Source organism: Polaromonas sp. P2_G11, from assembly GCF_056403595.1.
In genome coordinates this window covers 1-458,802 of sequence record NZ_JBFUFE010000002.1, presented here as the reverse complement: position 1 = coordinate 458,802, position 458,802 = coordinate 1, and the positions used below count along the sequence as shown (strand labels likewise).

Here is a 458,802-nt window from a genome sequence, read left to right as displayed (position 1 = left end):
CTTGATGTCTTCGTCGGCCAGCTTTTTGGTCTGGTGGACGTTGTTCTTGCCTTCGCCGATCTTGCCCATGCCGAAGCCTTTGACGGTCTTGATCAGCAAGACGGTGGGCTGGCCCTCGTGCTTGACGGCCGCGTGGAAGGCCGCATAGACCTTTTGCGAATCATGGCCGCCACGGCGCAGGTTCCAGATGTCGTCGTCGCTCATCTTGGCGACCATCTCGAGCGTGCGTGGGTCTTTGCCGAAGAAGTGCTTGCGGACGAAGGCGCCGTCGTTGGCCTTCATGGCCTGGTAGTCGCCGTCGACCGTGTCCATCATGACCTTCCTGAGCGCGCCGTCCTTGTCGCGGGCCAGCAGCGGATCCCAGTTGCTGCCCCAGATGAGCTTGATGACGTTCCAGCCGGCACCGCGGAACTCGCCTTCGAGCTCCTGGATGATCTTGCCGTTGCCGCGAACCGGGCCGTCGAGGCGCTGCAGGTTGCAGTTGATGACAAAGACGAGGTTGTCGAGCTTTTCGCGCGCGGCCAGGCCGATGGCGCCCATCGATTCGACTTCGTCCATCTCGCCGTCGCCGCAGAAGACCCAGACCTTGCGGTTTTCAGTGTTGGCAATGCCGCGGGCGTGCAGATACTTGAGGAAACGCGCCTGGTAAATCGCCATCAATGGGCCCAGGCCCATTGAGACGGTGGGGAACTGCCAGAACTCAGGCATCAGCTTGGGATGCGGGTAGCTGGACAGGCCCTTGCCATCGACTTCCTGGCGGAAGTTGAGCAGTTGCTCTTCGGTCAGGCGGCCTTCAAGGTAGGCGCGGGCATAGACACCGGGCGACACGTGGCCCTGGATGTAAAGGCAGTCGCCGCCGTGGTTTTCACTCTCGGCATGCCAGAAATGGTTGAAGCCGGCGCCGAACAGGCTGGCCAGCGAGGCAAAGGAGCCGATGTGGCCGCCCAAATCACCGCCATCTGCCGGATGCAGGCGGTTGGCCTTGACTACCATGGCCATGGCGTTCCAGCGCATGTAGGCGCGCAGACGTTCTTCGATCTCGAGGTTGCCAGGAGAGCGCTCTTCGTGGTCGGTTTCAATGGTGTTGACATAGCCCGTATTGGCCGAGAAAGGCATGTCGATGCTTTTCTGGCGGGCGTGCTCAAGGAGTTGCTCGAGCAGAAAGTGGGCGCGCTCGGGACCTTCACTTTCGATGACGGCGGACAGGGCGTCCATCCATTCACGGGTTTCCTGGGTGTCCTTGTCCAGCGCGTCGTTGGCGGCAGCGCGCAAGTTGTCGCCCGCTTGGTTCGGAATGGCAGCCATTTTTTGTCTCCTGAGTAGCCTGATAAAGCTTTGTTAATCCGCAATACAGCCTCTTGTCGGGCTGTGCGCGGAGCCTGTGTCCAATTGCGCCTAAGCGTGTTTTAAACGCAAATTAGATTCAAGACCCTAGTTTCTCACAATATTTGTTAAATTTCAAATAGTGCTTATTGATTTCACATTAAGAAATTTCACGGAAGTTCAGCAAATCGATACCTGCGGGGAAATGCCCTTGGCAAATACCGGTTGCTTTATCGAAACCAGCGATGTGACAGCGCAGCCCACAGCCTCACCTTAAAAGATCAGGGTCAACCCTGACCACAGAGGGGCATCTCACTTAAACTGCATCATCCCTATGACCCAGCAAGCCCCTGCCCCCGCCGACACGATGGCGAACTCCGCCACCTTTGCCCTGTGGAGGCGCTGGTGGCGCAAGCAGTCGCCGTCGCGCCAGGACCGTTTCATCACCTTGGGGCCCCTGCTGGCCGTGGTGCTGTTTCTGGCAGCCGTGATCGCAGCCTTCGGTTACCTGCGCATCGAAGAAATCGACCGCGAGCAACAGGCCGTCAAGCGCGATGTGGAATACGCCCAGCAGCGCCTGCGCCTGCGCCTTCTGGAACGCCAGGAGCAGCTCATGCGCATCGGGCGGGATGTCTCCAACAAGGAAGTGGATACGGAAGAATTCATCTCGCAGGCCGAATCCCTGGTCAACCAGTACCCCGAACTCATGGCAGTCACCTGGGTGGACAGCAGGCGGCGGATCAAGGTGGCCTATGTATCGCCCAGCGCCAACGCCAGCCAGTTGCGCGGCGCCGGCGAGCAGCTCAAGGTCGGCGAAACAGACGGCACCTACGACCTGGCAAGAGACCTGCGGCAACCGGTGTATTCACGCCCGCTGGTGACCAAGGAAGCCAGCGGCTACAACACCCCTACCCTGCAGTTGCAGGTGCCGCTCGATGACCAGGGGAAATTTGCCGGCGTCATCATGGGCGAATACTCCATCGACGGGCTGCTGCGCTTTGGCGTGCCGACGGATGTGACGGCCAAATACGCGGTCACACTGATCGACGACAAAAACACGGTGCTGGCGGGCAACCTCCCGCCGCCCCGCAACCCCGCGGCCCGGCTTTTGCCCTGGACCGATGCCGCCGCTGAATATGAAATACCGGTTTCACCGGTAGGCAACGGCCTGCTGATTCGTGCGGAAGGCTATCGGGCCTCACTCGGAGTCGTGGGCAGCGGCTTTTTCTGGCTGGTCAGCGCCCTGAGCGCACTGACGGTGTGGATGCTGCTGGGCACCTGGCGCCATACGCGCCGTCGCGTGCAGGCCCAGCAGGCCTTGATTTCTGAAACCAACTTTCGCCGTGCGATGGAGAACTCCATGCTGACCGGCATGCGCGCGCTGGACCTGCAGGGCCGCATCACCTATGTGAACCCGGCGTTTTGCCAGATGACGGGCCTCACTGAAGGCGACCTGGTGGGCCGTACGCCGCCCTTCCCGCATTGGCCGGAAGGCGAGATCGAGACCCTGATGCAGCGGCTGGACGATGAGCTGCACGGCCGCACGCCGCCCGGTGGTTTCGAGGTGCGCGTCAAGCGCAAGAACGGCCAGATTTTTGACGCGCGCATGTATGTCTCGCCGCTGATTGATCCGCGCGGCCAGCAAACCGGCTGGATGACGTCCATGACCGACATCACCGAGCCCAAACGCATCCGCGAAGAACTCACAGCTTCTTACGAACGTTTCACCACGGTACTTGAGGGGCTGGACGCGGCCGTCTCCGTGGCGCCGCTGGGCAGTGAAGAGCTGCTGTTTGCCAACAAGCTGTACCGTTCGTGGTTTGGCGGTGAAGTCTCCGGCCATCTGAACCTGATTGCACAAGCGGGCGTGCCCTCCGCCGTACCCACCGAAGATGCGCTGGATGCGGTCGATGGCCTGGCGGGCTTCCCTACCGACACGCTGACGGCGGCGCAGACGGAAAACGCCGAAATTTTTGTGCCCGAACTCAGCAAGTGGCTGGAAGTTCGTTCGCGTTACCTCACTTGGGTGGACGGCCGTCTGGCCCAGATGGTGATTGCTACCGACATCACGCCGCGGCGCCATGCCGAAGAGCAGGCAGCCCAGCAGAACGAGCGGGCCCAGACTGCGAGCCGCCTGATCACCATGGGTGAAATGGCCTCCAGCGTGGCGCACGAACTCAACCAGCCGCTGACGGCCATCAACAATTATTGCAACGGCATGGTGTCGCGCATCAAGGGCCAGCAGATCAGCAACGAAGACCTGCTGGTGGCGCTGGAGAAAACCGCCAAACAGGCACACCGCGCCGGGCAGATCATCCAGCGCATACGGTCCTTCGTCAAACGCAGTGAGCCCAACCGCAGCTCCGCCGACGTGGCGACCATCGTGAGCAATGCGATGGAGCTGGCCGACATCGAGCTGCGGCGCCATCACGTGCGGCTCAGCCACTACATCGCAGCCCGCCTGCCCGACATCATGGTGGACCCCATCCTGATCGAGCAGGTGCTCATCAACCTGATGAAAAACGCGGCTGAGTCGATTGAACAGGCGCACCTGCCGACAGCGCGGCGCAGCGTCGAATTGCGCGTGGTGCCCAAGCAGATTGAAGACCAGGCCGTGGTGGAGTTTTCGGTGCTCGATACGGGGCGTGGCCTGTCGCCTGAAGTCATGGGCCGGCTGTATGAAGCCTTCTATTCGACCAAGGCCGAGGGCATGGGCATAGGCCTCAAACTCTGCCGCAGTATTGTCGAGTCCCACCAGGGAAGAATGGAGGCCCAGAACCTCTACAATGGGGACGAAGTGGTGGGGTGCCGGTTTACCTTCTGGATCCCCGTGACACCCCTGCTGGCACCGGTGGCGCCTGCTAGCGATACCATAGCAACCAAGGATACCGGCGTTCATTGAAACCCCTTCAAGAACAGTCTCCCGAGAAGTTCACGAAAGAAAGTTTGGCATGAGCTTGATTCCCAAAAAAGGTACCGTCTACGTCGTTGATGATGACGAGGGCGTGCGCGACTCCCTTCAGTGGCTGCTCGAAGGCAAGGACTACCGCGTCCGCTGCTACGACTCGGCCGAAACCTTTCTCTCCCGTTACGACCCGCGCGAAGTCGCCTGCCTGATCGTCGACATCCGCATGGGCGGCATGACGGGTCTCGAATTGCAGGACCGCCTGGTCGAGCGCAAGTCACCGCTTCCCATCGTGTTCATCACCGGCCACGGCGACGTACCCATGGCGGTCAACACCATGAAAAAAGGCGCTATGGATTTCATCCAGAAGCCTTTCCAGGAAGAAGCCCTGGTCAACCTGGTCGAGCGCATGCTAGAGCAGGCCAAAGAAGCCTTCAGTGACTACCAGCAGTCCGCCAGCCGCGACGCCCTGCTCGCCAAGCTCACCTCACGCGAAGCCCAGGTGCTTGAGCGCATCGTGGCGGGCCGCCTCAACAAGCAGATCGCCGACGACCTGGGCATCAGCATCAAGACAGTGGAGGCGCACCGCGCCAACATCATGGAAAAGCTCAACGCCAATACCGTGGCCGACCTGCTCAAAATAGCCTTGGGATCCAACGCACCCAAAGGCTGACCTCCTTCCGCTATCTTTCTGATAGCTGCTTGCGCCCGTGATGATTGGATTTGCGGGCGTTTTTACTTGAAAATCGATAAAAAATGACTGCCCAGCTGATCGACGGAAACGCCCTCTCCAAACAACTGCGCGCTGAAGTCGCCCAACGCGCCGCCGCCCTGCGCGCACGCGGCGTCACACCGGGCCTGGCCGTGGTGCTGGTGGGTGAAAACCCGGCCAGCCAGGTCTATGTGCGCAACAAGGTCAAGGCCTGCGAAGACAACGGGCTGCATTCGGTGCTTGAGCAATACCCTGCCACCCTCAGCGAAGCAGATCTGCTGGCACGGGTAGAGGCGCTCAACAATGACCCGGCCATCCACGGCATCCTGGTGCAGCTTCCGCTGCCTGCCCATATCGACGCGCAAAAAGTCATCGAATCGATCTCGCCCGCGAAAGACGTTGACGGGTTTCACGTCGCCAGCGCCGGCGCGCTCATGGTCGGCCAGCCGGGCTTCTGGCCCTGCACGCCTTATGGCTGCATGAAGATGCTGGAAAGCATCGGCTACGACCTCAAAGGCAAGCATGCTGTGGTCATCGGCCGCAGCAACATCGTCGGCAAGCCGATGGCGCTGATGCTGCTGCAAAAGAACGCCACCGTCACCATCTGTCACAGCGCAACCAAAGACCTCAAGGCCATGACGCTACAGGCCGATGTGATCGTGGCAGCTGTCGGCAAGCGCAACGTGCTGACGGCCGACATGGTCAAACCGGGCGCCGTCGTGATAGATGTGGGCATGAACCGCAACGATGAAGGCAAGCTTTGCGGCGACGTGGACTTTGACGGCGTGAAGGAAGTGGCGGGCTACATCACACCGGTACCCGGCGGTGTCGGCCCCATGACCATCACCATGCTGCTGGTCAATACGCTGGAAGCGGCTGAACGAGCCCCCACGGTCGCTCACTCCGTGTAGTTCCCTGCCCCCCGAGGGGGCCGCTGCGCCTGCGGTCCGGCAGAGCCGGTCCCGCGGCCCCTGCTTGCCGGGGAAATTCAGGTGATTTCGGTTACCGTCGAGCGACTCAAGCGCCACAGCGCCAGGCCGGCGCACAGCCACTGCACAACATACAGCGCCGTACCCAGGCCATGCCAAAGCTTGAGGTTGCCGCCTTCGGCACGCGCACTGACGATGCGCGGCGCGATACCGAACTCCACCAGCAAGGCCAGCAACAAGCCAGTCACTATGAATTTGATAGCTGCTTGCGCTTGCTGCGCAAGGGCTGTATCGTCTTTTTTGTTAAAAACCAGAAGCAACAGCATGGCGCAGCCCGTGCTGAGCCAGGTCTGCGCAGTGAAGAGCTTGGCCGCCATGGCACCGGCAACAGCGGGTGTGCCGAGATTGGCGAACAGCATGGGAACCACCACGAATCCCAAACCAGTCAGGCTGCCCCACCAGAGAGCCGCCACCATCACATTGAAGCGTTGCTTCATTGGAAATTTTCCGATGGGCCGCCCCTGGGGAAATTAGCCCCCTCGGGGGGCAGAGAACTACACACAGTGAGTGAGCGTGGGGGCCACATTTTCTAGATGTACATCACCGCGATGATTTCGTAGCGTTTGATACCGCCTGGCGCCTGGACTTCGGCTGTATCGCCTTCGTCTTTGCCGATCAGCGCACGTGCAATCGGCGAGCTGATGTTGACCCGGCCCGCCTTGATGTCGGCCTCGTCTTCACCCACGATCTGATAAGTCACCTTGTCGCCGGTATCTTCATCTTCCAGTTCGATGGTGGAACCGAACACGACCTTGCCGCCCGCGTCCAGTTCGGACGGGTCGATGATTTGGGCAGCGGAAAGCTTGCCTTCGATTTCCTGAATACGGCCTTCGATGAAGCCCTGACGGTCTTTGGCGGCGTCGTATTCGGCGTTTTCGCTCAGGTCACCCTGCGCACGCGCTTCGGAAATGGAATTGATGACCCAGGGCCGGTCAACGGTTTTCAGCTGGTGCAGTTCGGCCTTGAGGCTTTCCGCGCCACGCTTGGTAATGGGAATGGTTGCCATGTTTTTGCTCCTCTCAAAAGCGAAACCGCCACCAGTCACCTGGCGGCGGCGCTTGAATCCAAAGTTTCAATCAAACAAGTTTAATGCAAATCGGATCTGCTGAAATCCGGAAAAAACCCGGGGCGTCAGGCTGTCAGCCTAGCTGCGCATGCAACTCCTGCACGGAATAAACCGGCAGGTTATCCAGGTACTTCATGCCCTCCACGGCCGCTTCGGCGCCGGCAATGGTGGTGTACGTCGTCACACGGGCCAGCAGCGCCGAGGTGCGGATCTGGCGCGAATCGGTAATCGCGTTGCGCCGCTCTTCCACCGTGTTAATGACCAGGGCGATTTCGTTGTTCTTGATCATGTCCACCACGTGCGGCCGGCCCTCGGTGACCTTGTTGACCACAGTGCAGGCGATACCCGCGGCCTGGATGGCGGCCGCAGTGCCTTTGGTGGCCACGATTTCAAACTTCAGGGCCGCCAGCTTGCGCGCGACTTCCACGGCACGCGGCTTGTCATTGTTCTTGACGGTGAGGAACACCTTGCCGGAGGTCGGCAGCTTGGTGCCCGCGCCGAGCTGGGACTTCACGAAGGCTTCGCCGAAAGTCTTGCCCACGCCCATGACTTCGCCGGTGGATTTCATCTCGGGGCCGAGAATCGTGTCCACGCCGGGGAACTTGACGAAGGGGAACACCGCTTCCTTGACACTGAAGTAAGGCGGTGTGACTTCGTCCTTGATGCCCTGCGAAGCCAGCGACTGGCCCACCATGCAACGTGCTGCCACTTTGGCCAGCTGGATTCCGGTGGCCTTGCTGACAAAGGGTACCGTGCGCGAGGCACGCGGGTTGACTTCCAGCACGTAGATGACGTCTTTGCCGTCAATGTTCTGGATCGCGAACTGCACGTTCATGAGACCCACCACCGTCAGTGCCTCGGCCATCGCGGCGGTCTGGCGCTTGATTTCGGTGACGGTTTCCGCGCTCAGGGAATATGGCGGCAAAGAGCACGCGGAGTCGCCGCTGTGCACGCCGGCCTGCTCGATGTGCTCCATCACGCCCCCGATGAAAGTGCGGCCTTCGGGGTCACGCAGGCAATCGACGTCGCACTCGATGGCGTCGTTCAGGAAGCGATCCAGCAGTACTGGCGAGTCATGGCTGACCTTGACAGCCTCGCGCATGTAGCGCTCAAGGTCACGCTGCTCGTGCACGATCTCCATGGCACGGCCGCCCAGGACATAACTGGGGCGCACAACCAGGGGGTAACCCAGCGCAGCGGCTTTTTCAAGCGCTTCGGGCTCGGTGCGCGCCGTGGCGTTGGGCGGCTGGCGCAGCTTCAACTCGTGCAGCAGCTTCTGGAAGCGCTCGCGGTCTTCCGCCGCGTCAATCATGTCGGGCGAAGTGCCGATGATGGGCACGCCGTTCGCTTCCAGATCCAGCGCCAGCTTCAAAGGCGTCTGGCCGCCGTACTGGACGATCACGCCCAACGGTTTTTCCTTGTCGACAATTTCGAGCACGTCTTCGAGCGTCAGCGATTCGAAATAGAGGCGGTCCGAGGTGTCGTAGTCGGTCGAGACGGTTTCAGGGTTGCAGTTGACCATGATGGTCTCGTAGCCGTCTTCGCGCATGGCCAACGCCGCGTGCACGCAGCAGTAGTCAAACTCGATGCCCTGCCCGATGCGGTTGGGCCCGCCGCCGAGGACCATGATTTTTTTCTTGTCGGTCGGAGCGGCTTCGCACTCGCTGCCTTCGGCCTCATAGGTCGAATACATGTAGGCGGTGTTGGTGGCAAACTCGGCGGCACAGGTGTCCACGCGCTTGTAGACCGGACGCACGCCCAGCGCACGGCGCTTTTCGCGAATGGCCGTGTCGGTGGTCTTGAGCTGCTTGGCCAGTCGGCGGTCGGAGAAGCCTTTTTGCTTCAGCGCACGCAGCGTGACGGCGTCGATCTTGTCGAGCGAGGTGGTTTCGAGTTCAAGTTCTATCTTGACGATCTGCTCGATCTGCACGAGAAACCACGGGTCGATCTTGGTGAGCGCAAAGACTTCATCGACGCTCATGCCCAGCGCAAACGCGTCACCCACATACCAGATGCGGTCGGGGCCGGGCGCGCCGAGTTCTTTCTCAAGCACTTCACGGTCTTGCGTCTTCTCGTTCATGCCGTCGACGCCGACTTCCAGGCCGCGCAGCGCTTTCTGGAAGGACTCCTGGAAAGTGCGGCCCATGGCCATCACCTCACCCACAGACTTCATCTGCGTGGTCAGGCGCGAATCAGCAGCCGGGAATTTCTCGAACGCGAAACGCGGAATCTTCGTGACGACGTAGTCGATGCTGGGCTCGAAGCTCGCTGGGGTTGCGCCGCCCGTGATTTCGTTACGCAGCTCGTCGAGCGTGTAGCCCACCGCCAACTTGGCCGCGACCTTGGCAATCGGGAAACCCGTGGCCTTGGAGGCCAGCGCCGATGAGCGCGAGACGCGCGGGTTCATCTCGATCACGACCATACGGCCGTCGACCGGGTTGATGGAGAACTGCACGTTGGAACCACCGGTATCCACGCCGATTTCCCGCAGCACAGCCAGCGAGGCGTTACGCAGTATCTGGTATTCCTTGTCAGTCAGCGTCTGGGCCGGTGCCACGGTGATCGAGTCACCGGTGTGCACGCCCATCGGGTCCAGATTTTCAATGGAGCAGACGATGATGCAGTTGTCGGCGGTGTCGCGCACGACTTCCATCTCGTACTCTTTCCAGCCGAGCAGCGATTCTTCAATCAGCAGCTCATTGGTGGGCGAAGCTTCGAGGCCGCGTTTGCAGATCACTTCGAATTCTTCGGAGTTGTAGGCGATGCCGCCGCCGGTGCCGCCCAGCGTGAAGCTTGGGCGGATCACGGTCGGGAAACCAACGGTTTTCTGGACTGCCCAGGCTTCATCCATGCTGTGCGCAATGCCGGAGCGGGCTGAGCCCAAACCGATCTTAGTCATCGCGTCCTTGAATTTCAGGCGGTCTTCGGCCTTGTCGATGGCTTCGGGCTTGGCGCCAATCAGCTCGACCTTGTACTTGTCGAGCACGCCGTTGTGCCAGAGGTCGAGCGCGCAGTTGAGCGCAGTCTGTCCGCCCATGGTCGGCAGGATGGCGTCAGGGCGTTCCTTGGCGATGATTTTTTCGACTGTCTGCCAGGTGATGGGCTCAATGTAGGTGACGTCGGCGGTCGCCGGGTCGGTCATGATCGTGGCGGGGTTGCTGTTGATCAGGATGACCTTGTAGCCCTCTTCGCGCAGCGCCTTGCAGGCCTGCACGCCGGAGTAGTCGAACTCGCAAGCCTGGCCGATGATGATGGGGCCGGCGCCGATGATGAGGACGGATTTGATGTCTGTACGTTTTGGCATTATTTGTTCCCTCCATGCTGTTCCATGAGGGCTGTGAAACGATCAAACAGATACGAAATATCGTGCGGGCCAGGCGAGGCTTCCGGGTGACCCTGAAAGCAAAACGCCGGCTTATCGGTGCGGGCCAGGCCTTGCAACGTGCCGTCAAACAGGCTGATGTGCGTGGGCCGCAGGTTGGCGGGCAGGCTTTTTTCATCCACCGCAAAACCGTGGTTCTGGCTGGTGATGCTGACGCGGCCGTTGTCCAGGTCTTTCACCGGGTGGTTGGCACCGTGGTGGCCGAACTTCATCTTGAAGGTCTTCGCGCCGCTGGCCAGCGCCATGATCTGGTGGCCCAGGCAGATACCGAAAGTCGGGATGCCGGTCTCAATGAGTTCACGCACCGCCGCAATCGCGTAGTCACAAGGCTCAGGGTCGCCCGGGCCATTGGCCAGGAAGATGCCGTCGGGTTTGAGCTTGAGCACGTCGGCAGCTGGCGTTTGTGCCGGCACCACGGTGATGCGCGCACCGCGCTCGGCCATCATGCGCAGGATGTTTTTCTTCACGCCGAAGTCAAAAGCCACGACGTGGAATTTGGGCGTGATTTGCACGCCATAACCCGCGCCGAGTTTCCATTCGGTCTGCGTCCATTCGTAGGTTTGCTTGACCGAGACGACCTTGGCCAGGTCGAGCCCGGCCATGCTGGGGGCGCCGCGCGCGGCCGCAACGGCCTTTTCGATCGCGGGCTGACTGACTTCTTCGCCCGCAGGCAGTGCCAGGATGCAGCCGTTTTGCGCGCCCTTGGTGCGCAGGTGGCGTGTGAGCTGCCGGGTGTCTATGCCGGCGATGGCTACCGTGTTTTCCTTGACCAGGTATTCGGACAAGGTCATGGTCATGCGGAAATTCGAGGCCAGCAGCGGCAGGTCCTTGATGATCAGGCCGGCCGCGTGGACTTTTTCAGCTTCGACGTCTTCGGCATTGATGCCGTAGTTGCCGATGTGCGGGTACGTGAGGGTGACGATCTGCTGGCAGTAGCTCGGATCCGTGAGGATTTCCTGATAGCCGGTCATGGCGGTGTTGAACACCACCTCGCCGACTGTGGAGCCTGCGGCTCCAATGGAATTGCCGATAAAGACCGTGCCGTCTGCGAGCGCCAGTATGGCGTGTGGGGATTTTTCGCGTGATCCCTGTAGAGACAAAAGCACTGGGTTCTCCGAGTTGGTTACGGTTCGCCCAAGCGTGCACAAGAAACGTCTCAGGGAGACTCTTGCTGGCTGCCTTAGTTGGCTGCTTTTGTGAGGGTGTTTGCTTTGTCTGCGCTCGGGCGAAGCTGTGTTTTGAAAAGCCCTTGATTATAGCCTAGGGATGTGGCCCCCACGGTCGCTCACTTCGTGTAGCTCCCTGCCCCCCGAGGGGGCTGCCCGCCCTACGGCCCGGCAGAGCCGGTTCCGCGGCTCATGCTGGCTTGAAGATTCAGGGCGAATGCAGGGGAGTATTTCACCAGTGGGGGCCGCGGGTTCGGCTTTGCCAGCCCCAGGCGCCGCCCCCCGGAAGGGGGGAACGGGCTACACGCAGTGAGCCTGGACGGGGGTGGGTCTATATCTTCAGCGAACTTGCGTACAGGCAAATTGCGGCCGCGGCTGCCACATTAAGCGACTCCTCGCCCCCCGGTTGGTCGATGCGGATCTTGAGCGCCGCCCGGCTCATGAGGTCGTCGCTAACGCCCTGCCCTTCGTGGCCCATGGCCCATGCACACGGCACAGGCAACTTCTGCTGATGCAAAAAGCTGCCTTGGTGCGAGCTGGTGACAACGATGGGCACGGTCAATGCTGCCAGAGCCTCGGGCTCCAGGCCTTCCACCAGTTGCAGTGCAAAGTGGGCACCCATACCGGCACGCAGCACTTTGGGCGACCAGAGCGCCGCCGTACCCCTGAGGGCAAGAACCTGGCCAAAGCCAAAGGCCGCTGCGCTGCGCAGGATGGAGCCCACGTTGCCGGCATCCTGCACACGGTCCAGGATGACCGAGGCTGCATGGGGTTGCGGGCTGGCGGGCGCCGGCAAATCCAGCACAAAACCCATGCGAGCGGGTGACTCCAGGCCGCTGATTTCCGGCAGCAGTGCATCGGAAATTACTATGTTTTTGATAGCTGCTTGCGCCCATTCAGATTGGCTTGCAGACCAAAATGATTCACAAAAAACGGCGATGGCAGGCTGCAGGCCGCGCGCCAGCGCTGCACGGCATAAATGGTCCCCCTCCAGCCAGACGCGCCCCTGTTTGCGGTACGCGGTGCTGTCCTGCGAGAGCTTGCGCAGGTCCTTGATCAGGGGGTTGTCGCGCGAAGTGATGTACGTGGCGGAGCCGGAGGATCCGGAGAAGCCGGAACTCACCGCAAGACCTCAGCCACCGGCGCAAAGGACCTGCGATGCTGGGGACAGGCGCCGTGTTCGCGCAACGCAGCCAGATGTTCGGCCGTGCCGTACCCTTTATGGTCGGCAAACCCGTACTGGGGATACTCAAGATGGAACTCCGCGCACCAACGGTCGCGGTAAACCTTGGCCAGAATCGACGCTGCGGAAATCGAAGGCACCAGCGCGTCACCACCCACAATGGCCTCGGACAGGATCACCAGTGTTGGCAGCCGGTTGCCGTCGACCAGCACCTTGTTGGGCTTGAGGCGCAGGCCTTCCACCGCGCGCCGCATGGCCAGTAAAGTAGCCTGCAGGATGTTGATGCTGTCGATCTCCTCGGCGGTTGCCAGCGCAATCGAGCAGCACAGTGCCTTGGCGCGGATTTCGTCATAGAGTTTTTCGCGGCGCAAGGCCGTGAGCTTCTTGGAGTCGGCCAGCCCCTGAATGGGATTGAGCTCATCAAGAATGACGGCGGCCGCGACCACCGGGCCCATCAATGGTCCCCGGCCAGCTTCGTCCACGCCAGCCACAAGGCCAGGCGTATCCCATGACAAGGGTGTTTGCTCAGCTTTCAAGAATTTGCTGGATCGCATCTGTCGCCAGTTTTGAAGTGTCCCGCTGCAGTTCCGCATGCAGCGCGGTAAATCGTTGTTCTACAGCCGCTATTTTGTCAGGTGCCGAAGACTTTGCGTCAACCCATTTCAGCACTTCCGCTGCCAGCGCCTCAGGCGTGGCCGCGTCCTGCAGCAGCTCCGGAACGACAAACTCCCGGCAGAGGATATTGGGCAGGCCCACCCATGGCTGCAATTTCTTGCGCCGCATGATTTGCCATGACAGCCAGTTCATGTTGTAGGCGATCACCATGGGCCGCTTGAAAAGCGCCGCCTCCAGCGTGGCGGTGCCACTCGCTATCAGCGTTACATCACATGCCGCCAGCGCGCTGTGGGACTGGCCCTCGATGATCTGCAGATGGGGTTTCATTCCTTCCACGTCCGCATGGCGCTCAATCACGCCCTTCAGCGCGGGAATGGCCGGCACTATAAATTTGATAGCTGGTTGCGCATGTTGAATAAGGGCTGCAGCCTTAAAGAATCGTTGCGCGAGGTACTGGATTTCGGATTTCCGGCTACCGGGAAGAATGGCCACCACGGTGTCTTCATCCTGCAAACCCAGCTTGCGCCGGGCCGCTGCGCGGTCAGGCTGCAGGGGAATGACATTGGCCAGCGGGTGCCCCACATAGGTCGCGGCAATGCCATGAGCAGCCAGCAGCGCAGGCTCAAAAGGAAAGATGCACAGCACGTGGTCCACACTGCGCCGTATCTTTTCAACACGGTCGGCACGCCAGGCCCAGATGGCGGGGCTGACAAAATGCACGGTCTTGATGCCTTGGACCTTGAGCGCCGCCTCCAGGTCAAGATTGAAGTCGGGTGCATCAATGCCAAGGAAAAGGTCTGGGCGCTGATCCAGCAGGCGTTGCTTCAGTTGTTCGCGTATGCCGACGATCTCGCGGTAATGCCGCAATACCTCAACATACCCGCGTACCGCCAGCTTTTCACTGGGCCACCAGGCGTTAAAACCGCGGCTTGCCATCTGTGAGCCGCCGATACCGTTTGACGTCAGTGCCGGCCAGCGGGCCTTGAAACCATCGAGCAGCAGGCCGGCGAGCAAATCTCCAGAGGTTTCGCCCGCGACCATCGCCACGCAAGGGGAACGGGCTCTCAGGGAGTCCGCAACGGGGAGGCCTGCCTCTCTACGGGCTGGCAGAGGGCTTGGCTCCATCAACGACATAGGTCTTACCGGACAATGCCGCGCTGCGGCGAGGTTTGTTCCAGAAATGAAAGCATCATCTGCACATCAGGCGCGGCATCTGGGTACTTTTCCGTCAGAGCGGCAATGCGCTCGCGCGATACATCCAGGGTCAGGTCGTCACGGTACAGCGCTTTGTGCATGGCCTTGACAGCGGAAATTCGCTCCGGTGAAAAGCCCCGTCGCCGCAGCCCTTCAAAATTCATGGAGCGCGCCTCGGCCGGTTGTCCCTGCGCCATGACAAAAGGCGGTAAATCGGCAAACAGCAGCGAGCACATGGCGGTGAAGCTGTGGGCACCGATTTTCACGAACTGGTGCGCGACGGTGAAGCCGCCCAGAATCACCCAGTCGCCGACATGCACATGGCCACCCAGTTGGGTGTTGTTGGCAAAAATGGTGTTGTTGCCCACCACGCAGTCGTGCGCCAGATGCACATAGGCCATGAGCCAGTTGTCATCCCCCACACGGGTCACGCCAGTGTCGCCCGGCGAGCCGATGTTGAAGGTGCAGAACTCGCGAATGGTGTTGCGGTGGCCGATCACCAGTTCACAAGGTTCACCCGCATACTTTTTATCCTGCGGAATTGCACCCAGTGAATTGAACTGGAAAATCCGGTTGTCACGGCCTATGGTGGTGTGTCCTTCGATCACGCAGTGGGCGCCCACGGTGGTGCCGGCACCAATCTTCACGTGCGGACCAATGACCGTATAGGGACCGACGCTCACCGACTCATGGAGCTGGGCTTGCGGATCAATAAGTGCAGTGGAATGTATAGCCGTCATGACGAAATCAACTGTTCAGCGAATAGGTCGGCCAAAAGCCGTATGGGCAAGTCCCCCTTCACACCGGGGCCGCGGGACTGGCTCCGCCAGACCGCAGGCGCAGCAGCCCTCTCGGGGGGCAGCGAATTACGCGAAGCGAAAAGCGTGGGGCCCATTCACGCGATCGTGCGCATGGTGCACATCAATTCGGCTTCACAGGCAATGGTCTCACCTACCCTGGTGACCCCTTTAAATTTAAAAATGCCGGCCTTCATGCGGTCCAGTGTGACGTCCATGATCAGCTGGTCGCCAGGTTCAACGGGGCGCTTGAAGCGTGCACCGTCGATGCCGGCGAAGTAATAGACCGTCTTGTCGTCGGGCGTGACGCCCAGCGTCGCAAAGGCCAGCAGCGCGGCCGCCTGCGCCATGGCTTCCAGTATCAATACCCCCGGCATCACCGGGTGATGGGGAAAGTGCCCCATAAAAAAGGGCTCGTTGATCGTGACGTTTTTGAGCGCCTTGATGCGTTTGCCTTTTTCGATTTCCAGCACCCGGTCCACCAGCAGGATGGGATAACGATGCGGCAGCTGTTTGAGAATTTGGTGGATATCCATCATGATTTTTCTTGAGTGTGTCCTGAGTGCAGGATGGCTTTTTCGACCTCCCTGAGACGCTCACGAAGCGTATGAAGCTGCTTGAGCGTAGCGGCATTTTTTTCCCAGACAGCATTGTCGTCGATGGGAAAGAGCCCGGTGTAATGCCCGGGCTTCAAAATGGATCGGGTTACCACCGATGCAGCCGAGACATGCACACCATCGGCGAGCGTCAGGTGGCCCAGCACAATGGCGCCGCCCCCCACCGTGCAATGCGCACCAATCGTGGCGCTGCCCGCGACGCCGGCACAGCCGGCCATGGCGGTATGTTTGCCAACCCGGACGTTGTGGCCGATCTGGACCAGGTTATCGAGCTTCACACCGTCTTCCAGCACCGTATCCTGCAGCGCACCGCGGTCAATGCAGGTGTTGGCACCGATCTCGACATCATTGCCGATCTGCACACCACCAAGTTGCTCGATCTTCACCCACTGTCCCTGGTGCGACGCAAAGCCAAAACCGTCAGCGCCGATCACCGCGCCGGAGTGCACGATACAGCGCTCCCCCACGCGGCAGCCGTCGGCCACGGTCACGCGCGCCGACAACCGGGTGTTCGCACCGATTTGCACATGCCGCCCGACGACGCAATGCTCCGCAATCCGCGCATCCGTGCCAATCACCGCGCCTTGGCCAATGCAGGCAAATGCACCGATCGAAACGCCGGACGCCACAGTGGCAGAGGGATCGATATAGGCACTGGGATGAATGTGCGGAACCACCTGCGGGGAATGCCACCGCTTCCAGAGTTGGGTGACCAACGCAAAAGCGTGGTAGGGATCGTCTGTCACGATGCAGGCGCCACGCTTGACTGCGGCCTCGCGCGCGGCGGGCGCCACAATGACGCAGACAGCCTCGGACTGCGCGAGCTTGGACAAGTATTTGGGGTGGCTGAGGAAACTCAGGTCCGCGGGACCGGCAGCCTCCAACGTAGAGAGCCGCTCTATCTGCAGGCCGGGGTCGCCGACCAGTTCGACCTGTACTGCACCGGCTAGGGATTCAACGATATCGGCAAGACGGAGTGTCACACTGCGCCTGCCATTTTCACGATGGTGATCGTGGTGAACACCCCGCAATCAACGGGCAGCGTTCAACGCCTTGATCACCTTGTCGGTGATGTCATGCTTGGGATTGACATAGACCGATTCCTGGAGAATCAGGTCGTACTTTTCCGTCTCAGCCAGCGTCTTCACAACCTTGTTCGCACGTTCGATGACCTGCTGGAGTTCTTCATTCTTGCGGGTGTTCAGGTCTTCCTGGAATTCACGGCGCTTGCGCTGGAAGTCCCGATCCTGGTCAACAAGCTGCTTTTGCCGTGAAACGCGCTGACTCTCCGCGAGCGTCGGGGCTTCACGCTCAAATTTGTCGGAGAGTGTTTTCAGCTGGGTCGCCAGATCGTTCAGCTCTTTTTCACGCTTGCTGAATTCCTGCTCAAGTTTGGTCTGGGCGGCTTTCGCGGAATTGGCTTCCCGGAAAATCCGGTCCAGATTGACAATCCCGACTTTGAACTCCTGCGCACTTGCGGAGAACCCCGCCAGTGCAATGGCAACGCCCAGGAAAATTTTGATTGAAAAATGCTTCATTAGAAAGATGTACCAATTTGGAATTGCAACCGCTCTATTCTATCGCCTGGCATTTTGCGCAGCGGCGTCGCAATAGCGATGCGCAAGGGACCCACTGGGGAAATCCAGCTGATACCAATACCTGTGGAAGCCCGCAAGTCATTTACCCGAAAACGCTCATTTTCACCAAAAACATTGCCTGCGTCCACAAACCCATAGAGGCGCAGGGTACGGTCATTGCCTGCACCAGGAAACGGCGCAATGAGTTCGGCATTGAGGGTGAGCTTCTTCGGTCCACCGATGGCAAGATCAGACGCATCGCGCGGGCCCAGTGAGCCTTGCTCAAATCCACGCACAGAACCCAGGCCGCCCGAATAGTAATTCTTGAAGAGCGGATAAGGCTGGCCATTCAGGCCTTTGCCCCAGCCAAACTCGCCGTTAAGCGCAATCGTGAACTGCTTGTTGAGCGGAATGTATTTCTGGGCCTGGTAGTTCGCTCGCACGAATTTGATGTCGCCAGCGACACCCCAGTCACCGTAAACCCGTTGATAGAGGCCCGACGTAGGCACCAGCGCGCTGTCGCGGCTGTCGCGCGACCAACCCACTGTCAACGGAATCGAGTTGCTTTTGTAGCCAAACTGGTTCGCATAGTTCAGATAACTAACCGGCAGATTGGTGCCCGGCACAATCGTCAACTGCTCGTAACCGCTGCCAAAATAAACGGTGTCATTCTCGGTAAACGGAACACCGAAACGAATACTTGCGCCCCGCGTTTTCAGGCTGTAGTCACCACCTTGGCCCGAGGTAGGCTTCGACGTGCGGTCATAGACATCAATGGTGCGCGAAATACCATCGGCCGTGAAATATGGGTCAATAGTGCTGAGCACGATCTGGCGGTTGGACTTGCTGGTGTTGACTTCAACACCCAGGTAATTGCCCGAGCCAAAAACGTTTTCCTGCTTGATACCGAATACCAGTGAGAGGCTGTCCGCGCTGGAATACCCCGCACCAAGCTGCAAATTACCGGTTGGCTTTTCAACCACATTGACCGTAATGTCGACTTGGTCGTTTGTACCGGTCACTTCCTGCGTTTCTACATTCACATCGGTAAAGAAACCCAGACGGTCGACACGGTCGCGGGAAAGCCGGATTTTGTCGCCGTCGTACCAGGACGACTCAAACTGGCGGAACTCGCGACGCACGACTTCATCGCGCGTGCGATTGTTTCCGGCCACGTTGATGCGCCGCACATAAGCACGGCGGGATGGTTCTGCCTGAAGCACAAATGCCACGCGGTTATTGACACGGTCAATTTCCGGCACCGCTTCGACGCGGGCAAAAGCGTAGCCAAAAGTACCGAAATAGTCGCTGAACGCCTTGGTCGTTTCAGCGACCTCGTCCGCGTTGTAGGCCTCACCAGGCGTGATTTTCACGAGTGTCTTGAACTCTTCTTCCTTGTTCAGGTAGTTGCCTTCAAGCTTGACACCCGAAACAACAAAACGCTCGCCCTCGGTCACGTTGACGGTGATGGCAATGCTTTGTTTGTCCGGGGAAATCGCAACCTGGGTAGAGTCGATTTTGAATTMGAGGTAGCCCCGCGAAAGGTAGTAGGAGCGCAGCGTTTCAATGTCGGCGTTGAGCTTGGTGCGCGAATAGCGATCCGACTTGGTGTACCAGCTGAGCCAGCCACCTGTATCAAGGTCAAAGAGGCTCAGGAGGGTTGACTCGCTGAACGCCTTGTTGCCTGTAATGTGGATTTCCTTGATCTTCGCGACATCGCCTTCGGTCACACTGAAAGTCAGGTTGACCCGATTGCGTTCGATCGGCGTGACGGTGGTGACAATTTCAACGCCGTACAGGCTCTTGTTGATGTACTGGCGCTTGAGCTCCTGCTCCGCCTTGTCGGCGAGCGCCTTGTCGAACGGCTGGCCGTCCGCAACACCGGCCTCGCGGAGTGCTTTCTTGAGCGCGTCCTTGTCGAACTCCTTGGCACCCACAAAGTCCACGTCAGCGACGGTGGGACGCTCTTCAACGATCACCACCAATACGTCGCCACTGACTTCAAGTCTCACGTCCTTGAACAGGCCCAGCCCAAACAGCGCACGAATGGCGGTGGAACCCTTGTCGTCGTTATAGGTTTCGCCGACCCGAAAGGGCAAGGAGGCAAAAATGGTTCCGGGCTCAACGCGCTGCAAGCCTTCAACCCGGATATCACGCACCGTGAAAGGGTCAACGGCCCAAGCCGAACTGGCTGCAAAAAGACCGGCGGCGATAGCGCAAACTGCACGAACTTTGAAGCGATTTATTTGTTTTTGCATGAAATGTAAGGAATTAGCCCAAAAGCCGGGTGACATCGTTAAACAGGGCAACGCACATCATGCCCAGCAGGATAGCAACGCCACCGCGCTGCAACCGGTCCATCCAGGCGTCAGACACGCCCCGGCCGGTGATCCCCTCCCAAAGATAATACATCAGGTGCCCCCCATCCAGAACCGGCAGCGGCAGTAAATTCAGGACGCCAAGGCTCACGCTGATAAGGGCCAAAAATAGCAGATAACTGCTCCACCCAAGGCTGGCCGACTTCCCCGCATAGTCCGCAATCGTGAGCGGGCCACTCAGGTTTTTAAGCGACGCCTCGCCTATGACCATTTTCCCCATCATCTTCAGTGTGAGCAGCGAAACCTGCCAGGTACGTACGGCACCTTGCCACAAGCCATCGACAGGGCCGTAACGCACCGTGACAAACTCGGGAGGGGCTCCCACATAGGCCTCAATCCGGGGCACCATCACCCCGTTCACTGCCTTGAGTTCAGACGTCACTTGCAGCGCCAGGGATGCGCCAGCACGGCTGATTTGCCATGTCTGCGGGACAACGGCAGCACCCGTTCCGGTCGAGCGGGCAGAGGTACGTATCACCTCGCGCAGCTGTTGCCCATCCACAATCGCTGTCTCGCCAATGCGAAGCACGAGATCATCGGCACGCAGGCCGGATTTTTCTGCGGCGCCCCCGGGCATGACAGTGCCAATCACCGGACGGGTCCAGGGGCCGAGAATGCCAATTTTCCTGAACAGATCGGCATCTGCTTCGGGTGCACCCAGCGTACTGAGCAGCAACCGCACAGTCTGCCCTGACGCTGCGCCATCGCTGCCAAGCACCAAGGTGAGGTCGCGACCATCCAGTGCACCTTGAGTGAGCCTCCAGCGCAAGTCTTCAAAAGAATGAACGACCTCCAGGTCGCCGCCTTCAAAAGCCGCCTGCTGAACCATTTCCCCGCCACCCAGGCCAGCCTTTTCGGCAAGCGATCCTGCTACCGGGCTGGCCAAAATGGCTTTGGGCTCCTGCAAGCCAGTCCAGTTGACCACGGCATACAGCACTATGGCCAGCAGCAAATTGGCGGCCGGGCCGGCGGCCACCACGGCAACCCGCGATTTCAGCGGCTGGGTATTAAAAGCCAGATGACGCTCGGATAGATCCACCGGGGCCTCGCGCTCATCCAGCATCTTGACGTAGCCGCCCAGGGGCAGCATGCCGATGGAAAACTCTGTCGACTTGTTTTTGAGCTTCCAGGTGTAAATAGGTTTGCCGAATCCGATGGAAAATTTCAGGACCTTGATGCCACACGCCACTGCGACGCGGTAATGGCCGTATTCGTGCACGGCAATCAGGATACCGAGAGTCACAACGAAAGAAACCAGTGTCAGCATCTCAGGACTCCAGACCTTGGGTGATTTGAGTGGCAACGCGGCGGGCCTGCTCATCCAGCGCCAGCAAGCCTTCTATGTCGTCCACCTGAGAGACTGCCGCGGCCTCCAAAGTTGCATGGTTTACATGGTGAATATGGTCGAAGCGGATGCGCCGGTCCAAAAACGCCGCCACAGCAACCTCATTGGCTGCGTTCAGCACCACGCAAGTGCCCGGCGGCGCACGCAAACTCTCCCAGGCCAAAGGCAGGCAGGGAAAGCGCTGAAAGTCCGGGACCTCGAATGTCATGGCGGCCATGCGGGCGAAGTCCAGGCGCGCCGTGCCGCTTTCGATCCGCTCCGGCCAGGACAGGCCATAGGCAATCGGCACCCGCATATCGGGCGTACCCAGCTGGGCCATCACCGATGCGTCATGGAACTGCACCATCGAATGGATGATTTGCTGCGGATGGATCACCACCTCGATCTGCTCCGGCACGACACCAAACAGGTACTTGGCCTCGATCACCTCCAAAGCCTTGTTCATCATCGTGGCCGAATCCACCGAAATCTTGCGGCCCATGGAAAAATTAGGGTGCGCGCAGGCCTGCTCGGGCGTTACGTCGCGCAAAGTTGCTGGATCACGGGCGCGAAAAGGACCGCCCGACGAGGTCAGCATGATTTTTTCGATGCGCCGGGGCCACACCGCCGGGTCTTCGGGCAACGACTGGAAAATGGCCGAATGCTCACTGTCAATAGGCAGCAACCGGGCCCCCCCTTCACGAACCGCCCGCATAAACACTTCGCCGCCGACGACGAGGGCCTCCTTGTTGGCGAGCAGCAAGCGCTTGCCCACCTTTGCGGCCGCCATGCACGGACCCAACCCGGCAGCGCCCACAATAGCGGCCATCACGGTATCCACCAACTCGTGCGACGCTATCATTTCGAGAGCATCTTGCGCCCATAGAACCTGCACCGGTAGCTGATTTGTCTTGATCTTCTCGGCCAGCAAACGGGCATGCGGCTCACTGGCCATAACCGCGTATTGGGGTTTGAACTGGGCGCACTGCGCCAGCATCAAGTCCGTTTGGGTTGCCGCGCTGAGGGCAAACACCTCAAAGCGCTCAGGATGGCGGGCGATGACATCAAGCGTGTTGACACCAATGGACCCCGTGGAGCCCAAAACGGTCACACGCTGCTTTTCAAAGGACATACGGGAGCAAAGCCTAAAGGGTAACCAGCATCATCGCCAGGGGCAGCGTGGGCAATAGCGCGTCGACCCGGTCGAGCACGCCGCCGTGGCCCGGCAACAGGCCGCTGGAGTCTTTAACCCCGGCACTGCGCTTGATAAGAGACTCGACCAGATCGCCAACCACACTCATGGCGGCCAGGAAAATAACCGCCAGCAGCATGACGGCCATGCCGTGATGATCAGCCAGCCGGCTGTAAAGCGTGGCGTCAGCCCAGAAGCCACCGCCAATGCCCGCACGGCCCAGCCAGACCCAGGCCAGCGACAGCGCCACCACACCGGCCATGCCGCCCCACACGCCCTCCCAGCTTTTACCAGGACTGATCGAAGGAGCCAGCTTGCCCTTGCTGAACCGGCCTCCCAGGGCACGGCCTGCAAAATAGGCAAAGATATCGGCCACCCAGACCAGCAGCAGAACGGACAGCAAAAAGTCAATGCCCGCCACACGAGCCTGGGCCACAGCCAGCCATGCAACCAACAACGCAGCCAGCCCCCCCGGAAGGCGAATTACTTTGGGTACACGCGGCCAGCCCGCCACACCATTGCGCAACAACCAGCCACCGGCAAGCACCCAAGCGGCACCTGCAGCAGCCCAAAGAAGCGGCAGGGGCTTTGCGAGCAGGCCAACGTACCATGCCAGCGCGCACAGCCCGACACAAACGGCGGCGAGCCCCAGTGAGACCCCCTGCCCGAGTGCGTTCAGCCGGCCCCACTCCCAGGCACCCGCAGCAATCAGCAGCAGCGCGACGGCACAAAAGGGCTCTGGCGTCTTGTAGAAAAGGGCTGGCAGCAAAATAGCCAGAAGGACAATCGCTGTGATCACGCGCTGTTTAAGCATCAGGCAGCCTTTGTATTTTCATTGGTACTGCGGCCACTGACCTGGGCGGAGGTCTTGCCGAAGCGTCGTTCGCGAGTCCGAAAGACGGCTATCGCCTCGTCCAGCGCCGCCTCGTCAAATTCAGGCCACAACTTGTCGGAGAAATGCAGCTCTGAATAAGCTGCCTGCCACAGCAAAAAATTACTGATCCGCAACTCACCGCCTGTGCGAATCAGCAGATCCGGGTCCGGCACGTGCGCCAGCGCCATCTCCCTGTCCAGCGACAGCTCGGTAATGGCTTCACCGCGGCTGGCCAATCTGTTGGCAGCCTGGGCAATATCCCAGCGACCACCGTAGTTGAAGCACACATTAAAAACCAGCCGCTGGTTGGTCGAGGTGTCGAGCTCAGCTTGCGCCAGCCCTGCCTGGACTTTCTCGGAAAGCCGCAGGCGGTCTCCGACAAAACGCAGTTGCACGCCGTTGGCATTCAGGCTGGGGACTTCCTTGGAAAGAGAATAGGCAAGCAACTCCATCAGCCCGGACACCTCTTCTGCCGGCCGGTTCCAGTTCTCCGAAGAAAAAGCGAAAACCGTGAGGACGCCGATGCCGCGGTCCAGGCATGCGCGAACGCAGCGGCTGAGCGAATCAACGCCCTGCTTGTGGCCCGCAATGCGGGGTAAAAACCGTTTGGTCGCCCACCGGCCATTGCCATCCATAACGATGGCAACGTGGTGCGGGACTATGGGATGGGTGGTGGCCATGGTGAATCAGGCCAGACGACGAGGCGTCAAACCGCCATGATGTCTTGTTCCTTGCCGGCGACCAGTTTGTCGACTTCGGCAATGAAACGATCCGTGAACTTCTGGATATCGTCCTGCGAACGGCGTTCGTCGTCTTCAGAAGCGAGCTTGTCCTTGACGAGTTTCTTGACGCCATCATTGGCATCGCGGCGCAGGTTGCGAATAGCCACTTTGGCGTGCTCCCCTTCGGCGCGCACGACCTTGGTGAGTTCGCGGCGGCGCTCTTCGGTCATGGCCGGCATGGGCACGCGGATCAGGTCACCCTGCGCGGCCGGATTGAGTCCCAGGTCTGAATCACGGATGGCCTTTTCGATCTTGGCGCCCATGCCTTTTTCCCAGGGCGAGACGCTGATGGTGCGGGCGTCGAGCAGCGACACATTGGCCACCTGGCTGATCGGCACCATGGAGCCGTAATAGTCAACATGCACGGTATCAAGCAAACCGGGGTTGGCGCGGCCCGTGCGGATCTTGGTCAGGCCATTTTTGAACGAGTCAATAGACTGCTGCATCTTTTGCTCTGCCTGCTGCTTGACTTCAACAATGCTCATGGTCGAATCTCCGGATTTTTATAGCGAAAAAGAACAAGCTGGGACAGGAGGCTCAGACGTGAACCAGGGTTCCCTCGTCCTCGCCCTGCACGACGCGCTTGAGCGCACCATGCTTGAAAATACTGAACACCTTGATGGGGAGTTTCTGGTCGCGACACAACGCAAAAGCGGTGGCGTCCATGACCTCCAGGTTTTTACCCATGGCTTCATCGAAGGTGATGTTGGTGTAGCGCGTGGCTTTCGGGTCTTTCTTGGGGTCCGCAGTGTACACACCGTCGACCTTGGTGGCCTTCAGCACGATCTCGGCGCCGATCTCCGCGCCGCGCAATGCGGCTGCCGTGTCGGTGGTGAAGAACGGGTTGCCGGTGCCGGCCGCGAAGATGACGACCTTGCCCTCTTCGAGGTACTGCAGGGCTTTGGGGCGAACATAAGGCTCAACCACGCGCTCAATGCCGATGGCCGACATCACGCGAGCGATCAACCCGGCCTTGTCCATGGTGTCGCCCAAGGCCAGGGCGTTCATCACAGTAGCCAGCATGCCCATGTAGTCGGCAGTGGCGCGGTCCATGCCGACGGAACCGCCGGCCACACCGCGGAAGATATTGCCGCCGCCAATCACGACCGCCACTTCGACACCCATACGGGTGACTTCGGCAATCTCTTCCACCATGCGCACGATGGTCGCACGGTTGATGCCAAAGGCATCATCCCCCATCAAGGCCTCACCTGACAGTTTTAACAAGATTCGCTTGTAGGCTGGCATGTGAGAGCTTTCTTTGTTGGGTTGTCTGAAGTTTAGCGGCCTTCCGGCTGGACTGAAATGCTCAAGCAGCTTTGGCTGCGGCGACCTGGGCGGCGACTTCGGCAGCGAAATCGTCCACCTTTTTCTCAATGCCTTCACCCACGACATACAGCGTGAAAGACTTGATCGTCGTCGCTTTTTCCTTGAGCATCTGCTCGACGGTCTGCTTGTCGTTCTTGACGAAAGTCTGGTTGTACAGGCTGACTTCCTTCAGGTACTTCTGCACGCCACCTTCGATACGCTTTGCAACAATTTCAGCGGACTGGACGGCCTTGCCTTCGGCTTGTGCCTTGGCGGCATCTTCAGCGGCTTTGGCTGCAGCCACCGAGCGCTCCTTGGCGACCAGTTCGGCAGGCACTTCAGCGCTGGACAGGGACACGGGCTTCATCGCGGCCACGTGCATGGCGACATCCTTGGCGGCGGCTTCGTCGCCTTCAAACTCCACGACCACACCGATGCGCGTGCCGTGCAGGTAAGAGGCCAGCTTGCTGCCCGAGAAACGCTTGAAGCGGCGCACGCTCATGTTTTCGCCGATCTTGCCGATCAGGCCCTTGCGCACGTCTTCGACCGTCGGGCCAAAGCCGTCAAGCGATAAAGGCATGGCGCCCACGGCTTCCACGTCGGCCGGGTTGTTCTTGACAATCCCTTCGACCACTGCCTTGGTGAAGGCCAGGAAGCTGTCGTTCTTGGTCACGAAGTCGGTTTCGCAATTGATTTCCACCAGCGCGCCCACATCGCCTTCGCGGTGCGCAGCTACAACGCCTTCGGCGGTGACGCGGGAAGCGGCCTTGCCGGCCTTGCTGCCGAGCTTGACGCGCAGGATTTCTTCGGCTTTTTCGAAGTTGCCTTCAGCTTCGGTCAGTGCTTTCTTGCACTCCATCATGGGGGCGTCGGTCTTGGCGCGCAGTTCAGCGACCATGCTTGCAGTAATTGCCATCTTTGATTCTCCGTTTTGTCGTTTTTGACACGCTGGAAGCGATCAATTCGCATCCAGCTTTTCGTTAGGTTGTGAAAAAGGGGCTACGCGAGCCCCTTTTTCGCGTCTGGCGCAGAGCCGAAAACTATCAGGCGGCTGCGTTTTCCACTTCCACGAACTCATCCGAGCTCTCAGCCGAAACCGCCTTGACGACGTCGTTCACGGCATTGGCGCGGCCTTCGATGATCGCGTCGGCGATACCGCGGGCGTACAGGGCGACAGCTTTGGAGGAGTCGTCGTTGCCGGGAATCACGTAGTCGATGCCGATAGGCGAGTGATTGGAGTCAACCACGCCGATCAGTGGAATGCCGAGCTTCTTGGCTTCCAGGATCGCGATTTTGTGGAAGCCCACGTCGATCACGAAAATGGCGTCCGGCAGGGCGTTCATGTCCTGAATGCCGCCGATGTCTTTTTCAAGCTTTTCGATTTCGCGCTTGAAGGTGAGCTGTTCTTTTTTGCTGATGGAATCAAGGCCGGCTTCCTGCTGGGCCTTCATTTCCTTCAGGCGCTTGATGGAAGTCTTGACCGTCTTGAAGTTGGTCAGCATGCCGCCCAGCCAGCGCTGGTCAACATAGGGAACACCGGCGCGTTTGGCTTCGGTGGCGACGATGTCGCGAGCCTGGCGCTTGGTGCCTACCATCAGGATGGTGCCGCGGTTGGCAGACAGCTGCTTCGCGAACTTCATCGCTTCCTGGTACATCGGAAGCGATTTTTCCAGGTTGATGATGTGAATACGGTTGCGATGGCCGAAGATGTACGGGGCCATCTTGGGGTCCCAGAAGCGGGTTTGGTGTCCGAAATGAACGCCTGCTTCCAGCATTTCGCGCATAGTGGTCGACATAGGAATACTCCAAAAGGTTGTGTCTAAAATCAGCGCTTATCGTCCCGTTGGCCTCTTTCGAGATTTCCGGGGCAACACCTTGAGTGGCTGATTTGCGATTTGCCTTGCAAACAACAAAATCGTCATTTGCAAAGCCTGTCGAGTATAACACCCTCCCGCCCCATGAGCCAGATGCCCCCTTCAGGCGACCTCCATGCCACTCGCCAGGCCATGACGGCCGGCCAGACCTCTCCCCGGCAGGTTATCGAACAGGCCCTGGCCACGGCCCAAAGTGACGCCTGCCGCCACGTTTTCATGCCGGGGAGCCCGCAAAACCACGCCGGAATGGCGGAAAACCCCGTTGCGGACGCTGCAGGCCTTCCACTTACCGGCATTCCGGTGTCGGTCAAGGACCTGTTCGACGTGGCCGGCCAGACCACCGCAGCCGGATCCACCGTGCTGGCAGGCGCCGCGCCTGCCGCAGAAGATTGCCCCGCCGTGGCACGTCTGCGTGTTGCCGGCGCCACGTTCATGGGGCGCACCAACATGGTCGAGTTCGCCTTCTCCGGCGTCGGCATCAATCCGCACTACGGAACCCCCGTCAACCCGGCCGACCCGAAGGTGGCACGTATTCCCGGGGGTTCGTCCTCCGGTGCGGCGGTCTCGGTAACCACGGGCGCAGCCCTGGTCGGGCTCGGCTCCGACACCGGCGGATCGATCCGCATCCCGGCGGCGCTTTGCGGCATCGTCGGCTTCAAAAGCACTGCGCGCCTGGTGCCCACGGAGGGCGCCCTTCCCCTGTCCACCAGCCTGGACACCGTTTGCGCCCTCACCCGTTCGGTGCGCGACGCGGTCACCGTGCATGAGGTTCTGGCGGCACGCAAGGTCCAACTGACCGGCAAGCCGCTCGCCTCCTGCCGCCTGGCCGTCGCCCGCACCGTGATGCAGGACCTCCTGGACAACACCGTCGCCGAAGCGTTTGGGCGCAGCCTGCGAATCCTTCGCCAGGCGGGTGCGCACATCGAGGAAATCGGCCTGGAGGAGATCGGCGAGCTGGCCGCCATCAATGCCACCGGCGGCCTCTCGGCGGCGGAAAGCTACGCCTGGCACCGCACGCTGATCGCCAGACACCAGGCCGAATACGACCCGCGCGTGGCCTTGCGCATCCTGCGCGGCGCCGGCATGAGTGCGGCCGACTACATCGACCTGCTGGCCGCCCGCAAGGCCTGGATGGGCCGCATGGAAACACGCCTGCAAGGCTTTGACGCCGTGCTCTCGCCCACCGTCCCCATCGTCGCGCCGCCGATCGCCGGTTTGCTGGATGACGATGCCGAATTTTTCCGCGTCAACGGCCTGCTGCTGCGCAATACCTCCGTGGTGAACATGCTCGATGGTTGCGCCATTTCCCTGCCCTGCCACACGCCCGGCCAATTGCCCGTGGGCCTGATGCTCTGGCATGCGGCGTTGCATGACGACGCGGTGCTGGACCTGGCCCTGCAGGTGGAGACCGCCCTGTCGAATTCGCTATAAAAACGATAGCTTCTCGCGCTCATTCCCATTGGCTTAAAAGCCTTTTTCTTATAAAAATGTACAAAAACATCTCCCCAGCCCCGCGCCCCGTGCCTGCCCCACATGACCGCGGGAGCCTCGCATGAGGGTTGCCGTCATTGGTGCCGGCATCATCGGCATCACCACCGCTTACGAGCTGGCCCTGGACGGCCACGAGGTCACCGTCTTTGAACGCCGCGGTGCGGCGGCCGAGGAGACCAGCTTTGCCAACGCCGGCCTGGTGGCGCCCGGGTATGTCACGCCCTGGGCCGCGCCGGGCATGCCGGGCAAGGTCATCAGCCACCTGTTCAACCGCCACGCGCCGGTCAAGCTCGGCCTGCCCCTGTCGGGCCGCGACCTGGCCTGGATGTGGAAGTGGTTCCGCGCCTGCAAGCTCGAAACCTACCTGGCCAACCGCGCACGTATGCAGCGCCTGGCTTTCTACAGCCGCGAAAGGCTGCACTACCTGACCGCCGAACTGGAGCTTGAGTACGACGGCAGCCCCGGCTACATGGTGCTGCTGCGCTCTGAAAAAGACAGCAAGCTGGTGCAGCCGGGCCTGGCCGTGCTGCGCGACGCCGGCGTGGTGTTCAGGGAAATCGGACCCGACGAGGTGCGCAAGATCGAGCCGGCACTGAGCCCTGACACCGACTTCCTGGGCGCCGTGCACCTGCCGAACGACGAGGTGGCCAATTGCCGCCAGTTTGCCCTGCTGCTGAAGAACGAAGCCCAGCGCATCGGCGTGAATTTTGAGTTCAATACGGCTGTAGCCCAATTGGAACTTGCGCAACCCGCTAGTATTTTGATAGCAGGCGAGGCCAGCCCCCGCAGCTACGACCGGGTGGTCATGTGCGCCGGCCTGGCCTCCGCGGAGCTCCTGAGGCCGCTGGGCCTGAAGATTCCCATGGCAGCGGTTTACGGATACTCCATCAGCGCGCCGATCCGCGAACCGCTGAACGCACCGCGCAGCGCACTGATGGACGAGCGCTACAAGGTCGCAATTTCCCGCCTGGGCAACCGCGTGCGTGTGGCAGGCAGCGCCGAAATCGGCGGCACGCTTGAAAGCAAACGGGCATCGTCCATCCAGACGCTGTACAAGGTGCTGCACGACTGGTTCCCGGGTGCGGCTCAGCTCTCCAATACCGGCGCCAGCGTGCAGGAATGGAAAGGCGCCCGTCCCATGCTGCCCGATGGGCCGCCCATCATCGGCGACAGCGGCATTCCCGGCCTCTGGCTCAACCTGGGGCATGGCTCCAGCGGCTGGGCTCTCAGCTGCGGCAGCGCGCGGGTGCTGGCCGACCTGATGGCCGGCAAAACCGCCGACATCGACATGGAAGGCCTGGGCGTGGCCCGCCTGGGCTGAAACCACCCCGCGTTTATGCCCAAAGCCCGGCCTGCCGGGCTTTTTGCTTTGCGGGGACGCACAATCAGGCCATGCGAAAAATTTCCAGCGCCCGCAGCGAGCCGCTTCACAGCGTGGCGGCGACGCGCGAACTTGAACGGCGTGCCGCCGCCGGGCTTGCGCCCCACACGCTGATGCAGCGGGCCGGCCTCTCGGTGGCACGCCTGGCGCTGGCCCTGGCGCCGCATGCGCAGCGCATCTGGATCGCCTGTGGGCCCGGCAACAACGGCGGCGACGGTTTTGAGGCCGCCATGCATCTGCACCAATGGGGCAAAAATGTCACCGTAACCTGGACCGGTTTGCCGGCCGGAAAAACCAGCCTGCCGCCCGACGCCCATGCCTCGCGCGAGCGCGCCATCGCCGCGGGCGTGCCCATGGCGGCGCAACCGCCCGATGATTTTGATTTCTGCATCGATGCCCTGTTGGGCATAGGCGGCGCGCTGGCCCCCGACCGCCCAGGCACGGCCTTGATGCTGGAGTGGCTGGCGCGAATGCAAGCCGGCAGTGCGCCGCGGCTGGCGGTAGACATACCGACCGGCCTGGATGCGGACACCGGATCTGCTACACATTTGATAGCTGCTTGCGCCCATTCACCGGACGCTACAGCCATTTTTACCTTAAGCCTTTTAACCTTGAAGCCGGGGCTGTTCACCGCCGGCGGCCGGGATTGGGCGGGCCAGGTCTGGTTTGACGATCTCGGCGTCCGCGAAACGCAGGAGGCAACCCCAAGCCAGACCGACGCCTGGTTGCTGGGCGCCGACCATGCCGGCCAGCCGCCCCGTTCAGGCAACGCGCATGCCAGCCACAAAGGCAGCTTTGGCGACGTGGCCGTGCTCGGGGGAGAGTCCACCGCCCACAGCCACATGGCGGGCGCCGCGCTGCTGGCGGCGCGTGCCGCCCTGCATGCCGGTGCCGGCCGGGTATTTGTGGCGTTGCTCGGCAGCCCGGCCATCGCGGTCGATCCGCAACAACCCGAACTGATGTTCCGCACGCCCGAGGCGCTGGACTTCGCGCAGCAGGTGGTGGTGTGCGGCTGCGGCGGCGGCGAGGCCGTCAAGGCCGTGCTGGCCAGGGTGCTGTCGACTGCCAGGCGGCTGGTGCTGGATGCCGATGCACTCAATGCCATTGCAGGGGACACGCAGTTCCAGGCGCAGCTCATTGCACGTCACGGCCGCGGCTACCGCACGGTGCTGACGCCACACCCACTGGAAGCTGCCCGGCTGGCCGCCACCACAGCGGCCGCGGTTCAATCCGACCGGCTGGCATCGGCCCGGCAGCTTGCCGAACAGTTTCAGTGTGTGGTGGTGCTCAAGGGTTCGGGAACGGTGATCGCGGCGCCGGGCCACAGCAGCGCCATCAACAGCACCGGCAACGCCCTGCTGGCCACGGCCGGCACCGGCGACGTGCTGGCGGGCATGGTGGGCGCACGGATGGCGGCCGGGCTGGATGCCTTCGACGCGGCCTGCAGCGCCGTATGGGCACATGGCCGTCTGGCCGACGAATGGACGGCCCCGGCCCTGACAGCCTCGGAACTGGCCCATGCACAAGGCGGCAGCAACTGACAGACGCGCCGACGAGGGCCTTACACCAGGATCATCAGGGCGATTTGGATCAGGACGATGAGCACCAGCGCGGACAAATCCACGCCGCCCACCGTGGGGATCACGCGGCGCAGGGGTGCCAGCAGGGGCTCGGTCAGGCGCCCCAGCAAACCATACGCGGGTGAGCCAGGCTGCACCCACGACAGGATGGCAAAACCGAGCACCAGGATGAACAGGGTTTGCAGCGCCACGCGGATCAGCATCTTCAGCGCAAAGGACAGCAGCGTCAGCAAGGCAACAGGCGCAGCCTCAGCAGTCCACAGGGTGCCCCCCGTCAGCAGGCCAAACAACAGGCCCCACAGCAACGCATAGGCCAGCGCCAGCAACACGGCCGCCAATACGCTGGCCCAGTCCACCCGGGACTGCATCACTGGCCTGGGCAGCACGCGGCGCAAGGGCTTGACCAGCCAGTCGGTCACGGCCATCACAAAATGGCCGGGCTGGGCCGTCATGTTGACCCGGACCCAGTTCATCCAGGCCCGCAGCAAGGCCGCTGCAATCAACAGGAAGAACAGCGTTTCAAGCAGGAAGGCCAATACGCGCATCAGCATGGGCAGAGTGCCTTATGCGTACGGCGCGCAGATAAAGAAAAAATGTTGTGCGGAAATTTCATGGTGTCCCGGCGCCTAACGGCGCGGCTTCTTGCCCTGCTTGCGGCCCGGAGGGTTGCCTGCCGCTTTCTTGACAGCCGCCTTGAGAGCCTGAATGGGCGATTTGGGCGTCCTTTCGCTGCTGCTGGCGCTGCGGCTGGCTGTGCTGCCGCCGCGGCTGCCTGAGCGCGACTCCGAGCGCTTTCCGGTGCTCTTGCTGCCCGCCTTGCCGGTTCGGGGCTCCGCCGCGTGGCGCGAGGCGCCGCGTTCCTGCGCCGGCAATTCCGCCGCATGGCCGCCTGTCTTGTCTTTCATGGCGCGCCCGACCAGGTCCTGGCCCTCGTTCACCAGGCGAAAGTCGATCTTGCGGCCGTCCAGGTCGACCCGGCTGACCTGCACCCTCACCCGCGTGCCGATGGCATAACGGATGCCGGTGCGCTCGCCGCGCAGTTCCTGGCGGGCTTCGTCAAAGCGGAAGTATTCTCCGCCCAGCTCGGTGATGTGCACCAGGCCTTCGACGTACATCGCGTCCAGCGTGACAAAGATGCCAAAGCCCGTGGCCGCCGTGACGACGCCACCGAATTCCTCACCAAGATGTTCGCGCATGTATTTGCACTTGAGCCAGGCTTCCACGTCGCGGCTGGCCTCGTCGGCGCGGCGTTCGTTGGCGCTGCAGTGCAGGCCGGCGGCCTGCCAGGCGAGTTCGTCGGCGCTGGCTTTTTTAGGTTTTTGCGTCGGCTCCTTGACACGTGAAGCCAGCCGTTTGGACAGCTTGGCCTCGGCCTCACCCGGCGTGGGCAGGGTCGGCAACTGGTACTTGGCCTTGTTCAGCACCGCCTTGATGACGCGATGCACCAGCAAGTCGGGGTAGCGCCGGATCGGGCTGGTGAAGTGCGTGTAAGCCTCGTAGGCCAGGCCGAAGTGGCCGCTGTTCATCGGCGTATAGATCGCCTGCTGCATGGAACGCAGCAGCATCGAGTGGATTTGCTGTGCGTCCGGGCGGTCCTTGGTGGCCAGCGCGATCTTCTGGAATTCGCCGGGCGCCGGGTCATCGGTGATGGTCATGCCGATGCCGGCCGCCTTCAGGTAGTTGCGCAGCATCTCCTTCTTCTCGGGCGTCGGGCCTTCGTGCACGCGGTACAGGCCCACGTGCTTGCTTTGCGAGATGAAGTCCGCCGAGCAGACGTTGGCCGCCAGCATGGCTTCTTCAATCAGCCTGTGCGCCACATTGCGGGTGCGGGGCACGATTTTTTCAATCCGGCCCGCTTCGTCGCAAACAATCTGGGTCTCGGTGGTTTCAAAATCCACCGCGCCGCGTTCGCCGCGCTCCTTGAGCAGCGCCTGGTACACGTCGTGCAAGTCGAGCAGGTGCGGCACCAGCGCCTTGCGCTGCGCGGCTTCAGGGCCGCGCGTGTTGGCCAGGATGGCGGCCACTTCGGTATAGGTAAAGCGCGCCTGGCTGAACATCACCGCCGGGTAAAACTGGTAGGCGTGAACCTCGCCCTTGGCATTGACCAGCATGTCGCAGACCATGCACAGGCGCTCGACATTCGGGTTGAGCGAGCAAAGGCCATTCGACAATTTTTCCGGCAACATGGGAATCACGCGGCGCGGAAAATACACGCTGGTAGCGCGGTCGTAGGCGTCAATGTCGATGGCGCTGCCGGTTTCCACATAGTGGCTCACATCGGCAATCGCCACCAGCAGGCGCCAGCCCTTGCCGCGGCCTACTTTGGCAGGCTCGCAATAAACGGCGTCGTCAAAATCGCGGGCGTCTTCGCCGTCGATGGTGACCAGCGGCACGTCCGTCAGGTCAATGCGGTGCTTTTTGTCGGCAGGCCGCACGGCGTCCGGCAAGGTACGGGCCAGGGCCAGCGCCTCGTCGCTGAACTCATGCGGCACGCCGTACTTGCGCACCGCAATTTCAATTTCCATGCCGGGGTCGTCGATCTCGCCCAACACTTCCTTGACGCGACCCACAGGCTGGCCGAAAAGCGCCGGCGGCTCGGTGAGTTGCACCACCACCACCTGGCCGGCCTTGGCCGTGCCGGTAGCGCCCTTGGGGATCAGGACATCCTGGCCGTAGCGTTTGTCTTCGGGCGCGACCAGCCAGACACCGCTTTCCTGCAGCAGGCGGCCGATGATGGGGTTCGAGGATCGCTCAAGGATTTCCGTGACGCGGCCTTCGGGCCGGTTTTTGCGGTCGTGCCGCACAATGCGTGCCTTGACGCGATCCTTGTGCAGCACTGCTCGCATTTCGTTGGGCGGCAGGTAAATATCCGCTTCGCCGTCATCGCGCAATACAAAACCATGGCCATCACGGTGGCCGGAAACGGTGCCCTCGAATTCAGCGAGCAAACCAGAGGAACGGGCGGACGATGCGCCGGTATTTGAATGAGTTGTTTTGATAAAAAATCTCTTTTTGTTGAGGGCTGCTGGTTTTGAGTATGCAGCCGAAATATTTCAGGAAAATTTGGGGGCTTGGCCCTGAGAAAGCATTGAAGTAATGGTACACTGCTAGCTGTGCCCGGGTGGCGGAATTGGTAGACGCGCACGGTTCAGGTCCGTGTATCGCAAGATGTGGAGATTCGAGTTCTCTCCCGGGCACCAGATACACCAAACAGCTTCTCCAGACTCTTAAACAGGTTCTGGAATAAAGCAAGATTAAAGCCACTGTGACCCAGTGGCTTTTTTTGTGGCCGGGCAGATCTTCAAGTCCGCCTTTTCACTAGCGGCCTTAATCAAACAGGTACAGCAACCAGGTCATGGCCCTGGGTTCCGACGATGCGGGCCCGGGTGAACTCGCCGACTTTCAGCGTCTTGCTGATTTTCTCCGGCGGCAGCAGCTTGACGACGCCGTCGATCTCCGGCGCATCGGCATAAGAGCGCCCGGTGCCACCCTTTCGGCCTAGCGCCGGCGCCGAATCCACCAGCACCTGCATGGTTGCACCTACGCGCTGCTGCAGTTTCTGGCTGGACACCGCTTCGGCCACGGCCATGAAGCGGGCGCGCCGCTCTTCACGCAACGCCAGCGGCAGCATGCCCGGAATATCGTTGGCCGTCGCACCTTCTACTGCGCTGTAGGCAAAGCAGCCTGCGCGGTCGATTTTGGCCTCTCGCATGAAGTCCAGCAGATGGTCGAACTCTGCTTCCGTCTCGCCGGGAAAACCGGCGATGAAGGTGCTGCGAATCACAATTTCGGGGCAGATTTCGCGCCAGCGCGCAATGCGTTCAAGGTTCTTCTCGCCGCTGGCCGGCCGCTTCATGCGTTTGAGCACATCCGGATGGCTGTGCTGCAACGGTACATCCAGGTAGGGCAGAACCTTGCCGGTGGCCATCAGCGGCAGTACTTCGTCCACACTTGGGTACGGATAAACGTAATGCAAGCGCACCCAGGCACCATACGGCTCGGCGATTTCACCCAGTGCCTGCACCAGTTCCAGCATACGCGTCTTGATGGGCTTGCCATCCCAGAAGCCGGTGCGGTATTTCACATCGACGCCATAGGCCGAGGTGTCCTGGCTGATCACCAGCAATTCCTTCACGCCGCCTTCAAACAGGGCGCGCGCTTCGTTGAGCACGTCGCCGATAGGCCGTGACACCAGGTCGCCGCGCATGGACGGGATGATGCAGAAGGTGCAGCGGTGATTGCAGCCTTCGCTGATCTTCAGGTAGGCGTAATGTTTGGGCGTCAGCTTGATGCCGGCAATGCCAAAGGCATTCGGCACCAGGTCCACGAAAGGATCATGCGGCTTGGGCAGGTTCAGGTGCACCGCGTCCATCACCTCTTGCGTGGCGTGCGGGCCCGTCACCGCCAGCACACTCGGGTGCATCTGGCGCACCAGGTTGCCACCGCCCTCGCCCGCCTTGGCGCCCAGGCAGCCAGTAACGATGACCTTGCCGTTTTCGGCCAGCGCCTCGCCAATGGTGTCCAGGCTTTCCTTGACCGCGTCGTCGATGAAGCCGCAGGTGTTGACGATGACGAGATCCGCACCTTCAAAGGTCTTGGAGGTCTGGTAGCCCTCGGCGCTCAATTGCGTGAGGATCAATTCGGAATCGGTCAGCGCCTTGGGGCAGCCCAGGCTGACAAAGCCAACGCGCGGCGCGGGCTTGGTGTTCACGGAAACAGGGGGGGAAATAACTTCGCTCATGGGGTGTATTGTCTCAGGTCCCTGATTTCTATGGGCTTCTAGGGGCCGCCAGAAATTCAATTGCCGGGATACAGGGCAAGGCGCCCGGAGCGCAGGAACCGGAATGCACTTGGGTGCATGAGGATTCCGAGCACCGCGCAACGCAGCCATGTGCCCGGAAATTGGGTTTATGCGGCTCCTAGCGCTTCAGGCCAAAGGCTTGAAGCATCTGCTCGCTCTGTTTTTGCATTTGCTCCTGCATCTGCGTGAAAACGTTCTTGGATTGCTCCACATAAGTGCCCATCATGCCCTGCATCATGGGTGATTGCGCATTCATGAACTGGGCCCACATTTCGGGGCTCAACCCCTTGGACTGCTCGGCCATCTTGACCTGCAGGTCCATGAAGCTCTGCACGTTCTTCTCGAGGTAGGCGCCCATGAAGCTTTGCATCGCATTCCCGTAAAAACGGATGATGTTGGCCAGCACGGCTTCGGTAAACATCGGCGCACCGCCGGTTTCTTCTTCGAGAATGATCTGCAGCAGGATGCTGCGCGTCAGGTCTTCATTGGTCTTGGCATCGCGCACCACAAAATCAGCGCTGTCCATCACCAGCTGGCGGACTTCCGTGAGCGTGATATAGGCCGATGTCTCGGTGTCGTACAGCCGGCGATTCGGGTACTTCTTGATCACTCGTGAAGCCGCAGCCTTGCCGGCAGCCCGGCCGCTTTTGGCACCGGGAGTGCCGTCGGCAGAGGCGTCGCCCTGTAAAGGCGGCGTGCCGGATGACGGGCTGGTGGATTTGCTTTTTGGCACTGATTTCTCCTCTGAATGACGACCGGCGTCGAAACGCCGGGACTCAATACATTCTAGGAATTCTGATGTACTCAATCCCCTTGGTTTACCCTGTGTGCCAGTCCGCATTACAAAGAATGCAGAACCTGGATCAGGAACCGTCGAGGGAATTGGTAGGCGCGATTGGACTCGAACCAACGACCCCCACCATGTCAAGGTGGTGCTCTAACCAGCTGAGCTACGCGCCTAAGGACTGTTCGAAGCTCGTATTGTAGCAAAGCAAAACGGCTATCTTGCTTCGCCCCGAAAATTTGCCGAAAAAAGTCCTGCAGCCGGGTTCAACGTCTCCGCGCGGACCGCACGCCCGGCACCTCGGCCACGACGGCCAGCACCTGGTTAAGCCGGCCCGATTGCGCAACTTCAACGGTGAATGTCATCCACGCCGTGCCGCCGCGGTTGTCCTTGACCGACTGTGTCTGCACACCAATCACATTCATTTTTTCCTTGGCGAATACCTCGGAAATATCGCGCAGCAAGCCCTGCCTGTCCGCCGCCTCCACGGCCACATCCACCGGATACACCGCGCCATCCGCCGTCTTGGGTGCGTTCCATTCAACCTCAATCACGCGGTCGGGGCTGCCGCTGGCCATGTTGCGAAAATTGCTGCAGTCGCTGCGGTGGATGCTGACCCCTTTGCCCTTGGTGACGAAACCGAGAATTTCATCCGGCGGCGCCGGCTTGCAGCATTTGGCCAATTGCGTCAGCAGGGAACCCATGCCGACCACCAGCACGCCGCCGCCACTTTTGGATTTCTGATTCGGCGGACGCGCTTTTTTTGCCAGCACATAGTCGTCCTGGCTCAACATCGGTTCGGGTGGCCTGAGCATGTTTTCAATCGTGCGCAGTGACAACTCGTCCTTGCCCACTACTTCAAACAAATCATCCGCCGCCTTGAAGCCGAGTTGCACCGCCAGGTCGTCCAGCTTCATGGCGGTCTTGCCCTCGCGCTGAAGCAGTTTTTCCACGGCCTCGCGACCCCGGGCCACGGTTTGCTCCATGGCCAACGCGTTGAACCATGCGCGGACTTTCGACTTTGCACGGTGGCTGCACAAGAAACCGAGCTCGGGGTTAAGCCAGTCGCGCGAAGGTCCGCCTTCCTTCACGGTGATCACTTCCACCGTCTGGCCGTTTTGCAAGGGCGTATTCAGCGGCACCATGACACCGTCAATGCGCGCGCCCCGGCAACGGTGTCCCAGGCTGGTGTGCACGCTGTAAGCAAAATCTACCGTCGTCGCGCCCTGCGGCAACTCCACGATGGCGGCATCGGGCGTCAGAACATAGATACGGTCTTCGAACAGGCCCTGCTTGGCGTCGCGTGCACGCTGGGAGGCCGGGCCCGAGAGATCCCTCTCCCACGCGAGCAGTTGCCGCAGCACGGCGATCTTGGCGTCATATTCGCTGCTGGCCGACACGCCCGCGTAACCCTTGGCACCCGCCTCCTTGTAGGCCCAATGCGCAGCCACGCCGTGCTCGGCATGGTCATGCATGGCCTGCGTGCGCACCTGTATCTCCACCGCCCGCCCGCCATCGTCACGCACTACGGTGTGCAATGACTGGTAGCCATTGGACTTGGGCTTGGCGATGTAGTCGTCAAACTCGCCGTCCACCGGCGTGAAGCGGGAATGCACAAAACCGAGCGCGGCATAACAGCCCTTCACGTCGGCGGCAATCACACGCAAGGCACGGATGTCAAACACCTGCTCGAAGTCGAGCGACTTGCCGCGCATTTTTTTAACGATGCTGTAGATGTGCTTGGGTCGGCCCTGCACCAGCGCGGCAATGCCGTTCTGGTTCAGTTCGCGCTCCAGCTGCGCACGCAAGGCCTCCATGAAGCCTTCGCGCTCCACGCGCTTTTCATCCAGCAGGCGGGCTGTCTGCTTGTAGGTATCGGGTTCCAGAAAACGGAAAGCCAGGTCTTCCATTTCCCATTTGATCTGCCAGATGCCCAGGCGGTTGGCCAGCGGCGCAAACACATGCAGGGATTCGTGCGCCAACGGCAAAGGGGCAGGTTGCCGGGTGGCCGCGTAATGGCGCAGGGTTTGAAGCCGCGACGCCAGCCGCAACATCACCACCCGCAAGTCGCGCGAAAACGCCAGCAGCATCTTGCGGACGTTTTCGGTTTGCGCGGCCGGGTCGTCCAGCAGATGCGCCTTGGCATTGGCAGTACGAGCCTGCCGCTGCACCTGCACCAATTTGGTGGTCTCCAGCGCCAGTGCAGCGTAGTTGGCGCCGAAGGCCTTGGTGATGACTTCCTGCGGCTTGTTCAGGTGCTGGCACGCATACACCAGGTAGGTCGCGGCCTGCATGGCTTCCGAACCGCCGATGTTTTTCAGGATGGCAGCCACAGCGTCGGCATGCGCCAGGATGTTTTCACCCGTGTCGTGCGTTTCGCTGGCGATCAGAGGCTCGGCAAACGCCCGGGCACGGGCCAGCGCATGCGGCTGGTCCGGCAGGCTGTCGGCCGTAGCGGTCACGATGGAGGCGTTCGCCCCCTGGGAGGCTGTCGGGCTACCGGGCCCGACCACATTGCTTTTCATGAAACTTCAGTCAAATAGTTGCGAGGCTGGCAGCGCCGCATTGCGGCACTTACCCAGCATTACCCAATTCAATACCCGGGTGCTACCCAAGCAGGAAACCCGACACGGCGGCCACCTGGTCCGCAGCGATCAGCGTGGGCGCATGGCCTACCCCGTCGAACTCCACCAGGCGCGCGCGCGGGCCGCGGGCCGTCATGGCCTGAGCCGTCTGGGAGCTCAGCAAGTCCGACTGCTTGCCGCGGATCACCAGCGTTTCGGCCTTGATATTGTCGTAGAGCTGCCAGAGCACGGCTTCACCCTGGCGCGCGGAGTCCTCGGTCTCCTGCTTGAACGGCACAGCGATGGCCGGGTCGTAATGCAGGCGCCACTTGGCATCGGCGGCGTCCGAGACGCGCCGGAGCATGGGACGCGACAGCGCCAGCCACTGTTCGGGCGTGTGCGGGCCAAAGCTTTGGGAAATCGCCCACATGGCATCGGCCGCTTCCTGCACCGACCCGAAGTGACCGGCCTGCCCCAGATAGGTGCCGATTCGCACGATTGCCTGCCACTGGATGGCCGGCCCGACGTCATTGAGCACCAGGCGGCGCACCGCCGTGGGCAAGGGCAGACCAGGCGTCCCACACACCGCCACGCCGATCAGGCCGCCCATGCTGGTACCCACCCAGTCCAGCGAAACCACAGGCGCCTGCGCGTGCAGCTGGCCCAGCAGCGCCAGCATGTCGGCGGCATAGCCTCGCAGCTGGTAACCCATGGGGTCTTTGAGCCAGTCGCTTTCCCCACGGCCCACCACGTCGGGGCAGACCACGCGAATGCCGTCCGGCGCCTGCTCGCAGAGCGTGCGCGCCAGCACGTCAAAATCGCGGCCCTGCCGCGACAGGCCATGCACGCACACCACAACGTGCGTGCTGTCCGGCTGGCCCCATTGCCAGTACGCCATGCGATGCCCGCCTGCGGCGTCCGGGCAATTTACGTAGTTCAGCGTAGGTTGGGTCATGGTGCGGCAGTTCAATTCAAAGGCTTGATAATTGCTTGAAAAATCGGCGATGCGCAGCCTGCACCGCGCGCTGTTCAGAATCCCAGCTCAACCATCGTAAATCATCCGGAGAAACATCATGCTCAAAGGTAAAACAGCTCTCGTCACCGGCTCGACCAGCGGGATCGGCCTGGGCATCGCCAAGGCGCTGGCAGCGCAAGGCGCCAACATCGTCATTAACGGCTTCGGCGACGTGGACGGCCCCAAGGCCGAGATCGAAGCGCTGGGTGTGCGCGTGGCCTACCACGGCGCCGACATGAGCAAGCCCGCCGACATCGAGGACATGATGCGGTTCGCTGCCGCGCAATTCGGCCAGGTCGACATCCTCGTCAACAATGCCGGCATCCAGCACGTCGCCCGCGTCGAGAACTTCCCGGTCGAGAAATGGGACGCTGTGATCGCCATCAACCTGAGCAGCGCCTTTCATGCCACCCGCCTGGCATTGCCTGCCATGCTGGCCGCCAATGGAGGCAAGGGCTGGGGACGCATCATCAATGTGGCGTCGGTCCACGGCCTCGTGGGCTCTGCAGAAAAATCCGCCTATGTCGCCGCCAAGCACGGCATTGTGGGTCTGACCAAGGTCACCGCCCTCGAAAATGCCACCACCGGCGTCACCTGCAACGCCATATGCCCAGGCTGGGTACTGACGCCTCTGGTGCAAAAACAGGTGGACGCCAAAGCCGCGGCCGGAAACATCAGCAACGAAGCCGCCAAGCAACAACTGCTGGGTGAAAAAGAACCTTCGCTGCAGTTCACCACACCCGAAGAGCTGGGCGCGCTGGCGGTGTTTTTCTGCTCACCGGCCGGCAATAATGTGCGCGGCGTGGCCTGGAACATGGATGGCGGGTGGGCGGCGCAGTAAAGATCAAGCCGTTTGCAACATCCGGCCCACATAGTCGCCAATTGCCAGTGAGCTTGTCAGCCCTGGCGATTCAATACCAAAAAGATTGACGAGCCTTGCCACGCCGTGATCACGCGGTCCCTGGATCAGAAAATCTTTGGCAGCCTCATGAGGCGCCTGGATCTTGGGGCGTATGCCCGAATAACCCGGCATGAGCGCACCGTCGGCCAATGCGGGCCAGTACTTGCGTACTTCGGCATAAAAAGCATCGCCGCGCGCCGGGTCCACCACCAGGTCGTCGGGTGAATCGACCCATTGCACATCGGGCCCGAACTTGGCCTGGCCGCCTAGGTCGATGGTCAGGTGCACGCCCAGGCCGGCGGCTTCGGGCACGGGGTAGATCAGGCGGCTGAAGGGCGAACGGCCGGGCAAGGTGAAGTAGTTGCCTTTGGCGTAATGGCTGGGCGGCACATGCTGCGCCGGAAAGCCGGCAAAGCGGCTGGCCAGGTGCTGGGCCTGCAGCCCGGCGGCGTTGACGACGGTCCTGGCTTGCAGTTCCGTACCGTCTTTTGCTATTAAATTAATAGCTGCTTGCGCACACTCCGCATGGGCCAGGGGCGAATTAAGCACCACAAGCCCGCCTGCATTCTCAAGATCGCCCTGCAGCGCCAGCATGAGGCCGTGGCTGTCGACAATACCGGTGCTGGGCGAATGCAGCGCCGCCACGCATTCGAGTTGCGGCTCCATCGCCCGGGCTTCTTCGCGGGTCAACAGTACCAGGTCGTTCACGCCGTTGGCGGCGGCCTTTTCACGGATGGCCTGCAGCTGCGCCACCTGAGCCTCGCTGGTCGCTACGATCAGCTTGCCGCAGCGCTTGTGGCCTATGCCGCGTTCCGCGCAGTAGTCGTACAGCAGGCCCTTGCCTTCTACGCAGAGCCGCGCCTTGAGCGAGCCCTGTGGGTAGTAAATGCCGGCGTGAATCACCTCGCTGTTGCGCGAGCTGGTGCCTGCGCCTATCGCGTCGGCGGCTTCCAGCACCATTACCTCCCTGCCCTGCAAGGCCAGCGCACGCGCCACCGCCAGGCCCACCACGCCTGCACCAATCACCACACAGTCGACCTGGTCCATATCAGACGCCCTCGAAACCTTCAATGACGTTGACGGCATTGGTGCCCAGCGCCGCGGCGGCGTAACCGCCTTCGAGCACAAATACCGTGGGCAACCCCAACTTGCCCAGGCGTTCGCCCAGGCGGATAAAGTCGCCAGGCAGCAGCGCGAATTTGGAGATGGGGTCTTCGGCAAAGGTGTCCAGCCCCAGCGACACCACCAGCGCGTCGGCGCGGTGCTGCTTGATGCGCAGGCATGCCGCTTCCAGCGCCTCAAACCAGCGCAGCACGGTACAACCGGCGGCCAGCGGCAGATTCAGGTTAAAACCTTCGCCCTCGCCCGCTCCGGTTTCGTCGGCATAGCCCAGGTAGAACGGATATTCGGTCAAGGGGTCGCCGTGCAGGCTCACGAAAAGCACATCAGCGCGGTCATAAAAAATGCTTTGTGTCCCGTTGCCGTGGTGGTAGTCCACGTCCAGCACCGCCACGCGCGCGGCGCCACCGTCCCGAAACGCCTGGGCAGCGACTGCAGCGTTGTTCAGGAAGCTGTAGCCTCCCATGAAGTCGGCCCCTGCATGGTGGCCGGGTGGACGGCTGCAGCAGAACACGCCGCGCGCAGCGGACTGGCCGGTCGCCAGCAAAGCGGCAGCGCTGGCGGCGGCATCTGCACCAGCCTTGGCGGCTGTCCAGGTCCCCGCGGAAAGCGGTGACCCGTTGTCCATCGAATAAAGCCCCAGCCGTGCGGTGAAATTGACGGGCTCCACATCGCTGCGCAAAGTACGCACGGGCCAGACAGAGGGAAAAGGCTGCCGCTGGTCGTTGCCCTCTTCAAGCGCCACCCAGTCGCGCCACGCATGCTCGAGAAACGCCAGGTAACGGGCACTGTGCACTTTGGCCAACAGCGTGCGGCTGTCGGCCTGGGGCGTGCGCAGCTCGTGGCCGCGCTCGCTCAGGCGGGCCTTAACGTACTCGGCGCGCGCCGGGGTTTCAAAACACGGCACGCGCTCACCGCGGTAGAACTCGAACGCAGGGGCGTGATCGTGGTGGCTGTCGCTGAAAAAAGTAAGCATGGTGGCGAATGGTTTGGTTCGTTCATGAAAAGGAGGTGATGGTGGTTACCCGAACAGCGCAGCGCGCCGCCATCAAAGTGTGCGCGGGTCGGTCTTCAGCAACACCTCGACCAATGAGCGCAACGTCGCCTTCAGCGGCCCGGCGCCCGGTGTCATCTCCAGCGTGGTTTCGTCCATGTACAGCTTGCGGTTGATCTCCAGCTGGATGCTGTGCCGGTGCCCGGCCGGGTTGCTGTAGCGGCGCACCAGTTCCACGCCTTTGTAGGGGTGGTTGTAGGCCACGCTGTAACCCTGCGCGCGCAGGTGCTCACACACCAGTGTCGACAACGCCTTGCTGGCAGTTGTGCCTTCACGGTCGCCGACCACAAAGTCCGCATGCGCCTCACCCGGAAAATCGGTGGCGCTGCCCGAAGCCACTGCCGGCATGGAGTGGCAATTGATGTGGATGCTGTAGCCGCGCTGCCGCCAGGCGGCATCAATCGCCTGCGCCACGGCGGCGTGGTAGGGCTTCCAGCACTGCTCGATGCGCGCCTGGATTTCCGCCACCCCCAGTTTGCGGTCATACAGCGGCACGCCTTCGTCGGTGGTGCGCCAGATCAGCCCCTTGCCCAGGCGGACCTTGGACATGACCTGGGGATCATCGTCTACCGGTTCGGGCCAGGGCGCTTCCAGCAGGGACACATCCATTTCGGTGGTGTTGCGGTTGGCGTCCAGGTAGCTTCGGGGGAAATGCGCCTCAACCCAATGCGCACCCAATGCCGGCGCAAAGTCATACAGTTTTTCGACATGGGTGTCTTCTGCGCTGCGCAGCACGGCGAGCTCGCAGGCATGCCCGAAATCAGCCGGATACACCGTCCCGCTGTGCGGGGAATCAAGAACCAGCGGAGTGCTTCCGGGCAGGTAGGTAATGGAGGGCATGCACTGACTTTAGCAGCAGCACATTGGCAAACGGACGGTGGCGCTCCAAGGTTCAGCCCTTTCGCAAACTTCCGTTTGTCCTACAGGGTTTTAACTTTTAGCCCCACAACAGTGTGTGGGTGCGGCCCTTAAATTTCACAGCGGAAAGCCCGCTAAACCGCTTTTTCCAAAAGAAAAAGTGCATTCCGAAAATTCATTGATTGAAGGAACCACCATGCCATCATTGACCCGCAAACTCTCCGCAACCGTGCTGGCTGCTGCTGCCCTGGCTGCGGCCGCAGGGGCCAACGCCCAAAGCGGTTCGACATCGTCCAACACCACGTACAGCAGCAATTATTCGTTTTACGCACCGGGCTCGCGCTATTTCGGCCTGAACGTGGGCAGCTCAGACTTTTCCCTGCCAAGCGGTGCCGGCGGTTTTCCTTCCGACAACAGGGACACGTCGTACAACATCTACGGCGGCAGCTATTTCAACAACAACTTCGGCCTGGAACTGGGCTATACCGATTTCGGCAAGATCAACCGTGGCGGCGGGCAGACCGATGCAGAAGGCATCAACCTGAGCCTGGTCGGCCGTTTGCCAATGAGCAACTCCTTCAACCTGCTGGGCAAGCTGGGGACGACCTATGGACGCAGCCACGTGTCCGCCGCACCTGCGTCCGGCATTGCCACAGGCAGCGAAAGCAATTGGGGCGTGTCGTATGGCCTGGGGGCCGAATGGGCATTCACCCCTACCTTGTCGGCGGTGCTGCAGTGGGACGAGCATGACATGAAGTACCCCGGTGGCGGCAAGGAACGCCTCAGCACCACCAGCATAGGCCTGCGCTACCGCTTCTAGGCCGTTGTGGCAGCGTAGCCAACAGCCAAAAGCCCGCATGCCTTTCATGGCATGCGGGCTTTTTTCATGTTTTCGCTTCACGCATTCACTATCAATTTCATAGCTGCTTGCGCCCGCTATTCTTTGCTTTCAAGCATTTTCTTCTTATAAAACCGCGTGCACGTGCGGTGCCAGCATCTCCTGCAACAGCCAGGTTCCGGCACGGCCCAAGGGGCGCTGGCGTGACCATACGGCGTCCACAGGCACCCTGCGCGGCCAGCCGCGCGCATGAAGTTCGACCAGTTTGCCAGCGGCAAAGCGCGTCACCATCCAGCGCGGAATGGCCGCCCATCCAAAACCCAACACCGCCATTTCCAGCAGCATGAGATAGCTGGGAGCGGACCAGGCGCGGCGCGACTGGCGCGCCCCATGTGAGCCCCGGACTCCCTGCGCACCCCGCTCCATCTCTATATAGGTATCCAGCCGCAGCTCCCTGAAATTGACCAGAACGTCGGGCGTGATGTCTTTCATGCTGGCCAATGGGTGGGCGGCCGCCACAAACAGGGTGATTTCAGACTGCTCGGCAATCGTGGCCGAACCGATGTCCGGCGGATAAGCGCCCTGGGCTGCTACCACGCCAATGTTTGCCCGCCCTGTTTGCACCAGCGACACTAGGTCGCCGTGTTCGGCAATCAGGCACTCAAACTCCAGGTCGGGAAAGCTTTTCTCAAAAGCCGAAAGCATTTCTTCAAACCGGTCTGACTGGTAGGTGTCCGACCAGACCACGCTGAGCCTGGGCTCAAGGCCGCCCCCAAGCTGGCTGGCAGCGCGGTCAAGCCGGTCACTGGCAGCGAGGATTTCCTGCACCTTGCCCAGCATGACCCGTCCGTGTTCCGTCAGTGCCGGCTTTCGGCTGCTCCGGTCAAACAGGTTCAGGCCAAGGTCGATTTCCAGGTTGGCAATCGCACTGCTCACCGTCGACTGGCTTTTGCCCAGTTTGCGGGCCGCAGCCGAGAACGAACCCAGGGTCGCAGCCTCTGCAAAAGCGGTCAAGGCTTCCGGGGAATGGCGCATGGCAGTCTTCCATCTATTTTTTCGATGATTATTGATTTTAATGTATTCGAAATAGCGATGAAAATACAGTCATGACAGTAAGGCATCTCGCCTCAACGGTCGGCAAATCATTCAGAACGCGCATCATGAGCCTCCAAAAATCCCTGAAAGAACGGTTTTTCCACGCCCTCGGCTTTGAAATCCTGGCCATCGCCATCTGCGCACCACTAGGCGCCTGGCTACTCGGCTATTCGCTGGCGCACATGGGCCTGCTGACCCTGATGGTTTCGCTGATGGCGATGAGCTGGAACATGGTGTTCAACGCCCTGTTTGACCGGGCGCAGCGCCGCATGGGCTTTCAGCGCACGCTGGCGGCGCGTGCCGTGCATGCTGTGCTGTTTGAAATCGGCCTGATCATCGCGGTGGTTCCGCTGGCGGCCTGGTGGCTGGACATCGGCCTGTGGGAAGCCTTTGTACTGGACATTGCGATCGTGCTGTTCTTCCTGCCCTATACCTTCTGCTTTAACTGGGCTTACGACCATGTCCGCTCACGGGTGGTGGCGCGCCACGCGCGCAAAGCCCAGCTGGCCAGCCGCACGGCCGGCGGGCAGCAGCCGGCGCCCGCGCTACTTTGTGCAGCGCCTGCCGCCGGCAAGTGCCTTACTTCATCTGCACAGAGCCCGACACGATGACCAATACCGTGCTCTTGCCGGCTTCCACAGGCACTGATGCATCGGCCATTTCGGCCTTGGCCGACATCGCCATCATGCGGGGACGCGGTGGAGAGCCCTGGTCGTTGGCATTCACCGAGACTTCGCGCAGCGAGTAGCCGGCAAAACCAAAACTGCGCGCCACCTCACTGGCCTTGGCCTTGAAACGCTCAATTGCGAGCGCCTGGGCCTCGCCCTCGACTTTGGCGCGCTGCTCGCGGCTCAATGCAAAACTGACGTTGCCCATGGTCAGGGTCTGGATCTTGCCCGCCGTGCTGGTGATGCGCGGGAAGTCCTTGCCTTCCAGCACCAGTTCGGTGGAGCCCTGCCAGCCATTGATCTTGCCGTCCTTGCCATAGCGCGGATACAGGCTGAAATTCCCGGTGCGCACCTCCATCTGGCCGGGCGCCGCCGCCTGCTTGGCCTGGGTCAGCGCAGTCTCAAGCGCCTGCCTGAGCTGGCTTTGCACGACGCCCGCGTCAGCACCATCACGGGTTGTGGTCAATGAAATCGACAACAGGTCCTGCTGCACCTCCACCGAGCCACTGACCGATAACTGGGCCACGTTCTGCAGGGATTCGTGGAAGTTGGTCTGGGCCATGGCATGGCTACCCAGCACTGCGCCTGCCAACAGGACACACAAAGCGATCGATTTTGGAGCTCGCATCGGAATTACCTTTCGGGGTGGTGAATTTCAGCCGCTTCTGGCTAAAAAAGACAAGCGTGAAATGGAGGGGGAAATCATGGTGAACATCCGGAACGCTGCAAATCAAGCAGCCTGTTCACCGCAAGTAACCAGGCGCATTCGCCCGGCATTGCTCTTACAAGGGCCCGCCAGCGCGGTGCCCAGGGAGCGGCCGCTTATTTTTACATGTGTTTTTTCAATCGAATGTAGGCGCATTGCCATAGTCAACACGCACACTTGCATGTGGCCGCAACTTTTGTAACAGTGTGTCAAACCGACTGAAAAATGCGACATCCCGCCTTTTCAGCCTTCAAAATGGCTCTGTTACAAATTACCAGATGACTATGACCCAAGCTCAACCCAACGCCCGTGCCGACAAAATCCTGATCCTTGATGACGATGCCCGCATTCGCGACCTGCTGCGTCGCTACCTGGCCCAGGAAGGTTTTGAGGTCATCCTCGCCGAAGACAGCAAAGCGCTGAACCGCATCATGCTGCGCGACGCCGTCGACCTGATCGTCCTGGATTTGATGATGCCTGGCGAAGACGGCCTTTCCATCTGCCGCCGCCTGCGCGCCGCCAATGACCGTACGCCCATCATCATGCTGACCGCCAAAGGCGAGGACGTGGACCGCATTGTCGGCCTCGAGGTCGGCGCCGACGATTACCTGGCAAAACCGTTCAATCCCCGTGAATTGCTCGCCCGCATCCACGCCGTGCTGCGCCGCCGGCCGACGGCTGAAGTGCCGGGTGCGCCGTCCAGCGACCAGGAAGTGATTACCTTTGGGCCGTTTTCCTTCGATATGGGCTTGCGCACCCTGCACAAGAACGGCGAAGAGCTGCCGCTGACCACCGGCGAATTCGCCATGCTGAAAACCCTGGTGCGCCACCCGCGGCAGCCGCTGTCCCGCGAAAAACTGGCACAGCTGGCACGCGGACGCGAATTCGAGCCCTTTGACCGCAGCCTGGACGTGCAGGTGTCCCGTTTGCGCAAACTGATCGAAGTGGATGCTGCGGTGCCCCGCTACATCCAGACGGTCTGGGGTATCGGCTACGTGTTTGTGCCGGACGGAACGAACTAGCCCCCACGCTTTTCACTGCGCCTTCGGCTTCGTGTAATGCGCTGCCCCCCGAGGGGGCCACCCGCCTGCAGTCCGGCAAAGCCGGCCCTGCGGCTCATGCTGGTAAAAGACTCCTTCCGCTGGTCCTGCCCGCTGAACTCTTCAACCCAGCATGAGCCGCGGAACTGGCTTTGCCAGGCCGCAGGCGGGCGGCCCCCTCGGGGGGCAGGGAGCTACACAAAGTGAGCGACCGTGGGGGCAAGTATGGCGGGCCTGCAACAGGCGGCAACAGCTTGACTGCGGTAGCGCGGGCTTATCGTGCTAACGTCCATTGATCACAGCGCTCGCGCCCACGTACCCCACTTCCTTATGGACGCTACCAACCCAGTTCCGCTCGAAACCGCCCCGGCCCCGCTGGAAATGCGCCCGCGCAGGGGTTTCAGCCTGTTCTGGCGGACCTTCTTTTTCCTGGCGCTACTGCTGTTCGGCTCCATCGTTGCCTGGCTGCAGACCTTCCGGGCACTCGAATCCGAGCCGCGGGCCATCCAGAGTGCGCAGCAGCTGGCCTCGCTGGTCAATCTCAGCCGCGCCGCGCTCCGGTATTCCGACTCCATCGCCCGCGTATCGCTGATCAAGACCCTGGCGGACGAGGAGCGCGTACGCATCACGCCGAGGGAACCCAAGGACAAGTTCGAATTGTTCGAGAGCGACGAGTTGGGCGAGCGCACCGCCGAAGAACTCAAGGCGCGGCTGGGCAACGGCACGGTGGTGGCCAGCAGCGTCAACGGCCAGAAGGGCCTGTGGGTGGGCTTTACCATCGACGGCGATGCGTACTGGCTGCTCACAGACCCTTCCAAGATCGGGCCCTCGCGCAACAGCACCTGGATCATCTGGCTCATCACGGCGGCAGCGCTGTCGCTGGCCGGGGCAGCCTTTATTGCCCGCCTGATCAACCGGCCGCTCAAGCAGCTGTCGTTCGCGGCCAGCCGGATGCGGGACGGCGACTTCGATGCCAGCCTGCTCGATGAAAAAGTGGCGACCAGTGAAATCCGTGAGGTCAACATCGGCTTTAACCGCATGGCCGAGCAGCTGTCCAAAATCGAGCAGGACCGGGTCATCATGCTGGCGGGGATTTCCCATGACCTGCGCACCCCGCTGGCCCGGCTGCGCCTGGAAACCGAGATGAGCGTCACTGACATGGATGCACGCGAGCACATGGCGGCCGACATTACCCAGCTGGACGCCATCATCGACAAATTCCTTGACTACGCACGGCCCGAGCCACCGCGGCTGGAGCGGGTGTCACTCAATGCGGTGGTCGATGCCGCCGTATACGCCATCGCCGACTATGAAGACATGCGGGTCACGGTGACCATCCCGGACGACATGGCGGTGCTGGCCGACGAGGTCGAGTTGTCGCGCGTGATTTCAAACCTGCTGGAAAATGCCAGGCGCTACGGCAAGACACCTGAAACCGGCATTGCCTTGGTTGATATTGCGGCCAAAGGCCGTGACCAGTGGGTGCTGATCAAGGTACGGGATCACGGCATGGGCGTGGCGCCCGAGACCTTGTCCAAGCTCACCCGCCCGTTTTTCCGGGGAGACGCCGCACGCACGGCCGCTACCGGCGCGGGCCTGGGTCTCGCGATTGTCGAAAAGACGATTCACCGCATGGGCGGTGTGTTTGGCCTGGCCAACACAGGCTCCGGTGGGCTCGCCGCGCATATCAAGCTGCGCAGGAGCTGATTCCCCTTGCGGACGGTTGCCCGGCTCCGCAGCCGGCCTCAAAGAGAAATCACCCCTCCGACCAGGCAGGCCGTGCGCGATCAGCTATCAAAACGATAGCACTAAAAAAGCAGAACAACAGCCCGGGCTTCCATGCTCAGGCCCTGTCCTACCGGGCCGAGCTTTTCGGCGGTCTTGGCCTTGACGTTCACCTGTCCCACTTCCAGCGCCAGCACTTCTGCGATGCGCGTGCGCATTGCCGCAATGTAAGGCGCAAGTTTGGGCGCCTGCGCAATGACTGTGCTGTCGATGTTGCCGATCTTGTGGCCACGCTCTGCCAGCAAGCGCCCGACCTCCGCCAGCAAGACGGTCGAATCAGCGCCCTTGAAGCGCGCGTCGGTGTCCGGAAAATGCGAGCCGATGTCGCCCAGCCCGGCAGCGCCCAGCAACGCATCGGTGATGGCGTGCAACAGTACATCGGCGTCCGAATGGCCAAGCAGGCCGACGGTGTGGGGAATGTCCACACCACCGATGATGAGCTTGCGCCCAGGCACCAACGCGTGGGTGTCCCAGCCTTCACCGATTCGAAAATTCACGAGGGACATGGATGAGGGCTTTCATAAGATGGTTTGAATAGTCAGGCGGCATTCAAGGGCTGCCGGCAAAACCAGCCACTTCGCCGCTGCGTCTGCGCTGCCAGAGAATCGCTTCCGCCAGAGCGAAATCTTCCGGATAGGTCACCTTGAAGTTCTGCGCACTGCCGTTGACCAGCCTGGGCGATACGCCCATTGCTTCCATGGCGCTGGATTCATCGGTGACAGCGTCTCCTGTGTGCTCCAGCGCATCGATCAGCGCGCCGATACGAAACATTTGCGGCGTTTGCGCCAGCCATTTGTCGCTACGGTCCACAGTGGCGGCCACGCGGCCGTCCCGTTCGGTTTTAAGCGTGTCCGGCAGCTTTTGAGCCAGCAGGCCGCCCACAGAGTCATTGCGGCATTCATGGATCAAGGCCTTGATCTGCCCGGCTGTGACCAGGCAGCGCGCCGCATCGTGCACCAGCACCCAGTCGGTCAGGGCGGCGCCGCCGGGTTGCCGCGCCACCATCGCTTTGAGGCCGTTCAGCACCGTGGCCGCACGGGTCAGTCCACCACCAACCCACAGGGTTTCGTTCGTGTTGCCGAAATCGGGAAACACCTTCAAAAAGTCGTCATCCGACGGGGAAATGACCACCCACAAACCGGCGAAAGTGCCTGGAAGCGCCCGAAATGCCTCCACGGTATGGCGGACCATAGGGATGCCGTCAATCACCTGGTATTGCTTGGCTTGAGGGGTTCCGGCCCGGCTACCTTGCCCCGCACAGGGTATCAGCACAAAAAAACGGGGTTCGGAACGGTTATTGGCAAGGCTTGTCGTCATAACTTCATCATAGATTCTAAAATCGATGCTTGAACGCATGCAGGCACCCCACTCCGGATGGTTTGGGGTGTCTGGCTTTTGTCGTTTGAATTTTGGCCTTTTCCTTTTTTGATTGTTTGAAACGCCCCCAGCCAGCGCACCGATCAATGCACCTACCCTCACTCGTCACCGGCAAACGCTACACCCTGCCCCAGCCCGCCGGTTCCGCCGATGCCCTGCTGCTGGCGCGCCTGGGCATTCGCGAAAAAGCCGCCGGTAAGCTCACCGCCATCATCACGTCGGACGCCACCACGGCCCAGCGCCTGATGGACGAGATCGCCTTCTTTGCACCTGACCTGCGCTGCGCCCTGTTTCCCGACTGGGAAACCCTGCCCTACGACACCTTCTCGCCCCACCAGGACCTGATCAGCGAGCGCCTGGCCACCTTGTGGCGAATCCAGCAGCGCGACAAGGAAACTGGCGCCGACGTGGTCATCGTGCCGGCCACCACGGCGCTCTACCGCCTGGCGCCGCCCAGCTTCCTGGCGGGCTATACCTTCCAGTTCAAGGTCAAGCAAAAGCTCGACGAAACCAAACTTAAAGCCCAGCTCACCCTCGCCGGCTACAGCCACGTCACGCAGGTCGTCAGCCCCGGCGAATACGCGGTGCGCGGCGGCCTGATCGACCTTTTCCCCATGGGCAGCCCCGTGCCTTACCGCGTCGACCTGTTTGATGACGAGATCGACAGCATCCGCACCTTTGACCCCGACAGCCAGCGCAGCCTCTACCCTGTGCCGGAAGTGCGTTTGCTGCCCGGACGCGAGTTCCCGATGGACGACGAGGCGCGCGCCCGGTTCCGCAGCCGCTGGCGCGAGCTGCTGGACGGCGACCCGACCAAGAGCCGCATCTACAAAGACATGGGCAACGGCGTAGCCACCGCCGGCATCGAGTACTACCTGCCGCTTTTCTTTGAAGAAACGGCCACGGTGTTCGACTACCTGGGCGAAAGTGCCACTGTGGTGTTGCACGGCGACCTGGAGCCGGCCTTCCAGCGCTTCTGGCAAGACACCAAAGACCGTTACCGCCTGGTGCGCGACGCGCCCGACCGCCCGGCACTGCCGCCGGAGTCACTGTTTCTGGGCACCGAGCAGTTTTACGCTCGCGCCAATGACTACGCGCAACTGGCCATACGCGCCACGGTCGAAGACGTGGCCGACAACGCGCAGTTTCAAAAACTCGGCGAAATGGCCGTGGTGCGTGGCGCCGAAGACCCGCTGGCCAAATTCAAGGGCCACGTACGCAACACGGCCCACCGGGTGCTGGTGCTGGCCGAAAGCGACGGCCGGCGCGAAAGCCTGCTGGACTTCCTGCGCGCCAGCAGCGTCAGTCCGCCGGCGTTTGATTCGCTTGAAGACTTCCAGACCAGCGACGAAAAACTCGGCATCGCCACAGCGGCGCTGAACACCGGTTTCAGCTGGCTTGAAGAAGGCATTGACTTCATCACCGAGACCGAGCTGTTTGCCGCAGGCGCCACCGTGCGCCGCCGCAACAAAAAGCAGGAACAGGTCAGCGACGTCGAAGCACTGATCAAGGACTTGTCGGAACTCAACGTGGGCGACCCGGTGGTGCACAGCGCCCACGGCATTGGCCGCTACCGCGGCCTCATCAACATGGACCTGGGCCAGGGCACCAATGCCGACGGCACGCCGCTGCTGCAGGAGTTTTTGCACCTCGAATATGCCGACAGCGCCACACTGTACGTGCCCGTCAGCCAGCTGCACCTGATCAGCCGCTACACCGGCGTCAGCGCCGAAGAAGCCCCGCTGCACAGGCTGGGCAGCGGCCAGTGGGAAAAAGCCAAACGCAAGGCCGCTGAGCAGATCCGCGACTCGGCCGCCGAGCTGCTCAACATCTACGCCCGCCGCGCCGCGCGCGAAGGCCATGCTTTCCGCTATTCGCCCGGCGACTACGAGACCTTTGCCAACGACTTCGGCTTCGAGGAAACCGCCGACCAGCGCGCCGCCATCCACGCCGTGATCCAGGACATGATCAGCCCGCGGCCCATGGACAGGCTGGTCTGCGGCGATGTGGGTTTCGGCAAGACCGAGGTCGCGCTGCGCGCCGCCTTCATCGCCGTCACCGGCGGCAAGCAGGTCGCCCTGCTGGCGCCCACCACCCTGCTGGCCGAGCAGCACTACCAGACGCTGGTGGACCGTTTTGCCAAATGGCCGGTCAAGATCGCCGAGATGAGCCGTTTCCGCTCGGGCAAAGAGATTACCGCCGCCATCAAGGGCCTGGCCGACGGCACGATCGACATCGTGGTCGGCACGCACAAGCTGCTCAGCCAGGACGTGAAGTTCGAGCGCCTGGGCCTGCTCATCATCGATGAAGAGCACCGCTTTGGCGTGCGCCACAAAGAAGCCATGAAGGCCATGCGCGCCGAAGTGGATGTGCTGACGCTGACCGCCACGCCAATTCCGCGCACGCTGGGCATGGCGCTTGAAGGCCTGCGTGACCTGAGCGTGATCGCCACCGCCCCGCAGCGGCGCCTGGCCATCAAGACTTTTGTGCGCAGCGAAAACAACGGCGTAATTCGGGAAGCCGTGCTGCGCGAATTGAAGCGCGGCGGGCAGGTTTACTTCCTGCACAACGAGGTCGAGACCATCCAGAACCGGCGCGAAAAGCTCGAAGAGATACTGCCTGAAGCGCGAATCGCCGTGGCGCACGGCCAGATGCCCGAGCGCGAACTCGAGCGCGTGATGAAAGACTTCATCGCCCAGCGCTACAACCTGCTGCTGTGCTCGACCATCATCGAAACCGGCATCGATGTGCCAACCGCCAACACCATCGTGATGAGCCGCGCCGACAAGTTCGGCCTGGCGCAGCTGCACCAGCTGCGCGGGCGCGTGGGCCGCAGCCACCATCAGGCCTATGCCTATTTGATGGTGCCCGACATCGAAGGCCTGACCAAGCAGGCCGGCCAGCGGCTTGAAGCCATCCAGCAGATGGAAGAGCTCGGTTCGGGCTTTTACCTGGCCATGCATGACCTGGAAATCCGCGGCACCGGTGAGGTGCTGGGCGAAAACCAGAGCGGCAACATGCTCGAGGTGGGCTTTCAGCTCTACAACGAGATGCTCAGCGAAGCCGTGGCATCGCTCAAGGCCGGGCGCGAGCCGGATCTGCTGTCGCCGCTCAGCGTGACCACCGAAATCAATCTGCACGCCCCCGCCCTGTTGCCCAACGACTACTGCGGCGACGTGCACCTGCGCCTGTCTTTCTACAAAAAGCTGGCCACCGCCAAAAACACCGACCAGATCGATGCCCTGCTTGAGGAAATCGTCGACCGCTTCGGCAAGCTGCCGCCGCAGGCGCAGACGCTGATCGACGTGCACCGCCTGCGCGTGATCGCCCGGCCCTACGGCGTGGTCAAGGTCGATGCCGCGCCCGGCGGCATCAACATCACCTTCAAGAAAGACCCGCCCATCGATTCGATGGCCATCATGCATCTCATCCAGAAGAACCGGCACATCAAATTGGCCGGCAACGACAAGCTGCGCATCGAGCGCGAGCTGCCCGAACCCAAAGACCGCGCGCAAATGGTGCGCGACATCCTGCGCTCTCTCGGCCAACCCAAAACCCCCTCCACCACAGAAGCAACGCCCGCATGACCCCCGCTGAAATCTCCCCCGGCCTCGTCGTCAACGTCTCTACGCCAGACCTCAAGCTCAGCAATTTCAGGCTGATCGCCTTTGACATGGATTCCACGCTCATCAACATCGAGTGTGTGGACGAAATCGCCGACGCTGCCGGCCGCAAGGCCGAAGTGGCCGCCATCACCGAAGCCGCCATGCGCGGTGAGATCACCGACTACAAAGAGAGCCTGCGCCAGCGCGTAGCCTTGCTCAAGGGCGTGAGCGTGGCCAGCATGGAACAGGTCTACCACGAGCGTCTCAAGCTCAACCCCGGCGCGACCGAGCTGGTGCATGCCTGCAAAGAAGCCGGCATGAAGGTGCTGCTGGTCAGCGGCGGCTTTACCTTCTTTACCGACCGCGTGCGTGACGAGCTGGGCATCGACTACACGCGCTCCAACGTGCTCGAAATCAAAGACGGCTTTCTCACCGGCAAGATGGTCGACCAGCCCTGGGGCGACATCTGTGACGGCGAAGAGAAGCGAAAGATGCTGCTGGAAACCTGCGCCAACCTGGGCATCAACCCGCTGCAGGCGATTGCCATGGGCGACGGTGCCAACGACCTGCCCATGATGGGCGTAGCCGGCCTCTCGGTGGCCTATCACGCCAAGCCGCGCGTACGCGAGCAGGCCATGGTCGCCATCAACGAAGGCGGCCTGGACCGCCTGCTGGAGCTTTTCAGCTGAGGCCGCCACACCTCGGCCGACGCATCAATCCTTCCCCAATAAATCAACGATCCCACAGCCATAACGCCTTATAAGCAGACACCTGAACCAAAGACAAACGACATCCATGGGTTTTTTCAAACGATTCGAAAGCCAGCTTCCCGCCTACCCTGACGCCGACCCCTCCTTGCCGCCCAAGGGTTTCATGGCCTTTCTGTGGGCCTGCACCGAAGGCGCGCGCGGCTACATCCTGCAGCTGGCGCTGCTCTCGGCGGTGATGGCGATTTTTGAGGCCTTGCTGTTCGCCATGCTGGGCCGCATCGTCGACTGGCTCGGCGCGACGGCGCCCGCCAACCTGTGGGTCGAGCACGGCAACGCACTGGGCTGGCTCGCCTTCATCGTGGTGGCCAGCATCGCCGCCGTGGCGCTGCAGACCACCGTGAAGCACCAGACGCTGGCCATCAACTTCCCGATGCGGCTGCGCTGGAACTTTCACCGCCTGATGCTCGGGCAAAGCATGTCCTTCTACCAGGACGAATTCGCCGGCCGGCTGACCACCAAGGTCATGCAGACCGCACTGGCGGTGCGCGACACGCTCTTCGTGCTGGCCGACGTGCTGGTGGCCATGGGTGTATACATCGCCACCATGACGGTGCTGGCCGCGGCCTTCGACACGAAGCTGGTGGCGCCCTTCCTGGTCTGGCTGGCGCTCTACATCGCCAGCCTCTATTACTTTGTGCCGCGGCTGGGCCGCATCGGCAAGCAGCAGGCCGACGCCCGCTCATTGATGACAGGCCGCATCACCGACGCCTACACCAACATCACCACCGTCAAGCTGTTTTCGCACACCCGGCGCGAAGCCGGCTTCGCGCGCGACGCCATGAGCGAGTTCATGAAGACCGGCTACACCCAGATGCGCCTGGTCAGCGCATTCGAGATCGTCAACCACACGCTCAGCATGGGACTGATCCTCGGCATGGCCGGCACCTCGCTGTGGCTGTGGCACCTGGGCCAGGTCGGCGCGGGTGCGGTGGCCGCGGCCACTGCCATGGCGCTGCGTTTGCAGGGCATGTCGCACTGGATCATGTGGGAGACCACCAGCCTCTTTGAAAGCGTGGGCACCGTGCAGGACGGCATCAACACGCTTTCGCGGCCGCACACCATCGTGGACGCGCCAGGTGCGGCCGCACTGGACGTGCCGCGCGGCGAAGTGCGCTTTGAAGCCGTGAACTTCAGCTACGGCAAGAACAAACCGGTGATCGACCAGCTGACGCTGACCGTCAGACCTGGCGAAAAGATAGGCCTGATCGGACGCTCCGGCGCGGGCAAATCGACGCTGGTCAACCTGCTGCTGCGGTTTTATGACCTCGACGGCGGGCGCATCCTGATCGACGGCCAGGACATTGCTACCGTGACGCAGGACAGCCTGCGCAGCCACATCGGCATGGTGACGCAAGATACCTCTCTGCTGCATCGTTCGGTGCGCGACAACATCACCTACAGCCGCCCCGGCGCCACCGACGACGACATGCGCCTGGCCGCACGGCGTGCCGAAGCCGACACCTTCATCGCCGACCTGACCGATCCGCACGCCCGCCACGGCTACGACGCCCATGTGGGCGAACGCGGTGTGAAGCTCTCGGGCGGGCAGCGCCAGCGCATCGCAATTGCGCGCGTGATGCTCAAGGACGCGCCCATCCTGCTGCTGGACGAAGCCACCAGCGCACTCGACTCCGAAGTCGAAGTCGCCATCCAGAGCAGCCTGAACACTTTGATGCAGGGCAAGACGGTGATCGCCATCGCCCATCGCCTCTCGACCATCGCCGCGATGGACAGGCTGATCGTGCTCGACCAGGGGCGCATCGTCGAAGAAGGCGACCACCGCAGCCTGCTGGCCAATGGCGGCCTGTATGCACGGCTCTGGGCGCACCAGAGCGGCGGTTTTCTGAGCGACAACCTGGAAGAAGAAGAGCTGGCGGCTTGACGCTGCTGGCCGCACCGGGTGCCCGCGCCTTAGTACTCATCTGGGGCGAGTACTCGTTTGCTATTGTTTTAATAGCTGCTCGCGCATGCACTGAAAGGGCTAGAGCCCGATTTTTCTTACGAAAAAGCCTCAAAATACCTGAACCCGGAGCCTGCTGCACTCATGCCGGATTCAGGCTTTCTCGACCACCGGGCGTCCCGCCTGCACCGCAAACTGCGCCAGCGTTTGTACGCCGCTGTCGGCGCGCGTCACGTCGCTCACCACGCGCAAGGTGGTAGTGAGCTTGCGCGGGGTCAGTTCCACCACGCCGTAGCCTTTGCGTTCTGAGTCCGCAAATACAAAGTGCGGATTCTCGGCGAGGTAGTCCGGAATTTTCGCGTTGCCGGCAGAGCGGGACGTGATGCTGGTGCCGCAGAATTCCGTGCCCACGGACGGGCTGGCCGCATCCGCGTAGTCGGCCTTGACGTGGCCCACCCAGTTTTCATGCACATCGCCGCCCAGGATGACCGGGTTCGCAACGGCGTGCTTGCGCAGGGAGTCCGTGAAGCGCGTACGCGCCGCTGCATAACCGTCCCAGCCGTCGTTCCAGAAAACCTGCTCAGGCCCACGGCGAAAGTCCCGCTGACCAAAAAGCGATTGCTGGCCGACCAGATTCCAGCTGCTTTCCTTGCTGGCGGCCCGGCTCCATTCAGCGTCCAGCCAGCTTTCCTGCTGCCTCCCCAGCATGCTGCGGGCCGGATCTTTCCAGGCAGCGCAGGTGGCGGGGTTCAGTGTGCTGGAGCCGGTTTTCCCGTCACGCGTGCAGGCCTGCGCATCCTTGTATTGGCGGGCGTCCAGCATGTAGAGCGAGGCCAGGCGGCCGTAGGGAACGCGCTGGTAAATGCGCATTTCTGCGCCGCTTGCCAGGCCGGCCACGGCCCGCGTCAGCGCCGAAGCGCGCACGGGCATGTGTTCATAAAAAGCCTGGTAAGCGGCGGCGCGGCGGGCGGCAAAGTCCGGCGCCGGCGGCCCGCTGTTGCCGGGTGTGGCGCCCGCGTAGTCGTTTTGCACCTCGTGGTCATCCCACGTCACCAGCCAGGGGCAGGTTGCATGCATGGCTTGCAGGTCGGCGTCGCCCTTGTGCATGGCATAGCGCTGGCGGTAGTCGTCCAGCGTGAGCACCCAGCCGCCCGTGGGCACACGCACCGGCTGGCCGGCGTTGGGGTATTCGTAGATGTAGTCGCCCAGGAAGAGCACGAGATCAAGCTCTTCAGCAAGCATATGGCGGTAGGCGCTGTAGTAGCCGTGTTCCCAGCGCTGGCAAGAGGCATAGGCCAGCCGCAGCCGCCCCACAGCGGCATCGGGCGCCGGAAAGGTGCGGGTGCGGCCGGTGGCGCTCACCGCCTCGCCCACCGCGAAGCGGTAGAAATACCAGCGATCGGCCTCCAGGCCCTGCACCTCCACATGCACCGAGTGCGCCAGACCGGGTACCGCATGGACCTGACCGGCTTGCACGATGCGCGAAAAATGATCGTCGTGCGCAATCTCCCAGCGCACGGCTACCGGCTGCAAGCGCACGGCCGCATCATTGTCCAGCAGCAGCCGCGTCCAGAGCACCACCGAGTCATGGGCGGGTGAACCGCTGGCCACGCCCAGCGTGAAAGGATTTCCGGTCAGCCGTTGCTGGGCCGATGCCCTGGGTGGCAGGTAAAAACCAGCACCCGCCGCCGCCAGCGACTGAAGCAACCGGCGCCTGTGGATTACGGGAGTCATGTGGATCACTCAGTGCCTGGCTGGCAGGCGCACGATGAAGGTGGTTCCCGAGCCCGCGCTGCTGTGCACATCGATGGTGCCGCCGTGGATGTCGACCGCGTTGCGCACAATCGCCAGGCCCAGGCCGGTGCCCTGGATGGTGCCCACGTTGCTGGCGCGGTGAAAAGATTCGAACAGGTGCGGCAACTCGTCCTCCGGAATACCGATGCCCTCGTCCGCCACCTCCATGACGGTCGTGTCCTGATCGATGCTCACGGTGAACCGCACAAGACCGCCCAGCGGCGAGTACTTGACCGCATTGGAGAGCAGGTTGCTGAAGATGTGGCGCAGGAGCTTCTCGTCGTACAGGCCTTCTCCCGCCCCGGCGGAATAATCCAGCTGCAACTCGCACAGGCTGTCCGGTTGCTGGGTGCGCGCCTCTTCCACCAATTGATGGCACAGCCTGTGCAGGTCCAGCGGATGCGGTTCAAACTCCAGCATCTGGGCATCGGCCTTGCCCAGCAGCAGCACGCGGTCCAACATGCCCGTCATGCGTTTCACGCCGGCAGCAATGCTGTCCAGAATCTCCAGTTTTTCCGACTCAGGCAAGCGGCTGCCGTAATGCCTGAGCAATTCCTCGGCGGAAAGAATGCCAGACAGCGGCGTCCGGAACTCATGGCTGGTCATGGCCACGAAGCGGGTGCGCAGTTCATTGAGCGCCTTTTGCTGCTCAAGGGCCTCGCGTGTGTCTTCCTCTGATTTCTTGCGTTCGGTGATGTCAAGAAACGCCCAGATCACACCTGAATCAGGGTCATGGGGCTGAACACAACTGCCGGCCATCTGCACCCAGAAGAGCTGTCCGTCCCGCCTTCTGAGCTGGCGTTCATTGATATAACTGCCGGTGGCAATCAGCATCTCACGCGCTTCCTTGCCGAACTGCTCCCAGGTGGCAAGGTCGGGATGGATATAGCTGGACGACTGCCCCATCAGTTCTTCGCGCGGGCCGCCGATCATCTGGGCGAATTTCTCGTTGACCCACTCATGGCGCCGGTTCACCGACAGCACAATGCCCACCAGCGCGCTATTAAGAATGGCTTCGCGCTCCGAGGATGTCCGCAGCAGCTTGGCCTCCAGTTCCTTGCGCTGCGTGATGTTGATGATCACCCATACCGTGCCCTGCGAAAGGTCGCGTTCGGCAACGGACTTGCCCGACAGCGACACCCAGATCAAGGTGCCGTCAAACTGCCGGACCTGGATTTCGCCTTCGTAGTTTTCACCGCGGCTCACGCAGGCGGCCACTTCACCGCCCACCGTCAGGTACTGCTCACGCGACAGGTAAAACGGCTCCATTGAGGTCAATGGATTGCTGCCTGCACCGAATACCTTGAGCATGGCCTGGTTGGCCCAGCGAAAGCGGCCATCCGGTGTCAGGAAGGCAATGCCCACAATGGAATTTTCCAGGATCATTTCGCGCTCTTTCAGCAGGGTGCGAAAGTTTTCCTGGGAAACGCTCAAGGCCTCCACCATGGATTGCTCAGCCATGATGCGGGCCTGGGCCTGCTCTTTTTCCTGCCGGGTGACGTTGATGCGGTCCGCCAGCGCAAACGACAGCACCACCATTTCCAGCGCCGACCCGATCAACAGCGAATTGGCCGTGAGTACATTCGACGGCAGGACACCCGTGTTGTGCAACGCCAGCGTCACCACACCCACCAGCAGCAGGGCCCATGCCGCCAGGAAATACCGGGCCCCGGGATGCCCCATGCGCACGCTCAGCAAACCCACCGCGACCAGCGTGGTGACACTGAGAACCGCCAGCACGGTCACCATCCATGAAGACACCACATAAGGCATCGTAAAAGCGGCCAGCAGGGTCAGCAGCCAGCCACCCACCAGCGCCTTTATAAAGCGGTCCATGCGGGGCATCTTGAGTGCACTGGAAAGAAAGCTGCGTGCAAACAGAATGCCGAAAGAGGCGGTCGCCGCCATGCCCGCAGGGGGCGAAATGCTGTTCCACCAGGTAAGGCCCGGCCAGATGAATTGCGCGCCAAAACCTGTCAGCGCGGCCTGCGCGATGGCCATGCAGCCGACAAACGCCACATAGATCAGGTAGGCCCGGTCACGCACCGAAAAAAACAGCAGCAGGTTGTAGAAAAAGAGCCCGACCAGCAAACCAAAGTAGAGGCTGATCGTGGCGTACTCAGCCTGGTCGTGCCGCCACAGCGCTGCAGGCTGCCAGAGACGAACGGGCGCAGACACTGTGCCGTCCGACGTTACCCGAAGGTAGAGCGTATTGACGGCACCGGGCTTGAGACGCACCGGCATCACATGGTTGCGGTGCACCACGGCCCGATCGGCAAAAGGCAACAGGTCACCGCCCACCTGCCACACAAAGCCGCCCTTGCCGTCCGGTGAATACAGCTCCAGCCGGTCCAGCGGCGGATAGGCCAGCTCCAGCATCCAGTCTGCGGGTGTGCTGCGTTCGGTCTGCAGGTTCACGCGCAGCCAGATGGCCGAGCTGGTCAAACCAAAGTTGGTGGCCGAGCCGGTTTGCGGCACCGGCTGAAAGCGGGCCTGGGCATCCGGTTTCAAAAGGTCGGCCAGTGTCAGCTCGCCGCCGGCGTCTTCAAGGTAGGTAAACGACTGGGACAGTACATATCTGTCGTCGCCGCCGATGATGATCTCCCCTGCTCCGGTGCGCTCCTGCGCGGGCTCCTGCGGCTGCGACCAAACCAATGGCCCGGCACCCACCAGCAGCAGGGCAAGCACAACCCGAAACAGGTACCGGAAGCAAGAGGTCATGGGTTGGAGGCAAGAAGCGGGGACTTGCGCCTCTGCACCTGTCCCGGCGAGGCGGCAGAAGCCGGAACGGCGCCCGCTGCGTGCCGCTGGCCGTTGCAGACTTCATGGCTGATCGCCAGGTTTTCTGCATGGCTGTTGCCCCCTTCGCTCAGGGGCAGGATGTGCTCCAGGGTGGCGGCCTGGGGCGTAACGTGTTCGCCGCACACCCAGCACGGCACCACCCCGTGGAGCTGCCGCGCCACAGTTTTGTAGATCTTGTCCCGGGTATGCCCCAGCCTGCTCACGGCAGCGTTTTCCTCTGACCGCCGCTCGCGGGCAGCTGCCTTTGCGCAGCGCTCATTGCCGCGTCCCCTATTCGATCCTGGCCGGCCGCGCGTCGGCGGGTTGGGTGAAGGAGTCTTCCCACTGCGTCGCAAAACGGTCGTTCTTGTCGATGCGAATGCCGCCGGTGCCATCGGGGTTGAAACCGACATTGCGGGTAGCCGCCGCTCGCGGGGATTCGGGCTGGTTGTCCTTGTTGAGTTCCTTGAGCGCGGCGTCCTTGGCGGCCTTGACACGTTCCCGGGTGAAAGATTCCAGGTCGGCGTGGAAACTGCTGTCGCCGCCGCGGGTTTCCTGGTGCTCCTGCACCAGCTCCTCCGGAATTTCCCCCAGGAAGGCGGCACGCATGGCGCTGACCGTGGGAGGACGGCCGGCCTTGATGGAGGTGTAGGCAATGCCGCAATCCGACAGCAGTGTCTCCTTGAGCTGGCGGGTGGCCTTGCTCACATCACGTTTGCCGCGCAAATCCACGCAACCGACGACTTTGCCATCCAGGGTGCAGATGGTGAAAGTCGTGTAGACGCCATTGAGCAGCTCAAGCAGGCGTTCGGTTTTTTCCTTGTCTTTTTCCTTTTCCTTGTCTTTTTCCAGCGGAATGGTAAAGCGCAGCACCGGCAGCTTGACCATCACCGCGTGGTCGTGGAAAGTGCTTCGCAGCCATTTCCATACCTCGTATTCATCGTTGGTAACCACCCCGCGGGCACGCAGCGGCCATTTGTGGGGTATCCGCAGCTTCGCACTCGCGCTTTTGCGCAGCCAGGCGGCATACAGCAAAACACCTGCAAGCGCGCCCACGGCGACGCCCAGCAACGTCATCAGCCAGGAAATCAGGTTCAAGATGCAGTTCTCCTCTATCGATTGGGGATGCCGCCGAAGCCAGGCAGTGCGAACAGCGACCCCAGTGAGTCACAGAACGGACGCCCTGTCAATTCAGGCCAGCGTCCCGGTGCGTTATTAAAACAGGTTTTGCCGGTTTTCCAGGGGTTTCAGGCACAAAAAGAGCCTCCAGCCCAACCCCGCCGTGCGCAAGCAGCTATATTTTTCATAGCATCCGGATGGCGCCGCAAAACACTGCGGCCCCGCGGGTTGACGATGACCTTTGCCACGCAGGCCACGAATCGGTATGCTCGATTTTTTGCAGGAGCCCAACATGCCACGCAAGACCGCCCAGGATTTTGACCAGGAACTGCTGATTCTGTTTGATGCCTATGTCCACGGCACCATTGACAGGCGCGGGTTCCTGGAGCGCGCCCAGAAATTCGCCACCGCCGGCCTGACCGCAACAGCCCTGCTGGCCGCCCTCAGCCCCGATTTTGCCGCGGGGCAGCAAATTGCCCGGGATGACAAACGCATCAAGACCGACATGGTCAGCTATCCGTCGTCCGCCGGCTCAGGCACAGTCAAAGGCTATCTGGCCAGGCCTGCCAATGCCACCGGCAAACTGCCCGGCGTGCTTGTCATTCATGAAAACCGCGGCCTCAACCCGCATATTGAAGACATCACCCGCCGGCTGGCGCTGGACAACTTCATCGCCTTCGCACCCGACGCACTCACCCCCCTGGGCGGCTACCCCGGCGACGAAGACAAGGCGCGCGAGTTGTTCGCCAAACTGGACCAGCGAAAGTGCGTGGAGGATTTCGTGGCGGCCACCACCTGGCTCAAGAGCCGGGACGACTGCACCGGCAAGCTGGGTGTGGTCGGGTTCTGCTATGGCGGCGGCATGTCGCACACACTCACCACGCGCCTGCCGGAGCTCAGCGCAGCCGTTCCCTTCTACGGAAACCTGCCGGCAGCGGAAGATGCCGCCAAGGTCAAGACACCGCTGCTGATCCATTTCGCTGCGGTGGATGAGCGCATCAATGCCGCATGGCCTGCCTACGAGGCGGCACTCAAGGCGGCAGGTGCGAATTACACCGCCTACCAGTACCCGGGCACGCAACACGGCTTCAACAACGACACCACGCCGCGTTATGACGCCGCCGCGGCCAAGCTGGCGTGGGAGCGCACCCTGGCGTTTTTTAACAAACAGCTCAGGGCCTAGAACCGGTCAGGCATCGCGGGCCCGCTGCCCGCCCATCCCTGCATCGTCCCCCGCGAAAACCCTGCCCGGAACGCGCCAGGCACGGCTTTTGCACGCGTTACCATTGGCTACTTTCGCTTTTCGGCCTCTCCGCGAGCCGGCGAGCGTTTCCCTCACTCAGATCCTCTGGACACAACCATGAACATTCTGCAAAAAATTGCCGCGACAGCCGGCTTGCTTACCTGTGCGCTGGGCGCAGCCCAGGCCCAAAACAGGGAGCTGGTCGTCGGCTCCAGCGCCACCTACCGTCCGTTTGCCTATGAAAGCCCGACCAAGGAAATTGTCGGCTATGACGTAGACATGATCAAAGCCATCGCCCAGAAATCCGGCCTGCAGATCAAGATCGTCAACACCCCCTGGACCGGCATCTTCGCGGCCCTCAACAACGGCGATGTGGACCTGGTCATCTCGGGCGTCACCATCAACGACAAGCGCAAGCAGTCCTACGACTTCACCGCCCCCTACTTCGAAGCCCGCCAGTTGATCGCCGTGCACAGCAACAGCACGGCCAAGAGCCTGAAAGACCTTGCCGGCAAAAAAATCGGCGTGGTCACCGGCAGCACCGGCGACGACATGGCTTCGCGCGAATTCGGCAAGACCAACCCCGACATCCGCCGCTTTGAAAGCACCCCGGTCGTGATCTCCGAGCTGGCCAACAACGGCCTGGACGCCGCCATCGGCGACAACGGGGTGATCGCCTTTCGCGCCCAGGAACACAAACAGCTCAAGACCGTCAGCGACGCGAGCTTTCCCAAGGAATACTTCGGCATCGTCGTGAAACAGGGCAACAAGGCGCTGCAGGACAAACTCAACGCAGGCCTGGCCGCCGTCAAGGCCGACGGCAGCTACGCCGCCATCTACAAGAAATGGTTCCAGGCCGACGCTCCCGCGTTGCCCGCCCAGTAAACATCAGGACACCTCCTTATGGAACACGTCCTCTGGTTCGGCTGGTTCCGGGCCGACATCATTGCCGAGTACAGCGTGCTGTTCTGGCGCGGCCTGCAGATGACCATCATGGTGACACTGATCTGCATCGTGCAGGGCACCTTGCTGGGCCTGGCGGTCGGCATGGCGCGCGTGGCCGAATCGCGCCACTCGCCCGCGCGCGCGATCTGCAAATACGCCCTGCGCTGGCCCTCTACCGTCTACGTCAGCTTTTTCCGCGGCACGCCGTTGTTCGTGCAGATCCTGCTGATCCACTTCGCAGTGCTGCCGCTGTTCATCAACCCGACTGACGGCCTGATCATCTCGGGCGAGACAGCGCGCGACATCAAGCAGAACTACGGCGCCTTCCTGTCCGGTATCGTGGCGCTCACGCTCAATGCCGGCGCCTACATTTCCGAGATCTTCCGCGCCGGCATCCAGTCCATCGACAAGGGCCAGGTCGAAGCCTCGCGTTCGCTGGGCATGTCTTTTCCGCGCACCATGTACCACGTCGTGCTGCCGCAGGCTTTTCGCCGCATGCTGCCGCCGCTGGGCAACAACGCGATCTCGCTGCTGAAAGACTCGTCGCTGATCTCGGCGATTGGTCTGGCCGAACTGGCCTACGCCGCGCGCACCGTCGCCGGCGCCTATTCGCGCTACTGGGAGCCCTACCTCACCATCTCCCTCATGTACTGGGTGCTGACGCTGGGCCTGGCTTACCTTGTCAAAAAACTGGAGGCTCGTTATGGACGAGGTGATTCGCGTTAAGCGGCTGACCAAGCAGTTTGGCCACACGCCGGTATTGCGCGGCATCGACTGCGCCATCAAGGCCACCGAAGTCGTCTGCGTCATCGGCCCTTCCGGCTCGGGCAAAAGCACTTTTTTGCGCTGCCTGAACGGACTGGAAGACGCCAGCGGCGGCGAGGTGCTGGTGCACGGCGTGTCGGTGCACGAACCCAAGACCGACGTCGATGCCCTGCGCTCGGAAATCGGCATGGTGTTCCAGCGCTTCAATTTGTTTCCACACAAAACCGTGCTGGAAAACATCACGCTGGCGCCCACCAAGGTGCGCAAGCTGACGGCACTGGAGGCGCGCAACCGTGCCAGTGAACTGCTGGTCAAGGTCGGGCTGCTCGAAAAGATCGACGCCTACCCCAACCAGCTTTCGGGCGGGCAGCAGCAGCGCGTGGCAATTGCCCGTGCGCTGGCGATGCAGCCGCGCATCATGCTGTTTGACGAACCCACCTCTGCGCTCGACCCCGAAATGGTCGGCGAAGTGCTGGCCGTGATGCAGGCCCTGGCCGAAGAAGGCATGACCATGGTGGTCGTCACCCACGAAATGGGTTTTGCCCGCCAGGTGGCCGACCGCGTGATGTTCATCGACGAAGGCCTGGTGATCGAAGAGGGCTCACCGGCGGAGATCTTTGACAACCCCAAGGAAGAGCGTACCAAGCGCTTTTTGAGCAAGGTGTTGTGAGACAGCGCGCGCCCGCTCCTGCGGGCACGCGTTTCTCCCAGCAAGGTTCAGCCATCCAGAGAGGTCGCCATGCCTGCAACCCTCCGAGCCGTCCAGGCCGACATCACGAAACTGCAGCTTGACGCCATCGTCAACGCTGCCAATTCATCGCTGCTGGGCGGCGGCGGTGTCGACGGTGCCATTCATCGCGCTGCAGGGCCTGAACTGGTCCATGAATGCCGCCTGCTGGGCGGCTGTAAAACCGGCGAGGCCAAAGCCACCAAAGGCTACCGGCTCCCGGCGAAGTTCATCATCCACACGGTGGGTCCGGTCTGGCGCGGTGGCGGCAACGGCGAGCCTGAGTTGCTGGCCTCCTGCTACAGGCGCGCCATGGAAATCGCGGCAGCCAAAGGCGTTACGTCGATGGCCTTCCCCAGCATCAGCACCGGCATTTACGGCTACCCGATTGAGTTGGCTGCCCAGGTCGCAGTGGCCAGCGTGCGCCAGGCTCTGCAGCAACCCTCTTCCTTGACGGAAGTGGTGTTCTGCTGCTTTTCGGCGCAAGACCTGGCGGTCTACCAGCATGTGCTGGGCAAGGCCCTTGACTGCGGAGATTGACGCATGCCAGAACTTCCCGGCCTTGTCCCGATTGCATTCACCATTTTTTCGTATGTTGTCTGCGTCAAACTGGCGGCCTGGCTTTATCGCCGTACGCAACTGAGCTGGAAACACGCATTCATTTTCGGTGTTGTCCTGTTCATGGTTCTGTTCGCCGTCGGTGCTGTTGTCAGGTCGCTGGGCGCCGGCTCGGACCCCATACGCCAATCCCTTGTGGACCTGGCCACCGGACTGGCGGCACAACTGGGTCTGGGTGCATGGTGGCTCGGCTCGCGAGCCAGAACAAGGGCGGGTGCACCCCTTGAATTGAAAGGCGGAGCCTTGCTCGCCCTGATGACCTATGGGCTGGTTTTTTTCTTCTCTCTTGCGGCAGCGATTGCGCTGCCCTTCTTTTCCCGCATGGCAGGCAACGCCGTTTAGGTTCAGTACCCCGGCACCTTCAACACCCGCGCCAGGTAATCAAAAAACACGCAGTACAGCGCAATCGGCAGCGGCAGGCCCAGCAGGGTGCCCACCAGGTAGTCACGAAACTTCACCCCTGACATTGCCAGCGCGTAATTCAGCGCCGGTACGGTCTGCAGCAGCAAGCGCAGCACCACAATGCTCGCCACCGGCCGCGCGTCCAGCTGAGCCAGCATGCGTTGAGCCCACTGACCCTTGATCTGCCGCAAAGCGTCCCCGCCCATCAGGCGAATCAGCCAGAAGGTGAAGGCGCATGAGATCACGGCTGCGAGGTAAGTTGCCAGGCCACCCCACATCTCGCCGAGCGCCAGCACAGCCGCGGCCAGAAAAATCCAGCCGGGGATCTGGATCAGGTTGCCCAGCGCAAACAGCGCGATAAAAATCAGCAAGCCGCTGACTTCGTTGTCCAGGAATTTCTGGTGCAAGAAGGTCAGGCTGAAGTTGTCGCGCAAACCGGAAAGCTGGAACACCGCCAGCAGCAGCCCCAGAAACGCGACCACGGCGATCAGTCTTTTGTAGCGGTGCATCTTGACTCTATTGCGGGTTTGGGCAGGGACACCGGCCGATTTTAGGCGCCAGCCAACCCATGGCCATCCAGCCAGCCCGGGGCCCTTTTTGCAAATAAATGCAATCAGCCTGTAAGAAGCGCCCGCCCGGCCCGACCAAACAGCAACACGCAGCAAGACTGCGGCGGAAATCCCGGCAGTCCACTGGAAACCCGGGCGTTGCGGCCAGCACAAGAGGAGCATTTCATGAACACTTCCCGGCAGATCATCCACCCCGGCTGGTTGCGCGCCATGCACTGGCTCAATGCGTTGGCCGTGGTCGTGCTGATGATGAGCGGCTGGCGCATCTACAACGCCACGGCCTTCCTGGGCTTCAGCATTCCCAAAGACCTCACGCTGGGCGGCTGGCTGGGCGGCGCGCTGCAGTGGCACTTTGCGGCCATGTGGCTGCTGTTCTTTAATGGCCTGCTCTATCTGGCGTTCAACATCGTCACACGCAGGCTCTTTCACAAATTCTTTCCGCTTTCACCCAGGGCGCTGGTCGCCGACCTGCTCGCTGCCCTCAAGGGCAAGCTGGCCCATGCCGACCCCAGCCACTACAACACCGTGCAGCGCCTGGCCTATCTCTTCGTCATGGTGGACAGTGTCCTGCTCGTCGTTTCCGGCCTGGTGCTCTGGAAGTCTGTGCAGTTTCCGCTCCTGCGCGAACTGATGGGCGGCTACGAAGGCGCACGGCTGGTTCACTTTTTCGCCATGGCCGCGCTGGCCGCATTCGTCGCGGTTCACCTGGTGATGGTGGCGCTGGTGCCGCGCACCCTCGTCTATATGGTTCGCGGCCGCTGACCCGCCGAACAGCCCAACCGCCGCAAAGCGCAAGGATTACCCATGATCATCAAGCCCCCTCCCCGTATGGACATCGACAGCGCCGCCGTGCTGGACGAAGCTGTTGCGCGCATTGCCCACACCCGCAAGCTCGGTACGGCACGCCGCAATTTTTTACGCACCTCGCTCACGCTGGGCGGTCTTTCCATGCTGACCGGCTGCATGCTGGACGACAGCGAAAGCGTCAACACCGCTCTCGGCAAGATCTCGCGCATCAACGACGAGGTGCAGGGCTTGCTGTTTGATCCCAACCGCCTGGCGCCGACCTACCCCGAATCCATGATCACCCGGCCTTTCCCCTTTAACGCCTACTACGGCGAGGACGAAATCCGGGAAATCGAAGAAAGCAGCTACCGGCTGGAAGTCACGGGCATGGTGTCCGACAGGCGCAAATGGGCGTTGCCCGAGTTGCGCGCCATGGCACAGGTGGACCAGGTCACCCGCCACATCTGCGTGGAAGGCTGGAGCGCGATCGGCAAATGGGGCGGCGTGCACTTCGGCAGTTTCCTGCGTCATGTGGGCGCCGACCTGAGCGCGAAGTACGTCGGCTTCAAATGCGCCGACGACTACTTCACCAGCATCGACATGCCCACCGCGCTGCACCCGCAAACCCTGCTGGCGCTGACTTACGACGGGCAGCCGCTGCCACCCAAATACGGCTTCCCGATGAAGCTGCGCATGCCCACCAAGCTGGGCTACAAGAACCCCAAACACATCCAGGCGATTTTTGTCACCAACACCTACCCTGGAGGCTACTGGGAAGACCAGGGCTACAACTGGTTCGGAGGTAGCTGAGCGCTGCTCAGAGACCCTGCAACGCGGGCAATCATTTAACGATTGCCTTTTTTCAACAATCCATTCATTCACTACCACTCAAGGACAACACCATGAACAAATTGACTGCAACCCTCCTGTCTGCCTGCATGCTCTTCGCCGGCGGCAGTGCCATGGCGCAAGACGCGATGAAAAAGGACGCCATGGGCAAAGACGCCATGGCCAAAGACGGCATGAAGAAGGATGCGATGAAAAAAGATGCCATGGCCAAGGATCCGATGGCGAAAGATGCCATGGGTAAAGATGCCATGGCGAAGGACGGCATGAAGAAGGACGACAAGATGGCCATGGCCAAAAAAGACAAGATGAAAAAAGACCCCATGGCCAAGGACGCCATGGGCAAGGACGAAATGAAAAAGTAAGGCCGCTGCGCGCCGCGCCGCTTGCGGCCGGCCCGCTATGTCCCATCTGGGGCCGGCACAACCGGCTTGAGCCACAGCGCCGCGGCGTCAGCGGGCGCCATGCGCCGCAGGTTCACGTCCTGCCAGATGACTGCTGCGACCTCTTCAAGCTGGTCAGGCCCGACGGTGTGCCATCGCTGGTGCAGCCTTTCAGCGCAGCGGGCAATCCATTCGGGTGGGGTGTTTGTGTCCATGGGTAAATCATAGTTGAAGACTGTATATATGTACAGTACCATTGTTCTTCAAAGTGATTCCATAGAACAACCCAACCCAGAGACTGACATGCAGCTTCTACATGACCCGCCCACCAGGCCACCCTTCACCCCTGTCACCCTGGCCACGCCAGTCACTCCGGTCATTCCGTTTACCCGGCCACCACAGGGCCGCACCTCTGCCAACTGGCCGTTTTACGTACAAGCCCCTAAGCAGCTCTCAAGCGATGTCAGGGCAAACGCCTTGCGCGTCCTGGAAACCTCGGCGCGCTATTTTTTCAGCGCGTCCAGCGCGCGATAGTTTGCGCCCCTTGTTCCACCGCGTCCCAGATCGCCAGGCCGCGATGCTTTCACACAGCAACTTGCAAGGCGGCGCCACGATGGCGCTATGTTTTTGATAGCTGCTTGCGCCCGTCCTTATTAGCCAAAAACCCGATTTACTTCGGAGATTTGAGAACCGCCGGCAGGCTTCAGATACCAGGCCCGTCAGAACGCCATGGACGCCTGCAGCCACAGCGTGGGCCGCTTGGCCGACGAGGCCGGGATGGAAGTCGGCAGTCCGCCGTCAGTGCGCCAGGCCAGCGAAGAACGCAGCTGCACACCCGCCAGGCTGGCATTCAGGCCAAAGCCCGCGCCGGCCAGCTGGCGGCTGTTGGAGGCCGCCGCGCCGAAAGGGTTGCGGTTGATGGTGACCTTGCCCCAGTCATAGAACACGGTAGCCTGCACATTGGCCATCACGTTGTGGCGCAACTCAACCGTGCCGCGGTAGCCTTCATCGCCGCCAGCCTCACCCTGCGGATAGGCGCGCACCCCGTTGACGCCGCCCAATGAGAACTTCTCGGATGAATCCAGGTTTTTGCTGGCCAGTTGGCCCGTCACTGACACGGCCAGGAAGGTGCTGTCGGTAAAGCGCTGCAAGCGACTGGCGCCATAAGAAACACGGGTGTAGCTGCCATTGGACTGTGCCGAGGCCGCGTCAATGGCCAATGCGGTGGGCGAGTTGATGCGCAGGTTGCCCATCGCTACCGACAGGTCCAGGCCGGTGATGCCCCCGCCGCCCAGGGCATCCTGCAGGTTGCCTGAAAGGCCAAAGGTGGTGACCAGGACTTTCTTGGGTGTGAAGGTAGAGGTCGCGTCTACATAGTCTTTGAGCTGCTTGTCTTCCACCGACACTGTGCCGTTCAGGTTTTTAAGCTGGCTGCGGATGAAGGGGTAAGCGGCAAACAGGCTGGCAGAGGTGGCCGTGCCATGGGCCTGCAGGGTTTCAAACTCCTGGCCCAGCTTGTAGCGGGTGTCGAAGTAGGCGGCGCCTACCTTGAGGCCGTCGCTGCCCACAGGCAACTGGTAGGCCAATCGCGTGAAGCTGAGGTTGCGGCCGCTGGTCAGTGCATTGACGGTGAGCTGGTCACCGATCTTCAGCGGGCTGACGAGGTTGAACGTACCGGCCACGCGGTATTCGCCGGTGTAGCGGCTGCCGTAGTTGTCGACCACGACATTGCCGCTGTAGGGCTTGGCCGGGTTGACCTCAATCAGCAGCTCGGACGTCCCCACGCTGGCGCCGGGCTGCAGCGTGGCGCGCGAGGTGCTGACGCCGGGCGTGTCCTGCAGCAGCAACAGGCCGCGGTCAATCTGGTCGGACTTGATGACGTCGCCGTCCTTGACCTGGCCCAGGTAGGCCTGCGCGCGTTCGTCACTCAGCAGCGACTGGTTGTTGATCTTGTGGCTGGAAATGCGCCCTTCAATCACGCTGATGGTGACGGCGCCGTCGGTGATGTCCTGCGCGGGCAAATAAGCGCGGGCCACGGCAAACCCCCGGCTGCGGTAGTAGGCCGTGATGCGGCGGGCGGCGGCATTGAGCTGGCTCAGCGAGCGCTCCGCGCCTATGAGGCCGGCCACCAGGGGCTGAAGTTCGCTGGACGGGATTTCCTGGTTGCCGGTGATGGTGATGGACTTGACGAGCACCCTCGCCTCGCCTTTCTGGCTGGGGTCGGCTGACTCTTCGATGCGCTGCAGCGGAACGCTCTGTGGCGGCGGCAAGGCGGGCGCCTGCTGCAGGTCGCGCAGCACCTGGCCGGCGTCAGGGACTGGGGCAGTCTGCGCCCAGGCGCCGGTATGCAAAGCTACCAACAGGGCTGAAGCCAGCGCGGAAAGGGGTAACGAATTCTGTTTCATTTTTTCGCTCTACTTTTTTAATGCTCATCCAACACAAGCCACTGCTCCTTCATGGCAGCTGACCATCCATACACCCCATCACCCCCCCGGGCCATGGCTTCGATGCCCCGGGCGACATCCTGCAATTGTGTGTACCCGACTCTCATGCAGCCATACTGCGGATGCAGTACGTCCAGCGTGACCGCTCCGGCAATGTCGCAGAGACAGCTCATCCTGTATGTCCCCATTTTTAGGGACATGAAACCAATCGTAACTATATCTGCCGGTTTTGCCTGTAGCACAAATGCGCTATGAGGCCCACCCTAATCCGTCGCCCAACGGCGCCCCAATTGATGTAAGCGCTCAGCCCAACCAGGGATTCCCTGCAGGCTCCGAAATGGCCAGGCCGCGCGTCCAGCTTGCCATCGTTGGGGGACGACTTGGCTTTCGCGGAGTCATTGCTACATTTTTAATAGCTGCTTGCGCCCGCCCATAAATGGCTACAGCCCGACCGAGCTAATGAAGAGCCATGAAAATGGTTTATTCACAAGTGGCACGGCTAACGCTTTTGGGCATCAATAAACCGCAGCTGACGATACTGACCAGCGAGTTCGACAGCCTGGCGTTGCCGCTGTCACCGCTGTTGCCGTTACTGCCGTTGCCATTCCCGCCCGCCTCATCGTCGCGGTTGTCGGGCTCAATGAAGCTGGCGGGGCCGCTGTTGACCGTCTCGCGGCTGGTTTGGTAGACGGTTTGCAGCGCGATCCTGTACTGCACTGTGTCTGGCGTGCCGGGCGTAGTACTGCCTTTACTGGCAGTCACCAAAGGCAAGCCAGTGGCCAGCAAGGTAACCACACCCGTGCAGGCTGCCTGCGCAGAGTCTCACCGCAGGCCCACCAGGGCCTCGCCTACCCCGCCTCCTCCCCAAGCTGCCGCCTATTCGCCTCTGTCCTGGCGGGCTGCCTCTGCGGCGGCATTCAACGCCTTCATGCGCGCGCCATCATCCAGTATGTTGAACGGATCGTCGTCCACCGCGCTCGATATGCTGCCTGTGCCATCTCCATTGGCGCTATCGGCGCCACCCGTGACGCCACCCATGGCATTGCCCGTGCCGGCAATGGCGTTGAGCGCGGTCACATAAGGCCCATCCAGCGCTGCCGTCACGCCGAAAAGGGATGCAGGCAAAGGCGGCGTACCGGTCATCGTCAGCGTGCCGTTGGTATAGACGACGTTGTAACCCAGGGCCGATGCCAGCGTGCCCTGCGTGATGGCATGTGTGGGGCTGGTCGTGGCAGCGCCTGTGGGCGCCGACAGCGCACCGTTCAGCGCAGTTGCCGCGGTGTCGCCCGCCACCAGGCCGCTGTTGACGGTGTAGGTGAGGGCCGGGTCGGCGCCGCCGTATGCCTTGCTCACGTTGTCGCCGCTCACGTTGAGCGTCGGCACAACGCTGTAGACAAAGCGGTTACCGGTGAGAGAGGCCATTGACGCATCGCTGGGCGCATTGGCGGCATAGGTGCGGCCAAAGGCGTTGCCGGTGGAAACCAGGCCGCCCAGGGTGCTGGCAGCCGGATCGGTCGAATACACGAGGAAACGGCCGCCCGCGCCAGGATTGAGCGCGCCAGCCCCGGCGTTGTTCACAAGGTTGCGCCCGGCGGCCAACACCAGGGAATCATTGGCCGCGCTGCCGGAGGTGACGGTGTTGTTCAAAGTGAGGTCGCTGGCCGCCCCTGTGGTGCGCACCAACACCTTGCCGCTGGCAGTCAGCCCTGCTGTGTTGACGGTGCCAATGGCCAGCGCACCGGCCTGCGAGTAGCTGGCGTTGCCTGTGTTGCCGGCCAGCGTGGTCACCGCATTGGCGGCGTTGGTCAGTGCGTGGCTGCCCGTGCCCAGCAGCTCCAGGCCGGTGGCCGTGATGCCCGCGGTTTGTGTGCTGGTACCGGCGGTGCTCAGCGTGAGTTCGCTGGCCGTCAGCGCGCCGTTGATGGCGATGTTGCCACCGGTCGTGATCAGCTTGAACTTGTCCTGCGCATTGCCGAAGGCGTTGTCGACCGTGATGCCGGCCGCGGATGACACGCTGACTGTCTGCGCAGACCCGGCGTTAGTGCTGATGGCGAGATTGCTGGTACTCAGCGCATTGGCGGCAGTGAGGCTGATGTCGCCCGCAGCGCCAGGTTCTGTGGTCGCCAGCGTTTGCAGGCCGGTCACATTGGTGCCCAGCGTGATGCTTTCCCGTGCGGTCGCGTTAAGCGTGGTGCTGGTGATGTTGTTGGCCGCGCCATTGGCGTCAAGGATGGCTCCGAGCGAGGAGCTGAGAGTGACCGAGCTGCCGGACACCGTCTTGACCGCCAGGGCGAAGGCAGCGGTGACGTTCACCGCGCCCGTTGCACTGACGTTTTCCAGGGTGCCGCCGTTGGCCAGGTCCAGGTTGACCTGTGAACCGGCGCCGCTCGCCACCGCAACGACCGGGCCGGTCGTGTAAATGGTGATGGGGCGGGCGGTGCTGGCGCCTATGCTGCCGTTGCCCGCCTCCAGGTAGACCGAGCCACCCGAGAGGGGATTGATGTTGGTCTGGACAGTTTGCGTACTGATGCCGCCCGTGGCCACCATGCTGAAGCCGGCGGTGCCCGCAGTCGTACCCGTGGCGTTGCTCAAAAAAGGCATGTAGGAGCCCACCATCAAGATATTGCCCGTGTTGGCGATATCGACGCGGCCGGCGCTGTTGAAGCTGCCCTGGAAGCTGGCGGTGGCGGCGGTGTTGCGAAGGGTGATGTCGCCCGATGTACTGTTGTTAAGTCTGCCGAAATTCTGGATCTGGTTGCCTGCGTTGGCCAGCGTCATGCCCCCGAAACTGGTGGCCTGCAAGGTGTTCGCGACGATGGCCTGGGTTTGCGACAGCGCGCCGCGGCTTAGCAGCGCAACAAGACCGGTGCCGGACTGGGTGATGCCGGCCGTTCCGTCCACCGTCCCCACCGACAAGGCAGAGTAGGAGCTAACCTCGAAATTGTTCGTTCCGTAGGCGCGACCGCTGACCTGGCTGATCTGGTTGAGTGAGTTGTCCAGGATGACGGTTTGTGCATCGGCCTTCAGGTTGGCAACCGTGAATGCCGCTGTTTGCGAGATGCCCGAACCTGCAGCGTTGCTGTTTATCAGGCTCAAGCTGGGTGCGCTGGCCAGGTTGATCGCGCCGCCGGTGTTGCCGATGACTATGCCGCCTGTATTGGAAGTGCTGCCGATCGCGATCACCGACGCGGTGATCCGGTTAAGCTCGGCGTTGCTCAGGTTCATGGCGGCGGTTTCTGATGCGCCGCCGAGTGTGATCGGCTGGTTGGCGCTGAAGATGTCCGTGTTGACCAGCACCTTGCCCGCGCCCGCGTTGACGGCGGAGCCGATGTTGATGCGGTCGCCCAGCAGCGTGATCGCACCGCCTCCGCTGGTGATGCTGGCGCCGTCGATGTTCAGGGCGTAGCTGCCGGCCGGCGCAATTGCACCCGTAGGAAAATTCATTCCGCGCAGCGTCATGGCCGCCGTGTTGGAGTTGATGCTGCCGCCGGTCAGGCTCACGGCATGACCCCCGCCCATAGAGCTTGTCCCACCGAGGTTGCCGATCATGGTGATCTCGCCGGTCGAGTTGATGCTGCCGCCCACCATGGAGATGCCGGTAATGTTCGCCGTTCCCCCGTTCGAACTACTGAACAAACCCGTACTGTTAAAACCAAGCCTGCCCGCGACGATGTCTGCGCCGGCATCGATGAGGACGCCGGAGCCGCTGATCCCGGCAGCATTTAACGAGGACGATCCGTCCAGCGTGATGCTGCGCAAGGTGCCGGACTGCACTTTTCCTCTTGCTATCAGGCCCTTGACCTCGGTGGCGGCACTACTGACACCGGCCCGGCCGGTAGCGGTGATATAGCCGCCGGTGCTGGATACCTCCGAGCCGGTGCCGAGTTCCACGCCGGCAGTACCTGCCAGGGAAAACAACCCTGTACGCCCGGTGATGTCGATATTGCCCGCACCTGTGATCCTGGCCAGAGAATCCAGCCGTACGCCGCGGGCCACCTGAGCGATGACCCCGGTCATGCCTACGTCACCGGCGATGGTGACGGTGCCGGTGCCGCCGGTCACGCTGGAATTGGTGACGACCACGCCGCCCGAAGAGCCGCCCGTGGCGCTGCCACCGCCATTCACCAGTCTGCCGGTGATGTTTATCGTTCCGCCCCCGCTGACGCCGATGTTGGTTTGCGTGGCGCCTTCATTGACGAGCTCGAGCGCGTGGTGGCTCGTCCTGGCACCCGACGCTTCGACGGTGATGTTTCCGGTGCTTGCCACGCTGGTGCCCGCCAGCTTCACGGCGCTATCGGCGCTGTTGATGTTGGCATTGCCGCTGGTAAGCGTGGAGCGGTCCAACAGCACGCCATACTGCGACTGGTCTGTCGTGGTACCGTTGATGGTGAGGGCGCCGGTGCCGGCGTTCAGGGTGCTTTGGGACACCCGCACGCCCGAACTCCCGGCCTGGCCCGCGCCGGTCAGCGTGATCGCGCCTCCGCTGGTCTGCAGGACCGTGTTGCTGATATCCAGCGCGCCGGCGGAGTTGAGATTGATCGTGCCGGCGCCGCCGGTCGCGGAGATGGCGGAGGTCTTGATAGCCTGGGTGGCCGCCGCTGTGGTCACGCTCGCCGAGCCCCCGCCGGAAACCTTGAACGCCAGGCCGGCGCCGTGCGTGCTGCCCGTGAGGTCGATGCCGGTACCGGTGGGACCGGTGGTTCTGATGGTGAGATTGAGGCCACTGAGGAGCTCTACATCGGCATTGCCGAAAGTGCCCGTGACGTTGATCGAATCCGTGGCCTCAATAACCACGTCGGAACCCATCGCTTCAATCGTGTCCTCGTAAATGGTGTCGGCGGCCCCGCCTGTGCCGCCCGCGATGGTCATCGTGGCCGGGTCGAGCAGCCAGGTGCCGGTCTTGCCTCGCGGCGCCAGCGTGTTCACCCTGAAGCCCGGCAGGATTTTGAAGTGCGCGGCGCTTGTCTCGATAAAGCCGCCGTCACCGCCATCCGGGGCGCTGGCATCCAGCGTACCGCCCATGTTGACCATGCCGTGCTCCATATCGCCGATCAGCATGATGCGGCCGGCCTTGTTGGCAATCGTCTTCGCTTCAATGACGCCGGTGTTGTTGACGGTGCCCGTGGTGAGACTGTCGAGCGCTTTCGCGCCCAGCAGCACCTGGCCGCCGTCGGCCTTGATGAGCTGTTTGTTCTCGGCCAGTGCGTTGATCGCGCCCTGATCGATGCTGTAGCCGAGCAGGCTCCCGTTGTCCAGGTTCAAGGTGACTTTGTTGCCCGCAGCCAGAAGCGCCGTGCCAAGGCTTGCGGTCATCACGCCTTCGTTGCGCACTTCCGGTGCCAGCAACGCCAGGTAGCCGCCGGGAGCCGCCGTCAAGGTGCCCTGGTTGACCACAGAGCCGCTGCTGCCGTTGCTGCTGAAGACGTGGTTCCCCGCCATGAAGTCGGCATTGCTCATGCTCAAGGTAGAAGCCACCAGTCCGCCGACGTTGACCTGTGAGCCGGCACCAAACAACACCCCGTTGGGATTAAGAATGAAGACCTGGCCATTGGCAGTCAGGCTGCCGAGCAGCTCGCTGGGGCTGGCGCCGGTGATGCGGTTCAGTGCAATCGCTGAGGCATTGGGCTGGTTGAATCGCAGCGCCTCGTTGGCCGCAGTAGACAAACTGGTCCAGTCGATGGCCAGGCGCTGGCTGGCCTGGTTGATGGTGGTGGTGTTGCCTAGCGTGGAGACACTGCCGCTACCCGCCGACACACTGGCATTGGCTGCATCGGCCGCATGCGCTTCATGTGTGAGCACCGCCAGGGAGGTAAGCAACACCAGCGCCGCGCGGCAGGCCGTATTGAGCCTGAAGTCCGCGCCACCGCCATCGACGCCATGGCCTCCTTCCGCCTGCACGTCATCCCACTGCACGCTGCCGCGCGCCGAGCCACCCTTGCTTCTGCCCTTGGCATTTTCCGCCACGGCCACCCACAGATTCAGGGCGGTGTTCCAGACAAGGCGGTAAATACGGTTCATGCTGGCGTGACTTTTCATGGAGGCTTTCGTTGGCGGGTGGAACTTGCAGCGAGCCAGGTTGCCCGCCAATCAGTCGGGCCAGCGCCCCGGATGTTGTGGAACGCCTTGCCCGACTGGCCGTCATCGTACGAATCACGAAAGCCGCTGTCTGTAGCGCATATGCGCTACGCCAGATACCTTCAGGGGCCCCGTTCTAGAGACGAGATCGGATTGCAGACCAATAAAAATAGGCGCGAACAGCTATCAAAAATATAGCAAACCGGTCGGCCGGGTGGCATGATGATCGGCACCGGCGGGCAGCGAACAGGCCCTGCCGGTGACCAGACACCCGTTACCGGCCTGCACGTAGAACAAACGAGCTACACAAATAGCGAGTCGTGCGCCCGAAACCGTCGCAAAATGTCTGCCTGATGAATGCACCTTCCGCTGAACAAGACCTGCCCGTGATCCATGTCGCCATCGTCGAGGACGATCCGGGCTTTCGCGGAGCGCTGAGTCGCGTGGTGCAGGGCGCTTCTGACATGCGCCTGGTGGGCGCGGCGGGCACCCGTGCCGAAGGCTTGCAGATGCTGAAGCAGCCGCCGGCCGATGTGCTGCTGGTTGATTTGGGCCTGCCCGATGGCTCGGGCATTGACGTGATCCGCGCGGCTTCCCGACAGTGGCCGGCCTGCAGCATCATGGTGAGCACCAATTTTGGCGACGAGACGCATGTGATGCAGTCGATCGAGTCCGGCGCTGCCGGCTACCTGCTGAAAGACAGCTCACCGCTGAAGATGGCGGCCGAGATCCGCAGCCTGGCCAGCGGCGGCAGCCCGATCAGCCCCATCATCGCCCGGCAGGTGCTGGCACGCTTTCGCCGCAGCACCGCAGCTGGCGCCGGCACGACGCCCGCCGATATCGACGCGTCATCGCTGCTGTCGGCACGTGAAAAAGAAGTGCTGGACTACATCACCAAAGGCTTCACTGCGGTGGAAATCGCCAGGTTGATGGAGTTGTCGCACTTCACGGTGCGCACTTTTGTGCGGCGCATCTACAGCAAACTCAAGGTTACCTCCAAGGCTGAAGCGATCTACGAAGCCAGGAACCAGGGCATTTTGGCGCAGTAGTTGCCCGCGCGAATGCCTTTTCATCACCACCGCCTCCTGCGTTTTTCGCCCCGCATAGCCGTAGCGCTGCTGGCAGCGGCTGCGGTGCTGACGGGTCTTGTCGCCTGTGACTCTGCGGGCACCCGCGCGGGTGGCTCCCCCAACGCAGCGGCCCTGCATCTCACCCAGGCTGACTGGCAGGTGCAAACCGATGCGGGCTTCACCTCGCCACCGCTCACTCTCGACGGCCAAATCCTGCTGGACCGCTGGCAACCCGTTACGCTGCCGCATGCCCTGCCCATAGCGTTGCTGGGACAGGCCCGGGCTGCAGCATCCGCCAGCGTGGCCCCCGTCACACGCACCAGCTGGTTTCGACTGACCGTGCCGCAGGCCCCGGCATCGTCCACGCCACTGGCGCTGTATGCGGCCCGCGTGCGCACCGACGGCACCCTCGCGGTCTATGCCGACGGTCATCTGGTACACACCGCTCAGCAGCAAGGCCCGTTATGGAACAGCCCGCACACGCCGATGTGGGTGCTGCTGGAGAAATCACCGGACGGCCGGCTGCCGCACGAGATCACACTGCGCATCGAGCACACGGCTGCGACGCAGGTGGCGCTGTCATCACTGTGGCTGGGCCCGGTGGATGCCATCAGCTGGCGCTACCACGGCCGCCAATGGCTGCAGCAGGAATTGCCGGGCATGTTCAGCTCGGCTTTCCTCGCGGTCGGCATCTTCGCCTTGCTGGTGTGGTTGCGGCGCCGGCATGAGCCGGGCTATCTGCTGTTTTTTGTGCTGGCGGCCATGTCCTTCATGCGGGGCCTGCATTTTTATGTGAGCTTCCCGATTGCCAACGACTGGTTTGCCTGGTTCACCGTCAACTCGCTGTTCTGGCTGGTCACGGTGGTGCACTTTTCAATCGGCCTGCTGCACCGGCGCCAGCAACTGTGGCTGACGCGGGCACTGATCACCGCGTCCGTGCTGATGGCCCTGCTGACCCTGCCCCTGTGGTCGGCCCTGCCCAACACGCCGAGGACCACACCAGTGCTGTATGTGGTGGCCGCACTGATGGGCGTGAGCGTCAGCGTGGCGGGCGTCATCAACGCCTGGGGGCGCTCTCGCAGCGCCATGGTGGTGGCCATCGGGACGGTGCTGGCCACGCTCTTTAGCGCGACCGACTGGCTGGTACAGAACAATTTCATCAGCCCCGAAAACTGGTATCTGGGCCCGCATACCAACGCGATCACCTTCAGCGTCTTCGGTTATGTGATGTACCGCCGTTACACCGGCGCCATTGCGGAAGTCGAGCAGGTCAACGCCAGCCTGGCCGAGCGCCTGCGGGCACGCGAAGCCGAACTTGAAGCCAGCCACCGCAGCCTGCGCGAGATTGCCCAGCAGCAGATGCTGAGCGATGAACGCCAGCGCATGATGCAGGACATGCACGACGGCTTGGGCTCGACGCTGATCAGCGCCATCCGCTCCATCGAAGGCGGCGGCATGAGCGACGAACGCGTGACGCAGACCCTCAAGGACTGTATGGACGACCTGAAGCTCGCCATCGACTCGATGGAGCCGGTGGAGGCCGACCTGTTGCTGCTGCTGGCCACACTGCGTTTCCGGCTCGAACCCCGGCTGGAAGGCACCGGCGTCACGCTGCTGTGGGAAGTGCAGGTACTCCCCACGCTGGACTGGCTGAACCCTTCCAGCGCGCTGCACATCCTGCGCATCATCCAGGAAAGCGTGGCCAACATCCTGCGCCATACGCATGCGACCGAGATCCGCTTTAGCACTGCCATCGAAGGCGCCGGGGTGCAGGTCATCATCGAAGACAACGGCCAGGGCTTTGATGTCGACCAAGCCTTTGGCGACGCCGCGGGGAAAGGCCTGCAAAACCAGCGGCGCCGCGCGCAAACCATTGACGGCACGGTCAACTGGCAATCGGGGCCGGCGGGCACGCGCTTTACCTTGTGGCTTCCATTGGCCCCCACAGTCACTCACTCCGTGTAGTTCCTTGCCCCCCGAGGGGGCCGCCCGCCTGTGGCCCGGCAAAGCCGGTTCCACGGCTCATGCTGGTTGAAGAGTTCTGTGCGCACAAACGGGGGCCGCGGGACTGGCTTTGCCAGACCGCAGGCGCCGCCCCCTGAGGGGGGAACAGGCTACACGAAGTGAGGCTGGACGGGGGTGGGCTTATTCCTCGTTCGTGTTTCCGGCTTCGGCAGCGGCAGCTTTCAGGGCGTCACTGGGGTCTGCACCACCTCCCTGCGCGCCGCCACCGTCACCTGAAGCGCCAAGGCTCGCGATGTTCCGTAGCGCGCTCAGATAAGCGTCGCTTGCCGGGCTGCCGCCTGGCACTACCGGCACCGGTACAGGCGCTGCTACCGGGTTGATGGTCAGCACGCCGTCGACATAGGCCAGCGCGTAATTGCCGGCACTGTAGCCGCCGGGCGTAATGGCGTAGCTGCCCACAGCGCTCGCGCCTTGCGAACTGCCGCCGTAGGTCAGCGCGCCGCCCAGCACGGCAGCCGTTTCGCCGCCCACAAAGCCGCTGAAACTCACGCCGTTTCCGCCGGTATAGGCTGCGGCGCCCACGGTCCGGTTGTCATTGTTGGCCGTGACGCTCAGGTTGGCCTTGTTGATGTCGGCCGTCGCCGTGACGGGAGCCGCAGCCAGCTGGTAGTTGCTGGCCAGGCCGCCCGCGCCGTTGGCCAGGCCGTAAGTGGCGGTCACGGTCTTGCCGTTGGCGGCATTCGCGTCGGAGAAGTTGGCACCCGTGGAATTCAAGGTCAATAGCTCACCGTAGGCCAGGCCCGTCAGGGTGCCGACGTTGCCGAGGGTCGCTGTTGCGCTGCCATCGTAGGTTTTGTTGTTGGCCGCCATGCCTGTCACGCTCACCGTGGCTTTGCCCACCGTCAGGGTGCCGTTGGTGTACGCAATGCCGTAGCCCAGGGCTGAAGCCAGCGTGCCCTGGGTGATGGCGTGCGTGCCCGCGGAGGCCGCGGAACCCGTCGGCGCTGCCAGCACGCCGGCCAATGCGGTTGCAGCCGTGTCGCCGGCCACCAGCCCGGAATTCAGTGTGTACGTCAGGCCTGGGTCGGCCGCGCCATAGACCTTGGCCTGGTTGTCACCCGTGATGGTGAGCACCGGCGTCACGCTGTACACCATGCGGTTGCCGCTGAGCGAAGTCATGGATGCATCGGTGGGAGCATTGGCGGCGTAGGTACGGCTGAAAGCGTTGCCGGTGGAGGCAAAGCCGCCAAAGGTGTTGGCCGTCGGGTCGGTCGAATACACCAGGAAGCGGCCCGCGCCCGGGTTCAGCGGCGTGGCGCCGGCGTTGTTGATGAAGTTGCGCCCGGCGGCCAGCACCAGCGAATCATTGGCGGCACTGCCGGAAGTCACGGTGTTGTTCAGCGTGATGTCACCCGCAGCGCCGGTGGCGCGCACCAGCACCTTGCCGCTGGCAGTCAACCCTGCCGTGTTGACGGTGCCGACGGCCAGCGCGCCGGCCTGCGAGTAGTCGACGCTGCCGGTGTTGCCTGCCAGCGTGGTCACCGCGTTGCCTGCATTGTTCAGCGCATGGCTGCCGGTGCCCAGCAGTTCCAGGCCCGTAGCAGTGATCGCCGCGCTCTGTGTGCTGGTACCGGCGGTGTTCAGCGTGAGTTCGCTGGCCGTCAGCGCGCCGTTGATGGCGATGTTGCCGCCGGTCGTGATCAGCTTGAGCTTGTCCTGGCTGTTGCCGAACGCGCCGCCCACCGTGATGCCGGCATTCGAAGCCAGGCTGACGGTCTGGGCGGAACCCGCGTTGGTGCTCACGCTGAAGTTGCCGGTGTCGATGGCATTGGCGGCGGTGATGCTGATGTCACCGGCCGCGCCCGTGGTGCTCAGCACCTGCGCACCGCTCACGTTGGTACCCAGCGCGATGCCGTTTTGTGAGGACGCCGTCAGAGACGTCCCGCTGACGTTGTTCGCCGCGCCGTTGCCGTCGGTAATGGCACCGGCCGCGGCGCTGAGGCTGACCGAGCTGCTCGACACCGCCTTGACCGCCAGGCTGCCGGCCGTGGCCGTGACATTGACGCTGCCCGCCGCGAATATGTTTTCCAGCGTGCCGCCGTTGGCCAGGCTCAGGTTGACTTGCGAGGCGCCGCCTGCCGCCACCGCAGTGACGGACGCAGCGGAAATACCCACGGCGCTGGCGGGGCTGGTGCCCACACTGCCTGCGCCGCCGTCGAGGTAGACCGAGCCGCCCGCCGAATTGCTGATGTGCGGGGCCGCACCGCTGGCCACAATGCCCTGCGAGCCCTTGATGCGTACCGCCGCTGTGCCGGCGGTGGTACCCGTGGCCGTGCCGTCGCTAGTGATGCCGCTTGACGCCAGCGTGACCGTGCCGATGTTGTCGACGTCAATGCGGCCCGTACCGGTATTGGTGAGGGACGTGAGTGTGGTGTTGATGCCGTTGCGCAGCACGATATCGCCCGCGCCGCTATTGGTCGCCGTAAAAGCGCCGATCTGGTTGGCAGCCAGGTTGAGATTGATGCCCCCCACACCGCTGCCGGTGAAACTGCTGGCAACAATGGCCTGGGTCTGCGCGATGGCGCCGTTCAGGTTGGTGAGCGCGGTGGGGTTGCCGCCCGAGTTGATGCCGGCGTACCCGTCAACCGTGCCAACCGTGAGCGGCGCAGCCTTGCTGCTGGTAACGGCGAATGCGCCGGTGGTAGAGCGCCCGCTGATTTCGTCGATCTGGTTGCCGGCGTTGGTCAGGGTCACGGAGGAACCTACCGCGTTGAGCTTGCCCACACTGATTGCTCCCGTCTGGCTGATGCTGCCGGCATTGAGCAGGCTGATGACCGGCAAAGGCCCTGGCGCAGCCGTGATGGGGCCAGCGATCTCAATACCGCCTGTGCTCGTCAGGGTGCCAATCTGCAACACACCGGCCGTGATTAAGCCCAACTCAGAGGCCGCCAAATTCAGTGTCATGGCTTCAATACCCCCCACACCTGACTCGAGCTTGATCTCCCGGTTGGAGGTAAAAGGTGCAATCACCACCCGGCCGGCCCCTGCATTGACCGCACTGAGAATCTCGACCCGGTTGCCAATAATCTGGATTTCGCCGCCACTGCTGGCGACCGTCGTACCGCCGAGATAGACATCACGGGCAGCCACAGGCGCTGGCGCAGGCACGCCGGAGCCACGCAAGACGATGTTCGCGCCATTGGAGTTGATGGTGCCGCCCTCCATGCGTAAAGCGCTGTTGCCTGAAGCGGAGTTGGCACTCATGGCGCCAGTAATATCTATTGCGCCTGTAGAGCTGATGATGGGGCTGGCACCGGGGCTGGAGGCGACGATGGATGTGCCAATGACGTTGGTGGCAGTCGTCGAAGAGTTGACGGTGCCCACAATGGTCAAACCACCCGTGCCGGCGAGCAGCTCTGCTGCCCCATCGATCAATATACCGGTGCCCGAGGAACCGCCCACGGTCGCCGTACCGGTGAGCGTGATTTTCTTGCTGGCGCCGGACTGCACCTTGCCGCTGACATGCAGGCCCGTTCCGGCAAAGATGGATGGATTGTTCAGCGTGCCGGTGAACGCAATGTCTCCACCTGTGCTAGAGACCTCCGCCCCGCCAGCCAACTGCAAACCCTCGCTGGTGGCCAGTGAACTGGTGCCGACCCGGCCCGTGATGCTGATGTTGCCGGCCCCGGTAACTTTCGCGCCCGAATCCAGGCGCACGCCGCGTGAAACCTGCGCCAAACCGGACGGCACGCCCGCGTTGCCCGAAATGGTGATCGTTCCGTTGCCTGCGGTGATGTTGGAATTGGTAATGACCACGCCGCCCGCCGAGCCGCCGGTGGCGCTGGCGCCGCCGCTCGTCAAGTCGCCGTTGATGGTGATGTTGCCTGTGCCGGTGGTAGTAACGTTCGATTGGGTAGCGCCGTTGTTCACGATCTCCAGCGAATGCGTAGTGCTGGCGCCTGCCGCGCTGAGCACGACGTTGCCGCCGGCCGCACTGACCTTGCTGCCCAGCACCTGGATGCTGCCATTGGCCGCTGCCAGGCTGACGTTGCCGCCCACGACGCTGTTCTGTATGCCATCGCCCTGCCCCAGGTCTGTTACCACCAGCGTGCCCGTGCCGGTGTGCGACAGTGCAATATGGCCGCCGACTGAATTGATGGCGCTCAGGCGCGCCGCATCAATAGCCGCTGCACCGCCGATGCCATTGCCTATGCCGCCTGCCGCCGTCAGCATCAGGTCACCCGTTCGCAGCGTGGCGCCGGTCTGCACGTTGATGGCGCCGCCCGAAGTGACGCTCAAGCTGGTCAGCGCCGTGGTGGCGCCCACCGACGCATTGAAATTGGTGGCCCCGGCGCTCGTGGTGCTCAGTGCGTTCGCGCCATCGACCGTGTTGGCGAATGTGATACCGCCGGCGGTGCTGACCAGGCTGACGGTGCCGGCAACCGTTACCGCGCTGTTGAAGGTTTGTGCGCCGCCCGTCTGCAGCGTACCGCCGAACAGGTTGATGCCGCCGCCCGCCGTCAGCGCGAGTCCGCCGCTGAAGGTTTGTGTGCCCAGGTTGATGATCCCGGTGTCTTTGATCAGCGTCAGGGTGCCGGAGTAGCTGGGCGTGGTGGGAAAGGCAAAACCGCTGCCATAACGGAAGGCCATGTCTCTGACGCTGCCACTGCCGTTCACCGTCACGCCACCGACGAAGGTGTTGGCCGAAGTGCCCAGCAGCACGTCCTTGCTGCTGCCGTTGAGCGTGAACGTGGAAGCACCCGTCACATTCAATGCGCCGGCCTGCGAAATGGAGCCGGTGCTGGAAGTCGCCGTCAGGCTGCCGCCCACGGTGGATGGGCCCAGCACCAGGTCGTTCACATTCCGGATGGTCACTGCATTGACGCCGGAATTATTGAGCCCAACCGCACCCGTGAAATTGTTGCCCGCGTTGCTCAGGTTTATCACGCCGGCGCCGCCGTTGATGGTTACCGCACCCGCGCCGGCGGCCTGCGTGATCGCGCCCGTCTGCGCGATGTTGTTGCCGCTCAGGCTCAGCGTGCCGCTGCCGACAGACACAGTGCCCAGGGTCAGCGCACCGCCCGCATTGTTGATCGCGACGTTGCTTGCACCGGAATTGGTAACGCTGACCGCACCGGTGAAATTGTTGGCGCCTGTCAGGCTGACCTGGCCCACGCCGGCATTGACGGTCGTCGTGCCGCCCGCGATCAGGACGCCGGCGGTTTGCTGAACGCCGGTATTGTTTGCAATGAGCGTCAGGTTGCCCGTCGCCGTGAGGTCCCGGTTGATGTTCAGGCCGCTCGTTGCAGTCAGGCTGAGGTTGTTGGCGCTCAAGGCGCCGCCCAGGGAGAGAGAGCCGCCCGACAAGGTCAGGTTGCTTGGGCCGGTGTTCAGGGCGCCCAGCGTCGTTAGCGTGCCGCCACTGGCCGCCAGGCTGACGTTCTGGTTGGCGCCCGTCAGGGTCAGGGCATTGAGGTTGAGGCTGCCAGTCGCGCTGACGTTCACGTCCTGGGCTGCCGTAATGGAAGCGTTGCCAATGGCTGAGGCACTCAAAAAGTCGACCTGGCCACCTCCGCCTGTCCCCAGGGCGGTCAGGTTGAGCGTGCCTATGGCATTGGAGAAGCTGTTGATGCGTATTCGCCCATTGCCCGTGTTGCCCGCAGATGCGGTGAAGCTGCCGCCGGGCGCAGTCATGGTGGCATTGACGGCGCCGGCATTTCCCCGAATGTTGGTACCCGCGTACAGGTCAAAGGAGCTGGCCTGCCAGTCCACGCCGCTATTCATGACCACTTCACCCGTGGTGGCTCGCAGCTTTAAACTGCCGGCAAAGATTTGCCCCAGGCCGTCGGTGCCGCCGATGCTGCCGTCGGCCGTCATGTCCAGCGCACCGCCGTTCAGGTTCAGGGTTCCCGTGCCGGTGATATCGCCGGCAGCGTTGGCCGTCACAGAAAGAGTTGTGGAAGGCCCGCCCACACCGATATTGCCGTTGAGGAGGATGTTGCGCCCGGCGGTCATGGTCATACCGGCCGCGCCTGCATTGGTTTTGGTGATGTTCGCGCCGGTATTGATGTTGATGTCGCGTTCGGCAGTCAGCGTGAAGGTGTTGTTGTCCGTCCGGTTGATCGCCTGGTTGACGTGGATGTCGCCGTTGCCGCCGGCCGTGCCCATGGTGGCGGTCTGGATTTCAAAGTTGCCGCCAGTCAAAGCGGCCGCGACGGCAGCAGCCGTCATGTTGCCCGTGGCGGAGATGGTGAAATCGTTGGGGTCTATCAGCCATTTACCGGTGTTGCCGGCTGAAGCCAGCGTGGTGACCCTGGCGCTGTCGGCCACCTTCACATGCGCGGCGCTGGTTTCGACAAAGCCGCCATTGCCGCCATCGGGGGCAGAAGCATCGAGCGTGCCGCCGACATTGACCGTGCCCGTTTCCATATCGCCCATCAACAGGATGCGGCCGGCCTTGTTCTGCAGGGTTTTGGCTTCAATGACACCGGTGTTGTTCACCGTCGCCGTGGTCAGCTGGTCCATGGCTTTTGCGGACAGCAGCACCTGCCCGCCATTCGCCTGGATCAGCAGCTTGTTTTCGGCCAAGGCATTGATCGCGCCCTGGTCGATGCTGTAGCCCAGCAAATTGCCGTTGTCCAGGTTCAGGGTGATTTTGTTGCCGGCCGCGAGCAATGCGGTTCCCAGGCTGGCGGCGATCACGCCTTCGTTGCGTACCTCGGGCGCCAGCAAGGCCACATAGCCGCCCGTGGCGGCCGTCAGCGTGCCCTTGTTGGTAACCTTGCCCGCGCTGCTGCCGGTGCCAGCTTGGCCGGGGTCTGTGCCAAACGTGGTGCTGCCGGCCATGAAGTCGGCGTTGCTCATGGAAAGCGTCGAAGCCACGAGGCCGCCGACATTGACCTGAGACCCCGCGCCAAACAGCACGCCGTTCGGGTTGAGGATGAACACCTGGCCATTAGCCGTAAGGCTGCCCAGGAATTCGCTCGGGCTGCTGCCGGTAATGCGGTTCAGCGCGATGGCCTGCGCATTGGGCTGGTTGAACACCAGCGCCTCATTGGCTGCGGTGGAAAGATGCGTCCAGTCGATCGCCAGACGCTGGCTGGCCTGATTGATCGTGGTGGTGGCGCCGCTGGTGCTGACGTTGCCGCTGCCCACCACCACGGTGGAATTCAGCGCATCGGCGGCATGCACCTGCAAGTTAAAGACGGACATCGCCAGCAGCATGACCACGGCGGCGCGGCACCGTGCATGCAGGACAAAAACGAAGCCCTCACGGGGGCCGACGGAAGCAACTTCAACACCGCCGCGCGCGGAGCCGCCCCTGCTTCGGCCTCTGGCGGTTTCAGCCACAGCCACCCACAGGCCCAGCGCTGCGTTCCAGACAAGGCGGTAGATGCGGTTGATGCTGGCGTGACTTTTCATGGGAGTCTTTTCGGAAGGTCAGGAAATCCGGCTACCGCCTGGGCGAGCGGTGGAAAAAAGACGAGCAGCCAGCTCGCGCATGTAACCATAAGTATCCACCAATTGAACGTCCGGATGTATGGTTAAAAGGCGGCGTGTGGCATTTCGGAACACCGGCCTGGCCATGCGGGCACAGGGCCCCACTGGCAAAAAATTTTGCTATGCTTTTAATAGCTTCTTGCGCCCGTCTGCATTGCCTTACAGGCACTTTTAATGCTAAAAAAATAGCCAAAATTGCCTGAAAAGCAGTTTTTCACCGTTTTTCCGGCCCCATTGGGTTCGTTAGATGCAAAAAAGGCATTTTTTGGTCGATTTTTAAGCATGAAACCAGGACTTCAGGCAATACAGACGGGCGCAAGCAGCTATCAAAACAATAGCATTCAGAGCTATGCGTACAGCGCTCGACGGCACGGCGGCCTGGCAGTCAGCGCCTGTACCTGAAAAGCCCCACGCTTTTCACTTTGTGTAATGCGCTGCCCCTCCCAATGGGGCGCTGCGCCTGCGGCCCCTGCTGGTCTGAAGCCAAGGAAGCCGCTGCATGCGCTTGAGAGTTACTCGTTCTCGCCCGTGCTGCCGGCTTCGGCAGCGGCTGCCCTCAGGGCATCGACCTGCGCATCGGGGCTGGGGCCGATGCGGGGGTTCGCGGAGCGGTTCACGCCGGCCAGGTAGATCATCGCGCTGCGGTAGGCCTCGTCGATCAGGAAGTTGCCACCCGAAATCGTCAGCGTGCCACCCGTGATGTCATAGCCTTCCTGGCCCGACCAGGCGAAGTAGCTGCCGGGGTTGGTGCCGCTGGCGGCCGTGACGCCCGGCGCACCGGCGCCCGACTGCTGCGCACCGTTGTAGGCCACGCTGGTGTCGGGCAGCGTGAGCGGCTGCAGAAAGCTGCGCAGCAGCGGGCCGGTCTGGCCTTCATAAATGCGCCACGAGGCCGTGGAGCCGCCTTGGGTGGTGATGTCCCAGCCGGTGAAGGTGGCCGCCTGCATCATCTGTGCGGTGGTCTTGCCGGTGCCGCCTGCGCTGCTGCCCTGGCCGGACGTGTTGACGTCCCAATAGCTGTTGTTTGTCGCGGCCGTTCCGACCTGTTCGGCCACCAGCCCGCCTGCCATACCGGTAGCAGTGACGCGGCCGGTGCTGTAGGCGCGCGTGATGATGCCGTCCAGCGAGCTGCCGACCAGCCCGCCCACCTTGTCGTCGCCACTCACGGCGCCGCTGGCGTACGCGTCGGTGATGCCGCCCTGGCTGAGTTCGCCCACCAGGCCGCCAACCTCGTCAATGCCCTGCACCGTTGCCGTGCTGTAGACATTGCTGAAGGTGGTGCAGCAGCCCTGCCCCGCGATGGCGCCCACAAAGTCGGCGCCGGTGATGCTGCCGCCCACCAGCCCGAGGTTCTGGATGCTGGTGCTCTGCGTAAGGCCGAACAGGCCCACGAAGTTGTCGCCCGGACGGTTGATAAAGAGGTTGCGTATCTTGTGGTTGAGGCCGTCGAAGCGGCCCTCAAAAATACCTGGTGCGCCAACGCCACCCAGGGTATCGAAACCCGCGCCGGCGTTCCAGTTCACCGTGTCGCTCGCGTCGATGTCGGCGCCCAGCACGTAGTTGCCGGTGGGATTGCCGTTGATGCCCTGCAGGTCGGTGCCGGTGGTGCTGCCTGCCACGCCCAGGCTGGTGATGACTTTGTACGGGTCCGTGACGCCGTCGCTGCCCAGCCGGGTGCTGAAGTTGTCGCCAGCCCGCAGGTTGACCGGCGCGCGCACGTTGTACGTTGCAGTGTTCCCCGCATTGATGGCGCCCAGCCCGTATTCCAGTGCCAGCTTCCCGTTGGCGTGCTGCGAGGTGATGGACGCGTTGATGTTGATATTGCGCCAGGCGCTCAAGGTCAGCGTGGTGCCCGCGTTCCAGGTGAAGGCCGCGTTGACGTGGATGTCGCCGTTATCCGTGCCGCCTGCATTGTTGGTCGCCAGCGCCACATTGCCCAGGTTGAGGCTGGCGGCCAGGGTGCCCGCGCCTATGCCGCTGCCGGTCAGCGCACCGCTGCCCGCGGCGATGGTGAAGTCGGTCGGGTCTATCAGCCATGTGCCGTGGTTGCCGCCACCGCCTGCAGAGGCCAGCGTGGTGATGACAGCGCCGTCGGCCACCTTGACGTGTGCCGCGGACGTTTCGACAAAGCCGCCGTCACCGCCCGTGGGGGCCGATGCATCCAGCGTGCCGCCTGCGTTCACCGTGCCGGTGTCCATGTCGCCCATCAGCAGGATACGGCCGGCCTTGTTCTGCAGGGTTTTGGCTTCGATGATTCCGGTGTTGTTCACCGTGGCCGTGGTCAAGCTGTCCATGGCTTTCGCGGAAAGCAGTACTTGCCCGCCGTTCGCCTGGATCAAATGTTTGTTCTCGGCCAGCGCGTTAATGGCGCCCTGGTCGATGCTGTAGCCCAGCAGGCTGCCGTTATCAATGTTCAGCGTGACCTTGTTGCCTGCGGCCAGAAGTGCAGTGCCCAGCGATGCCGTCATCACGCCTTCATTGCGTACTTCGGGCGCCAGCAAGGCGAGGTAGCCACCCTGCCCCGCGTTCAGCGTGCCCTGGTTGACAACCGAGCCGACCGAGCCTGTGAACACATGGTTGCCGGACATGAAGTCGGCATTGCTCATGCCCAAGGTTGAAGCCACCAGTCCGCCCACGTTGACCTGGCTGCCCGCACCAAACAGCACGCCGTTCGGGTTGAGGATGAACACCTGGCCGTTGGCCGTGAGGCTGCCAAGCAGTTCGCTCGGGCTGCTGCCGGTGATGCGGTTCAGCGCAATGGCCTGGGCGTTGGGCTGGTTGAACACCAGCGCTTCATTGGCACGGGTAGACAGGCTGGTCCAGTCAATCGCCACGCGCTGGCTGGACTGGTTGATGGTGGTGGTGTTGCCCACCGTGGCCAGGCTGGCGGCGCCCGCAGACACGCTGGCGCTGGCGGCGTCTGCGGCCCGGGCCTGCTGGGCACCTCCGGCAAGCAGGAGCAATGCAGCGCTGCAGGCGGCGTTGAGTGTGAAGCCGCCCGTTGGCCTGGCACAGCGTCGGGCGCCACTCTTGCTGCGGCCCCTGGCGTTTTCGGCAACCGCTATCCACAGGCTTGACACTGCGTTCCAGACGAAGCGGTAAATGCGGTTGATGCCGGCATGGCTTTTCATCTGTAGCCTTTCGGGACAGGACGGGCGGCAATGCCCACAGGATATCTCTTTTCCTGCCGGCGATGGCCTGCCATCTGGGGCCACAGGCCCATGCGCCGCGCATGACAAATGCCATATTACGACGCCCCGGACCGGCGCGATAGCCTGGGTTTCGCGCATGGCGCAGCCCTGGGAGCCCTACTTGCTACAGTTTTGATAGCTGCTCGCGCTCGTCCTTGCTGCGCTACAGCCTGATTTTGCTGTAAAACTCAAGAATTGCGGCCGAACAGCCCTGCGCGAGTTACCTGCAGGGGGCGGGGCCGCCAGGGTCCAAGCCCCTGTCCGCTATGATTTTTATAGCTGCTTGCGCCCATCCCCATTGGGCTCAGGGCTTTTTTTCTTAAGAAATAACACCTGGCGACAAAGGGATGGCTCGGCGCAGGGGAAGTCACGTTGTGGCCTCTTCATAATCACCCCATGAAGTTTTCACACAGCTATCCCCATTCCATGGCCAGGAGCCACCCCTTGCGCAAATTCACCGGTTTGGCCCTTGCCACCTTGTTCTGCGGCCTCGCCGCTGCGCAGACGGCCAAGCCCACACCGCCCGCCCCTGCGTCAGTACCCTCGCCCCAACCCCTCGTTGGCACCTGGAGCTGGACGCTGGCAGGAAAAGCCTGCACCGAAACCTGGCAATACAGCGCCAAGGGCACCCGGCTTAACACCAGCGGCGAAGAAGTCACGCGAGGCGACTACGAAATATCCGCAGCGCCGAGTGCGCAGGGGTTTTACCGGCTCACCGACACCGTGACCGACAGCAATGGCAAGCGGGACTGCTCAGGCGACCTGCATGAAGCGTCGGACCCGCCGGTCGTGCGGTTCATCCAGTTCAGCCCCAAACAGGATCAGCTCATAGTGTGCAAGGAAGAGTCGCTGCAGGCCTGCTTCGGGCCCTTGAAGCGGATGCCGGGCTAGCGCCCTTGCGAGCGCTCAGCGGCCGCTGATCAGCGACTGCAAAACACCGGGGGTGAAATGCTCGCCGATGTAATCGGCCAGGCCGTCGAACACCGAGTCCAGCGTGGGCACCGTGGCGCCAAACAGCGCCTGCAGCACCGCCGGGTCTTCAAACATGCCGTGCAGGTACAGGCCCAGCACATTGCCGCGAATGTTCTGCCAGGCCAGGCCGTCGGCCATTACCGCGCTGGCCGTATCGCCCGCAGCGGCCAGCGCCGGGTGCTGCGCGGTCTGGCCGTGGTGGATTTCATAGCCCTGCAGGGCCACGCCTGACAAGGCTGCCCAGGCGCCATCTACCTCACCGAAGCGGGCTTGCCGCTGCCGCACCGTTTTATCTTCTTCAAACACGGTGACCACCGGCAGCAGGCCCAGCCCCGGCGCGTTGCCGTCTATGCCATGCGGGTCAATCAGCGCCTCCCCCAGCATCTGCAGCCCACCGCAAATGCCCAGCACCGCACCGCCCTGCCCTGCGTGGGCGGCAATGGCCAGGTCCAGCCCCTGCGCGCGCAGCCAGGCCAGGTCGCCGCTGGTGTGCTTGGAGCCAGGCAGGACAATCCAGTCGGCGCCGGCCAGGTCGACCGGGCTGCGCACCCATTTCAAGCGTACGCCCGGCACGTTTTTGAGAGGCTGGAATTCATCGAGGTTGCTGATGCGCGGATAGGCGATCACGGCAACCGTGGTGGAGACTTCCCCTGCCGCGGTACTGCGGTCGTCAAATACACCGTCTTCTTCGGGCAAGCCGTGTTGCCACCACATCGGCAACGTGGCCACCGTGGGGATGCCGGTCATGTCCTGCAGCATTTGTGGGCCGGGCGCCAGCAGTTTGGCGTCGCCGCGAAATTTGTTGAGCACAAAGCCCTTGATGAGTTTGCGTTCGGCTTCGTCCAGCATGGCCCAGGTGCCATACAGGTGGGCAAAGGCGCCGCCGCGGTCAATGTCGGTTACCAGCAGGCAGGCCGCATTGGCATGCTGCGCAGCGCGCATGTTGACGATGTCGCTGGACTTGAGGTTGATCTCGGCCGGCGAGCCCGCACCCTCCATCACCACCACGTCGTTTTCGGCGATCAACTCATCGAGCGCCTGCGACACCACCGGCCAGACCGAGGCACTGCGGCCGCGCCATTCCATGCGGGAGAGTTCGGGGTTGACCTGGCCCATCAACACGACCTGGCTTTGTGTGTCTTTTTCGGGCTTGAGCAGCAAGGGATTCATGCGCACGTCAGGCACCGCGTTGGCGGCGAGTGACTGGAAGTATTGAGCGGAGCCGATCTCACCCTGCGCTACGACCCTTGCGTTGTTGCTCATGTTCTGCGCCTTGAAGGGCGCTACTTTCAAACCCTGGCGCGCGTAGTAACGGCACAGCGCTGTCGTCAGCCAGCTTTTACCGGCGCCGCTGGTAGTGCCCAGCACCATGACACTTTTTGCACTCATGAATTTGTCCTGGAGAGTTGTTGCCACGCGTTGTGCAGGGCATCCTGCGCGGCTGGCGGCTGCACGCCCAGGCGCATATGGCCGGGCAAACCGAATGATGTCGTGTCGCGCAGCTTGATGCTTTGGGCGCGCAGTGCTGACAGCGCCTGCTGCAAGCTCAGGCCTTCGGGCAAGGCCGGTTGGGCGCAGAAGAAATTAGCGTCGCTGGGCAGGCAGTGCCAGCTCAATGATTCGCACAAACTGATCTGCCGGGCTTTCCATTCGCGCAAAGTATTGAGGCTGCCGGCGAGCCAGTCCTGCGCCTCTTTGCTCACCCAGGCTTGCAGCATGGCCTCGCCATGCGCGCCCACCGGCCACGAGGGGCAAAGCTGCTCCAGCGCGGCTACGCTGTCTTCTTGTTCCCCAGGCGCGATGACATAGGCCGCGCGCACGCCGGTCAGTCCCAGCGCCTTGTTGGGCGTCCACAGCTGCCAGATGGTTTGCAGTTGCTGCGGCGTGAGCGTAGGCGCAGCGCTGAGCCGCAGGGGCTCGTAAGCGCGGTCCAGCACGACGAGGGCCGACACTTCCTGACCTTCAACCAGCTCACCCAGGCCGCGATGTGCAGCACCCAACGGGCTGGAAGGCTCGCAGGCCCAGAGCAACTGCGCATCGTGCTGCTGGCTTGCCACCACCAGGCCATGCGCAACAGCCGCCTGCGCATAGTCGCCATAACTGTGCGGCGGCAGCCACACCGCGCGTGCGCCCTGCTGCGCGGCCAGGGTGGTCATGCGAAAGATGAATTCGCTGGCGCTGGCCGCCAGCAATACACGCGCCTCATCGACACGGTGAAAGGCCGCCAGTTGCCTGCGCAACTGCGTGTAGCCGGCGTCGGGGTAACGGGTGGCGTCAGCCTGGCGGACGGCAGCCAGCGCTGCAGGACAAGGCCCGCAGGCATTGCTGTTGGTGGAAAAGTCGTATAGCGGCACGCCCAGTGCGTCAGACCCACCGTGAATGCGCGTGGTGACCAAGCTGGTGTTCATGCCGATGCCACCAGCGCCATCAACAGCATCGCCAGGGCGGCAACCAAGGTCTGGGAGAACACCGCCTTCGAGGCCAGGGTTTGGGCCAGGGCCGTGTCCGATGCTTCAGGTGGCCGCCCTTGGGGGTTCAAGGTATATACGCCCGGCTTGCCGAGCGAGATACCCAGCGCCAACGCCATGGCTGCCATGGGCCAGCCGCTGTTGGGCGACGGGGTCTTGCAGGCTTCTTCGCGCAATGCCTTGAGCTTCAGCCCTCTTGCCGCCAACGCCAGCAACAGTGCCGTCAGGCGCGCCGGCAGCCAGGAGAGAACGTCGTCCGCGCGTGCCGCCCACTTGCCGGCCCATTCCCAATTTTTGCCACGGTAGGTGCCGCGGTAACCCCACATGGCGTCTGCCGTATTGGCAAAGCGGTACATGGCCGCTCCCGGCAAACCCAGCAACGCAAACCAGAAAACCGGGGCCACCACAGAGTCATTGAGGTTTTCAGCCAGCGACTCGATCGCGCTTTCCCGCACCTGGCTTTCAGTGAGCTGGGCGGTGTCGCGGCTTACCAGCCAGGAGAGGCGCTCCCGCCCTGCTTCCAGCGACTGGCCCAACGCCAGTTCGACCGCGCCGACTTCTTCGCGCAGCATGCGCCATGACAGCATGCATTTGAGCAACCAGGCCATCGGCACGGCCAGCAGAGCAGTGTCGATGGCGGCGCCCCAGGTAGGCGCCTCGACGTAGCCCGCCAGCTGCCAGAACACCAGTGCCTGCACCCCCCAGGCTGCTGCGCCCACCAATGCCACACCCACCCACCAGGCCAGTGTGCCGAGGAAAAAAGCCGGCCCGGGCGGGCAGCGCACGGTAATGCTTCCGCAGGCCCGAAGGTAGTTTCCCATCCAGACCACCGGATGCACACCTGTAGGTGGCTCACCGAAAGATTTGTCTACCCACAAAGCCAGCAACAGCACCACACCGAGCACGCACGCCGTGTACCCTGCCATGGAAGCAGGAACGGCAAAGGCATGAAAACTGGCCCACTGCATAAACATCTCAGCCGGCTTCCGGCTCACGCGGGGTGGTCTGGCCCCAGCAGTCTTCAAACACCATGTCGACCAGCGGGGCACGGCGCGCCCACTTTTCAGCCTGCAGCATGGGCTGGTCATAAAAGGCCTGGACCGGGCCCAGACACAACACCGCAATCGGCTTGCTGCCTTCAGGCATCTGCAACAGCCCGCCCAGCTGCTGCGGGTCAAAGATCGAGACCCAGCCCATGCCAAGGCCCTCGGCACGGGCGGCCAGCCAGAGGTTCTGGATGGCGCAGGCTGCCGAGGCCAGATCCATTTCGGGCAGGGTACGGCGGCCAAACACATGCTGCTCGCGCCCTGGCGGCAAGGCCACGACCAACACCTCGGCAGCATCGAGCACGCCCTGCACCTTGAGCTTCATGAACTCGTCTTCGCGCTCGCCCAGGGCCTGGGCCGTGAGCACACGTTCCTGCTCAATCAGCCCATGAATACCTTCGCGCAAGGGCCGATTGCGCACGCGAATAAAGCGCCAGGGCTGCATGAAGCCCACACTAGGCGCGTGGTGCGCGGCCGAGAGCAGGCGCTGCATCACATCGTCAGCCACCGTGCCGCCGCTGAAGTGGCGCATGTCGCGCCGCTCGAAGATGGCACGGTAGACCGCCTGTTGCTCGGTGTCGCTGAAGGCGTGGCCGGGTCGGGCCGCATCGGCCGGGCCCGCCCCGACGGCGGAGACAAAGCCCGTCACACCATTCACTGAGGAGCTTGCACCGCACCCGCTACGGGTACGTCTGCACGCTGCAGTACCACCAGCAAAGCCGGACGCACCCAGCGCTGGAAGGCCAAACCACTGACCAGACCCAGGCTCACCCAGAACGACAAAGACACCCAGGTTGTGGCCCAGATGAACTGCGTGCCGAGTTGTTCCAGAGCGGCATGGGCTTCGGGGCCAAAACCGGCCAGGGCATCACCTTGAAGCTTGGGCGCACCCACCACAAATGGCAACGCCAGCAAGGCTGCGGACACCAGCCAGCGCCAGGATGCGCGCACAAAACCGGCTATGGCGCAGGCACCCGCCGCACTGCTCACTGCCAGCACCCACCAGACCTGGCGGGCCTGCAGCGGCGCGGCTTCCATGCCGGGTACTTCCGCATGCAAACCCAGCGAAGGCCAGAGGTGAAAGCTCAACCAGCCAGCTGCAGCCACCACGCCGGCCAGGCGCAGTGAAGCCACCACGCCACCGCGTTGTGCGTCACGTTTGTAAAGCCACACGCCCATCACCGCAAACACCAGCAGCGCCATGCTGAAGGCGTGCAGCATGTTGGCCACCCAGGTCCAGCCAATGCGCTCGGCGCCGTTCGCGGGTTCCCATTCCTTGGCAACGCCGTGCTCATGCGCATGCGGCGCCGTACCTTCGGCATGCACGTGGGCAGCGGGAGCGGCGGCGGGCGCCGGAGCCTCTGCCTTTTGCTCCTCGTACACCTCGGCAGCCAGAATCAGCGGGGCGGCTTGCCAGCGCTGCACGCCGGTTTGCACGCTACCCACCACCACGGCAGTGGCCAGCGCCGCCCAGATCAATCGTTGAAAAACCATAGCTGTCTCCCGGTGAAAGTGCTGCTCAGTGGCAGGGTTTAACGGTGATGTGGCGCACATCGTGCGCGGCGTTGTGGGCCAGCGGGCTCTCGGCAAAAGCCACGCCGTACAGCACCACCAGGCCCAGCGCGGCGGCGCCCAGCAGCGGGCGCAGCACGGCCAGGCCGGGATTCAGGGTGTGAGAAGGGTTGTGGGTCAGCGTCGTTGGTTCAGTCATGGCGTTCTCCTTGGGGTAAGTGGGAAGGTGGGTGGTGAAAAAAACAAACTTAGTGCATTTGGCCGCTCATGTCGAGCCCAGGCCGTTCAAACCAACAGGGGGCAATCGGGCAAGGATACCGCTGCGCAGGCGATCGGGCCGTGCGTTGCGGGCCAGGTTGCCGTCGGCACTCTGCACGTGCAGTTGCGCGCAGGCAATCACCTGGGCTGCGGTCTCGGCATCGGGGGCCAGGTCGCCAAAGTAGTAGCTGAATTTGCCCCGGGCTTGCAAGGTCACGGTGCAGGCGCGGGTGCAGCCGCTCATGCACGCCTGGCCGCGCAACTGAAGACCCTTGTGCAGCCCGGTGTCCAGCTCACACACCAGCAGCGCTTCCTGAACCGCTTCGAACAAGGCCAGGCCATGGGCGGGCAGCTCACGCGATGCGCCCGGCGGGCGGCAGGTGGTGCAGACAATGATTTCGGTGTCGGACATGACGATCTTTTACGGTTGGTAATCCGGAGCCATGGCCAGGCGGTGCTCCGCGCCCCAGCGCATGGCCCAGGCGGCACAGCGGCCCAGGTTCTTTTTCGGATCGTCAAAATCGACAATCACCAGATGCTGCGGGGTCAACGGCGCCTGCGGTTGCTCCAGCGTGCGGCCATCGGTCAGCAGCCACAGCCAGCACTCCGTGGGGCCGCTCTTGCGCAGCGTGCGTTGCAGCAGGCGGTCGGCCTGGGCCAAGGCTTCGGCCAGCGGTGTGCCACCGCCACCGCCCACGGGGCGCAGGCGCTGGCTGCCGGAGGCGCGAGCGCGGCCGGGGGGCAGCAGCAGTTCCACACCCTGCCCGCCAAAGCGCAACAGCGCCACATCGTCGCCCTGCCGCGCGGCCTGCTCAATCATGAAGGCCGCATGGCCCTTGGCCAGCGCCAAGCGGCCGCGCTGGCGCATGGAACCCGAGGTGTCGAGCACGATGCAATGCAGGCGACTGCTGCGCAGCGCCACGGGCTGGTAGCGCAGGTGTTCGCGTTGAAGTGGCGCAGGCCCCTTGGCCACCACCGTAGGCAGCCAGGCAATGGCCGTGCTGCGCTGCGGCGCGCTGTGGGCACGTGCCATGGCGCCTGATGAAGGAATGCGTTGGGGCGGAGGCCACCGCCAGCTGCCAGGCCCGTTACGCGGGCGGCCGCTGGGGTGGCCTAGGCTTTTTTTGGCGGCCACCCGGCTATCGCGTGGACCTTGGTGGTGCCTTCGGGCTGGGCAGGCAACGCGCCCCAGTCGCCTTGGGGCGCAGGCGGTAAAGATGGCGCAGACGGCTGGTCTTGCAAGCGCTCTGGATTGTTTGTTGGTTGGGATGATCCGTTGCTATTTCGCGGTGCCTGCCCCGCACTGCCCTCGGGCCGGCGATGTGCCAGCGCCAGCTCGGCCACCGCGTCCACATCGTCCACAGTTACTTCGTTGCGCCCTTGCAGTGCCGCCAGCGCACGCGCGGCGCGCAGCATCACCAGGTCGGCACGCATGCCGTCCACGCCTGCCGCCATGGCGCAGGCCGCCGCATGGTGCAGCACCGCGTCCGACCAGGCCAAGCTTGGCAACGCAGCACGGGCCGTCACCAGTGCGGCACTGAGCGCGCGTTGTTCTTCCGCATGCTGCTCGCGCAAGGACGCAGGATCTTCATCAAAGCCCAGTCGGGCGCGCAGGATGGCGGTGCGCTCTGCAGCATCCACCGGATTGGCCAGCGCCACCGACAGACCAAAGCGGTCCAGCAGTTGCGGGCGCAGCTCGCCCTCCTCCGGGTTCATGGTGCCCACCAGCACAAAACGTGCGGCATGCTGCTGTGAAATGCCGTCGCGCTCTACCGTGTTGACACCGCTTGCGGCCACGTCCAGCAGCGCATCCACCAGCGCGTCGGGCAGCAGGTTGACTTCGTCTACATAGAGCACGCCGTTGTGGGCGCGCGCCAACAGCCCGGGCGCCAGGCGCACCTGGCCGTCGCGCAGCACGTCTTCCACATTCAGCGCGCCCACCAGTTGCTCCAGGCTGGCGGCCAGCGGCAAGGTGACAAAGGGCGCACCGGGCAGCAGCGCGGCCAGCGCACGCGCCGCGGTGGACTTGGCCGTGCCACGCGGGCCGCTGATCAACACACCGCCAATGCCGGGGTCTATGGCTGCCAGTTGCAAAGCCAGCTGCAACTGCGGCTGGCCGACCAGCGCGGTGAATGGAAAGGCCGCGCGGGTGGCGGGCTCAACAGGAATGTTCAGTTCAGGAATGTTCATGGTCGTGCTCATGTCAAAGGTCCTTCTCCGTGTTCTTCAAGCCGGCGCTCCAGCGCCAGCAAATGGTCTTCGATGCGATCGCGCTGGTCGCCCGGCGCCTCCCACAGGCCGCGCTGCATGGCCTCCAACAGGCGCTCGCCAATGCTGCGCAGCGCGCCGGGGTTGTGCTGCTGCAAAAACGCGCGGTTGATGTCGTCGTGCAAATAAGCATCGGCCACCAGCGCATATTGATGGTCGCCCACCACGCCCGTGGTGGCGTCAAATGCAAACAGGTAGTCCACCGTGGCGGCCATCTCAAAAGCCCCCTTGTAGCCATGGCGGCGCACGCCTTCCAGCCACTTGGGGTTGACGGCGCGCGAACGCACCACGCGCGCCACTTCTTCACCCAGCGTGCGGATGCGCGGCGCACCGGGCACACTGAAGTCGCCGTGGTACAGCGTGGCCGGTGCGCCCGCCAGGTGTTCGACTGCCACCGCCATGCCGCCCTGGAACTGGTAGTAGTCGTCCGAATCGAGCACGTCGTGCTCGCGGTTATCCTGGTTGTGAAGTACTGCGTCCAGACCGGTAAGGCGCTGCTCAAAGCTGCCGCGTGCGGCCACGCCGTGCTCGCCCTGCCCGTAGGCAAAGGCGCCAGCGCGCAGATAGGCCTGTGCCAGGTCGGCGCCGTCGTTCCAGCGGCCGCTGGCCATGACCTCCTGCAGACCAGCGCCATAACCGCCGGGGCGCGGGCCAAATACGCGCCAGGTGGCTTCGCGCTGGGCGTCTTCCGCACTCAATCCCTTGGCTTCTGCCTCAGCGGCTTCGCGCTGCACACGGGCGCGGATGGGGTTCACGTCGTCGGGCTCGTCCTCTTCGCTGATCGCGGCCACGGCACGCACCGCAGTGTCGAACAAGTCAATCACATTGGGAAAGGCATCGCGAAAGAAACCCGACACGCGCAAAGTCACATCCACGCGCGGACGGTTCCTGATAGCCATGGGCAGCACTTCAATGTCCACCACCCGGCTGCTGCCGTCGGCCCACTTGGGCCGTACACCCAACAACGCAAAGGCTTGTGCAATATCTTCGCCGCCCGTGCGCATGGTGCTGGTGCCCCACACCGACAGGCCCAGGCAGCGCAGCATCTCGCCATGGTCTTGCAGGTGGCGCTCAATCACGCGCTCAGCCGCCGCGGCGCCCATGGCGTAGGCGGTCTGTGTGGGCACGGCGCGCGTGTCCACCGAATAGAAGTTGCGGCCGGTGGGCAGCACGTCAGGCCGGCCACGCGAGGGTGCACCGCTGGGGCCGGCGGACACAAACTTGCCTGACAGGCCGCGCAGGCATTGAGCAATCTCTTGCGGGCCGCAGGCGTCCAGCCGCGGACGCAGCACCTGGCGCATCCGTTGCAGCACCGGGGCGGTGTGCGGCCAGGCAGTGGCATCCCAGGGTGCATGGGCCACCACGTAGTCAGCGACAAGCTGGCGGGCCAGCAGCTCCAGCCGCTCGCGTGTATGGCCGGCGTGACGCCAGGCTTCGGTACTCATGTCTTGCAACACCGGAGGGAATGGGCCGCCCCAAGGTGCGGCCCATTCGGGGCTCAACACGCTGAAGCCGCCCACACTATCCAGCTTCAAATCCTGAGCCAATGCCATCAGCAAGCTGCGCTGGCCGGCGGCCGTACCACCTGGAAAACGCGCCAGCGCCACCAGCGTGTCGATTTGCTGGCGGCCCTGTGGTGATGTGCCCAGGATGTGCAGCCCATCGCGGATTTGAGATTCCTTGATCTCGCACAGGTAGGCGTCCAGCCGCAGCAGCAGCGCCTCACGGCTGGCGTCATCAGTGGGTTTGGCAAAACCCAGCTCCGCATGCAGGCCTTCACTGAGCACGCGCTCCAGGATGTCGACGCGCAGGCGTTGGGCGCGGCGTGGGTCCAGTGACAGGGCCTCGTAATACTCGTCCATCTGCCGCTCCAGCTTTTGCAGCGGGCCGTAGGTTTCGGCGCGGGTCAGGGCCGGCATCAGGTGGTCGATGATGACGGCCTGCGTGCGGCGCTTGGCCTGGCTGCCCTCGCCGGGATCGTTGACGATGAAGGGATACAGGTGCGGCAGCGGGCCCAGGATGGCGTCGGGCCAGCAGTTGGCGCCTAGCGCCACGCTTTTGCCGGGCAACCATTCCAGATTGCCGTGTTTGCCCACATGCACCACCGCGTCGACCGCAAACTGGCGGCGTAGCCAGAAGTAAACCGCCAGGTAGTTGTGCGTGGGCACCAGGTCGGCGTCGTGATACGTGGCAACCAAATCCAGGTCTCGCCCGCGCGCGGGCTGGATGCCGACAAACACATTCCCCAGGCGCAGGCCGGAGACCATGAAGCGGCCGCTGCGCACCATGGGGTCCTGTTCGGGGGAGCCCCACAGCGCGTTCACTGCGTCGCGGCTGGCAGCGTCCAGTTGGTTGAAGTCCTGCAGGTAGTCGGCCATGGCAAGACTCTGGCCTGCCGGCCGGATATCGTTCGCGTCCAGGTTGTTGGTCACGCCTGCCATCAGCGCGGCGATCAGTGCGTCACCGCCTTCGGGCAAGGCACCTGTGACATAACCTGCGTCCTGCATGGCGCGCAGCAGGGCCACCGTGGAGGCCGGGGTGTCCAGGCCCACGCCATTGGCCAGGCGCGCGTCATCGTTGGGGTAGTTGGCCAGGATCAGCGCGACGCGTTTGTCAGAATTTGGCTTGTCGCGAAGTACGCACCACCGGCGCGCCAGCTCAGCCACAAAGGCCATGCGTTCGGGTTCGGGCTGGTAACGCACCACGTCCACCTCGGTGCGTTCATCGCGCCAGGCCAGGCCCTTGAAGCTGATGGCGCGGGTGCCGATGCGGCCGTCCACCTCGGGCAGCACCACTTGCATCGCCAAATCGCGCGGCGCCAGGCCATGTGGGTCGGCCGCCCACTGTTCTTGCGCACAGCCTGCGGTGATCAGCTGCAGCACGGGTGCGTCGCCGGCCAAAAGCTCCATCTGTGCGCCCTCCACGCTGTCAACGTCGTCGCCATCGAGTGCGGTGATCGCAAAGCTCGTGGCGTTCAGCACCACGCCCACACCGTGCTGTACGGCCAGCGATTGCAAAAGCGCGAGGCTGGCAGGGTTCTTCAGCGAGTCCACGGCCACAGCCACAGCATTGAGACCCACCGCGTTGAGTGCGGCCAGCATGGCATCAAACACCGCCGTGTTGCCAGCTTGTACATGGGCGCGGTAGAACACCAGCAACGCCGCAGGAGCTCCGTCACGCCACGCCTGCGGCACAGGTGACTGGTAGACCAAGGCCGGTGGTAGCGCCGCAGGCGGCGTGGGTCGTGCGCCCAGGCCAAAAGCGGAGTGGCCTATCAATTCAAAAAAGTTGCGGGCGTTGTCACGGCCGCCTTCGCGCAGGCAGCGCCAGAGCTGGCGGCAATCTTCATGTGGGGCGGTGCTGCGCAGCAGCAGCTGCAGGTCTTCGCTCGCATCACCCGAGAACAGGGCCAGCCACTGTCCGCGTTCGCGTGCCAGTTCGCGCACGCGCTCCACCACATAGGCCCAGTCGCTGGCCGCGCCCAGGTGGTCGATCACCACCACGCGCGCATGCTGCAGCACATCGTCCACATACATGTCCGCCGACGCGGGCTGGCGCAGCCACATCAGGTTCGCCAGGCGCACTGTGGGAAAGTCCTCGGGCAACGCACCCGCCGCATCGGCCAACAGCGACAGCGTGGTATCCGCCGCGCTGAGCACCACGATGTCACCCGGCGTTTGCTCCACGCGCACCACGCCCTGGCCACCGTCTTCAACGTGGCCGCCGGGGCGGGTGGAGAGCAAATGCATGTTTTATTTCACAAGGTAAGGTTGAACAGTCCATCCTGGCGCAGGTCGATGGGGCGCTCTGCGCAGCGGCATAAAGGAGGAGCCCGCAGGGCGGAGGACAGCCGCGGAGCGGAGTGCCCCGTCGGCCTGTGCCCGCCACAAAACTAAAGCTTCAGCGTGCATTTGGATTCAAGCCGCGACGGGTGCCGCCAGCGCCGCACTCAACTCAGCCTGCAACACAGCCGCATTGAGCTCGGAACCAATCAGCACCAGGCGCGACTGGCGCACTTCATCCGCACGCCAGGGGCGATCGAAGTAGCTGTCAAAGCGCGTACCGACGCCCTGCACCACCAGGCGCATGGCCACACCGGGCAAGGCCACAAAACCCTTGGCGCGGTAAATCTCGTGGCGGCCCACCACATCGCGCAGCGCGGCCAGCAATGCTTCGCGGCCGGTCACGTCCAGCGCCACCTGCACCGAGTCAAACGCATCATGGTCGTGGTCTTCTTCCTCGTCGTGATGCGTCTTGCGCTGGTCGATCTGGTCTTCCACTGCGCGCTCCAGGCCCAGCAACACGCCAATATCGATGCGGCCATGCTGCGCATGCACCAGCTTCACACCGGGCAAGGTTTCGGCGCGGATGGCGGCTTCCACACCCACCAATTCTTCGGCCGTCAACCCATCCGTCTTGTGCACGATCACCAGATCCGCCGTGGCCAGTTGATCTTCAAACAACTCGTGCAGCGGCGAGTCGTGGTCCAGGTTGTCGTCGGCGCGGCGCTGGGCGTCCACGGCCACCGGGTCGTCGGCAAAATCACCGGCGGCCACCGCAGGCGCGTCCACCACGGTCACCACCGCATCCACCGTGAAGGTGTTGCGCAGCGCGGGCCACTGGAAGGCCTGCACCAGCGGCTTGGGCAGTGCCAGGCCAGAGGTCTCGATGATCAGATGGTCGATCTGGTCACGGCGCTTGGCCAACTGCTCCATCACGGGCGCGAACTCTTCCTGCACCGTGCAGCACAGGCAGCCGTTGGCCAGCTCATACAGCTGGCCATTTTCTTCACCGTTCTCGTCGCAGCCAATGCCACAGCCGCGCAGCAGTTCGCCGTCGATGCCGAGTTCGCCAAACTCATTGACGATGACTGCAATGCGACGGCCCTGCGCGTTGGCCAGCAGGTGGCGCAAGAGCGTGGTCTTGCCGCTGCCCAGAAAGCCGGTGACGATGGTGGCGGGAATTTTTCGGGTTTGCATAAGAGTCTCTCGGGTAAAGAAAATTAACGGGGCGCGTCACGGGGAGGCAGGGCCTTGAGGCACTCCACCAGCATCTGGGCGGCCTCGCCCAGGCGGGGGCCAGGGCGTGACAGCAGGTCCATGCGTTCAGTATCCAGCAGGCACAGCTGCTGCTGGCGCACTGCCGGCAGTGCACTCCAGCCGGGGCGGTCTGACAGATTGGCCAGCGTGGCGCGCGGGCCAATGATGAGATCGGGGGGGCGGCGCAGCAGCAGCTCGGGGTTGATCCTGGGGAACAGGCCCAGGTCGCCGCTCACCACATTGACCAGGCCCAGCCTGGCCACGGTCTCGCCAATAAAGCTTTTTTCGCTGGCGGCAGACGACCCTGCCCCCACTTCCACATACACGCTGCGCCCGCGCAATGCGGCGGGCATGCGGCCCGCGGCGATGTCGAGTTCGGTGTCGATACGGACTATCAGTTCGTTGGCGCGGGCCGGTTCACCCAAGGTGTCGCCCAGCTTCACCAGCATGCGTTTCAGATCCGAATGGGTGCGGGCATCCAGCATCATCACCGGCACGCCCAGCGCCTGCAGGCGTTCCCCCGCGCGGCTGCGCGGACCCAGCAAGACCAGATTGGGACGCAAGGTCACAATGCGCTCGACCTGCGCGTCTTCCAGCCCGCCCACCTTGGGCAGCGCCAGTACCGGAACGGGCCAGGTGGAGTGGCGATCGGTGCCCACCAGCTGCGCGCAGCGGCCCAGCGCACACACGGCTTCGGTCAGCGAGGGCGCGAGCGTGACGATGCGCGACACCGGCTGCGAGCTCTGCGCCATCGCGAAGCTGCAGAGCAGCCCGAGAACTGCCAGCAACGAGACCGTGGGCAGCAGGCGCAATGCCATACGTGCAGCAAAACGTGAGCGGAATTCCTCTTCACCAGCCGGGGCCGCGGAACCGGCTTTGCCGGGCCGCAGGCGCAGCGCCCCCTCGGGGGGCAGCGCATTACACGGAGCCGAAGGCGAAGTGAAAAGCGTGGGGGCCATATTTCTAATCTTCAATGCCACGTTGCGCGGGCACGCCCGCCTTGAAGTGGTGCTTGATCAAAGTCATCTCCGTCACCGTATCCGCCAGGTCCACCAGCTCACCCGGTGCATTGCGGCCCGTCAACACCACGTGCACATGCGGCGGGCGCTCGCGCAGGCAGGTCAGGATGGTTTCCAGCGGAATCCAGCCGTAGCGCAGCGGGTACATGATTTCGTCCAGCACCACCATGAAGTGCTCGCCGGCGCGAATGGTGGCTTCTGCCTTGGCCCAGCCGTCGAGCGCCAGTTGCGCCGAATGGTCCAGGTCGCGGCTCTTCCAGCTGAAGCCGTCGCCCAGGCCTTCAATAGGAATACCCAACTGCTCGAACAAGCGGTGCTCACCAAAGCGCGCCGTAGGCACCTTCATGAACTGGTAGACCTTGACGGCCTTGCCCCGGCCGTGGGCACGCAGGGCCAGACCAAAGGCCGCCGTGCTCTTGCCCTTGCCGTGGCCGGTATTGATCATGATCAGGCCACGACGCTCGGCCGTGGGAACGACACGTTCGTAATCGACGGGTGGGGTTTCAATTTGCATGGGGGCTCTCTTTGCAGGATGGTTCACTTTGGGCAGCGCAATCCACTGCCCTTGCAAGGGGTGGACGGCAATGCGTCCGTCAAATACGTCTTCCAGTGCGCGGTGGGTGGCCAGATCGGCGCAGGCGCCTTGGTGGGTGATGCGGCCTTCAGCCATCACGACCATGGTGTCGGCTTGCAGCGCCATGGTGATCTCATGCAGCACGCTCACCACGGTTTTTCCTTCAGCCACCAGGGCACGCACCACGTCCAGCCAGTCGGCCTGGTGCGGCGGGTCGAGGTTGGCCAGGGGTTCGTCCATCAGCAGCACCTGAGCTTGCACTGCCAGCGCGCGGGCCAGCAGCACACGCTGGCGCTCGCCGCCCGACAGCTGCCCCAGGGCGCGCTCGCGCCAGTCCCAGGCGCGGGTGGCGCGCAGAGCCTGCTCCACCGCAGCACGGTCGGCAGCGCTGGGCGGCGCCAGCCAGGCCTGGTGCGGCAGGCGGCCCAGCATGGCCACGTCCCACACCGTCAAATCATCGGCAGAAGTTTCGTTTTGGCCCAGCCAGGCCAGCTGGCGGGCACGTTCACGATGCGGCAGGTTTTGCATCGGCTGGCCCAGCAGCGTGACACTGCCGCTGTGCGGCAGCACGCCGGCCAGCGCCCTGAGCAAGGTGGACTTGCCCGCACCGTTGGGGCCGACGATGCTGGTCCACCGGCCCGCTGCAATGTCCAGGCTGATGCCGTGCAGCACGTGTTGCTTTTGCAAGCCATTTCCGAGGCTGGCCCTTATGGAGTCTGCGCCAACAGCTATTGAATTTATAGCATTTCTCATGCCGCGCGCCCTCCGCCCAGGTTGCTGCTGCGATGCATCAACCACAACAGGTAGCCGCCGCCCAGCACCGCGGTGAGCATGCCCACGGGCAATTCCTGCGGGGCAATCAGCCAGCGTGCCAGCGTGTCGGCAGCCATCAACAGCACGCCACCCATCAGGCTGGAGAGCAGCATCAGGTGGGCGTGCGTGGTCTTGACCACCGAGCGCACCAGATGCGGCGCGGCCAGGCCCACAAAGGCAATCAGCCCGGTTTGGGCCACCGCGGTGCCCGTGGCCAGCGCCAGCACCGCCACCAGCGCCGCCCGCATGGGCGCCACGGGCAGGCCCAGGCTGACGGCGGTGGCGTCGCCCAGGCTCAGGCCGTCGAGCACGCGCGCCAGCAGCCACGCCGCCAGCACACACACGCCCCAGACACTGGCCATGAGCACGCACGAGGTCCAACCGACAAAGGCGGTCGAGCCCAGCATGAAGGCCTGCATGGCCTGCAACGATTCGGGCGAGAACAGCAGCACCAGGTGCGTCATGGCACCCAGCACCACGCCCACCACCACACCGGCCAGCAGCAGGCGCAGCGTGTGGCCCACACCGCGCGACAGCACCAGCGTGAGCATCACCGCGAACACCGCGCCCAGAAACGCCGCACCGGTCAGCCCCAGACGCACCCACAAGCTGCTGGAGAACACGCTGACGGCCATGCCGCCACTCATCATGCTTCCTACCGATCCTCCCAACATACCGGCGCCCCCACCCAAAGCGGCCAATGCCAGCGCCACGCCCAGCGAAGCACCCGAGGCGCTGCCCAGCAAATACGGATCCGCCAGCGGGTTGCGAAACAGGCCCTGGGCTACGGCACCGGCCAGGCCCAGCAAGGCGCCGGCGGCCCAGGCACCCAAGGTGCGCGGCAGGCGGATCTGCCAGATGATTTGCTGTGCCATGGCGGTTTGCTGCGGGTCCTGTGCGGGGTTGAGCAGCGGACGAATGAGGTTCTCCAGCCCCGCGCTGCCCACACAGATGCCCAACGCCACCAAAGCCAATGCCCCCAGCACACCGGCCCAGACCAGCCAGAAAACGCGAGCTTGCATCATGGTTTGGCTCCCGGGGCGGGCGCATTTTTCAGCAGACATTGGGCCATCAGGCGCGCACCTTCAGCCATGCGCGGACCGGGGCGTACCAGCATGTCAGCCTCGTCGGGTGGAAAGATGCAGACCCGCTGCTCGCGCAGTGCGCGGATGCTTTGCCAGCCGGGCCTGGCTGTCAAACCGCCGGCGCTGCGCTGGCCGATCATGATCAGGTCAGGGTTGGCGCGAACGATGTATTCGGGGTTGAGCTTGGGGAACGGCCCGAGCTTGGCCGGCACGATGTTTTTGGCACCCAGGCGCGTGAGCGTTTCACCAATAAAGGACGACTCGCCCGCCGCATACGGGCCCTGGTTGACCTCAAAGTAGACCTTCACATTGCGCACGCTGACCGGCAGCGACTGGGCCGCCGCGGAGACACCGACGTCAATCGCACGCCAGATGCGCGCGGCATCGGGCACATCGAGCAACTGGCCCAGCTTGAGCATCACACGCTGCACATCGGCATGGCGCTTGGGCTCCAGGGCCACTACCTTGATGCCCAACGCCTGTAGCCTTTCGCCCGCGCGCGACGAGGTGGCCATCAGCACCACATCGGGCTTGAGTGCCACGATCATCTCGATATTCGGGTCCAGCCCGCCACCGACCTGAGGCAGCTTTTGCACGCTGGCCGGGAAGTTGGAATAGCGGTCTACCCCCACCAGACGCTGGCATTGGCCCAGCTCGCACACGGTCTCCGTCAGCGAAGGTAGCAGGCTGACAATACGCTGCGGCGCGGCGGGCAAGGTGACGGTGACCCCTCGGTCATCGGTGACCTGCAAGGCACGAGCGACACCCGCCAGACCAAAGGTAAAGGCAAACGCAAAAACGAGCATTACCAAGACGCGGGGCGGCAGAGCGTTTTGCGCAGGTAAAGGAGGAGCCTGCAAAGCGGGCGGGGGACACGGAGCAAAACGCTCTGCCACCCCGCGTCTGTGCAACGGGAAAAGTCTATGAAAGCGGCGGAGGTCCATCTTCATGCCGCATCCTTCAAAGTCAGCGGCAACCCTGCCGCCATCAGCGTCACGCGCTGGCACGCAGCGGCCACATCCTGGTTCAGTTTGCCCAAGGCATCCACAAAGGCGCGAACCTCGCGCCCCATCGGAATCACGCCCAGGCCAATCTCATTGCCCACCAACACCACAGGGCCAGGGGCTTTGGAAATTGCTATCAAAAGAGAAGCTGCTGGCGCACTGTCCATGAGGGCTACAGGCTTATTTGACTCAAAATCCACGGGCATCAGCCGGTTAGTGAGCCACAGCGTCAGACAGTCCACCACCACCAAGGTGTCGGGCTGGCTGTGTTTTTGAATCGCCTCCGCCAGCGCCAACGGCTCTTCCACCGTGGTCATGCCGGGCACGCGCTCGGCGCGATCCGCCTGGTGGCGGGCGATGCGCTGGCGCATCTCCTCGTCCCAAGGCTGTGCGGTGGCAATCAGCACGGCGCGGTGGCCGAGTCTCTGGTCCAGCCACTGGCACGCCAGCAGTTCGGCGCGGCGTGACTTGCCACTTTTCTGACCACCCAGAATCAATTCGCTTTTGGCAATCGTCATCGTGCTCATGATCGGAATGCTCCGGCTTGATCAGCGTCCATCCACTGCAGGATGATCTGGTGCATCCTGGCCACGCCGTCGGTCAGCGCAGCGGGGCCGGGCTGCAGGATGTCGGGGGACTTGATCTCAAACAGCTGGTTGTGACGCACCGCATTCACCGCACCCCAGCCCTCGCGTGCCACCACGTTCTCCGGCCGGAATTTCTTGCCGCACCAGGAGCCCAGTATGAGATCCGGGTTACGGCGGACGATCTCGGCCCCGTCGGCAATGATGCGGTTCTTGCCCAGCGATTCGGCGGCGAGCTCAGGAAAGCAATCGTCACCTCCCGCGATGCCGATGAGCTCCGACACCCAGCGGATCGCGCTGATGTGCGGGCTGTCCCATTCTTCAAAATACACCTTGGGGCGGCGCGCACCCTTGGCGACCCTGGCCGCGACGGCCGCCTGCATGGCACGCAAATCGGCCTGCAACTGTGCAATGCGCTGCGCGCCCTGCTCCGCCTCACCCACCATGGCGGCCAGCTGGAACAGCATGGAGAAAATCTCGGCCACGCTGCGCTGGTTGAAGATCGTGACCTGCACGCCGCGCTTGACCAGGTCCGAAGCAATATCGGCCTGCAGGTCCGAAAAGCCCAGCACGCAGTCGGGCTGCAGTTCCATGATCTTCTCGATCTTCGCGCTCAGGAAGGCGCTGACGCGCGGCTTCTCATCGCGCGCGCGTTTGGGCCGCACGGTGTAGCCCGAGATACCCACAATGCGCTGCTGCTGGCCCAGCAGGTAAAGCCATTCGGTGGTCTCCTCGGTCAGGCAGACGATGCGCTGCGGGCCGGGCTGGTAGTGCAGCAAGTCCGTCATGCAGTCACCTCTACAGGTGCCGTGAACAGCTCCGCCACCGCTTCGGGGCAAGACGGGAACCAGGCGTGGAAGTAACTGGCGCGCACCGCACCTTGCTGCCATACGGCCTCGCCCGCATCCGGCGCAGGCGCGGTGCCCGGCCGCGAGGTGCGTGCCGCGGGCTGTAGCGGCGTGGCCGTGGTCGAGTAATGGAAAGTGTGGCCGCGCAAGGTACCGCTTTCCAGGGCCAGCTGCTGCGGGCCCAGGCCAGCCAGCAGCTTTTGCATGGTCACTTCGCCAGGCAGCACACCCCATTGCACATGGTGTTGGCCATCCAGCGTGACCAGCGTCTCAAACAGAGCCATCATGCCGCCGCACTCGGCCCATACAGGTTTGCCTGCGGAAATGTGTGCGGCCAGGCTTTCCCGCATAGGGGTGTTAGCGGCAATCGCCTCTGCGTGCAGCTCAGGGTAGCCGCCGGGAATCCACAGCGCGTCGCATGCAGGCAGCGCCGCGCCAGACAGCGGCGAAAAAAACACCAGCTCAGCACCCAGCGCGCGCAGGGTATCGAGGTTGGCCGCGTAGATAAAACAGAAAGCGGCATCGTGCGCAACAGCGATGGTTCTGCCTTTCAGCATGGGAGCAATGGGCGCAGAGGCTTCCGGCGCCGCGAAGTCCACCGCCCATCGCTGTAAGTCGTCCAGGGTCATCTGACCCAGCGGCGTGGTGGCCAGCGTATCGGCTGCGGCGTCCAGCCTTTCCATGGCATCTGCCACTTCGGTCGCGACGGTCAGCCCCAGGTGGCGCTTGGGCAAGGCCATGGCGGCATTGCGCAACACCGCACCCAGCCATTGGTCGTTTGCCACGCTGGCCTGCAGCATGCCCGCATGGCGCGCATTGGCCACGCGATTGGCCAGCACCCCGGCCCAGGGCATGTCGGGGCGATAGTGCTGCAGGCCAAAAGCCAGCGCGCCAAAGGTAGCCACCATGCCCGATGCATCCACCACCGCCAGCACTGGCAAGCCAAAGCGCTGCGCCAGGTCGGCCGCGCTGGGCTCACCGTCAAACAGGCCCATCACGCCTTCCACAATGACCAGGTCGGCCTCCAGCGCCGCCGCATGCAGGCGCGCGCGGCAATCGTCCTCGCCCGTCATCCACAGATCCATCTGGTACACCGGCGTGCCGCTGGCCAGGGCGTGCCAGCACGGGTCCAGAAAATCCGGCCCGCACTTGAAAACCCGAACCCGCCGGCCCTGACGTGCATGCAGGCGCGCCAGCGCGCAGGTCACCGTCGTCTTGCCCTGGCCGGAAGCCGGGGCGGCGATGAGGATGGCAGGGCAGCGGACGAAGGTTTGCATGGGTGGTGTGGATGAGGCTTACTTACTGGGGCGCCCAGGTCAGGCCGACGTACGCAGAGCGCCGGCCATTGGCATAGGTGCCAGCAGTCTGGTAGACCTTGTCGGTCACATTGTCCAGCTTGGCGACCAGTTTCCAGTCGCGCGACAGCGCCGTCGTGGCGCTCAGGTTCACGAGCGAATAGCCTGGCAGCACCACGTTGCTGGTGTCGCTGTCGAGTGCGTGCGAGGCCATCACCAGGTCCGTCGCCAGTTGCCAGCCGCCCACCGGCATCTCGGCGCCCAGCGTGCCGTATTGGCGGGAGCGGCGCTGCAGGGTTCGGTTGGTGACCAGGTTCTTCGGATTCTGCAGATCCAGCGAGCCGTGGATGTGAACATTGCCCAGCGTCTCGGCAGCCGTGAATGTCAGCCCCGTGTACTGGGCCTGCGCCGTGTTGGCATAGCAGCCACGATTGCTCAGCACCGTCGGCGGGCCGCCATTGATGCAGGGACCGTTGCCCGTGACGAAGCTCAGCAGGTTGGTCAGGCGGTTGCGATAAGCGGTGACACCGTACTGGGCAGTCCCTTGGCTGTATTTGAGCGCCATTTCCACGCTGCGGCCGGATTCGGGCTTCAAGGTCGAGGTGCCGTAAATGCTGAAACGCTGGTACAGCGTGGGGACCCGGAAGGAGGTGCCGGCGGATGCGGACACTTTCCACTGTGGCGTGAGCGCAAAGGCATAGGCGGCGGAGCCGGTGGTCTTTCCGCCGAATTCGCTGTCCGTGTCATGGCGGGCGTTGAACTGCACCGTGTGCGCGCCGCCGCTCCAGCCGTAGCCCAGGCTCACGCCATCCAGCGAACGGTTCCCGTTGAGGGTGCTCATGCCAGCCGGCACGGCCGAGGAGCCAACCAGGAGGAACACATCGCGACGGCTTTCCAGTGTGGCGCTCAGGAGATGCGCGCCAATGCGGTATTCGTTCTGGAACAACAACGTGCTGATGGTGCTCTTGTCGTAAGAAATCTGCGGGGTCGAGCCGTTCAGGCCTTCTTCACCTGAATCGGTACCTTGCGTGATCGTCAGCTTGGTGCTGTATTGGCCAGACCATTTGGCTTCCCACTGCAGGCCCAGGGTCTGCAGGTCGCTGATGCGGCGAAAGTCGCGTGTGAGGCCGCCGTCGTACTGCGCATCCATATGGCTCTGCAACACATTGGCTTCAATGCGGTGGTCAGGGTTGATCTGCAAACCCAGTTTGGCATTGGCGCTCTGGCTTTTGTAGCCGTCGGCATCGGGGTTTTGAGCCGGGATGGTCCGGGCATTGAAGCCATCGCTTTGTCCCTGCGTCAAGCCCAGCGAATAGTCAAAGCCGCCCGCTGAACCGCTGGCGGCGAGCTCGACCCGGCTGGTGTTGTAGGAGCCGTAGCCGACCGTCACGGAAGGCGAAAAACGGCCTTGGCCGCGCTTGGTGAAAATCTGGATCACGCCGGCCACGGCGTCGGAGCCATAGACTGCGCTGCTGGGGCCGCGCACGATCTCAATGCGATCAATCAGCGAGAGGGGAATGTTGTTCCAGGAGGCGGCTCCAGCCGTCGTCTGCGACTCCACCCTCACGCCGTCTACAAAAACCGGGGTGTGGCGGGTTTCACCGCCACGCACAAAAACGCTTGTATTGCTGCCGATACCGCCGTTACGGGTGATCTGTATGCCTGGCACGCGAACCAGAACGTCAGCCAGCCCCACCGGGCCGGCGCGCTCTATGGTTTCACGGTCAATGACCGTGACATCAGCAATGACATCGCCGATGGGTTGGGCGCTGCGCGTAGCGGTTACCACCATTTCCTTGAGTTGTGGCGCCGCGCCGGCCTGAGCCGCCGGGGCAGTCTGGGACAAGGCGGGAAATGCAGCGGCCACAGCCAGCGGAAGCACGGCAAGGCGTGTGTGGAAAACACAGGTTTTCATGGAATCAGACAATCAACAAAATACCCTCACTGGCTTCCCCGCCAGTGCATGAGCGTTACAAACGCTCATGCCAGTTCATGGACGTGCGCGTTCACCTTGTTGGCCGGTATCCGGGCTGACGGAACTGCCTCCATCGCCTTCCCAAGCGTGTGTTCAAAACGCTCAGTGGCTAGTGATGAAAGCTGAATGGGCTTCTGACTTGACGTCAGGAGCCCATTCGTCCGTATTACCGTTGCGGGGGCAGCGCAGGTTAAAGGTCTCGGCGCCAGCGAATCAGGTTGACCTGATGCATGGCTTTGACCCCCTCCTGCTTCCCGTTGAACTGCAGCGTGCGAACCACACTGCGGGCACCAACAGGGCAGATTCTACGCGGGCCTTCCCCATGTCCGGCCGCAAACCCTACAATCGGAGCTGCCATGTCGAACCAAACCCAAATCGACCAGATCGTCGAACGCGTTGAGCGGCTCCTGCTGCGCTATGAGGAGCTGCAGCGTACCAACGAGCTCCTGGTGGAGCAGGTCGGCGTTCTGACGCACGAACGCGACTCCCTCAAATCGCGGCTGGGCGCGGCACGCGCCCGTGTGGATGCACTGCTGGAGCGCCTGCCCGAAACCAACGGGCATGCCGTCAAAAACACTGTGGGAACCGAGTCATGAAACAGCTCGAAGTGCAGATCATGGGCCAAAGCTATTTGCTGGGCTGCCCCGAAAATGGCGACGCCCGAATGCTGGACGCCGTGAACCGTGTTGACATGGCCATGTGCAGGATTCGCGATGCCGGGAAAATCAAGGCACGTGACCGCATTGCCGTTCTGGCGGCGCTCAATCTCGCCTTTGAGCTCCCCGAGCGCACGCCAAACGCTACGCCCACACCCGCTGCGACAACAGCGGAAACAACCGCCAGTGCTGGCGAAACAACGCATCCGCAACTCACAGCCTTGCTACAGCGGCTTGACACGGCCCTGGGCGTTGACGGCCGCCTGCTTTAAGCCCGCGCACCCCTGCGGTAAATCACTCCCTACTTCGCGCGCGAGGGCCGCAAAGGCCTACAATGAACATGTCTGCGATGCGCATTGGGCTTTATATTTCCTTGAACCAATGCTCTTCGAGCACGGGCTTGGTAAATTGTCCGGCAGGTGTGATCGTCTCGCGTCAGACGAACCCGAAACCTGACTGCCCTCGCCCACCTGAACCCCGGTTCAGGATGACGGTCCAGTGGCACTCGCAGACACCTTTCTTTTCTTGTCCCGGATCCGAACGGAATCCAGGCCGCGAACAAAAACAATAGCCGGTTGTGGGCCCAGCCCGCCGTGCCACAGCAGATCTGATGTCTCTCGAACCCCAACTTATTGCCGAACTTCTTTTGTTGGGTCTGTGCACCGGTTTTCTTGCAGGCCTGCTGGGCATCGGCGGCGGGATGCTGATGGTGCCGTTCATCACCTTCATCCTCACGGCAAAGGGCTACCCGCAGGAATACACCGTGAAAATGGCGGTCGCCACCTCGCTGGCCACCATCTGCTTCACCTCGTTGTCATCAGTGCGTGCGCATCACCGGCGCGGGGCCGTGCTGTGGCCCATCGTTCGGCTGCTGGCGCCCGGCATTTTGCTGGGGTCATTGATTGGCGCCCAACTGGCAGTGGCCTTGCCGGGCAAGATCCTCAGCATCCTGTTTGCCGTTTTTGTGGCGTTTTCAGCCACCCAGATGTTTCTGGGCCGTAAACCCAAACCCAGCCGCACCCTGCCCGGCCGCCTGGGCACCTTTGGCATGGGTGGTGTCATCGGCATGCTGTCTTCACTGGTGGGTGCAGGCGGCGCCTTCGTTTCGGTGCCCTTCATGACCTGGTGCAACGTGAAAATCCATGACGCCGTGGGAACCTCGGCAGCCCTTGGTTTTCCAATCGCGCTGGCCGGCACCCTGGGCTACATCTGGGCCGGCCAGAATCTCCCGCAAATGCCGCCCGGCTCCATCGGCTTTCTGTACCTGCCAGGGCTGGTCATCATCTCGGTGGCCAGTATTTGCACAGCGCCGCTGGGCGCACGCACGGCGCATCGCATGGACATCCAGCCGCTGAAGAAAGTCTTCGCGGTTGTGCTGTACATCCTGGCGGCCTATTTCCTGCTGCGCTAACCCTTGTCGTACTACCGGCGGGCCGCAGCACGCCGGGGCTGTGCCGTTTTGGGACGAAAACCAATTGTCTGCTCGATCAACGCCCCGCCATCGGTCATCAAAAAAGTCTTGAAAGCCTGCGCTACCGGCGTCAGCCGCTTGTTGCGGCGGTGCACGACATACCAATTCAGCATCAGCGGAAAACCCTGCACGTCGAGCACGGTCAGGCTGCCCACCTGAAGTTCGCGGCTGATGGTATGCGCCGACAGAAAACTCACCCCCATGCCCGCGATCACGGCCTGTTTGATGGTTTCCGTGCTCTTGATCTCCATCGCGATGTTGAGGTCGGCCAGGTGCGCGCCGAAGCCCTCCTCCATCGAATTCCAGGTATCGGAACCCTTTTCACGCACAACAAAGGGTTCGCTGGCCAGGCGCGATAGCGGAATGCGCTTTTTGGCTGCCAGCGGATGGTTGGGCGCCGCCACAACAACATAAGGGTGCGGGGCGAAAGGTTCGCTCACTGTGTCCATATCCAGCGGCGGGCGCACCATGACGGCCAGATCCGTCAGGTTATCGGTCAGCTGGCTCAAGAGTTCCTCGCGATTGCAGACGCCGAAGTCCAGCGTCACGCCCGAGTGGCGCCGTGCGAACTCGACGAGCAGGCGCGGAAAAAAATAATCTCCGGCGCTGATCACCGCAACATTCAGCTTGCCGCCGGAGATGCCCTTGAACTGCGCCATGGCTTCTTCCACCTCCTTGAACTGCTGGATGATGATCCGGCTGGAGTGAAGCATCTCAATGCCCGCCGGCGTGAGATGAATTTTTTTTCCGAGCTGCTCAAACAGTGGAAGGCCTGCGTGGTCTTCCAGTTTGTTGACCTGGATGGACACCGCCGGCTGTGTCAAGTGCAGCTCTTCGGCGGCTCGCGAAAAGCTCAAGTTGCGGGCCACAGCCTCGAACACCTTAAGCTGGCGCAACGTCGCATTCTTCATCTCGGCCCCTTTAATCCATAACTCATAAGTAATTCATGGTATCAAATGGGTTAGCAATGAATAATCATTCATTACGGGCCGGTCGACCTGGGCAAGCTTTCGCCCGTAGCTATTTCTGGTCCGCCCACCAGGACTCGCCGAACTGGCCTTGCAGCCAGCCGACAAAGCCGTTGACCTTGGCCGGCACCAATTGGGGCGAAGGATAAACAGCATGGATTTCCTGCGATGGCAGCACCCAGCCGCTCAGGAGGGGCACCAGAGTACCGCTGCGCACCGACTCATGCGCCACATACCGGGGCAAGGCAGCCACGCCCATACCGCCGCGCGCTGCCACCAGCAGCGCCGAGAGATTGTTCGAGCGCAGCGGCCCACTGACCGAGACCTGACGCGCTTGGCCTTCGGCTCCGTTGAAATGCCAGCGCGCATCGCCTTGCACCGTGCTGTAGATCAGCGCATCGTGCGTGACAAGATCCGCAGGATCGGCCGGCGCACCGCGCTTCTTGATGTATTCGGGCGAGGCCACGACCACCCACGGGTTGATACCCAGGTAACGCGCCCCTAACGTCGAGTCAGCGAGCGGCCCCATCCGGATCGCCACGTCAATGCCTTGCTCAACCAGGTTGACATAACGGTCTTCAAAGTTCAGCTCGATTTGCAATTTGGGGTGCATCTGCATGAAACGCATGACCAGCGGCACCAGCACGCGCCGTCCGAAAGCTACGGAGGTAGTGATTCGCAGGCCGCCCTGGACCTGCGACTGCAATAGCGCCGCCACCGTCTCGGCCTCTTCGACATGGTGCGCGATCAGCTTGCACTTGGCGTAATACAGTGCGCCGATCTCGGTGGGCGTCACGCCACGGGTCGAACGATGGAGCAGCCGTGAACCCAGCTGCTTTTCCAGTTGCACCACCAGCTTGGTGGCCGACGGCTGGCCCATACCCATATCGGCAGCAGCCTTGCTGAAAGAGCCGAGGTCAACCACGCGAATGAAAAGCCGGATGGCTTGAATGCGGTCCATGGCCGCAAGTAGACCACGGCGACATCGGCCAGGCAATCATTTATTCCAAATTGGAATAAGCGTAATGCACGGGATGGGGCTTCCCCGCAGCCATCAACGCCGCGACCATCCGTCCAACGATCAGCAACCCTCTAGGAGACTTCAATGGCAAAAATGAAGGCCGCCATGGCCGCCGTTCTGGTGATGGAAAAAGAAGGCATCACGCAAGCTTTTGGTGTGCCCGGCGCAGCCATCAACCCGTTTTACTCCGCACTGCGTGAGCGCCAGTCAATCACGCATATCCTGGCGCGGCACGTCGAGGCCGCATCGCACATGGCCGAAGGCTACACACGCGCCAAGGCCGGAAACATCGGGGTGTGCATAGGCACCAGCGGCCCAGCCGGTACCGACATGATCACCGGGCTGTACTCGGCAATTGCCGACAGCATCCCCATTTTGTGCATCACCGGGCAGGCGCCCCGTGCGCGCCTGTACAAGGAGGATTTCCAGGCAGTAGACATTGAATCCATCTCCAAGCCGGTCACTAAATGGAGCGTGACTGTGCGTGAGCCGGCCTTGGTGCCGCGTTCCTTCCAGCAGGCCTTTCACCTGATGCGCTCGGGACGACCCGGCCCGGTGCTGATCGACCTGCCTTTTGATGTGCAGATGGCCGAAATTGAATTCGACATTGACACCTATGAGCCGCTACCGGTCTACAAGCCGGCTGCAAGCCGCAAACAGATCGAAAAAGCACTCGACATGCTTGCTGCTTCCAGCAAGCCTTTGATCGTCGCCGGCGGCGGCATCATCAATGCCGACGCCTCCGATTTGTTGGTCGAGTTTGCCGAACTCACCGGTGTGCCGGTGATCCCCACGCTGATGGGCTGGGGCACCATTCCCGACGATCACCCCCTGATGGCCGGCATGTGCGGACTGCAAACCAGCCACCGCTACGGCAACGCCACCATGCTGGCCAGCGACTTCGTCATCGGCATCGGCAACCGCTGGGCCAACCGCCACACCGGTTCGCCCGAGGTGTATTGCAAAGGCCGCACCTTTGTGCACGTCGATATCGAGCCGACGCAGATTGGCCGGGTGTTCAATCCGGACTTTGGCATTGTCAGCGACGCCAAAGCCGCACTGGAACTGCTGGTGCAGGTCGCCCGCGAACGCAAGATGGCGAAGAGCCTGCCCGACTATGGCAACTGGGCCACCCGCTGTGCTGAGCGGAAAAAGCTCATGCACCGCAAGTCCCACTTTACCGAGACCCCCATCAAACCGATGCGCGTGTATGAAGAAATGAACAAGGTGTTCCCGCGCGACACCATTTACGTGACAACCATTGGCCTGAGCCAGATTGCCGGCGCGCAGTTTCTCAATGTGTACGGGCCACGCCAGTGGATCAACTGCGGCCAGGCGGGGCCGCTGGGTTGGACCATCCCCGCGGCCCTCGGTGTAGTGGCCGCCGACCCGACACGTACCGTTGTCGGGCTGTCCGGCGACTACGACTTTCAGTTCCTGATGGAAGAGCTGGCCGTGGGTGCGCAGTTCAACCTGCCTTATGTGCAGGTGCTGGTCAACAACAGCTATCTGGGCCTGATCCGCCAGGCCCAGCGAGGTTTTGAGATGGACTACTGCGTACAGCTTGCTTTCGAAAACCAGAACGTACCGGCAGGCGAAGGTGATCTGCGCAGTTACGGCGTGGATCACCAGGCTGTGGTGCAAGGCCTGGGCTGCAAGTCATTGCGCGTGACCGATCCTGAAAAGATCAATGACGCCATGGTCGAGGCGCAGGTGATGGCACGCAAATACCGGGTGCCGGTGGTTGTGGAAGTCATCCTCGAAAAGGTCACCAATATCGCCATGGGCACGGAGATCGACAAGGTCAACGAGTTCGAAGACATCGACTGCCGCCACCCCAAGGGCCGTGAAGGCCTGGAACTGGCCGGCTTGCTTGAGTAAGCCCCTAGCAACGGCCAACGCCCCACCAGCAAAGAAATCATGCCTAAATTTTCCGCCAATCTCAGCATGCTCTATACCGAGCATGCGTTCCTCGACCGCTTTGAACCGGCTGCGAAGGCCGGCTTCAAGGCGGTAGAGTTTCTTTTCCCCTACGCCTTCAGTGCCGCCGATATCAAGGCCAGGCTCAACAGCAACGGTCTGCAGCTGGTGCTGCACAATCTGCCCGCCGGCGACTGGGAGGCCGGCGAACGCGGCATTGCCTGTCACCCTGATCGTGTGGAGGAATTCCGTGCCGGTGTGACCCAAGCCATCACGTATGCCCAGGTGCTCGGTGTAGGTCAACTCAACTGCCTGGCCGGCAAAACACCAGTGGGTGCCAGTGATGCCGTTCTGCGCACGACTTTTGTCAATAACCTGCGCTATGCATCCATCGAACTGAAAAAGGCCGGCCTCAAATTACTGATCGAACCGATCAACACCTTTGACATTCCGGGCTTCTACCTGAACCGCACGGCTCAGGCACTGGACATTCTGGACGAGGTCGGTGCCAACAACGCCTTCGTGCAGTACGACATCTACCACGCGCAGCGCATGGAAGGCGAAGTGGCGGCGACGATACAAAAACATCTGGCACGCATCGCCCACATCCAGCTGGCCGACAACCCCGGCCGCAACGAGCCGGGCACCGGCGAGATCAACTACGCATTTTTGTTCACGCACCTGGACCGCCTTGGCTATGGCGGCTGGATAGGCTGCGAATACAAACCTGCCAGCACGACGGACGCAGGACTGGGCTGGCGCCAGCGCCTGACAAGCTGACCCGCACCATCTCACAAGGACTACGTTTACATGACCTCCAACGCCCTGAAAATCGGCTTCGTCGGCCTCGGCATCATGGGCGCTCCCATGGCCGGCCATCTGATCAAGGCTGGGCATCAGCTGTTTGTCCATACCCTCGGCAAGATGCCCGATGCAATTGCCAGTGGCAGCGCCACGCAATGCGTGAATTCCCGTGGCGTAGCTGAGCGCGCGGACATCATCTTCATCATGGTGCCCGATACCCCTGACGTGGAGGCTGCGCTGTTCAGCGAAGGCGGTATCGCAGCCGGTCTGAAGGGTTCGGCCGCAGACGCAGGTGAACGCAAGGTTGTCGTCGACATGAGCTCCATCTCGCCCATAGCCACCAAAACCTTTGCGCAGAAAATCAACACACTGGGCTGCGACTACCTTGACGCACCGGTTTCCGGCGGCGAAGTCGGTGCCAAAAATGCGACGCTGTCCATCATGGTCGGCGGCCCACAAGCCGTGTTTGAACGCATCAAGCCGCTGTTTGAATTGATGGGCAAGAACATCACGCTGGTTGGCGGTAACGGTGACGGCCAGACCGCCAAGGTGGCAAACCAGATCATCGTGGCGCTCAACATCGAAGCGGTGGCCGAGGCGCTGCTGTTTGCCGCCCGCGCCGGCGCTGACCCGGCGCGTGTACGCCAGGCCTTGATGGGCGGCTTCGCGTCATCGAAGATTCTGGAGGTGCATGGTGAACGCATGGTCAAGCGCACGTTTGACCCGGGTTTTCGCATCGAGCTTCACCAGAAGGACTTGAACCTGGCGCTCTCGACTGCGCGCCTGCTCGGCATCTCGCTGCCCAACACGGCCACCGCGCAGGAGCTGTTCAACTCCTGCGTCGCACACGGCGGCAAAACCTGGGACCACTCCGCAATGGTGCGCGCATTGGAGAAACTGGCCAACTTCGAGATTGGCCAGCAGGCCGGGTGATCGTTGCCGGAACGCGCGCACAAGCGTGGATCCGGCGTCTTTGCGTTGCGTCCGTTTGCACCGGGAGTTAACAGTCCCCAAAGTCGCACCGCACCGCTCATGCAGCCGGCATTGGGCCTGTTATTGGTCCAGCCGAAGAAAAAATCCCATGCGGCCGGATCGCATTCCGTGATGGAACTGCCGAAAAAACTCCAGCCTCCATTTCTCACCCCCACTTGTTCGGGATTGGCGTGCGCACGCAGGCGCGCCGGAAAGTCACTGCACTCTTACCCACCTGCGTGAACCGTACCCTTCGCGCCGGGCATTATTTATATATAACTCATAGATAATCATTTATATGAAATACTTTAACTATCATTAATCATTCATTCTTTCTACAGTTGTCTCAAGCCCGGTGCATCACGCATCGAAAAGTGCCCCCAGAGCATCCACCCATCAAAGGAGACCTCCATGCTCAACGCCTCGCTTGACAACACTGCCGCCGACCGGACCGATCAGACCCGCCACGCCTACAACGCCGCATTCGAAGAGCTCGGCTTGACCTGGCACTGGGATGCACCCACTTATGCCCGATTGCAGGCCCAAGGCCGCGATGCCGTGCGTACCTATCTGGAGACCGAGCAGGCGCATCTGCTGCGAGCCTACGAAGCAGATTTCCTGGTTGAGGCCATCGAAGCGGCCAAGGCCCGCTGCCATGCCAGCATGGTCGCCAGCCGGGCAAACCCGGCTCCTTATGCCGGCTGGTCCAGCCATTCACTCACGCCAGCCAATAGCCGGCCAAAAAACACCACGCCAGCACCCCGGTTCACGCCGAGTGCGCTGTACACGTGAAGGGCCGGAATGTCTAACCGTTGGCTACGTTTCAGGGAAGGCAATTCAACCGGCTTCGGAACTCTCGAGGGAGAGAACATCCGGGTTTGCCAGGGCGACATATTCTCCGGTGCGACACCCACGGACCGGGTGCTGCCGCTGACCAGCGTCGAGCTCTTGATGCCGGTACGGCCAAGCAAAGTCATCGCGATGTGGAACAACTTCCACGCCCTGGGTCAAAAACTCAACCTGGCTGTGCCAGCCGAGCCGCTCTACCTGATCAAGGCGCCGAACTCCTACCTGGATCCAAACGGAACCATCCTCAAGCCCCCATGCAATGGCAAAGTAGTTTTTGAAGGCGAACTGGGCATCGTGATCGGCAAAACATGCAAGCAGGTTCCCGAGCACGATGCGATGGATCATGTGTTCGGCTACACCTGCGCCAACGACGTAACGGTCGCCGACATACTGAACCGTGATGCCTCGTTTGCCCAGTGGGTACGCGCCAAGGGGCTGGATACCTTCTGCCCCTTCGGTCCCGTCGTGGCCACAGGTCTTGATCCAGACAAACTGGTAGTTAAAACCATCCTCAACGGCGAGATCCGCCAGGACTATCCCATCAGCGACATGCGCTTTTCAGTGAAGCAGCTGGTGAGCTTGATATCCCAGGACATGACACTCTATGCAGGCGATATCATCCTGTGCGGTACGTCAATCGGCGTGGGATCCATGAAACCGGGAAGCACGATCGAAGTGGAGATTGCCGGTATCGGCAGGCTCAGCAACCGATTCGAATAACGTTTTTTACCAGGAGTACGGGTGTGAAGATTGCGATCATTGGGGCCGGGGCCATCGGCGGTTATGTGGGTGTGAAATTGGCTTTGGCCGGTGAGGACGTGACCTTCATCGTACGGGGCGCCAACCTGGATGCTATTCGTAAAAAGGGCATGAAGCTGATCATGCACGATGGCACCGAACACGTTGCGGAAAATGTCAAGGCGACCAACAATTACACAGAAGCCGGCCCGCAGGATCTGGTGATCCTGGCCATGAAGGCACATCAGGTAGAGGCTGTAGCCAACGATCTTCCCAAGCTGTTTGGGCGTGACACCACAGTCGTCACCATGCAAAACGGCATCCCCTACTGGTACTTCCATAATCATGGTGGCCCGTTTGAAGGAGGCCAAGTCCATAGCGTGGACCCCAGCGGTACGCTGTCAAAAATGATCCCTCCGCAGCGCGTCATCGGCTGTGTCGTCTACCCGGCCTCTGAACTTGTGGCGCCAGGTGTCGTGAAACATATCGAAGGCGACCGCTTTCCGGTCGGCGAGCTTGACGGCTCAATCAGCGAACGTGTCACGCGAATTTCAGAATGTTTTGGCAACGCGGGGTTCAAGGCGCCCGTTCTGGACAACATCCGATCGGAGATCTGGCTCAAGCTTTGGGGCAATCTCACTTTCAACCCCATCAGCAGCCTGGCCCATTCCACACTGGTGGACATCTGCCAGTATCCGCTGACGCGCGACCTGGCCGCCAACATGATGCGCGAGGCGCAGGAAGTCGCGCACAAGCTGGGCATCGAGTTTCGCGTCACGCTGGACAAGCGTATCGCCGGCGCTGAGAAAGTAGGCAAGCACAAAACATCCATGCTGCAGGACATCGAAGCCGGCCGAGCCCCGGAAATCGATGCCCTGGTGGGTTCAGTAGTCGAACTGGGACGTCTTACGCAAACACCAACGCCGCACATCGACACGGTATATGCCCTGGTCAAGCTGCTCGCAAAAACCATGGACGAAGAGCGCGGACAGGTGCGCCTTCAGCTCGCGGCCTGATTGCCCGGTAACGGCCGGGCTTTGGGTTTGGCACCGACAGGACTGTGACAGCCAATCAGGCCTCATCTAATTGCTGCGGCGCACAACGGCTTTTCCTGGTGCCGCGAGCTGCGGCAAGCCTAAAAAACGATCCGACTCAAGGTCCAAAGGCCAACGATTTCTTCATGGCCTCAACCACCGCGTCCGAAGGAGTGTCGAAATCGAACTTGGCCCCAAGGTCCAACGCCTTTAACAGGAGTGGGTTTGCGTTCTTGAGGGAGTCGAACAGAGTAGCCGCTTTTTTAGTCACATCTGCTGGAGCGCCAGGGTGAACATACAGCCCGTAGCCCCAACTCGCGTTGGCGGTCGGCACAATGACCAGTTGCGCCATATGGATGCGCTCATCGGTACCGTGGTGGCTTTTCATGGTGGCAGCCTGTGCGCTCTGTAGCCGGGTAATCAGACCGGCCCACCGGTCCGCTTGCCAATGAAATGCCGCTTTGGTCGGCAAGTAGCTTTGCCCCAGCCCTTGTTGAGGCAATATTTCGACCACCGTGCCGCAAAAATTCTCGGCTTTTACGAGCGATGTGGTCACACCGCTTTTCATGCCAAAGCAACTGGTCGTCTTGAGCTTGGCGAGCACTTTGGCTTGATCAGCGGGAGGGAGCGTCTTCAACTCGACCGGTTTGCCGTCCTTGACCGTTCCGATGTCAGCCAGAATCAGTACAGCCGACTGGATCGGGTCCATGTTGACAGCCACCGGCTTATAGCCCGAGGCAAGACCGACCACGGGGTTGCCATAGACCCAGCATGGTGGCGCCGGTTTCTTGACGGCTGTCAAAACATCCTGCGTCTCCCGGATGTTGAGCACCGGCGTGACCGACAGCCCCGTGGGGCGGATAAAGTCAACGAGTTCTTTCAGGGCACTTTCGGTTTGCGAGGCTCCCTCGCCCCGGATCACTTGCGGATTAAGGTAAAGACCGCCCTCGCACTGCTGCGCCTGCGCGGTCAAACCAAAAAAAAACAAAGCCATCAGCAACAATGAGTTTTTCATGGCTATTACCTTTCAAAACATTTTTGTGTCCCAGTCATCGCCACGGAACGAAGCGCCAGCCCTTTTGAAATTCATGGTATCGGCGATGTGACACTTTCCTCCTAGGGAGATACGCTATCAAGCGCCCGCCATGGAGCAAAACAGCTCGGGACAAACCCTAGAGGGCATCGAAAATCCCACAAACTTGACCCCTGTCAAGAGTTTTTCGTCCACTTGGTAAGACCATACGCGTGCAATATGCTCCGGCCAGGGAATCAGTAAAGAAGTTCCAAGCCCAAACAGAGTTACCCAATACAGGAGACAACGTGATGAAAACCAGATTTGCGAGCATCAGGAATAAATTGACTGCAGCGGGGACATGCGCCATCGCGGCAGCGGCGCTGACGGCCTTCCCCGCCCATGCAGCCTGGGAGCCCACCAAGCCAGTGGAGTTCGTGGTCCCTGCGGGTACCGGCGGCGGGGCCGATCAGATGGCCCGACTGATGCAAGGCATCATCATCAAGCACAAGCTGATGAAAGAACCGCTGATCGTCGTCAACAAATCCGGCGGTGCTGGCGCGGAGGGCTTCCTCGAAGTCAAGGGCGCCAAAGGTGACCCACACAAGATCATTATCACGCTGTCCAACCTCTTCACCACACCTCTGGCGACAGGTGTTCCCTTCAACTGGCGCGACATGACGCCCGTGTCCATGATGGCGCTCGACCAGTTCGTGCTATGGGTCAACGCAGAAAACCCCGCCAAGACCGCCAAGGACTACCTGGCAGCCGTAAAAGCCGCAGGCCCCAGCAAAATCAAGATGGGCGGCACGGGTTCCAAACAGGAAGACCAGATCATCACTGTCGGCATTGAGCAGGCCACAGGCACAAAATTCATCTATGTCCCATTCAAGGGAGGCGGTGAAGTCGCGGTCCAGCTCGTCGGTAAGCACGTCGACTCTTCCGTCAACAACCCGATCGAGGCCGTCGCCCAGTGGCGCGCCAACCAGCTTCGGGCTCTGTGCGTCTTCGACGACAAACGCATGCCCTACAAGACCAAAGTCACCGACACCCTGTCATGGGCCGACATCCCGACGTGCAAGGAAGCTGGCGTGCCCACCGACTACACCATGCTGCGCGGCATATTCATGGCGCCTGGCGTATCGAAAGACCAGCTCGAGTTCTATGTCAACCTGCTCAAGAAAGTCCGCGAGACCCCCGAGTGGAAAGACTACATGGAAAAAGGTGCGTTCAACCAGACGTCGATGTCCGGCGACGAGTTCGGAAAATGGCTGGGCGGCGCAGAGCAGCGCCATCGTGAGTTGATGAAGGAAGCCGGCTTCATCGCGAAGTAACGATAAAGAAAACCCGTTCGACGGGTTTTCTCCTGCGGGCTGGCCAAGTGTCAGCCCCACAATCAATCAAGTTCGCCCTGGTACAGGGCACTCAATCCAACGGAGTTGCTCATGGAGCCAAACCAAGAATCCGGCGCGCAAGCCCGCTCGGGCGTCGCGACCTATGTTGTTGAAGCGATCGTAGCCACCTGTATTGTCATCCTGGGTGCCGTGGTCATCCAGGGCAGTTGGGCCCTGGGGTCCGGCTGGACCACCGATGGCCCCGGTTCAGGCTACTTCCCGTTTTATATCGGCATCATCCTGTGTATTTCAGGCCTCGGCACCCTCTACCAAGCCTTGTTCGGCAAGAACAGGAATACCGAGGTATTTGTCGACAGAGAGCAACTCAAGCGGGTACTTGCCGTTTTGCTTCCTGCCATTGTTTATGTGCTGGCTGTCCAGTTTTTTGGCCTCTACGTGGCGTCCGCTGTATACATCGCGCTGTTCATGATCATCCTGGGGAAATTCTCCCCGATCAAAAGCGTGATCACCTCCTTCGTTGTGATCGCGCTGTTTTTCTTCATGTTCGAGGTCTGGTTCAAGGTTCCCTTGTTCAAAGGCCAGTTCGACTTGCTGAGCTTCCTCGGCTACTGAGTCATCTATACCCGCATCGAGCCCACTGAACTTTTACCGGATATCGAAATGGAAGAACTAAACTCGCTTTTTCACGGATTCAGCGTCATCCTGACGCCGATGAACATCGTCTTGATGTTCGTGGGCATCATTCTGGGCGTGCTGATCGGCGTGCTGCCCGGCCTGGGCGGCGCCAACGGGGTCGCCATTTTGCTGCCCCTCACGTTCACGATGTCGCCCACCTCGGCAATCATCATGCTGTCCTGCATCTATTGGGGTGCGCTTTTTGGTGGTGCGATCACCTCCATCCTGTTCAACATACCGGGAGAGCCCTGGTCGGTAGCAACCACCTTTGACGGCTACCCGATGGCTCAACAAGGCAAGGCGGGCGCCGCGCTGACAGCTGCGTTCACTTCATCTTTCGTCGGTGCCTTTGTTGCCGTCGTGATGATCACCTTTCTGGCACCCCTGGTGGCCAAGTTCGCACTCAAGTTCGGTCCACCTGAGTTCTTTGCGGTCTACCTTCTGACCTTCTGCAGTTTCGTGGGCATGGGCAAAGGCTCTCCGTTCAAGATCCTCGCGTCCATGACGCTCGGCTTTGCATTGGCGTCCGTCGGCATGGACACCGTAACCGGCCAGCTGCGCCTGACCTTCGGTATCCCGGACCTTATGCGCGGTTTCGATTTCCTGATCGCGGTAATCGGCCTGTTCGGCATCGGCGAGATTCTTCTGTCCATGGAAGAAGGACTGGCGTTCTCGGGCAAAAGCGCCAAGATCGACCCCAAGGTCGTGCTGGAGACATGGAAAAAGCTGCCGAAGTATTGGATGACGTCGGTTCGCAGCTCGCTGATCGGCATCTGGATGGGTATCACCCCTGGCGGCGCAACACCGGCCTCATTCATGAGTTACGGCCTTGCCAAGAAAATGTCGAAGAACGGCCCGAAGTTCGGCACCGGTGAGATCGAAGGTGTCATTGCTCCCGAAACCGCAGCGCACGCCGCCGGCACCAGCGCCCTGCTGCCCATGCTGGCACTGGGGATTCCGGGTTCGCCCACCGCAGCCGTTTTGCTGGGCGGCTTGCTGATCTGGGGCCTGCAGCCCGGGCCACTGCTGTTTGTTGAGCAAAAAGACTTCGTCTGGGGACTGATTGCCAGCATGTACCTGGGCAATCTCGTAGGACTGATCGTTGTGCTGACCACGGTCCCGCTGTTTGCATCCATCCTGCGCATCCCGTTCTCAATCATTGCTCCCATCATTGTGGTCATCTGTGCCATCGGCGCCTACACCGTCCACAACGCCATGTTGGACATCTGGTTCATGATGCTGTTCGGCGTGGTGGGCTACCTCTTCAAGAAACTGGACTATCCACTCGCACCGCTGGTGCTCGCGCTGGTCCTTGGAGACAAGGCCGAAGACTCGTTCCGCCAGGCGATGCTCGTGTCGCAAGGCGAAATGTCCATCATGTGGTCGAACCCGCTGGTGGGTGGCATCACGACACTTGCCCTGGTTTTGTTGCTGTGGCCACTGATCTCCCGTGTTCTGGCCAAAATTCGTCCGCCCAAGAAGACTGAATTTGCAGCGGAACAGCCTGTGGACTGAACCTTCGAGCCCATAATAAAAAAGCCGGGTATATCACCCGGCCTTTTTATTTCCGCTTCGGTCTTCCGTCAGATCTTGCCACGCTGCTTGAGTCGACTTAGGGTTTCTGCCGACAGGTTCAGGTAGGACGCTAATTCTTTCTTGGGAATACGGTCAAACAGTTCGGGATGCTTGCGCTGAAACCGCTTGACACGGCCCGGTGCATCCAGCAAATGCAGCGTAATGGTATGGGCCATGATTTCGCTCATCAAGCGCATTACGTAATACTCGAAAGACTGCTTGATTTCGTGGTGACGCTCCAGAAATGCCACCCACTCCTGCAGCGGCAGCTTTGCCACCCGGACCTTGGTCACGCAAACGGTGCTGTAAGGCGTGGGCGTACCGAGGCGCCACGCGGCATAACTGGTTTCCATGTCGCGTTCGTCGGCAAAACGAAGAATCATCTCCTTGGCCTGCTCATTGGTTACCACCCGCTTCAGGATGCCTTCGAGGATGAAATACTGCTCCATTTCATGAACACCCTGATGCAGGAGCGAGTCACCCTTCTGACCATCAACAATCACCAGATGCGGCTCCAGTTCAGCGCTTTGCTCCGTCGTAATTCCCTTCAGAACTATGTTCTGTGCCAGCTGAACACGAATGACATTTCTATCTGGATGGTTTTGTATGGACAACATGGGTTGGGAGGGTGCGGAACTGACACGTTTGTGCGGTCCAAATACAGAGAAAGTTGACCTCGGTCAAGGGTGAAACCTGAATCAATTCCTATGATAACCCGACGATGCAAATGACCCTCGTGCATGCCAATGGACAGCCAGGCCTGCTCAATTTTTACCCAAGTCAAACGAAGAGACATTTCAAATGACAAAAGACACCCAATCCGGAGAGCAGACAGATGGATTTCACCTGCTGATCGACGCGCTCAAGCTCAACGGCATTGACACGATCTTCGGCTTGCCCGGCATTCCCATCACTGACCTGACGCGCAAGGCGCAGGCTGAGGGCATCCGCATGATTTCGTTCCGCCACGAGCAGCATGCCGGTAATGCCGCCGCGGCTGCCGGCTTCCTGACGCAAAAGCCCGGCATTTGCCTGACGGTGTCGGCGCCCGGTTTCCTCAACGGGCTCACAGCATTGGCGAACGCAACGACCAACTGCTTCCCGATGATCCTGATCAGCGGCTCAAGCGAGCGCGAGATTGTGGATCTTCAGCAGGGCGACTACGAAGAAATGGACCAGCTGGCAATTGCCAAGCCATTGTGCAAAGCAGCATTTCGCGTCCTCCACGCCGAAGACATTGGCGTCGGTATCGCGCGCGCCATCCGCTCGGCGCTGTCCGGCCGCCCTGGCGGTGTCTACCTCGACCTGCCGGCCAAACTGTTCGGGCAGACCATGGATGCTGCAGCCGGCAAAAAGTCGCTCATCGAAGTTGTGGACCCCGCTCCCCGCCAGATCCCGGCGCCCGATTCGGTCAAACGCGCGCTCGACCTGCTCAAAGGTGCCAAACGGCCGCTGATCGTGCTGGGCAAAGGCGCAGCCTACGCACAGTGCGACGCCGAAATCCGTGCCCTGATCGAAAAAACCGGCATTCCCTACCTGCCCATGTCGATGGCCAAAGGCCTGCTACCCGATACGCACGCCCAGTCGGCATCCGCCACCCGTTCCCATGTACTGGCAGAAGCCGACGTGGTGATGCTGGTCGGCGCGCGCCTGAACTGGCTGCTGTCGCACGGCAAAGGCAAGACCTGGGGCGGCCCGAACGCCGACACCCGGCAGTTCATCCAGATCGACATCTCGCCGACCGAGATGGACAGCAACGTACCGATCGCCGCACCGCTGGTCGGCGACATCGGCTCGTGCGTCTCGGCATTGCTGGAAGGTTTGGGCTCAAAGTGGGCAAAACCACCGGCCGAATGGACTCAGGGGATCGCTGAGCGCAAGGACAAGAACCTGTCCAAGATGGCGGCAACCCTGGCGCTGAACCCGCCGACAATGAACTTCCATAGCGCGCTGAACGTCATCCGCAATGCGGTTAAAGCACGCCCCGATGCCATCGTTGTCAACGAAGGCGCGAATACGCTGGATTTCGCGCGCAGCATTATCGATATGTACGAGCCGCGCAAACGCCTTGACGTCGGCACCTGGGGCATCATGGGCATTGGCATGGGCTTTGCCGTTGCTGCCGCCGTCACTACGGGTAAACCCGTAATCGCGATCGAAGGCGATAGCGCCTTCGGTTTCAGCGGTATGGAAGTCGAGACGATTTGCCGCTACAACCTCCCCGTCTGCGTTATCGTCTTTAACAACAACGGCATTTACAAGGGGACCGACGTGAATCCGCTGGGCGGCGACGTGGCACCCACCGTGTTCGTCAAGAATGCGCGATACGAGATGATGATGCAGGCTTTCGGCGGGGTGGGCGTTTTGGCCAACACCCCAGCCGAATTGGCGAAGGCGCTGGACGAAGCCGTTAAATCTGGCAAGCCGACCCTGATCAACGCCATCATCGACGAAACCGCAGGGACCGAAAGTGGTCGAATCACCAGCCTGAATCCGCAGAGTGCTGCAGCAAAGAAGTAATCCAAAGCCATCCCAAGGAGAAATCAAAATGAGCAACAAACCACTCGCAGGCATCAAAATCATCGACTTCACCCACGTTCAGGCCGGTCCCGCCTGCACTCAGATGCTGGCCTGGTTCGGCGCTGACGTAATCAAGGTCGAGCGTCCTGGCTCTGGCGACGTTACCCGAAGCCAGCTGCGTGACATCGAAGGCGCTGACGCGCTGTATTTCACCATGCTCAACAGCAACAAGCGCGGCCTGACGCTGGACACCAAAAAGCCCGAAGGCAAGGAAGTGTTGGAGAGGCTCATCAAGGAATCCGACGTGATGGTCGAGAATTTTGGTCCCGGCGCGCTGGACCGTATGGGATTCACCTGGGAACACATCCAGTCGCTCAACCCAAAAATGATTCTGGCATCCGTCAAGGGTTTCTCTGACGGCCACCATTACGAAGACCTGAAGGTTTACGAAAACGTGGCCCAGTGCGCAGGCGGTGCAGCGTCCACCACCGGCTACTGGAAAGGCGAGAACTCAGGCCCCACCATTTCGTCTGCCGCCTTGGGCGACAGCAATACCGGCATGCACCTGGCCATCGGTATTTTGACGGCCTATATCGGCCGCCAGAAGACTGGCAAGGGCCAAAAAGTCGCCGTGTCCATGCAGGACAGTGTGCTCAACCTGTGCCGCGTCAAAATGCGCGACCAGTTGCGTCTGGACAACCTTGGCTACCTGGAAGAGTACCCGCAATACCCGCATGAAATGGAAGCTTTCAAAGACGGCGTGGTGCCGCGCGGCGCCAATGCCGGCGGTGGCGGACAACCCGGCTGGATTTTGAAATGCAAGGGTTGGGAAACCGACCCCAACGCGTACATCTATTTCACGGTCCAGGGTCACGCCTGGGAGCCGATCTGCGACGCATTGGGCAAACCCGAGTGGAAAACCGACCCGGCCTACACCACGGCCAAGGCACGCCAGCCGCACATCATGGATATCTTCGCCACGATTGAAGCATTCATCGCCGACAAGACCAAGTTCGAAGCCGTGGACGTTTTCCGAAAATTTGATATTCCTTGCGCACCCGTGTTGTCGATGAAGGAGTTGTTGCATGACAAATCCTTGCGCGCCAGTGGCTCCATCGTTGAAGTACCGCACAAGGTGCGCGGTAGCTACTTCACCGTTGGCAGCCCGATCAAGTTCTCCGACACCAAGCCTGAAGTAACCGCATCGCCCCTGCTGGGCGAACACACCGATGAGGTTCTGGCCGAACTCGGCTACAGCAAAGACCAAATCGCGGCCATGCACACTGCAAAAGCAGTGTGAGCGCAATCTTGAAGTAGCGGTCTTGATGGCCCAGAAAGACGGCGTTCAGATTGAGCGCCGTTTTTTTTAAGGCCTCAGTCAGCTTATTTTCGTAACAGGAGTGGACATATGCAAACAACAACCGACCTGAAACAGCTTGTGGAGGCTGTTGGCGATGCCATTGTGGCTTCCGATGCCGGCGGTGCAATTGTCTTGTGGAACCCTGCGGCCCAGCGGATGTTTGGCTTCACAGAAGAAGAAGCCCTGGGTAAATCGCTGGACATCATCATCCCGCAGCGCCAGCAGCAGCGCCACTGGGACGGCTATCACAAGACAATGGCGACCGGACAAACGCGGTATGGCAACGACGTTCTTCGTGTGCCCGCAGTGCACAAGGACGGGCACGGGCTGTCTATTGCCTTTACCGTCGCGCTGTTGCATACCCCGGACAACAAGGTGTCGGCGATCGTCGCGGTGATTCGCGATGAAACCGCCCGCTTTGCCGAAGAACGCAATCTGAAAAAACGCCTGACGGAACTGGAGATGCAGCTTGTCCCTCAAGGCAAAACACCGTAACCCAAAAGACAAAGGCACATCACCGGTGCAGTGATTAACATAGGGGTTGAACCGGGCACCCAGGTGTCCCGCAGCATGGCGCAAGCCATACGGGCATCCATTTCAACCTCCAGCAGGAACTTTCATGAGCAAAGCGTTAGACGGCGTTCGCATCCTTGACTTCACCCACGTCCAGTCCGGGCCTACGTGCACCCAGTTGCTGGCATGGTTCGGCGCAGACGTCATCAAGGTCGAACGCGCCGGCGAAGGCGACGCGACTCGCGGACAGTTGCGCGACATCCCCGGCGTAGACAGCCTGTATTTCACCATGCTCAACCACAACAAGCGCTCGATCACGCTGGACACCAAAAAGCCGAAAGGCAAAGAGGTTCTGGACACTTTGATCAAGGAATGCGACGTGCTGGTGGAAAACTTTGCGCCTGGCGCGCTCGACCGCATGGGCATCACCTGGGAACACATCCAGAAACTCAATCCCCGAATGATTGTCGCCTCGGTCAAGGGCTTTGGCCCCGGCCGCTACGAAGATTGCAAGGTTTACGAGAACGTTGCCCAGTGTGCCGGCGGCTCGGCCTCTACTTCCGGGTTTGACGATGGCCCACCCATGGTCACGGGCGCACAAATTGGTGACAGCGGAACCGGCCTGCACCTTGCCCTGGGAATCGTCGCAGCCCTCTATCAACGCAACACCACGGGGCGTGGCCAGAAAGTGCTGGCGCCCATGCAGGATGCCGTGCTGAACCTGTGCCGGGTCAAACTGCGCGACCAGCAGCGCCTGGAGCGCACCGGCACCATGCATGAATACCCGCAGTACCCAGACGGCAAGTTCGGTGAGGCCGTGCCGCGCGCCGGCAATGCCTCCGGCGGTGGCCAGCCGGGCTCCATCCTCAAATGCAAGGGCTGGGAGACCGATCCCAACGCGTATATCTACTTCATCACCCAGGGCGCCGTGTGGCCAGCCGTGTGCAAGGTGATCGGCGAAGAAGGCTGGATTGACGACGAAGCTTTCGCGACGCCGGCAGCCCGGCTGCTGCATTTGAAGCCCATCTTCGCGCGCATCGAGAAATGGACCATGACCAAGACCAAGTTCGAGGCCATGGAAATCCTGAACAAGTACGACATTCCCTGCGGTCCCATCCTGTCTATGAAAGAGATCTCGGAAGAACCCGGGCTCCGCGAAACGGGCACCATTGTTGAAGTCGACCACCCCACCCGTGGCAAGTACCTGACCGTGGGCAATCCGATCAAGATGTCCGACAGCACCACTGAAGTCACGCGCTCCCCCCTGCTGGGCGAGCACACCGACGAAGTGTTGACGCAACTGGGTTACGGCGCCGACTACATCGCCGAATTACGCGCCGAGCGCGTCATCTAGGTCGGGCAGCCCACGCCAGCCATACAGCGAGCCACTACGCTTCATGAACCATCCCATCATTCCCATCGCCGTCATCGACGCCTCCAAGCAGCGTAAACGCCAGGCGCCCAAGGGTCGCCGCGTTGACCCGCAGGCGCTGGCCGACGTGCAACGCCTGTTGGGCTCCGAGTCGCGCAGGCCAGACTTGCTGATCGAACACCTGCACAAGATCCAGGACGAGTTCGGCCACCTGTCGGCAGCGCACCTGGCCGCGCTGGCCCAGGAGATGCGGCTGGCCCAGACCGAGGTCTATGAGGTGGCAACCTTCTATCACCACTTCGACGTGGTCAAGGAAGGTGAAGCCGCTCCAGCCGCATTCACGGTGCGGGTCTGCGATGGCCTTTCTTGCGAGATGGCTGGCGCCAAGGACCTGCTGGCCAAGCTCCCTGCCTTGCTCGGCCGCGAAGTCCGGGTCATTGCCGCACCTTGCATAGGCCGCTGCGAGCAGGCGCCAGCAGTCGTGGTGGGACAAAACCCGGTACCCAATGCCAGCTGCGAGACCGTAATGGCGACCGTCGCAGCAGCAACTGTGCAGCACGTTCCTGACGGCTTTATCGACCTGCCCACTTACCAGTCAGCCGGTGGTTACGCTTTGCTCAAGCACTGCATTTCGGGCGAACGCGATGTCGAATCGGTTCTCAAGACCATGGAAGACTCCGGCCTTCGTGGGCTGGGTGGCGCCGGCTTTCCTTCAGGCCGCAAGTGGCGCATCGTGCGTGCCGAAAAAGGCCCACGCCTGATGGCGGTGAATATCGACGAAGGCGAGCCCGGCACCTTCAAGGACCGCGTCTACCTGGAGCGTGACCCGCACCGTTTCCTCGAGGGCATGCTGATCGCCGCCTGGGCTGTCGGCATCGAGAAGGTTTACGTTTACCTGCGCGATGAATACCACGGCTGCCGCAACATGCTGCAAGCCGAACTGACCAGGCTGCGCCTGGACCCACTGATGGTCGGCATGCCAGAGATCGAGCTGCGCCGCGGCGCCGGCGCCTACATCTGCGGCGAAGAGTCGGCCATGATCGAATCCATCGAAGGCAAACGCGGCATGCCCCGCCTGCGCCCCCCCTACGTCGCACAAGTGGGCTTGTTCGGCCGGCCGACGCTTGAGCACAACTTCGAGACGCTGTATTGGGTGCGCGACATCCTGGAAAAAGGCGGTGAGTGGTTCGCTTCGCACGGCCGCAACGGCCGCAAAGGCTTGCGCTCATTCTCGGTGTCCGGACGGGTCAAAGAGCCCGGCGTCAAGCTGGCGCCGGCCGGCATCACCATCCAGGAACTGATCGACGAATACTGCGGCGGCATGCTGGAAGGCCAGAAGTTTTACGCCTACCTGCCCGGTGGCGCGTCGGGCGGCATCCTGCCGGCCACGATGAACACCATTCCGCTGGACTTCGACACGCTGCAACCCTATGGCTGCTTTATCGGCTCGGCTGCGGTGATGATCCTCTCCGACAAGGACACGGCCACTGATGCCGCGCGCAACATGATGCGTTTCTTTCACCATGAGTCCTGCGGCCAGTGCACGCCGTGCCGTGTGGGCACAGCCAAAGCAGCACACCTTATGGAACAGCCGAAGTGGGACCTCGCCCTGCTGGCAGACCTGTCCCTGGTCATGCGCGACGCATCGATCTGCGGCCTCGGCCAGGCGGCTCCCAATCCCATGGACTGCGTCATCAAGTACTTCCCACACGAGCTGGCTTGAGCACCGCGTCAACAAGACAAGAGGCACCACGATGAATGCAATTACCCGCCAGGAACTCGCCGAACTCGACGCACCGCTTGTGAGCTTCAGCCTCAACGGCCGTGAGGTCCAGGGCCGCGCCACCGAATCACTGCTCCAGGTCGCCAAGCGCGAAGGCGTGGAGATCCCGCACCTGTGCTTCAAGGAAGGCATGGAAGCTGTCGGTAACTGCCGATCGTGCATGGTTGAAATCAACGGTGAGCGCGTACTCGCTCCCTCATGCTGCCGGGCACCTGCAGCCGGCATGAAGGTCGTCACCGACAGCGAACGCGCCGTGGCCTCGCAAAAGCTGGTGCTCGAGCTGCTGCTGTCAGACATGCCCGAAAAGGAATACACCCGCAACAACGAGGTAGACCAATGGGCTGCCAAGATCGGCGTCGGCAAGCCCCGTTTCGAGGCACGCCAACAGGTGCGCCAGGATGTATCGCACCCCGCCATCGCCGTGAACCTGGACGCCTGCATCCAGTGCACACGCTGCCTGCGCGCTTGCCGTGACGAGCAGGTCAATGACGTGATCGGGCTGGCCTTCCGCGGTGACCAGGCCAAGATCGTCTTCGATATGGATGATCCCATGGGTGCGTCCACCTGCGTGGCCTGCGGCGAATGTGTACAAGCCTGCCCGACGGGCGCCCTGATGCCGGCCCGCGAGGCTGCCTTGACCGTGCCGGACAAGCAGGTCAAGTCTGTGTGTCCCTACTGCGGTGTGGGTTGCCAGCTGACCTACAACGTCAAGGACGACAAGATTCTTTTTGTGGAAGGCCGCGACGGCCCCGCCAACCATGAACGCCTGTGCGTCAAAGGCCGTTACGGCTTCGACTACGCGCATCATCCGCACCGACTGACAAAACCGCTGATCCGCCGCGAAGGCATGCCCAAGACCGGCGACTTCACGATGGACCCGGACCGCGTGATGGACGTGTTCCGCGAAGCCAGCTGGGAAGAAGCGCTGGAATTCGCCGGCGGCAAGCTCGCCGCCATCCGTGACCAGCACGGCAAGAAATCGCTGGCCGGCTTTGGCTCGGCCAAGGGCAGCAACGAAGAAGCCTACCTGTTCCAGAAGCTGGTGCGCACCGGTTTCGGCAGCAACAATGTGGACCATTGCACGCGCCTGTGCCACGCGTCCTCGGTTGTCGCCCTGCTGGAAGGCATTGGATCTGGCGCCGTCTCTAACCCCGTCATGGATGTCACAAAGGCCGATGTGGTCGTGATCATCGGCGCCAACCCGACGGTGAACCACCCGGTGGCCGCCACCTGGATCAAGAACGCCGTGAAAAACGGCACCAAGCTGATCGTGATGGATCCGCGCCGCTCCGACCTCACGCGCGTGGCGCACCGCCACTTGCAGTTCAAGCCCGATACCGATGTGCCCATGCTCAACGCGATGATGAATGTCATCGTGACCGAGGGCCTGGTGGACCAGGCCTTCATCGACAGCCGCACTATCGGCTACGAAGAACTGCGCAAGAACGTTGAGGGCTACACACCCGAACTGATGGCGCCGATCTGCGGCATTGACGCCGACACGCTGCGTTATGTGGCCCGCCTGTTCGCCACTTCCAAAGGCTCGATGATCCTGTGGGGCATGGGTGTGTCGCAGCACGTGCACGGCACCGACAACGCGCGTTGCCTGATCGCCCTTTCGCTGATGACCGGCCAGATCGGCCGTCCTGGTACCGGCCTGCATCCTCTGCGCGGCCAGAACAACGTGCAGGGTGCGTCCGACGCGGGCCTGATCCCCATGATGCTGCCGGATTACCAGCACGTCTCCAAGCCCGAGGTCCGCGCCAGCTTCGAGAAGGCCTGGAACGTCGCTCCCGGCTCCCTGGACGACCAGGTCGGCCTGACGGTGGTCGAAGTGATGCACGCCATCAAAAAGGGCGGCATCAAGGGGATGTATGTGCAAGGCGAGAACCCGGCCATGTCCGACCCGGACGCCAACCACGCGCGCGAAGCCCTGGCTGCGCTCGATCACCTCGTGGTGCAGGACATCTTCCTGACCGAAACCGCCTATCTGGCGGACGTGATTTTGCCGGCCAGTGCCTTCCCGGAAAAAGACGGCAGCTTTACCAACACCGACCGCCTCGTGCAGATGGGCCGCAAGGCGATCAACCCGCCCGGCGATGCACGCCAGGACCTCTGGATCATTACGCAGATCGCCAACCGCATGGGTTGTGGCTGGCACTACAACCATGTCAGCGAAGTCTTCGACGAGATGCGCCACACCATGCCGAGCATTGGCGGCATCACCTGGGACCGGCTTGACCGCGAGCATTCGGTCACCTACCCCTGCATGAAAGAAGGCGATCCCGGCCAGTCGGTCGTGTTTGTGGATGACTTCCCCCGCGAAGGCGGCCGCGCGAAGTTCGTGCCGGCCGACATCATCCCGGCCAATGAGCGCCCGGACACCGAATATCCGATGGTGCTGATCACCGGGCGCCAGTTGGAGCATTGGCACACCGGCAGCATGACACGGCGCGCGACGGTGCTCGATGCGATCGAGCCCGATCCTGTCGCCCTGGTACACCCGCTCGACCTTGCCGCCATGGGCGGCAAGCCCGGCGACGTGGTGACCATCGAGTCACGCCGCGGCAAGGTGGAGCTGTACGCCCGCGCCGACGAAAGCTCGCCACGCGGCGCAGTTTTTGTACCTTTCTGTTACTACGAGGCAGCCATCAACAAGCTGACCAATGCCGCGCTAGACCCGTTTGCGAAGATCCCGGAGTTCAAATACTGCGCGATCCGCGTGTCGCTGGGTGGCGTGCCACCCGAGCAGGACAGCTACGGTGGCGGACAGGCGCTGAAGAACTCGATCGCTCTTGCGGGGTTCTGAGTATTTTTTGGCAGCAATGAGAAGCAGGGCATGAGCGGCCGCCTCTGCTGCTCAAAGACAGCGCGTGAGTGCTATTAAATTTATAGCTGCTTACGCCCTTTTTTATTGGGGTTGAGGCCGATTTTTCCAATATTCCATCCAGCCCCCGCTGCAAACCTCTGTGCCCGGCGGTAGAGCGCCTGGATTACAAGCGCCCTGCGTCTACGCTTGCGCAGGCGCCGGCATCACCACCACCCCATCCTCGTCGGCGTAGAGCCAGTCGCCCGGCCGCACCCAGACGCCCTGTATCTGCACAGCGATGTCACGCAGGCCCGCCTGGCGCCTTTCCGTGGGCAGCGGCATGCTTGCCAGGGCGCGGATTCCGGTCTGGCATTGCGCCAGCTCCGCCACGTCGCGCACGCAACCGTCAATCAGCACCCCTGCCCAGCCGTTTTTGGCGGCGGCGGCGCCCAGATTGCCGCCCAGCAGCGCGCGGCGCAGCGAGGCGCCCCCGTCCACCACCAGCACGCGCGCCTCTCCGGGCGACTCCACCGCCGCCTTGACCGGCGTGTTGTCTTCAAAGCATTTCACCGTGACGACGGGACCGCTGAACTTCTGAAGGCCGCCATAGCTCCTGAAAACAGGCGGGAGCACCCTGAAATGACCCGAGGTGTCGCCTTTGTGGAGGTCGCAGAGATCGCAGGTGGCGAAGGAGGCGAGATTGTCTTGGCTCATTTTCCGGTGACTTTCTTGATGACGGGTTTGATGTCTTCGCGCCGGGCGGGCAAGACCACCGCATTCTCGCGGGGGGCGTTCAGCACGATGGAGGTCGAGGTCTCGGTGAGGATGCAGAACTTGGTCACCACCGCGTCCAGGTGCGCCACGTCGATCACCGCGATTTCCAGCACCCAGCTGTCCTCGCCGGTGACGTTGTAGGCATTGATCACTTCGGGCGTCTGCTCGATCAGCTTGACCACCCGGGCGTACTCGACCCGCCCTACCCGCGCGATAGCGCGTATGCCGTAACCCAGCCGCGCCAGGTCAACCTCGGCCCGGTAACCTTTGATCACGCCGCCCAGTTCGAGCTTGCGCACACGCTCCGTGACTGCCGGCTGGCTCAGGTGAACGCGGCGACCCAGCTCGGCCATGGTGATCCGCGCATCGCGCTGCAGTTCGCCGAGGATGCGGCTGTCGTAATGGTCCCATTCGGTGGTTTCGGTCATATCGCTTTTCAAGCTTTAAATTTAAAGGCCAGCTGCAGTTTTGCCGTTAGTTTTGCATAGTCTGAGGGCGTTTGGCAACCTACCATGCAGGCATGACCTCCACATTCATTTCATCCTCCGCCACCGGCAAAGCGCCGGCGCTTTTGATCCCTGCCCTGCTCGCCTGTTACCTGGTGTGGGGCTCCACTTACCTGGCAATCCGCTTTGCTCTGATCAGTTTTCCGCCTTTCTTCCAGATGGGCACGCGTTTCCTGGCGGCCGGCCTTCTGATGATGGCTTGGGTGCTGATACGCGGGCACAAGCTGCCCAGCAGGCGCGAGTGGGCCAGCGCCGCCGTCATCGGCACCCTGATGCTGGGCGGCGGGATGGGGCTGACAGCATCGGCTGAACTTCACATCGGCTCCGGACTGATCGCCACCTTCATCGCGGTGGTTCCCATGATGGTGTCGGCCTGGGGCCTCCTGCTGGGCCAGCGGCCCAGCAGGCTGGAGTTCCTGGGCATGGTGGTAGGGCTGGCAGGTGTGCTGATGCTGGTGCAAGGCGCCAGCTTTAGCGCTGCTCCCGTCGGCATGGCGTGCATTGCGGGGGCGACCTTGCTGTGGTCACTCGGCTCGGTGCTGTCCACCACCCGGCTGCCGCTGGCGAATGGCCCCGCGGGTTTTGCCAGCGAAATGTTGTGTGGCGGCGCGGTGTTGATGGCGATTTCTCTTGCATTGGGTGAGCACCGCGAAGCCGCTGCCAACTGGCCCGCGCAGCCTGAAGCCGTGCTTGCGTGGCTCTATCTCGTGGTGTTTGGCTCGCTCATCGCCTTCAGCGCCTACCTCTATCTGCTGGCCAATGCCTCACCTGCAGTAGCCACGAGCTATGCCTTTGTGAACCCCTTGATCGCGATTTTTCTGGGTGCATTCTTCGCCGGAGAGCACGTCACTGGGGGCGAATGGGCCGCTTGCGGCGTGATTCTCATGGGCGTTTTCCTGATTTTCAGAGGTAAATCTGCAACATCCAGGCGCAAATAAAGTGCGTTTGCACTAGGAAACTGCGTTTTTCTCCAGTAGCATCCGCATTGCCACAAGGAAGAGTAGTTATCCGTGTGGTGATTTATCAACTTCTAGAAGGAAAATCAATCATGGCAACTGCAAAAAAAGCACCGGCTAAAAAAGCGCCTGCAAAAAAGGCTGCTCCGGCAAAGAAAGTAGCTGCGAAGAAAGCAGCTCCTGCAAAGAAGGCTCCTGCGAAAAAAGCAGCGCCTGCGAAAAAGGTAGCCGCGAAGAAGGCAGCTCCCGCCAAAAAAGTTGCGGCCAAAAAGCCAGCAGCGAAAAAAGCGCCTGCCAAAAAGCGCACGCCCAATGCAGCGTTCATGAAGGCACTGACCTTGAGCCCGGCACTGGCAGCAGTGGTTGGCGACAAGCCTCTGCCACGTACCGAGATCGTCAGCAAGCTGTGGGTTTACATCAAATCCAAGGGCCTGCAGGACAAGGTCAACAAGCGCATGATCAACGCCGACGAAAAATTGCGTGCCGTTTTCGGCAAGGCGCAAGTGTCGATGTTCGAGATGGCTGGCCTTATCGGCAAGCACGTCAAGTAATCGGCTCCCGCCGATATCAAAAGGCCGGTTTGCACCGGCCTTTTTTTATGCGCGGCTGGTAAGAGGGCACCTACCGCACCCCCAACCGCTGGCACGCTTCCTGCGTTGCACTCGCATGCTCCCGCGCCATGCCACCCTCTTCCATTAACGTCCAAAGCCTCCTGAAACGTATGCTAATGCCATAGGGTTACTCGGTAGCCCGCCACCAGCGGCACAGTCGAAAAACGACGCTATTGTTGCTAAGATAAAAATCCCCCTTGCGGCACCGCCCGCACCAGACCAAATAGAACAGACCCATGTTGATGCCATTGCAGCTACTGCATTCAAAAACCGGGGCGGCGGAAAACCCCGCGTGCCCTGCCTGTCGCCACCGCGACGGGCACTCGCCAGCCCGCGTCAAGTCCTGCCTTAGCATCCCGCGATAATGCTGCGCTTTATTTTTACCCGACTGAGCCTGATCATTCCCACCTTTTTGGGGATGACTCTGCTGGCTTTCTTCCTGATCCGCATGGTGCCCGGCGACCCGATCGAAACCATGGCGGGCGAGCGCGGCATCGATCCGGTGCGCCACGCGCAATTGCTCAAGGAATACGGCCTGGACCGACCCGTCATGGTGCAGTACGGCATCTACATCGGCCGGGTCCTGAAAGGCGACCTGGGCAAGTCCCTGATCACACAGGAGCCTGTACTGCGCGAATTCCTCACGCTGTTTCCGGCCACCATCGAACTCGCCGTGTGCGCCATTTTGTTTGCACTGCTGATCGGCATCCCCGCGGGCATCCTGGCGGCGGTCAAGCGAAACTCCATACTCGACCATGGCGTCATGGGGGTGTCCCTCACGGGGTATTCCATGCCGATTTTCTGGTGGGGATTGCTGCTGATCCTGCTGTTCTCGGTGCAGCTCGGCTGGACCCCCGTATCGGGCCGGCTGTCGGTGCAGTACTTCATTGAGCCCACCACAGGCTTTCTGTTGATCGACTCACTTCTCTCGGAAGACAAGGGTGCTTTCTGGTCGGCCGCTTCCCACCTGATATTGCCCATGATTGTGCTGGGCACCAACCCGCTGGCGGTGATCGCGCGCATGACGCGTTCGGCCATGCTGGAAGTGCTGGGCGAAGACTACATCCGCACCGCGCGCGCCAAAGGGCTTTCCAACCTGCGCGTGGTGGCCCTGCATGCGCTGCGCAATGCATTGATCCCGGTGGTCACCGTGATCGGCCTGCAGGTCGGCGTACTGTTCACGGGCGCCATCCTCACCGAAACCATCTTTTCCTGGCCGGGCGTCGGCAAATGGCTGATCGAAGCCATCAGCCGCCGCGACTACCCCGTTCTGCAGGGCGGCATCCTGCTGCTGGGCGCCATCGTCATGGCCGTCAACCTGCTGGTGGACATCACCTACGGCATCATTAACCCACGCATCAGGCACCAGCGATGAGCACGGCCACCTTGAAATCCGCCCCCCCGAAACCGGGCACGCCCCCGGCGCCACCGCACCCTCTGCGCGAGTTCTGGAACTACTTCAGCGCCAACAACGGCGCCGTGATCGGCCTGGTCATCGTGATTGGCGTGCTGCTGCTGGCGCTCTTTGCGCCCCTGCTGGCGCCGCACGCACCCAACATCACCAACAACGCCGTGTTCCTCAAGCCACCGGCCTGGCAGACGGGCGGCTCCTGGACCTATCCCCTGGGCACCGACGCCATCGGCCGGGACATCCTCTCGCGCCTGATGTACGGCGCCCGCCTGTCGCTGGTGATCGGCCTGGCCGTGGTGGCGCTGTCGGTGGTTGTCGGCACGGTGCTGGGCCTGCTGGCAGGCTTTTTCCGCGGCATCTTCGAGATCGCCGTGATGCGCCTCATGGACATCATCCTGACCCTGCCCAGCCTGCTGCTGGCCATCGTGATCGTCGCCATCCTCGGCCCCGGGCTGATGAACGCCATGCTGGCTGTTGCCATCGTCGTGCTGCCGCATTACGTGCGCATCACGCGCGCCGCCGTGATCGCCGAAACCTCGCGTGACTACGTGACCGCCGCGCGCATGAGCGGCGCCAGCCGTATCCGCCTGATGTTCAGCGAAATCCTGCCCAACTGCACGGCGCCGCTGATCGTCCAGGCCTCACTGGGCGTGTCGACCGCCATCCTGGACGCCGCCGCCTTGGGCTTCCTGGGCCTGGGCGCCCAGCCACCCTCACCCGAATGGGGCACCATGCTGGCCGATGCCCGCGAATTTGTCTTGCGCGCCTGGTGGGTGGTCACCTTCCCCGGCCTCGCAATTTTGATCACTGTGCTGGCCTTCAACTTGCTCGGCGACGGACTGCGTGACGCATTCGACCCCAAGCTGAAGCGCTGAAAGATTCCGTATGGCTTTGTTAGAAATAGAAAACCTCTCCGTCGAGTTCCCCTCGCAAAACGGCATCATGCACGCCGTTGACGGCATCAGCCTGTCGCTGGAAGAAGGCGAAGTCCTCGGTATCGTCGGCGAATCTGGCTCCGGCAAAAGCGTCACCATGATGGCCTTGATGGGCCTGGTGGCTTACCCCGGCCGCGTGAAAGCCGACAAACTACGGTTTGCCGGACACGACCTCCTCAAGCTGTCGCAAGGCGAGCGCAACAAGCTCATCGGCAAAGACGTGGCGATGATCTTCCAGGAACCCACGACCAGCCTGAACCCCTGCTTCACCGTCGGCTTCCAGATCACCGAAACCCTGCGTCTGCACCTGGGCATGGATAAAAAGGCCGCAACACGCAAGGCCATCGAACTGCTCGAGCAGGTCGGCATCAATTCACCCGAAAGCCGCCTGAAGGCCTATCCCCACCAGCTCTCCGGTGGCATGAACCAGCGCGTGATGATCGCCATGGCGATCGCCTGCAACCCGCGCCTCCTGATTGCCGACGAGCCGACCACGGCGCTTGACGTGACCATCCAGGCGCAAATCCTGGACCTGCTGCGTAGCCTGCAAAAAGAGCGCGGCATGGCCCTGGTGCTGATCACACACAACATGGGCGTGGTGTCCGAAATGGCACAGCGCATCGCGGTGATGTACGCCGGCCAGATCATGGAAGAGCAAAGCGCACACGCCCTTTTCAACACGCCCCAGCACCCCTACACCGAAGCCCTGCTTTCGGCCCTGCCTGAGCGCAGCGACGGCAGCTCCCGCCTGGCGACCATCCCCGGCATGGTGCCCGGCCTCTATGACCGCCCTACCGGATGCCTGTTTGCTCCGCGCTGCGCCTATGCCACCGAACATTCCCGCAACGAGCGCCCGCTGCTGCGCGCCTGGAAGGACGGCATGGTTCGCTGCCACTACCCGCTGGGTGATCCCAGCCGCGAGGCCAACATCGAGCACGACACCCCACTGGTGGAGGCCGCGCAATGAGCACCGCCACCACTTCCACCACCCTGCCGACCGAGCCCGTCGTTGAAGCAAAAAATCTCAAGCAGGTCTATGAAATCCGCCGCGGTTTCATGCGCAAGTCCGACCACCTGCAGGCCGTCGGTGGCGTTTCCTTCTCGGTCCACGCCGGCAAGACGCTGGCCGTTGTAGGCGAATCGGGCTGCGGTAAATCCACGCTGGCCCGTATGGTCTCGCTCATTGAAACGCCTACGGGCGGCGAATTGCGCATCACCGGCATAGACGCGGTGAACAGTGGCCAGGAAGAGCGCCAGGGTCTTCGCAAGGCCGTGCAGCTGGTGTTCCAGAACCCCTACGGCTCGCTCAACCCGCGCAAGAAAATCGGCGCCATCCTTGAGGCGCCACTGGAAATCAACACCAGCCTGACAGCTGAAGAGCGCGCCGCCAAGGCCCGCGCCATGCTGGCCATGGTGGGCCTGCGCCCCGAGCACTACGACCGCTATCCCCACATGTTCTCGGGCGGCCAGCGCCAGCGCATTGCCATTGCACGCGCGTTGATGCTCAACCCCACGGTGGTGGTAGCTGACGAGCCGGTATCGGCCCTTGACGTCTCCATACAGGCCCAGGTGCTCAACCTGCTGGCCGACCTGCAGCAGTCCATGGGTCTGGCCTATCTGTTCATCTCGCACGACCTGGGTGTGGTGCGCCACATCGCCCACGACGTGTTGGTGATGTACCTGGGCCATGCCGTTGAACAAGGCGAGAAAAATGCCCTGTTTAACCGGCCCCTGCACCCCTACACCCAGGCCCTGCTGGCCTCCACACCCGGCCTGGCCGGCACCGGGGTGAAGCAACGCATCGTGCTCAAGGGCGAGCTGCCCTCGCCGCTTAACCCGCCCACCGGCTGCGTGTTCTCTACCCGTTGCCCGCACGTCACCGACCGCTGCCGCGCCGAAAGGCCGCAGCTGCGCGAAGTTGCAGAGCGGCAGGTTGCGTGCCACTATGCTGAAAACTTTCTCACTGCGTGACCTGAAACCATGCGCTCAAGCACCGGTTTCAGGCCACGTTTTTCAATGACCAGGGCGCACAACGTCACAAATGTTGTGCAATCTGGCCGCAAGCCCCCGCTGCAAAAGCAGCATTAACCTCCAAAGGGATCGTCAAATGATTCAGACCAAACCAAGTGCAAACCGGCTGCGCCCGGTCCAGCGCGCATTGCTGTGCGCTATTGCCCTGCCAGCGCTGCTGGCACTTTCACCCGTCTCCGCGAAGACGCTGGTGTTCTGCTCTGAAGGCAGCCCCGAAAACTTCTACCCTGGCGTCAACACCACGGGTACGTCGTTTGATGCCAACGAACCCGTCTACAACCGCCTCGTCGAATTCGAATACGGCGGCACCAAGGTCGTTCCCGGCCTGGCCGAAAAATGGGACATTTCCGCCGACGGCCTGACCTACACCTTCCACCTGCGCAAGGGCGTGAAATGGCATGCCAGCAACAAGGCCTTCAAGCCAACGCGCGACTTCAACGCCGACGACGTGCTGTTCATGTTCGAACGCCAGTGGAAAGAAGACAACGCCTTCTTCAAGGTCACCAGCCCCAACCACTCCTACTTCAGCGACATGGGCATGCCCAAGCTGCTGAAATCGGTGGAAAAGGTCAACGACCTCACTGTCAAGATCACGCTGGACAAGCCTGAAGCGCCATTCCTCGCCAACCTGGCCATGCCTTACGCGGCCGTGCAGTCCAAGGAATACGCCGACGCCATGCTGAAAGCCGGCACGCCGGAAAAAATCGACCAGGACCCGGTGGGCACCGGCCCCTTCTACCTGGTGCAGTACCAGAAAGACGCGGTCATCCGTTACAAGGCCTTCCCGCAATATTGGGGCGGCAAGGCCAAGATCGACGACCTCGTGTACTCGATCACGCCTGACGCTTCGGTCCGCTGGGCCAAGCTGCAGAAGAACGAATGCCACGTCATGCCCTACCCCAACCCCGCCGACCTCGACGCGATCCGCAAGGACGCCAACGTGACGATCGTCGAGCAGGCCGGCCTGAACGTGGGCTACCTCGCCTACAACACGACCAAGAAGCCGTTTGACGACGTGCGCGTGCGCAAGGCCATCAACATGGCGATCAACAAGAAAGCCATTGTTGACGGCGTGTACCTGAGCACCGGTGTTGCCGCCAAGAACCCGATCCCGCCAACCATGGCCGCGTACAACAACGCCATCAAGGACGACGAGTACAACCCCGAAGCCGCCAAGAAATTGCTGGCCCAGGCCGGTTTCCCCAACGGTTTCACCACCGACCTGTGGGCAATGCCCGTGCAGCGCCCATACAACCCGAATGCCAAGCGCATCGCCGAGTTGATGCAGGCTGACCTGGTCAAGGTCGGCGTGACCGCCGAGATCAAGAGCTTCGAATGGGGCGAGTACCGCAAGCGTTTGCAGGCTGGCGAACACCAGATGGGGATGCTGGGCTGGACCGGCGACAACGGCGATCCTGACAACTTCATGTACACCCTGCTCGGCTGCGCTTCAGCCCAGTCCGCCAGCGGTTCCAACATCGCCAAGTTCTGCTACCAGCCGTATGAAGACCTGGTCCTGAAAGCCAAGACGGTGACCAATCCTGCCGAGCGCATCAAGCTCTACCAGCAGGCCCAGGTCATCTTCAAGGAGCAAGCGCCCTGGTTCACCATCGCCCACGCAGTGCAGCTCAAGCCCATCCGCAAAAGCGTGATCGGCTACAAGAACAGCCCGTTCGGCCGCCACAACTTCTACGCAGTGGACATCAAGGAATAGTCCTTCATGGCTTGAAGTGGCTTTGTCATAAAGCCGCTTCCATTCAAAACCCTCCTTCTTCAAGGAGGGTTTTTTCATTGTGGCGCCTTGTTTTTCGCGAGCCGCTGTACGTCTTTACAGGTCTGCACTAACCCGGCTTGTGAAGTCTCCTCCGACTGGAGGGTGCATTTTCCCGTGGAATGGAGGAATATCCATTTCCCCGAATTCTGCAGGCCGAAGGCCGGCGAAGGAACAAGAAATGGGACAGACACTCGGAGCGGTCAAGACGAGGCAACAGGGCATCCTGACGGATGCGGCCCGGCGTTGGGAAGAGCGCATGAAGCAGCGCGAAACCGGCCTTGAAAAAATCCGGAACCAAGGCCCAGGCGCCGCCGACACACCCAAGCGCCAAGCGGAATGGACAGCCCGCCAATTGACCAGGGCCGCGGGCGGCTTTCCCCTTTTCCCCGAGCGTGTCATTGGTGCGTGGAATCCCGTGGAATACGCGCCCAGCGTCCAGGCCTCGGACGCCGCGAAACCCGTGGCCCGCATCGTCCAGCAGCGCAGCGCCAGCCATACGCCCATCGGCGTGGCCACGGGCCTGTTGATCGGGTTCGACCTGCTACTGACGAATCATCACGTGTTTCCTTCAAAGATTGACGTCGACGGCCACGCGGCGAATTTTTTCTACGTGCGCGATGAGTACGGCATCAACAACGGCAAGTACTACGACTTCGATCCAGACCGTTTCTTTGTTACCGACCCGGCCCTCGACTTCACCATCGTGGCGGTGCAGCCCCGCAGCCGCGAGAGCGACCAGATTGCCTCATGCGGCTGGACGCGGCTGATCGAGGCAACGGGCAAGGTGTTGACGGGCGCTCCGGTCAATATCATCCAGCACCCCGCCGGCGGGCCGCGGGCCTTCGCCATCAGCGACAACAAGTTGATGGACATCCTGCCCACCGGCTTTCTTCACTATGAGACGGACACGCGGCCGGGCTCCTCCGGCTCCCCGGTCTACAACACAGACTGGGAACTGGTGGCGCTGCACCACTGCGGCGTGCCGGCGATGCGGGACGGCCGGATCCTGGACAAACGGGGCGCCCCCTGGGACCCGGAGTCGCAAAGCGACGACGACATCCAGTGGATCGCCAATGAGGGCGCGCGCGTCAGTTTCATCGTTGAAAGGCTTAAATCCATGTCGATTCCAGAATCCATGCGCATGATCGCCCGGCAATTGCTGGCGACCACGGCAGACCCGCTCACCGGCACAGAGAGCGTGCCGGCCGGCACCGCCTCGTCATCCCTCTTACCTCTCGCCTCACGGCCCGGAGGCGGCAACACCTTCAATTTCTCGGGGCCAGTAACCCTGCACGTCTATGGCGGGCAGGCGCTTCAGCCCGGCGTGCCTGCCGCCGCTGCACCCGTGTCGGTGCCTGCACCCGCGGCGCCCGCGCAAGTTCGTTTGCCTGATGGTTCCGGTGCGCCTTCGGCGGATGGCCTCTTCACCGCCTTTCAGGAAAAATCCCTGGTTTTCGACGAGAACTACGCGGGCCGCAAGGGATACAACCCGAAATTCCTCGGCCAGGAGGTTCCTGCCCCTGTGGCCCAGTCGCGATGGGATGGTGCCCTCTATTCGGTTGCCGATTATGAGGAATTCAATGCCGGTGTGGACGACGTGCCCGCAGTGAAGACAGGCCACCTGGCGCCGGCCGATCCGCTACCGCTTGACTACCACCACTTTTCCCTCGTAATGCACAAGCCGACACGCATGTGCCTGTGGACCGCCTCGAACTACGACTACCGCCCCAAATCGCGCACCGACCCGCGGAAGCGGGCGGATTTCGGAGGGGAAAACTGGCGAGAAGACCCGCGGCTACCGCTGGAATACCAGCTGCTCAACAAGGACGTCTACGGCCCGGCCAAACGGATTGACCGCGGGCACATTGTCCGCCGCGAAGACAACTGCTGGGGCGCCGACGCGGACGAAACCGAATTCGCGAACGCCGACAGCTACCACTGGCCCAACTGCACGCCGCAGCATGAGGCCTTCAACCAGGAGAACCCCAATGACCGCAGCGGCCAGCGCGTCTATGAAGGCGGGGTGGTCGGTATCTGGGGCCAGTTTGAGCGCCTGCTCACCGACCAGGTTCAGGAGTCGGGCGGGCGCGCCGTGCTGTTCGCGGGGCCGGTGCTCACCGAATTTTTCGAGTCCAAAAACTGGGGAACCGGCAAGGTCAAAATCCCCAAAAAATTCTGGAAGGTCGTGGTCGTGCCCGAATCGCAAAAACGCGGCGCGAAGCTGCTGGCCTATGGTTTCGTCTTCAGTCAGGAAAAACCGATCAGGCAGTTCGGCGACACCTATGAGTCGATAGACATGCCGGCCTTCGAACGCAACCAGGTCGCCATCGCGGATATCGAGGAACTGGCCGGCTTGAAGTTCGACCCCAAAATCGTCGCCGCGGATCAGTACGCAGGCCAGTAGCTATCCGGCAGCGGCCCGCATTGCTGCAATGGTTACGGCGCCTTGGCCAGAGCGTTTTGCGTAATCGCCGACAAGGTGCCACGCGTGGTGATGACTTCCGGATCCAGCGTGACCTCAATCACCGTGCCCTCCTTGCGAGCCAGCGCCGCAAGCAATTCCGCCTCAAACTCCGCGGTGCGCGTGATGCGCACGCCGGCGTAACCGTAGGCTCGCGCCAGCGCCGCAAAATCCGGATTGTTCAGGCTTGAACCACTTTGGTGTGTTGGATACTCCCGCTCCTGGTGCATGCGGATCGTGCCGTACATGCCGTTGTTGAGCAGCACGATGATGCTTTTGGCGCCGTGCTGCACGGCAGTGGCCAGCTCCTGGCCGTTCATCAAAAAGTCGCCGTCACCCGCGATGGTGAAAGCCATCCGTCCTGTCGTGATGGCCGCAGCAATACCGGCCGGCACGCCATAACCCATCGCGCCCACGGTGGGCGCCAGCTGCGTCTTGTGGCCTTTGACGAGACCGTGATGCCGAAAGAAACGATGCACCCAGCTGGCAAAGTTGCCGGCGCCGTTGGTCAGCACTGCATCCGCCGGCAGGTGCTTTTGCAGCATGCCGACGATGGCGGGCATGTCGATATCACCCGGCAGGTTCGCGGAAGGTGTCGGCTTGAGGTTTTCCAGGTAGTCCTCGTTCGCGGATGTGGTCCAGGCTTCCCAGGCCACAGACACCGGCGCCGTGAGGACCTCCAGCGATCGCGCAGCCGCGTTCATGGTGGCATTGATGGCCAGATCGGCCTGGTAGACGCGGTTGAGCTCCTCGGCGCTCGAATGGATATGCACCAGCTTTTGCTTGGGCCGGGGCGCCTCCAGCAACGTGTAAGTACCGGTCGTCATCTCACCCAGGCGCGGGCCGATGGCGATGATCAGGTCGCTGGCCTTCACGCGTGCGGCCAGCTTCGGGTTCAGGCCGATACCCACGTCGCCCGCGTAGAGCGGATGGTGGTTGTCAAAGGTGTCCTGGAAGCGAAAGGCATTGCCCACCGGCAACTTCCAGTTTTCGGCAAAGCGTTGCAGCGCCTGCGCCGACTGCGGCGTCCAGCCGCCGCCACCGGCGATAACGAGCGGGCGCTCGGACTTGAGCAGCATCTCGCGCAGCGTACGCAGCGAGCCCGGGTCGCTCCAGGCCTGCACGGCCTCCACACGCGGCAGCGGCTGCGCGGCCGTCATGCGCGTCAGCATGTCTTCAGGCAAGACCAGCACCACGGGGCCAGGCCGGCCGTTCATGGCGGTAGCGAAGGCACGCGCCACATATTCGGGGATGCGGTCGGCCTCATCGATGCGCTCCACCCTCTTGGCAAAGCCCTTGGTGCTGGGCCCGAAGAAACTGGCGTAGTCGACCTCCTGGAAGGCTTCACGGTCGCGGCAGTCGCTGGCCACGTCCCCCACCAGCAGCACCATGGGGGTTGAATCCTGGAAGGCCGTGTGCACGCCGATGGACGCATTGGTGGCGCCCGGCCCGCGCGTGACCATGCACACGCCCGGCCGCCCTGTCAGCTTGCCGTGCGCCTCGGCCATGAAGGCCGCGCCGCCCTCTTGCCGGCAAGTGACGAACTGAATCTTGTCCTGACGCGCATGCAGGCCGTCAAGCACCGCCAGGTAGCTTTCACCGGGAACGCCAAACGCATGGGTAACGCCTTGGGCCAGAAGGCAATCGACGAGAAGGTGGCCAGCGAGTTGGGAATTCATGAAGCCTATTGTGCCGCTGGAACAGACACTGGCGCAGCGACTGAATATGGGGCTCTTCAATCAAGCAGGGGCCGCGGAACCGGCTTTTGCCGGGCCGCAGGCGCCGCCCCCTTGAGGGGGGAACAGGCTACACGCAGTGAGCCTGGACGGGGGTGGAACAATTATTCAGGCGTAGCCGCGTCGCCATCGCCGCCGCCAGCCTCGAGGGCTTGTCGCGCCAGCTCTTCGTCACTCAGCGGTGGCGCTCCTTCAAGGGCCCTGAGTTCTTCGAGAAACTCTTCCGTGGGCTGCTCGTGTTCGAGCAGCACCTCTTCGAGCTTCTGCCGGCCGGTCTCTATATGCACCGAGGGAGAATGCAGTTCGGATGGCGGTACCGGAAATTTTTCGCCCAGTTCAAATTTGAGCGCCTCGGCCTTCTGGTCTACCCAGTTTGCGAAGTCGCCATCTTTCGGCGTGTCTGAATTGTTCATGGCCATCTCCTTTGCCTCAAGGGCACCGGCGCGGGCGGCCGGTACCTGCTTCATTATGGAGGTACCCTTGGCCGCTGTCTGTCATCCAATAACGATGCCGTCCGGGTATTCTTGCTTTAATTCACCAAATAGTTAAATTCTCGCCATGCCGACCCCTAAAACAAAGCCCGCCGAACCCCGTTCACGCGATGCCGACCGCTCCCAACTGGCCATCCTGCTGGCGGCCCGCGACGAGTTCGCGCAACACGGCCTGGGCGGTGCGCGGGTAGACAGGATAGCCGAGCGCGCCGACGTCAACAAACGCCTGATTTACTACTACTTCAAGAGCAAGGACGAACTCTTCCTGGCGGTGCTGGAAAACGCCTATGCCGACATCCGCGCCGCGGAAACAGAACTGCATCTGCGCGACATGGATCCGGCGCAAGCCATCCGCCGGCTCACGGAATTCACCTGGGAATACTACATTGCCCATCCGGAGTTTTTGACGCTTCTTAACAGTGAAAACCTGCATCAGGGGCGGCATCTGGCCATGTCCAGCCGCGTGCAGGAAATGAACTCGCCGCTGGTCCAGACGCTGGCGGAAATCCTGGAGCGCGGGCGCGCAGACGGGCTGTTTCGCGGCGGCATCGACCCGGTACAGCTTTACGTATCCATCGCCGGAATGTCGTATTTCTACCTGTCGAACAACCACACGTTGTCGGCCATCTTCGGGCGCGATCTCATGACGCCCAAAGCCCGCCATGAGCGGCTCTCGCACATGTGCGAAGTCATCCTAGGGTATGTCCTTAGAAACTGATCCTGAGCGGTCATTGACGCAGCGACGAGGCCATTTTTACAATTCGTAATTCACTTAATGGTGAATTACGAGTAAACTGCATTCCGGTACCCCAATAACACCGGCGGCATGCACAGGTCTTTCGCAGTCCTTCAATGACCCCTTTCAGGAGACAAAGCACATGAAATTCACACGTCGCGCAGCACTGGCCAGCCTCACCTGCATGGCGGCGCTGTCACCCCTGGTGGCCAGCGCCCAGGGCGCCTACCCCAACAAGCCCATTCGTGTCATCGTGCCTTTTGCCGCAGGCAGCACCACCGACATCATTGCCCGCGCCATCACCGACAAGATGAGCCAGAGCATGGGCCAGACGCTCGTGATCGACAACCGCGGCGGCGCCAGCGGCACCATCGGCCAGCAGGCCGTGGCCACGGCCGCGCCGGACGGCTACACCATCATGATCCACTCGTCCTCGCACACGGTCAGCCCCTCGACCTTCGCCAAGCTGCCTTTCGACACCATGGGTGACTTCACGGGTGTGACGCCGATCTCGAGCACGCCCAATGTGCTGGTCATGTCGCCGTCGAAAAACATCAAGACGCTGCAGGAACTGCTGGCCGCGGCGCGCGCCAAACCCGGCAGCATGAACTTCGCCTCGGCCGGCCAGGGCAGCGCCACCCACTTGAATGCCGAAAAATTCAAGCTCGCCGCCAAAATCGAAGCCACCAACATTCCCTTCAAGGGATCCGGCGAAGCGGTGACCGAAGTCATGTCCGGCCGCGTCGACTACTACTTCTCGCCGATCGCACCTGTCATCGGCCAGATCAAGAACGGCCAGCTCGTGGCTCTCGCGGTCGGTTCACCCAAACGCGCCAGCGCCCTGCCCCAGGTTCCCACCACGGCGGAAGCCGGCGTTCCGGGTTCAGAGTTCAACTTCTGGATCGGCATGATGGCCCCCGCGAAAACACCGCGCGACATCGTCAACCGCCTGCACGACGAAGTGATCAAAGCCCTGAACACGCCCGAAGTCAAGGAACGCTTCGCCGCCCTGGGCGCCGACGCCTGGACACTCTCGCCCGAGCAGTTCGACGCCTACATCAAGGACGAGATCAAGAGCAATGCCGTACTGGTCAAAGCTGCCGGCCTTCAGCCCACCCAGTAACTTCCGCCCAGTTCCCCGCAGCGTCCCTCCTTCCAATACCCGTGGCCGGGCCAAGGTGAGGCCGCCGCATTTTTCACCTCCTCAAAGGATCCCATGGCTACTCAACGACTAGGAATCATCATGCACGGCGTCACCGGACGCATGGGCATGAACCAGCATCTGATCCGCTCCATCGTCGCGATCCGCAAACAGGGCGGCGTCACGCTCTCCAACGGCGACAAGGTGATGCCCGACCCGATCCTGATCGGCCGCAACGCCGAAAAAATCGAAGCCCTGGCCAAAGCCCATGGCCTCGCGCGTTGGGGCACCGACCTCGACGAGGCGCTGAAGAACAAGGACGACACCATCTTCTTCGACGCCGGCACCACACAGATGCGCCCGACCCTGCTGGCCAAGGCCATTCGCGCCGGCAAGCACGTCTACTGCGAAAAGCCGATTGCCACCAACCTCAACGAAGCTGTCGAGATCGCCCGCCTGGCCGAAAAGTCCGGCCTGAAACACGGCGCCGTACAAGACAAACTCTTCCTGCCCGGCCTGCGCAAGCTCGACATGCTGCGCCGCGCCGGTTTCTTCGGCAAGATGCTGTCGGTGCGGCTTGAGTTCGGCTACTGGGTCTTCGAAGGCGACCTGCAGCCTATCCAGCGCCCCAGCTGGAACTACCGCACCGAGGACGGCGGCGGCATGATCCTGGACATGATGTGCCACTGGCGCTACGTGCTGGACAACCTGTTCGGCGAGGTCAAGTCGATCTCCTGTATTGGTGCCACCCACATTCCCGAGCGCTGGGACGAGGCTGGCAAGCCCTACAAGGCGACCGCCGACGACGCGGCTTACGCCACCGCCGAACTCATCGGCCACAGCGGCGAGCCGGTGATTGCCCAGATGAACATGTCCTGGGCCACCCGCGTGAACCGCGAAGACCTGGTCACCTTCCACGTCGACGGCACGCATGGCTCGGCCGTTGCGGGCCTCTCCTCCTGCAAGGCCCAGTCGCGCGTCAACACGCCGCGCCCGGTCTGGAACCCGGACGAGAAGCAGACGATGAATTTCTCTGACCAGTGGCAGGAAGTGCCGGACACCCAGACCTACGACAACGGCTTCAAGATCCAGTGGGAGCACTTCATCCGCCATGTGGTGGAAAACGAGCCCTACAAATGGACGCTGCCCGAAGGCGCCAAAGGCGTGCAGCTGGTCGAAGCCGCGCTCGAAAGCTGGAAAGAACGCCGCTGGGTGGACGTTCCAGCGCTACAAGTTTGATAGCTGCTCGCGCCCATCAGATAAGGGCTACAGGCACATTTTTCATACAGAAAAGGTAGATTCATGGCTTTAACCCTTTCCCTGCCTGTCGCCGCGGGCGGCCTGCGGCCTTACACGCTGCAAGGCCGCACACCGGTGAAGCCCGCACCGGGCGTCAAATTCAACCGCATCGCCTATTCGGCAGCTCACGTGGTGGCCGACCCATTGGCCGCAGTGGATCCCTGGGTCAACTGCGCGATCGACTGGGACACGACCATCGCCTACCGCCGTCACCTGTGGTCGCTGGGCCTGGGTGTGGCCGAAGCGATGGACACGGCGCAGCGCGGCATGGGCCTGGACTGGCCGACCTCGCTGGAGCTGATCCGCCGTTCGCTCGATGCCGCCAAAGACGTGCCGGGCGCACTGGTGGCTTCAGGCTGCGGCACCGACCACCTGGTGCTGGAAAACGTCAAGAGCGTCGATGAAGTCATCGCCGGCTACGAAGAGCAGATGGCCGCGATTGAAAAGCTCGGCGGCAAGCTGATCGTGATGGCCAGCCGCGCGCTAGCGCGCGTCGCCAAATCGCCGGCCGACTATGAGCGCGTCTACGACCGCATCCTGAGGCAGGCAAAACAACCGGTGGTGCTGCACTGGCTGGGAGACATGTTCGACCCTGCACTGGCTGGCTACTGGGGCAGCGGCAATGTCGAAAAAGCCATGGACACGGCCCTTGGCATCATCAACGCCCACCCCGACAAGGTCGACGGCATCAAGATCTCGCTGCTCGACAAGGACAAGGAAATCGCGATGCGCCGCAGATTGCCCACGGGCGTTCGCATGTACACAGGCGACGACTTCAACTATGCCGAGCTGATTGCCGGTGACGGTTTCGGGAAGGAAGCGATGCACGGCCAGAGTGATGCGCTGCTGGGCATCTTCGACGCCATCGCACCGGCCGCCAGCGCCGCGCTGGGCGAGCTCGCGCAAGGCAATGTCGAGAAATTCCACGCCATCCTCGGCCCCACGGTGCCGCTGTCGCGACACATTTTTGCCGCGCCCACGCGTTTTTACAAAACTGGCGTCGTCTTCATGGCCTGGCTTAACGGCCACCAGAAGCACTTCACGATGGTCGGCGGGCAACAGAGCACGCGTTCGCTGCAGCACTTCGCCGAACTGTTCCGCTTGGCCGATGCCGCCAACCTGCTTGAACAACCGGACTTGGCGACCCAGCGCATGAAGACGCTACTGGCGCTACACGGCATGTAATGGCTCCCCCCGTTGCCGGCTCACTGCGTGTAGCGGCCTCCCCCCTCAAGGGGGCGGCGCTGGCGGCCCGGCAAAGCCGGTTCCGCGGCGCCCGCTTGAAATGTTACCGAGCGCTTCCACTCAAATCGCTGAATAAATTTAACAGGAGACAACATGAAGACACGCACTTTCCTCAAGGCCAGCCTGGCCGCCGGCCTCGCAGCCGTCGCCTTCGGCGCCGCAGCGCAGGCTTATCCCAGCCGCCCGGTCAAGGTCATCATTCCCTTCCCGCCCGGCGGCACGCTGGATGCGGTGGGCCGGCAGCTGGCGCAAAAACTCGGTGAGCAGATGGGCCAGCCCTTCGTGGTGGAAAACCGTGCGGGCGGCAACGGCACCATCGGTGCGCACGTGGTCGCGCAGGCGCCTGCGGACGGCTACACGCTGCTCTTCAATGCCTCTACTTTCACCACCGCACCCATGACCATGAAGTCCGTGCCCTACGGTGTGGTGAAAGACTTCACGCCCGTCTCGCTCGTCGCCAAGGCGCCCTTGTCGATTGCCATCAACAAGAACCTGCCGATCACTGATGTGAAGTCGCTGATTGCCCACGCCAAGGCCAACCCCGGCAAGATGACGTTTGCGGTCGGCTCCATCGGCTCGGCCGGCCACCTATCGACCGAGCTCCTCAAGCGCGCCGGCGGCATCGAATACACCGTGGTGCCCTACAAGGGCACGGCGCCGGCTTTCCAGGATTTGATCGGTGGCCAGATTGATGGTTTCATCGACCCCATCCTTGGCTCGCTGCAGTACCACAAGAGCGGCCTGTTGCGCGTCGTTGCCATCACCGGCGACAAGCGCGTGCCCAACCTGCCTGATGTGCCAACCGTGGCCGAGACGATTCCCGGCTACGAGTTTTACAGCTGGTACGGCCTCTGGGGCCCGGCAAAATTGCCGGCAGACATCACGCAGAAACTTAACGCCGAAACCAACAAGGCGCTAGCCAGCGACATGCGCGAGAAACTCCTCCAGCAAGGCCTGGTGCTGACGCCCGGCACACCGGAGGACTTCGCGAAATTCCAGAACAGCGACATGGCGCGCTCACAGAAGATCATCACGGACGGGAATATCCGTGTTGAGTAACATGCACGACCATGGCCACTGAAGATGTGAAACGCGCCTTGGTCACGGGCAGCAGCTCCGGCATTGGCCTGGCCATTGCGCAGGCACTGCTTGACCAGGGGTGGGACGTCGTCGGACTGGACCTGGCGCCTGCGCGCATCGTGCATCCGGCGTTTTCCTCCACCGAAGTCAACCTGTGCAACACCGAAGCGACGGAACGTGCCGTGCGTTCAGCGGGCGGGGTACAAGCGCTCATCCACGCCGCCGGCGTGCTGCGCGTGGGCCCGCTCGGCGCGCTTTCCGGTGAAGACTCGGCGCTGATGTGGCAGCTCCATGTGGATGCCGTCATGCGCATCGCCAACCTGGTGGTACCCGCCATGGCACAGGCCGGCGCAGGCCGCGTGGTGCTGATCGGAAGCCGCGTGGCACGCGGCATGGCAGGCCGCAGCCAGTACGCAGCCACCAAGGCCGCGCTGGTGGCGCTGGCGCGCAGCTGGGCTGCTGAAACCGTGGCTTCGGGTGTCACCGTCAATGTGGTGTCCCCGGCCGCCACCGAAACAGCCATGCTTGCCGACCCGGCTCGAACGACGGTCCCGCCGAAGCTGCCGCCGCTGGGCCGGCTGATCCAGCCGCGGGAGATCGCCGCGCTGGTCACCTTCCTGCTCTCACCCGACGCCGCGGCCATCACCGGCCAGGAGATCCAGATCTGCGGAGGCGCGTCGCTTGCGGCGTGAAGGCATGGCCGCAAACGCTGTCGGCATTGTCGGTCTGGGCCTCGTCGGCACCGCGCTGGCGCAGCGCCTGATGGCCGCCGGCTTCCAGGTCACCGGCTTCGACCTGCGCGAAGAAGCCCGCGCGGCCCTCACCGCCCAAGGCGGCCGCGCTGCCGGCACCCTGGCCGAAGTTGCCAATGCGGCTTCCTGCATGGTTCTGGCCGTCTTCAATACCGACGATGTGCTCAAAGTGGTCGAAGGGCCGGGTGGCCTGCTGTCCGTTTTCGGCGTTCGCAGCATCATCGACTGCTCCACCGGCACACCTCACGAACTCGAAGCCCTGGCCGCGCGGCTCGCAGCACGCGGCATCAACTTCATCGAAGCGCCGCTCTCGGGCTCCAGCCAGCAGATCGCCGCCGGTGAAGCCACCCTGCTGCTGGGTGGCGAGGCCGGGGCATTGCAGGCGTGCGAATCCGTTCTGGCCGCCATTTCAGACCAACGCATCCACGTCGGTGGCGCCGGCATGGGTGCCAAAGCCAAGCTGGCCACCAACCTGGTGCTAGGCCTGAACCGCGCAGTACTGGCCGAAGGCATGGTCTTCGCCGAAAACATGGGCATTCCCCCCGAGCAATTCCTGGCGCTGGTGCTGGCCAGCCCAGCCACGTCAGGCGCGGCCGAGGCCAAGGGCCGGATGATGGTGGACGGGGACTTTACGCCGCAGTCGCGCATCCACCAGCATCTCAAGGACGTCAGGCTGATGATTGACAGTGCCGCGGCCCAAGGCCAGAAACTGCCCTTGTCCGAAGCCCATGCAGCGCTGATGCGCGCAGCGATTGCCGCCGGCGATGGCGAGCTCGACAACGCGGCCATCATCCGCGAACTGCGCCGGCAGAAAACCGCGCCACCGTCCAACTGACTTCACTAAAACTACACCCCTACCTTTACCGCATGCGTAATTTTTCCCAGGACCACCGCTGGCTCTCCATCAACACCGCAACCGTGCGCAAAAGCCGCGGCGTCGAGCAGCCGCTGACCACCATCATCGAAGCCTGCGTGCAGCGCGGCATCAAGGCGATTTCGCCGTGGCGCGACCAGGTCGCGGCCGCCGGCCTGCCCGCTGTTTCGAAACTCGTCAAAAACCACGGGCTTGAACTCTCCGGCTACTGCCGCGGCGGCATGTTCACCGCAGCCGACGCCGCCGGCCTGCAGGCTGCCCACGACGACAACCGCCGCGCCGTCGATGAAGCCTGCGAGCTCAAGGCCGCTTGCCTGGTGCTGGTAGTGGGCGGTTTGCCCGGCGCGCTGGCCGGCAAGGCGGCACACAAGGACCTGGCGCTGTCGCGCAGCCAGGTGAGCGACGGCATTGCCCAATTGCTCGAATACGCCAGAAGCTGCAATATGCCACTGGCCATCGAACCGCTGCACCCCATGTATGCGGCAGACCGCGCCTGCATCAACACCATGGAGCACGCACTCGACGTCTGCGACGCGCTCGACCCCTCAAAGAGCGGCGCGCTCGGTGTGGCGGTGGACGTGTACCACGTGTGGTGGGACCCCAAACTGCAGCCGCAAATCGAACGGGCAGGCAAGGAGCGCCTGCTCGCCTTCCATACCTGTGACTGGCTGACGCCCACGGCCGATTTGCTGAACGACCGCGGCATGATGGGAGACGGTGTGATTGACATCCCGAAAATCCGCGGCTGGATGGAAGCGCAAGGGTTCGCGGGTTACAGCGAGGTGGAGATCTTTTCCACCAGCAACTGGTGGCAGCGCGAAACCGGCGAGGTGCTGGACACCTGCATTGCCCGGCACCGCAGCGCAGTGTAAACAGGCCTCTTCATTCTGCTGGCAGACGGGCTGCTAAACGACCATCTTGAGGCGGAGCTCCAGACGCGAACCTCGCTCTATGGCCTGCGCAATCCGGGCCTGCCGTTCAGTTGCAGAAAGTGTCTTGTCGTCGTTGATGGCCTGGCGGGTCTTGAACATTTCCAGGTCGGCAATAGGGATCAGTTGCCGGTTACTGGAAGACCGGAACCGGGACAAGCCGTTGACAGCCAGGAGGATGCGCTTTTCGCCAGGATCGCTCTCTGCAAACCCGACGACGAACTTCCGGATGGACGCCTTCAACGGGTCCGGCAGCGTTGCCTTCCAGAGCAATGGGGATTGCGGTATGAGGGGTGATTCCCAGATGACTTTTACCTCCCTGGCAAGGTCCGCAAAGTCGCGCTGAAAGAATGCAAGCTCTTCATTGTTGGCCGTCGCCACATCAATTTGCTTTTTCGATACCTTCAGCAGGTTTTGCTGGTGGCTCCCAGTCTCCACTGACTTGAAAATTTCCGCGGGCTTGCTCACGCCATTCTTGGAGAAAGCAAAATACAGCGGCACCAGATGCCCGGACGTACTCTTGGGATCGCCATCGCCAAAGCGCAGGCCGGAAGCATTTTCAATCAGCGGCTTGAGCGCCTCGATTTGCGAACTGCGATGGGTCACCAGGATCGATTTGTAGCCCACGCTGCCGTCCCCCGTGACCATCTGCGCAAAAACACCACCCGCGCCGGAGGCCACCACATCCAGAGCAGGAACATTGCCCATCCAGGCCAGATCTATTTCCCCACCAATGAAGGCGGTTACCAGCGCGCCCTGCGACTCATAGACACGCAGATCGATCGGACGGCGGATGGCCGCGCCCAGGAGTTTGACGAAGGGCTCCCAGCTCGCGCGGGTCTCCGCAGCCGCCCTGGGCGAGATCAAACCAAATGTCAGCATCGGCTCTGCAGCAGGCTGCGCCATCACTGGTGAAGCAAGCAGTGGCCCGGCGCACAGCCCGGCAAGGCCGTGGAGGACAATTCGACGTTGAAGGCTCATATCATTTTCTCCATCAGGCTGAAACAACAGAAACACCCCGTTCGGGCAGGTGAAGGGTTACGGCATCACCCTGGAACCAGTCGGATGCCGCGTCCGGGGACACGACGAAGATGGGGCCCAAGCTGGTGTCGACAGTGAACTCGCGGACACTACCCAAATAGGCTTTCTTGGAAACCACACCGGGCAAACCTTCATCTCCGGGCGGTGCAATCGTCCAGGCTTCAGGACGAATGGCCGCTTTCACCGCACCAGGCTCGACGGGATGCAGGGCTTTCACACGCAGCGCTCCCACCTGGATCCGGCCGTCCGCAAATGCCTCGCCGGGAAACAGCATGGCCTCACCCATGAATCCAGCAACAAATTCGCTGTTGGGACGCTCGTAAAGCTCCGACGGGGATCCTGCCTGGGCAATCACCCCCTGGTCCATGACAATGATCTGGTCGCTTACAGCGAGGGCCTCACTTTGGTCGTGGGTGACGTAAGCAACGGTCAGTCCGAGGCGCTGCTGCAACCCGCGGATTTCTTCACGCATGGAGCGCCTCAGCCGTGCATCCAGATTCGAGAGCGGCTCGTCAAACAGCAGTACGGACGGCTCCAGCACCAAGGCACGGGCGACGGCTACACGCTGCTGCTGCCCGCCGGACAGCTCACTGGGCAGCCGATCGTCATAGCCGGACAAACCGACCGCCGACATGGCGACCTGCGCGCGCTCAAGCAGCTCTTTGGCATGGACACCACTGACGCTCAAGCCATAACCCACGTTCTCCAGCACGCTCATATGCGGGAACAAGGCATAGCTCTGGAACACCATGCTGACGTTGCGTTCGGCGGGTCCGAGATGGGTCACGTCACGGCCGTCGATCAGGATTTGGCCCACACTGGGCGTCTCAAGCCCGGCAATCATGCGCAGGGTCGTGGTTTTTCCGCAGCCCGAAGGTCCCAGAATCGTCGTCAGCGTGCCTTTGGGAACGGTAAAACTGATTCCTTTGACCACCAAGGGCGATGGATCGCTCCCATAACGTTTTTGCACGTTCTTGAATTCAATGCCGAGTTGGCTCATGTGCAGACTTTCTTTGTTGATGTGAAAGAAAAAGAAGACAAAGAGGATAAAAATAGCAAGGTGAAAGCGATGCCGGCGGACAGCTGTTCCGCTGACGGCTTCTGCCCATCACGCAACCGCCGCATGGAGCTTTCCCAAAAAATCACTCGCGATAAGTTCGTTGTAGTCGCGCACGCTGGCAATCACGTGCGGCCCCGAGAGCTCTTCAGCGCTATGGCTGGTGCAAACCGCCACAGCCCGCATGCCGGCCCGCCGCGCGGCTTCTATGCCAAAGGGCGCATCTTCAAACACGACGCAGGCGGCGGCCGCAACCTCCATGCGTCGTGCAGCCTCCAGAAATATGGCGGGCTCGGGTTTCCCTGCCAGGCCTTCGTCGCCACCTACAACAGCATGAGGCGGGGACACCATGGCAAGCCCGGCCATCGCAAACGCGATGTTGTGCTGGTCACCCGCAGTTCCCACACCCACTTTGAACCCCCGCGCCATCGCCAGCCCGGCAAAGGCCTTGAAGCCCGCAACCTCGGCAAACACCGGCGCGAAGAGTTCTCGATAAATGGCTTCCTTTTCCGCAACCAGCAGCCGCGCCTCTGAAAGTTCAATGTCACGCTGGAATAACTGGTTCATGGACTCGGTGCCGGTGCGCCCGGTGGTGCGCCTGAGGATGTCAGCCAGCGCCATCTGGACGCCGTGCCGCCTCGCGAACTCGCTCCACGACCTGGCATGCCACGGCATGGAGTCGATCATGGTTCCATCCATGTCAAAGATCAGTGCGTCAGTTCCAGATGCACCGAGCGGGGCTTGTAGGGTCATCAGTTACTCCTGTCTCAAAGACGCTTTGATCAATGAAACGTTGAATCCGCCATAACGCCTGGCTATGCTTTTGAAATCAGTGCCTGCCTGAGTCATTGGTAAATATCCTTGTTGTACGCAAAAGGAGGCGGTCTGGAATGTCATTGACGGTGGACTACCGGTTGGCACCTACCGTGCGCCGCCCCAGCTTGCGTTCGCCAACAAGGAACTGGATCAATGCCGTGGCCATAGACATCAGGACGATCAGCACAGTGCAGTACGCCAGCGCCACGCCATAGTCGCCAGTTCCTACCCTGCCAATGATGTAAGTGGTGGCCAGCTCGTACTCGGCCGTCACCAGAAAAATGACGGCGGAAACCGTGGTCATCGAGCGCACGAAGCTGTAGACCAGTGCGGCAACAAGGGCCGGCTTGAGCAAAGGCAGCACCACGCGGCGCAAGGTGGTCAGGCTGCTGGCCCGCAGCATGACAGAGGCTTCGTCGAGGGACCGGTCCAGCTGCTTGAACGATGCCGTTCCGGCCCGAACCCCGACCGGCAGATTGCGAAACACAAAGCACAGGACAATGACCAGGCCGGTACCCGTCAGCTCCACCGGCGGCACGTTGAAAGCCAGGATGTAGCTGACACCCAGCACCGTGCCGGGAATGGCAAACGTCAACAAGGCGGAAAATTCAAACAGGGCCTTGCCCCTGAATTCGGTCCGCGCCAGCAACCAGGCGATCAGCAAGCCGATGCTCGCGCAAACCGGGGCCGCAATGGCCGAAAGCGTGATGGTATTGAACAGGGACGCCCAGGCAGTTCCTGCCCAAAGCAGGCCATGCTCACCCCATTGCATGTCAAACGCAGTTTTGAAGTGCATCAGGGTTAGCGTGTAATCGCGCCCCCAGACTTTGACGAACCCACCCGCGAAGGCGAAGAAATAAACCACCATCGTGAAGGCGAGCCAGGGGCCTGCGACCCAGGTGCACAGGCGGCGCACCCCTGTCGGCAGTGCCATGGGCACGCCGGCGTCGCCTTTGCCGGAAACGGTGGTGAAGCTGGTTTTACCCAGGATGCGCCGCTGCACGAAGAAGACCGTCAACGCAAACGTCGTCAGCACCAGGGCCAGGGCCGCGGCCATACCCTGGTCCAGTGACGCACCCACAATGGCAAAAAAGATTTCCGTTGAAAGGACTGCATAGCCGCTACCCAGAATGATGGGGTTGCCGAAATCGGAAATGCTTTCGATAAACCCCACCAGAAACGCATTGGCCAGGCCAGGCGCCAGAAGCGGCAGCGTGACGGTCAGGAAGGTTTTCATCCGGCTTGCGCGGAGGGTCTGCGCCGCCTCTTCCAGGGATGGGCTGATGCCCTGCACCACGCCACGCATGATCATGAAGGCAATGGGTGTGAAAGCAAACAGCTGCGCGAGCCAGACGCCAAATACACCATAGAACCAGCGGGTGGGCGTAACGCCGAAAGACCACTCCATCAACTGGTTGACGATGCCGGCGCGGCCAAACAGCAGGATCAAACCCAGGCCCACGACAAACGGTGGCGTGATGATGGGCAGCATGGCCAGGGCGTTCAGTGGTTTTTGCAGTCGCTTGCCGGCGCTGCGCTCGGCGATGAGCGCGATCATGGTTCCCAGCACGGTCGTGCCAGCCGCGGTCAGCAGCGCCAGGTACAAGGTGTTCCACGCCACGCCGCAACTGGTCCCGCCACCCAGGCACCCGACACCCCACACGCGCGCAGTACCGACCCGCTCCCACAAGGCCCCCAAGGCAAAGCCTCCGTCTTCGGCATAGAAGGCAGCGGACAAGGACTTGGCGACCGGAAACACCACAAACAGGCACAGCAGTGCCGCGCATCCCACGACCGCGGCGGCCACAAACACGTCGCCACGGAAATAGCCCAGACGCGCGATGCCGGATCCCAGCAGCATGACAAGACAGACCAGGACCACAAAACCGCCCCAGCCGATGCCAAATTGCCCCTGCGGGAGCGTGCCCAGAGCCGCATTGAGCCATTCATACGACCACCCCGTGGCCCCGATCATGAAACCGCTCACACCCAAACCCAGCAGGCCGGTTACGGCGCCTGCCACCAGCACAGCGCCCTGGCGCCTGCTGGCAGGCATCAAGGCGCCGCATCCCGCCACCAGCAGACCGGCCACGCCGGTCCAGAGCCAGTCCCGGCCATGCATGGCAGCCTGCGTCAGCCCGTTGGCCGTCACAGGTTCGGTAAAAAGCCTGGGCAAGGCAAAGAGCAGCGAGCCACTTTGCAGGTAGTACCACGGCAGCGCCAGGTAAGCGGCTAAGCCGATGAGCACCCAGACGTAAATCGTCCGCTGGGTTCGTTCAGTGAATTGGACTGGCATGGGAGTGGCAAAAATAGTGGCAAAGATTCGAGCTGGATCGGCAGCTCTTTAGATTGAAGGTTGTCAGCGTCACGTCGCTGCCGCGTAGATCACTTGGCCTGGTTGAAGACCTTGCGTTCCCAGTTGAGGATCAGTTGCCGGCGAACCGCCGCTTGCCCGTACTTGGCGTAGTCGTAATCAATCAGCTTGATTTTCTTGAAGTCGGGAACACGGGGGTCCATGGGAGTTGCCTTGTTGGAGGGCAACTGGAACTGCTTGACTGCGGCACCAAATTGCTGCGCGCCCGGCGTGAGAGCCCATTCGTAAAATTTCCTGGCATTCGCCAGATTGCGCGCGCCCTTGATGATGGACATGGAGCCTACCTCGACGCCGGTGCCATCGGCGGGCGTGACGGCATCCACCGGAAAGCCCTGCGCCTTTTCACCGGTGACGTCATGGACAAAACTGATGGAAACCGATGCCTCGCCACGGGCAACCGCCTTGATGGGCCCCACGCCCGAGCGTGGATAAGTGCTCACGTTTTTATGCAGTGCCGAGAGATACTCGAATGCTTTTTCCTCCCCCATCATTTGCACCAGCGTGGCGATCATGGTGTAGGCCGTTCCGCTGGCACGGGGGTCCGCGACCAGAATCTCGCCTTTGTATTCCGGCTTGAGAAGATCCGCCCAAACCTTGGGAGCCGGCAGTTTTCTTTTGGCCAGAAGTTCCGTGTTGTAGCCGAAGCCCAGTGGCCCGGAGTAAACGCCGACGGTCTTGAAGCCTGATTGCTCCGCCTGTTTTTGCGCCCAGGCATGCAACTGGGGCAATGACGGGGACTTGTATTCCAGCGTCAGGTTCTGTTCCGCGGCCAGCATATGCGGGTCACCCGTGCCACCAAACCAGAGATCGGTCTTGGGGTTGGCACGCTCGGCGGTGATCTGCGCCAGCGCTTCACCCGATCCTTTCAGCGTCATGTTGACCTTGATGCCGCTGGTCTTGCCAAAGGTGGTTTGCATCAGGTTGCACCAGTCCGCCTGGGCGGCGCAGATGATATTGACCTCCCCTTCCTGGGCAAACACCGGAAGTCCGAGGGCCAGCAGCAAGGGAGCTGCGAAGAGTGCTGTCTTTTTCACGTTAATCTCCTGAAGGATGGGCGGCGAGGCCCGATTGAATGCGTGCAGTGTGTTGATGTGTTCAGTCAAAGGGCATCACCACACTCACCCCTTGTGCGCCCAGATGCACGCTGACCGGCGAGCCCACCTGGCGGACCAGTGTCTCGCTTTGCACCAGGACCATCAATGTCCCCAGTGCGGTCAGCACGTGGTACTCGGTGTTGCGCCCCAGGTAGGCGTGTGAGAGAACTTTTCCGGGCAGGCCTTCTCCGCTGGCGGGTGCCAGCCGCCAGGCATGCGGGCGCACCACGAGGCGGACTTTTCCCTGCCGCCGCGTCAGTCCGGGCGCGATGCGCAGGGGCCCCAGCTGAATCGCGCCGGATGCATCAGCCTGGGCGTCAAACATCACGGCGTCTCCCATGAAGGCCGCAACGAATTCGCTGTGCGGCGTCTCATAGACTTCCTGCGGTGTGCCCACCTGCGTGACCTGTCCTTCATGCATCACCACCACGGTGTCGCTGACCGCCATGGCTTCGCCGTGGTCATGCGTCACGTACAGCACGGTCAGCCCCAGGTTTTGCTGAAGGGCGCGTATGTCCTCCCGAATCTGGCGCCGCAAACCCGCATCCAGATTGGACAGCGGTTCATCCAGCAGCAACACCTTCGGCTGCAACGCAAGCGCCCGGGCCAGGGCCACACGCTGCTGCTGCCCCCCGGACAACACAGCGGTGTTGCTCCCGGCGCTGGTCTGCAGCCCCACCATGCCCAGCGCAGCCCGCGCGCGCTCGTCACGCTCGCGCGGGTGCAGTCCCAGCATGCGCAGCCCGTAACGCACGTTGTCCAGTACGTTGAGATGCGGAAACAAGGCGTAGCTCTGGAACACCATGCTGATGGGACGTTGTTCGACGCCCATGTCGGTCACATCCACCCCGTCGAGCAGGACCCGGCCCGAGGTGGGCCGTGCCAGTCCCGCCACCATTCGCAACAGGGTCGTCTTGCCACAACCGGACGGCCCCAGCAAGGTCGTCAGTTGCCTGGACGGTATGCGCAAGTGGATATTGCACAGGGCACGGACCCCATTGGGAAAGGTCTTGCTGATGGACTGGAACTGGACGGCGCTACTCATGGGGCACTTCCTGGGGCCACCGGACGACAGCATCCACCCCCACCACATGGTTGTCTTGCACGCGGTTGAACAAATCCACTCCGGCGTTCATCGACAGTGCAATCTGGCGGCAAATTGACAACCCCAGGCCGACGCCAGAGGTTCCCGACGATGACTGGAAAGGCTCGAACAGGCGGGCCTGGACAGCTTCATCCATGCCGCCACCGTTGTCCCAGATCAGCAGTTCGGTTTCGCTGGGCAAAGCCCGAATCACCAGGCCCAGAGCGCCGCCCTTGGGCGTGTGCTGAATAGCGTTGGACATCAGGTTACGGATCAACTCTCCCAACAACCAGGGATCGGTGATCAGGCGCACCGGAATGGCCTGCATCGAGAAATCAAGTTTCTTGCGGGCCAGCAAGGGCGCAAATTCCATGACCACATCACGTGCGGTTGTGGCCAGGTCCACTTCAACCCAGTTGGCCCGGCGTACCAACTGTTCCATCTTGGCGACGGACAGCAACTGGCGGACCAGCTCACTGGAACGGTCCACGGTATTGAGCATCTTGGGCAGCGTTTCCCGCACGTCCAGCTGCCCGGACATGGCGCCCTGCAGCTGGGTGCGCAGCACCGCAAAGGGCGTACGCAACTGGTGGGAGGCATCGGCCAGAAACTTCTTTTGCTGATCCAGCGATTCCTGCTGCTGCTGCATCAGCCAATTGACCGTCCTGGCCAATTGCTGCAGCTCAACCGGCTGCTGATTCGTGACCGGCCGCAAGTCTTCCGTGCGGCGGCTGTCGAGCTCTTGCCCCAACACCACAACGGGTTTGAAGGCCTGGCGCAAAACCCACCACAGGCCGGCAGCAAACGCCAATACCTTGAACAGCCACCAAAGTCCTGCAGGCAATCCAAAGAGTGTCTGGGGATACGCCGCGCCCATCCAGTTCAAAAAGCACCAGGCCAACAGCAGCCCCAGCGACCAGGCCCAGACAAACAACCGGATTGATCGCCGGGCCCGCCATGGGCGCCAGACCGTCCATGACTTTCCCCGCAACAGGCTCACTGTTTTCACGGCTGATCCTGCCTTTCAGCCAGGGCATCATCCATCAGGTAGTAGCCAACCCCCCGCAGGGTGACAAGACTGGCTCCGGACCCCAGGATGCGTTTGCGTAACCGGTGCACCAGCACCTCAATGGCATCCGCACCAGCCGAGCCTTCGTCACCAAAGACGGTCTGGAGCAGGTCATCCTTGGCCACAGCCTTGCCGGGATGCATCATCAGCGCCTTGAGAAGGGCTAGTTCACGCCCCGACATTTCAAGCGGCAGTGCGCCGCGAAATACCTGTCCGTTGTCCAGGTCCAAGCGCAGGGTGCCACAGCGGAAATCTTCCACGCCCAGGCTGCGGCGCACCAGCGCCTTCAGGCGGGCCACCAGTTCTTCCACATCAAAAGGCTTGATCAGGTAGTCGTCCGCGCCGGAGTTCAATCCCAGCACCCGGTCCTCGACCGCGGTACGCGCCGTCATGACCAGTACGGGAAGCCGGGAACCTTCGTCCCTCAGGTGCTGCAGCAAATCCAGGCCATCCATGCCGGGCAGGCTCAGGTCGAGCAGGGCCGCATCAAACGGACGATGCCGTGCCATCACCAGCGCCTCTTTCCCGTCGGCACAGCAAACGACGTGGAACCCGCGGGCAACCAGCATGCGGCTGAGGGCGTCCACCAGATTCAGGTCGTCTTCAACCAGCAGGATATTCATGGAACGAATAATGCGGGAGGACGGACGGCTAAACCACCGAGGAAACGCCGACACCTGGTGAAAGCTCGGTGAAAGCTGGGAGGCAAAACGCAAAAATGCGGTGCGCCGGCACTCCCGGCAGCATGCACCGGCAAGCTGCGCCGCTAAAAACACGCCCTACAGGGGAAACAGGCGCCAGCTTTTCACGTCTGCGGCCGGATGACTCCGGACGCCGGGCTAGCGGAACCGATACGACACGGCGATAAACCCGGTGTCCTGCGTCCGGCGGCTGACCAGGGGACTGCCCTGAACCGAAGACCCCAACCACTTGCGACGCAGTTGCATCGTCAGCATCCAGGGATCACCGAGCGGCACATCGACCCCCAGGCCCAGCGTGGGCGCTGTCGAGGCGCCGGCGTTGTAGTTTGTAAACCCGCTGGCGGCTGACTCGGCCGGGGTCACACCGTAGAGGTAGTTGTTGTATTTGGCGCTGGTGTGTTCCAGCCCCACCTGCGGAAAGAACGACCAGCTGCCGACCTTGAACTCCGCCGCGTATGTGGCTTCCAGCAATGCACCGTGCGATTTGTTGGCGTCCACAAACGCGTTCACGAAAAACCCGCCGTAAGGCGTTTCCTGAAAGGTGCCTATGCCCAGCGGAATCGGTCGCTTGCGGTCCTTGAGTCCCGACAGCGCGGCGGTATCGGCGCGCCAGCCGTCCTGGCTGATGCGGCCGGAAAATTCCAGGTAGCCGTAGCCCATCCTTGCGGTTTTGATGCCCAGCGTGTCGACACGCGCAAAGAAGCGGCCATAGTCCGCATAAGCATAGGGCAGCAAGACGGTGTCGTTGCTCTTGCTGCGAATCACGCTTTGTGTGCCATACACGGCGCCGCCGATGTCGCCCGTCAGCTGGTATTTGAACGGGGCGGGTTGTGCCTGCACCATGCCCATAAATGCCAACCCAGCCAACGCAATGAGGACCACAGCCTGGGAAGCAGGAGAAGAAGCCCGGGTAAGACGTTTCATCGCATGCCTTCTTTCCGGAGATGATGCGATCCAGTATAGGACCGGGCAGGAAAAACTGCGCATCCGTCCTGCAGGCGCGTCGCGGGGCCGCGACACATCGAGCCCGGAATGCTCAGGCCGTGGCGAGTACCGTGCGGCGCACCCGGCGCACATTGAAGGCGCTGGCGATCAGCACCGCCTGCATCAGCGCCAGGCCCAGCAGGACGCCGCGGTAATAGCCATGGTCCATCATCGCGCCGAAGATCAGCGGCGACACGGCCTGGCCGATGTCCAGGCCTGCATACACCACGCCGTAAACCCGGCCCGAGGCGTTTTCGGGGGTTGAGCGCTTGACCAGCAGGTCACGCGACGGCCCGGCGATGCCGGTGGCGAAGCCCATGATGCCGAACAGCACAGGCACGACCCATGCGGGATAGCTGCCTGCGGCCAGCAGCACCGCCACGGCAGCCGCCGCACCAAACCCGATGCCCACAATGCGCTCGCAGCGCGCGGGATCCGATGCCAGGAAGCCGCCAAAAACCATGCCGCCCGCGCTGCACACCATATAAACCGTCAGGCAGATAGCCACCAGTGCGAGCGGCACGTTATGCAGGTGGCGCGCAGCTTCAGGTGCAAAAGCCTGCACCACGCTGAGAACGATGGCATACCAGAAGAAGAAAGAAAAACACATCCAGACGGCCGGTATCTTCAGAAAACCCAGACTGCTGTCGGCCGCGGGCGCGCCCTTGACCGGCGCCGCCATCGTGAGGGTGAGCTTGTCGCGGTTCATCACCAGCACCGCCAGCACGGCAAAAGCCAGCACACCGGCGGCAGCCAATGCCACACGCCACGAATAAGCAAACGTCAGCGTCACCACCACTGCGGGGGCCAGCGCCCAGCCCAGGCTGCCGGTGATGCCGTGCACGCTGTAGGCGTGGCCCAGGCGCGGCGCACTGACCTTGCGGTTCAGTAGCGTGTAGTCCACCGGGTGAAACACACCATTGCCGACACCGGCAATTACAGCAAAGCCGGCCAGCATCCAGTAGCTGGTGCTGATGGAATAACCAAAAGCCGCCACGCCCAGCAAACTCAGGCCGGCGAACAATATGGGGCGCGGGCCGAAGCGGTCGACGACAAAACCCGAGAGCGCCTGCACCGCGCACGACACCACAAAAAAGATCGTCATCAAAAACCCCAGCTCCGCATAGCTGACGCTGAACTCGTCCTTGAGCCAGGGAAACAGGGGCGCCAGCAGCAGCTGGCTGAAATGGCTGATCATGTGCGCCAGGCCCACCAGGCTGATCACGCTGGCGTCGGTGCGAAAAGGGACTGCAGCGGGCGCGTTCAGGGTCGTACTTGAAGTATTCATGGCGCTATCGTAGTATTGGCCAAGCCTTCTGAAATGCGACATAAAGCCATGTTTCATCGAATTTCGGACAAACCGCTTAATGACCTTCGTCCCTGCGATCACATCATCTGATTCAGGTGGATAGACCTTCCGACACGCCAGATGCCGCAACGTAAAGCCCCGCTTCATTTCGTGCCGGTGGGCGACACCGACAACTTCACGCCCAGCCGCCAGCGGCCAGTGCGCGTGCGGGCGCGGACGCTGGAAGCAGACACGCATTTCAAGCCCCATTCCCACGCCTGGGCGCAACTGGCCTACTGCTCCACGGGGGTGCTGCAGGTCACGGCTGAGCAGTCGGGCCATGCGGGCGGCGAAATCACCTACATCGTGCCGCCCTCCCGCGCGGTGTGGATCGCCCCTGGCGCGCAACATCACGTGACCGTGCTGGAGGCCGCCGAATTCCGCACGCTGTACCTCGACGCAAGCGCCACCCCGAAGGGCTGGACCGGTTGCCGCGTATTGGTGGTTTCGCCGTTACTGCGTGAGTCCATCCACGCGCTCGACGCGGCCACCCCGGAGCGGCCGCTGCCGGCCACTCGCGAACAACTTCTTTCCAGCCTGGTGCTGGACGAGCTCGCAGGCGCCGACACCCAGGCGCTCGGCGTGCCCATGCCGCATCCGCAAACCGGGGACAAGCGGCTGCGCGCCCTGTGTGAAGCCGTGCTGCGCGCACCATCAGAGCGGGCCACGCTGGCCGAATGGGCCGCCGATACTGGCGCCAGCGAACGCACGGTGGCCAGGCTTTTTCGCGACGAACTGGGCCTGAGCTACCAGCAATGGCGCCAGCAGGCCATCCTTGCCCACGCCCTGCCCCTGCTCACACGCGGGCAATCGGTCAGCACCGTGGCGGCGGCCAGCGGTTATGCCAGTGACAGCGCCTTCACCGCGATGTTCAAAGCCGCCATGGGCCAGCCACCCAGTCATTTTCAAAGTAAAAACAGGCTGTAAGGCAATGAGGGCAAGCGCAAGCAGCTATCAAAAAAGTAGCACCTTCAAGTAACCGACAGTGCGTTGGCTCGCAACCTACAGATCCCCGGCCGCCTGCCAGAGGGTTAGCGAGCCGATCGTGGGAAGCCACAGGAGGAACTTCTGGCGGTGGCTTTCGAAAGGCTCACCCAGCGGCGACCGCGGATCCTCGCTCAGCGCGTAAGCCATGCCTTCGACAAACCATTGAGGTTTGAGCAGCAGATAGAGCGTGCCAAGACGCTCGGCCTGCAAATAGTGGATCAGCTCATGCCGAACGTAAAACGGCTTCCAGAACGGCTTCCAGGCGCGCGGCCCCACAACGGTGCCGAAAGTACCCAGGGTGACGGCCGAACGCATCCCCAGGCCGAAAGCATCGGCGCACGCCTGTGTTGAGCAAAAGACCATCTTCGGCATACCCTGGATCGCACCGACCCTGGCAGACACGAAGGCCATGCCCTCCGCATGCAGCCGGGCAGCCTCTTCAAATCGGGCTTTGTCGTCCACACACACCGAGGTGCTGAAGCATGAAACACCGGACAGTTCCGGCGCGATCACCCGCACGGGCCTGACGGCAAACCACGCCACTACCGGTACAAGCGCCAGCATGGCCAGCAGGCGAACTTTGAAGGAAGGACGACTCAGGCGCATGCGAAGCAGGTCAAGCGGCAGGTTTGAGGCATTGGGCAGGCGTTGAGTACAGGCAGTCAGGATGTTTCGCAAATCCTGACCGGCGTCAGGTGACCGAAGTTTAGCGGCCCGTTCAGCGGTGAAAAGTCATCCTCCCAATTGCGAACTAAATTCACCTTCCGGCCCTTGGAGATGAGCGCAAGCGGCTATCAAAACAATAGCACTCCACGTCAGCCGTACAACAGCACGCCACCGGGCCCGGCTGGTTATCATGGCCCGATGAACTTCCTCAGCGCAGCAAGAAAAACCGGCAGGAGATGGGGTCACGCGACGGCTTCAATGGCTGTTGTCATGTTTGCAACCACAGGCCATGCCCAGGCGCCTGCCGAGCCGCACCCCACGCTGCTGCGCGAACTGAACCGGGTACGGGAGGACGGTTGCGACGGGCGCGGCGCCAAGGTTTCCCTGCTGCGTGAAAACAGCGTCCTGTCGCGGGCGGCGCAGCTCATGGCCAGCGGCCGCACGATGGACGAGGCACTGAAAGCTGTCGACTACCGCGCGGTGCGGGCCGCGCAGATTGCCGTACGCGGCGCAACGGGCCCCTCAGCGCTCGCGCGCAGGACCCTGGGCAAATCATGCAGCGCGGTGATGCACGCCGAGCTCGCTGAAGCCGGCTTCTACCAGCGCGGGGCGCAAACCTGGGTGGTGCTGGCCGCGCCCTTCTCGCCCCCGGCTGCGGCCCAGGCCGGCGATGTACAGGCACGGGTGCTGGCACTGGTCAATGAAGCGCGCTCCAGGCCACGCCGTTGCGGTACGCAGGCCTTCGCGGCCGCAGGGCCGCTGCAATACAGCCCCGTGTTGTACAGCATCGCCGGGGGGCATGCCGCAGACATGGCGCGTTACAGCTACTTCAGCCACACCGGGCGCGATGGCAGCGATGTGGCCAGCCGCGCAACACGCGCAGGCTACGGCTGGAAAGCCATCGGCGAGAACATCGCCGCGGGGCAGATGCAGGCCGACACCGCCGTGCAGGGCTGGTTGAACAGCCCCGGCCATTGCGCCAACATCATGGCGCCGGCGTATACCGAGATGGGCACGGCCTTTGCGGTCAACATCCAAAGCAGCGCCGGTATTTACTGGGTGCAGGTATTCGGGGCGCAGCGGTAAGTCGCCCTTGCCCGGGGCCCGCAGCTTTCAGCGTTTTTCAAACGCCGCGTTAAGGCGGCGCAGCAAGGGCTTGTTCAGCTCGCGCGTGTGCCTGTTCCAGCGCTCCATGGACCGCTGCAGCTCAATCTGCAGGCGTGCGCTGGTGGCGGTATCCCCGTTCATCGCGGCCCAGATGGCGTATTCAGCGCGGCTTTCAAAGCTGCCGAAACGGTCCACGGCGGATTCAAACTCCGCTTTCGCGTCCACACCCCTGCCGGCGCCGCCCAGCGCCTGGGCAAGCAGCAGCGACACCAGCTCCGCGCGAAAGGCGGGGTCGGTCTTGCGGATGAATTCAAGGTGGGTAATCGCCTCGGGATAACGCTCGCAGGCGAAATAGGCCCTTGAGGCGCCCAGCCGGATTTCCAGGTCGGAGGCGAACGGGCCCTTGAGGCATGCGTCGTAACTCTGCGCAGCCTCCAGCGCCTGGCCGGCTTCGAGCAGCGCGGAGGCAAGCCGCATCTGGTTCTGCGCGGTGGGCGTGTAGTCAAACGCGGCGTGTGCTTCCCGCAGCTCGCGCGTCGGGTCCAGTGTTTTTGCGGCTGCGGCCACGACCTTGCGCGCGCCGCGCTCCAGCCGCGAGTCGGGCAGGTAGACCGCCAGGAAGTAAACGAGGCTGCCCAGCATGGGAAACGAAAACAGGATGATCAGCCAGTACATCTGCTGGCCGCTGCGCAAGGCATGGACGGCAAAGAACACCGCCACAATGAAATGAAGTCCCAGTCCAACAAAAGGCATGGCCCATCCCTCCAGTTATTTTTGGGGGATTCTAAAGGGGCGTCAAGGAATGGGCCAGACCTTTCAGTTACCAGCAGGAAGCACTGTCTCGTCCCCGTCGCCATCGAACAGGCGCAAGGCGAGCAGGCCGTGCCCCACGCTGGCGCCTGCCCGCACAGCCGCCGCAATCAGAACCACTTCCGCCAGCTCCTCGCGGGTCACGCCCAACCGCCTGGCCGCACGGGTGTGCACGTCCAGGCAATAGCCACATTGGGTGGTAAGCGCCACGGCCAACGAAATCAGCTCCCGCACACGTGGCTCAAGATGGCCGCCTTCGCGCTTGGCCGCATGGTCAAACGCGAGGAAAGCCTGGGCTTCCACAGGTGCCAGCCGCACGAAGGCTGGCGCCAGTTGCAGGTCTTGGGGTGACTGGTAACCGGCGCTCATGGCTGGCCTTTGCTGTCCGCTGGCCTGTGGCGCCGTGCGATGGTTTCAAACAGGCCAACAAGCCAGCACATGGGGCAGCCGCGCATCAACACCAGCGCACCCGCCAGAGGAAGCACCGCCCACAGGGGATGCACCTGGAAAACCAGGGCGGCACATGCGAGCAGGGCCAGCGCGCCTATCCCGCGCAACACATGCTGGGTGACCGAAGTGCTACAGAACACGGGCGCCTCCGGTGGATGCGGTGCCACCCATGGTGCCGCCCCGCGCACAGGCGGAAAGATTTCGTTGCGGAAAAAACATCAGGAGCTCCTTGTCGGTGGTTGATACCGGCAAAGAGGCCCGCATTCGGCAAAAGGATTCGGGTTTCCTCAAAGAAATTTGAACGGCGCCGTCACCAGAACGCCAATCCCTTCAGGTCAAACCTCAGATCAGGCGCTTGAGCAAGCCCATCACCTGGTCAAACCGTTTTCCATAAGGCGGATAAAACAGGTCTCCCCTCGCCCACTTTGACTGCACCAGCACCGGCTTTTGCTGCGTCAGCCGCAGAAAACCGGTTTCGCCGTGGTAGCTGCCCCAGCCGCTGTCGCCCACGCCGCCGAAAGGCAGGTTCTCGTGCGCGATGTGCATCAGCGTGTCGTTGACAGTGACGCCGCCGCTCACGGTGCGCGCCAGCACATGGTCGCGAGAACCGGTGTCGGTGCCGAACCAGTACAGCGCCAGCGGCCTGGGGCGGGCGTTGACATAGCCAATCGCGTCATCGATCGACGCATAGGGAATCACCGGCAGGATGGGGCCGAAGATTTCCTCGCTGAGCAGTTTCGAGCCGGCGGGTACATCGAACACCAGCACCGGCGCCATCTGCCGCGACGCCGCGCCCACACCGGGTGCACCGGCCTGGAGGGTTTGCAGGCGCGCGCCCTCGCCTTCAGCCTGGGCCAGCAGCGCCTGCAGGCGTTCATGGTGGCGCGGGCTGATGATGGCGGCGTAATCGGGGTTGCCAGCAATGGTGGGGAACAGCGTGGACACGGCGCGCGCAAAGGCTTCGCCAAAGGCCGTCTCGCTGCCTTTCGGCAGCAGCACGTAATCGGGTGCGATGCAAGTCTGGCCGGCGTTCAGCAATTTGCCGTGGGCAATCTTGATGGCAGCCTTGTCGATGTCGCAGGACGCGTCGATGATGCAGGGCGATTTGCCGCCCAACTCCAGCGTGGTGGGCGTGAGGTTGGCGGCCGCCGCTTCGGCGACCTTGCGGCCCACGGCGGTGGAGCCGGTGAAAAACAGGTGGTCAAACGGCAGCCCGGCAAATTCGGCGGCCAGGGCGCCGTCGCCCTGCACCACGCACAGCTCGTCAGGTGCGAAGGATTGTTCAATCAGGGTTGCCAGCAAGGCAGAAGTTTTCGGCGTCAGCTCACTGGGCTTGAGCATGACGCGGTTACCAGCCGCCAGCGCGGTGATGACAGGCCCAAGCGACAGCTGCACCGGGTAGTTCCACGGCGACACCACGCCCACCACACCCAAGGGCTGGCGCTGCAGGTAGGCCCGCGCGGGCTGCAAGTACAGCGGCGTGCGCACCTTCACGGGTTTCATCCACTTTGGCAAATGCCGGAGGGTACTGGACAGCAGCGAGCGCAGCACAAAGATGTCGGCGATTTCGGTCAGCTGGGGCGACCGCACGCCGAAGTCGGCATTGACGGCCTGGGCCAGCGCGCTGCCGTGCTCGTCCAGTAAGGTACGGATGCGCAGCAGGCGTTCCCGCCGCAGGGCCAGCGGCACCTCGGGCTGCGCGCGGCTGGCCTGGTGCTGGGCTTCAAACAATGTTCGAAGGACGGACGGAGGTGTGCTGGAACTCATCCGGCCATGATAGGGGCCACAGGGGCAGCGCAGTAGGGACGCAACTCCAGCAGCACTGCGGGTTGACCCTGAGGTACTTGACCCCATTTGCAGACTTGATGCAGAACCTATTGACGGTCTAAACGGGTTCTCAGGCATTTGACTGACAACCGCGCCGGCACTTATCCGCTATGGTGACTGGCAGGTAAACCATCCCTGATGAAAGTGTTTCATGGAATTCAAGGATTACTACAAGGTCATGGGCGTAGAGCGCAGTGCCACGCCCGACGAGATCAAAAAGGCACACCGCAAGCTGGCACGCAAATACCATCCCGACGTCAGCAAGGAAAAAAACGCCGAGGCACGCTTCAAGGAAATCGCCGAAGCCTACGAGGTGTTGCGCGATCCTGAAAAGCGCACCGCTTACGACCAACTGGGCGCCAACTACCAGGCCGGGCAGGACTTCCGCCCGCCGCCGGGCTGGAACCCGGGGCAGGCCTCGGGGGGTGCCGCCGGCGCTCCCCATTTTGGCGGAGCCGAAGGTTTTGACCACAGCGACTTTTTCGACGCGATCTTCCGCGGCATGGGCGGAGGGCCGCAAGGCCGGGGTGGTTTTGACGATATGCGCGGCAGCCGAAGCTTTGACATGCATGGCCAGGACCAGCACGCCAAAATCCAGATCGACATCGGCGACTCCTACAGCGGCGCCACGCGCAAGCTGCAGTTGCGCATGCCGATGGAGAGTGAAGCCGGCGTGACGATGCAGGACCGCAGCATCGAGTTCGTCATCCCCAAGGGCATACGCGCAGGCCAGCACATTCGCCTGGCGGGCCAGGGCTCTCCCGGTATGGGTCAGGGCAACCCGGGCGACCTTTACCTGGATGTTGAATTTCTGCCGCATGCCCTGTACCGTGCCGAGGGCCATGACGTGTATATGAATCTGCCCGTCGCGCCATGGGAAGCCGCGCTGGGCGCCGAGGTGGAAGTGCCCACGCCCACCGGCGAGGTGGAGCTGAAAATCCCGGCGGGCTCTGCCGGCGGGCGCAAGCTCAGGCTCAAGGGGCGCGGGCTGCCGGGCAAGACCCCGGGAGATTTTTATTTTGTGCTGCAGGTGGTCCTGCCGGCCGCGGACACGGATGCGGCAAAGAAAGCGTACGAAGACATGGCGGCGGCATTCAAGGCCTTCAGGCCGCGCGCCGCCCTGCAAACCTCGGGAGCCAAGGCATGAACACCCCCACCCGCTACCTCGCCGGCTTCATCCTGGAAGACCAGGATGAACTCACCCTTGACGATCTCTGCCGGGCCTGTGCCGCGCAGTCGGAGCTCATCGTGGACCTGGTACACGAAGGCGTGCTGGCGCCGATGGGAGAGGCTCCTGAGGTTTGGCGCTTCACCGGCGTGCACTTGCACCGCGCCACCGTGGCCGTGCGCCTGCAGCGCGACCTGGGGGTTAACCCAGCCGGTGCGGCGCTGGCACTGGAACTGATGGACGAACTGGACAACCTGCGCCGACAGCTACACCGTCTGCAGGACAACTGACCCACTGGCGCGGGCAATCTTTTATATAGGACAGATCATGGCGCTCGCTGCCAAAGCAGCATGGGAGAATTCGCGCCATGTCCACCGAAGCCGCGCCCGCCCTGAAAAACATCTTCGACAAGGCGCGCTATCGCCACATCGCGGCAGAAACCGCCGTGGTCTACCCACGTTTTGACAGCAAAAAGTTTCTCTCGCTCGCGCTGCCCGGCCTGGACGACCTTTCGCTGATGCAGCGCCTGCGCCGCACCAGCGAATGCCTGCACGCCACGCTGCCCGACGACTACCCGAAAACCATTGCCATCCTGCGCAAGCTGGCCCCGCGCATCAACAGCGGCTTTGTCACCCTGGTGCTGCCTGACTATGTGGGCCTGTATGGGCGCGATGATTTCGACACCTCCATGGAGGCGCTGAAGTTTTTCACCGCCTTCGGGACCTCGGAGTTCGCGATCCGCGAATTCGTCCGCCAGGATCCTGCGCGCACGCTGGCCGTGATGAAGACCTGGGCCAGGGACGAAAGCGAGCACGTGCGGCGCCTGGCCAGCGAAGGCAGCCGCCCTCGCCTGCCCTGGTCTTTCAGGCTGGATGCGCTGATGGCCGATCCGGACCTTGCCGCACCCATCCTGGATGCGCTCAAGGCCGACAGCAGCCTCTACGTACGCAAGTCGGTGGCCAACCACCTCAACGACGTCACCAAGCTGCACCCCGACTGGGTGCTGGAGCGCCTGAAGAGCTGGCCACTAGACAACCCGCACACTGCGTGGATTGCCCGGCACGCGCTGCGCACACTGATCAAGCAGGGCGACAGGCAGGCGCTGGGTGTGATCGGCGCCGGTAAAAAGGCGGACGTCGGCATCACCGGTTTGTCCATCACCCCCAAGAAACTCACCCTGGGCGAGCGGATGGCACTGTCGTTCACGCTGCAATCCACCTCGCGCCAAAGTCAGCGGCTGGTGGTGGACTACGCGGTGCACTACGTCAAGAAATCGGGCAGCAGCTCGGCCAAGGTATTCAAACTCAAGGAGTTGACGCTGGCCGCCGGCGAAAGCGTGCAGCTGTCACGCAGCCAGGTCGTGCGCGACTTCACCACCCGCGTGCACCATGCCGGGCGGCATGCGGTGGACATCATGGTCAACGGGGAATGCCTCGCGAGCGGGCATTTTGACCTGGTGAAGACCTGAAATGGCTACAACCCAATAGGGACGCGCGCCAGTAGCTATCAAATGTATAGCTATCCAATATACTAGCCTGACACAGGGCCGCGCAGCCCAGGCACCTGGCGGCGGGCTTTGTACAGTAGCTACCTGACGCCCTTCCGCCACCCTTCCGATTCCCATACCAAGCACCAAGGACATGTTCATGCGCCCACTCACCCTGCAACGATTCAGCCCCGCCTATTGCGCCCTCAGCCTGGTGCTGCTTCTGTCCGCCTGCGGAGGCGCCGGCGGTGAAGAGATCGGCGCGGTCGACACGGTCTTCAAATTCATCGGACCGGACCACAAGATCGTGGTGGAAGCCTATGACGACCCCAAGGTGAGCGGCGTCACCTGTTATGTCTCGCGCGCCAAGACGGGCGGTATCAAGGGCGCATTCGGCGTGGCCGAAGACAAGGCCGAAGCCTCGATAGCCTGCCGGCAGACCAGCGTGATCAGTTTCCCGGGAGGCAAACCCATCGAGAAGCAGGAAGAAATGTTCAGCGAACGCATTTCGCTGGTCTTCAAAAAGCTGCGTGTGGTGCGCATGGTGGACACCAAACGCAACACCCTCGTTTACCTCACCTATTCCGACCGCGTGATCGAAGGTTCGCCGCAGAACAGCGTGACAGCGGTTCCGGTGCCTGCGGGCACGGTGATACCGGTGAAGTAAAGGGCCGGCCACGGTCTTCACGGCTGGCGGGCCTGAATACCCACGCGGACCGCCGGGACTAGCGGGCTGCGCCTTCAGCATTTTCACTTTTGACAACAGAATTTCGACCCATGACCCAAACCACCGCCACCTCCCTGACCGATTTCCCCATCACCCGGAAATGGCCCGCCCAGCATCCTGACCGCATCCAGCTGTATTCGCTGCCCACGCCCAATGGCGTCAAGGTATCGATCATGCTGGAAGAGTGCGGCCTGCCCTACGAGCCGCACCTCGTCGACTTTGGCAGCAACGACCAGACGTCGCCGGCCTTTATGTCGCTGAACCCGAACAACAAGATCCCGGCCATCCTTGACCCCAATGGGCCCGGCGGCAAACCACTCGGTCTGTTCGAGTCCGGCGCCATCCTGATTTACCTTGCCGAAAAAACCGGGAAATTCCTGCCGGCGGATGCCGCGGCCCGTTACGAAACCATCCAGTGGCTGATGTTCCAGATGGGCGGGATCGGCCCGATGTTTGGCCAGCTCGGCTTTTTCCACAAGTTTGCCGGCAAGGACTATGAAGACAAGCGCCCGCGCGACCGCTATGTCGCCGAATCCAGCCGCCTGCTGGGTGTGCTGAATCAGCGGCTCGAAGGCCGCAGCTGGATCATGGGCGACGACTACACCATTGCCGACATCGCCACCTTCGGCTGGGTGCGCAACCTGATCGGGTTTTATGGCGCCGGTGAGCTGGTGGAAATCCAGAAATTTCCCAACGTGACGCGCGTGCTCGACGCGTTTGTGGCGCGCCCTGCGGTCGTCAAGGGGCTGGGCATACCCGCGCGCGGCTGACGCTCCCACGCGAATACGGCGGACAGGCCGGGATGGTCAAAGTGGCTATCATGGCGGGCATGTCCGCCAAGCCAGCTCCTACCCCGGAACAGATTACAACGGATCGCTTTCGCCTGCTGGTGGATGCGGTGCAGGACTACGGCATCTTCATGCTCGACACCGCGGGCAACGTGATGTCATGGAATATCGGCGCCCAGCGCATCAAACAGTACCGCGCCGACGAGATCATCGGCCGCAATTTCTCCACCTTTTACCCCCCTGAGGCCGTCGCCGCCGGATGGCCCGCCGAGGAGTTGCGCCGCGCGGAAAGAGATGGGCGCTTCGAGGAAGAAGGCTGGCGCATCCGCAAGGACGGCAGCCGTTTTTGGGCCAATGTCGTCATTACCGCGCTCAGGGACGAGAACGGACAACTCGCCGGCTTCGGCAAGGTCACACGCGACCTCACGGAACGCCGGGCTCACGAGGAAGCGCTGCGCGAGAGCGAAGAACGCTTCAGGTTCATGATCGAAGGGGTGCGGGACTACGCGATCTTCATGCTCAGCCCCGACGGCGTGATCGAGAGCTGGAACAGCGGCGCGCAGCTCATCAAGGGCTACAGCCCGAGCGAAGTCATCGGCAAACATTTCAGCCTGTTTTACCGTCCTGAAGACCTTGAGGCCGGCAAACCCCAAGCCGAACTGAAGGCGGCCCTGGAGTATGGCCGGGCTGAAGAAGAAGGCTGGCGCGTTCGGCGGGACGGCTCGGTGTTTTGGGCCAATGTGGTGATTGCCCCGGTGTATGACACGGGCCGGCAACTGCGCGGCTTTGTCAAAGTCACACGCGACATGACCGAAAGGCGGCGCCTGCACGAGCTGGAAAAATCCAGCAAGCGCATGAGCGAGTTCCTGGCCATGCTGGCGCACGAGCTGCGCAACCCGCTGGCCCCCATCCGCAACGCCATCACCATCCTGCAACTGGAACCCTCCCCCAGCCCGCTGGTTCGAAGCAGCCGCGACATGATCGACCGGCAGCTCACGCACATGACACGCCTGGTCGACGACCTGCTCGATGTCGGGCGGCTGACCACCGGCAAGATCCGGTTCAAGGCGGAGCAGGTTTCCTACAACCAGGTGGTGGCCCGCTCCATTGAGGCCGTGCGCCCCTTGTTTGATGCGCGGCGCCACCGCCTGAAGGCAGACATCCCGGCCGCGTCGCCGCTGGTGCAGGGAGACGCCACACGGCTTGCGCAGGTCCTGCAGAACCTTCTGGTCAATGCCGCAAAGTACACCCCCGAGGCGGGCCTGATCGAGCTGAAAGTCTGGCAAGAGGGCACGCAGCTCTACACCTCGGTCCACGACAACGGGCTGGGTCTGTCGTCCCAGGCGCTCAGCCAGATCTTCGAGCTGTTCTCCCAGGGCGACGCGCAGACCGCCGCGCGGGAAAGCGGGCTGGGCATCGGTCTGACGCTGGCACGCTCCCTGGTGGAAATGCACGGCGGCGCACTGCATGCTGAAAGCGAGGGCCCCGGCCGCGGCAGCACATTCACTTTTTTCCTGCCCAATGCGCAGACAGGCGTGCACGGCACCGATGACGCAAGCGGTCCGGGCGCAGCCATCCTGGTGGTGGACGACAACCGCGATGCAGCCAACAGCCTGGCGGAAATTCTCAGGCTGATGGACTGCCAGGTGAAAGTGGCCTATGACGGCCCCGCTGCGCTGGAGATGTTTCGCCAGCAGGCACCCCAGGCCGTTTTGCTGGACCTCGGCATGCCGGGAATGAACGGCTACGAGGTGCTGGCAGCCCTGCGCGCCCTGCACGGCGGCGAGCAGGTGACGGTCGCGGCCCTCACCGGCTTTGGCACGGACGAAGACAAAAGCCGCGCGCTGGCCGCCGGGTTCGACGAGCACCTCACCAAGCCGCTGGACTTTACCGCCCTGCAGGCATTTCTGCAGACCGCCGGCGTGGTGGTTTGAGCGTTTGGGCGGCCGGGAAGGCTGTTTTTACCCATTTTCAGGAACAAAAAGGCCTGCAGCCTAATAACAACGTGCGCCAGCAGCTATCAAATAGATAGCAACTCCAGGGATGCCAATGTGCCTGGCTCGCCCGCAAGCCCCGCCAGCAGGCCACTGTGGCCATGGGTGTATAACCAGAGCCCTCGGTTCCGCGCTTTTCCCCACCCCGCGCGTGGCCGCTCACCTCACATCAATAAGCATCAAGCCGGGCGCATGAAGCGCTGCGGCATACCAAGGAAGATCAAACATGGGCGCGCAGTGGAAAGCAAAAGGCAAGGAACTGGCCGCAAATGCCAAAGGCAAGGTATTTGGAAAACTGGCCAAGGAAATCATGGTGGCCGCGCGCAGCGGTGCCGACCCGTCATTGAACGCCCGCCTGCGGCTGGTGGTGGAGCAGGCCCGCAAGGTCTCCATGCCCAAAGACACGCTGGAGCGCGCGATCAAGAAGGGCGCCGGCCTCACCGGCGATGCGGTTCATTTTGAACACGTGATCTACGAGGGTTTTGCCCCGCACCGCGTGCCGGTCATGGTCGAATGCCTGACCGACAACCTGAACCGCACCGCATCCGAAGTGCGCGTGTTGTTTCGCAAGGGGCAGCTGGGCACTTCCGGCTCGGTGTCCTGGGATTTTGACCACGTGGGCATGATTGAAGCCGAACCTGCAGCAGCAGGCGCCGACCCCGAACTGGCCGCCATCGAAGCCGGGGCCCAGGACTTTGAGCCGGGCGAAGAAGAAGGCACCACCCTGTTCCTGACCGACGCTGTCGACCTTGACCTTGTGAGCCGCGCACTGCCGGCCCAGGGTTTCAGCGTGCTGTCGGCCAAACTGGGCTACAAGCCGAAAAACCCGGTCGATCCGGCAACCCTCAGCGCCGCCGACCTCGAGGAAGTCGAAGCCTTCCTGGCCGCCATCGATGCCAATGACGATGTGCAGACCATTTATGCGGGCTTGGGCAGCTAGGGCCTGGTTGTTTGCGTTCCGCGGGCGCGTCCCGTATCAGTTGCCCATCAGCGCACGCACGTGCGCCGCCGTGCCGCTGGCCAGGCCTTCCAGGCTGTAGCCTCCCTCGAGGACGGAAACCACGCGGCCGTCGGCGGTTTCATCGGCCACCTTCATGAGCTCCCGGGTGATCCAGTGGTAATCGTCGTCTGTGAACTTCAGGCCGCCCAGCGGATCCAGATGATGGGCATCGAAGCCCGCGGAGATGATCAGCAGCCCGGGTGCGAACCTGCGCAGGGCCGGCAACAACTGGTCGGTCATCGCGGCGCGGAAGGCGACTGACCCGGTGCCCCGCGGAAACGGCATATTCACGATGTTTCCGGCCACGCCGGTTTCATGGCGCGCGCCGGTGCCGGGGTAAAACTGCGATTGGTGGCAGGAACCGTAGAACAGGTCAGGGTCGTCGTAGAACGAGTTCTGCGTGCCGTTGCCGTGGTGCACGTCGAAGTCCACCACCGCAACACGCTGGATGCCGTGCCGCTGGCGCGCATGCAGCGCTGCAATGGCCGCCTGGTTGAACACGCAAAAGCCCATGGCCTGATCTGCCTCGGCATGATGTCCGCAGGGGCGGGTAGCGCAAAAAACGTTGCTCGCCTCCCTTGTCACCACATCGTCCACGCCGGCACAGGCTGCGCCCACGCAACGCATCACCGCCTCCAGCGAGCCCGGTGACAGGATGGTGTCACCGGCATCGAGCGCGCGGTAGCCCTCGGCCGGCGACACCGCCTGCACCTGCTCCACATAGCCGGGTGTGTGCACGTGGAGCACCTGATCGAACGAGCCCAGCGGCGCATCGCGCCAGAGCGCCTTCGCAAACTCCGGTGTCTTCAGTGCCTGCAGCACGGCTTCAAGACGCTCGGGCGACTCCGGGTGGTGCGGGCCGGGACGATGGTCGAAACAGGCTTCGTGGGTGTAGATCAGGGTGCTCATGGGCGTTTGTCTCCTTTGCAGCGCCGGCGCCGCCATGCAGCCGATGGCTTTCATGGCTGCGGGTTTTGTGCGGTCTCGTGAATGACTTTAACGGATCATGGCCGCAAGCGGCTCTGCCAGCCGCCCCAGACGGCGAGCAAGAAAAAGCCCGTTGCCTGCGTGCGCAGGAACGGGCTTTTGTCTTTTTCACATCAAAAATGGCCACTAGCCCCCGGCTGGCCGGCGCGAGCAGCTATCAATCCGATAGCAAGCTGCAGCGCCACCCAGCCCGGTCTCACCCGGCCGCCGCTTCGAAACTGAACACCCCCGGATTCTGGATCGGGTCCACATCGACCGGGATGGTGCTCTTGGGCGGGAACTTGCCTTCAAGCAGCAACTTCGACAGCGGGTTTTCAATGCGCTGCTGAATCGCACGCTTGAGCGGACGCGCGCCAAACACCGGGTCGAACCCGACCTTGGCGAGCTCGGCAATCGCCGCTTCCGACACCTCCATGTTGAGGTCCATCTTCTGCAGGCGTGCTATCAGCGTACGCAGCTGGATGCGGGCGATGGACTCGATGTTTTTCGCGTCGAGCGAATGGAACACCACGGTCTCGTCGATACGGTTCAGGAACTCGGGCCGGAAGTAGTTCTTCAGCTCGCCCTCTACCGCCTCTTTCACATCCTCATACGGCTGTCCCACCATGGACTGGATGATTGGCGAGCCGATGTTGCTGGTCATCACGATCACGGTGTTCTTGAAGTCCACGGTGCGGCCCTGACCGTCGGTCAGGCGGCCATCGTCCAGCACCTGCAGCAGCACATTGAAGACATCGGGGTGGGCTTTTTCCACCTCATCGAGCAGCAGGACGCTGTAGGGCTTGCGGCGCACTGCTTCGGTCAGGTAGCCGCCTTCTTCATAGCCGACATAACCCGGGGGCGCGCCAATCAGGCGTGCCACGGAATGCTTTTCCATGAACTCGCTCATGTCGATGCGGATCAGGTGGTCTTCGCTGTCGAACAAAAAGCCGGCCAGCGCCTTGCACAGTTCGGTCTTGCCGACACCGGTGGGGCCCAGGAACAGGAAAGACCCCGTAGGCCGGTTCGGGTCGGAAAGACCCGAACGCGAGCGGCGGATGGCATTGGCCACGGCGCCGATGGCTTCGTCCTGGCCGACCACGCGCTCGTGCAGCTTGCCTTCCATGAGCAGCAGCTTGTCGCGCTCGCCCTGCATCAGCTTGCTGACGGGAATGCCGGTGGCGCGCGCCACGACCTCCGCGATCTCTTCAGCGCCGACCTGGGTGCGCAGCAACGTGGGCGCATTGGACTTTCCCTTGCTGGCTTCGCTAGCCTGCGCTTCTTTGAGGCGCTTTTCCAGCTCGGGCAGCTTGCCGTATTGCAGCTCGGCGACTTTGTTGAAGTCGCCCTTGCGGGTGAATTCCTCAATCTGGAAGCGGATGCGGCCGACTTCTTCCATCACGTCCTTGGAGCCGAGCGCCTGGGCTTTTTCGGCCTGCCAGATTTCATCGAGATCGGATATCTCCTTTTGCAGCTTGGCGATCTCCTCTTCAATCAGGTCGAAGCGCTTTTTCGAAGACTCGTCTTTTTCGCGGCGCACGGCTTCGCGCTCGATCTGCAACTGGATCAGGCGGCGGTCGAGTTTGTCCATGACCTCGGGCTTGGAGTCCATCTCTATCTTGATCTTGGCCGCGGCTTCATCGATCAGGTCGATGGCCTTGTCGGGCAGGAAACGGTCAGTGATGTAGCGGTGGCTCAACTCGGCCGCGGCCACGATGGCCGGGTCGGTGATCTGCACGCCGTGGTGCTCTTCGTATTTCTCTTGCAGGCCACGCAGGATGGCAATCGTCGCCTCCACGCTCGGCTCGCCCACCAGGATTTTCTGGAAGCGGCGCTCCAGCGCAGCGTCTTTTTCGATGTACTTGCGGTATTCGTCGAGCGTGGTGGCACCCACGCAATGCAACTCACCGCGGGCCAGCGCGGGTTTGAGCATATTGCCCGCGTCCATGGCGCCCTCTGCCTTGCCGGCGCCCACCATGGTGTGCAGCTCGTCAATGAAGACGATGGTCTGGCCTTCGTCTTTGGCGAGTTCATTGAGCACGGTTTTCAGGCGCTCTTCAAACTCGCCGCGGAACTTGGCGCCGGCCAGCAGTGCGGCCATGTCCAGGCTCAGCACACGCTTTCCCTTGAGCGAATCGGGCACCTCACCCGCGACGATTCGCTGGGCGAGGCCCTCGACGATGGCAGTCTTGCCGACGCCAGGCTCCCCGATCAGCACCGGGTTGTTTTTGGTTCGGCGCTGCAGCACCTGGATGGCGCGGCGGATTTCATCGTCGCGGCCGATCACCGGGTCGAGCTTGCCCAGGCGGGCGCGCTCGGTCAGGTCCATGCAGTATTTCTTGAGGGCTTCGCGCTGGCCTTCGGCGTCGGCGCTGTTCACGCCCTGCCCGCCGCGCACGGCGTCGATCGCCGCTTCAAGCGCCTTGCGGGTCAGGCCGTTTTCTTTGGCCAGCCGGCCCACGTCGCTCTTGCTGTCGGCCACGGCCAGCAGGAAGAGCTCACCGGCGATGAACTGGTCGTTGCGCTTGATGGCTTCTTTTTCGGTGGCCTGCAGCAGCCTGGCGAGATCAGGGCTGACCTGGATCTGGTCCTGGCCCTGCACCCGCGGCAGTTTTTTAACGGCTGCATCAGCAGCCTGCGTGAGGCCGCCCACGTTGACGCCGGCTTTTTCCAGCAGGGCACGCGGGCCGTCTTCCTGGCGGAGCATGGCGGCCAGCAGGTGAACCGGCTCGATATAGCCGTTGTCGTTGCCCAGCGCGAGGGACTGCGCATCGCTCAGGGCTTCCTGGAATTTGGTGGTTAATTTGTCTTGTCGCATTGAATTTGACTCCGCAAAGGGGCTCGGGGCTCACGAAGGAGCGGTTATTGCCGAGTTTGGGGCTTTTGCGCGCCTTTTCAAGTCATTCAGCCGCAAGCACGGCAAGCCATTGGGCCGCGTTTGATGTGCGTCAAGCCCACGCCGGCCTCAGGCGTTGCTGGCGCTGATGCCCCATTTCGCCAGCGCCGCGTCGTCGCTGACCCGGGCATCCACCCAGCGGGCGCCTTCCGGCGTTTCTTCTTTCTTCCAGAACGGCGCCTGGGTTTTCAGGTAGTCCATCAGGAATTCGCAGGCCTTGAAGCTTTCGCCGCGATGGGCTGACACTACGGCCACCATCACCACCTGGTCCAGCGGCTGCAGCAGGCCGACGCGGTGGATGACGCGGGCGCCAAAAATATCAAAACGCGACATCGCCTCATCGATCATGGCCTCGATGGCTTTTTCGGTCATGCCCGGGTAATGCTCCAGTTCCATGCTGCTGACGCTCAGGCCGTCATTGCGGTCCCGAACCGTGCCGGTGAAGGTGCAGACGGCGCCGACGCGCTTGTCGTTTGAGCGCAGCGCGGCAACTTCATCGGCGAGGTTGAAGTCATCGGTGGTGATCAGGACGCGGGGGGAAGACTGGGCCATAGTGGCAATTTTGCCACTGGGCCACGCAGGCCGGTGCATATTCAATGCCGAAACAGTGCCACAGCCCGGCCCCTCAAGTAATATGGCAGCATGACTGGCCACATTCACCTTCTTGCCAACCGGACGCCCGACAGCGCCCGCGGGTTTGAGGCGTGCGCCAGCAAATCGAAAAAACCGTTGCTCATTTGACCGGGGCTGCGGTTCCGTCGTCGAATGAGCGATGGAACCGCCGGTTACTTTTCCAGAGTCTTTTGCGGACACCTTCACTTGTTCTGATGACGGCCTTTTTAGCCGGTCAGTTTTTTGGGATGTGTCTTCATGCAAACAGCGCTCAATGCCGATCAGGCAAATCAAGCCACTCAGGCAACTCACGATTTCTCGGGACTCTGGATCCCGCTCGTTACCCCGTTTGACCAGGACAAGGTCGACTACGGTGCCTTGAAACGCCTGGTAGCGCACTACCAGGCCAGCGGCATCGCCGGGCTGGTGGTATGCGGCTCTACGGGTGAAGCTGCCGCGCTCAGCGATGAAGAGCAACTTGATGTGCTGCAAACCGTGATGGCCGAAGCCCCTGACCTGCCGGTGATCATGGGTTTGTCTGGCTACCACCTGGGTAAAACGGCTGCGCGCGTTCGTGCTTTGAGCCCACTGAACCTCGCGGGCATCTTGCTGCCGGCGCCCAGCTATATCCGGCCCTCGCAGGCGGGCCTGGTCGAGTGGTTTACCACCCTGGCCGATGCCAGCGCGGTGCCGGTGGTGCTTTACGACATTCCCTACCGCACGGGCAGCCAGATGGCGCTTGAGACCATCCGGGCGCTGGCGGCGCACCCGCGCATACAGGCCGTCAAGGATTGCGGGGGTGACACGGCGAAAACGCGGGCACTGATCGCCGATGGGCAATTGCAGGTGCTGGCCGGTGAGGATGCAAACATCTTCACGACTGTGGCAGCAGGCGGCCGGGGCGCTATCGCGGCAGCGGCGCATTTGCATACGTCGCGATTTGCGGAAATTGTTCAGCGCCTTCGAGCGGGCGACGTGGCCGGGGCCGAGGCTTTGTGGAAACCGCTGCCGCCGCTGATTGAAGCCCTGTTTGCAGAACCCAATCCGGGCCCGCTCAAGGCATTGCTGGCGCGACAAAATTTGCTGCGTGACGAGTTGCGCAGCCCGATGACGCGCGCATCTGCGGCGTTGGTGGACCAGCTTGTGAAGCTGGATGCTCAGGTGGCCTGAGCCGCCGCGAGTGAGTGGATCAGCCGCCGGTGACGGGGGGGAAGAAGGCGACTTCGCAGCCCTCGCTGAGTACAGCCGACTCATCGCTCATGACCTGGTTGAGCGCCATGCGCACCGATTTGCCGCGCGCAAGCGCCGCAGCATGCGCGGGCGTGGCCGCCAGCAGTTCGTCGCGCAGGGCGGCCAGCGTGGTGGCAGAGGTGTCGCGCACCTCGCTGCCCTGCCCGATAGCTTCGCGAATCGAGGCAAAGTATTTGACGATGATTTTCATGGGGGGCCTTACCGCAGTGCCTCTACGACATCAGCGCCGAAAATGGAATGAACTGCACCGTGTCGCCATGCGCAATGGCCTGGCCGGCGGGGTTGTCGATCACACCGTCGCCCCAGACCGCCGAGGTCAGCACACCCGAGCTCTGGTTGTTGAACAGCTCCAGCCCGCCGGACGCGTTGCGCTTGACGCGCAGGAATTCGCGGCGCTTGTCGGCTTTGGGCCAATTGAAATGGGCCGGCGCCGCAATCGGGCTGACGGCGGTTTGCACAGCCCCTTGCAACTTGAGCAGGAAGGGCCGCACCAGGACCAGGAAGGTCACAAAACTGGACACCGGGTTGCCAGGCAGGCCGATGAAGTGAGAGCCTGCAATCTTGCCGTAGGCGAAGGGCTTGCCCGGCTTCATGGCGATCTGCCAGAGCGCCAGTTCGCCCAGCGCCTGCACGGCGGGCTTGATGTGGTCTTCTTCGCCCACCGACACGCCACCGCTGGTGAGGATCAGGTCGTGCTGCTCGCTGGCGCCCTTGAGCGCGGCGATGGTGGCGTCCAGGCGGTCGGGCACGATACCCAGGTCGGTGACCGTACAGCCCAGGCGCAGCAACAGCGCACGCAAAAAGAAGCGGTTGGAGTTGTAGATGGCGCCAGGCTTCATGTCGGCAGGCGCAACCTCGCCGGGCATGACAAGTTCGTCGCCGGTGGAAAACAGGGCGACGCGTACGCGGGGCGCCACCTGCAGTCTGTCGAAGCCGATGCTGGCGGCAAGGCCGAGCGAGGCCGGCGTCAGGCGCTCGCCACGGTGCAGCACCACGGTGCCCGAGGTCACGTCTTCACCACGACGGCGAATCCATTGACCGGACTGGGGTTGTACCTTGATGCGAACGCCGGCGTCAACCACATCGCAGTCTTCCTGCATCACCACTGCATCGGCGCCTGGCGGAATGGGCGCGCCGGTGAAGATGCGTGCCGCAGAGGCCGGCTCCAGCATGTGGCCGCTGCTGCCGGCCGGAATACGCTGGTTGACCTGCAGCACCGCATCGGCTGACCAGTCGGCAACACGCACCGCATAGCCGTCCATGGAACTGTTGTCGTGTGCCGGCACATCAAGGCTGGACACCAGATCCTGGCCCAGCACCCGGCCGTCGGCATCGAAGGTGGAAACCGTCTCGGCGCCGGGCAGCAAAGCCGCGCGGTCCAGCAACTCGGCCAGCGCCTGGTCCAGCGGCTTCAAGGGGGCCCGGCCGGGCTGGGGCGCAGGCGCCAGGCCGGCGGGCGTGGGGGAAACAGAACTCATGGTCGGGGTGTCCGGAACAAAAACCTGAACGGAACGAAAAAAGCCTGCTTTGGCGAACGTTTAACCGAAACGGTCTTCAAACGAATAGGCGAAGCGTTCCTGATTGTTGACCAGGTACTCTGCCACGGCGTCGGCATCGTCCAAATCCAGCACCGGGCGCAAGGTTGCTTGGGGCAGCTTGCCGGGGGCATCCGTGGCGACGGCGACGATGAAGTCGTCGTCCGGGTAGAGCGGGGGCTTGCCGGCATAGTCGGCCGAAGGCGCACGCCAGACTTCGATCTTGAGCAGGTCGCTGCTCTTGAAGCCCTCCACCAGCACCCAGTCCACGCCGCCGTACAGCTCGGCGATCAGCTGGTGAACGGTGAGCTCGGACGGCTTTTCAAATTCGCGCATCAGCGCAAGCCGGTTTGGCGAGGCCACCACCACTTCAAAGGCACCGGCCTGGCGATGCCGGAAAGTGTCTTTGCCGGGATGGTCTATGTCGAACTTGTGGTGCGCATGCTTGACCACTGAAACACGCAGGCCTCTGGCCTTCAGTGCCGGGATCAGCTTTTCGACCAGTGTCGTCTTGCCCGAACCGGAATACCCGGCAAATCCGACCACGTTCATGATGTCGCTCTCACAGAAAGAAAGGCCGGAAGACGCCCAGGTTGCTATTAAAAATATAGCTGCTTGCGCAAGTCAGATAAGGGCTACAGCCCGATTTAATGTACATTTTCGACAATGTAGCGTTTGATCACGGCTGCATCGGCCGGCAGCACCACGACGCGTTTGGGCAGGGCCTCAATGCCTTCAAACTTCGCAGGCCGCGTGGGCAATTGGCCCAGGGCCTCTTCAATGGTGGCCGCGAACTTGATGGGCAAGGCGGTTTCCAGCACGATCATGGGCACACCGGGCTGGAGCTGCTCGCGCGCCACCTTCACGCCGTCGGCGGTGTGGGTGTCGATCATGGTGCCAAAGCGCTTGTAGGTGTCGCGGATGGTGGCCAGCCGGTCGGCATGGGTGCTCTTGCCGCTCACAAAACCGTAGCGCTGCGCGGCCGACTTGAAGGCGGCCTCAGCGCTCAGGTCAAAGTAGCCCTGGCTGCCGAGCTGGTCACGAAACAAGGCTCTGGTCTTGCTACCGTCGCGGCCCAGCAGGTCAAACACAAAGCGCTCGAAGTTCGAGGCCTTGGAAATGTCCATGGAGGGGCTGGAGGTTTCATGGGTGTCGGCGCTGCTGCGCACGCGGTACACACCGGTGCGGAAGAACTCGTCGAGCACGTCGTTCTCGTTGGTTGCGACGACCAGCTTGGCGATGGGCAGGCCCATCATGCGGGCGACATGGCCTGCGCAGACATTGCCGAAGTTGCCGGAGGGCACAGTGAAGTTGACCGTCTCGGTGTTGTTGCTCGTGGCCTGGAAATAACCGGCGAAGTAATACACGACCTGTGCCATCAGCCGCGCCCAGTTAATCGAGTTGACCGTGCCGATCTTGTACCGGCGCTTGAAGGCCAGGTCGTTGGAGACGGCCTTGACGATGTCCTGGCAGTCGTCGAACACGCCGTCAACGGCGATGTTGTGAATGTTCTCATCCTGCAGGCTGAACATCTGCGCCTGCTGGAAGGGGCTCATGCGGCCGTTCGGCGAGGTCATGAAGACGCGAACGCCCTTTTTGCCGCGCATGGCGTATTCGGCTGCGCTGCCGGTGTCGCCGCTGGTGGCGCCCAGGATGTTGAGCTCTTCGCCGCGGCGTGCCAGTTCGTATTCGAACAGGTTGCCCAGCAGCTGCATGGCCATGTCCTTGAAGGCCAGCGTGGGGCCGTTGGACAGGGCTTCGAGGTAGAGGCCGTCTTCAAGCTTTTTCAGCGGGACGATGGCCTGGGTGCCGAACACCTCTTCGGTGTAGGTCTTGTTGCAGATGGCTTTGAGGTCGACGGCTGGAATATCGTCGACATAAAGCGAGAGGACTTCGAACGCGAGCTCGGCGTAAGACAGGCCGCGCCACTTCTGCAGCGTGGCAGCATCCACCTGCGGATATTGCTCGGGCAAGTAGAGGCCACCGTCGGGCGCGAGGCCTTCGAGCAGGATTTCACAAAAACGCTTGCGGTCGGCATGGCCGCGAGTGGAGATGTACAACATCAGGCCAGCTCCTCCTTGCGGATGCGCGTGATGGGCGCCAGCACCGTGGGCAGCGCCTGCATTTGCGCCAGGGCTTCGTTCATCTTTGCTTCCACGCACTCGTGCGTGAGGATGATGAGGTCGGTGTGCGTGGAACCCTCACCGCCCACTTCATCAGCTTCGCGCTGCAGCACCGCATCAATGCTGATGCCCGCGCCGGCCAGGATCCCCGTGACCTTGGCCAGCACGCCGGCTTCGTCGGCGACTTTCAGGCGCAGGTAGTAGCTGGTGACAACTTCGGACATGGGCACCACGGGCAAATCGCTCATCGCGTCGGGCTGGAAAGCCAGGTGCGGCACGCGGTGTTCTGGGTCTGCGGTGTGCAGGCGGGCAATGTCCACCAGGTCGGCGATCACGGCGCTGGCGGTGGGCTCGCTGCCCGCGCCCTTGCCGTAGTACAGCGTGGTGCCGACGGCGTCGCCCTGCACCACCACGGCGTTCATCGCGCCTTCAACGTTGGCGATCAAACGTTTGGCCGGCACCAGGCTGGGATGCACGCGCAGCTCGATGCCGTTGGCGGCGCGCTTGGTGATGCCCAGCAGCTTGATGCGGTAGCCAAGCTGCTCGGCATAGCGGATGTCTTGTGCGGCGAGACCCGTGATGCCCTCAACGTAGGCCTTGTCGAACTGCACCGGGATGCCGAAAGCAATGGCTGACATCAGCGTGACCTTGTGGCCGGCGTCCACGCCTTCGATGTCGAAGGTGGGGTCGGCTTCGGCGTAGCCCAGGCGCTGCGCTTCTTTCAGCACGACGTCGAAGTCCAGGCCCTTGTCGCGCATTTCGGACAGGATGAAATTGGTAGTGCCGTTGATGATGCCGGCGATCCACTGGATGCTGTTGGCGGTGAGGCCTTCGCGCAAAGCCTTGATGATGGGGATGCCGCCGGCCACGGCCGCTTCAAACGCCACCATCACGCCCTTGCGGTGGGCCGCCGCAAAAATCTCGGTTCCGTGCACAGCCAACAGCGCCTTGTTGGCGGTGACTACGTGCTTGCCGGCTTCGATGGCTTCGAGCACCAGCTGTTTGGCGATGCCATAGCCGCCAATGAGCTCGATCACGATATCGACGTCGGGGCTGGCCACGACCTTGCGGGCGTCGTCGACCACCTGCACACCCGCGCCCACCGCGGCTTTGGCGCGCGCCACGTCGAGGTCGGCCACCATGGTGATCTCAATACCGCGGCCGGCGCGGCGGCGGATTTCTTCCTGGTTGCGCTGCAGTACGTTATAGGTGCCGCTGCCCACGGTGCCAATGCCCAGAAGGCCTACCCGGATCGGGCTCAAATTCGTCGGTTTCATAGTCGCTGAGGTTCTTGCTGTACGTTGATCTTGGAGACCTGCCCTCAAGAGGGTAAGGAAAAGAAAAGAAGCTGAATGCAGGATCAAGTTCGGTTGTTGCGGTAGTTCTCGAGGAACTTTGCAATACGGCCAATGGCTTCACGCAGGTCTTCCTCATGCGGCAGGAAGACGATGCGAAAGTGGTCCGGCTCGGGCCAGTTAAATCCCGTGCCCTGCACCAGCATGACCTTGGTCTCCTTGAGGAGCTCCAGGAAAAACTGGCGATCGTCCTTGATCGGGTAGACCTTGGGATCAAGCCGCGGGAACATGTAGAGCGCAGCGCTGGGCTTGACGCAGCTCACGCCCGGAATGGCGGTGATCAGCTCATAGGCCAGGTCCCGCTGGCGGCGCAAGCGCCCGCCTTCGCAGGTCAGGTCGTTGATGCTCTGGTAACCGCCAAGCGCAGTCTGGATGGCCCACTGGCCGGGCACGTTGGAGCACAGCTTCATGTTGGCCAGCATGTTCAGGCCTTCGATGTAGTCCTGCGCCTGCTTCTTGGGGCCGGACACCACCATCCAGCCGGCGCGGTAGCCGCATGAGCGGTAGCTCTTGGAAAGCGAATTGAAGGTCACCGTGAGCACGTCGGTCGAGAGGCTGGCGATGGCCGTGTGCTTGACGCCGTCGTACAACACCTTGTCATAAACCTCGTCCGCGAGGATGACCAGGCCGTGCTCGCGTGCGATGTCGATGATGCCTTTGAGCAGCTCGTCGGAGTACAGCGCGCCCGTCGGGTTGTTGGGGTTGATAACCGCAATGGCTTTGGTTCTGGGTGTGATCCTGGCGCGAATGTCGTCAAGGTTGGGCATCCAGCCGTTGCTTTCATCACACCGGTAGTGCACCGGCGTGCCGCCCGAAAGGCTGGTGGAAGCCGTCCACAGCGGGTAGTCGGGCGCAGGCAGCAGCAGTTCGTCGCCGTCATCGAGCAAGGCGTTGGTAGCCATCGAGATCAGTTCGCTCGCGCCATTGCCGAGGTAAATGTCGTCCAGCGTGACGCCCTTGATGCCCTGCTTTTGCGTTTCGTGCATCACGGCCTTGCGCGCCGCGAAAATGCCCTTGCTGTCCGAATAACCGGCCGAGGCAGGCAGGTTGCGGATCATGTCCTGCTGGACTTCTTCGGGCGCATCAAAACCAAACACTGCCAGATTACCAATATTGAGCTTGATGAGCTTTTGGCCTTCTTCTTCCATCTGCTTGGCGGCATCCATGATCGGACCGCGGATGTCATAAAGGACATTGGCCAGCTTGGCAGATTTGGTGATCGGTTTCATGCGGTTTTATCGGTATGTGGGCAAGGCCTCGGGCCCCACCATGCTGGCAACGGGGAAGAAGCGTCAGCACTGCGGCGGGAAATTCGGGCGGAATCTATAATTTGACCACATAAAAGAGGGTTTTCGCCTCTAAAACCCGTCAAACCGTCCCGTGCATCGGCGTCCTCCGCACCATCGAAACGCCCAAATAATCCCGTATGAAACTTCAGCCAGACCGTCTCGATGTTCAGTCCATCCTTGGCTACGGTCCAGGCTGGGTCGGCCTGGGAAGCAATGGTGTCGCGGAGAAAATCGAACACAGCATCGTGATTGGCTCAAGGGGCGAGAAGTTTGACTGGAACTGCACGCGTTTTGAGCAACTCACGGCAGAGCATTTCGCCCTGCTTGCCGCGACGCAGCCTGAACTCGTGATTTTTGGCAGCGGCTCCCGATTGCGCTTTCCGCCTCCGGCCTTCCTGCGCACACTGATGGAGCGCCGCATCGGCATTGAGACCATGGACACTTTGGCAGCATGCCGCACCTACAACATCCTCGCGGGAGAAGGCCGGCAGGTAATTGCTGCCCTGCTGATTGAAACAGAAGGAACAGAAGGCTGAAATGCCCTCTCTTTCAGGGTAAAATCTAGGGTTGCACTTGGCACCACATCCAGGACTCGCGTCCCGGGCCGGTTGCCAAAAGGCGCGGCTAATTACAACTACTTTCGTCAGGGTCTACTCAGTATGGCAGTCGTCGTCAATAAACCACTCCCCGAATTTGAAGCGATCGCCACGAGCGGCATCAAGGTTTCCAACACATCCCACCTCGGCAAAGTCGTTGTGCTGTACTTCTATCCCAAGGACAACACACCGGGTTGCACCACGGAAGCCATGCAGTTCCGTGACCGCTATAAGGACTTCGTCAAGGCCGGCGCAACCGTGTTCGGCGTGTCCCGCGACAACATGAAATCCCACGACGAGTTCAAGTCCAAGCTTGAACTCCCGTTCGAACTCATCGCGGACACCGAAGAAAAAATGTGCCACATGTTCGGCGTGGTCAAAAACAAGATCATGTACGGCAAGAAGGTCAAGGGCATCGAGCGCAGCACCTTCCTGGTGGGCGCCGACGGTCAGCTGAAAGAAGAATGGCGCGGCCTGAAGGTGCCCGGCCACGTGGACGACGTGCTCAAGGCCGTCAAGGCGCTCAAAAAGGCCGCCTGAAACAGCCCTGACGCCAGTTAGCAACAAAGAATTGCAAAGGATTGCCCTGTCACGCGAGTTGTGCATAATGAACTCATGCTGTTGACCTTCGCAACTGCGCCAAAAGAACAAGCCGCCCTGGTTTCAAGGCGGCTTTTTCGCTTCTGGAACCCTTCTTTTTTAGAGAGTTTTAAGCACTATGCCCCTGCCCCCTGCCCCGACCAAACGTGCCGCCCTGCTCTCCCCCGACGCGCTTGACGCGCCTGCCCGCTCGCCCTCCAAAGCACGCAAGACGGAAAGTGCCGAATCCGCCCAGAAACCCCCGGTGATGGACCTGTTTGACAGCCGCGCAGCAGGGGATGGCAGCCAGCATCCGTCAGCGTTTCAAGGAAAAGAGCCTGCCAACCCTTCAAGGACGAGCGCAAGCAGCTATAAAAAAGAGAGCATTCCACTGCCGCAGCCGGCTGCCAAGCCCAAAAAGGCCAAGCGCACTGGTCCCACCAAATTGTTCGTGCTCGACACCAATGTGTTGATGCACGACCCAATGTGCCTGTTCCGGTTTGAGGAGCACGACATCTTCCTGCCCATGATCGTGCTTGAAGAGCTCGACGGCCACAAAAAGGGCATGACCGAGGTGGCGCGCAACGCCCGCCAGACCAGCCGGACGCTGGACGCGCTGGCAGGCACCCAGGGCGCTGACATTGCCAAAGGCCTGAAACTGGACACCACCGGTCACCCTGAAGCTGGTGGCTGCCTGTTTTTCCAGACCAAACCGCTGGATTACACCCTGCCCATGAGCCTGCCGCAGGGCAAGGCCGACAACCAGATCCTGGGCGTGGTCGAGGCCTTGCGCAAGGAATACGCGCCGCGCGAGGTGGTTCTGGTGTCCAAGGACATCAACATGCGCGTCAAGGCCCGCGCCCTGGGTCTGGCCACAGACGACTACCAGAACGACAAAACACTGGAAGACGGCGACCTGCTGTATTCGGGCTCGCTGGCCCTGCCGGCTGACTTCTGGACGCGCCAGAGCAAAACCGTCGAAAGCTGGCAGCAAGGCAGCCACACCTTCTACCGCATCACGGGCCCCATAGTGGGCAGCCTGCTGATCAACCAGTTTGTGTTTTTTGAGGCCCCCGGCGAACCCCCGCTGTATGCCCGCGTGACGGAAATCCGGGCGAAAACCGCCGTTCTGAAGACCCTCAAGGACTACAACCACCTCAAAAACGCCGTCTGGGGCGTCACCACACGCAACCGCGAGCAAAACTTCGCGATGAACCTGCTGATGGACCCCGAAGTGGACTTCGTCACGCTGGCTGGCACGGCAGGCACGGGCAAGACGCTGATGGCGCTGGCCAGCGGCCTCACGCAGGTGCTGGATGACCGTCGCTACACGGAAATCATCATGACGCGCGCCACCGTGAGTGTTGGCGAGGACATCGGTTTCCTGCCGGGCACCGAAGAGGAAAAAATGGGCCCCTGGATGGGCGCACTGGACGACAACCTGGAAGTGCTGGGCAAAACCGACAGCGGCTCGGGCGAATGGGGCCGAGCCGCTACCAACGAACTAATCCGCTCGCGCATCAAGGTGAAAAGCATGAATTTCATGCGCGGCCGAACCTTCCTGAACAAGTACGTCATCATCGACGAAGCGCAAAACCTGACGCCAAAGCAGATGAAAACGCTGATCACTCGGGCCGGTCCGGGCACCAAGATCATCTGCATGGGCAACCTGGCGCAGATCGACACACCGTACCTGACTGAAGGCTCATCGGGCATGACCTTTGCCGTCGACCGCTTCAAGGGCTGGCCGCACGGCGGCCACATCACGCTGGCGCGCGGCGAACGTTCGCGGCTGGCTGATTTCGCGAGCGAAGTGCTCTAAGCCCGACGGCGAAAAACGGCGCTTATCGGTGCTTACGGCGCCGAAATGAAAAAAGGCCAAGTCGCAAGACTTGGCCTTTTTTGTTCTTCAAATTCTGGTGGGCGGTGCAAGTTTCGAACTTGCGACCCCTGCAGTGTGAATGCAGTGCTCTACCCCTGAGCTAACCGCCCTATTGGTCAGCCTAAGATTATATGCTGTTTCGAACAGCTTTATGGCTTACGCCGCCAAAACACGCCAAACCGTTTTACCCTTGCTGGCCTTGTCAATATCCGCCAGCAGCTTTTCATGGTCGGCGATCTCCTGGTCGTTGGCGGCCAACAGCGGCAGGTCAAAGGTGCTGAGATCAATCTGGGGCACGTCACTATCGCCTTCCCGGGCGCTGTCCCCTACATCCATCACCAGCGCATTCTGGCCACGTGTCAGATTGATGTAGACGTCGGCCAGAAGTTCGGCGTCCAGCAAGGCGCCATGCAAGGTCCGGCCCGAATTATCAACCTCGAGCCGGTCGCACAAGGCGTCCAGCGAGTTGCGTTTGCCCGGGAACAGCTCCTTGGCCATCATCAGGCTGTCGGTGACCTTGGCCACACAATGCTTGATGGGCGGCCTGCCGATGAGTTCAAGCTCCTTGTTGAGGAAGCTCACATCGAAAGGCGCGTTGTGGATGATGATCTCGGCGTCCTGCAGGTATTCCAGCAGTTCGTCGGCCACGGCCGAGAACTTGGGTTTGTCTTTCAGGAACTCGTTGCTGATGCCGTGAACCTTGAGCGCGTCTTCGTGGCTGTCGCGCTCGGGGTTCAGGTAGAAGTGGCGGTTGTTGCCGGTGAGCTTGCGGGCCACCAGTTCCACACATCCGATTTCAATGATGCGGTCGCCATTTTCAGCGGAAAGACCGGTGGTTTCGGTGTCAAGAACGATTTGGCGCATGGCTGGATTATCGCTGTGCTGGGTCAGTGGATGTTTTTCCGCCGGGCCGCCCCTAGGAAAAATGCGCCCCCCCGGGGGGCAGCGCAGCACACGCAGTGGCAAGCGTGGGGGCTAATGATTCTCCTTTGCATGGTTGATGGAGTATTTGGGTATCTCCACCGTCACATCCGACTGGGCAAGGAAGGCCTGGCAACTCAGGCGCGAATTGGGCTCCAGGCCCCAGGCGCGATCCAGCAGGTCTTCTTCGCTCTCGTCGAGCTCGTTCAGCGATTTGAAGCCTTCGCGCACGATGACGTGGCAGGTCGTGCAGGCGCAACTGAGGTCGCAGGCGTGCTCGATGTTGATCTTGTTGTCGAGCAGAGCCTCGCAAATCGAGGTGCCGGCCGGCGCACTGATTTCAGCGCCCTCTGGGCAGTATTCGGGATGAGGCAGTATTTTGATGATGGGCATGGTTGTCAGTCGGTTCAGACCGCCTCGATGTTTTTTCCGGCCAGGGCTTGCTTGATGCCCCTGTTCATGCGCTGGGCGGCAAAGCCTTCGGTGCCTTTGGCCAGCGCCTGGGTGGCTGCTTCGATTGCGGCCGCATCACCGTGGGCACGCATGTCGGCAAGACCGACGATCAGGCTGTCGATCTGCGCCCGCTCATTGGGGCTCAGCAAGTCGGCATCCGCCGCCAGCGCGCTTTGCGCAGCCAGAATCATTCGATCGGCATCGACCTGGGCCTCGGCCAGTGCGCGAGCCTGCATGTCTTGCTGGGCGGTCGAGAAGCTGTCTTGCAGCATGCGCGCAATATCGTCGTCCGACAGGCCATAGGAGGGCTTCACGTCGATGCGCGCCTCGACACCGCTGACCTGCTCTTTCGCATTCACGCTAAGCAGGCCGTCGGCATCGACGGTAAACGTCACGCGGATACGGGCAGCGCCCGCCACCATGGGCGGAATGCCGCGCAGCTCGAAACGGGCAAGACTGCGGCAGTCGGCCACCAGGTCGCGTTCGCCCTGCACCACATGCAGCGCCAGCGCGGTCTGGCCGTCCTGGTAGGTGGTGAAGTCCTGCGCCATCGCCGTGGGGATGGTCTGGTTGCGCGGCACGATGCGCTCAACCAGCCCGCCCATGGTCTCGATGCCCAGCGACAGCGGGATCACGTCGAGCAGCAGCAGGTCGGCGCCAGTGTTGTTGCCAGCGAGCTGGTTGGCGGAAATGGCCGCACCCAGCGCCACCACTTCATCGGGGTTGAGATTAACCAGCGGCTCGCGCCCGAAGAAACTGGCAACCGCCTTGCGCACCTGCGGCATGCGTGTGGAGCCACCTACCAGCACTGCGCCCTGAATATCTTCCTTCGCCAGCTTGGCATCGCGCAGTGCCTTGCGAACGGCCGCCAGGGTACGCTGGGTCAGGTGGGCGGTAGCGGTTTCAAAATCTTCCGCCTTCATTTCGAAGTTGACGAGGGCTTTGGCCAGTTGCACCGAAAAAGGCACAGGGTTGGCAGCTGAAAGCGCCTCCTTGCAATTGCGCGCAGTGCGCTGCAGTGCCGCCTTGTCAGACGGAGTGAGCGCATCCGCTGCAAGGCCCGCCTTGGCCAGCACCCAGTCGACCAGCGCGCGATCGTAATCGTCGCCACCAAGCGCGGAATCGCCGCCCGTGGCCACCACCTCGAAGACGCCTTGGGTCAAACGCAGTATGGAAATATCGAAAGTGCCACCGCCAAGGTCATAGACGGCGTAAACGCCTTCACTGGCGTTGTCCAGTCCATAGGCAATGGCAGCGGCCGTGGGCTCATTAAGCAGGCGCAATACATTGAGGCCAGCCAGTTGCGCAGCGTCTTTGGTGGCCTGACGCTGGGCGTCGTCAAAGTAGGCCGGCACCGTGATTACGGCGCCATAAATATCGTCATTAAAAGTGTCTTCGGCGCGGTAACGCAGCGTGGCCAGAATCTCCGCGCTGATCTCGACCGGGCTTTTCTCGCCGGCGACAGTCTGCAGCGTGACCATGCCCGGCTTGTCGTTCAACTCGTATGGCAACTGAGCGCGGCTGCCGATGTCGTCAATGCCGCGGCCCATCAGACGCTTGACAGAAGAGATGGTGTTGCGCGGATCTTCCACCTGCGCGGCCAGGGCTTCATAGCCGATTTGGCGCTTGTCGTCCTCAAGGTAGCGCACCACGCTGGGCAGCAGCACCCGCCCCTGCTCATCGGGCAGGCATTCAGACACACCACTGCGCACGCTGGCGACCAGCGAATGTGTGGTGCCCAAGTCAATCCCCACCGCGATGCGTCGCTGGTGCGGGTCGGGCGTCTGGCCGGGTTCGGAAATTTGCAGGAGTGCCATGCGCGGTTGTCGTACTTTTTCTGTAATGCTTTATTGTCCCAGCTGGTCGATGCGTGCATCAACCTCACTGGCAAAGCGCTCAATAAACATAAGGCTTCTGACCTGCTGGGCTGCGGCAGGAAAGTCCTTGTCCACGTCCAGCAGTTGCTCTATTTTTGATAGCTGCTTGCGCTCGTCAGCTGTGGCTTGGGAGGCTATTTCTTCAAAATCTTCAGTTGTTTCGGCATCGTCGAGCGCTTCGCGCCACTGCATCTGCTGCATCAGGAAGTCGTGCGGCATGGCGGTGTTGTTTTCGGCGTTAATGGGCGCACCGTTCAGCTCACACAAATAGCTCGCCCTCTTGAGCGGGTCTTTCAGCCGCTGGTAGGCCTCGTTGATGCGCACCGACCACTGCATGGCCACACGCTGGGCGGCCGTACCCTGAGCCGCGAATTTGTCAGGATGCGCTTCGCGCTGCAAATCCTTCCAGCGCGCGTCAAGCGTCGCGCGATCCTGCGCGAAGCGCTGGGGAACACCGAAAAGCTCGAAGTCGTTGGATTGGAGATTCATGCCGAGAAAAAGCCGCCAGCACAATCAGTGGAGGCGGCTTCAGTAAGGGTGCAGCACGCGATCGACCGCTCGCCCGTCAAACCCGGAAACTTTCGCCACAGCCGCAACGATCACGCTCGTTGGGGTTGATGAACTTGAAGCCTTCGTTCAGGCCTTCACGCACAAAGTCCAGCTTGGTGCCGTCGATGTAGGCCATGCTTTTCGGGTCGACCAGCACCTTGACGCCGTTGTCTTCAAACACGACATCTTCCGGTGCGATCTCGTCGGCATATTCCAGCTTGTAAGCCAGGCCGGAGCAGCCGGTGGTCTTCACGCCAAGGCGAACGCCCACACCCTTGCCGCGCTTGGTCATGTAGCGGGTCACGTGTCGGGCTGCAGCGTCAGTGAGGGTAACGGACATTTAAATCACTCGAAAAAAACAGGTGACGGGTGATGCGTTGATCAGTGCGTGTGCTTTTGCTTGTAATCGTTCACGGCGGCCTTGATGGCGTCTTCCGCCAGGATGGAGCAGTGAATCTTCACAGGCGGCAGCGCCAGCTCTTCAGCGATCGCGCTGTTCTTGATGCTTGCCGCTTCGTCCAGCGTCTTGCCCTTGACCCACTCGGTCACGAGCGAACTGGAAGCAATCGCGGAGCCGCAGCCGTAGGTCTTGAAACGTGCGTCCTCAATCACGCCCGTCACCGGGTTGACCTTGATTTGCAGCTTCATCACGTCGCCGCAGGCCGGTGCACCAACCATGCCGGTGCCTACCGATTCGTCGCCCTTTTCAAAGGAGCCAACGTTGCGGGGGTTTTCGTAGTGGTCTACCACTTTTTCGCTGTATGCCATTTTGTTTACCTCTTTAAGCTGTCTTGAATTGCGGGCCGGCCTTAGTGGGCGGCCCACTGGATGGTGGACAGATCCACGCCATCCTTGAACATCTCCCACAGGGGAGACAGTTCGCGCAGTTTGGCCACGTTTTCCTTGATGGTGGCGACCGCGTAGTCAATTTCTTCTTCGGTGCTCCAGCGGCCAATCGTCATGCGAAGGCTACTGTGCGCCAGTTCGTCGCTGCGGCCCAGGGCGCGCAGCACATAGCTGGGCTCCAGGCTGGCCGACGTGCAGGCCGAGCCGCTGGACACGGCCAGACCCTTGATGCCCATGATCAGCGACTCGCCTTCGACGAAGTTAAAGCTCATGTTCAGGTTGTGCGGCACGCGCTTGTCTGCATGGCCGTTGAGGAACACTTCTTCCACATCCTTGAGCCCGTTGAGCATGCGCTCATGCAGGGCCAGGATGCGCTTATTCTCTTCATGCATCTCGGCCTTGGCGATGCGGTAGGCCTCGCCCATGCCGACGCACTGGTGCGTGGGCAAGGTGCCCGAACGCATGCCGCGCTCATGGCCGCCACCGTGCATTTGTGCTTCAAGGCGAACGCGTGGCTTGCGGCGCACATACAAGGCGCCAATGCCCTTGGGGCCATAGGTCTTGTGCGAGGTCAGGCTCATCAGGTCGACCGGCAAGGTCGCCAGGTCGATATCAACACGGCCGGTAGCTTGCGCGGCATCGACATGGAAGATGATGCCTTTTTCACGGCACAGCGCACCAATGGCCGGGATGTCCTGAATTACGCCGATTTCGTTGTTGACGAACATGACGCTAACCAGAATCGTGTCGGGGCGGATAGCGGCCTTGAACGCCTCCAGGTCGAGCAGGCCGTCGGCTTGCACGTCCATGTAAGTCACTTCAAAACCCTGGCGTTCCAGTTCGCGGCAGGTGTCCAGCACGGCCTTGTGCTCGGTCTTGACCGTGATGATGTGCTTGCCCTTGGTCTTGTAGAAATGGGCCGCACCCTTCAGAGCCAAATTGTTGGACTCGGTTGCGCCGCTGGTCCAGACGATTTCACGCGGGTCGGCACCAATCAGGTCGGCGATCTGCTCACGCGCTTTCTCGACGGCGGCTTCTGCTTCCCAGCCCCAGGCATGGCTGCGCGAAGCGGGGTTGCCGAAATGCTCGCGCAACCAGGGAATCATGGCGTCCACTACCCGCGGGTCGCAGGGATTCGTGGCGCTGTAGTCCATGTAGATGGGAAAGTGAGGGGTGTCCATGTGGCTAGCTCTTTAAATTCACAGGCTGGCTGGCAGCGCGATCAATGAAGTCAATGCAATCGGGTCACAAAGGGATGAAGCCGGGCAGACGCCCGGCATCGCTCCATCAGGATTTGGAAAATGCATTGCCCAGTGCGAAGACCGAGTTCGGCGCATTCACGCGGATCGGCTTGACAACCGGCGCTGTGAAAATGGCTTTTTTGACCTGCGGGGTATTCTCGATCACCACGCCCTTGGCGAGCTGGTCTTCCACCAGTTTTTGCAGGGTCACGGAGTCCAGGAACTCCACCATGCGGCTGTTCAGTGAAGCCCACAGCTCGTGCGTCATGCAGCGGCCGCCTTCGCCCAGGCAGTTTTCCTTGCCGCCACACTGGGTGGCGTCGATCGGCTCGTCCACCGACACGATGATGTCAGCCACGGTGATCTCGGAAGCCTTGCGGCCCAGCGTATAACCGCCGCCGGGGCCACGGGTGGATTCCACCAGTTCGTGACGGCGCAGTTTGCCGAACAGCTGTTCGAGGTAGGAAAGGGAAATCTGCTGGCGCTGGCTGATAGCGGCCAACGTGACCGGGCCGTTGTTCTGACGCAATCCCAAATCAATCATCGCGGTGACCGCAAAGCGGCCTTTGGTCGTGAGGCGCATAACAAGCTCCTTTAAATGGCTTGACTGTCGTTTTCACCCTGAAAGCTTGTGGCTTACAGGGAACTCTTCCTCCAGCCGCCCAGGTCAGTCAACCGGTATCGCGGGGGCTTTTGTTGTTCTGGTATTGTTCTTGACTGTTTTCGTCAAGTATAACACAAGCAGGGTTTTTCCCGCTGAGACGGCCCCAAACATGGGGACTAACCCGTAGGCAGAGCCATTTAATGCACCGTTTCGGTGCATTAAATGAACCCAGGGGGCTGGTGGATCTAGGCGCGGGCTTGGCCTGCAGAGGTCAGCGGCACGACATTATCGGTGCCAGGCGCACCAAAAGCCTGTTCCTTGAGGATGTGCAGCTGGTCCCGGACCCGGGCGGCCTTTTCGAATTCGAGGTTCTTGGCGTGTTCGATCATCTGCTTTTCCAGGCGCTTGATTTCGCGGGCAATATCCTTCTCGCTCATGTCTTCCACCAACGCCTTCTGCATCTCGATTTTTTCGGCTTCCTTGCCGGATTTCTCGCTGTAGACGCCGTCGATCAAATCGCGGATGCGTTTGACCACGCTGCGCGGCGTGATGCCGTGCTCCAGGTTGAAGGCAATCTGCTTGTTGCGCCGCCGTTCGGTCTCGTCCATGGCTTTTTTCATGGAGTCCGTGATGCGGTCTGCATACAAAATCGCACGGCCGTTCAGGTTGCGGGCCGCCCGGCCAATGGTCTGGATCAGGCTGCGCTCTGCACGGAGGAAACCCTCTTTGTCGGCGTCCAGGATGGCCACCAGCGACACCTCAGGAATGTCCAGCCCTTCGCGCAGCAAATTGATACCCACCAGTACGTCAAAGGCCCCCAGCCGCAGGTCGCGCAGGATTTCCACGCGCTCGACCGTGTCCACGTCGCTGTGCAGATAACGCACCTTCACGCCGTTGTCGCTCAGGTAATCCGTCAGCTGCTCGGCCATGCGCTTGGTCAGCGTGGTGATCAACACCCGCTCATTCTTTTCGACCCGGATGCGGATTTCCTGCAGCACGTCGTCGACCTGATGGGTAGCCGGCCTCACTTCCACCTGCGGATCCACCAGTCCGGTGGGCCTGACCACCTGCTCCACCACCTTGCCGGCGTGCTCTTTCTCATAATTTGCCGGTGTGGCCGAGACAAAAACGGCCTGGCGCATCTTGGCTTCAAACTCTTCGAACTTGAGCGGCCGGTTGTCCAGCGCGCTCGGCAGGCGAAAACCGTATTCCACCAGCGTGGTTTTGCGTGCGCGGTCGCCGTTGTACATGGCGTTGAGCTGACCGATCATGACGTGGCTCTCGTCGAGAAACATCACGGCATCCTTGGGCAGGTAATCGCACAGCGTCGAAGGGGGCGAACCCGGCGGGGAGCCGCTCAGGTGACGGGTGTAGTTCTCGATTCCCTTGCAGTGGCCGATTTCACTGAGCATCTCCAGGTCAAACCGGGTGCGCTGCTCAATGCGCTGGGCTTCCACCAGCTTGCCGTCCGCGACGAACTGGGCCACCCGCTCGGACAGCTCCAGCTTGATGGTTTCCACGGCGGTCATGACCTTGTCGCGTGGCGTGACGTAGTGGCTTTTGGGATAGACCACAAAACGCGGGATTTTCTGGCGTATGCGGCCTGTCAGTGGATCAAACAACTGCAGCGACTCGATCTCGTCGTCGAAAAGCTCGATGCGTATGGCCAGCTCGGAATGCTCGGCCGGGAAAATGTCGATCACGTCCCCGCGCACCCGGAACGTGCCGCGCGCGAAGTCCTGCTCGTTGCGCGTGTACTGCATGCGGATCAGCCTGGCGATCACGTCGCGCTGGCCCATCTTGTCGCCGATGCGCGCAATGAACCGCATTTGTGTGTAGTCCTCAGGCGCACCTATGCCGTAAATCGCGCTGACCGTGCCGACGATGATGGTGTCGCGCCGCTCCAGCACGCTCTTGGTGGCCGACAGGCGCATCTGCTCGATGTGTTCGTTGATGGCCGAGTCCTTCTCAATGAAAAGGTCGCGCTGCGGCACATAGGCTTCAGGCTGGTAGTAGTCGTAGTAGCTGACGAAATACTCGACCGCGTTTTTCGGGAAAAACTCGCGGAACTCGCTGTAAAGCTGCGCGGCCAGCGTCTTGTTGGGCGCAAACACGATGGCCGGCCGACCCAGGCGGGCAATCACATTGGCCATGGTGAAGGTCTTGCCGGAGCCGGTCACGCCCAACAGGGTCTGGAACACCTCGCCGTCGTTGATGCCCTCGACCAGTTGGTCAATTGCCGTGGGCTGGTCGCCCGCAGGTGGATAGGGCTGGAACAGCTCGAACGGCGAATCCGGGAAACGCACGAACTGGCCCGCAGCGGGGTCGGTGTTGACTGAATCAGTTATGACTTCCATAGCTTCTGGCATAAAACCTCGATCAAGCCCCGTTAAAATTCAGGGCAACCAAACAGAATACGACATTCGGCCGAAAATGGAAATTGCAATCCCTATTCGCCTTGTAGTTGCCCCGCTATCGCTTTTTGACACCTCTTGTAGCCTTTTTTCCGGTCAGCTTGTGACCTAAATCCGTGACCTGAACCCCCTATCGTCGCTTTCGCCTTCTTTTTACTTCTCTGAGGATATTTCATGTCTTTGTTTACCGCTGTCGAAATGGCCCCGCGTGACCCCATCCTGGGCCTGAACGAGCAGTTCAACGCCGACGCTAACCCTGCCAAGGTCAACCTGGGCGTAGGCGTGTACTACGACGACAACGGCAAACTCCCCCTGCTGCAATGCGTTCAGGCGGCAGAAAAACTCATGATGGAATCTCCCAAGGCACGCGGCTACCTGCCCATTGATGGCATCGCCGCCTACGACGCTGCCGTCAAGGGTCTGGTTTTCGGCGTCGACAGCGAGCCCGTCAAAAGCGGCCGAGTGGCCACTGCACAGGGCATTGGCGGCACGGGCGGCCTGAAGATCGGCGCCGACTTCCTGAAAAAGCTCAGCCCCAATGCCAAAGTCCTGATTTCCGACCCAAGCTGGGAAAACCACCGCGCGCTTTTCAGCCAGGCCGGGTTCGTGGTTGAAAGCTATCCTTACTACGATGCAGCCAAGCGCGGCGTCAACTTCGAGGGCATGCTCGCCGCCCTCAATGCAGCCGCCGAAGGCACCATCGTCGTGCTGCACGCGTGCTGCCACAACCCGACCGGCTACGACATCACCGCGGCCCAGTGGGACCAGGTGATCGCGGCCGTCAAGGCGCGAAAGCTCACGCCGTTCCTCGACATGGCCTATCAGGGCTTTGGCCACGGCATCGCAGAAGACGGTGCCGTCATCGGCAAATTTGTGGCTGCCGGCCTGAGCTTTTTCGTGTCGACGTCCTTTTCCAAAAGCTTCAGCCTCTACGGCGAACGCGTGGGCGCCTTGTCGGTTCTGTGCGAATCCAAGGACGAAGCCGACCGCGTGCTGTCGCAGCTCAAACTGGTCATTCGCACCAACTACAGCAACCCGCAGATCCATGGCGGCATGGTGGTGGCCACGGTGCTCAATACCCCCGCGTTGCGTATCCAATGGGAGCAGGAACTGGCGGAAATGCGTGTGCGCATCAAGGCCATGCGCCAAAAGCTCGTGGACGGCCTGAAGGCCGCCGGCGTCAAGCAGGACATGAGCTTCATTACCGCACAAATCGGCATGTTCAGCTACTCGGGCCTCAGCAAGGACCAGATGGTGCGCCTGCGCAATGAATTCGGCGTTTACGGCACCGACACCGGCCGCATGTGCGTAGCCGCCCTGAACAGCAAGAACATCGACTACGTCTGCGCGTCGATTGCCAAGGTCGTCTGAGGCCGTACTCCCGGATGAATTCATCCGGGACGCGCTGAAAAACCGCCACAACCGGTTCATTCTGGAACACCTGCCTGCGCTGGGACTGCCTGACGCATGGCTGGTGGCGGGATGCCTCTTCCAGACAATCTGGAACCTGCACTCGGGGCAATCGCCCGAAGCCCACATCAAAGACTACGACCTGTTTTACTTTGACGCTGCAGACCTTTCAGGCGCGGGCGAAGCAGCCGTCAATGAACGTGTCAGCGCCCGCTTTGCGGGCCGGGGCATTGTGGTGGAAGCCAAAAACCAGGCCAGGGTCCATACTTGGTATGAGGAGTATTTCGGTTTCCCCTACCCCGCCCTGCAAAGCTCCCGCGATGGTATTGACCGGTTTCTGGTGAGCTGTACGTGTGTCGGCTTAAGGGCAAATACTGCGGAGCGGACGGATGTAGAGCTTTATGCGCCCAACGGCCTGGCGCAGTTGTACGAGGGCAAGCTCAGCCCCAACCCGCTGTGCAACCACCTGCCGCTGTTCGAGCAAAAAGCGAAGGCTTATCGGGATCGCTGGAGCTGGCTGCAGGTTATCCATCCGGAAGTGGCCTGACCGGCCCCCAGCACGGCAGTGGCAAAAGCCAGGCTCCTCAAAGAAAATAGGTTACAGCCCATGACTGACGGGCGCAAGCAGCTATCAATTCAATAGCGCCTCAAGCTACCTGACACTCCGCTCCAACAGATTCATCCCCAAACAACCGACCGCATGGAAATGGAGCCGGCCTGAAAGCTGGTGTTGAAAAACCGCATCGGCTCCTTCGCATCAACCGCGCCTGCGGTGTACAGCAGCGGAAGGTAGTGCTCATGGGTGGGGTGCGCCATCTTCGCCACCTGGCCCAGCTTCTGGAAGTTCTGCAATGCGTCCAGATTGCCCTGCTGCAGATAGCCACCAATCGTCTGGTCGAACTCCAGCGCCCAGTCGTAGGCCTGGTTACCCGCGGCCCCCCGCTGCATCTGGCGCAGGTTGTGCACGATATTGCCGCTGGCCACGATCAGCACGCCGCGGTCCCGCAACGCCTTTAACTGCTTTGCCAGCGCATAGTGCTCCTCGGGCGCCCGGCTGTAATCCATGCTGAGCTGGATGACCGGGATGTCCGCATCCGGAAACATGGGCTTGAGCACCGACCAGGCACCGTGGTCCAGTCCCCATTCACCTTCGTCCAGGCCGAGCGGCGCCGACGCGCGCTGCCTGACCAATTGGCTGATCACCTGCGCCGCCGCGGTGTCGCCGGGCGCGGGGTATTGCTGGTCGAAGAGCTCCTGCGGAAAGCCGCCAAAGTCGTGGATGGTTTTGGGCTTGTCCATGGCCGTCAGCCACCAGCCTTCGGTCAGCCAATGGGCGGAAATGCACAGAATCAGCTGCGGCCTGGGGAATTTCGACCCAAATTCGGCGCCCAGCGCCTGCCAGCTGCGCCGGTACTCGTTGTCGCCGATGGCGTTCATCGGGCTGCCGTGGCCCACAAAAAGGACCGGCATATGGTCTGATTTCTTCAGGGAGGCCAGTTGATCCAGCGAGGAGGCGTCAATCGGGGGAAGCATGTTGTTTTTCCTGTTGAAGGGCTGCAGCTTCAGGGCGGGCAAAGACCACCGGCTGCAGGCAGAATGGTAAGTGTTCTTTCAATTCCGCAGGTGGTGGCGGTTTCTCGGTCCGCAAGCCAAGCTGGCACCATCGTGGTGCTTTTGGCGTCAACAGTGTGAAAACCGCCCGGTATTGGTGGTTATCCTCAAATCAGTGCGGCAACCCCCTGTTATATTGCACTGCAACATATTACGATTTACCGAAGTAACCCTAAACCCAAGGTTGACCCCGATGCTGTACCAAGTCTATGAAGCCCAACGCACCTTGATGGAGCCTTTTGTCGACTTTGCGCAAGCCGCTGCAAAGCTCTACGGCAATCCCCTGTCGCCCATGGGCCAAAACCCGTTTGCCCAACGCGTCGCTGCCGGCTACAGCCTGATTTACCGGCTGGGCAAAGACTACGAAAAACCGGCCTTTGACATCCGGACGGTGGACGTCAACGGCACCGAGGTCAGCATCCACGAACGCGTGGAAATCGACAAACCCTTTTGCGAGCTGCGCCGCTTCAAGCGCTTCACCGACGATCCCGCCACACTGACAGGCCTGAAGGGCGAGCCCGCCGTGCTGATCGTGGCGCCGCTGTCAGGCCACTATGCCACCTTGCTCCGGGACACCGTCAAGACCATGCTCAAAGACCACAAGGTCTACATCACCGACTGGAAAAATGCGCGCACCGTGCCGCTTTCCGAAGGTTCATTCAACCTGGACGACTACGTCAACTACGTCCAGGAGTTCATTCGCCACCTCCAGGGTATTTACGGCAATTGCCACGTCATCAGCGTCTGCCAGCCCACTGTGCCGGTGCTCGCTGCCGTGTCGCTGATGGCCTCCCGAGGCGAAACGACGCCCTTGAGCATGACCATGATGGGCGGCCCGATCGATGCCCGAAAATCGCCCACGGCAGTGAACAACCTGGCCATGAACAAGAGCTACGAGTGGTTTGAAAACAATGTGATTTACCGCGTGCCCAGCAACTTCCCGGGCGCAGGCCGTCGTGTGTACCCCGGCTTTTTGCAGCACACCGGCTTCGTCGCGATGAACCCGGACCGCCACGCCAGCAGCCACTACGACTACTTCAAGGATTTGCTCAAGGGCGACGACGCCAGCGCCGAGGCGCACCGCAAGTTCTACGACGAATACAACGCCGTGCTCGACATGGATGCCGACTACTACCTCGACACCATCAAGACGGTGTTCCAGGAGTTCAAGCTGGTCAACGGCACCTGGGACGTCAAGGGTGTGGACGGCCAAATGGAGCGTGTGCGGCCCGAAGACATCAAAACCACCGCCCATTTCACGGTAGAAGGCGAACTGGACGACATCTCCGGTTCTGGCCAGACCGAGGCGGCACACGGTCTTTGCCACAACATCCCCAAGGCGCTGCAAAAGCACCTGGAAGTCAAGGGTGCGGGCCACTACGGGATTTTCAGCGGCCGCCGCTGGCGCGAGATCGTCTACCCGCAAGTCAAGGCCTTTATTCTTGAGAACAATCGGGCCCCAGCCCAATCCAAGCGCGCGCCAGCAGCTACCAAAACGATAGCAAAGCCAGTGCGCACCGCAGCAGCAAAGCCTGCCGCCAAAGCCGCCCCGAAGGCCGCAGCAAAGCCGGCGGCAAAAAAAGCAGCACGCAGCAAGAAGGCTTGAGGGCGGCGGCAAGGCCGGGTCGAGCGCAGACAGAGCGGGGGCCATGACTGGTAGGACAATAGGCGGGTGATCTCCCCCCCCGACTCCAGCCTTTTCGAGCGCATCAACGCCGCCCTGCCCCAAACCCAGTGCACCCGCTGCGGCTATCCTGACTGCGCGGCGTATGCCACGGCCATTGCAACAGGCCAGGCCCCCATCAATCAATGTCCGCCAGGCGGCGCTGAAGGCGTGCAGCGGCTGTCGGCCATCACCGGTCAGCCCGTTCAGCCGCTCAATCCCTCCAACGGCACAGAAGGCCCGCGTGCTGTCGCCTTCATCGATGAAGACTGGTGCATAGGCTGCACCTTGTGCATCAAGGCCTGCCCGACCGACGCCATCATGGGCAGCAACAAGATGATGCACACCGTCATCGAGCCCTGGTGCACGGGCTGCGAGCTGTGCATCCCGGTCTGCCCTGTTGACTGCATCAGCCTGGAAAACGTCACGGGCGAGCGCACAGGCTGGACGGCATGGTCCCCGCAAGAGGCCGACACCGCCAGGGCCCGTTATGAATTCCATCAGGCCCGGTACAGGAACAGCACAAGCCCGAAGGAGATGGGCGCAGGCAAAGTGACAGACCCGCCACAGGCCCCGCTACCCGCCTCGGCTGCACGCCCCGGAGACGACCCCGCCGTGACAGACCGCAAGCGCATGGTGATTGAAGCCGCCCTGGCCCGCGCCCGCACACAGCGAGAGAGCGGCAAGAAGGACTGAGCAGCTCAACCCAAGGCGGCAAACGCCTTGATCACTTCGGGCGGCGCCTGGACCATTTCAATCAGCACGCCTTCACCCGAAACAGGAAACTCGTCGTTAGCCTTGGGGTGCAGGAAACAGATGTCAAAACCCGCGGCGCCCTTGCGAATGCCGCCGGGCGCAAAGCGCACGCCCTTGGCTGTCAGCCATTCCACAGCCCTGGGCAGGTCGTCTATCCACAGGCCCACATGGTTGAGCGGCGTGGTGTGCACCGCAGGCTTCCTGTCCACATCCAGCGGCTGCATCAGGTCGACCTCAACCTTGAACGGGCCGCTGCCGATTGCGCAGATGTCTTCATCGACGTTTTCACGTTCGCTGACGAAGTTGCCAGTGACCTCCAGGCCCAGCATGTCGACCCACAGCGTGCGCAGCCGGTCTTTGCTGGTGGCGCCAATGGCGATCTGCTGGATGCCCAGCACCTTGAAAGGGCGTCCGGTGCTCATGCCTGAAATTCCACAATCGGTTGGTCCACGCTCAGCGATTCACCCTTGGCTGCCAACACCTTTCCCACCACGCCGTCAGCGACAGCGAACAGCACGTTCTCCATCTTCATCGCTTCAATCACGGCCACGCGCTCCCCAGCCTGCACTTTCTGGCCCACCTGCACGGCAACGTCCACCAGCAAGCCCGGCATGGGCGACAGCACATAGCGGCTCATGTCCGGGGGCGCCTTGTAGGGCATGAGCGCATGCAGTTGCGCCGCACGCGGCGACAGTACCAGGGCATCAAGCCGTGTGCCGTTGTGTGCGATGCGGATGGCCAGCGGGTTGCGCCCGACACCGCGTTCGACCTGTGCAGCGAACGGCTGGCCGTTCACGGTGCCGCGTATGCGCGCACCGCCCAAATGCCAGTTGCTACAAATTTCATAGCTGCTTGCGCCCGTATCTACTGTTCCGGAGCCTGATTGCGCTTGATAATTTCGCACAGTGACAGGGTGTTGCGTGTTCTGTCCCGCAGCGTCCAGGCCGACTACCACGAACTCCTCCCCTACCGTCACGCCATGGCCCGGCAACTGCCCGCTGATGCCGGCGGCACGGCCCAGCATGCGGCGATTAACGTAAGCGGCCAGCGCCAGCAGGAACGAAGGATCATCGTGCGGCACATCTTCGGCGTGAAAGCCTTTGCTGTAGTTTTCAGCAATGAAGCCGGTATTGAAGTCGCCCGCCACAAATTTCGGATGCGCCAGCAAAGCCGCCTGAAAAGGAATGTTGCTCGATATGCCGCGAATCACAAAACCATTGAGCGCCTCACGCATCTTGGCGATGGCGTCTTGACGGTCCTTGCCGTGCACGATGAGCTTGGCGATCATCGAGTCATAAAACATCGGGATTTCGCCGCCGTCCTGCACGCCGGTATCCACGCGCACGCCGTACAACTGCGAGGTGTCTGCCGCGAACATGGTTTCCTTGGGCGGCTGAAAGCGCACCAGCCGGCCCGTGGACGGAAGGAAGCTGCGGAATGGATCTTCAGCGTTGATACGGCATTCAATCGCCCAGCCATTGCGCTGCACGTCTTTCTGCGCGATCGGCAGCTTCTCGCCGGCCGCCACGCGAATCATCAACTCCACCAGGTCCAGCCCGGTAATGCATTCCGTCACCGGGTGCTCCACCTGCAGCCGGGTGTTCATCTCAAGAAAGTAAAAACTCTGGTCCTTGCCAACCACGAACTCCACCGTGCCGGCGCTCTGGTACTTCACCGCCTTTGCCAACGCCACGGCCTGCTCGCCCATAGCTTTGCGCGTCGCGTCGCTGATGAAAGGCGACGGCGCCTCTTCAATCACCTTCTGGTGGCGCCGCTGGATGGAGCATTCGCGTTCATTCAGGTACACCACATTGCCATGGCTATCGCCCAGCAACTGGATTTCGATGTGGCGGGGTTCTTCGACAAACTTCTCGATAAAGACGCGGTCGTCGCCAAAGCTGTTGCGCGCTTCGTTGCGGCAAGAGGTAAAGCCTTCAAAGGCCTCCTTGTCGTTGAACGCCACGCGCAAGCCTTTGCCACCACCGCCGGCAGAGGCCTTGATCATCACCGGGTAGCCAATGCCCTTGGCAATCTCCACGGCCTTCTCGGCCGTTTCAATCGCATCGTTCACGCCGGGAATGCAATTCACGCCCGCCGCGCCGGCCAGCTTTTTCGATTCAATCTTGTCGCCCATGGCGGCAATCGAATAGTGCTTGGGGCCGATAAAGATGATGCCCTCTTCCTCGACACGTTTGGCAAAGCCTGCGTTTTCGCTCAGAAAGCCATAGCCAGGGTGCACTGCCTGCGCACCCGTTTGCTTGCAAGCCGCAATAATTTTGTCGGCCTGCAGATAGCTGTCACGGCTGGGCGCCGGGCCTATGTTGACGGCCTCGTCCGCCAACTCAACGTGGCGGGCGTCTTTGTCGGCGTCGGAATACACCGCAACAGTCTTGATGCCCATTTTTCGGGCGGTGAGAATGACGCGGCAAGCGATCTCGCCCCGATTCGCAATCAGTATTTTGGTAAACATCGTTTTACTTCCTGTCCTGTTTGGCGAGCAGCGCCTTGCGCTCGGCCGTAAAGTCCCACCACGGCTGTTTCGGTCCGCCGTTCATGAATTTTTTCGCTGCCATGAAGGTGTCAAGAACGCATGGGTCGTGACGCCGGCCCATGGGATCACGCAACGCCTCGTACATCTTCAACGCGTTCATGCGCTTCACATCCGACGGGGCTTGAATGCCGACGGACTGCAGATCCGCCGCCAGCGACTTTCCGATATTCGGTATGTCGGTCAATACCCTCACCTCTGCAGCATGCATTGCCTTGGCCATCACGCGGTCCCTACAGTGGAATGTTCCCGTGCTTGCGCCACGGGTTCTCAATCTTCTTGTCGCGCAGCATCACCAGCGACCGGCAGATGCGCTTGCGCGTCTCATGCGGCAGGATCACGTCGTCGATAAAGCCGCGCGCGCCAGCGACAAAAGGATTGGCAAAGCGGGCCTTGTATTCGGCCTCTTTGGCAGCCAGCTTGGCCGGGTCACCCTTGTCTTCGCGGAAGATGATTTCCACCGCGCCCTTGGCGCCCATCACGGCGATTTCGGCGTTGGGCCAGGCGAAGTTGACGTCGCCGCGCAGATGTTTGGAGCTCATCACATCATAAGCGCCACCATAAGCCTTGCGGGTGATCACGGTGATCTTGGGCACGGTGCATTCGGCATACGCATAGAGCAGCTTGGCGCCGTGCTTGATGATGCCGCCGTATTCCTGGCTGGTGCCGGGCATGAAACCGGGAACGTCGACAAAGGTAATCACCGGAATGTTGAAGGCATCGCAAAAGCGCACAAAGCGTGCAGCCTTGATGGAGCTTTTGATGTCCAGGCAACCCGCCAGCACCAAAGGCTGGTTGGCGACGATGCCGACCGACTGGCCTTCCATGCGGGCAAAGCCGATGATGATGTTTTTGGCGTACTCGGGCTGGATCTCGAAGAAGTCGCCGTCGTCCACCGTCTTGACGATGAGTTCCTTCATGTCGTAGGGCTTGTTCGGGTTCTCGGGCACCAGCGTGTCCAGGCTCAGGTCCATACGGCCAGCCGGGTCGGCGCTGGGGCGCACCGGGGCTTTTTCACGGTTGTTGAGCGGCAGGTAGTTGTAGAGGCGGCGCAGCATCAGCAGCGCCTCGACGTCGTTCTCGAATGCCAGGTCGGCCACGCCGCTACGTGTGGTGTGGGTGGTGGCGCCGCCCAGTTCTTCGGCCGTTACTTCCTCATGGGTCACGGTCTTGACGACTTCGGGCCCCGTCACAAACATGTAGGAGCTGTCCTTGACCATGAAGATGAAGTCGGTCATGGCGGGGGAATACACGGCGCCGCCGGCGCTCGGCCCCATGATCATGCTGATCTGCGGAATCACGCCACTGGCCATCACGTTGCGCTGGAACACATCGGCATAACCGCCCAATGACGCCACACCTTCCTGAATACGGGCACCGCCCGAGTCATTGAGGCCGATGACCGGCGCGCCGACCTTCATGGCCTGGTCCATCACCTTGCAGATTTTCTCGGCATGAGCTTCGCTCAGGGCGCCGCCAAACACGGTGAAGTCCTGGCTGAAGACAAACACCAGGCGGCCGTTGATCATGCCGTAGCCGGTGACGACGCCGTCGCCCGGAATCTTGTTGTCCTGCATGCCGAAGTCGGTGCAGCGGTGTTCGACAAACATGTCCCACTCTTCAAACGTGCCTTCGTCGAGCAGCAGCTCCAGCCGTTCGCGCGCTGTCAGTTTGCCTTTGCCGTGCTGCGCATCGATGCGCTTTTGCCCGCCGCCCAATCGGGCCGCGGCGCGTTTCTTTTCGAGTTGTTCAAGGATTTCTTGCATGGTGTGTTCCGCTTTTTTTGGGACGGTGAAAATTTATTTGGCAGGTTCAAACAAAAGGCGGGCGGCGGCCTGGCTCATGCGGCGCGACTCGTGCCCCACGCCCGGCACGGTGGCACGCTCCCAGGCCAGGGGTGTGCCCAGCTTCTGCGCCTGCGCCTGGGCCTGCTCGAAGAAGTGGGTGCCGCGCTCAAAGCGGTTCACGCCTTGGGCTGTGGCTTGCCTGGCCTTGGGAAGGTTGGCCTCATCGGTTTTTATGTCAGTTTCACCAAGCAGCACGATCAGCTTGCGGGCAAAAACCTGCCTGAGTTTGTCGGGGCTGACAATGCTTTCGTTAAGCGCGTAGGGAAATTTGTCTTCCATCAGGCCTGGATATCGGGGCATGGTGTAACTGCCGGCATTGGCCGCCACGGCGACTGAAACGCGGGGTGCCTCGGCCAGCAGCATAAAGCGGTGCACAAACTGCCCGCCCGCCGAGTGGCCGAACAGCAGGTAGTCGCTCGCCGCGAGGCCCTCACCAGCACGGACAAAATCGAAAAGATGCTCGACGATCTGGAAAGACCACTGGGCCCGGTCACGGCTTTCAATGCCGCCCATGTTGAACAACCTGGAAGAAAACCGCGCCTCGTCAAACTCCGGGGCCAGCACGATGAGTTTATTTTTCTCCGCAAAAGGCATCCAGTTGTCGCGCATGCGCGAGCCCTGCCGTTCCGCGCCGTGGATCACCATCATTACCTTGGCATCGGGGCCGGCGCTGCGCGCCTTGTAGTAATGCACCGTGACGGGCTTGTCCGCGAAATAGCCTTTGTCGGTGAAGACAAAACTCTGCGGCTCGCCGGCGACCATGCCGCCGGCCCACGCCAGGCATGCCTGAAAAAGCAGCACGAAAAGAATGGCGATTTTCTTCATGCATTCCATCCTTTGGATGCCAGGGCCAGCAAGCTCCTGGCGGCTGTCGATGCCGCGACTTCACCGCGCGCCACTTCGGCCAGCAAGCCGGGCAGGCGCTCACGCACCTGCGGATCCTGACGGAAAGCCTGCTTGAGGCCGGCGTCTATGCGCTCCCACATCCATGACAGCGACTGCTGCTGGCGCCGGGCGGCCAGCTGGCCATTGGCAGTCTGCAGGGACTTGAACTGCATCACGGCTTTCCAGAACACGTCCACGCCTTTGTTGTGCAGGGCGCTGAGCTGGATGACTTGCGGATGCCAGTTTTTGTCGAAATTAGCGGCCTGCGCGCCGTCCATGGCGTTGTTGACCAGACCGAACAAGCGCATGGCTGACGTGATCTGCGCCTCAGCGCGCATCGCCGCGTCGGCATCGATGTCGGCCTTGTTGATGATGACGAGGTCGGCCAGTTCCATCACGCCCTTTTTGATGGCCTGCAGGTCGTCACCGGCATTGGGCAGCTGCATCAGCACAAACATGTCGGTCATGTTGGCGACGGCGGTTTCGCTCTGGCCCACGCCCACGGTTTCCACAATCACCACGTCGTACCCGGCGGCTTCGCAGACCAGCATCGCCTCGCGCGTCTTTTCGGCCACGCCGCCCAGGTTTCCGCTGGAAGGGCTGGGCCGGATATAGGCACGGTCATGCACCGAGAGCTTTTCCATGCGGGTCTTGTCGCCCAGGATGGAGCCGCCTGAGACGGAAGAAGAAGGATCGATCGTGAGCACGGCCACACGGTGGCCCTGGGTGATCAGGTACAGGCCCAGTACCTCGATGAAGGTGGACTTGCCCACGCCGGGAACGCCGCTGATGCCCAGGCGCATGGCCTTGCCGGTGTGGGGCAGCAGGGCCGTGAGTAACTCGTCTCCCTGGGCGCGGTGGTCGGCGCGGGTGGACTCCAGCAGCGTGATGGCCTTGGCGATGGCGCGGCGCTGCACCATTGGGTCCGGGCCCATGATGGCCTGGAGGAAATCGGGCGCGGCCATCACGCGACCGACTCCGTGGCTGGCCATTCGTAGTGCAAGTCGACACCCTCTTCTCCTTGCAGCACAAAGCCGTGGCGCATATAGAAGCGATTCGCATCGCTCCCTTTCAGCGCAGTCAGCCTGACGGCCAGGCTACGCTCGCGTGCCTGCCTGATCACCTGCCGCAGCACCCACGAACCTATGCCCTGACCGCTGGCGTTGCTGCGCAGATAGAGATGATCGAGCCGCAGGGCTGCATCACCCTCAGGCTTGAGCGTGAAGAAGCCCACGCGATTGCCGTCAAGCAGGATGTGTTGCATGTACGGCGGAAAAAATCCCGCGGACAAGCGCTCGCGCGAGCGCGCAAGATCGAAGCGGCCAACGCGCTCCAGGCTGGGGCGCATGGCATCGATGCGCAAAGCCAGCATCTCCTCGAAATCACCGGCGATAACCGGCTGCAAGGACAGGCGGGAACTGATATCCGTCACCGCAGACTCATTTCGCAACAGCTTTGCGAATCTGCTCCAGCACATCCTTGGCGCTGGCCGGGATCGGCGTGCCCGGGCCGTAGATGCCTTTCACGCCGGCTTCGTACAGCATGTCGTAATCCTGCCTTGGAATCACGCCGCCGACAAACACGATGATGTCGTCGGCGCCCTGCTTCTTGAGCTCGGCGATGATGGCCGGCACCAGCGTCTTGTGGCCGGCCGCCAGCGTAGAGACACCGACCGCATGCACGTCGTTCTCAATCGCCTGGCGCGCGCACTCTTCGGGTGTCTGGAACAGCGGCCCCATGTCCACGTCAAAGCCCAGGTCGGCAAACGCCGTGGCCACCACCTTGGCGCCGCGGTCGTGGCCGTCCTGGCCGAGTTTGGAGATCATCACGCGTGGACGGCGGCCCTGCTCTTCAGCAAAAGCATTGATTTCGGTCTTGAGAGTTTCCCAGCCCTCGGCCGAGTCATATGCGGCAGCGTACACACCGGTCACCTTTTGTGTATCGGCGCGGTGGCGCCCGTAGACTTTCTCGAGGGCATCGCTGACCTCACCCACCGTGGCGCGCAGACGCACGGCCTTGATGCTAAGGTCCAGCAGATTGCCGTTGTTATTTTCGGCGGCTGCCGTCAAGGCGTCCAGCGCGGCCTGCACAGCAGCGATGTCCCGCTTTGCCTTGATAGCCTTGAGCCGGGTGATCTGCCCGTCGCGCACGGCCACGTTGTCAATGTCGCGCGATTCAATCGCGTCTTCGGTCTTGAGTTTGTACTTGTTGACGCCGACGATGACGTCCTTGCCGCTGTCGATGCGCGCCTGCTTTTCAGCCGCGGCCGCCTCGATCTTGAGCTTGGCCCAGCCGCTGTCGACGGCTTTCGTCATGCCGCCCATGGCCTCGACTTCTTCAATGATGGCCCAGGCGGCGTCAGCCATGTCCTGGGTGAGCTTTTCCATCATGTAGCTGCCGGCCCAGGGATCGATGACGTGGGGAATGTGGGTTTCTTCCTGGATGATGAGCTGGGTGTTGCGAGCGATGCGGGCGCTGAACTCGGTGGGCAGGGCAATCGCTTCGTCAAACGAGTTGGTGTGCAGGCTCTGCGTGCCGCCAAAGACAGCAGCCATCGCCTCGATGGTGGTGCGCACCACGTTGTTGTAAGGGTCCTGCTCGGTCAGACTCCAGCCCGAAGTCTGGCAGTGCGTGCGCAACATCAGGCTCTTGGGGCTCTTGGCATTGAAGCCCTTCATGATGCGGCACCACAGCAGGCGGGCGGCGCGCATCTTGGCGACTTCCAGATAGAAGTTCATGCCGATGGCCCAGAAGAAACTCAGGCGCCCGGCGAATTCATCCACGTCCAGGCCCTTGCCCAGCGCGGTTTTCACATACTCTTTCCCGTCGGCCAAGGTGAAGGCCAGTTCAAGCGCCTGGTTGGCACCGGCCTCCTGCATGTGATAACCCGAGATCGAGATCGAATTGAACTTCGGCATGTTCTGCGCCGTGTATTCAATGATGTCGCCGATGATGCGGATGCTGGGCTGGGGCGGAAAGATATACGTATTGCGGACCATGAACTCCTTGAGGATGTCGTTCTGGATGGTTCCGCTCAGTTTTTCCTGGCTCACGCCCTGCTCTTCGGCCGCGACCACATACCCTGCCAGCACCGGCAGCACCGCGCCGTTCATGGTCATGGAGACGCTGACCTTGTCCAGCGGGATCTGGTCGAACAGGATTTTCATGTCCTCGACCGAATCAATCGCCACGCCGGCTTTGCCCACGTCGCCGGTCACACGCGGATGGTCGCTGTCGTAGCCGCGGTGCGTGGCCAGGTCAAACGCCACCGACACGCCCTGCCCTCCCGCGGCCAACGCCTTGCGATAGAAAGCATTCGACTCCTCAGCCGTGGAAAAGCCGGCGTACTGACGGATCGTCCATGGGCGCACCGCATACATGGTGGCCTGTGGGCCGCGGATGAAAGGCTCAAAACCCGGCAGCGTGTTGGTGTGCGGAAGGTCTTTGGTATCTTCGGCGGTGTAAAGCGGCTTGACGCTGATACCGTCTGGCGTCTGCCAGTTCAGCGCGCCCACATCGCCGCCAGGCGCCGATTTGGCAGCGGCTTTGGCCCATGCTTCGAGGCTGGCTGCAGGAAATTCAGGTTCTTTGCTGGGCTTGGACATGGGATGGGTTTACCGTAACGGGTCTTCACGCCGGGTGCTGCGATAGAAACAGCATAGGCTCAGCATGAGAGGAAGTCATGAATCCGGCCAAGTTTACATCATTTATAATTATTGATGCAAAATTCAGTTTGAAGTAAGATGCCCACTAACTCGCGTGCAGCGCTGATCGAAAGCAGCGCCCACTCGAAGCTTTCGCACATTCAAAAAATTTATACCCATGGCCGCAGTGTCCCTGACCCCTCGAGCGCTTTACGAAGAAGTGGCGGAGCTTTTGCGCCAGCGCATCTTCAACCGCGAACTGACGCCGGGCAGCTGGATTGACGAGCTCAAGCTGGCCGAGGAATACGGCATCAGCCGAACGCCGCTGCGCGAAGCCCTGAAAGTGCTGGCCACCGAAGGCCTGGTCACGATGAAGGTGCGGCGCGGCGCCTATGTAACCGAAGTGTCTGAGCGGGACCTGGCCGATGTGTATCACCTGCTTGCGCTGCTGGAGAGCGACGCGGCCGGTGTGGTGGCCACCCAGGCGACGCCTTCCCAGCTCAAGGAACTGCAGGGCCTGCATAACGAACTCGAGAAAGCCGTCGGCAACCGTGAGCGGTTCTTCGAGATCAATGAAGCCTTTCACATGCGCCTGCTGGAAATCGCCAACAACCGCTGGCGCGACCAGATGGTGGCCGACCTGCGCAAGGTCATGAAGCTCAACCGCCACAACTCGCTGCTCAAAAGTGGCCGCATTGAAGAGTCGCTTGCCGAGCATCGCGCCATCATGCAGGCGCTGTCGTCAGGCGACGCGAATGCCACCGCGCAGCGCATGCGGGAGCACTTCAGGAACGGACTGGAAGCGGCGGCCTGACAACCCCACCTTCCGGCCGACCCCTGAATGAAATCAGGCCTGCGGCAGCGCCTCCCAGTGCTGCACCACCTTGCCATGCTTGTCCACACTTTCAAGCAGGACGGGAAAACCCCAAAGGCGCGCAACATGCTTGATCACCTCCTGGACATCGTCCGTGAGCGTTCGGTCGTTGTGGCGGCTGTGGCGCAAGGTCAGGGAGCGGGTCCCGCGCACGTCCACGTCCCAGACCTGTATGTTGGGCTCGCGGTAATTCAGGTCATGCTGGCGCGACAGCGCCTCGCGTACATGCCGATAACCCGCGTCGTCATGAATGGCCGCCACTTCAAGCTCGGACTTGCTCGCATCATCCACCACTGAGAAGAGGCGGAATTCGCGTATCAGACGCGGCGAAAGGTATTGCCCGATGAAACTCTCGTCGCGGAAATGCCGCATCGCGTAGTCCAGCGTCTCCAGCCAGTTGGAGCCGGCAACGTCCGGCAGCCACTGCCGGTCTTCTTCCGTGGGAGACTCGCAAATGCGCTTGAGGTCGCTGAACATGGCAAACCCCAGCGCGTAGGGGTTGACGCCGTTGTAGCCCGGATGTGTCACCGGCGGCTGGTAAATGACATTGGTGTGGGATCGCAGGCATTCGATCATGAAGCCGTCGGTCAGCAAGCCCTCGTCGTACAGGGAATTGAGCAGTGTGTAATGCCAGAAGGTGGCCCAGCCTTCATTCATGATCTGCGTCTGGCGCTGTGGGTAAAAATACTGGCCGATCTTGCGCACGATGCGGATCACCTCGCGCTGCCAGGGTTCCAGCAGGGGCGCGTTCTTCTCGATGAAATACAGGATGTTTTCCTGCGGCTCCGGCGGAAAACGGCGATGGGTTTTTTCGGCCGGCTTGTCGGCAGACCTGGGGACTGTGCGCCACAGGTCATTGAGCTGCTGCTGCAGATAAGCCTCGCGGTCCTTGCGGCGGGCTTCTTCCTCCGCCAGCGACAGCTTCTGCGAGCGCTGGTAACGGTCCACGCCGTGGCTCATCAGGGCATGGCAGGAATCCAGCAGCTGCTCGACGGGCTCCCAGCCGTGGCGCTCTTCGCACTCGGCAATGTAGGCCCGCGCGTATACCAGGTAGTCGACGATGGCGCCGGCGTCGGTCCACATCTGGAACAGGTAGTTTCCCTTGAAGAAGGAGTTGTGCCCGTAGCAGGCATGCGCCATCACCAGCGCCTGCATGGGCATGGTGTTTTCTTCCATCAGGTAGGCGATGCAGGGGTTGGAATTGATCACGACTTCGTAAGCCAGCCCCATCTGGCCGCGCCGGTAATTTTTTTCCGTCGAGATGAACTGCTTGCCGAAGGACCAGTGCCGATAGTTCACCGGCATGCCCACCGAGGCATAGGCATCAATCATCTGCTCGGCCGTGATGACCTCGAGTTGCACCGGGTAGGTGTCCAGGCCGAAGGACTTTGCCTTTCGCGCAATCTCGCCGTGGTAGAGCTCGATCAACTCGAAGGACCAGTCGGACGGGCTGGGCAGGCAGGCATGCCGGCGCCCGGTGCCGGACAAGCCAGGCGCCGCCACTTCGGCAGGCTTTCTCTCGCTCTTTGTCATGGCTTGACGCCTTTTTTGAACAACTCCCTGAACACCGGGAAAATCTCGTCCGCGGCTGCGACCTTGCGCATCGCGAAATTACGGTTGTCCTCTTGCACCTGGGTGTACTCCTCCCAGAGGTTCTGGTCCTCTTCACCGACCTGGACATAGGCGAAATACCGCGACACCGGCAGCAGCTTGCCGACCAGCAATTCGCGGCAGCGTGCCGAATCCTGGTGCCAGTTATCGCCGTCCGAAGCCTGGGCGCCATAGATGTTCCAGTCGCCGGGAGGATAGCGCTCCTGGATGATCTGGTGCATCAAGGCCAGTGCGCTGGACACCACGGTGCCACCGGTTTCGGTGGACTGGAAGAATTCCTCTTCGGACACCTCGGTGGCCTGGGTGTGGTGGCGAATGAAGATGACGTCGGTTTTCTCGTAATGCTTCCTGAGGAACAGGTACAGCAGGATAAAAAACCGTTTGGCGATGTCCTTGCGCGTTTCGTCCATGGAGCCCGATACATCCATCAGGCAAAACATGACCGCCTTGGCACTGGGCTGCGGCACCCTGACCCGGTTGCGGTAACGCAGATCGAAGGGATCGAAAAACGGGATGGCCTTGAGGCGCCGGCGAAGCGCGTCGACTTGTGTCCTCAAGGAAAGAATCTCGTCAGGCAGGTCCGGCGCGTCGCGCAGCGCCAGCGCCAGCTGCGCCTCCAGCTCATGCACCTGCCGCCGCGTCTCCCCGCCTATGGCGATGCGCCGGCTGAGCGCGACCCGCAGCGAACGCACCACGTGCAGGTTGGTCGGCGTTCCGTCCGAGATGAAACCGGCGCGGCGGGACTTCCATTCCGGCGCATCGGGCAAAAGCTGGGTACGTATGAGATCGGGCAGCGCAAGGTCGTCAAAAAAATACTGCATGAACTCTTCGCGCGTGATGCGGAAGACAAAGTCGTCCTCACCCTCACCGTCGGGACTGGCCTCACCGCCCGACCCGCCGCCGCTGCCGCCCTGCGGCCGCGCGATGCGGTCGCCGCGTACGTATTCGCGGTTACCGGGGTGCACAGTCTCGCGCGTGCCGCCGGTATGACCAAACACCGGCTGGTAAACGTCGCGCCGCGGCAATGTGACGTCTTCGCCCTGTTCGATGTCATGGATGCTGCGGCCCGCGACAGCACGGCGCACGGCGTCGCGTATCTGCCCACGGAATCGGCGCAGGAAACGCTCGCGGTTGCCGATGGACTTGTTCTTTCCCGCCAACCGCCTGTCAATGACTTGCTGGAGCACGTTGATCTCCGGTCACATACACATGACTACACCTGACACAGGACGCGCCGCCACGGCGCGCCGCGGCCCTCAGGAACTCTTGCGTACCCGCAGGTACCAGTCGCACAGCAACCGGACCTGCCGCGTGGTATACCCCTTGGCGACCATGCGGTTGACGAAGTCTTCGTGTTTTTGCTGCTCGTCCGCGCTGGCCTTGGCATTGAACGAAATCACTGGCAGCAGGTCTTCGGTGTTCGAGAACATCTTTTTCTCGATCACGGTACGGAGTTTTTCGTAGCTGGTCCAGACCGGGTTCTTGCCCGCATTGTTGGCCCGCGCGCGCAACACGAAATTGACAATCTCGTTGCGGAAGTCTTTCGGGTTGCTGATGCCGGCAGGCTTCTCGATTTTCTCGAGCTCGGCATTGAGCGCCGAGCGGTCAAAGATTTCGCCAGTATCGGTATCACGGTATTCCTGGTCCTGGATCCAGAAGTCGGCGTAGGTCACGTACCGGTCGAAAATGTTCTGCCCGTATTCCGAATAGGACTCCAGGTAGGCCGTCTGGATTTCCTTGCCGATGAACTCGGCATAACGCATGGCCAGGATTTCCTTGATATAGGCCAGGTACTTCTGCTCGGTTTCAGGCGGGAACTGCTCGCGCTCGATCTGCTGCTCCAGCACATACATCAGGTGCACAGGGTTGGCCGCGATTTCGGTGGAGTCGAAGTTGAACACCTTGGACAAAATCTTGAAGGCAAAACGCGTCGAGATCCCATTCATTCCCTCATCGACACCCGCATAGTCGCGGTATTCCTGGTAGCTCTTGGCTTTCGGGTCGGTGTCCTTGAGATTTTCGCCGTCATACACCTGCAGCTTGCTGAAGATGCTGGAGCTCTCGGGCTCCTTCAGGCGCGTCAGCACGGCAAACTGCGCCATCATCTTCAGGGTGCCGGGCGCGCAGATGGCGTTGTGCAGCGAGGAGTTGTGAATCAGCTTTTCATAAATCTTCACTTCCTCCGACACGCGCAGGCAATACGGAATTTTGACGATGTAAATCCGGTCCAGGAAAGCCTCGTTGTTCCTGTTGTTCTTGAACGCCTTCCACTCGCTTTCGTTGGAGTGCGCCATCACGATGCCGTCGAAGGGAATGGCGCCAAAGCCCTCCGTGCCCTTGAAGTTGCCTTCCTGAGTGGCGGTCAGCAAGGGATGCAGCACTTTGATGGGCGCCTTGAACATCTCCACAAATTCAAGCAAGCCCTGGTTGGACAGGCACAGGCCGCCGGAATAGCTGTAGGCGTCCGGATCGTCCTGGGCGTAAGTCTCCAGCTTGCGGATGTCGATCTTGCCGACCAGCGAAGAGATGTCCTGGTTGTTCTCGTCGCCAGGCTCTGTTTTGGAAATGGCGCACTGCTTCAGTATGGAAGGAAAGCGCTTGACCACACGGAACCGGCGAATATCCCCGCCGTACTCCTCGAGGCGCTTGACCGCCCACGGCGACATGACTCGCTGCAGGTAACGCGGTGCAATGCCGTACTGGGACTCGAGCAGCGGAAGGTCCTCTGCATTATTGAACAGGCTGAGCGGAGACTCATTAACAGGCGATCCCTTCAAGGCGTAAAAAGGTACTTGCTCCATCAGCTGTTTGAGCCGCTCGGCGATCGACGATTTGCCGCCACCCACAGGGCCCAGCAAATAGAGGATTTGTTTTTTCTCTTCCAGGCCCTGCGCAGCATGGCGGAAATAGGAAACCACCTGTTCGATGGGATCCTCCAGGCCGTAAAAGTCGCGGAACGCCGGGTAGATCTTGATGACCTTGTTGCCGAACAGACGCGACAGGCGCTGGTCATGCCGGGTGTCCAGCAGTTCAGGCTCACCAATGGCGGCGAGCATGCGCTCAGCCGCGGTGGCGTAGACGAGAGGACTGCGCTTGCAGGCGTCGAGGTAGTCCTCGATGGACAACTCCTCTTCTCGCGTCTGTTCATAACGCGTCAGAAAATTACGGACGACATCCATAAAGCCTCCTTTGCGCGCGGGAACCGAAGCACCCCGACTCATGATGGAAATCTGCTTCAGATTCCGCGCAATGCATCGACTGTTATCTCACACCATGCGATTGGTAGATCGCAGCATCAACGGAAAGTTCCAGGGAACAATCGTTTCCATTATTTTCCAAATGCGCGAATAGGTACAGCGTATTTTTTAACGAATGCGGGCGATATGTATGCGTGTGTGCACCTTGCCGGAACCATCGCACGTCCGTCTTCATGGTCGTTGAGTTTGCTATCTTTTTAATAGCTGAGTGCGCAGGCGATCTGGCAGCTTTGAAGGTTTTGTTGAAGAATGAAAAATCGCTGGCCGTGATTCATTTCAAAGCCGAAGCGCATTCAACAGACAAAAATCAGACACACGCGTTGCATGGACAAACAGCAGACCGCAAGCTGAAGTCACCAATGCGTGTCAGGAATTTCAAGTGCCTTCTGTCAGTATCGGCCCTGAATGTTTTTTAGTCAGCCCTTTGTCGGCGCCCGTTACAAAAAATACGCCGGGCAGTATCAATGCGGCACCCACCGCGTGGTGCCAGCCCAACGGTTCGCCCAGCACGCCCCAGGCAGCCAGCGCCGCATAGAGAGGACCCAGGTACAGCGACACTGCCACACGGCTGGCACCCAGGATTTTTTGCGCCCAGCCGTAAATCCAGTAAGCGCCCAGCCCCGGCACAATTGCGGCCACCACGATCAGCCACAGCCCGTAGCCGCTTAACGACAGGGCATCAGGCCGCGACATTTCCCAAACAGTCAAGGGAAGCAAGACCAGGCTACCGCCTACGCAGATGGCCGCCAGCCTGGCCGTGGCGCCAAGCGGGCTGGGCCACTGCTTTTGCAGCAAGGCATAGGCAGCCCATGACACCGTGGCAGCCACGATCCACAGGTCTCCTGCCGAGAACTGCACGCCAGCCAGTGCGGTCCATTGGCCTTTGACCACGACGTGCACCACACCGGCGATGGCCAGCAGCACCCCCAGGCCCTGGCGCAGGCCCAGGCGCTCACCGAGCCAGATCACTGCCCCCAGACCTATCAGCACCGGCGACGCTGCATAAATAAGCGCGATATTCATCGCACCGGTGGACCGCGCCCCCTGGTAAACCCAGGCGCCGCAAATCACCATGCCCAAGGTACCGAGCACCAGATACTGCCACCACACTTTGGCGATGTGGCCGCGCTGGCGCCACAGCTCGGACCGCGTAAGCAGCAGCAGAAGCAACGCCGCCAGGCCCCAGCGCCCGAAAGCCAGCAGATAAGGGCCTATCACGCCCGGCGCCTTGCGCGCCACGATGTAGTTGACTGTCCAGAGCGCCGGTACCAACCAGAGCAAGGCCAACGCCTGGCGCGCCTGTTTTTGCGCGGAATCAGGCATCGGCCATGGCGGTGGTGTCGGCTAGCGTCGATGGCGACGAAGCCGGCATTTCGTGTGCCAGCGCCATCACGGCATGCGGCGGGAGGTCGCGCAGGCGGTGGTCACTCCAGACCTGGCGCCAGCGCCGCGCACCGGGCAAGCCGTTGCGCAGGCCCAGCATGTGGCGCGCAATGGCGCTCTTGGGTGTGCCATGCTCAGCGGCCTCGCGCACCATGTAGTCGCACATCTGCGATTCCACAGCTTCACGGGTCGGCAGGGATTCGGCAGCGCCGAAGAAAGCGCTGTCCCAGGAAGCCAGCCACCAGGGGTTGTGATAGGCCTCACGGCCTATCATCACGCCGTCAAGCGCGGCCAAATGCCCGGTCACCTCTTCCTGCGTGTTGATGCCGCCGTTGATGCAGATGACCAGGCCCGGCAATTCCTTCTTGAGGCGGTGCACCAACTCATAACGCAGCGGCGGCACCTCGCGGTTTTCCTTGGGGGAAAGGCCCTTGAGCCAGGCGTTGCGCGCATGCACGATAAAGACCTTGCAACCGGCCTCGCTCACCGTGCCCACAAAGTCGCGCACGAATTCATAGCTTTCAGCCTTGTCGATGCCGATGCGGTGCTTCACCGTGACCGGCACATCGACCACATCGACCATGGCTTTCACGCAATCGGCCACCAGCTGCGGCTCGGCCATCAGGCAGGCGCCGAAAGCCCCGCGCTGCACGCGCTCGCTGGGGCACCCGCAGTTGAGGTTGATTTCGTCATAGCCCCATTGTTCGCCCAGCTGCGCACAGCGCGCCAGATCCGCCGGCTCGCTGCCGCCCAGCTGTAATGCCACGGGATGTTCTTCGGCGTCGAAGCGCAAGTGGCGCTCCACGTCACCGTGGATCAAGGCACCCGTGGTCACCATTTCGGTGTAGAGCAAGGCGTGGCGCGACAACAACCGGTGAAAGTGGCGGCAATGCCGGTCGGTCCAGTCCATCATCGGCGCCACGCTCAGCCGCCAGGGATGGCCCGGCAATGCGGCAGATGCGCCGGATACAGGCGCAGCGGGAAATGGAAATGGGGCTGACATAGCCCCATTTTCCCAGAAAGGACGCACCCGCAGCGGCGCAGGGTTTTGGCCCGGAGAAGCCCGCCCAAAAACCGTCAGACCTCGGCAGTTTTGAATTCGTCCATGAGTTCCATTTTGCGCTGGCTTAGCTCGTCGGCCAACGCAACCAGGTCCAGCCTGGACTTGCGGGCCTTGACGAACATTTCCTCGCGCTCCTCCTTCACATGGTGGTCGATGTATTCGCCCAGTACCGTCACACGAGCGTCATACAGGTCGTCTTCCGGATCCATGCCCGATATCTGTGCGATCAGGTCTTTGGCCGTACCGTGCTCCACTTCTGCCTCGTCGAGCAGCGCGTCGTCATTGATGGCCGCGCGCACTTGTGGATAGAAGATTTCTTCCTCAATTTGCGCGTGCACCGTCAGCTCCTGGCAGATCTTGTCGGCTACTTCGCGCTTCTCCTCGCCGGACGCATGGCTGTCGCACAACTTCTTGAAGGTGGTAAACAGTTTTTTGACGGCAATATGGTCGGCATCCAGCAGGTCTACGGCATCGTGCTTTTTCGGAGGTGCTTTGCTCATGGGGATCCTCTTTGGGGTTAATGGTCAGTCTGTTTGTGGGTTGAAATTCAATGCGGCCAGCAAAGCCAGCCGCCAAGCCAATTTAGGCCGACGCTCGCGCGAGATTTGTGGGAAACCCGGGAGCGCTTGTGTAGGAATACAGGAACCTGTCGGAGTCGGGCAAAAACCGTGGCGGCCTTGCTGCAGAGGCCCGGGAATTCGCCCAAACCGGCGTGCCGCACTCCGGCAAGCGGGTAATATGGACGGTTACACCATCCGACCAGCTCAGGCCTTGAAGTGCAGGAAAAAATGACGCCGACCATGCCGCACAATTCCACTCCACACCCTCACCTTCCGCCCGCGTATCGCATGTATCCGCTTGCCCTGCTGCTTCCGCTGGCATTGCTGGCCGCCTGCACTTCGGTACCGCTTCCGCCATGGACGCCACCCTCCACACAGACTTCTGCGCCCTCACCAGCCCCAGCGCCCGCCGCGCAACGTCCTGCGCCTGCGGCCGCTGTAGTCCAGACCTCGCCCGTGGCGCCCCCGACAGCAACGGGCGGCCAACCAGCACCTTATAGCGACGCGGTTGCCGCGCGCTTTCCAGCGCCCTCCGTTGTTTACAACACGCCTGGACTGCAAGCCGGCCGCACCACGTTCACCACGCAGGCCGAAATCCAGGCATGGCTGCGCGAACAGGCCGCCGCAGCTTCCCGCACGCCCGGGGTCAGGGCTGCCGTGCTGCCCATAGGCCGGTCACAGCGCGGTGAAACACTTGAAGCACTGGTCCTGACCCGCGCCGGTGGCACGGACCCCACGGTAATGCAGTCAGCAGGCAAGCCCACGGTGCTCCTGGTAGGCCAGCAGCATGGCGACGAGCCTGCCGGCAGCGAGGCGCTGCTGGTCATCGCCCGGGAGCTTGCACAAGGCTTGCTGCAGCCCGCGCTGGACCGCATCAATGTAGTGATTGTTCCGCGCGCCAATCCTGATGGTGCAGCGAATGAGCAACGTGCGACCACAGGCGGGCTGGACATGAACCGCGACCACATGCTGCTCAACACGCCGGAAGCCCAGGCGCTTGCCAGGCTCGCCCGTGATTACCACCCCACTGTGGTGGTCGACGCCCATGAGTACACGGTCGTGGGCCGCTTCCTGCAGAAGTTCGGCAGCGTGCAGAAGTTCGACGCGTTGTTCCAGTACGCCACCACTGCCAACCTGCCCGAGTTTTTGACCAAGGCCGCGGAGGAGTGGTACCGGCGCCCTCTGCTAACTGCCCTCAAGGGCCAAAACCTCACCACGGAGTGGTACTACACCACCTCAAGCGACCTGGCCGACAAAAAAATCTCGATGGGCGGCACCCAACCCGACACCAGCCGAAATGTTTACGGACTGAAAAACGCCATCAGCCTGCTGATCGAAACACGCGGAGTTGGCATTGGCCGCCTGCATATCCAGCGGCGCGTCCACACCCACGTGACAGCCATCACCAGTGCGCTGGCGAGCACCGCCCAGCGCGCGAACGAGCTGCAACAGCTGCGGCCCTACCTCGACAAGGAAGTCGGCGCCAAAGCCTGCAAGGAGGAAGCCGTCGTGGAGGCCGCGCCTACTTCCGCACAGTACGACTTGCTCATGCTCGACCCCGTGACAGGGGCCGACAAGACAGTGTCCGTGGACTGGGATTCTGCCCTCGCGTTGCGCAGCCTTAAAGCTCGCGCACGCCCCTGCGGCTATTGGCTGTCGGCGTCCTCCACCGTGGCCGTCGACCGGCTGCGGCTGCACGGTGTCCAGGTGCAGCGCGTTGCCGAACAGGGTTCCATGCTCGGCGACAGCTATCGGGAAACGTCCAGCACCTCGGGTGAACGCCAGGACGTGCGCGGCACCATCGCCGACGGCAAAGCCGTTCTCAAGGTCCAGGTCAGCCTGACACGCGGCGTGGTGGACGTGCCTCGCGGCAGCTACTATGTGCCTCTGAATCAACCGCTTGGCAACCTAGTGTTTGCTGCACTGGAGCCCGACACCCAGAGCAGCTACTTCGCCAACCAGCTCCTGCAGGGCCTGCAAAGCACCGTGCGTGTGATGGCTGAGCCGACCATCAAGCTTGAGGACTTGTAGCCCCCACGGTCGCTCACTTCGTGTAGCTTCCTGCCCCCCGAGGGGGCCGCTGCGCCTGCGGTCTGGCAAAGCCAGTCCCGCGGCCCCTGCTTGAAGCAGAAATTCCATACCTATCAACGGCCCTTGACGTCTGTGTCTGACAGGAAGAGGATGTGATTGCTGACCGGAAATTTACAGTTTCCGCGCCTTAATGATTCGTTGAACCAACGCAATGCATGAAAGGACTCGCCATGAAGAACTTCGAACTGACCAAAAAAATGCTCAGTATGGGTGGTGTGTTTTATCCCACCGGCTACGCGTTCATCATGTTCCCGAATCTTGAAGACGCCAGGCACGTGGCCCATGAACTGGAAATGGCCAGCAACGGCATCATGCTGCTGACACCGGAAGACATCCTCGAAGACATCGGCAAGGCGGATGGCCATTCGGACGTGAACCTGCCGCGTGTAGGCACCGAGGGCGCGACGGTCCACAAGTACGTGGACCTCGCGAGGGAAGGCCACCACGCGCTGATGATTCCGGTGCCGTCCAAGGACGCCACGGAGCGCATCATGGAAGTCGTGCGCACGGTGCCTTTTTCCTATGCACAGAAGTACCACAGCCTGGCGATCGAGGACCTGGAGTAACGCCTGTCCCGCAGGTGCCCAAGGACAATCGGGGCAGGTTGAAAGCCAGCCCGGGTTTAAGGCACACTGCGCCTCATGCCCCAGTCCAGTCACACTCCAGACCTGCCCACTACGACGCCCCGCGCCCGCCAGCTCATTGAACAGCTGCGGCTGCAGCCGCATCCGGAAGGCGGCTGGTACTGCGAAGTGTTTCGCTCCACACAACAAGTGGCGCCGCAAGACGGAAGACCGGCTCGCAATGCCCTGACCTCGATTTACTTTTTGCTTGACGCCACACAGCACTCACGCTGGCACTGCGTTCTTTCCGACGAGGTGTGGGTACATCTGGAGGGCGCACCGCTCGATCTCTGGACATGGAACGCGGCGGACAACCGCCTGCGCGGCACGGCACTGGGCCCCGTCAGCACGACAACCACCCCTCAACACATTGTGGCTGCCGGCCTGTGGCAGGCGGCCAGGCCGCGGGCGAATGCGGTAGCGGGCTACACCCTCGTGGCCTGCATGGTGGGTCCGGGCTTTGATTTTTCTGATTTCCGGATGATGGAGCCGGGCGGCAACGAAGCCCGGAAAATCGCCGCCGACCATCCACAGCTGGCGCCATTGATCTAGCGCTCAACAAGTTCAAGAACCTCGAGGATTTCCCATGATTGACCTGCACTACTGGCCCACACCCAACGGCTGGAAGATTTCCATCATGCTGGAAGAATGCGGCCTGCCTTACCAGCTGATCCCGGTGAACATCGGCAAGGGTGAGCAGTTCACGCCGGAATTTCTCGCGATCAGCCCCAACAACCGCATGCCGGCCATCGTTGATAACGCACCCGCCGGCGGCGGCACGCCTCTGGCGGTATTTGAAAGCGGCGCCATCCTCATGTACCTGGCCGAAAAGACTGGCCGCTTTCTGCCTGCCGCGACCGAACTTCGCGAGCGCTACCAGGCTATGCAGTGGCTGATGTGGCAGATGGGTGGGCTCGGTCCCATGGCGGGGCAAAACGGGCATTTTCTTTTGTATGCGCCGGACAAAATCCCCTATGCGATCGAGCGCTACAGCAAGGAAGTGGACCGCCTTTACGGCGTGCTCGATGCGCAACTGGCACGAACCGGTGCGCATGTGGCGGGTGCTGCTTACTCCATCGCCGACATGGCCATCTTTCCCTGGGTGCGTACACACAAGGCTCAGCAGGTTGACTTGCAAAAATTTCCCCATGTACAACGCTGGTACGACGCCCTGTTTGAAAGGCCTGCCGTCAAACGCGGGCTGAACCTGGGCAAGGAACTGCGCGCACCGGCGCTGACCGATGAGGCGCGCAAGGCCCTGTTTGGCCAGACAGCGCAAAGCGTACGGGACGGCGCGCACAAGGTTTCCTGACCCCCTTTTCCTTCCTCAAAAACCGGGATACCCATGATTGAATTCTTCTTCGACTGCTCCAGCCCCTGGACCTACATCGCTTTTCGCAACATCCAGCCGCTGGCAGCCGAGTTAGGGGAAGCCATTCGCTGGCGGCCGGTGCTGGTAGGAGGCATCTTCAACAGCGTCAACAAAGGCATTTATGCCGCGCGGGAAGACATGAATTCACCGAAGAACCGCTATACGCTCAAGGACGTGCAGGACAACGCACGCCAAGCGGGCCTGAAGATTGCATTTCCACCCAAGGTATTTCCGGTCAACAGTGTCAAGGCCATGCGCGGCTGCCTGTGGATTGCACAGGATGCCACGGCCGAGCCGCACTACCTTGAATTTATCGAAGCCACCTTCGCAGCCTATTTCACACGTGAAGAAGATATCTCGCAGGATGACGTGCTGGCCGCGATTTGCCGGCAAGTTGGCATTGATCCCGCAGCGTTTCTGGCTGGCATCGCAAGGCCCGACATCAAGGATCAACTCAAAAGCAACACCGACGAAGCGATCCGGCGCGGTGCGTTCGGTTCACCTACCTTCTTTGTGGGCGACGACATGTATTTCGGCAACGACAGGCTTGCGCTTGTGCGCTCCGCCGTGTTGCGGGCCAGAGCAGGCGCCTAATGCGCTGCGGTTGACGCGCCGGCGCGCTCCAGCACATGGCGCGCCATGGACTGTGCCAGCTCCTGCTCACCGAGGAAGACCTTGCCGGCCTTCTCGTTGTCGAGCAGGCGCGCCTCGGCCTCGTTGTGGGTGCGCACCACGGTTTCGATGGCTGGATTCAGTGAACGCGCAGTGGCGACCATACGCCTGACGTCCAGCGTGTCGGGTGTCGCAATCACGAGCATGCGCGCCTGCGCAATGTGGGCCTGAACCAGAACTTCCGCCTCCACCGCATCGCCAGACACGGCCGCAATACCCTGCTCCCGAAGCCGTTCCACTGCCTCGCGATTCTGCTCTGCCACCACAAACGGAATGTGATGGGCCTTCAGTGCATCGGCAATGCGCCGCCCTACCCGTCCGTAGCCCACCAGCACCACATGGTTCGACAAATACTTCTGGTCGGTCGTGGCCGGCAACTCGGCCGTCGGGTCATCGCGGGCCTCCAGCTTGCGCGCCAGAGGTGACTTTGCCAGGATCCATTGCTGCAAGGGTTCAACTGCCTTGAAGACCAACTGGTTTAGAGCAATCGAGATCAGCGCACCCGCCAGCACAAGGCTTTGCCCTTCAGGGGGCAGCAGGCCCAACGACGCACCCAGGCCCACCAGGATGAAAGAGAACTCCCCGATCTGCGCGAGACTGGCCGAGACGGTGAGCGCGGTGTTCAGCGGATAGCGAAATGCCATCACCAGCAAGCCGGCCGCCAATGTCTTGCCGACGATGATGATGCCCACCACGGCCAGCACCTGCAGTGGCCGCTCCAGCAATACCCAGGGGTCGAACAGCATGCCCACCGATACGAAAAACAGCACGGCGAAAGCGTCGCGCAAAGGCAGCGACTCTTCGGCCGCCCGGTGGCTGAACTCGGATTCGCGCATCACCATGCCGGCGAAGAAAGCACCCAGGGCGAAAGACACGCCGAACAGCGCCGTCGCGCCGAAAGCGATGCTCACTGCGGCGGCCACCACGCACAGCGTGAACAGCTCGCGCGAACCGGTGCGCTGCACCTGCCACAGCACCCAGGGAAAGAAGCGGCGCCCCACCACCAGCATCAGCGCCACAAAACCGCCCACTTGCAGCAGCGTAATGCCCAGTGTTTTCCACAGCGCATTGACATCGGCATCGACCTTGCCCGACAGCCAGCCGCCCAGCGGCGGAAGCAGCACGAGCACCAGCACCATGGCCAGGTCCTCCACGACCAGCCAACCCACGGCAATCCGCCCATTGACCGAGTCGAGGATGCCGCGGCTTTCAAGGGCCCGAAGCAGCACCACGGTACTGGCGACGGACAGCGACAGGCCGAACACCAGCGCTCCCCCGAGATTCCAGCCCCACCAGTGCGCGAGGCCCATGCCGAGCGCGGTGGCGACCGTCATCTGCACGATGGCGCCAGGCACCGCAATCTTGCGCACCGCCAGCAGGTCGTCCAGCGAGAAATGAAGCCCGACTCCGAACATCAGCAGCATCACCCCGATTTCAGCGAGCTGGCTCGCGATCTCCGCATCCGCTACAAAGCCGGGAGTGAACGGCCCGATGATCACACCCGCGAGCAGGTAGCCCACCAGCGCGGGCAAGCGCAGCCGCACGGCAAGAAAACCAAAAATCAGGGCCAGGCCCAGGCCGGCGGCAATCGTGCTGATCAATGAAACGCTATGGGGCATGCAGGAGGATTCCTTCTCGAAAGCGAAAAGCGGTTAAGAGTCGTTCGGACTCCAGGGAAGGCCTGCGACACAGCCCGGTGTGCGGGCTGTCCCGTCGAACGTGTCTGTTTAATTTACTACAGACGATTGAAGTGACCCATTGCGAAGTCCCCACGCGTTTGACGGCTTTGCAGGTTGTTTGCGACAAACAGCCGGGCACAAAAAAACCCGCCGTAGCGGGTTTTCAGCCACGGGCCGGTGAGGGCAATCAACCCATGTGCAGGCCGCCATTGAGCGAGAAGTCGGCGCCGGTCGCATAGCCGCCTTCATCGGACGCGATCCACGAAATGATGGAGGCGATCTCCTCGGGCTGGCCGAGCCGTTTGGCGGGCACGCCTGCGACGATTTTCTCCAGCACGTCAGGGCGTATGGCTTTGACCATGTCGGTGCCGATATAGCCGGGGCTTACCGTGTTGACCGTCACGCCCTTGGCCGCGACCTCTTGCGCCAGCGCCATCGTGAAGCCGTGCAGGCCGGCCTTGGCCGTGGAATAGTTCACCTGGCCGAACTGGCCCTTCTGGCCGTTGACCGACGAGATGTTGATGATGCGCCCGAAACCCGCTTCAATCATGCCCTCGATGACCTGTTTGGTCACATTGAACATGCTGTTGAGGTTGGTGGAGATCACGGCATCCCAATCGGCCTTGCTCATCTTGCGGAACTGGCCGTCGCGCGTGATGCCGGCGTTGTTGACCAGCACAGCCACGGGGCCATGCTCGGCCTTGACCTTGTCAAAGGCCGTGACGGTGGAATCCCAGTCGCCGACGTTGCCCACGGAAGCATAAAAAGTATGGCCCAGGGCTTTTTGCTCGTCGAGCCATTTGGTGAAGTCGCGCGTGGGGCCGCAACCGGCGATCACCGTGAACCCGTCCTTGTCCAGTCGTTGGCAGATGGCAGTTCCAATGCCGCCCATACCGCCCGTGACATACGCTACTTTCTTTGCCATTTCGCTCTCCTTGATTTTGTGAATTATCTGAAACCGTTACCTGGTGACTTCCCTGCCGAACGGCCCACCGTGATTCGCTATCGATTTAATAGCTGCTTGCGCACGGTGCAAGCCAGTCTCAGCCTCTTTTACCTTATATTCAGCGTTCCAGTGTGAGGGCAACCCCCATGCCGCCGCCGATGCAGAGGCTGGCAATGCCTTTTTTCGCATCGCGCCGCGCCATTTCGTGCAACAGCGTCACCAGGATGCGGCAGCCGGACGCGCCGATCGGGTGGCCGATCGCGATGGCGCCGCCGTTGACGTTGACCTTGCTAGTGTCCCAACCCATTTCCTTGTTGACCGCGCAGGCCTGGGCGGCAAAAGCTTCGTTGATTTCGAGCAGGTCGAGGTCCTGGGCCTTCCAGCCTGCGCGCTGCAGTGCCTTGGTCGATGCGGGGACCGGGCCCATGCCCATGTAGGCCGGGTCGAGGCCGGTGGTTGCGTAGCTGGCGATGCGCGCCAATGGCTTGAGACCCAGGGCGGCGGCCTTTTTGGCCGTCATGACCATCACCGCGGCAGCGCCGTCGTTCAGGCCCGAGGCATTGCCGGCCGTCACACCACCGGCCTTGTCAAACGCCGGGCGCAGGCCCGCCAGGCCTTCGGCGCTGGTTTTGCGGTTGATGAATTCGTCCGCGGCAAATATCACCGGATCACCTTTTTTCTGCGGAATGGTGATGGGGATGATTTCATCCTTGAACTTGCCGGCGTCCTGCGCGGCCGCAGCCTTGGTCTGGCTGCCCAGGGCCAAGGCGTCCTGCGCTTCCCGATTGATCTCGTATTTTTTTGCCACGTTCTCTGCGGTAATGCCCATGTGGTACTGGTTGTAGACATCCCACAGGCCGTCGACGATCATGGAGTCGATCATCTTCCAGTCGCCCATGCGCTGGCCGTCGCGCGAACCGTTGAGTACGTGCGGCGCGGCGCTCATGTTTTCCTGGCCGCCGGCAATGACGATTTCGCTGTCACCCGTGGCCACAGCCTGCGCCGCGAGCATGACGGCTTTGAGGCCGGAGCCGCAAACCGCATTGATGGTCAGGCCCGGAATGCCGTTGGGAAAGCCTGCCTTGATGACCGACTGGCGCGCCGGGTTCTGGCCGACGCCGGCCGTCAATACCTGACCCATGATGACCTCGCCGAGCTGGTCGGCATTGAGGCCGGAACGCTCCAGCACACCCTTGATGACGGCTGCGCCGAGTTCGGTTGCGGGTATTTTGGCGAGCGAGCCGCCGAATTTACCGACGCCGGTGCGGCCGGCAGCAACGATAACGATGTCTTCCATGATGTGTCCCTTTTGAAGTTTTAGGATGCGTTTATGAATGCGTTTTTATGAATGCGGTTTGGCGAGGCGCGGGTTGCTGTGTCAGGCTTTTGCCTTGACATAGCGGCCCGGCGCAGCCTCAATGACTTTGTACTTGCGGCTGCCATAGGTTTTCGGTGCAGCAATTTGCTTGCCAGCATGGCCCTGGAGCCATCCGGACCAGTCGGTCCACCAGCTGCCGGGGTGTTCTGTCGCGCCCTCGAGCCAGCCGGCTTGCGTCTCGGGAAATTTCCCCTGAGGCAGTTTGTCCCGGGTCCAGTAGCTTCGTTTTTTCTTGGCCGGTGGATTGATCACACCCGCAATATGGCCGGAAGCACCCATGACAAACCGCTTTTTTCCAGGCAAATGCTGTGTGGAGGCATAAGCGCCGCCAATCGGCACGATGTGGTCTTCACGCGAGCCGTAGATGTACACAGGAATGTCGACCTTGCGCAAGTCTACTTTCTGGCCGCACACCACGGTCTTGCCCGGCTTGATGAGATTGTTCTCGAAATAGGTATTGCGCAGGTACCAGGCGTAAAACGGGCCCGGCAGGTTGGTGGAGTCGCTGTTCCAGTACAGCAGGTCAAAAGGAGGCGGTGTTTCGCCCTTCAGGTAATTGCCGACCACGTAATTCCAGACCAGGTCATTCGGACGCAGGAAGCTGAAAGTGGAAGCCAGGTCCTGACCCTTGAGCAAGCCGCCCTCCCCCATCTCGGCCTCGCGGTACTTGACCGAGGTTTCGTCGATGAAGATATCAAGGATGCCGGTGTCGGTGAAATCAAGAAACGAGGTGAGTAGCGTTGCACTGGCCACCGGCTTTTTACCCTGTGCGGCCAGCACGGACAGCGCTGTTCCGAGGATGGTGCCGCCCACGCAAAAACCCAGTGCGTTCAGGGTCTTTGCGCCGGTGATCTCCTGCACCACGTCAATGGCCTTGATGGCGGCGTGCTCGATGTAGTCGTCCCACGTTTTTTTTGCCATCGACTCATCGGGGTTGCGCCAGCTCACCACAAAGGTGCGGTGCCCCTGGCTGACGGCATAGCGGATCAGCGAGTTTTCGGGTTGCAGGTCAAGGATGTAGAACTTGTTGATGCATGGCGGGATCAGCAGGAAAGGCTTTTCGTACACCTTTGCTGTCAGGGGCTTGTATTCCAGCAGTTGAAAGAATTCATTTTCAAACACCACCGCGCCTTCGGTGGTGGCGACGTTTTTACCGACCTCGAACACACGCTCGTCGGTCATGGACACGTGGCCCTGCTTCAGATCATGCAGCAGGTTGGTGAGACCCTGGGCGATGCTTTCGCCCTGGCTCTCGATGGCTTTTTGCTGCGCCTCGGCATTGAGCGCCAGGAAATTGCTAGGCGCCGTGGCCGCCATCCATTGCTCGACCGCGAAGCGCACGCGTGCGCGGGTCTTTGCGTCGCCTTCGACGGCGTCGGCCAGGGCCATGAGGGTGCGGGCGTTCAGCAGATAGGTGGAAGCCGAAAATTTCGAGACGGGGTTGGTCTTCCAGGCCGCGCTTGAAAACCTGCGGTCAGACGACACCAGCGTATCGGCGCCCTCCTGCAACCCCTGGTTCCACAGGGCTGAGGCGTCTGCGATATAGCGCTGCTGCAATTCCTGGAGCCTGGCCGGATCGAACTGGAGTGCCGCTGGGGTTTGGCCTGGGCTGAATGCACTCATTGGTGCGAATCCGTTGTTTGCACCAGTATTGAAGCCGGCGCCTGATCCGGCGTTTGCCATGACACTCATGGCCTGCTGCAGGCCTGCCGCAAAGGTCTCTTGCATCTGCCGGGCCGTTTCGGCCTGCTTTGCGTCAAAATTCATCTTGTCTCCCCGATCCATGTTGAGTCCTGGTGACTCTTTTGAGCACACCAACAGTATCGTAGGATTTGCATTACAAATTGCTCACCAGGGCCGCGGAGTTCTACGTATTTATGTATTTGATTGTCATCGCCTGGATTTACGTTGTGCTCATGATGAGTGTTGCCGAAGCCACCAACAGCAACGGCACACTTCTGGGGGCACTGGTCACCTTTGTACTCTATGGACTGGGTCCTGTGGCATTGGTGGTTTACCTGATGGGTGCACCTGCCCGCAGCAAGGCGATCAAGAAACGCGCTGCAGCAGAGCGCCTGCAGCAAACTGCAGGCGTGGACGCAGCCCCAGACAAATCCTCACCGTCACACGCGCCAGATACAGGCGGCCATGCGCCCCGTGGTGCCAAACCCATTACCAGTGACGCCGGCATCCCGTCGGTGGGAAAAGAACCTTGACGGATTGCCCACGGTGCACCAGGCATTGCTGCCGTCATTGCCGTACACCTGTGTAATCCCCAGCGCCATGAGGCGCAACCGGGCCAGCGCCGGCAAGTCGGCAAGGTATTTATCGCTGCCGCACGGCGTAAAGCAGCAGCCGGCGTCAGGCTGAACGGTTTCGAACGCGGCCTTGACTTCAGCGCCGACTTCGAACGCTGCAGGCCCGATGCACGGACCGAGCCATGCTATTGTTTTGATAGCTGCTTGCGCTTGTTTTTGTTGGGCCAGAGCCCGAAATGACTCATAAACTGCCTCAAGTACACCGTGCGGACTCGTCGGACTTCCTGCCAGCCCACGCCAGCCCGCATGCGCTGCGGCCACCACAGCGCCGTCTTCGCTGGCCAGCAGCACCGGCAGGCAATCGGCCACCATGATGGTGCAGGCAAGTCCCGCCTGATCCGTCACGCAGGCATCGGCTGTCTGGCCGTCGGCGGCATCGGCGCTCAACACCAACACTTCGCTGCCATGCACCTGCTGAAGGAACACCGGGTGACTGCCCATTGCCCGCCGCAACACGTCACGGTTCGCCGCAACATTGGCCGGCTGGTCGCCGACGTGGTCACCCAGGTTCAGGCTGTCATAGGGAACGGGCGACACGCCCCCGGCACGTGTGGTGAACACCGCGCGCACGCCGGCAGGTGCTGGCCAGTCGGGAATCAGCCAATCAGTATGCAAAGCAGGCACCGGTAATTTTCCGACGGGCCGCCCTTAGGAAAATTGGCCCCTGAGGGGCTGGAGCCTGCGGCTCCAAACCTGCTTGAGCAGGTTTGGACAGGCGACAGAGGCGTAGCGTCTCGCAAGCCGCGGCCTGCAAGGCCTCGTGAACCACACGAAGTGGGGAGCGTGGGGGCCACATTCTCAGGCTTCGTTGTCGGGGCAGGCCGAAGGCTGGGCCTTCTGGAAGGCCGGCAGCGCCATACAGGCGTCGAACGCGGCCATGGTGCGAGGCAGTCTGTCAAAACTCACGTTAAAGCGTTTGGCATTGAATATCTGCGGCACCAGGCAGCAATCAGCCAGTGTTGGTGTATCGCCATAGCAATAGGTCGATGCCGGCAATTGCGCCAGCTGGCGTTCAAAGGCCTCCAGGCCTTCGCGGCACCAGTGCACATACCAGGCGTTCTTTGCAGCTTCGTCGAGCTTGAGTTCCTTGACCAGGTATTTCAGGACGCGCAGGTTGTTGATGGGGTGGATTTCGCAGGCGATGGACTGGGCCAGCGCGCGCACCTTGGCGCGGCCCACCGCGTCGGCGGGCAACAGGGCCGGTGTGGGGTGTTTTTCATCGAGGTATTCGATGATGGCCATGGACTGCGAAAGTTTTTCACCGTCGACTTCGAGCAGCGGCACCAGGGTGTCGGCGGCCAGGGCGGCGTAAGACGGCTGCTTGTGCTCGCCTTTGGCGATGTGCACGGGAATGTAGTCGTAGCTCAGACCCTTGATCTCCATCGCAATACGTACACGAAACGACGAAGAAGAGCGGAAATAGTTGTGGAGTTTCATCTCTAAAGCATAAACGATGGCCCCCACGGTCGCGCACTTCGTGTCACCCCCTGCCCCCCGAGGGGGCGCTGCGCCTGCGGCCCGGCAAAGCCGGTTCCGCGGCCCCGGCTGGGTTAGATACATCCCCGCCGTAGCGCACTTCGTGTGGCTTCAAGCTGAGCTGGTTAAGCGACCATCAGTGGCAGGGCAATCGCGTGGGCGACTGACGCGCGGGCAGTCCGCCACTACCATTGCCTTTTTGCATTCGCCACTCCCGGAGACACCCATGAGCGCCATCGCCACCCTAGCCAACCACCAGATTCGCCTGGCAAGCCGTCCCGTCGGCCTGCCCACCCGTGACAACTGGAGCTTCACCACCGAGCCGGTCGCCGAACCCGGCCCGGGCGGCGTACTCGTCAAAACCCTGTACCTGTCGCTGGACCCGGCCATGCGCGGCTGGATGAACGACGCCAAGAGCTACATCCCGCCGGTGGAAATCGGCGCCGTGATGCGCGCCGGCGGTGTAGGCAAAGTGATCGCCTCACAAAACCCGGCCTTTGCCGTGGGGGACTACGTGAACGCCGCTCTCGACGTGCAGGAGTACTGCCTGATCCCGGCCGACCAGGTCAAGCGCAGCGGCATGTTCAAGATCGACCCGCGCCTGGGCCTGACATCCTGGCTCAATGTGCTGGGCCTGCCCGGCATGACGGGTTACTTCGGCCTGCTGGAAGTCGGCCTGCCCAAGGCCGGCGAAACCGTCGTGGTTTCCGGCGCGGCCGGCGCCGTGGGCCAGACAGTGGGCCAGATTGCCAAGCTCAAGGGTTGCCGGGTGGTGGGCATTGCCGGGGGCAAGGCCAAGTGCGACTGGGTGGTCAAGGAACTGGGCTTTGACGCCTGCATCGACTACAAGAACGGCGACGTGCGTGCCGGATTGAAGGAACATTGCCCCAAGGGCATCGACATCTACTTCGACAACGTGGGCGGCGAGATCCTGGACATGGTGCTGGCGCGGCTGGCGCGCGGCGCCCGCATCATCATCTGCGGCGCCATCAGCCAGTACAACAACACCACGCCCGTGAAGGGCCCCGCCAATTATTTATCGCTGCTGGTCAATCGCGCCCGCATGGAAGGCATCGTGGTATTCGATTACGCCGACCGCTACCACGTCGGTGTGGCTGAGATGGCGGGTTACCTCAAGGCCGGCACCATGAAAAGCAAGGAAGACATCGTCGAGGGACTGGACACTTTCCCGGAAACACTGCTCAAACTTTTCAACGGCGAGAACTTCGGCAAACTGGTGCTGCAGGTGGCCAAAGACTGAGGCCCGATGCGCCGGCTGCCGCCGGCGTTGGGTGCCGCTTACTTCGCATTGCGCACCAGGCGCACGACGGCCGCCGTGGCGCGCGGGGCTTCACCGGCGCTGCCGTCGCTGAAACCCACAAAGGTGAAATAGCCCGGGCCGGTGCTGCTCGATGTCCAGAAGCGCGCCACGGGCGTGCCCGGAAAAGCACTAGGATCTATCGCCGCCTTGTCCACGTCAGCCTCTCGTGCAGAGACGATGCTGGAGAGTTCTTTGAGAATCGGCAAGCGCCATTCGGCCTCCGGCGCGGAAGCCGCCTTGGCACGCGCGGCCGCATCGGGATGGTTCAGGAAAGCCGGTTGCCCGGTGCAGGTCTTGCCCTTCCAGACCATGCCTTCCGCGCAGCGCCGCCAGACCAGGCCGGTGCGGCTATCGGTGACTTCCTGGTTGTCTGCGGACACGCTGAAGCGCTCCTGCGCAAAACTTGCACTGGACAAAGCCAACAGCAAAAGGGAAAGACCCAAGGTGTGAACAGAATTGCGGTGCATAGAAATCTCCATGGCCGGAGTGGCCTCGCAGCCTTACGACTTGTTACCAATACTAGGCAAGTTATCTCGCTGCAACCATAGGGAACCTATGTAGGGGGTAGTACTTAGCACACACGCACTGTTTGTGTGCGGGCGCATTCAGGCGTCAGGGCTGATGCAGCTGGTAGTCATGCCCGAGCCCGCCACCATCAAGAACCTCCTGCGTGACCTGCTCAACCAGAAAATCCAGCAGCACGCGCACGCGCGCCGGCAAGCGGCCGCCCCGGCCGACAAATACTGCATGGATGGGTTCGCGCTCGCCCGGGTTCAGGCTTTCAGCCACCGGCACCAGGCGGCCCGCGTCAATGTCGCGGCCGACGTGGAACATCGACATGCGGGCCAGCCCGGCGCCCGCCAGCACCAGGTGGCGCAGCGCCTCGCCGTCGCTGGCACGCGCATAGCCGGTGATCGGCAACTGCTGAATCTGTCCGTCTACCCGCACCGGCCAGTAATGCATATTGCGTTTGAAGGTATGGGCCAGGCGCTGGTGCGCCTCCAGCTCTTCCAGCGTGCGCGGCGTGCCGTGTCGCGCCAGGTAATCAGGGCTGCCGACAATCACCTGCGCGGTATCACCCAGGCGCCGCGCCACCAGTTGGGACGACGCGAGTGCGCCCCAGCGGATTGCCACATCGGTGCGCTCGTCCAGCAGGTCGACTACGCGGTCGGTCAAGGTAATGTCCAGCAAAATATCCGGGAAGCGCTCGTGAAAGGCCGGCACCAGCGGCAGCAGCAAGCAGTGCGCGGTGGGCATGCTGGCGTTGATGCTGACGCGCCCGCGCGGCATGGCGCCGGCCGCGGCGCCGCGCTCGGCCTCGTCCATGTCGGCCAGCACGCGCGTGCTCTGCTCGTAAAACGTCGTGCCTTCGGGTGTGAGCTGCAGCTTGCGTGTAGTGCGGTTGACAAGCCGCGTACCCAGCCGCGCCTCCAGCCGGGTCACCAGCTTGCTGACGGCCGAAGGGGTCATGCACAGCTGCCGGGCGGCGGCCGAAAAACCGCCTTTGTCCACGACCTGGACAAAGGCCTCCATCTCGCCGGAGCGGTTGACGTCTATGCGGGGCATGATCTGGTATTTTTCGCGAATTACTGTGAATTGAATTCACAAATGATTGTCTTTATGACATTCTAGTCAAGATAGCACTTCGTCTCCACACTAAGCACATCCTCTTTTTAGGCGACTTTCATGGATGCGCGCAAATCACTCCCTTCACTTCCTTTAGGCCTTCTGGCCCTCACCGCCGGCTCCTTCGGCATCGGCACGACAGAATTTGTCATCATGGGCCTGCTGTTGCAGGTCTCCGCCGACCTGGGCGTCACCATCGCCTCGGCCGGGCTGCTGATTTCCGGCTACGCCCTGGGCGTGGCGGTGGGTGCACCGGTGCTGACGCTGGCCACGCGCAAGCTGCCGCGCAAAACCGTGTTGCTGGCGCTGATGGCCATCTTCACGCTGGGCAACCTGGCTTGTGCGCTGGCGCCGGACTACGGCAGCCTGATGGCGGCCCGCATCATCACCTCGATGGCGCATGGCACCTTCTTTGGCGTGGGTTCCATCGTGGCCACCGGCCTGGTCGCGCCCGAGCGAAAAGCCTCAGCCATTGCCATCATGTTCAGCGGGCTGTCGCTGGCCACACTGCTCGGCGTGCCCGCTGGCGCCTGGCTGGGGTTGCATTACGGCTGGCGCTCTACCTTCTGGGTGGTCACGCTGATCGGCTTGCTGGCTTTTGTGGTGCTGGCCATTTTTGTGCCGCGCAGCGCGGCTGAAAACGGTACCTCGACCATCCGGCAAGAACTGGCCGGCCTGGCCCGCCCGCAGGTTCTGCTGGGCTTGTTGATGACCGTGCTCGGCTTCGCCGGCCTGTTTGCGATCTTCACTTATATCCAGCCCATCCTCACGCAGATCACCGGCTTCAGCGAGGCGGCAGTGTCGCCCATCCTGCTGGTGTTTGGCGGCGGCTTCTTTGTGGGCAACCTGCTGGGCGGGCGCCTGGCCGACCACGGGCTGCGGATGTCGCTGCTGCTTACGCTGGGCGCGCTGGCGCTGGTGCTGGGCGTGATGGGCTTTGTGCTGCATTCGCCGGTGGCCACGGTGGTGTTTGTCGGGCTGCTGGGCGCGGCCTCTTTTGCCACGGTGGCGCCGCTGCAGATGCGCGTGCTGCAGCAGGCGCACGGCGCGGGCCAGAACCTGGCGGCCAGCCTCAACATCGGCGCCTTCAATGTGGGCAATGCGCTGGGCGCCTGGCTGGGCGGTTTGGTCGTCAGCAGTTCCTTCGGCCTGGGTGGCCTGAGCTGGCTGGCTGCGCTGATCACGGTGGCCGGCATCGCGGTCACGTTGTACAGCCTGTCGCGCGACAAGGCCGAGCCGCGCGCCATCCCCGTCATCTGCTGAGAGAACCACACCATGAACACATTTTTCATTCCAAAGCGGCGCGCGCGTCAAGTCCTTCTTTCATTCACGTTGCTGGCCGCCAGCGTTTTGCCGCAGGCGCGGGCAGCCGATGTCAACGCATGGACGCCAAGCTGGACGGCCAGCCCCCAGCCGATCTGGCGCGATGACTTTGTGCTGCCGCTGGGCCTTCCCGCCACGCTTCACGACCAGACAGTACGCCAGACCGTCCGGGCCAGCGTGGGCGGCTCACGCGTGCGCATTGTGCTGTCGAACGAATACGGCTCGCAGGCCTTGCAAATAGGCGCGGCCCAGATAGCGCCCACTGACGGAGCCGGCAAGGCATTGACCTTTGGCGGCCAGCAGACAGTCGCCGTACCGGCAAGCGCTGTCGTGATGAGTGACCCGGTCGAGATGCCGGTCGCGCCGCTGAGCCGCCTGTCGGTCAGCCTCTACTTCCCACAAACGACACCACTCACCACCATCCACTGGGACGGCCTGCAGCCCGCGCAGATTGCTGCAGGCAATGCCGCGAACGCGAGCGTCCTTAAGGCAGATGCCACGGTGAACAGCCGCCTCTTTCTCAGCGCCGTGCTGGTGGAGGCCGCACCGGGCACACGCAGCGTGGTGGCCTTTGGCGACTCCATCACCGACGGCGCGGCATCAACTCCAGGCACCGATCAGCGGTGGCCGGACTTCCTGGCGCGCCGCCTGGCCGGGGACAACGTGGCTGTCCTCAATGCCGGCATCTCGGGCGGGCGGGTTCTCAAAAACCACATGGGCATGAATGCGCTGGCGCGCTTTGAGCGCGACGTGCTGAACCAGCCCGGTGTCACCAGCGTGGTGCTGCTCATGGGCATCAACGACATCAGCTGGCCCGGCAGCACCCTCGAACCCAAGGAGCCCGCCATACAGACCGACGCGCTGATAGCCGGTTACCGCCAGCTGATTGCGCGCGCCAGAAGCCGGGGCGTGCGCATCGTCGGCGCCACGCTGACACCCTTTGAGGGCGCGCTGACCATGCCGGGCTCGCCGATTGCCAATTACTACAGCCCCGCAAAAGACGCCGTGCGACAGCGCATCAACGCGTGGATGCGCAGCGGCGAGTTTGATGCGGTGCTGGATTTCGATGCGGTGGTGCGCGACCCGCAGAACCCGCTGCGCATCCTGCCCGCCTATGACTCGGGCGACCACCTGCACCTGGGTGATGCCGGCAACAAGGCGGTTGCCGAATCCATTGACCTGAAGCTGCTGCTGGGCGAACGCTAATAAAGCGCCTGCGGCTTAACCACCGACGACCAGGCGCAAGCCCGGCATCAGGCTTTCGGTTTCGGCGCGCCGCTGCAGCGCCATGCGCATGTTCATCTGCGCGACCTCGGTGTGCTCCACCGCCAGCGCCTGCGCACGCGCGCCCTCCCCAGCCTTGAGCGCTGCAAACAGCATGTGGTGCTGGCGGTGCGCGTAGTGCATCCAGTCCCGGTCCTGCTCCAGCGTGGACTGCATGGGCAACATGGCCGAGGCAGACGCGAAGGGGAGCTTGTCGTTCAATTCGATCGCGCGTTGCAGTGCACGGTTGCCGCTGGCCTCCAGGATGAGCGCGTGGAAGCGGTCGTTCATGGCCGCATAGGCCGCGTAGTTGTCATAGCCCAGCGGGTTGGCCGCTAGCGCGCGGTCACCTTCATCCAGGCAAGACTGCAAATCGAGCTGCAGCTGGCGTGACACGCCGTGCTCAGCCACCAGCCGCGCCCCCATGCCTTCCAGATGGCCACGCACTGCAATCGCATCGGCCACTTCGCGCGGGGTGAACTGGCGCACCAGGTATTTGCCGGTGTCGTTGGCCTCGACCAACCCTTCCTGCTCCAGCGTGACCAGCGCGGCCCGCACCGGTGTGCGCGAGGCGCCCAGGCGTTCGGCCAGTTGCTGCTCGGCCAGGCGCTGGCCCGGCTCAAACTCGCCACGCAGGATCAGGTCGCGCAACTGCATCAAAACGGTTTCTTGCAAGTTCATGCCCGAGAATGTACACTGAATTTTAATTTCGGTATACCGTTTTGAGGTCTCCATGAACGCTGAACAGAACGAACTGCTCACCCGCATCACCGCGGGCACGCCCTGCGGCAAGCTGCTGCGCCAATACTGGCAGCCCGCTGCACTGGTGGATGAGTTCAATCCGGCGCTGGACCCGCGCATGGAAATCCGCCCGGTCAAGGCCTTGAAGCTGTTCGGCCAGGATCTGGTGCTGTTCAAGGACGCCTCCGGCGCATGGGGCCTGCTGGACCGCGACTGCACACACCGCGGCGCCGACCTGTCGTTTGGCCGCCGCGAAAGCGCCGCGCAAGGCGGCGGCCTGCGTTGCCCTTTTCACGGCTGGAAGTTCGCCACCGACGGCCGCTGCCTGGAAACCCCGGCAGAGCCCACAGGCAGCAAGTTGTGCGAACGCATACGCCAGCGCAGCTATCCCGTCATTGAAAAAGCCGGCGTGCTGTTTGCCTGGCTGGGCGACGAAGGCAGTACACCGCCGCCCTTCCCCGCTTTTGACTGTTTTACCGCACCGTCCACGCACAGCTTTGCCTTCAAGGGTTTGTGGAACGCCAACTGGCTGCAGGCTTTCGAGGTGGGAATCGACCCGGCGCACCCGTCTTTCCTGCATCGCTTTTTGCAGGACGATCCGCTCGATGAAATCGGCCAGAACCCGGCCGGCAAGCAGTTTCGCAGCGCCAGCGCCGGCACGAAGGATGGCGAGCAGTGGCCGATGACGCGCATCATGCGCGAGTTCGCCCAACCCGACATCAGCTTTGAAAGCAAGCCCTGGGGCATGCAGCTGACCGCGCTGCGCGCCATGACCGATAAACTCACCCATGTGCGCGTGACCAACGCGATCTTCCCGGCCACGTTTGTGATTCCGCTGTCGGAAACCATGACCATCACGCAGATGCATGTGCCGGTAGACGACACGAACACCTACTGGTACACCTTCTTCACCAGCTTTGGCGCCCCGCTGGACCGCGAGAGCATGCGCGCGCAGCGCCAGCAGTTCATTGCCCTGCCCGATTACATCCCCAAAGCGGGCCGCCACAACAACTGGGGCTTCAACGCCGAAGAGCAGATGAGCACCACCTACTTGGGCATGGGCGAAGAAGACATCAATGTGCACGACCAATGGGCCGTGGAAAGCATGGGCGAAATCCAGGACCGCACACGCGAACACCTGGCCACCTCCGACAAGGTCATCATGGCCAACCGGCGCGTGCTGCTCAAGGCGATTGAGACCGTGCAAAACGGCGGTGTGGCGCCCGGCATTGCCGACCCTGCGCAGGCCAGGGTGATCACCGGTCCCGATACGGTGGACGGCATTGCGCCGGCCGGTGAATGGGCCGCGTGGTGGCAGCAAACCGCCCGCACCAAACGCGAGAGTGCGCCGTGGCTGGGCGCCGGGGCCACCTCCAACTCACCCAGCACCGTCACTCAACCATGAGCAGCTTTGCGGTGCAATGCGGAGTGCACGACGCCGCAAGGCAGGCTGCGCTGGCCGATGCCACGCGGCGCATCGAGGCGCGCGGCCTGGAGCTGGTACGTTTTGCCTGGTGCGACCTGCACGGCATGCTGCGCGGCAAGACACTGGTGGCCTCTTCAGCCGGACAAGCCATGACGGACGGCGTCGGCATGGTGAGCACATTGCTGCTCAAGGACACCGCCGACCGCACCGCGTACAAAGTGTTCGAGGCCGGCGGCGCCGACGAACTGCCGGGTTTTGAATTTGGCGGCAATGTGATGCTGCTGGCCGACCCGGCAAGCTTGAAAGAATTGCCCTGGGCCGACAAAACCGGCTGGGTGCAATGCCAGCCATGGTTTCCCGACGGCCGCCCGGTAGAACTCGACACGCGCCGGGTACTGCAAGATGCTCTCGCCAAACTGGCGGAGGCCGGCTACAGCATGAAGTGCGGGTTGGAGATCGAGTTCCACATTTACCGGATTTCCGAGGGTGGCAACGCTCCCCAGCTTGACCCGGCGCTGGCCGACTGGCCGGGCTTGCCGCCGGAGGTGCGCATGATCCATCCCGGCTACCACCTCCTGTCAGAGCAATGGGCGGACATGGCCGAAGAGCCGCTGCGCATCGTGCAGCGCACGGCGCAGGCGCTGGGCCTGCCACTGCTGTCGCTGGAAATCGAACTGGGGCCCAGCCAGGTCGAGGCGGTGTTTGAAGCCACCGATGCGTTGACTGCCGCCGACAACATGGTGCTGTTTCGCAGCGCGGTGAAGCAGGCCTTGCGGCGTGCCGGTTACCACGCGACCTTCGTGTGTCGCCCGCCCTTTCCCAACATCATGTCCAGCGGCTGGCATCTGCACCAGTCACTGGTGGACCTGAAAACCGGTGCCAACGCCTTCAAACGCCAAAGCCCCGCGGACGGAAGCACACCCGTGCACGCGCAGTACATGCTGACCGAAACCGGCGAACACTACCTCGCCGGGTTGCTCGCGCATGCGCGCGGCATGACGGCCTTCTGCACGCCCACCATCAATGGTTTCGGCCGCTTTCGGCCGAATGCGCTGGCGCCCCAATCGATTTTGTGGGGCCGGGACAACCGCGGTGCCATGCTGCGCGTAGTTGGCCAATGCAACGACAACGGCACACGTATCGAGAACCGCCTCGGCGAACCCGCCGCGAACCCTTATCTCTATCTGGCCTCGCAAATCCACGCCGGGCTGGACGGCATCGCGCGCCGCCTGAAAGCCCCGCCGGCCACCGACGCGCCTTATGGTGACACCGCCGAGAAATTGCCCACCAGTCTCGAAGAGGCGCTGCAAGCCTTGCAAGGCGACAGGGCGCTGGTGGAGGCATTCGGCAGCGCGTTCGTGGCTTACCTCACGCGAGTCAAACAGGCCGAAATCACCCGCCATGCCGAGGCCCAGGACCAGGACGACTGGCAAAGACGTGAATACTTCAGCCGGATCTAGCCGCCACGGCCATCCCTAAAAAAAACATGATCACCATCCATTTCATCGAATCGGGCGGCCGCTCCACGCCGGTAAAAGGCAAGGTTGGCAAAAGTCTGATGGAAGCCGCAGTGGCCGCAGGCATTGACGGCATTGCCGCCGACTGCGGCGGCCTGCTGACTTGCGCCACCTGCCATGTACACGTGCAGGAGCCTTTTTCCTCGGACACGCAAACCCTGCCGCCACCTGATGGCGAAGAGCTCGGCATGCTGGCATTTACCGCCGCGCCGCGCCTTCCCAACAGCCGGCTCAGTTGCCAGATCAAGCTCACGCCCGCGCTCGACGGATTGACGGTAGAGTTGCCGGCTACCCAGTATTAATTACTTCAGAAAGTTGTTCATGATTCTCGAACTCGCCGACATCCGCATTCACCCGGGCCAGCAAGCAGCTTTTGACGAAGCCATCCAGCGCGGCATCCGCGAAGTCATTTCCAAAGCCAGGGGCTTTCAAGGTTTCAAGGTCAACAAGGGCATTGAAAGCCCTGAGCGCTACATCCTGCAGATCTTCTGGGACACACTGGAAAACCACACCGTCGACTTTCGTCAGTCGCCCGCCTTTGCCGACTGGCGAGCCATTGTCGGGCCCTTCTTTGCCGGCCCGCCCACGGTGGAGCATTTCGCCCTGGTGGCCAAGTCAGCCTGAGCCTTTGGCCAGGGCCTGGCAAACAGGCAGACAATAAAAAACGGGGCTGACGGCCCCGTTTTTTATTGTCTGCGCGCAGTTCCGATGCCGGCTACCTGGCCGCGTTTTCGTGGCCGCTGATCAGCTTCCCAAGCAACACGCCGAGCTGCACCCGCTCGTCATCATCCAGCGGACTCACGATGCGCTGCTGTGCCTTGCTGACAGCACGTTTCATCTGCAGTGCAACTTTTTCCCCTTCGGGCGTCGTCCACAGCAATTTGCGGCGCTTGTCAGATGGGTCAGCCTCCCGCTTGACCCAGCCTTTGGCTTCCAGCCGACCGATCACCGAGCCGAAAGTGGCCGGGTCAAAGGCAACGCGGCCCGACAGCGTGATCTGGTCTTCGCCCGGGTCGTCCATCAAGGCGTTCAGGATGGCGAACTGCACAGGCGTCGCGTCAAAACCGGCTGTTTCCTCCATGAAGATCGCAACCGCGAGTTGTTGCGCCCGGCGAATCAAGTGCCCGGGGGCCTCGCTGAAGTTAAAGCTTTTTGCCATTTGCCGAGTTTACCGTTCAGCTTTGCGCTCAGGGTATGTACTAGGGACATACATGATAAGCATACTTATCATTGTCAAAGCCCCCCTGATACCCTCTCACACATGTCACACACATCCCCCATCCTCATCTCGGGCGGCGGCATCGGCGGGCTGGCCGCGGCCCTGGTGCTCGCGCAGGACGGGCGCGCCGTGACACTCATGGAGCAGGCGGCGAGTTTTGGCGAGATCGGCGCCGGCATCCAGCTCGGTCCCAATATTTTCCGCATGTTTGACTACCTGGGCCTCACTGAAGCCGTCAACCGTGTGGCGTTCTTTCCCACCGGTCTTGGCATGAACGATGTGCGCACGGGCGAGAAGGTTGTCCGTGTCCCGCTTGGCGACCTGGCCCGCGCCACCTATGGCTTTCCTTATGGCGTGATTTACCGCGCCGACCTGCACCAGGTGTTCCTCAATGCCTGCCGGGCGCAGCCCAACGTCACCTTGCGCACCAGCGCCAGGGTGGAGTCGTTTGACCAGTCGGAAAGCGGCGTGACTGTGCACCTTGCAGGCGGAGAAACCGTTGAAGGCAGCGCGCTGATAGGCGCAGACGGCATCTGGAGCCGCATCCGTGAAGCCGTGGTGGGCGACGGCAAACCTCGCGTGTCGGGGCATATCGCCTACCGCGCCGTGCTCAGGCGTGAGGATGTTCCGGCTCATCTGTGGAGCGACGATGTGCTGCTTTGGGGCGGCGAGAAAACCCATCTGGTTCACTACCCACTGCGCCGCGGCGAACTCTTCAACCTGGTGGCTGTTTTTCACAGCAACAAATACGATGAGGGCTGGAACACCTTTGGCGATACAGCCGAGCTTAACGAGCGTTTCGCCGATGCCTGCCCACAAGTCAAGGAACTGCTGGGGAAAATCGAGACCTGGAAGATGTGGGTGCTGTGCGACCGCGAACCCGTGAAAAACTGGACCGACCGGCGCGTGACCCTGCTGGGCGACGCCGCCCACCCGATGCTGCAGTACCTGGCCCAAGGCGCCGGCCAGGCTATTGAAGACGCCGTCGTGCTGCGTGAAGCGCTGCGCTTTACCCGCGGCGATGTGCCAAAGGCTTTTCAGAAATACCAGCAAAAGCGCTACCTGCGCACTGGCCGCGTGCAATTGACTGCCCGTTTTTACGGTGATATTTACCATGCGGCCGGTGTTCAACGCGAATTGCGCAACCAGATGTTCCAGAGCGGCACCGAGAGCGCGGGTTTCGCCGGCCTGAAGTGGATGTACGACGGAATCGAGCCGTCAAAACTGTTCCAATGACGGTTTCAAAAGCCCCAGGGATTGTCATGACTCTTCTTCCCAACACCGCTGCCCTCCGGATAATTGCTACGCTTTTGATAGCTGCTTGCGCTTATCCCTCGTGGGCTGCATCTCCAAAAGACTTAAAAGATGCGGCCTGGCCGACCAGGCCGGTGCGCATCCTGGTGGGGTTTCCGGGCGGCTCTACGCCCGACATGGCGGCGCGCAGCCTGGCCGAACCCCTGAGCCACGCCCTCGGCCAACCCGTGATTGTGGAAAACAGACCCGGCGCGTCAGGCAACATCGCGGCCGACCAGGTCGCCAAAGCCACTGACGACCATACGCTGGGCGTCGTCATCAACGGCAACCTGACCTCGGCCAAGCTGCTGTACTCCAGACTGCCCTATGACCCGGCCAAAGACTTTGCGCCCATTTCATTGCTGACCACCGCACCGCTGGTGCTGGTAGCGCCTGCGAGCCAGCCCGGTGGCGCCGAATTCTTCGCTGCCGCACGCCAGGGCGGCAGCCAATGGAACTATGGTTCAGTCGGCAACGGCTCGGTCGCACATCTGGGCATGGAACTGCTGAAAAGCCGCATGCCCGGCGTCACACCTGTTCACGTGCCCTTCGCCGGCAACCCGCAGGTGGTGACCGCCATGCTGGGCGGCCAGATCCAGATGGCGCTGATCCCGCCCGGCGTGGCCATGCCGCATGTGCGGTCGGGAAAGCTTCGGGCGATCGGCCTTGCCGGCGGGCGCTCTTCTCTTGTGCCCGAGGTGCCGCCGCTGGCCGATGCCGGCGTGACCAACGTCAACCTCGAAGTGTGGACGGCGCTGATCGGCCCGGTGGGCCTCTCCAAAGCCGCCCAGGCGCGGCTGGCGCAAGAAGTGCCGCGCATCATCCGCGACGCCGACACGCGGCAAAAGTTGTTTAACCAGGGGTGGCAAGCTGTGGGCACTTCGCCCGACGGCCTGAGGAGCCGCGTCAAAGACGAAGCCGCCATTTTGGGCGGCATCATCCAGTCGCGCGGTATCAAACTCGAATAGGCAGCGAAAGACAGCCATGCCCACGATCACAGAGCCCGCACGCCCCCTGCCCGTCTACGGCGAATTCGATGTCGTCGTAATCGGCGGCGGGCCAGCAGGGCTTGCTGCCAGCGTCAGCGCCGCGCGGCACGGCGCACGCACCTTGCTGGTGGAACGCTACGGCTTTCTAGGCGGCATGGGCACAGCCGGCGGCGTCACCAATTTCGCGGGCCTCTACGGCCGCAAAAGCGGCCGGATACAACAGGTGGTGCGCGGCGTGGCCGACGACCTGCTGCAGCGCATTGACGCGCTGGGTGGCCTCAACGCGCCGCAGGACGGCATGCAGGGCCGCATCCGCGTGCGCTCCTACGACGTGTCGGCTTACAAGTGCGCAGCCGACCAGTTGCTGGTGGCGGCCGGTGTGCAAATCCTTTTTCACGCCTGGGCTGCTGCGGTGGTGATGGAGGGCAACCGCATCAGCGCTTTGGTGGTCGAGACCAAATCCGGCCGCCAGGCAATTCGTGCCGCGCGTTTCATCGACTGCTCGGGCGACGCCGATGTGGCGAACTTTGCCGGTGTGCCGTTTGAGCTGGGCGACGGGCACGGCAGCGCGCTGTTTCCCTCCACCATGTTTCGCGTCGGCCACGTGGACGCACCCCGCGCGCTGGCGGCTGTGGGCGAATTCAAAGCCATCAACATCTTGATGGCCGAGAGCCAGGCGCGTGAGCCAGGCCGCTACAAGTTTCCCCGTGAAGGTGCCATCCTCCGCCCCCAGAAGAACCCGACCGAATGGCGCGCCAACGTCACGCAGATACGCAACGCGCAAGGTACGGCCATGGATGCCACCGACGCGCGGCAGCTCAGCGAGGGCGAGCTTGAAGGCCGGCGCCAGATCACCGAATACTTCCGCTTCCTGAAGCATGAAGTGCCGGGTTTTGCGGATTCGGCCATCGTCGACATCGCGCCGCAGGTCGGCATCCGCGAGACGCGCCGTATCCAAGGGCTCTATGCACTGAGCGGTGAAGACATCCTTTCATCGGCCCGCTTTGACGATGCCATCGGCATCAATGCCTGGCCAATGGAACTGCATGCCGATGGCCGGATCGACTGGCAGTTTCCGCACAACGTGGACGCGGCTGAAGGCCGCGCCTACAACGACTTGCCCTGGCGCATGCTGGTGCCGCAAGGTGTCGCCAACCTGCTGGTGGCCGGTCGCTGCGCCTCGATGACGCACGAAGGCCAGTCGGCCGCGCGCGCCAGCGGCGGTTGCTTTGTGATGGGCCAGGCAGCGGGCACGGCGGCGGCCATGCCGGGCGCCGGGCAGGCTTTTTCCGATACCGACGTGAAACAGCTGCAGCAGTTGCTCACGCGGGACGGCGTGTATTTCGATAACGACCTTTAAGCGGCGATCTTTCACCCCAGAGACTGGACATCCATCATGGACATGACGCCCCCTACCGCCCCAGGCCGGCCCTCAGCACCCCACGGCGCAGCACGCAAGGCCTTTTATGAAGCCATCTCGGCGCACAGCATGACGCCGCTGTGGGAAGTGCTGCATGCGCTGGTGCCGCAGTCGCCCAGCACGCCTTGCCAGCCGGCGCTGTGGAAGTACACCGACGTATGGCCCTTCCTGATGAAGTCGGGCGAACTGATCACGGCCGAAGAGGCCGTGCGCCGTGTGTTGATCCTGGAAAACCCCGGCCTGCGCGGACAGTCGTGCATCACGCAGTCGCTGTACGCAGGCCTGCAGGTGATCATGCCGGGCGAAATAGCGCCCAGCCACCGCCACACACAAAGCGCATTGCGCTTCGTGGTGGAAGGCCATGGCGCCTTCACCGCCGTGGATGGCGAACGCACGCAGATGAAACCCGGCGACTTCATCATCACCCCCAGCTGGACCTGGCACGACCATGGCCACGAAGGCCGTGTCGAATCTGACGCGCCCGTAGTCTGGCTGGACGGCCTGGACATACCCATGCTGCGCTTTTTCGATGCCGGTTTCGCCGAAAACGGCACGGCCAGGCAACAGGAAGTCACCAAGCCCGAAGGCATCAGCACCCACCGCTATGGCGCCAACATGCTGCCGATGCGGTATGACGCCCCGTTCGGTGAAACCTCGCCCATCTTCAGCTACCCCTACGACCGCACGCGCGAAACCCTGCACCAGCTGGAAACCCATGCCGACATCGATGCCTGGGACGGCGTCAAGCTGCGCTATGTGAATCCGGCCACCGGCGGCTCACCCATGCCGACCATGGCCACCTTCATGCAGCGCCTGCCGGCAGGCTTTGCAGGCAAGCCCTGGCGCCAGACTGACGGGGCCGTGTTCAGCGTGGTTGAGGGCACGGGCTCCGTTGACATTGAACGGAACGGCGAAACCCGGACGTTCGAGTTTGGCCCGCGCGACCATTTTGTGATTCCGTCGTGGCACACTGCGCAATTGCGTTCGGCGCAAGGTTGTGTGCTGTTCAGTTTTTCAGACCGCCCGGTGCATCTGGCACTGGGCATACACAGAGAAGAAAGGTTGTCATGAGTTTTGTCATCACCCCACCGGCCGCGGTGTCCGTCCCCGTTGTCGGCACCAAAGACCGGTTTCCGGTCAACCGCATTTATTGCGTGGGCCGCAACTACGAAGAACACGCCAAGGAAATGGGCTTTACCGGCCGTGAGCCGCCCTTCTTTTTCCTCAAACCCGCGAATGCCGCTGTCGTGGTGGACGCCGGCGCGACGGGCACCATCCCCTACCCATCGCTGACCAAGAACCTGCACCATGAAATCGAGCTGGTCGTGGCCATTGGCACCGGCGGTAAAAACATCAAGGCCGCCGACGCGCAAAAGCACATCTACGGTTATGCCGTGGGCCTGGACATGACGCGCCGCGACCTGCAGGGCGAGATGAAGAAGCAAGGCCGCCCATGGTGCATTGGTAAAGCCTATGACCACTCCGCCCCCATCGGCCCTATCACACCCGCTGGCCAGGCCGGTGACGTGGCCAATGCCGAGCTCTACATCCAGGTGAACGGCAAGGATCGCCAGCGCAGCAATGTCTCCAAGCTGATCTGGAATATTGCCGAAACCATTGAACACCTGTCGGCAGCATGGGAGCTGCAGCCCGGCGACCTGATTTACACCGGCACGCCCGAAGGCGTCGCGGCCGTGGTTTCGGGCGACACCATGGTCGGCGGTGTAGCGGGGCTGGAAACACTCACTGTCAAAGTCATCTGAACAAGGTGTTGGCAAGCGCATGTCACGGCGGGGCAGCTGCGCGATAACCGCGCAACTGCTTTAATCACCGCGCAAATACCCCGTTTTACCCGGGGTAACCCGCCTGACTGCTTGCCTCCTCAATTCTGATAATCGGCTTACCCGGTTTTTGGGAGCTCCCAAATGCCAAGACCTGCTTTTTGGAGAGCCTTCTTGAAAATCCTGCAGTCCCTTGCAAAATTCTGCGCTGTGCTGGCCGGCGTTCTGCTCACGGTGATCACGCTCATGACCTGTGCCAGCCTGATTGGCCGCAACCTGCTGGGCGCGACCCTCGTCGGCGACTTCGAACTCACCGGTGTGGTCACCGGGGCCGCGATCGCGCTGTTCATGCCCCTTTGCCAGATCAAACGCGGCAACATCATCGTCGACTTCTTCACCGCCAAACTGGGCGAAACCTCGAACGACAGGCTGGACCGTTTCGGTGCCTTGCTGTTGGGCCTGGTGTTTGCCCTGTTGGCCTGGCGCACGGTGCTGGGCGGCCTCAATTCGTACAACACGCACTCTGAAACCCAGATCCTGGGATTTCCCGAATGGACGGTGTATGCCGCCATGGTTCCGCCCTTTGTGCTGACCTGCGTGATCGGTGTGTACCAATCCGTCTTCGGCTTCGGCGACGCCCATGCGCCGCACAATCCGCTGGACGAGCTGGAGGCACACGTATGAGCTCCATCACGCTGGCTCTCGTCATTTTCGGCATCATGCTGGTCTTCATGGCCGTGCGCGTGCCTATCGCAGTTGCCATGTTTACCGCGGGCGCCATCGGTTACGTGATGCAGACCGGCTGGGGGCCGTTTTCCAGCTTCCTCAACACCCAGGCCTTTGCGCGCTTTGCCAGCTACGACCTGTCGGTGATTCCGCTCTTCATCCTGATGGGGCATTTCGCGACGCAGGGCGGCATCAGCCGCGCGCTGTTCGGTTTTGCGGCAGGCGTGATGGGCCGCTTCAAGGGCGGTCTGGCCATGGCGTCCATCCTGGCTTGTGCGGCATTCGGCGCCATCTGCGGCTCCTCGGTGGCCACGGCCGCCACCATCACCGGCGTGGCACTGCCAGAGATGAAACGCCACGGTTATTCAGGCCGGCTTGCCACGGGCACTCTGGCAGCCGGCGGCACCCTGGGCATCCTGATCCCCCCATCGGTGCCGCTGGTGATTTACGCCATCCTCACCGAGCAGAATATCGCCAAGCTGTTTGCGGCGGCCATGGTGCCGGGCATCATCGCGATGTTCGGCTACATGGTGGCCATTGCCATCTACGTGCGGCTGGTGCCCGGACAGGCGCCCGAGGTAGACAACGACAGGCCGCCGATGACGATGGCCTCCGCGTTGGGCATACTGCCCATCGCCATCATCTTCCTGATCGTCTTCGGCGGCATTTACGGCGGCCTGTTTACGCCGACTGAAGGCGCCGCGGTGGGTGCCGCCGCCACTTTCGTAGCCGCCTTGCTCAAGCGCGAGATCACCTGGGCCAAATTCAAGCTGTGCTTTTATGCCACGGCGGAAAGCTCGGCCATGATCTTCCTGATCTTTATAGGCGCCGACCTCATGAACTCCGCCCTGGCCCTGACGCAGGTGCCTAACCAGCTCGCCGGCGTGGTCGGCGGTTGGGGACTGTCGCCGCTGATGGTTGTCACGGCCATCCTGCTGTTTTACGTGGTGCTGGGGGCCGTGATGGACGAGTTGTCCATGCTGCTGCTGACGATTCCCATCTTTTTCCCGATGGTGATGGGCCTGGATTTCGGCATGGCCAAGGAATCCACCGCGATCTGGTTCGGCATCATGGTACTGATGACGGTCGGCTTTGGCATGCTGGCGCCGCCGGTGGGCCTGAACGTCTATGTGGTCAATGGCCTGGCCAAAGACGTGCCTATCAGCGAAAGCTACAAAGGTGTCATGCCATTCCTCATCAGCGACACCATCCGCACCACCCTGCTGCTGCTGTTCCCGGGCATATCGCTGTGGCTGGTGAAATACATCAGCTAGGGTCTATGGCTAGGGCTTTTACCGCTTCTCAAACCCATCCGCTTGCCTTAAGTTAGTCAAATTGTTTATAGGAGACACGCCATGATTCAGCGACGAACCCTTCTCAAGACCAGCGCCGCCGCAGCCTTGGGCGCACCGGCGCTGTCGGGCCTGGCCCAGCAGGCCGTGACACTGAAGTTCCATACTTTCATGTCGCCCTCGTCCAATGTCTGGCTGGCCATGCACAAGCCCTGGATGGACAAGGTCGAAAAAGAATCCGGCGGCCGTATCAAGTTTGAAGGCTACCCGGCCATGCAGCTGGGCGGCACGCCTGTACAGCTCTACGACCAGGCCAAAGACGGCGTGGTTGACGTGGTGTGGACATTGCCCGGCAATACGGCCGGCCGCTTCCCGCGGATCGAGGTGTTTGAGCTGCCCTTCATGATGTCCAACGCCGAAGCGACTTCCAAGGCGTTCTGGGAATACGTGCAAACCGTTGCACCCGATGAATTCAAGGATACGCAGGTGCTGGCGCTGCAGGTGCACGGCCCCGGTGTGATCCACACGGTCGACAAGCCCGTCAAGTCGATTGCCGACATGCGCGGCCTCAAGCTGCGCGCGCCGACCCGCCAGGTCACCAAGCTCATGGGCGTGCTGGGCGCCACGCCCGTCGGCATGCCGCTGCCGCAGATTCCCGACGCGCTGAGCAAGGGCACCATTACAGGGTGCGTGATTCCGTGGGAAGTCGTGCCTTCGGTCAAGGTCAACGAGCTCACCAAATTCCATGCCGAGTTCGACCCCGCCGGCGGCAGCCTTTACACCACCACCTTTGTGATGGCCATGAACAAGGCGAAATACAACTCGCTCGCACCCGACCTCAAGAAGGTCATCGACAACAACTCCGGCATGGCCACCTCGGCATGGCTGGGCAAGGTGCAGCAGGGCAACGACGTTCCCGGCCGCAAGACCGCCAGTGACCGCGGCAACACGATTTACACCGTGAGCGCGGCCGAAGCCCAGGAATTCCGCCGCAAATCGCGTACGGTGGAAGTCGAATGGGTGGAAGACATGAACAAGAAGGGTTTTGACGGCAAGAAGCTGCTGGACACGGCACGCGCCCTGATTGAAAAGCACACCAAGACGACCAAGACTTGATCAATACCCGTGCTGGGTGCGCATTCATGAAACCGGGCTTATGCCCGGTTTTTTTATGCCCTACCCATGTTCTTATGCCTTTTCGGCTTTCAGCCCAATGAATACGGGCGCAATCGGCTCCTGATTTAATAGCACTCCACTTCGGGCAAAACCAGCACGACAGCCGGGTTACTGCGGCTGCGGCTTCATTCATGGCGCGCCTGCATAAGAATCCACCCGGTCCCCGTATGACGGGTGAGTCCGGTCCATCATTCCATTTACCCAAGGAAGTTTTTTCATGTCACGCTTTTTGAAAACCCTGGCAGCCACCATCCTGGCCTCAAGCCTGAGCGCTTCTTTCACCTTGCCCGCTTTTGCGGCCGGCCCCATGGTCAAGAGCCAGGCGCCCGGCTACTACCGCGTCACGCTGGGCGATTTTGAAGTCACCGCCCTGTCGGACGGCACTGTCAAGCTGCCCGTGAAAGACCTGCTCACCAACACAACGCCGGCGAAAGTCGGCGCGGCACTGAAGCGTTCTTTTTTACCTGACGCAGTCGAGACTTCAGTCAATGCCTACCTCATCAACACCGGCAGCAAGCTGGTGCTGATCGACACGGGTGCGTCCGGCCTCTTCGGCCCGACGCTGGGCAGCCTGCAGGCCAACCTCAAAGCCGCCGGCTACCAGCCCGAGCAGGTCGACGAGATCTATATCACCCACATGCACCCCGACCACGTGGGCGGCCTGGTGGTGAACGGCGCCATGGCGTTTCCGAATGCCGTTGTGCGTGTGGACAAGGCGGACGCCGACTTCTGGCTGGATGAAGCCAAAATGAACGCAGCGCCCAAAGAATCCCAAGGCTTTTTCCAGGGTGCCATGGCGTCCATCAAGCCTTACGCAACGGCCGGCAAGCTCAAGACCTTTGAAGGCGTCACCGAGCTCGTGCCCGGCGTGAAGGCGCAGCCCGCTCACGGCCACACCGCCGGCCACAGCGTGTATGTGGTGGAAAGCAAGGGGGAGAAGCTGATGCTGTGGGGCGACCTGATGCATGTGGCGGCAGTCCAGTTCGACAACCCGGAGGTCACCATCAAGTTTGACTCCGAGTCCCCACCGGCCGCCAAGGAACGCGCCAAGGCCTACGCCGATGCCGCCAAAAATGGCTACCTGGTCGGCGCGGCGCATATCGCCTTCCCTGGCCTTGGCCATGTGCGCAAGGGCGCGGGCAAGGCATACGCCTGGGTCCCGGTGAATTACTCGTCACTCAAATAGGAAGGGTAAGCAAAATAGGCCATGCACCCAATAAGCATCGGCGTAAGCAGCTACGTTTTTTATAGCACTGCGGGGGGCCTGCAGTGCCCCCTGGCAGGCCTCGGCCGGCGCAAAGCCGCTACACTCATCTGATGCAACGTCCGCCCCTGAACCACTGCCGCGTCTGCGGCACCGCCGTGGCTTATCGCTTGCCGGACGACGGTGACACGAAAGAGCGGGCCGTCTGCCCGGCCTGCAACACGGTTCACTACGAAAACCCGCTCAATGTCGTCGGCACCGTGCCCAGCTGGGGCGAGGACGGCGCGCAAGTGCTGCTCTGCAAACGCAATATCGAGCCGCGCCGGGGCAAGTGGACCTTGCCTGCCGGCTTCATGGAGCTGGGCGAAACCACCTCGCAGGGCGCAGCCCGTGAAACCGATGAAGAAGCCGGCGCCCAATATGAAATGCAGGGCCTTTTCACGGTTATGAACGTGGTGCGCGTCGGGCAGGTGCACATGTATTACCGGGCTCGGCTTTTGAGCACCGAATTCAATCCAGGCCATGAGACCATGGAGGCCAAACTGTTCACTGAGGCCGAAATTCCCTGGGACGAAATTGCCTTCAAGACGGTCAAGCAGACGCTGGAGCAGTACTTCGAAGACCGCCGCAAGGGTGCCTACGGCATCCATTCGTTTGATATTGAATGAAGGTCTTCAAGCCCTTGCCGGCCGTTACATTCTGCAGACAGGGCGCCCGGTAGAATTTCTCTGTATCCGGCTGGTTCTCACCGCGGATTTTCCGCCCCCTCATCGGCCTTCCGGCAGTCTCTTTTTTAACCTCTTCCCCGGATTTCATGTTCAACACCGCAATCTTTTTCCGCATTGCCGACGATTTTGTGCTTCCTCCGCTGGACGTGCTTGAAGAAATTTTCCAGTCCCACCGTTTCGTTCCCTGCGGCGCAACAGAGCCTGAATCCAGTGGCTGGGTGCCACCGCGCGGCAACAAAAGCACCGTACTGCTCGAAAGCGTGGGCCGCCAGTTAATCGCCCGCCTCTGCACCGAACGCCGCCCTGTGCCTTCGTCCGCCATCAAGGCCGCGGTGGAAGAACGCATCGAAAAATACAAGGAAGAAACCGGCCGCGAACGCGTGGGCGCCAAGATCAAAAAAGAGTTCAAGCAGGAAGTCATGCTGGACCTGCTGCCGCGCGCCTTCACCAAACGCTCGACCACCACGCTCTGGATCGACGTCGTCAACAAATTCCTGGTGGTTGACTCCGGCAACCTCACAGGTGCCGACAAAATCGTGAGTTACTTCGTGGAAGCGTTGAGCGAGGTGCCGGGCGCCCTGCCCGGCCTGAAGGTCAGCCCCGTCCAGACGCAAATGTCGGCCGCTGCTGCCATGTCGCACTGGCTGTCGACCCGGGAAGCGCCATATAACTTCACGGTAGACCGCGACTGCGAGCTCAAGACACCCGATGACCAGAAGTCCACGGTGCGCTATTCGCGCCACACGCTGGAGATCGACGAAGTGGCCCAGCACATTGCTGCCGGCAAACTACCCACACAGCTGGCGATGACGTGGAACGAGCGCGTGTCTTTTGTGCTGACGGAAACCGCGCAGCTGAAAAAACTCAAGCTGCTCGATGTGGTGCTGGACGGCGTACAGGAAAGCGGCAAGGACGACGACGGCTTTGACAGCCATGCGGCCATCATTACCGGCGAGCTGTCTTCGCTGATTCCGGACATGCTGGAGGCATTGGGAGGGGAACTCGCTGAGGGAGAAGTCACACCGCACCCGGCCACCTCGCCTGCTGCCGACCCGGTGCCAGAGCCCGCGTAGCAAATACGGAGACAGGTCATGCCCCAACACATCGGTATCGTCGGCTGCTCCGCCGAAGGCGCTGCGCTTTGTTATCAAACCATCTGTGTGGAAGGCGCCGGGTCCATGGGGCCGCATGCCCACCCTGAAGTGTCCATGCATACGCCGTCGCTTTCAGATTACATGGCGTGCATCTATCGCAACGACTGGGACGGCGTGGGCGACATCATGCTCGCCTCCGCGCACAAGCTCGCAAAAGCCGGGGCGGACTTCCTGGTCTGCCCCGACAACACCATTCACCAGGCGTTTGCTTACGTACAGGAACGATCCCCCCTGCCCTGGCTCCATATCGCAGAAGTCGTTGCCGAAGAAGCGGCCAGGCGCGGGTTCCGGCGCATCGGCATCACCGGCACGCGATGGCTCGTCGACAGTGAGGTCTACCCCGACAAGCTCGCGGCCCGCGGACTGCAATACCTGCGTCCAGATGGCGCGGAGCGCGACGAAATCAACCGCATCATCATGGACGAGCTGGTGTACGGTGTCTTCAAGCCGGAAGCGATCGGGTATTTTCAGAAAGTCATTGACCGGATGAAAAGCAACGGCTGTGATGCTGTCGTCCTGGGCTGCACGGAAATCCCCCTGATCATGAGCGATTCAAACTCGCCCCTGCCGACTCTGGACTCCACACGCCTGCTGGCGCGCGCGGCGCTTGTCAGGGCGACGCAGGCCGCGCGGCCTTCGCCTGATTGAAAAGATTCAGTGCTGGCCCGGCGTGGCGCGAAGCCGTGAAACGATTGCCGGCAAATCCTGCCAGACCGGTTCCGAGGGGGCATAGCGTCCGCGCATATAAGCAGCCAGCGCTGCAACCTGGGCATCATCCAGGCTATGGCGAAAAGCCGGCATGAACCCGATATCTTTGCTCGCCGGTGACTGAATTCCCTCAAGGATCACCCGCACCAGATTGTCGGGCCGCTCGCTGTGCAGCTTGCTGTTAAGGGCCAGCGGCACGTTCACACCCAGCAGTCGCGGGCCGTCGCCATCGTGATGGCACGATGCGCAAGCGCCATTGAACAGGCGCTGGCCAGGGCCCGGCAAGTTGCCGGCAGATTGCCGGGTGGACAAGACGACCTGCCTGCTGCGTTGGACGCTTTCGGCTTCCGTAGTTGGCTCATTAAAAGACACGAGGTAAGCCGCCATTGCACGAATATCTTCTTCGGGCAAGGCAGCCAGTTCCTTGATCACAGGCGCCATGGGGCCCACGGCAATACCGCGCTGCGAAGAGTAGCCGCTACGCAGGTAGCGGTACAGTTCCGCGGCGTTCCAGGGCACGGGCGCACGCGAGAGCGCGGTCAGCGCCGGAGCGTCCCAGCCATCCACCACGGCCCCGCTTAAAAAAGCCTTCCCGCTGCGCTCTGCGCCCGCGGCGTTGCGTGGCGTGTGGCAGGCGCCGCAATGGCCCAGGCCGTTGACCAGGTAGGCACCACGATTCCATTCGGCAGTCTGCGCCGGGTCGACCCGGTAAGGTGCCGGGTCATGAAACAGGGCATTCCATCCAGCCATCAGCGGCCGCACACCAAAGGGAAAAGCCAGCCGCGTGGCCGGTGGTTCTGATCGCACGGGGGGCTGGGCCATCAGGTAGGCATACAGCGCGGTCAGATCTTCATCGCTGGTTTTGGCGAACGCGGTATAGGGAAACGCGGGATACAAATAGTGACCATCGCGGGAAATTCCTTCACGCATGGCGCGCTGGAAGGCGCTAAAAGACCACAAACCTATTCCGGTGTCCGCATCGGGCGTGAGGTTGGTGGTAACAATCTTTCCGAAAGGCGTATCCATGGCCCTGCCGCCGGCATTGGGTATGCCGCCGGGTGCTGTGTGGCACACCACACAATCGCCCGCGGCAGCGAGCTGCCGGCCGCGCTCCAGGGTTGCGGCGGTGTAGACGGATGCGCCGCTCTGCGCCACCGGGGCGATGACCGACCGGCCGCCTGCCAGCGCCCACACGATGCCCACAACCCCCGCGAGCAAGGCGCCTGCGCGGGACCACCAGGCCATGCCTTTCGGCCATGCCGTGCCCTCAGGTGCGGGATTTGGCAACCGGGCCGGAGCCGCCGGGATAGCTGGCGCGGCCGCGAGCCCCGGGTTGAGCGCAGCACGTACGACTTCTGGCGTGAAAGGCGGCTGGCGAAAACGCACGCCGGTGGCATCAAAAATGGCGTTGGCAATAGCTGCCGTACCCGGCACCGAAGACGACTCTCCGGCGCCAAGCGGTGGCTCACCGGGGCGCGCCATGGTCACGACCTCAATCACCGGCACGTCCCGGAAGTTCAGGATTGGATAGCTTCCCCATTCCAGGCTGGTCACCTGATTTGTTTTGGGCGACACCGTGACCTGTTCCGTGAGTGCACGGCTGGTCGTCTGCACTACATTGCCATGGATCTGGTGCTGAACCCCGGCGGGGTTGATCAGCGTGCCGGCGTCATGCCCTACCACGACGCGCCGGACATGCACCTCGCCCGTCTTGCGATTCACTTCGACGTCGGCCACCCAGGCCGCCCATGCCGCCCCAAACCCCGGCCATTTGCTGTGCATGTAGCGGGCATACGCAAAGCCCTGGCCGCGCACGACGTCCTGTGGGTCACCTGGCGCTGCCGGCTGCTGCTGCGGTGTCGTATGCGCCATCCAGCCGGCGCGCTCGGCCGTGGCGCGCACCAGCTCGGCAGCGCGCGGCTCTTTCAGGTACCTCAGCCGAAACTCCACCGGATCGACACCGGCTGCTGTTGCCAGTTCGTCGATGTAGGACTCATGCGCGAATGAATTGGGCAGCGCCGAGACACCGCGCAGCCATGACGCACGCAACAGCGGCGCCATGTCATTGACGGCGATGCGCATGTTGGCGTAGTCGTAGGGCGGCCGGGCGGTCCGATCGCCCATTTCATAGGCCTGCGCAACAGGCTCAATGGTGCGCGTGAGCAAAAGCGCCAGCGTGGGAGCGCCGTTTGAAGGGTATGAGGTTTGAAAGTCATACGCAGCCACCGATCCGTCGGCATTCAACCCGCCGTTCACTTGCATGAGCTGGGCGGCGCCTTTGGGTTCCCAGGCGTTTTCCTGCTCACGCGTCAGTTGCACACGCACGGGGCAGCCTGCGGCACGCGACAGCAGCGCGGCATCTGCCGCCACATCGTCAGCGCAGTTTCGCCCGTAGCAGCCTGCCGCTTCCATGCGGATCACATCAATGGCGACATCGGCCAGGCCGATCAGTCGTGATAAATCGGCCCGCAGCACATGGGGGTTTTGGGTTCCCGCCCATACCGTCAGGCGCTCCTGCTGCCAGTCGGCCACGGCGCACGAGGGCCCGAGGGAGCCGTGCATTTGATAGGGCCAGACGTAGTTGCGCGCCAGGGCTTGTGCCGCGCTTGCCATCGCGGTGTCCACGTTGCCCTCGTCGACAAGCCTGCGCTGCGTGGCCGGGTTGTTGCGGATCGCCTGCTCAAGGTCGCCCAGATTGGCGAGACCGGGCCACGGCTTCCAGCTGACACGCAATTCACGCAGCGCCTGTTCGGCCTGCTCTTCGCGCTCCGCGACAATGCCGACAAAGTCGCGGATCACCACCACCGCGCGAATGCCCGGAATGTGCGCGATCGATGATTCATCCACTGATTCCAGCGTATTGCCGATGAAGTCGCCGTTGTCGGCGCCGGCATAAGGTGGCCGCACGACGCGGCCGTGCAGCATGCCGGGCACGCGCATGTCGTGCACAAACGTCAGAGCGCCGGTGGCCTTGGCCGGGATATCCAGGCGTGCCGCGCTGGTCCCCACCAGGCGGTAGTCGGCAGCATCCTTGACAGGGGTGCCCGGCACCAGCGAGAGATGTGCATGCTCATTGACCAGCAATGCGCCATACGTCACCGATTTATCGTCCTGCCCCACCACGGAAACAACGCCGTCTCGCACGGCGAGCAGGGAAGGGTCCACCTGCAGCACGCCGGCGGCACGCGTCACCAGCCACGCGCGTGCCTGCGCCGCCGCGGCCCGCAAAGGGACGGCATGAACCTGGATGGACGCGCTGGCAATCGTGGCCCCCTGATTGGGTGCGCGCGTCGTGTCCCCAAGAACCATGCTGACCTGCCCGAGCGCAACGTCCAGCTCTTCAGCCACGATCTGCGCCAGGGCCGTCCGGATACCGGTGCCAAGATCTACATGGCCGTTCAGGGCCGTCACGCTGCCGTCATCCCACACGGCAACCAGTATTTCAACGCCCTCTTGCGGATTGGCGCTGACCAGTGCAGGTTGGCCACGGGCGGGTGGAGGCGCCGGCGGCGGCTCGCGGCTCACCAGCAAGACGCCGCTGGCCGCATGAAAATCGGCGCGTGTCAGGGGCGCATCGGCGCGACGCGTCATGGCGAGTTACCCCGGGCAAGGCTTTGGCGCGTCAGCTCTGCCGCACGCAGCACAGCCTTCACGATCTCCAGGTGCGTGCCGCAGCGGCAGAGATTGCCTGACAGCTCGCGGCGTATGTCATCCTCGCCAGGCGCGGGGTTTCGCGCCAGCAATGCGACGGTCATCATGATCATGCCGTTCAGGCAGTAGCCGCACTGGGCGGCCTGCTCTTCGATAAACGCCTGCTGGACCGGGTGAAGGGCCGCCGGCGTACCCAGACCCTCAAGGGTGGTGATTTCGCGGCCCGCCACGCCGCACGCCGGAATAACGCAAGCGCGTGCCGCCACACCGTCGACCAGCACGGTGCATGCGCCACACTCTCCCAGACCGCAGCCATATTTCGGGCCATTCAGCGCGAAATCGTTACGCAGCACCGTCAGCAGGCTGGCCTGCTCCGCAACAGGCAGCGTACGCTTTTGCTGATTAACGGAAAGCGTGACTGTCAAACCCATATTTACCGAACCATAACCAGGTTGCGGCGCAGCCTACACACTGAGATAGGCACGGCGCACTTCTTCATTGGCAGCCAGCTCCGCAATGGATCCTTCAAAACGGATTTGCCCTTTCTCCAGGACGTACGCCCTGTCTGACACCAGTTCGGCGAAATGCATGTTTTGCTCGGACAGCAGAATGCTCACGCCATGGGCCTTCAGCTCCAGAATCATGTTGGCCATTTGCTCCACAATGACGGGCGCTACGCCTTCGGAAGGCTCGTCAAGCAGAACCAGATAGGGATTTCCCATCAAGGTCCTGGCCACCGTCAGCATTTGCTGCTCGCCGCCACTCATGCGGCCGCCGGGGCGCGTGGGCATCTCACCGAGGTTGGGAAACAGCTTGAAGAGGCGTTCCTGCGTCCACAAGGGAGCCTCGCTGCCGTCGGGCCAGCGGCGCGGCGCCTGCCGTCCTACTTCCAGGTTTTCATTCACGGTCAGGTCGGTGAAGATTCGCCGGTCTTCCGGCACAAACCCCAGACCCATGCGAGCCGCATGGTGTGGCTCACTGCCGGAGATATCTTTGCCAAGAAAGGTCACGCTGCCACGCCGCTTGTCGAGCATCCCGATCAGCGTCTTCAGGGTGGTCGATTTGCCGGCGCCGTTGCGCCCCATCAAGGCGACGACCTCGCCGCGCCCGACCGAGAGATTGACGCCAAACAGTATTTGCGCCGCACCATACCAGGCCGACAGGTCTTTCGCCTCCAGCAGCATCTCTTTGCCGTCGCGCATTACGCCATCTCCTTTTCAATGGCTTTCTTCTCGAAAGTTTTGCCACTGCCAAAATAGACTTCCTGGACTTCGGGGTGGTCGCGAATTTCCAGTGGCTTGCCTTCCGCAATCAACCGGCCGCGCGCCAGCACGATCATGCGGTCGGCATAGGCAAACACCACGTCCATGCTGTGCTCGGTAAACAGCACCGCCATGCCCCGGTCAATGACCAGTTGTTTAGTCAACGCCATCAGGTCATTCCGCTCTCTGGGCGCCATGCCGGCTGTCGGCTCATCCATGAGCAGTAATTTAGGGTTGTTGGCCATGGCCATGGCGAGCTCAACGCGCTTGACGTCCCCGTACGCCAGCACGCTGCAAGGGCGGTCAGCCTGCGCTTTCATATTGACCTGCTCAAGGAGTGCCATGGCCTCGTCGCGTTTGTAATCTGCGGCGCGGCGCCACATGGAAAACAACTTCCTGTCCGCAGATAACAAGGTCATCTGGACGTTTTCCACTACCGTCAGCGAGGAAAAGGTTTCCGCGATCTGGAATGTCCGGCTGACACCGCGGCGCCAGATATCCCGGGGCGCCAGGCCGATCAGCTCCTGCGAGTCCAGCTGAATGGAGCCGGCATCTGCACGCAACTGCCCATTGACCATGTTGAACATGGTTGATTTTCCGGCGCCGTTGGGCCCAATCAAAGCCAATAGTTCGCCCTGCGCCAGCTCGAAATTCACGCTATCGACAGCCCTGACACCGCCAAAGGATTTTCCTAATCCTGATACCTTCAGCAAGCTCATGACTTTTCTCCCGCACTGCGGCGACTGGCCAGCAGCTGTTTGGCAAAGCCTGCAATTCCCTGGGGGAACAGCAGCACAAGAACCAGGATGATGGCGCCCAGCATGGCCCGCCAATAGTCGGTGTTTCGCGCCACGGTATCGTGCAGCCACGTGAATGTGACGGCCCCCACGACAGGTCCCAAAAGCGTCTGGATACCCCCCAGCAAAACCATCACCAGACCATCGATCGACTTGCTGACGTGCAGGCTTTCAGGCGAAATGCTGCCTTTTGAAAAAGCATAAAGCGCACCGGCCAGCCCCGCAAATGAACCTGCAATCACAAACGCAACCCATTGCAGGCGTTTGACATTCATGCCGATGGCGTCCGAACGCAGCACCGAGTCGCGTGCCGCACGCATGCCATAGCCAAACGGTGAATACAGAATTCGGTGCATCAGCAAGACGCCCCCGGCCACCAGGACAAGAGTGAGGTAGTAATAAATGCGCTTGTCCGCCAGCCACTCGGAAGGCCAGACGCCGGTCAATCCGTTGCTGCCGCCGGTGAACACGTCCCATTGATAACAAACTGCCCAGGTGATTTGTGCAAAGGCCAGCGTCAGCATCGCCAGATAAACACCAGACAATCTGACGCAGAACCAACCATACACAAAGGCCCCCACGGCCGCCACAACGGGTGCCACGACCAGAGCCAGCTCCATGGGCATGTTCAGGCTTCGTACCAGCAAGGCGGCGCCATAGGCCCCAAGGCCGAAGTAGGCGGCATGCCCGAACGAGTGCATTCCCGCGGGCCCCATGATGAAATGCAGGCTGACAGCGAACAGGACGGCAACCAGCAAGTCAATCAGTAACACGGTGACGTAAGGGGACTGTGCCGCCAGCACAGGCATCAAAGCCAGTAGCGCCAGCAGGCCCGCACAACCCCAGACGTACAAGCGGTGTGGCCGGCGCAGCGGTTCTTCGGCCATGCCTGCATGCCGGTTGGGCGCCTGTGGCCTGCCGAACAACCCCCAGGGTCGGGCCACCAGGACAACCGCCATGACGAGGAACTCCACCACCAGGGTCAGCTTGGAAAAAGAGATGCTGATACCCGCAATTTCAACCAGCCCCAGCCAGATGCAAATGGCCTTGAGTTCGGCAATCAGCAGTGCCGCCACGTAGGCACCCGGGATGGAGCCCATGCCCCCGACCACCACCACCACAAACGCGGCGCCGATGATGTTGAGATCCATTTCCAGGTTGGCGGGCTCGCGCGGTAGCTGAAGCGCGCCCCCAAGGCCCGCCAGAAGTGCGCCCAATGCAAAAACCGCTGTGAATAACCACGCCTGGTTCACACCCAGCGCGCTGACCATTTCGCGATCCTGCGTGGCGGCTCGAACGAGGGTACCCCAGCGGGTTTTGGTGAGCAGGAGCCAAAGCAGACCCAGGACGACAGGCCCCGCGACGATCAGGAAAAGATCATAGGAAGGAAACTGACGCCCCAAAATCGACACAGAGCCAGTCAGGCCGGGAGCCCTGGGGCCAAGCAGCTCCTCGGGGCCCCAAAACCACAGCACGCCATCCTTGATCACCAGGCCAAGCGCAAACGTTGCAAGCAACTGAAAGAGTTCCGGTGCACGGTAAATACGGCGCAGCAACAAAACCTCGACCAGGCCGCCGAGAACACCAACAGCCAAAGCGGCAATCAGCAAGGCAGGCCAGAAACCCAAGGTATTGCCAAGAGCACTGACCAATGAATAGGCAACGTAGATGCCCACCATGAAAAAAGATCCATGGGCAAAGTTGACAATCCGGGTAACACCAAAGATCAACGACAAACCAGCCGCCACGAGAAACAGCGACGATGCACCGGCCAGGCCATTAAGCAACTGCACGATAAAGCCTGAGAAGCTCATGAACAAACCTTTTTTCTGCGGGATAGCATGACCGGCAAGCAGCGCACAGTGGACACACCTTTAACATGACGGCGGCACCGGAACTGCCGGCCAACCGCCATGAGTGCATGCACGAGGCGCGGCACCTGCCGCCGTCAACACTTGCCTCGGTCTAATCGGCAGCGCGCATTTTTTTCACTTCGGCGTTGCTGGGCTGGACTTTTGAACCATCGATATATCGATAGTCGACCATCACGCCCTTGCCGCCTTCATTTTTTGTGCGTCCCACATAGGCACCCATGGTGGACTGGTGGTCTTCCGGGCGAAAAACCACGGGGCCAAAGGGTGTTGTCACGTTCAGGCCGCGGAAAGCGGTAATCAGCTTTTCCGTATCGGTCGATTTGGCTTTTTTCATGCCTTCGGCCAGGGACTTGATGGCGCTATAGCCGACCACGGAACCCAGGCGCGGATAGTCTTTGTACTTGCCGTGATAAGCAAGAAAGAAAGCCTTGTGTTCGGGTGTCTGGATGCCGTACCACGGATAACCGGTAACCACCCAGCCGTTGGGCGTTTCCTCCTTGAGCGGGTCGAGGTATTCGGGCTCGCCCGTCAGCAGGCTGACGACTTCACGCCCCTGAAACAGGCCACGGGTATTGCCTTCACGAACAAACTTCGAGAGGTCGGCACCAAAAAGAACATTGAAGATGGCGTCCGGCTTGGCGTCCGCCATGGCCTGCACAACACTGCCCGAGTCGACCTTGCCCAGTGGAGGCGCCTGCTCGGCCACGAACTCTACATCGGGCTGCGCGGCCTTCAGCAAGGTCTTGAACGTCGCTGCTGCGGACTGCCCATACTCGTAGTTGGGGTACACCACCGCCCAGCGCTTTTTCTTCATCGCAACGGCTTCGGGGACCAGCATGGCCACCTGCATGTAGGTGGAGGTCCGCAAGCGGAATGTGTAGCGATTACCGTTTTGCCAGACGATTTTGTCCGTCAGAGGCTCCGCTGCCAGAAAAAAGAACTTTTTCTGCTTGGCGAAATCGGTGAGCGCCAGGCCGATATTGGAAAGGAAAGAGCCTGTCAGCACGTCGACTTTTTCGCGCGAGACAAGTTCTTCGGCTGCACGGACCGCATCGCCCGGGTTTGCGTTGTCGTCGCGAATAATCAGCTGGACCTTCTTGCCGTTGATTCCGCCGCCAGCATTGATTTCCTCAACGGCCAGTTCCATGCCTTTCTTGTACGGTTCCAGGAAAGCAGGCTGGGCCTTGTAGCTGTTTATTTCCCCTATCTTGATGACGCCTTGGGCATGCGCGTTCACGAATGAGGTGATCAGCCCGAGGAAAGCGACGGTGCTCAGCATTTTGTGGTGCAGCTTCATAAGTACTCCTGGTTGTCTTGGGTCAGATGGAAGGCGAAAGGCGATGGGTCATGACGATGAGCGATGGATTGGCAGCCCGGGGCTACCTTAACCCATCCTCCCCCTTGATTTCACTGGTTTGAAGCCCCCCCACACGCGGCAGGGGCCGGCCGCTGTCCGTAACGACGACCGCCACCACAATTTCGTTGGCGCGGGGAGCGTCGGCGATGCGGGCTTCCATCGCATCGAAATGGCTGCGCACGAATGCGGCATCCTTGTGTCCCAGCGGCACGTCAATGGCAGTACCAAGACCACCGCGCTTTTTACTTGACGGCACCAGAGCAGCACCCTTTTCCACCGCCAGACGCAGGGGCGCGCCCAGCCTGGGATGCAGGATCGCTGCCGCATGCTCCAGCTCACCGGCCTCACCCACGATGGCGGCCTTGCCGTAACTATGGGCTTGGCCCGGGGCAATGCCAAGGGCCTGCACGCACTTTTGCCCCAGCAGCCCGCCAAGCTCCTCACCAATGTCAATCAGCGCATCGAGTTTTTCCGCGTACACCCCGGCAAAAGGATTCTCGATCACGGCCATCGCCAATGCCTTTCGCGTCGGGGGAGTGACGGCCTTTCCCATCTCGATGTATGTTTCGTCGATTTGCACAACAATTTTTCGAATCCTGGCTGTCATGGTTTTTCCTTGTCTCGGTGCCTGCTAAGTATCTGGCGCATCGGGTTTAACGCAAGCCATCCCATTTGGCGATGGCACTGGCGGCCAGCCCACCCACCCGGGCGTGAATGCGCGGGCCCGTGCTCATGGCCAGGATGAAAACGATTTCGTCCGACAAGGGAGCCCCCGGCACACGCACCTCAATTGCGTCGAAATGGCTACGGACATAACTGGCATTGACGTGCGTTAAAGGAACATCCAGCGCCGTACCCGGTGCACCCACTTTTTTTGTCGAAGGGACAATGGACAAGGCGTTACCGGGCTGGCCGGTTTTTTCCTCAGCCTGCCCACGCGCATAAGCGTTGCGATCGCCTTTCCAGCCAAGCAGCTCACGCATCGCGTACCCGCCAGGCACATGCCAGAGCGCACCATGCTCCAGTTCCCCGGCCGCGCCCACGATTGCCCCTTTTCCATAACCCTCAATATGTTCGGCTGGCACATCCATTGCGGCGCGCAGACGCTCGGCCATCTGGATACCAACAGGCTGAAGCTGGTCCATCATCGGCAAGATATTGGGCTCATATCGCCCGGCAAATGGATTGGTCAGCACCGCGGCAATCGCGCCGCGCAGCAAAGGCACAGGCGCTACCGGCCCGAATTCATGCCGTATCTGCTCCACGTGCGTAAAAATACGCCGAATTTCAATCATGGTGTGAGGTCCATTCATTTCATTAAGCAAATACCGAACCAGCCGGCACTGCAGCACTGCGATTTTGCAATCGTTGCTGCGTTTTATCAGAGGTGGTCATCAGCTGGTTTTGACAAACCAGCGCAGCCGACCAGATCAGTCCCGCAGCCTGTAAAGCCTGGGCGCGTTCAAGCCCGGCGCGCAATGCACGCCGAACCGTCTCCGCCTCCAGCAACGGCACGTCAGTTGTCACCAGCATTTCGCCAAGGTCGGTGTCGTCCTTCAGGTCACAAGCCCTGCCGCGCTTGATCCGCATGTCGGCAACATCGACCGCATTCGCAATCATGGTGGCTGCGGCATCCGCTTGCGCGGCGGTATACGCAAGGACCGTAACACTGTCGGCAATACCCAGTGAAAAGCTTCGCCCCCGCCAACCGCTGGTAGCGACGCCGCGAACTGGAAGCGCGCTGGAAACCTCGAATTGCCCGTCGGTATGAACACCGGCCAATACCTCGTTTGCATCAAGGCGTGCCAGATCCGCATACAGGCCGATCCGCACCGATTGCGCCGGCGCCAAATGCAGGGCAATGTCGCCGCCGTTGTTGACCCAAGCGCGGTCTACTCCGCTATTGACGTAGCAGGCAACCAACTCCTGCGCGACCGCACCCGCCACGGCCGCCATCGGGGTGATGAAATCGCGCCGGTAGGGGCGGCATGCATTCCACATGCGCCGGGCAACGACCCCCTGCAGATAACACTCATCCAGTACGGGCTGCCGCAAGAGGGGAAGTTCCTCAACCAGCTCGCCGAGGATACCGCTGAAACGCTCCCAAGCTTTGGCATGAGCAGCCTCAACCGCAACCGGCCTTCCATAGGCGCCAATGATGATGTCCATCGGCCCGTGCTGGAAATGCCAGCGCCCATCGGGAAGTTGCATGCGTTGAGGGTTCATACGCAAGCGCCTCAGCCCAGCAAGGGGGGACGCGCCAGAGGCCAAGGATTGGCAGAAGGCAGCCTGGCCCATTCCAGGGCGACAGGCGCACCTTCGTTGTGCCAGGCACCGCGACGCAACACATCCTCCAGCGTACGCACATAGTCCATGTGCCCGCCCAGCGCGCGATAGTCGTCAAGCTTCATGCTGAATTCAATGGGAGCCACGATGGCCGGTGTGGGAACGGTTCCGAAACTGTTGTCCGGCATCCGCATGACATCGGCCATCACGGTGATTCCTCCACCAGGCCAGATATAGGCAGGGGCCCCACCACAGGTCACATTCACCAGGGAATTTTTGATGGCACGTGTCAGCAAAACCGGATTTTCAGTCACACCCGCCCGCAGGCTACCGCCCGCTCCGGCAAGGAAAAGCACGGTCGCCAAGGAGGGCTCGCAGTTTTCACCGATACGCTCAACGACATGACGCACTTCCGCCGGCATCTCCTGCTCCACGGGAATGAGCTCTTCGTTGAGCACATACCAGCTTGCATGCTCACCGGTGGTGGATGTCATCAACAAGCGCAGGCCCGGCCAGGCGACATTACCGTCCCACGCCTCGATGATGGACAGGGGATCGGCGATATCCGTCCCACCCCAGCCCGTTCCGGGATTGGCCACCTGGAAATAACGCCCCGGCGTGGACTTTCGTCCGCGCATCCGGACACCTGACGGGCGCATATCGAGACAACGCCCCGCCTGGTGCTCGGTCAGTACACCGGTAATGTGGTCGTCGACAACCACCACCTCGTCGAGCTTGCCGAACAACTGCTTTGCAAAAATGCCAACCGTGGCCGACCCGCAACCCACGCGCATACGCTCTTCTTCAACGCCATTCACGACAGGTGCACGGCCGGCTTGAATCAGTATTTGGGAACCACCGTCAATCGTGAACTCCACGGCTTGCTTGTTGCCGAGCGCCTTCATCATCTCCACCGTGACACGGCCTTCTTTCTTGCTGCCTCCCGTCAGGTGATGCACACCACCCAGGGACAACATCTGCGAGCCATACTCGGCCGTCGTCACATGCCCGATTACCTCTCCCTTGCAGCGCACATTGGCCTGCTCGGCACCCAGGAAGCGGTCAGTGTCAATTTTTACCTTGAAGCTGCAATAGCTGAAAATTCCTTCCGTGACCACAGTGACCAGATCAACACCGGCCGCTTTCGATGAAACGATGAATGGTGCCGGCTTGTAGTCGGGATAGGTTGTTGATGAGCCCACACCCGTGACAAACACTTCATCAGCCAGTAGAAGATCGCCGCTCCATGAAACCGTTGATGCGTCATCCGTGCCACCGGGCAGATCTTCCGGCGCGGAAAGTCCGGCATCTGCGCGCGCCGCAAACGGCACAATATGCGCGCCCTCGCCCGACAGCGTACGGCGCAACAGCAACACTGGGTCGACCCTAACAAGCGTTCCACCGTGGTTGGCATAGCGATCGCAGGCTCCGCTGCGGCCCTCAGAAATCTGGCATAGAACCGGGCAGGCATTGCACTCGATTTTCTCGCTGTTCATTCGCTCGTTTCGCGGCCGGGCCTTTTCCAAAACTTGCGGAAACGTCAAGGCATCCATACCTGGCAGGCCGTCCGTCTTTGTATGTTCAGTCATCGTGCTCGTCCTTCTGCCGCCTTCACCATCCTGGGGCTAATTCACCAATGTAGTGCCCACTTAATTTACATGTTGCATTCACTACATATTAAATTCAATGTAGCGCATACGGATTTCTCATGCAATAGTATTTACATGGCTGTCGTAAACTTATTTAAGAATTTTGTACATACTGAATTTAAATGTTGCGTTCACTACATTAATGTGGCACATTGCCTCTGTGGCGGCATCGTTTGGCCAGTACATGCAATACCTATCGAGACCGCGCAATGGAAAAATCGGCTCATAAATCGGCAGATCATGAACCCATGAGACATCAACGCGGCCTCTCTAATTCATAACCGTTACTCCGAATAACACCATGAGCGCTTTCAATGAAGAAACTGTGTTGTCCGTCCATCACTGGACTGATCGCCTGTTTACCTTTACCACCACACGCGACACCTCACTGCGCTTTAGCAACGGCCACTTCACCATGATCGGATTAAGGGTCAACGACAAGCCTTTGCTGCGCGCCTACAGCATCGTGAGCCCCAATCATGAAGAGCATCTTGAATTCCTCAGCATCAAGGTCGCGGAAGGTCCCCTGACGTCACGGCTGCAGCACATCAAGGTCGGCGACAAAATCATCGTTGGGCGCAAGCCAACCGGCACACTGGTAATCGATTACCTGCTGCCAGGTAAACGGCTTTACCTGCTCTCGACCGGCACGGGTCTGGCGCCATTCATGAGCATCATCCGGGACCCGGAGACTTACGAACGGTTTGAACAGATCGTGCTGGTCCATGGCGTGCGGCAGGCAGACGAGCTGGCATATCACGACCTGGTTGTGGATCACTTGCCCCAACATGAATTTCTCGGTGAGCTGATCTCCAGGCAGTTGCTGTACTACCCTACCGTTACGCGGGAGGCTTACCGCAACATGGGCCGCGTCACCGACCTGATCGAAAGCGGGAAAATGTTGGCCGACCTGCAGTTGCCGGCACTGGATCCGGCGCATGACCGTGTGATGATCTGCGGCAGTCCCGCGATGCTCAAGGACCTCAAGCACATGCTGGAAGGCAAGGGCTTCATCGAAGGCAATACATCCAAGCCGGGAGATTTTGTGATCGAACGCGCCTTTGCCGAACAGTAGAGATGGCCCGGCGTTTGCCTTCAACTCATTGCATTGCCGTGGGAAATTGCTCCTCACACCTTCTCGCTTGATCACGCATAAACCGCGACTGGATACCTCTACATGACAGCGAAGACGGCCAAAACCATCAAGCCGCGCACTGCCACAACCAAACGCACGGTCGCCAAGCGGCCCGGCGTACGGGAGCAAGCCGCGCAGACCACGCGCGACAACATTTTGCGCGCAGCCACCCGCGTCTTCGCGCGCTATGGGTATGACGGCGGCAGCGTAGAGAAAATATCCAGGTCGGCCAAGTCATTCGACCGCATGATTTATTACTACTTCGGCAGCAAGGAAGGCTTGTTCATCGAAGTGCTGGAAGACATGTACCGCCGCATGAATGATGCCGAGCTCGAGTTGTCACTGGACATCGACCACCCGGTGGAGTCTCTGACGGACGTGATTTGCTTCGTGGTGTCCTACTACAGCAAAAATCCGGAGTTCATCACGCTGCTCAATACGGAAAACCTGCACCGCGGCAAGCACATCGCCAAATCGCAGCGCGCCCGGGATTACTCGTCTCCCGCCATCGCCATCATCCGGCAACTGCTGGAAAGCGGTGTGCGCAAGAAGATTTTCCGGGCAGACATCTCCGCCCGCAATGTCTATCTGCTGATTGCCGCCACCGGCTACTTCTATATCTCGAACCGCCACACGCTGTCAGCCTTCCTCGGCGAAGACCTGCAAACACCTGAGGCGCTGGCGCAATGGCAGGCCTTCATCATCAGCACCGTGCTGCGCACTGTCATGCTGAATCCTTGAGCTCAACCCGACGCATTTGAAAGACCACCCATGGCAGAAGCGGCATCAAGCGGAAAATCAGGAAAGGTCGTCATCAGGAACATTGGCCTGCTGCTCTCCGGAGACATCGACCAACCTATCCTGGACGCGGACACCATCGTCGTGAACGACGGCCTTATCGTGGCTATCGGAAAGGCCAAGGACTGTGATACAGCGCATGCGCAGACCGTGATTGACGCGCACCAGACTTGCGTGGCACCTGGTTTGATCGATAGCCATGTACATCCGGTTTTCGGCGACTGGACGCCGCGCCAGAACCAGATCGGCTGGATTGACTCCACCATGCACGGCGGTGTCACCACCATGATTTCCGCTGGCGAGGTTCACTTGCCGGGGCGTCCCAAGGACATCGTCGGCCTCAAGGCGCTGGCCATAACCGCGCAACGGGCGTTCGACAACTTCCGCCCAGGCGGCGTCAAGGTACTGGCTGGTGCCCCCATCATCGAAAAAGGCATGACCGAACAGGATTTCAAGGACCTTGCCGACGCCGGTGTAACTTTGCTCGGCGAAGTGGGCCTGGGTTCAGTCAAGGCGGGTTACGAGGCCAAGGAAATGGTGGGCTGGGCGCGAAAGTATGGCATCCAGAGCACCATTCACACCGGCGGCCCTTCCATTCCCGGCTCAGGCCTGATTGACAAGGACGTGGTGCTGGAAGCAGACGCCGATGTCATCGGCCATATCAATGGCGGTCATACGGCACTGTCGGAAGCACATGTTTGCGAACTCTGTGAGAAATCATCACGCGCCATTGAAATTGTCCATAACGGCAATGAAAAAGTCGCCATTGCAGCCGCGCAGGCGGCGCTGCAGCTCAAGTGCCCGCACCGCGTCATCCTGGGTACCGACGGGCCGGCCGGGTCCGGTGTCCAGCCGCTGGGTGTGCTGCGCCTTATCGCCCTCCTTTCCAGTCTGGGCAATATCCCGGCGGAGCTGGTTTTTTGCTTTGCCACGGGCAACACCGCGCGCATTCGTAAACTCAATTGCGGCTTAATAGAAACAGGCCGTGATGCCGATCTGGTCTTCATGGACAAAGCCCAGCACTCAGCGGGGCTCAACCTGCTGGACAGTGTGCAACGCGGGGATATTCCCGGCGTTGGCATGGTGATGATTGACGGCCTGGTTCGCTGCGGCCGCAGCCGTAACACCCCGCCGGCCACGCAGATCCCCAGCATTGTTCCGGCCTGATACGCAGGCGCCTGCAACTTGCCATCGCGTTTTCCCCAGACACGATTGCGTCGAGCTAAACGACGGGCAATCCTCTGACGTCGATCTCAAAGACAGCCGACCGGCTACTTCAACAAATATTCGACCCAAACAAAAAAAGCCGGTTAGCGTTAGCTAACCGGCTATCTGATGGTTTTATTGGTCGGTGTGAAAGGATTCGAACCTTCGACCCCTTGCACCCCATGCAAGTGCGCTACCAGGCTGCGCCACACACCGACAAGCCTTTTATTATAGCGTGCCGAAAATGCTTCTCAGTGCCCGGCGCTGAGGAGATCACGAATTTCAAACAACTCGCGCCGTACCAATTGCAGTCGTTGCTGAGCCGCGCTGCCGCTGGGCAAATCCGCGCCCTCCGGCTCGCTGTCTTCAAAGTCCGAGTGGTCACTGGAATCCTCAAAATCCTCCAGCAGGGACTCACCGCCTTCCAGCACTTCTACGCCGTCAAGCATGACTTCACCGTTACGGCGCTTGTCGCGTTCGGTCTGGACAATTTCCTGAAGCTTGTTGCGTGCGCCGCTGATGGTGAAGCCCTGGTCATAGAGCAAATCACGGATCCGGCGGATCATCAGCACCTCATGGTGCTGGTAGTAGCGGCGGTTGCCACGCCTCTTCATCGGGCGTAGCTGCGTGAACTCTTGCTCCCAATAACGGAGCACGTGAGGTTTGACACCGCACAAATCACTGACTTCACCGATGGTGAAATAGCGTTTCGCGGGAATGGGTGGGAGCGTTTTCTCCAATTAAATCAATGCGCTAAGGAGGAAACCTCCAAATCTACTCTAAGTCGAAACTTAGCGCAAAGAGTTGAGCCGGTTTTTTGGCATGTGTTGTTCCGTCACACAGGTGACATTTAATTACAACCACCTACCCGGATACGTAAATCAAGCGGACAAAGCCACCGGGTTTAGTACTTATTCGGCAACAGTTTCGCCCTGGATCTGGTCTTTGAGCTTGTGGCTGGCATGAAATGTCACCACCCTGCGGGCCTCAATGGGGATGGCTTCGCCGGTTCGCGGGTTGCGGCCAGGGCGTGGGGCTTTGGTGCGAATCTGGAAATTACCAAACCCGGAAATTTTCACATCATTTCCGTCCACCAGGCTGTCCGAGATCAGGTCAAAAAACGCGTCGATCATGTCTTTTGATTCGCGTTTGTTGAGCCCGATCTGTTCAAACAGCAACTCGGCCAGATGCGCCTTTGTCAGCGCCGGGGTTTCCAGGCTTTCTACAGAAAAATCCATGCAACGGTACTCCTGGCGACTTTTATTGTGAGCGCTATTCGTGAAAGGTCAGGCCCGCAAGCGGGCACCCAACTGACCTTGCAGATTGTCGAGCACCGACTGAACGGCCGCCTCAATCTCCTCATCTGTCAGTGTAGCGGCGTCGCTCGAAAGCACCAAGCGCACGGCCAGGCTTTTTTCGCCAAGCTGCATGCTCGCGCTTGCCTGCTGCGGCCGATAGACGTCAAACAGCGTCGCGCCCTTGAGCAGGCCCTGCGTGTTTGCACCGTGGATGGCCGACATCAGCGCAGCATGTGTGACGCTTTCGGCCACGATGACGGCGATGTCACGCTCCACCGGCTGGAGCTTACTGACCGGCTTGAACTCCGGCACAAGCCGCTGCAGCACGGCATCAAGCTCCAGCTCAAACAGGAGCGGCGCCTGGGCCAGGTCGTAGCCCTGGCGCCACTGCGGGTGCAACTCGCCCACAAAGCCAATCGGCTTGCCGCCCACGGACACGCTTGCGCAGCGGCCGGGATGCATGGCGGGGTGCACCGCCGGCGCAAAAACGGCCTGAAGCGGTGCAAGCAAAGTCTCCACGTCGCCCTTGACATCGAAGAAATCCACGGCCTTGTCAGGCTGGCTCCAGTTCATCGCCGCCCGAGGGCCGTAGGCCAGGCCAGCCACACGCATGGGCTGGTTGAAGCCTGCCACAGTGGTGTCGGTGTTCTGAACCTGGGTGTCGCGCAGAAAAACGCGGCCCAACTCAAACACGTTCACACGGGGCGCCTTGCGGTCCAGGTTGAACTTGAGCACCTGCAGGAGCGAACCCAGCAGTGAAGAGCGCATCACGCTCATCTGGCTGGCGATGGGATTGAGCAGCTTGATGGGGTTGGGATTACCGGCAAGCTCAAGCTCCCAGCGCTCTTCCACGAAGCTGAAGTTAATGGTTTCCTGGTAACCCAGTGATGCCAGGGCGCGACGCACGCCAAAGGGGCTGCGTTCGGCTTCAGCGCGCAACCTGGCGGTGATGGGGGCCAGCGGCGGTGTTTCGGGGAGCTGGTTGTAACCCACCATGCGCACCACTTCTTCAATCAGGTCTTCTTCGATCTGCAGATCAAAGCGGTAGCTGGGCGGTGTCACGGTCAGCGTGCCCTCGCCTTGCGTCACCGGCAGGCCCAGACGCTGGAGGGCGTCCAGGCATTGCGCCTGCGTGAGGGGCATGCCGATCACCTTGGCTGCACGCGCCACCCTCAAAGTGACTGGCACCGCTTTGGGCACGTTAACCTGCTGGTCGTCCATGGGGCCGCACACCGTTTCCGGTGTGCCGCAGATGTCGATGATCAGCTGGGTGATGCGCTCGATGTGCTCGACGGTCTGCCCGGGATCAACGCCTCGCTCAAAACGGTGGCCTGCGTCAGTCGAAAAGTTATAACGGCGCGAACGGCCAGCGATGGCCTTGGGCCACCAGAAGGCAGCTTCGACGTAGACATGTTTCGTGTCGTCCGAGACGGCGGTCGCATCGCCGCCCATGATGCCGGCCAGCGACTCCACCTGTGCATTGTCGGCAATCACGCCAACTTTTTCGTCAACCGTCACGGTATTGCCGTTGAGCAGCTTGAGCGTCTCGCCGGGCTTGCCCCAGCGGACATCGAGCCCGCCATGGATTTTTTCGAGGTCAAAGATGTGCGAGGGACGGCCCAGCTCGAACATCACGTAGTTGGAGATGTCCACCAGCGCCGTCACGCTGCGCTGGCCGCAGCGCGCCAGGCGATCGACCATCCATTGGGGTGTGGTGGCTTTCGTATTGACGTTGCGCACCACGCGGCCGGAAAAGCGGCCGCACAAATCGGGCGCGCTGATCTTCACCGGCAGTTTCGCGGTGTCGGCGGCAGCCACGGCGGGAATGACCGGTGTCTTCAGCGGTGCACCCGTGAGCGCAGCGACTTCGCGCGCAACACCGTAGACGCTCAGACAATGCGCCAGGTTGGGCGTGAGCTTGAGGGTGAACAGGGTGTCGTCGAGCTTCAAATGCTCACGGATGTCCTGGCCCAGCGGCGCATCGGCCACCAGTTCGAGCAGGCCGCCGTTGTCTTCAGAGAGCTTGAGTTCGCGCGCCGAACACAGCATGCCCTGGCTTTCCACGCCGCGCAGTTTGCCGACCTTGATCAGGAAGGGCTTGCCGTCTTCACCGGGAGGCAACTCGGCGCCGACCAGGGCACATGGCACCTTGATGCCGACGCGGGCGTTGGGTGCACCGCAAACGATGTTGAGCAGGCTGCCCTGCCCCACGTCGACCTGGCAGACGCGCAGGCGGTCGGCATCCGGGTGTTGGACGGCTTCCTTGATTTCGCCAACAACAATCCTGGTGAACGGAGGCGCCACCGGCTTGAGTTCTTCGACCTCCAGGCCGGCCATGGTGAGTGTGTCGGCGAGCTGCTGGGTCGTCAAAGGCGGGTTGCAGAATTCGCGCAACCAGGATTCTGGGAATTGCATGGTCTAACCTTGTTTTTCTTGTTCTTGTAATTTCAGGACTGAAACTGGGAGAGGAAGCGGATGTCGCCGTCGAAGAACAGGCGCAGGTCATTCACGCCGTAGCGCAGCATGGTCAGGCGGTCAGGGCCCATGCCGAAGGCAAAGCCGATGTATTTCTCGGGGTCCAGCCCCATGTTGCGCACCACGTTCGGGTGCACCTGGCCGGAACCGGCGACTTCGAGCCAGCGGCCGGCCAGCGGGCCAGCCTGGAACTGGATGTCGATCTCGGCACTGGGCTCGGTGAAAGGGAAAAAGCTGGGCCTGAAACGCAGCACCAGATCGTCGCTTTCAAAGAAGGTGCGGCAGAAATCGGTGAAGACGAATTTGAGATCCTTGAAGCTCACGTTCTCGCCTATCCACAGGCCCTCGCACTGGTGGAACATGGGCGAGTGGGTGGCATCACTGTCGACACGGTAGGTGCGGCCCGGTGCGATGACGCGAATTTCGGGCATGCGGCCGCCGGCATCGATCAGCGCGCGATGCTTCTTGACATGCTGGACCGCATAGCGGATCTGCATGGGACTGGTGTGGGTGCGCAGCAGGTTGGGCGCGGCCTCGGTGCCGCCCTCGACATAAAAGGTGTCGTGCATCGAACGCGCTGGATGGTCTTCGGGCGTATTGAGCGCGGTGAAATTAAACCAGTCGGTCTCGATCTCGGGGCCTTGGGCCACGTCGAAACCCATGGAGCCAAAAATGCCTTCAATGCGTTCCAGCGTCAGCGAAACGGGATGCAAGCCGCCTTGCGCGCGCTGGCGGCCGGGCAGGCTCACGTCGAACGCTTCGGCTTTCAGTTGTTTTTGCAGCTCGGCATCGGCCAGTGCCTGACGGCGATCGTTCAATGCAGCTTCGATGGCCTGTTTGGCCAGGTTGATGGCGGCACCACGGGATTTTTTTTCTTCCACGCTGAGTGCGGCCATGCCTTTCATCAATTCCGTGACGCGGCCGGTTTTGCCCAGGAACTGCGCCTTGGCGTTTTCCAGGTCGGCGGGCGTGTTGGCCTGCGCAAAACTGGCATGGGCGGTGCTGACCAGTTCCTGGAGGGCATCGGGTTGAGTCATACGTTCTCTTGTTCGAAATACAAAACAGCGAAGGCGCTTTCAGCAGCACTCGTGTTCCGGGAGTACTGCAGAAAGAGCCATGAAAAAGGGCCAGAGCCTTTTCAAGCTCCAGCCCTTTCTTTTCTTGCGCAAGCAGCTATTGATTTAATAGCACCAACACTGCCCGGCTTGAAAATCAGGCAGCCAGCTTGGCTTTCACCTGTTCAACGATGGCGCCGAAAGCGGCGCTGTCATGAATGGCCATGTCGGACAGAACCTTGCGGTCGATCTCGATGCCGGCTTTCTTCAGGCCATTGGCAAACTGGCTGTAAGTCAGGCCGAATGAACGGCTTGCAGCGTTGATACGGGCGATCCACAACTGGCGGAACACGCGTTTCTTGGTACGGCGGTCACGGTAGGCATATTGCCCAGCCTTCATTACCGCTTCTTTGGCGATACGGAAGACATTGCCGCGGCGGCCGCGGAAACCTTTTGCAAGGGCTAAAACTTTTTTGTGGCGGGCGCGAGCCGTTACACCACGTTTGACGCGAGGCATGTGTGTACTCCTTGTTCGTCGTTAATTAAATGCCCTGGCCTGGGAGCATCTGTGCCATGTGACCCATATTGGTCTCATGGACAGTCACCGCACCACGCAGATGGCGTTTGTTTTTGGTGGTCTTCTTGGTCAGGATGTGACGTTTGAAGGCTTGGCCGCGCTTGACGGTACCACCCGGACGAACGCGGAAACGCTTTTTAGCGCCGCTCTTGGTCTTCATTTTGGGCATGTGAATGCTCCTTTTCATTTGTGCTCGTGAGGCGCTGCGAACCTTCCGCAGACTTGATGGCCCCGAGACACTTGTTAAGCGGAAAATCTTTCGACTTCCCGCTGATCGCAAAAGGTTTGACCCCTCCGCTTTTGGAAAGCTGGCTTGCACCTGCTTTCGCAGGAACGCCGCAAAGCGCCCCTTGTCCTTATCCGCTGTCCGCCAGCCTCAGGCTGCGGACTGTGCCGGAGCCGTCTCGGCTGCCGGCTTGGCAGTACCCGGTTTTTTACGACCCGGCGCGATCATCATGACCATCTGCCTGCCTTCAAGCTTGGGGAATTGCTCCACCACAATCAAATCGGCCAACTCATCACGAATACGCGCCAGCAGGGCCAAGCCCAGTTCCTGGTGCGTGATTTCGCGACCGCGAAAACGCAAAGTAATCTTGCATTTGTCGCCCTCTTCCAAGAAGCGCTTGATGTTGCGCAACTTGATGTTGTAGTCCCCATCGTCAGTGCCGGGCCGGAATTTGATTTCCTTGATCTCGATCACTTTTTGCTTGGACTTCGCTTCCGCCGCCTTTTTCTGCTCGGCGTACTTGAACTTGCCGTAATCCATCAACCGGCACACCGGTGGAACCGCTGTGGGGGAGATTTCGACGAGGTCCACATCGGCCTCACCCGCAAGGCGCAAAGCCTCGGTGATGCTGACAATGCCCAGCGGCTCATTGTCTGGCCCGCTCAGACGTACTTCAGGGGCCATGATTTCACGGTTCAAGCGGTGCTTGCGTTCTTCACGGTGACGGCGGTCACGAAATTCAGTAGCGATGGTTCTATCCTTTAACTCTTGCTATAAAAGCTATAGCTGCTTGCGCCCGTCCTGTAAGGACGACAGGCCAAATTCATCAACAATTTTGTTAAAAATCAGGCTTTTTTCGCGATGTCGGAAGCGATCGTTTCAGCGAAGGCTTCGAGAGGCATCACTCCAAGGTCTTTGTTACCCCGGGCGCGCACTGCAACGGCACCTGCCGCTTTCTCCTTGTCGCCTACGACAAGGATATACGGCAGCTTTTTCATCGAGTGCTCCCGTATTTTATACGTAATTTTCTCGTTGCGCAGGTCCAGATTGACCCTAAGCCCTTGATTTTGCAGTGTTTTGGCAACTTCCCGGGCATATTCAGCCTGGGAATCGGTGATATTGAGCACCGAAACCTGCTCGGGAGCCAGCCAGGTCGGCAGCGCGCCGGCATGCTCTTCGATCAAAATCCCGATAAAACGCTCCAGGCTGCCCACAATCGCGCGATGCAGCATCACGGGGCGGTGACGGTTACCGTCTTCGCCCACATATTCGGCGTCCAGACGTTCCGGCATCGAAAAATCGACCTGCATGGTGCCGCACTGCCATTGGCGGCCGATGGCGTCTTTCAGCGTGTATTCGATCTTCGGGCCGTAAAAAGCGCCGTCGCCGGGGGCAATCTCAAACTCGCAACCGGACGCGCGCAGGCTTTCCATCAGCGCATGCTCAGCCTTGTCCCAGCTTTCGTCCGAGCCGATGCGGGCCTCGGGACGCGTGGCGACCTTGTAGATGATGTTCTTGAAGCCGAAATCTGTGTACACCTTTTGTAGCAAGGTCGTGTAGTCCACGCATTCCTTCAGTATCTGATCTTCGGTGCAAAAAATGTGGCCGTCGTCCTGCGTGAAACCGCGCACACGCATGATGCCGTGCAGCCCACCCGAAGGCTCGTTGCGGTGGCATTGGCCGAACTCGCCGTAGCGCAACGGCAGGTCGCGGTAGCTTTTAATGCCCTGCTTGAAGATCAGGATATGGCCGGGGCAGTTCATGGGCTTGAGGGCGTATTCGCGCTTTTCGCTCTCGGTCGTGAACATGTTGTCACGGTACTTGTCCCAATGGCCGGTTTTTTCCCACAGCGTCTTGTCGATGATCTGGGGGCCCTTGACCTCCTGGTAGCCGTTGTCCTGGTAGACCTTGCGCATGTACTGCTCAACGCCCTGCCAGACCGTCCAGCCCTTGGGGTGCCAGAACACCAGGCCAGGTGCATGGTCGTCGATGTGAAAGAGGTCCAGTTCCTTGCCGAGCTTGCGGTGGTCGCGCTTTTCAGCCTCCTCGAGCATCGTCAGATACTGCTGCAGTTCATCCTTGGTGGCCCAGGCCGTGCCGTAAACGCGCTGAAGCATTTCATTGCGGTGATCGCCGCGCCAGTAGGCGCCGGCCACCTTCATGAGCTTGAAGAACTTCAGCTTGCCCGTGCTGGGCACGTGGGGGCCGCGGCACAGGTCTTCAAAAGCGCCTTCACGGTAGAGCGACACATCCTCATTGGCGGGAATGCTCGCAATGATTTCAGCCTTGTAATGCTCGCCTATGCTCTTGAAATGCGCCACGGCTTCATCGCGCGGCAGCACCCGGCGCGTCACTGGCTCATCCCTGGCCGCAAGTTCCGTCATGCGCTTTTCGATCGCCACCAGGTCTTCCGGCGTGAACGGACGCTTGTAGGAGAAATCGTAGAAAAACCCGTTTTCAATCACCGGGCCTATGGTGACCTGCGCATCCGGGAACAGTTCCTTGACGGCGTAGGCCAGCAAGTGGGCCGTGGAATGGCGGATCATGTCCAACCCGTCGGCATCCTTGGCTGTGATGATGGAAACCGAGCTGTCCTTATCAATCAGATAGCTGGTGTCGACCACCTTGCCGTCAACTTTCCCGCCCAAGGCCGCTTTGGCCAGGCCGGTACCGATTGAGGCGGCGACTTCGGCCACCGTGACGGCTTGGGGGTATTCGCGCTTGGAATCATCGGGGAGCGTGATTTGAATCATGTGAATAACTTTTATAAGCAGGCTGAAATCAGAAAAACAAAAAAGCGCGGAACCTGCCGCGCTTTGATGGGGGATATGGATTTAAGCTATGAAATCAGTAGCTAACAATCACCAAGGGGTGCGGACTAGCGCCCTGGATGACTCCAGAAAACGGACGAGGGCGTAGTTCGCGGTGTCATAACCCGAACGATCCTTCCTGTTTCCAGCTTGATTGATTGCATGCGGCTATTTTACGGCAGCTTGCAGATGGCTCGCCGGCCACCTGTTTGCCTCGCGCCACAAAGTCCTATTGCGGTGAGGCCGGCGGCAAAAATCCCAGGCCAAGGCAACGCGGACATTCGGTGATCACCGTTTGTTTTTCGACTTCAAAATGCTCATTGATGTTTTCGCTTTCAATGCGCAGTTCGCCGGTGCCATTGCAATCAGGACAGGGAACACGCTTGAAACCCACGGTTAATTCCGACACGGCAACCTCCTCCGGTTAATCATGCACATCTTGTGTTTTATGTAACAAACTGCACTCTACGCTAAAAAATGCCTGTAAAAAAGCCCGGACAGGCCCTAAGTCCTGTCCGGGCTGAAAAGCTGCGCGTTAAGGGCGCTAGTGTCTGGGTAATCGTCGGTCAGGTGAGATCAGTGGAACTGCTCTTCTTCGGTAGAGCCGGTCAGTGCGGTCACGCTGGATTTGCCGCCCTGAATGGCGGTGGTCACTTCATCGAAGTAACCAGTGCCAACTTCCTGCTGGTGCGACACAAAGGTGTAGCCGCGGTCGCGTGCTGCGAATTCGGGCTCCTGCACCTTCTCGATGTAAGCCGTCATGCCGCGCTTGACGTAGTCTTGCGACAGGTCGTACATGTTGTACCACATGGAGTGAATACCAGCCAACGTGATGAACTGGTACTTGTATCCCATGGCGCCGAGCTCGCGCTGGAACTTGGCGATGGTGGCATCGTCGAGGTTTTTCTTCCAGTTGAAAGACGGCGAGCAGTTGTAGGCCAGCATCTTGCCTGGGTGAACCTTGTGCACAGCATCGGCGAATTTCTTCGCGAAGTCGAGGTCAGGCGTGCCGGTTTCGCACCACACCAGGTCAGCGTAGTGGGCATAGGCGTTGGCACGGGCTACAGCCTGCTCAAGACCCTTGCGCGTCTTGTAGAAGCCTTCGGCCGTGCGTTCGCCGGTCAGGAAAGGCTTGTCGATCTCGTCGTAGTCGGAAGTCAGCAAATCAGCGGCTTCAGCATCGGTGCGGGCAATCACCAGCGTGGGCACGCCGCAGACGTCGGCCGCCATACGCGCAGCGATCAGCTTCTGGCAGGACTCACGGGTGGGCAGCAATACCTTGCCACCCATGTGGCCGCACTTCTTGACGGAAGCCAATTGGTCTTCCCAGTGCACGCCACCTGCGCCAGACTTGATCATGGCCTTCATCAGTTCGAAGGCATTCAGAACACCGCCGAAACCGGCTTCAGCATCCGCGACGATGGGTGCAAAGTAGTCGATGTAGTCTTTGTCGCCGGCATCAATGCCTTTGGAGTGCTGGATCTCGTCTGCACGGCGGAAGGTGTTGTTGATGGTTTCAACGACCTTGGGCACCGAGTCCACCGGGTACAGGGACTGGTCCGGATACATGGCGGAGTAGCTGTTGTTGTCGGCAGCAACTTGCCAGCCCGACAGATAGATGGCTTTGACGCCGGCCTTGACCTGCTGCATGGCCTGGCCGCCAGTGAGTGCACCCAGGCAGTTCACATAAGGCTCGTTGTGCAGCAGATCCCACAGTTTTTCGGCACCGCGGCGGGCCAGCGTGTGTTCGATCGGGAAGGATCCGCGCAGGCGCACCACGTCGGCGGCGCTGTAGCCGCGCTTGATGCCTTTCCAGCGCGGGTTGGTGGCCCAGTCTTTTTCCAGGGCGGAAATTTGCTGGTCGCGGCTCAATTGTTCGGTCAGGGTTTGCGGCATGGTGGGCTCCGTAGGTTGAATAAAGAAATGGCTAATTCGATGGATCAACTTTAAGTCTTCTACAAGACCTTGTGAAGATCTTATGTCTTATATAAGACAAAAATAAAATTCAATAAAATCAATGATATTTATTAAAATTATCGTAATGCAAAATTCAATCTCTCATATTGAGAAATAATTTTGCACTGCAGCATTCGTTAATTCCACATTACGGAATCAATTTATTGAATGATGAAATGTGAAAGGCAGCTTGTATCGATGGCCAAGAGCGCACCTCGGCCCTGACTTTCCTCTCGAGGCCCTCAGACCCTCTGCGAGACTCAGCTAGCGCCACCAGTTCGGTGCAACACCCAATCGCCCAGCGTAATCACCGGTTTTCCGTGAATCCGTTCGGGAGCGATCTCATAGAGGAAACACACCAGTTCCCGCGCGCGCTCCGGTTGGCCAGGCCCGGATACCGGCTCAAGCTGCACCGCCACCTCGCGCTTGGTGTATTCACCGGTCTGCTGCGGCCAGACCTCCTCAATTTCATCCAGCACACGCTCCAGCTCGGGCGCCACGGCATACACCTCTCCCTGCACGGTGCCCGGGCCGGTTAGCGTCAGGCCAGGATAGCTGCCCAGGTGGTGCATCACGCCAGCCACGCTGGCACGCCCTATCCATCGAGGTGGCGGCTGCAAATGGTTGATGTCACGCTGCTCACCCTTGCGCAGGGTGCCGTAAACAAAAACATAACGGACAGGAGATTGAGGCATTGTTTGAGTGTCGTCGCCAGAGTCGTCATTGGATTGTGGGCTGTCCAGGCTGCGTGTAACCGGCAATGCCCCTCTGAAATTAAGGCATGATTTCAACCTCTGCCAGGCCGTTCCCGGCCGGTACAAACGCAGGCCCCCGCACTGGCCCGCACCACAGGAGCCTCCAGTTTAATGAACCGAATCGTGGCCTACGCCTGCCTGGCGCTCAGCATGTCGCTCGTTGGCAGCTACGTGGCGCTTTCCAAACCCCTCGTCATCGCCTTCCCCGTCTTTTTGCTGGCCTGGCTGCGCTTTGGCATCGGTGGCACCGCAATGCTGCATTGGCTGAAAAAACCGGCAGGCGAAGTCCCCATGAGCCGGCAAACCAGCCGACTGCTGTTCCTCGAATCCTTTCTGGGCAATTTCCTCTTTTCCATCTGCATGCTGTTCGGCGTGAGCATGACCAGCGCGGTTGCGGCCGGTGTGATCATGGCTTCCATTCCGGCAGCCGTTGCGCTGATGAGCTGGCTCTTCCTGCGGGAGCGCATCGGTGCGCGCGTATGGGGCGCTATAGCCTGCGCGGTGCTCGGCATTGGCCTTGTTTCGCTATCAAAAAATGAGCTGATTGCGCCCGTCAGCATTGGTCCGGAGGCCGATTTGGCACACAGAAATGCCTGGCTGGGCAATTTGCTGCTGGTGGGCGCGGTTTTATGCGAGGCGGCCTACGCCGTCATCGGCAAGAAGCTGACCGGCGTACTCAGCCCCAAACGCATCACCGCACTGATCAACCTCTGGGGCTTTGCCCTCGTCACCCCTTTCGGCCTCTGGATGGCTTGGGGATTTGACTTTGGCAAGGTGGCGCCCTCCGCGTGGCTGTTGCTGCTGTTTTATTCGCTCGCAGCCAGCGTATGGACGGTCTGGCTCTGGATGACCGGGCTCAGGACGATTCCGGCGAATCAGGCCGGCGTTTTCACCGTATTGCTGCCGGTCAGTGCCGCAGCGGTCGGCGTCATTGTTCTGGGAGAAAAGCTCAATGGCACCCAGATCGGCGCTTTTGCCATCGCGCTGACCGGCGTCGTGCTGGCTACTTTGCCCGGACGGGGTCCGGGAAAGCCTGTTCCGGTCGAGCCGCCGCACTGATTTCGCGGTCCAGCCGCTTTTGCCGGCGCATCACGGAAATGCTGTAGGCAATGATGCCCAACGACACCACCGTGATCAAAATCGTGGCCGCTGCGTAAATCGACGGGTTCACACCGCGGCGGGCGTAGCTGAAGATCACCTGCGGCAAGGTCGTCACGCCGGGCCCTGACAAGAATTCGGAGATCACCACGTCGTCAAACGACAGTGTGAAGGTGAGCAGCCAGGCCGACACCAGTGCCGGTGCAATGCTTGGCAAGGTCACCAGAAAAAACACCTGCACGGGCCGGCAGCCCAGGTCCATGGCGGCCTCTTCAAGGGTGCGGTCCATTTCACTGAGGCGTGACTGGATGACCACCGTGGCGTAGGCCATGCCGAGCAAGGTGTGCCCCGTCACGATGGTGATGAAACCCCGGTCCGGCCAGCCGATGGTGCGCTGCACCGCCACCATCAGCAGCAGCAAGGCCAGGCCGATGATGACCTCGGGCATGACCAGCGGCGCGTTGACCAACCCATAGAACAGCGTACGCCCGGTAAAGCGCAAATAGCGCACCAGTACAAAGGCAGCAAAGCTGCCGAGCACCACCGACAGCGTGCCGGTGATCAGCGCCACCTTGAGGGACAGAAAAAATCCTTCCACCAACCGCGAGTCCGACAGCAGCGCCTCATACCAGCGCGTTGAAAAGCCGGTGAAAACACCGTCTTGCCGGGTGCTGTTGAATGAAAAGACGATGAGGAAAATCAGCGGGATATAGAGGAAAAGGTACACCAGCCCCATCCAGATCCGGCCTATGTTGCCTTCTGCCAGGCGCAGGAAGGTTCTCATGGCTTCTTTCATCTCAGTGGCGTCCTTGCGCGTCACGGTCGCTGCTGGAGCGGTAATAAAAAGCCAGCGGCACCAGGATCAGGAGGATCATCACCACGGCCAGCGCGGATGCGCGCGGCCAGTTGTTGCTGCTGAACATCTCGTCCCACACCACGCGGCCGATCATGATGTTTTCAGCGCCCCCCAGCAGCGACGGAATCACGAACTCGCCGACGCTGGGGATGAAAACCAGCATCGAGCCGGCGATGATCCCGGACTTGCTGAGCGGAACAGTGATCAGCCAGAAAGCCTTCCAGGCGCTGGCGCCCAGATCGTGGGCAGCCTCCAGCAGACGAAAGTCCATCTTCACCAGGTTGGCGTAAAGCGGCAGGATCATGAAGGGGCAGTACACATAAGTCATACCCACCAGCATCGACACATCCGTGTAAAGCATCACCATCGGCTCCTGGATGATGCCCAGGGATAGCAGCAGGTTGTTGAGCACGCCCTGGTCGGCCAGGATGCCCTTCCACGCGTACACGCGCAGCAGGAAGGACGTCCAGAACGGCAGCATGACCAGCATCAGCAAGGCCGGCCGGATCGCTGGCCGCGACCGGGCAATGAAGTACGCAAACGGATAGCCAATCAGCAGGCACGACAGCGTCGTCAGTACCGCGTACTTCAGCGAAGTCTTGTACGCCTCCATGTAGATGGTGTTGCCGAAGCCGCCTGCGGTATCGGCCGCTTTGTCGATGAAGATGGACGCATAGTTGTTGTAGCGCAGCATGACGTGCCAGGACCCCTGCACCGTCTCGATCAGCGGCGCAAAGGGATCCACACCGTTGCCCATGTCCGTGACGCTGATCCGCAGCAGGATCAGGAAAGGCAACACAAAGAACAACAGCAGCCAGACATAGGGCACGCCGATCACGAAGCGTCGCCCCAGGTTGAGTTGAAGCCAGGAATGAATTTTCATCGCGGTAGTGAGATAGCTTGGCGTCGCAGCAGCAGCTTATTGAGTCAACACCACGGGCGCCGAATCGTCCCACCAGAAGAACACCGCGTCTTCCCAGGTGATCAGGGAGCTCTCGTGGCGCGTGGTGTTGGTCTCGGTGATCTTCACCCTGCGGCCGCCCGGCATTTCCACAATGAAAGTGTTGTAGCTGCCGAAATAAGCAATCTCCCGCACCTTGCCAGTGAACAGGTTGATGTTCACCTCAGGGCGGGTCTTGGCAATGTGAATCTTCTCCGGCCGCACCGCGATGGCCACCGACATGCCTAACGTTCCACTAATGCCGTGGCCCACATTCACCACGCCCTGCTCCGTCGTGACTTCACAGCGGTCCGCCTCGTCCAGCGTGAGCTCACCTTCAAACATATTGACGTTGCCGATAAAGTCGGCCACAAACCGGCAGTTGGGGTGCTCGTAGATTTCCTTGGGTGTGCCGACCTGCAGGACACGGCCGTGGCTCATGACGGCAATGCGGGATGCCATGGCCATGGCTTCTTCCTGGTCGTGCGTCACCATGACGCAGGTCACGCCCACGGATTCAAGAATGTTGACCAGTTCGAACTGGGTGCGTTCGCGCAGCTTCTTGTCGAGCGCGCCCAGCGGCTCATCGAGCAGCAGCAACTGGGGCCGCTTGGCCAGGCTGCGCGCCAGGGCCACACGCTGCTGCTGGCCGCCCGAGAGCTGGTGCGGCTTGCGTTTGGCAAAGGTCTCCAGCTGGACCAGCTTGAGCATCTCCTGCACACGCGCCTCGATCTCACCCTTGGGCATGCCTTCGCGCTTGAGTCCGAAGGCAATGTTGTCCCACACCGTCAGATGGGGAAAGAGCGCGTACGACTGGAACATCATGTTGATGGGCCGTTCGTAAGGCGGAAAAGAGGCGATGTCCACACCGTCCAGGATCACCGAGCCTTCGGTCGGTTTTTCAAAACCCGCCAGCATGCGCAGCAAGGTCGACTTGCCGCAACCCGAGCTCCCGAGCAGCGCGAAGATTTCACCCTTGTGAATCGACAGGGACACATCGTCCACCGCCGCCACACCATCAAAGCGCTTGACCAGCTGCTCAGTCCGCAAAAATCCGTCACCGGCCGGGAGGGGTAGATTCATGAACAGGGGTTCTCACCAAGAAAAAAGCTGCGCACACAAAGCATTGCATGCACAGCCGGGTTCACACTGAAATCAGCGCTTGCCAGAGATCAGTAAAACGTCACTTGCCTTTTTTGAAGGCAGTGAACACGTTGCTCATGGATTCACGCGCTTCGTTGCTGAAGCTGGCCGGAGACACCATTTTCTTCAGGTTGTCCGCATCGGGGAATACCGCCTTGTCCTTGGCAATCTCGGGCTTGACGCTGGCCAGGCTGGCCTTGTTGGCGGTGGCGTAACCCAGCTCGTTGGTCAAGGACGCGGACACCTCGGGGCGCAGCGAATAATTGATGAAAGCCAGCGCGTTGTTCGGGTGCTTGGCATCCTTCGGAATGGCCAGCGTGTCAAAGAAGATCAGGCCGCCGGTGCTGGGCAACAGGGCCTCGACGTCATTGCCGCTCTTGTTTTCAAGGGCGCGGGCACGGGCGATGTTGATGTCGCCGGCCCAAGCCAGTGCCACGCAGGCCTTGCCGCCGGCCAGGTCGTCAATCATGGTGCTGGAGAACATGCGGATGTGCGGACGCACCTTGGCCAGCATTGCGGCCGCAGCCTTGTGGTCGGCCGGGTCGTTCGAATAGGCGTTTTTGCCCAGGTAATGCATGGCGGGCGGCAGCACTTCGGTTGGCGAGTCGAGGTAGGCAATACCGCAGGATTTGAGCTTGGCGGTGTAGACCGGGTTGAACACCAGGTCCCATGCGTTTTCAGGCATGGGGGTGGAGCCCAGCGCCTTCGTTACCTTGGCCTTGTTGATGCCAACCGTGGTGAAGCTCCAGGCCCAGGGGACGAGATAGGCGTTACCCGGGTCGATGGTGCCCAGCTTTTCCATGATGGCGGGGTCGAGGTTGCCGTAGTTGGCGACCTTGGACTTGTCGAGCTTGGCAAGCAGGCCGCCGTCGATTTGTGGTTTGGCGAATACGGCGCCCGGCACCACGATGTCGTAGCCGGTGTTCCCTGCCACCAGCTTGGCGTGCAGGGCTTCGTTGTTTTCAAAGGTCTGGTAGTTGACCTTGATGCCGGTTTCTTTTTCGAAGTTGGCGATCATGTCCTTGGCGACATAGTCAGGCCAGTTGTAGACATTGAGCACCTTTTCTTCGGCGGGGGCAGCGGCGGGTGCGCTTGCTGCGGGCGCCGGAGCAGCAGCGACAGGTGCCTCCTCTTTTTTACCGCAACCGGCCAGCATGGCTGCCAGGATGGTTGAAATCGCCAGATAGCCAAGATGCTTTTTCATAATGTCCGTAACTCCTCTTAAAACTTGGAAGTAAAAACCAGGAAACTCAAGCAAAAATCAGACCGGAGCAATTGTATAAGAGGGCTAGGGCCTGTCATCATATAAATCGCCCCCGCGCTGGGGCTGCAAGGGGCGCAGCGCTAGGCGCAGGCCGCCGACCGGGGGTATCCCCCGGTCAAGGGCTGCAACAACGCGAGGCGCCCCTTGCAGCCCCAGCCCTACGGGTGGCACCCGGAAAAGGCCGCACTCGTCGTTGCGAAGCCTCACCGGGGGCCTACCCCGGCTTCATTTCGCGCCTAGATTGCGGCCTTTTCCGGATGCCACGCGGGGGCGATTTATATGATGACAGGCCCTAGAGCCGCGGGAACTTTTTCTCCCCGGGGCTTGCCTCCACGGCAGCCCGGCATCTGGGCCAATTCGCCTACAGCCAGATACGCCCAAGGACGGCTGCCCAATTGGCCTGCGCTGCATACGCTAAGGGCAACCCCTTACTTTCAGCTCAGGAGAAACCCATGGGATTGACCCGATGGTTAGGCGAGGCCGCCATGAAACCCTTTGCCCGTGCACTGCCCGTCATGGGCGATACCGAGCGGGCAGCGCTGGAGGCGGGCACGGTCGGGTTCGAAGGCCAGCTGTTCTCGGGAACGCCCCATTTTGATGCCCTGCTGGCCGCTGGACCCAATGTACTGAGCGCCAAAGAGCAGGCTTTCCTGGACAACGAGGTCACGGCATTGTGCGCACTGCTGGACGATTTCGCCATCGACCAGGCTGGCGACCTGCCGGCCGAAGTCTGGGCTTTCATGCGCGGCAGGCGCTTCTTCGGAATGATCATTCCCGAGGAGTGGGGCGGCCTCGGCTTCAGCCACTACGCCCATGCCACGGTAGTGACGCGTATCGCCACACTCAATATTTCTGCGGCAGTCACCGTCATGGTGCCCAATTCGCTGGGTCCGGCCGAACTGTTGCTGCGCTATGGCACAGCGGCGCAAAAAGAGCACTACCTGCCACGCCTGGCCGATGGCCGCGACCTGCCCTGCTTCGGACTGACCTCGCCTTATGCGGGCTCCGATGCCGCATCCATCCCTGACCGCGGCGTTGTCACCGCGCGCGAGATCGACGGCGTCATGGTGCGCGGCTTCAGTGTGGATTTCTCCAAGCGCTACATCACCCTGGCGCCGGTGGCTACCGTAGTCGGCCTGGCCTTCAACGCGGTGGACGAAACCCTGCCCGAAGGACAGCGCAACCTGGGCATCACCTGCGCGCTGATTCCCGTGCCGCAACCGGGCATGCAGATCGGCAGGCGGCACCGGCCGATGGACGCCGCCTTCATGAATGGTCCCATCGAAGGCCGTGAAGTCTTCATCCCCATGGACTGGATCATCGGTGGCGAGCAGCAGGTCGGCCAGGGCTGGCGCATGCTGATGGAATGCCTGGCGGCGGGGCGCGCGATCTCCCTGCCGGCGTTGGGCTCGGCCATGCAGCAAACCGCGCTTTTCGTCGCCAACGGTTACGGCCAGGTGCGGGAGCAGTTCGGCCTGCCCATCGGCCGCTTCGACGCGATTGCCGGCGTGATTGCGGAAATGGCCTGTGAGCTCTATGCGACGGACGCCGCACGCCGCTACACCGCCGCCGTACTCGACAAGGGCGAGCAGCCCAGCGTGGCCAGCGCCATCCTGAAAGTGCACCTGACCGAAGCCGGCCGGCGCGCCGTCAACCGCGGCATGGACATCCTGGGCGGCAAGGGGATCATCCAGGGGCCATCCAATCTGTTGTCGGTGGCTTACCGCGGCGCGCCTATTGCCATCACCGTGGAAGGCGCCAACATCCTGACCCGCTCGCTGATCATTTTTGGACAAGGCGCGGTGCGCTGCCACCCCTACGTGATGAAGGAAATGCAAGCCGTGCAAGGCAACGATGCGCAGGCGCTGGGGGAAGCGCTGATCGGCCATGGCGGACACGTGCTGCGTAACTTCTGGCACAGCATAGCCGGTGCACCCTTGCAAGGCTCGCCCCCCGCGGGCCTGGAAAAAGAAGCCCGACTCATCGCCCGCTTGAGCAGCCAGTACGCATTGACCTGCGACCTGGCCATGGGCTTGCTGGGCGGCAAGCTCAAGCGCATGGAGCTGCTGTCGGCCCGGCTGGGCGATGTGCTGGCCCACCTCTACATGGCCAGCGCCTGCCTTTGGCGTTATGCCGTCGACAAGGATACGAATATGCTGCCGGTCGCACAGGCAGCCATTCGCGTACGGCTCGATGAAGCCGGCAACACGCTGGAGGCCCTCTATGCCAACTTTCCTTCGCCGCTAAGGCGTGTAGTGGGTGCGCTGGTGCTGAACCGCAGCACACGCCTGGCACCGCTTCGGGATGTTCAGTTGCTGGAGCTGGCCAAACTTCTGCGAACCCACCCCGTCGTGGTGAAACGCTTGTGCCCTGACTTGGCAACGCCTACCAGCGGCGGGCTGCGCGACCTGATGGATGCGCTCGATCTGGCAACGCAGCTCGGCGAAGAAACCGTGGCGCTGAACAAGGCCGTGCGCAGCAATCAGTCCATGGAGCACGCCGCGAAAGCCTCAAGCCGCCCGGACCTGGCGTTGGCTTATTTACGCGCCGCCGACAAGGTGATCCAGGTCGACGACTTTGCGCCTTAGAACCTGTTCTTAAGCCGCGGCCCGGGTAAACAATCCCTTGTACTGCTCACGCAGCAAATTCTTCTGTACCTTGCCCATGGTGTTGCGCGGCAATTCACTGACCACAAAGCAGTGCTTGGGAATCTTGAAGTTGGCCAGCTTCGATTTCAATTCGCCCACAATCCCGCTGCCCTCGAGCACGACGCCCGGCTTGGCGATAACGACGGCCACGCCGACCTCGCCGAAATCCGGGTGCGGCACACCGACCAGCGCGCTTTCGGCCACGCCAGGCATGTCGTTGATGTAGCCTTCGATTTCGGCGGGATAGACGTTGTAGCCGCCGCTGATGATGAGGTCCTTGCTGCGGCCCACGATGACGATGTAGCCGCGCTCGTCGATCTTGCCCACGTCGCCGGTCTTGAAGTAGCCGTCTGCGGTGAACTCTTCTTTTGTCTTCTCCGGCATGCGCCAATAGCCCTTGAAAATATTCGGGCCCTTGACCTGGATGCCGCCGATCTCACCGGCCGGCAATGACTCGCCGCCTTCGTCCTGCACACGCAGGCTGACACCCGGCAGCGCAAAGCCCACCGTACCGCCGCGCCGCTCGGCGCCTTGGTAGGGGTTGGACGTGAGCATCACGGTTTCCGACATGCCGTAGCGTTCCAGAATGGTGTGGCCGGTGCGCTCTTTCCACTCGTTGAAGGTCTCGATCAGCAAAGGCGCCGACCCCGCCACAAAGAGCCGCATGTTGCGGCAAGCCTCGCGCGTCAGGCCCGGCTCGGCCAGCAGGCGCACATACAGCGTGGGCACTCCCATGAACACCGTGGCTTGGGGCAGCTTTTTCACCACCAGCTTGGGGTCGAATTTGGCCAGCCAGATCATCTTGCTGCCGTTGATGAGCGCACCGTGAATGGCAACAAAGAGTCCGTGCACATGAAAAATCGGCAGGGCATGGATCAGCACATCGCCACGGCCTTCGGGCCCTCCGGTAGCCGTCCAGCCCCAGGCATCTTTAAGCACCAGCGCATTGCTCAGCATGTTGCCGTGCGAAAGCATGGCGCCCTTGCTGCGGCCGGTGGTACCGCTGGTGTAGAGGATGGCGGCCAGGTCGTCCGCCTGCCGTGCCACCACTTCATGCCGGTCGCTGCAATGCGTTGCACGGTCCAGCAGCGAGCCTGTGCGGTCATCGTCCAGTGTGAACACGTTCTGCGTGCCGGCCTTGAAGGCGATCTTGCTGACCCAACCAAAATTCTTGCTGCTGCAGACTATCACCGACGGCTCCGCGTTGCCGATGAAGTATTCGATCTCGGCGCTTTGGTAGGCAGTGTTGAGCGGCAAAAACACATAGCCGGCGCGCAGCGTCGCCAGGTAAAGCATCATGGCCTCCACCGACTTCTCGACCTGCACCGCCACCCTGGCCCCTTCAGGTAACCCCAGCAAGGCCAGCAGGTTGGCCATCATCGCAGTGCCGCGTTCGAGGTCGCGCCACGAATAGCAGAGGCCGTTGTCAGTTTCGACGGCGACTTCATTGAGCGAAGAAGGAAACGCGGCTCGAAGCGTTGCAAACAGGTTATGGTTTTTCATGGGTCAGGCTGGCTATGGTTGGAATTTCGGCCGCCCGGCGATCAAACCGGGGCAGGCGTTTTTCAGTGAAAGCGGCAATACCTTCGCGGTGCTCGGCAGAAGGTGCATAACGGTAGGCTGTTGCTATCAAATCAGTAGCTGGTTGCGCTGGTCCAGTGGGCGCCAGAGCCCTGAATGCCTGTTTATTCAGGCGAGCGGCGCCAGGCGCAAGGGCGCAGGTGCGATCCACGCAAGCCATGACCAGGGCCCCGACGTCCTGGCCCGGCGCAACCTGGTTGAGAAAGCCGCGCTGCTTCATCTCGGCGGCCCCCAGAACGGCAGCCGAAAGCAGCATCTCCCTAGCGGTCAGCTCCCCGGCGGCACGCATCACCAGCGCAGCCTCGCGCGGCGCCATCGGGAAGCCGAGCTTGGCGATGGGCGCACCAAACTTTGCCGTATCGCCGGCGATACGGATATCGCAGCAGCTGGCAATTTCAACGCCGGCGCCCATACAGTTGCCTTCGATCTGCGCGACGATGGGGACGTCGCAGTCCAGCATGGCCTGCAAGCCGCCCCATACATCGTCTTCATGAAACGCGCGCAGGCCCGCTTCCTCAAAGCGAAAGCCGGCGTATTCGGAGATGTCGCCGCCCGCGCAAAACTGCCCGCCCTCTCCCCGCACCAGCACGCAACACAACGCTGCGTTTTGCTGGATGCGCTCAAACGCCGCACGTAGCTCGCGCCACATGGCGCGAGACATGGCATTGAGCTTGCCGGGATGGGACAGCGTCACAAAGGCAACGGGGCCTTTCACTTCCAGTAAAACGACACCGGTCATCAAGGGATCAGTCGAGTTTGGCGCCAGAGGCTTTCACCACGGCCGACCAGCGTTTGACCTCGCCGCTCACGAACGCGCCGAATTGCTGCGGCGTGAGGTTGCCGAAGTCCGCGCCGTTGTTGGCCCAGATGGCTTTGAGCTCGTCGGTGGTGGCGGCTTTGCGCAGGTCTTCCACGATGCGCGCCTGCACGTCTGCCGGCGTACCCTTGGGCGCCCACATGCCGTACCAGGTGGTCACGGTGTAGTTGGGCAAGCCCAGTTCGCCGGCGCAGGGCACATCCGGGAAAGCCGGGTTGCGTTTGGTGCCGGACACCATGAGCGCCTTGATCCGGCCGCCCTTGATATGGTTGGCGGAAGAGCCCAGGCCGTCAAACATCATGTCGACATTGCCGGAAATCAAATCCTGCAGGGCCGGGCCCGCGCCGCGGTAGGGAATGTGGGTGATGAAGGTCTTGGTCTGCTGCTTGAACAACTCGCCGGCCAGGTGGTGCGAAGTGCCCGCGCCGGCCGAACCGTAGTTGTACTTGCCCGGCGCCTTGCGCACAGCTTCAAGGTAGGCCTTGAAGTCGGGGAACGGCAAGTTGCGGGGGTTGACCACCAGCACCTGCGGCACGTTGGCCATCAGGGCCAGTGGCACAAAATCTTTCTCGATGTCGTAGTCCAGCTTGGGATACATCGAGGGCGCGATGGTGTGGTGCACTGCGCCCATGAAGAGCGTATAGCCGTCGGGCTGGGCCCTGGCAGCGATACTGGCCCCCAGCGTGCCGCCGGCGCCGCCGCGGTTGTCGATGATGAGCTGCTTGCCGGTCAGCTTCGCGAACTGGGCGGACAGCGGGCGGGCGAATGCGTCGGTGCCGCCACCGGCTGGAAACGGCACGATCATCGTCACTGGCTTGGTGGGCCAGGCTGACTGCGCATGCAGCAGGGGTGATGCGGTTGCAGCACTGGCCGCAGCGATGCGCAGGACGTCGCGCCGGTTAAATGAAATCATGGTTTGTCTCCTTTGATGGGTTTTACTACGGGATGATATTCGGTAAAAATCGCCTTCAGCGCAGCACCGCACTGGCTTCGGCAGCCTTGATTAAGCGCACCGCGTCTTCGGCCAGCAGGAAGCCCTGGGCCTGGGCTTTGTCGGTGGCCTTGCGTACGGCGGCCACATAGCCCTCGTGCGAACCGTAGCGCTCCTGCAGCGACAGGCGCGGGTCACCGTTGGCACCGCGCTCTTGCGCCGTTCGGGCAAAGGGCACCATGCCGCCCACGTAATTGCAGATCTGCCCCTGGTGGAACGGCCGGGCACCGCCCGCCGTGATGTTCCAGCCCAGGTAAGTGCCCAGCGGCGCTTCGAGCAGCACCACCGGCACGCCGCCCAGCTCATTGCCATCGGCGTCCACCCGCGGCGCCAGCATGGGCAGCACCCGGCGGATGGGCGGCGGCGCATTGGATGCCACGCCCGAGCCATCGGCAGGATTGAAGGCGGGGCCCCAGTCATAGTCGAGCACCGGCATGATGAAGTCCGGCTCGGGCACGGTGGGGCGCAACTGCGGCAGCGTGGGAAAGCCGATGCCTTCCTTGGTAGCCAGCGCCAGCGTGCCGCGCGGCTCGCCCGCACGCGGCGCCAGGGTGGGCCAGCGGCTGGGCGGTGGCTCGGTGCCGCGCATCACCCAGTTACGAAAGTGCACGCGCAGCGCGTTCACGGTTTCGGTATGCGGCACCGGGTTGGCAGGCAATACACCCGTGCCGAAATTATTGCCCGGACAACTGGCGCCTGCCGTTGGAAGGCCCACGCCCGGCAGGCTGTTGTCAAAGCCCCCTGCCCCGCCGCCGTGGCTGGAGCTGGCAATGTAATAGCGCCGCACGTTGGCAGGCAGAGGCAGGTCGGCCCTGGCATCGGTACCCACCCATTCCGGCGTAAGTTTCAGGGCCCAGACCTCGGCCGAGCCAAAGTGCTCAACGATTTTCGGGCAGGTCTTGCTGGCTTCGCAACGATCAAGAATACCGGCAGGCGGCCCACCGCGCACCGGGTCGGCCGCGCGTGCCCACCACTGCGGCCCTTCACTGCCGGCCTGGTACAGCTCCAGCACGCCATCGGGCTGGGCCCAGCGGAAGTTCAGCGCGATGCGCCGGCCCGCAATGATGGGCCAGAGGCCGTCATGCACCTGGCGCCCGGCTTCGTCCCGGTTAAAGCCCAAGTGCAGCCAGCCGCGCAGAAAGTTGCCGGATTGCGAGACGCCCCGGCCAATGCTGTGGGTCACCACCCCAGCCACCGGGTTCGGTGTGCCGGCGTCATCAGCCCTGGCCGTCTTGAAGAACACCCCCATATCGCGCCAGGCGGCAAAGCCCACGCCCAGCAGGTAAGGATCGGCGGCCTTGAACACTACCTGGTAAAGCTTGCCGGCATCAAAACCGTTTTTCAGGCAGATCTGCGTGGCATCAGGTACGCCGGGAAAAGGATTGGCCGCATCGCACTTGGCCCAGGCCCAGTCGGTGGAAGGAATCACTGTCTCGCCGGTCACATCGCCGCGGGTGGATTCAGCCGCGCGCGACACCAGGCGCGACTGGCGCGTGTCCAGGCTCACGGGCTTGTACGGAACAGGATTTGTTTGCACAACCAGCGGTTGCGAACCCGGGCCGGTGCGATTGACGATGCGGCCAAACACCTCGCCGGTGACGGGTGAGCCGTCGGCATTCCTTGCCACCGGCACCTTGAGCCAGTGGGGAAGCTCGACCGCAGCAGTGGCCCGCACCATGGTGGCGCCGGCATTGTCGCCCTGCCAGGCGCTTGTGAGGTCGATGTCACCCAATGCACGCTCCTGCACCACATTGGGCCGGCGCAAACCACGGTTGGGCACCTCATGCCACATTATGCCGCTGGCCTTGGACAAATCAACCGGCTTGGTCAACACAAAGGTGGCCACGTAACGTACCTTGCCATCGGCCTCTTTGCCCAGTTCAATGTCCTGGATGATGGCATTGCCAGACGCCTTGGGGTCCAGCTCGCCGAACGCGCGGCCGGCAACCTGTTCAAAGGCCACACCACCCGACAAATCTGCCGCCAGGGGAACGGTTTCGTCAATCACGATCCGCGTGACGCGGGCCTGGGCGGAATGTCCCAGCAACAACACGGCAGCCAGCGACGCAAGCGCCAGCCTTCCCAGCAGGTGAACGGGTCTCATGTCTGTCTCCTTCGTTTTTTTATGTCGACTGCTCGTCTGCAACTGCAAAAAACTACAAAAGCGACTCAATCGCGCCGGAAACGGCCACCTTTCCTTGGGCCAGCAAGGCGCGGTGCTTGTCCAGGCGCTTGAGGTCATAGAGATAATTCACCATCAGGCCGTACGATTGCCTGAGCCCTTTGGGCGTCGGGTCGCCCGCCCAGTTGATGCGCTCCACGCGCGCCCCATTGCCCAGATGAAAGCGTGCCACCGGATCCAGCGGCTTGCCCTCTTCCAGGGCCCGGCCCAGGTAATGGGCCGCGCAGTGCAGCAGCATCTTTCGCACCGGCGACTTTTCACCGAGGGCCAGCGGGTTTTCTGCGGCGGTCAGCAGGTGCCCTGCAGTGGGCGGCTCAAACCCCACCGCCCGGCCCAGGGCGGCAAGCTCCTTGTCTCCCAGCGTTTCCAGCATGGCCGCCGCGTTCTTGCCCAGCCAGCTGCGAAACCCCGGAATCGGAGAAAGAGTGGCAAAGGTCTTGAGCTTGGGAAACTCCTCTTTCAGGGTCTCCACCACGCGCTTGATCAGCGAATCGCCAAAGCTCACGCCGCGCAGGCCGGCCTGCGTATTGCTGATGGAATAGAAAATCGCAGTGGTCGCGCGGCTCAGGTCCGAGGGCGCTGCCAGCTCATCGAGCAAAGGCATGATGTCGCCCGCGATCGTCTCGACCATCGCGACCTCGACAAAAATCAGCGGCACCTCTGGAAGACGCGGGTGGAAGAAGCCATAGCAGCGACGGTCACTGTCGAGCCGGTTTTTGACGTCGGCCCATCCCTTGATGTCATGGACCGCTTCGTACTTGATCAGTTTTTCAATCAGTGATGCCGGTGAATCCCAGGTGATGCGGCGCAGGTCAAGGAAACCGACGTCGAACCATGTCGAGAACATGTATTCCATTTCGACATCCAGGGCGAGCAAGCGCTTGTCGGCCTTGAGGCTGGGCTGCATGTCCGCACGCATTTCGACCAGGAACTGGATGCCGCCCGGATAGACGCTGAAGCGCTGCAGCAGACGCCGGCGCGGTGAGACTGTGGCACGGCGGTAACGCACCTCGGCCACCGCCTCTTCGGGTGTACCCACGGCAGCCGCAAACTGCGCCTGCGCAGCCTTGACCTTCTGCGGATTGGCGACGAACTGCTCACTCATCAGCATCCACAGGTCGCGCCGGCGAGCCGGGGTGGCGCCCTGGTACCAGGCCGCAATGGCCATGGCGCGCCGGCCGCCTTCCACCTCACTCACGCGTGGGTCGATGATGGCCTGCAGCTCCTGCAAGGTGCGGCGGAGTACGCGCGGCGACAGCGCTTCGTCCTTATGACTCAGGGTTGCCTGAAGCCGTTCATGCGTGCTTCGCGCGGGCAATTCGACGCTAGCTGCTATCTTTTTTGTAGCTGCTTGCGCACGGTCTGCTTGCCCTGCGGCAGTTTTTTCTGTAAGGCCTTTCTCGCCTGCCGTGAGCCGCGAAACATTGCGGCTGAGCCAGTCTGCGGCGCTCATGAGGCCACCCTGGAGCGCTGGCTGCGGGAAAGGTCACGCAGCGCTTCGCGCTGGCGCGTCAGGTGAGTGCGCATGGCGGCATCGGCACCTTCGCTGTCACGGCTTTTGAGGGCCGCAAACACCGTCATGTGCTCTGAAAGACTTTGCGCCAGGCGGCCCGGCGCGTGCAACTGCTGGAGCCGCGCCAGCTTCAATATTTTTCGCAGGTCCGCAATCGCCTGCGCGAGCCAGCGGTTGTTGGCCAACAGGATGATGGCCTCGTGAATGGCGAAATTGGTCGCGTAATAGTCATTGATCCGGCCGGCTTTGGCGTGACTGTTAAGCCGCTCATGCAAAGTAGTGAGCGCAGCCAGATCGGCGTCGGTGGCATTGCGTGCCGCCTCATAGGCGCAGCGCCCCTCCAGCAAGGCGATGACCGGGAAAATGTCGTCCAGGTCTTGCTCGGTCACCTCATTGACAAAGCAACCCCGCCGGGGTTCGTGGCGCAGAAGCCCTTCCGAGGTCAGCACCTTGAGCGCCTCGCGCAGTGGCGTGCGGGAGATTTCCAGCCGTTCGCATAGCGCCACCTCGTCCAGAAAACTCCCGGGCGCCAGCTGGCCGGCAAAAATCTGCTCGCGCAGGGTATTGGCGACTTCCTGATGCAATGAACTCTGGACCAGACGCATGACAGACCCCTTTTGACCGGCTGACGCAATGAACCCAAATACACGAGACATCCACCGAACCCGGCAACCGCGATGGCCCGGTACGTCCCGAAAACCCACCTGCTTTCATACAACTGCCCCGGCAGCGTCTGGAGTTTTCAGAATTCCAGCGGTAATTTCAAGTAATTACACATAATTATGGGAGCTAAAAAGCAGTCAGGCAAGTGCCCTGTGCCCGAAAACGACAGGGAGAAACCCTAGCGCCCCGAAGCGAGAGGCTCAGGGCGCCAGACAGTCCTGACGCCCTGAGCTATCGCCACAAATCAATAGCTGCCTGCGATGGATTTTCGGGGTTGACCCTGCCGGGAAGCCCACACCCAGAGCCCGACACCCGCTGCGATCATGGGCACGCAAAGCCATTGACCCATGCTCATACCCAGGGCGAGGATGCCCAGGAAGTCGTCGGGCTCACGGAAAAACTCGGCGATGAAACGAAACACACCGTAGCCGACCAGGAAGGCCCCTGAGACCTGCCCCACCTTACGCGGCTTGCGCGCGTACAGCCAGAGGAGCACGAACAGCAACAAGCCCTCCATCAGAAATTGATAGATTTGTGAGGGGTGACGCGGCTGCATGGCGCCGCTGCCCGGAAATACCATGCCCCAGGGCAAAGCAGGGTCGCTGAAGCGTCCCCAGAGCTCACCGTTAATGAAGTTGCCAACGCGCCCCGCCGCCAACCCGGTCGGTACGCAAGGCGCGACGAAGTCCATGACCTGCAGCCAGGGCCGCTGGCGCGAACGGGCAAACCACCATTGCGAGGCCAGCACACCCAGCATCCCGCCGTGAAAGCTCATGCCGCCCTGCCACACAAAAAAGATTTCAAGCGGGTGCGACAGGTAGTAACCGGGCTTGTAAAAAAGGCAGTAGCCAAGCCGCCCACCGACCACCACACCCATGACACCCAGGAACAGGATGTCTTCAATGTCCCTGCGCGACCAGGCGCCGGGGCCGGTGATGGACGCATAGGGCTCGTGGCGAAGGCGCCGCGTAGCCAGGAAGAAGAAGAGGCCAAAAGCCGCCAGATATGTCAGGCCATACCAATGGATGGCCAGGGGACCCAACTGCAGGGCAACCGGATTGATTTGCGGATGAATAAGCATGGGCCGTATTTTTGCATGCGAGGCTCGTAGGAAAGGGCTTACAGTGAGCCCGCTCGCTTAAACTGGGAGTAACGCCGTACAGGATCACACCATGCGTCATTTATTCTGTTTTACCGTTGTTTCAGGCTTGGGTTTGTTGTGCATACAACCCGCTGCGGCACAGGTCTACCAATGCCTTGATTCAGCCGGCAAAAAGGTGTTTTCACAAACGCCCTGTGCGACCAGCGGCGGTGGCAATGAAAAGCTCATTGTCCGCGCACCGGCCCCTGCCGCGGCACCAGCATCAACTGACGGCACACCTGTAACAGGCGTGCCCGGCGTGCTTTATGGCAATGGCGGAGCCGCCGCGGCACCCAAGGATTGGGCAGCGGAAAACGCTGCGGCGAATGCGCGGGCAGCTGCTGCTGACCGATCCAGCGGCGGATCGCGCCAGGCCATGCCCTCGGCACTGGGTGGCCTGCGCAAAGGCGGTGCCCAAACCCAGGCGCAGGCTTCCGACAAACAGATCATTGCCAATTGCGAAGCCAACCACGGCGCCCGCTGCAGCAGTGCCGGCGAAATAGCCCAACGAAGAATGGAGCAGCGCGAACTCACCCCAGCGGAAAAGCAGCAGCAGCAAAGTGCGGTGGCGGCGCGCCGGCAACGCGAACGGGAAGAAGCCTTCGAGCGGTCTATGCGCCGATAAAGGTGATAAAGCGGGCAAGCGCCGGGTTGGCGCTTGCCCGCGGCCAGACCAGACTGGTCTCACAGCCAGGCACCACGGCCGAAGCACCCCGTGCACCACTACGCATGGAAGGCCTGCCACCAGGCAGGCTGCGATACACCACGCCAGGGCGCTGAAACTGCCGCACGCTCTCGGGAACCCAGGCCACGCCGAGCCCGGCGGATACCAGGTTCACGATAGTCTGCATCTGGATGGCTTCCTGGGCAACCTGCGGCAATTGCCCTGCGGCGTGATACATCGCAAAAATCGCGTCGTAGAGTGACGGAACGATTCGCCGCGGAAAGATCACTAGAGGCTCGCCCAGCAGATCAGGGAGCGCAATCGTAGTCTTGCTTGCCAGCGAGTGCTGCCCGGGTAGCGCCACCACCAACGGGTCCTGGCTGATGCGCCGGCAGGCCAGGCCTGGCGGCGCGAACCCAGGGGAATGCAACATGAAGCCCGCGTCGATCTCTCCGCGCTCAAAAGCCTGCAGCTGCACGTCGCCGGTCGCCTCTATCAATTCCAGCTGCACCTTGGGGTATTGCTCGCGAAAGGCCAGCACCCAACGCGGCAACAACTCAAAACCGACCGTAGACACAAAAGCCAGCCGCAAGCGCCCGGCCTCGCCCTCCGCGCTGGCGCGCGCATAGGCCGGAAGAGCCAAGGCACGTGTCAGCAGGTCACGCGCTTCGGGCACCAGGGCAGCACCTGCCGTCGTGAGCTGCACGCTGCGCTTGGTGCGGTCGAACAATCTGAGGCCCAAATGCGCCTCCAGCTGCGCAATGGCCTGCGTGAGCGGCGGCTGGGTCATGTTGAGGCTTTTGGCAGCGCGGCCGAAGTGAAGCTCCTCGGCCACTGCCAGAAACTGACGCCACAGGCGAAGCTCGATCAAGGGCGGTTTACGGGAAGCCATGCCCGCGGTGCCGAGAATATCTTTCATATGCCATACATATTAATAGATGATTAATAATGGATTGGAAAGAATCAATCAAAGCACGCATACTCTGTTTCTCCCGATGCATGCCCAAGGTCAAACGCGGGCAAGCCATAGTAGCCAACACCACGAGACACCCCATGGAAACCAAAACTGTCAACATCGTTGCCAACCCGCGCAGCAAGAACATCACCGAGGGCAAATCGCGCGCGCCCAACCGCTCCATGTACTACGCCATGGGCTACGAGGCCGACGATTTCAAGAAACCAATGATCGGCGTGGCCAATGGGCACAGCACGATCACGCCATGCAACAGCGGCCTGCAAAAACTGGCCGACGCGGCAATTGTCGGCATCGAGGAAGCTGGCGGTAACGCGCAGGTATTCGGCACGCCGACGATTTCCGACGGCATGGCCATGGGCACCGAGGGCATGAAGTACTCCCTCGTGAGCCGCGAAGTGATCTCCGACTGCATCGAGACCTGCGTGCAGGGCCAGTGGATGGACGGCGTGCTGGTGGTTGGTGGCTGCGACAAGAACATGCCCGGTGGTCTGATGGGCATGCTGCGCGCCAACGTGCCGGCGATCTACGTCTACGGCGGCACCATCCTGCCGGGCACCTACAAGGGCAAAGACCTCAACATCGTCAGCGTGTTTGAAGCCGTGGGCGAAAACGCCGCCGGGCGCATGAGCGACGAAGACCTGCTGCAAATCGAGCGCCGCGCCATTCCGGGCACCGGCAGCTGCGGCGGCATGTACACGGCCAACACCATGTCCAGCGCTTTCGAGGCCCTGGGCATCTCACTGCCCTACTCCAGCACCATGGCCAATCCGCACGACGAGAAAATGAACTCAGCCAAAGAGTCGGCCAAGGTTCTGGTTGAAGCGATCAAGAAGGACATCAAGCCGCGCGACATCGTCACCAAGAAGGCTATTGAAAACGCGGTCGCCGTGATCATGGCAACCGGCGGCTCCACCAACGCTGTGCTGCACTTCCTGGCCATCGCCCACACGGCCGGCGTCGAGTGGACGATTGATGATTTCGAGCGCGTGCGCCAGCGTACGCCAGTACTGTGCGATTTGAAGCCCTCCGGCAAATACCTCGCCGTGGATCTGCACCGCGCCGGCGGTATTCCACAGGTCATGAAAACACTGCTGGCCGCCGGCCTGCTGCATGGCGATTGCCTGACGATCTCCGGCCAGACCATCGCCGAGACGCTCAAGGACGTGCCTGAAGTTCCGCGCGCAGACCAGGATGTGATCCGCCCCATCGACAAACCCATGTACGCCCAGGGCCACCTGGCCATCCTGAAGGGCAACCTCTCACCCGAAGGCTGCGTGGCCAAGATCACCGGCCTGAAAAATCCCGTCATGACCGGCCCGGCCCGGGTATTTGATGACGAACAATCAGCACTTGCAGCCATCCTGGCCGGCAAGATCAAGGCTGGTGACGTGATGGTGCTGCGTTACCTCGGCCCCAAGGGCGGCCCCGGCATGCCTGAAATGCTGGCCCCCACCGGCGCGCTGATCGGTGCCGGCCTCGGCGAGAGTGTCGGCTTGATCACCGATGGCCGCTTCTCCGGTGGCACCTGGGGCATGGTGGTTGGCCACGTGGCGCCTGAAGCTGCGGCTGGCGGCAATATCGCCTTCATCAATGAGGGAGATTCGATCACCATCGATTCGAAGCAACTCCTGTTGCAGCTGAATATCAGTGACGCCGAATTGGCCAAACGCAAGGTCGGCTGGAAAGCCCCCGCGCCACGCTATACCCGCGGCGTCCAGGCCAAGTTCGCTTTCAATGCATCAAGTGCCAGCAAGGGTGCGGTGCTGGACGACTATTGATTTGATCCGCTGAAGCGCAAAGAGCCCGTGAAGTTACAGACTTCACGGGCTCTTTGCTTTGGAGCCAGCTGCCAGTTGCAAAAACCGGGTAACTTGCCTGGCGTCTTAGCTAGTTGCGCTGTATCAGCTATTTCTTTTTCTTCGCCGAAAGCATACCCATGGCGTCGCGCTGCTTGTCGATGCGGTCTTGCCTGCGTTTGTCCATCTTGTCTACTTCCCTGCGCTTGGTATAGCCCGATGCATCCGCCCACCACCACCAGAGGGCTGCAAGCACGAATGGAGAAAGCACAATCCACCAGCTTAACGTGGCAACGGGCCCGATTTCGAGATACTTCAGTGCCAACGCAACAATTCCAACCAATAGAAAAAACATCTGTAACTCCTCTGAATGTGTGGTGGTCTGGCCGGGTCAACCCTTGAAACCCGGGTCAACCGGCACCACTACAATGACGTTAATTGACTGTAACCGAATCCACAACTCCCCACGAGGACAATCCATGAAACGCATTCTTTCGGTCATCGCTTCCATGGCTGCAGTTTTTGCAGTATCGACCCCTGCACTGGCGGATCTGCAACTGGCAACCGCAAAAAACTGCATGGCTTGCCACGCCGTTGACAAAAAACTGGTTGGGCCCTCCTACAAGGATGTCGCAGCCAAATATGCTGGGCAAAAAGACGCAGCCGACAAGCTCGCTGCCAAAGTCATCAAGGGCGGTTCAGGCGTCTGGGGCCCGGTGCCTATGCCAGCCAACGCCCAGGTAAGCCCAGACGAAGCCAAAAAACTGGTTGCCTGGATCCTGACCCAGAAATAACCGAGGGCTTCTCGCCCATAAAAAAGCCCGTCAATGACGGGCTTTTTTTATGCCGACTTCAGAATCGCTGCTTTTCAGACAGCTGATCGAGAATGGCAGGGTTTTGTGGCCACGTCACATCGCTTCGCGATATGAGTGTCCCCCAACCCTGCCCCAGCTTCGCTGACGCGGCTACGCCACGTTCTCGATCACTGCTTTTCAGACAGCTGATCGAGAATGGCAGGGTTTTCAAGCGTCGAGGTGTCCTGGGTGATGGTCTCGCCCTTGGCGATGCCGCGCAACAGACGGCGCATGATCTTGCCACTTCGGGTCTTGGGCAGGTTGTCGCCAAAGCGGATGTCCTTGGGCTTGGCGATCGGGCCGATTTCTTTGCCCACCCAGTCGCGCAGCTCCTTGGCAATCGCCTTGGCTTCTTCACCCGTCGGGCGTGAACGCTTGAGCACTACAAAGGCCACAATGGCCTCGCCCGTCAGGTCATCGGGCCGCCCCACCACGGCGGCCTCGGCCACCAGCGTAGAGTGCGCTACCAGCGCCGATTCGATTTCCATGGTGCCCATGCGATGGCCCGACACATTCAGCACGTCATCGATACGGCCGGTGATGCGGAAATAGCCGTTGTCGACATTGCGCACTGCCCCGTCGCCGGCCAGGTAAATCGTGCCGCCCATTTCTTCGGGAAAATAGCTTTTCTTGAAGCGGTCCGGGTCGTTCCAGATGGTGCGGATCATGGAGGGCCAGGGCCGCTTGACGACCAGCATGCCGCCCGCGCCATTGGGGAGATCCTTGCCGGTTTCGTCGACGATGGCAGTCATGATGCCGGGCAATGGCAGCGTGCAGCTGCCGGGCACCAGCGGCGTGGCGCCGGGCAGCGGCGTGATCATGTGGCCACCGGTTTCGGTTTGCCAGAAGGTATCCACGATGGGGCAGCGCTCGCCGCCCACGTTCTTGTAGTACCACATCCAGGCTTCGGGGTTGATCGGCTCGCCAACAGAGCCCAGGATGCGCAGGCTGCTCAAGTCGGAGCGGGCCGGATGCACTTTCTCGTCAGCCTCGGCAGCCTTGATCAATGAACGGATGGCCGTAGGCGCCGTGTAGAAAATCGTGACCTTGTGTTTTTCGATCATCTGCCAGAAGCGGCCCGCATTCGGGAAGGTCGGTATTCCTTCAAAGATGATCTGCGTTGCGCCGGCAGCCAGCGGGCCGTAGGCCACGTAGGTGTGGCCAGTGATCCAGCCGATGTCGGCGGTGCACCAGAACACGTCGGCGGGCTGGATGTCGAAGGTCCAGTCCATGGTGAGTTTGGCCCAGAGCAGGTAACCTCCGGTGCTGTGCTGCACGCCCTTGGGCTTGCCGGTCGAGCCCGAGGTGTAAAGGATAAAAAGCGGGTGCTCCGCGCCGACGAACTCGGGTTCGCACACCGGAGCTGCCTTGGCGGTGATCTCGTGCATCAGGCTGTCGCGGCCAGCCACCATGTTGCAGGCAGTGGCCGTACGTTGGTAGACGATCACGTTTTTGATCGACTCGCAGCCGCCCATGGCGATGCCTTCATCGACGATGGCCTTGAGTGGCAACTCCTTGCCGCCGCGCAACTGGTAGCTGGCGGTGATGACGGCGACCGCACCAGCATCCTGAATACGCTCCTGAAGGCTCTTGGCCGAGAAGCCGCCGAAAACCACCGAATGCGTGGCGCCTATGCGGGCGCAAGCCTGCATGGCCACCACACCTTCGACCGTCATTGGCATGTAGATGATGACGCGGTCGCCCTTTTTGATGCCGGCGCCTTTCAGCGCGCTCGCAAACTGGCTGACCCTGGCATGCAATTCTTTGTAAGTGACGTTGGTAACCTTGCCGTCGTCGCTTTCAAAGATGATGGCTTTTTTGTTTTCGACCGGTGTGCCCAGATGGCGGTCCAGACAGTTGTAAGAAGCGTTGAGCTCGCCGTCGGCAAACCACTTGTAGAACGGAGCATTGGACTCATCCAGTGTCTGGGTGAAGGGCTTCTTCCAGCTCAGGTTTTCGCGCGCCAGGCGGGCCCAGAAACCCTCGAAATCCTTCTCGGCTTCCACGCACAGCGCCTGGTAAGCCGGCATACCCGAAATACGCGCGGCCTTCACGGTGGCCGGCGCCGGCGGGAAGATGCGATTTTCAACCAGGGTGGATTCGATCGCGGATGAAGGGGCGCTCATTGGTTTTGTCTCCTGTTTGTCACTGAATGCGTGGTACTGTCTTCTGCCGCACTTACAAGCCACTGACTGGCTTGAACCTTACAACTTCTGCAATTGAAGGGGTATCTACCCTCCCCCTACAATGCCGCAAACCCCAGCTTACGCCATCATGACTGAACCCACTCAATCCCCTGCCCCTGCCAAAATCTCACCCCTGCGCCCGCTGCCCAACCTGATTTTCGCCAGCCGCTGGCTGCAACTGCCGCTTTACCTCGGCCTCATCGCCGCGCAGGCCGTCTACGTAGTGCACTTTCTGGTGGAACTGTGGCACCTGATTGAAGCCGCATTCGGGAGTCAGACCGCGTTGCAGGCACTAATCACCAGCATAGGCTACAAGACCGCCATACCCGTCGTGTCGCTCAACGAAACGGTCATCATGCTGGTGGTGCTGGCGCTGATCGACGTGGTGATGATCTCCAACCTCTTGATCATGGTGATCGTGGGTGGCTACGAAACCTTTGTGAGCCGCATGAACCTCGAAGGCCACCGCGACCAGCCCGAATGGCTGAGCCACGTGAACGCTTCGGTATTGAAGGTCAAGCTGGCCACGGCCATCATCGGTATCAGCTCCATCCACCTGCTGAAGACGTTTATCAACGCCGACAACTACACCGACAAGGTCCTGATCGCGCAAACGGTGATCCATATCACCTTCCTGTTGTCGGCGATTGCGATCGCCTACACCGACAAAATCATGTCCGCGATCGCCGCACAAAAGCACTGACCGCGTCACGCCAGGCGGTCCTAGCCCGGCGCCTTTTCGGCAGCGCTGGCGCGCATCAGCATCACCGCACCCAGCACCCCTGACAACAACGAACCGCACAGCACACCCAGCTTTAGTTGCGTCTCGTATGCCGCATCCTGGCCGGCAAATGCGAGCGCACCGATGAAAAGGCTCATGGTAAAGCCCACGCCGCACAGCAGGCAGACACCAACAAACTGGCTCCAGCCAGCGCCGGCGGGCAGGCGTGCACCGACAAAGCGAATCAGCAGCCAGGAAGCCCCTAACACGCCGACGGCCTTGCCCACCAGCAGGCCTGCCGTAATACCCAAGGGCACGCTTTGAAGAAGCGTTCCGACGGTCACACCCTGAAGCGACACTCCCGCATTGGCAAACGCAAACATCGGTAGCACCGCAAAAGCCACCCAGGGGTGCAGCGCGTGCTCAGCGGTTTTCAATGGCGAGCCGCCTTTGCCATCTGAAAGGGGAATCGCCAGCGCGGTAATCACACCTGCCAGCGTGGCGTGAATGCCGGACTTGTAAACAAAGAGCCAGATCACCAGGCCCACCGCCACGTAGGGCCCTATGGCCATCACCTTCGCCCGATTAAAGGCCAGCAAGAGCAACCCACCGATCCCGGCGACCAACAACGCCATCACCGACAAACCCTCGGTGTAGAAAAACGCAATGATCAGGATGGCGCCCAGGTCATCAATGATGGCGACAGCAGTCAAAAACACCTTGAGCGATGCCGGCACGCGGCTACCCAGCAACACCAGGATGCCCAGCGCAAAGGCAATGTCGGTGGCGGCCGGAATCGCCCAGCCGCGCATCGCGACCGGGTCGCCGGCATTGATCGCCATGTAGATGAGCGCCGGCGCCACCATGCCGCCCAACGCGGCGCCCGCCGGCAACAGCGCCTGCGCACGCGAGGCCAGCTCGCCCTCAATCAGCTCGCGCTTGATCTCCAGGCCCACCAGAAAGAAAAACACCGCCATCCACAGGTCATTGACCCAATGCAATAACGACTTGGAGAGCACCAGCAGATCACCGCCCACCCGCAGCTCACCTGGCAGTTGCACAAACCGGTTGTAAGCCTCACCCCATGGCGAGTTGCTCAACACCAGCGCGGCCACAGCGGCCAGCGCCAGCACCACGCCCGAAAGCGATTGCGAATTGATGAACTGGTTGAGGGTGCGGTGGACAAACTTGAGCATGCCCTATTGTCCCAGACCCGCAGGACGGCGGCCCATTGCGCTGCAGGCTCCGGGCCGCAATGCTGCTCTCTATTGCGCGGACTGCGGAAGAGGACCGAAGCTGGCAGCCTTGCCGGAGGCGGCCGCCGGCAGCACGGCCTTTTCCATCTCGGCACGCCGCATCGGGCGCAGCACATACCAGGCCATCAGCGCCGCGATCGCGTTCATGACGCTACCGACAATGAACACTGCGTGCCAGTTGCCGGTCATTGCCGTGAGCACGCTGGACAGTGGAACCAGCAGCGACGCCGTCCCCTTGGCCGTGTAAAGCAGGCCGGCATTGGATGCAGCGTACTTGGAGCCAAAGGTATCGGCGCAGGTTGAAGGAAAGAGGCTGTAGATTTCGCCCCAGGCGAAGAACACCATACCCGTCAAGACCACGAAGGCGACCGGATTGTGGCCAAACTGGTAGAGAGCCAGGATGCCCACCGACTCGATGCCAAAGGCGATCAGCATCGTTTTTTCACGGCCGATCTGGTCCGACACCCAACCAAAGAACGGACGGGTGAGCCCGTTGAGCACGCGGTCAATGGCCAGGGCAAATGTGAGCGCCGGCAGCGCCAGGCCCATGATGCTGACGGGCACGTCGCCGACGTTGAAATCCTTGGCGATAGGTCCGAGCTGGGCCGTAGCCATCAGCCCGCCGGCCGCCACCATCACGAACATGACGTACATCACCCAGAACACGGGTGAACGCAGGACTTCGGACGGCGTGTAGTCGCGCCGGCTCTGTTGCACATTGATCGTGGAGATCGAGCCGCTTTTGGCCAGATTCGCCGGTGCCCGCGTCAGCAGGAACGACACGACAAATACGATCACACCCTGAATGATCCCGAAATACAGGAAGGCAGACTGGTAGCCGCTGCCCTTGATCATGGCCGAGATCGGAAGAATGGTGAGCGCGGAGCCCGCACCGAAGCCCGCGGCTGTCAGGCCCGCAGCCAGGCCGCGGCGATCCGGAAACCACTTCAAGGCATTGCCGACACAGGTACCGTACACCGCACCCGCGCCAATGCCGCTGATCGCAGCAGCGATGTAGAGCAGCATCAGCGAATCGGCAAAAGAATTGATCACCCAACCGACGCCGCAAAGAATGCCGCCGACCATGACCACCGGACGTGGCCCGAAACGGTCGACCAGGTAGCCTTCAATCGGCACGAGCCAGGTTTCGGTCAACACAAAAATCGTGAAGGCCACCTGAATGGCGGCCTTGCTCCAGCCGTACTTGTCGGCAATCGGATTCACAAAAAGGGTCCAGCCATATTGCAGGTTGGCAATCATCGCCATGCAGACGATGCCCAAGAGAAGCTGTATCCAGCGATGGGCGCTGGATGGTGCGGGGGTTGCCGTAGGGGCGTATGTCATTGATGTCTCCTGTCTCTTTTATGCCGTGGAAATTGCGATTGCAATCGTTGATGCTGTTGTTGTGAGCGGATTGTGAGAGCGGACATTTATGAGCCCATTGACCGCGATCAAGTTTGAAAAAAACTTTACACATCGCTCAAAAAAACGAAAGCGGATTGAAAGAATCGCGCCATGCCAAACCCCGGCCACTGCGATGGATTTGATTTACAGAATGGGGAGTGCGCTTGTTAGCGGCGCTGAGCCTGAGCGCGCAATGCGGGATCAGCAAGTGCCCGGCATTGCACCGGCGGCACTGAAAAGAAAACAAGAGAAAAGAGCAACCGCGTGGTGCGGTCTACTGCCGGCGGCGCAAACCGCCCGGCAAAAATTAGCGCGCTCGCAGCGCGCTGATAAAAATATGCAGAGGCGTAGCAGCAACCAGCTCACGCAATACAAGGCGTACGCGTGCACTGGCGGCGGGCTGGGCAATCTTCAAATACAAGGCGAAGGCGGTCATGAATTTCCTTTGTGGCGTGAGGCATCTACGGACACAATCATAGGGTAAACCCTTAATCCCTTCAACCCACCAGCTAACCCCCCCCGAACCGGGTGTGGCCAGCGTCAGCCCACCATGTTTTCAGGCCGCACCCAGGCATCAAACTGCTCGCCCGTGACATGGCCGGAGGCCAGTGCCGCATCGCGCAGGCTGCTGCCTTCCTTGTGCGCCTTTTTGGCGATGAAGGCGGCCTTGTCATAGCCGATGTGCGTGTTCAGCGCCGTCACCAGCATCAGCGAGCGGTCAACCAGCTCGGCGATGCGTTCGCGATTCGGCTCAATGCCGACGGCGCAGTGGTCGTTAAAGCTCACCATGCCATCGGCCAGCAGGCGCACGCTTTGCAAAAAGTTGTGCGCCACCATGGGCCGGAACACATTGAGCTCGAAGTTGCCCGAGGCACCGCCGAAGTTGATGGCCACGTCGTTGCCGAACACCTGTGCCGCCAGCATGGTGACGGCTTCGCTCTGCGTCGGGTTGACCTTGCCCGGCATGATGGACGAGCCGGGCTCGTTCTCGGGAATGCTGAGCTCGCCGATGCCGCTGCGCGGGCCGCTGGCCAGCCAGCGCACATCGTTGGCGATTTTCATCATGCTGGCGGCGAGTGTCTTGAGGGCGCCGTGCGCATGCACCAGGCCGTCGACCGAGGCCAGCGCCTCGAACTTGTTGGGTGCAGTCACAAAAGGCAGGCCTGTCAGCGTGGCCAGTTCGGCCGCCACTTGCTCCGCATACCCCTTCGGTGCATTCAGCCCCGTACCAACGGCAGTACCGCCGAGTGCCAGTTCATACAGGTGCGGCAAGGCGGCACGCACATGCTTTTCGCCGTGGTCAAGCTGCGCGACATAACCCGAGAATTCCTGGCCCAGGGTGAGTGGTGTCGCATCCTGCAGATGGGTACGCCCAATCTTCACGATGGTGCCGAAGTCTTGGGCTTTTTGCGCCAGCGTCGCGCGCAACTTCGCAATCGCTGGCAGGAGCTTGTGGGTCATGGCCTCTACAGCGGCAACATGCATGGCGGTAGGAAACACATCGTTGGACGACTGGCTGCGGTTGACATCGTCATTGGGATGCACCAGGCGGCCCTCGCCGCGCTCGCCGCCCAGAATTTCGCTGGCGCGATTGGCCAGCACTTCATTGACGTTCATGTTGGTCTGCGTACCGGAGCCCGTCTGCCATACCACCAGGGGGAATTCGTCCGCATACCCGCCCGCGATCACCTCGTCGGCTGCGGCCACGATGGCTTTGGTTTTTTTCTCGTCCTGAAGGCCCAACGCATGGTTGACCCTGGCCGATGAGCGCTTGACCTGCGCCAGCGCCTTGATGATTTCACGTGGCTGCTGCTCGCCCGAGATGTCGAAATTCTGCAGCGAGCGCTGCGTCTGCGCACCCCAGAGTTTGTTGGCCGGCACCTCGATAGGGCCAAAGGTATCGCGCTCCGTGCGCGTGCTGCTTGTCGTCATGGAAATATCCTGCGCGTCAAAAAAGATGGTTAAGAGTCCTAGTATGACCGCAGACGAGAAAGATTCTCATCTGAAGGGTTTTGGATCCTCTCGCCCGACATGCCCGAGTCGCCCGCCCAAGGGCGGATAATTGCGGGGTTTGCCCGAAATTTCCCCGAAACGCCCTCATAACGACGACCCACCATGACCACGATCAAGCAAGCCGACCTCATCGAATCCGTAGCCGCTGCCCTGCAGTACATCAGCTACTACCACCCCACCGACTACATCGCCCACCTGGCGCGCGCCTATGAGCGTGAGCAAAGCCCGGCCGCCAGGGATGCGATTGCACAGATCCTCACCAACAGCAAGATGAGCGCGACGGGCCAGCGCCCGATCTGCCAGGACACCGGCATCGTCAACGTGTTCCTCAAGGTCGGCATGGACGTGCGCTGGGAAGGCTTCACCGGCAGCATTGACGACGCCATCAACGAAGGCGTGCGCCGTGGCTACAACCACCCTGACAACACCTTGCGCGCCTCTGTGGTGGCCGACCCGCAGTTCGACCGCAAGAACACCAAAGACAACACACCGGCCGTGATCTTCACCGAGCTCGTGCCCGGCAACAAGATCGACGTCACCGTGGCGGCCAAAGGCGGCGGCAGTGAAAACAAAAGCAAGATGGTCATGCTCAACCCCGGCGACTCGGTGGTCGACTGGGTGCTCAAGACCGTGCCCACCATGGGCGCAGGCTGGTGCCCGCCCGGCATGCTGGGCATCGGCATTGGCGGTACTGCCGAAAAAGCCGTGCTGATGGCCAAGGAAAGCCTGATGGACGACCTGGACATGTACGAGCTCCAAGCCAAATCGTCTTCTGGCGCCAAGATGACCAAGACCGAAGAGCTGCGACTTGAACTGTTTGAGAAGGTCAACGCGCTGGGCATAGGCGCGCAAGGCCTGGGCGGCCTCACCACCGTGCTGGACATCAAGATCAAGATGTACCCGACGCACGCGGCCAGCAAGCCTGTCGCGATGATCCCCAACTGCGCCGCCACGCGCCACGCGCACTTCGTGATGGACGGCAGCGGCCCGGTCTACCTGGACCCGCCTTCGCTGGATCTCTGGCCCAACGTGAACTGGACGCCCGACTACAAGAAGAGCAAAAAGGTCGATCTCAACACGCTGACCAAAGAAGAAGTTGCCAGCTGGAAGCCCGGCCAGACCTTGCTGCTCAACGGCAAGATGCTGACCGGCCGCGACGCGGCGCACAAGCGCATTCAGGACATGCTGGGCAAGGGCGAAAAACTGCCGGTGGATTTCACCAACCGCGTCATCTACTACGTCGGCCCGGTCGATCCAGTGCGCGATGAAGCCGTAGGACCTGCCGGCCCGACCACTGCCACCCGCATGGACGGCTTTACTGAAATGATGCTGGCCGAGACCGGTTTGATTTCAATGATCGGCAAGTCCGAGCGCGGCCCGGTCGCCATCGAAGCCATCAAGAAGCACAAGAGCGCTTACCTGATGGCCGTCGGCGGTGCGGCCTACCTGGTCAGCAAGGCCATCAAGACCGCCAAGGTGGTGGGCTTTGCCGACCTGGGCATGGAAGCGATCTATGAGTTCGACGTGATTGACATGCCCGTGACCGTGGCGGTGGATGCGGGCGGCACCAGCGCGCACATCACCGGCCCAGCCGAGTGGCAAAAGAAAATCGCCACCGGCGAGTTCAAAAACATTCCCGTCGCAGCCGCGTGAGCGAAGGCCATGCCGGCGCCGACCGGCCGGTCGGCGTGTTCGACAGCGGCGTGGGCGGCCTTAGCGTCTTCAAGGCATTGCGGGCCGAATTGCCCGCGGAGTCCTTCGTCTACCTGGCCGATGCGGGCTTCGCGCCTTATGGCGAGCGCGGCGACGCTTTTGTCATTGAGCGCACGCGCGCCGTCGTGCGCAAATTGCGCGAAGAGCATGCGATCAAGGCACTGGTGATCGCGTGCAATACCGCGACGGCCGCCGCCGTTCACCTCGTACGAACCGAGCACCCAGACTTGCCGCTGGTCGGCGTCGAACCGGCGCTCAAGCCGGCCGTCGCGTTGAGCAAGACACGCCGCATCGGCGTGATGGCGACGCGCGGCACGGTGGCAAGCGCCAAGCTGCGCGCCCTGCACGATTCGCTGAAAGGCCAGGCCGAGTTCATCCTGCAGCCGTGCGACGGGCTGGCCGATGCGATCCAGAACCATGATGTTGCGCAGATCGGTGCTTTATGCCGTGAATACACGCAAGCGATCGGACCCTTCGGCGGCCAGGCCGGGCAGGTCGATACCCTGGTGCTGGGCTGCACGCATTACGCCTTCGCGTGGGACACACTGCAGAAAATGGTGGGCACCGACGTTCGCCTGATCGAAACCGGCGAGCCGGTCGCGCGGCAGACACGCCGTTTGCTCGAAGCCGCCGGGCAGCTGCGGCAAGGCGCCGCATCCGGCCACATCACTTTGCTGACAACGGGTCAACAGGAGGCACTGAACGCAGCCGCACGACGCTGGCTGGGCCTGCAGCTATAGCACCACAGCGCCGGCTGGACTCGCCGGCGCTGGTACGCATCGACTCAGTGATGAGCCGAATCCGTTGAAGAACTGAAGTTATTGCGGCTTCAATCCCACGTTACGCGCCAGGGTGCGCCAGCGCTCCGACTCCGCCCGAAGGAATCCACGCAACTGGTCGCGTGAAGTACCTTTCATTTCCACGCCCAAAGCGGACATACGTTCCACCACCTTGAAATCCGACATCGCACTCAGGAGTTCGAGGCGAAGCCGCTCGGTAACTTCAAGCGGCGTGGTCGCTGGCGCAACAAGCGCCCACCATTGCGCCACATCCATGTTCTTCAAGCCGAGCTCAGTCATCGTCGGCAAGGAGCGCAGGATGGGGACGTCCGAGCGCTTGCGGCCCGTCACCGCCAGCGCCTTGACCTTTCCGGAGGCCATGAGGCTGGAGCCGGTCGCCAGCGTGGCGAAATAAGAAGACACCTGGCCGGCAGCCAGGTCCACCATCGCCGGTGCGCCGCCGCGGTAAGGCACCATGTTGAACTTGATTTTGGTTTCCTGGGAAAACAGCTCGCCCACCAGGTGGCTGATAGACCCTGTGCCGCTGTTCGCCATGGCAGGAGGCCCGCCCTTGGCGGTCGAAGAAGTTTTCAGGAAAGTCTTGAAGTCGCTGTTTTCGGGGCCCATGCCGGTAAACAGCACCATGGGCGATGTACCCACCAGCGTGATCGGCGTGAAGTCGCGCAGCATGTCGTAAGGCAGGTTGGCAACAACTGCAGGCGCGTACACGTGCGACAACTCCACGATCGCCAGCGTATAGCCATCGGGTGCCGACTTGGCGGCCTGGTCAATGCCCACGTGGCCCGCGCCACCCGGCTTGTTGTCGACGATCACGGGTTGCTTCAGCCCTTCGCTCAGCCGCTGTGCGAGCACGCGGGTAATGGCATCGGTGCTACCGCCCGTTGCCCAGGGAACGATGATCTTGATGGGCTTGTCGGGGTAGGCAGCCCATGCGGGCGCAGCGCCAAGCGCCAGGGTGGCTGCGGAACCAGCAAGCAGCGTGCGCCGCTTGATGGGGAATGTTGAAACTGACATGAACTCTCCTTGCATTGATCGGATACGCGAGACAACCCCACCTCCTCGTGGGCATCGTCAGCGTCCGGCGAGCGTACACCGCAGATGACGCATGCGCCGTGTTACCACGCAGATACAGCCGCTACTTGTGGCTCGCGTCCAACGTTTTCGCGCGTTTATTTTTTGTGATCTCACGATGCCGGAAATTCACATGCGCACACTTTTCAGCAAAGTAATTAAAAAGTCTGCAGCGCATTCGCGGATGCGTTTTCCCTCCGGAATTCCGGCCGTTTGCTTTTTCAGACGGCGCTTAAATTTCCCGATCGGCACGCGCGGCGGGGATAGCCGGGTCCGCCGCACTGCGAATCAAACCGAGGTTGGATTTCAGCATCTCGAACACCTTGCGTGTCACCGGGTTAATAACATTCTTTCGAACGAACAGGTAGTAATCAAGCTCCGGCAAACGCGGCAGTCCATCGTTTTCGCCCAGCACGCGCAGGTCGCTGCCCGCCATCTCGATACCGCGCGCAGTCACGCCCAAACCCGCACGCAGCGCAGCCTTGATGCCGATCAGGCTGGAAGCGGTATAGCTTGGCGACCAGGGAATTCCGGCGGCGTCCAGCGCCTCGCGCGCCAGCCTGTGAAATACGCTGGGGCCCTCCACCAGGATCAGCGGCACCGGCTTGGCGCGGTCATGTACGTAGCTGGCTGAGCACAACCACACCGTGGGTGAGGTACGCAGCACCACGCCGTCGAGTGCCGGGTCGTTGCGGTTCGAGATAGTCATGTCGATCTCGCCGCGCTTGAGGGATTCCATCAGGAAAGGGCTGCGCCCCACATGGATGTCGAGCTGCAACAGCGGCGAAGCACGCGCCACCTGTGCCAGCAGCGTCGGCAGCATGGTGTCGGCCACGTCGTGCGGCGCGCCTATGCGCAATACACCCTCCAGGTTGCCTTGCTGCAGGCTGCGCAAGGCATCGTCATTGATGGCCAGCAGGTGACGCGCGTAACCGAGCAGCTTTAACCCATGCGGCGTCAGGCGCTTCTGGCGCCCATGCTTTTCAAACAGCGGATGGCCGATCTGGTCTTCCAGGCGCTGCATTTGTTGCGTCACCGCCGACTGTGTTTTGCCCAGCTGGATGGCGGCACCGGCAAAGCTGTCCTGCTCGTCGATGGCCATCAGGGCCCGCAGCAATTCCAGGTCAAGGGTTTTCATTCAAAGAGTTCGACAGGATTTACTTATTACAAATACTAATGTATTTATCTCTATTTCTGAGTTGTTTCAAGAATACGCCTTGACTATATTAGGCTCAATAAACCGAAACCTCACTCAGGAAAATCTCCATGAACGCAGCAGCACAGCGTAGCCAGGTGGTTGGCGCCGCCATTCAAAACATTAAAATTATTGTTGGGAGCGGTGAAGCAAATCGCCAGTCGCTGGCCAAAGTGCTCGCGGTCTTGAACCAGCTGGCCGGCCAGAAGGAGCTGTGGAGTGCCACGGATTTCGCTGCGCCCGAAAGCCCCGAACTGCAGGCGCGCTACCTGATCGCTGAAGACGCCGACCAGAGCTTCGCGCTTTACCTCAACGTGATGCGCCCCGGCAAACGCATCGTGCCGCACAACCACACCACCTGGGCCTGCATCAGCGCGGTGGAAGGCAGCGAGCTCAACCGGGTGTACGAACGCCAGGACGATGGCTCGGTGCCGGGCAAGGCGCAGCTCAAGGAGGTCAACGCCGTGGTGGTCGAGCCCGGCACGGGCATCGCCCTGATGCCCGAAGACATCCACTCGGTGGAGATCCCGGCCGGTCAGGTGATACGCCACTTGCACATGTATGGCCGCGCGCTTGAAACGCTGAACACCCGCACCGGCTACGACCTGGAAAAAGGTACGTACGAAACCATGGGCATCGGCGTGCAGACACGCCGCTGACCCCCGCGCACCCTTACCCCCTTCCCTGAATTTCCGAACCTACACGCCCCCTATCCCATGACACGTTTTGTAGACGCGGCCACGCTGAAAGCCTGGCTGCACGATGGCGCGGAAATCGCCCTGTTTGATGTGCGCGAGCATGGCCAGTACGGCCAGTCGCATTTGTTTTACGGCATCCCCCTTCCCTACAGCCGGCTTGAACTGGACGCACCGCGCCTGGCGCCGCGCCGCAGTGTGCGGTTGGTGGTTTATGACACCGACGGCAGTGGCGCAGCACCTTTGGCCGCGCGCCGCTTCAGCGCACTCGGCTACAGCGACGTGCAGGTGCTGCAGGGCGGCACAACCGGCTGGCAAGCCGCCGGTTTCCCTCTGTTTGCCGGCGTCAACGTACCGTCCAAGACCTTCGGCGAGCTGGCCGAACAGGTCTATCACACGCCCCGCGTCAGCGCGACCGAACTTGCGGCCATGCTGGAGCGGCAAGACGACGTGGTGGTGCTCGACGGCCGGCCGTTTTCGGAATTCCGCAAGATGAACATCCCGACGGCGATCAGTTGCCCGAACGGCGAGCTGGCCCTGCGCATCCGCGACCTGGTACCCAGCGATAACACCCACATCGTGATCAACTGCGCAGGCCGCACTCGCAGCATCATAGGCGCGCAAACGCTGATCAACCTGGGCCTGCGCAACCCTGTATCGGCGCTGGAAAACGGTACCCAGGGCTGGTACCTGGCAGACTTCAAACTCGAGCACGGCGGCACGCGCCGCTACAAGGACTCGGCCCAGCCCACAGAGCCTGCCGGCATGCGTGCGGCGGCCCAGGCGCTTGCAAAGCGTTTCGAGGTACCTGTCGTCGACGCACAGACTGTGCACGGCTGGGCAGGCGACGCGACGCGCACGCTCTTTTTGTGCGATGTTCGCAGCCCCGAAGAATTTGCACGCGGCAGCCTGCCGGGCGCGCAGCACACGCCGGGCGGCCAGCTGATCCAGGCCACCGACCAGTATGTGGGCGTGCGCCAGGCCCGGCTGGTGCTGTTCGATACGGACGGCATACGCGCCCTGACGGTCGCCAGCTGGCTGCGCCAGCTGGGCCACGACGCCAGCGTGCTGGACCAGGGCCTGGCCAGTGGTCTGGCGCTGCCCGCCACGGCGCCCGTGGCCCTGCCCGCGCTGCCCGCCACCACCGCGCAGGCCCTGTCGGCCGGGCTGGCCGATGGCACCGTGGCCGCCATCGACCTGCGGCCCAGCATGCAGTTTCGCCAAAACCATATCGCGGGCACATGCTGGTCCATACGGCCTCGCCTGGCACAGGCGCTGGCCGGTGAACACCGCCCGGTGGTGCTGGTTGCCGACGAGTCCGCTGTGGCCGCCTGCGCGGCCGTTGACCTCCAGGCACTGGGCCTGAAAGCCAGCCTGCTCGAGGGCGGCCTCGATGCCTGGCGCGCCGCCGGCTTTGCGCTGCAGGCCACTGACAACATCCCGGCCGACAGCGACTGCATCGACTACCTTTTCTTCGTGCATGACCGGCACGACGGCAACAAGGAAGCTGCCCGCCAGTACCTGGCCTGGGAAGTGAACCTGATCGGGCAGTTGGACGCGCTGGAACTGAAGGCATTCCAGTTGCCCGATGCCGCGGCCGCCCACCCCGCGTAATACTGATTTGGCCCCGCGCCGCCTCATTTTTTTTATTCATCTTTTGCCCCAATTCATTCAGGAGCCCCCATGCTTGCCAAACTGAAGTTCACCGCAGCCACACTGTGCTGCGCCCTCCTCTCCGTACACGGCGCCCCCTCAGCCCAACCCATGCCGCAGGTCGGCGGCTTCCCGAACCAGGCCATCAAGTTTGTGTCGCCTTTCCCGGCCGGCGGCGGCAATGACGCCACGACGCGCTTCGTGACGAGCCGCCTGTCCGACATCACCGGACAGAGCGCCATCGTCGACAACCGCGGCGGCGCCGGCGGCAACATAGGTGCCAAGGCCGTGGCCGACGCCAAGCCGGACGGCTACACCGTGCTCACAGGCCAGGTCTCGTTGATGGCCGTCAATCCCTCGCTGTATGCCTCGCCGGGTTTTGACCCGCTGAAAAACTTCCTGCCCATCACCCAGATCAATGCCGCGCCGCTGGTGCTGGTAGTGGCCAGCAACTCGCCCCTGAAAAGTTTTGCCGACCTCGCCGCGCAGACCAAAGCCCCAGGCGGGCGAGTCACCTATGCCACGCCCGGCAATGGCACACTCTCGCACCTCGTCGGCGTGGTTCTGGAAAAAGACAGCGCCATCAGCATGACCCACGTGCCCTACAAGGGCGCGGCGCCCGCCATCACCGACCTGCTGGGCGGCCAGGTAGACGTGCTCATTACCTCCACCGCCTCGGTGTCCAGCTTCATCCAGAACGGCAAGATGCGCGCCCTGGCCGTCACCAGCCCGCGCCGCATCGGCGTCTTCACCAAGGTGCCGACGCTGGAAGAGCTGGGCTACCGCAACACCACCTTTGAAGACTGGTACGGTTTCTTCGCACCGGCGGGCACGCCGCCCGAACGCGTGGCCTACCTGCACGACAGCATCGTGCGCTCGCTCAAGTCGCCGGAAGTCAGCAAGCTGATCACCGATGGCGGCAGCGAAGTGGTAGGTAACACACCGGCAGCTTTTACCGCGCAGCTCAAGGCAGACATCGCCCGCTGGTCGCGTGTCGTCAAGCTCTCGGGCGCCAAGCTAGACTGATCCCGGATTCATCAAACCTTCCCGACATGAGCAAAAAAACACCACCGGCCATCTCATCCAACGCGTCACCCCTGACCCGCCTGGTTCACGCCGGCAAGAAGCCGGCCTATGAAGGCGGCCGGCCGGTCAACCCGGCCGTGGTGCGTGCCAGCACCGTGCTGTTCGACAACACAGCGCACCAGCGCGAGATGCGACTGCGCCGCGGCGAGGAGCGCGTGTTCACCTACGGGGCGCGCGGCAACCCGACCAACTACGCGCTGGAAGACATGGTCAGCGAGCTCGAAGGCGCGTACCGTACGCGGCTCTTCCCCACAGGCCTGGCCGCCATCGCGATGACGTTGCTGTCTTACCTCAAACCTGGTGACCACCTGCTGATGTCGGACAGCGTCTACGAACCGGCGCGCAAGCTGGTGGAGTCCTTCCTCACGCCCTACAACATCCGCTGCACCTTCTTTGCAGCCGACGGCAGCGACGTGGAAGAAAAAATCGAGCCGGGCACGCGCATGATTTATGCCGAATGCCCGGGTTCGCTGGTGTATGAAATGTGCGACCTGCCGCGCCTGGCCGGCATTGCCCGTGCGCGGGGCCTGCTGCTGGTGGCCGACAACACCTGGGGCTCGGGCTACCAATACCGGCCGCTGGCACTGGGTGCCGACGTGTCCATCATGGCGGCCACCAAATACCTGTCGGGCCACTCCGACGTGATGATGGGCACCGTGGCCACCACGCAAGCCGCCTGGCAGGCGCTCAACGAGCGCAGCGATGCCTTCGGCATGACGGTGAGCCCCGACGATGCCTACCTGGTGCTGCGCGGCACACGCAGCATGGCCGCGCGCCTGGCCCTGCATGAAAGCGGCGCCCTGAAGGTGGCGGCCTGGCTGCAAACGCGCAGCGAAGTGGCGACCGTGTTCTGCCCGGCCCTGCCCGGCCATCCAGGTCACGCCATCTGGCAACGCGACTGCAAGGGCACCAACGGCCTGTTGTCCTTCGAGCTCCAGCGCACCTTCGACCAGGCCGCCGCCGAGCGGCTGATCGACGGCCTGCGGCTGTTTGGCCTGGGCGCTTCGTGGGGCGGCTATGAAAGCCTGGTCACGATGACCAACATGCGGGGCGCGCGCAGCGTGACCGACTGGTCGGGCCATGGCCAGATCGTGCGCTTGCACATCGGCCTGGAAGACCCGGTCGACCTGATAGGCGACTTGCAACAGGGGTTTGCCGCATTGGCTGCCTGAAGGTTTTACCTCCGCGCCTTTGCCCTTCGCTTCTCCCCCAGCCTCTTTCCTCTCCCTCACTCCTTTTCATCCGCCCCCGCGGCGGCTCTCGCCTGCCCTTTTCTTTCAGGTTTGCATCACCATGCCCAGCCACGCACACCTTTGGCTCCAACGCACCCGCAGCCTCTGGCCGGGCATTGCCTCGCCGCTGCTCATCATGCTGGCCGCCACTTTCGTCTCCGAACATTACGGCGGCCCGCAACTGCTATACGCCCTGCTGTTCGGACTGGCCTTTCATTTCCTGCACGAGGACGCACGCTGCCGGCCCGGTATAGAGTTCTGCGCCAAAACCCTGTTGCGCATCGGCGTGGCCTTGCTGGGTGCGCGCATCACGCTCTCCCAAATCGGGCACTTGGGTATCGGGCCGCTGGCCACCGCGGTGCTGGGCATTGCCAGCACGATTACCCTGGGCGCCTGGCTGGCACGGCGCTTTGATTTAAAGACCGATTTCGGCCTGCTTTGCGGCGCGGCTGTTTCGATTTGCGGCGCCTCCGCAGCGCTGGCCGTGGCGGCCGTCATGCCCAAAACCGAAGAGAGCGAGCGCTACACACTGCTAACCGTTGTCGGCGTCACCGGCCTCTCGACACTGGCAATGGTTGTGTTTCCGTTGCTGGCAAAGGGTTTGCGGCTGGACGACACCGCTGCCGGCATCTTCCTGGGTGGCACCATCCATGACGTGGCGCAGGTTGTCGGCGCCGGCTTGCTGCTATCGCACGAGACTGGCGACGTCGCGGTGATCGTCAAGCTCTTTCGCGTCACGCTGCTGGTGCCTGTGGTGGCAGTGCTGGCCTGGTACTGGCGGCGGCGCAGCAGCCCCGGCGGCGATACCGGCCCGCGCACGCCGCTGCTGCCCTTCTTCCTGGTCGGCTTCATGGCGCTGGTGCTGGCCAACAGCCTGGGCGTGGTGACGCCGCGGCTCAATGAGGCGCTGGGCCATGTGTCGCGCGCGTGTCTCGTGGTCGCCATTTCAGCGCTGGGCATCAAGACCTCGTTTGAAGCACTGGTGCAGCTCGGCTGGCGGCCCATGGCCCTGATGCTGCTGGAAACCCTGTGGCTGGTCGCCGTTTTTGCGGTGTACCTGTGCATTGTCCGGTGATGATTCGGCCGGAATTTGCTATGATTTTTATAGCTGCTTGCGCTCATCCTTAAAGGGCTGGAGCCCTAAAAGGCTTAAGACTTCAAGCCAGCAGGCAAGCCGCTTCCGTCTGGTCGTCCAGGCGGCGAAGCTCAGGCACCTCTTCAGCGCAGCGCGCAACGGCCAAGGGGCAGCGCGTTCGGAACACACACCCCGAGGGCGGTGACATCGGCGACGGCAGGTCGCCCTGCAGCAGCTGGATCACCTTCTTGCGCTCCAGCGCCGGGTCGGGAATCGGGATGGCCGACAGCAACGCCTGCGTGTAGGGGTGACGCGGCGCGGCATACAACGCCTTCTTTTTCGCCACTTCCATTTCATGCCCTAGGTACATCACCAAAATGCGGTCGCTGATGTGTTTGACGACGGCCAGGTCATGCGCGATGAAGATCAGCGCCAGACCCATGGATTTTTGCAGCGCCTTGAGCAGGTTGATGATTTGCGCCTGGATCGAGACATCGAGCGCTGACACCGGCTCGTCGCAGATGATGAGCTTGGGCTCCAGGATCAGCGCCCGGGCGATACCGATGCGCTGGCACTGGCCGCCTGAAAATTCATGCGGGTAGCGGTTGATCTGCTGCGCCATCAGGCCAACGCGGCCCATCATGGCCTTGACGCGCTGCATCACTTCGGCCTCGGGCATGCGCGGGCGATGCGTGCGCAAAGGTTCGGCAATGATCTGCGCGATGGTCATGCGCGGGTCCAGCGAGGCCAACGGATCCTGGAAGATCATCTGGATGTCTGACCGCACGCCCAGCCAGGCTTGAGATGAAGCGCCCGTCATCTCCTGGCCCATCCAGACAATGTTGCCGGCGGTGGCAGGAATCAGGTTCAGCACCGCACGCGCCAAGGTGGATTTTCCGCAGCCCGACTCACCCACCACGCCCAGCGTTTCGCCCGCATGGATGTCGAAGGAAATGCCGTCCACGGCTTTCAGGATTCGCGCCGGCGACCAGGGCCAGGCGCCGCTTTTGATCCTGAAGTGCACTTTCAGGTCGCGCACCGACAAAATAGGTTGAGAGGCATCACGCATGGACGGCTCCCTTGGCCGCAAGTTCAGACACAGCCTCACTTGATTTGTGGCAAGCCCTGAGCACCGCCGGGTTGTGCAAGGCCGGCAGCAACGCGGGCATCACGTCACGGCACTGATCGCTGGCCAGCGTACAACGTTCGCTGAACGGGCAGCCCTTGGGAAGCCGCGCCATGTTGGGCGGCGCGCCTGGGATGGCGACCAGCGCTTCGTCATCCGCGTCCAGGCGCGGTATGGCACCCAGCAGGCCCACGGTATAGGGATGGGAGGCTCCATAAAAAATGCTGTCGGCACTGCCCTGCTCCATCACGCGCCCGCCGTACAGCACCATCACTTCATCGCACAGGCCCGCCACCACGCCCAGGTCGTGCGTGATCATGATGATCGCCGTTCCGAAGTCGCGCTGAAGATCGCGCAGCAAGGCGATGATTTGCGCCTGCACCGTCACGTCCAGCGCCGTGGTGGGCTCGTCGGCGATCAGCACTTCGGGCTCGCAGAGCAAGGCCATGGCGATCATCACACGCTGGCGCATGCCGCCCGAAAACTCGTGCGGGTACATGGTGATACGCCGCGCAGCTTCCGGGATCTTGACGGCGTCCAGCAGCTGGACCGACCTTGCGCGGGCGGACTTCCGGTCAAAGCCCTTGTGGAACTGCAGCACCTCGGTCATCTGCCGCTCCACCGTCAGGTAAGGGTTCAGCGACGTCATCGGGTCCTGAAAGATCATGGCCACGCGGTTGCCGCGAATCCTGTTGAGCTCGGCCGGCTTCATGGCCAGCAGGTCCTGGCCTTTGTAGAGGGCCTGGCCGGTGGCTTTGCCGTTGCCGGCGAGCAGGCCCATCATGGCCAGCACGCTCTGGCTTTTTCCGGAACCGCTTTCGCCGACGATGCCCAAAGTCTGGCCGCGCTCCAGCGAAAAATTGATGCCGTTGACGGCGTAGACAAGCCCGTCCTGGGTCTGGAACTGGACCCCGAGGTTGTTGACTTCAATCAGGCTCATGGTGCGGCTCAGCGGTCTTTGGGGTCGAGCGCATCACGCAGGCCGTCCCCGATGTAGTTGAAGCAGTACAGGGTCAACGAGAGCATGCCCGCCGGAAACAGCAGCATCCAGGGCGAGACTTCCATGACGGACGCACCGTCGTGGATCAGCACGCCCCAACTTGTCATTGGCTCCTGGATGCCCAGCCCCAGGAATGACAGCACGGACTCGACCAGGATCACGGCCGGCACGGTGACCGTGGTGTAGATCGCGACGATGCCCAGAAGATTGGGAACAATGTGCTGGAAGATGATGCGCCGTGTAGGCACGCCCAACGCGCGGGCCGCTTCAATGAACTCCTTGGAGCGCAGCGACAGCGTCTGGCCGCGCACCACGCGTGCCATGTTCATCCACGAAAATACCGTGATGGTGATCACCACCAGGTAAAAAGCCCGCCCCAATATGGTCACCATCAGGATGGCGATCAGCAAGTAAGGCACCGCGTACATCATGTCAACGACGCGCATCATGAAGGCGTCTACCTTGCCGCCTATGAAACCCGCCGTCGCGCCCCAGACAATGCCGAGCGTGACGGCCGACAGCGTCGCCAGGAAGCCCACCAGCAGCGATACGCGGCCGCCGATCAGGCTGCGCACCAGCAGGTCGCGGCCGGACTCGTCGGTGCCGAAAAAATGCCAGCCCTTGAGCATGGGCGGCAGGCTCATCGCGTCCCAGTCGGCAGCGTCAAAAGCATTGGGCAGCAGCCAGGGCCCGACGATGCAGCACAGCGTGATGAATGCCAGCAGGTACAGGCTGAACACCGCGGCCTTGTTGCGCATGAAGCGCACGCGCGCATCCGCCCAGGGGCTGCGGCCATGGATCTCGGCGTCGGCCAGCGTCTGGCCGACAGCCGTGGCGAGTTGGTCTTGTCTGGTTTTTTTTTCGAGCAGCATGCAGGCCTCTGCTCAGTACCGGATCTTCGGGTCGAGCAAGGCGTAGGCCAGGTCCACCAGCAGGTTCAGCGTGACGGCGATCACGGTCACCAGCACGACGAGGCCCAGGACCAGCGTGTAGTCGCGGTTGGCGGCGCCATTGACGATAAGCTTGCCGATGCCCGGCAGCGAGAACACCGACTCGGTCACGATGGCGGAGGTGATGGATGAAATCGCCAGGGGGCCCATGACGGACACCACCGGCAGCAGCGCGGGTTTGAGGGCGTGGCGCAGGATGACGGTGCGCATGGGCAGTCCCTTGGCGCGTGCGGTGCGGATGAAATTGCTGTGCAGCACCTCGATCAGGCTGCCGCGCATGACGCGCGCGATGGTGGCCACGTTGATGAAAATCAGCAGCAGCATGGGCAGGATCATGAAGCGCGGTGCGAAGTCATTCCAGCCCCCCGCGGGCGCCACCTTCAGCCAGACAGCGAACACCAGGATCAACACCGGGCCGATCACGAACGAGGGGAACACATGCCCGGCGTTGCCGAGCAGCATCACGAGGTAATCGACCGCACTGTTCTGGCGCACGGCGGCCACCGTGCCAAGGAACACACCGAGAAAGAAGGAGATGACGATGGCGCCCCCGCCTATCGCCGCGGACACCGGCAGCGCATTGGCCACCAACTCGTTGACCGACCAGTCGGCATAACGGAACGAGGCGCCCAGGTCGCCGTGCAGCAGGCTGTTGAGGTAATACAGGTACTGCTGCCACAGCGGCAAATCGAGGTGGTACTTGGCCTGCAGGTTGACCAGCACCGCCGCGGACACCTTGCGCTCGTCGTCAAACGGCCCGCCCGGCGTGCCGTGCAGGAGGAGATAGCAGACGGTGACAACGGCCAGCAAGGTGGGAATCGTCGCCAGGATGCGTCTGAAGGTGTAGGACCACATGGGGAATATCTCCGGGCTAGGTCTATGTCAGTGTGAGCGCCTGAACGCGTCGGCCAGGTACAGCTTAGCCCTGAAAGGCCTGCGAGGCATCAGAAAAACGTTGAAAGGCGGTGAAAAGCAGATCAAGGACAGGCAGGCGCACGGCGGCGCCCGCCATCCGGACATCAATGCTTGATGATGTACAGGTCCTTGCCGCGGTAGCGGTCCAGCGCGTTGGTGGTCGAATAACCGCCCACATAAGGCTTGACCAGGCGCGGCACGGTGTATTGCAGCAAAGGGATGATGGGATAGTCTTCCATGATCATCCTGGCGGCTTGCGTCAGCAGCGTCTTGCGCTTGGCCGGGTCCATCGACTGGTTGCCTTCATCGATCAGCGCAGAGGCCTTGCGGTTGCAGCTGTTGTGGTAGTTCTGGTCAGAATCGCACTGCACCAGCGTCAACCAGGTGGTGGCGTCGTTGTAGTCGGCGATCCAGCCGTTGCGGGCGATCTGGTAGTCCTTGTCGGTGCGCTTCTTGATCAGCACCTTGAACTCCATCGCTTCGAGTTCGACGTCCAGGCCCAGCTTGGTCTTCCACTCGGAGGCCGCAAAGATGGCCATTTTCTTGTGGTAATCGCTGGTGTTGTAGGAGAACTTGAGCTTGGTGCCGGCCGGAAGATTCGCTTCCTTCAGCAGCTTCTTGGCTTCGGCGATGCGCTTGTCGGCGGGCCACTTGGCCCAGTCGTAAGAGGTGACGTCGGCACCCGAAGTGCCTTTGACGATCACGCCGTATGCCGGGGTCTGGCCGTCGGCCGTCACGCGCTGCGCGAGGATGTCGCGGTCCAGCGCCATCGACAGCGCCTTGCGCACACGGATGTCCTTGAGTGCCGGGTCCGCATTGTTGAGCGAGTAATAGCGCAGGCCCAGCATGTCGGTGTTGCGGATTTCCTTGGGATATTGCGCCTTGTACTTGTCGAAGGTGCCTGGCGGGAGCTGGTAAACCCAGTCGTTCTCGCCCGACTCATAAAGCTTCACATCGGCATTGCCGTCTTCGACCGAGAGGTAGGTGAGTTTGGTGAGCTGGACATTCTTCGCGTCCCAGTACGCCGGGTTCTTGACCAGGATGATCTTGCTGTTGACCTGCCAGTCTTTCAGCGAGAAGGCGCCGTTGTTCACCATGTTGGCGGGCCGGGTCCAGTCCTTGCCGAATTTCTCGATGGTGGCTTTATGCAGGGGAGCGAGCTGGGGATTGGAAACGACCTCGGGCAGGAAACCGACCGGGAAAGGTGTCCTGATTTCCAGGGTGTAAGGGTCCACGGCCTTGACACCCAACTCGGTGACGGGCTTCTTGCCTTCAATGATCTCTTTGGCATTGAGCAGGAAGACGCCGTAGGTGGAAGCGTATTTGGAGGCGGTCGCCGGATCGACGAAGCGGCGCATGCTGTAGATGAAGTCTTCGGCCGTCACCGGGTCGCCGTTGGACCATTTGGCGTTCTTGCGCAGCTTGAAGACCCAGGTCAGGGGGTCCATCTGCTTCCAGCTCTCTGCCACGGCGGGGACGATCTTGCCGTTTTGGTCGGCGGCAGCCAGGCCTTCAAACATGTCGCGGATCACGTTGTTGGCCGGAACACCCGTCGCCAGTGCCGCATCCAGGGTTTCAGGCTCGGAGCCATTGTTGCGGACCAGTTCCTGCGTCTCGTGCAGCTTCACGCCCGCGGGCACCGTGGCCGCCACCGCCAGGCCAGCCAAGGCCAGCAGCACGGCGCTTGTCAGCGCCTTCATCGTCCAGTTTGAGTTCATGCCTGTTGCACTCCCGAATAGAAAATTGGCGGGCTTGTGGCCCGCCATGGTTGATGGAACGGGGCCCCTCTCGTGAGAGGAGCCCCCGTTTGCCTGTCAGTCGGCGCGAATATACCGCCGCGCCAGGCGCAGCCCCGTAGGGAGTAACCCTTCAGCAATTACCGTGCCTTCACGAAGCCATGGGTGGCGCGGAAGTCAAGGGGATACATAGGGAACACTTGCTCACAACTGAACGAGCGAGGCGACAGCCACGGGGCATGGACAGGTACCGCGATTCAAGCCGTGCATCACGGCACGGCTGGAGTCAGTGCCTGGTTCAAGCCTTCACGCAATTCCGGCGGCGAAGCGGCGGCGCCTTCTGACGCCATGGCGAGTGTCAGCAGGATTGCTATTGTTTTGATAGCTGCTTGCGCCCACGATGATTGACTTGCAGGCACAAATCACCTGAATTTTGGGTACCGGAAGAAAACCGGCCGCCCTGCTCTTGTGAGAATTTAAATAAAAATAGCTACCAGCCCAATAACCATGGGCGCAAGCAGCTATCAATCTTGTAGCGCGGGCGTCTGGTCCCGCAGACGCCCTCAGGCGCCGCGCACCCGCTCAGCGGCTGAGCTGGGTGGACGCCTTCAGGCTCAAGGCTTCCTCAGGCGGCTCTTTCCAGCCGCCACCCAAGGTCTTGTACAGCGTGACCTGGCTTTGCAGCTGTGCCAGCCGGGTTTGCACCACCGCCTGGCGTGCGGCGAACAGCGAGCGCTGTGCATCGAGCTGGTCCAGATAGCTGGCCACACCGTTCTGGTAGCGCAGATCAGCCAGTTTGAAACGCGTCGCCTCGGCATTGGCCTGCGCCTGCTGGGCACGCAGCTGCTCGCCCAAGGTGTCGCGGCCCGCCAGCGCATCGGCCACTTCACGGAAAGCCGTCTGGATGGACTTTTCGTACTGGGCGATGGCAATGTCACGCCCGGCATTGGCCGAATCCAGCCCGGCACGGTTACGGCCCGCATCAAAAAGCGGAAGGATCAGTTGCGGCGCCAGCGTCCAGCCGTAGGATCCGCTCTTGAACAGGCCCGACAGGTGCGAGCTGGCGCTGCCGGCAGAAGCCGTGAGTGAGATACGCGGGAAAAAAGCCGCACGGGCCGCGCCGATGTCGGCGTTGGCAGACAGCAGCTGTTGCTCGGCCTGGCGGATGTCTGGGCGGCGTTCCAGCAAGTCAGACGGCAGCCCCGCGGGCACGTCCACCATCATGGGGGCGTCTGCCAGACCTTTGCCGGCAGGCAAGGCCACCGCCAGGTCACCGCTCAATGGCTGGCCGATCAGCAGGGTCAGTGCGTTCTGATCCAGCGCACGCTGGCGCACCAGTTGGGCCAGCGATGCGCGGGCCGCTTCGGTCAATGACTCGGCCTGGCGGAAGTCCAGCTCGGAAGCGACGCCGTTGTCAAAGCGCAGCTTGCTGAGCTTGAAGGACTCTTCCCGTGTAGCCAGTGTTTGCTGCGTGATGGCCAGCAGTTCTTCGTCGGCCAGCAGGCTGAGGTAGGTGTTGGCCACCGATGCAATCAGGCTGATCTGTGCCGTCTTGCGACCTTCTTCCGTTGCCAGGTACTGCGCCAACGCCGCCTCTTTCAGACTGGAGACCCGGCCGAAAAAGTCGAGCTCGTAGGATGGCATCAGCAAACCGCCGGTATAAGTGCTGGTGATGCTGCCGTTACCGTTGGCATTGGGCTGGCGCGAACCGGTGATGCCGGCATTGATCGTGGGAAACTGGTCGGCACGCTGGATCCGGTACTGGGCCCTGGCTTGCTCAATATTGAGCACGGCGATGCGCAGGTCGCGGTTGTTGCGCAGCGCGGCCTCAATCAGCTGCCGCAATTTAGGGTCGCTGAAAAAAGCCTGCCACTCGATGTCGGCTGCCGCGACGGCCGGTGCGGTAGTAGCAGACTGCGCTTGCGCGGAACCGGTGGTGAAACCGGAAACAGCCGGCCACTGGTCTGCGATGGGGGCTGCCGGGCGCTCGTACTTCGGAATCATCGAGCAGCCGGCCAGGAGTGCCGCAGCACCAACCGCCAAAAGCTGCGGGAACCTGGGTTTCATGCTGGATTTACTCATGGGCTTTACCTTCACTTCCTTCTTCTCCGGTGATGCCTGCCGCCTTGGCATGCTCCGAATACATCCTGTTTTGCCGCTCGCTGCCCTTGAAGAGGCCGCGCACGACCACAAAGAACACCGGAACGAAAATCACCGCCAGGATCGTGCCGGTGATCATGCCGCCGATCACGCCGGTACCGATGGCACGCTGGCTTGCGGAGCCGGCGCCCGAAGCCAGTACCAGCGGCAGCACGCCCAGACCGAAGGCCAGCGACGTCATGACGATGGGTCGGAACCGCAGGTGCGCGGCAGCCAGCGCCGACTCGATGACACCTTTGCCCTGCGCCTGCAAGTCCTTGGCAAACTCGATGATCAGAATCGCGTTCTTCGCCGACAGGCCGATGATGGTGATCAGCCCCACCTGGAAGTACACGTCATTCGAATAACTACGCAGCAGCGTTGCCAGCAACACACCGATCACGCCTAACGGCACCACCAGGATCACCGCGAGCGGAATGCTCCAGCTTTCGTACAGGGCCGCAAGGCACAGGAACACCGCGAGGATGGCGAAACCATAGAGCAACATGGCTTGCGAGCCCGCAAGTTTTTCCTCACGCGACTGGCCCGTCCATTCGAAACCGAAGCCCTGCGGCAGTTGCGCTGCGAGTTTTTCCATCTCGGCCATTGCTGCGCCCGAGCTGTAGCCTGGCGCGGCGCTGCCGCTGATACGCACGGCCGGGTAGCCGTTGTAACGCACTGTTTGCATCGCACCCTTGATCCACCGCGTGCTGGCAAACGACGACAACGGAACCGGCAGGCCGCGGCTGTTGATGGCGTTGAGCCGGAGCAGGTCGTCGGGCTGCATGCGCGAAGGCGCGTCGGCCTGTACCACCACACGCTGCAGGCGCCCCTGGTTGGGGAAGTCGTTCACATAGCTGGATCCCAGCGAGGTCGACAGGACCGCGTTGATCGCGTCAAACGGCACGCCCAGCGCATTGGCTTTGTCACGGTCTATGTCCAGCTGCAGCTGCGGCGCATCTTCCAGGCCGTCGGGCCGTACCTGTGTGAGCACCGGACTCTTGGCAACCATGCCCAAAAGCTGGTTGCGTGCGTTGATAAGCGCATCATGGCCCGCACCTCCGCGGTCCTGCAGGCGGAAGCTGAAGCCCGAGGCCGTTCCCAGTTCGGGAATGGGTGGGGGGCTGAGCGGAAAGATGAAGGCATCACGCACACCCATGAGGGCGCCGAAAGCCCGTCCTGCTATCGCTGAGGCCGAATGCGCTTCGCCGTCGCGCTCGTTCCAGTCCTTGAGCGTCACGAACGCCAGCGCGGCATTCTGGCCCTGGCCGGAAAAGCTGAAGCCAAGCACGCCGACCATGCTTTCGACTTCCGGCTGCTTGAGCATGAAACCCTCGACTTTCTCCATCACCGAAAGCGTGCGCTCGTAAGTTGCGCCCGGCGGCAACTGCACGTTCACCAGCAGGTTGCCCTGGTCTTCATTGGGCAGGAAGGATGTGGGCAAACGCAGGTATACCACCGCCACAGCGGCAATGATGGCCACATAGATCACCAGGTAACGTGCGGCGCGTTTGAGAATACGCGCGACCATGCTTTCATAGCTTTTTGCGGTGCGCGAGAACCCCCGGTTGAACCAGCCGAAAAAACCCTTTTTCTCGTGATGGTGCCCAGCCTCAACCGGCTTGAGCAGCGTGGCGCAAAGTGCCGGCGTGAGGGACAGGGCCAGGAAGGCGGAAAAGCCGATGGACGAAACCATCACGGCGGAGAACTGGCGGTAGATGTTGCCGGTCGAGCCCGCGAAAAATGCCAAAGGCACAAACACGGAAATCAGCACCACGGTGACGCCAATGATGGCGCCCGAAATCTGGCCCATCGCCTTGCGGGTGGCCTCCAGCGGCGGCAGGCCCTCTTCGGTCATGATGCGTTCGACGTTTTCGACGACCACGATCGCATCATCGACGACGATACCGATCACCAGCACCATGCCGAACATGGTGAGCACGTTGATCGAGAAACCGAGCGCCAGCAAGGTGGCGAAAGTGCCCAGCAATGCAATCGGCACCACGATGGTCGGGATGATGGTGTAGCGCCAGTTCTGCAGGAACAGGAACATCACGAGGAACACCAGGGCCACCGCCTCAAACAGCGTTTCCGCGACCTGGGAAATCGAAATCTTGACGAAGCGCGAGCTGTCGTAGGGGATGCTCCACTTCATGCCTTGCGGAAAATAGCGCTCGAGTTCGGTCATCTTGGTTCGAACGGCCTTGGCAGCGGCAAGCGCGTTGCCGCTGGGTGCCAGCTGAACACCGATACCGATCGCCGTCTTGCCGTTCAGGCGAGCCGACGTGGCATACGTTTGGCCACCCAGTTCAATGCGGGCCACGTCTTTAAGGCGCACCGACGAACCGTCGGTGTTGGCGCGAAGGACAATGTTGCCGAACTGCTCGACATTGGCAAGCTGGCCGGTGACTACCACGGTGGCAGCAATGCCTTGTCCCGCTACATTGGGACGGTCGCCGATGCTGCCGGCCGACACCTGGGCATTTTGCGCGCGGATGGCGTTGTTAACGTCATTTGCCGACAGGCTGAAACCCGTGAGCTTGGCCGGGTCCAGCCAGATGCGCATGGCGCGCTCACTGCCGAAGAGCTGGGCCTGGCCGATTCCTTTGACACGCTGGATCTCGGGCACGATGTTGCGCGAAGCGTAATCACCGAGCGCGACGGGGTCGTGCGCGGGATTGTCGGACGACAGCATGATGAACAGCAGGAAGTTGGAGCGTGATTTGTCGACGCGAACGCCTTGCTGCGTGACGGCGGCGGGCAGCCGCGGCGAGGCGCGCGACAGGCGGTTCTGCACATCCACCTGCGCGAGATCGGGGTTGGTGCCGGGCTCGAAGCTCAGCGTGATGCTGCCGGAGCCGTCGGCCTGCGCCACCGACTCCATGTAGATCAGGCCGGGTGAACCGTTCATTTCGCGCTCGATCACCGACAACACGCTGTCTTCGAGCGTCTGGGCAGAGGCGCCGGGATAGGCGGTGTTGACGACAATCGAAGGCGGCGCGACGGGCGGGTACTGGGCAATCGGCAGCTGCGTGATAGCCACGCCGCCGACCACCAGGATGAACAGTGCGATCACCCAGGCAAAGATCGGCCGATCAATAAAAAACTTGGCCATGTAGTTGGCTCCTTACTTCGCTGCTGCAGAAGCAGCGGAGGCCGCAGGCGCAGCAGCTTGCGCACCGGAGGCGGCGGATACGGGGGCGGAAGCCGCATCGGCCGGCTTCGCACCGGCCGGTTGCCATGGCACGGGCTTCACGGGTGCACCTGGCTGCAGTTTCTGGAATCCATCCACCATGACTTTTTCGCCGGTCTTCAGACCGTCGAGCACCACCCACTGGTTGCCCTTGGCGGAGCCAATCTTGATGGGGCGCGGGCTGACTTTTCCATCGTCACCCACCACCATGACAGTGTCGCCCTGCGCGGTGCGCGTGACAGCTTGCTGGGGCAAGGTGATGGCATTGCTGGCCTGCGCCTGCTCCAGGCGTACGCGCACATAAAGGCCGGGAAGCAGCTGGCCACCGGGATTGGGCACCTCTGCCCTCAGGGTCACCTGCCCCGTCGTGGAGTCGACCGTCAGGTCGGAAAACAGCAGGCGGCCGGGGCGGGCGTATTCAGTGCCATCTTCGAGCACGATGCGCACGCTGGCCGCTTCGGCACCGGTGGCACGTTTGAACTGGCCACTTTCCATGGCGGCACGCAGCTTCATGATTTCAGGAGCGGATTGCGTGAAGTTCACATACATGGGGTTGATTTGCTGGACCACAGCCAGCTGGGTGGCCTCGCCCTGACCAACCAGGGCGCCTTCGGTGACCAATGCGCGGCCAATGCGGCCCGAGATCGGGGCTGTCACTGCCGCGTAGCCCAGATTGATGCTGGCTGTCTGCACATTCGCCTTGCCCACGGCAACGTCGGCCTCCGCCTGCTTTTGCGCCGCGACAGCGTTGGCATATTCCTGCTTGCTGATGGCGTTAGCTTCTACCAGCGGCTTGTAACGCTCGGCCAATGCGGCGGCCTGCGCCAGGTTGGCCTCGGCGCGCGCCTGGCCCGCTTTCGCGCTGGCGGCGGCGGCGGCATACGGTGCGGGATCAATCGTGAACAGCGCCTGCCCTTCTTTCACGTCGCTGCCTTCACGGAACAGCCGTTTTTGCAGGATACCGGCCGCACGGGCCCTGACCTGTGCCACACGCGAAGCCTCAAGGCGGCCGGGCAGCTCGGTCACCAAACCGACGTCACCCTGGGTAACTGTCACCACACCCACTTCCGCAGGAGGCGGTGCCCCGCCGGGAGCACCGGCACCCTTGCCGCATCCGGCCAGGAACAATGTGAGTGCAGCAATCAGGACGAGAGGCTGGTATGGCGCAAACGGGGAGAATAAAGGCGAATGGACAATGCGAGACTTGGGCATGCTGATCCTCAAAATTTGGGAAAAAAGCGGAAAACGGAATATGTGAGCGGCATTTGATGCAAGTCATCGTTTTGCCGAAAACAAAAAGAATAAGGGTTTTTACGAGTGATATAGTTTACATACATTTGTGAATGTATACGACAACCCGTTAAATTGACTTGCAGGAGACATGGATTGGCCCGTCGGACAAAAGAAGAAGCCATGGCGACCCGGCACAAGCTGCTGGATGCTGCGGAACACCTGTTTCAGGCGCAAGGTGTCTCACGCACAAGCCTGCAGGACATTGCACGCCGCGCAGGCGCTACACGCGGTGCTGTCTACTGGCATTTCAAGGACAAGGCAGACCTGTTCAACGCCATGATGGAACGGGTCACCCTGCCCATGGAAAACGCGTTCAACCAGGAAATTGACCCGCAGCAACATCCGGGCGAGGACCTCCTCAATCCGATGGACAGGATACGACGTTCCACTGCCAACGCGCTGCGACAAATTGTGACTGACGCGCAAACGCGGCGCGTGTTTGAAGTGGCGACCCAGAAGGTCGAATATGTGGAAGAACTCCAGGCGGTTCGCCTGCGTCACCTGGCAGTGCGCGGTGGTTTTTTATCCGGCATCCAGCAAAGCATGGAGGCGGCAACTGCACAGATGCGCCTCCAGTTACCTGCGCCGGCTTCAGCGGCGGCGCAGGGGCTACATGCGCTGATCGATGGCCTGATACAGAACTGGCTGCTGGATCCGGGGGCTTTTGACCTGTTGGAGGTCGGCCAGCATGCGATTGATGTTTACCTGAGGGGACTCGGCTTTCCTGGCTCACCTGCAGCTTCAGGCTCGCCCAAGCCGGCTTAGTGCAAATGCCGGGGCTTGCGGCCACCGCCGCCATGGCCCGAACCGCCCGGCGGTCCGCCCAGGCCGCGCGGCGGTTTACCGAGTTGCATCGAGTTCACCAGTGCATCAAAGCGCTGCTCGAACAGCTTGTCGACAGCCGCAACGACCTCACCGAGCTCTGATCCGTCAAAGTGGCGCTCCATCAGGCCGATCATGTCCTGGACCAGGAGATCGCGCTGCACCTGCATGATGGCTGCCGGCGTGGGGCCCACAAAATACATCGCGAAATCATCACGGGCCTCCTCATCGTCGGCACCTTCATCTTCGTCAAAGTCGGAGTCATAGAAGGTCACTTCGATGGGAGCGCCCGCTTCCGCGAGGTCGTTCAGGCCCATGCACATTTCGTCAAGCGCCTGGCGAAAATCTTCGTCACCAGGGACTGTCCAGCACATTTGCAGCAAATGTTTTTGCGCGTCGAACCGGATGCCCGGCTCTTCCTCATAAGCGCTGGCAGCACCGGCCGCCAGGGACTTGGAGCCGGTGTACTTCCACAGCGGCTTGAGGGCCTCCTGCAGCTGTTCAAAATTAACGTCCGCGCGCAATGGCACTTCGCCGTGGACGTGGATCTCAAAAGGTGTGTTGTAGCGGGACATGATGGAATTTATCTTACCCAGTTTTCAAAAGCGCGCCCGGCGCGTGGGTGAGCCGCCCAATCGTGGTGCCTGAGACCGGAATCGAACCGGTACGCCCGTTATTCACGAAGCGGCGGATTTTAAGTCCGCTGTGTCTACCTATTTCACCACTCAGGCTCAAACGCCGTATTCAAACGTCCGGCAGCGTATTGTCAAACAAAAAAGCCCCATAACTGGGGCTGGTTGCAGGGAGCTGTGATGGAGGCGCGGGCCGGAGTCGAACCGACCTACTCGGATTTGCAATCCGGTACATAACCGCTTTGTTACCGCGCCGTATTCTGTCTGCCTGATAAAGCCCTACGGCTTTACCCAATAATCCAACGAAACCCCCAATGAAAAAGGACAGCATTTTTAAAGTGCTGCCCTTTGAATTGGAGCGGGAGAAGAGTCTCGAACTCTCGACCTCAACCTTGGCAAGGTTGCGCTCTACCAACTGAGCTACTCCCGCGATTACAGCCTCAAATTATAGCGTAGTTTTTTGGGCTTTTCCAAAAGCCGCAAAAAACTTTGCGAAAGGCCTCATTAATGCTTCACCGTACCGGCTGCTTCCGCAGGCGGAACCACAGCAGCCGGCGCAACAACAGCGGCTTCCTCGTCGGTCAGCGGAACAGGCTGGCGCTCGAGCGCAACCTGCAACACCTGGTCGATCCATTTCACCGGCACGATCTCCAGGCCGCTCTTGACGTTGTCTGGAATCTCCTGCAGGTCCTTGGCATTTTCCTCGGGGATCAGCACGGTCTTGATGCCGCCCCTCAAGGCAGCGAGCAGTTTTTCCTTCAGCCCGCCGATGGCCGTGACCTCGCCGCGCAACGTGATCTCGCCCGTCATGGCCACATCACCGCGCACAGGGATACCCGTCATCGCTGAAACAAAAGCGGTGGTCATCGCGGCACCCGCGCTTGGGCCGTCCTTCGGTGTTGCCCCGTCCGGTACGTGGATATGGATATCGCGCTTTTCAAACATCTCGTCCTTGATGCCGAGAACCTTGGAACGGCTGCGCACCACCGTGCGTGCGGCCTCAACGGATTCCTTCATGACATCGCCCAGCGATCCCGTACGTGTGATCACGCCCTTGCCGGGCATCATGGCAGCCTCAATCGTCAGCAAGTCGCCGCCGACTTCCGTCCACGCCAGCCCCACCACCTGGCCGACCTGGTTTTGTTGTTCGGCACGACCATAGTTGAACTTGCGCACGCCCAGAAAATCGTTGAGGTTATCGGGTGTCACGACGACCTTGGGTGTCATCTTCTTGAGCTGGATACCCTTGACCACCTTGCGGCAGATCTTGGAGAGTTCGCGCTCAAGCGAGCGCACGCCGGCTTCACGTGTGTAGTAACGCACGATGTCACGCACCGCCTGCTCCTGCACTTCAAGCTCTTCTTCCTTCACGCCGTTGTTCTTGACCTGCTTGGGCAACAGATAGCGCATTGCGATGCTGGTCTTTTCGTCTTCGGTGTAACCGGAAAGGCGAATCACCTCCATGCGGTCCAGCAAGGCTGGCGGAATGTTCATCGAGTTCGAGGTGGCCACGAACATCACGTCGCTCAGGTCGAAGTCCACCTCGACATAGTGGTCACCGAAGGTGTGATTCTGCTCAGGGTCGAGCACCTCCAGCAGCGCGCTGGACGGGTCGCCACGGAAGTCGGTGCCCAGCTTGTCGATCTCATCCAGCAGGAACAGCGGATTGCGCGTGCCGGCCTTGGTCAGGCTCTGCAGGACCTTGCCCGGCAAAGCGCCAATATAGGTACGGCGATGGCCGCGGATTTCAGCTTCATCGCGCATGCCGCCCAAAGCCATACGCACATACTTGCGGCCCGTGGCCTTGGCGATCGACTGGCCCAGGGAGGTTTTGCCGACCCCGGGAGGCCCAACCAGGCACAGGATAGGAGCCTTGAGCTTGTCCACGCGCTGCTGCACCGCAAGATACTCAACAATGCGGTCTTTGACTTTTTCAAGACCATAGTGGTCTTCGTTGAGAACGTTCTCGGCGTTGCCCAGGTCGTGTTTGATCTTGGTCTTTTTGCTCCACGGCAGGCCGGTCAGCACATCGATATAGGTGCGCACCACGGTCGCCTCCGCGGACATCGGCGACATGAGTTTGAGCTTCTTGAGCTCGCTCTCGGCCTTTTTACGGGCTTCCTGCGGCATCTTGGCGGTCTTGATCTTTTTCTCGATCTCTTCGATGTCCGCCCCCTCTTCGCCTTCGCCCAGTTCCTTCTGGATGGCCTTGACCTGCTCGTTGAGGTAAAAATCGCGCTGGTTCTTTTCCATCTGGCGCTTCACACGCCCGCGGATTTTTTTGTCGACGTTGAGGATGTCGACCTCACGCTCAAGCTGTTCGTACAGGTTCTCCAGCCGGGCCTTGACATTGTCAAGATCCAGGATCACCTGCTTCGCATCCAGCTTGAGCGGCAGGTGCGCGGCAATCGTGTCGGCCAGGCGTCCCGCATCGTCGATGCTGGAAATCGAGGTCAGTATCTCGGGCGGAATCTTCTTGTTCAATTTGACGTAATGGTCAAACTGCTGCATCACGGCACGGCGCAATGCTTCTATCTCACTGGTCTTGTCACCGGCGATCACAACCACGGGCTCTACAGGTGTGACATTGGCCGTGAAATGCTGCTCGCCCTCTTCGATCTTGTTCACACTGGCGCGCTGCTGTCCTTCCACCAAAACCTTGACAGTACCGTCAGGCAATTTGAGCAGTTGCAGGATCGTGGCAACGCAGCCCACCTGGAACATATCTTCCACCGAAGGCTCATCCTTGGCCGCAGCCTTCTGCGCCACCAGCATGATGCGGCGCTCGGCCTCCATCGCCGACTCCAGCGCCTTGATGCTCTTGGGGCGGCCCACGAACAGGGGGATCACCATGTGCGGAAAGACCACCACATCCCGCAAAGGCAGGAGGGGAAGGTCAATGGGGGTGGAAGGCAATGAAGTTTGTCCGGACATATAAACCTTAAACGTTAGCCGTGACGGCCAGTTGCATGGCCCGGCGAAACACAATCAACCCAGACATGGGGCGCAGGAGGCGCTTTTCAAGCATTCCGGCCAGCCTTTTGGGATGTTCAGGCTTTCTTGGCCGCTTCACGGTACACAAGCAAGGGGGCTTTGTTTTCTTCGATTGTGGACTCGTCCACCACCACTTTATCCACATTGCTGGCATTCGGCAGGTCGAACATGGTGTCGATCAGCGACTGCTCCAGGATGGAACGCAAGCCGCGCGCACCGGTTTTACGGGCCAGCGCCCTGCGGGCAATCGCTTTGAGTGCGGAGGGCCGGATTTCCAGATCAACCCCTTCCATGGCCAGCAACTTGCTGAATTGCTTGACCACGGCATTTTTGGGTTCTGTAAGGATCTGCACCAAGGCGTCTTCTGTGAGCTCGGCCAGCGTCGCCACGACCGGCATCCGGCCGACCAGCTCAGGAATCAGCCCGAACTTGATCAGGTCTTCAGGCTCGACATCCTTGAAGGCTTCGGTCAGGCTGCGGGCCTTCTTGCTCTTGACGGCCGCGCCAAAACCGATCCCGGAAGCTTCGGTCCGGTTCTCGATGACCTTTTCCAGGCCCGAGAATGCACCGCCGCAGATAAACAGGATATTCGTGGTGTCCACCTGCAGGAAGTCCTGGTTGGGGTGCTTGCGGCCGCCCTGTGGCGGCACCGACGCCATCGTTCCTTCGATCAGTTTGAGCAGCGCCTGCTGCACACCCTCGCCGGACACGTCACGCGTGATGGAAGGGTTGTCGGACTTGCGCGAAATCTTGTCAATTTCGTCAATGTAGACAATCCCCTGCTGGGCACGTTCAACTTCGTAATTGCAGCTCTGCAGCAGCTTCTGAATGATGTTTTCGACATCCTCGCCGACATAACCTGCTTCGGTCAGCGTAGTAGCGTCGGCCATCACAAAGGGAACGTTCAGCGTACGCGCCAGCGTTTGGGCCAGCAGGGTCTTGCCGGAACCTGTGGGGCCGATCAGCAAAATATTGCTTTTGGTCAGCTCCACATCGTCTTTTTTGGCTTTTTCCTTGTGGCGCAGCCGCTTGTAGTGGTTGTACACCGCCACTGCCAGGGTGCGCTTGGCCGGTTCCTGGCCAATCACATAGCCGTCCAGTGTTCCCTTGATCTCTGAGGGCGTGGGCAGGTCGGTGCGCGTCTCACGAACGTCGTCACCAGCGGGGAGTTCGTCGCGAATGATCTCGTTGCAAAGATCGATGCACTCGTCACAGATAAAAACCGAAGGGCCAGCGATCAGTTTTTTGACTTCGTGCTGACTTTTACCGCAGAAGGAGCAGTGCAAAGTCTTTTCGCTGGAGGAGCCTTTTTTCTCGGCCATTGGGGGGATGCCTTTAAGGAGCCTGAAGGGGGAACTGTTACCTAATGATAACCAATAAAAAAACGGCGTTTCTGTTACAGAAAACGCCGTTGTTGCAGTGCAACTGAAGAGCTTTCGACGCTCAGGGCCGCTTGGAAATGACCTGGTCGACCAGCCCGTACTCTTTGGCGTCTTCCGCAAACATGAAATAGTCACGTTCGGTATCGCGTTCGATCTTTTCGATAGGCTGGCCGGTATTGGCCGCCAGGATGCGGTTGAGCTGGTCCCGCGTCTTGAGAATGTCGCGGGCATGGATTTCAATGTCCGACGCCTGGCCTTGCGCACCACCGGATGGTTGGTGAATCATGACGCGGGAATTAGGCAGCGAAAAGCGCTTGCCTTTAGTGCCGGCCGACAGCAGGAAAGCACCCATGCTGGCCGCCATGCCCACGCACAGGGTGGAAACGTCGGGTTTGATGAATTGCATGGTGTCGTAAATCGCCATGCCGGCCGTCACGGAACCGCCGGGGGAGTTGATGTAGAAGGAAATGTCCTTGTCCGGGTTTTCGCTCTCCAGGAAGAGGAGCTGGGCCACCACCAGGTTGGCCGTCTGGTCATTGACCGGCCCCACCAGGAAAATCACGCGCTCCTTGAGCAGGCGCGAATAAATGTCGTAAGAGCGCTCGCCACGGCCGGATTGCTCGATGACCATGGGCACCATGCCCAAGCCTTGTGCATCCTGCGCGCCGGCTTGCGGGGCCGTATAAGCGCCGCCGTAAATACTGTTTCGGACCATCATGTTTTCTCCAGAGATGTTTGTACTGTACCCAAAAACTCCCCCAGGGAGTTTCGGCGATGGCTGACAACAGATTCGCGAGCTGTTGTGCCGTAGCTCAAAGAAATTGGGGCCTGTGCCGCAAAGCACAAGCCCCAATGTCAGCAAAGGCGCTGAAGAATCAGTTCTGGCCCATCAGCTCGTCAAAGGAGATGGCTTTTTCGCTGACTTTGGCTTTGCCCAGCACGAAGTCGGTCACGTTGTTTTCAATCACAACAGCCTCGACTTCGGCCATGCGACGGTTGTCGCTCAGGTACCAGCGCACTACGTCTTGCGGCTTCTCGTAGCTGGCGGCCAGCTCTTCGATGTGCGCCTTGAGCTGCTCAGGCTTGGCCTGCAGGTCATTGCTGCGCACCAATTCAGCCACCACCAGGCCCAGGCGCACGCGCTTTTCGGCTTGGGGACGGAAGATTTCTTCGGGAATCGGCGCCTTGTCGGCGTCCTTGATGCCGCGCTGCTTCAAGTCGGCGCGGGCGCCTTCGATCATGCGGTCCAGCTCGGCCTGGACGCTGGACTTGGGCAGGTCGAGTTCGGCGTTGGCGACCAACGCGTCCATCACGGCGTTCTTGTTACGGGCCAGCAGGCGGAACTTGACTTCGCGCTCGAGGTTTTTCTTGATGTCGGTGCGCAGGCCTTCGACCGTGGAGTCAGCGATGCCCAGGGACTTGGCCAGTGCTTCATTGACTTCGGGCAGGTGAGCTGCTTCGATTTTTTTGACCGTCACGAGGAAATCGGCCTGTTTTCCGGCCACATCTTTACCGTGGTAGTCGGCGGGGAAGTTCAGGGGGAAGGTCTTGCTTTCGCCGCTTTTCATGCCGCGCACGGCGTCTTCGAATTCCTTGAGCATTTGCCCGTCGCCGATCAGGAACTGGTAGTCCTCGGCCTTGCCGCCGGCGAAAGGCTCGCCGTCGATCTTGCCTTCGAAGTCGATGGTGGCGCGGTCACCGTCTTGCGCCGGCGCATCGGCTGCGCGCTGGGCAAAGGTACGGCGCTGCTTGCGCAGGATATCCAGCGTCTTGTCGATGGCGGCGTCGCTGACTTCAGCGCTGACCTTTTCGACTTCGGCGCCCGACAGGTCGGCGATCTTGACTTCAGGGTAGACCTCGAACACCGCGTCAAACACCAGTTCGCCCTCAGGCGCGCCCTCTTTTTCGCTGATGCGGGGCTGGCCGGCAACACGCAGCTTGGCTTCATTGGCGGCCACGGCAAAAGCTTCACCGACCTTGTCGTTCATGACTTCGTAGTGCACCGAATAGCCGTAGCGCTGGGCCACCACGTTCATGGGGACTTTGCCCGGACGGAAGCCGTCCATCTTGACCGTACGGGCCAGCTTCTTCAGACGGGTATCAACTTCCGACTGAATGGTGTTGACGGGCAGCGAGAGCGTCATTTTGCGCTCGAGCTTTTCAAGGGTTTCAACAGTCACGGCCATGATGGTTCCTAAGATCAAAAATAGTCAAAACAGGTTTTCACCTGGCATGTTGCGGGGTTTGCCGCAACGACTGAAAGCAAGGAGGGGCAACAGGGCCGCCCACAAGCCTCAGGGTGGTGCGCGGGGCGGGACTCGAACCCGCACATCCTTGCGGACGTCAGGACCTAAACCTGGTGCGTCTACCAATTTCGCCACCCGCGCGCCTGAAATAAAAACGGGAATCCGAAAAACCTCCGAATCCCCGCTTGAAATCGGTCAACTCTCTATTTTAGCCGTTATCGGGCCCGGTTTTTCGTCCGGAACCGACGGCCAGAGAGAATCAGGCCGGCTGTGGCTTTTCGCCCATGTGTGGCTTAACTTCCAGCTTATCTTCCCGTTTGACACGGAACCACGCTGCATACATGGCAGGCAGGGCCAGCAAGGTCAGCACCGTCGCCACCACCAGGCCGCCCATAATGGCAACCGCCATAGGCCCCCAGAACACGCTGCGCGACAGCGGGATCATGGCCAAAACCGCCGCGGCGGCCGTCAGCACAATCGGCCGAAGCCTGCGCACGGCCGACTCGACGATGGCTTCCCAGGTGGGTACGCCGCGGGCGCGGTCCTGCTCGATCTGGTCGATCAGGATCACCGAGTTGCGGATGATCATGCCGAACAGCGCAATCACGCCCAGCAGCGCGACGAAACCAAACGGCCGGTTCAACAACAGCAGAGCTCCGGCCACACCTGCGATGCCCATGAAGCCCGTCAAAAAGGCGAGGATCGAACGGCTGAAGCTGTGCAGTTGCAGCATCAACAGGGTGAGCACGATAAACAGTGCGACCGGCAAGCCCGCCACAATTGAGGAGGATCCCTTGCTGCTTTCCTCCACCGCGCCGGCCACCTGGATGCGGTAGCCCGCCATGCCCTTGTCCAGCCACTTGGCTTCCAGCGCCTTGAGCTTGGGCATCAACTCCTGTGTCACCGTGGCACCCTGCAGGCCTTCGACGATGTCACTTTGCACCGTGATGGCGTAGTCGCGGTTCTCGCGCCACATCACGCCCGGTTCCCAGGTAAACACCGGCTTGGCAATCTGCGTCAGCGGAATCGACTTGCCTGAAGCCGTAGGCAGGTAGGCGTTGCCGATGTCGGTGATTGCGTTTCGCTCGTCCAGCGGCTGGCGCAGCACGATGTCGATCAGCTTGTCACCCTCACGGAACTGGCCGACTGAGGTGCCTGCCAGGATGGTGCGTGAAGCCTGTGCAATCGACTGGCTGGTCACGCCCAGCGCGCGCGCCTTGGCCTGGTCCACTTCCAGCCGCAGCACTTTCACCGACTCGTTCCAGTTGTCGTTCACACCGCGCGTGTTGCCGCTCTCGCGCATCACCGCCTTGACCTCATCGGCGCGGTCACGCAGCACCAGCGGGTCAATACCGACCACGCGGAACTGCACCGGGTAAGGCACGGGCGGACCGTTGGGCAACAGCTTGACCCGACCGCGCACTTCGGGGAATTCGGTGGCCAGCAGGGCGGGCAGCTTGATGCGCAGCGACTCGCGCACCTTCAGGTCTTTCGGCAGCACAATCATCTGCGAGACGTTGGTTTGCGGAAAAACCTGGTCCAGCGGCAAATAAAAGCGCGGCACGCCCGAGCCTATCCAGGTGCTGACCGTGCTCACGCCCTCCTCCTTCATGAGGCGCGCCTCCACCCGTTTAGCCGTGGCCTCGTTGGCGGCGAAGGAAGTTCCTTCCGGGAACCAGATATCGACCATGATCTCGGGCCGGCTGGAGTCCGGGAAGAACTGCTGCTGCACCTTGCCCATGCCGACGATGCCCAGCGCAAAAATCAGCACCGTCGAGCCGATGGTGATCCAGCGATGCTCCACGCACCAGTTCACCGTTTTGCGAAAGGTGTTGTAGAACGGGCTGTCGAACATCTCATGCGGGCTGTCCTGGCCTGCGGCCACTTCCTGTACATGCGGCGGCACCTTCAGAAGCAGCGTTCCCAAATAAGGAACGAAATAAACGGAGACGATCCAGCTGAGCACCAGCGCGATCACCGTCACCGCAAAAATCGCAAAGGTGTATTCACCGGTGGTGGACTTGGCCAGGCCGATGGGCAAAAATCCCGTGGCCGTGATCAGCGTGCCCGTCAACATGGGCATGGCCGTAATCTCATAGGCAAAGGTTGCGGCGCGCACCTTGTCGTAGCCCTCTTCCATTTTGCGCACCATCATCTCGACAGCGATGATGGCGTCGTCCACCAGCAGGCCCAGCGCAATGATGAGCGAGCCCAGCGAAATCTTGTGCAGCCCGATGCCGTAGTACCACATGGCCAGAAAGGTCAGGCTCAGTACCAGCGGGATTGTGATGCCCACCACCAGGCCAGGCCGCATGTCGATGTAATAACGCTTCCACAACGGGAGCTGGCCGGGGCCGTTGTGCGGCCGCTTGTGAAAGCCCAGGGCGATGAAACTCACCGCCAGCACGATCACCACGGCCTCGATCAGCACGCGCACGAACTCGTTGACCGAGGTGGCCACCGCCTTGGGCTGGTTCTGCACGTTCACCAGCTCGATGCCCCTTGGCAAGGTTTTTTCGATTCGGCCCGACAGCGCCGTGAGCGACTTGCCCAGCGCGATGATATCGCCGCCCTTGCCCATGGACACGCCCAGCGCAATCACTTCCTTGCCCTGGTGATGCACCTTGACGGAAGGCGGATCCACATAACCGCGCTTGATTTCGGCGATGTCGCCCAGTTGCAGCTGGTTGCCGGAGCTGCCGCGAATCGGCATGATGCGCAATTGTTCAATCGCCTCGAACTGACCCGCCACGCGCACCTGCACCACATCCAGCGGCGTCTGCACCGCACCGGCAGATTCCACCGCGTTTTGCTGGCCCAGTTGCGCCAGCACCTGGTTCAGGTCCAGCCCCAGTTGCGCCAGGCGCTTTTGCGAAATCTCTATGTAGACTTTTTCGTCCTGGACACCAAACAGCTCCACCTTGCTCACGTCGGGCACACGCAGCAGTTGCTGGCGCACATCGTCGGCAAAAGTCTTGAGTTCAGCGTAATTGAAGCCGTCGGCTTCCAGCGCGTAGATCACGCCATACACATCGCCGAATTCGTCGTTGAAGAACGGGCCCTGGATGCCGCCCGGCAACGTGCCGCGCATGTCGCCGATTTTCTTGCGCACCGAATACCAGACGTTGGCAACGTCGCCGGGTTTGGACGAGTCCTTGATCTGGAAAATGATCTGCGATTCACCGGGTTTGGAGTAGCTGCGAATCCTGTCGGCATAAGGCGCTTCCTGCAGCGTGCGCTCCAGCTTGTCGGTCACCTGCTCGGCCACCTGCTGCGCTGTCGCGCCCGGCCAGTAGGTGCGCACGACCATGGCGCGGAAGGTAAACGGTGGGTCTTCGTCCTGCCCAAGCTGGAAGTAGGCGACAAAGCCCAGAATCATCAGCACCAGCAGGAGATAACGGGTGAGCGCCGGGTGGTCCAGCGCCCATTTGGAAAGGTTGAAACGGGTCGAGGGCGAAGCCAGTTCGCCGGCAGCGCTGCTGCTGTCTGGATGGGGTTGCGTCATGCCGTCCTCACTTCGCGGCAGAAGCCGCGGAGACGGCAACCGGTGCTGTCACAGGCGCCGCGGATGTCGCGGGCGTTGCTACTGAATTGATAGCTGTTTGCGCAGGACTGGCGCCGGCTACAGCCACACTTGGCTGGTAAATACTGACTTTCTGGCCCGGCGAGAGCACATGCACGCCGGCGCTGACCACCAGCATCCCGGGCTGCAACCCGGAAGCCACCACCACGTCGTTGCCGTCGGCCGTGGCAACCTGAATGAGTTGCGGTTTGACGGTCATGGTGGCCTTGTCAACCACCCATACCGCCGTGGCCTTGCCTTCCTGACGCAGCGCTGTTGTCGGCAGCTTGATGACCGGCGCACCCACCACGCTGCCGGCCTGCGGCACCACATACACCGTGGCACCTAGCGGCGGCGGTTCTTTCGCGTCAACGGAAACCTTGACGGTGTAGGTCCGCGTGACGGGGTCATTGCTGGCCGCCACTTCGCGCACTTTTCCAGTCAGCTCGGCGGTCTGGGACCACACGCGGATACTGACCGGCGAGCCGACCTTGATGGCCGCCACCTTGTCTTCGGGCACAGAGAACACCACATCACGCACACCATCCGCTGCAATCCGCACCACCGGCGCGCCAGCCGTCACGACCTGGCCCGGCTCGGCCTCGATGGCGGTGACAACCCCCGACACGTCCGCGACCAGCGCCGCGTAGTTGGCCTGGTTGCCCTGCACGGCCAGTTGGGACTGGGCTTGCTCCAGTTGCGCCTGCGCTGCCTTCAGGGTGGTTTCGCGGCGCTCCAGTTCGGCGCCGCTGATGAAGTTCTGCTCTTTCAGCTCCCTATAGCGCTTGAAATCGGCGGCAGCAAGGTCGCGGTTGGTGGCGGCGGCGGCGACCTGCGCACGGGCTGCATCGGCCGCGAGCTTGTAATCCTGGGGATCGAGGTTGGCAAGCACTTGCCCGGCCTTGACGCGCTGGCCCAGTTCAGCCTGCCGCTTGATGATCTTCCCCGCAACCCGAAAGCCGAGCCTCGATTCCACCTGGGCGCGGACCTCGCCAGCATATTCGTGGCTCGATGAAAAGGCGTTGGTCCCGACAGTGACCACCTTGACGGCGCGAACCGGCTCTTCTGGCGGGGCGGGTTTGGAACAGGCGGCCAGCAGGACGGCGGCGCCCACCAGGGAGAAAACGGTTTTGTTCATGATCTGATCGGGATGAAACCCGCTTGGATGGCAGGGTAAAAAATGAGCCTGGAAAAGGGTCAGGAAACTGCTACTGACTGACCGGTTAGTAATCTAGGGTAATTGCCAAGGCTTGTCAAGCGACAATCGCCCGCATGACCCAAGGCTCCCAATCGCCAGCCACCCTGACGCCGTCTCTGCAGGGTGTAGCGCACTATGAAAACTTCCCGGTGGCTTCGCTGCTGTGCCCACCGCGCCTGCGTCCGCCCATCGCGGCGATTTACTGGTTTGCCCGCACGGCGGATGACATCGCCGATGAAGGCGATGCCCCACCGGCGGCACGCCTGGCTGACCTGGCGGCCTACCGCGCGGACCTGATGGCCGCCTCTGCAGGCCTTGCACCTTCGCCTCGCTGGGCGCCCGTGTTTGCACAGCTGGCGCCCATGATGGCGGAATTCCAGCTGCCGGTAAATCTGCTGGCTGACTTACTCAGCGCTTTCGAGCAGGACGTCGTCAAGCAGCGTTATGCCGATGAGGCCGAGCTGGCCCATTACTGCAACCGCTCGGCCAATCCCGTGGGCCGGCTGCTGCTGCATCTGTACGGCATCCATGATGCCGCCTCGCTGCAGATGAGCGACTGCATTTGCACCGCCCTGCAACTCATCAATTTCTGGCAAGACCTCAGCGTGGACATTCCGCGCGGGCGCATTTACCTGCCGGCCGATGCCTGGGCCCGCCATGGCGTTGACGAAGCACAACTGCTGGCACTGGAGGCCAACCCCTCTACTATCAATTTGATAGCTGTTTGCGCACGCTCTGCAAGGGCCACGATGCTAAAAGGCTTGCCACTCACGAAAAGAATACCGGGCCGCGGCGGCTGGGAGTTGCGGCTGGTGGTGCAAGGCGGCCTGCGCATCCTTGAGAAAATCGAGGCCCAGGGATTCAATACCCTGCAGCGGCGCCCCAAGCTCGGCCCCTGGGATGTACTGGTGATGGGCTGGCGCGCGCTGTTCATGTAGCCAAGCAGCCGGATCGCATCAGGGACGGACAGACCTGTCAACAAACCCACAGAAAGCCACATGGCAACGCCACCGGTAAAACTGCCGCCCTCGGGCCTCTATCGCGCGCTGGTGTGGGGCTTCTTCCTCTTTTGCTTCAGCTTCGCGCTGATCGGCGGCGTCATCGCAGAGCAGGCGCTGGCCGCCCTCAATTGCCAATTCCATGCAGACCCGCGAGCCGGAACGTGTTCCTTCTTCCAGAACGCGTTGGCCTCAAGGCTCACACCCTTTCTGTCTGCGCAGACTCCGCTGGATTACCCCTTCATCCTGTTGCGCAACTTCTGGTGGCTCATCCTGGCCTGGCTGGTCGCCATCGGCTGGAGCCGCCATGCATACCAAAACCCCAAGGCCATTACTGCCCCGCGTGCGCCTGCCGCCACGGCAGTGCCAATGCAACGAAGGTTGCACCAGTTTTTGCAAGTCAGCTTCTGGATTTTGCTGCTGGGGTTGATCGCGTTTTGCATCGCCTTCGGCACGCCCTTCCTGAGCACGTATGTATCGCGCGAAATACTGCAGGCCCTCGGATGCAATCCGGGCAGCTTCGATCCCCTGGTATCGGCCTGCATGTCCAGGCCTGGTTTCTGGACACCCCGGCTGCAGCCGTTCCTGCTGCCCTTGCTGGGTCAATTAGGCTCCCCGCTCTGGCTCTTCTGGCAATTCGGTGATGTGTTGATCATCTGGGTCGTCCTGATTGCCGTGGTGTTTGCGCTGAAGCTTTACTTCGCCGAACGCACTGCCCCCAAAGCATCCTGATACCCATCCGGCCAACAAGTCCCATGTGACAATTACCGTATGACGCCTGAGCAATATGTCCAGCAAAAAGCCGCCGCATCCGGCAGCAGTTTTTATTACGCCTTCCTGTTCTTACCCAAGGAACGGCGCGCCGCCATCACCGCGTTCTACGCCTTTTGCCGCGAGATCGACGATGTCGTCGACGAAATTACCGACCCCGGCGTAGCGCGCACCAAGCTCGCCTGGTGGCAAGGCGAGGTGCTCAACGCCTATGCCGGCAACCCAACCCATCCAGTGATGAAGGCGCTGATGCCGCTGGCCCTCACCTATCGCATTGAAGCGCGCCACCTGCAGGCTGTCATTGATGGCTGCCAGATGGACCTGGAGCAAAACCGCTACCTGGATTTTCCCGGCCTGCGGCAGTATTGCCACCTGGTGGCCGGCATCGTGGGCGAAGTGGCGGCGCGCATCTTCGGCCAGACCGACGAAGCCACCACCGCCTACGCGCACAAGCTCGGCCTGGCGTTCCAGCTCACCAATATCATCCGGGACGTCGGCGAAGACGCGATGCGCGGGCGCATCTACCTGCCCGTCAACGAGCTGCAGCAATTTGACGTGAAGGCGCATGAGGTCCTCAAGCGCCAGTACTCCGACCGCTTCAGCGCACTGATGAAATTCCAGACCGACCGCGCGCTGGCGCTCTATGACGAGGCACTGGCCATGCTGCCCGAAGCCGACCGCCGCGCCCAGAAGCCCGGCCTCATGATGGCCAGCATCTACCGCACCCTGCTGCGCGAAATCGCCTCCGATGGCTACCAGGTGCTGCACCAGCGCGTCAGTCTCACACCGCTGCGCAAATTCTGGCTGGCGTGGAAGACCCAGGCCTTCGGCAAAATCCAATGAGCCCCCACGCTCCCCACTTCGTGTGGTTCGCTGCCCCCCGCGGGGGCCCTGCGCCTGCGGCCTGGCAAAGCCAGTTCCGCGGCCCCGGCTGGTATGGAACTCACACGATCACCTGCACGCAACCGTGCCCATCATGAGAGTCGCCGTGATCGGCGCCGGCTGGGCCGGATGCGCTGCTGCCGTGGAGGCCACGCGCCTGGGTTACCAGGTCACGTTGTTTGAGACCACCCGCATCGCCGGCGGACGTGCGCGCCGCGTTGGCGGCACGGTGGCAGGCAAGCCGGTCGTGCTCGACAACGGCCAGCACATCCTGATTGGTGCATATGCCGAAACGCTGCGCCTGATGAAGGACCTGGGTGTCGACGCAGAAACTTCCTTGCTGCGAATGCCGCTGACACTGCGGTTTCCGGACGGCAGCGGCCTGAGCCTTCCGCAGCTGCCGGCCCCGCTTGATGCGCTGGCCGGTATCCTCCTGGCACGCGGCTGGTCCTGGGCCGACAAGCTCTCGATGCTCAAGGTCGCCGTTGGCTGGCAGCTCGCGAAATTCAAGTGCGACCCCGGCGTGTCGGTGGCCGACCTGTGCCGCGGCCTGTTACCCGGTGCCATGGCCTCATTGATCGAGCCCCTCTGCGTCTCGGCGCTGAACACGCCAGCAGAGCGCGCCAGCGGCCAGGTTTTCCTGCGCGTGATGCACGACTCGCTGTTCTCGGAAAGCGGCGGCTCCAACCTCTTGCTGCCGCGCGCCGACCTCAGCGCACTGCTGCCCGACGCCGCCCTGCGCTGGCTGGCGGCCCAGGGCAGCACCGTGCGGCTGGGCGCCCGCGTGCAATCCATTGCGCCCCTCGGTTCCAGCTGGGTGGTCAACACCGACATCAGCGCAGCCTTCGACTGCTTGGTGCTGGCCTGCCCGCCCCATGAAGCGGCGCGGCTTGTGGAAAGCAGCGGCCTGCAACCCGGCGACTGGCTGGCGCAGGCGAAAGGCCTTCAACACGAAGCGCTGACCACGGTCTACGCCTGGGCGGCAGGCGTGCGCCTTCAGCAGCCCATGCTGGCCTTACGCGCCGATGCGACCGGACCCGCGCAATTTGTGTTCGACCGCGGGCAACTGGGCGGGCCCACCGGCCTGCTGGCTTTTGTGATCAGCGCCAGCACGGGCGATGGCACGACGCTGGCTGCACAGGTACTGGCGCAGGCGGCACAGCAGCTGGGCCTGGACACCTTGCAGGTGGTGCAAACCATCGTGGAAAAGCGTGCGACTTTTGCCTGCACGCCGGGCCTGCTGCGCCCGGCAATCGAGGTAGCACCAGGTCTTTATGCCTGCGGCGATTACATCGCCGGGCCTTATCCGGCCACGCTGGAGGGAGCCGTGCGCTCGGGGCTGGAAGCGGCGCAGCGCCTGCATTGATCTGCCCCGGCACATCCGCGGCTCGCGGTCATCGCGACCACGTCGCCCGTATTGCTATCAATTAAATAGCTGCTTGCGCACAGCCACAATGGGTTTCAGGCACTTTTCGCCATAAATCTCACCGCGCGGTACGCCGGACGCGCAAGACAGCGCTTGAGCCACTCGTCCACTGCCGGGCATTGCGCCATCAGGCCCGCAGCGCCCTGAATCCACGCCAGCACGGAAGCCACGCAGATATCGGCCGCCGTAAAGCGTTCACCCGCCAGGTAGCTGCGCGACTGCAAATGCTGTTCGAGCACCCGCAGCGGGCCCAGCAGATGCCGCTCGGCGTCCTCGGCCAGCTGGGGCTTGCGGCGCTCTGTCGGCATCATGATGCGGTGCATCAGGAACGCCAGGGCGTCTTTTTCGCACTCGGTCACCACCCAGAAGCTCCAGCGCAGGATGTCTGCCTGCTCCGCGGAACTCTGCGCGGCAAGGCCGGATGCATCAGCGCTTTTGAATCGCTCGGCCAGGTAAAGCACGCAGGCCATGGACTCCCAGACCAGGACCCCATCGTCATCCACCACGGGGATCCGGCCGTTCGGGTTGATGGCAAGAAACTCCGGCGTGCGCGTAGCGCCGCCCACATACGGCAACGCAATGTGCTCATAGGACAAGCCCATTTCCTGTGCCGTCCACAGGGGACGCGCTGCGCGCGAAGCGGCTGTGCCGTAGATTTTGAGTGTCATCGCAAGCGCCTCTTGAAAGTCAACCGTTCACTGCGGGAACAAATCGCACAGCTCTGTCAGCGTGGTCACCGTTTCGTGCGGCACCGCGGGGTGTGCCCACATCTGGTCAGAGCGATTCACCCACACCGTCTGCATGCCGCAATTAAGCGCGCCCAGCACGTCCAGTGTGGCGTCGTCACCCACATGCAATACTTCCTGGGGCAGTACCTCCACGGCCCCAGCTGCCGCATGAAAAATGCGCGGGTCGGGCTTGCCCACACCGAACTGCTGGGCGCTGATGGCCGCCCTGAAATACCGGCCGATGCCGATTCGTTCGACGTCCGCGTTGCCGTTGGAAACCGCCACCAGCGGGTAACGCCCGGACAGGAATTCCAGCGCCAGCACCGCGTCTTCAAACAAGGTGACCCGGTTGCGCTCTTCAAAGAAGACGTTGAACGCAGCCTCCGCCAGCAACGGGTCTTCGCCGGAGCGGTACAGCGCCACCCGTATCGCCTCCCGGCGTATCGCGCTCAGGTTGTATTTGAGCTCCGGGCGCGAGCGTGTGACGTGCTCCCGGATCTCATGGCGCGCCGCCGGGTTGGAAAACAGCGCCGCGGTCATCGGTGCATGCTGGCTGAGCCAGTCGTCCAGTGCTTTCTCGGCCCTTTCAATGGCAGGCCAGATGGGCCACAGGGTGTCATCGAGGTCAAGTGTGATGGCTTTTATGGTGGACAGGTCAAGCATAGGCAGCGTCAATGGGATAGGCGAGAATAACCCATGTCTTTTCGCTCGCGCATCCTCACGCCTTTCAACCCCGAACCCCCCTTCACGCACGGTGCAGCGCCAGCCACGCCCACGGCCTGCGGCACGGCCGTCCTGCTCTGCAACCTGGGTACGCCCGATGAAGCGACGGCACCGGCATTGCGCCGCTACCTCGCGGAGTTTTTAAGCGACCCGCGCGTGGTTGAAATCCCCAGAGCGCTCTGGTGGCTGATCCTGCACGGAATCATCCTGCGCGTGCGGCCCAAAAAGTCTGCGGCCAAATACGCCAGCATCTGGATGAAGGAAGGCTCGCCGCTGCGGGTGTGGACGCAAAAGCAGGCCGTCATGCTGCGCGGTTACCTGGCAGTGCGTGGACTGCCCGTCGAGGTGCGTTACGCCATGCGTTACGGCCATCCATCCATCGCCTCGCAGCTTGATCAGCTCAAGGCCGACGGCGTCACGCGCATCCTCATCCTGCCGGCCTATCCGCAATACAGCGGCACCACCACGGCCAGCGTTTTTGATGCGGTCTACGCCTGGGCGGCGCGCATACGCCGCATCCCCGAGTTCCGCTTTGTCAACCACTACCACGATCATCCCGGCTATATCAGCGCGCTGGCGGCACGCGTGCGCGAACACTGGCGCACCGCCGGCCGCGGCGAGCAGCTGGTCATGAGCTTTCACGGGGTACCCGAGCGCACGCTGAAGCTGGGCGACCCGTATCACTGTGAATGCCATAAAACCGCCCGGCTGCTGGCCACCCAACTGAGCCTGCAGCCTGCGCAGTACAAGGTCACCTTCCAGTCGCGCTTTGGCAAGGCCAAATGGCTTGAGCCGTATACCGAGCCCACACTGGTGGCCCTGGCAAAGGCAGGTGTCGGGCGGGTCGATGTGATTTGCCCCGGTTTTACCGGCGACTGCCTCGAAACGCTGGAGGAAATCAACATGGAAGCCCGCGAAGCTTTCCTGCATGCGGGCGGCAAGGAATTCAGCTACATCCCTTGCCTGAACGACAGCCATGAATGGATTGCGGGGCTTGCCGAGCTGGCGCAGCTGCATCTTTCAGGCTGGCCGGTAGCCGGCGCAGAAGCTGCGGAATTGACCAGCACACGCCAGCGCGCGCGGGCCCTGGGTGCCAACCAATAAGCCATATTCCTTGCGGTGGCTATCAAGCCTTGAGCTTGAGCAGCTGCATCATTAGCTGTGTGGTCTTGGTATCAAAGTCGATAAAGTTGGTGAGGTCAGCCCCGGACAGCCAGGACTGCTCCCAGTAACTTTCCTTGAGCGTTTTTTTCCACAGCTCATAGGCCAGCGACGCCTTGACGCCGTCAACCATCTCCGACTGGCGCGCGGGCGTGACGCCCTGGCCGGTAAAAACTGCCCGCCAGTTCGCCATATCCAGGTCCAGCCCCTGCTCCCGCATGGACCGCACACCGTAGCTTGTCTTCTTGGATGACACACCCACGGCGCGCAGCTTGCCGCTGGCCAGTTCTGCGCTGAAAGTTCCGTATCCGGAAACACCGGCCACCGCCTTGCCGGTCAATACCGCATCCACCAATTCAAAATTGCGGGCAAAGGGCAGATACACCGGGTCTTCAGGGCGGCTACCGGCAGACTTGGCCAGCAGGCCGGCGAACACGTGGTCCACACCCCCAACAGAACCAATCGCCATGGGCGTCAGCCTGGGGCTGGTGCGCAGGCGCTCAGCCAGTTCGTTGACGGTCTTGATGGGCGAGTTGCCGGCGACCACCACCACCAGGTAGTCGCTGGTCAGGCGGGCCACCGGGCGGAGCCGGGTCAGGTCCACGGCTGGTTTTTGCAAAGCCACTGCGCCGACCAGGTTGCTGTCACCCATGAAAAGCGCATTGGGATCGGAGCCGTACTTGCCGGCATACCAGGCCAGCCCTGTGGTGCCGCCGTGCCCCTCCTTGTTTTCGTATTCAATCTCGTCGCTCAGGCCCAGGCCGACCAGGGCATCGCCGAGGGCACGGCCCGCTTCGTCCAGCGTGCTGCGCGAGGCGGCTGGTATGACGATGCGCAATCTGGGCGCAAGCTTGCCCTTCACGGCAGCCTGTGCCCACAAGGGTGCAGGGACAACGCCGGCGGCAGCTGCGCCCAGGCAGGAAAGCCCACCGAGAAAAATACGTCGTCGAACAGTCGGCATGAGATTCTCCAGCGGTGGTGGCATGTATCAGGCAGCAGGCCGGCATGCGCCGGTTTCCCCAACAGTTACAGCACTTTCCATGCCATCCATCAGATGGACGCCGGAGAAAGAAAAGGGGTGACCCACGCGGCCGCCCCTCCCGAAAACCCTGCCGCAGAGCGTCAGGCTTTGAGCTTGAGCAGGTGCACCATGACTCGCGAGGTCGTCAGGTCAAAGTCAATGAAGCTGGTAAAACCGGGTCCCGAGAGCAGCGAAGAATCCCAGTGGTTCTGCTTCAGTGTTTTTTGCCAGGACTCATACCCAGCGGCGGCTTTCACCGCTTCGACCATTTCGGCCTGGCGGGCGGGTGCCACGTTTTGGCCGGTAAACACACCACGCCAGTTGGCCATGTCCACATCGAGCCCCTGCTCGCGAATCGAGGGAATGCCAAAAACCGTGCGCTTGGACGACACGCCAATGGCACGCAATTTTCCGCTGGCGAGTTCATCGCTGAACTCGCTGTAGCCCGATATGCCGGCCACTGCCTTGCCACCCAGCACGGCCTGTACCACCTCGGCACCGCCGGCGAAAGGCAAATACACCAGTTCTTCCGGTTTGCTTTGGGAGGCTCGGGTCAGCACCCCCGCAAACACATGATCCACACCACCGGCCGACCCGCCGGCGATCGGCACGTCTTTGGGGTTGGTGCGCAGCCGGCTGGCAAGATCGGCAACGGTACGGATCGGCGAGCTGGCAGCGACCACCACCACGAGGTAGTCACTGGTCAGGCGGGCTATCGGCTGGATGCGAGTCATGTCGACCGCGGGTTTTTGCAAGGCAACCGCGCCCACCATGACCATACCGCCCATCAACAGGGTGTTGGGATCGTTGCCGTATTTTTCGGCGTAATACGCCAGGCCGATGGTGCCGCCCTTGCCGCCCTTGTTTTCGTATTCGATCTCGTCAGCGGCGCCGACACCCAGCAAGGCCGTACCCAACGCACGGCCGGTCTGGTCCCAGCCCCCGCCGGCGTTGGCCGGTATCACAATGCGCAGTTTCGAAGTTAGTTTGGCGGTCTTGCCTTTTGGAGAAGCGACAGCTGCCGGCGCCTTGGCGGATTGCGCCAATGCGGGGAATGTACTGCCCAACGTGGTCAGGCCCAACCCGGCGAGCCCACCCAATGCGGTGCGTCGTTTGATGTTCAGCATGTCATCTCCTTTTAGTAATAAAACTCAACTTGCAGGTTTTTTCGCCTTCCAGTATTTAGCCATACGCGGAAGCACCAGCACCGCAACCACAATCACGACCAGCGTGATCGACATGGGGCGCTGGAAAAACACGGCGGGGCTGCCTTCGCCGATTGACATGGCATTGCGCAATTGAGCCTCAGCCAGCGGGCCAAGGATCATGCCCACCACCACAGGGGCAGTCGGAAAGTCAAAGCGGCGCATCAGGACACCGAGCAAGCCGATGGCGTACAGCAAAAAGAGGTCGAACGCACTTTGCCGCATGCCGTATGCGCCCACCGTCGCAAAAATCAGGATGCCCGCGTACAGCTGCGGTTTGGGAATTTTCAGCAGTTTGACCCACAGGCCCACCATGGGCAGGTTCAGCACCAGCAGCATCACGTTGCCAATGTAAAGCGAAGCAATCAGTGCCCACACCAGAGCCGCTGACGTGGTGAACAGTTGCGGACCGGGCTGGATGCCGTAGTTCTGGAACGCGCCCAGCAAGATCGCCGTGGTGTTGGAGGTCGGGATGCCCAATGTGAGCAGCGGGATCAGCGCAGCCGTCACCGTCGCATTGTTGGCAGCCTCGGGACCGGCAACACCCTCGATAGCGCCTTTGGTGCCGAACTCCGCACTGTGGGGCTGGTTTTGCGCCAGCTTCTTTTCCATTGCATAGCTCAGGAAAGTCGGGATCTCGGTGCCGCCCGCCGGGATGCACCCGAAGGGCGTGCCGATGGCCGTGCCACGCAACCAGGCGGGGATCGACCGCTTCCAGTCCGCCTTGGTCATATGCACACGGCTGAGCTTGTTCTGCTCTTCCACCATGCGGCCTTCATACAGCGCCGCATAAAGCACTTCGGCAACCGCAAAGAGGCCCACTGCCACCAGCACGATTTCAATGCCGTCCAGCAGTTCCGGGATGCCGCCGGTATAGCGGCCCTGGCCGGAGATCTGGTCGAGTCCCACGCAGCCGGCGGCCAGGCCGACCAGCAGCGCCGCCATGCCGCGCAAGGTGCTTTTGCCCAACACCGCACTCACCGTGGTGAAGGCCAGCAGCATCAAGAGGAAGTATTCCGGCGGACCCAGCTTGACTGCGAACTCGGCCACAAAAGGCGCAAACAGCGTGACGATGACGGTGGCAATCGTGCCTGCCACAAACGAGCCGATAGCAGCCGTGGCCAGTGCCGCGCCCGCGCGCCCGCTCTTGGCCATCTTGTTGCCCTCCATGGCCGTGACCATGCTGGCGGTTTCGCCCGGTGTGTTCAGCAGGATGGACGTGGTTGAGCCGCCGTACATCGCGCCGTAGTAAATGCCTGAGAAAAAAATCATCGAAGCGGTGATGTCGACCTTGGCTGTGATGGGCAGCAGCATGGCCACTGCGACCGCAGGGCCGATGCCGGGGAGCACACCCACCGCTGTACCGAGCGCGCAACCCACCAGGCACCAGAGCAGATTCACCGGCGTGATCGCTGTCGCGAAACCCGCCATCAGGGCATTGAAGATATCCATCAGATCCACCCCGTGCTGGTCAGGCCTGGCAAATTAATCGCCAGGAATTTCGTGAACATCCAGAACACCGGCGCGGAAATCGCGAAGCCCACCGCGAAGTCGGCAAGCCAGGTGCGCGGCGCATTGACCGCGGTCTGGCCGCCCGCACGGCGCAGGCCTTGCACAGCCAGCAGATAGCATAGCGTGCAGCTCAGGATAAAACCAATGGCGGTGATGAGCGCTGCATTGAGCAGCAAGCCTGCCGAGACCCACACGAAACCCGGCCAGTAGGCCTGCACCGAGCCCGAAGGCGGTTCGAGCTCCCGGAAGCCGCCGCTGCGTGCCTCCCAGATGATGAAGGCGCCACAAATGGCGAGGCCCACCGACACCACCCAAGGCAGGAAATTGGGGCCTACACCGCCATAACCTGCCTCGGACGAAATGCTGATCGCACCAAAGGCCAGCGCCAGGCCGGTCAGCAGCACACCGGCCCCGACCAGAGTTTGCGGCCAGACGGCCGAGGGATCTGAAGTTGTCATCGTTATAGTTCCCGAAAGGCGGGGAAGGTTGGGCCAGACATAAGCAGTCTGGGGGCACGCGGGCCTTTCGTCAAATTTTCATCAAATTTGACGGAACCGCGTGCAGCTGATACGCGAAAGCGCGGGTGGCGTAAAAACGCGGAAGATCAGACCATGCCGGACTTGACCATCGTGGCGCGCAGCGCCGCAAAGTCGTCGTCCACAAACTTGGCAAATGCCTCACCCGTCAGGACTGCGGGAGTCCAGTCGTTCTTCTTGACAGCCTCGGCCCAGGCCGGCGCCTTGAGCGCGGCCAGCACCATGTCGGTCAGGGCTTTGCGCTGTGCGTCCGTGATGCCGGGGGCACCGTAGACCCCGCGCCAGTTGCCGATTTCGACGTCAATGCCCTGCTCCTTGAGTGTCGGCACATCCACACCAGGCAGACGCTTGCCCGAGGTCACCGCAATGGCCTTCATCTTGCCGGCCTTGATGTACTCGGCAAATTCGCTGTAGCCGCTGCCGCCCACCGTGACGTTGCCGCCCAGGATGGCTGCCGTGGCTTCACCGCCGCCGCGGAAAGCCACATAGTTGATCTTGGAGGGATCGGCGCCGACCTTCTGCGCGATCATGGCCGCTGCGATGTGCTCGGTGGAGCCGCGCGAACCGCCGCCCCATTTCACACTGCCGGGGTCTTTCTTGAGTTGCTCGACCACGTCTTTCATGGATTTGAATGGCGAGTTGGCGGGCAGCACAAACACGTTGTATTCGCTGGACAGGCGTGCAATCGGGGTAGCTTGCGACAGGCTGACCGGCGGCTTGCCGGTGATCAATCCGCCCAGCATGACGGCACCCATCACCATCAGTGCGTTGGGGTCGCCCTTGGAGCCGTTGACGAACTGGGCCAGGCCCAATGCGCCGGCGGCGCCGCCCTTGTTGTCGTAGGTCACGGTATCGGCGGCCTTGGAGTCCGTCAGGGCTTTGCCCAGGGCACGGCCCGTGGTGTCCCATCCGCCGCCGGGATTGGCGGGAATCATCATCTTGACGTTGGCGGCGGCAAAAGCCGGCAGGGGCAAGGCGCCCGCAGCCGCCATGGCTGCCAGGGATTTAAGAAAGGTATCGCGACGCATGAGTGTCTCCTTGAAAATAGGATTGTGAAATTGTTGAGCTTGCCGGGCTGGCGAAGGCATCCAGCCGATCACGGGCTTATCATGCGCTTCGTTTCTGTCAAACGGCTGTCCGGAAGCATTGGGGAAAGTGCTAATGTCTAGGGCCTGCTAACACCCTGTTTTCAGGCCCTAGCCCATTCTGCCCCCATGAAATTGTTACTGATCGAAGACGATGCGTCGATGCAGGCTGCGCTGCAGCGGACACTGGGCCGCCGCGGCATGGAGGTTTTCAGCTGCACCGACGGGCGCCTGGCGCTGGCGCAATGGACGGACACCCAGCCCGATGTGGTGGTGCTGGACCTCAGCCTTCCCGGGATGGACGGCTTGCAGGTGCTGGAGCAGGCGCGCCTCAAGGGGCTGGCCACACCGGTGCTCATTTTGACCGCACGCGGCACGGTAGGTGACCGCATCATGGGCCTGAACACCGGGGCCGACGACTACCTGCCCAAACCCTTCGACCTGGACGAACTGGAAGCACGTCTGCGCGCCCTGAGCCGCCGGCGCGCGGCAACCGCGCTTCCCGCGGAAAACGATGCCGGCGCACAGATCGTGGGCGAGCTGCGCTATGAAAAAGACAGCGGGGCCATCTACCACCGCGACCAAGTGCTGGAGCTGACCCCCCGTGAACTGGCGCTGTTGCAGGCCCTGATCGCCAAACCCGGCCATGCAGTGTCCAAAGAGCGTTTGTTCGAGCTGGTGTTTCCCGGCGAGGCGGACGTGCAATACGAGGCGGTGGAAGTGGTGGTGTACCGCCTGCGCAAGAAACTGGCGCAAACCGGCGTCACGCTGGTCACGCTGCGCGGCCTGGGCTACTTGTTGAAAGTGGATGCATGAGCTCCCCGCAGCCGCGACAGGACATTCAGGCAGTTCCCCCCGCAGCACCCGAAACCAAACCCGGCGCAGGCGCCATCTCCCTGCGCAGATACCTGCTCATCGGCATTCTTTTGCCGGTGGGCCTGCTGGTAGTGGCCAACACCTTCAGCCTGTACCGGCAGGCATTGGGCGCGGTGAACACGGCGTATGACCGTACGCTGCTGGCGTCTGCCAAATCCATCGGCGAGCAGCTCGATGTAACGGGCTACGACGAGCAATCCGAGCTGCGCGTCACGGTGCCCTATGCGGCGCTGGAAGCTTTTGAGGCTGACAACCAGAGCCGGCTTTTTTACCGGGTCTCCAGCCTCGGCGGCAGCATGGTGTCCGGTTTTTCGGAGTTGCCGTTCTGGCACGGGCGCATTCCGGCACGGCCGCCCTATTCGGCGCTGGTGGATTTTTATGATGATGTCTTCATGGGCGACGATGTGCGGGTCGCGGTTCTGCTGCAGCCCGTGGCCAGTGCAAAAGGCCGCGCCATGGCGGTGATTCAGGTAGCCGAAACCCTGGAACTGCGCAAAACACTGGCCCGCAAAATCCTGTTCGACACACTGTGGCGCCAGGCCCTGCTGCTGGCGGTAATCGCCCTGGTGGCGGTCGTCGTGGTGCAGCGCGCCACCCGGCCCGTACGGCGCCTCAGCGCCGAGCTGCAGGCCCGTCCCGAAGGCGACCTGACGGCGATTACCGCGCCCGATGCACCCCGCGAACTTCTGCCGCTGGTGGATGCCACCAACGAGGTCATGGGCCGGCTGCAGCACCTGCTGGACAACCAGAAGCGCTTTGTGCGCGATGCGGCCCACCAGCTGCGCACGCCGCTGGCCGTGCTCAAGGTACAGGTGCAGTCCGCGCTGCGCGGCGACATGGACGCCCGTGAGGCGCTGGCGGAAATCAACCAGACGGTGGACCGCGCCACCGTCCTGGCCAACCAGATGCTGGCGCTGGCCAAGGTGGAGCAATTGCGCCAGCAGGCTGACCTGCAGGCCATCGACCTGGCGCAGATGGTGCGCTCTGTGGCGCTGGACCTCTCGCCCCTGATTGCCGAGAAAGACATCGATTTCGAGATAGAAACCGTGCCGGCGCGCGTCACATCGCATGAATGGATGCTGGGCGAACTCACGCGCAACCTGCTGCACAACGCCATCAAGCACACGCCGGCCGGCGGCACGCTGGCGGTGCGCATCGTGTGCGACGCCCGCGTTGTCGCCATGACCATCAGCGACAGCGGGCCGGGGGTGTCGGCGGAGTTGTCGGCGCGGCTCTATCAGCCCTTTTCCGCAGGCAACGTGCGCCACGGCTCCGGCCTGGGCCTGGCCATTTGCCGCGAGATCACCGAAACCATGCATGGCAGCATTTCGCTGGAAAACCGCGTCGTGCACGGCCGTGTGACGGGCCTGGACGCCACGGTACGCCTGCCCACGACGTGAGAACCAATCCAAACGCGGCGCCCTCCTACACGGCGCCACATGCCTTGGTACAGAATAGGCCCCAATGGACAAATTGCGAATCGACAAGTGGCTGTGGGCCGCCCGCTTCTACAAGACCCGCGCCCTGGCCGTGGAAGAAATTGACAAGGGCCGTGTACGCATCAACGGCATCGAAGCCAAGCCCGCGCGTGAAGTCAAATCCGGCGACACCGTGACACTGCGACAGGGCCCCTACACCCGTACCCTGATGGTGCGCGGCATCAGCAAGCTGCGAGGCGCAGCCCCGGTAGCCCAGCAGCTCTACGAAGAAACCGAAGAAAGCCTGCGCCTCAAAGCCGAGGCCGCCGAGCAGCGCCGGGTGGCAGCCGATCCGGCCGGCAGCCTGGAGCATGGGCGCCCCACCAAACGCGACCGCCGCACGCTCGACAAGGCCTGGGACAACCGCTGGAGCGCGTCAGCCGATTGAGAGACTGGGAAGCCGCCCCGTTTTCGCTATCATTTTTGTAGCTACTCGCGCCCATTCCCATTGGGTCAGAGGCCTATTTTATTCAAGAATTGGCTGTTTTGAGCCATGCAGGATGGTGATGAACGCTCAGGCATACGCTCGCTGCGCCAGCGCCCGCGCCAGCAGGGCCGCCGGGTCCACCAGCTCAAGTGAATCCATGCCAGGCACCGCGCTGAGTGCCAGCGGAATCTCGGTGCAACCCAGAACCAGCACTGAAAGGCCGTGCCGCCCGGCAAGCGCGCTGGCCACGCCCGCAAAACACTCACGCGCCAAAGCCATGTTGCCGGCTTTCACGCCCTCATAGATGCCGCGCATCAGGCGCTCACGCTCTTCAACGGAAGGAATGTGGCATTGCAAACCCGCCTGCCGCAGGGCCTGGTCGTAGAGCCCTGCCCGGTAGGTGCCCTCGGTCGCCAGAAGACCCACTTCGCGTACACCGCGGCCCGCCAGATTTTGGGCCACCTCACGCGCCACGTGCAGCACTTCAAGCTGGGGAAAGCGCTCCTGCAACTCGGCGTGCCACGCATGGGCCGTGTTGCACGCTACCGCGACGGTGGTGGCACCTAATGCGGCGAGTTTCCCCATTGCTTGCAACATGGGATCCAGGGGCTGATGGCCGCCCGGCCCCGGTAAACCCAGCGCGTTGCTGCGGTCCGGCACCGGCACCTGCGCCAGCCAGTGCTCGGGAAAGGCCTGGTCAGACACCGGAATGTCCAGCGAGCGCATATGGTCCGCGCAGGCCTGGACAAACAATCGAGCAAAGTCTGCACCTGCAGCCGGACCCATGCCGCCCAGAATGCCGACCACGCGGGTTCTGCTCATATCTTGCCTTTCAATGCTGTTCAAGTTGCAAATCCTGTCCGGCAGGCGCACACCGGCCACCTGAGCCCACGAGGCTCCGGGATCATTTTTCTTTAGGGGGAAAACTGCCGGCCCGAACGGGCACGGCAGTAGAACGGGAGCGGCGCGACGGCGCTCCCGTCAGCCTTACATGGCCGGCTTGTCGCTCAGCGCCTTGAGGTTGGCCTTCAGCTCTTCGCTCATTGGCAGGTTCAGGTTCACGCCCTTTGGCGGGATGGGTGAGGTGAACCACTTGGCGTACATCTTGGTAAAGTCGCCGGACTTGATCAGGCGGATGATCGTGCCGTCCACCAGCTTCTTGAACTCAGGGTCGTCCTTGCGCAGCATGCAGGCATAGGGCTCCACCTGCAGCGAATCACCCACGACTTCCAGCGACGCCGGATTCTTGGAGTTGGCCATCAGGCCGAACAGCAGGATGTCGTCCATGGCAAAAGCCAGGGCACGGTCATTCTCAACCAGCAGCAACGAATCATCGTGGTCTTTGCCCAGGATGAGCTGCATGTCGAGCTTTTTATCGGCGCTGTACTTGCGGATCACCTGCGCGTTGGTGGTGCCTGTCGTGCTGGCCACCGTCTTTTTGGCCAGGTCGGCGTAGTTCTTGATGCCGGATGATTTTTTGACCAGCAGGCGGGTGCCGGTGTAGAAGTGGTTGATGGCAAATGCCACATCCTTGCCGCGCGCGGTGTTGTTGGTGGTAGAGCCGCACTCGAGGTCGTAGGTGCCGTTGACCAGCAAGGGGATGCGATTTTGCGAAGTCACGGGCATGTAGGCGACTTCGAGATTCGGCTTTTTCACCTTCTTGCGAATGTCGTCAATGATGGCTTCTGTCAGTTCTGCCGAAAAACCCACCGAGGTTTTGGACCCGATCAGGTAGCTGAAAGGCACCGAAGCTTCGCGATACGACACGGTGATCTTGTTGCTGTCGGCGATCTTTTTCAGCGTCGGCACCGTTTGCGCGCCGGCGGTGGTGGCCAGGCCGGCTGTCAGCAGCACGGCGGTCATGAGGATGGTGAATTTCATGCTTGTCCTTTCGGGGGGCGGTGGGTTGGTAGTTTCGGGAAACTGGCATCGGTAGTGTAGGAACAGCCGTGCGATATGTGTCATTCATTTTCGCGGCAAACCCATGACCAAAACTCATGGTTTACCCAGAATCTCTTCTGCCACCTTCGCAGAAGGGCATAACCACACGTCATAACCCTCGCGCATTCAGCATTGTTCAAACTTGTACCCACTGCGTAAAGTGGCGCTCTTTCAGGGAACAAAGAGGCTTCTATGCATGTGTGTGTGCTCGGTGCAGGAATCGTGGGACTCGCAACCGCCTACAGCTTGCGGCGGGCCGGTCATGAGGTGACAGTGGTGGACCGCGCCAGCCCCGGCAGCGGCGCCAGCGGCGGCAACGGCGCACAACTGAGCTACTCCTACGTGCAGCCGCTGGCAGATCCCGCCATCTGGCGGCAGCTTCCCAAGCTGCTGCTGTCGCCCTCCTCCCCGTTGAAGCTGCGGCCTCGCCTGGATGTGCGCCAGTGGTTGTGGGGTGCGCAGTTTCTGGCGGCCTGCAACAGCAAGACCTCACGCAACACCACCAGCCATTTGCTGTCGCTGGCGGCGCTCAGCCGCCAGTCTTTTGACGCGATGATGGCCGAAGAAAAACTGGATTGCGATTTCTCGGCCACGGGCAAGCTGGTGCTGTACGCCAGCGATGCAGCGTTCGCTGCAGCGCGCCGGCAGATGTTGCTGCAACGTGAACTGGGCAGTACCCAGGAGGCCGTCAGCGCCGACCGCTGCGTGGAGATCGAGCCCGCGCTGAAAAACCGACACGGGCACATCGCCGGCGCCATCTACACACCGGGCGAGTGTGCTGCCGACTGCCAGAAAACCTGCGACGGCCTGTTCAACGTGCTGCGCCGCGAGGGTGTGCGCTTCCTGCTGGACACACCCGTGGAGCAGCTCGTGGTGCGCGGCGGCCTGGTTGCAGCTGTCGCGACGCCGCAAGGCCATCTCGAAGCCGACCGCTATGTGATGGCGATGGGTGCCGGGTCTGCGCGCATGGCGCGCACCCTGGGTGTGCACCTTCCCGTCTACCCGTTGAAGGGTTACAGCGTTACGGTGGACGTCGCACCTGGCGATGGCGCAGCACCGCAGGTGAGCGTGACCGACAGCGCTCGCAAGGTGGTGTTCGCCCGCATCGGTTCGCGCCTGCGCGTGGCAGGCATGGCCGAGCTTTCGGGTTACGACACCGCCGTCGACCCGGCACAGATTGCTTCGCTGAAAGCGTCGACCCAAACGGTTTTTCCAGGTTGCAGCAACTTCGAAACCCTGAGCCCCTGGGCCGGCATGCGCCCCGCCACGCCCACCGGCCTGCCGGTCATTGGCACACACGCGAAAGGCCCGGCCAACCTGTTGTTCAACACCGGCCATGGTGCGCTGGGCTTCACCCTGGCGTTCGGCTCTGCGCAACGCATCAGCCGCATGCTGGAGCACTGACCTTCAGGCTTTGCGCAGCGCGGGCGCTGAAGCGCGCTGCGTCAGGGCTTGCTGGAAGCATTTCACAAAAGACCGCACGATGACCGAGCCAGGTTTGCCTGCAGGCAACAGCGCATTGATGGGCACCGGGATCAAGGGTTCCAGTTCCAGCAGGTCCACACGCGTCAGGTCGGCGGACGCCGCTGTGCACGTGTCAATCACCGCAATGCCCAGCCCGTGGTGGGCCAGCGCCAGCGCCGAATGGTAGGTCTGCACGGTGATATGGAATTCGAGACCCACCCCTGCCTCGCGGCAGGCCTGGTTGAGGCTGCGGCCCACCGGGTCCATCACATCAAGCCCGACGACCGGTACTTTGGTGAGATCCTCAAGCGTGACACTGCCACGCTTGACGAGGCGCGCAGGCAGCATGCCCTTGGGTGCAACGCACACCATGCGGCCGTCGGCCAGGTGTTCCTGTGCCAGCGCCGAATGCGCTGCCGGGCTGAAAAGAAAACCGACATCCCCCTCCTGCAGCGCCAGTGCCGAGATAATTTGCGGCGAATGTAACGCCCGCACGGTAATCGCCACATCGGCATGCTTGACCCGAAAGAGCTTGATCGCGTGGGGCAGGATTTCGTAGCTGAGTGCCAGCACCGTCAGGATGCGGAGTTCCCTGGCGCTTTCGCCGGTTTTCAAGTTGGCCGCCAGGCGCTGCACTTCATCGAGCTGGGCAAACAGCCGCTCGATGTGCGGGTACAGCGTCAACGCTTCAGAGGTCGGCGTCAGCCGGCCCTTGCTGCGCTGGAAGAGGGCAAAACCCAGCTGCAACTCGGCATGCTGCAGGATGCGGCTGACGGCGGGCTGGGTGACATTGATCAGGCGGGCCGCTCCGCTGACGCTGCCGGTGAGCATGACCGCGTTGAAGACTTCGATGTGGCGCAGGCGCATGGGTGGTTCCGTGGTGCGTGTTCAGGCGGGGTGGTGCAGGCTCAGCACAGCAATTATCGTGCGCAGCATGTGCGGGTGATCCAGTCACGGAAAACGCCCATGGCCCCCGTCACGCGCCGGGATTTGAGCCGGGTCAGCCAGTAACTGCCGTTTTCAATTTCCAGCGGAAACGGCCTTGCCAGGCGCCCTTCCTGCAACTCCCGCACAAACAGGTTCACAGGGAGCAAGGCAACGCCGGCGCCCTGCGCGGCAGCTTCCGCCATGGTCAGGGACGAATCAAACACCGCCCCCCTGACCACCGGGCAGTCCACACCGGCCAGGGCAAACCAGCTCACCCATTCATCGGACCGGTAAGAGCGCAGCAGCACCTCACCGGCCAGATCGCCAGGCTCATGAAGGCGCGACGCTGTTGCAGGTGAGCAGACGGGTGACAGCGGCGAGGGAAAAAGCAGGTCGGCTTCGGTGCCGTGCCATGCGCCGTCGCCAAAGCGTATGGCGTAGTCCAGGCCCTCGCCGGCCAGATCCACGCGGTTGTTGTTGGTGAACAACCTGAAGTCAACAAAAGGGTGTGCTTGCTGGAACGCCGCCAGGCGCGGGATCAGCCAGCCCACGGCAAAAGTGCCGACAGCCCCGACGCTCAGCACTTCCCGAAAACGGCCATCACGGAATTGCTCCAGCAACGCGCCGATGCGGCCGAACGATTCCGATAGCGCGGGCAACAGCGCCTGGCCTTCATCGGTCAGGGCAAGGCCGCGCGGAAGCCGCCGGAACAGTGGGACACCCATGCGCTCTTCCAGGTTCTTGACGTGCTGGCTGATCGCGGTTTGCGTGACGTTCAGCTCGTCGGCGGCCCGTGTAAAGCTCAGGTGGCGCGCGGACACCTCAAAGGCGCGCAAGGCGTTCAAAGGAAGATGCATCTGTTCAAGCCCAAGATTTACTTATGAGTTGCCTCGATTATTGCCGTTTGCCGGAATTGCAGCCCTTCAATATCGTTACCGCTTTCATACCAACCCGAGAGTAAAAATGATGCAGAGACGACAATTTACCGGCGCACTGGGAAGCTTCATGGCGGCAAGCATGGCTTCAGTTCATGCCCAGAATTTATGGGGCATGAGCGGCACAACGCAAACCGCTGATTCCAGTTCAGTCGCCGCGCAGCTCAAAGCCCTTGAACGGGAAAGCGGCGGCCGGCTGGGCGTTGCCATCCTCAACACCGGTACCGGCGTACAGCATGGGCACCGCGCGGCGGAACGCTTCCCCATGTGCAGCACCTTCAAGCTGCTGGCCGCTGCGCTGGTGCTGCACCGGGTAGACACCGGAAAGGAACGGCTGGACCGCCTGCTGCCTGTTGACGGCGCGGCACTGGTTTCCCATTCACCGGTCACCGGGCCAAGAGCCGGTGGCAGCATGTCGCTCGCGGAGTTGTGCGAAGCCACTATCACCGTCAGCGACAACACGGCCGCCAACCTGATGCTGGCCAGCTTCGGCGGGCCCAAGGGCCTGACCGACTACGCGCGCGCGCTCGGTGACCGCATGACACGACTGGATCGCATTGAAACCGCGCTGAATGAAGCCACGCCCGGCGATCCACGCGACACCACTACGCCTGCCGCCATGCTGGGCACCGTGCAAAAAATCGTGCTGGGCAATGCGCTGTCAGACACCTCGCGCCAGCAGATGCGCCAGTGGCTGATCGCCAGCAAGACATCCGACCGGCGATTGCGCGCCCTGCTGCCGCGGGACTGCCTGGTTGGCGACAAGACGGGTACAGGCGCCCATGGCACCACCAACGACATCGGCGTTTTGTGGCCTGCGGGATGCGCGCCTGTGGTGATCACGGTGTATTTGACCAAGAGCCCAAAGCCCTTGGAGGAACGCGAGGCCATCGTGGCAAAGGCCGGTCAATTGGCGGCTTCTTTGGCCACGCCGGTTTGAGAACACGAGACAACAAAGTTGGCCGCCTCCGGGCGGCTTTTTGGTTTGCGGGGAAACACATTCTCAAACGACAAAGCTGTCACCAAGGTAAAGAGGTCGGGCACGAGAGCCTGCAATCTATTGCCGGGATTTGGCGCTTAACGAAAACGTTGATTTCCAACGAATTTTCTATTGGAATTGATGAAATTATTGAAAACAAAATACCGTACCAACTAGAGACTGGTTACAACAATTGCGGCTCAATGTAATACTAAAGATCGATAATCAGGGAGATTCCTAGAAGAGTTCACATACAACATGAAAATAAACCCGCAGGTGGTGGTCGATGGACTCATCGACCACATCACCGCCGCAGTTCTCATTGCCCCTGAAGTTGAAAAATTACTTCAGCGAGAGAACAAGGACCGGTTCAACCGGGCTGGCTATCAACTTCTTGGAGCACTTCCCGATGGCCCCACGAAGCTCGACTTCTTCTGCGAAATAACACTTCAGGCAGAGAAGCAACGCAGCTCCTTCCTTGTGAAGATCCTCGGCCAGGCGGGTTATGAAGACTCGCGCTGGAGAATCACCCAGATCTATGACGTTGAGGTGGATCCACTGGACCGCGGGGATACAGGATTTTCGAGCGTGATCTGAAACGGGCTGCGTGGACACCATTCGCCACAGGAGCGGCAATGGAGATCGCAGGCCGCAAGAGCGCAAGTAGATGATCAACCAGCTCTCCGCGTATCGTCCATCCATTTTTCGGGAAAGAAAAATGGCACCCCGACAATTATTAAATCAGGCGCTTTTTAATACGAAAACAGAAACGTCACCGTTGTCGTTGAGCAAAAGGTTTTTCTCAAACAAACGGGCATCCAGATGCTTGTATCTAATGCCTTCACTGTCTACCGCCTCTAGCGCCATCGTCAAGACCGAGCCTTCAACAGAATAATTGAAAGGCCACTCGCCCATGTCAGCCCGCCTTGAATGGAAATAAGTGCCAGTTCCATCCGCATTGAGTTTGATCACGACCTCCATGAATCCTTTGACACTTTTCCGATCAATCCACTCGCCATAAATTTCAGCTGCTGAATTAACTTCGCTGGTGCTTGGCCAAAGCTCTCTCAATTCCTCCTGGCTCGGCGCTTTAACTAACTTGTTTGCGGCGTCTACGGTTTTTGACAAGATCGATGACATGGTTTTCTCCTAAGGTAATAAACGGGTACGGACCCAAAAACGATTCCAGATATACAGCCAGCAAAGAGCCTCTCGGGCCAGGAGCTGCCGCCCAGACTCCTAGGCATGACGTATCACGCGCAGTTCGAACATCCAGTCATGAAGTCGTGCGTTCACCTTGATGCCGCTGGACTCCCAGTCGAACCAGCCAATGTCGCTCAAGTCCTTGTTGTATCCAACCTCGCGCAGCAAGTCCGTGAAGTGCTTGTGCATGCCCGTTTCCGAGAGTTCAGCGCGCAGCTCCAACTCAATGCTCTGTTTGTTGCCTGGCGCGTTCCATATATTGATGCGCAACTGGTCGCCCAGGTCGCGTGCCGTCAATGCTTGTCCATGTACGCCAACCCGAAAGTCATGGCCAGTCCAATCGGGCAGGGCCGCAATCTGGCCTATCAATTCCGCATACGTGTGCCCCAGTATCTGGTCCAAACCAACGGCATCGATCAGCCCCATGGGAAGATCGGCAGGCAAGGCATCCACGAGCCCGCGCAAAGGTGTGTTGAGGAATGCCTTGTTCTCCTTTTGAACCTTGCGGCGCAGCTTTTCGTCCGCCTTGGGATCAATTCTCTGACCCTCATCCAGAGGCTCATACGATGCGGTTTGCAAAATCCCCTGCGCGTCGCAAGCCCACTTGGCCATCCACGTGAAGCCCTTGCCCGTCGCCTCCAGGCCATCAACGGGCAGGCTGTGCAGCAGTGCCAGCAGGTAGGCCACCGCATCGGCCGTGCCGTTGTCTGCGCCACCCAGTTCGATGCTGAGCTTCTTGCTGCCGCTAACCTGCAGGTACGCGCTCGCATCTTCCAGCGCGCCGCACAGCGCATCCAGAAACGGAACTTCAGCAGGGCCGTATTCCGAGCACGGCAGCAGCAGCGCGGCAACCAGCGCTCTTGCGTCTTTGCCGCTCGGTGCGCCCTTGAGCACCTCGGTGACTATCTGCCGCATGGCGGCATAGTCATCTTCACCCAGGGCTGAGGCCAACTGGGTGAGCAACTCGCGCGAGGACTTCTCGGCGCTGGCGATTTTGATTTTGACGGAGAACTGTTCGGACATGTAAAAACCTATTCCTGTGTGGATGGCTGGTGGCGCCGCTCAGGCCCCATCACTTCGAGTGAATAGCTATTGACGCTTATAACAAGCCGTATTGCTTGAAAAGAGCTTCCCAGGCCGCCGGATCAACGTCATCGCGATAGCCCATGGCCTGCTCAGCGAATGTCTCCGCCAAGGGCTCGCCGCCTACCTCGTCCGGAATCGGCGCACCCAGTTCCAGCAGCGTCCTGGCATTGTCAATGCGACCCTCCTCCATCGCCCGCCACAACGGGAAAGCCGAATCACCGTTGCAGAGCGTCACTTGCCCCAAGGTGGCACCCAATTGACGAAGTTTTCTCAGCAGCGGGGCTGTTTCGCTGCGGCCCGAAATATAGACTGCGACCCGGTCCAGTGCTTCCACGCTGGACGCAATCCCGCTGATGAGGTGGTCAAGGAACACAAGATCGGTGTTCCCCGAGGGCCAATTAAACGGCTGCTCGTACAGCTGAGGGAAGGGCGAGTCATTGCTACGCCCACTGACGCTTTTGACCTCGGAAAACCAGTCTATCGGTTGCTGGTCGTTCATCCACAAAATCACATCCAGTGCCGCGTGCTCCACGGCGGTGCAGAGAACAGCCTCCCTATCCTGATCTTGGTACTGTGTCTTCAGGGTATCGACATCGTTGTGCTTCGCGGACTCGACAACGACTTCATCACGCGACAGGTTTTCATAGAACCCTTCAGGCGCGATCAAAAGCGCACCCTGCTCCCTGAAGATCCGTGCGCCTAAGGAATTTTCACCACTGTCGAACGAGTGCCAAATCGGGCTGCCACACTGGGTGACGGGATTCAGGTTGTCTTTGCATCTCTCAACGACCCACCGGCAGGTTTCGATGGCTTCGAATTCTGCTGACGACAAAACAATATGCAATACAGTTTCGCCGTCGGTGTTGGTTTCGTAAGGGTCGAATCCCAGAGCACAAAGCGCCTTCAACACTGGCAGGTTGCACCAATATGCCGCAACGGTCGTTAGCGGCGCGGGATACTGACTAATACGGCGATTTTCACGAATGACGCCTTGTTCGATTAAATGCAGTGCAATAGGAGATGCCTCCCGGAGCATCAAGGCTTCGAGAATCTCGTCGTCAAGCGTTATTCTGGTCACGTCAATCTGGGGGACCAGGACTTCGGCACGGTTGAAATTCCTGTTGGCGAGCGCCCGCTGAAAGTCCGAAGTCGGGTCAGGTAGCGCAATGGACTGAAACTCTTTGAGAAAGGCTGCTTTCTTCTTGGTCTGTTTGCCATCCGCATAGAGTTCGACCTCGTTGTAGTCGTCGGCTCCGACATGCAGTTTGACCATGTGCGCGCCGAGTTGGAAAAGGGCCGAAAGAATGGGCCTGTATTCCGAGCGATCCCCGGCATAAAACTGCACGCTCACTACATTCCGATAGCGCCGAAAGCGCTCCACGGAGAACTCATTGCACGCACCGGGCAGCGACGCGCCCAGGCTTTGAAGTGCCTTGTCGAAATACGACTCTGTCGCACCGAGTTGCGCACCGACTCTCTGCCCAAAGGATTCCGCATCCGTTTCTGCTTTGAACAGGATTTCTGCGCTGAAGTCTTGCATCTATTAGTCTTTCATGAGGGAGATAAAACGCAGGCTTGCCGAGAATCTGATGCTCTCGGATGGACCCAGATATGCGTGAATCCTTGTAGGCTTCACCACTTGCGAGCGCGCCGCCAGATCGACAGTTCCTGGGTGTCAGGCCGGTTCTCGATGGTGGCCATGACGTCCAGCAGCCGCTTCGCATAAGGTGGCGCTTCGTCGGCAAACGAGTTGACCTGGGACTTGCTCAGCGTCCTCTCTCCGGTCAGGAAGTCGTGCGCGTTGCCGCACAGGCCGTGCACATCGCCCACGACCTTTTTGTTGAGGCTCTTGAGGTGCCCAAGGCTCTCGCCGAGATAGGCCACCTTCAGGGCCAACATCAACACGCCGTGGCGCCAGTACCAGAAGTCCTTCAGCTTCTCTTCGGTGGCGGTGGCATCGTGCACCAGGGTGTTGCCGTCATGGCCACTGTCGCCCCACTCGCTCGAAACCGCCACTTCCTGGGGCTTGTTCTTGAACGACAGCAACTCACCCAGGGGCAGCAGCGCCTGCTGCTCGTACACCGCCATGGCCCAGGTGCGGCCCTCGCAGCTGAATTTGACGAAACCGCCGCTGCTCACGTAGGGCGCGAGCCGGTCCAGCAGCGCATACAGGTCTTCGTCGATTTGGTCCCAGCTGATGTTGGTGATGCACAGCCCCGAGCGGCTGCTGGTGACTTCGCAGAACTGTTGGGTGAGGTAATCGGCCGCCGAGGTGGTCGCCGCATCCAGCAGGCCCTGCGCCCCCAGATCCTGGCGCATCTGCTTGGCTGCGGCGGGGCGGATGGTCAGGTCGATGTGTTTGACTTCTGCATGTAGGCCCATGGTGGTTCCTTTCAATTTCTATCAGGCCGTTGACTGATGGAGCAGCACAGGCCCCATCACTTCGAGTGAATCACTGCAGACTCTTGAGCACCCATTGCAGACTGTCCTTGCAGCGCGAAGACCCGAGATCAACCCCCATTTGCAAATAGTGCCGGGCCTTCTCCAGATCTTTGGGCCATTCGTCTTTGAATCTATCAAAGTGCGTGTAGGTGGTGCCCAGCAGCCACATGGCCTCCGTGCTGCCGCGCTCCGCGGCCTGAATGAACAATTCTTCAGCCTTGTTCGTGTCGCGCTCCAACCCGTACCTGTTATACAAATACAGCAAAGCCAGGATATGCAAATCATCCGCGTCACCCTGGGCGGCCCGCTCTTGCGCCAGAGTTTTCAACTGCATCCAGTGGAACGCACTGGGTTCTATCCCGTCCTGATACAAGGCATAAATCCGTGCGAGAGGGAATTTGGTCAGATCGGGGAAGCGCTGTAAGCGAAATGAAAACCGGTTCGGATGCAGCGTCAGCACGGCAGAAATATCTCCCGCCGCCCAATGCAGACAAGCATATTGCTCATCGGTACCTGCCTCGCCCAAAACTTCACGATGCAAAGGCCGCGTGATGACTTTCTCGACATGGGCCAGTGCTGCGTCGTAATCAAAATTCCAAGGGCCCAGTTGCCCGTTGATGGAGATGATCTCGAACCCGTTGACTCGCCCCAGATGCGGGCTCTCCACCTGGTCCGGCGACAACACGGTCTTGCTCAGCACCTCCAGATCAAAGCGATGATCCGAGTACTGGCTATCGGTCTTCACGCGCTTTAACGCGGCCAGCTTGTCGATGATGTGCGAAAACGAAACCATCATCACGCTGTCTTCTTGCAGCGATGACACCAGGCGATTGAAGTCGCCTCCCACCGTGTACTTGAACTGCTTGATGAGAAACCCGCAAGACGATTTCTCGGCAGCGGCATTGCGCTTTGCATAGGTCTCTGCGGAGTCGCCGTCGCCCGGTAGTTTGTGTTTCACCAACGTCAGCTTAGCAGCATCCTGCGTCCACTTCGCCGACCACCCGTGAGACGACTTCGCCGTCGCATCAAACGCAGTCAGGCCGACCGAAGCCAGCCACACAAAAAAGAACACGCAAAATCCATCGGCGTCACGGTCTGTTCCGTCCAGCTCCATGCGCAGTTTTTCGGCGCCATCGAGCATGACCTCCAACTCCGTGGCTTGGGTTGCTTCATGCAAGGCATCCACCACGTTGAACTGATAACTGGTGTATGGCGCATGCGGCAGGAAAATATCGGGCGACAACTTGTTGGTCGTCAGCGCCGACTTGGCGAGCGCAGAATCCGACAACAATGCCCGCAAGGCACTGCCGTCCTTGCTGTTCACTGCCGCAGCAAAGCGCGAAAGTGCCTGCAGGGCTTCAGGGCTTACTTTTTTGGCCGTGATTTTTAAAGAAAAAGGTTCTGACATTGTTAGTCTTACGCCAAAATTAGTGCCTGGCTATCGGCCGGCGATCAAGGCCGACACAGCCGTTGAACCAAATCGTCTGACAATCCCGCATCTTTCAGCCCGTATTCGGAGCCATGGAAGACCAACCCCATCGCACGCAAGGCGATCAGTACCTCCGCGATGTTTGCGGGCACATCCTCCTTGTCGTGCCAGCGCACCCACAAGCCGTTACCCGAAAATAACTGCTCGAAAGTCAGTTCTTTGGTTTTGAGCAGCCCAAAGAACTCCAGCGCTTGCGCACTGCGCCATTCAACAACACGCAGACAATTGATCGCGAAATCGCGGGTCTGTGCCAATGCGTGCAATTGCGCCGGGTTGGATTGCGCGATCGCTGCAACAAATATGCGATAGGAATCGCCAACCGCCGGGTGCTCATCGTTTAGCAGGTCCAGGTGATTCAGCGCGTAGTCCCGGCCAAAGAACGTATCGGGGGAATCGGGCGTATCGGCGACCAGGCGCCAGGGATGTACCCGCTGCAAATGGTCAAAAAGCACACCACATTGAAAATAACAGGCGTAGACATACAGCGCTTGCACCTGCGATTCGCCAAGCTGTACGACATCAATGTAGCGCGCCATCGAAGCTACATCGTGGTGCTTGATCGCGGTTAGCAAATTTGCATAAGCGTCACCCTCGTAAGCGGTCGCCGGAGAGATGAGCTGTAAATTGAGCGGCCATAATTTATCGCGCGCCGCATAGCGGTCTGCCGCATTCGCAATCCAGAGCGGAGAGCCCATCGATGAATCTGCATTCAAATCGGCGTTGCGATGCCTGAGTGCGCCAACCATGCCCACCCCGTTTTCCGTTGCACAAACGTGATGTATCGCAGCCAAACCATTCCGGTCACGAATATTCGGCTCGGCCCCGTGGCGCAGCAATCGATACATTGCGCCGTTGCGCTTGTCAGGAAGCCGTGATGCGACCAACAACGGGGAATCTCCGTTCGCATTGCGGGCGTTCACATCGCAGCCTTGTGAAATCAGCCATTCGATGTCTTCATCGCCGCAATGACGATAAGTTTTTGCCGCATAGTGCAGCACAGTATCGCCATCATGGTTCGCACGGTTCAAGTCACATTTCGCCAAAACACTACGCGCCGCAGGATAGCGATCTATGAAGTGGATAAGGTGCCAAAACATCAATACGCCGGCGAACTCTTCGTTTGGATCAGCGAGCGCCTTGAAGTATTTGCTCGCCAAGCGCACGCCAAGGTGACTGGAAAGGCCCACCGCAACGCGCGGGTCAAGCGCATCCAGGCGTTCAATCAGTTGATCTTTATTGATCGACTCGCCACCGTATAGGTAAGTTTTTTTACCCCCCAGGTCTTGATCATTACTCACTGTCTGCACGATCAAGGTCGCGCCGGGCAACTTCTTTAATAGCGCGCTCGGAAAGCGAAAATTGGAGTCATGCGTAAAGTCGAGTTGTAGAAAATTTTCCGCCTCTCGTATTCCTTCCAGATAGGGATTTTCATCTTTAAACTTGGTCTTGACGCCAAGCTCTGCCACCTGTTTGTTGAACGACTGCGCCGAAGTCGTCAACAACTCAAACTGCGCCTGTATCTGTTCACGTGTCGCGCGATCAACAAATAGTATCGACAACTGAGTTTCATTAAGAGACATACTTCTATCCTTGGAGCTTGAACGAAATGATCCGAACCTGAATTCAGGTGATCACAAAAGCTCAGCGAGCCGCGCTTCAATCGTCTTCAGCATGTTCACCGCATCCACCCCTTTGTTGCTGCGCTTAATGTGATTCTCAAGCAGCGTCTTGGCTCTCTCCAGGCGTGGCTGAGTGGGCAACCAATGCGCCATGAGGATTTTTGCTGCCGCGATATGGCCTTCATCCAATGCCTTCAGCATGGGGTCATCGCTTTTTTGACTCAACGCAAATTCATGGTGCTCAATGGCGTTGGGGTTGGCGCCGCGCTTGAGCAGCATGCTGACGAGTTCAACGCTCCCGCTCGATGCAGCCTTGTGCATAAGCGTTATCTGGTCGGAGCCGGTCGCGTTGACATTGCAGCCTGCATCGAGCAGCAGTTCAACCACATCGGCATGCCCATCCCTAGCTGCATTCAGTATGGGTGGTTCAGGCTCATAAGAACTAAACGCCGCATACGGCATATCCAGATCAACGCCCAACTTTGCCAGCGCCCTGATCTTGGCCAGGTCATGCCCGCGAATCGCCTTGTGAAGATCACGTGGCACATCACCGGTGTAGGCGTCGGAGGGTGGCGAGGAAACCATGCCCCGCGCCTTCAGGTAATCCACTGCACCCTTGATGTATCCAAGCTTCCAGTAAAGATTCTCGCCAGTCGCCAGCTTGACGTTGAGATCCAGCCCCATCGAATCGGCAAAGGCCAGGAACGCCGGGATTTCCTCCTCGCCGTGCGTTCGCAGGTCGAGCAAAGCCGGCACGCCGTTGGCGTTCAACGCGGATGGATCTGCACCATGTTCCATCAGCAGTTTGCAGGCATCCTGGTGCCGGTAAACGATGGCGTAGTGCAGTGGCGTTTGCCCGGCCGCGTTTCGGAGTGTGAGGTCTGCTCCAGCCTTGACCAGCATCTCGATGACATCAAACGATTTGTTGTTGATGGCAAGATGCAGCGGCGTTCTGAACCCGTCCTCTTTGATTCGTTTGTCGGGCGTCTGGACGTTCACATCCACGCCTGCTGCAATCAACAGCTTGACGATGGGCTTCTTGTCATGCAGCACGGCCAGATGGATGGGGTACACACCGGGCCGTACTTCCTGGTTCGGACTGATGCCTTTGGCCAGAAGCCGTTTGATCTCCGCCGACTTGCCTTTTTCCAATGCCGTGAGGAACGCAAAGTCGTCATCGAACTCGGCCACGGCGGCCACAAACTCCGCCTCTTTCGCCTTGGCCTTGCCGATTCGAACCAGCTTGGTGACACTGCCCGTGCGGCTGTCGTCAATGCTGGCGCGCAGGTGTGTGGCGCCCAATTCGATCAGTTCGCTCAGCAGCGTCTGGCTGTCCAGGCCCAGCTCCATGAATCGCAATTCCAGGCGTCGGCCAAAACGTTCCACGCGCTCGACGCGAATCCGTTCATCTGCATTCGCCTGAACGCAGCGCAAACCCAACGCCCCGAGGGCCTGGCTGGCCATATCCCACGCATCACCGGAAGCAGGCTTGAAAGCTTCCAGCCAGCGCTGACTGATGGCGTTGTCTTCAAAACAGAGGGTGGCAATCGTTCTTACTTCGGACATGGGGTCCTATTTACGTTCATCTTGCTGTGATACAGGGCATTTGGAGTTTCCTGCGTTTTATGGAAGCTGGTGGGGTTGGGAACTGCGAGCTGGGCCTGGGGCAGTTGATCAGGTCCATCAAAGTCGCGCAGTGCTCCTCTACTTGATGCACGCCGTGAAGTGGTTGTTGCTGTTGGACATGCATTGGTAGAAGGCGCGGTCCCTGCCCATGGCGGACTGGCAACTGGTCAGATTGGTCTCTGCCTTGGCGCGACGAAGCCTGGCGGCGTTGTTGTCGTAGTTGGCCTGGGTGATGTAGCCGGTTTTCAGGTTCTTGGCGCTCACCTCCAGCGCCGTATCCGCCTGGTCCTGCGCATTCCTGACCGCGCTGGCGCAGTCCAGCGGCACCTCCCTGGGGTCTGCTTTCTGCAGGGCTTTCTCCATCCCTTTTGCCAGGTCCTGTACGTTCTTGGGGATCTTCTTGGTGCCGTCGGCGTTGTATTCTGTGGCGCGCACCTTGCCGTTGTTGTCGCCGCCAAAGCCGCTGTTGCTGTGCAGCTTCAGTGGCTCGACGCCCTTTTCGGTGACGGGCGGCTGCGCGCCGTAGTGGGTCCGGCCCTCGGCATCCACCCATTTGTAGACGCCCTGGGCGTGGCCCGGAGAAGTGACGATCAGCAGAGCCAGGCTCATACCGAGAAATTGAGGGCTGATTTGCAAGCGCATGGTGGGGTTCAAGATAAAAAGCAGAAATTCACCGGGAAAAGTCGTAGCGGAGCGGGGGTGGGGTTGACTGGCGCAACGCCTTGCTAGGTTTCAGCGGGTTCAGCCACCAGGTTTTCGAGTTTCTGCCGCAACCGCTTCATGCCAATTTCCGCCCTTTTGTGCATGACGCTTTTGAATAAATGCAGGAGCGTGGCTTTGAATAGCAAGCTGTCGTTGCGACTGAGCATGCGCCATGTAACGCTGCAGGAATCAGCACCCGTTGCCTGAAATAGCATCTCCATTCTTGGCATCAAAGGCGAGAACTCGCCCTCTGTAATGAATACCTTGTTGGATTGGGCATCTTTGACCCTGATTTTGATTTTTCTTTTGCCCCTGAGAGGGACGGCGACCGTTTCCAGATATTCCTTGCCGCGCTGGGCGTGCTCAAGCGTGTTGGCTGATTCTATGAATAGAACGCCCGGAAACCACTCGGCAAAATGCTCGAGATTTGTCGCGTACAGGTATGTGGCCTCGACGGATCTGGCGATGGTTGCGGTCTGTTCAGTGAGTAGCTGCAATGCAATTTCCAATTTTCAGAACCAGCGAGGCCAAACTTGGCGCCGTGACTGGACGCCTTTGTTCGCCAAGCAAACAAAAGCCTCGGATATTACGGAAATATGGAGGTGCGGTCTTGAATCAAAACGACATGTGCGGCGCATCTTGTGGCACTGGGTGCACAAGAAGTACGGGCGCCTGTACACACCTGTGGGCAGGGCCCCGGGGCTATCAACGCGCCTTCAGCGCCTGCCTCAACCGGTAGGGCCAATAAGACTCCTGGGTTTCAATGGCGCGTTGCAGATCCGTTGGACTCAGACCCGAGTAGCGTTTCACTTCCCGGCACAAGTGCGCCTGGTCGGAGAATCCCATTGCATCGGCGACATCCACCAAAGACGAGCCGCCAAACGCGCTGGCGCCGTGTCCACGCGTCAATGTCGACTCCATGCGTACCAGCCCGCGGATCGAACGCATGGGAAGCCCCAATTGCCCCTTGATGAACCGCTCTCGTTGGCGCGTGCTTTGCCCATGGGTTGACGCGGATGCACGCAGCGCTACCGCATCAACCCAGTCATTGAACAAGGACAGGCCATCCGGCGGTGTTGCCACCGGCCGCGGCGAACGCACGGATATCCAGCGAGGCGTTAAAAAAGCTTCAATGATTTGAATGCGTGCCAGATCGTCGCTGGCCTGCAGGACGGCAATCGCCATCTGCTGCCAGTCTTTGCCCAGTACAGTTTGCAGATTCCTGGCCTGGTCCAGCAAACCGGCCACATTCAGATGCGTCAGTGCATGAAATGCATCCGGAAAAATAGTCAATGAAAACCCAAAGGCGGGGCCGTGGCTTTGCCAGACGCTGGGTTGCGTGCGAGGGCCGCGCAAGACGACCCGCCTTGACGACGGGGGCCATTCATCAACATCGATAGGCATCGATGATCGTCCACCGTGAATTGACCAGACAATACTGACCAGCGGAGACACCGGCAAATGACTGAAGCTTTGTTTGGGGCTCAGCTGGGCGTCCAAGGTGTCGCGCACCACATAAGCACATACGCAATCTGCCAGCAAGGGTGAAGGCTGGAATAGCGATGTGCGTGTGCCGGGGTGTATTGACCCGTCATCCACATCAAGATGGTTTATTGCCATGTTTTGCATTCAACTACGAGGCTAGCCGAAAGTAGGTATTACTTGCGAGGCGGACAGGCTCGTAGTCGTCAATATTTACGGAAATTTGTCGCCTTTCTCGCCTTTCGCTCGATTTTGGCGAATCAATGCTTTGCCGCTAGCGTGAAACGATTGGGTAGAAGTCTATTTCTCCATCGCCGTCAGGTCCGATCCGGTAACGAGCCGGCCTGGCTGGGGTGGGATGGATCTCTAGTCGCGCAAGACCGCCGCCGCACACGCCGAAAGGTATGGCGCCAAGAGTCACAGGCTCTGCGGGCAGATGCAGCGTGACTGTTTCGCCAGCCTTCACGAGTGCCGCCATCTTGTCGTTCACAAACAAGGTGGTTGGGCAATCGGATCCGGCAAACCCGGAGTCCCGCGTTACCGATACCGTGCCTTTGTCGGCCGCCGCCTCCGAGAACAGTAGATGTCGGGTGGAAGGTACTGTGGCGGCCTCGCCGCCCGGCGTTGGAATGCTGACGCAGCCAATCAGTGTGGTGAGCAAAGCAAAAGAGGCGACCAACTTCATGGTGATTCTTCAACGTTGTGCGGGGCCATCTGACCTGGAAAAGCTTGAGTCCAGGAACGCGGCCAGAATCAGCGCGACGGCCGCTTCGCGTTGAAAGCAGGGTTACCCATTCTTGAAACAACCGCAAAAATCGGGCKTAAAAAAACCGACTCTGCCCCATGCGGGAGAGAGTCGGTAGTCTTGGCGGAAACGGAGGGATTCGAACCCTCGATGAGGCTCTACACCCCATACTCCCTTAGCAGGGGAGCACCTTCGGCCACTCGGTCACGTTTCCAATAAATCGATTATCTCACGACTTCCCGGCCATTTTCAGGCGGCGGGCTGGTCCAGGTCAAAAGCCTTGTGCAGGGCGCGCACGGCGAGTTCCATGTACTTTTCGTCGATGACGACGGAAGTCTTGATTTCGCTGGTGGAAATCATCTGGATGTTGATGCCCTCTTCGCTCAGCACGCGAAACATCTTGCTGGCGATGCCCACGTGGCTGCGCATGCCGATGCCGACGATGCTGACCTTGCAGATCTTGGCATCGCCGGTGACTTCCTGCGCGCCCAGTTTTGGCACCACCTGGGTTTTCAGCAGGTCGATGGCCTTGGAGTAATCGTTGCGGTGAACCGTAAAGCTGAAGTCGGTCTTGCCGTCCTTGCTGACGTTCTGGATGATCACATCGACTTCGATGTTGGCATCGGCCACGGCGCCCAGGATCTGGTACGCGATACCCGGGGTGTCGGGTACGCCGAGCACGGAAATTTTGGCTTCATCGCGGTTGAAAGCGATGCCCGATACGATGGCTTGTTCCATGTTTTCGTCTTCCTCAAAGCTGATCAAAGTGCCTGACTTGGCCTCTTCGTTGATGTCGATGTCCCATTCGGTGAAGCTGGACAGCACGCGCAGCGGCACCTTGTATTTGCCGGCAAATTCCACCGAGCGAATCTGCAGCACCTTGGAGCCCATGGAGGCCATCTCCAGCATCTCTTCAAAGCTCACGGTATGCAGGCGACGCGCCTCAGGCACCACGCGCGGGTCAGTGGTGTAAACGCCGTCGACGTCGGTGTAAATCAGGCACTCGTGCGCCTTGAGCGCCGCCGCAATGGCCACGGCCGAAGTGTCGGAACCGCCGCGGCCCAGCGTGGTGACATTGCCGGCCTCGTCCACCCCCTGAAAGCCGGTGATGATGACAACTTTTCCGGCGTCCAGGTCTGCACGCACACGCTCGTCGTCGATCGACTCGATGCGGGCCTTGGTGTAGGCGTTGTTGGTCTTGATGGTGACCTGCCAGCCGGCGTAGCTCACAGCCTGCATGCCTTCGGCCTGCAGCGCAATGGCCAGCAATGCGCTGGAAGCCTGCTCGCCGGTAGCAGCCAGCGCATCAAGCTCGCGGCCATAAGCATCGCTTGTCCTGGCGGGCGCCAGTTCTTTGGCCAGGCCGAGCAAACGGTTGGTTTCGCCGCTCATGGCACTGGGAACGACCACCATCTGGTGGCCGGCCCGCGCCCATTTGGCCACGCGTTTGGCGACATTGCGGATGCGCTCGGTAGAGCCCATCGACGTGCCGCCGTATTTATGAACGATCAATGCCATTGCAGGATGTCAATCAGGAGTTGTTGCGGATTTTTTGCCGGGGACCTGTGTAAAAGCGCCCATTTGAGGGCTTTTAACGGCGATTTCGCGCCAGCAAAGCCTTCAATTATACCTAGGGACTACTACCCGGTTAGCTCGCCTTATCCCCTGCAGCCGCATAGTTCAGCACCGGGCCATTGCGCGTGACATGCCCGCTCGCCACCTTAAGGTGGATCCGGTGCCCGCGCGTGGTGCAGGCGGCGATTTGCAGGAGCAGTTGGTCGAGCTGTGCTGCGCTGGGAGTAGCTTGCTGCAGCGTTAGCCAATAGCGCAGCACATTGGCCTGCCGCGGCTGTGACAGGGATTGCAGGGATTTGATCACCGGGGGGGTTCCCACGGCAACCAGGTCTTGCTGTGCCACCTCGACCAACAACCCGTGCGCCTGGGCCGCGTGGCGCGCGCTGCGTGCAAAGGTTTCGCGAAACTGCGGAAAGGTTTGCGCCAACGCGGGCAGCAGGCGGGCCCGGATGCGATTGCGTGTGAACTGCTCGTCGGTGTTGGTCGGGTCTTCCACCCAGGTGATGCCGCGCGTCACCAGCCAATCGCGCAGCAATGCCCCGGGCACCGTCAGCAGCGGACGGTAATAGGTCATGCCGTCACGCTCCCATTGCGCCGGCATGGCGGCCAGCCCGGGCAGCCCCGCTCCGCGCGACAGCGCCAGCAGCATGGTCTCCACCTGATCATCGGCATGCTGGGCAATTGCTATGTTTTTAATAGCTGCTTGCGCAGATCCTTCCTGGGCTGCAGCCTTAAACGCCGCATAACGCGCCTTTCGTGCCGCGTCTTCCGGGCTCTCGCCGGAGGCGTGGCGGGCGTCCACACGCTGGACGATTAGCGGCACATTGAGCTGCGCGCAGAGGGCAACGCAGTGCTGCTCAAAGTCATCGGCCGCCGCCTGCAAGCCGTGATGAATATGAATGGCGTGAACCTGCCCCGGCCATTTCTCGGCGCAGGCCACCAGCAAGGCGACAGAATCGGCGCCGCCGCTGAGCGCTACGGCCAGCGGCAAAGCAGGTTGAAATTGGGAAATCGCAGCGGCGATCACGGCGCCGTCATTCATGGCTTGGCTTCGGCGAATCTTTCCCGGTCAATCCTGGCCCGCACCCATAGCACCCCGAGCGTGCCACCGATGGCGAACCAGCACCACAGGAGGTAGACGCCGCGTAGCGCTATGCCAAAAATACTCGAGACCAAACCATGGTCCCGCCAGGAGGGCGCCCCACCATCCGCAACAGGCCAGATGGCAGCAAAAACCAGCAGGAAACACCAGAACAGCAGGCCCCAGACCAACATGCGGTTCGGACTCTTGATTCGCGCGTAGCGGTCATGCTTGACTAGATAGTCCAGCCCGGCCCACAAGCCCACAAGGCCGGCAACAGGCGAAATCAGCCAGAGCATCGCGTAGTAGAAGCGCAGAAAAGGGTCGTAACCAGGAATCTTAGGCAACTGGTCCAGCATGGGCACGACATGGGCCATCGAGTCCATAAAGGAAACCGCCTGCGGCTCGGTGGCAAGCTCGCGCGGAACGAAACCGAACATGACCGACAGAAAAGTCGCATAGAGCGCGGCAGAGGTTAGCCAAAATCGCCGGCGCAACTTCGCCAGGGCTTCCTCTTCCTCGGCACTGTAAGGACCGATACGGGGGCGCACCATGGTCTTGTCGCTCCAGCTTGTGCCGGGGCGCCTTACTTGCCGGCGTCAGCCTTGGTGTCTGTGAAGCGGCCGTAGCTTTGCAGGCGCTCGTAGCGGCGGTCCAGCAGCTCCTTGACCTTCAGGTCACTGACCTGGCGGAAGGCGTCATTGAGGGCTCGCTTAAGGAACGCAGCCATCTGCTTGTGGTCGCGGTGGGCGCCGCCCACGGGCTCGTTGACGATCTTGTCGATCACGCCCAGGGCCTTGAGCCGGTGCGCGGTGATGCCCAGGGCCTCGGCAGCTTCCTGCGCCTTGTCGGAGGTTTTCCACAAGATGGAGGCGCAACCTTCCGGGCTGATGACGGAGTAAATCGAGTACTGCAGCATGACCACCTGGTCAGCCACCGAAATGGCCAGCGCGCCGCCGGAGCCGCCTTCGCCGATGATGGTGGTGATGATGGGCACTTCGAGCTGCGCCATCTCGAAAATATTGCGTCCGATGGCTTCGGACTGGCCGCGCTCTTCGGCATCAATGCCGGGGTAAGCGCCCGGTGTGTCGACAAAGGTGAACACCGGCAGCTTGAACTTCTCGGCGGTTTTCATCAGGCGCAGGGCTTTGCGGTAGCCCTCGGGCTTGCTCATGCCGAAGTTGCGCAAGCCGCGCTCCTTGGTGTCGCGGCCCTTCTGGTGGCCCAGCACCATGCAGGCGGTGCCGTTGAAGCGAGCCAGGCCGCCGACGATGGACAGGTCGTCGGCAAAATGCCGGTCGCCGTGCAACTCAACAAAATCGGTGAAGATTTCGTTGACGTAGTCCAGGGTGTAGGGGCGCTCTGCGTGGCGTGCGATCTTGGTGATCTGCCAGGGCGTCAGGTCGCTGTAGATGTCTTTGGTGAGTTGCTGGCTCTTTTTGGCCAGCTGGTCGATTTCTTCAGAGATATCGACAGCCGACTCGGTCTGTACGTAGCGCAGTTCTTCAATTTTTCCTTCAAGCTCCGCAATCGGTTGCTCGAAATCGAGGAAGGTCTTCTTCGCCATGTGCTGCTCCTCAGGGCTTCATGAAACTTAAATTTGCTCGGTACCCGTGGGGGTACCCAGAACCGGTAATGGGTCCAGAGAGCGCCAAATATACCAAGTTGCCACGCTGCAGTAAGGCGACCAGGCGGCGGCCACCTCTCGCGCGTCGCTGCGGCTGACGGATTCACCCGAAAAGTAATTCTGGCTGATGCCGGTGATCAGCCCCACGTCGTCCAGCGGCAGGACATTGGGGCGCATCAGGTAAAAAATCAAAAACATCTCGGCCGTCCAGCGGCCGATGCCGCGGATGGCCACCAATTCTTCAATGATGGCTTCATCGTCCATCGCCGCCCAGTCTTTGACGTGAACGGTGCCGGCATCAAAGTGGATCGCCAGGTCCACCAGGTATTCGACCTTGCGGGCGCTCAGCCCTGCTGCGCGCATGTCGTCAACTTTGAGGCGCAGCACGTTGGCAGGCGTCACTTTTTTGGGTAGCGCCGAAAATTTGGCCCAGACACTTTGCGCCGCCTTGACCGAAATTTGCTGGCCCACGATGCTGCGCGCCAGAGTACCAAAGGCATCGCCGCGCGTTTGCAGGCAGGCGTCGCCGAACAGGGGAATCAGCCGCTTCATCACGCGGTCTTTTTTGACCAGGTGTTTGCAGGCATCGGCCCAATACTCGGGCACCGTGGTGGCCGGCTCGGGAACGTCGGCCAGCTCAGCGCTGGCCGGGCCGCTTTTCACTATCTTTTTCATAGCTGCTTGCGCACGTCCATATTGGGCTGCGGGCCTGAATGGCTTGAAAAACAGGGTGAAAGAGCCGTCCAGAACCTCACGATTGCACCTCCCAGGTGGTGCCGCTGGGCGAATCCTTCAAAACAATGCCTTTGGCCAGCAGGTCCTTGCGGATACGGTCGGCTTCGGCGAAGTCTTTTGCCAGCTTGGCGGCTGCGCGCTGCGCGATCAGCAGCTGGATGCTGGCGTCGTCCAGGCCGGCGCCGGCCTGGAGGTAGGCTCCGGGCGAACCTTGCAGCAGGCCCAGGCAGCCGCCCAGGTTTTTCAACAGCCCTGCGAGTTCGGCAGAGCCTGTCCGGTTGACTTCACCGGCCAGCTCGAACAGCACAGCCACGGCCTCCGGCGTTCCGAAGTCTTCGTCCATGGCCGACTTGAAGCGCTGCGCAAACGGGTGGGCCCAGTCGGTCGGCAGCGCGGCGGGCTTGACGAGGTCCAGCGACGTGTAAAGCCGCTTGAGCGAGTTGCGTGCATCGTCCAGGTGGGCGTCGCTGTAATTCAAGGCGCTGCGGTAGTGGGCGCGAACGATGAAAAACCGCACGGTTTCGGCATCGTATTTGGCGAGCACTTCGCGGATGGTGAAGAAGTTGCCCAGCGACTTGGACATCTTCTCGTTGTCGACGCGCACAAAACCGTTGTGCACCCAGAAGCGGGCCAGCGGCTTCCCGTTGGCCGCCTCGCTCTGGGCGATTTCATTTTCGTGGTGCGGGAACTGCAGGTCCGCGCCGCCGCCGTGAATGTCGAAGGTCTCGCCCAGCGTGCCGCGGCACATGGCCGAGCACTCGATATGCCAGCCTGGACGGCCGGGGCCATAGGCGCTGTCCCACCTGGCGTCGTCGGGTTCGGTGGGCTTGGCGCTTTTCCACAGCACAAAGTCGAGCGGGTCTTCCTTGCCATCGAGCACAGCCACGCGCTCGCCGGCGCGCAGCTCGTCGAGCGACTTGCCCGAGAGCTTGCCGTAGCCGGGAAACTTGCGCACCGCGTAATTCATGTCACCGGTGGAGCCCTTGTAGGCCAGGCCTTTTTCCTCCAGCGTGGCAATCATGCCCAGCATCTGCGGCACGTACTCAGTCGCACGGGGTTCCAGCGATGGAGGCTCTATGCCCAGCGCGCCGATATCCTGGTGCATGGCCGCGATCATCTCGTCGGTCAGCTGGCGGATGGTGATGCCGCGCTCAACCGCCCGCCTGATGATCTTGTCGTCGATGTCGGTGATGTTGCGCACATACGTAACCTTCAGGCCGCTTGCCTTGAGCCAGCGTTGCACCACGTCGAACGCCATCATCATGCGCGCATGGCCGATGTGGCAGAGGTCGTAAATCGTCATTCCGCACACATACATGCGCACATGGCCGGGATCAAGCGGGGAAAATTCTTCCACGGCACGCGACAGCGTGTTGTAAATGCGAAGGCTCATGAAAATTATGCTGCGGGGGCCTGGCATCGGCCGGAAGCAGCCGGTGGTCAGGCAAAGGAAAGAAGCTTTATCTCACGGACGCCGCAGGCGGGCAAGGGCCATTCGGCGTACACGCGAAAACGTGCGATAAAAACGGAAAGTACGGAATTCTGGGGGCCATGAACTATACCCCCCTCAGTTACAATCGCCCAGTATATCCAGCCCGTCCGACAACGTTCAGCGGCTCCCGGGGCGCCCTGAAAAGCCTGGCTGTTTATGTTGACTTTCCGCCCAACGGCTGCCAAAACAGCACCGGGGGCTTTAAAACAAATCGCGAGAGTGCCATGCCCACGCCAAACTTCCTTACACGCAATCCGCTGTCCGCCTCCCTGCGCATGCTGGCCGTGGCGGTCACCCTGTCGGTGTCCGTGGCCCATGCCGACGACTACGCCGACGTCAGCCGCCTGATGCGTGCCGGCCAGTATGCCGAGGCGCAGGCCAAGGTTGACCAGTACCTCGCCGGCAAGCCGCGCGACCCGCAAATGCGTTTCTTCAAGGGCGTGATCCAGACCGAGACCGGCAAGACAAACGAGGCCATCGCAACTTTCACCAAAATCACCGAAGACTACCCCGAGCTGCCTGAGCCCTACAACAACATGGCCGTGCTGTATGCCGGCCAGAGCCAGTTCGACAAGGCCCGGGCGGCGCTTGAAATGGCGATCCGGACCAACCCCAGCTACGCCACCGCACATGAAAACCTGGGCGACGTCTACGCCAGGCTCGCCAGCCAGGCCTATAGCAAGGCCCTGCAACTCGACGGCGGCAACGCTGCCGTTCCGCCCAAGCTGGCATTGATCCGCACCCTGTTCTCCGCCGAATCAAAAAGCCCGACGAAGCCGGCTGCCGGCGCACCGACGTCTGGCCCGGCCACAACGGCCCCTGCGGCTCCCGCAGCGGCTGCCAAGCCAGCGCCGGCAGCCCCGGTGGCCGCAGCGCCTGCTCCTGCCGCGCCGCCGGCAACACCCGTAGCACCGGCTGCCGTCGCAGGCACCGAAAAAGAAGTCGAAGCAGCCGTGCGCAGCTGGGCCCAGGCCTGGTCCGACAAGGACATGAACGGCTACCTCAGCAGCTACGGCCAGAACTTTGCGCCGCCCGGCAAGCAGGCACGCAAGGCCTGGGAAGAAGACCGCCGCGCGCGCATCGTCGGCAAGTCGCGCATCAGCGTCAAGCTCTCCGACCTGGCCATCGCCGTACAGGGCGCCAAGGCCACGGCCAGGTTCAAGCAGGACTACAGCGCCGACTCCATCAATATTTCCAGCCGCAAGACGCTGGAGATGGCCAAGGCCGGTGATCGCTGGGTCATCGTCAAGGAATCCACAGGCGGCTGATCGCTGGCGGCCGGCCTGACCCAAGTGCATTGTTCAGCCTGTTCCTGTCCGTCTGTGTTGGCCGGCAAACTTTCGTGGAAGCCCGCATGAAAAAAGCGGCCGCAACGCTTCTCTTCATCGCACCGTGCCTGGCGCTGGCCTTTTCGCCTGCGCGGGCCGAAACCCGCGCGCACACAACCAAGCGGCCCGCCCCGGCAAAAGCCCCCGCCCCGCATGAGGCGCGCGGCGGCGAAGCGGAAGCCCGGCTGATTGAAATCTACAAACTGATCGGCCAGGCGAATTCGCGCGAAGCCCTGCGCAAGGCCGAAGGCCTCGTGAAGGACCACCCCAACTTCCAGCTGGCCCAACTGGTTTACGGCGACTTGCTGGCCGGCTTTACACGCCCTGTCCGCACGCCCGGCGACGTTCCGGATGCCGCTGCCAAGACTGCTGCAGCCCTGCTGGCCGAGTTGCGGCAGGAGTCGCTGCTGCGCCTGCGCGCGCTGCGCGAGCGGCCCGCCCCAGGCCTGGTACCGTCGCAATTCCTGGTGCTGTCATCGCGTAACAAACACGCCATTGCCGTCGATGCGTCCAGGTCACGCCTTTACCTGTTTGAAAACACCAGCGCGGGCCTCAAACTCGTGGCGGACTATTACATCTCGGTTGGAAAATCCGGCATTGAAAAATCCGTCGAAGGCGACCTGCGCACGCCGGTCGGCGTCTACTACATCACCAGCAACCTGAACCCCAAATCGCTGCGCGACTTTTACGGCTCGGGCGCACTGCCCATCAACTACCCCAACCAGCTCGACGTCAAGCGCGGCAAGACCGGCGGCGGCATCTGGCTGCACGGGACACCACCGGCGCAGTTTTCCCGGGCACCGCTGTCCACCGACGGATGCGTCGTGCTGGCCAACCCCGACCTGGAGCGCATCATCCGCACCGTCGAGGTGCGCAGCACGCCCGTCGTGATTGCCCACAGCCTCAAATGGGTGGCGCCGCAATCCCTGGCGGCCGACACCCGGTCGTTCGAAACCGCGCTGCAAAGCTGGCACCACGCCAAGTCCAGCGGCGACATGGCCAAACTTACAACCTGGTACACACCCGATTTCACAAGTTACGGCAAGACGCTGGCCGAATGGACGCCGCTGCTGCAAAGTGAGCTCAAGCAACTCGGTGGGCGCGACATCCTGCTCAAGGACGTGTCTTACCTGCGCTGGACCGACAGCACCGACACGATGGTGGTAACCTTTGGCGAACTGATCAAGGGCGCCAAAACCGGCCGCACCAAGCGCCAGTACTGGATCCGCCAGGGAACCCAGTGGAAGATATTTTTCGAAGGAACCATTTGATGGCAGTTCACATGACGTTTGCGGCGCTTGCGGCGTTTTCTCCCTTGCGCCGCGCCACACTCGCAGCAGTGACGGCGGCGGGCGTGGCCCTCCTGGCCGGCCCGGCGCTCGCGCAAAGCGCGCCGAAGGTCAAATTCGTCACCAGTGAAGGCGACTTCGTGGTCGAGGTCTATCCCGACAAGGCGCCCAAGACCGTTGAAAATTTCCTGCAGTACGTCAAGGACAAACACTATGACGGCACGATTTTCCACCGCGTGATCAGCAACTTCATGGTGCAGGGCGGCGGCTACGACGCCACCTACGCCGAGAAGAAAACCCGCCCGCCGGTGCCGCATGAAGGCCGCGAGGCGCTCGCCAAGGGTGGGCCCAAAAACGTGGTCGGCACGCTCGCCATGGCGCGCACCAACGATCCCAATTCCGCGTCGTCGCAGTTCTTCATCAACGTAAAGGACAACGACTTCCTGAACCCCACGGTGATTCCCCCCGGAGACCCGGTTCCGAAGTTTGAATACCAGGGCCGCGTCTATGAAAACACCCCGCGCGCCCAGCTCGTCAACGCACCCCAGCTCTTTGGCTACACCGTATTCGGCAAGGTCGTCAGCGGCATGGACGTCGTGAACAAGATCAAGGCCGTGCCCACCGGCGCCGGCGGCCCCTTCCCGACGGATGTTCCCAAGACGCCCGTCCTCATCAAATCAGCAACCCTCGTCAATTAATTGACACAGCCCTACAGGACACCATCATGAGCAATCCCAAAGTAGACCTCCACATCGCCGAATACGGCGTCATCACGCTGGAGCTCGACGCCGCCAAGGCACCCAAGACCGTTGCCAACTTCCTGAACTACGTCAACAAGGGCCATTACGCCAACACAGTGTTTCACCGCGTGATCCCGGGCTTCATGGTGCAGGGCGGTGGCTTTGAACCGGGCATGAAACAAAAGCCTACCGACGGCGAAATCGAGAACGAAGCCAACAACGGCCTGAAGAACGACAACTACACCGTGGCCATGGCGCGTACCAATGCACCGCACTCGGCCAGCTCGCAATTCTTCATCAACGTGGCCGACAACGGTTTCCTGAACCACACCGCACCGAACGCATCGGGCTGGGGTTATGCCGTGTTCGGCAAGGTAGTGGCCGGCGCCGATGTCGTCGACAAGATCAAGGCCGTCAAGACCGGCCGCAAGGGCTTCCATGACGACGTTCCGATGGAAGACGTGATCATCCAAAAAGCCGTTGCAGTGGCCTGAGTGCCCTTTCGGGCCGCGCTTGCCGAAATCCAGCCGGTGAACACCCCCCAGGCCGTGCCCCCCATGGCGGAGCTGCCGGCCCCGCCCGTGTGGCGCACGGTCGACTTCATTTCCGACCTGCATTTGCAGGCCTCGGAGCCGGCTACTTTTGCGGCCTGGCAGCACTACCTTGAAACCACGCCGGCCGACGCGGTCTTCATCCTGGGTGACCTGTTTGAAGTCTGGGTCGGTGACGACGCTGTGGACGGCGACCTGCTCGATCCTGCCGCCGGCTTTGACGCGCGCTGCGTGCAGGCCATGGGCAATGCTGCAGGCCGGCTGGCCCTGTTTTTCATGCACGGCAACCGTGACTTCCTGGTGGGCCAGGCCCTGATGGACCTGTGCAACGCTACCTTGCTGGCAGACCCGACCGTGCTGGTTTTTCCCGCCGGCACCGGGCGGCGCTGGCTGCTGTCGCATGGTGACGCCTTGTGCCTGGACGATGTCGACTACATGAACTTTCGCAGCCAGGTCCGCAGCCCCGAATGGCAGCGCGCCTTCCTGGCCAGGCCGCTGGCCGAACGCCAGGCGATTGCGCGCGGGCTGCGCGAGCAAAGCGAAGCACGCAAGAAGTCCGGCGCACAATATGCCGACGTCGACACCCAGGCCGCGCGCCAGTGGCTGCAGGCGGCCAATTCCCGCACGCTGATTCATGGCCACACGCACAAGCCTGCCGTGCATGACCTGGGCGGCGGCCTGTCGCGCGTGGTGCTCAGCGACTGGGACCTGGGCGCCCCGGCGCCGCGCGCAGAAGTGCTGCGCCTGACCGCAGATGGGCTGCAAAGGATTGCGCTGTGCTGACCCTTGTTTCATTTCGCTTAACCACAACCTTCATCCCATGCTGAACTGGTTACGAACACTTGGCGGCTCCAAAGCCCCTGCCAAAACCATCCCGGAAACCCTGTGGATGGACACCCTGCTGCAGTTCCCTTTTCTGGCCCGGCGGCCGGTCACCGAGCTGCAGGAGCTGAACGCACTGACCGACAAATTCCTGAAGCAAAAGGAATTCACCGGCGCACACGGCCTGAAAGTCACCGATGAAATGGCGGTCGCGATTGCCGCACAGGCCTGCCTGCCGGTGTTGCACCTGGGCCTGCGCTGGTATGACGATTTCAAGGGCATCGTGGTTCACCCCGGCGCCATGCTGGCGCGCCGCCAGGTCACCGACCAGGCCGGCGTGGTGCACCACTACAGCGAAGAACTGCTGGGCGAAGCCATGCAGGGCGGCCCCGTCACCCTGAGCTGGCAGGACGTGGCCGGCGCGGGCGAGTCGGCCGAGCACGGCCACAACGTGGTAATTCACGAATTCATCCACAAGATCGACATGCGCGACGGCGCCGCCGACGGCTGCCCACCCTTGCCCACGCGCAGTGCCCTCACCTCGTGGCATGCGGTCATGCAGCCGGCTTACGACGGGTTCTGCGAAAAAGTCGCCATGGCCACACGCTTCGGCGCCGAGCCGCCATGGCTGGACAGTTATGGCGCCAGGTCACCGGCCGAATTTTTTGCCGTGGCGTGCGAAGCCTATTTTGTGAACCGCACACGCTTCACGCAGGACTTCGCGCCCCTGACCGTGCTGTTCGACAAGTTTTTCATGCCGAAGTAAGCCGCGGCCGGCTTTCCGGCCGCCTGGCGCGCCGGGTTGACAATTTCCACAAGGGAAATCACCCCTCAGCCCAATCTGGCCAAGCGCAAGCAGCTATCAAATACATAGCAACCGGCCGGCCCGATTTGGTTCTTTTCAGGCCGGCTTAACCCCGTTTCCCTCGCCCCTTCGTTTCAATGGGCTCCACCACTTTCTGGAGCTCACGTGAAAACCCCTCTTCTTGCCTCTTCGATCCTGCTGGCCATCCTCACCATGACCGCCCTTCCCGCGCAGGCCGTCGGCCGGCTGGCCGATGTGACCGTGATTGACCGCAACACCGGCGCCACGCTGCCGCTGTACCACCACCGCGGCGAATACTGGGTGGCCGGCCAGTACGGCGCCAAATACGCCATCGCCGTGCGCAACAAGCTCGGTGAACGGGTGCTGGCCGTAACCGCCGTCGACGGCGTGAATGTGCTGAGCGGCGAAACCGCCGCCTGGGACCAGACCGGTTATGTGTTTTCGCCCTGGCAGCAGTACCAGGTCACCGGCTGGCGCAAAAGCAGCAGTGAGATCGCAGCATTTGAATTTTCCGCACTCGGGGATTCGTACGCCGGCCGCACCGGCAGGCCAGGCAACGTCGGCGTGATCGGTGTGGCGCTCTTCAGGGAGCAGGCTCCCGAGCCGGTCGCCCAGACGCCCGCCTATTCCAGCCGTAAGGAACGCGAAGCCGATGCATCGCTGGGATTTCGAAACGCCCCTTCACCTTCATCAGCCTCACCGGCACCTTTGGCGGAATCATCCACCGCCGGAAAATCCGCGCTGGCCGACCGCGCCAGCGGCAGCGGCAGCGCGGAAGCTTCTGCCTTGTCCGAAGACCGGGTTAGAAGGCTGCCGTCTACACCCCTGCCTGCCGCCAGGCTCGGCACAGGCCACGGCGCACGGGAAAACTCACTGGTGTCACAGACCACCTTCGCGCGCCTGCAAACACAGCCCAACGAGGTCATCCGCATCCGCTACGACAGCCGCGAGAACCTGATCGCCAGCGGCGTGATCCGCGAACCCGTGGCGCGCAACCCCATCCCTGATCCGTTCCCGCAGTCAGGAAACCCGTCTTATGTACCTGACCCTCCAAGGTATTGAGCCCCCACGGTCGCTCACTTCGTGTAGCTTCCTGCCCCCCGAGGGGGCCGCCCGCCTGCAGTCCGGCAAAGCCGGCCCTGCGGCTCAGGCTTGCATGAAGAACCCCCACGCGGCGGTCTGTTGCCTTGGGGAAGATCGCTCGCCGCGCAGTGATAATCTGGCGCATGCCCAGCGCCACGACGACAGCCGACGACGAAGACAGCGACGAATCGCTGATGCTGCGTTATGCGGCCGGCGACATGGCGGCTTTTGATGCGCTGTATGCGCGGCATGAACTGGGCGTGTGGCGCTATGTGTTTCGCAGTGTGCGGGTACAGGCGGTGGCCGACGACCTGCTGCAGGATGTCTGGTTCGCCGTGGCACGCAGCGCCGCCACCTATACGGTGACAGCGAAGTTCAAAACGTGGCTGTTCACCATGGCGCACAACCGGATGGTCGATTACTTCCGCACGGTAAAGCAGCATGTCAGCATCGATGGACGCGGCGACGATGAAGAAGGCCTGGGCCTTGGCGATACGCTGGCGGCCGACTCGGGCTTCGGCCCGGTGCGCCGATTGGAGTCCAGCGAGCAGGCCGAGGCGCTGATCGCCGCGGTGGAACGGCTACCGCTGGAACAGCGCGAAGCCTTCCTGCTGCAAGCCGAAGCCGGCATGAGCGTGGAAGACATCGCCACCGCAACCGGCGTCAGCTTTGAAACCGCCAAGAGCCGCCTGCGCTATGCCCGGAACAGCCTACGCCAGCAGCTACAGGAGTTTGCATGACAGAGCCTGAACACAGCCCGCACGGCGACGAGCTGCTGCAGCGCTACCGGGAGGCCAGCGCAGACGACACACGCCGCCCCGGCGCGCATGTGCGTGACGCCGTGCGCGCCCACGCGCAGATGGTGATCGAAGCCGGCAAGCAGGCCGGTGCGCCGCAAGCTGTCGCCAACACCGATGCAGCGCAGCGCCCGGCAGCCAACCAGTCGCGCTGGAAAATCTCCGCGCTGGCAGGCCTTGCGCTCGCCGGCTTGACGGGGCTGCTGGTGCTGCAATTTGACCGGGGCACCGACGAGGAAAAAGAACTGGCGTTTGGCCAGCCCAGTCCTACGGCGCAGTCGTCGCCGGCAGCGGCACCTTCGGCAGCAACAGGAACAGCACCACCGGCTTCGCCACCGATGGCCGCGACTCCCGATCCTGTAGCGCCGCAAACGCCTACACCGGAACCTGACGCCCGGAAGCGGTCTGCCGAAACAGCCAAGCCGGCCTTGAAGTCACCGGCCCATCCGGCACAGGACAAGGCAGTGGCCTCTCCTTCAGCGGATGAGCCAGCCACGCGGAAAAAAGAAACCAGGGCACCAATGGACACCACAGCGCCCTCAACTGCGCCGTTTGCCACACCAGCGCCCGCTGCCATGCCCGCTCCTGCACCTGTCGCCCCCATCCAGGAAAATGCGCAGCCCTGGCCCGGGCAGGCGCCGCACATGGAGGGCATGGGGGTCGGATCGCTGTCGGCATCACCATCGCAGGCGGAGACGCCCGCCGCAGCGCCAGCTGCGCGTGCTGCAGGCGCGCCCCCCCCTGCTGCGGTTGGCGCGGCCGCGCCTGCAGCACGCGCCGTAGCGCCCCTACAAAAGCAGGAAGGCGCCCTGCAATACCGCGCACCGCGTGCGGAAGCGGGTGCCGGGCCCAACCGCCTGGCCGGGGCTCTGCAGGACGCTGCCCGTGCAGGACGCCTGGAGCTACTGGAGCGCCTGCTCCAGCAAGGCGCACCCGTCAACGCAGCCGATACGGCAGGCCGCACGCCGCTCATCCTGGCCGTCATGCAAGGCCACACCGCCGTAGTTCAGCGCCTGCTGGCAGCCGGGGCCAACCCGGCGCTGGTGGATCAGGAAGGACTCAACGCCCTGCAGCATGCGCGGCGGCTGGGCTTTGACGGGATCGCCCACCTGATTGAAGCAGCCTCCTGAGCGCCGGAACGGCATTGCGCCGCGGACTTACAAAGACAATTGGCTTGCAGCCCAATACTGGCGGGCGCAAGCAGCTATGTATTCAATAGCAGTTGCAGACCGGAAGTTTCAGCCGGCGTAATACAGCACCGCCACAACATGGCAGGCGGTACCGGCCGCGACAAACAGGTGCCACACGAAGTGGCCGTAGCGCAACCGTGAATCGGTGGCGAAGAAACCGACGCCAAGCGTGTAAAAAAGCCCACCGGCCACCAGCCAGAAAAGCCCCCAGCCCGGAATGAGCTGCAGCATCGGCTTGATGGCGATCACGGCGATCCATCCCATGGCGAGATAGAGGATGGTGGACAGCCGTGGCCAGCGCACGCCCGCAAAGGCTTTGACGGCCACACCGGCCAGCGCCATGGCCCACACCAGCCCGAACAGCGTCCAGCCCCAGGGCCCGCGCAACACGCCCAGCGTGAACGGCGTGTAGGTGCCGGCAATCAGCAGGTAGATGGCGCCGTGGTCCAGGACCTGGAACACCCGCTTGGCACGCATCGCCCGGATGGCAGGCAAGGCGTGGTACAGCATCGAGGTGAAATACAGCACCACCATGGTGGCGGCAAAAACGCAGACCGCCGCCACATCGAGCGCATCGCCGTCGCGCGCACTGGCGATGACCAGGAAAGGCGCCGACACCAGCGCAGCCAGCAGCGCGACACCGTGGCTCACACTGTTGGCGATTTCCTCGCCCAGCGTCTGTTGCCGGTCTTCCTGGCCCCCACGCTTTTCACTTCGTGTAATGCGCTGCCCCCTGAGGGGGCTGGACTTGCTTGGGGCGGCCCTGCGCTGCGTCCGCAATACTGCGTCAGCTACGTCAGGGCCTGCCGAATCGGTCATCGCTTGAGCAATGCCTTCAGCACGTTCTGCACACGCCTGGCGTTGCCGGCGTCAAAGTCGGCGGCCAGCACCTGGGCGGTGTCTTCACCCCAGGTCTCGGCCGGTGCGGGGGCATTGCGCTTGGTCAGCAACTGCAGCTGCAGCATACGGCGCGCGCTGATGTGCTCGGCGGGCGTGGGCAGCTCGGCGGCAATCTCCAGTCGCAGCAGCGCTTCGGAAGCGTCCTTGCCCGAGGGCGTGCTGACGGCCTGCACCCAGCGGTTGCGCACGGCCGGCGCCACGGCTTTGCCGAGGTCCTGCGCGCTTGGCAGTTGCGCCGGGTCGCGCTTTTCCCAGGCTGTCAGCAGGTGCGTCAGCACTTCACCGTGCGCCTGCATCGCGAGTTTTTTGAGCGCCTGGTTGGCGGCGTCAAAGGCTTCGCGCTGGGCACGGAAGGCGGCATCGCCCAGGCGTGGGCCACGCTCTTCAAACGCGGGGCGTGCGTTGCGGTCTCCCCGATCATGACTGCGCGGGCCGCGGTCGTCACGGCCTTCCCGGTAAGGCTCAAACTTGTTGTCGGTGCTCTGGCGCGGGCCGCCGGGCTTGCTGCCGGGGCGCGAGTCTTTGCGGTCGCCAAACTTTCCGCCGCGTCCGGCCGCTACGGGCTCGGGTTTCTTCATGCCCGGTCGGTCGTCGCCGCGCCGTGCGATCACCGGCTTGGGCGCGGGTTTTGGTGCGGGCGCAGGCTCAGCGGGCGCATCTGCTACGTTTTCTGTAGCTGCTTGCGCAGGTTCTGCCTGGGCTGCAGCCTCATTGCCCTTTGCAACGGGGGCGGCATTGATGTCGGCCAGTGCAGCCTCAACCGATGGCGCTGCCGGGGCGGCAACAGGTGCTGACGCCGGTGCGGGCACTTGCCCGCGCACGATGGCTTCCAGCGCCTTGGCAGCCGCGTGGATTTTCTGCACATCGCCGCTGGCGGTGGCGGCTTCCACAGCCTTGGAGGCGTCCAGCACCATGCGGTCGTATTCGCCCAGCGCCGCGGCGGCTTTTTCGCGTTCGGCGGTCTTGCGCTGGAAAGCGTCGTCGATGGGTTTGCGGAAAGCGTCCCACATCTTCTGCTCTTGCTTGCGCTCGATCGGCACGGCCTGCGCTTCATGCTGCCAGCGCTGTTGCAGCGACTTGACAGCGTCGATGCGCAACATCGGCTCGGCGCCCAGCACATTGGCTTCTTCAATCATGGCCTTGCGGCGTGCAATGCTGTCATGGCGCGCAGCGGTCAGCGGAGCATCTGCGGCATCCATCGCAGCTTTCCATTGCGGCTGAATTTCGGCAAACGCCTTTTCACCCAGATGGCCGGCTTCACGCCATTTTTCGACAAAGCCATTGAGGCTGCGGATGTGGTGCTTCCAGTCGGTATTGCCTTTGTTGGCTTCGGCCCACGCCTGCACTTCATCAATCAGCAGCTTGCGTTCAGCCTTGACGGTTTCGCTTTGTTCTTTGACCTTCTCCAGCCAGGCTTCAACAACCTTGTGTGCTTCGTTGCAGGCGTCGTCAAAACGCTTCCACAGCGCGTGGTTGGGCGTGCCGCCCTGGTCACTGGTCTTCCACTGTTCGCGCATGGCGCGCAGGGCTTCCTGTTGCTTGCGCCCGCCCAGCGGCTTGGCCACCAGGGCCTCGGCTTTCACGACGAGTTCTTCGCGGATCTGGTCGGCGCGCCAGCGCTGCCAGCCTTCGAGTTCACCTGCCGCAGTGAGTGCGGCGTGCGCAGCGGCTTCGAGCTTGCTGTCGATGTTGCGAATATGTTCCTTGAGCGCATGACGCAGGTCGGCCGCCACCTTGGGGGTGGACTTGCCATGGCCTTCGGTGACTTCGTGCTCAAGCCGTGCCAGCGCTTCCTGGACGATGGCGGAAGATTTTTCGCGCATGTCTTTGAGCACGGCCGGGTCGATCTTGGCCTTGGGCGCACGTGCGGGCTGCTCACCCGCTGCAGGCGGCAGGCCGCGTGCGGCGCGCAGTTCGTCGGCCCACACCGGCACAGCCGGCAGCGGTGCGGCAGTGTCTTCAGCAGCCTTCTGGGCCTGCGCAAGGGCGCCCTGGAAGGCTTCCCACACGGCCAGCAACTGCGCGCGCGATGCGTCGAGCAGCGGAGGGAATTTGGTGTCCACACTGGCCCAGTTGGCGTCGTGTGTGATGTCATCGGCTTGCGACTGCCAATGCGTGACGTCGCCGCGCAAGGACTCCAGCGCCGCTTCAGCGTCGCGCCAGGGCTTGAGCGACAGCACTTCGGTACGCTGGGCCAGCAGCACGGCGGCTTCGCGCTGCACCTGGGTGCGGTGCTGCAGGTCTTCAATCGTCTTGACGCGGTCGGCCAGCTGGACCTTCAGGCCGGCCAGCGGCTCTTTGGACAGCGGCGCGCCGGCCTTGGCAGCATCGCGCTGCCAGGCCAGGGCGTCGGCCAGGTTGAGCTTGGGCACAGCCAGCAGCGCCTGGGCTTTTTCGGCCCACTCGGCGGCCACGGCTTCCTGGCCTTTGCTGCGCTTGAGTTCGTCGAGCTTTTCTTTCAGCGGCTTGGCGGCGCCCTTGTCGCGGTTGGCCAGGTCTTTGTAGACCTCGGCCATCTGCTCGGCGGTGGGCTCGGTGGCCAGCCAGGTGCGGATGCGCGCCGTGCGTTCACCGGATGTGGGCGCAGAGAAAGCGCCGCCGGTCAGGCCGTCCAGCGGATGGGCTTCAGCCTGCTTGGTGGTAGGCGTTTTCACGGCGGGGGTTTCAGGTTTGGAAGATTTAAACATGGGAGCGCAAGGTCAAAAAATAAGTGCCACCAGCCGCAAGGCTCCCCGGGGAATGGAGGACTTTGCGGGCGGCAGCGGGTGTTGGATTGGATGGGGGGCCGGCGCCGCAACCCGTGTTGCGCGCCCAGGCCCAAAGGCCCCATAAAAGCTTTATCAATAAAGCACTGACGCTATTTTCGCTGTTTTTACGGCATCGCCAAATTCAGCTCCGCGCGGGGTGTCCATTTGGCCTCCGGCGGCACGGATTTGGCGGCCCCCAGAAAGAGCCTTTCAGGCGGTAAATCGCGCGAAGCCAGGTAGTCTTTCACCGCCACGCCGCGCTGCACGGCGAGCTCGCGCATGGCGTCGTCATTCACCTTGATGTCGGCCAGCAGCAGCTTTTCCATCTCGGGCACGGGCAGGTCTTTGGCCAGGCCGACCAGGTTGCGGGGCTTGGGCATGTCGGCGCGTTTGTAGACTTCCTTGAGCAAGGCCGGGTATTCAGCCGGGCTGATGCTGACCGCCGCCGTCGCGGTGCCGCCCTCTTTGGCCGTGGCGCGGCGCTTTTCAGCGCGCACCAGGGCGTCGAGCCGCTCGCGTTTAAAACCGTCGCGTTCGGCATCGACGCTGCTGGTGCCCACCACGGTGAGCCGCAGCGATGGCCGGTCGGCCAGTGCCTTGGCCACTTTGTCGAGGCCGGCTTTGGCCTCCGGGCCCAGCTCGGCGCTGCCGGCGGCAAACCCCACGGTGCTGAGCTCTTCCCCGCCGCCGCCCAGCGCATTGGCCAGCAAGCTGAAGGGTGCGGTGATGGCTTTCACAATCACGTTGAGGATGACCTTGACGATGATGGGCCCGAGGCTGAACTGCGGGTCATTGAGCGAACCACTGATGGGCAGGTCGATGTCGATCACGCCGTTGCGGTCGGCCAGCAGCGCCACCGCCAGCTTGACCGGCAGGCTGGCGGTTGAGCCTTCCACCTTGTCGCCAAAGCTGAGCTGGTTCAGGATGACCTTGTTGGTGGCGGTAAGCCGCCCGTCGGGTTGCACCACATAACCCACGTCCACACTGAGCTTGCCGCGGTTGATGCCGTAACCCGAGTACTTGACCGAGTACGGCGACAGCGGCGGCAGCTCAAGGTCGCGCACCTTGCCCTTGATATCGAGCGCCAGCGGCTTGGCCAGCGGGTTGAGTTTGCCCAGGATTTCCAGCGAAGCCGTGCCTTCGGCGCGCCCGCGCAGCTCGAGGTCGGCCATGTTGGGCACGGTGGCCGTGGTACCCGGCACCGTGGGCGCCACCGATGAAAAGGCGCTGAGCTTGCCGGTCAGGTCGCTGAGGTCGGCCGAATAATTGGGCTTGACGAAGCGGTCTGAGAACAGCACCTTGCCGTTGATCAGGCTAATCGGGCCGAAGTTGACGATGGGCGGCGGGGAGCCGCCAGCCGCCGCGGCGGAGGCCGTCGGGCTGACCGGTGCTGTCGACACGAACTTTGAACCTTTTGAGCTGCTGGACCGCAATGGCTGTGCGCCACCAGCTATTATTTCAGTAGCAGATGAAGCTTGCGGTGAAGATGACGCCGATGATGGCGAAAGGGCCAGGGTGGCCGTTCCGCCTGCTGCACTGGCAGCCACCGCGTCCTTCCCCGGCTTCACCAGGTTCTGCAAATTGATGCGGCCATCGGGCAGGATGATCACGCGCGCAAAGAAGTCGGTGAGCACGGTTTCCCGCACATCCACCCGGGTCGCCTTGGCCGGGTCCAGCGCCACATTCAGGCCGCGCAGGTTCAGGGCCTTCCAGGCCAGCAGGTCTTCGCTGGGCGCCAGCGTGTTGGCGCGGAACTCTTCCAGCGACACATCACCCGCCACCTGTGCCTGCGGGCCAGCCGGTGTCTGCCGGTAAGACACACGCCCCTTGAAGCTGGCGTCCGCGCGCAGCAGTTCGATGTTGAGCACATCGGCAAGGTAGGGCTCGAAGGCCTGCACCGGCAGCCTGTCGACCACCAGCCGGCCCTGCGCCTGAACCGGACTCAGGCCGAGATTGCCGTTGAAATCGACCTTGCCGGGTTCAAACCGGCCGGTGGCCAGGCGCAGTGAGGCGGTCAGCGGCATGGGTTTGGCAGCTTGCGCCTTGGCGTCCGGCCTGTCGTCCAGCATCAGCCCGCCCAGCTGGGCTTTGGCGGCTGTCACTTCAAACACCACCGGCTTGCTGCCCGATTGGTCGGAAAACGACATGGCGCCGCCGTCCAGCTGCACATCGGCAATGGCGACGGCCCATGAAGGCGCCGCCGCGCGTGTTGCCGCGTCGGTAGGGGGCGGCGCCGGCGTTGCGGTGCCCGGGCTCGCCATCCAGCGCTGGTACATCCAGCGCTTGTCGGTGTCGCGGTCGACCTTGGCCTTGGGCTGGTCCAGCTGCATTTTGGCGGCCTTGAAGGACTGGCCCGTCACGTCGATGTCGACCTGCGCAAGCTCAACACGCTTGACGGAAACCAGCGACACCTTGCCCTGCGCCAGCAGGATGTCACTGAGCGCCAGTTGCGGGGCGGTGACCTGCAGTTGCTGCGGCTTGTCACCGCTGGGCGCCTGCCAGTTCACGCCGAGCTGGGCGTCGAGCTGCCCGTTTAATGCTGGCAGCAGGAACTGGCCGACGTATTTGGCGGCCATGCCCAGCGGCCAGGCCGCCACGGTAGCCGTGGCCTGGGCGGTCTGGTCGGTGGCTGTGCCGCTGAAAGTCAATAACGCCGGCGTTGCCAGTGCTTGGGCCACGGGCTGGGCCGGTGCTTTGGCGGACGGCTTCGCACCGGGTCTGGCCGGTACAGGCACTGAAGCTGCGGGCGGCGGCTCCAGCCCCAGCGAACCATTGAACCGCAGGGGCGCGTTAGCCGCAAAAGGCATGGCGATGCCGGAGGCATCGAGCGTCAGTCCGGCGAGGTGAATGTCGGCGGGTGAAGCCAGCGTTTCGTCCAGCCAGTTCACACGCCCGGCACGCACCGCCACGCGGGCGATCTGCACTTTCCAGGGTGCGGATGAAGGCGTGGTTTTAGTTGAAGGTGCAGACGCCGGGGCACCAGCCGAAGCCGCACCAGCAGGTGCCTGGGCTTGAATATCGGAAGAGTTTTGGCCTGCAGCCCTTTCTGGCTGTGCGCCACCAGCTCCTTTTTTAATAGCATCCGGCGTCCCGGGCGGCAGCAGATTCAGCCGCCCTGCCCGGTCCCGGGCGAGGGACAACGTAGGGGCCGTGAGCTCTACCGCAGACAGTTTGACGAACTGCTCCAGCGGGCGCACGTCGTCCATCGTGATCTGCAGGCGCTCAAACGCGAGCAAATCCGCGCGGGCCGGCGGCAGGGCTTCGCTGTCGGCAGCGCGCTTGCCGGATGCACCGGGTTTTGCAGCCCGCGCCGCCGCCACAGCCGGCGACTGCCCGACCGTTTGCGCGGCCAGCACACGAACCTTTTCCGCCGTCACGGTTCCGGAAATCCGCACCACCGTGGCGGGTGTCTGCTCAAACGCGACTTTGGCGTCGGCATGCAGCACCGCGCTTTGCAGCCTGACGGGCAGGCTCGCCGGCCAGTACGCCAGGTAAGGGTTCAGGTCAAAACCGCGCAGCGTGAAGGTGGCGTCGGTTTTGTGGGTCTGGGCAAAGGGCGTGCCTTCGGCAGCGGTGTCAAAGCTGCTGCCGTTGAGCTTGAAAGCCAGGTGCGGCGAGGTTTTGACCTCTCGCTGCGATTTGAGGTTGCTCAGGAAAGGCACCGACAGGCCCAGATCCCGCAGTTCATGGGTCTTGCCGACCGACTGGTCGGTGAAGTCCATGCGCCCGCCGCTGACGACGATGTTGTAGACCGCGAACTTCGGCGGATCGCCGGGCGGCGCGTCTGCGGGTGTTTTGAAGCGCTCCAGGATATCGTCGATGTCGTAACGGCCGTCACCTTGATGGGTAAGAAACGCGACGGGTTCGTCCACCTGAACAGCGTCGGCCACTGGGGCGAGGCGAAGCAGGGACTCCAGCTCTGCATCTATATATAGGCGCTTGACGGAAAACTGGGGTGTTGCCTGGGGAGAAGCTGCCGAAACGCCACCCACAGGGCCGGCACGGGCAATGGCCAGGTCGCGAAGAGTCAGTTCGAGCGACCAGGGCTTGAAGTCGACCTCGCCCACGGTGACCTGGCGGCCCAGCTTTTCAGAAGCGATCTTCTCCAGTTGGGATTTGAGGATGGGCGGCACGGCCGCATAAGCCAGCGCCCACAACACCAGCAAACTGCCCACTGCCCAAGCCGCGCGCCGCTGCCAGAGCGGCGACCGGCCCACGGCGGCAGCCCTGGCCGGCAGTGTTTTTCCGATTTCCCGCCAATTGGTCTCGCGCCAGTTGAATTCCTGCCATTTGTTCTTCAAATCTTTGATTGCCATAGGCGTCGAGTTTTTAGCGCCGGGGCCGCCAGGTCAATGATTTATTTGAAAAAGACGGTCAACCGAAGGGCATTGAGGCCTGTGAAAAGCGCGCCCCCAAAAGAAAAAACCCCGGGCAGTCAGACCGACCGGGGTTGACGGCGGGCGTTTATGCTCATGCCGTCGGGGTTCCGCAAAGAAGAGAGTTATCGTCTCCAGTGCGATGAAAGCAAGTGATTGCTTCCAGATTTTCCGGGGTTGGTTACCCGGTTGGATGCGTGAGTGAACACGCAATTGCAGGTTAAACCCCTGCCGTCCCGCAAGCAAGACCATCTTTTCAATCACAGCGCAGGATGTGATTGCCGCTGCCTTTTTGTGTGCTCCGGGGCCACCCGCGCCGGCCTCAGGTGCCGATCCGGCGACTACATGCAACATGGAAAACGGCCTACAACCGCAGCCGCGAAAGGCTGATCGCGCTTTTTAGAGGCAAAACTTAACTTAGAGCTCCATCTCAAATAAAGCCCGTAAACACCTTGATTCAGGCCGGTTTTGCCGGAAATCAAGGTTTTTATTTGACTTTTTAATATAAAGAATCAATTTGTTATTATTGACAGGTTATTAACCAACCCCATAGAATCCCGCCAGTCCCACGAATCCTAGGGACAACCCGAACCCGCTGCCCTATTCCTCAAAGAAGCCGGCAACGTCAAACAAGGGTCAACACCCACAAGGCTTGCCTTGGTTTGATGGCGACCCAATCAAAGCCTGCCTGGCCCCCCAAAGGGCCTGCAAGCGTAGAAAGGAGTGCTATGACAGCGCTAGGACAATTCGGCCTTAACCTGAATGTCAACGCACACATCAAGAATGTGCGAAGCAGTGTTTCAAACATTGTTGACGACATCTCCCAAGGCTTTTTCGAGATTACCCACAACAGCTTCGCCCTTCTGGGCCTGGCAGTCGTGTTTGCGGTGATCACCCTGACTGCCCGGCCCGACTTGCGTCAGGCCGGTGAATTCAAGCTCATGACCTGGCTGCAGCAGCGCCAGGAAGCCGCCATCGGTTTTACCGAGCCGGCCGCCATTGAGCGCGCCACGGCGTCCAACCCGAAAGACCTGCCCGCCCAACAGGCGGCGGTGGCTTACTGGCTGAGCAAGAAGTACGGCGTCGCGCCCGAGCCGCTGAGCGTGCTGGTGGCCGAGGCCTTCGAGATCGGCCAGAAAGCCAAGCTCGACCCCACCCTGATCCTGGCCATCATGGCGATCGAGTCCGGCTTCAACCCGTTCGCGCAAAGCCCGGTCGGCGCCCAGGGCCTGATGCAAGTCATGACCAAGGTGCACCACGACAAGTACGACAACTTCGGCGGCAAGCTGGCGGCGTTTGACCCGGTGACCAACCTGCGCGTCGGCGTCAAGGTGCTGCAGGAATGCATCGCCCGCGCCGGCTCTGTCGAGGGCGGCCTCAAATACTATGTAGGCGCAGCCAACATGGACGACGACGGCGGTTACGCCGGCAAGGTGATGGGCGAACATGCCCGCCTGCTGGCCGTGGTGGCGTCTGCCTCCAAGCGCGGTGCGCCCTCGCCTTTCTTCACCACACCCGGTGGCTCGTCGCGCCCGGTGCCGGCCTCCCTGCCGGCCACGCCCGAAGCTGAAGGCAAGACGCCTGACAAGGTGGCGTTGCTGAACCAGTCCTGATTCGGGCGACTTGGGGGTCTTTTCACCCCATGCACTGCAAAAAAAGCCGGGCCGCCTACAGCGCTCCGGCTTTTTGCTTTTCGGGGTGCAGGTGAAGAAGCCCGGAAGCGGCAGGTTTTGGGCGCGCTCAGTTACACTAGCGAGGTGCGCGACTGGCGATAGGCTCAAGGTTTTCGCAACCATTGGAGCTGACGTGGGACACCACTGGGAAGCGCACCGCTGAAAGCCGTTGGGCCGAAGCGTTTAGCCGTTCGCCTGGGCAGCCCTTGTTTCAATAGCAGGGACCACGTCTTTAAGGACTGCCATGTACCACCGCAACATCCTGGTTGAACAAACCGACCCTGAAATCTTCGCCGCCATCCAGGCTGAAAATGCCCGGCAAGAACACCACATCGAGCTGATTGCCAGCGAAAACTACGCCTCGCCCGCCGTCATGGCCGCGCAGGGCTCGCAGCTCACCAACAAATACGCTGAAGGCTACCCCGGCCGCCGCTACTACGGCGGCTGCGAACACGTCGACGTGGCCGAGCAGCTCGCCATCGACCGCATCAAAACCATCTTCGGTGCCGAGGCCGCCAACGTGCAGCCGCATTGCGGCGCATCGGCCAACGAGGCCGTGTTCCTGGCTTTCCTCAAGCCCGGCGACACCATCATGGGCATGAGCCTGGCCGAAGGCGGCCACCTGACGCACGGCATGGCCCTGAATATGAGCGGCAAGTGGTTCAACGTCGTCTCCTACGGCCTCAATGACAAGGAAGAGATCGACTACGACGCGATGGAGCGCAAGGCCCACGAGGCCAAACCCAAGCTGATCATCGCCGGCGCCTCGGCCTACAGCCTGCGCATCGATTTCGAGCGTTTCGCCAAGGTGGCCAAGGCCGTTGGCGCGATCTTCATGGTCGACATCGCCCACTACGCCGGCCTGGTGGCTGCGGGCGTGTACCCCAACCCGGTGCCGCACGCCGACATCGTCACGTCGACCACACACAAGAGCCTGCGCGGCCCGCGTGGCGGCATCATCCTGATGAAGGCCGAACACGAAAAAGCCATCAACAGCGCCATCTTCCCCGGCCTGCAGGGCGGCCCGCTGATGCATGTGATTGCCGCCAAGGCCGTGGCCTTCAAGGAAGCCATGGCGCCCGAGTTCAAGGCTTACCAGCAGCAGGTCGTGAAGAACGCGCAGATCGTGGCCGACACCCTGACCCAGCGCGGCCTGCGCATCGTCAGCGGCCGCACCGAAAGCCACGTCATGCTGGTCGACCTGCGCGCCAAGGGCATCACCGGCAAGGAAGCCGAAGCCGTGCTGGGCAGCGCCCACATGACGATCAACAAGAACGCCATCCCGAACGACCCCGAAAAACCGATGGTCACCAGCGGCGTGCGCATCGGCACCCCGGCCATGACGACCCGCGGCTTCAAGGACGAAGAAGCGCGCATCACGGCCAACCTGATCGCCGACGTGCTGGATAACCCGCGCGACGCGGCCAACATCGAAGCGGTCCGTGCCAAGGTCCACGCCCTGACCAGCCGTTTCCCGGTCTACCGCTAACCATGACGGACAGCGCAGGCACTATGATTTTAATAGCTGCCTGCGCTCGTTCTGATTGGGCTGGAGGCCGATTTACGCCTTCAAATTCGAGCTGCCCATCATGAAATGCCCTTTTTGCGGCCACCTTGAAACCCAGGTCGTGGAGACGCGCGTGGGCGAAGATGCCGAATTCATACGCCGCCGCCGCCAGTGCGGCGCATGTGAAAAGCGCTTCACAACCTATGAGCGGCCCGATGTCACCTTCCCGTCCATCGTCAAGAAGGACGGCAGGCGCATCGAGTACAAGCGCAGCAAAGTCCTGGCGTCCCTGAACCTCGCGCTGCGCAAGCGGCCCGTCAGCACCGAGCAGGTCGACTCGGCGGTTGAACGCATCGAGGAAAAGCTCCTGAGCCTGGGGCTGCGGGAAGTGCCGTCCAACCGCATCGGCGAGCTCGTCATGCGTGAGCTCCGCAAGCTCGACAAGGTGGCCTATGTCCGCTTTGCGAGCGTTTACCGCAGCTTCGAGGATATTGACGAATTCAAGACCTTGGTGGACGAGGTCAGGCGGTAGAAATCGCTCCGGGTCCGGCAAAAACCCTACCCGCCACCAGATTAATGGTAGTCGGAGCCCGACAGCCGGAGCCTCGCCCGTCAACGGCGGTTCCTATACTCACGACATGCGAATGACCGTGTGCTCAACCTCCTTACGCCGCCCAGCCAAAGCGACCCCGCGCGCTTGCGACGCAGGCTTCACCATCATCGAAATCATGGTGACAGTTGCTGTTTTAGCCATGATTTTGGCCATAGGACTGCCTAATTTGAGGGAGTTCATGGTTCGAAACCAGGCAGGCGCCATTACGGCTGAATTTTCCAATGACGTCTCGCGTGCGAGGATTGAAGCGATCAGCAGAAACAATTGCGTCACCATCTGCATGTCGAGCAATACCTCCAATGCCCTTACCGGGGGCACCCCCACATGCGCAACGGCGGGGAGCAACTGGCAAGCCGGCTGGATAGTTTTTTCCAATCCCAGTTGCAGCGCCACACAAAACGACCCGACAACGGTCGGCTCGACACTGATTTCAGTGCGCCAGCCTGGCGTCGACAGCTTTGACCTGTCAGATAGTGCTTCTTTGAAGCGCCTAACGTTCGATTCTCGAGGGCTTGCATCCATTGCCCAGTCCAACTTCTCGCTTTCATACATCCTCGAAAGCAACACCAGTCCTCACTACCGCTCTATTTGCATCACTTCAGCAGGCCGGGTAAGTGTCAAAAAATACGGAGGAGTCAGCGCATGTCCATGAGTCGCCAGCGAGGTGCAGGCCTGATCGAGGCCTTGATCGCCATGCTTATTCTTTCCATCGGTGTGCTCGGCATGGTCGGCATGCAGACGGCTTCGCTCAAGTACGAGCAAACCGGATGGGTGCGATCGGCGCTGTCGTCCAGCATCAGCAGCTTTGCGGATCGCATCAGGGCAAATGCCAGTGCGGACGCAACCGCTTATAACTTCTCCCGCACCTACGCCGCTGAACGTACATCCATTGATGGAACCCCGACCTACCTGAACCCGGCCAAAGATTGCAACACTGCAACCTGTACCCCGACCGAGCTGGCGGCCTATGACATCACTATCTGGCGTCTTGACCTGAACAACCAGCTGCCGGGCGCGGTGGGCATCGTAACGCCCACCGGAACCAAAGGCGTGGACTTGCGCTTCCTGGTGACCGTTGCCTGGTATAGCAAAGACAACCTGGACGGTACAGGTACAACACTGCGTTCACCCGACATATGCACGGCGACCACCACAGGAATCGCCGCAAGAAACTGCTGCCCCACTGCACTGGGAACGGCTACCGCCCTGGCCGGCGTTCAATGCGCCAATCTTGAGATGATTCCATGAAGACACTTCACATCGGAATGGCGCAGCCGCGCTACCGCCAACGCGGTTTGACACTGATCGAGCTGCTGGTCAGTCTGGTCATCGGCCTGGTCCTCGCCCTCGCGGCAGCGGCGGCATATCTGGGCACCCGCTCGGCCGCTACAGCCTCAGCCAATATGGCGATGCTCAATGAGACCGGCAAGCTTGCACTGGACATGATTGGCCGCGACCTTCAGATGGCGGGTTTCTACCCCATGATCATGTCCACCACCTCCGCGGCCTCAGGTAATTTGGGGGGATTCACCAATACCAAATACTCAACCGCCGTGGCCTATAACCAGGGGCTGTTTGGGTGCGACGGCGCGGTGTTCAATCCCACAACCAGGGCTTGCGGCAGCACGGTAGCCACTGCGCCAGATTCGGTTGTGATCAACTATTTCACCATGCCAGAGCTGGATGCATCGACCTTTGGGAGTGGGTTCGACTGCCTGAGGCAATCTGTTGACCTTGATCCCAACAATGCGGCGCAGATTGCCGATGGACGGCCGCGCTACGTATCCAACCGTTTTGGCCTGGTCGCTACCAGCTATACGGCCCAGGGCGTCGGCGGTACCACCCGGACAGTGAATACCAAGAGCCTCGGATGCAACGGCAATGGAAAAAACCCGGAAGACACCATTTATCAACCGATTTTTGAAGGCATTGAAGACATGGTGATCCGATATGGGGTGGCCGGGACAGCTGGGACGTCTCCGGAGACCTACCATACCGCTGCCGAAGTGACTGCATTGCCCGATGTCGCGGGCTTCACATCATGGCAGCGCGTAACCGCCATCAGGGTGTGTTTGCTGACCCGTACGCCGGAAAACTCGCGCACCCAGGACAAGGCAGGCTCCTTGCGCAGCTATGCCAACTGCCGGGGCGCCAACATCACCTACGCGGCCACCGACCGGACTATTTACAAGAAATACGAGCGCGTATTTGCCATTCGAAATAACTTGACAGGTATTTACTGATGCGAGCCGGCATGCCAATCACTACAGCGCGCCTCGAAAGAGGAGTGTCCCTCCCTATAGTCTTGATGTTCCTGCTGGTCATCACGATTCTCGGGACCATCGGGATGCGACGCGCAACCACGGGTGAAACGCTCTCGAGAAACCAACTCGACTACGAAGTCGCCCGCCAGGCCACAGAAGCCGCACTACGCGACGCAGAGCGCGACTTGAAATTGGCAGGCCCTCTGCGTCCCAATGCCTTGTGTGCGCGCGACGACGACAGGCCCATAAAAGAAAAAACCATGGGGCCCTACTTCGACCCAAGCTGCCCCAGAGGGCAGTGCCGGAACCCACTGGACTATTACTACACGAGCAACTACACCACCGTCACCAACCCTGAACCCTGGTGGCCGACCATCAACGGGAAAAAAGGGCTGTGGGAAGGTCCGCCTGCCACGCCCAGCGCAAAACCAAGCGACGCGGCAGGTGCAGGCACCAATTGCACCTTCACCGGTGCGGTACCCCTGGGCACCTTTACCGGTGTTGCCAGATTTGCCGGTGTGGCAAGGCAGCCTGAATACCTGATGGAATATTTCAAAGGTTCTGCAGGCGATGACATCGTCATTCGCATCAGTGCCCGTGGTTTCGGGGCAGACATCAACACTGAAGTTGTAATGCAAACCTATTACCGTCCTTTTCTCCCAAGCAATTAAGGAAAATCCGTGAAAAAAATTATCACCATTGCCGGATTTTTGTTTGCGGCGCTCACTTCGCAAGGGGTGGCATTTGCACAGGCACTGACCCCGGCCATTCCGCCAAACATCGTGACCTCGTCGCCGAGGCCCATGATCATGCTGAACATGTCGAAAGACCATCAGCTTTTTTACCGGGCGTACGACGAGTTCTCGGATCTTGACGGCGACGGAATTCCCGAAACAACTTACAAGCACAGCTTTAACTACTACGGGTATTTCGATTCCTATAAATGCTATAGCTACAGCGGCACGACAAACCGCTTTGCCCCCGTTAGCACCAACACGGACAAATATTGCACGGGCAACTGGAGCGGCAACTTCCTGAACTGGGCCACCATGACCCGCATGGACGTGGTGCGCAAGGTGCTGTACGGCGGCTTGCGTTCCACCGACACCAATGCACTGACCATTCTGGAGCGTACCAGCCTGCCGACAGATGCCCATTCATTCGCCAAGTATTACAAGGGCGACGATCTGGATCAACTCACCCCTTTTACCGCCAGCCAGCTTGCGGCTTCGAGCGTCATCAGCAACGACAACACCAATAATGCGCGACGCCTTATTGAGTTTACGTTCAATTCCAACAAGGCTCACAAGAACAATCCCGGCACCGCGCCGGCCGCAGCTATTGCCACCACTTGCCAAACTCTGGTTGAAACTTACTATGGCGGCGCAACCAATGCCCCCCCTCAGTACAACTGCGTGACGCATTCCGTCGCCCAGGCCACCACATTCAATGTCGAGGTCGGCGACCAGATCAGGGCAGTGAACACGCCCACGCCAACCCAATACATGGAAGGTGTTGCAGTGGCCGTCGACCCTGCCTGGATCACCATGGTGGTCACGCCAACGGGTTATGTCGGTGCCACCGCCGGAACACCGACACTGACCATCAAGCAATGGACCATACAGAATCTGACCCAGACCTCAGCCACCATCTGCAACACCACGCTGGGTGACAACCTGACCGCCAACTCGCCGTTCAATACCAACACAACAGGCAACGGCGATTCACACACCAACGCCAACCCGCCCTTGATGCGAATCGCCAAGGGCGACTACCAGCTCTGGAATGCCAATGAGCGGTGGCAGTGCCATTGGAGTGGAGAAAAATCCGCCTCCAACGGCAATAACGTAGGCGTTACGGGACTGGGCTCCGGCTCCAGCAATCCCACAAAGGGCACCCAGGGGGTCGTCATTGGCGCCACTGGCCCTGACTTTATCGTGCGGGTCGAGGTTTGCGCATCGGCGCTGCTGGGTACAGAAAATTGCAGGCAATATCCGTCCGCGAATTTCAAGCCAATCGGCTTGTTGCATGAGTACGGGGAAGGCAACCTTGCCGAATTCGGGCTGATGACCGGCTCCTTTGCCAAAAATATCAGCGGCGGCGTCCTTCGAAGTAATTTGCAGTCGTTCCAAAATGAAGTGAACTACACCACCGATGGCACGTATACCTCCGCGCAGGGCATCGTTTACACCATCAACAAGCTGCGCGTTTACGGATATCGCTATAGCGACGGCACCTACATTGGTGACGGCAACTGTACTTTCCAGCTGACCTCGCTAACGGACAACCAGTGCACCAGCTGGGGCAACCCCATGGGTGAGATGTTCACCGAAACGCTGCGCTATCTTGGCGGCCTGTCGCCAAGCGGCACTTATGACTACACACAAACCGGCTCGAAAGATGCCGCCATGGGCCTGCCCAAACCGGCATGGGTTGACCCGGTGAACCGGGCTAATGCCGCCGCCAAAACAGCGGCCGATGCCATTTTCGGCCAGGGCCAGTGCCGCGCCATCAATGCCATTAACTTCAATGCCAGCGTGACGTCTTATGACAACAACACCAGCACTCAATGGAGTCCTTTCGCCACATTGCCGGGCAGCCCAAGCCTGGTCAACATGATCAATGTGATTGGTACGGATGAAGGAATTCATGGCAACAAGTTTTTCATCGGAAACAATGGCACCACAAACGATGGAACCTGTACCGGCAAGACAGTTTCCACGCTGGCTGCGGTAGATGGTCTGTGTCCTGACGCCCCAACGTATGCGGGCTCGTATGCGCTGTCTGGTGCTGCCTATTGGGCCAGAACCAACGCCGTGCGGACGCCGACGGCCGCGCAACTGATCGCCAACCCGGATGCGTTCAAGGTCAAAAGCTTTTCAGTTGCGCTGTCTCCCGGTAAACCGCGTATTGAAGTCCCCCACCCGACGATCGCAGGCCGAAAAATCATCATTCAACCCTCCTACCAGCTGGTTGCGGGCGGCACGGTTGGTGGCGGTACCCTCGTTGACTTCCGCGTAGTGGGCACGCCGACTGCCACGTCAGGGAAATTCCTGATCATCTGGGAAGACTCTGAACAAGGTGGTGACTATGACAGCGATGCCTCCGGTATCCTGCGGTACGAGGTCATAGGCACCAAGTTGTATGTGTACACCCGGGTTTTCAACGCCGCGTCGGTGAACCCCCAGGGCTTTGGCTACACCATATCCGGCAGCACCAAAGACGGCGCGCACTTCCATTCCGGTATCTATACCTACAGTTTCACAGACAGCACCACGCTGACCGTGAAGAAGGCTGACGGTACAGTGCACCCCAATATCAATACATCGGGCGGCTGCAACAATTGCGAAGTGAACCAGGAAGAGAGCCGCGCTGAATATGATTTTGGGACGGCAACCGCTGCTCAGCTTCAGGATCCGCTTTGGCTTGCAGCGAAATGGGGCGGGTTCAGTAAAAATGAAAATGTCACCGTACCACCGTCTGATCCGAAAATTTACTTCGAAAAACCCACCACCGACAAGGCCAACTGGGATGTGAAGAAGCTGGATGGTACGCCTGGCGCAGATGGCTACCCGGATAACTATTTCCTGGCAATTCGCCCCAGCGAGCTGGAAAAAGCCTTGCGCGCCGCCTTCAGTGCGATTGTGGGCGCTTCCAACACGGCGCCTGCACTTGCCGCTTCGCAGCTCACGACTGGCAGCCTGAAATATCTGGCCAGCTTTGACGGCGACGACGGCCATGGCGAAGTGCTGTCATTTATCGTCAAGCCTGACGGTGACTTTGATATTCGCCTCAAGAGCGACGGCACGCTGGACCGCAGCTATTACTACTGGGATGGCCATACCAAATTGACGGCGTCCACTTCGCGGCAGATCATTACCAATGTCGGGAACTCGACCGGCACGCCATTTACCTGGGCAGCCTTGTCGAATGCCGTTAAAACGACTGCGGTGGGCGGCACAGATGCAACGGCCCAGGCCAAGCTCAACTGGCTTCGGGGCAGCCGCGTTGACGAAACCCCGACAGGTCTCCGGTTCCGAAAACGCAATACCAATTCCATCATGGGGCCTGTCGTCAACTCCAACCCCGTGGTGACCTCGAAGCCCAACGCAGACTATTTCGGAACCCTTTTCCCAGGCTACGGTACGTTTGTCACAGCCCAAAAAGACCGCAAGAGCATTCTCTGGATCGGTGCAGGCGATGGCATGCTGCACGGCTTCAACGCTTCCGCAGTCGTATCGGAAGGCGGCACACCCATCGTTTCGTACGTGCCACAACTTGTTCATTCCCGCCTGCAGAACTGGGTAGACCCCGCTGGCGAAAAAGTCCAGTCATTTATGGATGGAACGCCCTACTCCGCGGACGTATTGCTGGGATCCACGATCACCAATGCCGCAGCGCCCGGCTATGACGCCTTGGTCCCTGCAGCCGCCTGGAAAACCTATCTGTTTGGGTCTTTGGGACGCGGCGCCAAGGGTGTGTTTGCTCTTGACGTAACGGATCCGGATACCTTGACAGAAGCAAATGCAGCGAACGTCTTCAAGTGGCAATTCTCCGAAGCAGACGACAGCAGTGGCGACCTTGGATACAACCTGGCGCAAATGGGCACCACGAATCGTTCAAGTCGACAAGCCGGCGCTGTTGCCAAGATGAACAATGGCAAATTTGCGACGATTGTTCCTAACGGCGTCAACAGCACGAACGGATCGGCGGCGCTCTATATCCTGTTTGCAAATGGCCCGTATAGCGGTGTCTGGACGCCCGGCGTGAATTACGTCAAGCTGGTGGCCGCCGCCGGGCCCAGCAATGGGTTGTCGCAAGCTACCTGGGTGGACACGAACAATGATGGGGTCGCCGACGTCATCTATGCGGGTGACCTCAAGGGCAACCTGTGGAAGTTCGACGTTTCAAGCCCCAACCCAGCGCTTTGGAAGGTTGCTTATGCCAATACGGATGGCACCAACAAACGGCCATTGTTCATCGCCAAGCCTACAGATGCATCGGTGAACCGCCTGCCCATCACCTCTGCACCAGAGTATCGGTTCCATCCATTGGGCGGCGTGGTGGTTAATTTCGCAACCGGCAAGTCCATTGTCAGTTCCGACTTCCCTGACGGCTCCGGCAACGTTAATGGGATTTTTGGCATCTGGGATAAACCCATCTATTCCAGCGCCGCCTACATTGCGGATCCGTCGCTGCTCGACAATACGACGACCGGCCTTCCCCGCCTGCGGACGCAGCTGGCAGCCCGCACATTCGTACGCATTACTGTGGATGACGCGGACCCCACCAATGGCATTCTGGGCCAAGGCTATGTGACTGGCGCAGCCATGGACTGGACGAACAACAAGGGTTGGTACATCAATCTGCCGGACACCTCGGAAATGGTGGTGAGTAACCCGACCATGAGCCAAGGCCTGCTGGCAACGGTATCCATCGCACCGTCCGCCACCAGCAGCAACATCTGCTTTAGCGGGCCCGCTGCTTACATCACCTTTGTAGACCCCATCACGGGCTTGCTGAACACGGGGCTCTTTGGCACGATCACGATTGGCGGTGTCGTTTATAACGTCGCGTCCGTCAAGATCATCGACCAACGTGTCACCGTCTCCGGGGATTCAACCGGTACCGCATGTGCCTCGGGGGAACTCAATTGCACAGCTGTCGTTGGTGATCGCACCAGATTGCAGGGCAAGGGAGACAACACGAAAGCGCGAATTTACTGGCGCGAAATTCCCTCCTTCAAGACCAGGTAAAACCTATGAAAATTCCTTTCCACAAGGCAACCGCGAAAAATCGACCCCACGGCGTTGCGCCTCGAAGCAGGGGCTTCACACTGATTGAGCTGATGATCGTGGTCGCCATCATTGGCCTCTTGAGTGCTGTCGCGCTTCCGAGCTACAAGGAGTACGTTGCGAGGGGGCGCAGGGCCGAGGTTCGCACCGTGCTCCTTGAAGCTTCTCAATGGATGGAGCGCCACTACACGGAAAACATGAAGTACGACACCAATACCGCGGGGACCGCGGTGGCCGATTTGTTCCCGGCGAATCTGAAGCAATCACCCCGTGATGGCGGTGGCGCCTACAGCATTGCCGTATCTGCCGCGGCAGCAAGAACTTATACCGTCACCGCAACGCGCAATTCACCTGGCCCAATGTCTGCTGATAAATGCGGCGACTACCAGATCACGAATACGGGCGTAAAAAGCAACGTGAATTATTCAACAGCATTTTCTTCTGCCCAGGATGCAGCCACTTCTTGCTGGAAATGATGAGCCCAGCCGCACCAACCGGTGAAACATAAGAAGGAAAGACGTTTTTCTCAGCACAACCGCTGGGTGATTGCGGCCATTGCTTCCCTACTCATGCACGGTAGCGTGCTGTTGTTCGTATCGCAATCCATCGAAAAACCCGGAAAAACTGCAACTGCGGCACGTCCGGCGAATCACAGCATGGTCGTTCGGGTCATGACCGAGCCCAGCAATGCTGCTCAGGCAGAACCCACCGAGTCCATACCGCCTGAAAAGCTTGCGGCAACTATCAAACCAGCGCCTGCTGAAGGTTTGGTTGCCCCCGGCCAGGAGCTTTCTTCCACCAGCCCGAGAAAGCCCGGCATGTCTGATGTTCGTTTTTTTGACATTGAAGAGGTCGACCAGCCGGCCCTTCCGATGCTCGACTGGAACTTTCCGGACAAAACTGCAACAAGCCTGAAACTGCGTCGTCTGGTCATAGAAATATGGATTGCAGAGGATGGCCGTTTGCTGGATATGAACATCATTTCTTCGAGACCAGAAATCAGCCGAAGCCAGCAAGCCGAAATCATAGAGGCGCTTATGCAGACGAAAATGACCCCCGCGACAAGGCAAGGGAATATAGTCGCCAGTCGCAGGGTGCTGGAAATGGGCTTTGCCTCAGAATGAAATCCCTGACCCTACAACCTTTCAGCTTAAATCTGCCCCGTTAGAAAATCCATCATGAACCCAGCGATGCTGCAGACCTTGCGTGTGGCCGAAGAGGCGTTGTATCTCAGCGCGCCAAACCCTCGCGTAGGTTGCGTCCTGACCGATTCAGGTGGAAGCAAAATTTTGGGAACTGGCCATACCCAGCAGGCAGGCGGCCCCCACGCCGAAATCATGGCCCTGCGCGATGCAGCGAATAAAGGCCACTCGGTCAAAGGCTCCACCGCCTATGTCACCCTCGAGCCCTGCTCCCACCACGGACGAACAGGCCCCTGCTGTGATGCATTGACTGCCGCTGGCATCAAAAAGGTGGTCGCCTCGATAGCGGACCCCAATCCGCTGGTGGCCGGCCAGGGATTTGAGCGCCTGCGGGCCGCCGGCGTCGAGGTGGAGGTCGGGCCGGGCGCCGAGGAGTCCAGGGAACTGAATATCGGCTTTTTCAGCCGGATGATCCGCAAAACCCCCTGGGTCCGCCTGAAAGTTGCCGCTTCGCTGGACGGCACCACGGCGCTGGCCAACGGTCAGAGCCAGTGGATCACCTCGCCTGAGGCGCGGACAGACGGCCACGCGTGGCGGGCCCGGGCCTCCGCCGTGCTGACGGGCATCGGGACCCTGCTGGAGGATGACCCTCAGCTGGACGTGCGGCTGGTGGAAACGCAGGTGCAGCCCTGCCGCGTGATTGTCGACAGTCTGCTGCAAACACCGCCTGGTGCCAGGATATTCCAGTCAGGAGGTCCGGTGTGGATCTACACCGCCACACGAGGCTCGCCACAAGAAGCCGCGCTGGTCGCCAAAGGTGCGACGGTCACCTGCCTGCCCGACGCCCGGGGAAAAGTGGATCTGGCGGCCATGATGAAAGACCTGGCGCAGCGCGAAATCAACGAACTGCATGTCGAAGCCGGCAGCAAGCTCAACGCATCGCTGATCCGCAGCGGGTTGGTGGATGAATTCCTGGTTTACCTCGCGCCCAGGCTGCTTGGGCCTGGCCAGGGCATGGCTGCCCTGGAACCCCTGCAAACGCTCGCGAACGGGCTCCAACTCCAGTTCCTGTCTACCGACAGGGTCGGGCCCGACCTGCGTATCGTCGCTCGCCTGGCGGGCCGGGAAGCTTTCTAGCGCAATGGTGGACATCGGTCTTCCCTGCGAACGCTCGCAAAACACCCATATCCGCTATCAAAACAATAGCTGCTTGCGCCCGTAACCATTGGGTTACGGCCATTTTCCCTTAGATATAGACGTCTGAACCGGCCCACGCGTGCCTGCACAAGCCTTGTGAATCACGGCTGAACACCCTCTTTTCCGGGCCTTTGGCGCTGTCTGCGCCGCCGCGCCCGGATTCCCTGCGAAAATGGCACCATGTTTACCGGAATCATTACCGGCTTGGGGCGCATCGTCGCCATCCAAAGCCTGGGCAGCTCTTCAGACCACGGCAAGCGCCTCACCATCGAGGCGCCTGCGGGTTACCTTGATGACGTGGGCCTGGGCGACAGCATCGCGCTCAACGGCGCATGCATGACGGCCACAACACTGGACCTTCCCCTCAATCGCTTCACCATCGACATTTCCGCCGAATCCCTGGCCAAAACCACCGGCTTGGCGGAAACCGGCCCCATCAACCTCGAAAAAGCCCTTCGTGCGCACGATCGCCTCGGTGGCCACATCGTTTCAGGCCATGTTGACGGCATTGGCAGCGTGACGCATTTCGCCCAGGTCGGCGAAAGCTGGGAGCTGCGCATTCGCGCCCCGCGCGAGCTCGGCAAGTACCTGGCCTACAAGGGCTCCATCACCGTCAACGGCGTGAGCCTGACCGTCAACCGCGTCACCGACCTGGCTGGCGACGCGGGCGGCACGGAAATCAGCATCAACCTCATTCCCCACACCGTGCAGAACACTGCACTGAGCCGGCTGGCCGCAGGCTCCGACGTCAATCTCGAGATCGACCTGATCGCGCGTTATGTCGAGCGCATGCTGGGCGACACCCATAACAACATCCTAAAAAAGCCCTGAACCATGACCACAGCCATTTCCCCTGTTGAAGACATCGTTGCCGACATGCGCGCCGGCCGTATGGTCATCCTGATCGATGAAGAAGACCGTGAAAACGAAGGCGACCTTGTGCTGGCGGCAGACCACGTCACGCCCGAGGCCATCAACTTCATGGCGCGTTTTGGCCGCGGCCTGATCTGCCTGACCCTGACCCGCGAGCGTTGCGAGCTGCTGCAGTTGCCGCCCATGGCCACGCGCAACGGCACCAAGCACTCCACCGCCTTCACCGTTTCCATTGAAGCCGCCGAAGGCGTGACCACCGGCATTTCAGCCGCCGACCGCGCCCGCACCGTGCAGGCCGCCGTGGCCAAAGACGCCAGGGTCACCGACCTGGTCCAGCCCGGCCACATCTTTCCGCTGCAGGCTGTCGATGGTGGTGTGCTGATGCGCGCCGGCCACACCGAAGCCGGATGCGACCTGGCCGGCATGGCCGGCTGCTCACCGGCCGCCGTCATTTGCGAAATCATGAAAGACGACGGCACCATGGCCCGGCTTCCAGACCTGCTGGTATTCGCGGCGGAGCACGGCCTGAAAATCGGCACCATCGCCGACCTGATCGAACACCGCAGCCGCAACGATTCGCTGGTGGAAAAAATCGGCAGCCGCACACTGCAAACCGCCTTTGGCGAATTCACCGCCCATGCCTTCCGGGACAAACCCAGCCAAAGCCTGCACCTGGCCCTGGTCAAGGGTGCGTGGTCTGCCGATGACGTCGTGTCCGCGCGGGTACATGAGCCTCTATCGGTGCTGGACGTTCTTGAAACGGGCCGCTCCATGCATTCGTGGAGTCTCGACCAGAGCCTCAAACACATCGCAGAACAAGGCAGGGGCGTTGCCGTGCTGCTCAATTGCGGTGAAAGCGCGGCGCAATTGCTCGCCCAGTTTGAAGGCACCGCGCGCGCCAGCCAGGCACCCGAACGCGGCCGCATGGACTTGCGAACCTACGGTGTGGGCGCACAGATTTTGCGTGAATGCGGCGTGCACCGGATGAACCTCATGGGTAACCCGCGCCGCATGCCGAGCATGACGGGTTACGGCCTTGAGATCGTGGGCTATACCACCAAAGACTAGTCACTTCGTTCCACAAAAATCAATCAAAGGGATACACCGTGTTTGGAGCAGAAAAAGGTTCAGGCGACAAGCTTGACGGCAAAAAACTTTCCATTGGCATCGTGCAGGCGCGCTTCAATGAAAGCATTACCAATGCGCTCGCAGAAGCCTGCAAACACGAGCTGTCCGCGCTGGGTGTGCAAGAGGACAACATCAAACACGTCAAGGTGCCCGGCGCACTGGAAGTCCCTGTTGCATTGCAGGCCTTGGCCGAAAGCAACAAATACGACGCGTTGATCGCCCTCGGTTGCATCATTCGCGGTGAGACCTACCATTTCGAACTGGTGGCCAATGAGAGCGGCGCCGCCGTCACGCGCCTGGCGCTTGACTACCAGTTGCCTATTGCCAATGCCATACTCACGACGGAAAACGTCGCACAGGCTGAAGCCCGGCAGGTCGACAAAGGGCGCGACGCCGCCCGCGTTGCCGTCGAAATGGCCAACCTGATCAATGAAATTGCCTGAGCGCCTGCTCCTGCATCCCTTAACCTGACTGGCACTTCATGGCAGACCCCATCACCAAACCCAAACGCCCGCCCCAAACCCGCACCGGCCTGACCGACACCGGCGTCAAAAAGGCGGCGGACAAATCCGCCCGCACGCGCGCACGCGAGTTCGCACTGCAGGCGCTCTACCAGCACCTGGTAGGCCGAAACGAAGCGGATTCGATTGACGCGTTTACCCGAGACCTCGTGGGTTTTCACAAAGCCGACTCCGCCCACTACGATGCGCTTTTGCATGGCTGCATCGAAGGCGCGGCAACGCTCGATGCAAACATCACGCCCCTGCTGGACCGGCCCATGGCCGAAATATCGCCGGTGGAGCATGCTGTGCTGTGGATAGGCGCCTATGAGTTCACCCACTGCCTCGATGTACCCTGGCGTGTCGTGATCAACGAGTGCATCGAGCTTGCCAAAGCCTTTGGCGGCACCGACGGCCACAAGTACGTCAACGGGGTCCTGAACAAAATGGCGCCCTCGCTGCGCGCCGTTGAAGTCGCTGCCGACAAATCCCGATAGGGGCTCGCCCCGTGAAAGGCCAGCCTTGAAAATCGCCCAGCGGGCTCAGCGGATTGAGCCCTTCTATGTCATGGAGGTTGCCAAAGCGGCCTCTGCGCTGGCGCAGGAATTTGCGCACAGCGCATCGCCCATGATCTTCCTGAACATCGGCGAGCCCGACTTCACGGCGCCGCCTCTGGTGCAACAGGCCGCAACCCGTGCCATTGAACATGGCACCACGCAATACACCCAGGCCACCGGCTTGCCGGCACTGCGTGAGCGCATCAGCGGCTGGTACTCCTCCCGCTTCGGGGCGCAGGTGGCGCCCAACCGCATCATCATCACCGCGGGCGCCTCCGCTGCCTTGCAACTGGCCTGCCTGGCCCTGATTGAGGCGGGGGACGAAATCCTGATGCCCGACCCGAGCTACCCCTGCAACCGGCATTTCGTCAGTGCGGCAGAAGGCAATGCGGTGCTGGTCCCCACCACCGCCGAAGAACGCTTTCAGCTGACCCGCGAAAAGGTGGAAGCGGCATGGAACTCCAAAACACGCGGCGTGCTGCTGGCTTCCCCGTCCAATCCCACGGGCACCTCGATTGCACCGGAAGAGCTGCAGCGCATCCACGAATTTGTGCACAGCCGCGGCGGCATCACGCTGATCGATGAAATCTACCTGGGCCTGAGCTACGAAGAGCACTTCGGCCATTCGGCGCTGGCCATGCCCGGCGAGCTGGGCCACAGCGTGATCAGCATCAACAGCTTCAGCAAATACTTCAACATGACCGGCTGGCGCCTGGGCTGGCTGGTGGTGCCCGAAGCGCTGGCGCCGGTGATCGAGCGCATCGCACAAAACCTCTTTATCTGCGCCAGCACCGTGGCCCAGCATGCCGCCCTGGCCTGCTTCGAGCCGGAGAGCCTGCAAGAGTACGAACGCCGCCGCGCCGAATTCAAGGCGCGCCGCGACTACTTCATCCCCGAGCTCAACCGCCTGGGGCTCACGGTTCCGGTGATGCCGGACGGCGCGTTTTATGCCTACGCCGACTGCACCGCCGCGGCCGCCAGACTGGGCGTCAGCGGCAGCTGGGACTTCGCCTTCGAGCTCATGAACCGCGCCCACCTGGCCGTCACGCCGGGCCGTGACTTCGGGCATGCGGCACCCGAACAGTTCGTACGGTTTTCCACAGCCAACTCCATGGACCAATTGAAGGAAGCCATCGCCCGTCTGGAGGCTGCCCTTGCCTAGTCAGAGGACGATCAAGTCAAACGTAGGCGGAAGTCCTTTCAAGCAGGGGCCGCGGGACTGGCTTCGCCAGACCGCAGGCGCAGCGGCCCCCTCGGGGGGCAGCGCATTACACGAAGTGAAAAGCGTGGGGGCCACATTCAGTTGGCCCGTGAGGGTGTATTGGGAAGACACCGACGCCGGCGGCATTGTTTTTTACGCGAACTACCTGAAATTTTTTGAACGTTCGCGCACTGAATGGCTCAGATCACTCGGTGTTGAACAACAGCGCCTGAGGGAAAGTACCGGTGGCATATTTGTGGTGGCAGAAACCAGCATCCGCTACCATCGCTCTGCCCGCCTGGACGATGAACTCATTGTTACGGCAAGCCTGGTCGAAGCAGGCCGCGCGTCCATGATAATCGGGCAGCAGGTGCTATTAAAAACAGAGCAAGAAGAGGGACTGCCACCCGTCCTGCTCTGTGAAGGAACCATACGGATTGGCTGGGTCGACGCCGCCAGCCTGCAGCCCAGGCGGATTCCTGCTGCCATTCTTGACAGCCTAAAAACTTGAGCAAAGCTTCAACATGAATCAAGACCTCTCCATCGTCAGCCTCATCCTCAATGCCAGCTGGGTCGTTCAGGCCGTGGTGGCGCTGCTGGTGGGCGTGTCCATTGCCAGCTGGGCCGCCATCTTCAGGAAGATCATTGCCCTGAAAAAAGTGCAAAAGCTCAATGATGAATTCGACCGCGAATTCTGGTCGGGTACGAGCCTCAACGACCTTTTCGCCGGTGCTGCGCAAAACGCCAAGCACTCCGGCCCCATGGAACGCATTTTTGCCAGCGGCATGCGTGAATACCAGAAGCTGCGCGAGCGCCGCATCACCGACGCCGGTACCCTGCTGGACGGCGCGCGCCGCGCCATGCGCGCAAGCTACCAGCGTGAGGTGGACGCGATCGAAGCCAATCTCTCCTTCCTTGCCACCGTTGGCTCCGTCTCGCCTTACGTCGGCCTGTTCGGCACGGTCTGGGGCATCATGCACGCCTTCACCGGCCTGGCGGCCCTGGAACAGGTCACGCTGGCCACGGTGGCACCGGGCATTGCCGAGGCGCTGGTCGCCACCGCCATCGGCCTGTTCGCCGCCATTCCGGCCGTGGTGGCCTACAACCGCTTCTCGCATGACATCGACCGCGTTGCCAACCGGCTCGAAACCTTCATCGAAGAGTTTTCCAACATCCTGCAGCGCAATCTGGGCGCCCAATCACCCTCCGGCCACTGAAATGTTGGCCCCCACGCTTTTCACTTCGTGTAATACGCTGCCCCCCAAAGGGGCTGGCCTTGCTCGGGGCGGCCCTTCGCTGCGGCCGTCCGTCTAGGAGACCGCCATGCCAGCAGTCAATTCCCGCCGCGGCCGCAACCGGCGCACCATCAGCGAGATCAACATGGTGCCGTTCATCGACGTCATGCTGGTGCTGCTCATCATCTTCATGGTGACCGCGCCGCTGATCACGCCCAGCATGATCGCGCTGCCCAAGGTCGGCAAGGCGCCCAGCCAGCCGCAAAATCCGGTGCAGATCCTGATCAGCAAGGATGAAACCGTGCAGATCAAGATCAAGACCGACAGCGTGCCCAGCAACGTGCGCAACGTCGCAGCTGACATCGCCCGGCTGGAGCCGGCCGTGAAAGCCGTCGGCGCCGAAGCTGTGCCCGTGGTCATCAGCGCCGACAAATCGATCAAGTACGAAACCGTGGTCCAGGTCATGGACAATCTGCAAAAAGCCGGGGTGTCGCGCGTAGGCCTTTCCGTGCAAACCGGCAACAAGTAGCCGCCCGCAACCCGCCATGCCCAGCGCCGCAGACCGCCTCGAATTCGGACCGCCCCGCGACAGCGGGTCGTTGCGCGCATTCGGGCTGGCCCTGCTTGCCCACATCCTGCTGATGGCCGCGCTGACCTGGGGCATCAACTGGAAGCACAGCGACAAGGCCGTGTCGTTCGATGCCGAAATCTGGTCCAGCGTGCCGCAGGCGGCGGCGCCCAGGCTGGTGGAAGCCCCCACCCCACCACCGCCTCCACCCGCGCCCCCAACACCGGAAGTGAAGACACCGCCGCCAGCGCCCAATGTCGACATCGCGCTGGAGCAGGAGAAAAAGCGCAAGCTGCTGCAGCAGCAAAAAGAAGCCGAGAACCAGCAGAAACTGAAACAGGAAAAGCTCAAGGCTGAGCAGTTGGCAAAGAAAGAAAAAGAACTGAAGGCCAAAGAAGAGCAGGCCAAGCGCAAAGCCGCCGAAGACGCCAAAAAGGCCGAAGCGAAGAAGCAGGACGCGAAAGACGACGAGAAGCAAAAGCTGGCTGACGCTGCGGCGAAAAAGCTGCGTGACGAAAACCTCAAACGGATGATGGGCCAGGCCGGCGCCACCGGCGGCGCCGAGGCCACTGGTACGGCTCAAAAGGCCAGCGGTCCATCGGCAAATTACAAAGGACGATTGGCCGCTTTGTTCAAGCGCAACATCACCTTTGCAAATCCTGAAAGTATTCAGGGAAACCCGAAAGCTATCGTCCAGGTGAAAGTCTCTTCCACAGGACTTATCATGAGTTCAAAGCTGAGCAAATCCAGTGGAGTGCAAGCTTGGGACGAGGCCGTTCTCCGGGCTGTAGAGAAGGCAGAACGCATTCCTCCAGACGAAAACGGCAAGGTGATTACAGACTTTCCCGTTGAATTCGGACCCAAGGACTAAGCCAAGCGCTACCTTTTTTATAGCTGCTTGCGCTCGTCTCTATTGGCCTAGAGGCCTGTTTCACTCATAAACAATCTGCACCAGCCCCTTGTCGGCCTGCGCCATCCAGCTGGCCAGTGCGGCATCGGTCGGGAAGAATTTGGCTGCCTCCCCCAGATGAAGCTCCGCTGCCACGCCGCCCGCCTCGCCTTGGCGCCTGAGGCTCAAGCGCACCGGCAAGCCGCGGCTTAGCTCTCCCTGGTCTGACATCTCGCGGCGCGGCGGGAAGTCCCTGACCAGCCGTGAAATATCCGGCGTGGTGCCATTGACCGCCACTCGCAGGTACTTGCCAAATTTGCAGCGGGCAGTTTCCAGGTCCCAGACCTGCGTGACCTTGAAGCGGCGGCCGAAGCGCTCCGACGCGCCCTGCAGCGTGCCCTGCACGATCACCAGTTCGTCGTCCTTGAGCAGGTTGCGGTTGGCGTTGAAGGTCGTTTCGTCCACCGAGGCTTCAAGCACGTCGGTCTTGTCGTCGAGCTTGAAAATGATCAGCTTGCCGCGGTTGCCGTTGATAACGCGCAGGTCGCTCAGAATGGCAGCCAGAAGCTGAGGTTCGCGCGAATCGATCAGGTCCTCGATCTTGCGTTTGGCGAACTGGCGCACTTCGGTTTCGACCTCGTCAAACAGGTGCCCTGAGAGGTAAAACCCGATCGCCGTTTTTTCCAGTACCAGCCGCGCCTTCACACCGAAAGGCATGGCCTCGACCAGCGCCGGCTCCTGGGTGCTGGCCGCGTGCGAGTCGGACATGTCGAACAGCCCGCCCTGGTTGGCGTTGGCTTCGGTCGCGGCGGCGAATTCAAAGGCGCGGTCCACCGACGCCAGCAGCGACGCACGGTTGAGTTGCAGGTTGTCAAAAGCTCCGCCCTTGATGAGGGCTTCCACCGTTCGCTTGTTGAGCCGGCTGCGGTCCACGCGCACGCAAAAGTCGTAGAGCGAGGTAAAGGGGCCGCCTTCCTTGCGCGCCGCCACGATGGCGGCAATCGCCTGCTGGCCCGTGCCCTTGACGGCGCCCAGGCCGTAACGCACCGATGTGGCACTGATCGGCTCGAAGCGGTAGTCGCCGCGGTTGATGTCGGGCGACTCGAACTGGATGCCCATCTTCTGCGCGTCACCGAACAGGATCTTGAGCTTGTCGGTGTCGTCCATTTCCACCGTCATGTTGGCGGCGAAGAATTCGGCGGTGTAGTGCACCTTCAGCCAGGCTGTGTGGTACGCCAGCAGCGCGTAGGCGGCGGAGTGCGACTTGTTGAAGCCGTAGCCCGCGAATTTTTCCATCAGGTCGAAAACCTCGTCGGCTTTCTCTTCGCTGAGACCGCCCTCGCCCGCGCCCTTGCGGAAGATCTCGCGCTGGGCGTCCATTTCCTCTTTTTTCTTCTTGCCCATGGCGCGGCGCAGCAAGTCGGCGCCGCCCAGCGAGTAGCCGCCCAGGATCTGCGCGGTCTGCATCACCTGCTCCTGGTAGACCATGATGCCGTAGGTTTCTTCGAGGATGGCCTTGACGCGTGGGTCCGGGTATTCGGGCACTTCCTTGCCCTGCTTGCGCGCGATGTAAGTCGGGATCAGCTCCATCGGCCCCGGCCGGTAGAGCGCGTTCATCGCAATCAGGTCTTCGAGGCGGTCCGGCTTCGCGTCTTTCAGCATGCGCTGCATGCCGATACTTTCAAACTGGAACACGGCTTCGGTCTGGCCCCGGCCGAACAGCTCGTAGACCTTCCGGTCATTCAGCGGAAGGTCCTCGAACTTGAAGTCCTTTTGCGCCGGGTGGCGCGCGATGATGAACTCCCGGGCGATTTCCAGGATGGTCAGCGTGGCCAGGCCCAAAAAGTCGAACTTGACCAGGCCGATCGCTTCCACGTCGTCCTTGTCGAACTGGCTCACGGCGGAATCGCTGCCAGGCTGGGCATAGAGCGGGCAAAAATCGGTCAGCTTGCTGGGCGCGATCAGCACGCCCCCAGCATGCATGCCGACATTGCGGGTCAGGCCCTCGAGCTTTTGCGCGAGCGCCAGCAGGGTTTGTACATCCTCTTCCTTGCGCTCGCGCTCGGCCAGGATGGGCTCCTGCTCCTTTGCCTGTTCAATCGTGATGTGCTGGCCCGGCTTGTTCGGAATCAGCTTGGAAATGCCGTCGCAAAAGCCATACGGGAAGTCGAGCACGCGGCCCACGTCGCGGATGGCGGCGCGCGCGGCCATGGTGCCGAAGGTCACGATCTGGCTCACGGCTTCCTTGCCGTATTTGTCTTTCACATAATCGATCACGCGGTCGCGGTTGCTCTGGCAAAAATCGATGTCGAAGTCGGGCATGGAAACCCGTTCCGGGTTCAGGAATCGCTCGAACAGCAGGTTGTACTGCAGCGGGTCCAGGTCGGTGATCTTGAGCGAATACGCCACCAGCGAACCGGCGCCGGAGCCTCGGCCCGGGCCCACCGGGCAGCCGTTGTTCTTGGCCCAGTTGATGAAATCACCCACAATCAGGAAGTAGCCTGGGAAACCCATCTTGAGGATGGTGTTGATCTCGAACTCCAGGCGCTCCACATAGGATGGCCGCTTCTGCTCGCGCACGGCCACGTCGCGGTACAGGTGAGCCAGGCGTTCCTCCAGCCCTTCAAACGACGCGTGGCGGAAGTATTCGTTGATCGGCATGCGCACGCCATTGACTTCCGGCGTGGGATAGTCGGGCAGCATGGGTTTTCCCAGCTCCAGCGTGAGGTTGCAGCGCCGGGCAATTTCCACAGTGTTGGCCAGCGCGGTGGGCACATCGGCAAAAAGCGCCGCCATCTGCGCGGTCGACTTGAAGTACTGCTCCCGCGTGAACTTGCGCACGCGGCGCGTATTGCCCAGGATTTCGCCTTCCGAAATACACACACGGGCCTCATGCGCCTCGTAATCGTCGTAGGTCAGGAACTGCACCGGATGGGTCGCCACCACCGGCAGCTTGAGCCGTGCCGCCAGCTGGACGGCGGCCGCCACATGACGTTCGTCATCGGGACGCTGGGCGCGTTGCAGTTCGAGGTAAAAACGGTGCGGGAAGAGGCCCGCAAAGTACAGCGCACATTCCACGGCGCGCGCGCTGTCGCCCTGCAGCAGCGCCTGGCCCACAGCGCCGCCCTGCGCGCCCGACAGCGCAATCAGGCCTTCATTGAGTTCCTGCAGCCACTCAAGCTTCACCACCGCCTGGTCGCGCACCACGTTTTTGGTCCAGGCCCGCGTCAGGATCTCGGACAGGTTCAGGTAGCCCTGGCGGTTTTGCACCAGCAGCAGGAGGCGCGCGGCCGGCGCCCCGGCGTCCTTGCCCGGCACCTGCACCCATACATCGGCACCAATCAGGGGTTTGACACCAGCACCCCGGGTTTCCTTGTAAAACTTGACGGTTCCGAACAGATTGCTGAGGTCCGTGATGGCCAGGGCCGGCTGGTGGTCAGCAGCCGCAGCGGCCACGACTTCATCGATGCGGTTGGTGCCGTCGACGACTGAAAATTCGGTGTGAAGGCGCAAATGAACAAACATAAAGGTCATTTTAGGGCCGAGGCTGTCCGCTGAGGCGCCGTGACGCAGTGCAAGGCCCTGCATGCCTGCCTACAATCAACCGGATCATGCAAATCCTGAACATTGCGGCCTATAAATTCGTCACGCTGGCGCACCCTGCGATGCTGCAGGGCAGCATCGAACAGGCGCTCCAACAACGCGCGATCAAAGGCACGGTACTGCTGGCAGAAGAAGGAATCAACCTCTTCCTGGCGGGCACGGCGGCAGATATTCATGATTTTTTGGCATGGCTGAAACAGGATGCCCGCTTCAGCGACCTGCAAGCCAAGGAAAGCTGGTCAAGTGCCCAGCCGTTTCGCAAGCTGCTGGTCAAGGTCAAGCCGGAAATCATCCGCATGAACCACCCCGCCATCCAGCCAGCCGCCGGGCGCGCGCCGGCCGTGGATGCCGCCACGCTCAAACGCTGGCTTGACACAGGCTGCGACGACACGGGCCGACCGGTGGTGACGCTGGACACCCGCAATGACTTTGAGGCCGATGTCGGCACCTTCAAAAACGCCATTGACTGGCGCATCAGCAAGTTCACGGAATTTCCCCAGGCCCTGGTGGCAAACCGGCAGGAGCTTGCGGGCAAGACCGTCGTGAGCTTCTGCACCGGCGGCATTCGCTGCGAAAAGGCAGCCATCTTCATGCGCGAAGCCGGGGTGGAAAACGTCTGGCAGCTCGAGGGTGGCATCCTCAAGTATTTTGAGGAAAGCGGACGCGCGCATTTTGACGGTGAATGTTTTGTGTTTGACGAGCGGCGCGCCCTGGACCCTGAACTGAAACCTCAGGTCAATCCCGTGGCCAAGCCGCTTTCAAGGCCCGTTCCCACGGCCATCCCCACTGCATTCGAGGCCTTGTCTGACAGCTGAAGGCCGGGTGCCGTGCAAAGCTTTTAAGCCGCTCATTGCTATCACACCGAACTTCACCGTTTCCCTTTTGTGCATGTCATGGGTCAGCCTTCTGTCGCGCCCATCCACACGGTAGCCATCATGCCTACAGAACCATCACTCTCCCGCTCCCACACGCTTCAGGCGCGGCAGTCTCCGCTGGCCATGCGCTTTATGGCCATCAGGGCGCAGACCGAAGCCCTGATCGAGCCCCTGAGCCCCGAGGACTGCCAGCTCCAGTCCATGCCGGACGCCAGCCCTGCCAAATGGCACCTGGCTCACCTGACCTGGTTCTTCGAGACTTTTATCCTCGAGCGTTTTGAATCCGGTTTCAAGCCGTTTGATTCAGGCTTCAGGGTGCTGTTCAACAGCTACTACAACGGTGTGGGCGACAAATACCCACGGCCCAAACGCGGGCTGATCAGCCGGCCCTCCCTCGACGAAGTGCTGGCCTACCGTGCCCAGGTCGACCAGCGCATGCTGGAAGTGATTGCGCAGGTAGAGGCCGGTAATGACACCGCGCAGCACAAAGAGTTGGCCGAACTGGTCACCTTGGGCCTGCACCACGAGCAACAGCACCAGGAACTGCTGCTGACGGACATCAAGCATGCACTGTCTTTCAACCCCGCGCGCCCGGCCTATGCCAGCCGCTGGCCGCTGGCGGGCATACACCCACAGCCGGTGAACTGGATGCGCCACGACGCGGGTCTGGTGGAACACGGCTTTGACGCGGGACGCGACGGTGGGTTTGCCTTCGACAACGAAACGCCCCGCCACAAAGTTTATGTGGCGGCCTTCGAGCTGGCCAGCCGGCCCGCCACCAACGGCGAGTTCATGGCCTTCATCGCCGACAGGGGCTATCAGCGCCCGGAGTTGTGGCTTTCCATGGGCTGGGATTGGGTGACTGAGAACGGCGTTAGCCTGCCCTTTTACTGGCAGGGCAGCGAAGGGAGTTACCAGCACTTCACGCTGCAAGGGCTGATTGATGTAGACCCGAACACGCCGGCCTGCCACCTCAGCTACTTCGAAGCCGATGCCTTTGCGCGCTGGGCCGGTGCACGCCTGCCGACAGAGTTTGAATGGGAGCTGGCAGCGCGCAGCGTGGTGGCCAGCCCCGTGCCGCAGGGAAACTTTGTGGAAAAGGCGGCATACCACCCCCTGCCGCAGCAGGAGGAAAGCCACGGCCTGCCGGCCCAGATGTACGGCGACGTCTGGGAATGGACGCAGTCCAACTACAACCCCTACCCCGGCTACAAGCCCTGGGAAGGCCTGGTGGGTGAATACAACGGCAAGTTCATGTGCAACCAGTTTGTGCTGCGCGGCGGCTCGTGCGCCACACCACAAAGCCACATACGCGCCAGCTACCGCAACTTTTTCCCGCCCGATGCCCGCTGGCAGTTCAGCGGCCTGCGCCTGGCGCGTGACCTGCCCGACGGCCGGCTCTGAACTATTCGCGCAACACGTCCAGCACGTCCGAGTTGAACTCGCGGTTGTACAAAATCAGCACCACCACGGCGGTGGCCAGCGCAAACGCAAAGGTGGAAAAAAACCAGGCCATGATGCCGAAGCTGAAGTAGTAGGCCCGGAGCCCGTCGTTAAAAGTTTCCGCCGCCAGGCTCACCATGCGGCTGGCGCGTGTGGCAAACGCTTCACGGTCGAACTTCCCCACCTCAAACTCCTGCGGTGACGGCATGGAGCCAATCAGCAGGGCGACAAAGGTGTACTGGCGCATGGACCAGCTGAAGCGGAAAAACGCGTAGACAAACACCGCCACCATCAGCAGCACCTTGAGGTCAAAAATCAGCACCGAGGTGCGCACGGCAAACGGGATTTCGCGCACCAGCTCGGCCGCTTTGTCGGTGGTGCCCAGCAGCGCGAACAACCCGCCGATGATGATGATCGTGGTGGACGAGAAAAAAGCCGGCGTGCTGGAGAGGTTCTGCGTGATGATGCCGTCGATCACGCGCGGGTCGCGCGAGGTGGCCTGTATCAGCCAATGGTGCCGGTAACGGTTGGTGGTGCGCAGCAGCGAAGGCCGCTTGACCCCATAGTGCCGGGCAAACCAGGCATAGCCCATCCAGCCGCCAAAGAACCAGGCGATGGCCATCCAGTCGGACCAGGGAAGCAGGCTGAAAATTTGCATCGCGTGATCTTAAACGCTGGGCTTTCCCTCAAAAAGCTTTTGCCTGACTTGCCGGGCCTCAGCCCGCGGTGAACTTCCGCTCGGGCAACGGGATGAATTCGGTCTCCCCGGGCACCTGCCCCATGGCCTGGGCGGCCCAGTCCTCACCGGCCTGCACGATGCGTTCCTTGCGGCTGGAAACAAAGTTCCACCACATGAAGCGGTGCGCATCCAGTGCGTCGCCACCGATCACCACCAGGCGCGCCGGGGTGTTTGCGCTGAGCTGTACTGCTGTGCCGGGTAAAAGGGTCGCCAGCGTGTGCATCGCCAGCGGCTCGCCGTCCAGCAGCAGGTCGGCGTCCACCGCATACAGCGCCATCTGCGCTGCCAGTGGCGGCAACGTGAAAGGCGTGCCCGCCGCGAGCGCCACATCCAGGTAGAGTGTTTTTGAGAAAGTCTTGACGGGTGAGGCTTTTCCGAATGCCTCACCGACCAGGACACGCACCACCGCGCCGTCCACGGACACCTCTGGGATGCTGTCCGCAGGCGTGTGTGAAAAACCGGGTGCTGTTTCTTCAAACTCTGCGGGCAAGGCAGCCCACAGCTGCAAGCCGTGGTTTACATATGCAGTACCACGCAGGTCGTCGGGCGCGCGCTCCGAATGCACAATGCCCCGCCCTGCCGTCATCCAGTTGATGGCACCGGGTTCTATGCGCTGGGCAGAGCCGATGCTGTCGCGGTGCATCATGGCGCCTTCGAACAGATAGGTCACGGTGGCCAGGCCGATATGCGGATGCGGCCGCACGTCATGGCTGGTACCGGGGTGTTCAGTCACCGGGCCGAAGTGGTCAAAGAAAATGAAAGGGCCAACCGATTGCTGCTGCGCAGAAGGTAGCAGGCGGCGCACCATGAAGCCGCCGCCCAGGTCCTTGTGATGCCCGGTCAGTTTCAGTGCAGCGCTCATGTCAGCCGTTCCACGTCCGTCGTGATTTCCGTCGTGACGGTGCTCATGAGTTTGTGCACCGGGCATTTCTGGGCAACGGTGTGCAATTCCTGCAACTGGGCATCCGTCAGGGCGCCCTTGATCTGGAGTTTGGTGGCAAGCTTGTAAACGCCGGCGCGCTCCTGAGAGTCGTCCCGTTCAACCCGCGTCTTTATCTCGTCGACGGGAATGCCCTTCTTGCGGGCGTACCACATCACGGTAACAGCCTTGCAGGCGCCGAGCGCCGCGTCATAGAGGTCATGGGGCGAGGGGCCGGCATCGTCACCGCCTTCTGCCAGTGACGCATCGGTAATCAGCGCGTGGCTGCGAATTTGCAGATGCTGGGCCAGCTCCGCCGGAGGATTGCGCCTGAGTTCAACGGTCATGACAATTCCTGTAAAAAAGAAAAAGAATCAGGGAGCGAATCTCGCTGCGATACCGGCCACGCGCCGTCCGAAGTTGCGGGCGTTGTCCAGGTCGCCTGCGTTCATTTCGCCGGCACCTGCATCCGATGGCGATTGTGCGACAGCGCCACTGTAAGAGCCGAGGTAGTTGGTGTCGCTGCGCACCGCCGCCTTGCTGTTGCTGGGCAGCACGCCCTGGCTGACCCAGATGCCGCCATGCTGCATGGCCAAAGTAAAGAGGTAATTCAGCGTCGACATCTTGTCACCGCTCATGGCTGCGCTGTTGGTGAAGCCGGCAAACAGCTTGTCCTTCCACGCCTGGGTGTACCAGGGTTTGGAGGAAGCATCGGCAAACTTCTTGAACTGCCAGCTGACGCTGCCCATGTAGGTGGGTGATCCCATGATGATGGCGGTGGCGGCATCGAGGGTTTCCCAGCCGCCTTCGGGCAGGTTGCCTTCGGCATCAATAGCTACCAGTTCAGCGCCCGCGCCCTCGGCGACTGACTGCGCCATTCGCTGGGTATGGCCGTAGCCGGAGTGGTAAATCACGACAACTTTGGGCATTCCGGGTCTTTCGCAGGAAGATGAATAAAGGAGAAGGATGAAATCTGGAACCCGCCAAAACAAAAAAAGCCGCAGCCGGGCGTGAACCCTGCTGCAGCCTTGCCGGCGAATCAGCCCTTGAGCTTGGCGTCCAGGCTCCAGGCGCCGCCGCCCCAGGCCGCCACGGTGAGCAGGCCGCCGACCACGGCGATGTTCTTGAAGAACATCAGTTGCTGCATCATGGCTTGCTCGGCGGGCACGCCCCAGTAGTTGTGGAAGATGAAGGTGATCACCACGGTGAAGAGCGCGATGCCGAGCGCGGCCCAGCGCGTCATGAAACCGACCAGCAGCAACAGGCCCAGTCCCAGCTCAATCGCAATGGCGGCAGCCGCGGCGACTTCGGGCAGCGGCACACCTTTGGAGGCGATGTAGCCGGCCGTTCCGGCAAAGCCGGCGATCTTGCTGAAGCCGGCAGGCACGAATAGCAAAGCCAGCAGCACGCGGCCGATGAGGGAAAGAGGGTTTTGCAGGGAATTGAGCATGACGAGTCCTTATAAATAAAGTAAACGGGGAAATGATGGAGGAAAAAAACACTCTGGGCAAGCGCCATGCGGCTGTACGCATTCGGCGCCCGACCTGGGTGATGGGTTACGGCATGTGACCGGGCGTTACGGTGCCAGGTCAAACACCAGCACCTCGGCGTCCTGGCCGTGGCCCAGTTGCAGTGTGCCTTCTGCCTGCAGCGCAGCGGCATCGCCGGCCTTCAGCACCTGGCCGTTGACTTCAAGCTGTCCGCGAATCAGGAACACATAGGTCTTGCGCTTCGCGTCGAGCGGCAACGTGGCGGTTTCCGCGCCGTTGAAGAGGCCTGCATAGAGCCTGGCATTGGCATGGATCAGCACCGAGCCCTGGCTGCCGTCGGGCGAAGCCACCAGCCGCAACGTGCCGCGCTTTTCAGCATCGGCAAATGTTTTTTGTTCGTAGCTGGGAGGAATGCCGGTCACATTGGGCTCGATCCAGATCTGCAGGAAATGCGTGGTCTGGCCGTCTGCGTGGTTGAACTCGCTGTGCTGCACACCGGTGCCCGCGCTCATGCGCTGCACATCACCGGGCGGGATGCCCTTGATGTTGCCGATGCTGTCCTTGTGCGCCAACTCACCGCTCAGCACATAGCTGATGATTTCCATGTCCTTGTGGCCGTGGGTGCCGAAGCCGCGGCCGGCGGCAATGCGGTCTTCATTGATGACCCGCAGGTTGCCAAAACCCATGTGGGCCGGGTCGTAATAGCCGGCAAACGAAAAGGAATGAAAAGATTTGAGCCAGCCGTGATCGGCGTAACCGCGTTCGCCGGATGTTCTTAAAGTCATCATGAGGTGCTCCTTTCAAGGTGCGTTGAACTGCGTTGCAATGACTCCAATGTAGGCGCGGGCAGCCCACTTTTCATTGCTGCGTTTTGATGGCATCATTCAAATTATTTGAATGATATTTCCCCCAATGACCAATAACCGGATTCGCGACGCCCTGACCCCGGAGAGCCTCAGCCTGATTGGCGCCGTGCACCGGACCGGCAGCATGGCGGCTGCGGCACGCGAGCTGGGCCTGGTTCCCAGCGCCCTCACCTACCGCATCCGCCAGGTGGAAGATGCCCTCGATGTGCTGCTGTTTGACCGCTCTTCGCGCCAGGCCAAACTGACCGAGGCCGGCAAGGAATTGCTGCGTGAAGGCAACCGCCTGCTGGCCGAACTCGACGCCGTGGCCAATCGCGTCAAGCGCGTCGCCACCGGCTGGGAACCGCAGCTCACGCTGGCTGTGGACAGCGTGATCTCGCGCACCACCGTGATGGAACTGTGCGAAGCTTTTTTTGCCCTGAACCCACCCACACGCCTGCGGATTCGCGAAGAAGCGCTGTCGGGCACGCTGGAAGCGCTTACCTCCGGCCAGGCAGACCTGGCCATCGGGGTGGCCATGGAACCATCCGTCAATACCTCGGTGCAACACAAGACACTGGGCAGCATTCATTTCATTTATGCCGTGGCGCCCCATCACCCACTGGCAAAAGCTGCTGAACCGATAACGGATGCGATGCTGATGCCCCACCGGGCCGTGGCCGTGGCGGATTCCGTGCAGCGTGGCAGCGGCATCACTGTGGGCCTGCTCGGCGGCCAGGACATTTTTACGGTGCCCGGCATGCAGGAAAAACTGCAGGCCCAACTGCGGGGACTGGGCGGCGGCTTTTTGCCTGAATACCTTGCGCGTCCGCATGTCGCCACCGGGAGGCTGGTCGAGAAAAAAATGCAGCGAGCCCCACGCCTCGTGCCCATGAGCTATGCGTGGCTGCGCGTCGTGGACGGCCATGGCGGGCGGGCGCTGCAGTGGTGGCTGAAGCAACTGGAAAATCCCGCCACACGAAAAGCCCTGCTGGAGCGTGACCAGTCTGCATGAAAACCCGTAGTGGCACGCAATATCTGCGCATGCGCTGCGGCTGCGTGTAGAGTGTGCTTGAAACAGGTTCTTAAAGTTTTCGTTTATGGTTGAGATGTGATGACATACGCCGGGACGCCGCAAATCACTTGAATGATCCGCAGTACGCCCATTCGTCAAACCGCACAAAGTACAAAGATATGACAAAAAAATCCATCCGATCCCCTGAATCCGCGGCTCCGCGCCGCATTGCCGTCATAGGCGCAGGCATTGCGGGCATTGCCTGCGCCCGCACCCTGGTGCAGGCCGGGCACCGCGTCACCGTGTTTGAAAAAAGCCGGGGCGCCGGCGGCCGGATGGCCACACGCGAAAGCGAATTCGGCGGTTTTGACCACGGCACGCAATATTTCACCGTGCGGGACGCGCGCTTTGAAAAAGCCCTGACCACCGCTACCGGGCTGGTCCGGCCCTGGAGCGCCAACACCGTGCGCATCCTCGATGAACTCGGCCGTGTCGTGGCCTCGGCGCTGCCGCCCAAGGAAGCCCACTGGGTCGCCTCACCCGGCATGAACGCACTGGTGCGGCTGTGGGCCCAGCCCCTCGATGCTGCCGGCCAGCTAGCGCTGGAAACTGAAGTCATGCGGATCGAACCCGACAAGCTGCACGCCAGCCAGTGGCAATTGCAAACCGAAGGGCCCGGCGCAGACAGCCGCGTCCATTCGGGTTTTGATACCGTCATTCTGGCGGTGCCGTCTTCGCAGGCGCAGGCCCTGTTGCTCAGTTCACAACAGGCCAAGCCCCTGGTGGCCGAGCTGTCCGAGGTTAGCGTTGCGCCCTGCTGGACGTTGATGCTGGCCTTTCCGCAGGCGATGCAGCCCACGATGGCGCACCTGGGGCCCCACTGGAATGCAGCGCGCAGCACGCACCACCGCATTGCCTGGCTGGCGCGGGAATCGTCCAAGCCTGGGCGCAGCCCGATCGAACGCTGGACCGTGCAGGCAAGCCCGGAATGGTCGGAACGCCACCTGGAAGACGATGCCGAGCGCGTCAAGGCCAAGCTGCTGAAGGCCTTCACAGAAGTGACGGGCATCCGCGCCCAGCCGTCACACGCGGCGGTGCACCGCTGGCGCCACGCCCAAACGCAGCAACCGCTGGGCAAAACCCACGCCTGGGACGCCAAATCGCGCATTGGCGCCTGCGGCGACTGGTGCCTCGGCCACCGTGTCGAAGACGGCTTTGTCTCGGGCCTTGAGATGGCCCTCGAAATTTGTTAGCCCCCACGCTTGTCGCTTCGCGTGCCTGCGGCGGCTCGCTGCCCCTGTCACCTGAAGTAGGGGCTGGCCTTGCTTGGGGCGGCCCGGCGCGGCGGCCGCCAGGTTAGCCTTCTCATAGTTCCTTCTGCTTATGGCCTCGGGCTACAAAGGTAGATTTTCCCCTTCGCCCACAGGCCCGCTTCACGCGGGTTCGCTGGTAGCGGCCCTGGCCAGCTGGCTGGATGCCCGGGCGCACCGTGGCCGCTGGCTGGTACGCATCGAAGATGTCGATACCCCGCGCTGCGTGCCTGGCGCGGATCGCGTCATTCTTGAACAACTCGCCTGTTGCGGCCTGGTACCCGATGAAGCACCGGTTTACCAGTCACAACGCGGCGCCCTGTACCAGAACGCCCTGGATTCACTGGTCACCCGCGGCCTGGCCTACTCCTGTGCCTGCACACGGCAGGACATTGCGCGGGCGCTGGCCGCGTCCGGGCAGCCACGCGAACGCCATGGCGAACTGGTGTACCCGGGCACCTGCCGCAACGGGCTGCATGGCCGTGCTGCACGTGCGTGGCGGTTTTTGACGCCAAATTATGTGCCAAATAGTGCCCTGGCCCAATCAGAACTTGCGCGAGCAGCTATAAATTTAATAGCAACTGATGCCACGCCAGCGGCCGCCGCACAGGCCGAAATCAGCTGGGATGACCGCCGCCTGGGCACACAGATGCAAAACGTCAGCCGTGAGGTCGGCGACTTTGTCCTCAAACGGGCGGACGGCCTCTGGGCCTACCAGCTGGCCGTGGTGGTAGACGACGCAGCCCAGAGCATCACCGACATCGTCCGCGGCGAAGACCTTGCCGACAACACCGCGCGGCAAATCCTGCTGCAGCGCGCACTCGGCCTGCCGCTGCCGCGTTACCTGCATACGCCGCTGGTGCTGGGCCCGAACGGCGAAAAACTGTCCAAGCAGAACGGCGCCCAGCCGCTGGACACCGCCCGCCCCCTGGCGCTGCTGGTCCAGGCCGGCCAAACGCTGGGGCTGGAGGTTGAGCGTATAGCCAACGCAGCGACACCCGCCGCCTGGCTACAACTGGCCGTGCCGCTCTGGGCGACTAAAATCACAGGGTGATTCAAACCTCTCCCCCTGTGCCGCCTGCCTCACCCGAAGGCGCGCCCGCCGACACCCATCCTCCCCACAACATCCGCAGCTTTGTGCGCCGCACCGGCCGCACCACCGCGGGCCAGGCCAAGGCCTTTGCCGATGTGGGCCCGAAGTTTTTGCTGCCGTATGCCGATGCACCACTGGATTTTGAAAAGGCCTTTGGGCGCAACGCTCCCACGATCCTTGAAATAGGTTTTGGCATGGGCGAGGCCACGGCGCACATTGCCGCACTGATGCCCGAAAAGAACCTCCTTTGCTGCGAAGTGCATACGCCCGGCGTGGGCGCCCTGCTCAAACGCATCGACGAACAGAAGCTGTCCAACATCCGCATCCTGCAGCACGATGCGGTCGAAGTGATTGACGACATGCTCCCCCGCGCCAGCCTCGACGGCGCGCACATCTTTTTCCCGGACCCCTGGCACAAGAAAAAACACAACAAGCGCCGGCTGATCCAGCCACCGCTGATCACCAAACTCGCGGCCCGCCTCAAGCCCGGCGGCTACCTGCATTGCGCGACCGACTGGCAACCCTATGCCGAACAGATCCTGGAAGTACTGGGCGCCGAGCCGCTGTTGAAAAATACGGCAGACAGCAGTGCTGGTGGCTATGCCCCCAAGCCAGCCTACCGCCCATTGACCAAATTTGAAAACCGCGGCATCAAGCTGGGGCATGGCGTCTGGGACGTCGTGTTTGTGCGTGCGTGATCTTGCGGCTGCGCGGGTGTGAGCAAAACACCCAAGCTCGGGCTGCATGGTTTGGCCACGCGGGCCGGCATCAGCCCCAGTTGCGTCGGCCTGCCGGCCGGCAGCTGGCCCAGCATCACAGACTTTCTTGTTGAACGCTTTCCGGCCATCTCGCGCGAGGTATGGTTGCAACGCATGCAGGACGGCCTGGTGGTCGATGAATTCGGTGAAGCCGTCACCGCCGAACGCCCCTACCGTGGCCACATGCGCGTGTACTACTACCGCGCACTGGACGAAGAACCCCGCATTCCGTTTGAAGAGTCCGTGCTGTTTCAGGACGAACACCTTGTCGTGGCCGACAAGCCGCATTTCTTGCCTGTGACGCCCTCCGGCCACTACCTGCAGGAGACCCTGCTGGTGCGCCTGAAAAACCGGCTCGGCATCGACGGCCTGGTGCCGATTCACCGCATCGACCGTGAAACCGCAGGCCTGGTGCTGTTCTCCGTCAACCCGGCGGAGCGTGATGCCTACCAGTCATTGTTCCGCCGGCATGAGGTCACGAAGCATTACGAAGCCGTGGCGCCATGGCGCGGCGATATTGGCTTTCCCCTCACACGCAAAAGCCGCATCGTCGAAGACGAACCTTTTTTCCGGCAGCGTGAAATAACGGGTGAGCCCAACAGCCACACGCAGATCGATGTGATCGAGGTACGCGGCGACCACGCGCTGTATGCCCTCAACCCCGTAACGGGCAAGAAGCACCAGCTGCGCGTACACATGAATGCGCTCGGCCTGCCACTGCTGAATGACCGCATGTATCCGCCGGTCGAAGTGACACCGGAAGACGATTATCGCTATCCGCTGCAGTTGCTGGCCAAGTCCATTGCGTTCACGGACCCGGTAACAGGCGAGCAACGACGCTTTGAAAGCCGGCTGGCGCTGCGGGGCCTGCGGCCTTGATGAGGCCTTGGCATATGTCCGCCAAGCCGAGCTGGCCATGACCCAGTGCATCTGCTCAAACACAGCCGCAAACACTAGCCCTCTGTGGGAACTAACGTAAAAATGATCGGACCACCAACACAAGTGGCGAAGCCGCCTTCTGCCGTTGCGGGTCCGTGTCGATTGACATGTTATGCGTTGCCATCACCGGCGAGAGATTCCAATGCTTCCGACGCCGCGACATTCACTTCTTCCTTCTCCTCAGCAGCTGTCGGGCTGTCAACCATGCGCCGAAGATCCTTTGACAAGGCCGAACACAACTCCGACGACAGCCGGATGATGGAAACAATGACTTCGTACTTCCAGCTTTCGTCGTCCGTGGCGAAGACTCGACGCAGGTAGGGGACGAGCGGTACGCCTATGCTCGCAAAGAACGGACAGAGGATCGTGGCCACCGGCCAATTGCGGTCCTGGGTCCACTCTAGAAGTGCGGGAACAATGGGTTCAACTTCGGCGAAGCTGCGACCCGCAACATCACGTGCGACTTGCAGATCACTCTTGTGACGTGGCACCAGTGCGGCGAGTTCAGTACGCATAACGTTTGAGATGATAGGCTGCCGAAGGCGGTCCTCTCGATTCAAGGGTTAGGCCTCGCTGCTACGGCGAATGCCTTCTTCGAGCGCGAAGAACTGTGGATTGCGCGATGCCATCGGGCCGCGAAGCTTATCGATCTCCGCTTCTGGCGCGTGGACCTCGAACCTGACGATCTTTGCGATCTTCAGCGCTTGGCCAAGCAATTCAGCAACGTTCTCACGATGTGCGAGCAGGGCGGCTGCGTCTACGTATCCCTCGCGACAGTGGGCGACGTTGCCGCTGAAAGAGAAGGCGTAGTGCAGGCAACCCGGCTCCGTGCCCGTCTTGGCGACGAGCTTCTGCGCCAGAGCTTTGAAAGCGTCAAGTTGTCCGTCTTGGACCTCGAAATACGGCACCAAGGTGCAGCAGGTGTCAAGCGTAAACATTCATGTTTCCTGTGGTTCTCACGGGCGATATGCCCGCGCCAATTCTGCGCGTAGTGACTCACCTGGGTGCGAGAGAGACAATGATGAGGCGCTGCAGTTGCCGAAGAGCCCTCGCGATGCCTAAGGTTTGAGTTCAGCGGCCGCCGAAGGTGGTCCGCTGGAACGGTGGATCAGGCGCCGCGTTGGACCACGACTTCCCACAACGCTTTCTTGCGAACGTACTTGTTGGTCGTCTGGTGTTCCCTGGACAAGACCTGCCATCCGGTTGCGAACAGTTCGTCGACGCCCTGCGCATCAAAGAACCTCTTGGCCTGGCCGTCAACAAGGTAGTAGTTGGGCTCAATGGCAGGATGCCCAGTGGCTCCAAAGTTCTTGTCCTGGACCGAGTTCAGCCGGCACAAGAGCAGCCCACCCGGCTTGAGCGTCTGCCTGATCCGGCTCACAAGTTCCAGGGTTTCTTGCCATGGAAAGTAGTGCAGGGTAAGGCTTGCCACAACGGCACCAGCTTCGCCAGGGAGAAGGGGAAACGGATCCCTGATGTCCTGGCATGAGATGCGTGCCTGAGGTGCCCGGAGCCTCGCAGCGGCGACAGAGGTGGCGGAAAGATCGAAGGCGAGAACAGAAAGGCCGGCACCGACCAAGGTGGACGTGTCTGCGCCCGTTCCACAGCCGATCTCAAGCACCGGCTGTGAGCCAACGGACTCCTGGAGCATCGGAAGCCATCGGCCAAGCCACGGGTCGTGGAGCATGTGTTTCTTGATTCCTAACGTTTGAGGTGAACGGTTGACGCAGGCAGTCCGCTGGAATGATGGGGTAGGTTTTTCATGGGCGTGCGAAAAGTGCAATTGGCTTACATCCGCCGGTCGTGCCGCCTAATGCGCCCTTTTGATTTGTTGAGCAGCGAGTTGCGCCGTCCTCTTGATTCCATCTCGGTACGCCTCAACCAGCTCCCCCGCTCTACTGAGGGCATCCTCGAACGATGCGAAGGTGTAATTCGCGTTGGCGGTGATCTCGTCATCCGAATTTTTGTTGGCGTCTGCGCCATAACTGATGGACTGCGAATAGATCGAATCTTCTGTCTTTATATCTACGAGTTCAAACGAGATATTCAATCTGGGTGCGAACGTCGTCTTTAGCCGACTGGAATAAAGTCCCATATTCGATATGGTCACTGTCAGTATGCTGTCCGCGGTGATTGCGCTATTTTTGTAGTCAATCGAAGTTGGGTCGTCCTTTTCATATTTGATTCCATCTCCCGGTATGGCGCTTTGGTTGGCCTCCTTCAAAGCACTCAAGGTGGCAGATGCAAGTTCCTCTTGTACGTTGAAGGCCTGCTTTTCCAGCGCCGCCTTAAGTTCGTTGATTCGATTCTTTTCAACCCCCTTTTTCACGAAGAAGGCCGGGCCGGGAAAGATAATATCCAGGCCGTTTGGCGCATTTTCAATTGAAAACTTCTCTACCGGCTGAACGGAGGCTACGGCGATAACTCTTTCACCGGGAGTCAAACTCGCCTCTGCTGCAGATAATTGCAATGGAAGAATCGAGATAAAGAATAGTGCGATGGTTGTTCGAGTTAAGTGGATCATGTCGTGGGCATAGCGTTTAAAAATTTAATGAAACCTGACATTGGAGTTGGCCGGCACGCAGTGGCAATGCGCCGCCAGACGCATGCTTCTGCACACGGCCCGCTCCGCATTGCCGCGGCGTGTCCGTGTCGAGCGACCCGTTAGACCGCGGAACCCTGCTAAGGACGTCGCTGGACAAAGAGCCTCCATGCGGGGTATCCGGCAAGTAGCAGGCAAGTGGCGAGCATTGCGACAAAGCCATAACCCGACACGATGCCCGGCGCCAGCCACTCGACCAAGCCCACGATGGCAAAAAACCAGACAAGCCCCATCGCGAAGAGCGCGCCAATGAAATGAATGGCCTTGGACATGGGTGGCTACTCTTATGCGACCTGACGTTTGAATTCAGCGGCCGCCAATGGCGGTCCGCTGGAATGATGGATTAAACCGCACGCTTGAAAGCAAGCATGGAAACTGCGGCCACAAGAGACAGCTTTGAAAGCAGCGGGAGGTATACCGAAAGAACGTGACCCAAAGGAGCTTCGTCATATTCGACGAAGACCACTGCGCGCCAGATTTCAGCGGGACGACCAACGCCGACCGGCAAAAAGAATAAGTTCCAGAGCAAACCGCTGAGGCCAGCTATGGCGAAGCAAGCACCAGCAAGCCATGAGTGACGAAGCCATACAAACACGGCTAGAGCAAGCCATAAAAGCGGCAAGCCCCAGAGCGATAGCTTCGTGAGTCGATGTGCGATGGAGTCCATGAGGTCTAACGTTGGAGGCCACCGGCACGCAGCAAGCGCTGCGCAGCGGCTATCTGCTGCTGAGTGTCCGCGTGGGCCGAAATGTTAAGCGGCACGATTCACCGCCTGCGACTTAAAGGCAACAACAAACTCTTTCGCCTGCTCAAATGTTTCCGGATAGCTTGTCTTCTGCCGCCCGCCTGATTCCGTTGGCTCATAAACCGACTGAAATAGAAAGCCGTGCTCCACCAAAAGCTGCACCTTTTTCCATTGAAGAGTGTCAACTGCGGCAGGTGCTGAGAATTTGCGA

The 458,802-nt window shown here is 61.5% G+C and carries 398 protein-coding genes, 9 tRNA genes, 1 other RNA gene, 1 pseudogene and 2 riboswitches (1 of these 411 only partly in view); of the genes and pseudogenes, 170 read left to right on the top strand and 239 right to left on the bottom strand.

What is annotated here, in order from left to right; genetic code table 11:
• Positions 1–1,305 carry the 5' portion of a pyruvate dehydrogenase (acetyl-transferring), homodimeric type gene (aceE, locus tag AC1DWQ_RS08690; protein ID WP_477669266.1) on the bottom strand. Its footprint begins 1,419 nt before the window's first position, so 1,305 of the gene's 2,724 nt are visible here — the first part of the coding sequence; it begins with the start codon at positions 1,303–1,305; its stop codon lies beyond the left edge, outside the window.
• A gap of 352 nt (positions 1,306–1,657) precedes the next feature.
• On the opposite strand from aceE, the gene AC1DWQ_RS08685 reads away from it, so the two are divergent.
• The 3 genes from AC1DWQ_RS08685 to folD all read left to right on the top strand — a co-directional run bounded on the left by AC1DWQ_RS08685 (position 1,658) and on the right by folD (position 5,851).
• Entirely contained in the window at positions 1,658–4,225 is a 2,568-nt protein-coding gene (locus AC1DWQ_RS08685; protein ID WP_477649845.1) for a PAS domain S-box protein, read from the top strand.
• Positions 4,226–4,274: 49 nt separating this feature from the next.
• On the top strand, positions 4,275–4,901 hold the full coding sequence (locus AC1DWQ_RS08680; protein WP_348047552.1) for a response regulator transcription factor: 627 nt from the start codon (positions 4,275–4,277) through the stop codon (positions 4,899–4,901).
• An 83-nt stretch (positions 4,902–4,984) separates the two neighbouring features.
• Positions 4,985–5,851: a bifunctional methylenetetrahydrofolate dehydrogenase/methenyltetrahydrofolate cyclohydrolase FolD gene (folD, locus tag AC1DWQ_RS08675; protein WP_477669265.1), complete on the top strand. Its 867-nt coding sequence runs from the start codon at positions 4,985–4,987 to the stop codon at positions 5,849–5,851.
• Positions 5,852–5,928: 77 nt separating this feature from the next.
• On the opposite strand, the gene AC1DWQ_RS08670 is transcribed toward folD, so the two are convergent.
• From AC1DWQ_RS08670 to rpsB, 20 genes are all read right to left on the bottom strand, one after another.
• Positions 5,929–6,366: a DUF4149 domain-containing protein gene (locus tag AC1DWQ_RS08670; protein WP_477669264.1), complete on the bottom strand. Its 438-nt coding sequence runs from the start codon at positions 6,364–6,366 to the stop codon at positions 5,929–5,931.
• 92 nt (positions 6,367–6,458) lie between these two features.
• On the bottom strand, positions 6,459–6,935 hold the full coding sequence (greA, locus tag AC1DWQ_RS08665) for a transcription elongation factor GreA (RefSeq protein ID WP_477649842.1): 477 nt from the start codon (positions 6,933–6,935) through the stop codon (positions 6,459–6,461).
• 133 nt (positions 6,936–7,068) lie between these two features.
• Positions 7,069–10,299, bottom strand: coding sequence for a carbamoyl-phosphate synthase large subunit (gene carB, locus AC1DWQ_RS08660; protein ID WP_477669263.1), 3,231 nt, complete (start codon positions 10,297–10,299; stop codon positions 7,069–7,071).
• Complete coding sequence (carA, locus tag AC1DWQ_RS08655) at positions 10,299–11,483, bottom strand: glutamine-hydrolyzing carbamoyl-phosphate synthase small subunit (protein WP_477669262.1); 1,185 nt, start codon at positions 11,481–11,483, stop codon at positions 10,299–10,301. The genes carB and carA overlap by 1 nt, the downstream gene beginning before the upstream one ends.
• A 391-nt stretch (positions 11,484–11,874) precedes the next feature.
• The gene (locus tag AC1DWQ_RS08650; RefSeq protein WP_477669261.1) at positions 11,875–12,666 is read right to left on the bottom strand and encodes a TrmH family RNA methyltransferase; all 792 of its coding nucleotides are present in this window, start codon (positions 12,664–12,666) and stop codon (positions 11,875–11,877) included.
• On the bottom strand, positions 12,663–13,280 hold the full coding sequence (gene rnhB / locus AC1DWQ_RS08645; protein ID WP_477669260.1) for a ribonuclease HII: 618 nt from the start codon (positions 13,278–13,280) through the stop codon (positions 12,663–12,665). Before rnhB ends, AC1DWQ_RS08650 begins: the two co-directional genes overlap by 4 nt.
• On the bottom strand, positions 13,252–14,388 hold the full coding sequence (lpxB, locus tag AC1DWQ_RS08640; protein WP_477669259.1) for a lipid-A-disaccharide synthase: 1,137 nt from the start codon (positions 14,386–14,388) through the stop codon (positions 13,252–13,254). Before lpxB ends, rnhB begins: the two co-directional genes overlap by 29 nt.
• A 92-nt stretch (positions 14,389–14,480) precedes the next feature.
• Positions 14,481–15,275 carry an acyl-ACP--UDP-N-acetylglucosamine O-acyltransferase gene (gene lpxA, locus AC1DWQ_RS08635; protein ID WP_477669258.1) on the bottom strand — a complete coding sequence of 265 codons (795 nt, stop codon included), beginning with the start codon at positions 15,273–15,275 and terminating at the stop codon, positions 14,481–14,483.
• Positions 15,276–15,430: 155 nt separating this feature from the next.
• On the bottom strand, positions 15,431–15,871 hold the full coding sequence (gene fabZ / locus AC1DWQ_RS08630; RefSeq protein ID WP_477669257.1) for a 3-hydroxyacyl-ACP dehydratase FabZ: 441 nt from the start codon (positions 15,869–15,871) through the stop codon (positions 15,431–15,433).
• A complete protein-coding gene (lpxD, locus tag AC1DWQ_RS08625; protein ID WP_477669256.1) occupies positions 15,868–16,932 on the bottom strand; it encodes a UDP-3-O-(3-hydroxymyristoyl)glucosamine N-acyltransferase in 1,065 nt (354 codons plus the stop codon). Before lpxD ends, fabZ begins: the two co-directional genes overlap by 4 nt.
• Positions 16,933–16,980: 48 nt before the next feature.
• Positions 16,981–17,487, bottom strand: coding sequence for an OmpH/Skp family outer membrane protein (locus AC1DWQ_RS08620; protein WP_477669255.1), 507 nt, complete (start codon positions 17,485–17,487; stop codon positions 16,981–16,983).
• Positions 17,487–19,784: an outer membrane protein assembly factor BamA gene (bamA, locus tag AC1DWQ_RS08615; protein ID WP_477669254.1), complete on the bottom strand. Its 2,298-nt coding sequence runs from the start codon at positions 19,782–19,784 to the stop codon at positions 17,487–17,489. Before bamA ends, AC1DWQ_RS08620 begins: the two co-directional genes overlap by 1 nt.
• 13 nt (positions 19,785–19,797) lie before the next feature.
• Complete coding sequence (gene rseP / locus AC1DWQ_RS08610; RefSeq protein ID WP_477669253.1) at positions 19,798–21,171, bottom strand: RIP metalloprotease RseP; 1,374 nt, start codon at positions 21,169–21,171, stop codon at positions 19,798–19,800.
• A gap of 1 nt (position 21,172) precedes the next feature.
• The gene (gene ispC / locus AC1DWQ_RS08605) at positions 21,173–22,360 is read right to left on the bottom strand and encodes a 1-deoxy-D-xylulose-5-phosphate reductoisomerase (protein WP_477669252.1); all 1,188 of its coding nucleotides are present in this window, start codon (positions 22,358–22,360) and stop codon (positions 21,173–21,175) included.
• Between the two features lie 13 nt (positions 22,361–22,373).
• Positions 22,374–23,234: a phosphatidate cytidylyltransferase gene (locus AC1DWQ_RS08600; RefSeq protein ID WP_477669251.1), complete on the bottom strand. Its 861-nt coding sequence runs from the start codon at positions 23,232–23,234 to the stop codon at positions 22,374–22,376.
• Complete coding sequence (uppS, locus tag AC1DWQ_RS08595) at positions 23,234–23,974, bottom strand: polyprenyl diphosphate synthase (protein ID WP_477669250.1); 741 nt, start codon at positions 23,972–23,974, stop codon at positions 23,234–23,236. The genes AC1DWQ_RS08600 and uppS overlap by 1 nt, the downstream gene beginning before the upstream one ends.
• Before the next feature lie 26 nt (positions 23,975–24,000).
• Positions 24,001–24,561, bottom strand: a complete 561-nt coding sequence (gene frr, locus AC1DWQ_RS08590) for a ribosome recycling factor (protein ID WP_457280558.1) — start codon at positions 24,559–24,561, stop codon at positions 24,001–24,003.
• Between the two features lie 52 nt (positions 24,562–24,613).
• Positions 24,614–25,324 (bottom strand): UMP kinase, encoded by a 711-nt coding sequence (gene pyrH, locus AC1DWQ_RS08585; protein ID WP_036838012.1) that lies wholly within the window; start codon positions 25,322–25,324, stop codon positions 24,614–24,616.
• A gap of 61 nt (positions 25,325–25,385) precedes the next feature.
• Positions 25,386–26,300 carry a translation elongation factor Ts gene (gene tsf / locus AC1DWQ_RS08580; protein ID WP_457280557.1) on the bottom strand — a complete coding sequence of 305 codons (915 nt, stop codon included), beginning with the start codon at positions 26,298–26,300 and terminating at the stop codon, positions 25,386–25,388.
• A 127-nt stretch (positions 26,301–26,427) separates the two neighbouring features.
• The gene (gene rpsB, locus AC1DWQ_RS08575) at positions 26,428–27,180 is read right to left on the bottom strand and encodes a 30S ribosomal protein S2 (RefSeq protein WP_457280556.1); all 753 of its coding nucleotides are present in this window, start codon (positions 27,178–27,180) and stop codon (positions 26,428–26,430) included.
• Positions 27,181–27,342: 162 nt separating this feature from the next.
• Here rpsB and AC1DWQ_RS08570 point away from each other — a divergent pair, with 162 nt between their 5' ends.
• The 3 genes from AC1DWQ_RS08570 (at position 27,343) to AC1DWQ_RS08560 (ending at position 31,671) form a co-directional block, all read left to right on the top strand.
• The gene (locus AC1DWQ_RS08570; protein WP_477669249.1) at positions 27,343–28,689 is read left to right on the top strand and encodes an amidase; all 1,347 of its coding nucleotides are present in this window, start codon (positions 27,343–27,345) and stop codon (positions 28,687–28,689) included.
• Positions 28,690–28,810: 121 nt separating this feature from the next.
• The gene (locus AC1DWQ_RS08565; RefSeq protein WP_477669248.1) at positions 28,811–30,070 is read left to right on the top strand and encodes a D-amino acid dehydrogenase; all 1,260 of its coding nucleotides are present in this window, start codon (positions 28,811–28,813) and stop codon (positions 30,068–30,070) included.
• A gap of 71 nt (positions 30,071–30,141) precedes the next feature.
• The gene (locus tag AC1DWQ_RS08560) at positions 30,142–31,671 is read left to right on the top strand and encodes an NAD(P)H-hydrate dehydratase (protein ID WP_477669247.1); all 1,530 of its coding nucleotides are present in this window, start codon (positions 30,142–30,144) and stop codon (positions 31,669–31,671) included.
• Positions 31,672–31,691: 20 nt separating this feature from the next.
• Here AC1DWQ_RS08560 and AC1DWQ_RS08555 read toward each other — a convergent pair whose 3' ends face one another.
• Both AC1DWQ_RS08555 and rnr read right to left on the bottom strand, forming a co-directional pair.
• The gene (locus AC1DWQ_RS08555; protein ID WP_477669246.1) at positions 31,692–32,261 is read right to left on the bottom strand and encodes a YggT family protein; all 570 of its coding nucleotides are present in this window, start codon (positions 32,259–32,261) and stop codon (positions 31,692–31,694) included.
• Between the two features lie 75 nt (positions 32,262–32,336).
• On the bottom strand, positions 32,337–34,658 hold the full coding sequence (gene rnr / locus AC1DWQ_RS08550) for a ribonuclease R (RefSeq protein ID WP_477669245.1): 2,322 nt from the start codon (positions 34,656–34,658) through the stop codon (positions 32,337–32,339).
• Between the two features lie 167 nt (positions 34,659–34,825).
• Between rnr and AC1DWQ_RS08545 the strand changes: the two genes are divergently transcribed.
• Positions 34,826–34,910: transfer RNA gene (locus tag AC1DWQ_RS08545), tRNA-Leu, on the top strand.
• 131 nt (positions 34,911–35,041) lie between these two features.
• On the opposite strand, the gene rimO is transcribed toward AC1DWQ_RS08545, so the two are convergent.
• The 5 genes from rimO to AC1DWQ_RS08520 all read right to left on the bottom strand — a co-directional run bounded on the left by rimO (position 35,042) and on the right by AC1DWQ_RS08520 (position 40,814).
• The gene (gene rimO / locus AC1DWQ_RS08540; RefSeq protein ID WP_477669244.1) at positions 35,042–36,451 is read right to left on the bottom strand and encodes a 30S ribosomal protein S12 methylthiotransferase RimO; all 1,410 of its coding nucleotides are present in this window, start codon (positions 36,449–36,451) and stop codon (positions 35,042–35,044) included.
• Positions 36,452–36,629: 178 nt separating this feature from the next.
• The gene (phaR, locus tag AC1DWQ_RS08535) at positions 36,630–37,121 is read right to left on the bottom strand and encodes a polyhydroxyalkanoate synthesis repressor PhaR (RefSeq protein WP_477649198.1); all 492 of its coding nucleotides are present in this window, start codon (positions 37,119–37,121) and stop codon (positions 36,630–36,632) included.
• Positions 37,122–37,394: 273 nt separating this feature from the next.
• A tRNA-Val gene (locus tag AC1DWQ_RS08530) sits at positions 37,395–37,471 on the bottom strand.
• A 90-nt stretch (positions 37,472–37,561) separates the two neighbouring features.
• Positions 37,562–39,820 carry a RelA/SpoT family protein gene (locus AC1DWQ_RS08525; RefSeq protein WP_477669243.1) on the bottom strand — a complete coding sequence of 753 codons (2,259 nt, stop codon included), beginning with the start codon at positions 39,818–39,820 and terminating at the stop codon, positions 37,562–37,564.
• A gap of 82 nt (positions 39,821–39,902) precedes the next feature.
• The gene (locus tag AC1DWQ_RS08520) at positions 39,903–40,814 is read right to left on the bottom strand and encodes an alpha/beta fold hydrolase (RefSeq protein WP_477669242.1); all 912 of its coding nucleotides are present in this window, start codon (positions 40,812–40,814) and stop codon (positions 39,903–39,905) included.
• A gap of 118 nt (positions 40,815–40,932) precedes the next feature.
• On the opposite strand from AC1DWQ_RS08520, the gene AC1DWQ_RS08515 reads away from it, so the two are divergent.
• A complete protein-coding gene (locus AC1DWQ_RS08515; RefSeq protein WP_477649166.1) occupies positions 40,933–41,715 on the top strand; it encodes a 3-hydroxybutyrate dehydrogenase in 783 nt (260 codons plus the stop codon).
• Between the two features lie 3 nt (positions 41,716–41,718).
• Here AC1DWQ_RS08515 and AC1DWQ_RS08510 read toward each other — a convergent pair whose 3' ends face one another.
• The 3 genes from AC1DWQ_RS08510 to AC1DWQ_RS08500 all read right to left on the bottom strand — a co-directional run bounded on the left by AC1DWQ_RS08510 (position 41,719) and on the right by AC1DWQ_RS08500 (position 44,788).
• Positions 41,719–42,822 (bottom strand): NAD(P)/FAD-dependent oxidoreductase, encoded by a 1,104-nt coding sequence (locus AC1DWQ_RS08510; protein ID WP_477669241.1) that lies wholly within the window; start codon positions 42,820–42,822, stop codon positions 41,719–41,721.
• 1 nt (position 42,823) lies between these two features.
• Positions 42,824–43,870 (bottom strand): histone deacetylase family protein, encoded by a 1,047-nt coding sequence (locus AC1DWQ_RS08505; protein ID WP_477669240.1) that lies wholly within the window; start codon positions 43,868–43,870, stop codon positions 42,824–42,826.
• Positions 43,871–43,942: 72 nt separating this feature from the next.
• Positions 43,943–44,788 (bottom strand): N-formylglutamate amidohydrolase, encoded by an 846-nt coding sequence (locus AC1DWQ_RS08500; protein WP_477669239.1) that lies wholly within the window; start codon positions 44,786–44,788, stop codon positions 43,943–43,945.
• 214 nt (positions 44,789–45,002) lie between these two features.
• Between AC1DWQ_RS08500 and AC1DWQ_RS08495 the strand changes: the two genes are divergently transcribed.
• Entirely contained in the window at positions 45,003–45,626 is a 624-nt protein-coding gene (locus AC1DWQ_RS08495; RefSeq protein WP_477669238.1) for an outer membrane beta-barrel protein, read from the top strand.
• A gap of 144 nt (positions 45,627–45,770) precedes the next feature.
• Here the strand turns inward: AC1DWQ_RS08495 and AC1DWQ_RS08490 are convergent, their stop codons facing one another.
• Positions 45,771–46,679 carry a LysR family transcriptional regulator gene (locus AC1DWQ_RS08490; protein WP_477669237.1) on the bottom strand — a complete coding sequence of 303 codons (909 nt, stop codon included), beginning with the start codon at positions 46,677–46,679 and terminating at the stop codon, positions 45,771–45,773.
• 122 nt (positions 46,680–46,801) lie between these two features.
• On the opposite strand from AC1DWQ_RS08490, the gene AC1DWQ_RS08485 reads away from it, so the two are divergent.
• On the top strand, positions 46,802–47,350 hold the full coding sequence (locus AC1DWQ_RS08485) for a multidrug/biocide efflux PACE transporter (RefSeq protein ID WP_477669613.1): 549 nt from the start codon (positions 46,802–46,804) through the stop codon (positions 47,348–47,350).
• Here the strand turns inward: AC1DWQ_RS08485 and AC1DWQ_RS08480 are convergent.
• Positions 47,319–48,035: an SIMPL domain-containing protein gene (locus AC1DWQ_RS08480; RefSeq protein ID WP_477669236.1), complete on the bottom strand. Its 717-nt coding sequence runs from the start codon at positions 48,033–48,035 to the stop codon at positions 47,319–47,321. The two genes, AC1DWQ_RS08485 and AC1DWQ_RS08480, sit on opposite strands and share 32 nt — an antisense overlap.
• Positions 48,036–48,397: 362 nt before the next feature.
• Here AC1DWQ_RS08480 and ompR point away from each other — a divergent pair, with 362 nt between their 5' ends.
• Positions 48,398–49,135: an osmolarity response regulator transcription factor OmpR gene (ompR, locus tag AC1DWQ_RS08475; RefSeq protein WP_007866319.1), complete on the top strand. Its 738-nt coding sequence runs from the start codon at positions 48,398–48,400 to the stop codon at positions 49,133–49,135.
• Between the two features lie 348 nt (positions 49,136–49,483).
• Positions 49,484–50,860, top strand: coding sequence for a sensor histidine kinase (locus AC1DWQ_RS08470; RefSeq protein ID WP_477669235.1), 1,377 nt, complete (start codon positions 49,484–49,486; stop codon positions 50,858–50,860).
• Between the two features lie 101 nt (positions 50,861–50,961).
• On the opposite strand, the gene ispF is transcribed toward AC1DWQ_RS08470, so the two are convergent.
• Complete coding sequence (gene ispF / locus AC1DWQ_RS08465; protein ID WP_477669234.1) at positions 50,962–51,444, bottom strand: 2-C-methyl-D-erythritol 2,4-cyclodiphosphate synthase; 483 nt, start codon at positions 51,442–51,444, stop codon at positions 50,962–50,964.
• Between the two features lie 43 nt (positions 51,445–51,487).
• Positions 51,488–52,255 (bottom strand): 2-C-methyl-D-erythritol 4-phosphate cytidylyltransferase, encoded by a 768-nt coding sequence (ispD, locus tag AC1DWQ_RS08460; protein ID WP_477669612.1) that lies wholly within the window; start codon positions 52,253–52,255, stop codon positions 51,488–51,490.
• 146 nt (positions 52,256–52,401) lie between these two features.
• Here ispD and mfd point away from each other — a divergent pair, with 146 nt between their 5' ends.
• From mfd to AC1DWQ_RS08445, 3 genes are all read left to right on the top strand, one after another.
• Positions 52,402–55,902: a transcription-repair coupling factor gene (gene mfd, locus AC1DWQ_RS08455; protein WP_477669233.1), complete on the top strand. Its 3,501-nt coding sequence runs from the start codon at positions 52,402–52,404 to the stop codon at positions 55,900–55,902.
• Complete coding sequence (gene serB / locus AC1DWQ_RS08450; protein ID WP_477669232.1) at positions 55,899–56,609, top strand: phosphoserine phosphatase SerB; 711 nt, start codon at positions 55,899–55,901, stop codon at positions 56,607–56,609. The genes mfd and serB overlap by 4 nt, the downstream gene beginning before the upstream one ends.
• A 106-nt stretch (positions 56,610–56,715) precedes the next feature.
• Entirely contained in the window at positions 56,716–58,572 is a 1,857-nt protein-coding gene (locus AC1DWQ_RS08445) for an ABC transporter ATP-binding protein (protein ID WP_477669231.1), read from the top strand.
• A 171-nt stretch (positions 58,573–58,743) separates the two neighbouring features.
• On the opposite strand, the gene AC1DWQ_RS08440 is transcribed toward AC1DWQ_RS08445, so the two are convergent.
• From AC1DWQ_RS08440 to AC1DWQ_RS08425, 4 genes are all read right to left on the bottom strand, one after another.
• Entirely contained in the window at positions 58,744–60,324 is a 1,581-nt protein-coding gene (locus AC1DWQ_RS08440) for an alkaline phosphatase D family protein (protein ID WP_477669230.1), read from the bottom strand.
• Positions 60,325–60,333: 9 nt separating this feature from the next.
• Positions 60,334–63,105 (bottom strand): 7TM diverse intracellular signaling domain-containing protein, encoded by a 2,772-nt coding sequence (locus AC1DWQ_RS08435; protein ID WP_477669229.1) that lies wholly within the window; start codon positions 63,103–63,105, stop codon positions 60,334–60,336.
• Positions 63,102–63,389 carry an HNH endonuclease gene (locus tag AC1DWQ_RS08430; protein ID WP_477669228.1) on the bottom strand — a complete coding sequence of 96 codons (288 nt, stop codon included), beginning with the start codon at positions 63,387–63,389 and terminating at the stop codon, positions 63,102–63,104. Before AC1DWQ_RS08430 ends, AC1DWQ_RS08435 begins: the two co-directional genes overlap by 4 nt.
• A 67-nt stretch (positions 63,390–63,456) precedes the next feature.
• Positions 63,457–64,263 (bottom strand): DUF2726 domain-containing protein, encoded by an 807-nt coding sequence (locus AC1DWQ_RS08425; protein ID WP_477669227.1) that lies wholly within the window; start codon positions 64,261–64,263, stop codon positions 63,457–63,459.
• Between the two features lie 313 nt (positions 64,264–64,576).
• On the opposite strand from AC1DWQ_RS08425, the gene AC1DWQ_RS08420 reads away from it, so the two are divergent.
• The 6 genes from AC1DWQ_RS08420 (at position 64,577) to AC1DWQ_RS08395 (ending at position 68,924) form a co-directional block, all read left to right on the top strand.
• Positions 64,577–65,467, top strand: coding sequence for a dienelactone hydrolase family protein (locus AC1DWQ_RS08420; protein ID WP_457280529.1), 891 nt, complete (start codon positions 64,577–64,579; stop codon positions 65,465–65,467).
• Between the two features lie 177 nt (positions 65,468–65,644).
• Positions 65,645–66,412 (top strand): basic amino acid ABC transporter substrate-binding protein, encoded by a 768-nt coding sequence (locus AC1DWQ_RS08415; protein WP_457280528.1) that lies wholly within the window; start codon positions 65,645–65,647, stop codon positions 66,410–66,412.
• 18 nt (positions 66,413–66,430) lie between these two features.
• Positions 66,431–67,198, top strand: a complete 768-nt coding sequence (locus AC1DWQ_RS08410; RefSeq protein WP_457280527.1) for an amino acid ABC transporter permease — start codon at positions 66,431–66,433, stop codon at positions 67,196–67,198.
• Positions 67,176–67,907: an amino acid ABC transporter ATP-binding protein gene (locus AC1DWQ_RS08405; protein WP_457280526.1), complete on the top strand. Its 732-nt coding sequence runs from the start codon at positions 67,176–67,178 to the stop codon at positions 67,905–67,907. Before AC1DWQ_RS08410 ends, AC1DWQ_RS08405 begins: the two co-directional genes overlap by 23 nt.
• A gap of 69 nt (positions 67,908–67,976) precedes the next feature.
• A complete protein-coding gene (locus AC1DWQ_RS08400) occupies positions 67,977–68,504 on the top strand; it encodes an O-acetyl-ADP-ribose deacetylase (protein WP_457280525.1) in 528 nt (175 codons plus the stop codon).
• Positions 68,505–68,507: 3 nt separating this feature from the next.
• Entirely contained in the window at positions 68,508–68,924 is a 417-nt protein-coding gene (locus tag AC1DWQ_RS08395) for a hypothetical protein (protein ID WP_457280524.1), read from the top strand.
• A 2-nt stretch (positions 68,925–68,926) separates the two neighbouring features.
• On the opposite strand, the gene AC1DWQ_RS08390 is transcribed toward AC1DWQ_RS08395, so the two are convergent.
• A complete protein-coding gene (locus AC1DWQ_RS08390) occupies positions 68,927–69,493 on the bottom strand; it encodes a TVP38/TMEM64 family protein (protein WP_477669226.1) in 567 nt (188 codons plus the stop codon).
• Positions 69,494–69,718: 225 nt separating this feature from the next.
• Between AC1DWQ_RS08390 and AC1DWQ_RS08385 the strand changes: the two genes are divergently transcribed.
• The 3 genes from AC1DWQ_RS08385 to AC1DWQ_RS08375 all read left to right on the top strand — a co-directional run bounded on the left by AC1DWQ_RS08385 (position 69,719) and on the right by AC1DWQ_RS08375 (position 71,550).
• On the top strand, positions 69,719–70,315 hold the full coding sequence (locus AC1DWQ_RS08385) for a cytochrome b/b6 domain-containing protein (RefSeq protein WP_477669225.1): 597 nt from the start codon (positions 69,719–69,721) through the stop codon (positions 70,313–70,315).
• Positions 70,316–70,357: 42 nt separating this feature from the next.
• Positions 70,358–71,149, top strand: coding sequence for a molybdopterin-dependent oxidoreductase (locus tag AC1DWQ_RS08380; RefSeq protein ID WP_477669224.1), 792 nt, complete (start codon positions 70,358–70,360; stop codon positions 71,147–71,149).
• 92 nt (positions 71,150–71,241) lie between these two features.
• A complete protein-coding gene (locus tag AC1DWQ_RS08375) occupies positions 71,242–71,550 on the top strand; it encodes a pentapeptide MXKDX repeat protein (protein ID WP_457280520.1) in 309 nt (102 codons plus the stop codon).
• Between the two features lie 35 nt (positions 71,551–71,585).
• Here AC1DWQ_RS08375 and AC1DWQ_RS08370 read toward each other — a convergent pair whose 3' ends face one another.
• Positions 71,586–71,783 (bottom strand): hypothetical protein, encoded by a 198-nt coding sequence (locus tag AC1DWQ_RS08370; RefSeq protein ID WP_477665830.1) that lies wholly within the window; start codon positions 71,781–71,783, stop codon positions 71,586–71,588.
• Positions 71,784–71,871: 88 nt separating this feature from the next.
• On the opposite strand from AC1DWQ_RS08370, the gene AC1DWQ_RS08365 reads away from it, so the two are divergent.
• Positions 71,872–72,102 carry a hypothetical protein gene (locus AC1DWQ_RS08365; RefSeq protein ID WP_477669223.1) on the top strand — a complete coding sequence of 77 codons (231 nt, stop codon included), beginning with the start codon at positions 71,872–71,874 and terminating at the stop codon, positions 72,100–72,102.
• Positions 72,103–72,287: 185 nt separating this feature from the next.
• Here AC1DWQ_RS08365 and AC1DWQ_RS08360 read toward each other — a convergent pair whose 3' ends face one another.
• The 3 genes from AC1DWQ_RS08360 to AC1DWQ_RS08350 all read right to left on the bottom strand — a co-directional run bounded on the left by AC1DWQ_RS08360 (position 72,288) and on the right by AC1DWQ_RS08350 (position 80,048).
• Entirely contained in the window at positions 72,288–73,973 is a 1,686-nt protein-coding gene (locus AC1DWQ_RS08360; RefSeq protein WP_477669222.1) for a ShlB/FhaC/HecB family hemolysin secretion/activation protein, read from the bottom strand.
• A 519-nt stretch (positions 73,974–74,492) separates the two neighbouring features.
• Positions 74,493–74,729, bottom strand: a complete 237-nt coding sequence (locus AC1DWQ_RS08355; protein ID WP_477669221.1) for a hypothetical protein — start codon at positions 74,727–74,729, stop codon at positions 74,493–74,495.
• Between the two features lie 159 nt (positions 74,730–74,888).
• Positions 74,889–80,048 carry a two-partner secretion domain-containing protein gene (locus AC1DWQ_RS08350; protein WP_477669220.1) on the bottom strand — a complete coding sequence of 1,720 codons (5,160 nt, stop codon included), beginning with the start codon at positions 80,046–80,048 and terminating at the stop codon, positions 74,889–74,891.
• A gap of 392 nt (positions 80,049–80,440) precedes the next feature.
• On the opposite strand from AC1DWQ_RS08350, the gene AC1DWQ_RS08345 reads away from it, so the two are divergent.
• Entirely contained in the window at positions 80,441–81,136 is a 696-nt protein-coding gene (locus tag AC1DWQ_RS08345) for a response regulator (protein WP_477659127.1), read from the top strand.
• Positions 81,137–81,148: 12 nt separating this feature from the next.
• Positions 81,149–83,122 (top strand): sensor histidine kinase, encoded by a 1,974-nt coding sequence (locus tag AC1DWQ_RS08340; protein ID WP_477669219.1) that lies wholly within the window; start codon positions 81,149–81,151, stop codon positions 83,120–83,122.
• Positions 83,123–83,302: 180 nt separating this feature from the next.
• On the opposite strand, the gene AC1DWQ_RS08335 is transcribed toward AC1DWQ_RS08340, so the two are convergent.
• Both AC1DWQ_RS08335 and AC1DWQ_RS08330 read right to left on the bottom strand, forming a co-directional pair.
• A complete protein-coding gene (locus AC1DWQ_RS08335; protein ID WP_477669218.1) occupies positions 83,303–90,544 on the bottom strand; it encodes a two-partner secretion domain-containing protein in 7,242 nt (2,413 codons plus the stop codon).
• Positions 90,545–91,134: 590 nt separating this feature from the next.
• Positions 91,135–93,753, bottom strand: coding sequence for a two-partner secretion domain-containing protein (locus AC1DWQ_RS08330; protein ID WP_477669217.1), 2,619 nt, complete (start codon positions 93,751–93,753; stop codon positions 91,135–91,137).
• A gap of 456 nt (positions 93,754–94,209) precedes the next feature.
• Here AC1DWQ_RS08330 and AC1DWQ_RS08325 point away from each other — a divergent pair, with 456 nt between their 5' ends.
• Positions 94,210–94,704: a hypothetical protein gene (locus AC1DWQ_RS08325; protein ID WP_477669216.1), complete on the top strand. Its 495-nt coding sequence runs from the start codon at positions 94,210–94,212 to the stop codon at positions 94,702–94,704.
• 15 nt (positions 94,705–94,719) lie between these two features.
• Here the strand turns inward: AC1DWQ_RS08325 and AC1DWQ_RS08320 are convergent, their stop codons facing one another.
• From AC1DWQ_RS08320 to AC1DWQ_RS08225, 20 genes and pseudogenes are all read right to left on the bottom strand, one after another.
• On the bottom strand, positions 94,720–96,174 hold the full coding sequence (locus AC1DWQ_RS08320) for a cobyric acid synthase (protein ID WP_477669215.1): 1,455 nt from the start codon (positions 96,172–96,174) through the stop codon (positions 94,720–94,722).
• Positions 96,171–97,193 carry an aminotransferase class I/II-fold pyridoxal phosphate-dependent enzyme gene (locus AC1DWQ_RS08315; protein ID WP_477669214.1) on the bottom strand — a complete coding sequence of 341 codons (1,023 nt, stop codon included), beginning with the start codon at positions 97,191–97,193 and terminating at the stop codon, positions 96,171–96,173. The genes AC1DWQ_RS08320 and AC1DWQ_RS08315 overlap by 4 nt, the downstream gene beginning before the upstream one ends.
• Positions 97,190–98,221, bottom strand: a complete 1,032-nt coding sequence (gene cbiB / locus AC1DWQ_RS08310; RefSeq protein WP_477669611.1) for an adenosylcobinamide-phosphate synthase CbiB — start codon at positions 98,219–98,221, stop codon at positions 97,190–97,192. The genes AC1DWQ_RS08315 and cbiB overlap by 4 nt, the downstream gene beginning before the upstream one ends.
• A gap of 7 nt (positions 98,222–98,228) precedes the next feature.
• The gene (gene bluB / locus AC1DWQ_RS08305) at positions 98,229–98,849 is read right to left on the bottom strand and encodes a 5,6-dimethylbenzimidazole synthase (protein WP_477669610.1); all 621 of its coding nucleotides are present in this window, start codon (positions 98,847–98,849) and stop codon (positions 98,229–98,231) included.
• A gap of 104 nt (positions 98,850–98,953) precedes the next feature.
• Positions 98,954–99,793 carry a CbtA family protein gene (locus tag AC1DWQ_RS08300; protein ID WP_477669213.1) on the bottom strand — a complete coding sequence of 280 codons (840 nt, stop codon included), beginning with the start codon at positions 99,791–99,793 and terminating at the stop codon, positions 98,954–98,956.
• A 25-nt stretch (positions 99,794–99,818) separates the two neighbouring features.
• Positions 99,819–100,010 carry a CbtB domain-containing protein gene (locus AC1DWQ_RS08295; protein WP_457280507.1) on the bottom strand — a complete coding sequence of 64 codons (192 nt, stop codon included), beginning with the start codon at positions 100,008–100,010 and terminating at the stop codon, positions 99,819–99,821.
• Positions 100,011–100,076: 66 nt separating this feature from the next.
• Positions 100,077–100,481, bottom strand: coding sequence for a DUF1636 family protein (locus tag AC1DWQ_RS08290; protein WP_477669212.1), 405 nt, complete (start codon positions 100,479–100,481; stop codon positions 100,077–100,079).
• A gap of 9 nt (positions 100,482–100,490) precedes the next feature.
• Positions 100,491–101,102, bottom strand: coding sequence for a vWA domain-containing protein (locus AC1DWQ_RS08285; protein WP_477669211.1), 612 nt, complete (start codon positions 101,100–101,102; stop codon positions 100,491–100,493).
• An 80-nt stretch (positions 101,103–101,182) separates the two neighbouring features.
• A complete protein-coding gene (locus AC1DWQ_RS08280; RefSeq protein ID WP_477669210.1) occupies positions 101,183–102,271 on the bottom strand; it encodes a magnesium chelatase ATPase subunit I in 1,089 nt (362 codons plus the stop codon).
• The gene (gene cobN / locus AC1DWQ_RS08275; protein WP_477669209.1) at positions 102,268–106,086 is read right to left on the bottom strand and encodes a cobaltochelatase subunit CobN; all 3,819 of its coding nucleotides are present in this window, start codon (positions 106,084–106,086) and stop codon (positions 102,268–102,270) included. Before cobN ends, AC1DWQ_RS08280 begins: the two co-directional genes overlap by 4 nt.
• A gap of 168 nt (positions 106,087–106,254) precedes the next feature.
• On the bottom strand, positions 106,255–107,316 hold the full coding sequence (cobW, locus tag AC1DWQ_RS08270) for a cobalamin biosynthesis protein CobW (RefSeq protein WP_477669208.1): 1,062 nt from the start codon (positions 107,314–107,316) through the stop codon (positions 106,255–106,257).
• 23 nt (positions 107,317–107,339) lie between these two features.
• A complete protein-coding gene (locus tag AC1DWQ_RS08265) occupies positions 107,340–108,194 on the bottom strand; it encodes an ABC transporter substrate-binding protein (protein WP_477669207.1) in 855 nt (284 codons plus the stop codon).
• Between the two features lie 145 nt (positions 108,195–108,339).
• A complete protein-coding gene (gene cobO / locus AC1DWQ_RS08260) occupies positions 108,340–108,909 on the bottom strand; it encodes a cob(I)yrinic acid a,c-diamide adenosyltransferase (protein ID WP_457280977.1) in 570 nt (189 codons plus the stop codon).
• Between the two features lie 294 nt (positions 108,910–109,203).
• Positions 109,204–109,626, bottom strand: a pseudogene (locus AC1DWQ_RS08255) (ABC transporter ATP-binding protein); the annotation flags it as partial.
• Positions 109,627–109,718: 92 nt separating this feature from the next.
• Positions 109,719–110,807, bottom strand: a complete 1,089-nt coding sequence (locus tag AC1DWQ_RS08250) for a FecCD family ABC transporter permease (RefSeq protein ID WP_477669206.1) — start codon at positions 110,805–110,807, stop codon at positions 109,719–109,721.
• Positions 110,804–111,673, bottom strand: coding sequence for an ABC transporter substrate-binding protein (locus tag AC1DWQ_RS08245; protein WP_477669205.1), 870 nt, complete (start codon positions 111,671–111,673; stop codon positions 110,804–110,806). Before AC1DWQ_RS08245 ends, AC1DWQ_RS08250 begins: the two co-directional genes overlap by 4 nt.
• A 140-nt stretch (positions 111,674–111,813) precedes the next feature.
• Positions 111,814–112,398 (bottom strand): bifunctional adenosylcobinamide kinase/adenosylcobinamide-phosphate guanylyltransferase, encoded by a 585-nt coding sequence (locus AC1DWQ_RS08240; protein ID WP_477669204.1) that lies wholly within the window; start codon positions 112,396–112,398, stop codon positions 111,814–111,816.
• Complete coding sequence (locus AC1DWQ_RS08235; protein ID WP_477669203.1) at positions 112,395–113,243, bottom strand: ABC transporter substrate-binding protein; 849 nt, start codon at positions 113,241–113,243, stop codon at positions 112,395–112,397. Before AC1DWQ_RS08235 ends, AC1DWQ_RS08240 begins: the two co-directional genes overlap by 4 nt.
• On the bottom strand, positions 113,240–114,580 hold the full coding sequence (locus AC1DWQ_RS08230) for a cobyrinate a,c-diamide synthase (RefSeq protein ID WP_477669202.1): 1,341 nt from the start codon (positions 114,578–114,580) through the stop codon (positions 113,240–113,242). The genes AC1DWQ_RS08235 and AC1DWQ_RS08230 overlap by 4 nt, the downstream gene beginning before the upstream one ends.
• 22 nt (positions 114,581–114,602) lie before the next feature.
• Entirely contained in the window at positions 114,603–116,513 is a 1,911-nt protein-coding gene (locus AC1DWQ_RS08225; protein ID WP_477669201.1) for a TonB-dependent receptor domain-containing protein, read from the bottom strand.
• 84 nt (positions 116,514–116,597) lie between these two features.
• Positions 116,598–116,883: riboswitch (cobalamin riboswitch) on the bottom strand.
• Positions 116,884–116,929: 46 nt separating this feature from the next.
• On the opposite strand from AC1DWQ_RS08225, the gene AC1DWQ_RS08220 reads away from it, so the two are divergent.
• The 4 genes from AC1DWQ_RS08220 (at position 116,930) to AC1DWQ_RS08205 (ending at position 118,640) form a co-directional block, all read left to right on the top strand.
• Positions 116,930–117,169: a DUF904 domain-containing protein gene (locus AC1DWQ_RS08220; RefSeq protein WP_477646586.1), complete on the top strand. Its 240-nt coding sequence runs from the start codon at positions 116,930–116,932 to the stop codon at positions 117,167–117,169.
• Complete coding sequence (locus AC1DWQ_RS08215) at positions 117,166–117,501, top strand: cell division protein ZapA (protein ID WP_457280494.1); 336 nt, start codon at positions 117,166–117,168, stop codon at positions 117,499–117,501. Before AC1DWQ_RS08220 ends, AC1DWQ_RS08215 begins: the two co-directional genes overlap by 4 nt.
• Before the next feature lie 66 nt (positions 117,502–117,567).
• Positions 117,568–117,747, top strand: a non-coding RNA gene (gene ssrS / locus AC1DWQ_RS08210) — 6S RNA.
• 92 nt (positions 117,748–117,839) lie between these two features.
• Positions 117,840–118,640 carry a sulfite exporter TauE/SafE family protein gene (locus AC1DWQ_RS08205; RefSeq protein ID WP_457280493.1) on the top strand — a complete coding sequence of 267 codons (801 nt, stop codon included), beginning with the start codon at positions 117,840–117,842 and terminating at the stop codon, positions 118,638–118,640.
• A gap of 11 nt (positions 118,641–118,651) precedes the next feature.
• On the opposite strand, the gene AC1DWQ_RS08200 is transcribed toward AC1DWQ_RS08205, so the two are convergent.
• Both AC1DWQ_RS08200 and AC1DWQ_RS08195 read right to left on the bottom strand, forming a co-directional pair.
• The gene (locus AC1DWQ_RS08200; protein WP_477669200.1) at positions 118,652–119,611 is read right to left on the bottom strand and encodes a LysR family transcriptional regulator; all 960 of its coding nucleotides are present in this window, start codon (positions 119,609–119,611) and stop codon (positions 118,652–118,654) included.
• A gap of 109 nt (positions 119,612–119,720) precedes the next feature.
• Positions 119,721–120,629, bottom strand: coding sequence for a LysR family transcriptional regulator (locus AC1DWQ_RS08195; protein ID WP_477669199.1), 909 nt, complete (start codon positions 120,627–120,629; stop codon positions 119,721–119,723).
• Positions 120,630–120,773: 144 nt separating this feature from the next.
• On the opposite strand from AC1DWQ_RS08195, the gene gcl reads away from it, so the two are divergent.
• The 6 genes from gcl (at position 120,774) to AC1DWQ_RS08165 (ending at position 126,988) form a co-directional block, all read left to right on the top strand.
• Positions 120,774–122,570: a glyoxylate carboligase gene (gcl, locus tag AC1DWQ_RS08190; protein WP_477669198.1), complete on the top strand. Its 1,797-nt coding sequence runs from the start codon at positions 120,774–120,776 to the stop codon at positions 122,568–122,570.
• A gap of 39 nt (positions 122,571–122,609) precedes the next feature.
• Positions 122,610–123,389 (top strand): hydroxypyruvate isomerase, encoded by a 780-nt coding sequence (gene hyi / locus AC1DWQ_RS08185; protein WP_477669197.1) that lies wholly within the window; start codon positions 122,610–122,612, stop codon positions 123,387–123,389.
• A gap of 30 nt (positions 123,390–123,419) precedes the next feature.
• Positions 123,420–124,346, top strand: a complete 927-nt coding sequence (glxR, locus tag AC1DWQ_RS08180; RefSeq protein ID WP_477669196.1) for a 2-hydroxy-3-oxopropionate reductase — start codon at positions 123,420–123,422, stop codon at positions 124,344–124,346.
• Between the two features lie 450 nt (positions 124,347–124,796).
• Positions 124,797–125,177 carry an HAD family hydrolase gene (locus AC1DWQ_RS08175; protein ID WP_477669195.1) on the top strand — a complete coding sequence of 127 codons (381 nt, stop codon included), beginning with the start codon at positions 124,797–124,799 and terminating at the stop codon, positions 125,175–125,177.
• 9 nt (positions 125,178–125,186) lie between these two features.
• Positions 125,187–125,954, top strand: a complete 768-nt coding sequence (locus tag AC1DWQ_RS08170; protein ID WP_477669194.1) for a fumarylacetoacetate hydrolase family protein — start codon at positions 125,187–125,189, stop codon at positions 125,952–125,954.
• A 23-nt stretch (positions 125,955–125,977) separates the two neighbouring features.
• Complete coding sequence (locus AC1DWQ_RS08165) at positions 125,978–126,988, top strand: 2-dehydropantoate 2-reductase (protein ID WP_477669193.1); 1,011 nt, start codon at positions 125,978–125,980, stop codon at positions 126,986–126,988.
• Between the two features lie 136 nt (positions 126,989–127,124).
• Here AC1DWQ_RS08165 and AC1DWQ_RS08160 read toward each other — a convergent pair whose 3' ends face one another.
• Positions 127,125–128,021 carry a hypothetical protein gene (locus AC1DWQ_RS08160; protein ID WP_477669192.1) on the bottom strand — a complete coding sequence of 299 codons (897 nt, stop codon included), beginning with the start codon at positions 128,019–128,021 and terminating at the stop codon, positions 127,125–127,127.
• Between the two features lie 308 nt (positions 128,022–128,329).
• Here AC1DWQ_RS08160 and AC1DWQ_RS08155 point away from each other — a divergent pair, with 308 nt between their 5' ends.
• From AC1DWQ_RS08155 to AC1DWQ_RS08145, 3 genes are all read left to right on the top strand, one after another.
• The gene (locus AC1DWQ_RS08155; protein WP_477669191.1) at positions 128,330–129,352 is read left to right on the top strand and encodes a Bug family tripartite tricarboxylate transporter substrate binding protein; all 1,023 of its coding nucleotides are present in this window, start codon (positions 128,330–128,332) and stop codon (positions 129,350–129,352) included.
• Between the two features lie 111 nt (positions 129,353–129,463).
• Positions 129,464–129,985: a tripartite tricarboxylate transporter TctB family protein gene (locus AC1DWQ_RS08150; protein ID WP_477669190.1), complete on the top strand. Its 522-nt coding sequence runs from the start codon at positions 129,464–129,466 to the stop codon at positions 129,983–129,985.
• Positions 129,986–130,033: 48 nt separating this feature from the next.
• Complete coding sequence (locus AC1DWQ_RS08145; protein ID WP_477669189.1) at positions 130,034–131,563, top strand: tripartite tricarboxylate transporter permease; 1,530 nt, start codon at positions 130,034–130,036, stop codon at positions 131,561–131,563.
• A 68-nt stretch (positions 131,564–131,631) separates the two neighbouring features.
• Here AC1DWQ_RS08145 and AC1DWQ_RS08140 read toward each other — a convergent pair whose 3' ends face one another.
• A complete protein-coding gene (locus tag AC1DWQ_RS08140; RefSeq protein WP_477646571.1) occupies positions 131,632–132,240 on the bottom strand; it encodes a Crp/Fnr family transcriptional regulator in 609 nt (202 codons plus the stop codon).
• 184 nt (positions 132,241–132,424) lie between these two features.
• Between AC1DWQ_RS08140 and oxc the strand changes: the two genes are divergently transcribed.
• The 6 genes from oxc (at position 132,425) to fdhF (ending at position 141,980) form a co-directional block, all read left to right on the top strand.
• On the top strand, positions 132,425–134,143 hold the full coding sequence (gene oxc / locus AC1DWQ_RS08135) for an oxalyl-CoA decarboxylase (protein WP_477669188.1): 1,719 nt from the start codon (positions 132,425–132,427) through the stop codon (positions 134,141–134,143).
• A gap of 28 nt (positions 134,144–134,171) precedes the next feature.
• On the top strand, positions 134,172–135,443 hold the full coding sequence (gene frc, locus AC1DWQ_RS08130) for a formyl-CoA transferase (protein ID WP_457280479.1): 1,272 nt from the start codon (positions 134,172–134,174) through the stop codon (positions 135,441–135,443).
• Between the two features lie 108 nt (positions 135,444–135,551).
• Positions 135,552–135,998: a PAS domain-containing protein gene (locus AC1DWQ_RS08125; RefSeq protein ID WP_457280478.1), complete on the top strand. Its 447-nt coding sequence runs from the start codon at positions 135,552–135,554 to the stop codon at positions 135,996–135,998.
• A 124-nt stretch (positions 135,999–136,122) separates the two neighbouring features.
• A complete protein-coding gene (gene frc, locus AC1DWQ_RS08120) occupies positions 136,123–137,370 on the top strand; it encodes a formyl-CoA transferase (protein WP_477669187.1) in 1,248 nt (415 codons plus the stop codon).
• A 43-nt stretch (positions 137,371–137,413) separates the two neighbouring features.
• Positions 137,414–139,111 carry an NAD(P)H-dependent oxidoreductase subunit E gene (locus AC1DWQ_RS08115; protein ID WP_477669186.1) on the top strand — a complete coding sequence of 566 codons (1,698 nt, stop codon included), beginning with the start codon at positions 137,414–137,416 and terminating at the stop codon, positions 139,109–139,111.
• Positions 139,112–139,142: 31 nt separating this feature from the next.
• A complete protein-coding gene (gene fdhF, locus AC1DWQ_RS08110) occupies positions 139,143–141,980 on the top strand; it encodes a formate dehydrogenase subunit alpha (protein ID WP_477669185.1) in 2,838 nt (945 codons plus the stop codon).
• A 201-nt stretch (positions 141,981–142,181) separates the two neighbouring features.
• Here the strand turns inward: fdhF and rraA are convergent, their stop codons facing one another.
• Both rraA and AC1DWQ_RS08100 read right to left on the bottom strand, forming a co-directional pair.
• Positions 142,182–142,694, bottom strand: coding sequence for a ribonuclease E activity regulator RraA (gene rraA, locus AC1DWQ_RS08105; RefSeq protein WP_477669184.1), 513 nt, complete (start codon positions 142,692–142,694; stop codon positions 142,182–142,184).
• A complete protein-coding gene (locus AC1DWQ_RS08100; protein WP_007873193.1) occupies positions 142,691–143,182 on the bottom strand; it encodes an Lrp/AsnC family transcriptional regulator in 492 nt (163 codons plus the stop codon). Before AC1DWQ_RS08100 ends, rraA begins: the two co-directional genes overlap by 4 nt.
• 92 nt (positions 143,183–143,274) lie before the next feature.
• Between AC1DWQ_RS08100 and yedA the strand changes: the two genes are divergently transcribed.
• The 8 genes from yedA to AC1DWQ_RS08060 all read left to right on the top strand — a co-directional run bounded on the left by yedA (position 143,275) and on the right by AC1DWQ_RS08060 (position 153,382).
• A complete protein-coding gene (gene yedA, locus AC1DWQ_RS08095; protein WP_477669183.1) occupies positions 143,275–144,198 on the top strand; it encodes a drug/metabolite exporter YedA in 924 nt (307 codons plus the stop codon).
• 110 nt (positions 144,199–144,308) lie between these two features.
• A complete protein-coding gene (locus AC1DWQ_RS08090; protein WP_122956824.1) occupies positions 144,309–144,767 on the top strand; it encodes an SWIB/MDM2 domain-containing protein in 459 nt (152 codons plus the stop codon).
• 424 nt (positions 144,768–145,191) lie between these two features.
• Positions 145,192–146,202 carry an ABC transporter permease subunit gene (locus tag AC1DWQ_RS08085; protein WP_477646562.1) on the top strand — a complete coding sequence of 337 codons (1,011 nt, stop codon included), beginning with the start codon at positions 145,192–145,194 and terminating at the stop codon, positions 146,200–146,202.
• Positions 146,199–147,113 (top strand): ABC transporter permease subunit, encoded by a 915-nt coding sequence (locus tag AC1DWQ_RS08080; protein WP_477669182.1) that lies wholly within the window; start codon positions 146,199–146,201, stop codon positions 147,111–147,113. Before AC1DWQ_RS08085 ends, AC1DWQ_RS08080 begins: the two co-directional genes overlap by 4 nt.
• Before the next feature lie 10 nt (positions 147,114–147,123).
• Positions 147,124–148,140 (top strand): ABC transporter ATP-binding protein, encoded by a 1,017-nt coding sequence (locus AC1DWQ_RS08075; protein WP_477669181.1) that lies wholly within the window; start codon positions 147,124–147,126, stop codon positions 148,138–148,140.
• On the top strand, positions 148,137–149,144 hold the full coding sequence (locus tag AC1DWQ_RS08070; protein WP_477669180.1) for a peptide ABC transporter ATP-binding protein: 1,008 nt from the start codon (positions 148,137–148,139) through the stop codon (positions 149,142–149,144). The genes AC1DWQ_RS08075 and AC1DWQ_RS08070 overlap by 4 nt, the downstream gene beginning before the upstream one ends.
• Positions 149,145–149,280: 136 nt before the next feature.
• Positions 149,281–150,918 carry an ABC transporter substrate-binding protein gene (locus tag AC1DWQ_RS08065; protein ID WP_477669179.1) on the top strand — a complete coding sequence of 546 codons (1,638 nt, stop codon included), beginning with the start codon at positions 149,281–149,283 and terminating at the stop codon, positions 150,916–150,918.
• A gap of 238 nt (positions 150,919–151,156) precedes the next feature.
• Positions 151,157–153,382, top strand: a complete 2,226-nt coding sequence (locus AC1DWQ_RS08060; RefSeq protein ID WP_477669178.1) for a DNA/RNA non-specific endonuclease — start codon at positions 151,157–151,159, stop codon at positions 153,380–153,382.
• Positions 153,383–153,414: 32 nt separating this feature from the next.
• Here the strand turns inward: AC1DWQ_RS08060 and AC1DWQ_RS08055 are convergent, their stop codons facing one another.
• Positions 153,415–155,118 (bottom strand): thiamine pyrophosphate-binding protein, encoded by a 1,704-nt coding sequence (locus tag AC1DWQ_RS08055; protein ID WP_477669177.1) that lies wholly within the window; start codon positions 155,116–155,118, stop codon positions 153,415–153,417.
• A 161-nt stretch (positions 155,119–155,279) separates the two neighbouring features.
• The gene (locus tag AC1DWQ_RS08050; RefSeq protein WP_477669176.1) at positions 155,280–155,588 is read right to left on the bottom strand and encodes a hypothetical protein; all 309 of its coding nucleotides are present in this window, start codon (positions 155,586–155,588) and stop codon (positions 155,280–155,282) included.
• 145 nt (positions 155,589–155,733) lie between these two features.
• Here AC1DWQ_RS08050 and AC1DWQ_RS08045 point away from each other — a divergent pair, with 145 nt between their 5' ends.
• The 8 genes from AC1DWQ_RS08045 (at position 155,734) to AC1DWQ_RS08010 (ending at position 163,665) form a co-directional block, all read left to right on the top strand.
• Positions 155,734–156,384: a TetR/AcrR family transcriptional regulator gene (locus tag AC1DWQ_RS08045; protein WP_477669175.1), complete on the top strand. Its 651-nt coding sequence runs from the start codon at positions 155,734–155,736 to the stop codon at positions 156,382–156,384.
• 160 nt (positions 156,385–156,544) lie between these two features.
• Positions 156,545–157,525 carry a Bug family tripartite tricarboxylate transporter substrate binding protein gene (locus tag AC1DWQ_RS08040; RefSeq protein WP_477669174.1) on the top strand — a complete coding sequence of 327 codons (981 nt, stop codon included), beginning with the start codon at positions 156,545–156,547 and terminating at the stop codon, positions 157,523–157,525.
• A 93-nt stretch (positions 157,526–157,618) separates the two neighbouring features.
• Positions 157,619–158,782, top strand: coding sequence for a Gfo/Idh/MocA family protein (locus AC1DWQ_RS08035; RefSeq protein ID WP_477669173.1), 1,164 nt, complete (start codon positions 157,619–157,621; stop codon positions 158,780–158,782).
• A gap of 63 nt (positions 158,783–158,845) precedes the next feature.
• Entirely contained in the window at positions 158,846–160,027 is a 1,182-nt protein-coding gene (locus AC1DWQ_RS08030; RefSeq protein WP_477669172.1) for a dihydrodipicolinate synthase family protein, read from the top strand.
• A gap of 153 nt (positions 160,028–160,180) precedes the next feature.
• Positions 160,181–161,146, top strand: a complete 966-nt coding sequence (locus tag AC1DWQ_RS08025; RefSeq protein WP_477669171.1) for a Bug family tripartite tricarboxylate transporter substrate binding protein — start codon at positions 160,181–160,183, stop codon at positions 161,144–161,146.
• 11 nt (positions 161,147–161,157) lie between these two features.
• Positions 161,158–161,859: an SDR family NAD(P)-dependent oxidoreductase gene (locus AC1DWQ_RS08020; protein WP_477669170.1), complete on the top strand. Its 702-nt coding sequence runs from the start codon at positions 161,158–161,160 to the stop codon at positions 161,857–161,859.
• Positions 161,860–161,863: 4 nt separating this feature from the next.
• Positions 161,864–162,754, top strand: a complete 891-nt coding sequence (locus tag AC1DWQ_RS08015; protein WP_477669169.1) for an NAD(P)-dependent oxidoreductase — start codon at positions 161,864–161,866, stop codon at positions 162,752–162,754.
• A gap of 32 nt (positions 162,755–162,786) precedes the next feature.
• Positions 162,787–163,665: a sugar phosphate isomerase/epimerase family protein gene (locus tag AC1DWQ_RS08010; RefSeq protein WP_477669168.1), complete on the top strand. Its 879-nt coding sequence runs from the start codon at positions 162,787–162,789 to the stop codon at positions 163,663–163,665.
• A gap of 33 nt (positions 163,666–163,698) precedes the next feature.
• On the opposite strand, the gene phnD is transcribed toward AC1DWQ_RS08010, so the two are convergent.
• The 10 genes from phnD to AC1DWQ_RS07960 all read right to left on the bottom strand — a co-directional run bounded on the left by phnD (position 163,699) and on the right by AC1DWQ_RS07960 (position 175,230).
• Complete coding sequence (gene phnD / locus AC1DWQ_RS08005; RefSeq protein WP_477669167.1) at positions 163,699–164,703, bottom strand: phosphate/phosphite/phosphonate ABC transporter substrate-binding protein; 1,005 nt, start codon at positions 164,701–164,703, stop codon at positions 163,699–163,701.
• 13 nt (positions 164,704–164,716) lie between these two features.
• On the bottom strand, positions 164,717–165,763 hold the full coding sequence (locus AC1DWQ_RS08000; RefSeq protein ID WP_477669166.1) for an ABC transporter ATP-binding protein: 1,047 nt from the start codon (positions 165,761–165,763) through the stop codon (positions 164,717–164,719).
• 108 nt (positions 165,764–165,871) lie between these two features.
• Positions 165,872–166,573, bottom strand: coding sequence for an HAD family hydrolase (locus AC1DWQ_RS07995; protein ID WP_477669165.1), 702 nt, complete (start codon positions 166,571–166,573; stop codon positions 165,872–165,874).
• 154 nt (positions 166,574–166,727) lie between these two features.
• Complete coding sequence (locus AC1DWQ_RS07990) at positions 166,728–168,932, bottom strand: ABC transporter permease (RefSeq protein ID WP_477669164.1); 2,205 nt, start codon at positions 168,930–168,932, stop codon at positions 166,728–166,730.
• 89 nt (positions 168,933–169,021) lie between these two features.
• Positions 169,022–170,044 carry an ABC transporter substrate-binding protein gene (locus AC1DWQ_RS07985; RefSeq protein WP_477669163.1) on the bottom strand — a complete coding sequence of 341 codons (1,023 nt, stop codon included), beginning with the start codon at positions 170,042–170,044 and terminating at the stop codon, positions 169,022–169,024.
• Between the two features lie 61 nt (positions 170,045–170,105).
• Positions 170,106–171,149, bottom strand: a complete 1,044-nt coding sequence (locus AC1DWQ_RS07980) for an ABC transporter ATP-binding protein (RefSeq protein WP_477669162.1) — start codon at positions 171,147–171,149, stop codon at positions 170,106–170,108.
• A complete protein-coding gene (locus AC1DWQ_RS07975) occupies positions 171,142–172,197 on the bottom strand; it encodes a sensor histidine kinase (protein ID WP_477669161.1) in 1,056 nt (351 codons plus the stop codon). Before AC1DWQ_RS07975 ends, AC1DWQ_RS07980 begins: the two co-directional genes overlap by 8 nt.
• Positions 172,194–172,880, bottom strand: coding sequence for a response regulator transcription factor (locus AC1DWQ_RS07970; protein WP_477669160.1), 687 nt, complete (start codon positions 172,878–172,880; stop codon positions 172,194–172,196). The genes AC1DWQ_RS07975 and AC1DWQ_RS07970 overlap by 4 nt, the downstream gene beginning before the upstream one ends.
• 216 nt (positions 172,881–173,096) lie before the next feature.
• Positions 173,097–173,882 carry a MipA/OmpV family protein gene (locus tag AC1DWQ_RS07965; protein WP_477669159.1) on the bottom strand — a complete coding sequence of 262 codons (786 nt, stop codon included), beginning with the start codon at positions 173,880–173,882 and terminating at the stop codon, positions 173,097–173,099.
• Between the two features lie 112 nt (positions 173,883–173,994).
• Complete coding sequence (locus tag AC1DWQ_RS07960) at positions 173,995–175,230, bottom strand: MFS transporter (RefSeq protein ID WP_477669158.1); 1,236 nt, start codon at positions 175,228–175,230, stop codon at positions 173,995–173,997.
• 141 nt (positions 175,231–175,371) lie between these two features.
• On the opposite strand from AC1DWQ_RS07960, the gene AC1DWQ_RS07955 reads away from it, so the two are divergent.
• On the top strand, positions 175,372–176,217 hold the full coding sequence (locus AC1DWQ_RS07955; RefSeq protein ID WP_477669157.1) for an AraC family transcriptional regulator: 846 nt from the start codon (positions 175,372–175,374) through the stop codon (positions 176,215–176,217).
• Positions 176,218–176,292: 75 nt separating this feature from the next.
• On the opposite strand, the gene AC1DWQ_RS07950 is transcribed toward AC1DWQ_RS07955, so the two are convergent.
• Complete coding sequence (locus tag AC1DWQ_RS07950) at positions 176,293–176,883, bottom strand: hypothetical protein (protein WP_477669156.1); 591 nt, start codon at positions 176,881–176,883, stop codon at positions 176,293–176,295.
• A gap of 330 nt (positions 176,884–177,213) precedes the next feature.
• Here AC1DWQ_RS07950 and AC1DWQ_RS07945 point away from each other — a divergent pair, with 330 nt between their 5' ends.
• A complete protein-coding gene (locus AC1DWQ_RS07945; protein ID WP_477669155.1) occupies positions 177,214–178,029 on the top strand; it encodes a CAP domain-containing protein in 816 nt (271 codons plus the stop codon).
• A gap of 27 nt (positions 178,030–178,056) precedes the next feature.
• On the opposite strand, the gene AC1DWQ_RS07940 is transcribed toward AC1DWQ_RS07945, so the two are convergent.
• The 4 genes from AC1DWQ_RS07940 to AC1DWQ_RS07925 form a co-directional block, all read right to left on the bottom strand.
• Entirely contained in the window at positions 178,057–178,803 is a 747-nt protein-coding gene (locus AC1DWQ_RS07940) for a hypothetical protein (protein WP_477669154.1), read from the bottom strand.
• 63 nt (positions 178,804–178,866) lie between these two features.
• On the bottom strand, positions 178,867–179,229 hold the full coding sequence (locus AC1DWQ_RS07935; RefSeq protein WP_477669153.1) for a carboxymuconolactone decarboxylase family protein: 363 nt from the start codon (positions 179,227–179,229) through the stop codon (positions 178,867–178,869).
• Entirely contained in the window at positions 179,226–179,450 is a 225-nt protein-coding gene (locus tag AC1DWQ_RS07930; protein ID WP_477669152.1) for a hypothetical protein, read from the bottom strand. Before AC1DWQ_RS07930 ends, AC1DWQ_RS07935 begins: the two co-directional genes overlap by 4 nt.
• Positions 179,451–179,652: 202 nt before the next feature.
• The gene (locus tag AC1DWQ_RS07925; RefSeq protein ID WP_477669151.1) at positions 179,653–181,077 is read right to left on the bottom strand and encodes a coniferyl aldehyde dehydrogenase; all 1,425 of its coding nucleotides are present in this window, start codon (positions 181,075–181,077) and stop codon (positions 179,653–179,655) included.
• A gap of 211 nt (positions 181,078–181,288) precedes the next feature.
• Between AC1DWQ_RS07925 and AC1DWQ_RS07920 the strand changes: the two genes are divergently transcribed.
• From AC1DWQ_RS07920 to AC1DWQ_RS07890, 7 genes are all read left to right on the top strand, one after another.
• Positions 181,289–182,284 carry a DnaJ C-terminal domain-containing protein gene (locus AC1DWQ_RS07920; protein WP_477669150.1) on the top strand — a complete coding sequence of 332 codons (996 nt, stop codon included), beginning with the start codon at positions 181,289–181,291 and terminating at the stop codon, positions 182,282–182,284.
• Positions 182,281–182,595, top strand: a complete 315-nt coding sequence (locus tag AC1DWQ_RS07915) for a chaperone modulator CbpM (RefSeq protein ID WP_477669149.1) — start codon at positions 182,281–182,283, stop codon at positions 182,593–182,595. Before AC1DWQ_RS07920 ends, AC1DWQ_RS07915 begins: the two co-directional genes overlap by 4 nt.
• Positions 182,596–182,672: 77 nt before the next feature.
• Positions 182,673–183,773, top strand: coding sequence for a DNA alkylation repair protein (locus AC1DWQ_RS07910; protein ID WP_477669148.1), 1,101 nt, complete (start codon positions 182,673–182,675; stop codon positions 183,771–183,773).
• A 178-nt stretch (positions 183,774–183,951) separates the two neighbouring features.
• The gene (locus tag AC1DWQ_RS07905; protein WP_477669147.1) at positions 183,952–184,458 is read left to right on the top strand and encodes a CreA family protein; all 507 of its coding nucleotides are present in this window, start codon (positions 183,952–183,954) and stop codon (positions 184,456–184,458) included.
• Between the two features lie 110 nt (positions 184,459–184,568).
• Entirely contained in the window at positions 184,569–185,288 is a 720-nt protein-coding gene (locus tag AC1DWQ_RS07900) for a glutathione binding-like protein (RefSeq protein WP_477669146.1), read from the top strand.
• Positions 185,289–185,347: 59 nt separating this feature from the next.
• Positions 185,348–187,240, top strand: a complete 1,893-nt coding sequence (locus tag AC1DWQ_RS07895; RefSeq protein WP_477669609.1) for a PAS domain-containing hybrid sensor histidine kinase/response regulator — start codon at positions 185,348–185,350, stop codon at positions 187,238–187,240.
• Positions 187,241–187,526: 286 nt separating this feature from the next.
• On the top strand, positions 187,527–188,240 hold the full coding sequence (locus tag AC1DWQ_RS07890) for a YebC/PmpR family DNA-binding transcriptional regulator (protein WP_477669145.1): 714 nt from the start codon (positions 187,527–187,529) through the stop codon (positions 188,238–188,240).
• A gap of 36 nt (positions 188,241–188,276) precedes the next feature.
• On the opposite strand, the gene AC1DWQ_RS07885 is transcribed toward AC1DWQ_RS07890, so the two are convergent.
• From AC1DWQ_RS07885 to AC1DWQ_RS07875, 3 genes are all read right to left on the bottom strand, one after another.
• Positions 188,277–189,209: a histone deacetylase family protein gene (locus AC1DWQ_RS07885; RefSeq protein WP_477669144.1), complete on the bottom strand. Its 933-nt coding sequence runs from the start codon at positions 189,207–189,209 to the stop codon at positions 188,277–188,279.
• Between the two features lie 274 nt (positions 189,210–189,483).
• The gene (gene clpB / locus AC1DWQ_RS07880; protein WP_477669143.1) at positions 189,484–192,084 is read right to left on the bottom strand and encodes an ATP-dependent chaperone ClpB; all 2,601 of its coding nucleotides are present in this window, start codon (positions 192,082–192,084) and stop codon (positions 189,484–189,486) included.
• A 147-nt stretch (positions 192,085–192,231) separates the two neighbouring features.
• Positions 192,232–192,714 (bottom strand): molybdenum cofactor biosynthesis protein MoaE, encoded by a 483-nt coding sequence (locus AC1DWQ_RS07875; RefSeq protein WP_477669142.1) that lies wholly within the window; start codon positions 192,712–192,714, stop codon positions 192,232–192,234.
• Positions 192,715–193,032: 318 nt separating this feature from the next.
• Here AC1DWQ_RS07875 and dapA point away from each other — a divergent pair, with 318 nt between their 5' ends.
• On the top strand, positions 193,033–193,944 hold the full coding sequence (gene dapA / locus AC1DWQ_RS07870) for a 4-hydroxy-tetrahydrodipicolinate synthase (protein WP_477669141.1): 912 nt from the start codon (positions 193,033–193,035) through the stop codon (positions 193,942–193,944).
• Between the two features lie 19 nt (positions 193,945–193,963).
• On the opposite strand, the gene moaD is transcribed toward dapA, so the two are convergent.
• From moaD to AC1DWQ_RS07840, 6 genes are all read right to left on the bottom strand, one after another.
• The gene (moaD, locus tag AC1DWQ_RS07865) at positions 193,964–194,215 is read right to left on the bottom strand and encodes a molybdopterin converting factor subunit 1 (RefSeq protein ID WP_477669140.1); all 252 of its coding nucleotides are present in this window, start codon (positions 194,213–194,215) and stop codon (positions 193,964–193,966) included.
• A gap of 22 nt (positions 194,216–194,237) precedes the next feature.
• The gene (locus tag AC1DWQ_RS07860) at positions 194,238–195,503 is read right to left on the bottom strand and encodes a molybdopterin molybdotransferase MoeA (protein ID WP_477669139.1); all 1,266 of its coding nucleotides are present in this window, start codon (positions 195,501–195,503) and stop codon (positions 194,238–194,240) included.
• A 60-nt stretch (positions 195,504–195,563) separates the two neighbouring features.
• Positions 195,564–196,112: a molybdopterin-guanine dinucleotide biosynthesis protein B gene (gene mobB, locus AC1DWQ_RS07855; protein WP_457280427.1), complete on the bottom strand. Its 549-nt coding sequence runs from the start codon at positions 196,110–196,112 to the stop codon at positions 195,564–195,566.
• Between the two features lie 95 nt (positions 196,113–196,207).
• Positions 196,208–197,623 (bottom strand): threonine synthase, encoded by a 1,416-nt coding sequence (gene thrC, locus AC1DWQ_RS07850; RefSeq protein ID WP_477669138.1) that lies wholly within the window; start codon positions 197,621–197,623, stop codon positions 196,208–196,210.
• Positions 197,623–198,945 (bottom strand): homoserine dehydrogenase, encoded by a 1,323-nt coding sequence (locus AC1DWQ_RS07845; RefSeq protein ID WP_477669608.1) that lies wholly within the window; start codon positions 198,943–198,945, stop codon positions 197,623–197,625. The genes thrC and AC1DWQ_RS07845 overlap by 1 nt, the downstream gene beginning before the upstream one ends.
• A gap of 98 nt (positions 198,946–199,043) precedes the next feature.
• Complete coding sequence (locus AC1DWQ_RS07840) at positions 199,044–200,267, bottom strand: pyridoxal phosphate-dependent aminotransferase (RefSeq protein ID WP_477669137.1); 1,224 nt, start codon at positions 200,265–200,267, stop codon at positions 199,044–199,046.
• Positions 200,268–200,464: 197 nt separating this feature from the next.
• Between AC1DWQ_RS07840 and AC1DWQ_RS07835 the strand changes: the two genes are divergently transcribed.
• The 3 genes from AC1DWQ_RS07835 (at position 200,465) to AC1DWQ_RS07825 (ending at position 203,324) form a co-directional block, all read left to right on the top strand.
• Complete coding sequence (locus tag AC1DWQ_RS07835) at positions 200,465–200,863, top strand: Mth938-like domain-containing protein (protein ID WP_477665775.1); 399 nt, start codon at positions 200,465–200,467, stop codon at positions 200,861–200,863.
• Positions 200,864–200,986: 123 nt separating this feature from the next.
• A complete protein-coding gene (locus AC1DWQ_RS07830; RefSeq protein WP_457280423.1) occupies positions 200,987–201,463 on the top strand; it encodes a peroxiredoxin in 477 nt (158 codons plus the stop codon).
• Positions 201,464–201,641: 178 nt separating this feature from the next.
• The gene (locus AC1DWQ_RS07825; RefSeq protein WP_457280422.1) at positions 201,642–203,324 is read left to right on the top strand and encodes a PhoH family protein; all 1,683 of its coding nucleotides are present in this window, start codon (positions 201,642–201,644) and stop codon (positions 203,322–203,324) included.
• A gap of 95 nt (positions 203,325–203,419) precedes the next feature.
• On the opposite strand, the gene AC1DWQ_RS07820 is transcribed toward AC1DWQ_RS07825, so the two are convergent.
• The 10 genes from AC1DWQ_RS07820 to uvrB form a co-directional block, all read right to left on the bottom strand.
• Positions 203,420–203,494: transfer RNA gene (locus AC1DWQ_RS07820), tRNA-Val, on the bottom strand.
• 46 nt (positions 203,495–203,540) lie between these two features.
• Positions 203,541–204,248, bottom strand: coding sequence for a DNA polymerase III subunit epsilon (gene dnaQ, locus AC1DWQ_RS07815; protein WP_477669136.1), 708 nt, complete (start codon positions 204,246–204,248; stop codon positions 203,541–203,543).
• A gap of 111 nt (positions 204,249–204,359) precedes the next feature.
• A complete protein-coding gene (fdx, locus tag AC1DWQ_RS07810; protein WP_477669135.1) occupies positions 204,360–204,698 on the bottom strand; it encodes an ISC system 2Fe-2S type ferredoxin in 339 nt (112 codons plus the stop codon).
• 14 nt (positions 204,699–204,712) lie between these two features.
• Positions 204,713–206,575 carry a Fe-S protein assembly chaperone HscA gene (gene hscA, locus AC1DWQ_RS07805; RefSeq protein ID WP_477669134.1) on the bottom strand — a complete coding sequence of 621 codons (1,863 nt, stop codon included), beginning with the start codon at positions 206,573–206,575 and terminating at the stop codon, positions 204,713–204,715.
• 30 nt (positions 206,576–206,605) lie between these two features.
• Entirely contained in the window at positions 206,606–207,124 is a 519-nt protein-coding gene (gene hscB, locus AC1DWQ_RS07800) for a Fe-S protein assembly co-chaperone HscB (RefSeq protein WP_477669133.1), read from the bottom strand.
• 76 nt (positions 207,125–207,200) lie between these two features.
• A complete protein-coding gene (gene iscA / locus AC1DWQ_RS07795) occupies positions 207,201–207,524 on the bottom strand; it encodes an iron-sulfur cluster assembly protein IscA (protein ID WP_074575253.1) in 324 nt (107 codons plus the stop codon).
• Between the two features lie 41 nt (positions 207,525–207,565).
• Positions 207,566–207,952 (bottom strand): Fe-S cluster assembly scaffold IscU, encoded by a 387-nt coding sequence (iscU, locus tag AC1DWQ_RS07790; protein WP_122956871.1) that lies wholly within the window; start codon positions 207,950–207,952, stop codon positions 207,566–207,568.
• 41 nt (positions 207,953–207,993) lie between these two features.
• Entirely contained in the window at positions 207,994–209,211 is a 1,218-nt protein-coding gene (locus AC1DWQ_RS07785) for an IscS subfamily cysteine desulfurase (protein ID WP_477669132.1), read from the bottom strand.
• Positions 209,212–209,317: 106 nt separating this feature from the next.
• Positions 209,318–209,854 (bottom strand): Fe-S cluster assembly transcriptional regulator IscR, encoded by a 537-nt coding sequence (gene iscR / locus AC1DWQ_RS07780; protein ID WP_457280416.1) that lies wholly within the window; start codon positions 209,852–209,854, stop codon positions 209,318–209,320.
• Positions 209,855–210,120: 266 nt separating this feature from the next.
• Positions 210,121–212,244 (bottom strand): excinuclease ABC subunit UvrB, encoded by a 2,124-nt coding sequence (gene uvrB, locus AC1DWQ_RS07775; protein WP_477669131.1) that lies wholly within the window; start codon positions 212,242–212,244, stop codon positions 210,121–210,123.
• Between the two features lie 219 nt (positions 212,245–212,463).
• On the opposite strand from uvrB, the gene AC1DWQ_RS07770 reads away from it, so the two are divergent.
• Positions 212,464–213,660 (top strand): amino acid aminotransferase, encoded by a 1,197-nt coding sequence (locus tag AC1DWQ_RS07770; protein ID WP_477669130.1) that lies wholly within the window; start codon positions 212,464–212,466, stop codon positions 213,658–213,660.
• A complete protein-coding gene (locus AC1DWQ_RS07765; protein ID WP_477669129.1) occupies positions 213,644–214,246 on the top strand; it encodes a nucleotidyltransferase family protein in 603 nt (200 codons plus the stop codon). Before AC1DWQ_RS07770 ends, AC1DWQ_RS07765 begins: the two co-directional genes overlap by 17 nt.
• A 131-nt stretch (positions 214,247–214,377) precedes the next feature.
• Here AC1DWQ_RS07765 and ygiD read toward each other — a convergent pair whose 3' ends face one another.
• On the bottom strand, positions 214,378–215,232 hold the full coding sequence (gene ygiD, locus AC1DWQ_RS07760; RefSeq protein ID WP_477669128.1) for a 4,5-DOPA-extradiol-dioxygenase: 855 nt from the start codon (positions 215,230–215,232) through the stop codon (positions 214,378–214,380).
• Positions 215,233–215,503: 271 nt separating this feature from the next.
• On the opposite strand from ygiD, the gene AC1DWQ_RS07755 reads away from it, so the two are divergent.
• The gene (locus tag AC1DWQ_RS07755) at positions 215,504–216,916 is read left to right on the top strand and encodes a polyhydroxyalkanoate depolymerase (protein WP_477669127.1); all 1,413 of its coding nucleotides are present in this window, start codon (positions 215,504–215,506) and stop codon (positions 216,914–216,916) included.
• Between the two features lie 66 nt (positions 216,917–216,982).
• Entirely contained in the window at positions 216,983–217,669 is a 687-nt protein-coding gene (gene rsxB / locus AC1DWQ_RS07750; protein WP_477669126.1) for an electron transport complex subunit RsxB, read from the top strand.
• Between the two features lie 5 nt (positions 217,670–217,674).
• On the opposite strand, the gene AC1DWQ_RS07745 is transcribed toward rsxB, so the two are convergent.
• Genes AC1DWQ_RS07745 through scpA form a run of 8 tightly spaced genes read right to left on the bottom strand, consistent with a single transcriptional unit; the run spans position 217,675 to position 226,614 of the window.
• On the bottom strand, positions 217,675–218,151 hold the full coding sequence (locus tag AC1DWQ_RS07745) for a VOC family protein (protein ID WP_477669125.1): 477 nt from the start codon (positions 218,149–218,151) through the stop codon (positions 217,675–217,677).
• On the bottom strand, positions 218,148–220,199 hold the full coding sequence (locus tag AC1DWQ_RS07740) for an acetyl-CoA carboxylase biotin carboxylase subunit (protein ID WP_477669124.1): 2,052 nt from the start codon (positions 220,197–220,199) through the stop codon (positions 218,148–218,150). The genes AC1DWQ_RS07745 and AC1DWQ_RS07740 overlap by 4 nt, the downstream gene beginning before the upstream one ends.
• A 4-nt stretch (positions 220,200–220,203) precedes the next feature.
• A complete protein-coding gene (locus tag AC1DWQ_RS07735) occupies positions 220,204–220,500 on the bottom strand; it encodes a helix-hairpin-helix domain-containing protein (protein ID WP_477669123.1) in 297 nt (98 codons plus the stop codon).
• Between the two features lie 10 nt (positions 220,501–220,510).
• Entirely contained in the window at positions 220,511–222,043 is a 1,533-nt protein-coding gene (locus tag AC1DWQ_RS07730; protein ID WP_477669122.1) for an acyl-CoA carboxylase subunit beta, read from the bottom strand.
• Positions 222,044–222,076: 33 nt separating this feature from the next.
• Complete coding sequence (locus AC1DWQ_RS07725; RefSeq protein ID WP_477669121.1) at positions 222,077–222,949, bottom strand: alpha/beta hydrolase family protein; 873 nt, start codon at positions 222,947–222,949, stop codon at positions 222,077–222,079.
• The gene (gene meaB, locus AC1DWQ_RS07720; protein WP_477669607.1) at positions 222,946–223,974 is read right to left on the bottom strand and encodes a methylmalonyl Co-A mutase-associated GTPase MeaB; all 1,029 of its coding nucleotides are present in this window, start codon (positions 223,972–223,974) and stop codon (positions 222,946–222,948) included. The genes AC1DWQ_RS07725 and meaB overlap by 4 nt, the downstream gene beginning before the upstream one ends.
• Positions 223,974–224,441: a GNAT family N-acetyltransferase gene (locus AC1DWQ_RS07715; RefSeq protein ID WP_477669120.1), complete on the bottom strand. Its 468-nt coding sequence runs from the start codon at positions 224,439–224,441 to the stop codon at positions 223,974–223,976. Before AC1DWQ_RS07715 ends, meaB begins: the two co-directional genes overlap by 1 nt.
• Before the next feature lie 7 nt (positions 224,442–224,448).
• Positions 224,449–226,614, bottom strand: a complete 2,166-nt coding sequence (gene scpA / locus AC1DWQ_RS07710) for a methylmalonyl-CoA mutase (RefSeq protein ID WP_477669119.1) — start codon at positions 226,612–226,614, stop codon at positions 224,449–224,451.
• Positions 226,615–226,831: 217 nt separating this feature from the next.
• Between scpA and AC1DWQ_RS07705 the strand changes: the two genes are divergently transcribed.
• Complete coding sequence (locus tag AC1DWQ_RS07705) at positions 226,832–227,467, top strand: GntR family transcriptional regulator (protein ID WP_477646492.1); 636 nt, start codon at positions 226,832–226,834, stop codon at positions 227,465–227,467.
• 33 nt (positions 227,468–227,500) lie between these two features.
• Here AC1DWQ_RS07705 and AC1DWQ_RS07700 read toward each other — a convergent pair whose 3' ends face one another.
• The 6 genes from AC1DWQ_RS07700 to AC1DWQ_RS07675 all read right to left on the bottom strand — a co-directional run bounded on the left by AC1DWQ_RS07700 (position 227,501) and on the right by AC1DWQ_RS07675 (position 235,341).
• Positions 227,501–229,060, bottom strand: coding sequence for a SpoVR family protein (locus AC1DWQ_RS07700; RefSeq protein WP_477669118.1), 1,560 nt, complete (start codon positions 229,058–229,060; stop codon positions 227,501–227,503).
• Positions 229,057–230,331: a YeaH/YhbH family protein gene (locus AC1DWQ_RS07695; RefSeq protein WP_477669606.1), complete on the bottom strand. Its 1,275-nt coding sequence runs from the start codon at positions 230,329–230,331 to the stop codon at positions 229,057–229,059. The genes AC1DWQ_RS07700 and AC1DWQ_RS07695 overlap by 4 nt, the downstream gene beginning before the upstream one ends.
• 63 nt (positions 230,332–230,394) lie before the next feature.
• A complete protein-coding gene (locus tag AC1DWQ_RS07690; RefSeq protein ID WP_477651075.1) occupies positions 230,395–232,317 on the bottom strand; it encodes a PrkA family serine protein kinase in 1,923 nt (640 codons plus the stop codon).
• A 453-nt stretch (positions 232,318–232,770) separates the two neighbouring features.
• Positions 232,771–233,718 (bottom strand): DMT family transporter, encoded by a 948-nt coding sequence (locus tag AC1DWQ_RS07685; protein ID WP_477669117.1) that lies wholly within the window; start codon positions 233,716–233,718, stop codon positions 232,771–232,773.
• Positions 233,711–234,781 carry a tRNA dihydrouridine(20/20a) synthase DusA gene (dusA, locus tag AC1DWQ_RS07680; RefSeq protein WP_477669116.1) on the bottom strand — a complete coding sequence of 357 codons (1,071 nt, stop codon included), beginning with the start codon at positions 234,779–234,781 and terminating at the stop codon, positions 233,711–233,713. Before dusA ends, AC1DWQ_RS07685 begins: the two co-directional genes overlap by 8 nt.
• Before the next feature lie 74 nt (positions 234,782–234,855).
• Positions 234,856–235,341: a hemerythrin domain-containing protein gene (locus AC1DWQ_RS07675; RefSeq protein ID WP_477669115.1), complete on the bottom strand. Its 486-nt coding sequence runs from the start codon at positions 235,339–235,341 to the stop codon at positions 234,856–234,858.
• 288 nt (positions 235,342–235,629) lie between these two features.
• Here AC1DWQ_RS07675 and AC1DWQ_RS07670 point away from each other — a divergent pair, with 288 nt between their 5' ends.
• The 5 genes from AC1DWQ_RS07670 to AC1DWQ_RS07650 all read left to right on the top strand — a co-directional run bounded on the left by AC1DWQ_RS07670 (position 235,630) and on the right by AC1DWQ_RS07650 (position 240,081).
• Positions 235,630–237,432 carry a M14 family metallopeptidase gene (locus tag AC1DWQ_RS07670; protein WP_477669114.1) on the top strand — a complete coding sequence of 601 codons (1,803 nt, stop codon included), beginning with the start codon at positions 235,630–235,632 and terminating at the stop codon, positions 237,430–237,432.
• A gap of 230 nt (positions 237,433–237,662) precedes the next feature.
• Positions 237,663–238,058, top strand: coding sequence for an RNA-binding protein (locus AC1DWQ_RS07665; protein ID WP_477646486.1), 396 nt, complete (start codon positions 237,663–237,665; stop codon positions 238,056–238,058).
• Positions 238,059–238,133: 75 nt separating this feature from the next.
• Positions 238,134–238,667: a cupin domain-containing protein gene (locus AC1DWQ_RS07660; RefSeq protein ID WP_477669113.1), complete on the top strand. Its 534-nt coding sequence runs from the start codon at positions 238,134–238,136 to the stop codon at positions 238,665–238,667.
• Between the two features lie 34 nt (positions 238,668–238,701).
• Positions 238,702–239,427, top strand: a complete 726-nt coding sequence (locus AC1DWQ_RS07655; RefSeq protein WP_477669112.1) for a glutathione binding-like protein — start codon at positions 238,702–238,704, stop codon at positions 239,425–239,427.
• 33 nt (positions 239,428–239,460) lie between these two features.
• Positions 239,461–240,081: a DsbA family protein gene (locus tag AC1DWQ_RS07650; RefSeq protein WP_477669111.1), complete on the top strand. Its 621-nt coding sequence runs from the start codon at positions 239,461–239,463 to the stop codon at positions 240,079–240,081.
• Here the strand turns inward: AC1DWQ_RS07650 and AC1DWQ_RS07645 are convergent.
• The 6 genes from AC1DWQ_RS07645 to maiA form a co-directional block, all read right to left on the bottom strand.
• Positions 240,078–241,778 (bottom strand): cation:proton antiporter domain-containing protein, encoded by a 1,701-nt coding sequence (locus tag AC1DWQ_RS07645; RefSeq protein WP_477669110.1) that lies wholly within the window; start codon positions 241,776–241,778, stop codon positions 240,078–240,080. The two genes, AC1DWQ_RS07650 and AC1DWQ_RS07645, sit on opposite strands and share 4 nt — an antisense overlap.
• A gap of 247 nt (positions 241,779–242,025) precedes the next feature.
• Positions 242,026–242,763 carry an acetoacetyl-CoA reductase gene (gene phbB, locus AC1DWQ_RS07640; protein ID WP_457280389.1) on the bottom strand — a complete coding sequence of 246 codons (738 nt, stop codon included), beginning with the start codon at positions 242,761–242,763 and terminating at the stop codon, positions 242,026–242,028.
• 139 nt (positions 242,764–242,902) lie between these two features.
• Positions 242,903–244,081 carry an acetyl-CoA C-acetyltransferase gene (locus tag AC1DWQ_RS07635; RefSeq protein ID WP_477669109.1) on the bottom strand — a complete coding sequence of 393 codons (1,179 nt, stop codon included), beginning with the start codon at positions 244,079–244,081 and terminating at the stop codon, positions 242,903–242,905.
• Between the two features lie 81 nt (positions 244,082–244,162).
• Positions 244,163–245,929: a class I poly(R)-hydroxyalkanoic acid synthase gene (gene phaC / locus AC1DWQ_RS07630; protein ID WP_477669108.1), complete on the bottom strand. Its 1,767-nt coding sequence runs from the start codon at positions 245,927–245,929 to the stop codon at positions 244,163–244,165.
• Positions 245,930–246,285: 356 nt separating this feature from the next.
• Positions 246,286–247,095, bottom strand: a complete 810-nt coding sequence (pgeF, locus tag AC1DWQ_RS07625; protein ID WP_477669107.1) for a peptidoglycan editing factor PgeF — start codon at positions 247,093–247,095, stop codon at positions 246,286–246,288.
• Positions 247,096–247,278: 183 nt separating this feature from the next.
• Complete coding sequence (gene maiA / locus AC1DWQ_RS07620) at positions 247,279–247,917, bottom strand: maleylacetoacetate isomerase (protein WP_477669106.1); 639 nt, start codon at positions 247,915–247,917, stop codon at positions 247,279–247,281.
• A 265-nt stretch (positions 247,918–248,182) separates the two neighbouring features.
• Between maiA and AC1DWQ_RS07615 the strand changes: the two genes are divergently transcribed.
• The gene (locus AC1DWQ_RS07615; RefSeq protein ID WP_477669105.1) at positions 248,183–249,217 is read left to right on the top strand and encodes an NADP-dependent oxidoreductase; all 1,035 of its coding nucleotides are present in this window, start codon (positions 248,183–248,185) and stop codon (positions 249,215–249,217) included.
• Positions 249,218–249,255: 38 nt separating this feature from the next.
• Here the strand turns inward: AC1DWQ_RS07615 and AC1DWQ_RS07610 are convergent, their stop codons facing one another.
• A complete protein-coding gene (locus AC1DWQ_RS07610; protein ID WP_477669104.1) occupies positions 249,256–249,744 on the bottom strand; it encodes an Lcl C-terminal domain-containing protein in 489 nt (162 codons plus the stop codon).
• A 145-nt stretch (positions 249,745–249,889) separates the two neighbouring features.
• A complete protein-coding gene (locus tag AC1DWQ_RS07605) occupies positions 249,890–250,843 on the bottom strand; it encodes a LysR family transcriptional regulator (protein WP_477669103.1) in 954 nt (317 codons plus the stop codon).
• 120 nt (positions 250,844–250,963) lie between these two features.
• Here AC1DWQ_RS07605 and AC1DWQ_RS07600 point away from each other — a divergent pair, with 120 nt between their 5' ends.
• Both AC1DWQ_RS07600 and AC1DWQ_RS07595 read left to right on the top strand, forming a co-directional pair.
• Positions 250,964–252,166: an MFS transporter gene (locus AC1DWQ_RS07600; protein ID WP_477669102.1), complete on the top strand. Its 1,203-nt coding sequence runs from the start codon at positions 250,964–250,966 to the stop codon at positions 252,164–252,166.
• A 12-nt stretch (positions 252,167–252,178) separates the two neighbouring features.
• Positions 252,179–253,432, top strand: coding sequence for an SGNH/GDSL hydrolase family protein (locus AC1DWQ_RS07595; protein ID WP_477669101.1), 1,254 nt, complete (start codon positions 252,179–252,181; stop codon positions 253,430–253,432).
• 15 nt (positions 253,433–253,447) lie between these two features.
• On the opposite strand, the gene AC1DWQ_RS07590 is transcribed toward AC1DWQ_RS07595, so the two are convergent.
• The gene (locus tag AC1DWQ_RS07590; RefSeq protein ID WP_477669100.1) at positions 253,448–254,170 is read right to left on the bottom strand and encodes a GntR family transcriptional regulator; all 723 of its coding nucleotides are present in this window, start codon (positions 254,168–254,170) and stop codon (positions 253,448–253,450) included.
• Positions 254,171–254,222: 52 nt separating this feature from the next.
• Between AC1DWQ_RS07590 and AC1DWQ_RS07585 the strand changes: the two genes are divergently transcribed.
• Genes AC1DWQ_RS07585 through AC1DWQ_RS07570 form a run of 4 tightly spaced genes read left to right on the top strand, consistent with a single transcriptional unit; the run spans position 254,223 to position 257,797 of the window.
• The gene (locus AC1DWQ_RS07585) at positions 254,223–255,635 is read left to right on the top strand and encodes a Rieske 2Fe-2S domain-containing protein (RefSeq protein WP_477669099.1); all 1,413 of its coding nucleotides are present in this window, start codon (positions 254,223–254,225) and stop codon (positions 255,633–255,635) included.
• Complete coding sequence (locus AC1DWQ_RS07580) at positions 255,632–257,116, top strand: glutamine synthetase family protein (RefSeq protein ID WP_477669098.1); 1,485 nt, start codon at positions 255,632–255,634, stop codon at positions 257,114–257,116. Before AC1DWQ_RS07585 ends, AC1DWQ_RS07580 begins: the two co-directional genes overlap by 4 nt.
• 26 nt (positions 257,117–257,142) lie before the next feature.
• Positions 257,143–257,475: a 2Fe-2S iron-sulfur cluster-binding protein gene (locus tag AC1DWQ_RS07575; RefSeq protein WP_477669097.1), complete on the top strand. Its 333-nt coding sequence runs from the start codon at positions 257,143–257,145 to the stop codon at positions 257,473–257,475.
• A 19-nt stretch (positions 257,476–257,494) separates the two neighbouring features.
• Positions 257,495–257,797 (top strand): antibiotic biosynthesis monooxygenase family protein, encoded by a 303-nt coding sequence (locus AC1DWQ_RS07570; RefSeq protein WP_477669096.1) that lies wholly within the window; start codon positions 257,495–257,497, stop codon positions 257,795–257,797.
• Positions 257,798–257,888: 91 nt separating this feature from the next.
• Here the strand turns inward: AC1DWQ_RS07570 and AC1DWQ_RS07565 are convergent, their stop codons facing one another.
• Positions 257,889–258,332 carry a MarR family winged helix-turn-helix transcriptional regulator gene (locus AC1DWQ_RS07565; protein ID WP_477669095.1) on the bottom strand — a complete coding sequence of 148 codons (444 nt, stop codon included), beginning with the start codon at positions 258,330–258,332 and terminating at the stop codon, positions 257,889–257,891.
• Between the two features lie 102 nt (positions 258,333–258,434).
• Between AC1DWQ_RS07565 and AC1DWQ_RS07560 the strand changes: the two genes are divergently transcribed.
• The 12 genes from AC1DWQ_RS07560 to AC1DWQ_RS07505 all read left to right on the top strand — a co-directional run bounded on the left by AC1DWQ_RS07560 (position 258,435) and on the right by AC1DWQ_RS07505 (position 270,803).
• Complete coding sequence (locus AC1DWQ_RS07560; RefSeq protein ID WP_477669094.1) at positions 258,435–259,628, top strand: 3-hydroxybenzoate 6-monooxygenase; 1,194 nt, start codon at positions 258,435–258,437, stop codon at positions 259,626–259,628.
• 26 nt (positions 259,629–259,654) lie between these two features.
• Positions 259,655–260,653 carry a Bug family tripartite tricarboxylate transporter substrate binding protein gene (locus AC1DWQ_RS07555; protein ID WP_477669093.1) on the top strand — a complete coding sequence of 333 codons (999 nt, stop codon included), beginning with the start codon at positions 259,655–259,657 and terminating at the stop codon, positions 260,651–260,653.
• Between the two features lie 16 nt (positions 260,654–260,669).
• Positions 260,670–262,034, top strand: a complete 1,365-nt coding sequence (locus tag AC1DWQ_RS07550; protein WP_477669092.1) for an FAD-dependent oxidoreductase — start codon at positions 260,670–260,672, stop codon at positions 262,032–262,034.
• 36 nt (positions 262,035–262,070) lie between these two features.
• Entirely contained in the window at positions 262,071–263,165 is a 1,095-nt protein-coding gene (gtdA, locus tag AC1DWQ_RS07545; protein ID WP_477669091.1) for a gentisate 1,2-dioxygenase, read from the top strand.
• Positions 263,162–263,857 carry a fumarylacetoacetate hydrolase family protein gene (locus AC1DWQ_RS07540; protein WP_477669090.1) on the top strand — a complete coding sequence of 232 codons (696 nt, stop codon included), beginning with the start codon at positions 263,162–263,164 and terminating at the stop codon, positions 263,855–263,857. Before gtdA ends, AC1DWQ_RS07540 begins: the two co-directional genes overlap by 4 nt.
• Before the next feature lie 192 nt (positions 263,858–264,049).
• On the top strand, positions 264,050–264,559 hold the full coding sequence (locus AC1DWQ_RS07535; protein WP_477669089.1) for a TRAP transporter small permease: 510 nt from the start codon (positions 264,050–264,052) through the stop codon (positions 264,557–264,559).
• Positions 264,556–265,875 carry a TRAP transporter large permease gene (locus tag AC1DWQ_RS07530; protein WP_477669088.1) on the top strand — a complete coding sequence of 440 codons (1,320 nt, stop codon included), beginning with the start codon at positions 264,556–264,558 and terminating at the stop codon, positions 265,873–265,875. The genes AC1DWQ_RS07535 and AC1DWQ_RS07530 overlap by 4 nt, the downstream gene beginning before the upstream one ends.
• An 81-nt stretch (positions 265,876–265,956) precedes the next feature.
• Positions 265,957–267,009 carry a TRAP transporter substrate-binding protein gene (locus AC1DWQ_RS07525; protein WP_477669087.1) on the top strand — a complete coding sequence of 351 codons (1,053 nt, stop codon included), beginning with the start codon at positions 265,957–265,959 and terminating at the stop codon, positions 267,007–267,009.
• Positions 267,010–267,286: 277 nt separating this feature from the next.
• A complete protein-coding gene (locus AC1DWQ_RS07520; protein WP_477669086.1) occupies positions 267,287–268,255 on the top strand; it encodes an MBL fold metallo-hydrolase in 969 nt (322 codons plus the stop codon).
• A gap of 131 nt (positions 268,256–268,386) precedes the next feature.
• A complete protein-coding gene (locus AC1DWQ_RS07515) occupies positions 268,387–268,941 on the top strand; it encodes an NUDIX hydrolase (RefSeq protein WP_477669085.1) in 555 nt (184 codons plus the stop codon).
• A 146-nt stretch (positions 268,942–269,087) separates the two neighbouring features.
• Entirely contained in the window at positions 269,088–270,074 is a 987-nt protein-coding gene (locus AC1DWQ_RS07510) for a recombination-associated protein RdgC (RefSeq protein WP_477669084.1), read from the top strand.
• Positions 270,075–270,092: 18 nt separating this feature from the next.
• On the top strand, positions 270,093–270,803 hold the full coding sequence (locus AC1DWQ_RS07505; protein WP_477669083.1) for an aspartate/glutamate racemase family protein: 711 nt from the start codon (positions 270,093–270,095) through the stop codon (positions 270,801–270,803).
• A gap of 6 nt (positions 270,804–270,809) precedes the next feature.
• On the opposite strand, the gene AC1DWQ_RS07500 is transcribed toward AC1DWQ_RS07505, so the two are convergent.
• The 10 genes from AC1DWQ_RS07500 to AC1DWQ_RS07455 form a co-directional block, all read right to left on the bottom strand.
• Positions 270,810–274,454 carry a molybdopterin cofactor-binding domain-containing protein gene (locus AC1DWQ_RS07500; RefSeq protein WP_477669082.1) on the bottom strand — a complete coding sequence of 1,215 codons (3,645 nt, stop codon included), beginning with the start codon at positions 274,452–274,454 and terminating at the stop codon, positions 270,810–270,812.
• Positions 274,451–274,945 (bottom strand): (2Fe-2S)-binding protein, encoded by a 495-nt coding sequence (locus AC1DWQ_RS07495; protein ID WP_477669081.1) that lies wholly within the window; start codon positions 274,943–274,945, stop codon positions 274,451–274,453. Before AC1DWQ_RS07495 ends, AC1DWQ_RS07500 begins: the two co-directional genes overlap by 4 nt.
• 33 nt (positions 274,946–274,978) lie before the next feature.
• Positions 274,979–275,716 carry an ABC transporter ATP-binding protein gene (locus AC1DWQ_RS07490; RefSeq protein ID WP_477669080.1) on the bottom strand — a complete coding sequence of 246 codons (738 nt, stop codon included), beginning with the start codon at positions 275,714–275,716 and terminating at the stop codon, positions 274,979–274,981.
• On the bottom strand, positions 275,716–276,495 hold the full coding sequence (locus AC1DWQ_RS07485; protein ID WP_477669079.1) for an ABC transporter ATP-binding protein: 780 nt from the start codon (positions 276,493–276,495) through the stop codon (positions 275,716–275,718). The genes AC1DWQ_RS07490 and AC1DWQ_RS07485 overlap by 1 nt, the downstream gene beginning before the upstream one ends.
• Entirely contained in the window at positions 276,492–278,387 is a 1,896-nt protein-coding gene (locus tag AC1DWQ_RS07480; RefSeq protein WP_477669078.1) for an ABC transporter permease, read from the bottom strand. The genes AC1DWQ_RS07485 and AC1DWQ_RS07480 overlap by 4 nt, the downstream gene beginning before the upstream one ends.
• A gap of 151 nt (positions 278,388–278,538) precedes the next feature.
• The gene (locus AC1DWQ_RS07475) at positions 278,539–279,744 is read right to left on the bottom strand and encodes an ABC transporter substrate-binding protein (protein WP_477669077.1); all 1,206 of its coding nucleotides are present in this window, start codon (positions 279,742–279,744) and stop codon (positions 278,539–278,541) included.
• Positions 279,745–279,826: 82 nt separating this feature from the next.
• Positions 279,827–280,411, bottom strand: coding sequence for an amino acid synthesis family protein (locus AC1DWQ_RS07470; RefSeq protein ID WP_477669076.1), 585 nt, complete (start codon positions 280,409–280,411; stop codon positions 279,827–279,829).
• Between the two features lie 46 nt (positions 280,412–280,457).
• Positions 280,458–281,099 (bottom strand): amino acid synthesis family protein, encoded by a 642-nt coding sequence (locus AC1DWQ_RS07465; protein WP_477669075.1) that lies wholly within the window; start codon positions 281,097–281,099, stop codon positions 280,458–280,460.
• A 22-nt stretch (positions 281,100–281,121) separates the two neighbouring features.
• The gene (locus tag AC1DWQ_RS07460) at positions 281,122–282,030 is read right to left on the bottom strand and encodes a UPF0280 family protein (RefSeq protein ID WP_477669074.1); all 909 of its coding nucleotides are present in this window, start codon (positions 282,028–282,030) and stop codon (positions 281,122–281,124) included.
• A gap of 11 nt (positions 282,031–282,041) precedes the next feature.
• The gene (locus tag AC1DWQ_RS07455; RefSeq protein ID WP_477669073.1) at positions 282,042–283,679 is read right to left on the bottom strand and encodes a 6-hydroxynicotinate reductase; all 1,638 of its coding nucleotides are present in this window, start codon (positions 283,677–283,679) and stop codon (positions 282,042–282,044) included.
• A gap of 361 nt (positions 283,680–284,040) precedes the next feature.
• Here AC1DWQ_RS07455 and AC1DWQ_RS07450 point away from each other — a divergent pair, with 361 nt between their 5' ends.
• From AC1DWQ_RS07450 to AC1DWQ_RS07440, 3 genes are all read left to right on the top strand, one after another.
• Positions 284,041–284,814 (top strand): ferredoxin--NADP reductase, encoded by a 774-nt coding sequence (locus AC1DWQ_RS07450; RefSeq protein WP_457280352.1) that lies wholly within the window; start codon positions 284,041–284,043, stop codon positions 284,812–284,814.
• Between the two features lie 102 nt (positions 284,815–284,916).
• Entirely contained in the window at positions 284,917–285,615 is a 699-nt protein-coding gene (locus AC1DWQ_RS07445; protein WP_477669072.1) for a TetR family transcriptional regulator, read from the top strand.
• 30 nt (positions 285,616–285,645) lie between these two features.
• On the top strand, positions 285,646–286,839 hold the full coding sequence (locus AC1DWQ_RS07440; RefSeq protein ID WP_457280350.1) for an amidohydrolase family protein: 1,194 nt from the start codon (positions 285,646–285,648) through the stop codon (positions 286,837–286,839).
• 178 nt (positions 286,840–287,017) lie between these two features.
• Here the strand turns inward: AC1DWQ_RS07440 and AC1DWQ_RS07435 are convergent.
• The 12 genes from AC1DWQ_RS07435 to AC1DWQ_RS07380 form a co-directional block, all read right to left on the bottom strand.
• Positions 287,018–287,094, bottom strand: a tRNA-Pro gene (locus tag AC1DWQ_RS07435).
• A 35-nt stretch (positions 287,095–287,129) separates the two neighbouring features.
• Positions 287,130–287,618, bottom strand: a complete 489-nt coding sequence (locus tag AC1DWQ_RS07430) for a MerR family transcriptional regulator (protein ID WP_457280349.1) — start codon at positions 287,616–287,618, stop codon at positions 287,130–287,132.
• Between the two features lie 171 nt (positions 287,619–287,789).
• A complete protein-coding gene (locus AC1DWQ_RS07425) occupies positions 287,790–288,116 on the bottom strand; it encodes an integration host factor subunit alpha (RefSeq protein ID WP_457280348.1) in 327 nt (108 codons plus the stop codon).
• A 48-nt stretch (positions 288,117–288,164) separates the two neighbouring features.
• The gene (gene pheT, locus AC1DWQ_RS07420) at positions 288,165–290,591 is read right to left on the bottom strand and encodes a phenylalanine--tRNA ligase subunit beta (protein WP_477669071.1); all 2,427 of its coding nucleotides are present in this window, start codon (positions 290,589–290,591) and stop codon (positions 288,165–288,167) included.
• Between the two features lie 32 nt (positions 290,592–290,623).
• Entirely contained in the window at positions 290,624–291,688 is a 1,065-nt protein-coding gene (pheS, locus tag AC1DWQ_RS07415; RefSeq protein WP_477669070.1) for a phenylalanine--tRNA ligase subunit alpha, read from the bottom strand.
• Positions 291,689–291,863: 175 nt separating this feature from the next.
• A complete protein-coding gene (gene rplT / locus AC1DWQ_RS07410) occupies positions 291,864–292,223 on the bottom strand; it encodes a 50S ribosomal protein L20 (RefSeq protein ID WP_348046678.1) in 360 nt (119 codons plus the stop codon).
• A 25-nt stretch (positions 292,224–292,248) separates the two neighbouring features.
• Positions 292,249–292,452, bottom strand: a complete 204-nt coding sequence (gene rpmI, locus AC1DWQ_RS07405) for a 50S ribosomal protein L35 (protein WP_007870723.1) — start codon at positions 292,450–292,452, stop codon at positions 292,249–292,251.
• A gap of 207 nt (positions 292,453–292,659) precedes the next feature.
• Positions 292,660–293,259, bottom strand: coding sequence for a translation initiation factor IF-3 (infC, locus tag AC1DWQ_RS07400; RefSeq protein WP_477669605.1), 600 nt, complete (start codon positions 293,257–293,259; stop codon positions 292,660–292,662).
• Positions 293,260–293,354: 95 nt separating this feature from the next.
• Positions 293,355–295,262 (bottom strand): threonine--tRNA ligase, encoded by a 1,908-nt coding sequence (thrS, locus tag AC1DWQ_RS07395; protein WP_477669069.1) that lies wholly within the window; start codon positions 295,260–295,262, stop codon positions 293,355–293,357.
• A 286-nt stretch (positions 295,263–295,548) separates the two neighbouring features.
• Positions 295,549–295,728, bottom strand: a complete 180-nt coding sequence (locus AC1DWQ_RS07390; protein ID WP_431095808.1) for a hypothetical protein — start codon at positions 295,726–295,728, stop codon at positions 295,549–295,551.
• A 167-nt stretch (positions 295,729–295,895) separates the two neighbouring features.
• On the bottom strand, positions 295,896–297,215 hold the full coding sequence (aceA, locus tag AC1DWQ_RS07385; RefSeq protein ID WP_457280344.1) for an isocitrate lyase: 1,320 nt from the start codon (positions 297,213–297,215) through the stop codon (positions 295,896–295,898).
• Between the two features lie 320 nt (positions 297,216–297,535).
• The gene (locus tag AC1DWQ_RS07380) at positions 297,536–297,970 is read right to left on the bottom strand and encodes a gamma-glutamylcyclotransferase family protein (protein ID WP_477669068.1); all 435 of its coding nucleotides are present in this window, start codon (positions 297,968–297,970) and stop codon (positions 297,536–297,538) included.
• Positions 297,971–298,141: 171 nt separating this feature from the next.
• On the opposite strand from AC1DWQ_RS07380, the gene AC1DWQ_RS07375 reads away from it, so the two are divergent.
• Positions 298,142–299,089: a DMT family transporter gene (locus AC1DWQ_RS07375; protein ID WP_477669067.1), complete on the top strand. Its 948-nt coding sequence runs from the start codon at positions 298,142–298,144 to the stop codon at positions 299,087–299,089.
• Here the strand turns inward: AC1DWQ_RS07375 and AC1DWQ_RS07370 are convergent.
• From AC1DWQ_RS07370 to AC1DWQ_RS07355, 4 genes are all read right to left on the bottom strand, one after another.
• Entirely contained in the window at positions 299,034–299,912 is an 879-nt protein-coding gene (locus AC1DWQ_RS07370) for an ABC transporter permease (protein ID WP_477669066.1), read from the bottom strand. The genes AC1DWQ_RS07375 and AC1DWQ_RS07370 overlap by 56 nt on opposite strands.
• A 13-nt stretch (positions 299,913–299,925) precedes the next feature.
• Positions 299,926–300,867: an ABC transporter permease gene (locus tag AC1DWQ_RS07365; protein WP_477669065.1), complete on the bottom strand. Its 942-nt coding sequence runs from the start codon at positions 300,865–300,867 to the stop codon at positions 299,926–299,928.
• A 36-nt stretch (positions 300,868–300,903) separates the two neighbouring features.
• Positions 300,904–302,007: an ABC transporter ATP-binding protein gene (locus AC1DWQ_RS07360; protein WP_477669064.1), complete on the bottom strand. Its 1,104-nt coding sequence runs from the start codon at positions 302,005–302,007 to the stop codon at positions 300,904–300,906.
• Positions 302,008–302,107: 100 nt separating this feature from the next.
• Positions 302,108–303,271, bottom strand: coding sequence for an extracellular solute-binding protein (locus tag AC1DWQ_RS07355; RefSeq protein WP_477669063.1), 1,164 nt, complete (start codon positions 303,269–303,271; stop codon positions 302,108–302,110).
• 512 nt (positions 303,272–303,783) lie between these two features.
• Between AC1DWQ_RS07355 and AC1DWQ_RS07350 the strand changes: the two genes are divergently transcribed.
• Positions 303,784–305,919 carry an acyl-CoA dehydrogenase gene (locus AC1DWQ_RS07350; RefSeq protein WP_477669062.1) on the top strand — a complete coding sequence of 712 codons (2,136 nt, stop codon included), beginning with the start codon at positions 303,784–303,786 and terminating at the stop codon, positions 305,917–305,919.
• Between the two features lie 9 nt (positions 305,920–305,928).
• On the opposite strand, the gene AC1DWQ_RS07345 is transcribed toward AC1DWQ_RS07350, so the two are convergent.
• The 7 genes from AC1DWQ_RS07345 to lgt form a co-directional block, all read right to left on the bottom strand.
• Positions 305,929–307,482, bottom strand: coding sequence for a malonate--CoA ligase (locus AC1DWQ_RS07345; protein WP_477669061.1), 1,554 nt, complete (start codon positions 307,480–307,482; stop codon positions 305,929–305,931).
• Entirely contained in the window at positions 307,469–308,299 is an 831-nt protein-coding gene (locus AC1DWQ_RS07340) for an enoyl-CoA hydratase/isomerase family protein (RefSeq protein WP_477669060.1), read from the bottom strand. Before AC1DWQ_RS07340 ends, AC1DWQ_RS07345 begins: the two co-directional genes overlap by 14 nt.
• A gap of 7 nt (positions 308,300–308,306) precedes the next feature.
• Entirely contained in the window at positions 308,307–309,290 is a 984-nt protein-coding gene (locus AC1DWQ_RS07335; RefSeq protein ID WP_477669059.1) for a Bug family tripartite tricarboxylate transporter substrate binding protein, read from the bottom strand.
• A gap of 55 nt (positions 309,291–309,345) precedes the next feature.
• Positions 309,346–311,472, bottom strand: a complete 2,127-nt coding sequence (locus tag AC1DWQ_RS07330) for an alpha/beta hydrolase domain-containing protein (protein WP_477669058.1) — start codon at positions 311,470–311,472, stop codon at positions 309,346–309,348.
• Positions 311,473–311,524: 52 nt separating this feature from the next.
• On the bottom strand, positions 311,525–313,003 hold the full coding sequence (locus tag AC1DWQ_RS07325; RefSeq protein WP_477669057.1) for a malonyl-CoA decarboxylase domain-containing protein: 1,479 nt from the start codon (positions 313,001–313,003) through the stop codon (positions 311,525–311,527).
• Positions 313,000–313,668, bottom strand: a complete 669-nt coding sequence (locus AC1DWQ_RS07320; protein ID WP_457280332.1) for a GntR family transcriptional regulator — start codon at positions 313,666–313,668, stop codon at positions 313,000–313,002. The genes AC1DWQ_RS07325 and AC1DWQ_RS07320 overlap by 4 nt, the downstream gene beginning before the upstream one ends.
• A gap of 302 nt (positions 313,669–313,970) precedes the next feature.
• Complete coding sequence (gene lgt / locus AC1DWQ_RS07315; protein WP_477669056.1) at positions 313,971–314,807, bottom strand: prolipoprotein diacylglyceryl transferase; 837 nt, start codon at positions 314,805–314,807, stop codon at positions 313,971–313,973.
• A gap of 91 nt (positions 314,808–314,898) precedes the next feature.
• On the opposite strand from lgt, the gene AC1DWQ_RS07310 reads away from it, so the two are divergent.
• The gene (locus AC1DWQ_RS07310) at positions 314,899–315,492 is read left to right on the top strand and encodes a DUF4124 domain-containing protein (protein ID WP_477669055.1); all 594 of its coding nucleotides are present in this window, start codon (positions 314,899–314,901) and stop codon (positions 315,490–315,492) included.
• Here the strand turns inward: AC1DWQ_RS07310 and AC1DWQ_RS07305 are convergent.
• A complete protein-coding gene (locus AC1DWQ_RS07305) occupies positions 315,479–316,450 on the bottom strand; it encodes a LysR family transcriptional regulator (RefSeq protein WP_477669054.1) in 972 nt (323 codons plus the stop codon). The genes AC1DWQ_RS07310 and AC1DWQ_RS07305 overlap by 14 nt on opposite strands.
• 134 nt (positions 316,451–316,584) lie before the next feature.
• On the opposite strand from AC1DWQ_RS07305, the gene ilvD reads away from it, so the two are divergent.
• Positions 316,585–318,285 carry a dihydroxy-acid dehydratase gene (ilvD, locus tag AC1DWQ_RS07300; RefSeq protein WP_477669053.1) on the top strand — a complete coding sequence of 567 codons (1,701 nt, stop codon included), beginning with the start codon at positions 316,585–316,587 and terminating at the stop codon, positions 318,283–318,285.
• A 127-nt stretch (positions 318,286–318,412) separates the two neighbouring features.
• Here ilvD and AC1DWQ_RS07295 read toward each other — a convergent pair whose 3' ends face one another.
• The gene (locus tag AC1DWQ_RS07295) at positions 318,413–318,658 is read right to left on the bottom strand and encodes a TIGR04438 family Trp-rich protein (RefSeq protein WP_477649753.1); all 246 of its coding nucleotides are present in this window, start codon (positions 318,656–318,658) and stop codon (positions 318,413–318,415) included.
• A 124-nt stretch (positions 318,659–318,782) separates the two neighbouring features.
• On the opposite strand from AC1DWQ_RS07295, the gene AC1DWQ_RS07290 reads away from it, so the two are divergent.
• Positions 318,783–319,097 carry a c-type cytochrome gene (locus tag AC1DWQ_RS07290; protein ID WP_457280326.1) on the top strand — a complete coding sequence of 105 codons (315 nt, stop codon included), beginning with the start codon at positions 318,783–318,785 and terminating at the stop codon, positions 319,095–319,097.
• Positions 319,098–319,285: 188 nt separating this feature from the next.
• Here the strand turns inward: AC1DWQ_RS07290 and acs are convergent, their stop codons facing one another.
• Positions 319,286–321,283 carry an acetate--CoA ligase gene (acs, locus tag AC1DWQ_RS07285; RefSeq protein ID WP_477669052.1) on the bottom strand — a complete coding sequence of 666 codons (1,998 nt, stop codon included), beginning with the start codon at positions 321,281–321,283 and terminating at the stop codon, positions 319,286–319,288.
• Between the two features lie 148 nt (positions 321,284–321,431).
• Between acs and AC1DWQ_RS07280 the strand changes: the two genes are divergently transcribed.
• Entirely contained in the window at positions 321,432–322,046 is a 615-nt protein-coding gene (locus AC1DWQ_RS07280) for a YqhA family protein (RefSeq protein ID WP_477651054.1), read from the top strand.
• Positions 322,047–322,066: 20 nt separating this feature from the next.
• Here the strand turns inward: AC1DWQ_RS07280 and nhaA are convergent, their stop codons facing one another.
• Together nhaA and oxlT are read right to left on the bottom strand one after the other, a co-directional pair.
• On the bottom strand, positions 322,067–323,260 hold the full coding sequence (gene nhaA / locus AC1DWQ_RS07275; protein ID WP_477669051.1) for a Na+/H+ antiporter NhaA: 1,194 nt from the start codon (positions 323,258–323,260) through the stop codon (positions 322,067–322,069).
• A gap of 69 nt (positions 323,261–323,329) precedes the next feature.
• Entirely contained in the window at positions 323,330–324,664 is a 1,335-nt protein-coding gene (gene oxlT / locus AC1DWQ_RS07270) for an oxalate/formate MFS antiporter (RefSeq protein WP_477669050.1), read from the bottom strand.
• Between the two features lie 88 nt (positions 324,665–324,752).
• Between oxlT and AC1DWQ_RS07265 the strand changes: the two genes are divergently transcribed.
• A complete protein-coding gene (locus AC1DWQ_RS07265) occupies positions 324,753–325,208 on the top strand; it encodes a hypothetical protein (protein ID WP_477669049.1) in 456 nt (151 codons plus the stop codon).
• A gap of 56 nt (positions 325,209–325,264) precedes the next feature.
• Here AC1DWQ_RS07265 and fumC read toward each other — a convergent pair whose 3' ends face one another.
• Positions 325,265–326,656, bottom strand: a complete 1,392-nt coding sequence (gene fumC, locus AC1DWQ_RS07260) for a class II fumarate hydratase (RefSeq protein WP_477669048.1) — start codon at positions 326,654–326,656, stop codon at positions 325,265–325,267.
• Between the two features lie 183 nt (positions 326,657–326,839).
• On the opposite strand from fumC, the gene AC1DWQ_RS07255 reads away from it, so the two are divergent.
• Positions 326,840–328,390: a fumarate hydratase gene (locus AC1DWQ_RS07255; RefSeq protein WP_477669047.1), complete on the top strand. Its 1,551-nt coding sequence runs from the start codon at positions 326,840–326,842 to the stop codon at positions 328,388–328,390.
• A complete protein-coding gene (murI, locus tag AC1DWQ_RS07250; protein ID WP_477669046.1) occupies positions 328,387–329,190 on the top strand; it encodes a glutamate racemase in 804 nt (267 codons plus the stop codon). Before AC1DWQ_RS07255 ends, murI begins: the two co-directional genes overlap by 4 nt.
• Positions 329,191–329,268: 78 nt before the next feature.
• Here murI and AC1DWQ_RS07245 read toward each other — a convergent pair whose 3' ends face one another.
• Positions 329,269–330,264 (bottom strand): Bug family tripartite tricarboxylate transporter substrate binding protein, encoded by a 996-nt coding sequence (locus AC1DWQ_RS07245; protein ID WP_477669045.1) that lies wholly within the window; start codon positions 330,262–330,264, stop codon positions 329,269–329,271.
• 289 nt (positions 330,265–330,553) lie between these two features.
• Entirely contained in the window at positions 330,554–331,459 is a 906-nt protein-coding gene (locus AC1DWQ_RS07240; protein WP_477669044.1) for a LysR substrate-binding domain-containing protein, read from the bottom strand.
• A gap of 128 nt (positions 331,460–331,587) precedes the next feature.
• Between AC1DWQ_RS07240 and AC1DWQ_RS07235 the strand changes: the two genes are divergently transcribed.
• From AC1DWQ_RS07235 to AC1DWQ_RS07215, 5 genes are all read left to right on the top strand, one after another.
• Positions 331,588–332,175 (top strand): cysteine dioxygenase family protein, encoded by a 588-nt coding sequence (locus AC1DWQ_RS07235; protein WP_477669043.1) that lies wholly within the window; start codon positions 331,588–331,590, stop codon positions 332,173–332,175.
• Between the two features lie 57 nt (positions 332,176–332,232).
• Positions 332,233–333,825 carry a rhodanese-like domain-containing protein gene (locus AC1DWQ_RS07230; RefSeq protein ID WP_477669042.1) on the top strand — a complete coding sequence of 531 codons (1,593 nt, stop codon included), beginning with the start codon at positions 332,233–332,235 and terminating at the stop codon, positions 333,823–333,825.
• Between the two features lie 69 nt (positions 333,826–333,894).
• Complete coding sequence (locus tag AC1DWQ_RS07225) at positions 333,895–334,890, top strand: Bug family tripartite tricarboxylate transporter substrate binding protein (protein WP_477669041.1); 996 nt, start codon at positions 333,895–333,897, stop codon at positions 334,888–334,890.
• Positions 334,891–334,916: 26 nt separating this feature from the next.
• Positions 334,917–336,122 (top strand): cystathionine beta-lyase, encoded by a 1,206-nt coding sequence (metC, locus tag AC1DWQ_RS07220; RefSeq protein WP_477669040.1) that lies wholly within the window; start codon positions 334,917–334,919, stop codon positions 336,120–336,122.
• Positions 336,123–336,243: 121 nt separating this feature from the next.
• The gene (locus AC1DWQ_RS07215) at positions 336,244–337,257 is read left to right on the top strand and encodes a YeiH family protein (protein ID WP_477669039.1); all 1,014 of its coding nucleotides are present in this window, start codon (positions 336,244–336,246) and stop codon (positions 337,255–337,257) included.
• 82 nt (positions 337,258–337,339) lie between these two features.
• Here the strand turns inward: AC1DWQ_RS07215 and oppF are convergent, their stop codons facing one another.
• The 8 genes from oppF to AC1DWQ_RS07175 form a co-directional block, all read right to left on the bottom strand.
• On the bottom strand, positions 337,340–338,326 hold the full coding sequence (oppF, locus tag AC1DWQ_RS07210) for a murein tripeptide/oligopeptide ABC transporter ATP binding protein OppF (RefSeq protein WP_477669038.1): 987 nt from the start codon (positions 338,324–338,326) through the stop codon (positions 337,340–337,342).
• On the bottom strand, positions 338,319–339,323 hold the full coding sequence (locus AC1DWQ_RS07205; RefSeq protein WP_477669037.1) for an oligopeptide/dipeptide ABC transporter ATP-binding protein: 1,005 nt from the start codon (positions 339,321–339,323) through the stop codon (positions 338,319–338,321). The genes oppF and AC1DWQ_RS07205 overlap by 8 nt, the downstream gene beginning before the upstream one ends.
• 8 nt (positions 339,324–339,331) lie before the next feature.
• Complete coding sequence (locus AC1DWQ_RS07200; RefSeq protein ID WP_477669036.1) at positions 339,332–340,255, bottom strand: ABC transporter permease subunit; 924 nt, start codon at positions 340,253–340,255, stop codon at positions 339,332–339,334.
• A 12-nt stretch (positions 340,256–340,267) separates the two neighbouring features.
• On the bottom strand, positions 340,268–341,188 hold the full coding sequence (gene oppB / locus AC1DWQ_RS07195; RefSeq protein WP_477669035.1) for an oligopeptide ABC transporter permease OppB: 921 nt from the start codon (positions 341,186–341,188) through the stop codon (positions 340,268–340,270).
• 164 nt (positions 341,189–341,352) lie between these two features.
• Complete coding sequence (locus AC1DWQ_RS07190; RefSeq protein WP_477669034.1) at positions 341,353–342,966, bottom strand: peptide ABC transporter substrate-binding protein; 1,614 nt, start codon at positions 342,964–342,966, stop codon at positions 341,353–341,355.
• 600 nt (positions 342,967–343,566) lie between these two features.
• Entirely contained in the window at positions 343,567–345,066 is a 1,500-nt protein-coding gene (locus AC1DWQ_RS07185; protein WP_477669033.1) for an efflux transporter outer membrane subunit, read from the bottom strand.
• Positions 345,059–348,238 (bottom strand): efflux RND transporter permease subunit, encoded by a 3,180-nt coding sequence (locus AC1DWQ_RS07180; protein WP_477649569.1) that lies wholly within the window; start codon positions 348,236–348,238, stop codon positions 345,059–345,061. The genes AC1DWQ_RS07185 and AC1DWQ_RS07180 overlap by 8 nt, the downstream gene beginning before the upstream one ends.
• A 12-nt stretch (positions 348,239–348,250) precedes the next feature.
• Positions 348,251–349,528, bottom strand: coding sequence for an efflux RND transporter periplasmic adaptor subunit (locus AC1DWQ_RS07175; RefSeq protein WP_477669032.1), 1,278 nt, complete (start codon positions 349,526–349,528; stop codon positions 348,251–348,253).
• A 174-nt stretch (positions 349,529–349,702) separates the two neighbouring features.
• Between AC1DWQ_RS07175 and AC1DWQ_RS07170 the strand changes: the two genes are divergently transcribed.
• On the top strand, positions 349,703–350,374 hold the full coding sequence (locus AC1DWQ_RS07170) for a TetR family transcriptional regulator (protein ID WP_477669031.1): 672 nt from the start codon (positions 349,703–349,705) through the stop codon (positions 350,372–350,374).
• Here AC1DWQ_RS07170 and AC1DWQ_RS07165 read toward each other — a convergent pair.
• The 11 genes from AC1DWQ_RS07165 to AC1DWQ_RS07115 form a co-directional block, all read right to left on the bottom strand.
• On the bottom strand, positions 350,371–351,006 hold the full coding sequence (locus AC1DWQ_RS07165) for a DUF6806 family protein (protein ID WP_477669030.1): 636 nt from the start codon (positions 351,004–351,006) through the stop codon (positions 350,371–350,373). The genes AC1DWQ_RS07170 and AC1DWQ_RS07165 overlap by 4 nt on opposite strands.
• A gap of 63 nt (positions 351,007–351,069) precedes the next feature.
• Positions 351,070–351,162 (bottom strand) — tRNA-Leu (locus tag AC1DWQ_RS07160).
• Between the two features lie 82 nt (positions 351,163–351,244).
• Positions 351,245–351,318, bottom strand: a tRNA-Cys gene (locus AC1DWQ_RS07155).
• A 99-nt stretch (positions 351,319–351,417) separates the two neighbouring features.
• Positions 351,418–351,493 (bottom strand) — tRNA-Gly (locus AC1DWQ_RS07150).
• A 74-nt stretch (positions 351,494–351,567) separates the two neighbouring features.
• Positions 351,568–353,997 (bottom strand): endopeptidase La, encoded by a 2,430-nt coding sequence (gene lon / locus AC1DWQ_RS07145; protein ID WP_477665737.1) that lies wholly within the window; start codon positions 353,995–353,997, stop codon positions 351,568–351,570.
• A 116-nt stretch (positions 353,998–354,113) separates the two neighbouring features.
• On the bottom strand, positions 354,114–355,379 hold the full coding sequence (gene clpX / locus AC1DWQ_RS07140; RefSeq protein ID WP_457280299.1) for an ATP-dependent Clp protease ATP-binding subunit ClpX: 1,266 nt from the start codon (positions 355,377–355,379) through the stop codon (positions 354,114–354,116).
• A 121-nt stretch (positions 355,380–355,500) separates the two neighbouring features.
• Complete coding sequence (clpP, locus tag AC1DWQ_RS07135; protein WP_477669029.1) at positions 355,501–356,157, bottom strand: ATP-dependent Clp endopeptidase proteolytic subunit ClpP; 657 nt, start codon at positions 356,155–356,157, stop codon at positions 355,501–355,503.
• Between the two features lie 157 nt (positions 356,158–356,314).
• Positions 356,315–357,625 carry a trigger factor gene (tig, locus tag AC1DWQ_RS07130; protein ID WP_477669028.1) on the bottom strand — a complete coding sequence of 437 codons (1,311 nt, stop codon included), beginning with the start codon at positions 357,623–357,625 and terminating at the stop codon, positions 356,315–356,317.
• Positions 357,626–357,739: 114 nt separating this feature from the next.
• A tRNA-Leu gene (locus tag AC1DWQ_RS07125) sits at positions 357,740–357,826 on the bottom strand.
• A gap of 118 nt (positions 357,827–357,944) precedes the next feature.
• Positions 357,945–361,190, bottom strand: a complete 3,246-nt coding sequence (locus tag AC1DWQ_RS07120) for an efflux RND transporter permease subunit (RefSeq protein ID WP_477669027.1) — start codon at positions 361,188–361,190, stop codon at positions 357,945–357,947.
• Positions 361,191–361,197: 7 nt separating this feature from the next.
• Positions 361,198–362,385, bottom strand: a complete 1,188-nt coding sequence (locus tag AC1DWQ_RS07115; RefSeq protein WP_477669026.1) for an efflux RND transporter periplasmic adaptor subunit — start codon at positions 362,383–362,385, stop codon at positions 361,198–361,200.
• Between the two features lie 134 nt (positions 362,386–362,519).
• Between AC1DWQ_RS07115 and hpnC the strand changes: the two genes are divergently transcribed.
• The 4 genes from hpnC to hpnE all read left to right on the top strand — a co-directional run bounded on the left by hpnC (position 362,520) and on the right by hpnE (position 366,462).
• Positions 362,520–363,383 carry a squalene synthase HpnC gene (gene hpnC, locus AC1DWQ_RS07110; protein WP_477669025.1) on the top strand — a complete coding sequence of 288 codons (864 nt, stop codon included), beginning with the start codon at positions 362,520–362,522 and terminating at the stop codon, positions 363,381–363,383.
• A 60-nt stretch (positions 363,384–363,443) separates the two neighbouring features.
• Positions 363,444–364,175, top strand: a complete 732-nt coding sequence (locus AC1DWQ_RS07105) for a hypothetical protein (protein ID WP_477669024.1) — start codon at positions 363,444–363,446, stop codon at positions 364,173–364,175.
• Between the two features lie 39 nt (positions 364,176–364,214).
• Complete coding sequence (gene hpnD / locus AC1DWQ_RS07100) at positions 364,215–365,057, top strand: presqualene diphosphate synthase HpnD (RefSeq protein WP_477669023.1); 843 nt, start codon at positions 364,215–364,217, stop codon at positions 365,055–365,057.
• 133 nt (positions 365,058–365,190) lie between these two features.
• A complete protein-coding gene (gene hpnE / locus AC1DWQ_RS07095) occupies positions 365,191–366,462 on the top strand; it encodes a hydroxysqualene dehydroxylase HpnE (protein WP_477669022.1) in 1,272 nt (423 codons plus the stop codon).
• A gap of 95 nt (positions 366,463–366,557) precedes the next feature.
• Here hpnE and AC1DWQ_RS07090 read toward each other — a convergent pair whose 3' ends face one another.
• Together AC1DWQ_RS07090 and AC1DWQ_RS07085 are read right to left on the bottom strand one after the other, a co-directional pair.
• A complete protein-coding gene (locus tag AC1DWQ_RS07090) occupies positions 366,558–367,190 on the bottom strand; it encodes a glutathione S-transferase family protein (RefSeq protein ID WP_477669021.1) in 633 nt (210 codons plus the stop codon).
• Between the two features lie 27 nt (positions 367,191–367,217).
• On the bottom strand, positions 367,218–367,913 hold the full coding sequence (locus AC1DWQ_RS07085; protein ID WP_477669020.1) for an HAD family hydrolase: 696 nt from the start codon (positions 367,911–367,913) through the stop codon (positions 367,218–367,220).
• A gap of 33 nt (positions 367,914–367,946) precedes the next feature.
• On the opposite strand from AC1DWQ_RS07085, the gene hemH reads away from it, so the two are divergent.
• Positions 367,947–369,077 (top strand): ferrochelatase, encoded by a 1,131-nt coding sequence (gene hemH, locus AC1DWQ_RS07080; protein WP_477669019.1) that lies wholly within the window; start codon positions 367,947–367,949, stop codon positions 369,075–369,077.
• A gap of 22 nt (positions 369,078–369,099) precedes the next feature.
• Here hemH and AC1DWQ_RS07075 read toward each other — a convergent pair whose 3' ends face one another.
• The 5 genes from AC1DWQ_RS07075 to AC1DWQ_RS07055 all read right to left on the bottom strand — a co-directional run bounded on the left by AC1DWQ_RS07075 (position 369,100) and on the right by AC1DWQ_RS07055 (position 374,436).
• Complete coding sequence (locus tag AC1DWQ_RS07075; RefSeq protein WP_477669018.1) at positions 369,100–370,095, bottom strand: tripartite tricarboxylate transporter substrate-binding protein; 996 nt, start codon at positions 370,093–370,095, stop codon at positions 369,100–369,102.
• Between the two features lie 161 nt (positions 370,096–370,256).
• Positions 370,257–371,282: a Bug family tripartite tricarboxylate transporter substrate binding protein gene (locus AC1DWQ_RS07070; RefSeq protein ID WP_477669017.1), complete on the bottom strand. Its 1,026-nt coding sequence runs from the start codon at positions 371,280–371,282 to the stop codon at positions 370,257–370,259.
• A gap of 24 nt (positions 371,283–371,306) precedes the next feature.
• Positions 371,307–372,812 (bottom strand): tripartite tricarboxylate transporter permease, encoded by a 1,506-nt coding sequence (locus tag AC1DWQ_RS07065; RefSeq protein ID WP_477669016.1) that lies wholly within the window; start codon positions 372,810–372,812, stop codon positions 371,307–371,309.
• The gene (locus tag AC1DWQ_RS07060; protein WP_477669015.1) at positions 372,812–373,330 is read right to left on the bottom strand and encodes a tripartite tricarboxylate transporter TctB family protein; all 519 of its coding nucleotides are present in this window, start codon (positions 373,328–373,330) and stop codon (positions 372,812–372,814) included. The genes AC1DWQ_RS07065 and AC1DWQ_RS07060 overlap by 1 nt, the downstream gene beginning before the upstream one ends.
• Before the next feature lie 146 nt (positions 373,331–373,476).
• Positions 373,477–374,436: a Bug family tripartite tricarboxylate transporter substrate binding protein gene (locus tag AC1DWQ_RS07055; RefSeq protein WP_477669014.1), complete on the bottom strand. Its 960-nt coding sequence runs from the start codon at positions 374,434–374,436 to the stop codon at positions 373,477–373,479.
• Between the two features lie 186 nt (positions 374,437–374,622).
• On the opposite strand from AC1DWQ_RS07055, the gene AC1DWQ_RS07050 reads away from it, so the two are divergent.
• The 3 genes from AC1DWQ_RS07050 to AC1DWQ_RS07040 all read left to right on the top strand — a co-directional run bounded on the left by AC1DWQ_RS07050 (position 374,623) and on the right by AC1DWQ_RS07040 (position 377,235).
• Positions 374,623–375,309: a response regulator gene (locus AC1DWQ_RS07050; protein ID WP_477669013.1), complete on the top strand. Its 687-nt coding sequence runs from the start codon at positions 374,623–374,625 to the stop codon at positions 375,307–375,309.
• The gene (locus tag AC1DWQ_RS07045) at positions 375,306–376,769 is read left to right on the top strand and encodes a sensor histidine kinase (RefSeq protein WP_477669012.1); all 1,464 of its coding nucleotides are present in this window, start codon (positions 375,306–375,308) and stop codon (positions 376,767–376,769) included. The genes AC1DWQ_RS07050 and AC1DWQ_RS07045 overlap by 4 nt, the downstream gene beginning before the upstream one ends.
• Before the next feature lie 64 nt (positions 376,770–376,833).
• Positions 376,834–377,235 carry an RNA-binding S4 domain-containing protein gene (locus tag AC1DWQ_RS07040; protein WP_477669011.1) on the top strand — a complete coding sequence of 134 codons (402 nt, stop codon included), beginning with the start codon at positions 376,834–376,836 and terminating at the stop codon, positions 377,233–377,235.
• 126 nt (positions 377,236–377,361) lie between these two features.
• On the opposite strand, the gene AC1DWQ_RS07035 is transcribed toward AC1DWQ_RS07040, so the two are convergent.
• Positions 377,362–378,096: an aspartate/glutamate racemase family protein gene (locus tag AC1DWQ_RS07035; protein WP_477669010.1), complete on the bottom strand. Its 735-nt coding sequence runs from the start codon at positions 378,094–378,096 to the stop codon at positions 377,362–377,364.
• A 165-nt stretch (positions 378,097–378,261) separates the two neighbouring features.
• The gene (locus tag AC1DWQ_RS07030) at positions 378,262–379,155 is read right to left on the bottom strand and encodes a transporter substrate-binding domain-containing protein (RefSeq protein WP_477669009.1); all 894 of its coding nucleotides are present in this window, start codon (positions 379,153–379,155) and stop codon (positions 378,262–378,264) included.
• 252 nt (positions 379,156–379,407) lie between these two features.
• On the opposite strand from AC1DWQ_RS07030, the gene AC1DWQ_RS07025 reads away from it, so the two are divergent.
• On the top strand, positions 379,408–380,619 hold the full coding sequence (locus tag AC1DWQ_RS07025) for a D-amino acid dehydrogenase (protein ID WP_477669008.1): 1,212 nt from the start codon (positions 379,408–379,410) through the stop codon (positions 380,617–380,619).
• 3 nt (positions 380,620–380,622) lie between these two features.
• Here the strand turns inward: AC1DWQ_RS07025 and AC1DWQ_RS07020 are convergent, their stop codons facing one another.
• Together AC1DWQ_RS07020 and AC1DWQ_RS07015 are read right to left on the bottom strand one after the other, a co-directional pair.
• Positions 380,623–381,546, bottom strand: coding sequence for a LysR family transcriptional regulator (locus AC1DWQ_RS07020; protein ID WP_477669007.1), 924 nt, complete (start codon positions 381,544–381,546; stop codon positions 380,623–380,625).
• 53 nt (positions 381,547–381,599) lie between these two features.
• A complete protein-coding gene (locus AC1DWQ_RS07015) occupies positions 381,600–382,463 on the bottom strand; it encodes a LysR substrate-binding domain-containing protein (RefSeq protein WP_477669006.1) in 864 nt (287 codons plus the stop codon).
• Positions 382,464–382,572: 109 nt separating this feature from the next.
• On the opposite strand from AC1DWQ_RS07015, the gene bla reads away from it, so the two are divergent.
• Entirely contained in the window at positions 382,573–383,481 is a 909-nt protein-coding gene (gene bla / locus AC1DWQ_RS07010; RefSeq protein WP_477669005.1) for a class A beta-lactamase, read from the top strand.
• 297 nt (positions 383,482–383,778) lie between these two features.
• Positions 383,779–384,117 carry a hypothetical protein gene (locus AC1DWQ_RS07005; protein ID WP_477669004.1) on the top strand — a complete coding sequence of 113 codons (339 nt, stop codon included), beginning with the start codon at positions 383,779–383,781 and terminating at the stop codon, positions 384,115–384,117.
• 144 nt (positions 384,118–384,261) lie between these two features.
• Here AC1DWQ_RS07005 and AC1DWQ_RS07000 read toward each other — a convergent pair whose 3' ends face one another.
• The 18 genes from AC1DWQ_RS07000 to cysS form a co-directional block, all read right to left on the bottom strand.
• Positions 384,262–384,660: a hypothetical protein gene (locus AC1DWQ_RS07000; protein ID WP_477669003.1), complete on the bottom strand. Its 399-nt coding sequence runs from the start codon at positions 384,658–384,660 to the stop codon at positions 384,262–384,264.
• Between the two features lie 99 nt (positions 384,661–384,759).
• Entirely contained in the window at positions 384,760–385,746 is a 987-nt protein-coding gene (locus tag AC1DWQ_RS06995) for a hypothetical protein (protein WP_477669002.1), read from the bottom strand.
• Between the two features lie 76 nt (positions 385,747–385,822).
• On the bottom strand, positions 385,823–387,349 hold the full coding sequence (locus tag AC1DWQ_RS06990) for an ankyrin repeat domain-containing protein (protein WP_477669001.1): 1,527 nt from the start codon (positions 387,347–387,349) through the stop codon (positions 385,823–385,825).
• 92 nt (positions 387,350–387,441) lie between these two features.
• Positions 387,442–388,191 (bottom strand): hypothetical protein, encoded by a 750-nt coding sequence (locus tag AC1DWQ_RS06985; protein ID WP_477669000.1) that lies wholly within the window; start codon positions 388,189–388,191, stop codon positions 387,442–387,444.
• 70 nt (positions 388,192–388,261) lie between these two features.
• Positions 388,262–389,659, bottom strand: a complete 1,398-nt coding sequence (locus tag AC1DWQ_RS06980; RefSeq protein ID WP_477668999.1) for a tetratricopeptide repeat protein — start codon at positions 389,657–389,659, stop codon at positions 388,262–388,264.
• 44 nt (positions 389,660–389,703) lie between these two features.
• The gene (locus AC1DWQ_RS06975; RefSeq protein WP_477668998.1) at positions 389,704–391,320 is read right to left on the bottom strand and encodes an ankyrin repeat domain-containing protein; all 1,617 of its coding nucleotides are present in this window, start codon (positions 391,318–391,320) and stop codon (positions 389,704–389,706) included.
• 51 nt (positions 391,321–391,371) lie between these two features.
• On the bottom strand, positions 391,372–392,823 hold the full coding sequence (locus tag AC1DWQ_RS06970; protein ID WP_477668997.1) for an ankyrin repeat domain-containing protein: 1,452 nt from the start codon (positions 392,821–392,823) through the stop codon (positions 391,372–391,374).
• 240 nt (positions 392,824–393,063) lie between these two features.
• Positions 393,064–393,594: a DUF4124 domain-containing protein gene (locus tag AC1DWQ_RS06965; protein WP_477668996.1), complete on the bottom strand. Its 531-nt coding sequence runs from the start codon at positions 393,592–393,594 to the stop codon at positions 393,064–393,066.
• 116 nt (positions 393,595–393,710) lie between these two features.
• Positions 393,711–394,184, bottom strand: a complete 474-nt coding sequence (locus tag AC1DWQ_RS06960; RefSeq protein WP_477668995.1) for an SRPBCC family protein — start codon at positions 394,182–394,184, stop codon at positions 393,711–393,713.
• A gap of 208 nt (positions 394,185–394,392) precedes the next feature.
• On the bottom strand, positions 394,393–395,043 hold the full coding sequence (locus AC1DWQ_RS06955) for a helix-turn-helix domain-containing protein (protein WP_477668994.1): 651 nt from the start codon (positions 395,041–395,043) through the stop codon (positions 394,393–394,395).
• A gap of 400 nt (positions 395,044–395,443) precedes the next feature.
• On the bottom strand, positions 395,444–395,854 hold the full coding sequence (locus AC1DWQ_RS06950; RefSeq protein WP_477668993.1) for a hypothetical protein: 411 nt from the start codon (positions 395,852–395,854) through the stop codon (positions 395,444–395,446).
• 181 nt (positions 395,855–396,035) lie between these two features.
• Positions 396,036–396,128 (bottom strand) — tRNA-Ser (locus AC1DWQ_RS06945).
• A 35-nt stretch (positions 396,129–396,163) separates the two neighbouring features.
• Positions 396,164–397,432, bottom strand: coding sequence for an aspartate kinase (locus AC1DWQ_RS06940; RefSeq protein ID WP_477668992.1), 1,269 nt, complete (start codon positions 397,430–397,432; stop codon positions 396,164–396,166).
• A gap of 130 nt (positions 397,433–397,562) precedes the next feature.
• Positions 397,563–398,531, bottom strand: coding sequence for a tRNA lysidine(34) synthetase TilS (gene tilS, locus AC1DWQ_RS06935; RefSeq protein WP_477668991.1), 969 nt, complete (start codon positions 398,529–398,531; stop codon positions 397,563–397,565).
• The gene (locus AC1DWQ_RS06930) at positions 398,528–399,124 is read right to left on the bottom strand and encodes a hypothetical protein (RefSeq protein ID WP_477668990.1); all 597 of its coding nucleotides are present in this window, start codon (positions 399,122–399,124) and stop codon (positions 398,528–398,530) included. Before AC1DWQ_RS06930 ends, tilS begins: the two co-directional genes overlap by 4 nt.
• A gap of 32 nt (positions 399,125–399,156) precedes the next feature.
• On the bottom strand, positions 399,157–400,137 hold the full coding sequence (locus AC1DWQ_RS06925) for an acetyl-CoA carboxylase carboxyltransferase subunit alpha (protein ID WP_092131429.1): 981 nt from the start codon (positions 400,135–400,137) through the stop codon (positions 399,157–399,159).
• Positions 400,138–400,164: 27 nt separating this feature from the next.
• Entirely contained in the window at positions 400,165–400,872 is a 708-nt protein-coding gene (locus tag AC1DWQ_RS06920; protein ID WP_477668989.1) for a DNA-3-methyladenine glycosylase family protein, read from the bottom strand.
• 76 nt (positions 400,873–400,948) lie between these two features.
• The gene (gene cysS / locus AC1DWQ_RS06915; protein WP_477668988.1) at positions 400,949–402,325 is read right to left on the bottom strand and encodes a cysteine--tRNA ligase; all 1,377 of its coding nucleotides are present in this window, start codon (positions 402,323–402,325) and stop codon (positions 400,949–400,951) included.
• Between the two features lie 323 nt (positions 402,326–402,648).
• Here cysS and AC1DWQ_RS06910 point away from each other — a divergent pair, with 323 nt between their 5' ends.
• The 9 genes from AC1DWQ_RS06910 to AC1DWQ_RS06870 all read left to right on the top strand — a co-directional run bounded on the left by AC1DWQ_RS06910 (position 402,649) and on the right by AC1DWQ_RS06870 (position 410,990).
• The gene (locus tag AC1DWQ_RS06910; protein ID WP_477668987.1) at positions 402,649–403,692 is read left to right on the top strand and encodes a L,D-transpeptidase Cds6 family protein; all 1,044 of its coding nucleotides are present in this window, start codon (positions 402,649–402,651) and stop codon (positions 403,690–403,692) included.
• Positions 403,693–403,778: 86 nt separating this feature from the next.
• On the top strand, positions 403,779–405,023 hold the full coding sequence (locus AC1DWQ_RS06905) for a L,D-transpeptidase family protein (RefSeq protein ID WP_477668986.1): 1,245 nt from the start codon (positions 403,779–403,781) through the stop codon (positions 405,021–405,023).
• Positions 405,023–405,739 (top strand): peptidylprolyl isomerase, encoded by a 717-nt coding sequence (locus AC1DWQ_RS06900; protein WP_477668985.1) that lies wholly within the window; start codon positions 405,023–405,025, stop codon positions 405,737–405,739. The genes AC1DWQ_RS06905 and AC1DWQ_RS06900 overlap by 1 nt, the downstream gene beginning before the upstream one ends.
• A gap of 26 nt (positions 405,740–405,765) precedes the next feature.
• Positions 405,766–406,275, top strand: a complete 510-nt coding sequence (locus AC1DWQ_RS06895) for a peptidylprolyl isomerase (RefSeq protein WP_477668984.1) — start codon at positions 405,766–405,768, stop codon at positions 406,273–406,275.
• Between the two features lie 63 nt (positions 406,276–406,338).
• The gene (locus AC1DWQ_RS06890; RefSeq protein ID WP_477669604.1) at positions 406,339–407,115 is read left to right on the top strand and encodes a UDP-2,3-diacylglucosamine diphosphatase; all 777 of its coding nucleotides are present in this window, start codon (positions 406,339–406,341) and stop codon (positions 407,113–407,115) included.
• A gap of 37 nt (positions 407,116–407,152) precedes the next feature.
• On the top strand, positions 407,153–407,920 hold the full coding sequence (locus AC1DWQ_RS06885) for a M90 family metallopeptidase (RefSeq protein ID WP_477668983.1): 768 nt from the start codon (positions 407,153–407,155) through the stop codon (positions 407,918–407,920).
• A 252-nt stretch (positions 407,921–408,172) separates the two neighbouring features.
• The gene (locus AC1DWQ_RS06880) at positions 408,173–409,042 is read left to right on the top strand and encodes a hypothetical protein (RefSeq protein ID WP_477669603.1); all 870 of its coding nucleotides are present in this window, start codon (positions 408,173–408,175) and stop codon (positions 409,040–409,042) included.
• Positions 409,043–409,206: 164 nt separating this feature from the next.
• Positions 409,207–409,803 carry a sigma-70 family RNA polymerase sigma factor gene (locus tag AC1DWQ_RS06875; RefSeq protein ID WP_477668982.1) on the top strand — a complete coding sequence of 199 codons (597 nt, stop codon included), beginning with the start codon at positions 409,207–409,209 and terminating at the stop codon, positions 409,801–409,803.
• Complete coding sequence (locus tag AC1DWQ_RS06870; protein ID WP_477668981.1) at positions 409,800–410,990, top strand: ankyrin repeat domain-containing protein; 1,191 nt, start codon at positions 409,800–409,802, stop codon at positions 410,988–410,990. Before AC1DWQ_RS06875 ends, AC1DWQ_RS06870 begins: the two co-directional genes overlap by 4 nt.
• A gap of 108 nt (positions 410,991–411,098) precedes the next feature.
• Here the strand turns inward: AC1DWQ_RS06870 and trhA are convergent, their stop codons facing one another.
• The 3 genes from trhA to AC1DWQ_RS06855 all read right to left on the bottom strand — a co-directional run bounded on the left by trhA (position 411,099) and on the right by AC1DWQ_RS06855 (position 419,013).
• Positions 411,099–411,869 (bottom strand): PAQR family membrane homeostasis protein TrhA, encoded by a 771-nt coding sequence (trhA, locus tag AC1DWQ_RS06865; protein WP_477668980.1) that lies wholly within the window; start codon positions 411,867–411,869, stop codon positions 411,099–411,101.
• Positions 411,866–414,637, bottom strand: coding sequence for a DUF349 domain-containing protein (locus AC1DWQ_RS06860; RefSeq protein WP_477668979.1), 2,772 nt, complete (start codon positions 414,635–414,637; stop codon positions 411,866–411,868). Before AC1DWQ_RS06860 ends, trhA begins: the two co-directional genes overlap by 4 nt.
• A 185-nt stretch (positions 414,638–414,822) precedes the next feature.
• Positions 414,823–419,013 carry a DUF748 domain-containing protein gene (locus AC1DWQ_RS06855; RefSeq protein ID WP_477668978.1) on the bottom strand — a complete coding sequence of 1,397 codons (4,191 nt, stop codon included), beginning with the start codon at positions 419,011–419,013 and terminating at the stop codon, positions 414,823–414,825.
• A gap of 788 nt (positions 419,014–419,801) precedes the next feature.
• On the opposite strand from AC1DWQ_RS06855, the gene AC1DWQ_RS06850 reads away from it, so the two are divergent.
• The 20 genes from AC1DWQ_RS06850 to tolA all read left to right on the top strand — a co-directional run bounded on the left by AC1DWQ_RS06850 (position 419,802) and on the right by tolA (position 440,197).
• Entirely contained in the window at positions 419,802–420,686 is an 885-nt protein-coding gene (locus AC1DWQ_RS06850; RefSeq protein WP_477668977.1) for a lytic transglycosylase domain-containing protein, read from the top strand.
• A gap of 138 nt (positions 420,687–420,824) precedes the next feature.
• A riboswitch (ZMP/ZTP riboswitch) is annotated at positions 420,825–420,954 on the top strand.
• A 36-nt stretch (positions 420,955–420,990) separates the two neighbouring features.
• Positions 420,991–422,235: a serine hydroxymethyltransferase gene (glyA, locus tag AC1DWQ_RS06845; protein ID WP_477668976.1), complete on the top strand. Its 1,245-nt coding sequence runs from the start codon at positions 420,991–420,993 to the stop codon at positions 422,233–422,235.
• 100 nt (positions 422,236–422,335) lie between these two features.
• Complete coding sequence (gene nrdR / locus AC1DWQ_RS06840) at positions 422,336–422,785, top strand: transcriptional regulator NrdR (protein WP_457280253.1); 450 nt, start codon at positions 422,336–422,338, stop codon at positions 422,783–422,785.
• Positions 422,706–423,518: a GspH/FimT family pseudopilin gene (locus tag AC1DWQ_RS06835; RefSeq protein ID WP_477668975.1), complete on the top strand. Its 813-nt coding sequence runs from the start codon at positions 422,706–422,708 to the stop codon at positions 423,516–423,518. The genes nrdR and AC1DWQ_RS06835 overlap by 80 nt, the downstream gene beginning before the upstream one ends.
• Positions 423,509–424,114: a type IV pilus modification protein PilV gene (gene pilV, locus AC1DWQ_RS06830; RefSeq protein WP_477668974.1), complete on the top strand. Its 606-nt coding sequence runs from the start codon at positions 423,509–423,511 to the stop codon at positions 424,112–424,114. The genes AC1DWQ_RS06835 and pilV overlap by 10 nt, the downstream gene beginning before the upstream one ends.
• Positions 424,111–425,109: a PilW family protein gene (locus tag AC1DWQ_RS06825; RefSeq protein ID WP_477668973.1), complete on the top strand. Its 999-nt coding sequence runs from the start codon at positions 424,111–424,113 to the stop codon at positions 425,107–425,109. The genes pilV and AC1DWQ_RS06825 overlap by 4 nt, the downstream gene beginning before the upstream one ends.
• Positions 425,109–425,801: a pilus assembly PilX family protein gene (locus AC1DWQ_RS06820; RefSeq protein ID WP_477668972.1), complete on the top strand. Its 693-nt coding sequence runs from the start codon at positions 425,109–425,111 to the stop codon at positions 425,799–425,801. The genes AC1DWQ_RS06825 and AC1DWQ_RS06820 overlap by 1 nt, the downstream gene beginning before the upstream one ends.
• Before the next feature lie 9 nt (positions 425,802–425,810).
• Positions 425,811–430,886, top strand: a complete 5,076-nt coding sequence (locus AC1DWQ_RS06815) for a pilus assembly protein (protein WP_477668971.1) — start codon at positions 425,811–425,813, stop codon at positions 430,884–430,886.
• A 5-nt stretch (positions 430,887–430,891) separates the two neighbouring features.
• Positions 430,892–431,401, top strand: coding sequence for a type IV pilin protein (locus AC1DWQ_RS06810; protein WP_477668970.1), 510 nt, complete (start codon positions 430,892–430,894; stop codon positions 431,399–431,401).
• Positions 431,402–431,422: 21 nt separating this feature from the next.
• A complete protein-coding gene (locus AC1DWQ_RS06805; RefSeq protein ID WP_477668969.1) occupies positions 431,423–432,049 on the top strand; it encodes a hypothetical protein in 627 nt (208 codons plus the stop codon).
• A gap of 54 nt (positions 432,050–432,103) precedes the next feature.
• Positions 432,104–433,204, top strand: a complete 1,101-nt coding sequence (ribD, locus tag AC1DWQ_RS06800; RefSeq protein ID WP_477668968.1) for a bifunctional diaminohydroxyphosphoribosylaminopyrimidine deaminase/5-amino-6-(5-phosphoribosylamino)uracil reductase RibD — start codon at positions 432,104–432,106, stop codon at positions 433,202–433,204.
• A gap of 240 nt (positions 433,205–433,444) precedes the next feature.
• Positions 433,445–434,095, top strand: coding sequence for a riboflavin synthase (locus AC1DWQ_RS06795; protein WP_477668967.1), 651 nt, complete (start codon positions 433,445–433,447; stop codon positions 434,093–434,095).
• Positions 434,096–434,098: 3 nt separating this feature from the next.
• Positions 434,099–435,205: a bifunctional 3,4-dihydroxy-2-butanone-4-phosphate synthase/GTP cyclohydrolase II gene (ribBA, locus tag AC1DWQ_RS06790; RefSeq protein ID WP_477668966.1), complete on the top strand. Its 1,107-nt coding sequence runs from the start codon at positions 434,099–434,101 to the stop codon at positions 435,203–435,205.
• A 38-nt stretch (positions 435,206–435,243) separates the two neighbouring features.
• A complete protein-coding gene (ribH, locus tag AC1DWQ_RS06785) occupies positions 435,244–435,708 on the top strand; it encodes a 6,7-dimethyl-8-ribityllumazine synthase (RefSeq protein WP_457280242.1) in 465 nt (154 codons plus the stop codon).
• A 38-nt stretch (positions 435,709–435,746) separates the two neighbouring features.
• Positions 435,747–436,262 carry a transcription antitermination factor NusB gene (nusB, locus tag AC1DWQ_RS06780; protein WP_477668965.1) on the top strand — a complete coding sequence of 172 codons (516 nt, stop codon included), beginning with the start codon at positions 435,747–435,749 and terminating at the stop codon, positions 436,260–436,262.
• A 25-nt stretch (positions 436,263–436,287) separates the two neighbouring features.
• A complete protein-coding gene (locus AC1DWQ_RS06775) occupies positions 436,288–437,484 on the top strand; it encodes a pyridoxal phosphate-dependent aminotransferase (protein WP_477668964.1) in 1,197 nt (398 codons plus the stop codon).
• Positions 437,485–437,599: 115 nt separating this feature from the next.
• A complete protein-coding gene (ybgC, locus tag AC1DWQ_RS06770; RefSeq protein WP_477668963.1) occupies positions 437,600–438,034 on the top strand; it encodes a tol-pal system-associated acyl-CoA thioesterase in 435 nt (144 codons plus the stop codon).
• A 13-nt stretch (positions 438,035–438,047) separates the two neighbouring features.
• Entirely contained in the window at positions 438,048–438,740 is a 693-nt protein-coding gene (tolQ, locus tag AC1DWQ_RS06765; RefSeq protein WP_457280238.1) for a protein TolQ, read from the top strand.
• A 106-nt stretch (positions 438,741–438,846) separates the two neighbouring features.
• A complete protein-coding gene (locus AC1DWQ_RS06760; RefSeq protein WP_477668962.1) occupies positions 438,847–439,287 on the top strand; it encodes a biopolymer transporter ExbD in 441 nt (146 codons plus the stop codon).
• 268 nt (positions 439,288–439,555) lie between these two features.
• Positions 439,556–440,197 (top strand): cell envelope integrity protein TolA, encoded by a 642-nt coding sequence (gene tolA, locus AC1DWQ_RS06755; protein WP_477668961.1) that lies wholly within the window; start codon positions 439,556–439,558, stop codon positions 440,195–440,197.
• Positions 440,198–440,257: 60 nt separating this feature from the next.
• Here the strand turns inward: tolA and dnaE are convergent, their stop codons facing one another.
• Positions 440,258–443,740 (bottom strand): DNA polymerase III subunit alpha, encoded by a 3,483-nt coding sequence (gene dnaE / locus AC1DWQ_RS06750; protein ID WP_477668960.1) that lies wholly within the window; start codon positions 443,738–443,740, stop codon positions 440,258–440,260.
• Between the two features lie 86 nt (positions 443,741–443,826).
• Here dnaE and AC1DWQ_RS06745 point away from each other — a divergent pair, with 86 nt between their 5' ends.
• Positions 443,827–444,633 (top strand): sulfurtransferase, encoded by an 807-nt coding sequence (locus tag AC1DWQ_RS06745; RefSeq protein ID WP_477668959.1) that lies wholly within the window; start codon positions 443,827–443,829, stop codon positions 444,631–444,633.
• Positions 444,634–444,753: 120 nt separating this feature from the next.
• On the top strand, positions 444,754–446,097 hold the full coding sequence (gene egtB / locus AC1DWQ_RS06740) for an ergothioneine biosynthesis protein EgtB (protein ID WP_477668958.1): 1,344 nt from the start codon (positions 444,754–444,756) through the stop codon (positions 446,095–446,097).
• A gap of 1 nt (position 446,098) precedes the next feature.
• On the opposite strand, the gene AC1DWQ_RS06735 is transcribed toward egtB, so the two are convergent.
• From AC1DWQ_RS06735 to AC1DWQ_RS06710, 6 genes are all read right to left on the bottom strand, one after another.
• Positions 446,099–446,794, bottom strand: a complete 696-nt coding sequence (locus AC1DWQ_RS06735) for a DUF599 domain-containing protein (protein ID WP_477668957.1) — start codon at positions 446,792–446,794, stop codon at positions 446,099–446,101.
• Between the two features lie 58 nt (positions 446,795–446,852).
• Positions 446,853–447,737 carry a pirin family protein gene (locus AC1DWQ_RS06730; RefSeq protein WP_477668956.1) on the bottom strand — a complete coding sequence of 295 codons (885 nt, stop codon included), beginning with the start codon at positions 447,735–447,737 and terminating at the stop codon, positions 446,853–446,855.
• Complete coding sequence (locus AC1DWQ_RS06725) at positions 447,734–448,141, bottom strand: OsmC family protein (protein ID WP_477668955.1); 408 nt, start codon at positions 448,139–448,141, stop codon at positions 447,734–447,736. Before AC1DWQ_RS06725 ends, AC1DWQ_RS06730 begins: the two co-directional genes overlap by 4 nt.
• A gap of 27 nt (positions 448,142–448,168) precedes the next feature.
• Positions 448,169–448,723, bottom strand: a complete 555-nt coding sequence (locus AC1DWQ_RS06720; RefSeq protein ID WP_477668954.1) for a flavodoxin family protein — start codon at positions 448,721–448,723, stop codon at positions 448,169–448,171.
• Between the two features lie 110 nt (positions 448,724–448,833).
• On the bottom strand, positions 448,834–449,244 hold the full coding sequence (locus tag AC1DWQ_RS06715) for a DoxX family protein (protein WP_477668953.1): 411 nt from the start codon (positions 449,242–449,244) through the stop codon (positions 448,834–448,836).
• A 126-nt stretch (positions 449,245–449,370) separates the two neighbouring features.
• A complete protein-coding gene (locus AC1DWQ_RS06710) occupies positions 449,371–450,072 on the bottom strand; it encodes a pirin family protein (RefSeq protein ID WP_477668952.1) in 702 nt (233 codons plus the stop codon).
• 124 nt (positions 450,073–450,196) lie between these two features.
• Between AC1DWQ_RS06710 and AC1DWQ_RS06705 the strand changes: the two genes are divergently transcribed.
• The 5 genes from AC1DWQ_RS06705 to AC1DWQ_RS06685 all read left to right on the top strand — a co-directional run bounded on the left by AC1DWQ_RS06705 (position 450,197) and on the right by AC1DWQ_RS06685 (position 455,184).
• Positions 450,197–451,144 (top strand): LysR family transcriptional regulator, encoded by a 948-nt coding sequence (locus AC1DWQ_RS06705; protein WP_477668951.1) that lies wholly within the window; start codon positions 450,197–450,199, stop codon positions 451,142–451,144.
• A gap of 179 nt (positions 451,145–451,323) precedes the next feature.
• Positions 451,324–452,397: an NAD(P)/FAD-dependent oxidoreductase gene (locus AC1DWQ_RS06700; protein WP_477668950.1), complete on the top strand. Its 1,074-nt coding sequence runs from the start codon at positions 451,324–451,326 to the stop codon at positions 452,395–452,397.
• Positions 452,398–452,527: 130 nt separating this feature from the next.
• Positions 452,528–453,508 (top strand): tRNA glutamyl-Q(34) synthetase GluQRS, encoded by a 981-nt coding sequence (gluQRS, locus tag AC1DWQ_RS06695; protein WP_477668949.1) that lies wholly within the window; start codon positions 452,528–452,530, stop codon positions 453,506–453,508.
• A 17-nt stretch (positions 453,509–453,525) separates the two neighbouring features.
• Positions 453,526–454,245: a tRNA (guanosine(46)-N7)-methyltransferase TrmB gene (gene trmB / locus AC1DWQ_RS06690; RefSeq protein ID WP_477668948.1), complete on the top strand. Its 720-nt coding sequence runs from the start codon at positions 453,526–453,528 to the stop codon at positions 454,243–454,245.
• Positions 454,246–454,263: 18 nt separating this feature from the next.
• Entirely contained in the window at positions 454,264–455,184 is a 921-nt protein-coding gene (locus AC1DWQ_RS06685) for an RluA family pseudouridine synthase (RefSeq protein ID WP_477668947.1), read from the top strand.
• Positions 455,185–455,354: 170 nt separating this feature from the next.
• On the opposite strand, the gene AC1DWQ_RS06680 is transcribed toward AC1DWQ_RS06685, so the two are convergent.
• From AC1DWQ_RS06680 to AC1DWQ_RS06650, 7 genes are all read right to left on the bottom strand, one after another.
• Complete coding sequence (locus AC1DWQ_RS06680; protein ID WP_477668946.1) at positions 455,355–455,759, bottom strand: DUF5071 domain-containing protein; 405 nt, start codon at positions 455,757–455,759, stop codon at positions 455,355–455,357.
• Positions 455,760–455,807: 48 nt separating this feature from the next.
• The gene (locus AC1DWQ_RS06675; RefSeq protein WP_477668945.1) at positions 455,808–456,182 is read right to left on the bottom strand and encodes a putative quinol monooxygenase; all 375 of its coding nucleotides are present in this window, start codon (positions 456,180–456,182) and stop codon (positions 455,808–455,810) included.
• Positions 456,183–456,352: 170 nt separating this feature from the next.
• Positions 456,353–456,895 (bottom strand): class I SAM-dependent methyltransferase, encoded by a 543-nt coding sequence (locus AC1DWQ_RS06670; protein WP_477669602.1) that lies wholly within the window; start codon positions 456,893–456,895, stop codon positions 456,353–456,355.
• Positions 456,896–457,054: 159 nt separating this feature from the next.
• Complete coding sequence (locus tag AC1DWQ_RS06665; RefSeq protein ID WP_477668944.1) at positions 457,055–457,768, bottom strand: hypothetical protein; 714 nt, start codon at positions 457,766–457,768, stop codon at positions 457,055–457,057.
• A gap of 158 nt (positions 457,769–457,926) precedes the next feature.
• Entirely contained in the window at positions 457,927–458,118 is a 192-nt protein-coding gene (locus AC1DWQ_RS06660) for a hypothetical protein (protein WP_477668943.1), read from the bottom strand.
• 71 nt (positions 458,119–458,189) lie between these two features.
• Positions 458,190–458,513, bottom strand: coding sequence for a hypothetical protein (locus AC1DWQ_RS06655; RefSeq protein ID WP_477668942.1), 324 nt, complete (start codon positions 458,511–458,513; stop codon positions 458,190–458,192).
• 84 nt (positions 458,514–458,597) lie between these two features.
• On the bottom strand, positions 458,598–458,802 hold a 205-nt coding region (locus tag AC1DWQ_RS06650), incomplete at its 5' end, for a hypothetical protein (RefSeq protein ID WP_477668941.1).

Excerpts from the sequence above, each read along its gene's own strand:
- AC1DWQ_RS08685 (WP_477649845.1), top strand. The coding sequence starts at position 1,658 with ATGACCCAGCAAGCCCCTGCCCCCGCCGACACGATGGCGAACTCCGCC.
- AC1DWQ_RS08680 (WP_348047552.1), top strand. The coding sequence starts at position 4,275 with ATGAGCTTGATTCCCAAAAAAGGTACCGTCTACGTCGTTGATGATGAC.
- folD (WP_477669265.1), top strand. The coding sequence starts at position 4,985 with ATGACTGCCCAGCTGATCGACGGAAACGCCCTCTCCAAACAACTGCGC.
- AC1DWQ_RS08670 (WP_477669264.1), bottom strand. The coding sequence starts at position 6,366 with ATGAAGCAACGCTTCAATGTGATGGTGGCGGCTCTCTGGTGGGGCAGC.
- greA (WP_477649842.1), bottom strand. The coding sequence starts at position 6,935 with ATGGCAACCATTCCCATTACCAAGCGTGGCGCGGAAAGCCTCAAGGCC.
- carB (WP_477669263.1), bottom strand. The coding sequence starts at position 10,299 with ATGCCAAAACGTACAGACATCAAATCCGTCCTCATCATCGGCGCCGGC.
- rnhB (WP_477669260.1), bottom strand. The coding sequence starts at position 13,280 with ATGCGATCCAGCAAATTCTTGAAAGCTGAGCAAACACCCTTGTCATGG.
- lpxA (WP_477669258.1), bottom strand. The coding sequence starts at position 15,275 with ATGACGGCTATACATTCCACTGCACTTATTGATCCGCAAGCCCAGCTC.
- fabZ (WP_477669257.1), bottom strand. The coding sequence starts at position 15,871 with ATGATGGATATCCACCAAATTCTCAAACAGCTGCCGCATCGTTATCCC.
- AC1DWQ_RS08620 (WP_477669255.1), bottom strand. The coding sequence starts at position 17,487 with ATGAAGCATTTTTCAATCAAAATTTTCCTGGGCGTTGCCATTGCACTG.
- rseP (WP_477669253.1), bottom strand. The coding sequence starts at position 21,171 with ATGCTGACACTGGTTTCTTTCGTTGTGACTCTCGGTATCCTGATTGCC.
- ispC (WP_477669252.1), bottom strand. The coding sequence starts at position 22,360 with ATGTCCTTTGAAAAGCAGCGTGTGACCGTTTTGGGCTCCACGGGGTCC.
- AC1DWQ_RS08600 (WP_477669251.1), bottom strand. The coding sequence starts at position 23,234 with ATGCTTAAACAGCGCGTGATCACAGCGATTGTCCTTCTGGCTATTTTG.
- uppS (WP_477669250.1), bottom strand. The coding sequence starts at position 23,974 with ATGGCCACCACCCATCCCATAGTCCCGCACCACGTTGCCATCGTTATG.
- frr (WP_457280558.1), bottom strand. The coding sequence starts at position 24,561 with ATGAGCATTGTTGAAGTCAAGCAGCAGGCAGAGCAAAAGATGCAGCAG.
- pyrH (WP_036838012.1), bottom strand. The coding sequence starts at position 25,324 with ATGCCAGCCTACAAGCGAATCTTGTTAAAACTGTCAGGTGAGGCCTTG.
- tsf (WP_457280557.1), bottom strand. The coding sequence starts at position 26,300 with ATGGCAATTACTGCAAGCATGGTCGCTGAACTGCGCGCCAAGACCGAC.
- rpsB (WP_457280556.1), bottom strand. The coding sequence starts at position 27,180 with ATGTCGACCACTATGCGCGAAATGCTGGAAGCAGGCGTTCATTTCGGA.
- AC1DWQ_RS08570 (WP_477669249.1), top strand. The coding sequence starts at position 27,343 with ATGAGCCAGATGCCCCCTTCAGGCGACCTCCATGCCACTCGCCAGGCC.
- AC1DWQ_RS08565 (WP_477669248.1), top strand. The coding sequence starts at position 28,811 with ATGAGGGTTGCCGTCATTGGTGCCGGCATCATCGGCATCACCACCGCT.
- AC1DWQ_RS08560 (WP_477669247.1), top strand. The coding sequence starts at position 30,142 with ATGCGAAAAATTTCCAGCGCCCGCAGCGAGCCGCTTCACAGCGTGGCG.
- AC1DWQ_RS08555 (WP_477669246.1), bottom strand. The coding sequence starts at position 32,261 with ATGCTGATGCGCGTATTGGCCTTCCTGCTTGAAACGCTGTTCTTCCTG.
- rimO (WP_477669244.1), bottom strand. The coding sequence starts at position 36,451 with ATGAGCGAAGTTATTTCCCCCCCTGTTTCCGTGAACACCAAGCCCGCG.
- AC1DWQ_RS08525 (WP_477669243.1), bottom strand. The coding sequence starts at position 39,820 with ATGAAAAGCAATGTGGTCGGGCCCGGTAGCCCGACAGCCTCCCAGGGG.
- AC1DWQ_RS08520 (WP_477669242.1), bottom strand. The coding sequence starts at position 40,814 with ATGACCCAACCTACGCTGAACTACGTAAATTGCCCGGACGCCGCAGGC.
- AC1DWQ_RS08515 (WP_477649166.1), top strand. The coding sequence starts at position 40,933 with ATGCTCAAAGGTAAAACAGCTCTCGTCACCGGCTCGACCAGCGGGATC.
- AC1DWQ_RS08510 (WP_477669241.1), bottom strand. The coding sequence starts at position 42,822 with ATGGACCAGGTCGACTGTGTGGTGATTGGTGCAGGCGTGGTGGGCCTG.
- AC1DWQ_RS08505 (WP_477669240.1), bottom strand. The coding sequence starts at position 43,870 with ATGCTTACTTTTTTCAGCGACAGCCACCACGATCACGCCCCTGCGTTC.
- AC1DWQ_RS08500 (WP_477669239.1), bottom strand. The coding sequence starts at position 44,788 with ATGCCCTCCATTACCTACCTGCCCGGAAGCACTCCGCTGGTTCTTGAT.
- AC1DWQ_RS08495 (WP_477669238.1), top strand. The coding sequence starts at position 45,003 with ATGCCATCATTGACCCGCAAACTCTCCGCAACCGTGCTGGCTGCTGCT.
- AC1DWQ_RS08490 (WP_477669237.1), bottom strand. The coding sequence starts at position 46,679 with ATGCGCCATTCCCCGGAAGCCTTGACCGCTTTTGCAGAGGCTGCGACC.
- AC1DWQ_RS08480 (WP_477669236.1), bottom strand. The coding sequence starts at position 48,035 with ATGCGAGCTCCAAAATCGATCGCTTTGTGTGTCCTGTTGGCAGGCGCA.
- ompR (WP_007866319.1), top strand. The coding sequence starts at position 48,398 with ATGACCCAAGCTCAACCCAACGCCCGTGCCGACAAAATCCTGATCCTT.
- AC1DWQ_RS08470 (WP_477669235.1), top strand. The coding sequence starts at position 49,484 with ATGGACGCTACCAACCCAGTTCCGCTCGAAACCGCCCCGGCCCCGCTG.
- ispF (WP_477669234.1), bottom strand. The coding sequence starts at position 51,444 with ATGTCCCTCGTGAATTTTCGAATCGGTGAAGGCTGGGACACCCACGCG.
- ispD (WP_477669612.1), bottom strand. The coding sequence starts at position 52,255 with ATGACGACAAGCCTTGCCAATAACCGTTCCGAACCCCGTTTTTTTGTG.
- mfd (WP_477669233.1), top strand. The coding sequence starts at position 52,402 with ATGCACCTACCCTCACTCGTCACCGGCAAACGCTACACCCTGCCCCAG.
- serB (WP_477669232.1), top strand. The coding sequence starts at position 55,899 with ATGACCCCCGCTGAAATCTCCCCCGGCCTCGTCGTCAACGTCTCTACG.
- AC1DWQ_RS08445 (WP_477669231.1), top strand. The coding sequence starts at position 56,716 with ATGGGTTTTTTCAAACGATTCGAAAGCCAGCTTCCCGCCTACCCTGAC.
- AC1DWQ_RS08440 (WP_477669230.1), bottom strand. The coding sequence starts at position 60,324 with ATGACTCCCGTAATCCACAGGCGCCGGTTGCTTCAGTCGCTGGCGGCG.
- AC1DWQ_RS08435 (WP_477669229.1), bottom strand. The coding sequence starts at position 63,105 with ATGACCTCTTGCTTCCGGTACCTGTTTCGGGTTGTGCTTGCCCTGCTG.
- AC1DWQ_RS08420 (WP_457280529.1), top strand. The coding sequence starts at position 64,577 with ATGCCACGCAAGACCGCCCAGGATTTTGACCAGGAACTGCTGATTCTG.
- AC1DWQ_RS08415 (WP_457280528.1), top strand. The coding sequence starts at position 65,645 with ATGAACATTCTGCAAAAAATTGCCGCGACAGCCGGCTTGCTTACCTGT.
- AC1DWQ_RS08410 (WP_457280527.1), top strand. The coding sequence starts at position 66,431 with ATGGAACACGTCCTCTGGTTCGGCTGGTTCCGGGCCGACATCATTGCC.
- AC1DWQ_RS08405 (WP_457280526.1), top strand. The coding sequence starts at position 67,176 with ATGGACGAGGTGATTCGCGTTAAGCGGCTGACCAAGCAGTTTGGCCAC.
- AC1DWQ_RS08400 (WP_457280525.1), top strand. The coding sequence starts at position 67,977 with ATGCCTGCAACCCTCCGAGCCGTCCAGGCCGACATCACGAAACTGCAG.
- AC1DWQ_RS08395 (WP_457280524.1), top strand. The coding sequence starts at position 68,508 with ATGCCAGAACTTCCCGGCCTTGTCCCGATTGCATTCACCATTTTTTCG.
- AC1DWQ_RS08390 (WP_477669226.1), bottom strand. The coding sequence starts at position 69,493 with ATGCACCGCTACAAAAGACTGATCGCCGTGGTCGCGTTTCTGGGGCTG.
- AC1DWQ_RS08385 (WP_477669225.1), top strand. The coding sequence starts at position 69,719 with ATGAACACTTCCCGGCAGATCATCCACCCCGGCTGGTTGCGCGCCATG.
- AC1DWQ_RS08380 (WP_477669224.1), top strand. The coding sequence starts at position 70,358 with ATGATCATCAAGCCCCCTCCCCGTATGGACATCGACAGCGCCGCCGTG.
- AC1DWQ_RS08375 (WP_457280520.1), top strand. The coding sequence starts at position 71,242 with ATGAACAAATTGACTGCAACCCTCCTGTCTGCCTGCATGCTCTTCGCC.
- AC1DWQ_RS08370 (WP_477665830.1), bottom strand. The coding sequence starts at position 71,783 with ATGGACACAAACACCCCACCCGAATGGATTGCCCGCTGCGCTGAAAGG.
- AC1DWQ_RS08365 (WP_477669223.1), top strand. The coding sequence starts at position 71,872 with ATGCAGCTTCTACATGACCCGCCCACCAGGCCACCCTTCACCCCTGTC.
- AC1DWQ_RS08360 (WP_477669222.1), bottom strand. The coding sequence starts at position 73,973 with ATGAAACAGAATTCGTTACCCCTTTCCGCGCTGGCTTCAGCCCTGTTG.
- AC1DWQ_RS08350 (WP_477669220.1), bottom strand. The coding sequence starts at position 80,048 with ATGAAAAGTCACGCCAGCATGAACCGTATTTACCGCCTTGTCTGGAAC.
- AC1DWQ_RS08345 (WP_477659127.1), top strand. The coding sequence starts at position 80,441 with ATGAATGCACCTTCCGCTGAACAAGACCTGCCCGTGATCCATGTCGCC.
- AC1DWQ_RS08340 (WP_477669219.1), top strand. The coding sequence starts at position 81,149 with ATGCCTTTTCATCACCACCGCCTCCTGCGTTTTTCGCCCCGCATAGCC.
- AC1DWQ_RS08335 (WP_477669218.1), bottom strand. The coding sequence starts at position 90,544 with ATGAAAAGTCACGCCAGCATCAACCGCATCTACCGCCTTGTCTGGAAC.
- AC1DWQ_RS08330 (WP_477669217.1), bottom strand. The coding sequence starts at position 93,753 with ATGAAAAGCCATGCCGGCATCAACCGCATTTACCGCTTCGTCTGGAAC.
- AC1DWQ_RS08325 (WP_477669216.1), top strand. The coding sequence starts at position 94,210 with ATGAAGTTTTCACACAGCTATCCCCATTCCATGGCCAGGAGCCACCCC.
- AC1DWQ_RS08320 (WP_477669215.1), bottom strand. The coding sequence starts at position 96,174 with ATGAGTGCAAAAAGTGTCATGGTGCTGGGCACTACCAGCGGCGCCGGT.
- AC1DWQ_RS08315 (WP_477669214.1), bottom strand. The coding sequence starts at position 97,193 with ATGAACACCAGCTTGGTCACCACGCGCATTCACGGTGGGTCTGACGCA.
- cbiB (WP_477669611.1), bottom strand. The coding sequence starts at position 98,221 with ATGCAGTGGGCCAGTTTTCATGCCTTTGCCGTTCCTGCTTCCATGGCA.
- AC1DWQ_RS08300 (WP_477669213.1), bottom strand. The coding sequence starts at position 99,793 with ATGGTTTTTCAACGATTGATCTGGGCGGCGCTGGCCACTGCCGTGGTG.
- AC1DWQ_RS08295 (WP_457280507.1), bottom strand. The coding sequence starts at position 100,010 with ATGACTGAACCAACGACGCTGACCCACAACCCTTCTCACACCCTGAAT.
- AC1DWQ_RS08290 (WP_477669212.1), bottom strand. The coding sequence starts at position 100,481 with ATGTCCGACACCGAAATCATTGTCTGCACCACCTGCCGCCCGCCGGGC.
- AC1DWQ_RS08285 (WP_477669211.1), bottom strand. The coding sequence starts at position 101,102 with ATGGCACGTGCCCACAGCGCGCCGCAGCGCAGCACGGCCATTGCCTGG.
- AC1DWQ_RS08280 (WP_477669210.1), bottom strand. The coding sequence starts at position 102,271 with ATGAGCACGACCATGAACATTCCTGAACTGAACATTCCTGTTGAGCCC.
- cobN (WP_477669209.1), bottom strand. The coding sequence starts at position 106,086 with ATGCATTTGCTCTCCACCCGCCCCGGCGGCCACGTTGAAGACGGTGGC.
- cobW (WP_477669208.1), bottom strand. The coding sequence starts at position 107,316 with ATGCAAACCCGAAAAATTCCCGCCACCATCGTCACCGGCTTTCTGGGC.
- AC1DWQ_RS08265 (WP_477669207.1), bottom strand. The coding sequence starts at position 108,194 with ATGGCATTGCGCCTGCTGCCCACGGTCTCGTTGCTGGCAGTTCTCGGG.
- cobO (WP_457280977.1), bottom strand. The coding sequence starts at position 108,909 with ATGCAAATTGAAACCCCACCCGTCGATTACGAACGTGTCGTTCCCACG.
- AC1DWQ_RS08250 (WP_477669206.1), bottom strand. The coding sequence starts at position 110,807 with ATGATGCAAGCTCGCGTTTTCTGGCTGGTCTGGGCCGGTGTGCTGGGG.
- AC1DWQ_RS08245 (WP_477669205.1), bottom strand. The coding sequence starts at position 111,673 with ATGCTCGTTTTTGCGTTTGCCTTTACCTTTGGTCTGGCGGGTGTCGCT.
- AC1DWQ_RS08240 (WP_477669204.1), bottom strand. The coding sequence starts at position 112,398 with ATGAGCACGATGACGATTGCCAAAAGCGAATTGATTCTGGGTGGTCAG.
- AC1DWQ_RS08235 (WP_477669203.1), bottom strand. The coding sequence starts at position 113,243 with ATGACGGACTTGCTGCACTACCAGCCCGGCCCGCAGCGCATCGTCTGC.
- AC1DWQ_RS08230 (WP_477669202.1), bottom strand. The coding sequence starts at position 114,580 with ATGCAAACCTTCGTCCGCTGCCCTGCCATCCTCATCGCCGCCCCGGCT.
- AC1DWQ_RS08225 (WP_477669201.1), bottom strand. The coding sequence starts at position 116,513 with ATGAAAACCTGTGTTTTCCACACACGCCTTGCCGTGCTTCCGCTGGCT.
- AC1DWQ_RS08220 (WP_477646586.1), top strand. The coding sequence starts at position 116,930 with ATGTCGAACCAAACCCAAATCGACCAGATCGTCGAACGCGTTGAGCGG.
- AC1DWQ_RS08215 (WP_457280494.1), top strand. The coding sequence starts at position 117,166 with ATGAAACAGCTCGAAGTGCAGATCATGGGCCAAAGCTATTTGCTGGGC.
- AC1DWQ_RS08205 (WP_457280493.1), top strand. The coding sequence starts at position 117,840 with ATGTCTCTCGAACCCCAACTTATTGCCGAACTTCTTTTGTTGGGTCTG.
- AC1DWQ_RS08200 (WP_477669200.1), bottom strand. The coding sequence starts at position 119,611 with ATGAAGAATGCGACGTTGCGCCAGCTTAAGGTGTTCGAGGCTGTGGCC.
- AC1DWQ_RS08195 (WP_477669199.1), bottom strand. The coding sequence starts at position 120,629 with ATGGACCGCATTCAAGCCATCCGGCTTTTCATTCGCGTGGTTGACCTC.
- gcl (WP_477669198.1), top strand. The coding sequence starts at position 120,774 with ATGGCAAAAATGAAGGCCGCCATGGCCGCCGTTCTGGTGATGGAAAAA.
- hyi (WP_477669197.1), top strand. The coding sequence starts at position 122,610 with ATGCCTAAATTTTCCGCCAATCTCAGCATGCTCTATACCGAGCATGCG.
- glxR (WP_477669196.1), top strand. The coding sequence starts at position 123,420 with ATGACCTCCAACGCCCTGAAAATCGGCTTCGTCGGCCTCGGCATCATG.
- AC1DWQ_RS08175 (WP_477669195.1), top strand. The coding sequence starts at position 124,797 with ATGCTCAACGCCTCGCTTGACAACACTGCCGCCGACCGGACCGATCAG.
- AC1DWQ_RS08170 (WP_477669194.1), top strand. The coding sequence starts at position 125,187 with ATGTCTAACCGTTGGCTACGTTTCAGGGAAGGCAATTCAACCGGCTTC.
- AC1DWQ_RS08160 (WP_477669192.1), bottom strand. The coding sequence starts at position 128,021 with ATGAAAAACTCATTGTTGCTGATGGCTTTGTTTTTTTTTGGTTTGACC.
- AC1DWQ_RS08155 (WP_477669191.1), top strand. The coding sequence starts at position 128,330 with ATGAAAACCAGATTTGCGAGCATCAGGAATAAATTGACTGCAGCGGGG.
- AC1DWQ_RS08150 (WP_477669190.1), top strand. The coding sequence starts at position 129,464 with ATGGAGCCAAACCAAGAATCCGGCGCGCAAGCCCGCTCGGGCGTCGCG.
- AC1DWQ_RS08145 (WP_477669189.1), top strand. The coding sequence starts at position 130,034 with ATGGAAGAACTAAACTCGCTTTTTCACGGATTCAGCGTCATCCTGACG.
- AC1DWQ_RS08140 (WP_477646571.1), bottom strand. The coding sequence starts at position 132,240 with ATGTTGTCCATACAAAACCATCCAGATAGAAATGTCATTCGTGTTCAG.
- oxc (WP_477669188.1), top strand. The coding sequence starts at position 132,425 with ATGACAAAAGACACCCAATCCGGAGAGCAGACAGATGGATTTCACCTG.
- frc (WP_457280479.1), top strand. The coding sequence starts at position 134,172 with ATGAGCAACAAACCACTCGCAGGCATCAAAATCATCGACTTCACCCAC.
- AC1DWQ_RS08125 (WP_457280478.1), top strand. The coding sequence starts at position 135,552 with ATGCAAACAACAACCGACCTGAAACAGCTTGTGGAGGCTGTTGGCGAT.
- frc (WP_477669187.1), top strand. The coding sequence starts at position 136,123 with ATGAGCAAAGCGTTAGACGGCGTTCGCATCCTTGACTTCACCCACGTC.
- AC1DWQ_RS08115 (WP_477669186.1), top strand. The coding sequence starts at position 137,414 with ATGAACCATCCCATCATTCCCATCGCCGTCATCGACGCCTCCAAGCAG.
- fdhF (WP_477669185.1), top strand. The coding sequence starts at position 139,143 with ATGAATGCAATTACCCGCCAGGAACTCGCCGAACTCGACGCACCGCTT.
- rraA (WP_477669184.1), bottom strand. The coding sequence starts at position 142,694 with ATGAGCCAAGACAATCTCGCCTCCTTCGCCACCTGCGATCTCTGCGAC.
- AC1DWQ_RS08100 (WP_007873193.1), bottom strand. The coding sequence starts at position 143,182 with ATGACCGAAACCACCGAATGGGACCATTACGACAGCCGCATCCTCGGC.
- yedA (WP_477669183.1), top strand. The coding sequence starts at position 143,275 with ATGACCTCCACATTCATTTCATCCTCCGCCACCGGCAAAGCGCCGGCG.
- AC1DWQ_RS08090 (WP_122956824.1), top strand. The coding sequence starts at position 144,309 with ATGGCAACTGCAAAAAAAGCACCGGCTAAAAAAGCGCCTGCAAAAAAG.
- AC1DWQ_RS08085 (WP_477646562.1), top strand. The coding sequence starts at position 145,192 with ATGCTGCGCTTTATTTTTACCCGACTGAGCCTGATCATTCCCACCTTT.
- AC1DWQ_RS08080 (WP_477669182.1), top strand. The coding sequence starts at position 146,199 with ATGAGCACGGCCACCTTGAAATCCGCCCCCCCGAAACCGGGCACGCCC.
- AC1DWQ_RS08075 (WP_477669181.1), top strand. The coding sequence starts at position 147,124 with ATGGCTTTGTTAGAAATAGAAAACCTCTCCGTCGAGTTCCCCTCGCAA.
- AC1DWQ_RS08070 (WP_477669180.1), top strand. The coding sequence starts at position 148,137 with ATGAGCACCGCCACCACTTCCACCACCCTGCCGACCGAGCCCGTCGTT.
- AC1DWQ_RS08065 (WP_477669179.1), top strand. The coding sequence starts at position 149,281 with ATGATTCAGACCAAACCAAGTGCAAACCGGCTGCGCCCGGTCCAGCGC.
- AC1DWQ_RS08060 (WP_477669178.1), top strand. The coding sequence starts at position 151,157 with ATGGGACAGACACTCGGAGCGGTCAAGACGAGGCAACAGGGCATCCTG.
- AC1DWQ_RS08055 (WP_477669177.1), bottom strand. The coding sequence starts at position 155,118 with ATGAATTCCCAACTCGCTGGCCACCTTCTCGTCGATTGCCTTCTGGCC.
- AC1DWQ_RS08050 (WP_477669176.1), bottom strand. The coding sequence starts at position 155,588 with ATGAACAATTCAGACACGCCGAAAGATGGCGACTTCGCAAACTGGGTA.
- AC1DWQ_RS08045 (WP_477669175.1), top strand. The coding sequence starts at position 155,734 with ATGCCGACCCCTAAAACAAAGCCCGCCGAACCCCGTTCACGCGATGCC.
- AC1DWQ_RS08040 (WP_477669174.1), top strand. The coding sequence starts at position 156,545 with ATGAAATTCACACGTCGCGCAGCACTGGCCAGCCTCACCTGCATGGCG.
- AC1DWQ_RS08035 (WP_477669173.1), top strand. The coding sequence starts at position 157,619 with ATGGCTACTCAACGACTAGGAATCATCATGCACGGCGTCACCGGACGC.
- AC1DWQ_RS08030 (WP_477669172.1), top strand. The coding sequence starts at position 158,846 with ATGGCTTTAACCCTTTCCCTGCCTGTCGCCGCGGGCGGCCTGCGGCCT.
- AC1DWQ_RS08025 (WP_477669171.1), top strand. The coding sequence starts at position 160,181 with ATGAAGACACGCACTTTCCTCAAGGCCAGCCTGGCCGCCGGCCTCGCA.
- AC1DWQ_RS08020 (WP_477669170.1), top strand. The coding sequence starts at position 161,158 with ATGGCCACTGAAGATGTGAAACGCGCCTTGGTCACGGGCAGCAGCTCC.
- AC1DWQ_RS08015 (WP_477669169.1), top strand. The coding sequence starts at position 161,864 with ATGGCCGCAAACGCTGTCGGCATTGTCGGTCTGGGCCTCGTCGGCACC.
- AC1DWQ_RS08010 (WP_477669168.1), top strand. The coding sequence starts at position 162,787 with ATGCGTAATTTTTCCCAGGACCACCGCTGGCTCTCCATCAACACCGCA.
- phnD (WP_477669167.1), bottom strand. The coding sequence starts at position 164,703 with ATGAGCCTTCAACGTCGAATTGTCCTCCACGGCCTTGCCGGGCTGTGC.
- AC1DWQ_RS08000 (WP_477669166.1), bottom strand. The coding sequence starts at position 165,763 with ATGAGCCAACTCGGCATTGAATTCAAGAACGTGCAAAAACGTTATGGG.
- AC1DWQ_RS07995 (WP_477669165.1), bottom strand. The coding sequence starts at position 166,573 with ATGACCCTACAAGCCCCGCTCGGTGCATCTGGAACTGACGCACTGATC.
- AC1DWQ_RS07990 (WP_477669164.1), bottom strand. The coding sequence starts at position 168,932 with ATGCCAGTCCAATTCACTGAACGAACCCAGCGGACGATTTACGTCTGG.
- AC1DWQ_RS07980 (WP_477669162.1), bottom strand. The coding sequence starts at position 171,149 with ATGAGTAGCGCCGTCCAGTTCCAGTCCATCAGCAAGACCTTTCCCAAT.
- AC1DWQ_RS07970 (WP_477669160.1), bottom strand. The coding sequence starts at position 172,880 with ATGAATATCCTGCTGGTTGAAGACGACCTGAATCTGGTGGACGCCCTC.
- AC1DWQ_RS07965 (WP_477669159.1), bottom strand. The coding sequence starts at position 173,882 with ATGAAACGTCTTACCCGGGCTTCTTCTCCTGCTTCCCAGGCTGTGGTC.
- AC1DWQ_RS07960 (WP_477669158.1), bottom strand. The coding sequence starts at position 175,230 with ATGAATACTTCAAGTACGACCCTGAACGCGCCCGCTGCAGTCCCTTTT.
- AC1DWQ_RS07955 (WP_477669157.1), top strand. The coding sequence starts at position 175,372 with ATGCCGCAACGTAAAGCCCCGCTTCATTTCGTGCCGGTGGGCGACACC.
- AC1DWQ_RS07950 (WP_477669156.1), bottom strand. The coding sequence starts at position 176,883 with ATGCGCCTGAGTCGTCCTTCCTTCAAAGTTCGCCTGCTGGCCATGCTG.
- AC1DWQ_RS07945 (WP_477669155.1), top strand. The coding sequence starts at position 177,214 with ATGTTTGCAACCACAGGCCATGCCCAGGCGCCTGCCGAGCCGCACCCC.
- AC1DWQ_RS07940 (WP_477669154.1), bottom strand. The coding sequence starts at position 178,803 with ATGCCTTTTGTTGGACTGGGACTTCATTTCATTGTGGCGGTGTTCTTT.
- AC1DWQ_RS07935 (WP_477669153.1), bottom strand. The coding sequence starts at position 179,229 with ATGAGCGCCGGTTACCAGTCACCCCAAGACCTGCAACTGGCGCCAGCC.
- AC1DWQ_RS07925 (WP_477669151.1), bottom strand. The coding sequence starts at position 181,077 with ATGAGTTCCAGCACACCTCCGTCCGTCCTTCGAACATTGTTTGAAGCC.
- AC1DWQ_RS07920 (WP_477669150.1), top strand. The coding sequence starts at position 181,289 with ATGGAATTCAAGGATTACTACAAGGTCATGGGCGTAGAGCGCAGTGCC.
- AC1DWQ_RS07915 (WP_477669149.1), top strand. The coding sequence starts at position 182,281 with ATGAACACCCCCACCCGCTACCTCGCCGGCTTCATCCTGGAAGACCAG.
- AC1DWQ_RS07910 (WP_477669148.1), top strand. The coding sequence starts at position 182,673 with ATGTCCACCGAAGCCGCGCCCGCCCTGAAAAACATCTTCGACAAGGCG.
- AC1DWQ_RS07905 (WP_477669147.1), top strand. The coding sequence starts at position 183,952 with ATGCGCCCACTCACCCTGCAACGATTCAGCCCCGCCTATTGCGCCCTC.
- AC1DWQ_RS07900 (WP_477669146.1), top strand. The coding sequence starts at position 184,569 with ATGACCCAAACCACCGCCACCTCCCTGACCGATTTCCCCATCACCCGG.
- AC1DWQ_RS07895 (WP_477669609.1), top strand. The coding sequence starts at position 185,348 with ATGTCCGCCAAGCCAGCTCCTACCCCGGAACAGATTACAACGGATCGC.
- AC1DWQ_RS07890 (WP_477669145.1), top strand. The coding sequence starts at position 187,527 with ATGGGCGCGCAGTGGAAAGCAAAAGGCAAGGAACTGGCCGCAAATGCC.
- AC1DWQ_RS07885 (WP_477669144.1), bottom strand. The coding sequence starts at position 189,209 with ATGAGCACCCTGATCTACACCCACGAAGCCTGTTTCGACCATCGTCCC.
- clpB (WP_477669143.1), bottom strand. The coding sequence starts at position 192,084 with ATGCGACAAGACAAATTAACCACCAAATTCCAGGAAGCCCTGAGCGAT.
- AC1DWQ_RS07875 (WP_477669142.1), bottom strand. The coding sequence starts at position 192,714 with ATGGCCCAGTCTTCCCCCCGCGTCCTGATCACCACCGATGACTTCAAC.
- dapA (WP_477669141.1), top strand. The coding sequence starts at position 193,033 with ATGCAAACAGCGCTCAATGCCGATCAGGCAAATCAAGCCACTCAGGCA.
- moaD (WP_477669140.1), bottom strand. The coding sequence starts at position 194,215 with ATGAAAATCATCGTCAAATACTTTGCCTCGATTCGCGAAGCTATCGGG.
- AC1DWQ_RS07860 (WP_477669139.1), bottom strand. The coding sequence starts at position 195,503 with ATGAGTTCTGTTTCCCCCACGCCCGCCGGCCTGGCGCCTGCGCCCCAG.
- mobB (WP_457280427.1), bottom strand. The coding sequence starts at position 196,112 with ATGAACGTGGTCGGATTTGCCGGGTATTCCGGTTCGGGCAAGACGACA.
- thrC (WP_477669138.1), bottom strand. The coding sequence starts at position 197,623 with ATGTTGTACATCTCCACTCGCGGCCATGCCGACCGCAAGCGTTTTTGT.
- AC1DWQ_RS07840 (WP_477669137.1), bottom strand. The coding sequence starts at position 200,267 with ATGAAACCGATCACCAAATCTGCCAAGCTGGCCAATGTCCTTTATGAC.
- AC1DWQ_RS07835 (WP_477665775.1), top strand. The coding sequence starts at position 200,465 with ATGAAACTTCAGCCAGACCGTCTCGATGTTCAGTCCATCCTTGGCTAC.
- AC1DWQ_RS07830 (WP_457280423.1), top strand. The coding sequence starts at position 200,987 with ATGGCAGTCGTCGTCAATAAACCACTCCCCGAATTTGAAGCGATCGCC.
- AC1DWQ_RS07825 (WP_457280422.1), top strand. The coding sequence starts at position 201,642 with ATGCCCCTGCCCCCTGCCCCGACCAAACGTGCCGCCCTGCTCTCCCCC.
- dnaQ (WP_477669136.1), bottom strand. The coding sequence starts at position 204,248 with ATGCGCCAAATCGTTCTTGACACCGAAACCACCGGTCTTTCCGCTGAA.
- fdx (WP_477669135.1), bottom strand. The coding sequence starts at position 204,698 with ATGCCCATCATCAAAATACTGCCTCATCCCGAATACTGCCCAGAGGGC.
- hscA (WP_477669134.1), bottom strand. The coding sequence starts at position 206,575 with ATGGCACTCCTGCAAATTTCCGAACCCGGCCAGACGCCCGACCCGCAC.
- hscB (WP_477669133.1), bottom strand. The coding sequence starts at position 207,124 with ATGAATCTCCAATCCAACGACTTCGAGCTTTTCGGTGTTCCCCAGCGC.
- iscA (WP_074575253.1), bottom strand. The coding sequence starts at position 207,524 with ATGTCCGTTACCCTCACTGACGCTGCAGCCCGACACGTGACCCGCTAC.
- iscU (WP_122956871.1), bottom strand. The coding sequence starts at position 207,952 with ATGGCATACAGCGAAAAAGTGGTAGACCACTACGAAAACCCCCGCAAC.
- AC1DWQ_RS07785 (WP_477669132.1), bottom strand. The coding sequence starts at position 209,211 with ATGGACACCCCTCACTTTCCCATCTACATGGACTACAGCGCCACGAAT.
- iscR (WP_457280416.1), bottom strand. The coding sequence starts at position 209,854 with ATGCGCCTCACGACCAAAGGCCGCTTTGCGGTCACCGCGATGATTGAT.
- uvrB (WP_477669131.1), bottom strand. The coding sequence starts at position 212,244 with ATGCCAGAAGCTATGGAAGTCATAACTGATTCAGTCAACACCGACCCC.
- AC1DWQ_RS07770 (WP_477669130.1), top strand. The coding sequence starts at position 212,464 with ATGTCTTTGTTTACCGCTGTCGAAATGGCCCCGCGTGACCCCATCCTG.
- ygiD (WP_477669128.1), bottom strand. The coding sequence starts at position 215,232 with ATGCTTCCCCCGATTGACGCCTCCTCGCTGGATCAACTGGCCTCCCTG.
- AC1DWQ_RS07755 (WP_477669127.1), top strand. The coding sequence starts at position 215,504 with ATGCTGTACCAAGTCTATGAAGCCCAACGCACCTTGATGGAGCCTTTT.
- AC1DWQ_RS07745 (WP_477669125.1), bottom strand. The coding sequence starts at position 218,151 with ATGAGCACCGGACGCCCTTTCAAGGTGCTGGGCATCCAGCAGATCGCC.
- AC1DWQ_RS07740 (WP_477669124.1), bottom strand. The coding sequence starts at position 220,199 with ATGTTTACCAAAATACTGATTGCGAATCGGGGCGAGATCGCTTGCCGC.
- AC1DWQ_RS07735 (WP_477669123.1), bottom strand. The coding sequence starts at position 220,500 with ATGGCCAAGGCAATGCATGCTGCAGAGGTGAGGGTATTGACCGACATA.
- AC1DWQ_RS07730 (WP_477669122.1), bottom strand. The coding sequence starts at position 222,043 with ATGCAAGAAATCCTTGAACAACTCGAAAAGAAACGCGCCGCGGCCCGA.
- AC1DWQ_RS07725 (WP_477669121.1), bottom strand. The coding sequence starts at position 222,949 with ATGAAGAAAATCGCCATTCTTTTCGTGCTGCTTTTTCAGGCATGCCTG.
- meaB (WP_477669607.1), bottom strand. The coding sequence starts at position 223,974 with ATGGCCGCGCCCGATTTCCTCCAGGCCATCATGGGCCCGGACCCAATG.
- scpA (WP_477669119.1), bottom strand. The coding sequence starts at position 226,614 with ATGTCCAAGCCCAGCAAAGAACCTGAATTTCCTGCAGCCAGCCTCGAA.
- AC1DWQ_RS07705 (WP_477646492.1), top strand. The coding sequence starts at position 226,832 with ATGGCCGCAGTGTCCCTGACCCCTCGAGCGCTTTACGAAGAAGTGGCG.
- AC1DWQ_RS07700 (WP_477669118.1), bottom strand. The coding sequence starts at position 229,060 with ATGACAAAGAGCGAGAGAAAGCCTGCCGAAGTGGCGGCGCCTGGCTTG.
- AC1DWQ_RS07690 (WP_477651075.1), bottom strand. The coding sequence starts at position 232,317 with ATGGATGTCGTCCGTAATTTTCTGACGCGTTATGAACAGACGCGAGAA.
- AC1DWQ_RS07685 (WP_477669117.1), bottom strand. The coding sequence starts at position 233,718 with ATGCCTGATTCCGCGCAAAAACAGGCGCGCCAGGCGTTGGCCTTGCTC.
- dusA (WP_477669116.1), bottom strand. The coding sequence starts at position 234,781 with ATGTCAGCCCCATTTCCATTTCCCGCTGCGCCTGTATCCGGCGCATCT.
- AC1DWQ_RS07675 (WP_477669115.1), bottom strand. The coding sequence starts at position 235,341 with ATGAGCAAAGCACCTCCGAAAAAGCACGATGCCGTAGACCTGCTGGAT.
- AC1DWQ_RS07670 (WP_477669114.1), top strand. The coding sequence starts at position 235,630 with ATGACGCCGACCATGCCGCACAATTCCACTCCACACCCTCACCTTCCG.
- AC1DWQ_RS07665 (WP_477646486.1), top strand. The coding sequence starts at position 237,663 with ATGAAGAACTTCGAACTGACCAAAAAAATGCTCAGTATGGGTGGTGTG.
- AC1DWQ_RS07660 (WP_477669113.1), top strand. The coding sequence starts at position 238,134 with ATGCCCCAGTCCAGTCACACTCCAGACCTGCCCACTACGACGCCCCGC.
- AC1DWQ_RS07655 (WP_477669112.1), top strand. The coding sequence starts at position 238,702 with ATGATTGACCTGCACTACTGGCCCACACCCAACGGCTGGAAGATTTCC.
- AC1DWQ_RS07650 (WP_477669111.1), top strand. The coding sequence starts at position 239,461 with ATGATTGAATTCTTCTTCGACTGCTCCAGCCCCTGGACCTACATCGCT.
- AC1DWQ_RS07645 (WP_477669110.1), bottom strand. The coding sequence starts at position 241,778 with ATGCCCCATAGCGTTTCATTGATCAGCACGATTGCCGCCGGCCTGGGC.
- phbB (WP_457280389.1), bottom strand. The coding sequence starts at position 242,763 with ATGGCAAAGAAAGTAGCGTATGTCACGGGCGGTATGGGCGGCATTGGA.
- AC1DWQ_RS07635 (WP_477669109.1), bottom strand. The coding sequence starts at position 244,081 with ATGGAAGACATCGTTATCGTTGCTGCCGGCCGCACCGGCGTCGGTAAA.
- phaC (WP_477669108.1), bottom strand. The coding sequence starts at position 245,929 with ATGAATTTTGACGCAAAGCAGGCCGAAACGGCCCGGCAGATGCAAGAG.
- maiA (WP_477669106.1), bottom strand. The coding sequence starts at position 247,917 with ATGAAACTCCACAACTATTTCCGCTCTTCTTCGTCGTTTCGTGTACGT.
- AC1DWQ_RS07615 (WP_477669105.1), top strand. The coding sequence starts at position 248,183 with ATGAGCGCCATCGCCACCCTAGCCAACCACCAGATTCGCCTGGCAAGC.
- AC1DWQ_RS07610 (WP_477669104.1), bottom strand. The coding sequence starts at position 249,744 with ATGCACCGCAATTCTGTTCACACCTTGGGTCTTTCCCTTTTGCTGTTG.
- AC1DWQ_RS07605 (WP_477669103.1), bottom strand. The coding sequence starts at position 250,843 with ATGCCCCGCATAGACGTCAACCGCTCCGGCGAGATGGAGGCCTTTGTC.
- AC1DWQ_RS07600 (WP_477669102.1), top strand. The coding sequence starts at position 250,964 with ATGGATGCGCGCAAATCACTCCCTTCACTTCCTTTAGGCCTTCTGGCC.
- AC1DWQ_RS07595 (WP_477669101.1), top strand. The coding sequence starts at position 252,179 with ATGAACACATTTTTCATTCCAAAGCGGCGCGCGCGTCAAGTCCTTCTT.
- AC1DWQ_RS07590 (WP_477669100.1), bottom strand. The coding sequence starts at position 254,170 with ATGAACTTGCAAGAAACCGTTTTGATGCAGTTGCGCGACCTGATCCTG.
- AC1DWQ_RS07585 (WP_477669099.1), top strand. The coding sequence starts at position 254,223 with ATGAACGCTGAACAGAACGAACTGCTCACCCGCATCACCGCGGGCACG.
- AC1DWQ_RS07580 (WP_477669098.1), top strand. The coding sequence starts at position 255,632 with ATGAGCAGCTTTGCGGTGCAATGCGGAGTGCACGACGCCGCAAGGCAG.
- AC1DWQ_RS07575 (WP_477669097.1), top strand. The coding sequence starts at position 257,143 with ATGATCACCATCCATTTCATCGAATCGGGCGGCCGCTCCACGCCGGTA.
- AC1DWQ_RS07570 (WP_477669096.1), top strand. The coding sequence starts at position 257,495 with ATGATTCTCGAACTCGCCGACATCCGCATTCACCCGGGCCAGCAAGCA.
- AC1DWQ_RS07565 (WP_477669095.1), bottom strand. The coding sequence starts at position 258,332 with ATGGCAAAAAGCTTTAACTTCAGCGAGGCCCCCGGGCACTTGATTCGC.
- AC1DWQ_RS07560 (WP_477669094.1), top strand. The coding sequence starts at position 258,435 with ATGTCACACACATCCCCCATCCTCATCTCGGGCGGCGGCATCGGCGGG.
- AC1DWQ_RS07555 (WP_477669093.1), top strand. The coding sequence starts at position 259,655 with ATGACTCTTCTTCCCAACACCGCTGCCCTCCGGATAATTGCTACGCTT.
- AC1DWQ_RS07550 (WP_477669092.1), top strand. The coding sequence starts at position 260,670 with ATGCCCACGATCACAGAGCCCGCACGCCCCCTGCCCGTCTACGGCGAA.
- gtdA (WP_477669091.1), top strand. The coding sequence starts at position 262,071 with ATGGACATGACGCCCCCTACCGCCCCAGGCCGGCCCTCAGCACCCCAC.
- AC1DWQ_RS07540 (WP_477669090.1), top strand. The coding sequence starts at position 263,162 with ATGAGTTTTGTCATCACCCCACCGGCCGCGGTGTCCGTCCCCGTTGTC.
- AC1DWQ_RS07530 (WP_477669088.1), top strand. The coding sequence starts at position 264,556 with ATGAGCTCCATCACGCTGGCTCTCGTCATTTTCGGCATCATGCTGGTC.
- AC1DWQ_RS07525 (WP_477669087.1), top strand. The coding sequence starts at position 265,957 with ATGATTCAGCGACGAACCCTTCTCAAGACCAGCGCCGCCGCAGCCTTG.
- AC1DWQ_RS07520 (WP_477669086.1), top strand. The coding sequence starts at position 267,287 with ATGTCACGCTTTTTGAAAACCCTGGCAGCCACCATCCTGGCCTCAAGC.
- AC1DWQ_RS07515 (WP_477669085.1), top strand. The coding sequence starts at position 268,387 with ATGCAACGTCCGCCCCTGAACCACTGCCGCGTCTGCGGCACCGCCGTG.
- AC1DWQ_RS07510 (WP_477669084.1), top strand. The coding sequence starts at position 269,088 with ATGTTCAACACCGCAATCTTTTTCCGCATTGCCGACGATTTTGTGCTT.
- AC1DWQ_RS07505 (WP_477669083.1), top strand. The coding sequence starts at position 270,093 with ATGCCCCAACACATCGGTATCGTCGGCTGCTCCGCCGAAGGCGCTGCG.
- AC1DWQ_RS07500 (WP_477669082.1), bottom strand. The coding sequence starts at position 274,454 with ATGACGCGTCGCGCCGATGCGCCCCTGACACGCGCCGATTTTCATGCG.
- AC1DWQ_RS07495 (WP_477669081.1), bottom strand. The coding sequence starts at position 274,945 with ATGGGTTTGACAGTCACGCTTTCCGTTAATCAGCAAAAGCGTACGCTG.
- AC1DWQ_RS07490 (WP_477669080.1), bottom strand. The coding sequence starts at position 275,716 with ATGCGCGACGGCAAAGAGATGCTGCTGGAGGCGAAAGACCTGTCGGCC.
- AC1DWQ_RS07485 (WP_477669079.1), bottom strand. The coding sequence starts at position 276,495 with ATGAGCTTGCTGAAGGTATCAGGATTAGGAAAATCCTTTGGCGGTGTC.
- AC1DWQ_RS07480 (WP_477669078.1), bottom strand. The coding sequence starts at position 278,387 with ATGAGCTTCTCAGGCTTTATCGTGCAGTTGCTTAATGGCCTGGCCGGT.
- AC1DWQ_RS07475 (WP_477669077.1), bottom strand. The coding sequence starts at position 279,744 with ATGAAGCTGCACCACAAAATGCTGAGCACCGTCGCTTTCCTCGGGCTG.
- AC1DWQ_RS07470 (WP_477669076.1), bottom strand. The coding sequence starts at position 280,411 with ATGACAGCCAGGATTCGAAAAATTGTTGTGCAAATCGACGAAACATAC.
- AC1DWQ_RS07465 (WP_477669075.1), bottom strand. The coding sequence starts at position 281,099 with ATGATTGAAATTCGGCGTATTTTTACGCACGTGGAGCAGATACGGCAT.
- AC1DWQ_RS07460 (WP_477669074.1), bottom strand. The coding sequence starts at position 282,030 with ATGAACCCTCAACGCATGCAACTTCCCGATGGGCGCTGGCATTTCCAG.
- AC1DWQ_RS07455 (WP_477669073.1), bottom strand. The coding sequence starts at position 283,679 with ATGACTGAACATACAAAGACGGACGGCCTGCCAGGTATGGATGCCTTG.
- AC1DWQ_RS07450 (WP_457280352.1), top strand. The coding sequence starts at position 284,041 with ATGAGCGCTTTCAATGAAGAAACTGTGTTGTCCGTCCATCACTGGACT.
- AC1DWQ_RS07445 (WP_477669072.1), top strand. The coding sequence starts at position 284,917 with ATGACAGCGAAGACGGCCAAAACCATCAAGCCGCGCACTGCCACAACC.
- AC1DWQ_RS07440 (WP_457280350.1), top strand. The coding sequence starts at position 285,646 with ATGGCAGAAGCGGCATCAAGCGGAAAATCAGGAAAGGTCGTCATCAGG.
- AC1DWQ_RS07425 (WP_457280348.1), bottom strand. The coding sequence starts at position 288,116 with ATGGATTTTTCTGTAGAAAGCCTGGAAACCCCGGCGCTGACAAAGGCG.
- pheT (WP_477669071.1), bottom strand. The coding sequence starts at position 290,591 with ATGCAATTCCCAGAATCCTGGTTGCGCGAATTCTGCAACCCGCCTTTG.
- pheS (WP_477669070.1), bottom strand. The coding sequence starts at position 291,688 with ATGACTCAACCCGATGCCCTCCAGGAACTGGTCAGCACCGCCCATGCC.
- rplT (WP_348046678.1), bottom strand. The coding sequence starts at position 292,223 with ATGCCTCGCGTCAAACGTGGTGTAACGGCTCGCGCCCGCCACAAAAAA.
- rpmI (WP_007870723.1), bottom strand. The coding sequence starts at position 292,452 with ATGCCCAAAATGAAGACCAAGAGCGGCGCTAAAAAGCGTTTCCGCGTT.
- thrS (WP_477669069.1), bottom strand. The coding sequence starts at position 295,262 with ATGATTCAAATCACGCTCCCCGATGATTCCAAGCGCGAATACCCCCAA.
- aceA (WP_457280344.1), bottom strand. The coding sequence starts at position 297,215 with ATGCCGCAAACCCTGACCGAACAATTGAGCCGCGACCAGCAAATTTCC.
- AC1DWQ_RS07380 (WP_477669068.1), bottom strand. The coding sequence starts at position 297,970 with ATGCCTCAATCTCCTGTCCGTTATGTTTTTGTTTACGGCACCCTGCGC.
- AC1DWQ_RS07375 (WP_477669067.1), top strand. The coding sequence starts at position 298,142 with ATGAACCGAATCGTGGCCTACGCCTGCCTGGCGCTCAGCATGTCGCTC.
- AC1DWQ_RS07370 (WP_477669066.1), bottom strand. The coding sequence starts at position 299,912 with ATGAGAACCTTCCTGCGCCTGGCAGAAGGCAACATAGGCCGGATCTGG.
- AC1DWQ_RS07365 (WP_477669065.1), bottom strand. The coding sequence starts at position 300,867 with ATGAAAATTCATTCCTGGCTTCAACTCAACCTGGGGCGACGCTTCGTG.
- AC1DWQ_RS07360 (WP_477669064.1), bottom strand. The coding sequence starts at position 302,007 with ATGAATCTACCCCTCCCGGCCGGTGACGGATTTTTGCGGACTGAGCAG.
- AC1DWQ_RS07355 (WP_477669063.1), bottom strand. The coding sequence starts at position 303,271 with ATGAAAAAGCATCTTGGCTATCTGGCGATTTCAACCATCCTGGCAGCC.
- AC1DWQ_RS07350 (WP_477669062.1), top strand. The coding sequence starts at position 303,784 with ATGGGATTGACCCGATGGTTAGGCGAGGCCGCCATGAAACCCTTTGCC.
- AC1DWQ_RS07345 (WP_477669061.1), bottom strand. The coding sequence starts at position 307,482 with ATGAAAAACCATAACCTGTTTGCAACGCTTCGAGCCGCGTTTCCTTCT.
- AC1DWQ_RS07340 (WP_477669060.1), bottom strand. The coding sequence starts at position 308,299 with ATGACCGGTGTCGTTTTACTGGAAGTGAAAGGCCCCGTTGCCTTTGTG.
- AC1DWQ_RS07335 (WP_477669059.1), bottom strand. The coding sequence starts at position 309,290 with ATGATTTCATTTAACCGGCGCGACGTCCTGCGCATCGCTGCGGCCAGT.
- AC1DWQ_RS07330 (WP_477669058.1), bottom strand. The coding sequence starts at position 311,472 with ATGAGACCCGTTCACCTGCTGGGAAGGCTGGCGCTTGCGTCGCTGGCT.
- AC1DWQ_RS07325 (WP_477669057.1), bottom strand. The coding sequence starts at position 313,003 with ATGAGCGCCGCAGACTGGCTCAGCCGCAATGTTTCGCGGCTCACGGCA.
- AC1DWQ_RS07320 (WP_457280332.1), bottom strand. The coding sequence starts at position 313,668 with ATGCGTCTGGTCCAGAGTTCATTGCATCAGGAAGTCGCCAATACCCTG.
- lgt (WP_477669056.1), bottom strand. The coding sequence starts at position 314,807 with ATGCTTATTCATCCGCAAATCAATCCGGTTGCCCTGCAGTTGGGTCCC.
- AC1DWQ_RS07310 (WP_477669055.1), top strand. The coding sequence starts at position 314,899 with ATGCGTCATTTATTCTGTTTTACCGTTGTTTCAGGCTTGGGTTTGTTG.
- AC1DWQ_RS07305 (WP_477669054.1), bottom strand. The coding sequence starts at position 316,450 with ATGAAAGATATTCTCGGCACCGCGGGCATGGCTTCCCGTAAACCGCCC.
- ilvD (WP_477669053.1), top strand. The coding sequence starts at position 316,585 with ATGGAAACCAAAACTGTCAACATCGTTGCCAACCCGCGCAGCAAGAAC.
- AC1DWQ_RS07295 (WP_477649753.1), bottom strand. The coding sequence starts at position 318,658 with ATGTTTTTTCTATTGGTTGGAATTGTTGCGTTGGCACTGAAGTATCTC.
- AC1DWQ_RS07290 (WP_457280326.1), top strand. The coding sequence starts at position 318,783 with ATGAAACGCATTCTTTCGGTCATCGCTTCCATGGCTGCAGTTTTTGCA.
- acs (WP_477669052.1), bottom strand. The coding sequence starts at position 321,283 with ATGAGCGCCCCTTCATCCGCGATCGAATCCACCCTGGTTGAAAATCGC.
- AC1DWQ_RS07280 (WP_477651054.1), top strand. The coding sequence starts at position 321,432 with ATGACTGAACCCACTCAATCCCCTGCCCCTGCCAAAATCTCACCCCTG.
- nhaA (WP_477669051.1), bottom strand. The coding sequence starts at position 323,260 with ATGCTCAAGTTTGTCCACCGCACCCTCAACCAGTTCATCAATTCGCAA.
- oxlT (WP_477669050.1), bottom strand. The coding sequence starts at position 324,664 with ATGACATACGCCCCTACGGCAACCCCCGCACCATCCAGCGCCCATCGC.
- AC1DWQ_RS07265 (WP_477669049.1), top strand. The coding sequence starts at position 324,753 with ATGAGCCCATTGACCGCGATCAAGTTTGAAAAAAACTTTACACATCGC.
- fumC (WP_477669048.1), bottom strand. The coding sequence starts at position 326,656 with ATGACGACAAGCAGCACGCGCACGGAGCGCGATACCTTTGGCCCTATC.
- AC1DWQ_RS07255 (WP_477669047.1), top strand. The coding sequence starts at position 326,840 with ATGACCACGATCAAGCAAGCCGACCTCATCGAATCCGTAGCCGCTGCC.
- AC1DWQ_RS07245 (WP_477669045.1), bottom strand. The coding sequence starts at position 330,264 with ATGTCAGTTTCAACATTCCCCATCAAGCGGCGCACGCTGCTTGCTGGT.
- AC1DWQ_RS07240 (WP_477669044.1), bottom strand. The coding sequence starts at position 331,459 with ATGAAAACCCTTGACCTGGAATTGCTGCGGGCCCTGATGGCCATCGAC.
- AC1DWQ_RS07235 (WP_477669043.1), top strand. The coding sequence starts at position 331,588 with ATGAACGCAGCAGCACAGCGTAGCCAGGTGGTTGGCGCCGCCATTCAA.
- AC1DWQ_RS07230 (WP_477669042.1), top strand. The coding sequence starts at position 332,233 with ATGACACGTTTTGTAGACGCGGCCACGCTGAAAGCCTGGCTGCACGAT.
- AC1DWQ_RS07225 (WP_477669041.1), top strand. The coding sequence starts at position 333,895 with ATGCTTGCCAAACTGAAGTTCACCGCAGCCACACTGTGCTGCGCCCTC.
- metC (WP_477669040.1), top strand. The coding sequence starts at position 334,917 with ATGAGCAAAAAAACACCACCGGCCATCTCATCCAACGCGTCACCCCTG.
- AC1DWQ_RS07215 (WP_477669039.1), top strand. The coding sequence starts at position 336,244 with ATGCCCAGCCACGCACACCTTTGGCTCCAACGCACCCGCAGCCTCTGG.
- oppF (WP_477669038.1), bottom strand. The coding sequence starts at position 338,326 with ATGCGTGATGCCTCTCAACCTATTTTGTCGGTGCGCGACCTGAAAGTG.
- AC1DWQ_RS07205 (WP_477669037.1), bottom strand. The coding sequence starts at position 339,323 with ATGAGCCTGATTGAAGTCAACAACCTCGGGGTCCAGTTCCAGACCCAG.
- AC1DWQ_RS07200 (WP_477669036.1), bottom strand. The coding sequence starts at position 340,255 with ATGCTGCTCGAAAAAAAAACCAGACAAGACCAACTCGCCACGGCTGTC.
- oppB (WP_477669035.1), bottom strand. The coding sequence starts at position 341,188 with ATGTGGTCCTACACCTTCAGACGCATCCTGGCGACGATTCCCACCTTG.
- AC1DWQ_RS07190 (WP_477669034.1), bottom strand. The coding sequence starts at position 342,966 with ATGAACTCAAACTGGACGATGAAGGCGCTGACAAGCGCCGTGCTGCTG.
- AC1DWQ_RS07185 (WP_477669033.1), bottom strand. The coding sequence starts at position 345,066 with ATGAGTAAATCCAGCATGAAACCCAGGTTCCCGCAGCTTTTGGCGGTT.
- AC1DWQ_RS07180 (WP_477649569.1), bottom strand. The coding sequence starts at position 348,238 with ATGGCCAAGTTTTTTATTGATCGGCCGATCTTTGCCTGGGTGATCGCA.
- AC1DWQ_RS07175 (WP_477669032.1), bottom strand. The coding sequence starts at position 349,528 with ATGCCCAAGTCTCGCATTGTCCATTCGCCTTTATTCTCCCCGTTTGCG.
- AC1DWQ_RS07165 (WP_477669030.1), bottom strand. The coding sequence starts at position 351,006 with ATGTCCCGCTACAACACACCTTTTGAGATCCACGTCCACGGCGAAGTG.
- lon (WP_477665737.1), bottom strand. The coding sequence starts at position 353,997 with ATGTCCGGACAAACTTCATTGCCTTCCACCCCCATTGACCTTCCCCTC.
- clpX (WP_457280299.1), bottom strand. The coding sequence starts at position 355,379 with ATGGCCGAGAAAAAAGGCTCCTCCAGCGAAAAGACTTTGCACTGCTCC.
- clpP (WP_477669029.1), bottom strand. The coding sequence starts at position 356,157 with ATGATGGTCCGAAACAGTATTTACGGCGGCGCTTATACGGCCCCGCAA.
- tig (WP_477669028.1), bottom strand. The coding sequence starts at position 357,625 with ATGGCCGTGACTGTTGAAACCCTTGAAAAGCTCGAGCGCAAAATGACG.
- AC1DWQ_RS07120 (WP_477669027.1), bottom strand. The coding sequence starts at position 361,190 with ATGACGCAACCCCATCCAGACAGCAGCAGCGCTGCCGGCGAACTGGCT.
- AC1DWQ_RS07115 (WP_477669026.1), bottom strand. The coding sequence starts at position 362,385 with ATGAACAAAACCGTTTTCTCCCTGGTGGGCGCCGCCGTCCTGCTGGCC.
- hpnC (WP_477669025.1), top strand. The coding sequence starts at position 362,520 with ATGACCCAAGGCTCCCAATCGCCAGCCACCCTGACGCCGTCTCTGCAG.
- AC1DWQ_RS07105 (WP_477669024.1), top strand. The coding sequence starts at position 363,444 with ATGGCAACGCCACCGGTAAAACTGCCGCCCTCGGGCCTCTATCGCGCG.
- hpnD (WP_477669023.1), top strand. The coding sequence starts at position 364,215 with ATGACGCCTGAGCAATATGTCCAGCAAAAAGCCGCCGCATCCGGCAGC.
- hpnE (WP_477669022.1), top strand. The coding sequence starts at position 365,191 with ATGAGAGTCGCCGTGATCGGCGCCGGCTGGGCCGGATGCGCTGCTGCC.
- AC1DWQ_RS07090 (WP_477669021.1), bottom strand. The coding sequence starts at position 367,190 with ATGACACTCAAAATCTACGGCACAGCCGCTTCGCGCGCAGCGCGTCCC.
- AC1DWQ_RS07085 (WP_477669020.1), bottom strand. The coding sequence starts at position 367,913 with ATGCTTGACCTGTCCACCATAAAAGCCATCACACTTGACCTCGATGAC.
- hemH (WP_477669019.1), top strand. The coding sequence starts at position 367,947 with ATGTCTTTTCGCTCGCGCATCCTCACGCCTTTCAACCCCGAACCCCCC.
- AC1DWQ_RS07075 (WP_477669018.1), bottom strand. The coding sequence starts at position 370,095 with ATGCCGACTGTTCGACGACGTATTTTTCTCGGTGGGCTTTCCTGCCTG.
- AC1DWQ_RS07070 (WP_477669017.1), bottom strand. The coding sequence starts at position 371,282 with ATGCTGAACATCAAACGACGCACCGCATTGGGTGGGCTCGCCGGGTTG.
- AC1DWQ_RS07065 (WP_477669016.1), bottom strand. The coding sequence starts at position 372,812 with ATGGATATCTTCAATGCCCTGATGGCGGGTTTCGCGACAGCGATCACG.
- AC1DWQ_RS07060 (WP_477669015.1), bottom strand. The coding sequence starts at position 373,330 with ATGACAACTTCAGATCCCTCGGCCGTCTGGCCGCAAACTCTGGTCGGG.
- AC1DWQ_RS07055 (WP_477669014.1), bottom strand. The coding sequence starts at position 374,436 with ATGCGTCGCGATACCTTTCTTAAATCCCTGGCAGCCATGGCGGCTGCG.
- AC1DWQ_RS07050 (WP_477669013.1), top strand. The coding sequence starts at position 374,623 with ATGAAATTGTTACTGATCGAAGACGATGCGTCGATGCAGGCTGCGCTG.
- AC1DWQ_RS07045 (WP_477669012.1), top strand. The coding sequence starts at position 375,306 with ATGAGCTCCCCGCAGCCGCGACAGGACATTCAGGCAGTTCCCCCCGCA.
- AC1DWQ_RS07040 (WP_477669011.1), top strand. The coding sequence starts at position 376,834 with ATGGACAAATTGCGAATCGACAAGTGGCTGTGGGCCGCCCGCTTCTAC.
- AC1DWQ_RS07035 (WP_477669010.1), bottom strand. The coding sequence starts at position 378,096 with ATGAGCAGAACCCGCGTGGTCGGCATTCTGGGCGGCATGGGTCCGGCT.
- AC1DWQ_RS07030 (WP_477669009.1), bottom strand. The coding sequence starts at position 379,155 with ATGAAATTCACCATCCTCATGACCGCCGTGCTGCTGACAGCCGGCCTG.
- AC1DWQ_RS07025 (WP_477669008.1), top strand. The coding sequence starts at position 379,408 with ATGCATGTGTGTGTGCTCGGTGCAGGAATCGTGGGACTCGCAACCGCC.
- AC1DWQ_RS07020 (WP_477669007.1), bottom strand. The coding sequence starts at position 381,546 with ATGCGCCTGCGCCACATCGAAGTCTTCAACGCGGTCATGCTCACCGGC.
- AC1DWQ_RS07015 (WP_477669006.1), bottom strand. The coding sequence starts at position 382,463 with ATGCATCTTCCTTTGAACGCCTTGCGCGCCTTTGAGGTGTCCGCGCGC.
- bla (WP_477669005.1), top strand. The coding sequence starts at position 382,573 with ATGCAGAGACGACAATTTACCGGCGCACTGGGAAGCTTCATGGCGGCA.
- AC1DWQ_RS07005 (WP_477669004.1), top strand. The coding sequence starts at position 383,779 with ATGAAAATAAACCCGCAGGTGGTGGTCGATGGACTCATCGACCACATC.
- AC1DWQ_RS07000 (WP_477669003.1), bottom strand. The coding sequence starts at position 384,660 with ATGTCATCGATCTTGTCAAAAACCGTAGACGCCGCAAACAAGTTAGTT.
- AC1DWQ_RS06995 (WP_477669002.1), bottom strand. The coding sequence starts at position 385,746 with ATGTCCGAACAGTTCTCCGTCAAAATCAAAATCGCCAGCGCCGAGAAG.
- AC1DWQ_RS06990 (WP_477669001.1), bottom strand. The coding sequence starts at position 387,349 with ATGCAAGACTTCAGCGCAGAAATCCTGTTCAAAGCAGAAACGGATGCG.
- AC1DWQ_RS06985 (WP_477669000.1), bottom strand. The coding sequence starts at position 388,191 with ATGGGCCTACATGCAGAAGTCAAACACATCGACCTGACCATCCGCCCC.
- AC1DWQ_RS06980 (WP_477668999.1), bottom strand. The coding sequence starts at position 389,659 with ATGTCAGAACCTTTTTCTTTAAAAATCACGGCCAAAAAAGTAAGCCCT.
- AC1DWQ_RS06975 (WP_477668998.1), bottom strand. The coding sequence starts at position 391,320 with ATGTCTCTTAATGAAACTCAGTTGTCGATACTATTTGTTGATCGCGCG.
- AC1DWQ_RS06970 (WP_477668997.1), bottom strand. The coding sequence starts at position 392,823 with ATGGCCAGCCAGGCCCTCGGGGCGTTGGGTTTGCGCTGCGTTCAGGCG.
- AC1DWQ_RS06965 (WP_477668996.1), bottom strand. The coding sequence starts at position 393,594 with ATGAGCCTGGCTCTGCTGATCGTCACTTCTCCGGGCCACGCCCAGGGC.
- AC1DWQ_RS06950 (WP_477668993.1), bottom strand. The coding sequence starts at position 395,854 with ATGAAGTTGGTCGCCTCTTTTGCTTTGCTCACCACACTGATTGGCTGC.
- AC1DWQ_RS06940 (WP_477668992.1), bottom strand. The coding sequence starts at position 397,432 with ATGGCATTGATCGTTCATAAATACGGCGGCACGTCGATGGGCTCTACC.
- tilS (WP_477668991.1), bottom strand. The coding sequence starts at position 398,531 with ATGAATGACGGCGCCGTGATCGCCGCTGCGATTTCCCAATTTCAACCT.
- AC1DWQ_RS06930 (WP_477668990.1), bottom strand. The coding sequence starts at position 399,124 with ATGGTGCGCCCCCGTATCGGTCCTTACAGTGCCGAGGAAGAGGAAGCC.
- AC1DWQ_RS06925 (WP_092131429.1), bottom strand. The coding sequence starts at position 400,137 with ATGGCGAAGAAGACCTTCCTCGATTTCGAGCAACCGATTGCGGAGCTT.
- AC1DWQ_RS06920 (WP_477668989.1), bottom strand. The coding sequence starts at position 400,872 with ATGAAAAAGATAGTGAAAAGCGGCCCGGCCAGCGCTGAGCTGGCCGAC.
- cysS (WP_477668988.1), bottom strand. The coding sequence starts at position 402,325 with ATGAGCCTTCGCATTTACAACACGCTGTCGCGTGCCGTGGAAGAATTT.
- AC1DWQ_RS06910 (WP_477668987.1), top strand. The coding sequence starts at position 402,649 with ATGCCCACGCCAAACTTCCTTACACGCAATCCGCTGTCCGCCTCCCTG.
- AC1DWQ_RS06905 (WP_477668986.1), top strand. The coding sequence starts at position 403,779 with ATGAAAAAAGCGGCCGCAACGCTTCTCTTCATCGCACCGTGCCTGGCG.
- AC1DWQ_RS06900 (WP_477668985.1), top strand. The coding sequence starts at position 405,023 with ATGGCAGTTCACATGACGTTTGCGGCGCTTGCGGCGTTTTCTCCCTTG.
- AC1DWQ_RS06895 (WP_477668984.1), top strand. The coding sequence starts at position 405,766 with ATGAGCAATCCCAAAGTAGACCTCCACATCGCCGAATACGGCGTCATC.
- AC1DWQ_RS06890 (WP_477669604.1), top strand. The coding sequence starts at position 406,339 with ATGGCGGAGCTGCCGGCCCCGCCCGTGTGGCGCACGGTCGACTTCATT.
- AC1DWQ_RS06885 (WP_477668983.1), top strand. The coding sequence starts at position 407,153 with ATGCTGAACTGGTTACGAACACTTGGCGGCTCCAAAGCCCCTGCCAAA.
- AC1DWQ_RS06880 (WP_477669603.1), top strand. The coding sequence starts at position 408,173 with ATGACCGCCCTTCCCGCGCAGGCCGTCGGCCGGCTGGCCGATGTGACC.
- AC1DWQ_RS06875 (WP_477668982.1), top strand. The coding sequence starts at position 409,207 with ATGCCCAGCGCCACGACGACAGCCGACGACGAAGACAGCGACGAATCG.
- AC1DWQ_RS06870 (WP_477668981.1), top strand. The coding sequence starts at position 409,800 with ATGACAGAGCCTGAACACAGCCCGCACGGCGACGAGCTGCTGCAGCGC.
- trhA (WP_477668980.1), bottom strand. The coding sequence starts at position 411,869 with ATGACCGATTCGGCAGGCCCTGACGTAGCTGACGCAGTATTGCGGACG.
- AC1DWQ_RS06860 (WP_477668979.1), bottom strand. The coding sequence starts at position 414,637 with ATGTTTAAATCTTCCAAACCTGAAACCCCCGCCGTGAAAACGCCTACC.
- AC1DWQ_RS06855 (WP_477668978.1), bottom strand. The coding sequence starts at position 419,013 with ATGGCAATCAAAGATTTGAAGAACAAATGGCAGGAATTCAACTGGCGC.
- AC1DWQ_RS06850 (WP_477668977.1), top strand. The coding sequence starts at position 419,802 with ATGACAGCGCTAGGACAATTCGGCCTTAACCTGAATGTCAACGCACAC.
- glyA (WP_477668976.1), top strand. The coding sequence starts at position 420,991 with ATGTACCACCGCAACATCCTGGTTGAACAAACCGACCCTGAAATCTTC.
- nrdR (WP_457280253.1), top strand. The coding sequence starts at position 422,336 with ATGAAATGCCCTTTTTGCGGCCACCTTGAAACCCAGGTCGTGGAGACG.
- AC1DWQ_RS06835 (WP_477668975.1), top strand. The coding sequence starts at position 422,706 with ATGTCCGCTTTGCGAGCGTTTACCGCAGCTTCGAGGATATTGACGAAT.
- pilV (WP_477668974.1), top strand. The coding sequence starts at position 423,509 with ATGTCCATGAGTCGCCAGCGAGGTGCAGGCCTGATCGAGGCCTTGATC.
- AC1DWQ_RS06825 (WP_477668973.1), top strand. The coding sequence starts at position 424,111 with ATGAAGACACTTCACATCGGAATGGCGCAGCCGCGCTACCGCCAACGC.
- AC1DWQ_RS06820 (WP_477668972.1), top strand. The coding sequence starts at position 425,109 with ATGCGAGCCGGCATGCCAATCACTACAGCGCGCCTCGAAAGAGGAGTG.
- AC1DWQ_RS06810 (WP_477668970.1), top strand. The coding sequence starts at position 430,892 with ATGAAAATTCCTTTCCACAAGGCAACCGCGAAAAATCGACCCCACGGC.
- ribD (WP_477668968.1), top strand. The coding sequence starts at position 432,104 with ATGAACCCAGCGATGCTGCAGACCTTGCGTGTGGCCGAAGAGGCGTTG.
- AC1DWQ_RS06795 (WP_477668967.1), top strand. The coding sequence starts at position 433,445 with ATGTTTACCGGAATCATTACCGGCTTGGGGCGCATCGTCGCCATCCAA.
- ribBA (WP_477668966.1), top strand. The coding sequence starts at position 434,099 with ATGACCACAGCCATTTCCCCTGTTGAAGACATCGTTGCCGACATGCGC.
- nusB (WP_477668965.1), top strand. The coding sequence starts at position 435,747 with ATGGCAGACCCCATCACCAAACCCAAACGCCCGCCCCAAACCCGCACC.
- tolQ (WP_457280238.1), top strand. The coding sequence starts at position 438,048 with ATGAATCAAGACCTCTCCATCGTCAGCCTCATCCTCAATGCCAGCTGG.
- AC1DWQ_RS06760 (WP_477668962.1), top strand. The coding sequence starts at position 438,847 with ATGCCAGCAGTCAATTCCCGCCGCGGCCGCAACCGGCGCACCATCAGC.
- dnaE (WP_477668960.1), bottom strand. The coding sequence starts at position 443,740 with ATGTTTGTTCATTTGCGCCTTCACACCGAATTTTCAGTCGTCGACGGC.
- AC1DWQ_RS06745 (WP_477668959.1), top strand. The coding sequence starts at position 443,827 with ATGCAAATCCTGAACATTGCGGCCTATAAATTCGTCACGCTGGCGCAC.
- egtB (WP_477668958.1), top strand. The coding sequence starts at position 444,754 with ATGCCTACAGAACCATCACTCTCCCGCTCCCACACGCTTCAGGCGCGG.
- AC1DWQ_RS06735 (WP_477668957.1), bottom strand. The coding sequence starts at position 446,794 with ATGCAAATTTTCAGCCTGCTTCCCTGGTCCGACTGGATGGCCATCGCC.
- AC1DWQ_RS06730 (WP_477668956.1), bottom strand. The coding sequence starts at position 447,737 with ATGAGCGCTGCACTGAAACTGACCGGGCATCACAAGGACCTGGGCGGC.
- AC1DWQ_RS06725 (WP_477668955.1), bottom strand. The coding sequence starts at position 448,141 with ATGACCGTTGAACTCAGGCGCAATCCTCCGGCGGAGCTGGCCCAGCAT.
- AC1DWQ_RS06720 (WP_477668954.1), bottom strand. The coding sequence starts at position 448,723 with ATGCCCAAAGTTGTCGTGATTTACCACTCCGGCTACGGCCATACCCAG.
- AC1DWQ_RS06715 (WP_477668953.1), bottom strand. The coding sequence starts at position 449,244 with ATGCTCAATTCCCTGCAAAACCCTCTTTCCCTCATCGGCCGCGTGCTG.
- AC1DWQ_RS06710 (WP_477668952.1), bottom strand. The coding sequence starts at position 450,072 with ATGATGACTTTAAGAACATCCGGCGAACGCGGTTACGCCGATCACGGC.
- AC1DWQ_RS06705 (WP_477668951.1), top strand. The coding sequence starts at position 450,197 with ATGACCAATAACCGGATTCGCGACGCCCTGACCCCGGAGAGCCTCAGC.
- AC1DWQ_RS06700 (WP_477668950.1), top strand. The coding sequence starts at position 451,324 with ATGACAAAAAAATCCATCCGATCCCCTGAATCCGCGGCTCCGCGCCGC.
- gluQRS (WP_477668949.1), top strand. The coding sequence starts at position 452,528 with ATGGCCTCGGGCTACAAAGGTAGATTTTCCCCTTCGCCCACAGGCCCG.
- AC1DWQ_RS06680 (WP_477668946.1), bottom strand. The coding sequence starts at position 455,759 with ATGCGTACTGAACTCGCCGCACTGGTGCCACGTCACAAGAGTGATCTG.
- AC1DWQ_RS06675 (WP_477668945.1), bottom strand. The coding sequence starts at position 456,182 with ATGTTTACGCTTGACACCTGCTGCACCTTGGTGCCGTATTTCGAGGTC.
- AC1DWQ_RS06670 (WP_477669602.1), bottom strand. The coding sequence starts at position 456,895 with ATGCTCCAGGAGTCCGTTGGCTCACAGCCGGTGCTTGAGATCGGCTGT.
- AC1DWQ_RS06665 (WP_477668944.1), bottom strand. The coding sequence starts at position 457,768 with ATGATCCACTTAACTCGAACAACCATCGCACTATTCTTTATCTCGATT.
- AC1DWQ_RS06660 (WP_477668943.1), bottom strand. The coding sequence starts at position 458,118 with ATGTCCAAGGCCATTCATTTCATTGGCGCGCTCTTCGCGATGGGGCTT.
- AC1DWQ_RS06655 (WP_477668942.1), bottom strand. The coding sequence starts at position 458,513 with ATGGACTCCATCGCACATCGACTCACGAAGCTATCGCTCTGGGGCTTG.